Genomic DNA, 442,045 nt, shown 5'->3' with positions numbered 1-442,045 from the left:
CCGGGCCAAGGACTATATCGCCGCCGGCGACATCTTCCAGGTCGTGCTCAGCCACCGTTTCTCGGCGCCCTGGACCGAAGATCCGTTCGCCTTCTACCGCTCCCTGCGTCGCCAGAACCCGTCGCCCTATCTCTTCTATCTGAACTTCGAAGGCTTCCAGCTGGCCGGGTCCAGCCCGGAGATCCTGGTCCGGCTGAAGGACGGCCAGGTCACCATCCGACCACTGGCCGGAACCCGGATGCGCGGCGCCACGCCCGAGGCGGACAAGGCCCTGGAGACCGAGCTGCTGGCCGATCCCAAGGAGCGGGCCGAACATCTGATGCTGCTGGACCTGGGCCGCAACGACGTCGGCCGCGTCGCCGCGCCGGGCACGGTCGAGGTGACCGAAAGCTTCGTCGTCGAACGCTACAGCCAGGTCATGCACATCGTCTCCAATGTGCGCGGCAAGGCCGATCCGAAACTGGACGCCGTCGACACCCTGCTGGCGGCCCTTCCCGCCGGCACCCTGTCAGGCGCGCCCAAGGTCCGGGCGATGGAGATCATCGACGAGCTGGAAGCCGAAAAGCGCGGCGTCGGCTACGGCGGCGGCGTCGGCTATATCTCGGCCGGGGGCGAGGCGGACATCTGCATCACCCTGCGCACCGCCCTGTTCGCTGATGACCGGATCTTCGTCCAGGCCGGCGCCGGCGTGGTCGCCGACAGCGATCCTGCGGCCGAATACGCCGAGACCCGGCACAAGGCCCGCGCCCCCATGCGGGCCGCTGACGACGCCTGGCGGTTCCGCACCGGCAACCGCTAGGGCGCGTAGGTCGCCGGGCGTTCGTCGAATCGGACGCCGGGCCCCAGCACCACCACCCCGGCCATGACCACGGCGGCCGCAGCGGCCAGGGCGGCGGCGCCTAGCGCCGCATAGGGGCTGATCGGCTTGGGTTCGACAACGACCAGCTTCGCCTTTGCGGCGGCGATCTTGTCGGCGATGTCTTGTTCGGCGGCGAGTTTCACCCCTCCACCTGCCCCCATGACCGTTAAGATGCGCTTTAGCGACGCATATGCTTGGCGCGGACGCCTGTCACGCCTAGAAGCCTGATCATGATCCTCGTCGTCGATAACTACGACAGCTTTACCTACAACCTCGTCCACTACCTCGCGGAGTTGGGCGCGCCGACCCATGTGGTGCGCAACGATGACCTGACGGCGGCCGAGGCCTGGGCGCTGAACCCCGCCGCCGTCCTGCTGTCTCCCGGCCCCTGCGCGCCGGATCAGGCAGGCATCTGCCTGCCCCTGATCGACAGCGCACCGGCCTCCATGCCCATCCTGGGCGTCTGCCTGGGCCACCAGGCCATAGGCCAGGCCTTCGGCGGCGACGTGATCCGCGCCAAGACCCTGATGCACGGCAAGACCTCGCCGATCCATCACGACGGCAAGAGCGTCTTCGCCGGCCTGCCCTCGCCCTTCACCGCCACCCGCTATCATTCCCTGGCCGTGAAGCGCGAAACCCTGCCCGACTGTCTCGAGGTGACCGCCTGGACCGCCGACGGCGAAATCATGGGGCTCCAGCACCGCAGCCGCCCGATCCATGGCGTTCAGTTCCACCCGGAATCCATCGCTACAGAACATGGCCACGACATGCTGGCCAACTTCCTTCAGATCGCCGGCGTGAAGCGCCTCGCGGCCGCCTGATCATGGCCGCCTGACCATGGCCGATGGTTTCAAGCCGATCCTCGCCCGACTGGTCGAGGGCCACCCCCTGACGTCCGAACAGGCGCACGACTTCTTCGCCGCCTGCCTGCGCGGCGAACCGACCCCGTCCCAGGTCGCCGCCGCCGTCACCGCCCTTCGGATTCGCGGGGAGACGGTGGACGAGATCGCCGCCTTCGCCCAAGCCATGCGCGAGGCCGCCCTGACCTTGGATCATCCCTATGAGGTGATCGACACCTGCGGCACCGGCGGCGACGGCCAGCACACCTACAACATCTCCACCGCCGCCGCCCTGGTCCTGGCCGGCGCCGGCCTGAAGGTCGCCAAGCACGGCAACCGGGCCATGTCCTCGAAATCCGGCTCGTCCGACGTCCTGTCGATCCTGGGCGTCAACATGGCCGCCAGCCCGGCCCAGCAGCGCAAGGCGCTGGACGAGGCCGGCATCTGCTTCCTGTTCGCCCCCGCCTATCACGGCGCCATGCGCCATGTCGGCCCCGTCCGGGCCGAGATCGGTTTCCGCACAGTCTTCAATCTGCTGGGCCCCCTGTCCAACCCGGCCCAGGCCAGACGCCAGGTCATGGGCGTCTATGACCCCCGACTGCTCGAGCCTCTGGTCGAGGTGCTGGGCCGGCTGGGCGCGACCCGCGCCTGGACCGTCAACGGCCAGGGTCTGGACGAACTGGCGACGTCCGGCCCGACCGAAGTGGCGGAATGGAAGGACGGCGCCGTCCGCCGCTTCCAGGTCACGCCCGAGGACGCCGGCCTGCCCCGCGCCTCCATCGACGCCATTCGCGGCGGCGACGCCGAGGAGAACGCCGCCGCCCTGCGCGCCCTGCTGGCGGGCCAGACGGGCCCCTATCGCGACATCGTCTTGCTGAACGCCGCCGCCGCCCTCGTGGTCGCGGATCGGGCGACGGATCTCGCCGAAGGCGCCGCCCTGGCCGCAGCCGCCGTCGACGACGGCCGGGCCGCCCAGGCCCTGGAGCGGCTGGCCCGCATCACCTCGACCCCGCTGGAGACGGAGGACGCCCCATGACCGACGTTCTGGACCGTATCGCCGCCTACAAGCGCGAGGACGTCGCCGCCCGCAAGGCCGCGACCTCTCAGGACGCGATCGAGACTCTGGCCCAGGCCGCCTCGGCCCCGCGCGGCTTCCGCGCCGCTCTGGACAGGACCGTCGAGGAAACCGGCCGCCCCGCCTTGATCGCCGAGATCAAAAAGGCCAGCCCGTCCAAGGGTCTGATCCGTCCCGACTTCGATCCCCCGGCCCTCGCCCGGGCCTATGAGGCCGGCGGCGCGTCCTGCCTCTCGGTCCTGACCGACGGCCCCAGCTTCCAGGGCGACGACGCCTATCTGGGCCAAGCCCGTGCGGCGACCGGCCTGCCCTGCCTGCGCAAGGACTTCCTGGTCGACCCCTGGCAGGTGGCCGAAAGCCGGGCTCTGGGCGCCGACTGTATCCTGATCATCCTGGCCATGATCGACGATCGGCTGGCCGCCGAACTGCTGGCCGAGGCCGAGCGCTTCGGCATGGACGCCCTGATCGAAACCCACGACGAGGCGGAAATGGCGCGCGCCTGCGCCCTCGGCGGCGATCTGGTAGGGATCAACAACCGGTCGCTGCGGACGTTCGAGGTCGATCTGGAAACGACGGAACGCCTGGCGATCCTCAGCCCCGTGCGCGCCCTTCTGGTCGCCGAGAGCGGCATCTTCACCCCGGACGACGTTGCGCGCGTCTCCGCCGCCCACGCCCAGGCCATTCTGGTCGGCGAGAGCCTGATGCGTCAGGCCGACGTCGAGGCCGCGACGCGGGCGCTGCTGACCCTATGATCCAACGTGATGAGCGTGGTGAAGCGACGCCGTTAAGTTGACATTAGGAAGGAACACTTACAGAACATCGTCAATGTTCACGGCCCGTTCCGATTCGTCGGTCGGGCGCATGAGGGGCCGGCGATGCTCACGCGCAAACAGCACGAACTGCTGATGTTCATCCACGAACGGATTCAGGAGACCGGCGTCTCCCCCTCGTTCGACGAGATGAAGGAGGCGCTGGACCTGGCGTCCAAGTCGGGCATTCACCGTCTGATTACGGCGCTGGAGGAGCGCGGCTTCATCCGCCGCCTCGCCCATCGCGCCCGCGCCCTGGAAGTGACCAAACTGCCTGAACAGGCTACAGCCGGCGCCCCGCGCGGCCGGGCCGGGTTCAAGCCCGACGTCATCGAAGGCGGCGGCGCGCGTCCCGTCGCTGCAGCCTCAGCCGCCAATGACACCCGCGAACTGCCGCTCCTGGGCAAGATCGCCGCCGGCACCCCCATCGCGGCCATCCAGCACGAGCAGGAGCGGCTGCCGGTGCCGGAATCCATGCTGGGCAAGGGCGATCACTACATCCTCGAGATCGAGGGCGACTCCATGATCGAGGCCGGCATTCTGAACGGCGACCTGGTGGTCATCCGGCGCGGCGACACCGCCAACAACGGCGAGATCGTCGTGGCCCTGGTCGAGGGCGAAGAGGCCACGCTGAAACGCCTGCGCCGCAAGGGCGGCTCCATCGCCCTGGAGCCTGCCAACCGCGCCTATGAGACCCGCATCTTCGGTCCCGACCAGGTCGAGGTCCAGGGCAAGCTGGTCGGCCTCATGCGCCGCTATCACTGACAGCTGGATTCGGCCGGCGCGCCCACGGCCGGTCGCCCCGGACATCGGCCGTCCACACGGCCCGCCAGCCGCCCGCGCCGCTACGCCACAGCTCCACCGCCCCGCCGCGCGCAAAGTCCGCCCCGTCCAGAACCAGCCTCCCGTCACATGAGGGCGGCAGGGCGTGAACCACCGCCCGCACGCTGACGACCGAGGCCGCAAGGCACAGGGCGTCCATCTGCTCCATGTCCGGCGTCCGCCTGCCCCACCACAGGGCGACCGGCCCCGCCCCAGTGAGTTCGGGACGGCATGAAGCGCGGTCGCAGGCCCAGCCGGCCTCGGGGCGGTCCGCCAAGATCAGACCGCGCCGCCGGGACCACAGGTCCGTCGCAAACTCACGCACGCCGGGCCGGACGACGATCGCCTCGCCCTCCCGATGAAAGGCCGCATTGGTCCCGCCGTCGCCGATCCAGACGTCCGGCGTCGGCGCGCGCGGCCAGACCAGCACCGCCGCCGCCAGGGGCAGGCCCAGCCACCGCAGCCGCCCCTGCCACAGGCAGATGAACAGCACGCCTAGAAAGGCCACGGGCAGCACATAGTCCGGCGCGCTGGCGACCGTCCGCACCGCGCCGGGCAGGCCCGCGGTCCAGGTTCCGATCGCCAGCATCAGATCGACGCCCCACCCCGCCACCGCAAGGAAGGGTCCGCCCAGCCCCAAGGGCGCCAGCGCCGCCCCCAGGGCCAGGGTCGGCATCAGGACGAAATCGGCCACCGGCGCCGTACCCAGATTGGCCAGTAGGCCGTACACGGCCGTCCGGTTGAAATGCTGCATGGCGAAGGGTCCGGTCGCCAGACCGGCGACCACGCTGGCCGCGACGGCCGCCGCCAGCCAGCCTCCAAACCTCTGAACCGCCACGATCGGCCAGGGAGCCGCGATCTCGCGCACCCGCCGAGGCCAGACCTCCACCAGGGCCACCAGGGCCGCCGTCGCGGCGAAGGACATCTGAAAACCCGGCGTGACGATGGCTTCCGGTTGGATCAGCAAGACCACGAAGGCGGCGACGGCCAGCCCGTGCATGGTCACGGCCTGCCGGTCCAGCAATATGGCGATGAAGGCGATGGCGGCCGTGACGGCGGCCCGCTCCGCCGGCGGCGGCGCGCCCGACACCACCAGATAGGCGCCCACGGCCGCCAGCCCCGCCCATGCGGCGATCTTCTTGCCGGCGACCCGCAGCGCCAGCCACGGCCAGGCGGCCACCCCCAGCCGGACCGCAAAGAAGACGAAGCCGCCGACGATGGCCATATGCAGGCCCGACACCGACAGGATGTGCGCCAAACCCGAATCCCGCATCACCTCCACGTCTTCGGGGCTGATCCACGCCTCGTGGCTGGTGGTCATGGCGGCGGCGATCCCGCCTGTGCGAGGCCCAAGCTGGGCCACGATCCGTTCGGCCAGGGCGTAGCGCGCGCCGTTGACCGCCATCGTCAACCGGACGCGCCAGGGCGGGGGCGGCAGGTCGATGCTCCGCGTCTCCCCAAGCGCAAAGGCCACGCCGCCCAATCCTTGGAAGAAGGCGTTGCGGCCGAAGTCATAGGCGCCCGGCGCCGCTGGCGCAGGCGGCGGATTGAGGATGGCGAACAGTCGGATCGCCTCGCCCGGACGGGGCGGCGGCCCGCGCACGGTCACGCGCAGCCGCACCGGCGTCTCCTCGGGGGCGAGGCCGCGGATCCAGGTCGGCGCCGCCACCACCCGCGCCCCGTTCTGTCCGGGACTGTCGACGTCGATGACCCAGGCCTCGATCACGGTCGCTTCGCCCAGCGCCGGCGCGATCGGGGCGGCGATCGCCTCGGTCCGCACCTTGGCCGTCGCCAGCCCGCCGAGCAGACACGCCAGCATCATCAGGGGCCAGGTCCGGCCCCGCCCCCAGCCGCGCCGCCGTCCCGCCCACCAGGCGGCTGCGGCCATTCCCGCCGCTAGCAGCAGGGGCCATGACGGGGGCTCGAACCGCAGATTGAAATAGACGGCGCCGCCCGCCCCGAACGCCACCGGCGCCCAGAGCCGCCATCTCAGGCTCTGCGCCGCAAGCTCTTGGGCCAGCCAGACCCGCAAACGCGCGCCGGGGGTAGGCTTTGTCGCCTCGGGGCGTATAAGGGCCTCGCTTACGGACCCTTCCCCCATGACCTTGCCTTCTTCGACTGTCGTCACCCGCTTCGCCCCCTCGCCGACAGGCTATCTGCATATCGGCGGGGCGAGAACCGCCTTGTTCAACTGGCTGTACGCCAAGAGACACGCGGGACGCTTCCTGATCCGGGTCGAGGATACCGATCGGGAACGTTCGACCGAGGAGGCCGTCCAGGCCATCTTCGACGGCCTGAGCTGGCTGGAGCTGTTCGCCGACGAAGAGCCGGTGTTCCAGTTCAGCCGCGCCGACCGCCATCGCGAAGTCGTCGATCAACTGCTGGAGACCGGCCACGCCTATCGCGATTTCACCACGGCCGAGGAAACCGGACGTCTGCGCGACGCCGCCAAGGCCGAGCGTCGCACCTTTGAATCGCCCTGGCGCGACCGCACCCCGACCGTCGACGACCTGGCCCAGCCGCACGTCGTCCGCTTTCGACGCCCCCAGTCCGCCACGGTCACCGTCGCGGACGAGGTCCAGGGTTCGGTCAGCTGGTCGACCGACGACCTCGACGATCTGGTCCTGCTGCGCTCGGACGGAGCGCCGACCTATAATCTCGCGGTCGTTGTCGATGACCACGACATGGGGGTGACCCACGTCATCCGCGGCGACGACCATCTGAACAACGCCGCCCGCCAGAGCTTGATCTATGACGCCCTCGGCTGGACCCGACCGACCTTCGCCCATATCCCGCTGATCCACGGGCCGGACGGCGCCAAGCTGTCGAAGCGCCACGGCGCCCAGGCCGTCCACGAATACGCCGAAATGGGCTATCTGCCCGAGGCCATGCGCAACTATCTGGCGCGCCTCGGCTGGGGTCACGGCGACGACGAACTGTTCAGCGACGCCCAGGCGATCGAATGGTTCGATCTGGCCGGCATCGGCAAGGCGCCGGCGCGGCTGGACTTCGACAAGCTGGCCCACGTCAATTCGCATTGGCTGCGGCTCGCCGACGACGAACGCCTGGCCAAGCTGACGCTGGACGTCCACCTCGCCCGGGGTCGCAGCCTGGCCGAGGCCGACGAGGCCCGGCTCCAGCGCGCCATGCCCTTCGTGAAGGACCGCGCCAAGACCGTACTGGAGTTGGCCGACCAGACCAAATTCGTGCTCAAGACACGTCCCCTGGACATCGACGACAAGGGCCGCGCCCTGCTGTCCGGCGAAACCCTGGACCGCCTGGCGCGCCTGCGCGATCGGCTGGCCCTGTTCCAGTCCTGGGACGTCTTCGCCCTGGAAGCCGAGCTGAAAAGCTTCGCCGAATCCGAACAGGTCGGCTTCGGCAAGATCGGTCCGCCCATGCGGGCGGCCCTTACCGCAGGGTCAACTTCACCCGATATCGCACGAACTTTGTCCGCTCTTGGGCGCGACGAAAGTCTCGGACGCTTGGATGATGCGCTGCAACAGACTAAGTGATCAACCACAAACCTAAGAGCGCCCGGCGCCTCCCCGCGATCGGACGTCCAAATGCAAAGGGGCATTGATGACTGACCAAGCCAAAACCGCCACGCTCTCCTTCGAGGGCAAGAGCGTCGATCTGCCCGTTCTGTCGGGTTCGACCGGTCCGGACGTTATCGACATCCGCAAGCTCTACGGCGGAACGGGCGCTTTCACCTTCGATCCGGGCTTCACCTCGACCGCCTCCTGCGAGTCAGGCCTGACCTATATCGACGGCGACGCCGGCGTCCTGCTGCACCGGGGCTATCCGATCGACCAGCTCGCGGCCCAGTCGAACTTCATCGAGGTCTGCCACCTTCTGCTGCACGGCGAATTGCCGACGGCCGCGCAGTACGAGAAGTTCGAAGACAGCATCACCATGCACACGATGCTGCACGCCCAGTTCGACCGCTTCTTCGAGGGCTTCCGCCGCGACGCCCACCCGATGGCGATCATGGTCGGCACGGTCGGCGCCCTGTCGGCCTTCTATCACGACAGCCTGGACATCCATGATCCGGTCCAGCGCGACATCTCGGCCATCCGCCTGATCGCCAAGATGCCGACCATCGCGGCCCGGGCCTACAAGTACCACGTCGGTCAGCCGTTCATCTCGCCGCGCAACGACCTGTCCTACGCCGAAAACTTCCTGCGGATGTGCTTCGCCGTCCCGGCCGAGGACTATCACGTCGATCCGGCCCTGGTGCGCGCCATGGACCGCATCTTCACCCTGCACGCCGACCACGAGCAGAACGCCTCGACCTCGACCGTCCGCCTGGCCGGTTCGTCGGGCGCCAATCCGTTCGCCTGTATCGCCGCCGGCATCGCCTGCCTGTGGGGCCCGTCGCACGGCGGCGCCAATGAAGAGGCGCTGAACATGCTCAAGGAGATCGGCACCCCCGACAAGATCCCCGAGTTCATCCAGGGCGTGAAGGACCGCAAATACAAGCTGATGGGCTTCGGCCACCGGGTCTATAAGAACTACGACCCGCGCGCCAAGGTGATGCAGCAGTCGGCCTATGAGGTTCTGGCCGCCACGGGCCGCGAAAACGACCCCCTGTTCCAGGTCGCCAAGGAGCTGGAAAAGGTCGCGCTGAACGACGAATATTTCACCTCGCGCAAGCTTTTCCCGAACGTCGACTTCTATTCGGGCATCACCCTGTCGGCCATGGGCTTCCCCACCACCATGTTCACCGTCCTGTTCGCCCTGGCCCGCACTGTGGGCTGGATCGCCCAGTGGCAGGAAATGATGGCCGATCCGTCGCAGAAGATCGGCCGCCCGCGTCAGCTGTACACCGGCCCGACGCAGCGCGATTACGTGCCGATCGAACAGCGCGGCTGATCAAGCGCCACAGGCCTGAAATGCAGAACGCCGGGGCGCAGGCCCCGGCGTTTTTCTTTGTCTGAGACAGGGATGGAGCCGCCTATCCAGCCGCCTTGGCCTCGATGACCCGCAACACGGCCTCGGCGGCCAGGGTCGAGGGATCCGGCCCGCCCCGCCCCATCAGGTCCAGCGCCGCCGTCTGACGCCTTGCCTGGTCGGCCGCAGCCTCGGGATCGTTCAACAGCCGCCCGACGGCCGCCGCCAGTTTTTCCGCAGACGCCTCGCCCTGGATGAACTCCGGGGCGATCCGTTCGCCGGCGGCGATGTTGAACAGGGTGATGTGTTCGGCCGTCACCAGCCGCTTCATCAGTTGATAGCTTACCCCCCCGATCTTATAGGCGATCACCATCGGCGCCCCCGCCAGGGCCAGTTCGGTCGAGACGGTGCCGCTGGTCGCCAGGGCCGCCGTCGCCGCCCGCATGGCGTCGTACTTTTCGGCCTCATCGACGACATGGACGCGGAAAGGCCAGGCGGATACCCGCCCGACCACGTCCTTTGACACCGTCCCCGCCGCGACCACCGCGACTTCCAGGCCTGGATCCTGGGTCTTCAACCGCTTGACGGTCGCCTCATAGACCGGAGTCATCCGCGCGATTTCGGCCGGTCGGCTGCCCGGCAGGATCAGCAGCAGCTTGGCGTCTGGCGTGACGCCGCGCCGGGCGCGAAAGGCGGCGCCGTCGGCCCCGCCCATGTCGACGTGCAGGGCGGACGAGCCGACCACCGTCGTCGGCAGACCTTCACGCTCGAACCAGGGCGCGTCGAAGCTGTAGAGGGCCAGCAGATGATCCACGGCCCGCGCCAGGGTCCTGGCCCGACCAGGACGAGACGCCCAGACCTGGGGTCCGACGTATTTGATCAAGGGCACGTCCGGCCGCGCGGCGCGGATCGCCTCTGCGACCCGAATGGTGAAGCCCCAACTGTCGATCAGAACCACCGCGTCCGGCTGTTCACGCGCCGCCAGGGCGGCCGTCTCCGCCACGCGACGGCGCACCGTCCGATAGGCGCGCAGGCCCTCGATCCAGCCCAGAATCGACAGTTCGGCGATGTCGAAGGGACTGACGACGCCCTCGGCCGCCATGCGAGGGCCGCCGATGCCGACGAAGCTCACCCCCTGACCCAGCCGCGCTCTCAAGGCCCGGGCCAGGCCGGCGCCCAAGGCGTCGCCCGACGCCTCGGCCGCCACCAGCATGATCTTCAACGGACGGCTCATCGCGTTTCACCCCAGACGAACAGACCCAACCGATCCGCCGCCGCCACGATCGCGGACCGGTCGATCAGGATCAACCGCCCGGCGACGCCGGCGATCCCCGCCAGCCCTGCCGCCGCCGCCAGCTCCACCGTGCGCGGTCCGATCACCGGCATGTCCACGCGCAGATCCTGGATCGGTTTGGGCGCCTTGCCCAGCACCCCCCTGGGGGCGGCCGGAGCGCCGCGAAGGTCGGCGGGCAGGTCCGCCACGCGGCGCAGCATGGCGTCGGTGCCTTCCTGCGCCTCGACCGCCAGGACCAGGCCGTCACAGACCACCGCGCCCTGGCCGATATCCAATTCACCCGACTTTTCTGCGACGTGCAGCGCTTTTCTTAGATCATCTATCTGTTGCGGCGTCGGAACCACCGATCCCAGGGCGCCGGCCGCCAGGGTCTCCCCGCACAGTATGTCGTCGGCGCCTTCCACCCCGAAACCCTCCACCTCAAAGATGGACAGAATCTTCCTCAGCAGGGCGTCATCTCCCTTGGTCGCCGCCGCGACGATGCCCGGCAGCAGAGACGCACCCTTCAGATCGGGCTTCAACGTCTTGAAATCAGGTCGATTGACGATGCCGGCTAGACAGACGCTGGTGCAGCCTTCAGCCTTCAGAGCCTTCAATATGGCCCCGATCTGGGCCATGCCGAACTCGGCGCCGGGCCAGCGGCCCAGCTGCGGATCGGCGAACCCCGCCAGACGGATGATGAAGACCGGCCGTCCCTCGACCTCGCACCGGGCCGCCACCGCCGCCGGCAGATCGCCGCCCCCGGCGATCAGCCCCAGCCTTCCCGAGCGGCTCATTCCGCGTTCGGCAGACACAGCGGACGCCGCCCGCCATCACGGATGAAGGCGATGATCTCCAGGATCTCCGGCAGGTCGGCGTAGGCCTGGGCCACGCCGTCGATGCGACCGGCGAACTCGCCCTCGCCCTTGAACAGGTCGCGATAAGCGGCCAGCAATCTTCGTATCTGGGATTTGCCGTAACCCTTGCGCTTAAGACCGATCAGGTTCAGCCCGCGCAGTCGCGCGTGATTGCCCCAGGCCGAGCCATAGGGGATGACGTCGCGGGTCACGGCGGCCAGACCGCCGATGATCGCCCCCTGCCCCACGCGCCCGTTCTGGTGCACGGCGCACAGCCCACCCAGGAAGACCTTGTCGCCGACCTGGGCATGACCGCCCAGGGTGGCGTTGTTGGCCATGACCAGATGGCTGCCGACCACGCAGTCGTGACCGATGTGCGCGCCCGTCATGAACAGATTGTTGGAGCCGACGACGGTCACGCCCGTTCCCTGGGGCGTGCCCCGGTTGAAGGTGCAGTGCTCGCGGATCAGGTTGTTTTCGCCGATCTCCAGCCGCACCGGCTCGCCCTTGTAGCCGTTGTGCTGCGGATCGCCGCCGATGACGGCGAAGGGATGGATCACTGTTCCAGCCCCGACCGTCGTGTCCTGCTGGACCACCACATGGCTGACCAGGCGCACGCCCTCGGCCAGGGAGACATTCGGTCCGACCGTGCACCAGGGGCCGACCTCGACCCCTTCGGCCAGGGTCGCCGTGGCGTCGATCAGGGCGGTGGGGTGGATGGCCATCAGGCGGCGGGCTCCGTCGCCGGCGTGGGCACCGTCACGACCATGGCCATGAACTCGGCCTCGGCCGCCAGCTTCCCGTCGATGAAGGTTTCGCCGCGGAACTTGTAGGCGTCGCCGCGCGCCTTGATCACCTTGACCTGCATGCGCAGCTGATCGCCGGGCCGCGCCGGCTTGCGGAAACGCACGCCGTCGATCGACATGAACATGATGACCTTGTCCGCCACGGCGACGTCCAGGGTCTTGGACATCAGCAAGGCGCCGGTCTGCGCCATGGCTTCAACGATCAGCACGCCCGGCATGACCGGATCGATCGGGAAATGGCCGGGGAAGAAGGGCTCGTTGTGGGTGACGTTCTTGATCCCCACGATGGAAGTCGCGGGGACAAATTCCTCGGCCTTGTCCACCAGCAGGAAGGGATAACGGTGCGGCAGCCGCCGCATCACCTCGGCGTAGTCGATCTTGCCGTCTTCACTCATCCCTATGATTCCCTTGGGGCCTTCTTTGAAGACGCCTGTTTGGCGAGCCAGACGGTTTCACGCAAGAACTGTCGGATCGGGCGGGCCGGATAGCCGGACCAGGTCTCGCCCGGCGGAATGTCCGCCAGCACCCCGGCGCCGGCCGCGACGCGCGCGCCTTCGCCGATCGTCAGATGGTCGCCCACGCCCGCCTTGCCGCCGAAGATGACATTGTCGCCGCTGGTCACGGAGCCAGAAATGCCCGTATTGGCCGCCATCAGATTGTTGCGGCCGATGACGCAGTTATGGCCCACCATGACCAGATTATCGATCTTGGTGTTCTCGCCGATGACGGTGTCGTCATAGGCGCCGCGGTCGATGCAGCTGTTGGCGCCGACCGTCACGCCGTCCTGCAAGATCACGCGGCCCAGCTGGGGAATGTCCATGGCGCCGGCCGCCGTGCCGGTGGCGCCGAAGCCCGCCTCGCCGATGCGCGCGCCGGCATAGAGCTTCACACGGTCGCCGATCAGGGCGAAGCCGACGGTGACGTTCGAACCGATCACGCAGTCGCGCCCGATCTGGACGCCCGGACCGATCACCGTATTGGCGCCGATGCGCGTGCCGCGGCCGATGCGGACGCCCTCGCCCAGAACCGCGCCGGGTTCGATCACCACGCTGTCGTCCTCGGACGCCTCAGACGGGGCGATGGCGCGGTCCAGGCTCAACGGGCGGTGCAGCAGGGCCGAGGCCATGGCCCAGGAGGCCTGGGGCGTGCGCGAGACGATCACCGCCGCCTCGGCCGGAACCGAGCCCACCGCCTGTTCCGGCACGATGACGCAGCCTGCCTGTGTCGCCGCCAGGGCCGCCACGAACTTGCGGTCGCCCATAAACGCGATCGCGCCCCCGTCCGCAGAGGACAGGGGCGCGACGGAACCGATCATCCGGTCCCCGCCCCGGACCGCCTCACCCCCGGTCTTGGCCGCCAGTTCGACGACGGACAGGGGCGAAAGGGTTTGGAAGAAGCGGGAATCGGGCATGAGGGCCTTAGTTGGCGGCGGCCGGCTGTTGCGGCTGCTGCGCCGGCACCGGCATGCGGTTGAACGACAGGGTCGGCAGGGCCGTGTTCAGCCGCTGGATCGCCGCGTCGGTCAGGTCCATGGCCGGGTTCATCATGAAGACGCTCTCGCGGTCCAACAGCAGGCCGCAGCCCTTTTCCTGATAGAGGGCGGTCAGGATCGGCGACACAGCCTCGGTGATGGCCTGGCGCTGCATGGCCAGGGTGTAGCGCAGCTCGTTCTCGCGGGTGGCTTCCAGCTGTTGGGCCTCCTGGGCGCGCTGCTGCAGGGCCTGACGGCGCTGTTGCAGTTGGTCCGCGGGCAGGCTAGCCCCCGAGGTTTGCAGTTGCTGGGCTTCCGACTGGATGGCGGTGGCATAGGGCTGAAGCTCGCCCTGAACCTCCTGGGCCAGTTGCTGCATGCGGGCCTCGACCGCCTGACCGGCGGCCGACTGGGCCAGCAGGCGGGCGTTGTAATAGACGCAGACGCCCGGAATGACCGGACCGGGGTTGGCCGGCGCGGCCGTCTGGGCCGAGGCGGCGGTGGCGACCAGCGAGGCGGCGGCCGTGGCGGCGATGATCAGAGCTTTCATGGGTATTCCTCTGCGAACGCTTTTTTGCGTCGCTTCCTTAGAATTGGGTGGAGGTCGAGAAGCGGAAGGATTCCGTCTTGTCGTAGTCTTCCTTGGACAGGACCTTTGAGATGTCGAACCGGATCGGGCCCATCGGCGACTTCCAGTGGATGCTGACGCCGGCGGAAGCCCGCAGCGACAGCTCGTCGGCGATGGTGGTGTCGACCGTACCGGTCGAGGTCAGCTTATAGCGGTCATCCAGAACTCCCAGGGTGCCGACGTCGGCGAACAGGGAGGTCTTGATGCCGTACTGTTCGGGCAGATAGTTGGGCACGGTCAGTTCGACGGTGCCGATGGCGTAGAAGTTGCCGCCCAGGGCGTCGGTCGTATCCAGATCACGCGGCCCCATGCCGGCGGTTTCGAAGCCGCGGAAGCTGTTGCCGCCCTTGAAGAAGCGATCGTTGATGCGGATCGGGTCGCCGTTCCAGCCGCTGACATAGCCGGTGGAGCCTTGAAGGCTGACGATCCAGCGCGGGGTGATGCCGTAGTACCAGGCGGCGTCCGCCTCGGTCTTCACATAGTTGACGTCGCCGCCCAGGCCCGCGAAGTCCTGACGCAAGGAGCCGGACCAGCCGCGCGTCGGCCGGATCGGATCGTTGGTGTAGTTCATCTGAAGCGTATAGCCCGCAGACGAGTTGATGTAGCTGCCCACCTGGTCGCACAGGGCCGACGAGCCGCTGCCGCTGGTGTTGCAATAGCCGGTCGGGACGATGATTTCGTCGGACTTCAGGAAGTAGCGGGTGCTGAGCCACATATTGCCGTTCAGCGGATAGGTCAGCCGCAGGCCGCCGCCGGTCGACCGGTAGTCGTAGGAGGAGTATTCGCTGAGGTCATAGCGCGAGTGGAACAGGTCCCAGCCCGCGCGCAGGTCGCGACCCAGGAATTTAGGCTCGGTGAAGCGGAAATCGACCTGTTGACGCAGCGAACCCCACTCCAGCCGGGCGACGACGTTCTGGCCCCGACCGCGGAAGTTCCGCTCTGAAATGCCCAGGTTCACCGTAAAGGAATCGACCGAGCTGAAGCCGGCCCCGACCGACAGTTCGCCGGTGGGCTGTTCCTGGACGTTGACGTTGACGATGCTCCGGTCCGGGGCGCTGCCGCGGGTCTCTTCGATCGTCACGTCCTTGAAGAAGCCCAGCGCGCGCAGATTGTTGCGCGACCGTTCCATCAGGGCGCGGTTGAAGGCGTCGCCTTCGGTCAGCATCAGCTCGCGCCGGATGACGGGATCGATGGTGCGGGTGTTGCCGACCACATTGATGCGGTCGATGTAGACCCGCTGGCCTTCTGAGACGTTGAAGGTGACGTCGACCGTATCGGTGTCGGGATTGGCGCGGTACGTCGGATTGATCTCGACGAAGGCGTAGCCGGCCGATCCCGCCGCAAAGGTCAAGGCGTCGACCGCCTGTTCGATCTTGTCGCTTTCGTACAGCTGGCCTTCGCGGATCGGCACCAGGGCCTTCAGGAACTGGGCGTTGAGGCGGTCGTTCTGAGTGACCACGTCGATCTTGCCGAAGTTGTACTTGTCGCCTTCGTTCAGCGTCAGGGTGATCTGGAAGGCCTGATTGTCCGGCTGAAGTTCCGCAACCGACGAAATGATGCGGAAGTCGTAATAGCCGCGGTTGGTGTAGAACTTGCGCAGCTGCTCCTGGTCGTACTCCAGCCGGTTGGGATCGTAATTGTCGTTGTTGGAGAAGAACTTCCACCACTGCGACCGCTCCGTCACCATGACGTCCCGGACGTCGTTGTCCGAAAAGGCCTTGTTACCCAGGACGTTGATGGCGCTGATGCCGGTCTGCGGCCCTTCGTTGATCTCAAAGATCACATCGACGCGGTTCTGCTCCAACTGAACCAGCTTGGGCGTCACCGTCGCCGAAATCCGGCCTTGCAGGCGGTAGAGCTCGACGATGGAGCCGACGTCCTCCTGAACCTTGGCGCGGGTGTAGATGCCACGCGGCTGGAGGGTGACCTCCTTGGTCAGCTTGTCCTGAGAGACGGCGCTGTTCCCCTCGAACACCACCTGGTTGATGATCGGGTTTTCGACGATCTGAACGATCAGATCGCCGTTCTGCACGCCCAACTGCACGTCGGCGAACAGGCCGGTCCGCGAAAGGGTGCGCACGGCCACGTCCAGCACGGCGGCGTCAACGGTGTCGCCGGGGCGGATCGGCAGATAGGACAGGACCGTGGTCTGGTCGATCCGCTGGGCGCCCTGGACGATGATCCGATTGACGGTCAGGGCCTGGGGCGCTGCGACCTCGACGCGCGGCGGCTGTTGCGGGGCCGCGCCCTCGGCAGCGGGCGCCGGAGCCGACTGAGCCAGGGCGGGAGCGGAAAAGCCCGCGGCCACGGCCAGCGCCAGGAGGCTGGATCGGGCGCTCAGTCGGACGGCGGCGCGAGATTTCATGTCGTTCATTCTGAAAACCATCGGGGGCTGGCGTCGGCTCACGAGACGAGCCCGCCGAGGAATTGGAAGAGGTTGAGCTTCTGTAGGTCGTTCCACGTCGCGAACAACATAAATCCCGCCAGAAGCGCAAGACCTGCGCGATAGCCCATCTCCTGATACCGCGCCGCCACGGGTCGCCGCGCCACGGCTTCATAGCCGTAGAAAAGCAGGTGGCCGCCGTCCAGAACCGGAATGGGCAAAAGATTTAGAAATCCGATTCCGATCGAAAGTATGGCGGCGAAGCTTGTCAGGGTGAGAAGGAGGTTGAGCGCCATCGCCTGAGGCGCGGGATCGGCCTCCACCGCCGCCGTGGTCAGGGCGCCGGTCGCCTTGGCGATCCCCAGCGGTCCGCTGAACTGATCGCCCGACTCCCGACCCGTGACCAGCCGCCCCAGATAGGTCAGGGTCGAGCCGATGATTTCGCCGGTCTGACGCACCCCCTCGGTCACGGCCTCGAGCGGCCCATAGCGGAGATGGCGGACATCGGCCCGGCTGGCGCCCAGCCCCAGGCCGATCCGACCCACCTTGATGCGGCCGGCGATCGGATCGTTTTCTTCCCGGCGCTCCGGCACCGCCACCAGTTCCACCGTCTGCGCGCCGCGCTCGACGGTGAAGCGAACCGGGTCGCCGGTGGACAGCATGACCGTCTGGGTCACCTCTCCCCCGTCCCGCACTGTTCGGCCGTTGACCCCGGTGATCAGGTCGCCCACCTGGAATCCGGCGGCGGCGGCGGGGGAACCGGCCTGAATCTGGGCCACCCGCGCCGGCCGGATCTGCGTGCCGATGGTCATGAAGACCAGGGCGAAGATCGAAATCGCCAGGATGAAGTTGGCCGCCGGGCCCGCGACGACGATCAGGGCGCGCTGCCAGACGGGTTTGAAATGAAAGTAGTCGCGTTCGGCCCCCGCACCGCCCTGGGCGACCAGGCGTTGGCGCAGTTCGGCCAGCCCGGCCTGATCGGGCACGCTGGATGCATCCAGATCGCCGGAGAATTTGACGTAGCCGCCGAGCGGCATCCAACCCAGCCGCCATTCGATCCCGTGGCGGTCGGTGCGGCTGAAGATCGCCCGGCCGAAGCCGATGGCGAACCGATCCACCTTCACGCCGAAGGCGCGGGCGACCAGGAAATGGCCCAGTTCATGGATGGTGACGATGAAGGTCAGCACCAGCAGGAACGGCACGATGTAGATCAGGATCTGACCCAGGGCGCCCAGCATCGTAAATCGTCTCCCCTGGCCGATCAGGCCGCGTTCGCCAGTCCGGCGATAATGGATCCGGCGATCCGTCGCGCCTCAGCATCGACCGAAAGGGCCGCGCTGCAGGCGTCTCCAGAGCCGAACACCATCCCCGCTTTCATCGCACGCTCAAGGGTTTCGGCGACGACTGCGGCAATATTGAGAAAGGCCAGCTTGCGGTCAAGAAAGGCGAAGGCCGCCATCTCATTGGCGGCGTTGAACACCGCCGGCGCCGCCCCGCCCGCCTTCAGGGCCTGACGGGCCAGGTCCAGGGCCGGAAACCGCGCCAGATCCGGCGCTTCGAACGTCAGCCGCCCCAGCGCCGGCAGGTCCAGCTTGGGCGCGGGCCAGGCGATCCGGTCAGGCCAGGCCAGGGCGCAGGCGATCGGCGTGCGCATGTCCGGCGGGCCCATCTGGGCCAGGGTCGAACCATCCACATATTCCACAAGGCTGTGGATGATCGATTCGGGGTGGACCACGACGTCGATCCGATCGGCGGGCATGGCGAACAGATAGGCCGCCTCGATCATCTCCAACCCCTTGTTGGCCATGGTCGCGCTGTCGACCGAGATCTTGGCGCCCATGCTCCAGTTGGGGTGGGCCACGGCCTGTTCCGGCGTGATCCCGATCATCTGGGCCCGCGGGGTCTGGCGAAAAGGCCCGCCCGAGGCGGTCAGCACCAGCTTGGCCACCCGCTCCGGCGCCTCGGCCGGAAACACCTGGAAGATGGCCGAATGTTCGGAATCGACCGGGATCAGCCGCCCGCCCGCCCGGTTCACGCGCTCGATCAGGGTCGCGCCGCAGCAGACCAGGCTTTCCTTGTTCGCCAGGGCCAGGGTCGCGCCGGTGTCGGCCGCCGCCCAGGCCGACTTCAGCCCCGCCGCTCCGACGATGGAGGCCATGACCCAGTCGACGGGACGGCTCGCCGCCTCGACGACCGCCGCCTCTCCCGCCGCCGCCCCCACGTCCGTGCCGGCCAGGGCGTCGCGAAGCTCGTCCAGACGCGCGGCGTCGGCGGTCACGGCCACACGCGGCTTCCAGCGCCGGGCCTGTTCAGCCAGCCGGGCGATGTTCGATCCGCCCGTCAGGGCCTCGACCTCAAAGGCGGCGGCCCCGCCCGCCTCGGCCTGGTCCATCAGATCCAGGGTGGACGAACCCACCGAGCCCGTGGAGCCCAGGACGGAGACGCGACGGCGGATCAAGACGCGCCCCGCTCGATCATCAGAACGATCAGCCGTCCGACGGCGACGACCACGACGGCGAACATCAGCCCGTCCACCCGATCGAGCAGGCCGCCGTGGCCGGGAATGGTGTTGCCCGCGTCCTTCACCCCGAAGCGCCGCTTCAGGCCCGATTCCCACAGGTCGCCCGCCATGGTCGCCAGGGCGGCCGCAAGACCCAGCACGCCGCCCCAGAATACGGTCAACCGCCCCATGTCGAACCATGCCGTCATGACGGCCCCGGCGACGGCGCCCGCGAGGATTCCCCCGACGAAGCCGGACCAGGTCTTGTTGGGCGAAAAGCGGGGCCACAGCTTGGGCCCGCCGAAGGTGGATCCGGCCAGATAGGCCAGGATGTCAGCGGACCAGGCGACGGCGAAGACCAGCACGGTCCAATGCAGGCCGACCGTGGCGTCCACGTCCCGCAACCAGATCAGCAGGACCGACGGCCAGCCCAGATAGAGGACCCCGTAGGCGGCGTCCAAGGCCTGTTGCCCCCGGCTGCGCGCATAGAGGCCGGCGGCGGCGGCGCCGAACACCAGCATCACGAACGCGACCGACATGACGCCGAAATAGGCGCTGACCACTGCGGCGACCACGCCCAGGCTGACGGCCCCGCCGATCAGGCGTCGCGCATGCGGGGCGCTCATCGCCGCCCATTCGAAGGCCAGAACGACGCTCGCGGCCGTGATCAGGGCCAGGAACCAGACGCCGCCGATCCAGGTCGCGGCCACAGCTGCCGGCGCCAGGACGGCGGCGGAGGCGGCCCGCAAGGCGATGTCGCGTCCCTTGACCGCCATCAGGCCGACACGCGCGCAGGCTCGACCGCACGACCGCCATAGCGGCGCTCGCGCTGCCGGAAGATCAGCACCGCCTCCTCCAGCGCCTTCGGTCCATAGTCGGGCCAGAGCACGTCCTGAAACACCAGTTCGGCATAGGCGGCTTCCCACAGCAGGAAGTTCGACAGCCGCTGCTCGCCCGAGGTGCGGATGATCAGGTCCAGCGGCGGCGAACCCGCCGTGGCCAGGCCGTCGGTGATGTCGGCCTCGCCGATCGGCTCGATCGTCTCGCCGGCCAGCATCCGCTGCATATGGCGACGGGCGGCGTCGATGAGGTCCGCACGGCCGCCGTAGTTGAAGGCGACCTGAAGCAGGAACCGATCATTGTGCGCGGTCTGGGCCTCGGCCCTTTCGATGATGGCGGCGATGTCGGCCGGAAGGCCCTCGCGACGGCCCAGAACCCTCAGGCGCACGCCCGCCTTTTCCAGACGGGCCAGATCGCTGGCCACATAGGTTCGCACCAGCCCCATCAGGTCCGAGACCTCGTCGGGGGGGCGGCTCCAGTTCTCGGTCGAAAAGCCGAAGACGGTCAGACACTGGATGCCCAGATCCGGCGCCGCCTGGATGGTGCGCTTCAGGGCCTGGACGCCCTCGCGATGGCCCACGGCGCGCGGCAGCCCGCGCGCCTTCGCCCAGCGACCGTTGCCGTCCATGATGATGGCGACATGGCGCGGTCCAGCGGGAGGACGCGAGCCTGAAGGCGCGGCGCTGTCTGCCGTCATCTGTCTTACGATCCCATCAGGCCCGGTCTGTCCGTCAGACCTGCATGATCTCTTGTTCCTTGGTCTTCAAGGCTTCGTCGATACGCTTGATGGCCGCATCCGTCTCCTTCTGAACTTCGGTCTCCAGCTTCTTCTGTTCGTCCTGGCTGATCTCGCCGGCCTTTTCGGCCTTTTTGAAGTCGTCATTGGCGTCGCGGCGGACGTTGCGAACGGCGATCTTCTGCTGTTCGGCGTACTTGCCCGCCAGCTTGACCAGATCCTTGCGGCGTTCCTCCGTCAGGGGCGGGATCGGAATACGCAGGGTCTGGCCGTCGACGATGGGGTTCAGGCCCAGATTGGCGTTGCGGATCGCCTTTTCGACCGAGACCACCATCCCCTTGTCCCAGACGTTGACCGTGATCATGCGCGGCTCGGGCACGCTGATGGCCGCGACGGCCGTCAGCGGCGAGGTCGAGCCGTAGGCCTCGACCCGCACGGGTTCCAGGAGGCCGGCGTTGGCGCGTCCGGTCCGCAGGCCGCTGAATTCTTCCTTCAGGGCGGCGACCGCCTTGTCCATGCGGTCGCGGTAGGTCTTCACGTCAGGCTTGGCCATGGTCTTGGTCTCTCTCGTCTCTATTCGTCGTCCGAACGATCAGCCGCGGTCCTGGATGATCGTGCAGGTGCCCTCGCCCGTCAGGGTCCGGCGCAGGGAATCGTCTTCGCGAATGGAGAAGACGACGATCGGAATGCCCGTATCGCGCATCATGGCGATGGCGGAAGCGTCCATCACCCGCAGGTCCTTGGCCAGAACGTCCTGATAGGTCAGGGTGTCATAGCGGGTCGCGGTCGGGTCCTTCTTGGGGTCGGCCGTATAGACGCCGTCCACGCTGGTGCCCTTCAAGAGGGCGTCGCAGCCCATTTCGGCGGCGCGCAGGGCCGCGCCGGAATCGGTGGTGAAGAAGGGCGCGCCCACCCCGGCGGCGAAGATCACCACCCGGCCCTTTTCCAGATGACGCAGGGCGCGGCGGCGAATGTAGGGTTCGGCGATGGCGGCCATCGGAATGGCGCTCTGCACCCGGGTCGAGACGCCGATCTTCTCCAGAGCCGACTGCATGGCCAGGGCGTTCATGATGGTGGCCAGCATGCCCATATAGTCGGCCTGGGCCCGCTCCATGCCGGCGGCCGCCTTGGACAGGCCGCGGAAGATGTTGCCCCCGCCGATCACCAGACAGATTTCCACGCCCTCGGCCGCCACCTGGGCCACGGCCTTGGCGACCGTGTCCACCGTCTTCATGTCCACGCCGAACGCCTGGTCGCCCATCAGCACCTCGCCGGACACCTTGAGCAGGACGCGCTTGTAGCGGAAGTTCGACGGGGCGTCGGGCATGCGGTGTGGTCCGTTGTCTGCGGCGCCGTTGAATCAGGCGACTTCTTATAGACGAAGGGCGCGCCGGCCATCAAAGCCGAACGCGCCCCTCTGATACAAAACCCTCACGAATGAGGGAAAGGATCTTAGTTTCCGCCCATCATGGAGGCGACTTCCGACGCGAAATCGGGTCCTTCGACCTTCTCCACGCCCTCGCCCAGAGCCAGGCGGACAAAGCCCGCCAGGTGCAGGTTGGACGAGCCCAGTTCCTTGGCCGAGTTGGCGACCAGCTGTTCGATGGTCACGTCCGGATCCATGACGAACGGCTGCTTGGTCAGCACCACGTCCTTCTGGAACTTGTTGATCTGGCCTTCCACGATCTTCTCGATCATGTTTTCCGGACGACCTTCTTCCTTGGCCTTTTCGATCAGGACGGCGCGTTCCTTTTCGATGGCGGCCGGATCCAGATCGTCGGTGTTCAGCGACAGCGGCGCCGTGGCGGCGACGTGCATGGCGATCTTGCGGCCCAGGTCGCGCAGGGCGGTCTTGTCGCCCTCGCCTTCCAGAGCCACCAGAACGCCGATACGGCCGACGCCCGGCGAAACGGCGTTGTGGACATAGGTCGCAACCACGCCTTGCGACACCGACAGACGGGCCGCGCGGCGCAGCTGCATGTTTTCGCCGACGGTGGCGATCAGGTTGGTCACCTCGTCCTGGACGGTCTTGCCGGCTTCCAGCTCGGCGCCGTGCAGAGCCTCGACCGTGTGGTGCTCAAGGCCCAGCTGGGCGAAGGCCTTGGCGGCGTTCTGAAACAGTTCGTTGCGGGCGACGAAGTCGGTTTCCGCATTGAACTCGATGGCGGCGGCGACTTCGCCCTTGCCGTCTTCCTTGGACGCCACGGCGACCAGACCTTCGGCGGCGACGCGGTCGGCCTTCTTGGCGGCCTTGGACAGGCCCTTGGCGCGCAGCCAGTCGATGGCGGCTTCGATATTGCCGTCATTTTCCTGCAGGGCCTTCTTGCAGTCCATCATGCCGACGCCCGAACGCTCGCGAAGTTCCTTCACGAGGGCGGCAGTGATCTCGGCCATGTTCTTCTCCTTGGGGGATTCGTATGTGGTAACGGCCGGGCTGACTTAGCCCGGCCGTGTGTCAGTTCAACGCACGGCCCTCGTCTTGAAGGCCGTCGGGCCTCAGCCCGCAGCCTGTTCGGTCTCGACCGCGTCCAGAGCCGCCGTATTGGCCGAGGCGTCGTCCGAGGCCAGCAGCTCTTCGGCAACCGCTTCCGTACCGGCCGGCGCGGGCTCGGCTTCGGCCGGGGCCGAGGCTTCGCGCAGCATCGGCTCGACCGGGGCTTCCGAGGCGCCCAGGTCGATGCCCGAGGCCGAGGCGCCGGCGGCCAGACCGTCCAGGACGGCGTCGGCGATCAGGTCGCAGTAGGTCTGGATGGCGCGGGCGGCGTCGTCATTGCCCGGCACCGGATAGGTGATGCCGTCCGGGTCCGAGTTGGTGTCCAGGATGGCGATGATCGGGATGTTCAGCTTGCGGGCTTCCTGGATCGCGATCGCTTCCTTGTTGGTGTCGATCACGAACATGATGTCCGGAATGGAGCCCATGTCCTTAATGCCGCCCAGCGACAGTTCCAGCTTGTCCTTCTCGCGCTGCAGGTTCAGCAGCTCCTTCTTGACCCGGCCTTCGCCGCCGTTGGCCAGGATGGTTTCCAGCTCGCGCAGACGAGCGATCGAACCCGAGACGGTGCGCCAGTTGGTCAGGGTGCCGCCCAGCCAGCGGTTGTTCATATAGTATTGGGCGCAGCGCTTGGCGGCTTCGGCGACCGGCTCGGCGGCCTGGCGCTTGGTGCCGACGAACAGGACGCGGCCGCCCTTGGCGGCGACGTCGCGCACCGCCACCAGGGCCTGGTGGAACAGCGGCATCGTCTGCGACAGGTCGATGATGTGGATGTTCGAGCGCGAGCCGAAGATGTAGCGGTCCATCTTCGGGTTCCAGCGGTGCGTCTGGTGGCCGAAGTGGGCGCCCGCTTCCAGCAGGGTGCGCATCGAGAATTCAGGCAGAGCCATGATCGTTCAGTCCTTTTTCCGATCTAACGTGGCGCGGGGATTAAAGGTCTGAAAGACCCTCGGAATGGAGCGGAGCGGGATGTCTCCCCGAACCGCGCCTCGCCCGCGTTGCGAAGTGCGGGGGCCATGTAGTCGGGATGGCCCGCAATAGCAAGCGCCGCGTGAACAGGACGAAGGGCGGCCCCGTCAAAAGCCGCCCTTCCACCTGCGATCCTAGGACCGTCTTACATGCCGTTGACCAGGGCCTGAGCCCGGTCGCGGTGGGTGGTGATGGTCGGGATCATCTCCCGCGCCAGGGTGGCCAGGGCCGGGGCGTCGCTGTTGTCGGAGAAGCCGTTCAACAGGGTCAGGGTTTCATTATGGGCCGCGACCTGCTGGTCCAGATAGACCTTGTTGAAGTCGTCCGGGGCGGCGGCGTTCAGATTGTCGATCAGACCCTGGCGGCGCTGGTCCAGCATGGTCGGCACGGTCACGTCCGGCGCGGCGGTCGCAGCGGTCGATTTCAGCTTGTCGCCCGCGGCCATGTGATCCTTCTCGATCATGGCGGCCAAGGCCTTGACGTCGGCGTTGTTCGACTTGGCCTGGGCGATCTTGGCGGCCTCGATCTCATACATGTTGCCGACCGCCAGATTGGTGACGAAGCCGTCCACCGTATTGGCGCCCAGGGTGGCCGCCGAAGTCTGGCCCACCATGCCGGACGTCGCGTCCTGGGTGGCGTTCACGGCTTCGCCGGTGTTCTGGGCCGCAGTGTCGCCGCCTTGGTTACAGGCCGCGAGAAGAGCCAGCGACGCGGCGCCGGCGAGAACGAGATTTTTCATGGAACAGTCTCCCTATGGACTGCCAAAACCCGCCCCGCCGCTGTCAGGTTCCGAAAATTCACAAGCTTCGCCATAGGCTTGGCTGTATATGGCGGCCTCAGGGCAGGCTGTATTCCAGCTCGTAGCGGTGGACGCCGCCCTCGATCTTCAGATGAAAGACGCCCGCAATCCCAGCTAGTTCGCCTTCGCCGGAACCGGGGACGATGGTGATCAGAAGATCCTGAGCGCCCGCCTCCATGACGCCCCGATGGACCAGGGCGAAGGCGCCGCGTCGCCCCTCCAGAATGCCGGACACCCGCTCCATGGCGACATAGGCGCCCGAGCCGTCCTTGAGCAGCCCCAGCATCTCGCCCGCGCCCTCGCCCTGCAGATCCCCGTGAAAGGTCTTGGCCAAACGCATCCGGCCGGGCGCGCCGCCGGGCGCATCGGCGTCTGGAGCGATCGGCGTGATCTGAACCTCGAAGGTTCCGACGGCGTGGGACATGGTCTGGCTCCTTGAGGCGGTGATCGGCTGGAGGGGCGGAGCGCCCGAAGGATCGGCCCCCGCCAGACCCAGGGCGAGGATCAGACCGCAAGCCGACATCAGGCGTCCTCCAGCATCAGGACGCCGGGCGCGGACTTCAGAGCGCCGCGCAGGGCGCCGTCCAGACGATAACGGCCGGGCAGTTTGATCTCGACCTCCTGACGACCGTCCAGCGAAGCGACCAGGGCGATCTCCCCGCCCTTGCCGATGGCGCCGGACCGGGCCCGCTCCAGACGAGTCTTCAGGGCCTCGGCGTCGGCGCTGCGGGCCGAGACGTGGATCCGCAGGCCGATGTTGGCGTCATCCAGCAGATTGTCCATCCGGCTGGCGTCGTCGCCGAAGAACCGCACCTCGCCCTCGGACGCCTTGGCGCGCACGCGCACCATGACGGTGGCGCCGGGCTCCAGCACCTCGCGGCATTTGCGCAGCTGTTCGGGCGGGAACAGGCATTCGAACTCGCCCGTCGGATCGGAGAAGGTGACGAAGGCGAACTTCTCGCCGGTGCGGGCGCTGGCGCGCTCTTGCCGGCGACGCACCACACCGGCCATCTGGAAGGCTTCATGGCCGCCCTCCGCCAGGGGAATGGCCTCGGCGACGAAGGTGACGCGCTTGCGCTTCAGGGCCGAACTCATCTCGTCCAGCGGATGGCCCGACAGATAGAAGCCGACGGCGGAGAGTTCGTGATCCAGCCGCTCCGGCCCGACCCAGGGCTCCACGCTCTTCAGACGGGGCCGGCCGACATGGGCCTGGTCTCCGCCGAACAGGCTGACCTGGGACGAGGCGCGTTCGGCCGCCACGCTCTGGCAATAGGCCATCAGGACGTCGGCCTGTTCGACCAGCTGGCGGCGGTTCGGGTGGATGCTGTCGAAGGCCCCGGCCTTGGCCAGGCCTTCCAGCGCCCGCTTGTTGACGCTGCGCGGATCGACCCGCTCCAGGAAGTCGAAGATGTCGGCGAAGCGGCCGCCGGTCTCGCGCACCTCGATGACGTGGCGCATGGCCTCCAGCCCCACGTTGCGGATGGCGCCGAGCGCATAGAGGACAGACCCCTGCCCCTCCTCCCAGGCCACGTCGAAGTCGGCCGAGGAGCGGTTGATGTCGGGCGGGAGGACCGGCACGTCAAACCGTTTGGCGTCCTGGTAGAAGACCGCCAGCTTGTCGGTGTTCGACAGATCCAGGCTCATCGAGGCGGCGAAGAACTCCACCGGATGATTGGCCTTGAGCCAGCCCGTCTGGAAGGAAATCAGGGCGTAGGCGGCGGCGTGCGACTTGTTGAAGCCGTAGCCGGCGAACTTGGCCACCAGGTCGAAGATGGAGCCGGACTGGCTTTCGGGGACGGATTTTTCCAGAGCGCCCTTGATGAAGCGCGCCCGCTGGAAGTCCATCTCCTCCTTCTTCTTCTTGCCCATGGCGCGACGCAGCAGGTCGGCCTCGCCCAGGCTGTAGCCCGCCAGGATCTGGGCGATCTTCATCACCTGTTCCTGGTAGATGATGACGCCGTAGGTCTCGGTCAGCACCTCCTTCAGACTGGGGTGCAGATAGTCGACCTCGGCCCGGCCGAACTTCCGGTCGATATAGGTGTCGATCATCTCCATCGGCCCCGGCCGATAGAGGGAGATCAGGGCGGTGATCTCCTCGATGGAGCCGCAGCGCATCTTGCGCAGGGTGTCGCGCATGCCCTGGGATTCCAGCTGGAACACGCCGACCGTCTGGCCCGAAGCCATCAGCTCATAGGTCTTGGCGTCGTCCAGCGGCAGCTGGTTCCAGACCGGGGCGGCGCCGCGCCGGGACAGATAGCCGTGCGCCCGATCCAGGGTCGTCAGGGTCTTCAGGCCCAGGAAGTCGAACTTGACCAGGCCGGCCGGCTCGACCCACTTCATGTTGAACTGGCTGGCCGGAATGGTGGAGCGGGGGTCCTGGTACAGGGGCACCAGCTCGACCAGGGGGCGGTCGCCGATGACGATGCCGGCGGCGTGGGTCGAGGCGTTGCGGTACAGCCCCTCCAGCTCCAGCGCCGTCTCCAGCAGGGTGCGAACCGCCGGTTCGGCGTCCCTCGCCTCCTTCAGGCGCGGCTCCAGATCGATGGCCTGGGCCAGGGTGACGGGATTGGCCGGATTGTTCGGCACCATCTTGCAGAGCCGGTCCACCTGCCCCAACGGCATCTGCAGCACCCGACCGACGTCTCGCAGCACGGCGCGGGCCTGAAGCGTGCCGAAGGTGATGATCTGGGCCACCCGGTCCTTGCCGTAATGGGCCTGGACATAGTCGATCACCTCTTCGCGCCGCTCCTGGCAGAAGTCGATGTCGAAGTCGGGCATGGAGACCCGTTCGGGGTTCAGGAACCGTTCGAACAGCAGGCCGAACCGCAAGGGGTCCAAATCGGTGATGGTCAGGGACCAGGCGACCAGCGACCCCGCCCCGGAGCCCCGCCCCGGCCCCACCGGGATGCCGTGCTCCTTGGCCCATTTGATGAAGTCCGACACGATCAGGAAATAGCCGGGGAAGCCCATCTGCTGGATGATGCCGACCTCCCATTCCAGCCGGGTCCAGTAGTCGTCCTCCGGCACGGCGGGCGGGACCTGCTGAAGCCGGAGCTTCAACCCCTCGCGCGCCTGGTGGGCCAGTTCGTCGGCCTCCGACCGCCCCGCCCCGGTGTCGAAGCGCGGCAGGATGGGCGCATGGGTCTTGACCAGGAAGGCGCAGCGCCGGGCTATGTCGATGGTGTTGTCGCAGGCCTCGGGCAGGTCGGCGAACAGAACCCGCATGGCCTCAGCCGATTTGAACCAGTGTTCCCCGGTGATCCGGCGGCGGTCCTCCTGGCCGGTGAAGGCGCCGTCGGCGATGCACAACAGGGCGTCGTGAGACTTCGCCTGGGCCGCCTTGGCGTAATAGACGTCGTTGGTGGCGACCAGGGGCGCGTCATTGTCATAAGCCCACTGGACCAGACCCGGCTCAGCGCGCCGTTCGTCCTCCAGGCCGTGGCGCTGAAGCTCGACATAGAAGCGGTCGCCGAAGACGGACTTCATCGCCGCCAAGGCGGCGGCGCCCTCCCCGGACTTGCCCTGGGCAAACAGGGGATCAATCGGGCCGTCGGGGCCGCCCGACAGCAGGATCAGGCCTTCAGAGCGGGCCGCCACCATGCTCCAGGCCACGCCCGGCTCGGCCATCTCGCCGGCCTCCAGATAGGCCGCCGAGGACAGGGCGCACAGATTGCGCCAGCCCGTCTCGTTCTGGACCAGCAGAACCACCGTCGGCGTCTTGGCCCAGCGCACGGCCTGCTGACCGCCGATCCCCAGGACCGGAAGGGCGCAGCCGACGATGGGCTGAACCCCGGCGTCCTTGGTGGACTGGCTGAACTCCAGGGCGCCGAACAGGTTGGACCGGTCCGTGATCGCCACCGCCGGCATGCCCGCCTCGGCCGCCATCTTGCCCAGCTTGCCGGCCTTGATCGCGCCCTCCAGCAGGGAATAGGCCGAGCGGACCCGCAGATGGACGAAGCCCTGACTGTTCACCGTTTCGCTCACTGCACCTTCCGCCTCTCGCGTCGCCGATCAGGGGCGCATACGCCATCTTGGACCGAGTCTCACATCGTCGCGCGCGGAGACACCGCAAACCGCCCCAGAGACGGCCGATCTCGGCCCCCGGCTGTGGATAGAGGCTAGGGCCAGTCGGGGAAAAAACAGTGTCCGAACTGTCCGATCTGTCCGAAACCTCCGCCTAAGTCTTTGATCTGTTGAAAACCGACAGTCGGACTGTCGGCCGATGTGTCCGATTTCAGGCGGTGACGCTGAAGGCCAGGGTCCAGACCATCCAGACGAAGCCCCCGCACGAGGCCAACGACAACAGGTCTCTCATCAAACGCGGCATTACGGTTCATCCCCAATGAATAATGTTCCCGTCTTGTTCTATGTTCACCTCTTGTTCGCGTCAACCCCACACTTATCCACAGGGGCGTTCCGTACGAAACCACTCACGCGCGTCCGTCGTATGTAGAGCAAGCAGGGAGACGACCATGCTCAAATCAAAGATCCGCCCGACCGGCGTCGGAGCCATCGTCGCGGGACTCGTTCTGCTCGCCCTGCCCCGTGCGGCGGCCGACGCCCAGGCCCGCGACGCGCCTCGATTTCAGACGGCGGTCTTCGCCGGAGGCTGCTTCTGGTCTGAGGAAAAGGCGTTCGACGGCCTGCCCGGCGTCCGGTCGGCGGTGTCGGGCTTCGTCGGGGGCCATATGGCCAATCCCACCTATGAACAGGTGGTGCGCGGCGGGACCGGCCATATGGAGGCGGTCCAGGTGACCTTCGATCCGCGCGTGGTCAGCTATCGCGCCCTGGTCGACCGCTATTGGCGCACAATCGACCCGACCGATCCGGACGGACAATTCTGCGACCGAGGCCCCTCCTATCGAACCGCCGTCTTCGCCACGGCGGATCAGCGCGCAGCGGCGGTGGCTTCGCGCGATGCGGCCATGCGGCTGCTGGGCAAGAGCTTCACCACCCCGGTCGTCGGCGCCCAGAGGTTCTGGCCCGCCGGCCCGGAGCATCAGGACTACGCCCGCCGCCACCGCGCCCATTATGAGGCCTACCGCCAGGGTTGCCGCCGTCCCCAGCAACTGCGGGCCATCTGGGGCGACGCGGCGGTGGGGTGAGGCAGGCGGGCCATCAGTAGGCCTAGGGCCAATCGACATTGGGCCTGCCGCCGTCCTGCCGGGCGGCGCGCAGCCGCCAACCCAAGAGAGGCGCCTCGGGCGTTGAAGACTCTATTCCATTGAGTGTCAGTCTTCCATTGAATGTCGGTCTTCCTTCCCGCGTCAGCGGAAGGGAAACCGTCTGGCGGCGGAACGCCGATTGAGGTGGGTTCATCACAACGGAGCACGACGAGATCACGGCGAACACGGCGCGTACTGATGGCGTCGTGACCGCTGTGAATGCGCCGTGCTCGCCGTGATGAACCCGCTCGCCGCATCAAGGCCCTCTGACGCGGAAAGAGCGGCCTGACCGCAGTAGGCTGAATGTCGATTGAACCTAGACCAGTACGCCTAGCTCAGTAGGTCTGGCTCTGGGCCGCCCGTTCTTCCAGATGGCCGTCCTTCAGGGCGAAGACGCGGTCCATGTGGCCGGCCAGCTCCATATTGTGGGTGGCGATCAGGGCGGCGACCCCGGTGGTCTTGGCCAGGTCGCGCAGGGACTCGAACACGGACTGGCTGGTGGTCGGGTCCAGATTGCCCGTCGGTTCGTCGGCCAGCAGCAGGCGGGGCCGGTTGGCCAGGGCGCGGGCGATGGCGACGCGCTGTTTCTCGCCGCCCGACAGCTGGGCCGGCTGGTGGGTCAGGCGTTCGCCCAGACCCAGGGCGGTCAGGGTCTCCTCGGCCTGTTTGCGCGCCTGGGCCTGGCCCATGCCGGCGATCCGCATCGGCAGGGCGACGTTGTCGCGCGCGTCGAACTCGGCCAGCAGATGGTGGAACTGATAGACGAAGCCAATCCGCGACAGACGCAGGCGGGTGCGGGCGCGCTCGTCCAGATCGCCCACCATTTCGCCGTCGATGGCGACCGTGCCCTCGGTCGGCCTTTCGAGCAGGCCGGCGGCGTGCAGCAGACTGGACTTGCCCGAGCCCGAGGGACCGATCAGGCCGACGATCTCGCCGGGCATGACGTCCAGATCCACGCCCTTCAGCACGGTCAGGCCGCCGCTCGCGGTGTCATAGGTGCGGGTCAGGCCGCGCACCGACAGGATGGGACTACTCATAGCGGAGCGCCTCCACGGGATCGATGCGCGAGGCCGTCCACGACGGCGGCAGGCTGGCCAGGCAGCTCATGCTGAAGGACAGCAGGGCGACCCAGGTCACGTCGACGGGATCGACTAGGGCCGGAATGGCGTCCAGCTGATAGACGTCGGCGTTGAACAGCTGGACCCCCAGGATGGCTTCCAGGGCGTGCTGGATGGCGCCGATGTTCCAGCAGAACAGCAGGCCCAGCACCAGACCCGCTACGGTCCCGGCCACGCCGATCAGGGCGCCCGACATGAAGAAGACCCGCAGGATCGAAGACTGGCTGGCGCCGACGGTGCGCAGGATGGCGATGTCGCGCGTCTTGTTCTTCACCAGCATGACGATGCCGGAGATGATGTTCATCGCTGCGATGGCGACCACCAGACCCAGGATAATGCTCATCGCCACCCGCTCGACCTTCAGGGCGCCGTAGAAGGCGGCCAGACGCTCGCGCCAGTCGCTGACGACCGAGCCCGGCCCGGCCGCGTCGCGGATGGCGGGGGTCAGTTCGCCGACCCGGTCGGGGTCATCGACCTTGATCTCGATCGCGTCCCACACGCCTTCCTTCCCGAAGAAGAGCTGCTGCTGTTCCAGCGGCATGAACAGGAAGGCGCGGTCGAAATCGGCCGTGCCCGAGCGGAACAGACCGCCGACGAAATAGGTCTTTTCCAGCCCGCCCAGATTGCCGAAGGCGCTATCGGCTCCGGTGGGCGAATAGAGGGTGACGGGATCGCCGACCCGCAGGCCCAGGGAATTGGCCAGGGCCGCGCCCATCAGGATGCGGTCGCCGCCATAGGCGCCCTTGCCGAAGTTCGCCCGCTCCTGGGGCGTCAGGCTGTCGAAGACATATTTGGTGGTGGCCAGGTCCTGGGGCCGCACGCCGCGCACCATGGCGCCGGTCGTGAAGTTGCCGACCCGGACCAGGCTCTGGCTCTCGTTCAGAGGGGTGACGCTGGCCACACCGGGGACTGCTGCGATCCGCTTAAGGGCGGCGTCGCGATCTTCCGACGTGAGCACCGGCCCCTGGACGTACATATGGCCGTTGAACGACAGCATCCGGCCCAGCAATTCGGCGCGGAAACCGGACATGATGCTCATGACGCTGATGAGCACGGCGACGGCCAGCATGATGCCGATGAAGCTGATCACCGCAATGGTGGCGACCCCGCCCTCCTTTCGCTTGGCGCGCAGGTAACGGAGGGCGAGACCGATCTCCCAGGCGGAGAAGGGGCCGGAGGAACGGGCTGGAGGGTTCAAGCCGTCAGCCTTTCGATGGCTTCGGCCAGGGGCACGGAGACCTTTTCACCGGTGGCGCGGCGCTTCAGCTCGACCACCCCGTCCGCCAAGCCCTTGGGACCGATGGTCAGCTGCCACGGCACGCCGATCAGGTCGGCGGTGGCGAACTTGCCGCCCGGCCGTTCGTCGGTGTCGTCGTAGAGCACCTCCTTGCCCCGCTTCTCGAGCTGAGCGACCGCGTCCTCGCAGGCGGCGGAGACGGCGTCGTCATTGGCGCGCAGATTGATCACCACCACGTCGAACGGCGCCACGGCGTCGGGCCAGATGATGCCGCCCTCGTCGTGGCTGGCCTCGATGATGGCGCCCAGCAGGCGCGACACGCCGACGCCGTAGCTGCCCATGTGGACATTCGCGTCCTGGCCGTCGGGACCGGCGACGCGGGCCTTCATCGGCGCCGAATATTTCTCGCCGAAATAGAAGATGTGGCCGACCTCGATGCCGCGCGCCGACAGGCGATCGCCCTCGGCGGTCTCGGCCTCGAACCGGGCTTCGTCGTGCATTTCCTCGGTCGCGGCGTAGAGCGCGGTTCGTTGATCAACGATTGACTGAAGATCATCCCAGTCCACGTCCGCGCCCGGCGCCGGCATTTCGACCAGCTTCTTATCGCAGAAGACCGCGCTCTCGCCGGTCTCGGCCAGGACGATGAACTCGTGGCTCAGGTCGCCGCCGATCGGGCCGGTGTCCGCGCGCATCGGCACGGCCTTCAGCCCCATGCGGGCGAAGGTGTTCAGATAGGCCACGAACATGCGGTTGTAGGCCTTGCGGGCCGAGGCCTCGTCCACGTCGAAGGAATAGGCGTCCTTCATCAGGAACTCGCGGCCGCGCATCACGCCGAAGCGGGGGCGGCGCTCGTCGCGGAACTTCCACTGGATGTGAAACAGGTTCAGCGGCAGCGACTTGTAGGACTTCACATAGGCCCGGAAGATGTCGGTGATCATCTCCTCATTGGTGGGGCCGTACAACAGTTCGCGCTCGTGCCGGTCGGTGATGCGCAGCATCTCGGGGCCATAGGCGTCGTAGCGGCCGCTCTCACGCCACAGGTCCGCCAGTTGCAGGGTCGGCATCAGCAGCTCGACAGCCCCCGCTCTCACCTGCTCCTCGCGCACGATCTGCTCGATCTTGCGCAGCACCTTCAGGCCCAGCGGCAGCCAGGCGTAGATGCCGGCGGCCTCCTGCTTGATCATGCCGGCGCGCAGCATCAGCTGGTGCGAGACAATCTGGGCGTCCGAAGGGGCTTCCTTCAGCGTGGGCAGGAAAAAGCGCGACAGGCGCATGATGGGGAATCCTAGGCGTAGAGACAGACCAAGGCTTTAGCCGCTGGACCGGGGCGAAAGCTAGGCCGGGTTGGCGTTTAGAGAGCCGGGGCGCGCGAGAAGTCCGGCAGGGGCAGCCAGCCGGTGAAGATCAGCACCATGACGAAGGCCCAGACGATCGCCGACACCCAGGTGGTGGTGAGGAATTTGCGCTTCAGGTTCGGCGTGGTCGGCGCGCCCCATTGGGCGCCGTCGGTCGGCGGAGTATGGGTCTCGCGCGAGGTTCCCAGCGGCAGAACCGCGAACAGCACCGTCCACCAGACGATGATGTAGATGCCGAACATGGTGGCGGGGCCGATGGGCATGAAACCTCCTGTCGGAACTTTGGCGTCCGGTTGAAACCGGTCTAGAGGATCAGCCTCCCCACGACGAGTCCCCGCCATGCCGCAGATCACCCTGGAATACACCCGCCACCTGGCCGAGGCCGACTGGACTCCGGTCGCGCTGGATATCCACCAGGCCGCCGTCGAGATCGCCGGCGCCGCCCTGTCGGCCTGCAAGACCCGGCTGATCGCCCTGGATCATGTCGTCATCGCCGACGACGCGCCCGAGACAGCCATGCTGGCCTGCCGCATCGGCCTGATGCTGGGCCGCACGCCGGAGCAGAAGAGCGCGCTGAGCGAACGGGTGCTGGAGATCCTGACGGCCGCCCTGGCCGGCGTCACGCGCAAGGTCGAGGTCTCGGCCGAGGTGTTCGAGCTGAACGAGACCTATCGCAAGGCCACGCTCGGCTGAGGCGCGCCCTCAGGGATGCGGGCGGCCCACGCCGTAGCGGGCCGCCAGATAGGGGGCGATGGCGTGGTCCTGGAGGAAGCGGCGGCCGGTGGTTTCGCTGACCTGGGCCTCGGGCCAGTCCAGTTCGCCGTCCAGGATCAGGATCGGGCAGCTCTGATGCGCCTCGCCGACCTCGGCGACGACTGGCGCGCGCGGCCGGGGGTGGTCCAGATAGACCACCTCAAGCGCCTCCCGCAGCTGGGGATAGAAGGCCAGGACGCCCTCGATATAGGCGCCGGGCGGACAGAACCAGGGCCCGCCCTGATCGTCGTGCCAGTCGGGGTTCAGCAGGAAGAGTCGTTCGGCCATGAGCGCGATATAGATCGGCTCATGACCGAAGCGCCAGAGGGAGGCGCCGTCAGACTCGCAGGACGACCGTCTCGACGATGGGACGGCGATCCCAGATCTGCTGGCTGGCCTTCTTCAGCACGCGGGCGACGGCCTGTTCGATGACCAGTTCGTCCTCCAGGGCCTCGCCCTTCAGGCTCTTGACCACCTGCTCGACCCGCTCGGCCAGATTGTCCAGGGCGTCGCCCAGGGGCGTGGCGGTGTCGCCCGGCAGGCCGACGCTGCGGATGTCGATGTCGCTGACGATCCGGCCGCGCTTGTCCAGGGCGAAGCTGACGATCAGCACGCCATTGGTCGAGGCGTGGCGACGCTCCTTCAGGGCCTCGCCCTGTTCGGTCACCAGCATGCCGCCGTCGACATAGAGCCGGCCGTTCGGCACTTCGTCGATGATCTGGGCCGGACCGGGGGCCAGACGGACCATGTCGCCGTTGCGCGGGGTCACCGTCTCCTTGACCCCGACCTCCTTGGCCAGGTTGGCGTGCTCCAGCAGGAAGCGGCGCACCCCATGGGTCGGCACCGCGATCTGCGGCCGCACCCAGTCGTACATCTGCTTCAGTTCATCGCGACACGGGTGGCCGGAGACGTGGATGCCGGGGTGATCCTTCTCGGTGTAGAGGCGCACGCCCCGGTCCGCGAGACGGTCCTGCAGATTGCCGATGGCCAGTTCGTTGCCGGGGATCTGGCGCGACGAGAAGATGCAGTGGTCGCCCAGGCCCAGTTTCACGACCGGGTGCGTGCCGTCGGCGACGCGCGACAGGGCCGCCCTCGCTTCGCCCTGGCTGCCGGTGCACAGGTACAGGATCTGGTCGGCGGGCCAGACGCGCGCCTCCTCGTCCGACAGGAAGGGCTTCACGTCCTGCAGCATGCCGACGTGTTTGGCGGCCGCCGTGATCCGGTGCATCGACCGGCCGGCCAGGGCGACGCGACGGCCGCAGGCCTCGGCGGCGCGGATGACGCTGTCCATCCGCGCGACGTTGGAGGCGAAGCATCCGACGGCGACCCGGCCCTTCAGCGTCGAGATCAGCTTGGCCAGGGCCACGGCCACGTCGCCTTCGGACCCGGCCACGCCCGGCACGAAGACATTGGTCGAGTCGCAGACCATGGCCAGGACGCCCTCGTCGCCCAGGCCGCGGATGGTCGGGGCGTCCGTCTTGGTCCCGATGACCGGTTGGTCGTCGATCTTCCAGTCGCCGGTATGGAACACCGTGCCCAGGGGGGTGTCGATGGCCAGACCGCTGGGCTCGGCGATCGAATGGGTCATGTTGACGAAGGTGACGCCGAACGGGCCGATGTCGACGGTTCCGCCCAGGGGAACCTCGATCAGTTCGACCTCGTCCAGAATGCCGCGCTCGCGCAGCTTGTCGCGGATCAGATAGGCGGTGAAGGGCGTGGCGTAGACCGGCGCCTTCAGCCGCGGCCACAGCCAGCCCAGGGCGCCGATATGGTCTTCGTGCGCATGGGTCAGGACGATGCCCTTGATCGTCTCCCCTTCCAGATAGGTGGGGTCCGGCACGATCACGTCCACGCCGGGCGTCGAGAGGTCGCCGAAGGTGACGCCGACGTCGACGATCAGCCATTCACGATCAGCCTCTGGCCCGAAGCCATAGGCGTTGAGGTTCATACCGACCTCGTCCGAGCCGCCCAGCGGCAGGAAAACGAGTTCGTCTTGGGTTTGCTTTTTCATTCAGTCCGTCAAATGGGCGTTACGACGCCAGATTTCGAGGAGGCCGCGGATAGTCAGGTCGGGATCGAAGTGATCAATGCTGTCGGTCGCGCCTTCGAACAGGCTGGCGACCCCGCCGGTTCCAATGACGGTCATGGGCCGCGCCCATTCCGCCTTGATGCGCGCGACCAGGCCTTCGATCAATGAGATATAGCCCCAGAAGACGCCGGACTGCATGGCCTCGACCGTACCCTTGCCGATGACGTGTTCGGGCTTCTGTATGGCGATGCGCGGCAGTTTGGCGGCGGCCTCGTGCAGGGCCTGGAGCGACAGATTGATGCCCGGCGCGATCAGGCCGCCCTCGAAGGCGCCGTCAGCGGCGACGATGTCGAAGGTGGTGGCCGTGCCGCTGTCGATCACGATCAGGTCGCCCGGATAGACCAGCTTGGCCCCGATGGCGTTGACCAGACGGTCGGCGCCGGCTTCGCTGGGCTTGGCGATGCGGACGTCGATGCCCAGCTCGGCGTTCTCGCCGATCACCAGGGGTTCGATGTTCAGATAGCGGCGCGACAGGTTGCGCAGATTGAAGATCGACTGGGGCACCACGCTGGAGATGATGCAGCCGGTCAGAGCGGCGAACTGAAGCCCTTTCATGACCATCAGCTGGTTCAGCCAGACGGCGTATTCGTCGGCGGTGCGGCTGGCCTCTGTGGCGGCGCGCCATTGGGCGATCCAGTCCGAACCGTCGTGAACGGCGAACAGCGTATTGGTGTTGCCCTGTTCGATGGCGAGCAGCATCAGTTCGCCTTGCCGAAGAAGACGTCGCCCGCCGAGATCAGCCGCACGGAGCCGTCGGTCAGACGCAGACGCAGCGCCCCGTCCGCCTCGACACCCTCGGCCACGCCTTCCAGGGTCTCATTGTCCAGTCGCGCGACGCAGGGGCCGTTCAGGCCGGTCAGCCGGCTGGTCCAGGCGTCCAGCACGGGTTCGAAGCCGAGGGTCTGCCACCGCCCCCACCATACGGCGAAGGTCTCGGCCAGGATCTCGGCGGCGGCTTCGATGGGGGGTGCGAAAGCCAGGTCGGCGCGCAGGCGCTCGGCAATCGCAGTCGCGCCCCGCTCTGTATCGTCCGGCGCATGGGCCAGGTTCACGCCGATGCCGACGGCCAGCCACAGGTCGCCGTTCGCATGGGCGCCGGACTCGACCAGGATGCCGGAGACCTTGACTCCGTCCAGCAGGACGTCGTTGGGCCATTTGATCGAGACCAGGGCCGGCGAAACGAAAACGTCCAGCAGGTCGGCGACGGCCAGGGCGGCGACGAAGGTGGCCTGCGCCGCCTCGGCCGCCGACTTGGGCGTAGTGATCAGCAGGGTGGCGGCCAGGTTGCCCTGTTCGGTCTCCCATTTGCGGCCGCGGCGACCGCGACCGGCGGTCTGGCGCCGAGCCACGATCCAGCGCGGCCCGGCTTCTCCGGCCTCGGCGAGACGCCGGGCCTCGGCGTTGGTCGAGTCGATCTCGTCGAGGATGACCAGGGGGGCGGGCGTCAACGCCCTAACCGTTCCCGAAGCCGGCGCTCGCAACCTTGGTCAGCGGCTCCAGCCAGGTCAGACCGACGATCACCAGGGGGAAGGCGAAGGCGGCGCAGGCCCAGCCGATGACGTTGGTTTCCGGCGAGGCCTTGTCCATCGCGATCTCGTCCACGGGCGCATCGAACCACATCAGCTTGATGATCCGCAGATAGTAGAAGGCGGCGACGACCGAGGCGACAAGACCCACGGCGGCGACCGGCCACAGACCGGCGGCCGCAGCGGCCCCGAAGACATAGTATTTGGCCCAGAAGCCCGACAGCGGCGGCATGCCCAGCACCGACAAGGACAGGACGGTCAGGGCCACAGCGGTGACCGGACGATCCTTCTTCAGACCGGCGAGATCGGCGATGCGTCGGATCGGGCGGCCCGACTTGGACAGGCTGAGCAGGATGGCGAAGAAGCCCAGTTGGTCGATGACATACAGGGTCATGAACATCAGCATGGCCTGAAGGCCCGCACTGGTGCCCGCGGCGATGCCCAACAGGGCGTAGCCGATGTTGGCGATCGACGAATAGGCCAGCAGACGCTGGATATCCTTCTGGGCGATGCCGCCGAAGGTGCCGACCACGAAGCTGAGCAGGGAGATGGCGATCAGGACCTGCGACCACTGGGCGTGGGCCTCGGCGAAGCCGCCTTCCAGAACGCGGGCGATCAGCACCATGGCGGCCATCTTGGGCGCGGTGGCGAACAGGGCCACGACCGGGGTCGGGGCGCCTTCGTAAACATCAGGCGTCCACATGTGGAAGGGGGCCGCCGAAACCTTGAACGCCAGACCACAGATCAGGAAGACCAGGCCAAACACCAGGCCCGGGCCCGGATGGTCCTGGGCGAAAGCGGCGATGTCCTCAAAGCGCATCGAGCCGGCGAAGCCGTAGATCAGACTGGCGCCGTACAGCAGCAGGCCGGACGACAGGGCGCCGAGCACAAAATACTTCAGGCCCGCTTCCGACGCCTTGGCGTCGTCGCGGTGGAAGGCGGCCAGGACGTACAGGGCCAGCGAATGCAGCTCGATGCCGACATACATGGAGATCAGATCGCCCGAGGAGGCCATCATCCCCATGCCGACCGCCGCGAGAACGATCAGGACCGGATATTCGAACTTGGCGATGCGGGTGCGCTTCATCCAGCCGTCGCCGAGCACGACGGCCACGGCGGCGGACAGATAGATGACGCTCTTGCCGTAGATGGCCAGGGGGTCGGCCACATAGGCGCCGTTGAAGGCGACGCCCCACGGTCCCATGACGGCGACGACGGCGGCGGCGATCAGCAGCAGGACCGAAAGGACGGACACCAGCCGGGCGCTCTTGTCGCCGATGAAGGCGCCGACCATCAGCAAGACCAGGGCGCCGACCGCGAGGGTCAGCTCCGAGGCGGCGAGGTGCAGGGCGGAGGACAGATCAGGCATGCTTGGTCTCACCCGCCGATCGCGACGCGATAGGCATTGGTCAGGGCCTCGACGGCGGGCCCGGTGTAATCGAGGACGGCGCCGGGTTGGACGCCCAGCCACAGGGTGCCGACGATCAGCGGCACGAACAGCAGCAGCTCACGCTTGTCGATGTCGGCGATGGTCATCAGCTTCGGATTGGTGATCTCGCCGAACATGACCGAACGATACAGGGTCAGGGCGTAGACCGCCGAGAAGATGACGCCCGACGCCGCCACCAGGGCCGCCCAGGTCGAGGCCTGATAGGCGCCCGTCATGGTCAGGACTTCGCCGATGAAGCCCGAGGTGCCCGGCAGGCCGACATTGGCCATGGTGAACATCAGGAAGATGGCGGCGAACCAGGGCATGCGCGACGTCAGGCCACCGTAGAAGGCGATCTCGCGCGTATGCATCCGGTCATAGACGACGCCGACGCACAGGAAGAGCGCGCCCGAGATCAGGCCGTGGCTGATCATCTGGAAGACGGCGCCCTGCATGCCCTGATCATTGCCCGAGAAGATGCCCAGGGTGACGAAGCCCATGTGGGCGACCGACGAATAGGCGATCAGCTTCTTGATGTCCGTCTGACGCCAGGCGACCAGCGAGGTATAGACGATGGCGATCACCGACAGGGTGAAGACCAGGGGGCGGAACATCTCGGACGCGACCGGGAACATGGGCACGTTGAACAGGATGAAGCCGTAACCGCCCAGCTTCAGCAGGATGCCGGCCAAGATGACCGAGCCCGCCGTCGGCGCCTGAACGTGGGCGTCGGGCAGCCAGGTGTGGACCGGCCACATCGGCATTTTGACCGCGAAGGAGGCGAAGAAGGCCAGCCAAAGGATGGGCTGAACGGCGGGGCTGAAGGCGTACTGCTTCAGCTCCGGAATGCTGGTGGTGCCGGCGGTGTGCGACATCCACAGCATGGCCAGCAGCATCAGCACCGACCCCAGCAGGGTGTAGAGGAAGAATTTGTAGGCCGCGTAGATCCGGTTGGCGCCGCCCCAGATGCCGATGATCAGGAACATCGGCACCAGGGTGCCTTCGAAGAAGATGTAGAAGAGATACAGATCCAGAGCCGTGAAGACGCCGATGACCAGGGTCTCCAGGATCAGGAAGGCGATCATATATTCGACGACGCGCGTCTCGATCGACTTCCAGCTGGCCAGGATGCAGATCGGCATCAGGAAGGCCGTCAGCAGGACGAACAGCACCGACACCCCGTCGACGCCCAGATGATAGCTGGCCCCGGCGAACCAGGGGACCATTTCGACGAACTGATAGGCGGTATTTGACGGATCGAAACCGGCGACCAGCACGACCGAGACGCCCAGGACGACCAGGGTCATCAGCAGGGCGATCCAGCGCGCGGCCGGGGCGGCGGCGTCCTGGGACTTGGAGGCCAGCCGGGCGAGATAGATCGCCAGGGCGCCGACCAGCGGCAGGAAGGTAACGAGGCTCAGGATGTAGGGCACGGGATCAGGCTCCCCACGCGAGGATGGCGAAGGTGAGCAGACCAGCCACCCCGAGCAGCATCACGAAGGCATAGTAGTAGAGGAATCCGGACTGGAACTTGGACAGCCAGCCGGCCGATTTCAGCGAGGCCCAGGCGGCGCCGTTGGGGCCGAAGCCGTCGATGATCTTCACGTCGAAGATCTTCCAGAAGGCGTCGCCCAGGGCCCGGAAGCCGCGCACGAAGACGAAGTCGTACAACTCGTCGAAGTACCACTTGTTGTAGAGGAAGCGGTAGATCGCGCCGTCCCGCTCGGCCATGCGACGGCCCATGCCCTCGCGCGCCACATAGATCCAGTAGGCGAAGGCCGTGCCGATCAGGGTCAGGATCAGGGGCGACCACTTCACCCAGGTCGGAACCTCGTGGCTTTCGTGGAGCACATGGTTGTGCTCGCCGGTGAAGATGGCGCCGCGCCAGAACTCGTGCTCGTGGTGGCCGATGAAGTGCGGCGCGAAGACGAAGCCCGCAGCCACGGCGCCGACCGACAGCAGGATCAGCGGAACCAGCATGACCCAGGGGCTCTCGTGCGGCTGCAGCGGGCCATGGTGGCCATGGTCGTCGTGAGCGTGATCGTCATGCGCGTCATGGGCATGCGCGTCGGCCGCCGGCTCGGAATGGGTTTCCAGCTGGGCGTGCGAGGCATGGTCGTCCGCATGATGGGCGTCGCCCTCCTCCTTCCACACAGGCTTGTTGTGGAAGGTCATGAAGACCAGGCGCCACGAATAGTAGGCCGTCAGACCGGCGGCGATGATGCCGACGAAGAAGGCGAACAGGCCGACCGCGCTATGGCCGCTGGCGGCCGAGGCGTAGGCGCTCTCGATGATCGAGTCCTTCGAATAGAAGCCGGCGAAGCCGCCGACGCCGGGGATGCCCAGGCCGGTGATGGCGATGGTGCCGATGGTCATGACGGCATAGGTGATCGGCAGCAGCTTCCACAGACCGCCCATCTTCCGCATGTCCTGCTCGTGGTGCATGCCGTGGATCACCGAGCCGGCGCCCAGGAACAGCAGGGCCTTGAAGAAGGCGTGGGTGAACAGGTGGAACATGGCCGCCTGATAGGCGCCGACCCCGGCCGCGAAGAACATATAGCCCAGCTGCGAACAGGTCGAATAGGCGATGACCCGTTTGATGTCGTTCTGGGTCAGGCCGACCGTGGCGGCGAACAGGGCGGTGATCGCGCCGATGATGGCGATGATCTGGGCGGCGCCGGGGGCGTGCTCATAGATCGGCGACAGCAGGCAGACCATATAGACGCCGGCGGTCACCATGGTGGCCGCGTGGATCAGGGCGGACACCGGCGTCGGGCCTTCCATCGCGTCCGGCAACCAGGTGTGCAGGAAGAACTGGGCCGACTTGCCCATGGCGCCGATGAACAGCAGGAAGCCGGCCAGATCCAGCGCGGACCACTGGACGCCCAGGAACTCCCAGGTCGTCCCCGCCTTGGAGGCGACCAGCGGGAACAGTTCGGCGAACTCGATCGTGCCGTACATCCAGAAGACAGTCATGATCCCGAGCACGAAGCCGAAGTCGCCGACCCGGTTGACCACGAAGGCCTTGATGGCGGCGGCGCTGGCGGTCGGCTTCTTGTACCAGAAGCCGATCAGCAGATAGGAGGCCAGACCCACGCCTTCCCAGCCGAAGAAGATCTGCATGAAGTCGGCGGCCGTCACCAGCGCCAGCATCATGAAGGTGAACAGGGACAGATAGGCGAAGAAGCGCGGCCGGCTGTCGTCCTCGGCCATATAGCCCCAGGAATAGAGGTGAACCAGCGAAGAGACGCTGGTGACCACGATCAGCATGGTCGCCGACAGGGCGTCGATGCGGATCGACCAGGCCGACTGGAAGTCCCCCACATTGATGAAGGGCGCCAGGCGGATGGTGAAGGGCTCCAGATGGCCCCAGGTCCACTGGCCGAAGACCGTCCAGGCGACGGCGCACGAGAAGAACAGCAGGCCGGTCGTTACGGTCTGCGACGGGATGTTGCCGATCCGACGGCCGAACAGGCCGGCGATGGTCGCGCCCAGCAGCGGGGCGAAGATCCCGAGAATGATCAGGGTGTGGAGGTTCACGCTCAGCCCTTCATCACGGAGGCGTCGTCGACGGCGATGTCGCCGCGGTTGCGGAAGAAGGTCACCAGAATGGCCAGGCCGACGGCGGCCTCGGCCGCAGCCACGGTCAGGACGAACATGGCCATGATCTGCCCCGACACCTCATTGAGATAGGCCGAGAAGGCGACGAAGTTGATGTTCACGGCCAGCAGGATCAGCTCGATCGACATCAGGATGATGATGACGTTCTTGCGGTTCACGAAGATGCCGAAGACCCCGATGGTGAACAGGGCGGCGGCCGTGCCGAGATAGTGGATCAGACCGATTTCCATCAGAGAAGCTCCTCGGGCGAGACGCCCTGCCCGGTCTGCACCGACTTGACCTCCATCGCCTTGGCGACGGAGCGGTTGACCTGGTCCGAAATGTTCTGGCGCTTGATATGCGGCTTGTGGCGCAGGGTCAGGGTGATGGCGCCGATCATGGCGATCAGCAGCACGATCCCGGCCGCCTGGAAGAAGTAGACATAGTCGGTATAGAGCACCCGGCCGATGGCCTCGACATTGGTCATGTCGGCGCTCGGCGCGCCCGGCGCCGTCAGGCCGGCGGTCGCGCCGCCCTGGATGACGGCGATGGACACCAGGATCATCTCGAACAGCAGCACGGCCGCGACGATGGCCCCGATCGGCAGATAGCGGGCGTAGCCGCCCCGAAGCTTCAGGAAGTCGACGTCCAGCATCATGACGACGAACAGGAACAGCACCGCCACTGCCCCGACGTAGACGACGACCAGCAGCATCGCCAGGAACTCGGCGCCGAGGAGGACGAACAGACCCGCAGAGGAGAAGAAGGCCAGGATCAGGAAGAGAACGCTGTGCACGGGATTGCGCGCGGTCACGACCAGAAGGCCGGACACCACGGCGGTCGCCGCCAGCAGATAGAAGGCTATGCCTTGCAGCATGTCGGGACGAGGCCCCTTTCGTCTCGGTCGTGAACCCTTTTGGGAATCGCCGACCCGTTAGCGTGAGCGCCTTAGCGGTAAGGCGCGTCGAGTTCCAGATTCTTAGCGATATGGCGTTCCCAGCGGTCGCCGTTGTCCAGCAGCCGGGCCTTGTCGTACAGCAGCTCCTCGCGCGTTTCGACGGTGAACTCCGAGTTCGGGCCCTCGACGATGGCGTCCACCGGGCAGGCCTCCTGGCACAGGCCGCAGTAGATGCATTTGACCATGTCGATGTCGTAGCGGGTCGTGCGGCGGCTGCCGTCGGCGCGGGGCTCGGCCTCGATGGTGATGGCCTGGGCCGGGCAGATGGCCTCGCACAGTTTGCAGGCGATGCAGCGCTCTTCACCGTTCGGATAGCGGCGCAGAGCGTGCTCGCCGCGGAAGCGGGGCGATTGCGGGTTCCGCTCGAACGGATAGTTCACGGTCGCCTTGGGGCGGGCCATGTATTTGAGGGTCAGGCCGATGGCGCCGATGGCGTCGAGCATCATCGCGCCCTTGGCGGCCTGGGCGATACGGGTGAACATCAGAGGCGATCCTCTGGCGCAGGGGCGCCGTTGGTTGAAGTCTGGGCCGGGGCGACGGCCCGGGTCTTGGTCGGGGTCTGGGCTGGAACCTGGGTTTGGGCGGCGCGCCATTCGCGCTCGATCCGCTCCTGGCGCTGCTGCCACTGATAGCCGGATTCAGGCATCCGGGTGTCGGGGGCGCAGGCCGTCATCACGGGCGCGAGGACCAGCAGCGGGAGGATCAGACGGGTCATGCTCCGACCCTCCGCATCACGTCCTTGCAGTCCATCGTCTTGTAGCGGGGATCGTCGCGGTTCATCATCCGGCACAGATTGACCGTCTCGCCGTCACGGCGCGCCCCGTCCTCGCGCCGCTCCAGCGACGCAGCCGGATCGGTCGGCGCCGGCGCGGGAATGGGCGCGAAGGTGCAGGCGGCGAGCCCCCCCGACGCGGCCAGAACCAGGATGACGGCGCGCGAGACCATCTAGGCCCCCACCGCGAAGACGCGCCAGGCGGCGGTGACCACCACGGCGACCAGAGAGGCGGGCAGGAAGATCTTCCAGCCCAGCCGCATCAGCTGGTCATAGCGATAGCGGGGCACGAAGGCCTTCACCAGGGCGATGGCCAGGAACCAGAAGACCGTCTTGGTGACGAAGGTCAGCAGATAGAGGGTGTAGGCGATCCAGGCCGGCAGGCCGTCCAGCGTCTCCTGCGACAGGAAGCCGGGGTTCCAGCCGCCGAAGAACAGGATGGTCATCATCGCCGACATGAAGACGATGTTGACGTACTCGCCCATCATGAACAGCAGATAGGTGGTCGAGCTGTATTCGACCTGATAGCCGGCCACCAGTTCCGACTCCGCTTCGGGCAGGTCGAACGGCGGGCGGTTGGTTTCCGCCAGGGCCGAGACGAAGAAGACGATCGACATGGGGAACAGGATCACGATCAGGGGCCAGGTCCCCTGCCCTCCGCCGAAGGCGTACCAGTTCCAGAAATAGCCGCTCTGACCTTCGACGATCTGCGACAGGTTCATGGTGCCGGCCAGCAGGATCACATTGATGATGATCAGGCCCAGCGAGACCTCATAGGACACCATCTGGGCCGCAGACCTCAGCGAGCCCAGGAACGGATACTTCGAGTTCGAAGCCCAGCCGCCCATGATGATGCCGTACACGCCCAGCGACGACACGGCGAAGATGTAAAGGATGCCGACGTTCAGGTCCGACACCACCCAGCCCGGCGCGAATGGGATCACCGCCCAGGCCATGAAGGCCAGGACGACGGTGATGATCGGCGCCAGGATGAAGACCGCCTTGTCCGCGCCGGAGGGGATGACCACCTCCTTCAGCACGAATTTGATCATGTCCGCGAAGGACTGGAGCAGGCCGAAGGGACCGACGACGTTCGGCCCTTTGCGCATCTGCACCGAGGCCCAGACCTTGCGGTCGGCCAGCAGCAGGAAGGCGACGGCGACCAGGACGCCGACGGTGATCAGCAGGATCTGACCGAGGGTGATCAGCGTCCAGCCGCCGGGCGTGGCCCAAAAGGAGGTAGCAGCGTCCATGACTTACTCCGCCGCCATCGCGACCGGGGCGATCCGCAGGGCGGACAGTTCGGCCATGGTCGCACTGGCGCGCGCGATCGGGTTGGAAAGATAGGGATCGGCGACGATCGAGGTGAAGGCCCGGTCGCCCAGGTCTCCCTTGACGCCCAGTTTCGAGGGGTCAAAGGCGGCCGGCGTCGGGAGATAGTCGATCCGGCCGAAGGTCGGATGATCGGCCATCATCCTGGCGCGCAGCTGGTCCAGGGTGTCGTACGGCAGGGTCTGGTCGACGCGGGCGGACAGGGCGCGGATGATCGCCCAGTCTTCCTTGGCCTCGCCCTTGGGGAAGACGACGCGTTCAGCCATCTGCACCCGGCCTTCGGTGTTCACATACAGGCCCGACTTCTCGGTATAGGCCGCGCCCGGCAGGATGACGTCGGCGCCGTGCGCGCCCCGATCGCCGTGGCTGCCCAGATAGACGCGGAAGGCGTTCGAACCGGTCGGATCGACTTCGTCGGCGCCCAGCAGGAACAGAACGTCCAGCGCGCCCGGCTTCAGCATGTCCGCTGCCGTCAGGCCGCCCTCGGCCGGCACGAAGCCCATGTCCAGGCCGGCCACGCGCGCGGCGGCGTGGTGCAGGACGTTGAAGCCGTTCCAGCTGTCGGTCACGACCCCGACCTTCTTGGCCAGGGCGCCCAGGGCGTTCAGGACGGCGGCGCCGCCCTCCCCGCCCAGAGCGCCGGAGCCGACGATGATCGCCGGCCGCTCGGCCTTGGTCAGGAAGTCCATCGCCGACTTGGGCAGCTTGGCCAGGGTCTTCGACCCGGCGCCCAGATAGGCATAGTCGAAGGTCAGATCGGCCTGTTCGCCGATGACGCCGATCTCGACCCCGCCCTTGATCCAGCTCTTGCGCAGACGGGCGTTCAGCAGCGGCGCCTCGACGCGCGGGTTGGCGCCCACGATCAGGATGGCGTCCGCCTTTTCAATGCCTTGCAGGCCGGAGTTGAACAGCCAGCCCTCGCGCGGGCCATAGCCCAGGGCGGCGCCGTCCTGGCGGCAGTCGGTGTTCTTGGAGCCCAGGGCGCGGAACAGGTCCAGGGTCGCCTTCATCGACTCGGCGTCCTGCAGGTCGCCGGCGATGACGCCGATGCGGTCGGCCGAGGCGGCCTTCAGCCGGGCGGCGACGGCGTCCAGCGCCTCGTTCCAGGTGGCGGCGCGCAGCTTGCCGTTCTCGCGGATCCAGGGGCGGTCCAGGCGGCGCGCGGTCAGACCGTCGACGACATAGCGGCTCTTGTCCGACAGCCACTCCTCGTTGATCCCCTCGTTCACGCGCGGCAGGACCCGCATGACCTCGGAGCCGCGGTAATCGGCGCGGATGTTCGAGCCCAGGCCGTCCATGACGTCGATGGTCTCGGTCTTCTTCAGTTCCCACGGACGATAGTGGTACTGCCAGGGCCGGTGGGTCAGGGCGCCGACCGGGCACAGGTCGTTGACATTGCCCGACAGCTCCGAGGCGACCGACTTCTCGAGATAGGTGGTGATCTCGGCGTCCTCGCCGCGCGAGATCATGCCGATGTCCGGCACGCCCGCGACCTCGGTGATGAAGCGAACGCAACGGGTGCACTGGATGCACCGCGTCATGAAGGTCTTGATCGTCGGCCCCATGTTCTTTTCTTCGACCGCGCGCTTGTTCTCGGCGTAGCGAGAACCATCGCGGCCATAGGCCATGGACTGGTCCTGCAGGTCGCACTCGCCGCCCTGGTCGCAGATCGGGCAGTCCAGCGGGTGGTTGATGAGCAGGAACTCCATCACGCCTTCGCGGGCCTTCTTCACCATCGGGGTGTCGGTGAAGATCTCCTGGCCGTCGGCGGCCGGAAGCGCGCACGAAGCCTGGGGCTTGGGCGGTCCGGGCTTCACCTCGACCAGGCACATGCGGCAGTTGCCGGCGATGGACAGGCGTTCATGGTAGCAGAAGCGCGGGATTTCCTGCCCCGCGCGCTCGGCGACCTGGAGCACGGTCATGCCGGGCTCGAACTCAACTTCGACGCCGTTGACCTTGGCGACTGGCATCAGCGGGCCTCTTCTTCAGCAGGAACGGCCAATTCGGCCTGTTCCGTCGTCCCATCCGGGAGGGTCTGGGTGATGGTGATCGTCTCGCCGTCCATGACGTAGCGGACCACCGGATCGTCCGACTGGTTCATCCAGCGCACGAAGGTTGGATCGGGCAGATCGAGCGGTTTCCACACGATCAGGTCTTTCTCGACGCGGCAGTCGGCGCGCATCCGGCCGCCGTCGACCGGCGCGCGCCAAGAGGCGTGCACCACCTCGCCCTCCACGCCGTCGATGGCGACGGCGCCGGGTTGCTGCCCGTGAATGGCGGCGAGGCCGGCGCGACAGACCCGGCGCAGATCGGCGGGCGTCAGGACCGCCGGCGCCGTCTTCACGGCGTCGGACGGTTTGGCCGCAGCCGCGACCTTTTCCGCAGGCGTGGGCGCAGCCTCGCGCTCGCCGCAAGCGGCGAGAGCCAAGGCTCCGATCACGAGGGCGGACAAGCGGCGCATTCCTACTCCGCCGCGATCGCATGGCCGGCGAAGTTCGCGCGGCGGCTGCGGTAGTTGGCGATACGCTCTTCGATCTCGTGACGGAAGTGACGGATCAGGCCCTGAACCGGCCAGGCCGCCGCGTCGCCCAGGGCGCAGATGGTGTGGCCCTCGACCTGACCGGCGACGTCCAGCAGCAGGTCGATTTCCGACGGATCGGCCTCGCCCACGGCCATACGCTCCAGCACGCGCCACATCCAGCCGGTGCCCTCGCGGCACGGCGTGCACTGGCCGCAGCTCTCGTGCTTGAAGAAGTAGCTGATGCGGGCGATAGCCTTCACGATGTCGGTGGACTCGTCCATCACGGTCACGCCGGCGGTGCCCAGCGACGAGCGAACCTCGCGCATGGAGTCGAAGTCCATCAGCACGGTTTCCGCCTGTTCGCGCGTGATGACCGGGCATGAGGCGCCGCCGGGGATGATGGCCTTCAGATTGCCCCAGCCGCCGCGAACGCCGCCGCCGTGCTCTTCGATCAGCTGACGCAGCGGGATCGACATGGTCTCTTCGACGACGCAGGGCGTGTTCACATGGCCCGACAGCGACATCAGCTTGGTGCCGGTGTTGTTCGGACGGCCGAAGCCGGCGAACCAGTCTGCGCCGCGACGCAGGATGGTGCCGACGACGGCGATCGACTCGACGTTGTTCACCGTGGTCGGACAGCCGTACAGGCCCGCGCCGGCAGGGAACGGCGGCTTCAGACGGGGCTGGCCCTTCTTGCCTTCGAGGGATTCCAGCAGGGCGGTCTCTTCACCGCAGATGTAAGCGCCGCCGCCGTGGTGGATATAGACGTCGAAGTCCCAGCCATGGACATTGTCCTTGCCGATCAGCCGGGCCTCATAGGCCTGTTTGGCCGCCGCCTCCATCCGCTCGCGCTCGAGCACATATTCGCCGCGCAGATAGATGTAGCAGGCGTGGGCCTGCATGGCGAAGCTGGCGATCAGGCAGCCTTCGATCAGCAGATGCGGATCGTGGCGCATGATCTCGCGGTCCTTGCAGGTCGCGGGCTCGGATTCGTCGGCGTTGACGACCAGGTAGTGAGGGCGATCCTTCACTTCCTTGGGCATGAAGGACCACTTCAGACCGGTCGAGAAGCCGGCGCCGCCACGACCGCGCAGGCCGGACGCCTTGACGTTGTTGATGATCCAGTCGCGGCCAAGGTCCAGCATGTCCTTGGTGGCGTTCCAGGCGCCGCGGTTCTTCGCCCCGTCCAGCGTCCAGTCGTGGAAGCCGTACAGATTGGTGAATATCCGGTCCTTGTCTTCGAGAATGCCGACCATCAGGCTGCTCCTCCGTCTACGCCGACGGGGGGGACCGAGAGCGGACTGGCGTTCGAGGCCGAGATCGCGTTGGCCGGGCGGCGGCTGACGCGGTTCAGGGCTGGGTTTGTTACGCGGTTCGGAAGCATCAGCAGGACCGGGTGAAGGCGTAGAGGGAGCGGTCGCGGGGACGACCGAAGGGGATGTGGGCGGAGTTTGCGTCGATACGGACCCAGCGCTCAGCGACAGACTGGCCGCGCCGGCCAGGTTGACCAGCAATCGCCCTGTCCCGGCGGGGCTCCACCCGCCTCGGCCGCGCTTGGGCGCGCGGCGCCCTGCCCGCTTCTGATCCGTCGACATGGCGCCCCCCGGCACGCTGCATCGAGTTCAAGAAACCACAGTAGATCGACGCGCTCATGACGAAGCGCCTTCCAGCTCGCGCATACGGCGTCGGTGATGCCGGGTGCGGCTGTAGACGGCGCCGATGACGCAGGCCCAGCCCAGGCCCAGCATGACGTAGGAGGCCGTATAGGCCCAGTCGCCCAGGCCGGGCGTGCCCTGCCGGGTGAACAGGATCAGCATGGCGGCGCCGACCACGAGCGCGAGTCCGCCCGCGCGCAGGGGGCGCGCGACCTGGCGCAGCTCCTTGCGGTATGCGGCGCGGCCTTCGTCGCTGTCGAGGTCAGGGGCAGGCATCAGGCCGGAGCCTTCTCGACCGGCGCGGGATCGCTGTTGGGCAGTTTCTTGATCGGCTTGGCGGCCGAGCCGTCATACAGCTTCGGGTCCAGCAGGGTCTTGGCCCCGCCGGCCGGCGCTGCATTGTGGCGACCGATGTAGGAGCCCGGCTTGGGCGCCTTGCCCGCCGCGAAATCGTCGATGATCTGACCAAGGGTCTCGGGCGTCAGATCTTCGAAATAATAGTCGTTGATCTGGGCCATGGGCGCGTTGGAGCAGGCGCCCAGGCATTCGACCTCCTGCCAGGTGAAGCGGCCGTCGGCCGACAGATGGTCCTTGGGACCAATCTTCTCCTTGCAGACCTTCATCAGCTCATTGGCGCCGCGCAGCATGCACGGGGTGGTGCCGCAGACCTGGATCAGGGCGGTCTTGCCGACCGGCTCCAGCATGAACATGGTGTAGAAGGTCGCGACCTCCATCACTCGGATGAAGGGCATGCCCAGCAGTTCGCCGACCGCGCGAATGGCGGGTTCTGAGACCCAGCCTTCCTGCTTCTGCACCAGCCACAGGATCGGGATCACCGCCGACTGGCGACGGTTTTCCGGATATTTCTTGATCCACCACTCGGCCTTGGCCTTGGTGTCCTTCGAGAAGGCGAACGAGGCCGGCTGTTCCTTGGCGAGACGACGAACGCTCATCGGTCTACTTCTCCGAAAACGATGTCGAGCGAGCCCAGGATGGCGGAGACGTCGGCCAGCTGGTGGCCGCGGTTCATCCAGTCCATCGCCTGCAGGTGACGGAAGCCCGGCGCCGAGATCTTGACGCGATAGGGTTTGTTGGTGCCGTCCGACACCAGATAGATGCCGAACTCGCCCTTGGGCGCCTCGACGGCCGCATAGACCTCGCCTTCCGGCGTCTTGAAGCCTTCGGTGTACAGCTTGAAGTGATGGATCAGGGATTCCATCGACCGCTTCATCTCGCCGCGACGCGGCGGAACGATCTTGTTGTCCTCCAGCATCACCGGCTCGCCGGGGCAGTTGCGCAGCTTATGGATGCACTGCTCCATGATGCGCACCGACTGCTTCATCTCCTCGATGCGGCAGAGGTAGCGGTCCCAGCAGTCGCCGTTCTTGCCGACCGGAATGTCGAATTCCATCTCGGCGTAGCACTCGTAGGGCTGCGACTTGCGCAGGTCCCAGGCGATGTCCGATCCGCGCAGCATCACGCCCGAGAAGCCCCAGGCCAGGGCCTGTTCCTTGGACACCACGCCGATGTCGACGTTGCGCTGTTTGAAGATGCGGTTTTCGGTGACCAGGCTCTCGATGTCGGCCAGGGCCTTGGGGAACTCCAGGCACCAGCGACCGATGTCGTCGATCAGGTCCATCGGCAGGTCCTGATGGACGCCGCCGGGGCGGAAATAGTTGGCGTGGAGACGCGCCCCGCTGGCGCGCTCGTAGAAGACCATCAGCTTCTCGCGCTCTTCGTGACCCCAGAGCGGGGGCGTCAGGGCGCCGACGTCCATGGCCTGCATGGTCGCGTTCAGCAGGTGGTTCCCGATCCGGCCGATCTCCGAATAGAGGACGCGGATCAGCTGAGCCCGGTACGGAACCTCGATGCCCAGCAGCTTCTCGATGGCCAGGCAGAAGGCGTGCTCCTGGTTCATCGGCGCCACATAGTCGAGCCGGTCCAGATAGGGCACGTTCTGCAGATAGGTGCGGGCCTCCATCAGCTTTTCGGTGCCGCGATGCAGCAGGCCGATATGCGGATCGACGCGCTCGACGATCTCGCCGTCCAGCTCCAGCACCAGACGCAGCACGCCGTGCGCGGCCGGGTGCTGCGGGCCGAAGTTGATGGTGAACTTGCGGTCGTCCATGTCGCGGGCATGGTCGGTCCGGTGATCCATCGGCATGTCTTCGAAGGGATCTCCGCCGCCGCCGCTGTTCGCGGACGCAGGGATACGGGCGCCGTCAGCCATCAGCCCTTCACTCCAGCCTTTTCGTCGCCGGGCAGGACGGGCGCCGGATAGTCGGCGCCTTCCCACGGCGACAGGAAGTCGAACGTGCGGAATTCCTGCGTCAGCTTGACGGGTTCATAGACGACCCGCTTCTGCTCTTCGTCGTAACGGACCTCGACATAGCCCGTCATGGGGAAGTCCTTGCGCAGCGGATGCCCCTCGAACCCGTAGTCGGTCAGCAGGCGCCGCATGTCGGGATGGCCTGCGAAGATCATCCCGTACATGTCGTAGGCTTCACGCTCGAACCAGCCGGCGGACGGATAGACGTGGCAGACGGTCGGGACCGGCTGGACCTCGTCGGTGGCGACCTTGACCCGGATGCGGGCGTTCCGCGTCAGGGACAGCAGGTGATAGACCACCTCGAACCGCTCTTTGCGATCCGGGTAGTCGGCGCCGCAGACGTCCAGCAGTTGCTGGAACCCGAACCGGTCGCGCAGGGCGGTCATCACCTCGACGATGTGTTCGCGCGGCGCGACCAGGGTCAGTTCGCCAAAGGCGACCTGGGCCTCGACGCCCCAGCCGTCGCCGGCGAGCGCCCCGACCAGCTCGGCGCCCATCGGCGTCAAGGCGGCCTCGAACTGGGCTTGAACGGCCAGCGAGCTCATCGGTCGATGGTCCCCGTGCGGCGAATCTTCTTCTGCAGCTGCAGCAGGCCGTACAGCAGGGCCTCGGCCGTCGGCGGGCAGCCGGGCACATAGACGTCCACCGGCACCACGCGGTCGCAGCCGCGCACGACGCTGTAGCTGTAGTGATAATAGCCGCCGCCGTTGGCGCAGCTGCCCATCGACACGACGTAGCGGGGATCGGGCATCTGGTCATAGACCTTGCGGATGGCCGGGGCCATCTTGTTGGTCAGGGTGCCGGCGACGATCATCAGGTCCGAGTGACGCGGGCTGCCGCGCGGGGCCATGCCGAAGCGTTCGACGTCGAAGCGCGGCATCGACATCTGGATCATCTCGACGGCGCAGCAGGCCAGGCCGAAGGTCATCCACATCAGCGAGCCGGTGCGGGCCCAGGTGATGACGTCGTCCAGCGAGGCGGTCAGGAAGCCGCGCTCGCCCAGTTCGGTGTTCACCGCCTCGAAGAACTTGTCATGGACCTTGGGGTCATAGCCCTCGACCGTCGACCGGGCGGCCGAGTTGGCGGGAACCATTGCGCCGGAAAGCGGCGACGAAGGCGCGATCACTCCCATTCCAGGGCTCCCTTCTTCCATTCATAGATGAAGCCGATGGTCAGGACGCCCAGGAAGACCATCATCGACCAGAAGGCGAAGATCATGCCCGCCTGCGACAGGTCGAACATCGACACGGCCCAGGGGAAGAGGAAGGCCACTTCCAGGTCGAAGATGATGAACAGGATGGACACCAGATAGAAGCGGACGTCGAACTTCATCCGCGCGTCGTCAAAGGCGTTGAACCCGCACTCATAGGCGGACAGCTTCTCGGCGTCCGGATTTTTCGGCGCCAGCAGCAGCGGCAGGGCGATGAAAAGCACGCCGATGAAGGCGGCCACGCCGGCGAAGATCAGCACCGGCAGATATTCGAGCAGAAATGCGTTCATTCAAAGAACCTCGGCCGCCGGGGAGAGGCGGGATTCGGGGCTTCTTAGACCCAACGTCGGCGCGGTTCAAACCCCTGTGACGACGGGTTTTTTGTTGCGAATCGGTCGCAGGTCTTCGGGCTATATGTCGCAGGTGGGGCGCTTGCCGTCTTCGGCAGCGCGCGGCCCTACTGACGGCCTGATTTCGCACCCGAAAGTCCGACGATGAATCCAGCCGCGCGCCTTCTGAACACGGTCGAGAGGATCGGAAATCGTCTGCCCGATCCGGTCTTTCTCTTCCTCTGGCTGGTCGGCGGCCTGATTCTGCTCAGCATGATCGGCGCGGCCCTGGGCTGGTCTGCGGTGAATCCGGTGACGGGCGATCGGCTGGCGGCTCAGAGCCTGCTGTCGCCCGAAAACCTTGAGCGGCTGATCATCGGCATGCCGCGCACCCTGGCGGACTTTCCGCCGTTGGGGATCGTCGTCACCATCATCTACGGGGCTTCGGTGGCGGAAAGGGCGGGCCTGTTCGCCACGGCGATTCGCGGCGCCCTGCTGAATGCGCCGCGCGCGATCCTGACCCCGATCGTGGTTGTGACGGGCATGGTCTCCCACCATGCGTCGGACGCCTCCTATGTCGTGGTCATCCCCCTGGCGGCGGTCATCTTCGCCGCGGCGGGCCGGCACCCCCTGGCCGGTCTGGCCGCCGGCTTCGCGGCCGTGTCGGGCGGCTATGCCGGAAATCTGTTTCCCGGCGCCAGCGACGCCTTGATCCTGGGGATCACTGAGCCGGCGGCCCACCTGATCGACCCCTCCTATTCGGTGAACATCGCCGGCAACTGGTTCTTCATCATCGGGGTCGTCCTGGTCTTCACCCCCATCGTCTGGTTCCTGACGGACCGGGTGATCGAGCCGCGCCTGGGGCCGTGGGCGCCGTCGGCGGACGCCGCCGCTCCCGCCGCCTCCGAGAAACAGCCCCTGACCGCCGATGAGAAGCGCGGCTTGGCCTGGGCCGGACTGGCCCTGATGGGGATGATCGCCCTCTGGGCCCTGATCACCCTCCTGCCCGGCTCGCCCTTCGTCGATCCGGCGGCCGAGCCCGAACAGAGGTTCAATCCCCTGTACCGTTCGCTGGTGGCCTTCTTCGCCGTGACCTTCTTCCTGACCGGCGCCGCCTATGGCGCCGGTTCGCGGTCAATCCAGTCGCATCGGGACCTGGTCCGCATGATGCGCGACGGCATCGCCCAGCTGGCGCCCTATATCGTGCTGGCCTTCTTCGCTGCCCATTTCGTAGCCATGTTCAACTGGTCGGGGCTGGGACCGATCCTGGCGGTCAACGCCGCCGCCGAACTGAAAAGCCTGGCCCTGCCCGCCCCCCTGCTGCTGATCTGCGTGGTCTTCGTCTCCTGCTTCTTCGACCTGTTCATCGGTTCGGCCTCGGCCAAATGGTCCGCCCTGGCTCCGATCGTGGTGCCGATGTTCATGCTGTTGGGGATTTCGCCCGAGATGACGACCGCCGCCTATCGGATGGGCGATTCGGTCACCAACATCGCCACGCCGCTGATGAGCTACTTCCCCCTGATCCTGACCTTCGCCCAGCGCTGGGATCCGCGCTTCGGCCTGGGGTCTCTGATGGCGACCATGCTGCCCTATGCAGGGGCCTTCCTGGTCGCCGGCCTGATCATGGTGGCGGCCTGGGTCACGCTGGACCTGCCGCTTGGGCCGGGCGTCGGCGTCTATTACGAACCGCCCGCCCCCGCCGTCGCCGCCCAGGAGCCTGCTGCAGGCGGTCTGGCGGGTCCGCACACCCCGCCCCAACCGGCGGCGGTCCCTTCGCCCACAGCCCCGTCGCGCTGACGCCCGTCTTATCGAAAAAGGTCGCTTGACGCGCTGTGTAAGCCCGCCTAAACGACGCCCCTCGCCGGGGCGCACAGCCGCTTCGGTTGGGAAACGCGGGTGTAGCTCAGTTGGTTAGAGTGCCGGCCTGTCACGCCGGAGGTCGCGGGTTCGAGCCCCGTCACTCGCGCCACTCTCTCTAGAAATAGATGGAGTGGCGCACACCGCCTTCCCACACAGTTTTCGAAACAACTCTAAAGTTTCGACCCAGGTACGCGGGTGTAGCTCAGTTGGTTAGAGTGCCGGCCTGTCACGCCGGAGGTCGCGGGTTCGAGCCCCGTCACTCGCGCCACTTCTTCTGTAACGAGGAAGCGGCGCGCCGCCCCGCAAGCGCGCAAATCCCCTATTTCTTGGAAAAACATCATCCCCTTCCGGGGTATGATCGGCGCTGACCGCAATACCGTCCCCGGAGACGGGCGGCGCCCGCTTCGGATCAGTGGACGGCGAACGCCGCCTCGGGCTGAACGAAGGCGGCCTCTCCGGTCAGCTCTCCATAGACCATGCACAGGTCTTCAAAGACGCGGTTCCACGCAAACCGGCTGACCGCCTTTTCGCGGGCGGCGCGGCCGATGGCCTCGATGTCGCGGGCAAACAAGGCCTCGATCGCCTGGGCGTAGTCGTCGGCCTCGGCGCTGGCGGCCAACTGGCCCACGGTCGAATCGACCGTCTCGGCCACGCCCCCGGCGTTTACGCCCACCACGGGCCGACCGCAGGCCATGGCCTCCAGCACGATCAGACCGAAGGGCTCCTTGTCATTGGCGTGAACGAAGGCGTCGCAGCTGGCGATGATCTTGGCCACCGCCCGCGGGTCCTTCTCATAAGGCAGGGAGATCACCCGGTCCTCGGCGGGCATGCCCGAACCGGCGCCGACCAGGACCAGATGATAAGGGGCGCCCAGCTTTTGGACCGCCTCGATCAGAACATCGACGTTCTTCTCCTTGGCGGGACGGCCGGCAAAACACAGAAGGCGTGCGTCCGGGCCGAGGCCCAGTTCCTTCAGCAGCCAGGACCGATCGCGGCGGTCGGGCCGGAAGGTGTCGACCTCGACGCCCAGCGGACGAATGACGATATTGTCCACCCCCGCCTCCTCAAGCCGCCGCGCGATGAAGCGGCTGGGCGAAACGACGCGGTCAAACTGGGAGAACAGACGGGCCCAGCGCTTTTCGACGGGCTTCTTGGCCCATTCGCCGAAATGAAGCGCCGCCAGGCCGGCTGGGTCCGAATGGCAGAAGCCGACGACGGGACAGCCGACCCTCTGGCCGGCCTCCAGGGCGCCCTGTCCCGGCGTATAGGGGTCGCCCGCCTCAATGATCGACGGCTTCATGGCCGCGACCCAGGCGCTCCAGCGCTTGACCGAACTGGGCCAACGATAGCCGTCTCCGAACGGCAGTCGCGTGGCGCGCAGCTGAACGATCCCGTCCGCCCGCGCCCTGTGTCGGGCGCCCGGCACGATGAGGGAATGGCTGACCCCCGGCCGATTGGCCTCGATCCACGCCTTCTTCGACAGCAGGTATCGCTTCACGCCGCCGGACCGGGGCGCGTACAGCATGGTGGTGTCCAACAGCCGCGGCCGCTCGTCCTGCGACGCCTGTTTCAACGCCCTCAAGGTGTCCGCCACCTCCACGTCCAGTCCGGGAATCAGACGAAGTTCGCTTTCGTGGACGTCGAGATCAGTCAGGGTCATTCGGGGGTTCTCGTCAGGTCTGCGCTCGCAAACGCCGAAAGGCGCGGAATGGATGCCTCATCCTCAGAGGCGGTTGACCATGATCTTCGCCCCTAGACCCGGCTGCGGCAAAGCTCAATAGGGAGCGAGAAAAACCCTCCGAACCCCGCCCATCACGACTGAAAATCAGGACCTTGGCCCGACCACCCCGCCCTTTCGGCGCCGCAACAGATGGGGCGCGGCCTTGCATTCGCCTCAAATTCGATAAAGTTGGGGAAGGCTGGCCCGGACCCTGCTAAAGGGTCGCCTGCATCGTGATCGCGTGACCACCAGGGGTTTTCTTCCGAATGCGTATTCTGCTCGCGACCGCCGTGGCGATCGCCCCCTTGATGGCCGTAAGCGGCGCTCAGGCCGAGGTCGTCGTCTCGACCGCCCGGACCACCCCGATCCGCACGGCGAACGCCACCGGAACGGCGGCGGACAACGTCCGTCTGGCCAGCGGCGGCTCGGTCGCCGTCAACTCGGGCGCGGCCGTGACGCTTGATTCCAACAACACGGTCGATCTGGACAGCGGCAGCTCCATCACCATGGACAAGGCCGCCGACGGCGCCACCGGCATCCTGGTCAACGGCGGCAACACCGGGTCGGTCACGGTCGGCGGGACGATCTCCATCACCGACAGCCAGGAAACGGCTGACATCAAGGACACAGACGGCGACGGCGATCTGGACGGCCCCTTCGCCACGGGAACCGGCCGCTATGGCGTGCGGGTGACCGGGGCATCGCCCTTCACCGGCAACGTCCTGGTCGAATCCAGCGGCTCCATTACGGTCGAAGGCAATAATTCCTACGGGCTCGGCGTCGAATCGGCGGTGAACGGCAAGGTTCAGAGCCTGGGCACCATCCGGGTCGTCGGCGACAACACGGCGGGCGTCCGCACCACGGCTCCGGTCTCGGGCAATGTGGATCTAGCGGGCTCCATCTCGGCCACCGGCGCGGGCGCGACCGGGGTCTCGGTCGAAGGCGCCGTGGGCGGCGCTCTGAAGATCCATTCCACCATCGCCACCACCGGCTATCGCTACACCACCCCGCCTCCGGCGCGCCCCTCCACCGGAACGTTCGACAACGCCACCACCCTGTTCCTGGATGAGTTGGACGCCGATGACCTGCTTCAGGGCGGACCGGCCGTGCGCGTCGGCGCCAATGTCGCGGGCGGCGTCCTGCTGGACAAGGCCCTGGCCTATTCGGCCGCCGGCATCGACGGCGACGACGACAAGGACGGCGTCAAGAACGGCGACGAGGACGACGACGGCGACGGCGTCAAGAACCGCGATGATCTGGACCGCGACGGCGACGGCGTGCCCGACGCCAGCGAAACCACGGCCGCCCTCACCTCTCTGGGCGCCGCGCCGGCCCTGCTGATCGGCTCCACCGCAAACACTGTGACCTTGGGCGCGGTCGGGACGGGCGACGCCGCCTATGGCCTGATCAACCGGGGCGCCATCACCGGATCGGGCGTCTATTCCGGCGTTCAGGGACGCGGGCTTCAGCTCGGCGTGGACGGCGGACAGGCCGTGACGATTGCGGGCGGCGTGCGCAACGAAGGCTCGATCGCCGCCTCGGCCGTCGACGCCAACGCCACCGCCATCCAGGTCGGCGCCGGCGTCTCCGCCCCCGCCCTGGTCAACACCGGGACTATCCAGGCCGTCGTGGCCGGCAAGGGAACCGAGGCCGCCACGGGTGTTCTGATCGGCGCCGGCGCAAACGTCGGCAGCCTGACCAACACCGGCACGATGATCGCCTCCTACGGCGGCGACGACGGTTCGGCGACCGTGATCCGCGATCAGTCGGGCTCGCTGACCCAGCTGAACAACGCCGGCGTGATCGCCGGCTCCCTGACCGCCAGCTCCAGCAGTCTGGCGGACGTCTCCGGCACGGTCACGGCCATCGACCTGTCGGCCAACACCAGCGGCGTGACCCTGCGCCAGTACGGTGTTCCCGCCGCAGCCGACAGCACTGCGACCGACACTGACAAGGACGGAGTGCCGGATGCCAGCGAGCCCCAGATCGTGGGCGCGATCAAGCTGGGCTCGGGCGCCGACACCTTCAATGTCGAGAACGGCACGGTCGTCGGCGACATCGCCTTCGGCGCCGGCGCCGACCGGCTGGCGATCAGCGGCGGCGCCGTGGTGCAGGGCGCGATAACCGACAGCGACGGCGCCTTGGACATCAACGTTTCCAAGGGCACGCTGAACGCGACCCAGACGACCGCCACCAACATCTCCAGCCTGAACGTGGGGGCCGACGGCGTCCTGATCACGACCCTGGACCCCAAGGCCGATCGCGCCGGCGGCTTCAACGTCAGCGGCGCCGCCACCCTGGCGACGGGCGCGCAGCTGGGCGTGCGCTTCTCCTCCCTGCTGGAGGGGCCGGAACGGTTCGACATCATCAAGGCCGGCACGCTGAACGTCGGCCAGATCGACAAACAGCTGCTCGCCGAAAACTCGCCCTATCTCTATGTCGTCGAAGCGGGCGTCGATCAGGGCGCCAACAGCCTCTATATCGACGCGCGCCGGCGCACCGCCCAGGAGGCCGGGCTGATCCCGGTCGAGGCCTCGGCCTATGACGCCGTCTACGCCGCCCTGGGCGCCAATGAGACGGTTCGTAACCTGTTCCTGTCCCAGACGGGCCGCGACGGCTTCATCGACGCCTATGAGCAGATGCTGCCGGACCATTCGGGCGGTCCGCTGATGTCGCTGTCGGCCGGGGTGGACGCGGTGACCCGCGCCCTGACCGGTCGCAACGCCTCCGCCGCGCCCGGCGAGACCAGCGCCTGGCTGCAGGAGATCAACTTCTACGCAGACAAGGACAAGACCGACTCCTACGGCTTCCGTTCTGAAGGATTCGGCGTGGCCGGCGGCGTCGAGAAGGGCTCTAGCCTGGGCGCTTTCGGCGTGACGGCGGCCTTCACCTCCTCGGACATCAAGGATCCGGAAGCGGAGGCCGAAGAGGTCCTGTCCGCCAATCTTCTGGAGCTGGGCCTCTATTGGCGCGCCCAGGGTCAGTACTGGACCACCTGGGCTCGGGCGGCCGGCGGCTACGCCAGCTTCAGCGCCGACCGCTCGCTGGTCGCCGGCGGCGTCTATCTGAACAATACCTCCGACTGGCACGGCTGGACCGCCGCCGCCGCCGGGGGCGCCTCCTATGAGCGCAACTACGGCCGGCTGAACGTCCGTCCCGAAATCTACGCTGAATACTTCCGCCTGTCGGAAGACGCCCGATCCGAAAAGGGCGGCGGCGACGGCTTCGATCTGGACATCGATTCCCGCGACAGCCACATCTTCTCGGCCGTGGCGGCGATGAACGTCGGCTACGGCTTCGGCCGCGACGGCTGGATCCGCCCCGAACTGCGGATCGGCTATCGCCAGAACCTGTCGGTCGACGCCGGCGAGACCATCGCCCGCTTCGCCAGCGGCGGGCCGGACTTCATCCTGTCGCCGGACGCCGTCGAGGGCGGCGGCCTGCTGCTGGGCTTCCGCATGAACCAAGGCAACGAGCTGGGCATGTTGTCCCTGACGGGCGACGCCGAGCTGCTGGAGGACTATGTCCGCTATTCGCTGCTGCTGCGGGCCAGCTTCCGGTTCTGATCGGAGCCTCAGACCCAATGCGAAAGGCCGCCGGAGCGATCCGGCGGCCTTTTTGATTGGTAGGCGGCGACGGGCTCGAACCGCCGACCCTCTCGGTGTAAACGAGATGCTCTTCCAGCTGAGCTAGCCGCCCTTGAAACCAGAGCGGGGCTTATGCCCTCTGGGCGTCAGGCGTTCAAGGCGCTTTTCAGGCCTTCGCCGGCGCGGAAGCGGGCGGTGCGGGAGGCGGCCCGCGCTATGGCCTGGCCGGTTTGAGGATTGCGCGCCACCCCCGCCTTGCGCTCGATCGTGGTGAAGCTGCCGAAGCCGATCAGCTTGACGTCGTGACCGTGAGACAGGGCCTCGACAACACCGTCGGTGAAGGCCTCCAGCGCCGCCTTGGCCTGGTCCCGACTGATGTTCGCCGCCGTCGCCATGCGACCGATGAGTTCCGCTTTCGTCATCGTCATCCCTCCAAACGGTCAGTAAACGTCCGATAGGCGCTCGCGTCAAAAGCGAAAACGCCGCCGACGGGCTGTCGGCGGCGTTCCGGCGTGCGACTTAAGTCGCGTTCAGTGGCTGACAGCCGCCGTGGCGCCCTCCGCGGGGGGAACGGGCGTCGGCAGGGGTTCAGCCGTCTCGTCCCATTCGACCGGGGTCAGGGCGCCGACCAGGGCCCATTTCAGGGCCTCGTCCGCCGTGGAGATCGGCACGATCTCCAGCGCCGACTTCACATTGTCCGGCACGTCGGCGAGGTCCTTTTCGTTCTCCTGGGGGATCAGCACCGTCTTGACCCCGGAACGCAGGGCCGCGAGCAGCTTCTCCTTCAGGCCGCCGATGGCGGTGACGCGGCCGCGCAGGGTGATCTCGCCGGTCATGGCGATATCCTTGCGGATCGGCACGCCCGTCAGGACCGAGACCATGGCCACGGTCATGGCGACGCCGGCGGACGGACCGTCCTTGGGCGTGGCGCCGTCCGGCACGTGGACGTGGATGTCGGTTTTCTCGAACACCGGCGGCTTGACGCCGAAGTCCAGAGCCCGCGAACGGACATAGGAGGCCGCCGCCGAGATCGACTCCTTCATCACGTCCTTGAGGTTGCCGGTCACGGTCATGCGGCCGCGACCGGGCATCTTGATCGCCTCGATGGTCAGGATGTCGCCGCCGAACTCGGTCCAGGCCAGGCCGGTGACGATGCCGACCTGATCCTCCTCATCCGTCTCGCCGTAGCGGAACTTCTTCACCCCGGCGTATTCGGCCAGTTTTTCCGCATCGACGGTGATCGAGCCGACGCCGGTCTTGGCCATTTCGCGAACGGCCTTGCGGGCCAGACCGCCCAAGGCCCGCTCCAGCGACCGCACCCCGGCCTCACGGGTGTAGTAGCGGATGAGGTCGCGGATCGTCTCGTCCGGAACGACCAGTTCGCCGTCCTTGAGGCCGTGGTCCTTCATCTGTTTGGGCAGGACGTGACGCTTGGCGATCTCGACCTTCTCGTCCTCGGTGTAGCCCGACACCCGGATGATCTCCATCCGGTCCATCAGGGGCTGCGGCATGTTCAGGCTGTTCGCCGTGGTCACGAACATCACCTGGGACAGGTCGTAGTCCACCTCCAGATAGTGGTCGCCGAAGGTCGAGTTCTGGGCCGGGTCCAGCACCTCCAGCAGGGCCGAGGACGGATCGCCGCGCCAGTCGGCGCCCAGTTTGTCGATCTCGTCCAGCAGGACGAAGGCGTTGGTGGTCTTGGCCTTCTTCATCGACTGGATGATCTTGCCGGGCATGGAGCCGATATAGGTCCGGCGGTGGCCGCGGATCTCGCTCTCGTCGCGCACCCCGCCCAGGGACATGCGGACATATTCACGCCCGGTGGCCTTGGCGATCGACTTGGCCAGAGAGGTCTTGCCGACGCCGGGAGGGCCGACGAGGCACAGGATCGGCCCCTTCAGGCTGCCGGTGCGGGCCTGGACGGCCAGATATTCGATGATCCGTTCCTTGACCTTCTCCAGGCCGAAGTGGTCCTCCTCGAGGATCTCTTCCGCCCGCACCAGGTCGATCGGCTTCTGCTTGGCCTTGCCCCACGGCACGGACAGCAGCCAGTCGAGGTAGTTGCGCACCACCGTCGATTCGGCCGACATCGGCGACATGTTGCGCAGCTTCTTGACCTCGGCCTCGGCCTTGGTCCGGGCCTCCTTGGACAGGCGCGTCTTACGGATGCGCTTCTCCAGGTCCATGATTTCGTCGCGCGCGTCGTCGGTCTCGCCCAGCTCGCGCTGGATCGCCTTCATCTGCTCGTTCAGATAATATTCGCGCTGGGTCTTCTCCATCTGACGCTTCACGCGCGAGCGGATCTTCTTCTCGACCTGCAGGACGGAGATTTCCCCCTCCATCAGGCCATAGACCTTCTCCAGCCGCTTGGGCACGTCGATGGTTTCAAGCAGACCCTGTTTGTCGATGATCTTGACCGACAGATGGGCCGCGACCGAGTCCGCCAGTTTGGAGGCGTCGGTGATCTGGGGGATGGAGCTGAGGGCCTCGGGCGGCACCTTCTTGTTCAGCTTCACATAGTTTTCGAACTGCTCGACCACGGCGCGCAGCATGGCCTCGGCCTGAGAGGTCTCGCCCGGCTCGTCCTCGATCTCGACGGCCTCGGCCTCGAAATAGTCGGTGCGGTCGGTGAAGCGGGTCAGGCGGGCGCGGCCCTTGCCCTCGACCAGGACCTTGACCGTGCCGTCCGGCAGCTTCAGCAGCTGCAGGACGCTGGCCAGGACGCCGATGGGGTAGATGGCGTCGGGCGACGGGTCGTCGTCAACGCTGTTCTTCTGGGTCGCCAGAAGGATCTGCTTTTCGCCCTTCATGATCTCGTCGAGGGCCTTCACCGATTTTTCGCGGCCCACGAAGAGCGGCACGACCATGTGCGGAAAGACCACGATGTCTCTCAACGGCAGGACGGGCAGGATCTTGGTGTCAGTCATGATGCGTACTCCTGGGCCATTGGTGATCGCCGGCCCGCCGCCACGGTCGCCCGGGCAAGAGGCCCGACCAGCGCGTGACGGCCCGTCGATTCCGACGGCGTTCGGATGAGTATGTGGTTTGAAAGACCTGCGGTTCAAGCGTGGCCGCCCATCCGCCCACATGCACGTGTCTTTCCGCCCACGCCGCCGGGATCTGCGGCCGGTCGGCGCGCGGCTGTCGGACACAGAAAAACAGTGTCCGATGTGTCCGATGTGTCCGATTTGAAAGTCACCTCCGTTACGCCTCTGCGCCGCCTCGGCTGATCCGCCAGCATAAGCCGCCCCGGCGACGCGACGGGAGATCAGCGCCTGGGATCGACAAAGCTCTGATTTTCAACGGGGCGAGTTGCAGAAATGCGCGGCCGACGCGGGCTCGGAATGGGAAATCTTCCCCCGCTTGCAAGGGAGGGTCTTCAAAGAAAAGGGCCGGAGCGGCGTCGCTCCGGCCCTTGTGACGTTCAGCCGCAGCCCGTTCAGGCGGCGCCGTCGGCCTTCTTCTTGGAGGCTTCGGAATAGATCAGCAGGGGCTGGGCCTTGCCGTCGATGACTTCAGCATTGACCACCACCTCCTCGACGCCTTCGAAGGTCGGCAGTTCGAACATGGTTTCCAGCAGAATGCCTTCCAGGATCGAACGCAGGCCGCGTGCGCCGGTCTTGCGGGTGATGGCCTTCTTGGCGACGGCGATCAGGGCGTCGTCGGTGAAGGTCAGTTCGACATTCTCCATCTCGAACAGACGCTTGTACTGTTTGACCAGGGCGTTCTTGGGCTCGGTCAGGATGGTGACCAGGGCCGTTTCGTCCAGATCCTCCAGCGTCGCCAGGACAGGCAGACGGCCGATGAACTCGGGGATCAGGCCGAAACGCATCAGGTCGTCAGGCTCCACCCCCTTGAGGATGTCGCCGGTGCGGCGCTCGTCGATTTCCTTGACCTTGGCGCCGAAGCCGATCGAGGCCCCCTCGCCGCGCGCCGAAATCACCTTCTCCAGCCCGGCGAAGGCGCCGCCCACGATGAAGAGGATGTTGGCGGTGTCGACCTGCAAGAACTCCTGCTGCGGATGTTTGCGGCCGCCTTGCGGAGGCACGGAGGCGACGGTGCCTTCCATGATCTTCAGCAGGGCCTGCTGCACGCCCTCGCCCGAGACGTCGCGGGTGATCGAGGGATTGTCCGACTTGCGGCTGATCTTGTCGATTTCGTCGATGTAGACGATGCCGCGCTGGGCCCGTTCGACATTGTAATCCGACGCCTGGAGCAGCTTCAGGATGATGTTCTCGACGTCCTCGCCCACATAGCCGGCCTCGGTCAGGGTCGTGGCGTCGGCCATGGTGAAGGGCACGTCGATGATGCGGGCCAGGGTCTGGGCCAACAGCGTCTTGCCCGAACCGGTCGGGCCGATCAGCATGATGTTCGACTTGGCCAGTTCGACGTCGTTGTTCTTCGTCGCGTGGTTCAGACGCTTGTAATGGTTGTGGACGGCGACCGAGAGGACCTTCTTGGCGTGCGACTGGCCGATGACGTAATCGTCCAGGACGTCGCGAATCTCCTTGGGCGTGGGGACGCCGTCGCTCGTCTTCTTGAAGCCGATCTTGTGCTCTTCACGGATGATGTCCATGCACAGTTCGACACATTCATCGCAGATGAAGACGGTCGGTCCCGCAATGAGTTTGCGGACTTCGTGCTGGCTCTTTCCGCAGAACGAGCAGTACAGGGTGCTTTTGGCGTCAGAGCCGGCTGCTTTGGTCATAGACCCTTATCTCACTCCCGCGGAGCGGACCGAAATGGCCCGATACGCGCTTCCTCCGCGTTGATTCCAGCACTCTGGACGCAAAGGTCTTCAAAAAATGACAATCACCCATCCCACGTTCCACGACAACCCCGAAGGCGGAGGGGCGAGGTCACGGAAAGGGGATGGATCAGTGTCGTTGGGGATCACGGCGAATGTCTGACATGGGAAGTCTGCAGGAATTACGCCAGTCCCGGATCAATTCGGAACAGCCGCTCGTCGCCTTCGACTTCGACGGCACCCTGACGATTCGCGACAGTTTCACGCAGTTTCTGCGCTGGAAGGCCGGTCCGGGCGGCTGGGCCCTGGGTCTGGTCAAGCTGGCGCCGGCCCTGGCGGCCTATGGGCGGGATCGTGATCGGGGCCGGATCAAGGCCGCCTCGGTCAAGGAATTCCTGGCCGGCATGGACCGCGAAAGTCTGGAGGCCGAGGCGGAACGGTTCGCCGACCTGGTCTGGGACCGCTTCATGCGGCCGGACGCCCTGAAGGTCTGGAACGACTGGGGCGAGCGCGGCGCCCATCGCGTGATCGTGACCGCCTCGCCCGAGACGACGGTTGAGCCCTTCGCCCGCCGGCTGGGCGCCGAGGCCCTTCTGGGAACGCCCCTGACCTTCGACGCCGAAGGCCGGGTGACCGGCGCCTTCGACGGCGCCAACTGCCGGGGCGAGGAGAAGGTGCGGCGTCTGAAGGCCGCCTATGGCGAGGATCTGGTCCTGACGGCCGCCTATGGCGACACCTCCGGCGACGCGGAAATGCTGGCCATCGCCCAGTCGCCGGGGTTCCGGGTCTTCGCCCAGCGGCCCTGAACGGCGTCAGCGGCCGTCGGCGTCCACGTCGAAAACCATGGCCTTGCCCCGCGAGGTCGGGTCCCAGCCCGCCTCGATGGCGGCGGTGACGGCGTTGCGCACCGCATCGACATTGACCCGCTGCTTCTCCACGTCGGGCCGGCCGTTGGGACGCAAGGGCGGCGGAAACTGGATGATGGCCTCGCGCTTGAAATCCACATGGCGCAGGGAGACGGCCATCCCCTCCCACACCGCCCCGCCGACGGGGCGCGGCTGACGACGGATTTCCCAGGCATAGGTCTTGAGGCGCCCCCCTCTGGTCCCTCGATCATTATGAGAGTCCAGGGGGTTGATAGCCGATCTGCTTCGCCGACGGGAGCGGCCGTGCGGCGGAGCTGATCAAGTTGCGCAGCCGAACGGCCGCGGGGTTCAGGCGCACCGCCTCCGGGGTCAGTCCCCCGTGCGCCGAGTGCGGCCTGACGTGGTTGTAGTCGATGCGCCAGCGCTCGATGACGGCGCGGGCCTCGGCCAGGGTGGCGAAGACCTCCTCGTTCAGACACTCGTCGCGGAGCCTGCCGTTGAAGCTTTCGACGAAGCCATTCTGCTGCGGCTTGCCCGGCGCGATGTAATGCCAGGCCACGCCGGTGCGGTTGGTCCATTCCAGGATGGCCCGGCTGGTCATCTCGGTCCCGTTGTCGCTGACGATCATGGCCGGACGCCCGCGTCGGGCGATCAGCCGGTCCAACTCGCGCGCCATGCGTGAGCCGCCGATCGAGGTGTCGACCACCAGAGCCAGGGCCTCGCGCGTGAAGTCGTCCACGATGCACAGGATGCGGAAGCGTCGGCCCCACGACAGACTGTCGGCCACGAAGTCCAGCGACCAGCGCTGGTTTGGGCCGTCCGGCAGGGCCATGGGCGCACGGGTTCCGGTGGCCCGCTTGCGGCCCCGTCGCCGTCGCACCGCCAAGCCTTCCTCCCGATAGAGCCGGAACAGCCGCTTCTTGTTCATGCTGAGGCCCTCCCGTTGCAACAGAATGCCCAAGCGCCGGTAGCCGAACCGGCGGCGCTCAGCCGCCAGGCTGCGCAGGCGCTCGCGCACCTCCACATCGCCCTGTTCAGGCTCGCGACGCACCGTCTTCGGATCGATCTGAACCAGCCCGCAGGCGCGCTTCTGGGAGAAGCCGCGCTCCGCCATCAGACGAAGCACGGCCGCTCTGCGCGCTGCAGGCCCGATCAGTTTTTTCCCAGAAGATCCTTCAGCGCCGACACGTCCAGCATCGACTCCGCCAGCAGCTTCTTCAGCCGCCGGTTCTCGTCTTCCAGCGCCTTCAGCTTCGTGGCGTCCGACACGCTCATGCCGCTGTACTTCGCCTTCCACCGATAGAAGGTCTGCTCGCTGATCCCGTGCCTTCGGCATACCTCCGCCGTCGGGCTTCCGGCCTCCTGCTCGCGCAGCACGCCTATGATCTGCGCTTCGTTGAACCTGCTCTTCTTCACGTCCGTCTCCTTGATGAAACGGACTCTCACTCAAAACGAGGGATCAGGAAGGGGGCGCCTCAGTCTCGCCCTCCACCTCGATCGTGCCTGAGGGGTCTCTTGTGAACTGCATCTCGGTTCCGATGGACGAAAAGAAAGGGGCGCGCCGCCAGGACGCGCCCCCTCATTCTAGCTGAAAACGGGGCTTAGGCGCCGGGCGTCTTTATGCCGTCGGCGTCCGCCTGTTCGCGCCGGTCATAGACGTGGTCGACGATGCCCCAGGCCTTGGCCTCTTCGGCCGACATGAAGTGGTCGCGGTCAAGGGTGCGCTCCACCTCCTCGTAGGTGCGGCCGGTATGATGGACGTAGATCTCGTTCAGCCGCTTCTTGGTGTAGCGGATGTCCTCGGCGTGGCGCTCGATGTCCGAGGCCTGGCCGCGGAAACCGCCCGAAGGCTGGTGCACCATGACCCGGGCGTTCGGCAGGGCGATCCGCTGGCCCGCCTCGCCGGCCGTCAGGATCAGGGAGCCGGCCGAGGCCGCCATGCCCATGACCACGGTCGAGACCGGGCTCTTGATGTATTGCATGGTGTCGTAGATCGCCAGCGCCGAGGTCACCTGACCGCCGGGGCTGTTGATGTACATGGAGATTTCCTTCTTGGGGTTCTCCGACTCCAGGAACAGCAGCTGGGCGCAGATCAGCGACGCCATGCCGTCCTCGAACGGCCCCGTCAGGAAGATGATCCGCTCGCGTAGCAGGCGCGAGAAGATGTCGAAGGAGCGCTCGCCCCGGCTGGACTGCTCGACCACCATGGGGACGAGGTTCATGTTCATCAGTTCGATCGGATCGCGCATGGAGCCTTCTCAAGAATGCGGGGGAGCGCGCGACTCGCGGTCGCTCGCCTTGTTGTTCTGCATATCGCGTTATGAAGGCCGCCTTACAAGGTGGGGCCCGCATACGAAAAAGGCGGGGATCGCCGACCCCCGCCTCTTCACGATCCGATGAAGGCGGCGATCAGCCCTCTTCGTCTTCCTTCAGCAGCTCTTCCTTGCTGATGGGCTTGTCGGTGACTTCGGCCAGGCCGACGATCAGGTCGACGACCTTTTCCTCATAGATCGGGGCGCGCATTTGGGCGGCGGCGTTGGGGTTCTGACGGTAGAAGTTCAGGACGGCCTGCTCCTGGCCCGGATAGTTGCGGGCTTCCTGCAGCAGGGCGGCGTTCAGCTCCTGGTCGGTGACCTGGACATTGTGGGCGCGGCCGATTTCGGCCAGGACCAGGCCCAGGCGCACGCGACGCTCGGCGATCTTCTTGTATTCGGCCTTCAGGTCCTCTTCGGACTTGGCGGCGTCTTCTTCCGGCAGGCGGCCGGCGGCCTTGTCGGCCTCGACCTGTTGCCAGATGCCGTCGAACTCGGCTTCGACCATCTTGGGCGGCAGGGGGAAGTCATGGGCGGCGTCCAGCTGGTCCAGCAGGGCCCGCTTCAGCTTGAAGCGGGCGGCGCCGGCGTACTGCTGGTTCAGGTTCTGGCTGAGCAGCTCTTTCAGGCGATCCAGCGATTCCAGACCGATACGCTTGGCGAACTCGTCGTCCACCTTGGCTTCGACCTCGGACTTGATGGCCTTCACCTTGATGTCGAAGGTGGCCAGTTTGCCGGCCAGATGGGCGGCCTGGTAGTTTTCCGGGAAGGTGACCTCGATGGTCTTTTCCTCGCCGACCTTGGCGCCCTTCAGCTGCTCTTCGAAGCCGGGGATGAAGCGGCCCGAGCCGATCACCAGGTCCGCGTCCTCGGCGGCGCCGCCGTCGAAGGGCTCGCCGTCCAGCTTGCCCAGGAAGTCGATGGTCAGCTGGTCGCCCTCGGCGGCCTTGACGCTCTTGCCCTTCTTGTCCTCGTAGGACTTGGCCTGGCCGGCCAGTTCGGTCAGGGCCTCGTCCAGATCGGCGTCGGACGCCTCATAGGTGGGGCGTTCCAGCTTCAGGGTCTTGGGATCGACCGGGGTGAAGTCCGGCATGATCTCCAGCGACATCTCATAGGCCAGGTCTTCCTGACCGGCGATGACCTTGTCCATGTCGGAGGTCAGCTTCATCTCGGCGGGAGCGGCCGGACGGATCTTGGCCTCGTCCAGAGCCTTCTGGCTGGTCTCGTTCAGCTGGGCGTTGATGATCTCGCCCATGAAGTCACGACCGAAAGTCTTCTTGACGTGGGCGACCGGCACCTTGCCCGGACGGAAGCCCTTCAGCTTCATCTGAGGGGCGACTTCCTTGACGCGGGCTTCGAGCTTCTCGTTCAGCTCCGCGACGGGAATGGTGACCGCGATCACGCGGCTGAGGCCTTCGTTCGACTTTTCGACGACTTGCATGGTCGGGATTTCTGACGCTCTGGGGCGCGTGAACCGTCGGAACGGCCGGCGCGGAATGGATAAAGCAAGAAGGCCGCCCCGTTTGGAGCGGCGCCTCGAAGCCCGCCCTTATGTCGAGAAGGGCTCCAAAGGTCAACGCGGGCGTGGCCCGCAGCGGTGGTTTCGCGTCACGGGGGCGGCTAAGAAGGCGTCATGACCCAGCCCGCCTCCCCCATCGGCGTCTTTGTGACGCCCGTCACGCCGCTTCAGCAGAACTGCACCACGGTCTGGTGCACCGCGACCAACAAGGCCGCCGTGATCGATCCGGGCGGATCGGTGGATGCGGTCCTGGCCGAGGTGACGCGGCGCGGCCTGACGCTGGACCAGATCTGGATCACCCACGGCCATCTGGACCACGCCGGCGGCGCGGCGGAGATGCAGGAGAAGACCGGGGTCCAGATCACCGGACCGCAGAAGGCCGACCAGTTCTGGATCGACCGGATCGTGGAGACCGGCCGGATGTACGGCCTGCCCGAAGCCCGGCCCTTTACGCCTGACCGCTGGCTGGAGGATGGGGATACCGTCAGCCTGGGCGAGACGAGCTGGGAGGTGCGCCACTGCCCCGGCCATACCCCCGGCCATGTGATCTTCTTCAACCGGGCGGCCCGGTTCGCCCAGGTGGGCGACGTGCTGTTCAAGGGTTCGGTCGGCCGCACCGACTTCCCGATGAGCGATCCGCCCGCCCTGATCCGCGCCGTGGTGGAGAAGCTGTGGCCGCTCGGCGACGACGTGACCTTCGTGCCGGGCCACGGGCCGATCTCGACCTTCGGCGAGGAGCGGCGGACCAATCCCTTCGTGTCGGATGCGGCTTTGCAGAGGGCGCCGATCCAGCGGGAGCCGACGGGGCCGGCTTAGATCTTTTCCTTCTCCCGTGGGGAGAAGGCGGCCCGCAGGGCCGGATGAGGGACCGGCGGCGGGCCAGCTCGCACCACCGTGCCCCTCACCCTTTTGCGCAAGGACGATCGCTGCGCTCTCGTGCGCTCAAGCCCTCTCCCGGCGGGAGAGGGTTTGCTTTTAGCGGCGCATCAGCATGCCGATGATCACCCCTATGCCCAGGGCGTAGAGGGTGGTCTTCATCGGCTCATCGCGGATGCCGTCGCGGGCGGTCTCGACCCGGCCGGCCAGCTTGCTGCGGATCATGGCGGCGTCTTCGCGCAGAGCCTGACGCAGCGACGTGGTGTCCTCGAAGCTGCGGGCTTCGCCCTCGGCCAGGATGGCGTCCGCCTGTCGGTCGAGGCGCTGGGTCGGGCCGTCGTCTTCCGTGACGATGTCATCGGGCGAGGAAGGGGCGATGGGGGTCTGGGTCATGGGAATCTCCGGGGTTCGGACACTGAACCGGCCCGACCGGATCCAGTTCCCCAGGTCCGCCCCCAAAGCCGGGGGTGAACATTGGGGTGCGGGCCGCGTTCTCCATTCAGAGGAGAAGACCATGACCTATGTCGAACCCACGCCCCCCGGAACGCCGCAACCGGAAATCCAGCCCGAGCCGACGCCCCAGCCCGAGATCGATCCGGCCGACGCGCCCGACGAAATGCCGCCGATGGAGCCGGGCGGCGGCGGCGAAGGCGATTCCCGCCCCTATGCAGCCGTTTGAAGTCAAACCACAAAGACGTTCAGATCACCGCGGTAAAACGAAGTTACCTACGGAACCGTCACGGAGTCACAGGGTTCATTTCGGCAAGCGCAACGGCAGCACTGAAAGGAACACCGATGGACGGCCAGACCTCGCGACCCTCCGGCGTTTCCAAGCGAGGCTTCGCCTCCATGGATCCCGAACGTCAGCGCGAAATCGCACGCAAGGGGGGCGCAAGCGTCCCCAGCGAAAAACGAAGCTTCTCCCAAGACCGCAGCCTGGCCGCCCAGGCCGGACGCAAGGGCGGCGAGGCCTCGCACGGGCCGAAGAAGGACGCGGCTTCGAACGAAGCCGAGTGACACGGCTTCAGTGAGAGTCTGCAGGGCGGCGCGTCGAGGATGCGCCGCCCTTTTTCTTTTCCATGCACTCGCCCCCATGGCCGTCATCCTCGGCCTTGTGCCGAGGATCCATAGGCTCGGTCTTGCAGGGGGCACGACGCCCGGCGCCGGGATTATGGATCCTCGGCACAAGGCCGAGGATGACGATCTTATCTGTATAGACAGAAAGGAAGTGGCCCCCTCACCCCCGCAGCAAGGCCAGGGCCACGCGGGGTTCGGGCGAAACCTCGAAACCGGCCATGGACCAGCCGGACTCCTTGGCCAGGGCCTCGACCGAATCCGGCGTGAACTTGCGCGAGCTTTCGGTGTGGAGGGTCTCTCCGGCCATGAAGGTGAAGGCCCTGTCGCCGACGCGGGCGGCGGTTTGACGCAGCGCCTGAAGGTGCATTTCCATGCGCGAGTGATCCGGGTTCCAGACGGCGCGGTGGGCGAAGGCGTCCAGGTCGAAATCGGCGTCCAGTTCGGCGTTGGCGCGGACCAGGAGGTTCAGGTTGAAGGCCGCGGTGACGCCCCGGCTGTCGTCATAGGCGGCGACCAGGGTCGCAGGGTCTTTGACCAGATCGACGCCCAGAATGAACAGGGCCCCCTCCCCCAGCATCCGACGCGCCGAGGCCAGGAACCGCACCGCCTCCTCGGGCTCCAGATTGCCGATGGTCGAGCCGGGGAAGAAACCGATGCGCCGCCCCTGCGGCAAATCGTCCGGCAGGGGCGACAGATGTTCGAAATCGCCGAGAACCGGCTGGACCCGCAGGGCCGGATAGTCGGCGGACAGGCGGGCGACGGCGTCCAGCAGGGCCGTCTCGCTGATGTCCAGCGGCACATAGGCGCCGAGGTCGGGCGCGGCGTCCAGCAGGATGCGGGTCTTTTCGCTGGCGCCCGAACCGAACTCGACCAGGACGGCCTCGGGGCCGAAGTCGGCGGTCAGGGCGGCGGCCCGGTCGCGCAGCAGGGCCGTCTCCTGACGGGTCGGATAATATTCCGGCAGGGCCGTGATCTCTTCGAACAGGCGCGAGCCCTCGGCGTCATAGAACCACTTGGGCGGCACGGCCTTCTGGTCGCGGGACAGGCCCTGGACCAGGTCGCGCCGGAAGGCGGCCGTCTGGGCGTCCTCAATGAAACTCGTGCGCCCGCGCGGGGCGTCTTCGGCCAGTCTCAGACCCATGAAGGCCCACCTCTGTTGGGGATAGAAGAAGTTGCGATAGGTGACGCGGGCGTGGCCGTGCGGCGTGGCGAAGGCGCCGCCGCGCAAGACCATCTGATTGGCCATGAACTTGCCGTTGTACTCAGCCGCCGTGCCAGGCGTCGGCTGGAAGCCGGGGTAAGGGGCGTAGGCGCTGGACGTCCACTGCCAGACCTCGCCCGACAGGTTTGAGAAGGCGTCGGGCGCCGTGGTCGCGGCATGCTCCCACTCCGCCTCGGACGGCAGGCGCTTGCCGGCCCAGCGGGCGTAGGCGTCAGCCTCATAGAAGCTGACATGCCGCACCGGGGCGGTCGGATCGACCGGGGCGCGGCCGATCAGGCTCAGGACCGTCCAGTCGTCGCCGTCGCGGCGCCAGTAGAGGGGCGCGGTCCAGGCCTCGGCCTTGACTGTGGCCCAGCCGTCGGACAGCCACAGCTCGGGCCGGGCGTAGCCGCCGTCGGCGATGAAGCCCAGCCAGTCGCCGTTGGTCACCAGGTCGGCGGCTAGGGCGAAGGGTTCCAGCCAGACCCGGTGCGACGGCCCCTCATTGTCGAAGGCGAAGCCGGCGCCGCCATGACCGATCGAGACCAGGCCGCCCTCGAAGACGACGGCGCCGCCGCGCGCGGCCTCAGGCGGGGCCTGTCGCGGCTCGACCGCATAGGCGGCCGGGTCCAGCGGCGAACAGGCCATCAGGTTCAGCAGGTCCATCAGGAACAGCTCCTGATGCTGCTGGTCGTGGTGCAGGCCCAGTTCGAACAGATAGCGCTGATGGCCGCTGGACGGCCCCGAGGCCAGCCAGGCGGCCATGCGGCGGTCGATCTCGCGCCGATAGGCCAGGACCTCGTTCACCGAGGGCCGGGTCATCAGGCCGCGCTGGGGCCGGGGCACCCGCTCGCCCAGGGCCTCGTAGTAGGAGTTGAACAGCTGCTGGAAGCGCGGATCGACCGGAGCATAGTCCGGGTCGGCCGACAGGATCATCGCCTCGAAGAACCAGCTGGTGTGGGCCAGGTGCCATTTGCTGGGGCTGCAGTCCGGCATGGACTGGGCCGCCAGATCCTCGGGCGACAGGCCTTCCGCCAGGGCGGGCATGGCGCCCCGGATCGCCCTGAAACGGGTCACGTCGGACGCCGCCCGCGTATCGGGCTCCAAGCGCGCATTCATCTCAGCCGTTCCGTCCCCGCTTGCGACGCCCCGGCTGGCCTCGCGTCGTCCTGTCCGGAAAACGTCAGGCGCCGCCAGGGGTTCCCTCGGAAGCGGACGGCGTGACGCCGTTTCTCAGGCCGAGGGTCTGCCGCCGTGTTTGGCGTACTCCAGCCGGGCGATGGCGCGGTTGTGCACCTCGTCCGGGCCGTCGGCGATCCGCAGGGTGCGCACCGTGGCGTAGAGTTCGGCCAGGGGGGTGTCGGCCGAGACGCCGGCGCCGCCGAAGGCCTGGATGGCGTCGTCAATGACCTGAAGCGCCATGCGCGGGGCTGCGACCTTGATCTGGGCGATCTCGGAGCGGGCGTTCTTGGCCCCCGCCTCGTCCATCATCCAGGCGGCCTTCAGCACCAGCAGGCGACACATCTCGATATTGGTGCGGGCCTCGGCGACCCGCTGCTCCCACACCGAATGTTCGGCCAGCTGTTTTCTGAAGGCGGTGCGGTTCAGAAGGCGGGTCACCATCAGCTCCAGCGCCCGCTCGGCCGCGCCGATCACGCGCATACAGTGGTGGATACGGCCCGGGCCGAGGCGCCCCTGAGCGATCTCGAATCCCCGGCCCTCGCCCGCGATCAGGTTCTCGACCGGCACGCGGACGTTCTCCAGCACCACCTCGGCGTGGCCGATGGGCTTTTCGTCATAGCCGAAGACCGACAGCATCCGCTCGACCCGGAAGCCGGGCGTATCGACGGGGACGATGATCTGGGACTGCTGGGCGTGCGCAGCGGCGTCCGGATCGGTCTTGCCCATGACGATGGTCACGGCGACGTTCGGATGGGCCATGTTGGTCGACCACCATTTGCGGCCGTTGATGACATAGTGATCGCCGTCGCGCTCGATCCGGGTCCGGATATTGGTGGCGTCGGACGAGGCGACCTCGGGCTCGGTCATCAGGAAGGCGGAGCGGATCTCGCCCGCCATCAGCGGCTTCAGCCAGCGGTCCTGCTGGGCCGCGTTTCCGTACATATGGAGCACCTCCATATTGCCGGTGTCGGGGGCGTTGCAGTTGAACACCTCGGCCGTCCACAGGTGGCGGCCCATCATCTCGGCGAGGGGGGCGTATTCCAGGTTCGTCAGGCCGGCGCCCCCGTTCTCTCCGTCATGGCCGCCCGGCAGGAACATGTTCCACAGGCCCGCCTCACGCGCGGCGGCCTTCATGGCCTCCATGACCGGAGGCTGGCGGTTCGGGTTTTCGCGCACCTGGGCGAAATAGTCGGCCTCGCGCGGGATGACCTGTTCGTCGAGAAAACGGCGCACGCGGGCGTGCCAGTCCAGGGCGCGGTCGGAATGTCTGAAGTCCATGTCGTTTCCTCGTTTTTCGGTCGCGCCTCTGACGGACGCTGAAGACGAAAACGGCGCGGCCCCCGAGGGGAGCCGCGCCGCAGACAAGTATTGATCAGCGAGCCATCAGCGCTTCAGCAGCGGGGCCAGCTTCTGGGCGATCATCATGTCGCCGGCGATCTTCAGCTTGCCCTGCATGAAGGCCATCATCGGGTCCAGCTTGCCTTCCGACAGGGCCATGAAGTCGTCCCACTTGATCGAGACGGTGGCGTCGGCGGGCTTGTCTTCATTGGTGACGGTGTTCGGCACGGAGGCGCCGTCGATGAAGATCTTGCCCTCGTCGCCGAGGTCGAGCTTCACGGTCTTGCCGAGGCCGGAGTTGTCGCCGACGGCGGCGCGGATGTGTTCGGTGACTTGGGCGAGATCAGGCATTGGGGGCGTCTCCCTTGGACGTTGAGGCTCCTGCCGTAGCCCGCATCGCGCGGGGCGCCAAGATCACGTCGGGTAAAGCTCTCGTCACTTGTCCGGTGAAGAGCCCGAATAGAGACTGGCCAGACCAAGGGCGGCCATGAAGAAGACGAAGGCCGCGACGATGGCGGCGACGAAGGGGACGGCGTCATGGGGCATGGGAAATCTCCTCAGCCCCACCCTCGCGCCGCCTCCGCCGCCTCGCCTTGATCCGGATCAAACCTGCAGAATCGGGCCGTCAGGCTTCGGGATCGCCGTCGCGGAACCGCCATTTCATCACCAAAACCCAGGACGCCATGACCAGGGCGCAGGAATTGGCCAAGGTGACGGGCCAGGCCTGGGTCATCACCCCATAGACCACCCACAAGGCGAAACAGGTCACGGTCAGGGAATAGGTCCTCAGACTGACGGAGGAGGCGTCCCTCTCCTTCCAGATCTTGAGCGCCTGGGGTGCGAAACTGGTGACGGAACAGACCGCTGCGGCCGAGCCGACGATATTGGCGATCAGGTCGCTCATTCGGGGAGGATCGGCTTTGTCATGAAGGCCCAACAGCGGACCGCCGATCAAGGTTCCTGATGGATGGGCGCGAGCAGAGGCGCGACGGCGCGCGTGGCGTTCAACGAGGCGGGAAAGGCCGGCGCGACCCGCTGCGGTCCCAACTGTTCAAAGGCGTAGCCGAGCGCGAGCACCCGCGCGTCCTGCCACTGGCCGCCGATGAAGCTGAGCCCCACCGGAAGCCCGCCCACCTGCCCCATGGGCACGGTCAGATGGGGATAGCCCGCCACAGCCGGCAGCGTCGAGGCCGAGCCCAGATAGTGGTCGCCGTTGACGACGTCGGTCATCCAGGCCGGGCCGGTCGTGGGCGCGATCAGGACGTCGACGTCCTTGTCCTTCAGCAGCCGATCGATCCCTTCCGCCCCGGCCAGACGCAGCGAGGTCTCGCGCGCCGCCACATAGGCGGGGTCGGACAGGCCCCCGGTCGCCTCGGCGGCCTCGAACAGGTCCTGGTCGAACAGGGCCAGCTCGCGCGGGGTCGCGCGGTTAAAGGCGATGACGTCCGCCAGAGTGCGGGTCTTGACCTGGGCCCGATCGGTGGTGGCGAGATAGGCGTTCAGATCCGCCTTCAACTCCGTCAGCAGGACGGTGAATTCCGCGCCGCCGACAGCGTCCATATCCGGTCCGTCCTTGATCTCGATCAGGACGGCGCCCGCCTGGCGCAACCGCTCCAGATTGGCTTCAAAGACGGCGTCCGTGCCGTCGGAATAGCCGGTGAGGAACCGAGCGACGCCGATGCGAACCCCGCGGAGACTGGCCGCCTCCAGAGCCGCCGCATAGTCGGTCTTGCGGGCGTCAGCCTCAGCCGTCGCCGGATCGGCGGGGTCGGAACCGGCGATGACATTGAGCACCAGGGCCGCGTCCCTGACCGTGCGGGTCATCGGCCCGGCCGTATCCTGGCTGTGGCTGATCGGCACGATCCCCGTGCGCGACACCAGGCCCACAGTGGGCTTGAACCCGACCAGACCGTTCATCGCCGCCGGACAGGTGATCGACCCGTCCGTCTCGGTGCCTATGGCCACGATGGCGAAACCCGCCGCCACCGCCGCGCCCGATCCCGAGGACGAGCCGCAGGTGTTGCGGTCGCGGGCGTAGGGGTTTCGGGTCAGGCCGCCCACGGCGCTCCAGCCGCTGATGGAGTGGGACGAGCGGATATTGGCCCACTCCGACAGATTGGACTTGCCGATCAGCACCGCCCCCGCCGCGCGCAGCCGGGCCGTGATCGGCGCGTCGCGGTCCGGCTGGTTCGCGGCCAGGGCCAGGGAGCCCGCCGTGGTCGGCATGCCGCGCGCCTCGACATTGTCCTTGATGACCAGGGGCACGCCGTCCAGCGGCAGGGCCTGTCCGGCGAGGCGGCGGGCGTCGGAGGCGCGGGCGTCCTCGAGCGCATCGGGGTTGATCGCGATCAGGCTGTTGATCGCGGGACCGGGCTCGCCGAACCGGCCTTCGACGTCATAGGTGCGAATCTGGCTGAGGAAGAAGCGCGCCATCTCCTCCCAGGAGCCGTAAGGCGTACGCTCGCGCTGAACCCAGGCGATGTCGGCGTTCGGCGGCGGCGGCGGCGGGGGCGGCGGCGTCTGCGCCGAGGCGAACGGCGGCACGACGCCGACCAGGACCACGGCGAACACGCCGGCCAAAAGCTTGGTCTTCAACATGTTCGCCCCGTTCCTGATTAAGCCGTCAGTCCGTCTTTTCGGCTCGCTTTCCGATCGTGCGATCCAGGAAGTCGAGATAGGTCCGCCATTGCTGAAGCTGCCTCGGCTCGCCGCGGACGCCGTGTCTCTGGCCGGGATAGAGCATCATCTCGAACGGCGTGCTCTTGGCCTGGAGGGCGTCGATCACGCGGGTGGCGTTGCCGAAGATGACATTGTCGTCGGCCATGCCGTGCAGGATCAGAAGACGACCCGTCAGGTCGTCCAGGCGCGGCAGGACGTCGGTGGCCGCGTAGCCGTCCGGATTGTCCTGGGGCGTGGACATGTAGCGTTCGGTGTAATGGGTGTCGTACAGGCTCCACTCGGTCGGGGCGGCGCCGGCAAGCGCCGAGGCCAGTCCGGCGTCCGGATCGGTCAGGGTCAGCAGGCTGAGGAAACCGCCGAAGCTCCAGCCCATGACCGCGATATGGTCGCCATCGACATAAGGCAGGGTTTTCAGCCATTTGGCGGCCAAAGCCTGATCCTCGACCGCAGGGATGCCCAGGCGGCGATAGATGCTGGTCTCAAACGCCTGGGACCGGTCGCCCTCGCCGCGGTTGTCCACGCGGAAGACGATATAGCCGGCCTCGGTCAGCAGCTGGTTGGTCAGGGGCTGCCAGCTCTTCTGCACGCCTGCGCCGGTGCCCGGACCGCCATAGACCTGCATCACCACCGGGTACTTCTTCGACGGATCGAAGTCGGGCGGGGTGGTCATGCGCCAGACCAGGGTTTCCCCATGACTCTGCATCGTGCCGAACTCGGGCGCCCGCAGACGCGAGACGTAGGGCGCGAAGGGGTGATCGGCGTCGAGCCGGTTTTCCTCGATCCAGCGGATCCGCGTGCCGTCGATCCGGTACAGGGCCGACTGGGGCGGGGTGGCGGGATCGGAATAGTTGCCGACATAGGCGGTCGCCGGCCCGTTGACCGAGACGTTCCACCAGCCGCCGGCGGGGGTCACCGCCACCGGATCGACCGTGCGGTTCAGGCTGGCGCGGAACATCTGCTGTTCGATGGGCAGTTCCTTGCCGTCGCGCATCGAGGCGGTGAAATAGACCTCGCCGGTCTGTTCGTTTACCCCGTCCAGATGTTTGACCGGATAGTCGCCGTGCGTGATCGCCCGCAGCTGACGCCCGTTACGGTCGTACAGATACAGGTGGCGCCAGCCGCTGTCCTCGTTCGACCAGATGAAGCGGCCATCCGGCAGGACGTGGAAGTCGTTGTTCAGATCGACCCAGGCCTCGGCCTTCTGGCTGAGGATGACCCGCGATGCGCCGGTGGCCGGATCGACGCTGAGCAGGTCGAGCGTCTTCTGGTCGCGCGACTGACGCTGGACATACAGGGTCTTGCCGTCATGCGACCAGTCGACCCGCGCCAGATAGATGTCGGTATTGGCGCCCAGATCCACCTTGACCCGCGCGCCGCTCTGAAGATCGCGGACATAGAGTTCGACCAAGGCGTTGGGGCGGCCGGCGCGGGGATAGCGCTGCTCGACCATGGTCGCGCCGCCGCCGGTGATCTCGAACCGGGGCACGACGTCCACCGGGCTTTCGTCCACGCGGGTCAGGGCGATGTAGCGTTCGTCGGGGCTCCACCAGTAGCCGGTGTCGCGATCCATCTCCTCCTGGGCGATGAACTCGGCCGTGGCCCAGGTGATCAGACCGGCGCCGTCGTCGGTGATCGGCGTCTCCTTGCCCGTGGCCAGATCATAGATGACCAGGTTCTGGTCGCGGACCCAGGAGACATAGTTGCCCTTTGGCGAGACCTTGGCGTCGATCTCGTCGGCGGGGGTCTCGGTCAGGCGGCGCACCTTGCCGTCGGCGCGGCTGGCCAGGAAGATGTCGCCCTCCAGCGGCGCCAGGATGTAGCGGCCCTGCTGGTCCCAGGCGTATTCGACCACGCCGCGCGCGCTGATCCGCATCCGCTCGCGCCGGGCCTTTTCGGCCTCGGACAGTTCGCCTGCATCGGGAACCAGGGCGCGGGCGTCGATCAGCTTGTAGGGTTCGCCCTCGCCCGTGGGGGCCGCCCACAGGTCCTGGACGTCCACATTGTCCTCACGCGAGCGCAGGAAGGCCACCAGCTGGCCGTCGGGCGACAGGCTGACCCCCTTGGCCACCGGGCCGTTCAGGCTGGGGCTGGAGAAGACGCGCTCGGGCGTCAAAATGTTGGAGGGGGTCTCCTGGGCGACCGCTGAACCGGCCGAGAGGAGGATGGTCGAGGCGAGAAGAAGGGTGCGCATGGTCGGCGACGCTAGCGACGCTTCTGCAAGCCGTCACTAGGAAAAGTGGTCGCCGCCCGGAGCGCTTTTTCTTCCCTGCGACCGGTTCTCAGACTAGAGAGGCCGCACCATGACCGACGCCGCCCTCTCCCCCGCCCCTGTGAAAGCCAGTCCGTTCAACGAGCTTGAGGTCCTGTGGGTTCGCCACTGGACCGACAGCCTGTTCAGCTTCGGCGTGAAACGGCCCGAGGACTTCCGCTTCCGTTCGGGCGAGTTCGTGATGATCGGCCTGCCCGGCGAAGACGGCGGAAAGCCGATCCTGCGCGCCTATTCCATCGCCAGCCCCTGCTGGGCCGAGGAGCTGGAGTTCTTCTCGATCAAGGTCGCCGACGGCCCCCTGACCTCGCGCCTGCAGAAGATCGTGGCCGGGGACACCGTGCTGATGGGCAAGAAGCCGACCGGCACCCTGGTGCTGGACGCCCTGACCGGCGGCGAGCGGCTGTTCCTGATCGGCACCGGCACGGGTCTGGCGCCCTGGCTGAGCGTGGCGCGCGATCCGGAGACCTATTCCCGCTTCGGCCATGTCTATGTGATCCATACGGTGCGCAACGTCGCCGACTTGGCTTACCGCGACTTCTTCACCCGCGAGGTCCACGACGACCCGCTGATCGGCGAGGAGGCCAGGGCGCAGCTGACCTATTATCCCACGGTCACGCGCGAGGAATTCCAGACGCCCGGCCGGATCACCGACCGGATCAAGTCGGGCGACTTCTTCCGCGACCTGGGCCTGCCCGAAGGCTTCGATCCGGCCAAGGACCGGGTCATGCTGTGCGGCTCCATGGCCATGATCAAGGAGGCCGGCGAACTGCTGGAGACCTACGGCCTGAAGGAAGGCTCGAACGCGGAACCGGCCGACTATGTGCTGGAGCGGGCCTTCGTCGGCTGACGACTTGGCTTGGGCGGTCGGACCGGCTAACCCGACCGCCATGCACCACCCTGCCCTTGTCGCCGTCGATCCTCGCGTCGATCCCGCCGAATGCCAGTCCATGGCCGAGGTCCGCCAGGGCGTCGACGCCCTGGACCGCGCCCTGGTCGCCCTGCTGGCCGAACGCCAGCGCTATATGGAGGCGGCCGCCCGCATCAAGCCCGACCGCGACGCCGTCTTCGACCAGGCCCGGATCGACGACGTGGTGGCCAAGGTGCTGACGGCCGCGCAAGCGCACCACCTGTCGCCCGAGATCGCCGAACCGGTCTGGCGGCTGCTGATCGACCGGTGCATCGCGCACGAGTTCGCGGTCTACGACCGGACTCGAAGCTAGGCCTTAAGCCCCCGCAGCATCAGCTCGTGGCGATAGGCCGCGACGTCGGCCAGCGCGGCGTCCAGGGCGTCGCGCACCCGCTCCAGCGCCGGCGCCGCCAGGGCCTGTTCGACCGTTTCCGCCTGGGCGCAGATCGCCGCCAGGTCGCCGGCGCCGATCCCTGCGGCCGCGCCCCGGATGGTGTGGACTCCGTCGCGCCAACCGTCGGCCCTGGGATTCAGAAGCACAGACCAGAGGGCGGCCTGTTCGACGAACAGGCACAGCACCTCTTCCGAAATCGCCGCGTCGCCGCCGGTCATGCCCTCCAGCACGCTGAAGTCGACGGCGCCGGTCAGGTCGCGACGGGCCATCAGGCGGCCTCTTCCTCGCCCTTGGCCAGACGGGAGTTCCGAGACGACCAGGCCAGATAGATGAGGACGCCGACCCCGTTCCAGACGACGAAGCCGATCTGGGTCACCGGCTTCAGGCTAAGGAAGAAGACCACGCAGCCGATCACGGTGACGGCGCCGACCAGGGGCCACAGGGGCGCCTTGAACACCCGCCGGCGGCCCGGCTCGCGAATCCGCAGCACGATCAGGCAGACGCCCACGGCGCAGAAGGCGGCCAGAGTGCCGGCGTTGGCCAAGGAAGCCAGTTCGTCCAGCGGCAACAGCCCGGCCAGGATCGCCACCACCACAGCCGTAAAGACCGTCACCACCGCCGGAACGCCGCGCGCCGAGACCTTGGCCAGCCGACGCGGCAACAGGCCGTCGCGCGCCATGCCCAGGAAGATGCGGCTCTGGCCGAACAGGAAGGCCAGCAGCACGGTCGGAAGCGCGATCACCGCCGCCGCCGCGATCCACTGGGCCGCCGTGCCCTGCCCCATTTGGCGCAGGATCAGGGCCAGGGGCTCGGGGCTGTCGGCGAAGTCGGAGACTGGCCGGGCGCCGATGGCGGCGGCGGCGACCACCAGATACAGGGCCGTGCAGACCAGCATGGAGCCGATGATGCCGATGGCCAGGTCCCGCTCAGGCTTCTTGGTCTCCTCCGCCGCCGTGGAGATGGCGTCGAAGCCGTAGAAGGCGAAGAAGATGATGGCCGCCGCCGCCATGACCCCCGTCTGGACGAAGGGGGCGCCGAAGCCGTTGGGCATGAAGGGGGTGAAGTTCTCGGGCTTGAAGGCCGGCAGGGCGATGGCGACGAAGACGACCAAGGCGGCGATCTTGATGACCACCAGGACCGCGTTCAGGGTTGCGCTCTCCTTGGTGCCCAGCAGCAGCAGGCCGGTCACCACCCCGATGATGGCGACGGCCGGCAGGTTGATGATTCCCCCGGCGTGCGGCCCCGCCGTCAGGACCGCCGGCAGATCGACACCCAGGCCGGTCAAAAACCCAACCGCATAGCCCGACCAGCCCACCGCCACGGCCGAGACCACCAGCGAATATTCCAGGATCAGGCTCCAACCGACGACCCAGGCGATCATCTCGCCCAGAACGGCGTAGGAATAGGTGTAGGCGCTGCCCGCCGTCGGCATCATGGTCGACAGTTCGGCATAGGCCAGGGCGGCGCAGACGCAGACCAGGCCCGCCAGGCCAAAGCTGATCAATACCGCCGGCCCCGCCAGACCCGCCCCGACCCCGATCAGGGTCAGAATGCCGGTGCCGACGATGGCGCCCACGCCCAGGGCCAGCAGATGCGGCCAGCTGAGCGTCGGTTTCAGCCGCGGCCCGTCGTGCGGCGCCGTCATGACATCGATCGAACGACGCCGGTTCCAAAAGGCCATGATGCTCACTCCCCCACCGTCTTTGCGGCTGATTCGGCCGAGACCATGCCCGTCAAAGAAAGTTTGCGAAAGCGCTTGCCAAGCCCGGAACGGGTGGGTAGTAGGAGCGCCCTTCGGCGAGGCGCTCGTCTTCGCCGAAGTCGCGACGATCGGTGTGGGTGATTAGCTCAGTCGGTAGAGCAGCTGACTCTTAATCAGCGGGTCGTAGGTTCGAACCCTACATCACCCACCATCGTTTCTCAATAAAAACAATAACTTACCAGCGGGCAACCAAGCCGGCGCTGGCCGCGCGCGCTGACCGTGTAACGGATTTGTAGCTTGTCCCGACGCCCTTACCGCGTCGGTCTCCGCTGGTCCCGATCAGGCAGCTTGCACTTATCGCAGAGTCGCAGACCGGCCACGTCCTCGGAGAAGAACGGTGCCTGGCAGGACATGCACCTGCGCCAGCCGACATAGCGAACCACACGAGGCGGGTCGCAGTCAGCGTCGAGGATGGGTTCGCGCCTCGCCCCTTCATCCCACGCCCACGGCGCTGGCTCGATGAAGCCTCGCGCTCCCCACCCCTGCCTGCGCGGGGGCATAGCGGGCTTCGGCGTCAGCCAAGGCGGGTCCGCGCTCATACCGGCGGCAGCGCCATCCACCGCCTGAGGCTGGCAAGGAGCACCGGTGTGTCCTGCGGATCGTAGCGCCCCTCGGCAAGCCCGGCTTCCGCGTCCGCCTCAAACGCCGCCAAGCCCTCTTCCCCGCCCATCATGGCGAGGACTGGCGGCACCTTCGACACCTCGAGCTTGGCGACCCGGTTCAGCAGGGCGCGCACTGTGGCCATGTCAGTCGCTCTTGAGACGGCCCAGCGCGGCGCTTAGCTCCGGCCCCACGCGCAGGGCATGGGCGAACTGGGCGTCGGCTATGGCGCGCTCGGTCAGAGTCACCTCAAAGTGCCGCTCCACCAGCTTTTCGCTCTGACTGGCGGGTAGTCCATATTTGACGATGCAGTCGTCCTTGTCGGTCATGCGGATAGCTCCCCCATGCTGATGAGCAGGTCGTAGGCTTCACGCCGCACCGCCCCATCGTCGCAGTTCCGAAGGATTTCCCGGCATGTGGTCACCACAAGCTCGCGGTCCTGCGCGGCACCCTCCTGTGACAGGCTGGCGGCCAGTTCGGCGGCGTCCATGTTCATGAAGCCCATCAACTCACCGATGGTCAGGGGCAGCACCTTGACCGGGCGCTTCGCCTCCGACGCGAACGCTTGCGCGTGGGCAAGAACGCGCTCGTATTGAGCGGCGGGGTGAATGCTGACGCGGCGCCCCTCCACGAAGATGGCGACCACATGGTCGCGCGGCAGCGGCTCGGCGCTGACAACCCTGTGCGGATTGAGCCAAGTGTTCATGAGCGTTCCTCTTTGGCTTCAAGCGCGGCAAGGCGCGCCTCCAACTCTTCGGTCGCCCGGATCGCTGACAGCGCGCCAACGGCGTCGATGATCTGCTTGCCAATGTCAGCGGGGACCGCACCCGAGGCGATGCCGTCCAGCACCATCTCAACCTGACGGGCAATGGGCGCGGTGGCGTCAAACTCGAACGCGACTGGCTGCGCCTGACTACGGAGCGAGGGCAGCACACGGCCAAGGATCAGCGAGGCAGCGGCAGAGTCACCCTCCAGCGCCTTCGCCGTCATCACCTCAACAATGCCCTGCACGTCGTCCAGCATCTGCTGCGCCACGCGCACGCGCTTATCGACGATGCCCCGCGGACGACCTGACTTATTGGGAGAGGGCATCCCCGGATACCAGTTGGGATTGCCGACCTTCTTCGGCGCGGCGTCTGGCTTCCAGCCATCCATCCAGTCGGGCTTCTCAGCATGGGCGGGTGTGGTCGTCATGTGCCGCTTCCCATTGATCGGATCACTGCCGGATCAAGCTTCGCGCAGAACGAAAGCCTTCTCAGCCTTCGACTTGGCGGCACGGAGGGCGGCGACCTTGTGCGGACTCGCCCCGATAGCCTTGGTCAGCTCAGAGTGGACCAGACCGCCCCGATTGAGGATTAGGTCGCGCGCACCGCTCATGGCCTTGAGCCTCTGCGCCAGCGCCGGGCTGTTCCGCTCATGCCACGCGCGAAGGAAGATGGACGCCATATTGGCGTCGAGGCCCGACAGATAGCTCGGAGCGCCAAGCAGGCTCGACACCGTGGTCTCATCACCCTCGGCAATCGCCTTCTGGATGAAGGAGATGCGTTCACCGTTCGGCATCGCCTTCACGAACGACCGGATTTCAGCAGCCACGCTGACAGCAGCTTTGGCGGTCACCGGCGCAGCCAACTCGCCCTCGATGAAAGCGATGCCCTTATCCAGCGCCGCCTTAGCCCCATCCATCGACCGCGCAATCCGCGCGAACACCTTGTCCGCAAACTCCTGAGTGAGGCGCCCCCTTCCTGATCCCTCGTTTTGAGTGAGAGTCCGTTTCATCAAGGAGACGGACGTGAAGAAGAGCAGGTTCAACGAAGCGCAGATCATAGGCGTGCTGCGCGAGCAGGAGGCCGGAAGCCCGACGGCGGAGGTATGCCGAAGGCACGGGATCAGCGAGCAGACCTTCTATCGGTGGAAGGCGAAGTACAGCGGCATGAGCGTGTCGGACGCCACGAAGCTGAAGGCGCTGGAAGACGAGAACCGGCGGCTGAAGAAGCTGCTGGCGGAGTCGATGCTGGACGTGTCGGCGCTGAAGGATCTTCTGGGAAAAAACTGATCGGGCCTGCAGCGCGCAGAGCGGCCGTGCTTCGTCTGATGGCGGAGCGCGGCTTCTCCCAGAAGCGCGCCTGCGGGCTGGTTCAGATCGATCCGAAGACGGTGCGTCGCGAGCCTGAACAGGGCGATGTGGAGGTGCGCGAGCGCCTGCGCAGCCTGGCGGCTGAGCGCCGCCGGTTCGGCTACCGGCGCTTGGGCATTCTGTTGCAACGGGAGGGCCTCAGCATGAACAAGAAGCGGCTGTTCCGGCTCTATCGGGAGGAAGGCTTGGCGGTGCGACGGCGACGGGGCCGCAAGCGGGCCACCGGAACCCGTGCGCCCATGGCCCTGCCGGACGGCCCAAACCAGCGCTGGTCGCTGGACTTCGTGGCCGACAGTCTGTCGTGGGGCCGACGCTTCCGCATCCTGTGCATCGTGGACGACTTCACGCGCGAGGCCCTGGCTCTGGTGGTCGACACCTCGATCGGCGGCTCACGCATGGCGCGCGAGTTGGACCGGCTGATCGCCCGACGCGGGCGTCCGGCCATGATCGTCAGCGACAACGGGACCGAGATGACCAGCCGGGCCATCCTGGAATGGACCAACCGCACCGGCGTGGCCTGGCATTACATCGCGCCGGGCAAGCCGCAGCAGAATGGCTTCGTCGAAAGCTTCAACGGCAGGCTCCGCGACGAGTGTCTGAACGAGGAGGTCTTCGCCACCCTGGCCGAGGCCCGCGCCGTCATCGAGCGCTGGCGCATCGACTACAACCACGTCAGGCCGCACTCGGCGCACGGGGGACTGACCCCGGAGGCGGTGCGCCTGAACCCCGCGGCCGTTCGGCTGCGCAACTTGATCAGCTCCGCCGCACGGCCGCTCCCGTCGGCGAAGCAGATCGGCTATCAACCCCCTGGACTCTCATAATGATCGAGGGACCAGAGGGGGGCGCCTCAGGATCATCGCCAGTTCACGAACTCGCTCGGCAACGCGGGCCGTCTTGGCGGCCGATCGTTCTCGCTGGGGAGAACGAGCGCGATGCAGAGTATCTCGCGCATCAAATCGAGCGGCGAGAGATAGGGCTGAAGGGTCCGTGTCAGATCCAGCAACCGCAGAGCCGTCTCGCGTTCCTCGTTCGTCGCCGCCAAATCCTCGAAGATCGCCTCCAGCTCCTCCCATGTGACGGGCGGCAGATGACATCCCGAGTGCGGCATCCAAGCCTCCTTTCCGACCGTCATCAGAGACGGCGTCGGGAGCGGTGGGCAGGGGGAATGACGCCCCTACGGAATCGTCCCGTAGAGGTTCGAAATAGAGGCGCGCCGCTTGCCGGCGGCTGCTGACGCCCAGTTTGCGACAGGCGTTCTCGATATGCTTGTCTATGGTCTTGGCGGAGCGGCCCAATTCGAGCGCGATTTCCTTCGACTGAAGACCGTCGCGCACACGGCGCAGACAGGCCGCCTCCATAGGCGTCAGGCGCTGGGCGACGTTCACCGATGTCGTCGTCTCGGACACCTTAGCCGACAACCGCCTGAACCATCGTCACTAAATCGTCTCGCCCCAACTGCGGAGAGGCGTGGTCGATGTTTGTTGTTTGGTCGGCCATGGTTCACTCGTCTGCCGCCCGACAATGCCGTCAACCCTCCTTCAGCGCAACGCCTCAGCTTACCCAGGTCAGTCTTCAGCGCGACCCGGCGCCGGCTGCGGCGTCAGCTGGTGGGAGGCGGCCCCTTTGCCGCCGCGCCCGGCGTGATCTCGGCGAACGACTCCGCCTGGGAGACCGGCGGCAGGGCGTCAGCCTTCTGCAATCCGTCATCGACGACCTGGCGAATGGCGATGATCCGCTCGCCCGCCTTCATCAGAGGCGCGGCCGCGTCGGCCGCCTGGACATCGGTCTTGGACGGAACGCGCACGGTTCGCGTCACCCCGCCTTGCTCCAGGTCTATCTGGTAAAACTTCATCGTCATCGTGCGGCTCCTTGTTCCTAAGGAAAGGCCAGCCGCTGCGGCGGGTTCCGCGGCCGGATCACGGGGACGTCCATGCCCCGCTCGGTTCAGACACGGCGGCCGGATGATCCAATGAAAGAAACGCGCGCCCCTCGACCCCCGTATCCGAGGCTGGGCGGCGTTCGCCCTACCTCCTTGCCGGGCGGTCCGGTCCGAACGGGAAAAAGAAGCGCACAAGGCGCGGTGATCGCCGCCCTTGCTTAACCCATGTGAATGCCTTGGCCTTACGCGCCGTGCAGGGTGGGTGCATGTATGACGCCGCTTCAGCCCTCGCGGTCTCCTCGCGGGATCCGATTTCGGAAGACCATCGTCCGCAAGGTGTGAGAGATCACCCGGTGCTGCGGCTGATGCCGGACGAGGTCCAGGATCTGGTCCGACAGAAGGGTCAGATGCGGAGCGGCCGCGCCGGGGAAAGCCTGGAAGGGCGTGCGGCGGTGGGCTTTGTGCTGGACGGCGCCTTGGCGGCCTTCGACCGCAAGAACATGGCCTGCGTCGGCCTTCATGGCCGAGGCGCGATGTTCGGTTGGGAAGCCTCGTTGGCCTCCGCCTTCTATCCCGTGCGTTTTCTGCCTCTGATCGACACCCACTGGATCGAGGCGCCGGCCGCCGATCTGTCGGATCTGATGGGGCAGGCCTGGGTCGAACACGTTTTCGCCCGCCATGCCTTGGACCGTCTGTCGCGGGTGCAGGCCGAGGCGGCTTGCAACGCCGTCCACCAGGTGCCCCACCGCACGGCCAATTGGATTCGCCGTCTGTACGAGACTTCCGGCCCTGAACTGCGCACCACCCAGTCCATCCTGGCCCAGGCCATGGGCGTTCAACGCACCAGCGTCAATGCGGCCGTCAAGGCCCTGGAGCGGGACGGCGCGCTGAAGCTGTCGCGGGGTCGGATGATCGTCACCGACCCCGCGCGCCTTCATCGCTTCGCCTGCGGCTGCTGAAGCCTCAGTGCGGCTTCAGGACCACCTTGGTCCATTCGTTCTGGTTTTCCTTGAAGTTCTTGTAGCCCTCGGGGGCCTGTTCCAGCGGCAGACGGTGGCTGATCAGGTCGGTGGTGTCGATCTTGCCGTCCAGCACCAGTTGCAGCAGTTGCGGCAGATAGCGCTGAACATGGGTCTGGCCGGTCTTCAGCGTCAGCCCCTTCTCCATGAAGGCGCCCACAGGCCATTTGTCCGCCACCCCGCCGTAAACGCCTGGGACCGACACCGTTCCGCCCTTGCGCACCGCCATGATGGTTTCTCGCAGTACGTGGGGTCGGTCTGTCCCCAGCCTGGTCTCCTGTTTGATCGCATCGACGATATTGTCTGGCGAGAAGCCGTGGCTTTCCATGCCGACGGCGTCGATGCAGCTGTCGGGGCCCAGGCCGGCCGTCATCTCCATCAGGGCCTCGCGCACCTTGACCTCGTGATAGTTCAGCACCTCCGCGCCATTGGCCTTGGCGAGGGCCAATCGGTTCGGGTGACGGTCGATGGCGATCACCCGGCCGGCGCCCTGAAGGATCGCGCTCTTGATGGCGAACAGACCGACCGGTCCACAGCCCCAGACCGCGACGGTGTCGCCGGGCTGGATCTGGGCGTTCTCCGCCGCCATCCAGCCGGTGGGATAGATGTCTGACAGAAACAAAACACTCTCGTCTTCGATCCCGTCGGGAATCTTGATCGGGCCGTAGTCGGAATAGGGCACGCGCGCATATTCGGCCTGTCCCCCGGCGAAGCCGCCGGTCAGGTGCGAATAGCCGAACAGGCCCGCGACGGAATGGCCGTAGGCGATCTCGGTGGCGTCGGCCTTGTCGGCGGGATTGGAATTGTCGCAGGCGGCCGGCATCGACCGTTCGCAGAAGAAGCACTGGCCGCAGGCGATGACGAAGGGAACAACGACGCGATCGCCCTTCTTCAGGCTGGTGTTGCCTCGGCCGACCTCCACCACCTCCCCCATGAACTCATGTCCCAGGATGTCTCCGTTGGACATGCCGGGGATCATGCTGTCGTAGAGGTGCAGGTCCGAGCCGCAGATGGCGGTCGCCGTGATCTTGATGATGGCGTCCCTGGGATTGACGATCTGGGGGTCAGGGACCGTATCCACCTGGACATTGTGTTTTCCGTGCCATGTGAGGGCGCGCATTGGGGCTCCTTGGTTCGAGGGAAAAGGATCAGAGGTGGCGCGAGGCGCGGGGCGCCGCCTCGGGCGCCTTGGAGGTCGAAACCTCCCCCGTCTCCATCAGCTGTTTGAAGCGGCGAAGCTCGCGCCGGGCCTGAACCCGCGGCTCGCGCTGCATCACCTTGGCGACCACCTTGCCCACCACCCCCGCAGGCGGATCATAGCTGATGAAGACCCGGACCTCCGTGCCGCGGCCGAAGGGGTTGTCCTTGAAATCGACCCAGCCCTCGTGATCGACGTCGGAGCCCTCGGAAGAGGTCCAGGCGATCCGCTCGCCAGGGCGATCCTCGGTGATTTCGCAGACCAGGTCGAAGTCGGCGCCGGCGGGGCCGGCTATGGTCCATTGCGAGCGACGCCCGTCCAGAATTTCGACGGCCTTCACATTCTCCATGAAGCTGGGCAGGTTTCGAAACTCCCGCCAGTAGTCATAGAGTTCCTGCCTCGGCCGGTTGATCAGGGCCGCACGCAGACTTGAAGAGTCATGGTCGCCCTCTTGCCGATCCTCTTCAAGGAAGGCGGTCGATCCGACGTCGGCGTCGGTTGAAACGTCACTATAAGACATGGACTTAGCTCCGATCGGCTGAACGTGGTGAACCGAGCGGCGCCGGCTTCGTTCCGTCGAGTCTTGGACGGAACACAGGGCCCAGGCGTGAGTTGGTCAGGCTGAAAAGCCGGAGTTCATCAATGACCGACGCCCTGGATCAAACCGCTGCAGAAACCGTTCGGCCGCTGGCCGTGGTCACCGGGGCCTCATCGGGCATCGGCTACGCCTTGGCCAAGCTGTTCGCCCAGGACGGCTACGACCTGGTCATCGCCGCCGACACCCCATTGGCTGAGGCGATGCAGGCGCTTGAGGGATTGGGCGCCCATGTCGAGGCCCTTCAGGTCGACCTGGCCTCTGAAGAGGGGGTGCAGTCCTTGAGAGAGCTGATCGGCGAGCGCCCGATCGACGCCCTGGCCGCCAACGCCGGTCACGGGTTGGGCCGGGCCTTTCTGGACCAGCCGTTCGATGAGATCCTTCATGTAATCAACACCAACATCACCGGGACGGTGCGTCTGGTCCATCTGATCGGCAGAACCATGCGGGCGCGCGGCCAAGGCCGCATCCTGTTCACCGGCTCGATCGCCGGCCTGATGCCGGGCAGTTTCCAGGCCGTTTACAATGGTTCGAAGGCCTTCGTGGACAGCTTCTCGCTGGCCCTTCGCAATGAGCTGAAGGACTCAGGGGTGTCGGTCACCGTCCTGATGCCCGGCCCGACCGACACCCGATTCTTCGAGCGCGCCGACATGATGGACACCAAGGTCGCCCAGGGCGACAAGGCGAACCCGGAGGATGTCGCAAAAGCGGGCTATGCGGCGATGAAGCGGGGCGATGGCGACGTGGTGGCGGGTCTCGGCAACAAGGTCCAGGCGGCGATGGCGGCGATCACCCCCCAGACCGTCCTGGCCGAAAGGCACCGCAAGATGGCGGAGCCGGGCTCGGGCGCCTGAGGCTCAAACCGCCTCTTTCCAGAGACGCAGATACTGGGGGTCGAACTCTGCGACGCGGCTCAGACCGTCCCAATCCTTGATAACGGCGCGGCCGTCGCGCACGTCGAGGAGATCGGCCGCCCTCAGCGCCATCAGGGTTCGGTTCACATGAACGGACGACAGGCCCAGAACATCGGCCAGATCATTCTGGTTAAGGGGAAAGTCGAAGCTCCCTTCGGCGGTTCGCCCCACCGGCTCCAGCCGGGTGAATATCTCGCAGAAGAAGTGGGCCATGCGCGCCTGGGCGTCCTGACGTCCCATGCCGACCAGCCAGACCCGGTGGATGGCCGCATCCACCACCGTTTCCAGCCAGAACATTCGCGCCAGATGGGGATCGCGCGAGGCCAGTCGGCGAAGAGCGGAATGGGGGATGGTCGCTAATTCGCAGTCGGAAATGGCCATGACGCCGTTTTCCATCCGCTTCATAACCAGGCTGTGCAGGTCCAGAAAGTCGCCGGGCAGCCCGATCTGGGTGAACTGCCGCCCGCCGTCTCCAACAAAGGCGACCCGTCCGGCGTAACCGGACAGCAGCAGCAGGCTCGAGGTTTGACGCCGCTCCTCGCGCACGATCGTTTCCCCAGCGCTCGCCTGGAGACGCTCGACGGGCAGTCGAAGAATGGCCCGCCTCTGAGCCGGCGACAGATCGTCACGACGTTCGAACTTCTGGACGAGAACGTCCAGCATTGAACAAATTGAGCTAAGCGACATCCAAGCCCCGCCTCTCACGTATAGGCTCCATGAGGAAATACCGCCTGAAAATCGGCGTCGCCGGCATGGAGGAGCGTCTTCAGCTTATGGCTGGGGATGACAACGCGGCCCGATGCGAAGCGTTGCTGGCTGTGGGCGACCTGATCCGCGACCATGCGCTGAAAGGGGTACACCAGACGGCGTTCACGCTCGTCCTGTTCCACGACGCGGGACCGCCGATCTATGAAGTCCGGGTGGCGGCCGGCCCGCCGGACGATCCTCTGCCGCCGCTCGATTAGCGCAGGATCGCCAGGGCGGACAGGGTCGCCAGAACGGCCGCTCCGCCGAGAACGCCCACGAGGCGGAGCCGGCGAAACAGGCTCTCTATGTTCTGAACGAGGGGTGTGGGGTCGAAGGGCGGCAAGCGCGAGAATCCCGGACCGCCAATGTCGGCGTCCCCGCCTCAATGGGCGCCGCGCGGCCGCGTTGCCCCGTGTCGGCAAATGGACAATGACGACCGCAAGGGTTGCGGTCTGTCCGGTTTCCGCCAGAGGCGACGCGGACAAGGCGACGATGGAACGGCCTGACCGGTCGAAGCTTCTTTCCTTACAATCACGGAGAAAGCTCATGAAAATCCTCAACCTCGTCACCCTCCTCCTCGTCATCGTCGGCGGCCTCAACTGGGGTCTGGTCGGCGCCTTCGACTTCGATCTGGTCGCCGCCCTCTTCGGCGACGGCTCGGCCCTGTCCCGCATCGTCTATGTGCTGGTCGGCCTGTCCGCCCTTTGGCAGATCATGCCCTTCCTCGCCGCCTTGAAGACCGATGAGGCCCGAGCGGAAGCCGGCGTGCGCGCGCCCGTCCGCAGCTGATCCACCTTTCAAGGATCTCTGTTCGGGATCATCGAAGGGCCGTCCGTCGGACGGCCCTTCTTCCGTATCGAACCAACCCATGTTGTTTACGACGCATCAGGGTTGTGCGAAGGCATCCTGGATAGAGGAGCCGCGCGTTCGATGGGTTTTTCGCTCACAGAGTTGAAGCAGGGCGCGGGGTACCGGGTCGAACCGACTGAAGAGGGCTTCGCCATCTTGAAGTCTGAACGGGATGACGCCGCCGCCTTCGACCAACTGGTGCGGGAGGTCCTGTCCAGCGCCGGGCGGGAATTCGTGGCCCTGCCCCGCCAGGACGCCGGCGCCGGATACGACGGCGTCTTCATCCTGCCGTTCGACTGAGGTCGAACCTTCCCGGCATTGGCCTTTTGCGAGTCGGTCGGCTAGGCTGCGCCGTATCGATTATGCGGGCCGTGTCGTCACGGTCGGCGCCGCCCTCGGGGCCGCCGCCGCATAGCACCTTTTTTCGACCATTGGGGATATGGGCGACACGACCAACAAGCTGGGGCACAAGATCGGCGCGCGGGGCGGCCGGACCCGTCAGGCCCTGTTGGACGCCACGCGGACGCTGCTCAACGCGCGTCACTACGGCGAGATTCGCGTGGCGGACGTGGCTTCGGCCGCCGGCGTCTCGCCTTCGAATTTCTACACCTATTTCAAGTCGGTCGAGGAACCGGTTCTGGCCCTGTGTGAAGCGGCGGCGGCCGATTTCCAGGGTTTGGCCGCGCATTTCCAGACGGACTGGCCCGGCGACAGGGCCTTCGCCATCGGCCGCGCCTTCATTCTGGACGTGATGGCGGTCTGGCGCGATCATGGGCAGGTTTTGAGGGTCGAGCATATGTTGGCCGACAACGGCGAGGCGGCCTTTGTCGAAAGCCGCGTGCGCCGCCTGCGCCGCCTGCATCTGGCGATCGAACGGCGGGTGGCCCAGGCCCATGCGGCGGGCCTCCATCCCAAGGATTACAATCCCCGACTGGCCTCCTACCAGATCGCCTCCATCGCCGAATCCACCGCCGCCAGCTTCGACCTGCTGCGCCGCGCCGACACGCCCGAGGCCATTCTGGACACGGCGGCGATCATCATCGTCAAACTGACCACCGGGCGCTAAAGCCCCAGCGGCCCGTAAAGCCAGGTCAGCCAGATTCCGACGGCCAGAAAGACGCCGAAGGGCAGTTTGTCCGTCGCGCTGACCGAGCGGCGCACCACCAGCAGGCCGAACACCAGGCTGAGGCCCGCCGCCGAGGCCCAGAGAAGAACGCTGGGCAGGCCGATCCATCCGACCCAGGCCCCGGCGCCCGCAAAGAGGAAGGGATCGCCGCCCCCCAGCCCGTCTCGTCCCCGGACCCGCTTGTACAGCCAGGCGACCAGCCACAGCCCCCCGAACCCGACGATCGCGCCGATCAGATGGGCGATCGCCTGGTCCCATCCCGACAGCGCCGCCGCGATCAGTCCCGTCGCCGCCAGCGGCCAGGTCAGGATGTCGGGAAGCCAGAAGTTCTCGCCGTCGACGATCGCGATCAGCAGCAGCTGCCATCCCAGGATCGCGGTCGCCGCCGTCATCAGGATCGATCCGCCGTTGAGGCCGGCCCAGAGACCCGTCCAGACGCCGATTGCGGCCGCCGCCAGCTCGATCAAAGGATACCGTGGAGAAATGGGCGCGGCGCACCGGGCGCAGCGGGCGCGCAACACGACCCAACTGAACAGGGGGACGAGTTCCCACGGCCTCAGAATCTGGTCGCACCCCATGCACCGCGACCGGGCGAGTACGATGTCCTCGTCACGCGGCAGGCGGACACTCACGGCCGCCAGGAAACTGCCGATGATCAGACCTAGAAGGCCCAGGACGACGGCGGCGAGGACAGGGCTCATCTCTGGGTCCGGACGGTGAAGAACCACCCCCGCTTAGCCGCCTCCGAGGGCCACCGCCACATGATAGGTCACGAAGGACGCCAGATAGGCCAGTCCGAACATGTAGCCGATCATGATCCAGGTCCATTTGGTCGAGTTGGTTTCACGCTTGACCACACCCAGGGTGGCGACGCACTGGGGCGCGAAGATGTACCAGGCCAGGAAGGACAGGGCCGTCGCCAGGGACCACTGGGCCGACAGGGTCGAGGCCAGAAGGCCGGTCGCATTCTCCGCATCGGCGATGGCGTAGGTGGTGCCGAGCGCCGCGACCGCCACTTCACGCGCCGCCATGCCGGGGATCAGGGCGATGACCATCTGCCAGTTGAAGCCGATGGGGGCGAAGATCGGCTCCAGCGCCCGGCCGATCATGCCGGCGAACGAATAGTCGATATCCGGCAGGGTCGCGTTCTCGGGCGGATAGGGGAAGGTCGCCAGAACCCACAGCAGAATGACCAGCGGCAGGATGATCCGGCCGGCGCGATTGATGAAGATCTTGGCGCGAAGCCAAAGGTTGAAGGCGACGCTCTTGGGGTCCGGCAGCCGATAGGTGGGCAGCTCCATCATGAAGGGCTCCACCGCGCCGCGCCAGAACACCTTGCGGATCAGAAGCGACACGAACAGGGCGCTGAGAATCCCGGCGGCGTAGAGGCCGAACATCACCAGTCCCTGCAGATTGACGACGCCCCAGACGGTCCGGCTGGGAATGAAGGCCGCGATGATCAGCGTATAGACGGGGATCCGGGCCGAGCAGGTCATCAGGGGCGCGACCAGGATGGTGGTCAGCCGGTCGCGGCGCGAGTCGATCACCCGCGCGGCCATGATGCCGGGTATGGCGCAGGCGAAACTGCTCAAGAGGGGGATAAAGGCCCGCCCGTGCAGGCCGGCGCCGCCCATGATCTTGTCCATCAAAAAGGCCGCGCGGGCCATATAGCCGAAGTCTTCCAGGGCGATGATGAACAGGAACAGGATCAGGATCTGCGGCAGGAAGACCAGCACGCTGCCGACGCCGGATATGATCCCATCGACGATCAGGCTCTGGATCAGTCCGCCCGCGCCCTGGTCAGGGATGAGGGCCGCCACCAGGCCGCCGATCCAGCCGATTCCGCCCTCGATGCCGTCCATCAGGGGCGCCGCCCAGCTGAAGACGGCCTGGAACATCACAAAGAGGAGGACAAACAGGATCGCCATCCCCGCGACCGGGTGCAGCAGAACCGAGTCGATCTTCCCGGTCAGGGTGTCGGGCCGCTCGGGCGGGCGCACGCAAGCCTTCATGATCCGCTCGGCTTCCCGGGCCGCATGGCGCAGGGCGGCGGAATCCGGGCTGCTCCACCGGTTTTCATCCTCGACCGCCGCCGCCTCGACCTTCGCCTCGACAGCCGCGATCAGGTCTTCGATCCCGCGCTTGCGGGTGGCCACCGTGGTGATGATCGGCACGCCCAGCTCGGCGGACAGGGCCTCCAGGTCGATGCGCAGCCCCTGGCGCTGGGCGATGTCGTACATGTTCAGCGCCAGGACCATGGGCCGGCCGACGGCCCTCAACTCCAGGATCAGGCGCAGAACCAGACGCAGATTGGTGGCGTCGGCGACGCAGACCACCACATCCGGCGGGGTCTCTCCGGCAAGACGGCCAAGGACGGCGTCGCGGGTCACTTCCTCATCGGGGCTGCGGGCCCGCAGCGAGTAGGTGCCCGGCAGGTCCAGCACCGACATCGTCCGGCCGGAGGCGGCTCGGATCAGCCCCTCCTTCCGCTCAACCGTGACGCCGGCGTAGTTGGCGACCTTCTGGTGCGCGCCGGTGAGGGCGTTGAACAAGGCGGTCTTGCCGCTGTTCGGATTGCCGACCAAGGCGACGCGGGCGGTCTTAAGGGCCATGTCCATCAGGCGGCGACCCGGCGGATGATCAGGCTGGCGGCCTCACGCCGACGTAGGGCCACGCGCATGTCGTCCACCTTCAGCGCGATCGGGTCGCGCCCGAACAGGCCTTCGTGCAGCAGCTCGACCTCGGCGCCCTCGACGAAGCCCAGTTCGAGCAGGCGGCGCTCCAACTCGACCTCATGCTCCTTATGGTGACAATGGCCGCCCACCTGGACAATGACGCCGCGGTCGCCGCGTCGGGCTTGGCTCAGCTTTATCGTATCGGTCAAATCTAGGCTCACACGGGCGGGCGACCGCACCAGGGGTCGCGCATCTTCTTTGACAGTGATTATCAGGCGCGCCCCCGGTCCGTCCAGCGGGACACCTTGGCCAATTGCCGCGCCGGACATTTGCAGTAGAGCCCGATCGGCCGAAGAGGAACCGCTGCACGGTTCCGTCCAAACCGATCATGCTCTATGCGCCCTGAACTGCTGCAAAAATCGGAGCCTGCGATGCGTCGCCTCACCCTCGCCGTCCCCCTTGTCCTTACGCTCGCCGCCTGCGGTCCGAATGGGGATAAGAAGGACGCGCCCCCGTCCAAGGCTCCGCCCGCCCTGACGGAGACGGAGAAGGCCGATCTGCTCGCCGCCCTTCCCGCCCCTTACAATACGGGAGACCTGGACAATGGACGTCGCGTCTTCGCGCGTTGCCGCGCCTGCCACACCATCGGCCGGGACGGGCCGGACATGGCGGGGCCGAATCTGTACGGCGTGTTCGGGCGCAAGGCGGGCGAGCGGCCGCGCTACAACTATTCCAACACCCTGCGGACGGCCGATTTCGTCTGGGACGCCCAGGCGCTGGACCGCTGGCTGCAGAATCCGCGCGGCTTCCTGCCCGGCAACAAGATGACCTTCGCCGGCCTGCCCGACGCCAAGGACCGGCGCGACGTCATCGCCTTCCTGAAGGTGGAGACGGGCTACCGCCCTGCGGCCTCGACGCCGCCCGCCTCCTGAGGCGTCAGCCTTCGGCGATCGGCTTGGGTCCGCCCTCACGCAGTTCCTGAGCCTCCCACTCCTCGATCTTGCGAGCGGTCCATTCGGGCGACTTGGTGAAGCGAGCCAGTAGGCCGTAGATCACCGGCACGACGAACAGGGTCAGGACGGTGGCGAAGATGGCGCCGGTGAAGATGACGACGCCGATCGTCTGACGGCTGCCGGCTCCCGCCCCCTGCCACAGCACCAAGGGCAGGGCGCCGAAGGCGGTGGCGATGGAGGTCATGATGATGGGGCGCAGGCGCAGGGAGGAGGATTCGATGATCGCCTCCCGGATCGACCGGCCCTGATCGCGCAGCTGATTGGCGAATTCCACGATCAGAATGCCGTTCTTGGCCGCCACCCCGATCAGGATGATCAGGCCGATCTGGCTGTAGATGTTCAGACTGGACCCGGCCATCAACAGGCCGAACAGACCGCCCGCCGCCGCCAGGGGCACGGTCAGCATGATCACCGCCGGGGTGATCCAGCTTTCGAACTGGGCCGCCAGAACCAGGAAGACCAGCAGAAGCGCCAGGCCGAAGGCGGCCAGGACGGCGCCGCCCGCCTCTTGCTGATCGCGCGCGGCCCCGCCCCACTGGACCACCACCCCGCCCTGGGGCTGTTTGGCGGCTTCGGCGCGCAGGAACTGAACCGCATCGTCGATCGTCGTGCCGGGGTTCAGATCGGCCTGGAGGGTGATGGCCCGCTGGCGATCCAGCCGGCGGCGATCGGGCGTGTCGCCCGAGGTCTGGGTGGTCACCACCGCCGCCAGCGGCACCAGCTGCCCAGAACCGGTCGGCACATAAAGCGCTTCCAGGTCAGAGACTTCACGCCGGTTCTGACGTTCCGTTTGCAGGATGACGTCATACTCCTGACCGCCCTTGATATAGGTGGTGGCCCGGCGTGAGCCGAACATGGTCTCCAGGGTGCGGCCGATCGATTGCGAGGACACGCCCAGGGCCGCCGCCTTCTGCGGATCGACGTCCACCAGCAGGCGCGGCGAGTTGGGCTCATAGTTCAGGCGCGGCCGCGAGAAGCCCGGATTGTTCTGAGCCGCAGCCAACAGGGGCTGAAGCCAGTTGTAGATCTGCTGATAGTCGGTGCCGGTGGCGATCAATTCGATGGAGTTGGAATTGCCCCCGCCGCGCTGGAAGGCGCCCGGCGTCGAGGCGTTGACCTGGGCGTCCGTCTGGCCGCGCAGCTTGCGGTTCAACTCCTGGGCGATCTCGGCCGCCGACCGCTCGCGCTTGGACCAGTCCGACAGGACCAGCACCCCATTGCCGGAGTTGAAACTGCCGCCGCCGAACCCCGGCGCCGAGATCAGATAGGAATCGGCCTCGCCGCTGGCCTTATAGTCGGCCAGCAGGGGCTCCAGACCCATCATGATCTTTCGCGTGTAGTCGAAGCCCGCCCCTTCCGGCCCGGCGACGCGGACCGAGACGCGGCCCCGGTCTTCATCCGGCACCAGCTCGTTGGGCAGGGCCAGAAAGATGCCGGCCGCCCCGGCCGCGACCAGGGCGATCAGGACGCCGACGCCGATCACCGCCGCGCGCCGCCCCAGCAGCATCTCCAGCGAACGGCCGTATGAGGTCTTCAGCCGGTCCATGCCCCAGTCGACCCGGCGCGCCAGCCAGCCGCCGCCTTCGGCCGGCTTGAGGATCTTGGAGGCCAGCATCGGCGACAGGCTCAAGGCCAGGAAGGCCGAGAAGGCCACGGCGGCCGCAATCGCCGCCGCCAGTTCGACGAACAGCCGCCCGACATAGCCGGGCAGGAACAGCAGGGGGGCGAAGACGGACAGCAGCACCACCGTCGTGGCCACAACGGCGAAGAAGACCTGGCGCGCGCCGCGTTCGGCCGCGACCAGAGGCGGCTCCCCATGATCCAGCCGCCGCTGGATGTTCTCGACCACCACAATGGCGTCGTCCACGACCAGGCCGATCGCCAGCACCAGGGCCAGCAGGGTCAGAAGGTTCAGCGAGAAGCCCAGGGGCGCCAGGACGATGAAGGTCGCCAGCAGACAGATGGGGGCCACGATGGACGGGATCAGGGCCGCACGCAGACTGCCCAGGAAGATGAAGTTGACCAGGGCCACCAGGGCCATGGAGATGCCGATGGTGATCCAGACCTCGTCGATGGCGTGAGAGGTGAAGACCGAATTGTCCGAACCGATCTCCAGCGTTACGCCGGGCGGCAGGCTGGGTCGGATCTCGTCGATCATCTTGCGCACGCCGTCGGAAATGGCCAGGTCGTTCGACTGGGCCTGACGGGTCACGGCCAGGCCGATCTGATCCATGCTGTTGCCGCGGAAAAGGCGCCGGTCCTCTTCCGGCGCCTCTTCCACACGCGCGACGTCGCCCAGACGGGTGACATAGGTCGGCTGGCCCTGAATGATGGCCGACGAGCCGCTGCCGGTTCCCGTGGCGACCGAGGCGGAGGTGGAGGCCGAGCCGCGCGTTCCGATCGGCAGCTGGCGGAAGTCTTCCGGCAGGGCGTAGTTGCGGGCCACGCGCACGGTGTAGTTCTTGGCGGTCGACTCCAGCGACCCGGCGGGCAGTTCGACGTTCTGGCTGGTCAGGGCGGTCTCGACGTCGGTGACGGTGAGACCGCGCGCGGCCAGGGCGGCGGGGTCCAGCCATATCCGCATCGAATAGCGCTGCTCGCCATAGATGTTGACCTGGGCCACGCCGGGCACGGTCGCCATCCGGTCCACCAGATAGCGGTCGGCGTAGTCGGTCAGCTGCAGCCGATTCATCGTGGTCGAGCGCAGGAAGACGATGATGATCGGCTGGCTGTCGGAATCGGCCTTGGCCACCTCCGGCGGATCCGCCTGATCCGGCAGGGCGCCGACCACCCGGCTGACCCGGTCGCGCACGTCATTGGCCGCATCGTCGATATTGCGGTCCAGGGAGAACTCGATGTTGACGTTCGACCGGCCGTCCCGACTGGTCGAGTTGATCCGTTCGACACCCTGGATCCCGGCGATCTGCTGTTCGATCGGCTCGGTGATCCGGCTCTCGATCACCTCGGCCGAGGCCCCGGCGTAGCTGGTGTTGATCGAGACGATCGGGGGATCCACGTCCGGCAGTTCGCGAACCGGCAGGAAGAAGAAGGCCGCAAGGCCGATCACGCACAGGACGATGGCTGCGACGGCCGCGAATACGGGCCGCCGCACCGAGACATCAGAGAGCATCATTTGGCGGCGGCCTGACGACGCGCGCCGGCGACGCTGACGGCGGCGCCCGGCTGAATGCGGTTCAGACCCGAACCGATGATCCGATCGCCGACCTCCAGGCCGGACAGGATTTCGACAAAACCGTTCTCGACGGCCCCAGTCTCGACCTCGACCCTCTGGGCGGTCGAACCTTCGGCGCCGGGGGCGATCCGATAGACGAAGGCGCCCGAGCCCTCATATTGAACGGCGGCCTCGGGAACTGCGGCGGACTGCCGCTGTCCCTGTTGGACCGAGACCCTCAGCAGCATGCCTGGGCGAATGCGGCCGCCGGGATTGGGGAATTCGGCCCGGGCAGTGGCCGCGCGGGTCGTCTCATTGACGCGGGTGTCGATCAGGGCGATCCGGCCCTGGAACGGCGCGTCGCCATAGGCGTCAGCGGTCGCGGTGATCGGCGTCCCCGGCCGCAGCAGGTTCAGGTACCGTTCGGGCAGAGGAAAATCGACGCGAATGGTCGAGACATCGTCCAGGGTCGCAATCACGGCGCCCGGATTGACCAGGGTGCCGGGCGTCACCGTGGTCAGGCCCAGGGTCCCGGCGAAGGGGGCGCGGATCACCCGGTCGCCGCGTCGGGCCTGAGCCGCCTGCAGGGACGCCTGCGCCGTCTCCAGGGCGGTTTCGGCCTGTTCCAGCAAGACCTGAGGGGCGACCCCGCGGTCCGCCAGGGCCTTGTAGCGATCGTATTCGCGTTGCGCCTGGGCGACATTGGCGCGCGCCTCGATGATGGCTGCATCCTCTTCGCGGGCCTGAAGTTCGACCAGGGGCGCCCCGGCCGAGACTCTCTGGCCGTCCGTGAACAGGACCCGCGTGATCAGTTCGGTCGTGGAGGAGGTGATGTTCACCGACCTCTGGCCGCGCGCCACGCCCAGGACGCGGATCTGGTCGGAGAAGGGCTTCTGCGCGACGACCGCCTCGGACACCTGCTGGCCGCCGCGACGACCGCCGCCGCCGGGGCCGCCCGCCCCCTCGTCTTCAGCGAAGGCCAGCTTCAGCACGGCGGCGAGAACCATCAGCCCCAGCAGGATCGCTGCGGCGACGAGGAAGAAGTGGCGTTTGATCACGCAACAGACTTTCAATTCAGAGGACGTGCACGCTTAGCGTCTTCTCTCGGGCGCGCAACCTTACCTATCCGTAACGTGACTTACGGCGAATTCCGTCGCGCGGTTTTCGTCAAAACCTGCGCCAGATCGCCACAACCGGTCCATGAACCACGGCCGCCTCGCGCCCCGTGACAGTCTGGCGCCAGCCCGCCTGAAGGCTCCAGTCGCCAATATCCCTGACGAGGGACCCTTCGAGCGACAGCCAGCGCGCGCCGCCGTCCGCCGCGCCTGCGAAGGCTTGGCCCAGGATCAGCCATCGTGCGTCGAACCGCGCCCCGATGGTGGCGTCGATCCGGGTCTCATTGGGCAGATCGTCGCGGAGGCGACGCGCGACCTGAAGTTCGACGAAGGACTGGTCCATCCCCCATCGCCCGCCCATTTCGCCCAGGGACCGCGCCGCCGACACCCGCGCCTCCCAATCATGTTCGCCGACTCCCGGCGCCGCATAGCCCGCATTGCGCCCCTCCCCCGCCCAGGCGTAGCCGCCGTAGACGGAGACGGCGCCGCCGTCGTCTCGCCAAACCTGCCAAGAAGCGCCGATTTCCACCGGGCCGCGCCCCTGATAATCGACGAAGGCGTCTTCTCCGTCCTGCCAATCCGCCTTCAACCGAATCGCCAGGGCGTCGCCTACTCCATATTCGGCGAACAGGCCGAGGGCCGCATCACGGCGCTGGGCCGGCAGGGGAACCTGCTCACCCGAAGGATCGAAGCCCGTATCGCCCCGCTGGTTTTCATATTTGATGATCGCCTGCCCCTGGCCCTTCGGCGGGTTCCAGGCTCCCGCCTGCGCCAAGGCAGGCCAGGCGAGCGCCAGACCCGCCGCCGCTGCGGTCAGGCGTCGTAGCCGGGCGACTTGCGATCCAGCTGCCGCAGCGCCCCGGGCCAGGCCAGGGCGGCGACGAAGCCGATCCCCCGGCCCTGCGTCTTGGTCTCCGCCTGGGCCTGATCGGGCGCGATCAAGACTTGATCCGGCCCCGCCGAAAGGGCGGCGACCTGCTGGGCGCAGGCTCTTTCCAGGAAGAAGATGCCGATCCATGCCTGAGCCGCCGTTTCCCCGACCGCGAGCGTGCCGTGATTTCTCAACAGCATCAGCGGCTTGTCTCCCAGATCGGCGACCAGACGTTCGCGCTCGTCATGGTTCAGGGCCAACCCCTCGTAGCCATGATACGCAACCTGATGCTGTAGTAAACAGGCGTTCTGGCTGATCGGCAACAAACCGCCTTGCTGGGCCGCCACCCCGACCCCGTTCACCGTATGGAGATGGATCACGAACTTTGCGTCTTCCCGCGCCGCATGGACTGCGGAATGGATGGTGAAGCCCGCCGGATTGATGAAGTCGGCGGTCTCCTGAACGATGTTGCCGTCCAGATCGACCTTCACCAGGGATGAGGCGGTGATCTCGTCGAAATAGTAGCCGTAGGGATTGATCAGGAAATGATGCTCCGGCCCCGGAACGCGAGCCGAAATGTGGGTGAAGATCATGTCGTCCCAACCGTGGAGGGCGACCAGCCGATAGAGGGCGGCCAACTCCACCCGGGTGCGCCATTCCGCCTCGGAGACGCGAGATTTCAGACTGAGGACGGCGTCGTCGGCCATGGGGGTCTCCTATCCTAGGGCGGGCCTCTGACGGGCCTTGCCCAACCGTCCCTCCGCAGCCTGCGTCCGTCAAGTCGAGCCCGAACGACACGCGCATTAACCGCCGCACTTCAGATTTCATTAACCGCGTCTTCATGACCAGGCGTCACAGTTGCAAGCGGTACCTTCCCGCGTCGGAGCCGCCGCCTTGTCCGCTGTCGCCCAGCTCAGATCGCCGTCGCCCGCGCGCGACCCCGCTTTGGATTTGATCGACCTGGCGCGCAGCAAGGCGCCGGACGACCGTCGGCGACTATTGCTGGGCGTGGTCGCCCTGTGCGAAGCCGCGCCGCCGAACACCGCCCTGGCGCCCGCCCTGGCGGAAATCTTCCTGACCCTGGCCGCCCAGGCCGAGCGGGATATTCGCCGCCTGCTGTCCGAACGCCTCGCCGCAGCGGATTGGGCCCCGCCGGCTCTGATCAACATGCTGGCGCTGGACGAGATCGAGATCGCGGCGCCGGTCATCGCCGCCAGCCCCCTGTTGCAGGACGCGGACCTGATCCAGATCCTGCTGGAGACCACGCTGGAGCATCAGATCGCCGTGGCGCGGCGGCCGCACCTGTCTCATGGGGTCGTAGAGGCGATCGTGGATCAGGCCGATCCCGTGACCATGACGGCCCTGGCGTCGAACCGGACCGCCGACATCAGCGATGCGGCCATGCGTCGTCTGATCGAACATTCCCGGCGTATCGCCGGTCTTCGCGCGCCCCTGACCCGTCACCCCCGCCTGAACGCAGATCTCGCCCATGATCTGTACCAATGGGTCGGACAGGCCCTGCGGCAGTCCATCGGCGAGCGGTTCAAGATCGACGACGCCCGCCTGAACGCGGCGGTGCGGGAGGCGGCGGCCAAGGCGGTGCATTCCCCCACTTGGCGGCCGTTGCAACCCACCGGCCGCAACACCGATCGCGAGCGGCAAGAGATGGAAAAACGTCTGGTCGACAAGCTTCAGGCGGCCGGCCAACTTCGGCCCGGCATATTAATCCGGGCCTTGCGCGAACAGCGTCTGAGCCTGTTCGAACAGGCCCTGGTGCAACTGGGGGGATTCACGCCGGCTCAGGTGCGCTCCGCCATCCACTCGTCTACTGCGGAGCCGCTTTATCTGGCCTGCACTGCGGTCGGACTGGATCGAGCGGTCTTCGCCAATGTGCTGTCGGAAGTCCGCAAACTGACTGACGGCCGCCCCGGCGGCGGCTCGTGGAGCGCGACGCCGATGAACAGCCGTTCGGCCGCCCGCGCCTTTCGCCAGATCATGGAGCGCACCGCGATCGTTTGACTTCGCGGTCAAGCTGGGGCTCTCGTTCGGCCGTGACCCAGATCCCGCCCGTTCCCGCCCTGGCCTTCGTCGCCAGCGACCGTCCAGAGGCCCAGGCCGCGCGTCAGGCTCTGATCGCCCGCTACGGCGCCGTGCCGCAAGAACAGGCGGACGTCATCGTCGCCCTGGGCGGCGACGGCCAGATGCTGGAGACCCTGCACGGCAATCTGCGCCGCCGAACGCCCGTCTACGGCATGAACCGCGGCTCGGTCGGCTTTCTGATGAACGACTATGACGAGGACGATCTGATCGCCCGAATCGTCGCCGCCGAACGCACGGTCATCCATCCGCTGCAGATGGACGCCTGGACCGAGGCGGGCGAGGTGCATACGGGCCTGGCCATCAATGAGGTGTCCCTGCTGCGTCAGACGCGACAGAGCGCCAAGCTGAAGATCACGGTGGACGGCAAGGTTCGGTTGGAGGAGCTGTCCTGCGACGGCTGTCTGGTGGCGACGCCGGCCGGATCGACCGCCTACAATCTATCCGCCCACGGGCCGATCATTCCGCTGGACGCGCGCATCCTGGCGCTGACGCCGATCAGCGCCTTCCGGCCCCGGCGCTGGCGCGGCGCCCTTTTGTCCCACGAGGCTCGGGTGCGCTTCGACGTGCTGGAACCGGACAAGAGGCCCGTCTCAGCCACGGCCGACAATTTCGAGGTTCGGCGCGTCGCCAGCGTCGAGGTGCGCGAGCGGCGCGACGTCGCCCTGACCATGTTGTTCGACGCCGGTCGATCCTTCGACGAACGGGTGATGACGGAACAGTTCACCAACTGACCCCCCCTACACGGCTTCTTAAGAGCGGCCCGTTAGGGTTCGCGTAAATTTCTGGGAGCCCGTCATGAGCGATCCTTCGCACGTCATTCGTCCGCCCAACGCCCTCCGCATGAAGGTCGGCGGCGGTTTCGGCATCAACGCCGACGCCGTTGCGCGAGCCGAAGAAGCCCTGAAGGCCATGGCGGCTCAGTTCGATCAGTGGCTGAAGGACGAGATCGTCAAGCTGGACGCCGCCCAGGGCCGAATTCGCGAAGAGGGCTATACGCCCGAGACGGCCGAAAACCTCTATTTCCGCGCCCATGACCTGAAGGGTTTGGGCACCACCTATGAATATCCGCTGGTCACGCGCATCGCCGGATCGCTGTGCAAGATGCTGGACGACGCCGGCAAGCGGATGCAGGCGCCGACCACGCTTCTTGACGCCCATATCGACGCCATCCGCGCCGTGGTGCGCGACCAGATCAAGACAGACGAACATCCTGTCGGCCGCACCCTGGCCGAGACCCTGGAAGCCAAGGTCGCCGAATACCGCGCGGCCTGAACCGAGTGGGGCCTGAGCCGGGCGCCGTCGGTCAGGCGGCGCTGGCGGCCGCCGCCGACCCGCGGCTCTGGGGCTGGTCCAACCTTTCCATGAGATAGGCCAGATCCTCACGCAGCACGTTCGGTCGCTGCGTCAGGAAACGCTCCAGCATGCGCTGGCGGAACAGGTCGCTGGAGGTGTCCGCCCCCTCGGAGGACAGGGCCCGCCAGGTGTCCACCCCGGCGCGGAACGCCTGAAACAGGCGCGGCGGCAGACCGGCCCGGTCATAGATCGCCTTCAAGCCCAGGGGACCTGCGTCATGGATCATCAGCCAGGCGCGCTGATGCGGCGTATTGGCCAGTTCCGCCAGACCATGTTCGAACATCGTCATCTGGCCGCGCGCCAGGGCGCGCAGCAGCAGGGAGGCGTTGAGCGACTTGCGAAGGTTCAACTGGGCCATGAAGGCGCCGATGTCCGCACTGGAAGCCGCCTGATCGACCAGATCGACGGTCGCCCGTTCGCGCGCATACTGGGCCAGACGGATCGCCGTCTCGGGCGCCACCGCATGCCGGGCGACCAGATGCTCTCGCACCGTCTCGCTGGCCAGGGCGATCAGCCGCTCGGTCACATGCAGCGGCAGAACCTGGCGATAGGCGACAGCGGTAACCACCTCGGGCGAGGCGGCGAACCGGTCCACGATCACGCCCAAGGCCTGTTCCGACAGATCGGCGTTGTCATTGGCCGCCAGCATTCTCACGGCCTGTTCGCAACCGACATCCGCCAGCACGCCCGCGACGTCGCGCGACACGCGCGGCCGGCCGGCGACCGCGACCTGGCGCACAGGCGAACCGGCGCGGACGATTTCAATAAGATCCTCGTCGCTGAAGACCGGAGAAGCGCTGATCACCGGCAGGGCGATGCTGTCGATATCGGCCGCGAGCCGACGCGCCACGTCGATCGGAAGCAGATCCGACGCCTTCAAGGTCACAGCCATGGCCCGCCGGACCAGTTCGGCTGCATCGTTGGCCAGGAGGCGCAGAATCTTCTGGGCGGCTTCGCGGTCCCGTTCGTCCAGATCGGCGCGATCCATGCTGCGGCACAGCTTATAGGCCGCCTCCGCCCGGTCGTCGTCCTCCGTCGCCTTGATCAGGCGCTGGATATCCGTCTCGGTCAGTCGGGCGCGATAGGCGGTCATGGATGGCTCGTTCGGGAATCGGGCGTCCCCGATACGATCATCCTGCCATGCTTAACGCCCAGTTTACCATCGGGGCGTTTCGGCAGAATTTCCGCCCGCGCAAAACCTGTTTAGGCGCCCTGGGCGTCGTCCGGCGAGAAGGCGCCGCCGAAGCCGCCGCCGGCCGATCCGTCCTGCCCCAGCAACAGGGCCAAGAGCCCCTGATCCTGCTTCAAGCGATCCAGGCGGGCCGCCAGCATCTGGTCCCGGTCGCTGAGTTCCGGCGCCACGGGCCGCTCATCGCCGACGCCCGCCGCCGGCGCCCCGGTCCCGGCCGTGCGTTGCAGATTGGCGTAGACTTCGGCCACGGTGGCCGGCCGCCCATCCTTGTAGAAGATGCTGCGGTTGGCGCGGGCCGCTTCGGGAAACAGGGCCGCCGCGCTGCCGCCCGGGTTGCGGTCCATGGCCGTCATCAGACTGGCCGCACCCGCCGGTCCCAGAAAATGGGCCGCATAGAGGTCGCCCGCGCCCGGCTCCTTGCCGGTGCGGCCCCGCAGATAGGCGGCGTTCGACGCCGTCAGCTCCGCCGCCATGGTCGAGGCCGCATGCGGATCGAACCGCAGGTCCAGAACCACATTGCGGGCCGAACCCTCGACCCGCCAGCGCCCGTCGGCGCCGCGGTGGATCAGATCCGCGTACTGGCCGTACCCATGCTGGGCGCCGTGCTGTTTGACGGTGGCCAACCAGGTCTGTTCGATGAATTGGAAGAGACCCGCCGCCGATGAGGTCGGCGCCTTGGCCGAAGGATTGAGCGCGCTCTCGCGTCGGGCGGTCTTGACCAGGAAGTCGTAATCGACGCCCACCGCCTGGGACGCGCGCTGAATCGCCGCCTCAACGCCGCCCGAAGATGGAATCGCTCGGATGCCCATAACAGGCGGAGCCTCGTCGAACATGGTTAACCAACCCTTAATCGTTAAGACCGGCTTTAACCGTAAGGTCAAGCTTTCGACCTTCGTCGACCGCTGAAACACCGCCGCAATCCCGCCACAACCTGGGCGCTCACTTTCGGTTACGGGCGCTGCGGGGGCGGTGAACGAGGGAGTGTCGATATGATGATCCGCGCCGCCGGAGGCCCCGGCGCCGTCAACCCCATCGACTATGGGGAACGCAAGAAACCGATGCCGCGCTGGATGCCGGCCGCCATCGGGGTTTCGATCCTGGTCCATGTCGGCATAGGCGTGGCGCTCTACACCCAGCGGTTCGAATTGAAGCCGGAGCCGGTGATCGACGAACTGCCGCATGTGACCGTCAGCCTGGCTCCGCCGGAGCGCAAGCCTGAGCCAGAACCGGTCCAGAAGGTCGCAGCGCCGCCGACGCCCCTCCACCCGCCCCGCAACCCTGCGCCGGCCGATGTCGAGACCGTGGCCTTGACCCCGCCCGAGCCGTCGGCGGTCACGGCTTCACCGGGCCTGCCTGTCATCAGCACGGCGCCCAGCGGGGTCGAGGGCGGAACCGCGACGGTCGAAACCCCCGTCCGCGCCGTCTCCGTCATCAACAACCCCAGCTGGGCCAGCCGCCCCTCGTCCGCCCAGATGGCGCGGGCCTATCCCAGCCGGGCCGCCGAAGACGGCGTTTCGGGCGCGGCCACCCTGTCCTGCCTGGTTCGCATCGACGGCGGCCTGACCGCCTGCCGCGTCGCCGGCGAGACTCCGAACGGCCAAGGCTTCGGTCGGGCGGCTCTCAGCCTGACGCGCGCCTTCCGGATGAACCCTCGCACGGTCGACGGCCGTCCGGTGGATGGGGCGACGGTGAACTTCACCGTCCGCTTCGCAATGGAGGACTAGGTTTCGGCCTGAAATCGCCGAGGATCGAGGGCGTGGGCGTAGGCTTGCGGCGTTCGCCCCTCGATCGCATCGGCGACGACGGCCCCGACCATCGGCCCCAGCAGCCAGCCGTTTCGGCGGGGGGCCAGAGCCAAAAACAGGGCCCTGCCGTCCGGCGCAGGGCCCGCCATCGGCAGGCCGTCTGCCGAAGCGCCTCGCACCCCGACACGCCAGTCGATGTCCAGCGGCGCAGGCGTCCGACCCAGAACGCGCCAGGCGGCCTGGCTCAGCCTTTCGCCCATGGTCCAGTCCGGCGCGGCGTCGCGACGCCCCGGCTCCATCGTCGCGCCGATCACCGTTCCGCCGGCCATCGGCGCCACATAGGCGCCGGGACCGCGCACCACATGATCCGCCAGAGTCTCGCCGGTCACGCCGATCTGGCCGCGAATGGGCTGAACGCCGTCGACCAGCCGCCGCGTCGCCTCCGGGGCCCCCTCTATCGCCGCCTCGACCCCCGTCGCCAGCACGACCGCGGCGGCGGACAGGCTGCGTCGGCCCAGTTCGATCGACCAGCCGTCGGCCGTCTGAACCAGGGCCGAGACGCGGTCCTGCACCACAGCGCCGCCTTCAGCCTGCGCCACCGCCTGGGCCAGGGCGCCCAAGGCCTGGCCGGGGTCGATCTGATAATCCTCCTCCGTGATCAGCCGGTCGCCGGTCCGACGCGCCTCAAAACCCAGGGCTTCGAATCGCGCCGCCAGGCCGGCGACGTCCCCGCCGCGCCATTCAGCCGGTCGGCGCGCCAGGGCGACGCCAGCCGCCTTGGCGAAGTCGGGCCACAGGTCGCGTCCGGCGCGGAACAGGGCCGCCGTCTCGGGCGTAACGTCGTCCAGGACAGATTCCATCGCCGGCGCCACCATGCCGGCCGCCACGCTCGACGCATTCGCACCACCCGGGTCGATGACCGTCACCGCATGCCCCCGCCGGGTCAGGCTGAAGGCGGTGCTCAGGCCCAGCACGCCGGCGCCCACGATCACTATGGCAGGGGATGACATCACGCGCCCCAGATCGGCCCAGGCCGCTCAGAATGCAAGCCGCCGCCCTTGGACCTTTGGTCCTAGCCGCGCGCCCGCGCCCGCCGAACCATTGCCTAATCTTAATGGACGACAGCCGCACGACGCCTTGTGGGAACGCCGTTCTCGCGCCAAGCTCATCCTATGCAAACCGTCATCGAGATCCGCGGCCTGACCAAGACCTATGGGACGGTGAAGGCCTTGGACGGCCTGACCCTGTCGATCCCGCGGGGCGGCGTCTACGGCATCCTCGGCCCCAACGGCGCCGGCAAATCCACGCTGTTTCGCACCCTGCTCGGCCTGATCCGCCCGACTGCGGGCGAGGCGACGGTCATGGGCGGCCAGATCGGCGATCCGGCGGCGACGCGGCGGATGGGCTCGATGATCGAGACGCCGCGCTTCCCTCCCTTCATGACCGCGCGTCAGGTCCTGGTCTGGCTGGGCTACGCCCACGGCGGCGTCGCGTCTTCGGACATTGAGGCCTGGCTGAAGCGAGTGGGCTTGGCCGAGGCGGCGGATCGGCGGGTGCGCGGCTTCTCGGTCGGCATGCTGCAACGCCTGGGCGTCGCCGCCGCCCTGATGACCAAGCCGGACCTCGTCATTCTGGACGAACCGACCAGCGGCATGGACCCGCCCGGCATCCAGGAGATGCGCGCCCTGATCCGCAGCCTGGCCGACGACGACGGCGTCACCGTCATCCTGGCTAGCCACCAGCTTCAGGAGGTCCAGCGCGTCTGCGATCGCGTCGCCATCTTCAACAAGGGCAAGGTGATCACCGAAGGCCGGGTTTCGGACCTGACGGCCTCAGGCGAACGTCTGCGCCTTTCGGCCACCCCGCTCGCCAAGGCCATGGGGGTGCTGGGCGACAAGGCGACGCTGGACGGCGACGCCCTGATCGCCGCCCTGACCCGCGCCGAGACGCCGGCGGCCATTCGCGCCCTGGTCGAGGCCGGGGTCGATATCGAAGAGGCCCGCTGGATCGGCGCCGACCTGGAAGACGTCTTCATGAGCGAAACCGGCTGGACCGGCGTACAGGGCGCGCCCGACAAGGGGACCGATCATGCTGGTTGATGCGCTGAAATCCGAGGCCTATCGCGTCTCGCGGAACCGGACGACGCTCTTCTTCAGCATCCTGCTGACGCCGCTGCTGTTCGTCTTCGGCGGGCTGGCCTACCAGATCATGACCAAGGCCAAGGGCGACGCACTGGCTGCCAAGGCCAATCTGCCCGCGACCTTGGGCAATCAGCCCGTCAATCTGGCCGAGGCCTTCGGCTTTGCGGCCGGCAACGGCGCCAACGGCGTGTTGTTGGTCTTCATGTTGCTGGCGGCGGCGGCGGTCTACGCCGGCGACTACCGCTGGGAGACCTGGCGACTGATCAGCGCTCGCAACGGCCGACCCTGGCTGATCCTGGGCAAGATCGGGGTGATGAAAGTCTTGGCCATGATCGCCATGCTGGCCATGCTGATCGCCGCCTTCATCTTCTTCGTCACACAGGCCCTGGTGGCCGGACGGCCGATGAGCTTCGACCTGTCCGACTTCGACCTGGTTCAGTTCCTTCTGACCTGGCTTCTGTCCTACATCCGGATCGTTCAATACGGCCTCATCGCCCTACTGGCGGCGGTCGTCAGCCGGTCCCTGCTGGCGACCCTGTTCGCCCCCTGGGCCCTGGGTTTCGCCCAGACCATCCTCGGGGGACCGCTGCTGCCCATTCTCGGCTGGGAGCCGAGTGACTGGGCCGCGCAATTGCTGCTGCCCGGCTTGGCCTATGACACTTTGAAAGCCGCCCTCGCTCCCGGCCCCATGCCCTTGCCCGAGGGCGTGGTCATGAAGGCGGTGGTCAGCCTGGTCCTGTGGTGCGTCGCGCCGGTCGCAGCCTCTATCGCCTGGTTCCAGCGTCAGGATCTGTCGAAGGAATAGGCGGAGGCGGGCTGAAGCCCCCCTGACAGCCGTTAGAGCCGCTTCTCCATGAAGACGTCGGCGCGGGCGTAGGGGGTCGGGCGGGGCGGCAGGTGGACGAAGCCGAAGCTCTCGTACAGGGCGATGGCCGGCTCCAGGGCGCTGTTGGTCTCCAGATACAGCAGGGTCGCGCCCGCCGCGCGGGCCGCCGCCTCGCAGGCCTCCAGCAGACGCCGCGCCAAGCCTAAGCCGCGCGCGGCGGGCGTCACCGTCATCTTCGACACCTCGAACCCGTCCGGAATGCGGATCAGGGCGCAGCAGCCGACCGCGTCCCCGTCCCGCTCGGCGATGAAGATCCGGCCGCCGCCGGCGATGAAGACCCCGTGCGGATCGTCGATGGAGCGCCGGTCCTTGGCCTCGACGGCGAAGCCGCCCTCGGCCAGCCAAGCCTCATTCAGACGGGCCCAGGCGGCGGCGTGGTCAGGGCGGAAATCGACGATCGCGACAGACATGGCCGCCTCTTGCCCGATCGCCACGCAAAGCAAAAGGGCGACCGGATCGCTCCGGCCGCCCTTTCGCGGTTCAGTCTCGTCAGAGACGAAAGGCTTAAGCCTCGTCGTCGCCTTCATAGGCCAGGACCGGACCGGAGTCCTTGCCCTTGGCTTCGACGTCGCGATCGACGAACTCGATCACGGCCATCGGGGCGTTGTCGCCGTGGCGGAAGCCGGCCTTCATGATCCGGATGTAGCCGCCGTTGCGTTCGGCGTAGCGCGGGCCGATCGTTTCGAACAGCTTGCCGACCTGCGGCACGTCGCGGACCTGGCTGATGGCCTGACGACGCGCGTGCAGGTCGCCCTTCTTGGCCAGGGTGACCAGCTTCTCGACGAAGGGACGCAGTTCCTTCGCCTTGGGCAGGGTCGTGGTGATTTGCTCGTGCTTGATCAGCGAGGCGGCCATGTTGGCGAACATGGCGGTGCGGTGGCTGGTCGTGCGACCGAGTTTACGATGGGCGGCGCCGTGGCGCATCAGGGTCTCTCCTACTCCGAACCCGGTATCTCCTGGGGAGACCTAGGCTCGTAATCTTCTAACCGCCCCGACATTCTCCCCGAGAGGAGACGGGCGGAGGGTTGAACTTAGATCTGGTCGTCGAACTTCTTGGCCAGATCTTCGATGTTTTCGGGCGGCCAGTTCGGCACGTCCATGCCGAGGCTGAGCCCCATGGTCGCGAGAACTTCCTTGATCTCGTTCAGCGACTTGCGGCCGAAGTTCGGGGTGCGAAGCATTTCGCCCTCGGTCTTCTGGATCAGGTCGCCGATGTAGACGATGTTGTCGTTCTTCAGGCAGTTGGCCGAACGGACCGACAGCTCCAGCTCGTCCACCTTCTTCAGCAGGGCCGGGTTGAAGGGCAGGTCGGGCTTGCCGTCCGACTGCTCGACAGCCTTCTTGGGCTCTTCGAAGGTGATGAAGATCTGGAGCTGGTCTTGCAGGATGCGCGCGGCGTAAGCCACAGCGTCAACCGGCGTGACCGCGCCGTTGGTTTCGACTTCCAGCAGCAGCTTGTCGTAGTCCAGCGACTGGCCCTGACGGGTCGGCTCGACGCGATAGGCCACCTTCTTGACCGGCGAGTACAGGGCGTCGACGGCGATCAGGCCGATCGGCGCGTCTTCCGGACGGTTGAACTCGGCCGCCACATAGCCCTTGCCGTTCTGGACGGTCAGCTCCATGCGGATCGAGGCGCCGTCGTCCAGGGTGCAGATGACGTGATCGGGGTTCAGAACCTCGATGTCCGCCGGCACGTCGATCTGGCCGGCCGTCACCACGCCGGGGCCCGTCGCGCGCAGGGTCATGCGCTTGGGGCCTTCGGCGTGCATGCGCAGCGCCAGTTGCTTGATGTTCAGAACGATGTCGACCACGTCTTCGCGCACGCCTTCCAGCGACGAGAATTCGTGAACCACGCCGTCGATCTGGATCGCCGTCACCGCCGCGCCTTGCAGCGAGGACAGCAGAACGCGACGAAGGGCGTTGCCGAGCGTCACACCGAAGCCGCGCTCCAGAGGCTCGGCCACCAGACGCGCCTTACGCTGGGCGTCGGAACCGATCTCGATCTGCGGCTTCTCGGGACGGATCAGCTCTTGCCAGTTTCTTTCGATCATTTTGTCCCTCGAACGGGTTTCGTCGGCTCCGGCCTTGTCGACGAGGCCATGGTGGAGCCGACGGAGATGGGGGTGCTTTAGGCGGTGTCGCTTAGACGCGACGACGCTTGGGCGGACGGCAGCCGTTGTGCGGCATCGGGGTGACGTCGCGGATGGTGGTGATCGTCAGACCGACGGCCTGCAGGGCGCGCAGGGCCGACTCACGGCCGGAGCCCGGACCCGAGACGTTGACTTCCAGCGTCTTCAGGCCGTGTTCCTGGGCCTTCTTGCCGGCGTCCTCGGCCGCCATCTGGGCGGCGTACGGGGTGGACTTACGCGAGCCCTTGAAACCCATGTGGCCGGCCGACGACCAGGAAATCGCATTCCCTTGCGCGTCGGTGATGGTCACCATGGTGTTGTTGAAGCTGGCGTTCACGTGGGCGACGCCCGAGGTGATGTTCTTGCGTTCGCGGCGCTTTACGCGACCCGGTTCCTTGGCCATCGGTCAGCTCTCTCTTACTTCTTCTTGCCGGCGATCGGCTTGGCCGGACCCTTGCGGGTGCGAGCATTGGTGTGGGTGCGCTGACCGCGGACCGGCAGGCCCTTGCGGTGACGCAGGCCGCGATAGCAGGCCAGGTCCATCAGACGCTTGATGTTCATCGAGGTTTCGCGGCGCAGGTCGCCCTCGACCGTATAGTCGCGGTCGATGGTCTCGCGGATCGACAGGACTTCGGCGTCCGTCAGCTGGTTCACCCGGCGGGCGGCTTCGATGCCGACCTTTTCGGTGATGTCCTTGGCGGCGGCCGGGCCGATGCCGTGGATGTACTGAAGCGCGATTTCAACGCGCTTGTTGGTCGGGATATTGACGCCAGCGATACGGGCCACGAAATTCTCCAGATACGCGTTATTCAGACGCAACAAACGCTCCGGTTAACAAACCAGGAGCGTGGCGCCCTTCGCGGGAAGGCGCCCTTATACAGATGATTCACCGGGCGTCAACGGCTGCGCGCAACCCTGCCGGCCAGACTTTTTCGGTCCACCGCCTAAACCGTCACTCAGACCCGCCTCGAACGGCGGCGATCAGCCTCTGTGCATCAATGTTGAACGCCGCAACCGGGTTCCGGTCAAGGGGCTTAGGCCGCCACCCTGCGAAGCGGTGGATCAGCGACGCGGGGGAATGCCGAAGTCGACGCCCACCGTCACCTGCTGCCCCTCGAGGGGACGCCCGTTCTCGGTCGGCGGCTGGAAACGGAAATAGTCGGCCACAGCCAGTCCCGCCGCCCCGAAGCCCAGGCCGACAGGGGTCTCCTCCACCACGCGACAGGCTTCCAGCCGGCTGTCTAACCGGATGCGGCAAGACAGTTCGACTCGGCCGTAGCGGCTGCGGGCCTGGCGCGGGTGGTTGGCGCGGACCTGGGCCATGGACGGCCCCGTGATCAGGCGCGGCCCCGTCGAGCCGCTGCCCGGCCCGGACCCCGCGCCGACGCCGGAACCCGCGCCGGTCCCCTGGCCGCCCTGACCCAACCCGGGTTCCGGCGAGGGGGAAGGCGCGACGCCCACGACCGGGGCGGGCTGGGGCGCCGGCTTCGACGGCGACGGCAGTTCGCGCGGGCGATCTGGCTGCGGCTTGGGCGGCGTGTGAATGCGCGAGGGCGCGGCCGGCGCCCCTCCCCCCGCCTTGGGCGCAGAGGGGCGCTCCAGGATCGGCGGCGGCGTATCATAGAGCACCACCTCGAACGGCGGGGGGCCGTCCGCCATGGGGGTCCGGGGGGGCCGGCCCTTCACCTGTCCCAGCATCAGGATCAGGGCGATTTCGGCGGCGGCGACCCCGCCGAAGACGGCGAAGGCGCGCCAGCGTCTGCGGGCGCGCCTTCTGTCAGACTGGATCTCGGTTTCAGGCATCCGTTCCCAAACGCCCGAAAACGACTTGGGTCACGCCAGGGCTTCGTCGATCGCCTTGGCGACGGACTCGATCGAGCCCATGCCGTCCGCCTCGGTCAACTTGCCCTGGGCTTCATAATAGGGAAGCAGCGGGGCGGTGTTGCGGTTGTAGGCGTCCAGACGGACCGCGAAGGTCTCGGGATTGTCGTCGGGACGGCCCTGTTCGGCGTAGCGTTTGGCGACCCGCTCCAGCAGGGCGGCGTCATCGACCTTCAGCCGGACCACGGCGTCGATCTGGGCGCCGCGCTTGGCCAGCATGGCGTCCAGGGCCTCGGCCTGGGCGACCGTGCGGGGGAAGCCGTCGAAGATGGCGCCCCCGGCGGCCTCGGCCTCCGGCAGACGATCCTCGATCAGGGCGATGACGATTTCGTCCGTCACCAGATCGCCGCGCGCCAGCACGTCCTTGACCTTGAGGCCCAGCTCCGAGCCCGAGGCGATGGCGGCCCGAAGCATGTCGCCGGTGGAGAGCTGGATCATGCCCTTCTCTTCCACCAGCCGCTTGGCCTGGGTCCCCTTGCCCGCCGCCGGCGGTCCAAACAGGATCAAGTTCACGCGCAAGTCCTCCCCAGGCGTCTTCTAGTCAACTCAGCGACGGACGGGCGTGGGCGCGCCACGACCGCCGCGACCGCGCAGCTTGGCCTTCTTGATCAGCCCCTCATACTGGTGCGCCAGCAGTTGGGACTGGATCTGGGCCACAGTGTCCATCGTCACCGACACCACGATCAAGATAGACGTTCCGCCGAAGTAGAGGCTGTTGCCCATCTGGGCGACCATGAACTCCGGCAGCAGGCAGACCGCAGTGATATAGGCCGCGCCGATCACCGTCAGACGGGTCAGGACATAGTCCAGATACTCGGCCGTGCGCTTGCCCGGACGGATGCCCGGCAGGAAGCCGCCGTATTTCCGCAGGTTCTCCGCCGTGTCCTCCGGGTTGAAGGTGATCGAGGTGTAGAAGAAGCAGAAGAAGATGATCAGGGCGGCGTACAGGGCCATGAACAGAGGCTGGCCGTGGGTCAGTTGCGAGGTGACCAGCGGCAGCCAGCCCAGATAGGACGGCAGGTCCGCATTGGCGGTCAGGCTGGCCACTGTGGTCGGCAGCATCAGCAGGGACGAGGCGAAGATCGGCGGGATGACGCCGGCGGTGTTGACCTTCAGCGGCAGGAACGAGCGCTCGCCTCCCGCCATCCGGTTGCCTTCCTGGCGCTTCGGATACTGGATCAGCAGACGGCGCTGAGCCCGTTCCATGAAGACGATGAAGACCACGGTCGCCACGGCCAGGACGGCGATGAAGAACAGGGCGAAGGCCGACATCTGACCCTGCTGGGCCAGGCCCAGCATCCGGGCGATGGTCGAGGGCAGAACCGCCACGATGCCCGCGAAGATGATCAACGAAATGCCGTTGCCGACGCCGCGCGCCGTCACCTGCTCGCCCAGCCACATCAGGAACATGGTGCCGCCCGTCAGGGTCACGACGGTCGAGACCAGGAAGAAAATCCCCGGATTGTCGACCAGACCCGGCTGGGCGTTCAGACCCGCCGCGATACCCAGCGACTGGGCCAGGGCCAGAAAGACCGTCAGATAGCGGGTGTACTGGTTCAGCTGCTTGCGGCCGCTCTCCCCGCCTTCCTTCTTCAGCTTCTCCCAGGGCGGATACACCGTGCCCATCAGCTGCACGATGATCGACGCCGAGATATAGGGCGCGACGTTCAGCGCGAAGATGGCCATCCGCTCCACCGCGCCGCCCGAGAACATGTTGAACATGTCCAGGATGCCGCGCTGACCCGAGGGGTCCTGGAAGAACTGCAGGAAGGCCTGCGAGTTGATGCCCGGGATCGGCACATAGGTGCCGATGCGATAAACCAGCAAGGCGCCCAGCGTGAACAGCAGGCGCTTGTGCAGCTCGGTCGCTTTGGCGAACGAGCCCATGTTCATATTGGCGGCGAGTTGTTCTGCGGCCGAAGCCATTATGCGTCCCCACGACTGACTGAGTCGTCAGATAGGCGGAAAGCGGCCCTCATGCGAGGGCCGCTTCCGTTGTTTCGTCGTCGCAGGTGTATTCAGGCCACGGCCTATACGCGCCGCGACGACGCGTTGTTCAGGCCTTGGAAGCGGCGCGCTTGGCGCGGGCCGAGACCTTGTTGGCGTCGCCCTTGGGCGCCTTGGGGGCCGGAGCCTTGCCTTTGGCGGCGTTGCGCTTCTCGACGCGGGCCGCAGCCTTGGCTTCGGCTTCGATACGCTGTTCGACGACCGACCCGCCCGCGGCTTCGATGGCCTTCTTGGCGCCGGCCGTGGCCGACCAGACGACCAGGTTCAGCTTGGCCTTGATTTCACCGGTGCCCAGCAGACGGACGCCGTCCTTGACGCGGCGGATCACGCCGGCGGCGACCAGGGCTTCACCCTTGATCTCGGCCGAGGCGTCCAGCTTGCCGGCGTCGATGGCGTCTTGCAGACGCCACAGGTTCACTTCGGCCAGCTTCAGGGCGTTCGGGTTGTTGAAGCCGCGCTTGGGCATGCGCATGTACAGCGGCATCTGGCCGCCTTCGAAGCCCAGCAGGCTGACGCCGGTCCGCGACTTCTGACCCTTGACGCCGCGGCCCGAGGTCTTGCCCTTGCCGGAGCCGGGGCCGCGGCCCACGCGCATGCGCTTCTTGTGCGCGCCTTCGTTGTCGCGGATTTCGTTCAGTTTCATGTGCCTGATCCTTTCGGGTGCTAGCGCCCGGACATTCGTCCGGACTCGGCTTGGAAAAAGAAAGTGGCGAGTGGCGAGTGATGAGTGGCGAGTCAAGAGAAATCGGTTGAACCGACACCCGGACTACTCGTCACTCGCCACTCATCACTCGCCACTTAGCGTAGCGAACAGTCTTACTTCTCGACCACTTCCACCAGGTGGTGGACCTTGGCGATCATGCCGCGAACCGAAGGGGTGTCCTCCAGGGTCACTTCACGACCCATGCGGTTCAGGCCCAGGCCCACCAGGGTGGCGCGCTGGTCGTTCTTGCGGCGGATCGGCGAGCCGATCTGCTTGATGGTGACGGTCTTCTTCTCGGCCATGACTTAGGACTCCACGGCTTCGGGCGCCGAGGCGCCGTCGTTGCGACGACCCATCAGATCCGCGACCTTCTTGCCACGCTTGGAAGCGACCTGACGCGGCGACGACTGGACCTTGAGGGCTTCGAACGTCGCACGGATCATGTTGTAGGGGTTCGACGAACCGGTCGACTTGCCCACGACGTCCTGGACGCCGAGGGTTTCGAGGACCGCACGCATCGGACCGCCCGCGATGACGCCGGTGCCGGGAGGGGCCGCTCGCATCATGATCTTGCCGGCGCCCCAACGGCCGTTGCCGTCGTGGTGCAGGGTGCGGTTCTCGCGCAGAGGCACGCGGATCATCGTCTTCTTGGCTTCTTCGGTCGCCTTGCGGATGGCTTCCGGCACTTCGCGCGCCTTGCCGTGACCGAAGCCGACGCGACCCTTGCCGTCGCCGACGACCATCAGGGCGGCGAAGCTGAAGCGACGGCCGCCCTTAACGGTGGCGGCGACGCGGTTGATGTGCACCAGCTTCTCGATGATGTCGCTTTCCGGGGCCTCGGCGGCGGCGGGAGCGTTGCGGTCGCGGCGATTACGATCGCCGCCGCCGCGTTGGGGTTGTTGCGCCATCTGTCGCGTCCCTTAGAAGTTCAGGCCGGCTTCACGCGCGGCTTCCGCCAGCGCCTTCACCCGTCCGTGATAGATGTACTCGCCCCGGTCGAAGACGACGTCCTTGACGCCCTTCTCGATGGCGCGCTCGGCGATCAGCTTGCCGATGGCCGTAGCCGCGGCGATGTCCGACCCCTTGGACCCCCTGCCGCCTTCCAGCGACGAGGCGGCCACGACCGTCACGCCCTGGGCGTCGTCGATGATCTGGGCCGAGATGTTCTTGTCCGAACGATAGACCGACAGACGCAGGCGACCGTTGGCGACAGCCTTCAGGCGACGGCGCGTGCGCTCGGCGCGGCGCTTGGCTTGTTGTCGAAGAGAAAGAGCCATGACTTACTTCTTCTTGCCTTCCTTGCGACGCACGGTCTCGCCGGCGTAACGGACGCCCTTGCCCTTGTAGGGCTCCGGCGGACGCAGCTTGCGGATGACCGCGGCGATCTGACCGACGGCCTGCTTGTCCGCGCCCAGGATCTTGATCTCGGTCTGCTTCGGAACAGCAAAGCTGACGCCGGCCGGCGGGTCGATGTCGACTTCATGCGAGAAGCCGAGCTGCAGCGACAGGGCGTTGCCCTTCATCGCGGCGCGGTAACCCACGCCGACCAGTTCCAGCGACTTCTCGAAGCCGGTGGTGACGCCGGTGACCATGTTGTCGACCAGGGTGCGCGACAGACCCCACATGGCGCGACCGCGCTGGGTGTCGGTCCGCAGGCCCAGCGACAGCTCGTCGCCTTCGTGCTTGACTTCGATTTCTTCGGCGACGGTCCAGGAGCGTTCGCCCTTCGGACCCTTCACCGAGACGGTCTGGCCGTCGAGCGTGACCGTCACGCCCTTCGGCACTGCGATGGTTTTCTTGCCAATACGGGACATGTCAGTAGACCCTGCAGAGGACTTCGCCGCCGACATTGGCGTCGCGAGCGGCGGCGTCGGACATGACGCCCTTCGAAGTCGAGAGGATCGAGATGCCGAGGCCGTTCTTGACGGGCTTCAGATCGCCGATCGCGGAGTAGACGCGGCGGCCCGGCTTGGACACGCGCGCGATCTCGGCGATGACGGGCTGACCGTCGAAATACTTCAGCTCGATCTCGAACTGCGGAAACTCACCCGGGTTCTGAACCAGGTTGTAGCCGCGGATGTAGCCCTCGTCCTGCAGCACGTCGAGGACGCGCTGGCGCAGACGGGACGCCGGGGTCAGCACCTTGGAACGCTTGCGGGTCGCCGCGTTCTTGATGCGAGCGATCATGTCGCTCAGGGGATCGTTGATCATCATGTCTCTTCGCTCCCCTTACCAGCTGGACTTGGTCAGGCCCGGGATCTGACCCAGGTTGCCAAGCTCACGCAGCGCGATCCGGCTCATCTTGAGCTTGCGATAGAACGCACGCGGACGACCGGTCACTTCGCAACGGTTGCGAATGCGGCTCGGCGCGGAGTTGCGCGGCAGTTCAGCCAACTTCAGGCGCGCGGCGAAGCGCTCCTCAAGCGGCAGGTTTTCGTCGTTGGCGGTCGCCTTCAGGGCGGCCCGCTTCGCGGCATACTTCGCAACCAGGGCCTTGACGGCTTCGTTGCGGTTTACGGCGCTCTTTTTAGCCATTGTGCTCTTCCCTTCCCGCTCAGTTCTTCAAGAACGGGAACTTGAACTCGGTGAGGAGAGCCTTGGCTTCCTCATCGGTCTTGGCCGTGGTGCAGACGACAATGTCCATGCCCCACATCTGGTCGATCTGGTCGTAATTGATTTCCGGGAACACGATGTGCTCCTTCAGACCGGTGGCGTAGTTGCCGCGACCGTCGAAGGACGTGCCCTTCAGACCGCGGAAGTCCTTCACGCGCGGCAGCGCGATCGTGATGAACCGGTCCAGGAACTCGTACATCTGGTCGCCGCGCAGGGTGACCTTGCCGCCGATGACCATGCCTTCGCGCAGCTTGAAGCCCGCGATGGAGTTACGGGCCTTGGTGGCGACGGCCTTCTGACCGGCGATGGCCGTCAGATCCTTGAGGGCCGCATTGGCCTTCTTGGAATCGGCGACGGCTTCGCCGATGCCCATGTTCAGGACGATCTTGTCCAGCTTGGGCACCTGCATTTCGTTCGTATAGCCGAACTTGGCCTTCATCTCCGCACGGATGCGGTTCTGATACTCGGCCTTCAGCCGGGGGGTGTACTTCTCGGTAGCCATCAGATGACGTCTCCCGTCGTCTTGGCGAAGCGGACCTTCTTGTCCCCTTCGATCCGGAAGCCGACGCGGGTCGCCTTGCCGTTGGCGTCGGCGATCGCGACGTTCGACAGGTGAAGCGAGGCTTCCTTGTTCTTGATGCCGCCCTGAGGGTCAGCCTGGCTCGGGCGCGTGTGGCGCTGAACCATGTTGACGCCTTCCACGACGACGCGGTTTTCGGAGGGCAGGACCTTCAGCACGGCGCCCGTGCGGCCCTTGTCCTTGCCGGTGAGGACGACGACGCGGTCGCCCTTCTTGATCTTGGCGGCCATGGTTACAGGACCTCCGGAGCCAGCGAGATGATCTTCATGTGGTTCTTGGCGCGCAGTTCGCGGGGAACCGGGCCGAAGATCCGCGTGCCGACGGGCTCGTTCTGCTTGTTGACGATGACGGCGGCCGACTTGTCAAAACGGATGACCGAGCCGTCCTTGCGTTGGATGTCCTTGGCGGTGCGCACGACGATGGCGCGCACGACGTCGCCCTTCTTCACGCGGCCGCGCGGAATGGCTTCCTTCACGGAGGCGACGATAGTGTCGCCGATCGAGGCGTAGCGGCGCTTGGAGCCGCCCAACACCTTGATGCACATGACCCGGCGGGCGCCCGAATTATCGGCCACTTCCAGGTTAGTTTGCATCTGGATCATAAGATCAGATCCTTCTGATTACGAGGCGGAGGCGTTGGAAAGGACTTCCCAGCGCTTCAACTTGGACTTGGGGGCGCACTCGACGATGCGAGCGACGTCGCCGACTTTGAGCGCGTTGGCTTCGTCGTGGGCGTGGTACTTCTTGGACGACCGGACGGTCTTCTTCAGAAGCGGGTGCAGCAGGGTGCGCTCCACCTTCACGACGACGGTCTTGTCGCCCTTGTCGGACACGACCACGCCTTCAAGAATTCGCTTGGGCATATTCGTTTCCTTACGAGGCCGCACGCTTCTCGCGCAGAAGCGTCGAGATGCGGGCGATGTCTTTGCGCACTTCACCCACGCGGTGGGTTTTCTCCATCTGGCCGGTGGCCGCCTGGAAACGCAGGTTGAACTGTTCCTTCTTGAGCTTCAGCAGCTCGTCGGCCAGTTGGTCGGTCGTTTGCGACCGCAGATCGGCGATCTTGGTCATTAGGCGGCTTCCTCAACTTGGGCGATGCCGGCGTCGATGCGGGTCACCACCTTGGTGCGGACCGGCAGCTTGGCGGCGCCGAGACGGAGCGCCTCGCGGGCGACCTCGTCCGACACGCCGTCGATTTCGAACAGGATACGGCCCGGGTGGCAGCGCGCGGCCCAGTAGTCCACCGCGCCCTTGCCCTTACCCATCCGGACTTCGGCCGGCTTGCCCGTGACGGGCAGGTCGGGGAAGACGCGAATCCAGACGCGGCCCTGACGCTTCATCTGGCGGGTGATCGCGCGGCGGGCCGCTTCGATCTGACGCGCCGTGATGCGTTCCGGTTCCAGCGTCTTCAGGCCGTACGACCCGAAGTTCAGCGAGAAGCCGCCCTTGGCCGAGCCGTGGATACGGCCCTTGAAGGCCTTGCGGTACTTGGTCTTCTTCGGTTGCAACATGACTTAGTTCTCACGTCCCCGATCGCGACGCGGACCGCGGTCGCCACGGGGGCCGCCGCGTTCGCGGCCTTCGTTCGAGGACGGACCCGAGGCTTCCTGGGCCCAACGCTTGTCCTGGGCCATCGGGTCGTGCTCAAGCACTTCTCCCTTAAACACCCAGACCTTCACGCCGATGATGCCGTAGGTCGTCTTGGCTTCGTAGAAGCCGTAGTCGATGTCGGCCCGCAGGGTGTGAAGCGGCACGCGGCCTTCGCGATACCATTCCATCCGCGCGATTTCGGCGCCGCCCAGACGACCCGAGACATTCATCCGAATGCCCTTGGCGCCCAGACGCATGGCCGATTGCATGGCGCGCTTCATGGCGCGACGGAAGGCGACGCGGCGTTCCAGCTGCTGCGCGATGTTCTCGGCGATCAGCTGGGCGTCGGTTTCCGGCTTGCGGACTTCGATGATGTTCAGGTGAACTTCACCTTCGGTGCGCGCCGAGATGTCCTTGCGGAGCTTCTCGATGTCAGCGCCCTTCTTGCCGATCACGACGCCTGGACGGGCGGCATAGATGGTGATGCGGCACTTCTTGTGCGGGCGCTCGATGATGATGCGCGACACGCCGGCGGCCGACAGGCGTTCCCGCAGCCACTCGCGCAGCTTCAGGTCCTGGTGCAGCAGGCGGGAATAGTCGGCGCCGGCGGCGAACCAACGGCTGTCCCACGTGCGGTTCACGCCGAGGCGCAGACCGACCGGATTGATTTTCTGTCCCATCAGGCGGCCTCGCCGGCTTCGCGGACCACGATGGTGATCTCGCTGAACGGTTTCAGGATGCGCGACGAGCGACCACGAGCGCGGCTCGCGAAACGCTTCATCACCAGGTTCTTGCCCACAAAGGCCTCGGCGACGACCAGGTTGTCGATGTCGAGGTTGTGGTTGTTCTCGGCGTTCGAGATCGCCGAATACAGGACCTTGCGGACGTCGCCGGCGATGCGCTTACGGCTGAATTCCAGCTCGTTCAGCGCCTTCTGAACCGGCATGCCGCGGATCGAGGCGGCGACCAGGTTCAGCTTCTGAGGGCTGATGCGCATGTTGACCTGCTTGGCGCGGGCCTCGGTCGGGCCGACCCGACGAATGTTCTTGGTCTGGGCCATCGGTTACTTCCTTTTGGCCTTCTTGTCCGCCGCGTGACCCGGGAAGTTCCGGGTCGGGGCGAACTCGCCGAACTTCATGCCGACCATCTCTTCCGAGACCGACACGGGAACGTGCTTCTGACCGTTATGGACGCCGAACGTCAGACCGACGAACTGCGGCAGGATGGTGGAGCGGCGCGACCAGGTCTTGATCACGTCCTTGCGGCCCGACGATTGAACGGCGTCGGCCTTCTTGAGCAGATACCCGTCGACAAACGGGCCTTTCCAGGAGGAGCGGGCCATTCTTAGCGAGCCTTCTTCACGTGACGGGTACGGATGATGAACTTGTCCGTAGCCTTGTTCTTACGGGTGCGGGTGCCCTTGGTGTCCTTACCCCACGGCGTTACGGGGGTACGACCACCGGAGGTCCGGCCTTCACCACCACCGTGCGGGTGGTCGATCGGGTTCATGGCGACGCCGCGGACGTGCGGACGCCAGCCCATGTGGCGCTTGCGGCCGGCCTTGCCCAGGTTCTGGTTCATGTGGTCGGGGTTCGAAACCGCGCCCACCGTGGCCATGCAGCTGTCCAGGACCATGCGCAGCTCGCCCGAGCCGAGACGGATCTGGGCGTAGCCCTGATCGCGACCCACCAGCTGGGCGTAGGCGCCGGCCGAACGGGCCAGCTGAGCGCCCTTGCCGGGCTTCATCTCGATGTTGTGGATGATCGTACCCACCGGCATCGAACGAAGCGGCATGGCGTTGCCCGGCTTCACGTCGGTCTTTTCGCCCGCGACCACCGTGTCGCCCGCCTTCAGGCGTTGCGGCGCGATGATGTAGGTCTTCTCGCCGTCCTCATAGGTCACGAGGGCGATGAAGGCCGTGCGGTTCGGATCGTATTCCAGACGCTCGACCGTGCCGACCATGTCCCACTTGCGACGCTTGAAGTCGATCTTGCGGTACAGGGTCTTGGCGCCGCCGCCGCGGAAGCGGACCGCGACGCGACCGCCCTGCCCGCGACCGCCCGACTTGGTCAGACCTTCGGTCAGCGACTTTTCCGGACGGCCCTTGTGGAGTTCCGAACGGTCGACCAGCACGAGGGCGCGACGGCCCGGCGAAGTCGGATTGTAGTGTTTCAAGGCCATCTGATCAGAGCCCCGTGGTGACGTCGATCGACTGGCCGTCGGCCAGGGTCACGATCGCTTTTTTGATATCGACGCGACGGCCGAGGATGCCCCGGAAGCGCTTGGTCTTGCCCTTTTGGACCAGGGTGTTGACCTTGACGACGTTGACTTTGAACAGGCTTTCGACCGCGGCGGCGATCTCGTCCTTGGTCGCCGTATCGGCGACGCGGAAGACGACCTTGTTCTGCTCGGACAGGATCGTGGCCTTTTCGGTGATCACCGGGGCCAGGATGGTGTCGTAGTGCTTGGCGGTAGGTTGAGCGGCCATTACGCGGCTTCCTTATCGCTGAAGCGGGCTTCGATCGCCTCGACGGCGGCCTTGGTCAGCACCAGCTTGTCGGCCCGCAGGATGTCATAGACGTTCAGGCCGGCGTTCGGCAGGACGTCGATGTGCGGGATGTTGCGGGCGGCCAGACCGAAGTTGGCGTCGACTTCCGGACCCGCGATGATCAGAGCCTTGGTCCAACCCAGCTTGCCCAGCGTCTCGCGCAGGGCGGCCGTCTTGGCTTCCGTGACCGAGACGCTGTCGACGACGACCAAGTCGCCCGACTTCACCTTGGACGACAGGGCGTGACGCAGGGCCAAGGCGCGAATCTTCTTCGGCAGGGAGAAGCCGTGATCGCGAACGACCGGACCGAAGGCGCGCGAGCCGCCGACGAACTGCGGCGCACGGCGCGAACCGTGACGGGCGCCGCCGGTGCCCTTCTGCTTGTACATCTTCTTACCCGTACGAGAGTTCTCGTTGCGGGTCTGAACCTTGTGCGTGCCGGCGCGGCGCTTGGCCAGCTGCCAGCTGACGGTGCGGGCCAGGATGTCGCCGCGGATTTCGGAGATGCCGAAGACGGCGTCCGAGAGCTCCACGTCGCCGGCAGCCTTGCCGTCGAGTTTGATGACCGAGAGTTTCATTACGCTTCACCGCCTTCGGTCGCTTCGACGGCCGGCGCTTCTTCAGCGGGCGTCTCAGCGGGTTGAGCGGCCTTGTTCGACTTCACGGCGCCGGGGAACGGAGCCTCGGCCGGACGGGCCTTCTTGATGGCGTCGCGAACCTTGACGTAGGCGCCGTCATGACCGGGGACAGCGCCCTTGATCAGGATCAGGCCACGCTCGGCGTCCACGCGGACGACGGTCAGGTTCTGGGTGGTGACGGTTTCGGCGCCGTAGTGGCCGGCCATCTTCTTGCCGGGGAAGGTACGGCCCGGGTCCTGACGGTTACCCGTCGAACCATGCGAACGGTGCGACAGCGACACGCCGTGCGTGGCGCGCAGACCGCCGAAATTCCAGCGCTTCATGGCGCCGGCGAAACCCTTACCGATGGTCTCGCCCTGGATATCGACCTTCTGGCCCGCCACAAAGTGGTCGGCCGACAGTTCGGCGCCCACGTCCAGCAGACCGTCCGCATCGACGCGGAACTCGGTCACATAGGCCTTGGGCTCGACTTCCGCCTTGGCGAAGGTCTCGCGTTGAGCCTTGTTGGTGTTCTTAGCCTTCTTCGCGCCAGCGCCCAGCTGGAGAGCGACGTAGCCGTCACGCTCCTGGGTACGTTGGCCGACGACTTGGCAGCCGTCGAGCTGCAGCACAGTGACCGGAACGTGCGCGCCGTCATCGGCGAACACGCGGGTCATGCCCAGCTTCTTGGCGATCACGCCCGTGCGCATCGGATCCCGCCTCTTTCTACTTAAATCTTGATCTCGACGTCCACGCCGGCGGACAGGTCGAGCTTCATGAGCGCGTCCACGGTCTGCGGGGTGGGGTCGACGATGTCGAGCACGCGCTTGTGCGTGCGGATTTCAAACTGCTCACGCGACTTCTTATCGACGTGCGGAGAGCGGTTCACGGTGAACTTTTCGATCAGGGTCGGCAGCGGAATCGGACCACGGACAGTGGCGCCGGTGCGCTTGGCGGTGTTGACGATCTCGCGCGTCGAAAAATCGAGGACGCGGTGATCAAAGGCCTTGAGCCTGATGCGGATGCTTTGATCCATATCGGTGCTTACTTCCAATGCGGTCGGAGGACCGCGTCCCTGTGAACCATTTCAAAGACCGAAGGCCTTCGGGCGCTAGGCCCTCAGGGTACGCAAATCCGCAAAAACGATCGGCCCACGCAGTCGCCTGCGAAGGCCGTTAAAGTCCTGGGTCACTGCAAAGAACAGGGTCTCAGGTCGTTCCTGCGAACCGCGTCTGCATCCGGGGATGCACAGCCGGTCCAACAAGAGTGGCGGCTTATGCCTAGCGATTCCGATTTCGTCAAGCGCGGAACCAAGAGCGGCGACAGGATTTTCCGCGCCGGTCGGAGGACGGTTGAACACCGCCTCCGCCGGCCGCAAATGATCAGGCCGCCGCCCCCTCCCCCGCCCTCATGAGCCGCGCCGCCGTCACCATATTGGCGAGCGCCGCCTCAGTCTCGGGCCAAGCCCGCGTCTTCAGCCCGCAGTCCGGATTCACCCAAAGCCGGTCCTGCGGCAGCCTGCGCGCCGCCGCCTTCAGCAGGGCGGTCATCGCCTCGACTGTGGGGACGCGCGGCGAGTGGATGTCATAGACGCCCGGCCCGATCTCGGCCGGATAGCGGTAGTCGGAGAAGGCGTCGAGCAGCTCCATCCTGGACCGCGAGGTCTCGATGGAGATGACGTCGGCGTCCATGGCCCCGATGGCCTGAATGATGTCGTTGAACTCCGAATAGCACATATGGGTGTGGATCTGGGTTTCGTCTCGCACCCCCGAGGCCGTGATGCGGAAGCTTTCGACCGCCCATTCCAGATAGTCGTCCCAGTCGGCGCGCCGCAGGGGCAGGCCTTCGCGCAGGGCGGCCTCGTCGATCTGGATGACGGCGGCGCCGGCGGCCTCCAGGTCGATCACCTCATCGCGGATGGCGAAGGCGATCTGGCGGCAGGTCGTGCTGCGCGGCTGGTCGTCGCGCACGAAGGACCAGTTCAGAATCGTGACGGGGCCCGTCAGCATGCCTTTCACCGGTCTGTCGGTGAGACCCTGCGCATAGCGCCACCATCCGACCGTCATCGGCCTGGGCCGCGCGACGTCGCCGTAGAGGATCGGCGGGCGCACGCAGCGCGAACCGTAGGACTGCACCCAGGCGGCCTTTGTGAAGACGAAGCCGGACAAGTGCTCGCCGAAATACTGGACCATGTCGTTGCGCTCGAACTCGCCGTGGACCAGGACATCCAGGCCGAGCGCCTCCTGCCACTTGACCGTTCGCGCGGTCTCGTCGCGCAGCAAGCGGGCGTAGGCCGCATCGTCGATGACGCCTCGCCCGTGATCAGCGCGCGCCTTTCGGATCTCGGCCGTCTGAGGAAACGAGCCTATGGTGGTGGTCGGATAGGCGGGCAGATTCAGACGCCCTCGCTGAACCTGGCGACGAATTTCAAAGCAGGAGTTTCTGAGCGCCAGGGCGGGGTCGGCATCGGCGGCTCGCGCCTGGACCTTGGGGTCGTTGATGCGCGGTGAAGTGCGACGTGAGGCGACCGAGGCGGTCGAGGCGTCGAGCGCCGCTTTCACCGCGCCGCGGCCTTCATTCAACGCCCGCGCCAGGGTGGCCAACTCGGCCACCTTCTGCACGGCGAAGGCCAGCCAGTCCTTGATCTCGGGATCGAGCCCGGTCTCCCGTTCCAGATCGATCGGGGCGTGCAGCAAGGAGGAGGACGGGGCGATCATCACCCTGCGCCCGGCCGCGACCAGGGGCTCCACCTTGTCCAGCACGGCGTTGAGGTCGGCCTTCCAGACGTTGCGGCCGTCAATGACGCCGAGCGACAGCACCTGATCGACGCGCGCCGCAGACGCGACCTGGGCCAACTGCTCCGGCGCTCGGATCAGGTCGATGTGCAGTCCGTGAACCGGCAGGCGCAGCACGGCCTCCAGATTATCCCCGAGCCCACCGAAATAGGTGGTCAGCATCAGCTTGATCGGCGGCGTCACGTCGGCCAGCACCCGATAGGCGTGATCATACGCCGCCTTCGCCTCATCGCTCAGATCGGTGACCAGGCAGGGCTCGTCCATCTGCACCCAGGTGGCGCCGGCGCGGGCCAGGGACCGCAGCACCTCGGCATAGATCGGCAGCAGGCGCGGCAGCAGGGTGAGAACGTCAAACGGCTCGCCCCGCGTCTTACCCAGAAGAAGATAAGAGACAGGCCCCAGCAGCACCGGCCGGGTCTCGATCCCCAGCGCCTTGGCCTCCAGATATTCGTCCAGCGCCTTGGTCGAGCCGAGACGGAACACCTGGTCGGCGGTAAATTCAGGCGCGAGATAATGGTAGTTGGTGTCGAACCATTTGGTCATCTCCATGGCCGGCGTCCCCTCGCCGCTCGCATGGGCGTGACCGTGTGCGCACGCCTGGCCGTCGCCCCGTGAACCGCGGGCCATGGCGAAGTAGGTCGCCAGATCGACACGATCCCCGCGCCAGCCGTAGGCGGGCGGCACGGCGCCGACCATGGCGGTCAGGTCGAGCACATGGTCATAGAGAGAGAAGTCGTTGGACGGCACGACGTCGGCCCCCAGGTCACGCTGGCGCGCCCAGGTCAGGCCACGCAGCTGGGCGGCGGCGGACAGAAGGGCCTCGGCGTCGGTCTTGCCGGCCCAATAGGCCTCGAGCGCGGTCTTCAGCTCTCTCTTGGGGCCGATGCGGGGAAAGCCGAGGGTGGCGACCTGGACGGTGTGGCGGGTCATGACGTTCGAAACCTGTGTTGTGGCCAGGCTTCGGACAGGGTCGCGCGGACGCCGACGCGGACGTGCAGGGTCCGGCGGCGCGCATGCGGCCTGACCGGACACCCCGCCGGAGGACGTTATCTGTCGGGGCAGGTCTCCTGGCTCACGGGTCGACGCCTAGGGTCCGGCCTTCCCGGCGTGAACGCCAGTGACACGAGATGGACCTTCGACTCGCCGCTTACAGTTGCGGGGGCAGCGCCGGTTTCCCACCGGCTTCCCTCTTAGCTGCACGTGTTCCGAAGACCACGTGCAGACCACGACGGCTGAGGATGGCCTCACAATCAGCAGGCCGTCAATACATATAAGGATATGCTTATATGATTATGCGATTGCCACAGCTTAACCCTTTGCCTCCAGATGCGCCCACCCCTGACACATTGCGACCACAAGGCGTGGCGGATGGGCAACACGACAGTTTCAAGACACTTACGTAACGACGATTTAATGCTCAGCTTCGTCCGCGCCTGATAGCAGCCGCCCTCCCCGGACCCCCATCCGGGTCGAGACTGCTAAGGACAAAAGAAAATGAAGACGATCCTCCTCGCCACGGCCGCCGCCGCCCTGTTCGCCGCCCCGGCCTTCGCCCAAGACGCCGTCGGCTCGGTCGGCGTGACCTATTCCAACCCCTCGATCGAAGTCGCCGGCAACGATGTCGACGCCGACGTCTGGACCGTGGACGGCACGGTCGCCCTGCCGGCCGCTGACTGGACCGTGACCCTGAACGGCGCCGTCGACTACACCAAGGCCTTCGGTGAAGAAGACTTCACCGGCGTCGCCGCCGCCCACCTGACCAAGATGTGGAGCTCGGACGTCCGCGCCGGCGCCTTCGTCGCCGCCAACGGCATCGGCTCGGGCGATGAGCCGGTCTGGACCGTCGGCGCCGAGGCCCAGAAGTACCTGTCCAACGCGACCCTGACCGGCCTGGTCGCCTACACCACGGCCGACGACGCAGACGCCGACATCTGGACCGTCGGCGGCGACGCCGCCTTCTACGTCATGCCGAACCTGCGCCTGAACGCCGGCGTCAGCTACAACAACGTCGATGTCGCCGGCGGCGACGTGGACGCCTGGACCTACGGCGTTGGCGCCGAGTACGAAATCGAGAACAGCCCGTTCTCGGTCGGCGCTTCCTACACCCGCGCCGACATCGAGTCGGTCGACGTCGACACCTGGTCGGTCGGCCTGCGCTACAGCTTCGGCGGCGGTCTGCAAGCCCGCGACCGGGCCGGCGCCAACCTGGGCGTTTCGGCCATCACCAGCGTCCTGGGCGCCTTCTAAGCCTGACGGCCTGCTGACTAAAAAAAGCCCCGGCGGAGCGATCCGCCGGGGCTTTTTCATCGCCGCCGTCCCATTGCGGAAGATCCGGGGTTCCACGACCGGAGCCTTCCAGCGGCGAGAAGCGGATGTCAGCGTCCGATTTGAACGGAGCCTGAGCCGACGATTGACCGGGAGACCGAGCCGGTCGCCGCCGCAACATAGACGTCGCCGGACCCCGCTATCGCCACGTTGAGGTCGCGGGTCGTCCCTCCGTAGTGAACCTCGCCTGACCCGCCGATCGACACCGACAGCTTGTCCAGACGGCCCTGGCGCACGGTCACGCCGCCCGACCCGCCTATCGAAATATCCCCCTGGCCCGAGACAGCCGCCACATCGACCCGGCCCGCGCCCCCGACGCTGGTCTTCAGATTTCCGGTCGCGCCCGCCGCGACGGAGCCTGAACCGCCCACATTGGCTTCCAAGCTGCGTGAAGCGCCGGCTCGGATCGAGCCTGAGCCGCCGACGCTCAGTTCCAAGCCGCCGTCGACATTGGCCACCGTCCAAGAGCCGCACCCGCCGCTGTCCAGTTCGACCGAACGTGCGCCGCGTCCCACGGCGCCGAAAACAGCGCCCTCCGCGCTGACGTCCACATCACGCGGGGTGCGCAACACGATCAGCGGCGCGTCTTCCAGACGGACGCGGCCCAGGTTGCGCACCTCAACACTGGCGCCTTCGCCAGGTTGGGCGGCGCCCGCACGCCCGGCGTTGCAGTTGCGGACGTCGCCGCCCCACATCCCGGTGCGACGCAGACCGCCGTCGATACGGACGTCCCGTCCCTGACGACGCACCTGGAGCGCCGGCAGCCGGGAGCGTCCCTGCGTCACCTCCACGGCGACGTCCTGGCGGTCTTCGACGATGACGACGACGCGCGCGACAGCGTTGCGGATTTCGACCTCGGCGGCAGACGCCGGCGCGGCTGCGGCGCAGGCCGTCAATGCGGCGGCGGCGATCAGCACGGTCTTCATGAGAGCTCCCTTTCCCTGACTATGGGAGAAGGGTGATCGCCCGGGCGACCGAAGTCATTTTAACTTCAGGTCATGAACCCGAATTAACCTGGCCCCGCCTCAGGCCCGGATCTCTCCCGCTCCGTCGGCGGCGCCGATCTGCGGTTCGAAGTCGCGTTCGAAATGGGCGATCCGGCTCTTCAACAATCCGGCGCGCTTAAGGGCCAGAGAGGCCGCCCAGCGGGCCGCCAGCTCGGGCGTCCCCATGGCGTCGGTGCATCGCGGGCGTCCGCCGCAGCTGCGAAGGACGGCGTTGGTGAACAGGGCTCCGTTTCGGAAACGCGACGGCCAGGTCTGGAAGTCCATCGACAGGCTGACGCAGAACCGATCCAGATTCTCAACCCTGTGCGGCGCATACAGAGGCCAGGTCAGCGCCCGGCCCGGCTCCAGATCGATGATCTGCGCCTCTCGCTCGAAGGCCAGGTCATAGGGCAGTTCCTCGGTCGTCTGGCGGGCGACCACCTGTTCCATGTTCCGTTCCGGCAACCGCCGTTCGTCGCCGGGATAGACGTAGATCCGCTTGCGCCCCCGCATGTGGAACAGGACCACCCCTGCCGCGTCGAAATGATAGGGCACCCGCGCCTTGGGCGACGACAGAATCAGCTGACCGGCGTTCCGAACGGCTCTAAGACCGGGGTAGGTCGCCTGGATCTTGCGAAATTCGTCCATGGCGGCGGCCCAAAGCTCTGGCCAGCCGGTCTCCACGCTCCGCAAATTGACCCACAGCCGGCCCTGTTTGATGGCCTCCAGCAGGGCCTCGCCGGACAGCCGCCCTCGCGCGCCGGTCCGCAGACTGACCTGCCCCGCCTCGTCATAGTCATACAGGTTGATGTCGAACAGTTCGGCGGGATAGCGATCCAGCACCGTCGCCAGGACCGCATCCTCGGCGAACCCCTGATCGACCAGTGTGTGCGGGTGGTCCGCCGCCTCTGAGATCGGACCGGGGTAGCGGGTGCGTCGTTCGTTCATCGGCCTTCCTCGGCTTCGCTTAGACGTGGGCCACGCGGGCCGGGCCTTTGCGCTTGGCCGCCGCCTTGCTCACGGCGGACCGAAGGGCGAAGGCGGCGCCGCGCAACTGGCCAAGGGAGGAGGCTTCGCAGGCCTCGATGGTGGACCAGCGGCGACGCAGAGAGTTGCGCAGGGCCTGCCCCCGTCCTCCGGCTCCGCCCAGGGCGGCCACGGCCGCCTCGCCTAGGCTCCGGCCCAGGCCGGGCCGGATCACCACCGCCTCCCGCACCGTCTGGCGCGCATTGACGAAATACTTCTTGTACCCCTCGCCTTCGAAACCGAAGTCGAAGACGCGGAAGCCGTCCGCCGCCGCCAACCGCATTGTGTCCATGCTCAACAGAATGCCGGGCGAACACCGCGCCAGCCGCGGCTCATAGGCCGGGAACCAGAAGTGGTAATGACGGCCGGCGTGGAGCGAAAACTCCAGCGCCACCAGGCTGTCGCCGGCGTGCATGACGGCCATCGAGGCGCCGAAGTCTTCGTGCCGCGCCAGCATCAGGGCGTGCAGCAGGTCGCGTGTCCATCCGCAGGCGAAGATGTCGTGCAGACCGGATCGACGGTACTGAGCCGCCTTCAGGGCGATCAGACGGTCCAGGAGAAACGGGTCGCGCAGGCCCGCCTCGACGCGGATCGGCCCAAGCTCGGCCTCGAGACTGCGACGGGCGCGCTCCTTGTCCTTGAAATACTTGCCGTAGGTCGATCGCCGCTCGGCGTACCAGGCCTCGTAACCGGGCTCCGACATGGCGACCTGGACCGTCCCGCGCCCCTGCCCCGCTTGGGCGGGGCCCACCCAGCTCGGCACATTAAGCCTTCGCGGGTTCAGCACGCCGGCGACCGCCTCCAGACTGAGCATCTCGTCCTCGGCGGCGATGACGCCGTGGTAGTCGTTCATCGGGGCGCCCAGCGGCTGCACCGCGCCGCCGCGCCTCTGGTGGGGAAAGAAACCCACAATCCGCTCGCCCCGCCGAAACACGGCGACGGCGGCGCCCGGGCAGACGCGGGCGGCGATCTCGGTGAATTCCCACCAGAAATAGGGGCTTGCCAGGGCGGGGTTGGTTAAGGTCCACCGCCGCCACAGGTCGACGGCGGCGGGATCCATCGCCTTCGCCTTCATGATCTCGACCTGCAGCGCTTCCGCCATGACGCCCTCGCGCGACCTCGACAGGCGAGGTCCGTTCCATCACGCCTCCTAACCAATCTGCTGTTTCGTTAGGGTTCACCGGCATGGTGAACGTCTGTTGACGCATGAGGAGGGAGCCGTGGCGCTCCGGATGCGTTGGCTCCGTCTCGGACGCCCCGCGTCTCCTTGGAAATGAAGCCGATGACCGACACCCGCCCCGATGACCGCAAAGTCGAAAATGAAAACCTGCGCCCGGACTCCGACGGCGAGCCGCCGCGCCCGGCGACGGAGCCAAAGGGCGCCGAAGGCTCCAGCAATTCAGGAAAGACGGCGACGGACCCGGCGACAGGGGAAGCGAACTGACCCCGCAGCGATCGTCCCCCGACCTTCCAGGATTATTCATGCCCCCTCGTTTCATCGTCCTGGCGCCAACCGTCGCCGCCCTGACCGTCGCGGGCCTGGCCGTCGCCGCCTGTGATCCCAACGACGACCGGCCGCCCGCCGCCCCCGCAGAGCAGACCGCCCAGGTCGGGGCGCAGGGCCGTTTGTCGCGCGACGCCATCGAGAACACCGCCTATTCCCCGCCGTCGACCGAGGGTGAAGGTGCGAGCCCTGCGGCTCGACCGCAACCGGACCCCGCCCTGATCCGCGCCCAAGTGCTGTTGCAACGCGCCCGCTTCTCGCCAGGCGCCATCGACGGTTTGGAAGGGTCCAACATGCGGCAGGCCGTCTCCGCCTTTCAGAAGGTCCAGGGTCTGCCCGTCAACGGCCGCCTCGACGCCGAGGTCATGGGGCGGTTGCGCGCCGCCAGCCAGGGCGCCGTGACCTCTACTTATGAGATAACCCAACAGGACGTTTCGGCTTCCTATCTCGGCATAGTCCCGACCGAGCTGGAGGCCCAGGGCCGGGCGCCGTCGATGGGCTACGCCAATATCGTCGAAGCGCTGGCCGAGCGCTTTCATGTGACCGAGGACCTGCTGAGGGCCCTGAACCCTACGGCAGACTTCAACCGCCCAGGCCAGAAGCTGCTGGTTCCCGCGATCAATACGACGCCCTTGGCTGCGGACGTCGAAAGGATCGAGGTGGACAAGGCCCAAGGCGCGGTGCGGGCCTATGGCGCGGACGGGACGCTGCTCGCCTATTTCCCGGCGACGATCGGCAGTCGGGACAATCCCACCCCGACGGGGACGGTCAAGGTCAACGGCGTCGCCCGCAATCCCGACTATGTCTATGACCCGTCAAAGCTCAGCTATGGCGATCTGGATCGCAAGGTGGTCGTGGCCCCCGGACCCAACAATCCGGTGGGCGTGGTCTGGATCGATCTGAACAAGCCCAGCTACGGCATCCACGGCACGCCGGATCCACATCTGGTCGGCAAGACCGCGTCGCACGGCTGCGTTCGCCTGACCAATTGGGACGCCTGGACCCTGGCCGACAAGGTCAAGCCGGGCGTGACCGTCCGCTTCGTCTAGGTGCTGGACCTAGTGGACGGCGCCGAAGGGCGTCCCGTCCCAGAAGTCGCAGTTGTGACGAGCGAAGAAGGCGTCATCCAGTCGATCGCCCTGGGCCGTAAACACCCGAACCGGCCCCGCGCCCGCCACACGGGGCCATTCAGCGCCGAAATCCTGCTGTCCGAATCCGGCCCACAGGCCCTGCATGCGGAGCGACAACGCCTTCTGCTCTGGCGTGAACCGGTCGACGTCGGCGAAGATCCAACTGGTCCCGAAGACATAGGCCAGTTCGCTGGCGTGATAAGCGCCCAGGTCCAGGCCCACGATCCCGTCGGGCAGGACGAATGGGGCGTCGCGATCGGCGAACTCATATCCCCAGACTGGCGTATAGCGCGACAGCTGACGCCGCAGGGCCTGGGACGGACAGGCGAACCTCTGGTCGGTGAAGTTGGCGGCGATGGCATAGGCCGGGCCATCCGGGCCGACCGGATAGCGGTCCAGCACGCGGGGACCGACATCGCCGTACATCCACAGCGTCTCCTTCTGGTAGCGGTCCATGTCCTTGACTTCATTGGCGAACAGACGCCCCTCGTCCAGATTGGTCCCGACGATGACGGGCACGCGGGTGAACCGCCCTTGGTCGATAGCCAGGGCGGGGTTTTCAGGCACGGTCGCATCGGTGTGCACCGGTCCCCACGACCCTGGGCCGTTGATGCCCGCCCGAACTGACGGCGCCCGCGACAGACGCCAGGCGGGCAAGGCCTTCAGGCAGGCGATCTGATCGGCGCCGGTGCAGCCCAAACGCCGGGCGAAGAGCGGGCCGGAGGCGGCGGCCTCTTCAGCGCTGACCAGAGACGAGGGCTCCAGACAGCCGCCGCTTTGCAGGATCATCCTCTGATAGAGACCCTCGGCCTGGGGCGAGGTCATCAGATAACAGGCGGCCCAGGCGCCGGCGCTTTCCGTGAACAGGGTGACATTGGCCGGGTCTCCGCCGAAGGCGGCGACGTTGCGGTTCACCCATTTCAGCGCCGCCAACTGATCCATCAGGCCGAAGTTGCCGCCGAACCCCTCACCCTCAGCCTGGAACTGAGGATGCGCCAGCCAGCCGAGGGCCCCCAGCCGGTAGTTCAAAGTGACGACCACCCGGTCCTGATCCACCGCCAGCCGCGACGGATCGTAGTTGGCGCCCGAGCCCACGGTGAAGGCGCCGCCCGGTATATAGACCATGACAGGCCGGCGCCGCTGCGGTTCGCCGGCCGGGGCGTAGATGTTGAGGTAGAGGCAATCCTCTGACCCGACCACCAGACCGCCCCCGCCGCCCAATATCGCCTTGCGCCCTATAGCCTGGGTGCAGTCGGACCCTATGCGGGTGGCGTCGCGCACCCCGCTCCAGCCTTCAACGGGCTGAGGCGCCCGCCAGCGCAGTTCGCCGACGGGCGGGCGCGCGAAGGGCACGCCCAGAAACGCCCGCGCGCCCGCGCCCTCTACGCCCCGAACCGTCCCGGCCTCGGTGGCGGCGAGAACCGGGCGAGCGTCCGGCGCAAACTTAATGGAGAGGACCTTGCCCGGATGGACGGCGCAGGCCGCCAGAACGAGGGACGCGAACAGCAGCGACAGCAGACGCATAGAGAACCTTGGCCGTGACGAAGCGACTTTAACGCGCGCGCCCGTGCAAATATCCCTGTGCGAACCGATTCAGTCCCGCAGAACGACCTAGGGCCAAAGGCGCTGTCGCAGCCAGGCGTCGCCGTCGCGGGTGAAGCGCAGCCGGTCATGCAGGCGGAACGGCCGGTCGCGCCAGAATTCGACGACATGGGGCGTCACCCGCCAGCCGCTCCACCGCTCAGGACGCGGCACCTCCAGGTCCTGGAACCGGGCAGTCTCGCGCGCGACGGCCGCCTCCAGGGTCTGGCGATCGTCCAGCGGTCGCGACTGGTCCGAGGCCCAGGCGCCGATGCGGCTCTCGCGGGCCCGGCTGGCGAAATAGTCGTCGGCCTCCTGAGGCGTCACCGGTTCGACTGAGCCTCGCACCCGCACCTGACGGCGCAGCGACTTCCAGTGAAAGGTCAAGGCGGCGACCGGCCGCGCCGCCAGTTCGACGCCCTTGGCGCTTTCGCGGTTCGAATAGAAGGTGAAGCCGCGCGCATCGACGTCCTTCAACAACACGATCCGCGCGTCCGGCATGCCGTCGGCGTCCACGGTGGACAGGGTCATGGCGTTGGAATCATTGACCTCATGCGCGCGCGCCTCAGCGAGCCATTCGATGAAGGGACCGATCGGTTCGGTGCGGTCGAACAGGCTTTCGTCGCCGTTGGCGGCCAGGGCGGCGGCGTAGTCGCGAGCGTATTCCTCTCGCGACGGACTGGGCGGGATCACTGGTGCGGTCATGCGCAGGATTTAGACTGTGAAGGAGCCGATGAAAATGATCGGGATCAAATCCCCCCTCCCCGCCGTCCAGATCAAGCTGGTTAACCCGGCGTTGACCCTAAGGCGCGAACGGTAGCGAAATGAGCCCTTCTCATTCCCGATCAGACGCCGATGCGGTTCGTGACGCCCTTTCCACCTTGGGGCTTCAGGACGCCGCCGACGCTGAATCGCTGAAGGCGGCCTTCCGCGCGGCGGTGAAGGCGGCGCGGCCCGACCAGCCTGGCGGAGACGCCGATCGGTTTCGCAGAGTCATCGCCGCCTATCGCCTGGTCCAGGCCTACAGGCCGGGCGACGCCGCGCCGGGGACGCCGGACCGGCCCGCCGCCCCGCCTGTGCTCAGCCTCAGCCCCTTGCAGGCGGTCGCGGGCGCCAAGATTGATCTGCGGCTGGGTGCGCGCACGATCCGGGTCGCGGCGCCGCCGGGCCTTCGAACCGGAGAGACGCTGCGGCTGCGCGGCGGGGCGGCCGACAGGGCGGACCTTCTCCTGGCGGTGCTGATCCGCCCCCAAGACGGCCTGTCGGTCCTGGGCGACGATCTGTTCATGAGTTGGCCGACGCCTCAGCGCCTGTTGCAGGAAGGCGGTCGGGTCGAGATCGACACCCACGCCGGGACACGTTCCGCCTGGATCACGCCGGACCGTGCGGCGCCGGTCCGCATTCGGCTGAAAAACCTGGGCCTGCCGGCGCGCGGGTCACGCTCCGCAGGCCATCTGTTCGTCACCTTGACGCCGTCGTCCGACACGCGGTCCCCGGCCGAAGACCTGCTGGCGCAGTTCACCCGGGCCTGGACGCCGGAACGGCTGGCGGCCTGAGGCCGCAAAGCGCTTCGCGAACCCGGCGTGACGGTTTCGCCGGGCGCCGTCATGCTCTAAGCGTCGCCCTATGTCGCACAACACCTTCGGCCATCTGTTTCGCGTGACCACCTGGGGCGAAAGCCACGGCCCAGCCATCGGCTGCGTCGTGGACGGCTGCCCGCCGCTGATCCCTCTGACCGAGGCCGATCTTCAGCCTTGGCTTGACCAGAGAAAGCCCGGCGGTTCGCGCTTCGTGACCCAGAGGCGCGAAAGCGACACCGCGCAGATTCTGTCGGGCGTGTTCGACGACGGCGAGGGCCCGGTCACGACCGGCACGCCCATCTCGATCCTGATCCAAAACGAGGACCAGAGATCCAAGGACTATGGCGAGATCGCGCGGGCCTATCGTCCCGGCCATGCCGACTTCACCTATCAGACCAAATACGGCGTTCGCGATCCGCGGGGCGGCGGGCGCTCGTCGGCGCGCGAGACGGCCAGCCGCGTGGCGGCGGGAGCTGTGGCGCGCAAGGTGCTGGGCGACGGCGTCAAGATCCGCGCCGGCGTGGTGCAGATCGGCCCTCACCGGATCGCACCGGAAGCCATTGATTTCGACGCCGTGCACGGCAACCCGCTGTTCGCCGCCTCCAGCGCGGTCGTAGCGGAATGGGAGGCCTATCTGGACGAGGTCCGCAAGGCCGGCTCGTCGATCGGCGCCGTCGTCGCCCTGGAGGTGACGGGCGTGCCTCCCGGCTGGGGCGCGCCGCTCTACGGCAAGCTGGATTCCGAACTGGCCGCCGCCCTGATGTCCATCAACGCCGCCAAGGGCGTGGAGATCGGCGCCGGCTTCGGAGCGGCGGAGTTGTCGGGCGAGGACAACGCCGACCAGATGAGGCTGGACCTGAACAAGCAGCCGGTCTTCCTGTCGAACCATGCGGGCGGAGTGCTGGGCGGCATCTCCACAGGACAGCCGGTCACGGCGCGGGTGGCGTTCAAACCCACCTCATCGATCCTGACGCCGCGCCAGACCATCACGCGCGACGGCGAAGAGACGGATCTGCGCACCAAGGGCCGCCACGATCCTTGCGTCGCCCTGCGCGCCGTTCCGGTGGTGGAGGCTATGGCCGCCTGCGTGCTGGCCGACGCCCTCCTGCGACACCGTGCCCAGGTCGGATGACGGACATCCGATCCATCCGCGAAGGGGAAGACGAGGCGGTCATCGCACTTTGGACAGCCTGCGGCCTGACGCGCCCATGGAACGACCCGGTTGCGGACCTGACTCTGGCGAAGGGCGGCGCGACCTCCGCCGTTCTGGTCGCGGCGGACGACGCGGGAATAGGCGGGACCATCATGGTGGGCTTCGACGGCCATCGCGGCTGGGTCTATTATCTGGCGGTTGACCCCGGGCGTCGTCGCCGCGGCTTGGGGCGCAGCCTGACGGCGGCGGCGGAAGACTGGCTGATGGTCAGAGGCGCCCCCAAACTTCAGCTCATGGTCCGCAGCGATAACGAGGCGGCTGTGGGCTTTTATCAGCGACTGGGTCTGGAGCGGCAGGAGGTGATCGTACTCGGCCGCAGGCTGGACGGCTGACCGGCGTCGCCGTTCGCTCTGTCCTTCGGCTTCTCGTCCTGCCGCATAAGCGCCATCAGGCCGGTTAGACCCGTCGTCATCACGATCATCGCCGACTCCTGCAACTGCGAACCGTTTGCAGGTTCGCGCGCATCTGAGCGGTGTGCAAGACGGGTTCGTCGGTGGCGCCGCACTACAGGAGATCAACCGTGCGTGAAGACGGAAAGCTGGACTACCTCGAACTGCCCGCTGCAGACCTGCCCAGGACCAAGGGATTCTACAGTCAGGCCTTCGGCTGGACCTTTGTCGATTACGGCCCGACCTACGCTGCCTTCGACCAGGGGCTGGACGGCGGTTTCGACGCCGACGAGGCGGAACGAACCAGGACGCCTCTACCCGTTCTTTACGCGGACGACCTGGAGGCCATGCAGGCCAAGGTCGAGACGGCCGGCGGCGTGATCCTGAAGCCAATCTACGCCTTTCCGGGCGGTCGTCGCTTCCACTTCGCCGATCCTGCCGGGACGGAGATGGCGGTCTGGTCGGAAAACTGACCCCAGGACGTCAGCGGGCGTCCACCGACTGCGCAATCCTCTCGGCCAAGTCGCGGGCGGCGTCGTCCACACTCGCCACCCAGATATGGATTTCCTGGGGCGCGGACGGCCGCTGGAACAGGTGCTCCAGCGCCTGACGTCGCCCGCCTTCGCTGACCACGACCGAGGCGCGCCCTCCGGCCCGCACCACCTCGCCGTCGTAAATGGGGAATTGCGACGCCGGACCCACATAGATCATGACGAGGGGAAGCCCCCCGGCGGCCCGAACCGAATAGACGGCGGCGTCGGCGCCCGCCGGGGCGCGGGTCAGGATCAGGCTCTGCGGCAGCTCAAGGGTGAAGGGCAAGGCGGCGATAGCGGCGGCGTCCAGGCCTGACAAGCCGACAGGGTTCGCCGACGGCGCAGCGCTGGTCGCCGAAGAGGTCGGCGCGGCCGGCGACGTGACGGCGGGCGTCGTCGCGGGCGTCGGCCGTGGTGGCGGCGTGATCGCCGGTCGCACCGCCGGAGAGGTCGGCGCCGCAGCCGAGGGCTCGGCCCCGATCGCAGCGGACGTTGCGGAGGGCGTCGCGGGCGCGGGCGCGGCGGCCGGCGCACGCCCCGCCGACAGGCTGTTGAGGTCGCGCGTCACAGACGACGCCCCCGACTGAATCGGCGCCGCCCCGGTTTGAGAAGAGGTCGCCGGCGGCTGGGGTTGAGATGCGGTCGTCGGTTTGAAGGGCGGACCGCTGTTCAAATCCCGCGTCAGATCCGACGGCGAGCGCGGTGCGGACGACGCTTCTTGACCGGACAGAAGCGTGGCGGCGAGAGCGAGAGCGAACATGGCGCGACCTTTACGCGCCGCAGGCTGAACCGCAAGGCCCCGTCAGGCGCGCGGCAGCTCGATCCAGAAGGTCGCGCCCTCACCCGGCGCCGACACCACGCCTATGGCGCCGCCTTGAAGCTCAACCAGCCGCTTGGCCAGGGCCAGGCCGACGCCGTGGCCTTCCACGCTGGATCGTTCCAGCCCCAGACGGTTGAAGGGCTCAAACAGCTGCGCCTGCTTCTCCTCGGACAGGCCGGGGCCGAAGTCGGACACCTCGATGCGAACGCAATCCTCCTGCTGGATCGCTCGCAGGATCACGCCGCCGCCCGCACCGCCGTATTTGAGCGCATTGACCGCCAGGTTGGTCACGACCTGAACCAGTCGTTGGGAGTCCGCCACAGCCACCGCGTGGCCGTCCTCGCAGACGACGGTGATCTCCACGCCCTGAGCCTCGGGCAACAGCACCGCACTGCGCCGGACGTCATCGAGCACGCCCACCACGTCGGTCGGGCGCAGTTCGACCTTGACCGAGCCGGATTCGGCGCGCGCCACGTCCAGCAGATCGTGCGCCAGGGCCTCGACCTGTCGGGCCGTCTTGACCAGCATGTCCGCCATCTCCGCCTGTTTCGGCGTCACCGGCCCCAGTTGCCCGCTTGACCAGAGTTGGCCGATGCCGATGACGCCCGCGACCGGGCTTTTGATCTCGTGCGCGACATTGGCCAGCAGGCGAGACTTGGCTTCGGAAGTCATTTCGGCCCGAACCTGTCCCAGACGCGCTCGCTCGGCCAGCCGATCTCGTTCCTCCAGAAGGGCGGCCACCAAAAGGGTCGGCATATAGCCGATGAGAACCAACAGCTGCGCTATCAGCACCTGTTCGGCGCGCTCCATTCCGGTGACATAGGGGCCGGCGCCGGCCATGGCGCTGCCCACCGCCAGGATCGAGACGAGCAGAAGGCTGAAGGCCGAGCCCGCCACGCCCAGACGCACCGCCACCGCCAGCAGCAGCGGCGTCATTATGAAGCCCATGGACATCTGTCCGGTGAAGCCGATGTAGTAGAAGGCCAGAATGGCGGCCATCAGGCCCGCCGCCTCAAATCGCGTCTGCGAGCGGTTCAGGCGGGTCAGGGTGGAACGGGTCAATGAAAGCCCCAGAGCCCCGATCACCGCAATGCCGAGGGTATGGCCGAACCACCAGGTCTTGAAACTCTCCAGCGACGCCTCCTGACCCAGATGCGGCAGGGCAAAGGCCACCGCCAGGCCTGCGGGGACAGGGGCGATCAGGGCGCAGAGCAGAAAGCGGACGGTGCTGCCCAGACTGAGAATGTGCAGGCTCGGCAAAACTCGACGCACCAGAAACACAGCCGCCCCGATCTCGATCAGATTGCCGGCAGTGAACAGCAACGACAGCGCCGGACTGTTTCCCGAGATCAACTCGCCGATCATGAGGCTGACGGTCAGAACCAGGGCGTAGACCATGTCGTGACGGCGTCCGCTGCCGGTCCTCAGCCAGACCGCAACCGCCACGCCGCTGGCGGCCCACAGGCCGACCATCAGGCCGGAGCTGCGCGCAAAATTGACCGCCACGGCGACCAGCAAGGCCACCGCCACGCCGGTCAAGACAGGCACGACGGGGTGGGCGAACAGATCACTGGCCGCCTTGCTGCGGCCTAGGCCGGCTGCCGACGCAGGGGCTGCGGTTGCGATGTCGAGCGCGCGGCTCATCGTCATGTAAAGGGTCTCGGCGAATGGATCCGCCGAAGATTAGACGCCGATCATGCTAAAATACCCTGAAGCAGGGCGCGGTTCAGAACTTCAACCTTTCGTTGAAAGCCTTGACCGCCGCCGCCGGCCCCTGGGCATAGGACCAGACGCCGCTGCTGACGGCGATGAAATCGGCCCCCGCGCGGGCGAGGTCCCGGGCCGTGTCCACCGTGATCCCGCCGATGGCGACGCAGGGCGCCTCGACCGTTTCCTGCCAGACGGTCAGAAGCTCCAACTCCGGCCGGTGCGTCGTGGTCTTGGTGTCGGTCGGATAGAAGGCGCCGAAGGCGACATAGTCGGCTCCGCCCTCTGCGGCGTCCCAGGCCAGTTCACGGTCGTCGTGACAAGTGACGCCGATCATGGCGTCTGGCCCCATGATGCGCCGAGCCTCGGCCAGAGTGGCGTCCTGCTGGCCGATGTGCACGCCATCGCATCCGGTCTCCTTGGCCAAATCCGGGCGGTCGTTCAGCAGAACGGCCACGCCGTGGCGACGCGCGACGGGCGCCAGCGCCGCGACCGCCGCCCGGACCGCGGCGTCGTCGGCCGGCTTGAGCCGGATTTGCAGCGCCGCCACGTCGCCGGCGTCCAACGCCTGACCCAGCAGGTTCGCAAAGGCGTCCAGATCCGGAATCACCGGAGGGGTGATCAGATAGAGGCGGCAGGGCGGACGGGCGGGAACGGTGGGGGACTTGGCCATGGCGCTGCTTCCCTCTCCTGCGACCATTCGTCAACGGTATCAGACGGCGCAATGCGTGCGAACGACTTGCAATCGCCTTAACGGATGCTATAGCGAACCATTATCAGCCTCGACCGCATGGATCCTCGTGTACGTCTGCAACTGCAACGGTCTGCGTCAAAGAGACGTCGCTCAAGCCATCGAGGCTGGCGCCAGCCGTCCGCGCGACATTTTCGAGCGCCACCAGTGTCAGGCCCAGTGCGCCAAATGCGTCTGTGAGATGCGGCAGATGATCCAGGACAGCCGCGAAGCCTTCGCCCTCGCCGCCGAATAGTCGCTGAAGCCTTCGCGGGCGAAAATCACTCGCACTATCAATGTAGTGATAAAAACTCGCAAATAAACAAACTGGCTTTTACTGTGGTACGGCACGGCCTGACAGGCGGCGCAGGGGTCGTCTCCAGAGCAAGGACAGGACCATGAAGGGCGATCCCGCAATCCTCCGCACACTGAACGCTGTGCTGACTAACGAACTGACGGCGGTCAATCAGTATTTCCTTCACGCGCGCATGTTCGAGAGCTGGGGCTTGGCCCACCTCGGCCACGTGATCTACGAGGAATCGATCGGCGAGATGAAGCACGCCGACATGCTGATCAAACGCATCCTCTTCCTGGACGGCCTGCCGAATCTGCAGGATCTGCACAAGCTCAAGGTCGGCGAGGATCCGATCGAATGTCTGGGCGCCGACCTGCAGCTGGAGCTGGACAGTCGTGTCGCCACCGCCGCCGCCGTGACCCAGTGCGAAGAGGCCCGCGACTACGTCAGCCGTGACCTGCTGATGAAGATTTTGTCCGACACCGAGGAGCACATCGACTTCCTCGAAAACCAGCACAAGCTGATCGAACTGATGGGCGCACAGAACTATCTGCAGTCGGCCATGAAGGAGATCGTCACCGACAGCGCCGCGACGGGCGGCTGAGGCTCCTTAGCGTCCCTCGCGGCGGGCCAGGTGCAGCACCGCCGCCGCGAGCACGACAAGGCCCAGACCACCGCCCAGCGTCAATGCGGTCTGCACCCGCCAGGCCTCGGTCGCCAGGATGTTGACGGGCATCTGCCACGGCATGAACACCCCTTGCCTGGCGGATGTGGCCACGACGGCGAAGAAGGTTCCCCCTATGCCCAAGGCCAAGCCCGGCACAAAGCTGGCGAAACGGATGGCGGTCCAAAACTGTATGGCGATCATCAGCAGGGCGGCCGCCGCCATCCGCGCCATCGACCAGGCGTAGCCCGTCAAATCGAGCGCGCCCATAGCCGCGGCCTCCGGCTTGATCAGGCCGCCCAGCGCCACCGCCCCTATGGTCGCGCCCAGCACCGCCGCGCTCATGATCAGCACGAGAGCGATCACGCAGACCGCCTTTGCCGCGTAGAGGGTCCAGCGGGGAACAGGCAGGGCGCGCAAATGATCCCAGCTTCGCGGGCCGTGCTCCATGTGCGCGACCAGAGCGGTCAGGGCCGCGACGCAAAGCGGCATCATGAAATAGGCCCAGATCGCCATGCCGCTGCCGATCCACATGTCCCACTCCGACGGCGTCTTGGACCGAAGCAGCATCGAGAAGGAGAAGACGGCGATCAGGGCGGGCGCTGTCGCCGCCAGCACCAGAGCCAGGGAGCGGTTCAGCTTTCGGACTTCGACGGACAGGACAGTCAGCATCAGACAGGCTCCGAAACGGGTGTTGGGGAGACGGCGGAGGCGGCGCGATAGACGCTCTCCAACGAACGGGCGCGGGCGCCGATAGAGAAGACGGCTACGCCAGCCGCAACCAGATCGCGGTTCAAAGCAGCGCAGACCTGGTCATGATCGTCGCCGGGACGCAGCTGCGCCACCAGCCCATCGGCGTCGTCGCTCAGAGTAAGGTCGCGCGAACGCAAGACGGCGCGGGCGCGTGCCGGGTCATCGACACGCAGCCCGATCTCTGGCGCCAGTTCGGCCTTAAGCCGGGCCAGTTCGCCCTCGACCACCAGCCGACCCTGATGGATTACGCCGACATGGGTGGCGGTCTGTTCGATCTCGCCGAGCAGGTGGCTGGACAGCAGGACCGTCGCCCCCGCGCGGATCGGCAGTTCCCGCAGGAAATGACGCATGTCGGCGATGCCGTCGGGGTCCAACCCGTTCGTCGGTTCGTCCAGCATGAGCACCGGCGGGGAACCCAGCAGGGCGCGGGCGATGCCGAGCCTCTGGCGCATGCCCAGGGAATAGTCGCCGACGCGCCGTCCGCCGTCGCGCGTCATATCGACGACGTCCAGCACGCGATCGACCTCAGTCGTCGCCAGGCCCAGAAGTCGCCGGGTCAGGTCCAGATTCTCTCGTCCCGACAGATGGCCATAGAAGCCGTGCGCCTCCAGCAGGGCCCCGATCTTGCGGGCCGCGCCTCTGCGGTCCTTGACGACATCGACGCCGCAAACCCGAGCCACGCCCGATGAGGGCCGCAGCAGGCCGGTCAGCATCTTCATCGTCGTGGTCTTGCCAGCGCCGTTGCGGCCCAGGACGCCATAGACCGAATGATCCGGCACGGTCATGGACACGCCGTCCACCGCCCGACGATCCCCGAAAAGACGGGTCAGTCCCTCAGTCTCTATAGCCGCCATGCCCAACCCAATCTTTAACTCTTAGATAAAGTTGCGGCCCTCGGATTTTTAAGTCAAGATTAAAAACAAGACAGGTTTCAACTCGGAACAAGGCCCATGACCGCTGACAACCTCGCCCGCTTTCGGCTGATGTGCCGGCAGTTCCGCGCGCTTGCGATCTTCATGGTCGTCAGCGTCGGCGGCTTGCTGGCCCTGGCGCCGGTCGCCTTCTTCCTGGCGCAGGGAGATCGCCCGGTCCGGCTGCTGGTTGAACAAGTCCTTTGGGCCCTGCCCGCCCTATTCTACCTTTTCGCCGTCTGGTCGATCGGGTCGGCGATGGGGCAGTTGGCGAAGGGGCGTTTGATCCAGCCGACCTTATCGTCCGCCCTGCGTCGCGTGGGGTTGGCGCTTGGCCTTGGCGGAGTGCTCAGCGTCTTTGGCGTCACCAACCTGATGCGGCTGTTGGGTCTTACCCAGGGCGGCTTCGCCTATTTCGACATCGCCGGCATGACTCTGGGCATGATCGGCGGCGCCCTGTTCCTGTTGGGGCGCGTCATCGACCACGCCGGCCGAATACAGGCCGAGATGGACGAGATGATCTGAATGCCGGTTCGCGTCACCCTGAATGATCTGATGGTTCGCAAGGGCCTGAAGGCGCGCGACGTCGCCGCCCAGGTGGGCCTCAGCGAGACCCAGTTCTCGCTGTTTCGATCCGGCAAGGTGAAGGGCATAAGGTTCAGCACCCTGGCGCGGCTGTGCGCGGTGCTGGAGTGCCGCCCCGGCGATCTGCTGGACTATGATTTCGATCCGCGCGAGACAGAACCGGTCGAACCGGACGAGGTCTGACGGAACCGGCGCCCCGTCCGCCCATTAGATTTTCCTGACAAGCAGGAGCGGACCATGACGGATATCGACGACGCCATCGACGACGTGCGCGACGCGGCCGTTGATCTGTTGAACAGCGAGGGGCGGAGCGCGGCGCATGTCGCGGTTGGGGTGGCGCTGACGGTGGGGTTTGCTCTGCTGGCGACGGGCATAGCATCAGGCGCATTCACCCCCAAACGAAAGCTGAAACATGTGCGCGACGGCGATCTGCCCATTACGGAGAAGCCGCGCGGTGCCTTCAGCCTGATCCTGCCGGCGGTGTTTTCGGCCACGACCCTGTCGGCGGTGCGGGTCTGGAACGCGCCGCATCGGCCCGAAAGGACGCGCGCCATGGGGCTTTGGGTCGCGGCCCAGACGGTCAACGCCGTCTGGCTGGGGTTGCGCCCCTCGTCGATGTGGAAACAGGTGGCGGCCGCCATGTCGTCAGCCGGTCTCGCGGCGGCCTTCGCCCATGAGGCCCGCAAACTGGACGAGGGCGCCGGCAAGATGGCCGCCCCGACAGGCGGCGGCGTTCGGATGGGCAACTTCCTTCATCGGAAAGCGGATCAGATGAACGAGCGAACCCTCCACTAGGTCCGCCTTGCCCTTTTCGGGGGCTTCCTCTAGGGATCGCGCCCTATTCGCCACGCTCCAACCTGGGCGCGCGGGCGCAACCCCATTCCCGATGTGACCCCATGAAGATCAACGGCAACGCCATCAAGCCCGGCATGGTCCTGCAACACAACGGCGGCCTGTGGGTCGTCACCAAGGCCAGCCACGTCAAGCCCGGCAAGGGCGGCGCCTTCGCCAACGTCGAAGCCAAGAACCTCGAGACCGGCAACAAGCTGAACGAACGCTTCCGCTCGGAAGACAAGGTCGAGCGCGTGACCCTGGAGCAGAAGGACTTCTCCTATCTGTTCGACAACGGCGACAGCCTGGTCTTCATGGATGACGCCACCTATGAGCAGATCGAGCTGCAGAAGGACTGGGTCGGCGACGAGCGCATCCCCTATCTGCAAGAGGGCATGAAGGTCGTCATCGAGATGCACGAAGAGCGTCCGATCGGCCTGGAACTGCCCGATCAGGTCGTGCTGGAAGTCGCCGAGACCGAGCCGACCGTGAAGGGTCAGACGGCCTCGTCCTCCTACAAGCCCGCCATCGCCTCGAACGGCGTGCGGATCATGATCCCGCCCTATATGTCGGCCGGCGAGAAGATCGTCGTCGACACGACCAGCGGCGAATACGTCCGCCGCGCGGACTGAACTCCGACAGGTGCTGGTGAAGAGTGCTAGTGAGCAGAGGGGCCGGCGGGGCAAGGCGCTCCGCACGACTTCCGCTCACCTTCTGCTCACCAGCACTATTCACCAGCACTTCCCGACGCCTTCCGCGTCCCCCTTGAACTTCTCCGCATCTCCGGCCTAAGCGGCTTTAGAGGACATGCGGACCAGGAGATTCCACAATGGCCCTCGCCTCCGCCCTGCTTCAGGTCATGACCGACGCGGTCCGCAAGACCGCCCGTCCTATGCTTCGCGACTTCGGCGAGGTGTCCCAGTTGCAAGTGTCGCGCAAGGGGCCGGGCGACTTCGTCACCGCCGCCGACCTGAAGGCGGAAGAGACCCTGTTCGAACTGCTGACCAAGGCCCGCCCCGGCTATGGCTTCCTGGGCGAGGAACGCGGTCTGGTCGAGGGGACCGACAAGTCCCACACCTGGATCGTCGACCCGATCGACGGCACCACCAACTTCATGCACGCCCTGCCCCACTTCGCCATCACGGTGGGGCTGGAGCGGCGCGCCCCGGACGGGTCCAGCGAGATCGTCGCCGGCGTCACCTACAACCCCGTCATGAACGAGCTGTTCTGGGCCGAAAAAGGCAAGGGCTGCTATCTGAACGACCAGCGAATCCGAGTCTCCGGGCGTCGTGACCTGTCGGAAAGCCTGATCGCCACCGGCCTGCCCTTCATCGGCAAGTCGGGTCACGCCCAGGCGATCAAGGACATCCACGCCGTGGGCCAGCGCGTCGCCGGCATCCGACGTCTGGGTTCGGCGGCCCTGGACTTCGCCTGGGTCGCCGCCGGCCGATATGACGCCTACTATGAGCGCAATCTGAAGCCCTGGGACGTGGCGGCCGGCATACTGTTCGTCACCGAGGCCGGGGGCCGGGTCACGACCATCGAGAACGACGGCGATCCCAAGACGGGCGTGTCGATCCTGGCGTCGAACACCGAACTGCATCCGCAACTGCGCAAGGTGTTGCAGGCGTCCTGAGGCTCGCTTCTGTCTCTTCCCCGCTTGCGGGGAAGTGGCGCGGCGCTTCTTCAGCGCCGTAACGAAGGGGCTCTTGCCGCATCACCAGCGGCCGGTAGGCGTCAAGAACCCCTCCACCGGAGTAGCTTGTCCTCGGGCTCGCCTTCGGCGAGACCCGGAGGCGGTCTCCCTCCCCACTGCGTGGGGAGTAGACATTCATATCCTTGTCGCGCGGCAACCCTATCCAGGGGGCATGATCCGCGCCATCGTCACCGCCCTCGCCCTCCTTGTCGGAACGCCGGCCATGGCCCAGCCGCTGATCATCGCCCACCGCGGCGCCTCCGGCGAACGCCCCGAGCATACGCGGGCGGCCTATGAACTGGCGATCCAGCAGGGCGCGGACGTGATCGAGCCGGATCTGGTGCTATCCAAGGACGGGGTCTTCATCGACCGGCACGAGAACGAGATCAGCGGAACGACCGATGTCGCCGAACGGCCGGAGTTTGCGGATCGCAAGACCACCAAGACCATCGACGGGACCGAGGTCACGGGCTGGTTCACCGAGGACTTCACCCTGGCCGAGCTGAAGACGCTGCGGGCCAAGGAACGGCTGCCCGCCTTTCGGCCCGGCAGCGCCGCCTATGATGGGCGCGAGCCGATCCTGACCTTCGACGAGGTGGTCGCCATTGCGCGCGAGGCCTCGGCCCGGACGGGCCGGACCATAGCGGTGGCGCCCGAGTTGAAACACCCGACCTATTTCGCCGGCATTGGCCTGCCGATGGAGGACGCTTTTGTGGCCGAGCTGAGACGACTGGACCTGACCGGCGCCGACGTCCCAATCATCGTCCAGTGTTTCGAGGTCGGGCCGCTGGAGCGACTGTCGAGGCGGATCGGCGCGCCCCTGGCCCAGTTGATCGCGTCCGAGGGCGGGCCCGTGGATCGGCCGGACCTGACCTATGCCCAGATGATCACGCCGGAAGGGCTGAAGGTCATGGCCGCCTATGCCGACTGGGCGGCGCCGGACATGACCCTGGTCCTGCCGAGGGATGCGGACGGGCGGACGATCGGGCCGAACGCCCTGGTCGCCGACGCCCACGCCGCAGGGCTGAAGGTGGTGATCTGGACTCTGAGAGCCGAGAACGCCTTCCTGCCGGCCGAGCGGCGCCGGGGCGAAGGCTTTGCCGAGCACGGCGACATGGCCGGCTACGCCGCCGCCTTCGCCGAGGCCGGAGTGGACGCCGTCTTCACCGACTTTCCGGCCCTAGCGCGATCAGGACGCTCTGCGAATCCTTGATTCAATGAAGGCCCTTCGGCTCAATCCGCCCGAAACTGAAGCTGGGCCAAGCGGGCGTAGAGGCCACCCTGGGCGACCAGCTGGGCGTGGGTCCCCTCCTCCACCACACGGCCGTCGTCCATGACCACGATGCGGTCGGCGCGCAGGACGGTGGCGAGGCGGTGGGCGATGACCAGGGTGGTGCGCTCGGTCATGGCCTGATCCAGGGCCGCCTGGACCAGCCGTTCGCTTTCGGCGTCGAGCGCGCTCGTCGCCTCGTCCAGCAGCAGGATGGGGGCGTCGCGGACCAGGGCCCGGGCGATGGCCAGACGCTGGCGCTGACCGCCCGACAGGCTCTTGCCGCGTTCGCCCAGTGGGGTGTCGAAGCCTTCCGGCAGGGCGTCGATGAAGCCCAGGGCCTGGGCCTTTTCGGCGACGGCGCGGGCCTCTTCCAGGGTGGCGGTCTCGCGGCCGAAGCGAATGTTCTCCAAGGCCGAGCCTGAAAACAGCGGCGTCTCCTGCGACACCCAGGCGAAGCGATTGCGAACCTCGACCGGATCGGCCTGGCGCACGTCCACCCCGTCGACCGAGACCAGACCGGTCTGCGGATCATAGAAGCGCAGCAGCAGGCGGAAGACGGTGGACTTGCCCGCGCCGGAGGGACCGACCAGGGCCACGGTCTCGCCGGGACGGACGGTCAGGCTGAACCCCTTCAGGGCCGGAAGATCGGGCCGGCCGGGATAGGCGAAATCGACGGCCGACATGGAGACCTCGCCGCGCGGCGGGGTGGGCAGGGCGACGGGCCGGGCCGGGGCGGCGATGTCGGGCGTGGCCCGCATCAGTTCCTCGATCCGCTCCATGGCGCCGGCGGCCTTCTGCACATCGCCCCAGCTTTCGCCGAGCGCGCCCACGGCCCCGGCGGCGAAGACCGACAGGAGGACGAATTGAAGAAGGGCGCCGGGCGTCATCTGACCAGCCACCACATCGCGCGCGCCCAGCCACAGGACCAGGGTCACTCCGCCGAACATGACGACGATGATCAGGGCCGTCATCCAGGCCCGCGCCCGCATCCGCTTCAGAGAGGCGTCGAAGGCGTCCTCCACCGCCGCGCCGAAGCGGGCGATGGCGCTGTGTTCGCGCCCGAAGGCCTGGACCGTCTCGACGGCGTCCACGCTTTCACCGGCAAAGCCGACGGCGCCGGCGAACCGGTCCTGGGAGGCGACGGTCAACTTGCGGACCCGGCGGCCGCAAATGAAGATCGGCCCCAGCAGGAACGGCACGATCAACAGGACCAGGCCGGTCAGTTTCGGACTGACGAAGAACAGCAGCACGACCCCGCCGATCAGGGTCAGGAAGTTCCGCAGCGCATAGGAGACCGAGGTCGTCATCAGGGTCTCGACCAGGGCGATGTCGGTCGTCAGGCGCGACAGCACCTCGCCGGTCCGCATATGGGCGTAGAAGGAAGGGTCCAGCGTCAGGATGCGGCCGAACAGCCCCTTTCGGAGGTCGGCGATGACCCGCTCGCCCGTCCGTGTGACGTAGAAATAGCGGGCGGCGGTCGCGAGCCCCAGGAACAGGGCGTTGGCCCCCAGCAGCAGGAACCAAAGGTTCAGGCGCGCGCCGCCGTCTTCAAATCCGTGATCGATGGCCCCTCGGGCCAGGGCCGTCAGCCCCAGTGAGGCGGTGGTGGACAGCAGCAGCCAGAAGACCGCCATGAGTGCGTGGCCCTTGTGCCGAAGCGCATAGGGAATCAGCCGCGCCAGGGGACGGATGTCCCGGCGCTTCGCCCGCTTCTCGCCCGCTTCAGACATCTGTTCGGCCAGGACGGCGCCGGCGCTGGGCCGCCCGTCCAGGCTGGCCGCGCCGGCGGCGCGCCCCGCAGGAAGACTGGCGGAACGGGCGGAGGCGGCGGATTGATCAGTCATTGCGACCGCCTCTTGCCCCGGAACGCCCCCCGGTGTAAACGCCGCCCCTCATTCCCGCCGGATTTTCTGGCGGGTTTCTCATTTCATGCGCAGCGACGGTCGGCATCGTCATCGCGCCCAGAGACCGGACGACGACCCATGAAGGCGGACACCCACCCCGACTACCACTTCATCACCGTGGTGATGACCGACGGCACGACCTATCAGACCCGTTCGACCTACGGGAAGGAAGGCGACAAGCTGGCCCTCGACATCGACCCGACGACGCACCCGGCCTGGACCGGCGGCAACGCCCAGCTGATGGACCGCGGTGGCCGCGTGTCGCGCTTCAACAACAAGTTCGCCGGCTTCATCAAGAAGTAAGCGCGTCCTTGCTGCGACACATCGCGGCAATCACGTCACGAAGAGCGCCGGTCCGATGGCCGGCGCTTTTTGTTTGCCTGGAACGTCGGTAACATGGACGGCGTTCAAATCAGCAAGAACAAGGGCGTCGGTTCACGGGGATCGGGCCATCGAGAAGCGGACGGGTTATGAATAGACGGGAACTGGGTTTGGGCGTCGCAACGGCGACGATCGCCCTCGCCTCCGCTGCGCGGGCGCAACAGGTTTCCATCCAGCGCCCTGCGGCGGCCACCGCCTTCTACAACAGTTTCAACGATCAGATTTCGCGCCTGCCGGAAACCCAGCAACCGGACGTTCGCGCCTTTTATGAGATGAACGGCTGGCGGCCGGTATGGACCGGCGAGCGGATGCGCGCCCTGAACACCGTCGCCGCCCGGGCCGAGCGCCACGGCCTGTCGGCCGGCGACTATTTCGACTTCGTGGGCCTGGCCGCCGATCCCGCCTCGGCCGATCTGCGCACGACGGCGGCGGCCCTGGCCTATGGCCGCGTCCTGGCCGAGGGCAAGGTGCGGCCCGAGACGGTCGAGGATCTGTGGGAAATGCAGAAAAACCGCGTGGACCTGCCTCGCGGCCTCAGCGACGCCTTGGCCCGCAACATCCTGCTGGACTGGTTCGAGGGTCTGGCGCCGACCGACATCGGCTATCAGAACCTGTCGGCCGGCTATGTGCGCTATCGCCGACTGGCCGCCGGCGGCGGCTGGCCCGCCTTCCCGGCCGGTCCGACGATCGAACCCAACATGAGCGACCGCCGCATCCCCGCCCTGATCGACCGGCTGACGGCCGAGGGCGATCTGACGGCGGCGCAGGGCGCGCGGCTGAAGGCCCAGGGCCTGACTTACGGCGCCGAGCTGCAACAGGCGGTCCAGGGCTTCCAGACGCGGCACGGCCTGGGCGCAGACGGCCGCATCGGAACGGGCACCCAGCGCTCCCTCTCAGCCTCGGCCGAGGACCGGGCGCGTCAGATCGCCCTGAACCTGGAACGCCGCCGCTGGCTGAAGCGCGACGTTGCGCCGGAGCGGATCGAGGTCAACACCGCCGCCGCCATCATGGTCTATTGGAAAGACGGCAAGCCGGTGCACTCCAACCGGGTGGTGGTCGGCTCGGCCGAGAACCAAACGCCCAGCCTGGAGAAGCCCTTCGCCTCGGTGGTCGCCAATCCGCCCTGGTACGTGCCCGCCGGCATCGCGCGGCGCGAGATCCTGCCCAAGGGCCCAGGCTATCTGGCGGCCAACGACATGTATGTGGCCAACGGAACAGTGATCCAGCGCGCCGGGCCGAAGTCGGCCCTGGGTTATGTGAAGTTCGAGCTGCGCGACAGCTACGCCATCTTCCTGCACGACACCCCGTCCAAGGCCGCCTTCAACCTTTCCATGCGTCAGCGCAGCCATGGCTGCGTGCGGGTGCAGAACGCCGTGGAATTCGCCCGGCTGCTGCTGTCGCCCGATCCCGCCAAGCTGGCCGAGTTCGACACGGCCCAGCAGACGCGTGAGACCACTCGCGTGACCACCGGGCGCGAAATCACGGTGCGGCTGCTGTACTGGACCGCCTTCGTGGACGGTCAGGGGCGGGTCGCCTTCCGCGAGGACGTCTATGGCCGCGACGGCAAGCTGGCCCAGGCGCTGGGGATCGCCGTCAGCCTGCCTCGGCCGATCGACGACGGGCGTCGCGACGCTGACGACGTCGGGCCGTAAGGTCGGGCTTTAGAGGCGTCAGCCCTTGAAGGCGGCTTCCAGCAGGCCCAACTGGCTGAGGACCGGATTCTGCGGCTGTTCCTCAGGCGCCTCCAGATACATGCGGCGGTCGAGATAGAGGGCGCGGTCGAACAGTTTTTCCGACCGGACCAGATATTCGACCAGGGCGATCGGCAGTTCCGCGTGGCTGGGCTGGCTCTCGATCTTGCGGTCGTTCAGACGATAGCGCGGCTCGCAGGCGGTCTCGGCCGTCATGTCGTTCTCGCGTACGGCCCGCTGCACCAGCAGCCAGGAGGCGATCTGCATCAGGCGCGTGGTCAGCTTCATGCTTTCGGCCGCATAGGCCAGGGCGGCCGAGCGGGACAGCATCTTGGAATCGCGACGTCCCTCTCCGTCCAGATAGGCCGCCGTCTCCTCCACCAGTTCCATGCCTTCGCGGAAGGTGCGGTCGAACAGTTCGGAACGGGTGAAATCCTGCACCTTGCGAGCGCGTTCGGCCCGGGCGGCCATGTCTTGATCGTCGCTCAGGGTCATGGGGGACATCATCATGAAGGTTAGGCCTGTTCCGACTTGGGGCCACAAACGGCCTGGGCCGAAGGGTTTGCAACCGTCATGCCACGGATTTGAGACGCGGGCGATCAGGGTCTAAAACTGAACAGGGCGTCGGCGGCGCTTTTCTTGGCCTGTTTCTTCTCGATCGCTGTCTGGGCGCGACTGATTTCGGCCGTCAGTGCGCCGATCCGCTCCTGCAGGTCTTCAATGGAATAGGGGTCCAGATCCTCGCGCTCAAGAGTGGTCAGGGCCTCTCCACGCCGCGGGCGAGGCTCGAAATCGTCGAACATGGTCGTCGCCTTTCTGCGCCTGTCATGGCCGAAGTCGGCCGGAACCCCTATCTGAACGCGCGGACAGCGACGAATGCAAGCGAGGCGACATGCGGCTTATCCAGATCGAGGGCGGTTCGGGTCCGGCTGAGGCGCTGAAGATCGCCGAACAGGCTGATCCGACGCCTGGCCCCGGCGAGGTGTTGATCCAGATGCGCGCGGCCGGAATCAACCGGCCCGACCTGCTGCAGCGGCGGGGCGGCTATCCGCCCCCGCCCGGCGCCTCCCCTGTCCTGGGACTGGAGGTCGCGGGAGAAATCGCGGCCCTGGGCGAAGGCGTGAGCCAGTGGCGCCGGGGCGACCGGGTCTGCGCCCTGCTGGGCGGCGGAGGCTATGCCGAACAGGCGGTGGTGGACGCCCGCCACGTTCTGCCGATCCCGGAGGACCTGTCCTTCGTTCAGGCGGCCGCCCTGCCCGAGACCGTCTTCACCGTCTTCGCCAATGTGTTCGAGGCGGGCGGGCTGAAGGCGGGCCAGACGCTGCTGATCCACGGGGCGACGAGCGGGATCGGGGTGACGGCGATCCAAATGGCCAAGGCGGCGGGCGCTGCGGTGATCGCCACCTCGCGCGGGGCGGACAAGGCGAAGGCGGCCCAGGCTTTGGGCGCCGATGTCAGCCTGGACGCCCGATCCGACGACCTGGCGGCCGCGATCGCCGAAGCGGGCGGCGTCGATGTGCTGCTGGACATGGTGGGCCGCGACTACGCCGAACTGAACCTGAAGGCGTTGAAGCCCGGCGGTCGCTGGGTGGTCATCGCATCCCTGTCCGGATCGGTGGTCGAAATCGACCTGATGCGGATCATGCTGAAGCGGCTGGTCCTGACGGGATCGACCCTTCGGAGCCGATCGGCCGATGAGAAGGCCCGGCTGACCGCCGCCGTTAAGGCGACGGTCTGGCCCTGGGTCGCCTCCGGTGCGGTGCGACCGCCGGTGCAGGCTGTCTATCCGTTGGACAAGGCCGCCGAGGCGCATGGCGCGCTGGAGGCCGGCGATCACATCGGCAAGTTCGTGCTGACGCCTTGACCGCCCTCAGCGATCCCAACGCCCCCCGCCCCGCACCGGCCGCATCGAGGAGATGCGGTCGTTGAAGCCGTCGCTCAGGAAGCGGACGTCGCCTTCGACGATGCGGCAGCGCCCCCGGAACTCGGCGTCGGTGCAGACCTCCCATCGGCCGCGAACGCGCATGGAGCTGATCCGGTCGTTGAAGGGGGTGCGGCCCAGGTTGCGGTCCTCATCGACGAACTCGCGCGAGGCGCCGCGGAAGTTGGCGTTTTCATAGACGGTGATGGAGGTCCGGCCCCATCCTCCGTTCCAGCCGCCGCCCGAGCCGCCGCCCCAACCCCCGCCATTGTCTTCGCCGTTCCATCCGCCGTTCCCACCGGGATAGTCGGGACGACGATCTTCATAGTCCCCCCGCTCGCGGCCGCAGACCAGAAGGCCGTCCATATTGGCGATCTCTGCGTCTCCGCACCGGGCCAGTTCGATCGAGGTGCCGCGAATGCGGCCCCGCATGTCGCGGCAGTCGGCGTAGAGCCGTCCGCGGTGGGTGTAGGCCTCGGTGCAGGACCGGCTGTAGCTGCCGCGCGGGGCGACCCGCTGGGCGGTGATGTCCTGGCCGGAAGCCAGGGCGGCGGCCATGGCGGCGCCGAGCAGAATGGACATGGTGGTTCTCCTCTCCCAAAGGCGAAAGCCTCGATTACCGCGCAGGTTGCCGCCCCCCGGATGAACCGTGGCTGTACGAGAATGTCGGGCGACGTTTTCTTTTCAGGCGAATAGGCCTATATCGAAACCATAAGCGCCCGGTCGAAAGGCCGGGCGCCGTCGTATCCAACGCTGGCCGAACCCCCATTCGGCGGCCCCCACCCTACCGGGACGAACGCCCCATGAGCGACATTCTGATGCCCAAGGCCACTGCGGTCTGGCTGGTCGACAACACCTCCCTCAGCTTCGAGCAGATCGCCGACTTCTGCGGTCTGCATCCGCTCGAAGTCCGCGGCATCGCCGACGGCGACGTCGCCCGCGACATCCGCGGCGTCGATCCCGTCACCGGCGGCCAACTGACCCGCGAAGAGCTGGACAAGGCCCAGGCCGACGAAAACTATCGCATGAAGGCGATCGTCAGCCGCCACGCCGAACTGCTGAAGTCGGCCAAGCCTGCGCCGAAATACACCCCTGTGTCGCGTCGTCAGGATCGGCCGGACGCCATCGCCTGGTTCGTGCGCAACCACCCGGAAGTGACCGACGCCCAGATCGCCAAACTGCTTGGCACGACCAAGTCCACGATCGAGAGCGTGCGCAACCGCACCCACTGGAACAGCGCCAACATCAAGCCGGTCGATCCGGTGACCTTGGGCCTGGTCGGTCAGCTGGCCCTGGACGAGATCGTCAAGAAGGCCGCCGACAAGAAGGCCAAGGACGATCTGAAGAACGGCGGCGGCACCATCCTGCCCGTGGCCGAAGAGGTCGAGGAAGAGCCGGAATTCGTCCCCGAAGCCCGCCAGCGTCCCGGCGCCGAGCCGACGGCGGAATCGGTGTTCGGCACGAAGGATTGATCCGTTCGTCGCCCTCGGGCTTGACCCGAGGGCCTGGCGCTGTGCGCTGACTGTCTTCGCACCAGCGGCGGATCATCCGATCCTCGGGGCAAGCCCGAGGGCGACGGGAATAGAAACGGCCCCGGAGAGCGCTCTCCGGGGCCGTCGTCGTCTGGGCGTGCGCAATCCTCAGTGGGCGCGCTGCTCCAGGATGGTGATCTCTTCCTTCAAGCGAAGCTTCTTCTGCTTCAATTCCTTGACCTGCAGCGTGTCCACGGACGGATGGTTGAGTTCTCGCTGGATCGTCTGATCCAGCATGCGGTGCCGATTACCCAGTTCGCGAATACGAGCCTCGATGGTCATGGCTTGCGCCTCCGTTGGTTAGGGACCAGTAGAGTGAGCGCCCGGTTCGGCAGGCTGTGGAATCACATTCCAGTGACTGCTTTTCGTCCGGACACGACGGAGGCTGGCCCCAAAAATGGTCGATGATGTGAACGGAGCCATACGGACTGCTCCTTATCGGATGGTGGTCGGAATTTCAGGGGCGTCAGGCGCGATCTACGGCGCGCGGACGCTGGACGCGCTGAAGGATTTAGGCGTCGAGACCCATCTGGTGGTGACCAAGGCCGCCCTGCTCACATTGTCGCAGGAGACCGATCTGTCGCCCGAAGACCTGACTGCAAAGGCCTCGGTCGTTCACAAACTGGCTGACGTCGGGGCGACCATCGCCTCGGGCTCCTTCAAGACCTTGGGCATGATCGTGGCCCCCTGCTCGATAAAGACGATGAGCGAGATCGCCACGGGCGTGACCTCGTCGCTTCTGACCCGCGCCGCCGACGTGACGTTGAAGGAGCGCCGGCCGCTGGTGCTGATGGTGCGTGAGACGCCCTTCCATCTGGGCCATCTGCGGACGATGACGGCCCTGGCCGAAATGGGCGCGACCATCGCCCCGCCCCTGCCCGCCCTCTATGCGCGGCCGGAATCGATCCTGGAGATGGTGGACCAGTCGGTGGGGCGGACCCTGGATCTGTTCGGGCTGGACTGGAGCGCCGTGCGGCGCTGGGACGGGCTGAAGTGACCGCCGTCGAAACGCGCAGCCTGTGGGACTGGGCCGTCGCCGCCTATGGGCGACCCGGCGTCGGCGAGGCCTGCCTGGCCTTGCAGGACAGCCACGACCAGAACGTTCCCCTGCTGCTGTGGTCGGCCTGGGCCGCTGCGGCCGGCCATGAACCCGACGCCGAGACGATCGAGGCGGCCTGCGACATCGCCCGCGCCTGGGACGGGGTCGTGGTGGCGCCGCTGCGCGCCGTTCGCCGCACCCTGAAGGCTCCGGTCCCCGACATCGAGGACGCGCCCCGCCTGGCGGTCCGCGACAAGATCAAGGGGCTGGAGCTGGAGGCGGAACGCCATCTGCTCGCCGCCCTGGAAGCCCTGATCCACGACGCGGACGACCACGCGCCCCGCCCGTCCCCGCGCCCCGCCCTGGCGGCCCTGGTCGCGACGGCGCGGCTCTGGGCGCCGGTGACGCCTCGCCCGGCCTTGCAGCGGCTGGCCGAAACCCTTTCCGCCTGAAGGTCGTCCGATTATGTTGGCTCTACCGACTGCAAGATGGACTGCACGATGAACGACGATGTGCCGGACATCACCGAGGAAGAAGCGGCGCTTCACGCCCGCGTCAAATTGCTGCGCCAGGAGCACGCCGACCTCTCGGCCTCGATCGACGCCCTGTCCGAGGCGGCCGTGCCTGATCAACTGCTGATCGCCAGACTGAAGCGCAAGAAGCTGGCGCTGAAGGACGAGATCGTCAAAATCGAGGATCAGATCCTGCCGGACATCATAGCCTAAGGCCCAGTGGCTTGGGTTGCGCCGAATGGTCGCAAATGATACCCATTCGCAGGAATGGAGACCGATCATGGCGACCTTGAGTGACGGCTGGGACGCGCGCTATGCGGCGACTGCCGACTATGTTTTCGGCACGGCGCCCAGCCAGTTCGTGGTGACGCACGCCGACCGGCTGAAGCCCCGCAGTCGGATTCTGACGCCCGCCGACGGCGAGGGCAGGAACGCCGTCTATCTGGCCCGACTGGGCCACCAGGTGACCGCCACCGACATCTCGCCGGCCGCGCAGGACAAGGCGAAACGCCTGGCCGCGCGCGAGGGGGTCGAGGTGGATTTTCAGATCCAGGACCTCGAGGGGTGGACCTGGCCGGACGCGGCCTATGACGCCGTGGCGGCGGTCTTTATCCAGTTCGCGCCACCCGACTTCCGTGCGGCGATCTTTGAGGGCATGAAGCGGTCGGTGAGGCCGGGCGGCCTGATCCTGTTGCACGGCTATACGCCGCGCCAGCTGGACTACGGCACCGGGGGGCCCTCCCAGGTCGAACAGCTCTACACCCCTGAACTGCTGGAGGCGGCGTTCGACGATTTCGGGATCGAGCATTTGCACGCCTATGAGGCCGATCTGGACGAAGGGGCCGGCCACAGGGGCCGTTCGGCCCTGATCGACCTGGTCGCTCGACGGCCGCTGGATTAGGCTCAGCCCCATCCCGGCCCGATCAGGGTCCAAAAGTCGCCCCAGCCTAGGAGCATAAGCGCCGCTTCCAGGAGCATGACGGTTTTCGAACGCGCCCGCGCGTGTCGCTCCATGCTCCGGCTCAATCCAGAGCCTGTCCAAGCTGGAGACGCCGCCGAATGCGACGCCTGCTGACCGACGCGCCCCTGGCGCGTTGCAAAAGCCTATTGATCCACGGCGGCCAGACCGCCGCCTTTGCGACCGTGGCCCTGCTGGCCGCCGCCGCCGCCCCCGGCGTGACGCGCGAAGCGGCGCCGACAGCTGCGGCCGAGCCCGTGGCTCCGCCGGTGAAGGCTCAGGTCGAAAAGGCCGGGCCGGTGATGCGGCAGATCGCGTTTTCCGCCCCCGTGCGCGGCTATGCGATCAACTCCCCCTTCGGCCTGCGCAAGCTGGCGATCGAGGCCCGCGCCCGCGCGCACAAGGGCGTGGACATCGCCGCGCCCAAGGGAACGTCGGTCTTCACCGCCGCCGAAGGCCGGATCGTCCGCACCGGCTATGACGCCGGGGGCTACGGCGCCTTCATCGAGGTGCGCCATCCGAACGGCCTCAGCACCCTTTACGGCCACCTCAGCCGCATTGATGTGGCCAGCGGCGATCTGGTGACGAGCGGACAGCGAATCGGCCTGGTTGGCTCGACCGGCTATTCGACAGGCCCCCATCTGCATTTCGAAGTGCGCCGCAGCGGCGCCCAGGTGAACCCGGCCAAGATCCTGGGCCGCCATTTCAAGGTGGCGGTCAAGGCGAAGGACTGATCCCGGCGAAAGATTGCCGCGCCCTTCTTTGCAGCCTAACCTTCTGGAAGCTTTTTGGAGGGGCATCATCGTGAACAGAATCGTCGCCGCCGTCGTCGCGGCCGTACTGGCGGCCACGCCCACCGCGGCCGCCGCCCAGGACTATGGCCGGTACAGCGATGCGGCCGCCCAGACCGAACTGTCCCGCATCGCCGATGTGCAGATGGCGGTCATGGTGCCGATGCGCGACGGAGTCGGACTGGCCACCAACATCTATCGGCCCAAGAACGCCCAGGGGCCCCTGCCGACCGTCTTCATCCGCACCCCCTATAATGAGTTGGCCTATAACCCCCGCACCACCCGCAGCGCCCTGACCTGGGTCAGCCGCGGCTATGCCTTGGTCATCCAGAACGAGCGGGGGCGCTATTTCTCGGGCGGGGACTATCAGATCCTGGGCTATCCCCAGACCGACGGCTATGACGCCCTGAGCTGGATCGCGGCCCAGCCCTGGTCGAACGGCAAGGTCGGCACCCTGGGCTGCTCGTCCTCGGCCGAATGGCAGCTGGCGCTGGCGGCCCAGAACCATCCCGCCCATGCGGCCATGGTCCCCCAGGCGTCCGGCGCGGGAATCGGCAAGGTCGGGCGGTTCCAGGAACAGGGCAACTGGTACACCGGCGGCGTGCCGCGCAATCTTTTCTTCGTCTGGCTGTACGGTGTCGACAATCCGCTTCGCGCCCAGATCCCGGCGGAGACGGACCAGGAGACCCGCGCCCGCATCGTCCGTTACAACGACCTTGACGCCAAGAAGCCCGAGGTGAACTGGCCCAGCCAGATCCGCCATCTGCCGGTCAACGAGATGCTGAAGGACCTGGGCGAGCCCCCCGCGACCTTCGAGGAACTGATCGCCCGCACGCCCGCCGATCCGGCCTGGCGCGAGGGCGGCCTCTATCACGACGACATGGGCTGGGGCGTGCCGGCCCTGTGGTTCAACAGCTGGTACGACGTCTCCATCGGGCCGAACATGGAGCTGTTCAATCACGCTCGCTCGACCACCCAGGACCGCGAGGCGGCCGAGAACCAGTATGTGGTGGTGGGGCCGAACAATCACTGCGCCTTCGCCGGGCTGAAGGCCGGGTTCCGCTCTGGCGATCGCGACCTGGGCGACGCCAGTTTCGACGCGGACGGCCTGGTCCTGGCCTGGTTCGACCGCTGGCTGAAGGGCGAGCGCCGCGCCTTCCCCGACAGCACCCCGCATGTCCAATATTTCAACATGGGCCAGAACGAATGGCGCACCGCCGCCCAGTGGCCGCCGGCCGGCGTCCAGACCGTGCGGATGTATCTGCGATCCGGCGGGGCGGCCAACAGTCTGAACGGCGACGGCCGGCTGAGCCCCGAGGCGCCGCCGGCGGGCGAACAGGCCGACCGCTATCGCTATGATCCGATGAACCCGGTCCAGACCATCGGCGGCGGCGACTGCTGCAACGGCGGGCTGGTCACGGCCGGCGCCTTTGACCAGCGTCAGATCGAGGCGCGCAACGACGTGCTGGTCTATACCTCGGAGCCGCTGACCGAGCCGATGCAGGTGACGGGCTTCGTCGATGCGGTGCTGAAGGTGTCGTCGTCGGCGCCCGACACCGACTTCGCGGTCAAGCTGGTGGATGTGGCGCCGGATGGGACGGCCTATATCCTGGGCGACACCATCATGCGGGCCCGCTATCGCACCGGCTACGACCGGCCCACCCCCCTGACGCCCGGCCAGATCGCGACGGTGCAGCCCACGCCGATCACCATCAGCAACACCTTCCAGCCGGGCCACCGCATCCGGGTCGAGGTGACCAGCTCCAACTTCCCGAAATTCGTCCGCAATCTGAACACCGGCGGGCCGAACGAAAGCGAGACCCAGGGCCGGGTCGCCGACAACGCCCTGCATCACGCCGGAGACGACGCCTCCTACATCGACCTGCCCGTCCTGAAATAGGGCGACGGGGCGGAAGCGGCTGGCCTGAACCGCTTCCGCCTTGCTAGGCTGGCCGCAACCATAAGGGGAGACGGAATGACGGCTGCGTTGACGCTGGAGAGCGTGAGCAAGCGGTACGGTGGTTTCGACGCCGTGCGCGAGTTGAGCTTCGAAGTGCCCAAGGGCTCGATCTGCGGCTTTCTGGGGCCGAACGGCGCGGGCAAGACCTCGACCCTGCGGATGATCCTGGGGCTGCAACCGGCGACCTCGGGCCGGATCGCCATCCTGGGCGCGCCGGACGGACGGCTGGTCCGCGACCGGATCGGCTTCCTGCCGGAGGAGCGTGGTCTCTATAAGAAGATGACCCCGGTGGAGGCCATCGCCTTCTTCGGCGCCCTGAAGGGCCTCCCCTCTCACGAAGGCAAGAGGCGCGCGAGGCAGTTGCTGGAGCAGCAGGGCCTGGGCGCGGCGCAGAAGAAGAAGATGAAGGAGTTGTCCAAGGGGATGGCTCAGAAGGTCCAGTTGATCGCCGCCGTGGTGCACCGGCCCGAGTTCGTCATCCTGGACGAGCCCTTCTCGGGCCTCGATCCGATGAACCAGCAGGGGCTGGAGGAGATGATCCGCGGCCTGGCGGCGGACGGGGCGACGGTCCTGTTCTCGACCCATGTGATGCAGCATGCCGAACGGCTGTGCGACAAGGTGGTGCTGCTGGCCAAGGGGCGTAAGGCGTTCGAAGGCACGGTCGAGGAGGCCAAGGCCACCTCCCCCCGCGTCCTGGACCTGGAAGGCGCCATCTCGCCCGGGGCGGCCGGCGCCCTGCCCGGCGTGGCGGGGGTCGAGACCCTGTCCGATCAGGACGGGGTGCGCCGACTGAAGATCGTGCTGGCGGCCGGCGCGGGGGGCCAAGACACGCTGAAGGCCGCCTTCCTGAGCGGGCTGGACGTCCGGGGCTTCGCCCTGAAGGAACCGACCCTGCATGACGCCTTCATCGGCCTGACCGGCGACAATCCCGATCAACCCGCCGTCCGCGCGGAGGCGGTCCAATGAAACGCACCCTGCTGATCGCCCGCCGCGAATATGTCGCCTACGCCAAGACCGTGGGCTTTTGGCTGTCGCTTCTGGCCTTTCCGATGTTCGCCGTCCTGGGCGGGGGCATCCCCCTGCTGATCCGCTCGGCGGAACCGATCAAGGTAGTGACGGTGATCGAGGACGGTCCGGCGGCGACCGGCCTGGCCGCCGAGGTGCGCGCCGCCCTTCAGGAAGAGAAGGACCGTCTGGCGGAGCGGGTGCAGGAAGCAGCCCAGAAGGGCCAGGCCGCGGCCGGCCGCGCTGCCGCCTCCATCAGCGGTCCGAAGATGCGGCTGATCGACGCCCCGCCCGCCCTCACCGTCGCGGCGCCCGGCGCCGCACGTGAGGCGGCCTTGCGCGAGGTGCTGGACAAGGATGCGTCCAAGGACCGGCGCGTGGACGCCGTGGTCTTCTTGAGCCGCGTCGACGGCAAGCCCCAGGCCCAGGTCTGGACCGCGCGGGCCATGGACAATGACGTCGCCGACTTCGTCCGCAACGCCCTGCGGACCGGCTATCGCGACCAGGCCCTGACCGCTGCAGGCGTCGCCCCGTCCCTGGTCGAGCAGATCGAATCCTTCAAGCCCGAGGTGAAGGCCTTTTCGCCCAACGCCGCCAGCGGGGGCGAGGTGTCGATGCGTGATCGAATTCCGGCCTTCATCGGCCTGGGCGCCGGCTTCCTGCTCTGGTCGCTGGTGATCACCGGCGCCTCCATCCTGCTGAACAGCGTGATGGAGGAGAAGTCGAACAAGATTCTAGAGGTGCTGCTGTCCTCGGCCTCCGCCTCGGAAATCCTGACCGGGAAGGTGCTGGGGGTGGCGATGCTGACCTTGACGGTGCTGGCGGTCTGGGCGGGAATCGGAACCTCGGTGCTGACGTCGGCCTCGCCCGATACGGCGGCGACGATCGGCCAGGTGCTGCTGGACGGCGGCCTGGTCTTCTATTTCATCGCCTATATGGTCGGCGGCTATCTGATGTACGCCGTGCTGTTCGCGGCCATCGGCGCCTTCTGCGAGACGCCGCGCGACGCCCAGACCCTGATGGGGCCGATCATGATGATCCTGGTCGTGCCGATCCTGGTCATGCAGATGGCCCTGACCAGCCCCGATGCGCCGGTGGTGAAGGTCCTGTCATGGATTCCCTTCTTCACCCCCTTCCTGATGAGCGCGCGTGCGCCCAGCGATCCGCCCCTGATCGAGATCGTTCTGACCTTGATCGGCATGTTCGCCACCGCCGCCCTGATGGTCTGGATCGCCGGTCGCGCCTTCCGCGCCGGCGCCCTGTCGGACGTGAAGCTGAGTTGGAAGACGTTCGGACGGGCGGTGACGGGACGGGGATGAGGCGCCGCCTCCTCTCCGCCTCGCACCACGGAGGCGACAAGAAAAAGGCCGCTTCCCGAAGGAAGCGGCCTTTGATCTTTCGGCCTACGCCTGAGCCCCTTAGGGCTGAGCCTTAGCGGCCGCCGGGGACGCGCGGCTTGGGCGCGGGCAGCAGGCCCTCGCGTTGGGCGCGCTTGCGGGCCAGCTTGCGGGCGCGACGGACGGCCTCGGCCTTTTGGCGGGCGCGCTTTTCCGACGGCTTTTCATAGTGCACGTGGCGCTTCATTTCACGGAAGCTGCCTTCGCGCTGCATCTTCTTCTTGAGGGCTTTCAGCGCTTGATCGACGTTGTTGTCGCGGACGAAAATCTGAACCAGGGGTATCTCTCCTTTGGCCGCCCGCCGCGTCCTTTCGAAGGGAGACGGGCAGACAAATAAAATCCTCTCCCGGGAGCGAGGCTCTCGGATGAAGGCGGGCTGATACACGAGCCCGCCGCGTCTGTCCAGTTCGTCGCAACCATTCTTCCAGGCTCGAAACCCCGAAAAGACGGGCGTATGATCCGCCCATGACACAGACCGACGATTGGGCCGATCAGACCGAACAGACCGTGCTGGACGCCGCCGTCGCCCGCGCCCCCGCCCTGGGCTGGAACGCCCGGCTGGTCCGGGAGGCGTGCGAAGCCTGCGGCCTGTCGCTGGGGGATGAGGAACTGCTGCTGCCCAACGGCGCGCGGGATCTGGCGGCCCTGCTGTCGCGGTGTCACGATGCGCGCGCCCTGGAGGCCCTGCGCGCCGTCGATCCCAAGTCGCTGAAGATTCGCGAGCGAATCGCCCGCGCCGTGTCTGCACGGATGGAGGCGGGCGCGACCGACCTGGAGGCGACGCGCCGCTGCGCCGCCTTCCTGGCCCTGCCCGTCAATGCCGATCTGGGGCTGAAGCTGGCGTGGGAGACGGCGGACCATCTGTGGCGCTGGGCGGGGGATGAATCGACCGACTGGAACCACTATTCGAAGCGGACCATCCTGTCGGGCATACTGATTCCCGCCCTGACGATGCGCTGGTTCGACGGCCGCGAGGCGGCGGAGGCCTTCGTCGCGCGGCGGATCGAGAACGTCATGGCCTTCGAGAAGTGGAAGGCGGGCAAGGATTTCGAGGCGCCGTTCCGCAAGGTGACGGACATGCTGAGCCGCGTCCGGTATGGGGCGCGGGGTTAGGCGCTTCTTCTTTCGTCATCCTCCGGCAAGCCGCCTCTTCGCGGCGCAGACCGGGGGACCCAGCGGCGCCGAAGGCGATGTGTCAGCCGCAGGCTGCTTTTTGGCGCTCGTGACCGCGACAGGTTCGCGCTCTCGCGCGCCGCTGGGTCCCCCGGTCTCGCTGCGCTCGCCGGAGGATGACGAAAGTGAGGAGGTCAGACCGTCCCCAGCACCCTGTTCACATGCGCCATCTTGCGGCCTGGTCGGGCCTCGGCCTTGCCGTAGAGGTGCAGCCGTTCGTCGGCCTTGGCCGACAGGGCGCGCCACTGATCGACCTCGTCGCCCAGCAGATTCTTCATCTCGATCCGGGCATGGGCCGCCGTGGGGCCGAGCGGCCAGCCGGCGACGGCGCGGATATGCTGTTCGAACTGGTCGCAGACGCAGCCGTCCTGAGTCCAGTGGCCGGTATTGTGGACGCGCGGGGCGATCTCATTGACCAGCAGAACGTCGTCTCCGAGGTCGAACAGCTCGACCCCGATCACGCCGACATAGTCCAGGCCGTCCAGGATCGCCTCGGCGATGGCGCGGGCGCGCACCTGGGTCTTTTCGTCGACGGCGGCGGGGGCCAGGGTCGTGCGCAGCACCCCGCCCTCGTGCCGGTTCTCGCCCAAGGGATAGACCGCCATATGACCGTCCCAGTCGCGCGCGGCGATGACCGACAGTTCGCGCACGAAGGTCGCCCTGGCCTCCAGGATCGCCGGACGGCCGCCCAGGCTTTCCAGGGCGGCGGGCGCGTCCTCGATGGCGTGGATCCAGACCTGGCCCTTGCCGTCATAGCCTTCGCGCCGGGTCTTCAGAAGAGCGGGCAAGCCCAGCTCCGTCAGGCCGACGATCAGATCGTCCAGCGTATCGACCACGGCGAAATCCACCGTCGGGGCGCCGACGGCGTTCAGGAAGGTCTTTTCGTCCACTCGATCCTGCGACACGCGAAGCGCCGTCGGCCCCGGCGCGACCAGGGCGCCGGCCTCGGCCAGCCGCTCGATGGAGGCGGCCGGCACATTCTCGAACTCGAAGGTCACGACGTCGGCGGCGCGGCCGAGCGCCGTCAGGGCCTCGGGATCGTCATAGGCGGCGACGATCTGGCTATGGGACACGCGGCCCGCAGGGCTGTTCGGTTCCGGATCCAGGATCACGACGTCGAAGCCCAGGCGCGAGGCGGCCTGGCTCAGCATCCGACCCAGCTGTCCTCCGCCGAGGATGCCGAGGGTGGAGCCTGGGGGAAGCGGAAGCTGGGGCACTCAGTCCTCGACGGTTTCGGCGACGGAATCGGTCAGGGCGGCCCGGAAGGCGGCGAGGCGCTGGGCCAGGGCTTCATCCGACAGGGCCAGGATCTGGGCAGCGAGGATGCCGGCGTTGGCGGCGCCCGCCTCGCCGATGGCCAATGTGGCGACCGGGACGCCGGCCGGCATCTGCACGATCGACAGCAGACTATCCATGCCCTTCAGCGCCTTGGACTGAACCGGGACGCCCAGCACCGGCAGGTCCGTCATCGAGGCGGCCATGCCCGGCAGATGGGCGGCGCCCCCGGCTCCGGCGATAATGACCTTGAAGCCTGCCGCCTTGGCGCCGGTGGAGAACTCGACCAGTCGCTGCGGGGTGCGGTGGGCGCTGACGACCTTGGCCGTCCAGGCGACGCCCAGCTGATCCAGCTTGTCGGCGGCCAGCTTCATCGTCGGCCAGTCCGAACGGCTGCCCATGATGATCGCCACCGGCGTTGCGGAAGTCGCCATAGTTCAAGGCCCCTCGCGGAAAGGCGCCCGTTACAGCACACGGGGCGCCGCCGCAACTGAACAGCGCCGGTTCATCGCGGGAATCCGCGCCGCGCCGCCTTCAATCTCTGCCGTCCAGCCTCTAACATCGACCTATCGCGCGTCCGTCTGAGTCGCGCCGCCGGAGCCTGCCTGCGCCGTGACCGACGTGGCCGAACACGACCTGACCGCCGAGATCGCGCGCCTGCGCGCCGAGCTGGACGCCTGGAAACAGCGCGCGGCGGCGGCCGAGGCGGCGGCCGATCACGACGTCCTGACCCCGGCCCTGAACCGTCGAGGCTTCGTCGCCGCCCTACAAAGGGCCATGGCCTATTGCCAGCGGCATGAGGTGCCGGCAGTCCTGCTTTATCTGGATATGGATGGGTTCAAGGGGGTCAACGACCGCCTGGGCCACGCCGCCGGGGATGCGGCCCTGGTGGCCGTTGCGCGGCTGATGATCGGCCATCTGCGGGAATCCGACGCCGTGGGCCGCCTGGGCGGTGACGAATTCGCCCTCTTGATGCTGAACGCCGGCCAGGAAGACGGGCGGGCCAAGGCGCGACAGCTGGCCGAGGCTCTGGAGACCGAAGGCTTCGTCTGGAACGGCGAACGCACCCCCCTGGGGGGCTCGTTCGGGGTCCGCGCCTGGGACGGCCATACCGACGCCGAGGTCTGGCTGACCGAGGCCGACGCCGCCATGTGGGTGCGCAAGAAGGGGCGCTGAGGCCCCTTCCCCGCCTTCCGTCCTACAGGGGCAGGCGCAGCTGGACGCCGCCCATATGGCTGTCGGCGTGTTCGCCGTAGCGACCACGATAGGCTACCGACACCTTCACAGGGCCGACCGAGCCCTCGACCCCCGCCGAGGCCAGGAACTGGCCGCCGAAGGGTTCCTCCACCTCACGCTCCAGCACCTGGGCCGGATTATTGTACAGGCCGACGCGGAGCGGATCCGAACTGTCGTCCAGGGCGTCGCGATAGCCGCCCTCGGCGAACAGGGCGAAACGGCCCATCTCCGCCTCGGCCCGCAAAGCGACCTCGCCGCTGATCGCCTTCATCTCGCGATCTTCGTACTGGTACTGGGCGGCGACGCCCTGCTCCCAATAGCCGTCGACGTCGCTGGTCGCCCAGGTGACGGCGGCGCGAGGCGACAGGGCCAGGCCCCCCATCTCGAACCACATCCCGCCCTGCAAACGCGCGCCGGTGCTGAGGGCGCGTGTCTCGGCCGTATGGACGATCGGCGCCAGGCTGGTGGTGCGTTCGATGTCGTCGATATTGTCGCGCGCCACCCCGACCGCCGCATTGACGAACAGGTCGCCCGAGCGCCAGCCGCCGTACAGGTCCAGGCCGAAACTTTCGACGCTGAAGGTCAAGGCCTGGCTTTCGACCTCGCTGGTGCGGGCCGTCCCGGCCATGCCGAAACGCCAATGTTCCGACGGACCGGCTTCCAGGGCGATGCGAGCGCCCCAGCCGTCGCTGGACGAATCGGTGACCGAGCCGCGCGCATCCGTCTCGACGCTGTCGACCATGGCCGAGGCGGTGATCGCCACGCCCGCCTCCCAAGCCTCGCGGCCGGACAGGGCCTCGCTGGCCGCGTCCAGCGCGTCCTCCCGATGCCGGAAGGCGGTCTCGCCCTGCAAGGCCGCTTGGGAACCGAGGTCGCCGTAATAGAGATAGTCGGTCGCCAGCCGGGCCATGACCTGATGCCCCGCCGCCGTGGGATGAACCCCGTCGAAGTAGAAATAGCTGTTCGGGTTCGAACAGACGGTCACTCCGTTGAAACAGGGCTGGGTGACGTTGGTGATGCCGAACTGGCCGGGATTGGCGGCGATGGTGTCGCCGATCTTGAACAGGTCCATCAGGATGATGTTGCTGCCCGGTCGGCCGGCGGCGGTAGTCGTCAGGCCGGTTTGCAAGGCGGTGTTGAAGGTCGTCACCGCATAGTCCGCCAGGGGCACCGCCGTCGTGCCGCGGAACTGCGGCGTCAGGCTCAGCTTGGGCAGGTTGGTGACAAGTATGGTCCCTGCCCCCGCCCCGGCGACGCTGTTGACCAGGCTGTTGACGTTGGCGGCCGCCGTCGTCGCGACCGGGGTGATGGCGGCCACCGGGCTGGACGAGGCGCCGGCGGCGGGCAGGCCCTGGAAGATGTCGTTGGCGCCGCCCAGGACGCTGACCAGGTCATTGGCGCCGAAGGTTCCGCCCCGGCTGGTGTAGGCGGCCAACTGGGTCAGCATGCCTGGCGGCGGGCCGGCCGACGAATCGGTACGGGCGCCGCCGAAGGCGTAGTTGATGCTGCCGCTGACCGACCCGTTGAAGTTGACGGCGTTGAAGCCCAGCAACTCCGTAAAGACCGGGCCGGTGGAGAACCGGCCTTGATAATAGGGCGGCGACGGCGGCTGCGTGCCGGCCGAGGCCAGATACAGATTGCCGTTGTCGCTCAGACTGTCGCCGAAGACGACCAGGCGATTATAGGTCTGGGCCGAGGCGGACCCCGCGAAGGCGCAGGCGGCGAGCGCCAGGGCCGCGGCGGCGGCGCCGTTGAGATAGCGTGACATATGTTCCTCCCACAGCCGTCTGTGTCGCGGCCGTTAGGTCGGGAGGATGCGCCACTCTGCGAAGAGCGCAAGATGCCGTTACGTCAGTCTTCGGAAAGAATATGTCGCAGACGCTTAATGCAGGGTGCGGAACTTCAGGGTGCCGATCACCGTCTTCAGCGTGCGCAGCGCCTCCGGATCGTAGTCCTTGTCCACATCGGTGATGACATAGCCGGTGCGTTCGTCGGTCTTCAGATGCTGACCCAGGATGTTCAGACCCGCCGCCGCGAGCGCCCGGTTAAGGTCGGCCAAGACCCCCGGCTGGTTCTTGTGGATGTGCAGGATGCGGTGCGCGCCGGAGACCTCGGCCAGTTGCACATTCGGCAGATTGACGCTGAAGGTGGTGTCGCCCCGGTTCAGATAGCCCAGCAGGCGCTCGGCCGCAAACTCGGCGATGGCTTCCTGGGCCTCCTCGGTCGATCCGCCGATGTGCGGCGTCAGGATCATGTTCTTCAGCCCCTGAAGCGGGCTTTCGAACGGGTCGGAATTGGTGCGCGGTTCTTCCGGGAAGACGTCGACCGCCGCGCCGGCGATCCGGCCGGACCCCATGGCCTGGGCCAGGGCGCCGACATCGACCACATGGCCGCGCGACAGGTTCAGGAACAGCGCCCCCTCCTTCATCCGGGCGAACTGGGCCGCGCCGAAGATGTTGGAATTCTCACGCCGCCCGTCGACGTGCAGGGTCACCACGTCGCTCTCGGCCAATAGGGCGTCCAGCGACCGCATGCGCCGGGCGTTGCCCAAGGCGAGCCGTTCCGACAGGTCGTAGAACAGCACTCGCATGCCCAGGTTCTCGGCCAGCACCGAAAGCTGGCTGCCGATGGCGCCGTAACCGACGATGCCCAGGGTCTTGCCGCGCAGCTCCTTGGACCCGGTCGCCGACTTGTTCCATTTTCCGACGTGCATGGCGGCCGACTTGTCGGGCACGTCGCGCATCAGGACGATCATCAGTCCGATGGCCAGTTCCACGACCGAGCGGGTGTTCGAATAGGGGGCGTTGAACACCGCCACCCCGTGATCGGCGGCGGCCTCTAAGTCGATCTGGTTGGTGCCGATGCAGAAGGCGGCCACCGCCATCAACCGATCGGCCTCCTCCAGCACACGGCGGCTGACGGTGGTCTTCGAGCGGATGCCCAACACATGCACGCCCTTGATGGCGGCGATCAGATCGTCCTCGTCCAAGGCGCCCTTCATGGTCTCGACGGAATAGCCGGCCTCCTCCAGCCGCTCGACGGCTACGGGGTGGATGTTCTCCAGCAGCAACATCTTCATCCGGCTGCGCGGAAAGGACCAGCGGCCCGACAGGCCCTCGGCGTGCAGCACCTCATCCAGAGAAGCGGCTTCGGCGTCGGCGACCTCGATCACCGACGGACGGCGCGCGACCTCGGTGAAGGCGTAGAAGGCGTCGGCCCCTCCTGCCAGCTTGACCTCGGCGTCGTTCCAGCCGTCGCCGACCATGACGACGCGACCCGACAGGTTCAGCGCGTGGATCACCGCCGGCTTGCCGTCGGCGTGGGACAGGGGATTGGCGTCGTCGACGCCCGTCACCCGCCCGTCCGCGTCATAGATCAGGTCGTTGCACAGCACCCGGTCGGGCGAAACGCCCAGCAGTTCGGCCACCGGCGCGATCACCTCGCGGAAGCCGCCGGACAGAATGACCACCCTGCCCTTGTGCTGCTGGAAGAAGTTCAGATTGCGCCGCACAGAGGCGGTCAGCCGGTCGGACGCGCGCTCCGCCAGGGACTGCACATGGTCGCGGGTCAGGGGCAGCAGGGCCAGACGCCGACGCAGCGCCTCCCCAAAAGCGAGGTCGCCCGCCATGGCCTGATCGGTCAGGGCGGCGATCTCGGCCCGCGTCGCCTCAGCCTGGGGCGAGTCCGCCAAGGCGAGGTCGGCCAAGGCTTCCAGTGTCTCGAAATCGACCAGGGTCGAATCAAAGTCGAAGATCAGGGTGGGGCGCGCAGTCATGGAGCGCGTCTTAGCCGCCTTCGCGCCTGCGGCAAAGCCGAGGCGTGCTGAAGAAGGCTATCAGTTGCGCTTAATCCTTGCCGCCCGCCGCGATATTCCGAGCTGCGGGCGGCAAGAAATCTCAGAACCGGGCGATACGGCGCACGCGGCTGTCCGGCCGGCGGCTTTCCAGAACGACGGCGCCGATCGCAGCCGCAAGGGTCGCGACGGCGAGCAAGGCCCCGCCCTCCCGCGCATGATCCCGGGCGTAGGCGCCGGCTTCATCGGCGTAGTGACGCGCCTTCTTGCCCTGTTTCTTCAGCGCCTTCTTGGAGCCCTTGCGAGTTGCGTGGAACCAGCCGTCGGCGCGGGCGCGGGCGTAACGGGCGCCGTCGGCGGCCCGGTGACGCGCTTCGCGCGACCATTCGCCGGCGCGCTCGCCGGCCCATTCCCCGGCGTCTTCGGCCCGGTGGCGGAAAGCGTCCGCGGCGTCATGCAACCGGTCGCGGAGATCGGCCGTATCGACCCAGCCGCGGGGATTCATCCGCATCTTGATCCGCTCATAGCGGGTCGGGCCGCTGCGCTGCGACAGATAGATGGCCAGACCGGCGCCGACCAGAAGGGCGGCCAGGGTCCCGGCGCTGACGCCCGGATGTTTGCGGACTTCGTCCAAGGCGTTGAAGTTACGAACCATAGGATAGTGAACCTCTTCATCCAGACCGTTCGCGGTCGGGTCACGGCGCCCGCCGTCGTTCGGCCGATAGGCGGAACGGCGGTTCCGCATCAGCGAAGGAGCGAACCGCGCCAAAAACGGTTCCGCCCCACCCGACCGGGTCAGATAGAAAGATGCCTGGCTTGGGCGCAGGCGCAAGCCCTTGAGGCGCGGCCGGCGGGATGTTGGGGGCGCCTCTTACCAAGCCGGTCTCGGGCGCCTAAATAGCCCCGATCCCGAAATGACGCCTTCCAAGGACCTTGCCGTGACCGATCACGCGCCCCAATCCGCTGTTTCCGACGACCTGGCCGCCGCCTTCCAGATCGAGGGCTGGCCCGTGCGCGGTCGCCTGGTTCGGCTGGGCGCGGCGATCGACACCATACTGGCCGCCCACGCCTATCCTGAGCCGGTCGCCGCCCTGCTGGGCGAAGCCTGCGCCCTGGCGGCCCTGATCGGCTCCAGCCTGAAGTTCGAAGGCCGGCTCCTGGTCCAGGCCCAGGGCGACGGGCCGGTGCGCTATGTCGTCGCCGACTATGGCACGGACGGCTCTCTGCGGGGCTATTGCCGCTATGACGAGGACGAGGTGGCGGCGGCCTCTCAGGGCTTCGCGCGGCCGGGCGCCCGGCCCCTGCTGGGTCAGGGCGTTTTCATCATGACCCTGGACCGCGGTCCTGATTTCGAACGAACGCAAGGCATCACCCCGATCGAGGGCGAGAGCCTGTCCCTGTGCGCCGAACACTATTTCCAGCAGTCAGAACAGGTGCCGACCAAGGTGCGCCTGGCCGTCGGCTCGGTCCAGACCGGCGCCGGGGTCCAGTGGCGCGCCGGCGGGGCGATGATCCAGATCATCGCCGGCGACGAGACGCGCGGCTCGACCGAGGAAGTCTGGGACCGCACCCGCGCCCTGTTCGGCACCCTGGCCGACGACGAACTGATCGACCCCACCATCACGCCCGAAACCCTGCTGTTCCGCCTGTTCCACGAGGACGGGGTCCGGCTGGAGGGTGCGCGACCGCTGACGGCCGTCTGTCGGTGTTCCAAGGACCGCATCGCCTCGGTCCTGGCCTCCTTCGACCCGGCCGAACGGGCCGAAATGATCGAGGACGACGGGCGTATCCACGTCACCTGCGAATATTGCGCCACGGTCTACGCCTTGGAACCGGACGAGGTGGTGGCGGCCCAGATCTGATCGGGCATTCAGGCATGGTGTTTGCGACCTGGGGGACGGAGGACCGTCCCTCTGACCGAATTCGAGACATCGCCATGAAAACCGCCATCGCCGCCGCCGCCGCACTGGCCGCTCTGAGCGTCGCGCCTGTCGCCTTCGCCCAGACCGCCACCACGACCACCACCAGCAACACCTGCCGCCCCACCGACCCCTGCTATGACGCAGTCTGGAGCAAGTCGATCGCCAACACCCAGCGCATCGACGGCACGAACTCGATCTTGAACGCCACGGTCAACACCACAATCGGTCACGCCGCCGACACCGTGACCGCCGCCGCCACCTCCATCGGCAACAACTTCAAGGCCGAGGGCCGGTCGGTCGAATCCCTGTCTTCGAACCAAGTCTTCCAAGGCGAGGCCTACGCTACGCTGAACGCCAAGATCGGCGACGCGGCCTCGGACGTCACCCTGAACTCCAGCGCCATCGCCAACAACACGTCGGTGGACGTGGCGCAGGCGGGCCGCATCGATCTGAACCAGCAAATCCTGAACCGCGATCCGTCGGCCGTGGTCAACGCCGAGCTGGGTTCGGTCGGCGGCGATCTGACCGTCAGCGCCATCGCCGGCGGCAACATCGCCAATGTGACCGCCGACGTGGCCAACCTGTCCTCCAACCAGTTCGCCCACGCCGCGCCTCTGAACGCCGTGACGAACCTGTCGGTCGGCGCCGTCTCCGGCAAGATCGACGCCGCCGCCACGTCGATCGGCAACAGCCTGACCGTCAAGGGCTTCTGATCCTACGGCGGGACGCGGCCGCGGTCGCGTCCCGCCACAGATCAGGCGAGGAGACTTAAATGAGACACCGGCTGCTTGCGCTCTCCGTTCTGAGCCTTCTCGCCGCTGCAAGCGCGGTTCAGGCCCAGTCCAGCGTCGCCCAGATGGAGGCCGGATACGGTGGGGCCCGCCGCACCCTGTCCACCGCCTTCAATCCGTCCACCCGTGATGCGAACAACAACCGCGTCATCATGAACGGGGTGATCCAGGACGGTCAGGGCGGAAGCCAGATCAACGTCAACGCCAACGGCCAGACCTCCGGGGCGGACTTCTTCCGCTCCGGCGCAGACAGCTTCACGGCGGGGGCCCTGACCGCCAGTTCGACGGCGATCGGCAATCAGATCAACGTCAACGTCAACGGTTCCTGGAACACGGTGGTGCTGGATTCGACACAGATCAACAACGCCCCGATCAATGCGACCACCACAGTGACCGGACGCAACACGACCGGACAATAGGTCTTCGATCAGGGAAGGCTGGACGCCCGTCGGTTCGCCGACGGGCGTTTTCGTTTTCCGGGCGAATTTCTCGCTGGCCCGAACGGTGCGTTTCAACCGTCGAGAGACCTAAGACTGTTCAGGAACGACACATGTCGCCGATCGCCCTTCGCGCCGCCGCGCTCGTTATCGCCGCTGGTCTGGGACTGACGCCCGGCCTGGCGTCGGCTGAGACGCGCCAGAACTATGTCCCGCCGATCGGCGACGCCCCTGTCACCTCCAATCCGACTCCTTATACACCTGCCTTGACCTGCCTGGCGGAACGTGCGGCGGGGCGCCCGGCCCCGCGCATCTCGGTCGGCCGGATTTCCGACCTGACGGGGCGCGTGGATTTCGACACTGGCGCCAAAATCCCGCAGGGCGCGGCCCTGTTCGCCATCACCGCCCTGGGTAAGGCGGGCGTTCCCGTTGTCGAACGGCTGGACAATTCCGTCGCGGAGATCGAGCTGAACTACGCCCGCCAACATCTGTTGTCGGACACCCCCGAACGGGCGGGCTCCGACCCTCAGAACTTCCGCCCCATCTATGCGGGCCAGATCGCGGGGTCGCAGTACTACATCGTCGGCGGCGTCACCGAGCTGAACTACAATATCGCCTCCTCCGGTCTGAAGGCCACGGTCGGAGAGGCGGCCGCAGCCGGGGTGCGGGGCACGGCGTCCACGACCGGCTATGTGATGAACGTCGCCGTCGATTTGCGCCTGGTGGACACCCGCACACAGCAGGTGATCGACATGGCCTCTTTCCAGAAACAGGTGACTGGGCGCGACGCCAGCCTGGGGCTGGTCGGGACGGTCGGAGACTACGGCGCCAATCTGAACGGCGGACGCGGCGCCATGGAGCCTTTGCAAGCGGCGGTGCGCACGCTCGTCGAGCGGGGCGTATTTCAGCTGATCGCCAATCTTCAGGGCGGGAACGCGACCGCCGACTGTCTGAACCCGGCCGCCAATCCGTCCGGTCCGACGCTGCCGACCTACGCCGCCCTGCCCGGCTCCTGACGCTTTCCTGAATCTTCACGGATTTGGGGTATTCGAGGCGCCATGCAGCGCCTGTCGATACAAATGACCGCCGCCCTGTGCGTCGCGGCCGTTGGAATGTCCGGCTGTGTCGGCGCCCATTACGATCCGGCGACCGGGCTTTACGCCCGCACCCTGGGGGGCGCGCCGGCGACACCGAACCCGACGCCCTACACTCAATCGCTGGAGTGCCTTGCACGGGCGGCGCGCGCCCAGAGCCTGCGCGGGCCGACCTTGGCCGTGGGGGCCATTTCGGACCTGACCGGCAAGAACGACTGGGACACTGGACGAAAAGTCAGCCAGGGCGCCGCGCTTTTCGCCATGACCGCCTTGGGCAGGGCCGGACTGCCGGTGGTCGAACGCTATGACCGCTCCGTGTCCGACATCGAGCTGGCCTACGCCCAGACGGGGGCTCTGTCCGGGGCCCTGATCGGCGAAACGCCGCCTGCCGCGACGATCGCGCCCCGGACGCCGTCGGAACCGGACCCCGAGGTGGTCTCGACCGTCGTTCCGGCCGATGCGACGGCTCTTGCCCCCCGACCGGTCCTGACCGGTCAGATCGCGGGTTCGCGCTACTACATCGTCGGCGGCGTCACCGAGCTGAACTACAACATCCGATCTTCGGGCGTCGACGCCGCCGGGGGCGAGGTGGACAGCCAGGGCGCCAAGGGCAGTTTCCGCAACAGCGCCTATGTGATGAATATCGCCATCGACCTGCGCCTGGTGGATTCCGTCAGCCAACAGGTCGCGGCCGTCGCCTCCTATCAGAAGCAGTTGATCGGCCGAGAGATCAAGGCCGGCGTCTTCGACTTTCTGGACGGCAACGTCTTCGACATATCGGGAGGCGCCAGCCAGTTGGAGCCGATGCAACTGGGGATCCGCACCCTGGTGGAACGCGGCGTATTCGACCTGGCCAGCCACCTCTATGGATTTGACCGGTCCGTCTGCCTGCCCGACGGACTGGAGAGCGAAGACGGGGTCACGCCTCTGCTTCCCCTTGGTCCGCATCACATCCTCATGGCCGAAGACGCGGCGCCCCGGATCGCCCGTGCGGTAGAGCCTGAAATCGAGCGACGCCTTGAGGCGGCGACGCCCATTCCCCTCCCCGTCCAGACGGCGTCAAATCGATCGGTTCAAGCCCATCCGGGGCCGGTGATCGAGCCCGGCACCTGGCGCGTCCGGCGCTGAGGGCTGATCAGCCTTCCAGATCCAGCGAATAGCCGGCTGAGCGGACCGTGCGGATCGGATTGGCGCTGTCGTCGCCGATGGCCAGGGCCTTGCGCAGACGGCCCACGTGGACGTCCACTGTGCGCGCCTCGACATAGACGTCCGACCCCCACACGGCGTCCAGCAGTTGCTCGCGGCTGAACACCCGGCCCGGATGCTGCATGAAGTGATCCAGCAGGCGGAACTCGGTCGGCCCCAGATGGACTTCCTGCCCAGACCGCTTCACCCGATGGGAGACGCGGTCGATGATGATGTCGCCGTGGTTCAGGCGGTCGTCGGCAAGACCCGGACGGATGCGGCGCAAGACGGCGCGGATGCGGGCGATCAGCTCGACCATCGAGAAGGGCTTGGTCAGATAGTCGTCGGCGCCGGTATCCAGCCCCCGCACCCTATCGCTTTCCTCGCCGCGAGCCGTCAGCATGATGATGGGCAGGTTGCGCGTCTCGGCCTTGCCCCGGATGCGACGGCAGACCTCGATGCCCGACAGCTTGGGCAGCATCCAGTCCAGCAGAACGAGATCGGGCTGGCGCTCGTCGATCTGGAGCATCCCCTCCTCGCCGTCGGCGGCGACGGTGACGTCGTAGCCTTCCTTTTCAAGGTTGTACTGAAGCAGGGTCGCCAGCGCGTCCTCGTCTTCCATCACAAGGATATAGGGCTGCACGTCGGGCCTCCGGTCTCGGGTCAGTGCGTCGAAAGGTTCGGCGTCGGATCGGAATCTTCGGCCGTGGGTTGGGCGCGCGGGCGTTCGCCCACGATGTCTTCGCCGGTGATTTCGTAGTGCACGGTCTCGGCGATATTGGTCGCGTGGTCGCCGATCCGCTCCAGGTTTTTGGCCATGAAGAGCAGATGGGTGCAGGCCCCGATCGTGCGCGGGTCGCCCATCATATAGGTGAGCAGTTCGCGGAACAGGGCGTTGTAATGCTCATCGACCTCGTCGTCGGTCTGCCAGACGGCGACGGCGCGATCCAGCTCCGAGGCCGTATAGGCGTCCAGCACGTCCCGCAGCCGGGTCGAGACCAGCCGCCCCATCCGCTCGATCGACCGGGTCAGGGGTTGCATGGGCTCCCCCTCGGCCAGGATCAGGGCGCGCTTGGCGATGTTCTTGGCTAGGTCGCCGGTGCGTTCCAGGTCGGTGGCGATCTTCATGGCGCCCAGGGTGCGGCGCAGGTCGCTGGCGACCGGTTGGCGCAGGGCGATCAGGCGAATGGCTTTCTTTTCGATATCACGGTGCAGGGCGTCGAGCTTGAGGTCCCGCTCGACCACGGCGCGGGCCAGGGCGATGTCGCGCCGGGCGACGGAGTCGATCGCGTCTGCGACCTGGGCCTCGGCGAGACCGCCCATGCGGGCGATCTCGGCCGTGATCTGATTCAGCTCGTCGCCATAAGCCTTGACCGTGTGCTGGTTCATTAGCCGAAGCGTCCCGTGATGTAGTCCAGGGTGCGCCGCTCGCGCGGATTCTGGAAGATGTCTTCGGTGTCGCCGGTCTCGACCAAACGCCCCATGTGGAAGAAGGCCGTGCGTTGCGACACCCGGGCAGCCTGGGCCATGGAGTGGGTGACGATGACGATGCAGAACCGCTCGCGCAGTTCGTCGATCAGCTCTTCGATCCGGGCGGTGGCGATGGGATCAAGCGCCGAGCAGGGCTCGTCCATCAGGATCACTTCGGGGTTCACGGCGATGGCGCGGGCGATCACCAGACGCTGCTGCTGGCCGCCCGACAGGCCCATGGCCGAGGACTGAAGGCGATCGGCGACTTCATCCCAAAGGCCCGCGCGTTTCAGGGCGCTTTCGACCACGCCGTCCATCTCGGACTTCGCCGAGACCAGGCCGTGGATCTTGGGGCCGTAGGCGACGTTTTCGTAGATCGATTTGGGGAAGGGGTTCGGACGCTGGAACACCATGCCGACCCGCGCGCGCAGCAGGACCGGGTCGATGGAGCGGTCGTTGATGTCTTCGCCGTCCATGGCGATCCGCCCCGTGACCTTGGCCCCGGAGATGGTGTCGTTCATGCGGTTCATGGTGCGCAGGAAGGTCGACTTGCCGCAGCCCGAAGGACCGATCAGGGCCGTGACCGTCTTGTCTGGTATGTCCAGCGACACCTCAAAGAGGGCCTGTTTGCCCTCGTAGAAGACCGAAACGTCGCGCGCGGCGATCTTGATCGGGCCGGTGGGCGGCGTAGCCACGACCGTCTGGTCCGCCTGGCGCGAAGATTCGGCGGCGGCCTCGATCCGGTCTGCGTCGCCAGCCGTTTCGGACGCTTCGCTCACGGCCGCAGGCAGAACCTGACCGCCCATGCGCACGGCGTCGGTCGGATCGGCCGTCCCGGCGCCGGTCTGGTCTTCAGCAGAACGGAAGATGCGAGTTTTCATGCTCTTACCACCGGCGCTCGAAGCGCCGCCTCAAGATGATAGCCGCCGCGTTCATGATGATCATGAAGACGAGCAGAACGATGATCGCCGCAGCCGTGCGTTCGTGGAAGGCGCGTTCAGAGGCGTTTTCCCAAATGTAGATCAGCGACGGCAGGGCGCCGACCGGCTGGTCGATGGCGTGCGGCACGCCCGGCACGAAGCTGACCATGCCGATCAGCAGCAGGGGCGCGGTTTCGCCCAGGGCGTGGGCCATGGAAATGATGGCGCCGGTCATCACGCCCGGCATGGCCAGGGGCAGAACGTGGCTGAACACCGTCTGGGTGCGCGAGGCGCCCATGGCCAGGGCCGCCTCCCGGATCGAGGGCGGCACCGCCTTCAGCGAGGACCGGGTGGCGATGACCAGGGTCGGCAGGGCCATCAGAGCCAGGACCAGGCCGCCGACCAGGGGACTGGCGCGCGGCAGGTGCATCCAGTTGATGAACAGCGCCAGGCCCAACAGGCCGTAGACGATCGAGGGCACGGCTGCGAGGTTGTTGATATTGACCTCGATGATGTCGGTCAGCCTGTTCTTGGGCGCGAACTCCTCCAACCAGACCGCTGCGCCGACGCCCAGCGGAATGGCGATCAGGGCGGTGACCATCAGCATCAGGGCCGAACCCACCACCGCGCCCAGCACGCCCGCCAGTTCCGGCTGGGTCGAGTCGCCGTTGGTGAACAGGGCGGTGTTGAAGTGCGCCCCCACCACCCCCTCGGCCTGCATCCGCTCCAACCAGGCGATCTGCCGATCCGTCAGACGGCGCTGGTCTTCAGGGGTCGATTTCGAAATCTCGCCTTTCAGATACAGGTCCGCATCGTCCGATAGGGGCGCGGCCAGGGGCACGGTCTCGCCGATGATGTCCGGGCGTTTGGCGACTAGGTCGGCGGCGACGAACTTCAGCTCGGACGAGAACAGGCCGCGCATTTCGGCCGAGGCGCGACCGGCAGCGTCGTCCTGAACGCCCCAGCGCGCCAGCTGCTGCTCGGCGGCCAATTGCTCGAAGTTGGACCCTTGAGGATAGGCCCGATCCACGCGGGCCGGGTCCATATAGACCGGGACGGTCACCGTATGGGTGTAGAAGGCGGTGTGCCCCTGCTCCACGATCCGCACCAGAAGGATCGCCAGGAACAGGACGGCGGCGGCGATGGCCAGACGGCCATACCATTTGAACCGCGCCTCCTTGGCGTGGCGTCGTTTCAGCCCGGCGCGCAGTCGGTCCAGCCGCGTCCTGTCGGTCGCGCCGGCGAGGCGATCGGAGGTCGCGTCAGTCATATTGTTCCCGATAGGTCTGCACGATGCGGTGGGCGACGATGTTGAGCACCAGGGTCGCCATGAACAGGGTCAACCCCAGGCCGAAGGCCGACAGGGTCTTGGCGCTGTTGAACTCCTGGTCGCCGGTCAGCAGCGTGACGATCTGGACCGTGACGGTGGTCACCGTGTCCAGCGGATTGAAGGTCAGGTTGGCCGCAAGGCCCGCCGCCATGGTCACGATCATGGTCTCGCCGATCGCGCGCGACATGGCCAGCAGCAGGGCGCCGGCGATGCCCGGCAGGGCGGCCGGCAGAAGAACCCGCTTCACCGTCTCCGACTTGGTGGCGCCCATGGCGAAGGAGCCGTCGCGCAGGGTCTGGGGCACGGCGTTCAGAATGTCGTCCGACAGGGAGGAGACGAAGGGGATCAGCATGATCCCCATCACAGCGCCGGCCGTCAGGGCCATCTGGTTCTGCACCAGGGCCAGATAATGACCGAGGCCGTCCAGCGGTCCGCCGATCAGAAACAGCCCGATTTCATTAAAGAAGACCCGCAGGAGCGGCCCCACGGTCAGGGCGGCGAAGAAGCCGTAGACCACCGTCGGCACCCCGGCCAGAATCTCCAGCAGCGGCTTGACCACCGCCCGCGTGCCGCGCCCGGCGTATTCCGACAGATAGATGGCCGACAGAAGTCCGATCGGCGCGGCCACGCACATGGCGATCGCCATGATCAGCAGGGTGCCCGCGAACAGGGGCACGGCGCCGAAGGCCCCGGTCGATCCCACCTGGTCGGCGCGGATGGCGATCTGGGGGCTCCACTGGGTTCCGAACAGGAAGTCGAAGATCGGGACCCGCTGGAAAAAGCGGAAGGAGTCGAAGGCCAGGGAGGCGATGATGCCGATCGTCGTCAGAACGGCGATGGCGGAACAGACGAACAGGGCGCCGTACACCCAGCCTTCCACCCGGTTGCGGGCGCGTGTCTGGGGACGGATTTGAGTCATGGCGAACAGACCGCCCAGGACGGCGGCCAGGACGGCGGCCAGTCCCCCGCCCCACTTCAAGGTGCGCTCGATACTGACCATGCGGCGCGCTTCGACCGGGAGCTGCTCGGCCAGGGGCCGTTCCCAGATCTGAAGGGCGGGCTCGCCGCGACCGAGGCGATGGGCGTCGGCGAAGAATGCGTCGCGACGGAACGGATCCAGGGCGGCCACCTCCGGCGGCGTGTCCACTGCGGTCAGCTGCCGCTCCAGGGGCGCCGAGAACAGACTCATCAGCACCAGAACCAGCAGGGCCGGCGCGGCGACCCAGATCAGGGCGTAGGCGCCATGCTGTCCGGGTCGCGAATGCGGCTTGGCCCCGACGGCGCGGCGGACGGCCAGGGCGCGACCGCCCAGATAGGCGGCGACGCTGAGCGCGACGAGGATCAGTAGGTAAATCCAGATCATTCCGGGTCCGAGGCGGTCAGGCGCGAATCGAAAGAAGGCCGGCGATCCGGCGGCTACGCGGCGCGACTACTGCCCGCGAATGGTCAGCGGAATAAGACGACTTGATGACAGTTCCATAACAGCGCAGGCGGCGCGGCGCGGCGATCAGGAGGCGGCGCGAACATCCCGCCGTTCGACCACCATGGGGAACCAGGCGGTAAAGGCGGCGCCCAGACCCGGTGCGCTCTCCACCACCAGACCGCCCTCGTGGCGATTGACGATGTGTTTGACGATGGCCAGACCCAGTCCGGTGCCCTGGCGCTCGCCGCTCTTTTGACCTTCGACCCGATAGAATCGCTCGGTCAGTCGCGGCAGGTGCTCGCGCGCCATGCCCGGCCCATGATCGCGCACGGTGACGGCTGCATAGAGGACGCCCGCAGCCCGGTCCGGCGTGACCAGCGGCAACCGCGTCGCGCCCGGCATGCGGGACGACCAGGCCTCGTCGAACGACAGGTCCGAGCGCACCGAAATCTCCACTGTGCCCCCGGCGGGTGAATATTTGACGGCGTTGTCCAGCAGATTCTGGACGACCTGGAGGATTTCGTCGCGGTCGCCGTTTATGGAGGCGCGTGTCTCCCCGCGGTCCAGGGCCACGACGATCTGTTTGGCCTGGGTCAGAATGCTGACGGCGTCGACCACGTCGGCCGCTGCGCGATCCAGATCGACCCGGCCTGACGGCGGGATGTGTTCATTCAGCTCGATCCGGCTGAGCGACAGAAGGTCGGCGACCAGACGTCCCATGCGATCCGCCTGGGCCGACATGATGTCCAGGAATCGGTCGCGCGCTGCGGCGTCGTCGCGCGCGTGACCTTTCAGGGTTTCAATGAAGCCGCTGAGCGAGGCGAGCGGCGTGCGCAGTTCGTGGCTGGCGTTGGCCAGGAAGTCGACGCGCATCATCTCGGTGCGGCGCGCGGCGGTCTCATCGCGCAGGACGACCAGGGCCAGGGGATCGCGCCCCTCCCCCGCCTCGGTGGACAAGGGCCGCGTCCAGGCGCGCCAGCGCCGGTCCCGCTGCCCGCCGGTGGTGTAGTCTGTCGTGCGCGAGACGTCGCCGAAGAGGGCTTCGTCCACGGCTTCCAGCACCCCCGGCTCACGGATCACCTGGACCAGCAGCGCGCCCTGACGATGAATCCGCAACAGGTCGCGCGCGGCCTTGTTCGCCATCACGATGCGCCGACCGGCGATGTCGTCCGGTTCGCCGCCGCTGACGATCAGAACAGGATCGTCCAGGCTTTCGAACACCCGGTCCAGCAGGTCGGCGGTGACGGGATCGGTCGGCCCGTCCGCCGGCGCGCCCTCCGGCGTCGGCGTCGGCGCCGGCGCCGGCGACTGGGCGTTCAGCAGCCAGGCCGATCCGGCCACCACCACCGCCCCGCCGACCAGCCATCCTGCGATTTGAGGATGGACGAAGGCGAGACCCAGTAGAACGCCCACCGCGATCGCGATGCTGATGCCGACCGTCCAGAGTCGAGACGTCGAGGTCGGCGCCACCGGCGAAGGCGAGGAATCATAGGACATGGGCGGCGCGAGACTCGCTCGAACGGTTGGGGAAATCCCATCCTTGCACGGATTTTGTGACGCCGCGCCGACAGGACCGGCGATTTTTCCAAGCCTGACCGCACGGTTTGTTTAGGAGTTTTAGGCAGGCTGTCGCCAAAGGGGGAACTTCCTTGGTTCGGACGATGGACGCGGTCCTGTACGGTCACGACTGGCGGCTCAGTCTGCTCGCCGTCGCCTTCTGCTTTGCGGGAATGGCGTCGACCCTGCAGTTGATCGAGCTGACACGCCGGCGGGACGTCAAGACGCGCTGGCGGCTCGCCGTCGCCGCCGGCATCGTCGCCTCGCTCACGACCTGGCTGGCCCATGTCCTGGCCATGAAGGCGCTGGCCGCCCGCCTGGGCGGGACCTATGACGTCGGCCTGGCCCTGGGGTCCAGCATACTGGCTATGGCGATGATCGGCTTGGCCGTCGTCGTGGCCCTGGCGCGAGGACGGCTGTGGCGGACGTTTGCGGGGCTGATCGCCTTGTCCGGCGTGGCGGCCATGCACTATCTGGGCATGGTGGGTTTCCAGGCGTCCGGTCGGATGGAGTGGCGGTCCGATCTGGTGGTTCTGTCTATCGTCGGCGGCATGGCCATCGCGGGCGCAACCGCCTTCCTGCATCGTCGGGGCAGCCTTCCTCGCCTGTTGTTGAGCGCCGGCGGGGCGGTCGCCGCCATCATGTTCCTCCATGTCATGGGTACGGCGGCGCTGAGCGTGACGCCCGATCCGGCGGCGGGACGGCAGGCCGCCTTGTCTCCAGAGGCGATGCGCCCCCTGATCATCCTCGTCTTTCTGGCCGTCGGCGGAACGGGCGGGGTGATCGGGGTCATGGCCTATATGACGCGGGCGGGAGCCCTGGCGCGCATCCGCGAGGCGGTCGAAGCCATGCCGGACGGCCTGGCCTTCTTCGACGCCGACGATCGACTGGTGCTGTGGAACGCCCGCTATGCCCAGGTGAACCCGGAACTGGGGCCGCTTCTAAAGGTCGGGACCCCCTTCCTGGACCTGATTCGGATCGGCATGGACGAAGGGCGGTATGACGACGCCATCGGGCGCGAGGACGAGTGGATCGCCGAGCGGCTGAGGGCGCGCCGCGCCGCATCCTCCTTCATTGAGCAGCAGGTGGCTGGCGACCGCTGGCTGCGGATCCAGGACCGCCGGACGGCGGAGGGTGGGACCGTCACCGTCTGCAACGACATCACCGACCTGAAGCACGACGCCCGCGCCCTGGGCGAGGCGCGCGACGCGGCCGAGGCGGCCAATGTGGCCAAGAGCCTGTTCCTGGCCAATATGAGCCACGAGATTCGCACCCCGCTGAACGGCGTCATCGGCCTGTCCCAGGCTCTAGCCAAGACGGAACTGACGGCCGAGCAGCGCGAAATCCTGGATCTGATGCAAGCCTCCGGCCAGACGCTTCGGACCCTGCTGAGCGACATTCTGGATCTGGCGCGGGTCGAATCGGGCAGGCTGGAATTGACTGAGGACGCCTTCGAACTGGCTGGCGCGGTGCGCGAGGCGGCCCAGCTCTATGCCGAGAACGCCCGCGAGAAGCACCTCGGCTTCCATGTGGACATCGATGTCGAAGACGGGCTTTGGGTCAGGGGCGACGTCGTGCGCCTGAAGCAGATCCTGACCAATCTGATCTCCAACGCCGTCAAATTCACCAGCCAGGGCTTTGTCGGCCTGACCGTCCAGCGTGGAGCGGACCATGCGCGTGGGCCGACCCTGCGCTTCACCGTCGAAGACACCGGCATCGGTTTCGACTCAGCGACGAGAGAGCGTCTGTTCCGACGCTTCGAACAGGCCGACGGCGGCATTACGCGCAAGTTCGGCGGCTCCGGCCTGGGGCTGTCGATCTGCCGCCAGTTGGCGGAGATGATGGGCGGCGACCTGGATTGCGAAAGCGAGCCCGGGGGCGGCTCGGCCTTCATACTGACCCTGCCCCTGTCGGTCTGCGACGCTCCGGCCCAGAGCGAACCCCAGGCCGACCCTGAAACGCCGGCTCGCCTGCGCCGTCCCGTGCGGGTGCTGGTCGCCGACGACCATCCCACCAACCGTCGGGTGATCGAGCTGATTCTAGCCCAGACCTCGGTCGAGCTGTGCATGGTCGAAAACGGCGCAGAGGCCGTTGACGCCTTCCGTCTTCGCAGCTTTGACTTGGTGCTGATGGACATGCAGATGCCGGTGATGGACGGCCTGACCGCCACCCGGGAGATTCGACTGCATGAAAGCGCGACCGGGTCGGCGCGAACCCCGATCGTCATGTTGACGGCCAACGCCATGCCTGAACATGTGGCGGCGGGTCGCTCGGCCGGAGCGGACCACCATCTGGCCAAGCCGTTCAACGCCGCCGAACTGCTGGCGATCGTCATCGACCCCGCCGCCCTGCCGAAGATCGACGCTCAGGCGGCGTGATTCCGCTGAGCGGTCGCCGATCCGGTCTCAGGCGGTTGCACATCCGTCATGATGCGTGTAATAGCCCGCGCTCTTGAATTCGAGGGTTCATGACCCCCGCCGCGCGGGCCCAGGGTTGGCGCGGTGTTTCCGTTGTTGTTGAGGCGAGCCAGATGGCCGAGATCATTCTGAACGTGGACGTCCGCGAAGGCGTCGGCACCGGTGGCGCCCGCGCCGCCCGTCGCGCCGGTTTTGTGCCGGGCGTCCTGTACGGCGGCGACAAGGCCCCCGTCGCCCTTTCGGTGAACGAGAAGGACTTCCGCAAGTCGCTCTACACCGGCAAGCTGTTGGGCCACCTGGTGACGCTGAAGTACGGCGAGGAAACCCAGCCGGTCATCGCCAAGGACGTGCAGTTCGACCCGGTGTCGGACCGTCCCCTGCACTTCGACCTCATGCGCGTCGACGAGCACGCCCCGGTCAAGATCGAAGTGCCGGTGCACTTCAAGAACGCTGACGAAGCGCCGTTCGCCCGTCAGGGCGGTTCGCTGGAAGTCGTCCGTCACGCCGTTGAAATCCTGGTCAAGGCCGACAGCATTCCGGAAGAACTGGTGGTCGATCTGGCCAAGGCGCAGATGGGCGACACCATCCGCATCTCGGACATCGCCCTGCCCAAGGGCGCCCAGCCCACCATCACCGACCGCGACTTCGTGATCGCGACCATCAAGGTCTCGTCCGCCGCCCTGTCGGCCGCCGCCGACGAAGCCGCCGAGGCCGAGACGACCGAAGGCTGAGCCTTCGTCGCATCGCCGGAACCAAGCCCCGCCCGGCTCGCCGCGGCGGGGCTTTTCTTTGGGCGACGCACACGGCATGAGGACGTCATGATCATCATCGCCGGTCTGGGCAACCCAGGCGCCAAATACGAGAAGAACCGCCACAACATCGGCTTCATGGCCGCCGACGAGATCGCGCGGCGCTGGCGGTTCGGCCCCGAGCGGGCCAAGTTTCAGTCGATCGTCAGCGAGGGTCAGGTCGAGACGGCGAACGGGCCGGTCAAGGTCCTGCTGATGAAGCCCCAGACCTATATGAACGAGAGCGGCCGGGCCGTCAGCGAGGCCGCGCGCTTCTACAAGATCAAGCCCAGCGAGATCATCGTCTTCCATGACGAGATCGACCTGGCGCCCGGTCGGTTCCGCATGAAGACCGGCGGCGGAGCAGCCGGCCAGAACGGAATCCGCTCGCTGATCAGTCATCTGGGACCGGACTTCCGTCGCGCCCGGATGGGGATCGGCCATCCCGGCGAGAAGGAGATGGTCATGCCCCACGTCCTGGGAGACTTCCACAAGGCGGAGCAGCCCTGGCTGGACGCCCTACTCGAGGCCTGCGCTGACGCTTTGCCCTTCGCCGTCGCCGGCGACGACGAACGCTATCAGGGCGAGGTCATGCGCCTGGCCCCGGCGCCCAAGTTCAGTCCCCGCCAAGCGGCGCGCGGCGAACTGTAGCCTGTACGCCCTTGGCGAAACGCCGTAGAGGCGAGGCGTGAACCGTTCCGGCGCCGATCATTGGTCGACATCGAAGTCGCTCGCCTTCCTGGCGGCGGTCTTCGCCATCGTGCTCGGAAGTCTGCTGCCGTTCGGCGCCTTGGCGGCGGCCCAGCCGGGCCAGCCTCTGGTCATCTGTTCCGCAGAAGGGCCGCAGACCATCCAGTCCGGCGGCATGGACGGCCCGGTCAACAAACATCTTGGGGCCAAGTGCGCAGCCTGCGTCGTGCCCCTGGCCGCCGCCCTGCCCGTCCCGCCCGCGCCCGAACCCGCGCCGGTCCTCCGCACGGTCGAGACCGTCGTCTATACGCCCGCCCGCGTCAGCCCCCCGCCGCCGGCCCGCGCGCCGCCGCGTCCGCCGTCCACCGCCCCGCCCCACGCCTGAACCAGACCCGAAGCCCGCGCCGGCCCCACGCCCGCGCGCCCTTTCCCGTTCTGACTTCAGGATCATCATGTCTCTCAAGACCACTGCGGCGCCCTGCGCCCTGCTGCTCGCCGCCCTGTCCACGACTGTGGGGGCGAGCCACGCCCTGGCGCAGCAGACGCCCGAGCCCGCCATGCTCGACACCGTCATCGTCACCGCCCGTCGCAACGCCGACGACCCCGTTGTCGTCGCCGAGGCGCGGGAACGTCTGGCCCGTACGCCGGGCGCGGTCGCCGTCGTCTCGGCCGAATCCTACGCCGACCGCTATGCGCCCAACCTCGCCGACGTGCTGCGCGACGCGCCGGGCGTCTATGCCCAGAAGAAGTGGGGGGGCGACATCCGGCTTTCGATCCGGGGCTCGGGCATCGGCAACTCCATCCATAACCGTGGAACCCTGCTGGCCCAGGACGGGGTTCCGTTCAACGAGGCCGACGGTTTCGGCGACTTCCAGCTGATCGACCCGCTGATCGCCCGCTATACCGAGGTCTACAAGGGCGGCAACGCCCTGCGCTTCGGCGGCGCCCTGCTGGGCGGTGCGATCAATCTGGTCACGCCGACCGGCCACACGGCGACTTCGAACCTGAGCCTGCGGCTGGACGGCGGCTCCTATGGCACGGTGCGCGCCCATGCCGAGGTGGCGGGCGTTCGCGGCGACTGGGACGGCTTCGCCGCCGTCACGGGCCAGAGCGTGGACGGCTGGCGTCAACAGAGCGAGGGCAAGTCCCTGCACCTGTCCGCCAATATCGGCCGCAGCTTCGGTCAGGACCGCGAGGTGCGCCTGCTGGTCTCGGGCGGCGACATCCATCAGGAAATCCCCGGCAGTGTCAGCCTATCGGACGCTCTGACCAAACCCCAGGCGGCGACACCGAGCAACATCACCCTGAACTACCAGCGCAATATGCAATCAGTCCGCACGACGGTGCAGACGCGCTGGCGGCTGGACGAGTCCACCGTGTTCGAGGGCGCGATCTATGGAACCTGGAAGGATCTGGACCACCCCATCTTCCAGGTGATCGATCAGGAAAGCCGCAACTACGGCGCCTTCGGACGGTTCGACTGGCAGGGACAGGTCTTCGGCCTGCGCGCCGACGCCTTCTACGGCGCCTGGTATCGTCAGGGCGATCTGGACGCCAAACAATGGGGCAATCTGGCCGGACAGCAGAACGGCCTGCGCGCCCGCAGCTTCCAGAACGGCAAGGGGCTGGACGTCTTCGGCGAGGGGCGGCTGTTCGTCACCGACCGCCTGGCCCTGGTGGCCGGGGGAACCTGGGGCCGCGCCGAGCGGGACTATCAGAGCTATGTGGTCCCCGGCGTCTCCGGCACGATCGACCTGGCCGTCGACAAGAGCTTCGACTGGTTCGCCCCCCGCGCCGGCCTGTTGTGGGAAAGCGAGCAGGGCGATCAGGTCTTCGCCAATGTCACCCGCTCGGTCGAGCCGCCCAACTTCTCGGCCCTGTCGCCGACCGCCGCCGGGTATCTCCCCCTGGTCCCGCAGGAGGCCGTGACCTGGGAGATCGGCACGCGCGGTCGCCGCGGTCCGGTGACCTGGGACGTCACCGTGTATCGCGCCGACCTGAACCACGAACTGCTGAACTTCGTCAACGCCTCGCTGGGCATTCCCGCCTCCACCTTCAACGCCGGGCCCACCGTTCACCAGGGGATCGAGGCGGGGCTGGACTGGCGGATCGCGCCGCAATGGCGGCTGCGTCAGACCTACGCCTTCTCGGACTTCTTCTTTGACGGGGACAAGGTCTACGGCGACGCCCACCTGCCGGTCGTGCCGCCGCACCTCTATCGGGCCGAGCTGCGGTATGACCACCCGGCGGGCTGGTTCTTGGCCCCGGGCGTGGAATGGTCGATGGCGGACGCCTGGGTCGACTACGCCAACACCCTGAAGTCGCCCGCCTATACGGTGGCGAACCTGAACATGGGCTGGACCGTGCGGGACGGCCTGACCGTCTTCGCCGACGTGCGTAATCTGTTCGACGAGGCCTATGTCTCAAACTTCAGCGCCGTCACGGATGCCCGGACCGCCTCCACCGCCGTTTTCTTTCCTGGCGAGGGCCGCTCGGCCTATGTCGGCGTGAGGATGAGCTACTGATGGCCGGCAAGGCCGCAACCAAGGCGCCGGACGATCTGTCCGGCGCCTACCGCGCCGTCTGGCGTTGGCATTTCTACGCCGGCGTCTTCGTCATGCCCGTGCTGATGCTGCTGGCCCTGACGGGTGGGCTTTATCTGTTCAAGGACGAGATCGACGGAGCCCTTTATCGGGACATGATCCGCGTGCCGGCGGCCCAAACCCAGACCGCGCCGGAAACCTGGCTGACGTCGGCGGCCCAGGCGGCCGACGGCGGTCGGGTCGCCAATCTGGTCCTGCCCGCCCAGGCGGACCAGGCCGTTCGCCTGCGCGTGGATCGACCCGACGGGGTGCAGAAGACGGTCTTCGTCGATCCCCACACCGGCCGCGTCACCGGCGTCATTCCCGCCGGCGGCTTTATGGAGTTGGTCAAGAAGACCCACAGCCTGACCCTGCTGGGGCGGCCGTTCAACATCCTGGTCGAGATCGTGGCGGGCTGGACCATCATCCTGTTCGCCACGGGCCTCTATCTGTGGTGGCCGCGTGGACGGGCTGTCGCGACCGTCTCGCTCCGAACGACCGACGCCCGACGCCGCCCCTTCTGGCGCGACCTGCACGCCCTGACGGGCTTTTACGTCGGCGGTGTCGTGCTGTTCCTGGCGGTCACCGGCATGCCCTGGTCGGCCTTCTGGGGAGACACGGTGATGGACGCCGTCAAGTCCAGCGGTCTGGGCCGCCCCCCGGCGCCTGTCGCCGGGGCCTGGCAAAGGGCCGAACATCATGACCAACCCATCGGCGCCGGTTGGGCCATGGACGGAATGGTCATGACCCACGACCACGCGGGCCATGGCTCCCTGGATCGGGTGCTGAAAGCCGCCGACAACGCCGGTCTGGACCGGCCATACGCCGTCAACATCCCCGCCGCCGGCGGCACGGCCTATACGATCACGACCCAGGCCCGCCGGGTTCAGGACAGCCGGTCCCTGTACATCGACGCCGCCTCGGGGCGTCTGCTGGCCGACCTCGGCTACGACCGGTTCGGCGTCGGCGCCAAAACCGTCGAATGGGGCGTCTATACCCACCAGGGCACACAGTACGGCCAGCTGAACCGGATCATCATGCTGCTGGGCTGTATCGGCGTCTGGCTGCTGGCGATCAGCGGTCTGGTCATGTGGTGGAAGCGCCGCCCGCCCAACCTGTCGCGCCTGCGCCTGGGCGGCCCGCCCGCACCGCCCGGACCGCGCGTCCGCGCGGCTGTCCTGGGCATCGTCCTGCCCCTCGCCCTCCTCTACCCCCTGACGGGCCTGAGCCTGGTCCTCGCCGTATTGCTCGATCGAGCCGTGCGGCCGATGATCCGGCGTCGTCCCGCCGTTTCCTGAAAGAACCGACGCCATGAAGACCTCTTTGTCCCTCGCCGCCGTCGCCCTCGCACTGGCGGCCTGCAACTCACCGGCGGACAAGCCGGCCCCTGCCGCTGAGGCGACGGCCGCCGCCGTGACCGCCGCCGACGCCTGGTGCCGCCCTTCGCCCAACGGAGCCAAGGCCGGGGGCTGCTACGTCACCCTGACCGCCGCGACCGACGACCGGCTGACCGGCGGCTCCACCCCGCGCGCGGCCGAGCTTCAGGTCCATGAGATGAAGACCGAGAACGGCATGATGAAGATGGCCCAACTGACCGAGGGCCTGCCGTTGGCGGCCGGTCAGGCGGTCGAGCTGGCGCCCGGCGCCAATCATCTGATGCTGATCGGCCTGACCGCCCCCCTGGTCGCAGGCGAGACCGTGCCCATCACCCTGACGTTCGCCTCGGCGCCCGAGGTGACGGTTCAGGCGGCGGTGCGCCAACCGACCATGGCGGGGATGGATCACGCCGCCCACTGAGGCCTTTTGAAGCGCGAGCCTGACAAACCGGTTCGAACCGGCTAAAGGCTCGCGCCTCACGAGGAATCCCATGGCCCTGAAAGTCGCGATCGTCGGCCTGCCCAATGTCGGCAAGTCCACCCTGTTCAACGCCCTGACCAAGACGGCGGCGGCCCAGGCGGCCAACTATCCGTTCTGCACCATCGAGCCGAACACCGGCGACGTGGCCGTGCCAGAGCCGCGCCTGAACGCCCTGGCCGAGATCGCAGGCTCCAAGGAGATCATTCCCGCCCGCATCACCTTCGTGGACGTCGCGGGCCTGGTGCGCGGCGCCTCCAAGGGCGAAGGCCTGGGCAACCAGTTCCTGGCCAATATCCGCGACTGCGACGCCGTGGCCTTCGTCGCCCGCTGCTTCGTCGACGACGACATCACCCACGTCGAAAACCGCATCGATCCGATCGCCGATCTGGACATCATCGAGACGGAGCTGATGCTGGCCGATATGGAAAGCCTGGAGCGCCGCCGGCCCCAGCTGGAGAAGCGGGCCAAGACCGGCGACAAGGATTCGGCGCTGACGCTGAAACTGGTCGATTTGGCCCTGGCCCAGCTGAACGCCGGCAAGCCCGCCCGCACCGCCGAGGTGTCCAAGGAGGACATGAAGGCCTGGCACATGCTGCAGCTGCTGACCGCCCTGCCCGCCCTCTATGTCGCCAATGTCGAAGAGGGTTCGGCCGACCAGGGCAATGAGCTGTCGGCCAAGGTCGCCGCCCGCGCCGCCCAGGACAACGCCAACTCGGTCGTCATCTCGGCCCAGATCGAATCCGAGATCGCCGTGCTGGACGACGCCGAGCAGAAAGAGTTCCTGGAGACCCTGGGTCTGGAGGAACCCGGCCTGAACCGGCTGATCCGCGAGGCCTACAAGCTGCTGGGCCTGCAGACCTATTTCACGGTCGGTCCCAAAGAGGCCCGCGCCTGGACCATCAATGTCGGCGACACCGCGCCCCAGGCGGCGGGCGTCATCCACACCGACTTCGAAAAAGGCTTCATCCGCGCCGAGACCATCGCCTTCGAAGACTTCGTCGCCCTGCGCGGCGAGGCCAAGGCGCGCGAAGCCGGCAAGCTGCGCGCGGAAGGCAAGTCTTACGTCGTCAAGGACGGCGACGTGATGAACTTCCTGTTCAACTGAGGCGTCAGATCAGGGGGACTGCCGCGCTGCGGCCTGGTCCTGGTCCTTGTCGGGCTTCAGCATCTTCTCCAGCGGATTGGCGGGGTCGGGCGCCCGTGGCGAGCCGGGGCAGCGCAGCAGCTTCACCGTGGTCATATCCCGGTCAATATAGGTCAGGTTCATGACGTCGCCGGCCGCCGCCATGTGGACGCGCTCGGTCGCGACCTGCCCCTCCGCCGTGCAGTTCAACGTCGCCACATAGCCGTGGGGCGTCTCGTCGATATGGGCGATGTCGCAACGGTTCTCATACCCCTCGAACCGCTGAGGGGTGATGGTCAGGGGCCATCGGTCGCCCTGCGGGCGGGCGCACCAGGCGAGGTCGCCGGCCCAGACCCCGACGAAGCTGCGCGGCCCCCGCGACGCCAGGGACGAGGGGCCGGGCGGTTCAACCGCCTGCATGGCTTCGGCGGTCCTGAGCGGCGCGGCGGGCTGGTCGGGAGGATTGACGTCATTCTCGCCGCAAGCGCCCAGCAGGGAACCCAGGGCGAGCAGCGGAAACAAGGCGAGTCTCATGACACCGCAACGTCGAGACCCAACTCCGGTTCAAACCCGCGCGACAAGTGCGGTTGATTCTGATAATCGTTCGCATTAATGAAGCCGCCTTCATCAGCCGGGGCTATTATGCGCAATCACCTTCTCCTCTGCACCGTCGCCGTCACTGCGGCCGCCACCGCCCATTCCACCGCGTCCGCGCGGGCCGAAACGCCGCAGGTCGCAGCGACCCAGATTGATCCGATCGTCGTGATCGGCACGCGATCGGAGCGGCAGGCGTCCCGGACGCCCGGCACGATCAGCGTCATCACTGACGCCGAGATCGAGACCATGCTGGCGACAGACATCAAGGATCTGATCCGGTATGAGCCGGGGGTCAGCGTGCCCACCTCCCCCGCCCGCTTCAGCCTGGCCCTGTCCGGCGCGGGCCGCGACGGCGATTCGGGCTTCACTATCCGGGGCATGGGCGGCGACCGGGTGCTGATCATCAACGACGGCGTTCGTCTGCCGGCGGGCTTCAGCTTCGGGGCCCAGGCGGTAGGGCGCGGCGGCTATAACGACCTGGACCTGACCAAGTCGGTGGAGGTCCTGCGCGGCCCGGCGTCGGCCCTTTACGGCTCGGACGGCGTGGCGGGCGCGGTGGCGTTCAAGACCAAGGACCCGGTCGATTTCCTGAACGCGGGTCAGGCCTTCGGCGCGCGGGCGCGAGTCGGCTACGGCTCGGCCGACGAGGGCTGGACCGAGGGACTGGCCTTCGCCGGCCGATCGGGCGCCTTGTCAGGGCTGATCGCCTACACCCGCCGCGACCATCAGGAGACGGAGAACAAGGGCCGGATTGGCGGGGTCGGCGCCGCCCGCACCGAGCCCAACCCCCAGGACTTCGCCTCCAACGCCTATCTGGGCAAGCTGGTGTGGCAGGCCGCGCCGAACCATGTGCTGCGTTTGACCTACGACCATCTGGATTCCGACATGACCGGCGACGCCCTGAGCAGCCGGTCCGCGACCGTCCTGTCCGTCACCGCCCATGACGAGACCCGGCGCGACCGCATAAGCGGTGATTGGCGCTTCAATGATTTCGCCGGTCTGAGCGACGGCTCGATCAGCCTGTACTGGCAGGACGCCGAGACGCGGCAGTACACCTTTGAGGATCGCACGCCGGCCGTGGACCGGGCGCGGGACGTCACCTTCGACAACAGGGTCTATGGCCTGGCCGCCCAAGGGGCGCGGGTCTTCGGCAAGACGAGCGCGGTCCGGCACCGCGTCACCTTCGGCGGCGACTGGTCCAAGACGACCCAGGAGGGTCTGCGCGACGGGATCACGCCGCCGGTCGGCGAGACCTTCCCTGTCCGCGCCTTCCCGACAACCGATTTCCAGCTGGCAGGCCTGTTCGTCCAGGACGAGATCGAGGCGCTTGGGGGCGCCCTCAGCATCATCCCCGCCGTGCGCTACGACTGGTACGACCTGTCGCCCAAGGTGGACGCCGAGTTCCCCGCCGCAGCCTCGGGACAGAGCGACGACCATATCTCGCCCAAGCTGGGCGTCGTCTATTGGACCGGCGCGCATCTGGGCGTCTTCGCCAGCTACGGCCTGGGCTTCCGTGCGCCGTCGCCGATGCAGGTGAACAACTATTTCGAGAACCCGGTCTTCGGCTATCGCTCGATCCCCAATCCGAACCTGTCGCCGGAAACCAGCGAAAGCTTCGAGGCCGGCTTTCGACTGCGCGGCATCGACGTGGCCGGGGGCGTGATGCGTCTGAACACCACGGCCTTCGCCACACATTATGACGACTTCATCGACCAGGTGGCGGTCAGCGGCACGGGCGTACCGGGCGTTGATCCTCTTGTCTATCAATACGTCAACCTGACCGAGGTGGACATTCGCGGCTTGGAAGCCCGTGCGGACCTCTATTGGGACAACGGCTTCAGCCTGATCGGGTCGGCCGCCTATGCCGAAGGAGAGCAGACGACCGACGGCCGCCGCACCGAACTCAGCAGCATCGATCCGGTCAAGGTGGTGGCCGGCGTTCACTACGCGGCGCCTTCTGGCGTTTGGGGCGGATCGGCCACCGTTACCTGGTCCGGCAATAAGGATAGGGCCACATACAATCTGTCTTGCGGCGCGGCCTGTGACGTGCCTCTGAATTTTCATCCAGCGGCGACCAGAGTCCTTGGGTTAGTTACGCCTCGCAGCGTGGGATGAGCAACAGGCCGGACCGCGCAGCTTTCATCCTGCGCAGCGGGTCGGCCTGTTGCGGTCAGACTGGCGGCAAAAGCCTCCGGGGTGAGGTAGCCGATAGACGAGTGCGGCCGGCGGGTATTGTAGTCCAGCGCCCAGGCAGCGACCTTCTGGCGGGCGTGATCCAGACTGAAAAACAGGCTCTCGTTGAGCAGTTCGTCGCGCATCCGGCCGTTGAAGGATTCCACAAACCCGTTCTGGGTCGGCTTGCCCGGCGCGATGTAGTGCCAGTCGACGCCATGATCCTGCGCCCAGGCCAGGATGGCCGTGGACGTGAACTCCGTGCCGTTGTCGCTGACGATCATGGCAGGACAGCCCCGCCGAGCGATCAGCGCTGTCAGCTCACGCGCGACCCGGCGTCCCGAGATCGAGGTGTCGGGGATCGCCGCCAGGCACTCGCGGGTGACGTCGTCGACCACGTTGAGAATGCGGAAGCGGCGGCCCGTGGCGAACTGGTCGTGCACAAAGTCCAGCGACCAGCGGGCGTTCGGCCTGGCCTCGACCAGGATCGGCGCCCGCGTGCCGATGGCCCGACGGCGTGAGCGGCGCTTGCGCACCGTCAGGCCTTCCTCGCGATAGAGCCGGTAAATCCGGTTCTTGCCCGAAGGCTCGCCTTCACGTCGCAGCAGCACGAACAGCCGGCGATAACCGAACCGTCGCCGCTCGACAGCCAGGGCGCGCAGCCGCTCCCGCAGCGCCGTGTCTGGCGGGCGGCAAGAGCGATAGCGCACCGATTTGCGGTCGGCCTTGATGATGGAGCAGGCCCGCCGCTCGCTGACGCCGAACGTCGCCTTCACATGGGCGACGGCCTGGCGCATCGCCGCGGGCCCTACCACTTTTTTGAGAGCAGATCGTTCAGCGCCGCCTTGTCGAGCATGGCGTCGGCCAGCAGGCGCTTCAGCTTTCCGTTCTCATCTTCCAGGGCGCGCAGGCGCTGGGCGTCCGACACGCTCATCCCGCCGAACTTGGCTTTCCAGGCGTAGATCGTGCCTTCCGACACGCCGTGCTTGCGCGCCAGCTCGCCCGCTTTGGCGCCGGCCTCGTTCTCCCGCAGGATCCCGATGATCTGCTCTTCCGTGAATCTCGCTCGTTTCATTCCGTCCGTCCTTTCAAGGGCCGGACTCTAGCTCCACGTGGAGGAAATTCTCAGGGGCACGTCACCTGCTATCTGGGCGACAGCTTCACCCTGCTAGACCTGACCGCCTATTGGAACGTGACCGAACGCGCCACCCTGCGCGCGGGCGCCTTCAACGTCTTTGACGAGACCTACGGCTGGTGGAGCGACGTGCGGGGCCTGTCCGCCGCATCGACCATCAAGGACGCCTACACCCAGCCTGGCCGCAACTTCGGCCTTTCCCTGACCTTGCGCCTGTAACCGCCATGACCGCACGTACTTCAAGGACACGCCCCATGCGCGCCATTCTGATCGCCGCCGCCCTGTTAGCCGTCGCCCCCGCCTCCCAGGCGCTGGCGACCGCCGCTCAGCCGCCCGTCGCCGCGGCGACCGACGCCTTCGAGCGGGACCGCCAGGCCATTCTGGCCCAGGCGGGCCAATACCGCGTCCATTTCGACATGCGCGAGAACGTCAGCTTCCGCGCCGACTATGATCCGCTGGAGGAGAAGCTGTCCGGCGGCAGCGAGATCGTGCGTGTCGTCTACGACAAGGGCGACCGGATCAGCCTGCAGCACATATTGGTGATGGAGCACGACGGTCAGACCATGGTGATCAAACACTGGCGCCAGGACTGGACCTATCAGCCGCAGACGGTCCTGACCTACGCCGGGCCGAACCGGTGGGTGCTGACCCCCGTCCCGGAAGCCCAGCGCCAGGGCGCTTGGTCTCAGACCGTGTGGCAGACGGACGATTCACCTCGTTACGGCGGAGTCGGCCGCTGGACCTATGACAATGGGCTGACGGCCTGGACGTCCGACCCGACCTGGCGGCCGCTGGCGCGGCGGGACGCGGTGCGGCATCCGATCTACGACCGCTATCTGGGGACCAATCGGCACATCCTGACACCCGCCGGCTGGGTGCATATTCAAGACAACATGAAGATGGCCGGCCAGCCGGACGGTGCGCCGATCGCCGTGGTCCAGGAAGATGTGATCAACACCTACGACCGGAACGACAGCTATTCCCCCAAGCCGGGGGACGACTATTGGGCCAAGACCCAAGGCTTCTGGGCCGCCGTGCGCGACGCCTGGGATGCAGCCATCGTCGCCGGAAACGGAGTCCATCTGCAGCAGGAGGCCGAGACCGGCGCGGTCACTGGAGCGCCGCTGATGGATCTGGCCCAGTCGCTGGCCGACGGCGAAGTCGCTGAGGCCGAGGCCGTCGCCCGGGCTCGCGAGTTGATTGCCCAGGCCACATCAAGCCAGCCCGCCGCCGCCCGTTGAGGTCCGGATCGCCCGCCGCCGACGGCCTCAGCGCCGTTCGGCGGCCGAGGCGTCGCGGATGGCGTTGAACTCGGCTGTCGGCTTCCAGGCCGGCCAGGTGGTGCTGTCGGCCACCGTCAGACCCAGCCGGTACAATAGATCCAGGTTCTGAAGTGCGGCGGTGAAGTCGTAGTCCGCCCGCCATTCGTCCGTCAGCTTGTGATAGTAGCGAGCCATCTGGGCCTCGTAATAGGGTTTGCCCGCTTCGATTCCGCCCTCCACGAAATCACGGCCGCTCCACGGCATCAGAGCCGGCACCCCGCCTGCGGCGAAGTTGAAGTGGTCGGAACGGTAGTAGAAGCCCTCTTCCGGATAACCGTCGCCAGTGACGGTGCGCCCCTGGACGGCGGCGAACCGTCCCAGAACATCTTCCAGTTCGGACTTGCCGACGCCGAAGACCGCCACGTCGCGCGTCGCCGGGGTGAAGGGCAGCATGTCGATGTTGATGTCGGCCGCCGTCTTCGCCAGCGGATAGACCGGGTCGGCCGCATAGGCTTCCGAGCCCAACAGCCCCTGTTCCTCGGCCGTGACGTGCAGGAAGACCACGGTGCGTTCCGGCGCCGGGCCGTTCTTGAAGGCGCGGGCCATTTCGATCAGGCCGGCCGTGCCTGAGGCGTTGTCCCAGGCGCCGTTGAAGATGTCGTCGCCCTCCGCGTCCGGCTGACGCGCCTTGCCGACGTGGTCCCAGTGGGCGGAGTAGAAGACATATTCATCGGGCCGGGTCGTGCCGGTGATCTTGGCCAGCAGATTGTTGGAGTGGATGACCTCGGTCTTTTCGGCGATGTCCACGCTGAGCCGGGCGCCCAGATCGACGCCGCCGCCCAGGCTCGCCGTCTTGCCGCGCGCCAGGGCCTGGGCCAGGACGTCGCCGCCGATGGCCGCCCCGGTCGCCATATTGATCGAACCGGTGAAACGGGCGTCGTGCGCGCCCTTGACCGTCATCACCGGCCGGGTCGCGCCGCCGACGGCGCGGCGCCAGCGGCCCTCGACGTCCTGAAGGCTGATGACGCCGACGGCGCCGCGCTTCAGCGCCTCCTGGGTCTTGTGTTCGCCCGAGCCGTAGAAGTTGGGATCGGCGCCCATGGACTCAGGCTGGCCGCGCAGGATGACCACGACCTTGCCGGTCAGGTCGGTCGAACCATAGTCGTCCCAGCCCCGCTCGGGCGCCACAATGCCGTAGCCGGCGAAGACCAGCGGGGCGTCGGCGACCTTGACCACCGGGTCGGCCGGGCCGGCGCGCAGGGTGATGTCTGTGCCCGACGTCAGGTCATGGCTGACGCCGTCGGCGCCGGTCCAGGTCGCCACGGGAGGCCGTTCGGGCGTGAACCGCACCAGATCGACCGGCTGGAGCCAGGAGCCGTCGCGCCCGCCCGGCTCCAGACCCATGGCCTCATACTGGGCCTGCAGATACTCCAGCGTCAGCCGCTCGCCGACCAGGCCGGGGAAACGCCCCTCCAGCCGATCGTCGGCCAGATATTTGATGTGGTCGGACAGGCGCTGGGCGCTGAATTGTGGGGTGGCGGCCGAGGCCACGGCGAAGGCGTCGGTCGCGGCCGAAGGCGGGACGACAGGCGCGTCCGGCGCCGTGGCGCAGGCGGCCAGGAGCAGGGCCGCAGCGGCGATGATGGAAGAACGACGCAGGATCATGAAGGTTCTCGAATGAGGAAAGACGGGAGGAGCAGCGGACTTAGCGGCGTTCGGCAGCGGAGACGGCGCGGACGGGACCGAATTCGGAGCCCGACTTCCACTCGGGCCAGTCGCGACCGTTCGCCAGGGCGCGGCCAACGTCATAGAAGACCGTCAGATCTTCGATCATTCCGCTGTAGTCCCAGTCCGGCGACCATTCGTCGGCGGCCTGGTGATAGCGTTTGGCGCCGTAGTCGCTGCGCGCCGCTTGGCGCTCGGCGATCGGTTCGTCGCGGAAGTCGCCCCGACTGCCCGCATAGGCCATGGGCACGCCGCGCTTGGCCAGGGGGAAGTGGTCGGACCGGTAGTAGGTGCCGGCGGCGTTCTCGTAATCCGGCATCAGGGTGCGGCCCTGGGGCTGGATCGCGGCGGCCAAGCGCTCGTCGAAGTCGGACTGGCCGTAGCCGGTCACGCCCAGGCCGGTGACACGGCCATAGACGTTCATCGAATCCATGTTGAAGCCGCCCACCGTCCTGGCCAGGGGATAGACGGGATTGGAAGCGTAGTATTCAGCGCCCAGAAGGCCGCTCTCCTCGGCGGTGAAGCTGATCATGACGATTGAGCGTTCGGTCCGAGGAGCCCGACCGTACATCCGCGCCAGCTCCAACAGGCCCGCCGTGCCCGAGGCGTTGTCCACGGCGCCGTTGAAGATGCGGTCGCCCGTCTCGTCCGGCTCGCCCATGCCGATGTGGTCCCAGTGGGCGGTGTAGAGGACCGTCTCGTCCGGATGGGTGGTTCCCGGCAGGCGGGCGATGACGTTATGGGTGGTGACCTGACTGGTCGCCACATCGAACTCGGTCGAGAAGCCGGCGCCGGTCAGGGGCACGGGCTGGAAGTCGCGGCGGCGAGCCTGGGCCTTCAGCGTCTCGAAATCCAGACCGGCGCGGCGGAACAGATCGACGGCGACGTCGCGCTGGATCCAGCCCTCGACCGGAACCCGCTCAGCCGCCGCATTCTGGCGCAGGATGTCGAACTGGGGCACGCCCCAGGAGTTGGCGACCGTCTGCCAGCCATAGGAGGCGGGCGCCGTCTCATGGACGATCAGCACCCCGGCCGCGCCATGGCGGGCCGCCTCTTCATATTTGTAGGTCCAGCGGCCGTAGTAGGTCATGGCCTTGCCGCCGAAGGTGTTCAGGGCCGGTTCTTCGAAATCGGCGTCATTGACCAGGACGACCAGCACCTTGCCGCGCAGATCCTGCCCCTTGAAGTCGTCCCAATTCCGCTCGGGCGCGGTGATCCCATAGCCGACGAAGACCAGGGGCGCGTCCTTCAGGCTGACGTGCTCGGCCGGGTGGCGGGTCGAGAGGGCGACCTCGCGTCCCTGGGTCATCGGCAGGGTCCAGTCGCCCAGCTTCAGCGCCGCCTGGACGTTGGACTGGGTGAAGCGGTTCAGGATCACGTCCTGGGTCCATTGGCCGTTCGGACCGCCCGGCTGGAAGCCGGCGGCGGCGTATTGGCGGCTCAGATAGTCGATCACCTTCTGCTCGGCCGGGGTGGCGATGCCGCGCCCCTCGAAACTGTCGTCCGACAGGGTTCGAATGTCCTCGGCGATACGAGCTGCGTCGAAGGCCGCGACCGAGCCTGAACCTTCAAGAGCCGCCGGCGCGGCGCAGGCGGAGAGTGCGGCGCCGGCCATCAGCACGGCGACCAAGGAAGAACGGATACGCATGAACACAGGGCCCCACAGCCGCAGAAGAAGGCCGAACCCTAGGCGGGTAAAGCCATCATGTCGATTCCGTGTCAGCGGCCAGGATGTCGCAAAACAAAGCCCGCCGAAGCGGGCTTCGGCGGGCTGAGTTTCGGTTTTCGTTCGGGCGCGCCTAGTGGGCCACGCCCTTCCAGATGCGGCGATAGCTGGCGTAGGTCAGGCCCGCAAAGATCAGCAGGAAGATGATCACGCCGAAACCGGCCTGTTTGCGCTCGACCATCTTCGGCTCGGACGTCCAGGCGATGAAGGCCGCGACGTCCTTGGCGTACTGATCCACCGTCTGGGGCGAGCCGTCGTCATAGGTGACCTGGCCGTTCTGGAGCGGCGGCGGCATGGCGATGAAGCCGCCCTCGGGCACATGGTCCGGGTCGCCGGTCCAGAAGGGGGTCAGGTCGCCCTGCATATAGGGGTTGTAGTGCTGACCCGGACGGATCTGCAGGCCCGCGGGCGGGGTGCGATAGCCCGACAGCAGGGAGTAGATGTAGTCGGCGCCGCCGTGACGCGCCTTGGCCATGACCGACAGGTCCGGCGGCGCCGCCCCGCCGTTGCCGGCGGCAGCAGCGGTGGCGTTGGGATAGGGGGCGCGGAACTTGTCGGCTGGGGTGGCGTCGCGCTGGATCGGCTCGCCCGTCTCGCTGTCGATGTCAGGAACCTGGATCTCCTTGGCCAGGGCCTTCACCACCGGATTGTCGTTCGGATTCGGATATTTCGGATTCCAGAACGGCCCGTGGCGATCGCCCAGGTTCCGGTAGTGCATCAGGTTCATGCTGTGACAGGCGGCGCAGACCTCGTGATAGACCTTGTAGCCGCGCTGCAGCTGGCCCTGGTCATAGACGCCGAAGGGGCCGTCGAAGCTGAAGCCGCCGGAACGGGGGTGGGCCGCCCCGCCCTCCGCCAGGGCGGGCGCCGCCGTCATCAGGCCGAGGGCGGCGACCGCCGAAGCGACCAGTCTGGACATCGACACGCTCATTTTTCCAAAGCTCATGACGCTCAGCCCTTCTTCTCGGGCGAGGCGGGCGCGGCGGCCGGGACGGCGTCGCCCCCCGTCAGGACCGGTTCCGAGATCGTCGCCGGGATCGGCAGCGGCGTCTCCTTCAGCCCCACGAAGGGCAGGATCACCAGGAAGAAGACGAAATAGTAGAGGGTGAACAGCCGCGTCAGCCATAGGTAGGAGTTCACCTCTCCGTCGAACAGGACGAAGCTGGCCATGCCCGGAATGACCGGGGCGTCCGGCAGCTGACCGCCGCACCAGCCCAGGCCGACGCCGACCACCAGGAAGATGAAGAAGAAGGTCCGCATGGTCGGGCGATAGCGCATCGACCGCACCTTGGACGTGTCCAGCCAGGGCAGGACGAACAGGACGCCGATGGCGCTGAACATGGCGACCACCCCGCCGAACTTGTCCGGCACCGCGCGCAGGATGGCGTAGAAGGGCAGCATGTACCATTCGGGCACGATGTGGGCGGGCGTCTGCAGCGGGTTGGCCGGGATGTAGTTGTCGGCGTGGCCCAAGGCGTTCGGCTGATAGAAGACGAAGACGGCGAACAGGATCAGGAACAGGATGATCGCAAAGCCGTCCTTGACCGTGAAATAGGGGTGGAAGGGCAGAGTGTCCTTCTTGGCACGATCCTTCGGAATGAGGATGCCCACCGGATTGTTCTGACCGGCCGAATGCAGGGCCCAAAGGTGCAGGACCACGCAGCCCAGGATGGCGAAGGGCAGCAGATAGTGCAGGGAGAAGAAGCGGTTCAGCGTCGCATTGTCGATCGCCGGGCCGCCGCGCAGCCAGATCAGGATCGGTTCCCCGACCAGGGGCACGGCGCCGATCAGATTGGTGATGACCTCTGCGCCCCAGAAGGACATCTGACCCCAGGGCAGGACATAGCCCAGGAAGGCGGTGGCGATCATCAGGAAGAAGATCACGCAGCCGATGATCCAGATCATCTCGCGCGGCGCCTTGTAGGAGCCGTAGTACAGCCCCCGCAGCATGTGCAGATAGACGGCGATGAAGAACATCGAGGCGCCGTTGGCGTGGACATAGCGGATCAGCCAGCCGCCGTTGACGTCACGCATGATCCGCTCGACCGAGGCGAAGGCCAGGTCGACGTTCGGCGTATAGTGCATGGCCAGAACGATGCCGGTGACGATCTGCGTCATCAGGCACAGGGCCAGGATGCCGCCGAAGGTCCACCAGTAGTTCAGGTTCCTGGGCGTCGGCAGCGACATATAGTCGGCGCCGAAGCGGATGATGGGCAGCCGGGTGTCCAGCCATTTTTCGACGCCCGTCTTCGGGACGTAGGTGGATTCGTGTTCGCTCATTTCCTCCCCCTTCGCCCTCAACCGATCTTAACGCGGGTGTCGGACGTGTATTCGTAGTCGGGCACGACCAGGTTCAGGGGCGCCGGCCCCTTTCTGATCCGACCGGACGCATCGTAGTGCGAGCCGTGGCACGGGCAGAACCAGCCGCCGTAATCGCCGGCGCCGAAGGTCGGGACGCAGCCCAGGTGGGTGCAGGAGCCGACCACGACCAGATATTTCTCATGCCCGGACTTGGTGCGTTCCGCATCCGTCTGGGGCGGGCTGCCGACGGCGCCCTCGGTAATGACCTTCTGCAGCTCGGCCGGGGTGCGATAGCGCACGAAGACCGGCTTGCCCTGCCATTTGATCACGACCTGCTGGCCCTCCTGAACCTTGGTCAGGTCGAACTCGATCGAGGCCAGGGCCAGGGTGTCGGCCGCAGGGTTCATCTGATTGATCAGAGGCCAGGCGATCATCGCCCCGGCGCCCACCGCAGCGGCGCCCGCCGCGATATGGATGAAGTCGCGGCGATTCGGATCGCCCTCGCCTTCCGGAATCACACCCGTTTCGGCCACGTTTCACCTCTCGAAGACCGCCGGGACCGCCTGTGTTGGCGCTCCTCTGCTACGGCACGAACCCTAAAAGCGCTGCCCTGTGGTCCCCTCGGCCTGTATTTGCGGCGTTCGCCGCAAGCTGCTGACGTTTCTTGCGAAACGCTCGCAAACAGACCGCGACAAACCCCCAGGTCGCGTATACCTAGGGCTTAGAATGCGTCTCGCCCTTTTTCAACCGGACATTCCTCAGAACGTCGGCGCCTGTATCCGGCTGTCGGCCTGTTTCGGCGTCGCCCTGCACGTCATTGAGCCCACAGGCTTCCGTTTTGACGACCGCGCCATGAAGCGGGCGGCCCTGGATTACGGCCCCCTATCGCACATGACCCGCCATGCGGATTGGGACGCGTTCCAGCGCGAGCGACCCGCCGGACGGCTGGTGCTCTTCACCACCAAGGGGGCGACGCCCCTGCCCGACTTCGTCTTCGAACCCACCGACACGCTTCTGTTCGGCAAGGAGACCGCCGGCGCCCCGGACTATGTGCACGCCGCCGCAGACGCGCGCGTGGTGATTCCGCTCAGACCCGAGGCCCGGTCGCTGAATCTGTCGGTCACGGCGGGCATCGCCCTTTGGGAGGGCCTCAGGCAGACGGGCGGGCTAGGCTGACCGTCCGATCTATCCCGACCGCCGCCAGGAAGTCCGCATCGTGGCTGACGACAACGAGGGCGCCGTCATAGGCGCTCAACGCCGCCTCCACCGCCGCCACCGAATCGAGGTCCAGGTGGTTGGTCGGCTCATCCAGCACCAGAAGCTGCGGCGGGCGCGTTCCCGTCATGACGCAGGCCAGGGCGGCCCGCAGCCGTTCGCCGCCGGACAGGTCGCCGACCCGCCGATGCGCGGCCGTATTTCGAAACAGGAAGCGAGCCAGGGCCGCCTGGGCTTCTTGGACCGAACCGTCCGGATTCAGCCGCATCCAGGCCTCGACCAAGGTTTCCTGGGGGCGCAGCAGGGCCGCCTCCTGATCCAGCAAGGCTGCGGGAACAGGTCGCTGCACCTGGCCCGAAGTCGGTGCAAGATCGCCGGTGATGAGCCGCAGCAGGGTCGTCTTGCCCGCGCCGTTCGGGCCGGTGACGGCGACCCGCTCCGGGCCGGTCAAGGTCAGATCCACGGGGCCGACGATCCGCCGCCCGCCCTGTGTCGTCCAGACCGCCCCGCTCAAGGTCGCCACCGTCCGTCCCGCCGCAAGGCCTGTGGCGGGCATGGGGATGGCCAGGGTCCGCACCCGCTCCACCCCTTGGTGCGCGGCGGCCAGGGCGGTTTCCGCCTCCGCCGCCTGGCGCACAGCGAGGAGCCGGTCGGCGCCGCCGCTGTTTTCGGCCCGCTCGGCCCGGGCGTCGATCAGAATCCTGGGCATGTCGCCCTTGGCCGCCTTGCGGCGTCCGGCCGCGTCTCGCCGCGCCTTCATCTCCGTGCGACGCTGGGCGACCGCCGCCACGCGGGCCAGCGTCCGTTCAGCCTCGACCAGGTCGCGTTCGGCTGTTTCGCGCTCAATCGCCTTGCGTGCGGCGTAGAGGTCGTAGTTCCCGCCGTGGACGGCGACCCCCAGGCCGGACACCTCGACGATGCGATCCATGCGACGCAGCAGATCCCGGTCATGGCTGACCACCACCGCCCCGCCCTTCCAGCGACCCAGCACCTCGGCCACCCAGCGCCGCGCCTCGACGTCCAGGTGATTGGTCGGTTCGTCCAGCAGGATCAGGTCGGGCGCCGCCAGGATCAATCCCGCAAGCCGTAGCCGGGTCTGTTCCCCGCCGCTGAGGCTGCGTGTCGGCCGGTCCATCGGCAGGCCCGCCAACCCGACTTCGGCGAGGGCTGAATCGATCCGGGGTTCCAGGGTCCAATCGGCGTCGGCCAAGTCCTGGGCGTCGCCCGCGCCAGCCAGCAGCCGGTCGATCGCCGCCAGGGCCGGCGCGACGCCCAGGGTTTGCGCCGCTGTCTCGACGGGAGACGGATCGGACCGTTGATCCAGAACGCCGACAGAGCCGAGGCACGTGACCGTTCCCTCATTGGGGGACAGGTCGCCGGCGATCAGACGCAGCAGCGTGCTCTTGCCCGCGCCGTTGCGACCGACGACGCCGGTGCGCTCAGGCCCGAACGTCAGGCTCAGATTGTCGAAAAGCGTAACGCCGTCAGGCGTTCTAGCGGCGACCTTGTCGAGGGTCGCGAGCGCGCACGGGAACGCGCTTGGGCTTGGGCTGGTTGGCATGGAGGATCACGAGCAGCATGGCGGACAGGGCGGAACCGGTTGCCAGTGCGATGATCATGATCTTCGAGCCTCCTGCTCAAAACTCCTCAGAGACAGGAGGATGGGTCGTATTTATGCAATCCGCAAGTCCGGGGAGCCCCTGATATGAACACGCCCGCGTGAAGAGGGGGTGGCTCCGGGGTGGACCGATGGTCCGATGGCGCCCCGCCCACCAAGCCGCTAGGACGTCGGAATGGAGAGCCGCTTCCGCATAGAAGACCCTGCCGGAGCCGCCGCGCGCCGCGACGCGGCTGTTCAGCGGCTGCGCGACGAAACCGGCATCGACGAGGCGATGATCGACGCCCTGGTCGAGGGCTTCTACGCCCGCGTCCGCGACGACCGGCTGATCGGGCCGATCTTCGCGGATCGGATCGCCGACTGGGGCCCGCATCTGGCGCAGATGAAGCTGTTCTGGTCGTCGGTCGCCCTTTCGTCTGGCGTCTACCAGGGTCGGCCTATGCCGAAACATCTGCCCCTGCCGATCGACGCGCGCCACTTCGACCGCTGGCTTGAGTTGTTCGCCGAGACCGCCCGCGACCTGTGCCCGCCCGTCGCCGCGGCCCATTTCATCGAACGCGCCCGCCGCATCGCCGAGAGCCTGGAGCTCGGCGTCGCGACCGCAAACGGAGTGATGCTGGCCAAGGGCGAGCGTTTCTTGCGCCCGACACAGGCCTGGACGCCGGAGTAGGTCAACCGGGCTGGACGCGCCCAGCGCCGCAATGTTCACACATTGTTCTTGCTTAAATCGGGCAAATCATCCCCATATAGCAATGTCGCGCCGGAGCCCTCCGGCTCCTCTCCGCGTTTCCCGGACCGCATGACCGAAAAGCACAACTTCATCCGCGTTCGCGGCGCCCGCGAGCATAATCTCAAGGGCGTGGACCTGGATATTCCGCGCGAACAGCTGGTGGTGATGACCGGCCTGTCGGGCTCGGGCAAGTCGTCCCTTGCGTTCGACACCATCTACGCCGAGGGCCAGCGGCGCTATGTCGAGAGCCTGTCGGCCTATGCGCGCCAGTTTCTGGAACTGATGGGCAAGCCGGACGTGGACCTGATCGAGGGTCTGTCGCCGGCCATTTCGATCGAACAGAAGACGACGTCCAAAAACCCTCGCTCGACCGTCGGCACGGTGACGGAGATCCACGACTATATGCGCCTGCTGTGGGCGCGGGTCGGCGTGCCCTATTCGCCGGCCACCGGCCTGCCGATCGAGAGCCAGACCATCAGCCAGATGGTCGATAAGCTGACGGCCCTGCCCGACGGCGAACGCATCCTGCTGCTGGCTCCGGTCGTTCGCGGCCGCAAGGGCGAGTACCGCAAGGAAATCGCCGAATGGCAGCGTCAGGGCTTCCAGAGGCTGAAGATCGACGGGCAATTCTATCCGATCGACGAAGCCCCGACCCTGGACAAGAAGTTCAAGCACGACATCGACATCGTCGTGGACCGGATCGTGACCAAGCCGGATCAGGAAGGTCGCTACGCCGACAGCCTGCAGACGGCGCTGAGCCTCGCCGACGGTATCGCCACGGCGGAATGGGCCAGCGTCGCCGAGGGCGAGACAGCGCCGCGCACCCTCGTCTTCTCCGAACGATTCGCCTGCCCGGTGTCCGGCTTCACCATCTCGGAGATCGAGCCGCGGCTGTTCTCGTTCAACAATCCCTTCGGCGCCTGTCCGGTGTGCGACGGCCTAGGGGTCAAGCTCGCCTTCGACGCCGACCTGGTGATCCCCGATCGCGACAAGAGCCTGCACAAGGGGGCGGTAGCGCCGTGGGCGCGCGGCCCCTCACCTCTCTATACCCAGACGCTTCAGTCGCTCAGCCGCCACTACGGCTTCTCGATGGATGTGGCTTGGCGCGATCTGCCGGCCCAGGCGCATAAGGCGATCCTGCACGGCACGGGCGCTGAGAAGATCAAATTCACCTATGACGACAACGCCCGCAAATACGAGGTCTCTAAGCCGTTCGAGGGCGTCCTGCCGAACCTGGAGCGGCGCTGGCGCGAGACCGACAGCGCCTGGGTTCGCGAGGAGCTGGCACGCTATCAGTCCGAGACCCCCTGTGAGGCCTGCGGCGGCAAGCGGCTGAAGCCCGAGGCCCTGGCCGTCAAGGTCGGCGGCGAGGACATCGCCGATATCTCCATGCTGTCGATCTCCAAGGCCTACCTCTGGTTCTCGACCCTGGAAGAGAGCCTGACAGAGAAGCAGATGGAGATCGCCCGGCGCATCCTGAAGGAGATCTGCGACCGGCTGCGGTTCCTGAACAACGTCGGTCTGGACTATCTGAACCTGTCCCGCTCGTCCGGCACCTTGTCGGGCGGAGAGAGCCAGCGCATTCGTCTGGCCTCGCAGATCGGTTCGGGCCTGACCGGCGTCCTCTATGTGCTGGACGAGCCCTCCATCGGCCTGCACCAGCGCGACAACACCCGCCTGCTGGAAAGCCTGAAAGGGCTGCGCGACCTCGGCAATTCGGTCCTTGTGGTCGAGCACGACGAGGAAGCCATCCTGACCGCCGACTATGTCATCGACATGGGCCCCGCTGCGGGGGTGCATGGCGGCACGGTCTGCGCCGAGGGCACGCCGCAACAGGTTATGGCCAATCCCAACAGCCTGACCGGCAAATATCTGACCGGCGAACGGGAGATCGAAATTCCTGCCGATGGCCGCCGTCCGGTGGACCGCAAGCGGATGCTGAAGATCTCTGGCGCCAGCGGCAACAATCTGAAGAGCGTCACCGGCGAAATCCCGGTGGGCCTGTTCACCTGCATCACCGGCGTATCCGGAGGCGGCAAATCGACCTTCACCATCGAGACCCTGTACAAGGCCGCCGCGCGTCGCCTGAACAATGCGTCGGACGCCCCCGCCCCCTTCGACCGCATCGAGGGGCTGGAGCATTTCGACAAGGTCATCGACATCGACCAGTCGCCGATCGGCCGCACCCCGCGCTCCAACCCCGCCACCTACACCGGCGCCTTCGGCCCCATCCGCGACTGGTACGCCGGCCTGCCGGAATCCAAGGCGCGCGGCTACGGCCCCGGCCGTTTCAGCTTCAACGTCAAGGGCGGCCGCTGCGAGGCCTGCCAGGGCGACGGCGTCATCAAGATCGAGATGCACTTCCTGCCCGACGTCTACGTCACCTGCGACGTCTGCAAGGGCAAGCGCTACAACCGCGAAACGCTGGAGATCGTGTTCAAGGGCAAGTCGATCTCGGACGTCCTGGACATGACGGTCGAGGAGGCCGCCCAGTTCTTCAAGGCGGTGCCGCCGATCCGCGACAAGATGCTGACGCTGGAGCGGGTGGGCCTCGGCTACGTCAAGGTCGGCCAGCCCGCGACCACCCTGTCCGGCGGCGAGGCCCAGCGGGTCAAGCTGTCCAAGGAACTGTCGAAACGCGCGACCGGCCGGACCCTCTACATCCTCGACGAGCCGACCACCGGCCTGCATTTCGAAGATACGCGCAAACTTCTGGAAGTGCTTCAGGAACTGGTCGAGGCTGGCAACACCATCGTGGTGATCGAGCACAATCTCGACGTCATCAAGGTGGCGGACTATCTGCTCGACTTCGGGCCGGAAGGCGGCGACGGCGGCGGCGAGATCGTCGCGGTCGGCACACCGGAACAGGTGGCGGAGAACAAGACCAGCTGGACCGGAAAATACCTCAAGGAGGTGCTGGATCGTCACGAGACCCGGCGCAAGGCGCGGGTCGCGGCCCTGGGTCAGGCGGCGACGCCCCCGCCGGCGAAGCGGAAGCGGGTCAAGGCCTCGGCCTGAGGTTTTACTCCAGACGCTGAAACGTCTCCGTCAGCCCTCCAGCTGCTTCAAGATCGCCGCGAACGGGCTCCAAAGCAGGACGGTGATCAGTGCGAAACCGAGCGCCATCAGCGTCATCAGCAGCAGGGCCGCCAAACCCGCGCCTGCGCCGGAGCCGGACATGGCCGCCGTCATAGGCCAGGCGACGAGGGCCAGCAGCAGACCCACCAACAAGGCCATGGCGACGGCGAGAACATTCACGCCGATCAGAGGCCAGACGATGGGGCCGCTGCGCTTCCATCCTTCCACGAGAGGAAGGCCGCTCCGCAGCACCGTGAGAGGCGCGACCAAGCTGAGTCGAGCGGCCACCCAGAGACCCAGTGCGAAGGCGATCAGATTCACGATGACGCCTCCCGCCAGACCGATCGCCGCGCCGGCGCCCCGAGTGGCGAGGTCCGCTCCGACGTTCAATACGACCTGAACGACGACCAGAATAATCAGAACCCCCAACATCCGAGCCTCGGTCTTGCCCAGTCGCAGGAAGCCGAACCGTCGTTTCTCAGGCTCAAGCACTGCGCGGTAGACGGCCGGCGCGACGAGGGCCTGGGCCAACAGCAACGGCGGCATGAATCCAGCCATGGCCAAGCCGAAGGCTTGTAGCGCTTCTGGCGACAAGGCGTTGATATCGCCGTTGGCGGCCTGCAACTCGGCCATATGGGGCATGATTGCGGGCGCCGCGAGCAGACTGCTCAATATGAGCCCGATCAGCCAGACCATCGACCAGAGGAGAACCGCCGCCGGGTTCTGGCGCGTCACGCGAAACCCCTCGAATGCGGCGTCGGTGGCGGAAAAACTCATGATCGAACTCCAGATCAGATTCGGCGGGACTTTAGACCATCCCTGCGTCGGCGTCGCGCCGGCGCAGGACATGCGGGGCCTCCAAAGATTTGGACACCCCATCGGCTGGGAGACGGTGGGTGAGGAAGGCGGCCTGCCCCGCACCCACGCCGCGGGCCTCCTGTCCGTGAGCCTCCATGATCCATGTCCGCCACCGCTCCAGCCCCATATCGCGGCTACATCCACACCCTGACGTCAACCGCCGACGCAGGGCAAAGGCGGCGGGGCGCGGCCTCCCAAGTCGCAAGTACAAAACCTCTGGTCTATGGACGCCCGCCTCATCCGTGTTAGGCAGCAGGAGCAGGGGGACTGTAGAATGATGCGTATTCTGATCGCGGCGGCGGCCGCCTGGTTTGTTGCGGCTTCTTCGAGCTGGTCGCAGGACGTGGAGCGGGCGCCGACGCCCGCCTGGGTCGTCGCCTCGCCGATCAGCGCACGTCCCGCCGTCATCGACGACGCGCCCGTTCGACTGCTGTCGGTCGATGATCAGGTCCGCTTCGACGCCGACGGCGCACACATCTACTACGGTCGCCGCACCCTGGTTCAGACCTCTCAGGGCCTGCCCAACGTCAGTACGGTGAGCGCGGTGTGGAATCCGGCCCATGAGACGGTTCAGGTTCATGCCGTCCGTATTTTGCGCGGCGACCAAATCATCGACGTGCTTCAGGACCAGAGCTTCCAGGTCCTGCGTCGCGAGAACAATCTGGAATCCTCCATGTTGGACGGCCGCCTGACCGCGACCCTCCAGCCGCGCGATCTTCGGGTTGGCGACATATTGGAGACCGCCTTCACGATCCACGATAGGGGTGGCGTCCTGGCGCCTCATCGCGAACATCTGGTCAACGCCAACGCCGGTCTGACCATCGACCACTATCGTCTTCGCGCCAACTGGCCCGCCAGTCAGCCCCTCAAGGTGACGGCGTCGGCGCCCTGGGCCGACGTCAGAGCCAAACGGGTCGGAGCGGATCAGGTCTTTGAGATCGAGACCCGAGGCCTGGCCCCGGTTCGGCTGCCGAACAATCTGCCGGGTCGTTTCATGCTCCCGCGGATCGTTCAGTTCACGGACTTCACTGACTGGAGCGCCGCCTCCGCCCTGATGGCGCCCCTGTATGATCAGGCCTCGGTTCTGGAGGCCGACTCCCCGCTCAAGGCCCGCATCGAAGAAATCCGCGCGGCGCAGCCCACCGCCGCCGGCCGGGCCGCCGCAGCTCTGCGTCTGGTGCAGGACGAGGTCCGATATCTGGCTCTCTCCATGGGCGAAGGCGGCTATGTGCCCACTGCCGCCGACGAAGTCTGGCGCAGTCGATACGGCGACTGCAAAGGCAAGACGGTGCTGCTGCTCGCCCTGCTCCACGGGCTGGGCATCGAGGCTGAGGCGGTTCTAGTCAGCACCGAGAACGGCGACGGCCTGCCTGATCGACTGCCGGCCATGGTCTGGTTCGACCATGTGCTGGTGCGCGCCGTAATCGACGGAAAAACCTACTGGATGGACGGAGCGTCTGTTGGCGATCGGACCCTGGAAGACCTGACGCCGCCCGCCTACCACTGGGGTCTCCCGGTTCGTCCGCAGAACGCCGCGTTCGAGCCGATCGTTCAGCCGCCCCTTACGTCGCCAAGCTTCGAGACATCGACCACTCTGGACGCTTCGGCCGGTCTGGATGCGGATGCGCCCTTCGTCATGGACCTCGCCTATTTCGGCGCTTCGGCTCTTCAGATGCGGCGCCAGATGAGCGCCGTCACCCGCGAACAGCTTCAAACCGCCATGACCGCCTCGATGAAAGAAAAGAAAGAAGGGGTGAAGGTTGAGACCGTCGATACGCGCTATGACGACGACGCCAACGTCTTCCACATTCTGCTGAACGGCAAGATCCGCATGAGCTGGGTCAACGGCGCGGGCGGCGGCCGTATCATGGGCCTGCCGGAAGTCTCGGTCTTCATCCCCTATCAGGAGGAGCGGACCGGCCTGTTCGCCGAATACAAGGATCTGCCTTACGCCATCGCTCACCCCTATATGAATCGGACCACCATTCGCGTGAAGTTGCCCGATGGCGGCGAAGGTTTCCGGTTGGAAGGGGGAGATCAGACGGTGGAAGGCGGCGGCTACCGCGTCTCGCGCCAGACCAGCCTGAAGGACGGCTTGGCCGAGGCGATTCTGAGCACCACCAGCCTGACGCCCGAACTTTCAGCCGAGGAAATGGCGCAGGCCCGCACCCGGTCCAAGGCCATGGTGGATACGGTGCTGCGTCTGCGCGCGCCCGCTGGCTATCAAGCCACGGCGGCGGATCGCGCTCGATTGGAGCCTGGCGACGACAGCGTGACCGAGTTGATCGAACGCGCGGAGGGGCTGGGAGAGAGCGGCGATGTCGAAGGCGCCTTGGCCCTGCTGGACGCTGCTGTGACGGTCGAGCCGGACAATGCCGAGGCCCGTCGCAAGCGAGCCTACGCCCGCCTGCGCCAGAGGGATTACGCCGGCGCCCGCGCCGACTATGACCACGCTGCTGATCTTGACCCCGCCGACGTCGACGCCGCTGTGGGCCAGGGCCTCGTCGCCATGAGCGAAGGCCGCTATCCCGACGCCGTGATCAGCTTCTCTGTGGCGCTGCGGCTGGACCCGACCCAGACCACGGCCCTGGGTGATCGTGCGGAAGCCTATTATCAACTAGGCCGCTTTGATCGATCCCTCGCCGACTTCCGCGCCCTGAAAACCGCCGAACCGGAACAGGACCGCGGCCTGTGGGGTGAGTTGCGCGCCCTGCGTCGATTGGGTCGAGGCGAGGAGGCCCGCACCCTTATTTCAGCCACGCTGAAGGACACGCCTACAAACTATGCCGCCCTCCAGCAGCTTGTCGCACTGTCCAAGGCCGAAGGTCGTTTGAGAGAGGCCCTGCCCGCGCTGGACGCCGGCCTGGCGGCCTCACCCGACTCCTTCGGCTTGCTGGCACAGCGTGGCGCGGCCAAGGCGGAGCTGGGCGACGCTGCGGGCGCCCAGGCGGACTTCGAAACCATGCGGCGGCTGGCGGCCGGAGACCCGGCTCTACTGAACGACGTCTGCTGGAGCCAGGCCGTCAGCGGCTTCGACATGGACCAGGCCCTGGCCGACTGCGACGTCGCCGCCGAATCCGGGGTCGCCGCCTTCGTTGACAGCCGCGCTATGGTCTTGCTGCATCTGGGCCGCCTTGATGAGGCCAAGGCCGCCTATGATCAGGCGCTGGAGACCCTGCCCAATCTGCCCGCCTCACTCTACGGACGCGGCCTAGCCCGTCTCGCTCTGGGCGACGTCGGCGGTCAGCAGGACGTGGATAGGGCGAAGGCTCTGGACATCGATGCGAGCGAGAACTTTGCGGTGTTCGAGGCGCGCCATCCTCGACCGTAAGCCTAGGCCGCAAAAGGTCGAGAACGGGAGGGCCCGCGCCTTAGCCCTCCGCGTTCAGTCCGAACGGCCGTTGTCGCGCAGGTGGCGCAGGATGACGGCCACGGCTTCGAAATCGATCTTGCCACGAACCGGACGCAGCCGCCGCCGAAGCTGGCGCCCTTAAGCGTCGCGCGATGGGCTTCGAGAGCGGCCCGGTCCGGATAGAGTGAAATATAGTTCTTCTGGCTGTTGAAACTGACTACGGCGTCACCCCCGGCGGGCCATAGCCGGGCATGCCCCATTGCATCCGCTCTTCCCAGTCGTGATACGTCGATCGGCACAGATCGCGCAGCCGTCGAGACCCTCCGGCTCGACCTCCGTCGTGAACTCATCGACGGTCGCTGCCTTCGACTGAACCATCCGCCCTACCCTTCGGGTCGGCGCAGCCTGCCACGACCGCCGGACGCGCCAAGCTGGCGCAGTTCACGCCGGGCAGCGCGTTTCGGTCTGACTGGCGTCCAGCTTGATCTCCGACACCGACACCGTCAGCGTGCCGCTGGTGGCCATGTGGAACGGAACCTCGACCCGCGACAGGTCCCCGCCGTCGGTGCGGAAACAGGTCAGGGGAATGCGGGCCTCGCGCCACTGACCGACCGGGGCTGATCGCAGCAGCTCGGTCAGGTCCACCGCCCCGCCGCCCAGTTTGAAGACCACCGGCGCGCTCGGCGCGGCGTCCACGCGGTAGCGGAAGCCCAGCGCAACGGCGCCGTTGGCTTGGCGCGTCAGGTCGACGGGCGTGCCCCAGATCTCGACGCTGGCCGGCCCGGTTCCCGCAAAGGCGAACTGCTGCCCGCTTTCCTGGGCCAGGTCGTCGACCGGGCGCGAGGCGACGCCGGCGCGCGGGCTGGTCGCCGTCTTGGCCGTGCCGGGTCGGGTCTGGCCTCCTGCGTCGTTCAGCAGCAGGCTCCACGGCGAGACGAACCGGCCGTCGACGAAATAGCGGTCCAGATTGGTGGCCTGGGCCGAGACCCCGCTCTCCTCCGACAGCATCCCCACCCGCGCCGGGGCGGCGTAGGTCAGACCGTAGCCATAGGCGAACTGCGGGTCATAGCCCGGCTGGCCGTGATTCAGCGGCGTCCCCGTCGCGTCCTTGGGCCAGCTGAAGGACAGTTTGCCGGTGAAGTCGTGGCGCGGCTTGCCGTCGGCCGGGCCCACCAGGACGTCGGCGATCCCGCCGCCCTCGGTCCCCGGCAGCCAGGCGGCCACAAAGGCGTCGGACGCGTTGATCTCCGGATTGGTCCACATCGGCCGCCCGGACAGGAAGACCGAAACGGTCGGAATCCCGGCCGCCTTCAGCCGTTTCAGCATCTCCAGCGGAGCCGTCGGGACGAAGTCCAGATTGTCCACGTCGCCTTGGAACTCGGCATAGGGGGTCTCGCCGAAGACGACGATCGCCACATCCGGTTTTTGGGTGAAGGACCCGTCCGCGCTCAAGGTTGCGGTCCCGCCGCCGGCCTTCACCGCCTCTTCGATCCCGCTCCAGATCGACTGGCCCTGGGGGAAGTCGGCATTCGTATTGCCCGTCCCCTGCCAGCTCAGGGTCCAGCCGCCCGAGGCCTGGCCGATGTCGTCAGCCGCCGTCCCCGCCACAAGCACCCGCGCATTGGCCCGAACCGGCAGGACGCCGTCATTCTTCAACAGCACCAGCGACTTGCGCACCGCCTCGCGCGCCAGGGCGCGGTGCGCGGGTGAAGCCAGCTCCTCGAACCGGCCTTCCATCGGCCGCGCCGGTTCGAACAGGCCGGTCTTGACCTTGGCCACCAGAATGCGACGCACCGCCTCGTCCACCCGCGCCATAGGGATCTCGCCCGACCGGGCCTGGGCCAGGGTCGAGGCGTACAGCGGCTTCCAGCTGTCGGGCGCCATCAGCATGTCGATGCCCGCGTTGACCGCCAGGGCGCAGCTCTCATTGGTGCAGCCCGGCAGTTGGCCGTGCGCGTTCCAGTCGGAGACGACGAATCCCTTGAACCCCAGCGGCCCGCGCAGGACATCGGTCAGCAGGGTCGGATTGCCTGAGTGCTTGTAACCGTTCCAGCCCGAGAAACTGGCCATGATCGACAGCACGCCCGCGTCGATGGCCTGGACGTATCCGCCCAGGTGGACGTCGATCAGCTCCTGCTCCGTGCCCCGGAAATCGCCCTGATCCTCGCCCTCGAAGGTGCCCCCGTCGGCCAGGAAATGTTTGGCCGATCCGGCGATATGGCCGGGCGCCAGCGGCCGCCCCGGCTGCAGCTCGCCCTGAAGGCCCAGGGTCATCGGCCCGGCGTAGGACCGCTGCACCTCCGGGTCTTCGGCATAGCCCTCATAGGACCGACCCCAGCGGTCGTCGCGCGGCACGGCCAGGGTGGGGCCGAAGGTCCATTCGGCCCCCGTCACCGCCACCTCCAGCGCCGTGGCCTCGCCGATGCGTCGGATCAGGTCCGGATCGCGCGCGGCGCCCAGGCCGATGTTGTGCGGGAAGATGGTGGCGCCGGGGACATTGTTGTGCCCGTGAACCGCGTCGATGCCGTAGATCAGCGGGATCACCGTCCCGCCCCGGCTCTCGTTGGCGGCGCGGAAGGCGCGGGCCAGGTCCAGCCATTTCTGCGGCGGCGCCTTGTCGTCGCCCCAGGGGCCGGAGCTGCCGCCCGCCAGGATCGAACCCAGCGGATAGGTCTTCAGATCGTCGGGGGTGATTGAAGAGATGTCGGCCTGGATCAGCTGACCGACCTTCTCCTCCAGCGTCATCTTGGCCATCAATTCGGAGACGAAGGCCTCGGTGCGGGCGTCGGATATGGCGGCCGGGGTCGCGGCCTGCGGCCACAGGGCCGGGTGAGCGCGCGACGCTTCGGGAACCGTCGCCGTCTGCGCCAGGGCTGGCGCGCCCCCGCTCACGGCCAGGGCCAGCACCATCAGGGACACAGTCGCGCGCATCGGATTTCCTCTCGGGATGAACCAGGAGGACGTGCGTCTGACGGATCGGAAAACAGGCGGACGGGCGCGACGGAACGGCGACGTCCCGACCCTTGCCCCTCAGCGCGTCTGCTCCCGAGCGATCGATCCGCCGCCCTTCGGCGCGATTAGGGCCGGGCCGGCGCAACCCGTCAAGCCATTTTTGAGAACGTTCTCACAACCGCCCTGCGCGCGATGTCGCAGGGCGGTCGGCGCGCGCGACTTAGGCCGGCAGGTCTTCGGCCAGGATGGCCATTTCGAACATGAAGGAGCCTTCCTCGTCCTCGTCCTCAAAGACGACGCCGATGAACTCGTCTCCGACATAGACTTCGGCCGAGTCATTCTGCTTGGGACGGGCCTTCACGATGATGCCGCCGGTGTTGAAGGTGCGCTTGAGGTGGGCCTCGATGCGCTTCAGGTCAGTGTCTTTCACGGGGGCCTCATGGTCTTGGGTTGGCCGCGGACCCTAGAGACATCGGGGCGTGAGGGGAACCGCTAGATGCGCTTTTTCAACCCTCTCCCGCTTGCGGGAGAGGTGTCGCGTCGATCGGCGAAGCCGATCCGGCGACGGATAGGGAAGTCTCGCCCAAAGGAAGACTTCCCCCATCGTCAGGCGTGTCGCTGCGCGCCACGACCTGACACTTCCCCCGCAAGCGGGGGAAGGTCGATCCCTCAGATCACGAAGTCGTACACGACCTCGGCCAGCGTATGGTCCATCGTCCGGGCCGGCTCGGCGCCGGTGGGGCAGTTGACCAGGCGGGCGGGCACGCCCGCCACGGTGCAGCCGGACGGCACGTCCTTCAGCACCACCGAGCCCGAGGCCACCTTGGCGTAGTCGCCGATATGGATATTGCCCAGCACCTTGGCCCCGGCGCCCAGCAGGACGCCCTTGCCGATCTTGGGGTGGCGATCGCCTCGCTCGGCGCCCGTGCCGCCCAGGGTCACGCTGTGCAGCATGGAGACGTCGTCGCCCACGACCGCAGTCTCGCCGATGACGATGCCGGTGCCGTGGTCCAGGAACAGCCCCTGGCCCAGCCGCGCGGCCGGATGGATGTCCAGCTGGAACAGTTCGGAGATCCGGCTCTGGAAGTGGAAGGCTAGGGTCTCACGGCCCTGGCCCCACAGCCAATGGGCCACGCGCCAGCCCTGCAAGGCCTGAAAACCTTTGAAATAGAGGAAGGGCTGCAACAGATTGCGGATGGCCGGATCGCGTTCGGCCACGGCGCGCAGATCGGCTTCCGCCGCCGCGACCATGGCCGGATCAGCGGCGAAGGCCGACAAGCAGACCTCGCGCACCGACATGGCGCTCATTTCCGGATCGGCAAGTTTGCGCGCGATCTGGAAGCTGAGGGCGCCGGCCAGATCATCGTGCGACAGGATGACGGCGTTCATCTGCGAACCCAGCTGGGGCTCCTCGCGCGAGGCGGCCTCGGCGGAGGCGCGCAGCTGGCGCCACACGCTGTCAGTTTCCGCGACGACTTCAAGCTTGGGCATGCCGGACTCCTTCGGCGACATCATACCCGCCCCAGCATGGCCTTAGCCAGCGCCGGAGGCAGGGCTCCATTCAAGCCCATATGATAGGCCTTATACGCCGTCGCCACCGTCAGGCTGTCCCGCACCGTCCCGCGCCCGACTTCGTCGAGCAGATCCAGGAACGGCACGCGCACGACGGCGATCACCTCGGTCGGGTCCGGCGCCACCGGCACAGGCCTCAGGCCCCAGGCGATCCAGGTGTGCGCCATCTCGGTCGTGACAGAGTTCGACAGCTCCATCGTCAGGGCCGGCGTCCAGTGGGCGGCCTCCAGCCCCGCCTCCTCGGCCAGCTCCCGCCGGACGCCGTCGAACGGATCCTCGTCGAGGGACGCCCCGCCCTCGGGCATCTCCCAGGAATAGTTGGCGAAGGCGAACCTCTGCTGCCCGACCAGAACCACCGTGCCGTCGTCATGCACCGGCAGCACCCCGGTCGCGACATTCTTGGGCCGCATCACCGCATAGTCCGCCAGCCGGCCCGTCGGGGCGATCACCCGGTGCCGCGTCAACCGCATCCACGGATTTTCGAACACCGTCTCCTCGGTCTTGCTGCGCCAGGCCGGCGGCTTGGCCAGGCCGGCGGCCCATTTCGGTTCGTCGAAATCGCTCATACCTCAGCTATGGCGGACGGCGGGGGGAAAGCCTAGCTAGACCGCATGACCCCGCCGCCCCTCTTTTCGTTGAACGCCGCCCTGCCCGCACCGGTCCCGTCGCAGGAGCTGCGCGATCGGCTGGCCACACGCCGCTCCGCCCCGGCCCAGGCCCTGACCAGCCCCGGCCCGACGCAGGCCGAACTGGATCAGATCCTGACCCTGGGCGCCCGCACGCCCGATCACGGCAAGCTGTTTCCCTGGCGGTTCGTGGTCCTGGGGCCGCAGAGCCGCGGGCAAATCGCCGAAAAACTGTCCGGCCTTGCGCAGACCCAGGGCCGTCCCGCCAAGGAGCAGGCGGTCCTGGCCAAGCTGACCGCCGCCCCCGTCACCGTCCTGGTCATCTCGGCGCCCGTGCCCGACGCCAAGCCGCTCTGGGAGCAGCAGATGTCGGCCGGCGCGGTCTGTATGAATCTGGAGCATGCGGCCGGCGCCTTCGGCTATGCTTCCAGCTGGATCACGGACTGGTACAGCTATGACGCCCAGGCCACAGCCCTGTTCGGCCTGACCGACGGCGAGGCGGTCGCCGGCTTCATCCATATCGGAACCCTGAACGAACCGGCCCTGGAACGCCCCCGCCCCGACATGGCGGCCAAGGTCACCCGCCTGCCCTAGATCTGGACAGGCCTTGTCGTTAATCTTTTCCCTCTAAGCGTCAGACCCTTAGCTGTAGCGAGTGGTCCGATGTCCTGTGTGGGTTGCAAAGATGGGGCGGGGTTCGACCTGCCCATCACCATGGCTTTCCAGCCCATCGTCAACGTCTCAACACAGACAGTCTTCGCCTACGAGGCGCTTGTGCGGGGCAAGGACGGCGCCGGCGCCGGTCAGGTGCTGGCTCAGATAGCTGACCACAACCGCTACGCCTTCGATCAGGTCTGTCGCACCACCGCGATCGAACTGGCGGCCGGGCTCGACATGGCGGCGACGGGCGCCAACCTGTCGATCAATTTTCTGCCCAATGCGGTCTATGAGCCGCGCGCCTGCATCCGCGCCACCCTGGCGGCGGCGATGCGAACAGGCTTCCCCGTGAACAAGATCATCTTTGAGTTCACCGAGAGCGAGGCGATGGACGCCGACCACATCCTGAACATCCTGCGCTCCTATCGCGCCATGGGGTTCAAGACGGCCATCGACGACTTCGGCGCCGGTTACGCGGGCCTGGGTCTGCTGACCCTTTTCCAGCCGGACATCGTCAAGCTGGACATGGCCCTGATCCGCGACATCGACACCGATCCGGTTAAGCGCACCATCGTGCGCAACACCCTGAACATGCTGCGCGATCTGGGCGTTGAACCGGTCTGCGAAGGTATAGAGACCCCGGCCGAACACGACGTCCTGCGCGACTTGGGCGTCGATCTGATGCAGGGCTATCTGTTGGCAAGACCGGCGCTTGAGGCCCTGGGGCTGGTCGCCTGGCCCCGCGCCGCGTCACTGGCCCGCACCGCCTGACGGTTCTTTCTCCGGCCGGTGCACCAGAGACACCAGCACCACCGAGATGATCATCAGCAGGAACCAGGCCCCCAGCTTGTGCAGGGACACCGGCTCCCAGCCCCCGTCCTGCCCCGGATAGGTCCAGGCCCGCGCGAAGGTGCCCAGGTTCTCGGCGACCCAGATGAACAGGGCCACCAGCCCATAGCCCAGCAGCAGCGGCATCGACCGCCGACGCCGGTCCGCCGTGAAATAAAACCGCCCCCGCCCGAACAGCAGGACTGTCGCCAGAAACAGAACGATCCGCACGTCCGGCAGCCAGTGATGGGCGAAGAAATTCACATAGACGGCTGCCGCCAACAGCCAGGTCGTCCACAGCGGCGGATAGCCGCGCACCCGGATATGGAATATCCGCTGCACCCGCGCGATATAGCTGCCCACCGCCGCATACATGAAGCCCGAGAACAGGGGCACGGCGCCGATGCGCAGCAGACTGTCCTCCGGATAGATCCACGACCCGTGCGCGGTCTTGAACAGCTCCATGATCGTCCCCGCCACATGGAAGAGGAAGATCACCCGCGCCTCCTCCCAGCTCTCCAGCCGGAAGGCCAGCATGGCGATCTGGATCACCACCGCCCCGATCGCCAGAAAATCATAGCGCGAGATCGGCGTCGTGTCCGGCCACCACAGGAAGGTGCCGACGATCAGCCCCAGCATCAGCCCCCCGAACAGACACGCCCACCCCTGTTTCAACCCGAACCAAAGGAACTCGTAGGCGTAACGACGCGGACGAGACCGGTCGGCCCAGGTCTGGGCGCGCGTGAGGAGACGGCGCCCCCAGGCTTCCAGAGGCAAGGAGGAACTTCGCGACATGCCCAAGGCTTAGCCCAAGCCAGCGGACTTGCCATCCGCTGTCGATCAACTTAAGCCTCGGCCCGCGATGCGACGCCCTGGGCCCTCCCTGTCAGCCGGTCTGAAGCTGGTTTTGCAGCTGGTGCTGGCGCTTGTCGCCTTTGCGCCGGCGGCGTCGGCCCACGCCTGCGCCGAAGCGAACTGCGCGGCAGTCGCTGTCGTCGGCGAAGCCGTTTCGGATCAGGACCAGGGCTGCATCGATTGCGGGCCTGCCTGCGCCAACGGCTGCTGCCACGCGCCTCACCCCGCATATAGATCAGCCCCGATCCTGATCCAGACGCCGGCTCACACAGCCGCGCGTCACGCCTGGCGTCAGTCGCCGGAACCTACGCCGGTCGATACCGCCGGCCCCGACCGCCCCCCGCGCGTCTGATCCCGCCAGGGCCGCACAGGCCCACTTCGCCTCGTCCGCGTCGTTCCGCTGCTGGGTGGAGCGCGCCTATCGTCGTCAGGGCCGGCCCGTGCGCCGGCCGAGGATCAGATCATGACCATCGCCTATCATCTCCTGGCCGGAGTCGCCTTCGCGACTCTGCTGCCCGCCGCCGCCGCCCTCGCCCAAGACCAGAGCCAGACCTCGCCATACCCGCCCCAAACACCGCCCGCCGAAGAAGTCGCGGAGCTGGAGGAGATCTTCGTCGTCTCGACCCGCTCCCGCCGCCGCGTTCAGGACGAGCCCGTCCGGATCGAGGTGCTGAACGAAGAGGAGATCGCCGAAAAGCTCATCATGCGTCCAGGCAACATCTCGATGATCCTGGCCGAAACCGGCGGGGTGCGCGTCCAGGTCACCTCCCCCGGACTGGGATCCGCCAACGTCCGCGTTCAAGGCATGAGGGGTCGCTACACTCAGTTGCTGGCCGATGGCCTGCCCCTTTACGGCGGCCAATCCTCGTCCCTGGGCCTGCTGCAGATCCCGCCCAGCGATCTGGGGCAGGTCGAGGTGATCAAGGGCGCCGCCTCGGCTCTATACGGCGGACAGGCTTTGGGCGGCGTGGTCAATCTGATCTCCCGCCGACCGGGCGAAACCCGCGAAGGCGAGTTGATCCTGAACGCCACTTCGCGCGACGGTCAGGACGTCTCGGCCTACGCCGCTGCTCCCCTGTCTTCAGACTGGAGCGGCTCCGTCCTGGCGACCTACAATCATCAGGCGATCCAGGACCTGGACGACGACGGCTGGATCGACATGGCCGGCTACACGCGCTGGTCGGCCCGGCCGCGGCTGTTTTGGAACGGCGACGACGGCGCGACCCTGTTCCTGACGGCAGGCGGCATGACCGAGCGGCGGCGGGGCGGCACGCGCGACGGCGCCCTGGCCCCCGACGGTCAGCCCTTCCGACTGGATCAGGAGACTGACCGCCTGGACGCCGGCGCCGTCTATGAACGGCCTCTGGGCGACAGCGCCTGGCTCCAGGCCCGCGCGTCCGCCGTCGAACAGAGCCACCGCCACCGGTACGGCGATCTGATCGAAGAAGACCGCCACCAGACCTTCCTGGTGGAGTCCTCCGTCTCGGCCGAGGCTATGGGCGCCGACTGGATGGGCGGCCTGGTATGGCAGGCGGATGACTACGCCTCGGACGCCTTCCCGGCCTTCGACTATCGCTACACGGCCCCGGCCGTTTTCGCCCAGGTCGAACGCGACTGGACCGAGGATCTGACGGTTTCGGCCAGCGCCCGCTATGACGACCACAGCCGCTACGGCGGTCAGTTCAGCCCGCGATTGTCCCTGCTTTGGCGACCGGGTCCGTGGACCGTGCGGGGTTCGTGGGGACGCGGCTTTTTCGCCCCTACGCCCTTCGTGGAGGAGACCGAGGCTGCGGGCCTGTCGCGGCTGGAGCCCATCGCCAATCTGGAGGTGGAAACGGCCTCGACCGCCTCGCTGGACCTGGGCTGGGCCAGAGGATCTTGGGAGACCAGCCTGACGCTGTTCGGGTCGGACATAGACGACGCAGTGCGGCTTCAGCCTGTCTCCGCCGACCGAGCGCGGCTGATCAACGTGGACGGCGTCACCCGCACCCGTGGGGTCGAGCTGCTGGGCCGCTGGCGCCGGGCGCCTTTCGTGCTCACCGCCAACTACATGTATCTGGACGCCGACGAGCCGGAGGAAGCAGGATCTGCGCGGCGCGACACGCCGATGACGCCGCGTCATTCGGCCGGCTTCGTGGCCATGTGGGAGGAACACGATCGCGGCCGCCTCGGCTTCGAGGCCTATTACACAGGCGCCCAGCCGCTGGACGACGATCCCTACCGCGATCGCGGCGAGGCCTACTGGGAGCTGGGGCTGTTGGGCGAGGTGGTTCTGGGTCGCTACCGCCTGTTCCTGAACCTGGAAAACCTTCTGGACGAACGCCAGACCCGGAGCGATTCCTTGCTCAGGCCGACCCGCACGGCGGACGGCCGCTGGACAACCGACGCCTGGGCCCCGTTGGAGGGGTTCGTCGCCAACGCCGGGGTCCGTATCCGTTTCGGCGGTTGATCCAGACGTCGCGGGCGGGGTGCGATCTCACCCCCGCCCGCGATAGGTCGGCACGCCCTGGTCCGGCAGCCACAGGCCCTCGGGCGCCGGGCCCGTCTGCCAGAAGACGTCGATCGGTATCCCCCCGCGCGGATACCAATACCCCCCGATCCTCAGCCATTTCGGCTCCAGCAGATCCGCCAGCCGCCGGCCGATGGCGACGGTGCAGTCCTCGTGGAAGGCGCCGTGGTTGCGGAAACTGGTCAGGTACAGTTTCAGGCTCTTGGACTCGACCAGCCAGTCGCCCGGCGCATAGTCGATGACGATATGGGCGAAGTCCGGCTGGCCCGTCACCGGGCACAGGCTGGTGAACTCGGGCGCTGTGAACCGGGCCAGATACAGCGTATCCGCATGCGGGTTCGGCACCCGTTCCAGCACGGCCGTCTCGGGACTGGTCGGGGCGGCGGTCTGGGCGCCCAGCTGGCTGAGGTTGTCGGTGTAGTGGGTCATGGCGCGCCTCAGATCAGGCCGGCCAGGGGCGACGACGGGTCGGCGTACATCCGCTTGGGCATCCGCCCCGCCAGATAGGCGTCGCGACCGGCGATCACGGCGTGCTTCATCGCGCGCGCCATGCGGATCGGATCCTTGGCCCCGGCAATGGCGGTGTTCATCAAGACGGCGTCGCAGCCCAGCTCCATCGCCCGGGTGGCGTCCGAGGCCGTGCCCACTCCGGCGTCCACCAGAACCGGCACCTTGGCCTGTTCGACGATCAGCCGGACATTGACCTCGTTCTGGATGCCGAGCCCAGAGCCGATCGGGGCGGCGGCCGGCATGATGGCGGCGGCGCCGGCGTCTTCCAGCCGCTTGGCCATGACCACGTCGTCGGTGCAATAGACCATGACGTCGAACCCGTCCTTGATCAGCATGTCCAGGGCCCGCAGGGTCTCGACCATGTCGGGATACAGGTGGGCGGTGTTGGACAGGACCTCCAGCTTGACCAGACTCCACCCCCCCGCCTCGCGCGCCAGGCGCAGGGTGCGCACCGCGTCCTCGCCGGTGAAACAGCCGGCGGTGTTGGGCAGGAAGGTGAAACGGTCGGGCTTCACATAGTCGACCAGCATCGGCTGGTTCGGATCGGTCAGATTCACCCGGCGCACGGCCACGGTCACGATCTCGGCCCCCGCCGCCTCGGCGGCGGCGGCGTTCTGGGCGTAATCGGCGTATTTGCCGGTGCCCACGATCAGGCGTGAGGTAAAGGTGCGGCCGGCGACGGACCAGGTTTCGGGGGCTGTATCGGTCATGGGTGGTGACCTAGTCCTGTCGCGCCCGATGCGAAAGGGCGGATCGATCACGCCGCGTTGCGAGACCGGGCCAGATGAACTAGACTAAGTGGACTAAGTTCACCGGGAGCGACGCATGGAAACGGTCAACGTCCACGAGGCCAAGACCCACCTGTCGCGCCTGCTGGACCGGGCCGCCAAGGGTGAAACCATCACCATCGCCAAGGCAGGCAAGCCGATCGCCAAACTGGTTCCCATCGAGGAGACGCCGATCGACACCTCGCGTCGGTTCGGCTTCATGCGGGGTCAGATTAAAGTTCCTGACGACTTCGACACCATGGGTCAGGCCGAAATCGAGGCGATGGTCTATGGCGAAGGCGTTCACGAGGGCGACGAGGGCCAATGAGGCTGTTGATCGACACTCACCTGCTGCTCTGGGCGTCGGAGGATCGCGCACGGCTTCCCGCCAAGGCGCAAGCCTTGATGGCCGATCCCGACAATCAACTGGTGTTCAGCGCGGTCAATATCTGGGAGGTCGTCGTCAAGCACGGCCTGAAGCGACCTGACTTCGACGTGGACGCCCTGGTGTTCCGCCGCCAGTTGCTGGACGCGGGTTATGAGGAAATTCCGGTGACCAGCCTGCACGCGCTGGAACTGGCAGGATTACCGCTGATCCACCGCGACCCGTTCGACCGGCTGCTTATCGCCCAGGCCATGGCCGAGGGAATGCGACTGCTGACGGCCGACCGGCAGGTCGCCTTCTACCCCGGCCCCATCCTCAAGGTCTGATCAACCGCCGCCGACGAACTGGACCAGTTCGATCCGGTCCCCCTCGGCCAGGGCGGTGACGGCGTGCAGCGACCGGGGCACGATCTCCAGATTACGCTCGACCGCCACCTTGCGGGGGTCCAGCGCCAGTTCCTCGACCAGCTCCGTCACCGTCGTCGCATAGACCTCGCGTGGATCGCCGTTGACTTGAATACGCAAACCGTCTGCCTCGATGCCCGTGTGTCGGCGTGTCATAGCGCGTTTCGGCGCGGAGGGCATGAGGCGCCGCCGCATTCACATGGCCTACCCCTATTCGTCGCCTACCCCTATTCGTCGTCCTCGGGCTTGACCCGAGGACGACGGCGGTGGGTGATGGGGAGACGGAAGGCTAGCGCCCACCAAACCCATCCGTTCTCCCCCTTTTCCCCGCCTTCTCGCCCCTCCGACGGGAAATCCGTTGACGCCCGCGCGGATGACGTTAGGTCAAGCCGTTTCCACGCTGCGCTTTGACCCGCGCCGCGCCTGAGCTACAAGGCCGGCCCTGAACCGTCAGAGGTCGCCCGATTCCGGAGCCTCGTTTCGAGAACCGATGTCCGACACGTCCGTCATCCATGTGCTGAACGGCCCTAACCTGAACCTTCTCGGGGTGCGGGAGCCGGAGATCTATGGCCGCGACACCCTGGCGGACATCGAACAGCGCTGCGTGACGGCGGCGGGCGAGGCGCAGATCGTGTTCCGCCAGACCAACCATGAAGGCGTGCTGGTGGACTGGATCCAGGAGGCGCGTGAGAAGGCGCAGGCCCTGATCCTCAACCCAGCGGCCTATGGCCACACCTCGGTCGCCCTGCACGACGCGCTGAAGACCCTGACCATACCGGTCATTGAGCTTCATCTGTCCAATCCGGCGGCGCGCGAGGCGTTCCGCCATCACTCCTATGTGTCGTCCGCGGCGACCGGCGTCATCGCCGGCTTCGGCGCGGCAGGCTATGAACTGGCCGTGCAGGCGGCCCTGACCCAGATCCGGGAACGCGCCTGAGGGCCGACCCGTTCGCAATCCAAGACGAAAGACAAAGGCGCAATCCAATGGCCGATGACAAGAAACACGCCGAGATCGACGCGTCCCTGGTTCGCCAGCTGGCCGAGATCCTGAACGAGACCGACCTGACCGAGGTCGAGGTCGAGCGCGGCGAGCTGCGCATCCGCGTGGCGCGCGAAGTCACCGTCAACGCCGCTCCGGTGCAGTACGCCGCAGCCCCGGCTCCGGCCGCTGCGCCTGCGGCCGCCGTCGCCGCGCCGGCCGCTATGCCGTCCGACCCCGCCACCATCGTCGCCCGCGCCGGCGAAGAGGTGAAGTCGCCGATGGTCGGCACCGCCTACCTGCAACCCTCGCCGGAGGCCGCGCCATTCGTCCAGCCGGGCGACAAGGTGAAGAAGGGTCAGACCCTGCTGATCGTCGAAGCCATGAAGACCATGAACCCGATCCAGGCGCCGCGCGACGGCGTGGTGGCTGAGATTCTGGTCGGCGACGCCCAGCCGGTCGAGTACGGCGAAGCCCTCGTCCTGCTGGAAGCCTAAGGCGCCCTGATGTTCACCAAAGTCCTGATCGCCAACCGCGGCGAGATCGCGCTTCGCATTCATCGGGCGTGCAAGGAGATGGGCATCTCCACCGTCGCCGTGCACTCCGAAGCCGACCGCGGCGCCATGTGGGTGCGGCTGGCCGATGAGAGCGTCTGCATCGGTCCCGCCTCGGCGGCCAAATCCTATCTGAACATCCCGTCGATCATCGCGGCGGCCGAGATCACCGGGGCCCAGGCGATCCACCCCGGCTACGGCTTTCTGTCGGAGAACGCGCGGTTCGCCGAGATCGTCGGCGCCCACGGCCTGACCTTCATCGGCCCCAAGCCCGAGCATATCCGGGTGATGGGCGACAAGATCACCGCCAAGCAGACCGTCAAGGATGCGGGCATTCCCGTCGTCCCCGGTTCGGACGGCGAGGTGGAAACGGTCGAAGCCGCCATCGAGGCGTCCAAATCGATCGGCTTCCCCCTGATCGTCAAGGCGGCGGCGGGCGGCGGCGGACGCGGCATGAAGGTGGCCCTGACGCCTGACGATCTGGTCGAGGCGGTTCAGACCGCCCAATCCGAGGCCAAGGCGGCCTTCGGCAACGGCGCCGTCTATATGGAGCGCTACCTCCAGAAGCCACGCCACATCGAGATTCAGGTCATCGCCGACAGCCACGGCAATGTCGTCCACCTGGGCGAACGCGACTGCTCGCTGCAGCGCCGTCACCAGAAGGTGCTGGAAGAGGCCCCCTCGCCCGCACTCTCTGCTGAAGGCAGAAAGAAGATCGGCGAGACGGTCAACAAGGCCATCGCCGCTATCGGCTATCTGGGCGTCGGCACGATCGAATTCCTGTGGGAGGACGGCGAGTTCTTCTTCATCGAGATGAACACCCGCCTGCAAGTCGAGCATCCGGTCACGGAAATGATCACCGGCGTCGATCTGGTCCGCGAACAGGTGCGTATCGCGGCCGGTCTGCCGCTGTCCTTCACCCAGGAGGACATCAAGTTCCAGGGCCACGCCATCGAGGTGCGGATCAACGCTGAAAACCCGGAGACCTTCACGCCCTCGCCGGGCAAGGTCACCGACTTCCACGCGCCGGGCGGCCTGGGCGTGCGGCTGGATAGCGCCATCTACGCCGGCTATTCGATCCCGCCCTATTACGACAGCCTGATCGGCAAGCTGATCGTCCACGGCCGCGACCGCGAGGAGGCCATCGCCCGCCTGAAGCGGTCGCTGAATGAGGTCGTGGTCGGCGGCGTGGACACCACCATCCCCCTGTTCCAGCGCCTGTTGGCCGAGCCCGACATCCTGTCCGGCGACTATGACATCCACTGGCTGGAGAAGTGGGCCGCCCGTCAGAAGGGCGACGCCTGACCGACCCCGACTACAGCGCCAGCGGGCCGTTCGGCGGCTTCGGCCCCGAGGACCTGCTGGCCTGTTACGCCCGGGGCGTCTTCCCGATGGCCGAGTCGCGCGACGATCCGCGTGTCTTCATCATCGAGCCCGAGCAGCGCGGCGTCATCCCGCTGGATGGCTTCCATATCCCCACCCGCCTGCGCCGAACCGTCCGGGGCGAGCCTTTCGAGGTACGGGTGGATACGGCCTTCGAAGCTGTGCTGGACGGCTGTGCTGCGGCGCAAGGGCCCGAGCGTCAGGACACCTGGATCAACGCGCCGATCCGCCGCCTGTACGCCGCCCTGTTCGCCCAGGGCCATGTCCATTCGATCGAATGCTGGAAGGACGAACGGCTGATGGGGGGCCTGTACGGCGTCTCCCTGGGCGGCGCCTTCTTCGGCGAAAGCATGTTCAGCCGCGAGCGGGACGCCTCAAAAGTCGCCCTGGTCCATCTGGTCGCACGGTTGAGAAAGGGTGGCTGGAGCCTGCTGGACGCACAGTTCCTGACCGAACACCTCAGCCAGTTCGGGGCGGTCGAGACGCCCCAGGCGGCCTATCTGCGTCGCCTGAAGCCGGCGCTCAGGACTGTCGTCGACGAGACCGCCCTGTGGGGGCCGATGAGCGGCGCCGAGGCCGTCGCGCTGGCGACGGCGGGCGGCTGATTTCCGGCTGTCCGGACACGCTATTCCGGCGTCCGGACAGGTTCGCGCTGGCGACGGCGTAAGGGATGCGGCCTCTTCAGGCGCATGACCCAAGCCGCTTCAAACACCCCGCCCCTCCCCGCACGCGCCCTCTGGCGCGACGCGTTTGAGATTGCTGTGACAGTGATCGTCGCCCTCGTGTTGGCCACGGCCTTTCGCACCATCGCCTACCAGCCCTTCACCATTCCCAGCTCCTCGATGGAGCCGGGACTGGTGGTCGGCGACTACATCGTCGTCTCCAAATTCGCCTATGGCTGGAGCAGGGCCTCCCTGCCCGCAGGCCGTCCAGAGGGCGAGGGTCGGCTGGGTCAGCGTCAGCCCCGGCGGGGCGACGTCGTCGTCTTCCGCCTGCCGCGCGATCCGAAACAGGTCTGGATCAAACGGGTGATCGGCCTGCCGGGCGACGCGGTTCAGGTGCGGGGCGGAACCGTCTTCGTCAATGACCGGCCTATCCCCCAGACCCGGCTGGGCATCACCCAAGACCATGACGATCCGGCCCGCACGGTGCGGTTGGTGGCCGAGACCCTGCCCAACGGCAAACACTATGTCACCTATGACGGCGGTCCCGACCTGCCCGGCGACGACACCGAAATCTATCGGGTGCCGGCCGGCCGTTATCTGATGATGGGCGACAATCGCGACAACTCGCTGGACGGGCGCTGGCCCGCCTCGGTCGGGGTCGGTCTGTTGCCCGCCCAGAACATCATAGGGAGAGCGGAGTTCATCGCCTGGTCCTGGAAGCCGGGCGCGGCCCTGGTCAAGCCCTGGACCTGGACCCAGTTGCGCGGAGGCCGGTTCTTCGTCCCGATCCGTTAGAGCCTGATCGGTTGAGGTGGAATCGCTTCGCGGTTCCGTCCGAAATGATCATGCTCTAGGTTCAATCGACATTCAGCTTACTGCGGTCAGGCCGCTCTTCCCGCGTCAGAGGGCCTTAATGCGGCGACCGGGTTCGTCACAGCGATCACGGCGGATTCACAGCGGTCACGACGCCGTCGGAACGCGCCGTGTTCGCCGTGACCTCGTCGTGCCCCGTTGTGATGAATCCACCCTCAATCGGCGCTCCGCCGCCAGACGTTTTCCCTTCCGCTGACGCGGGAAGGAAGACTGACACTCAATCGAATAGAGTCTTCAACGCCCGAGGCGCCTCTCCTGGGTCGGCGGCTGCGCGCCGCCCGGCAGGACGGCGGCAGGCCAATGTCGATTGGCCCTAGCGGGCGCGGAACTCTTCGAAGCTAAGACGGCCGTCATGGTCGCGGTCCAGGCGATCAAAGGCGGTTCGGGTCGGCGTCACGCTCTCAGCCAGGGACGGCGCGGCGACGCCCCCCAGGGCCAGGGCGGCCAGAACCGCCGCCAGGAGCAGGCGGCCGTCGAACCGGCGTGGACGCGCGGCCAGTTCGGCGTCGATGAAACGGCGAAGCACGTCGCTGGCGGTGCGGCCCTCGGCGCGACAACGCGCCATGAAGGCCGTCTTGGTGTCGTGCGGCAGACGGATTTCGATGGTCTCCGTCTTCTTCAGCGGCCGAGGCGCCATGTCGCCGCCCGCCCCGCTCAGTTCTTACAGCCTACGACCCAGGCGTCGTAGTTCGGGTGCTGAAGCCCGCTGACGGCCGGAGACGAGGCGAACATCCAACCGCGGAAGACTTGGCGCGGCTCGGCCGAGGCGGCGCCTCGGCTCTGAACCGCGACCTGAAGATAGGCGATGGCGTCTTCGGTCAGTTCGTCGGGCGTGGAGACTTCGCAGGCGCGGGCGGTGAAGATCAGATTCTTGTTGAACCGGACCGGCCGACCGCCGACCTCGACCTCGAACTTCATCGTCTCGGCCGTGGTCTTGTCCAGGGCCTGGATGACGGCGAACTTGCGCCGCTGACGGCGGGCTGGAGTCTCGGGCTGTTCGATCGGCTTTTCGGCCACCGGCGCTTCCGCCTCGACCTCTTCCTCGGCTTTTTCGGCCACGGCCGCGTCCTCGGCGATTTGAACCGACGGTGGAGGAGAGACGGCGATCGGCGCGCGAGGCGCAGGCGTGCCAGAGGGGGCCGTCTCGGTCGGGACGGCCGGCGTCGCCGGCGTGTTTCTCAGGATTTCGCCGATCGGATCCTGTTGAACCGGACGCGCGTCGCGGGGCGCATCCTGAAGGACGCTGGCGGTGACCGCCCCGGCGCTGAGCGCCAGCACGAGGCTCGCCCCAGCCGTCAGCAGCCGATTCCGTCTCACTCGGGCGTCCAGGCCTGATAATCGCCCGTGGCCGCCGGGCGCTTGGCCTCTGCGGCCAGCGAGCCCTGCGGACGCCAAGCCATGGGCGTGCCCGTCAGATTGGGCAGATGGTCCTTTTCCCACGGGCGGCGCAACAGGGGCGCCTCGGTCGGCGGCAGGTCAAAGGTGTAACGCAGCCAGCCGTGCCAGTCCGGCGACACCTTCGTGGCGTCTGCATAGCCTTCATAGACGACCCAGCGACGCTTGCGGCCGTCATAGCTGGAGTGGTCCTTGGCCTCGTAATATTTGTTGCCGAACTCATCGGTCCCGACGAAGCGGCCGCGCTTGGCGATCGTAAACAGGGTGCCGATCGTGGCCCCATTCCACCAGGCGAAAATTTTGTTCAGCACGTCGTCAAACCCACGCGAAAAGACGCCGCGGGCGAAACCCCGACGGTCGGGCGCGATCATAGAAACCCCAGCCCCGTTCGTCCAGCATTGAGGCGCGCCCACGGCGGCCGGCCGCTTTCGATCCTTTCCGCGCGACGCGAGGGGAAAGGATCGAACCTAAACCTGTGAATCTGTTTAGAACCGAACTGCCCTCGGGGGTGTTCTAAGCGTCGCCCTTCGGCGGATCACTTGAGGATGCGAGATTTGGACAAGGACAGGCGGAACGCCAACGACGGTCAGGTGGAGGCCCTGGACGCCGAGCGAATCGCCGATGAGGTCGCTGGAATCGACCGCGGGACCGATCCCTTCGTCGCCGCCGTGCGGGCGACCCGCATGCCGATGATTGTGACAAACCCTCGTCTGCCGGATAATCCGGTCGTCTTCGCCAATGACGCCTTCTGCCGGTTGACCGGCTATGAGCGGTCCGAAATTCTCGGTCGAAACTGCCGGTTCCTGCAAGGGCCGGAGACCGAGCCGGAGACGGTCAAGCGCATCCACAGGGCTGTGAAAGACGCCGCGCCGATCGAGATCGACATCCGCAACTATCGCAAGGACGGGTCCGCCTTCTGGAACCGCCTGTTGCTGGCGCCGGTCTATGACGGCTACGGCGACCTGGCCTATTTCTTCGCCAGTCAGTTGGACGTCACACGCGACCGGGAAAAGGTCGAGGGGCTGAAATCCCGCAACGCCGCCCTGTCGGCGGAGCTGACGAACCGCCTGACCCTTGCGCAGGAACGCGAGCGCGAACTTGAGCTGGCGATGGCCGCCGGGGGGCTGGGCGCCTGGAGCGTGGATGTGGCCAGCCGATCCTTGGCGGCCTCGGAGGCCTACAAGGCCCTGCTGGGATGGCCGAGCGATCGGCCGATGACCTATGAGGATCGTCAGTCGCTGATCCACCCTGAGGATCGCGACGCCGTTCGCGCCCAGAGCGACGCCACGATTAACGACGGCGCGGACTACGACATCACCCACCGCATCGTGACGCCCCAGGGCGAAACCCGCTGGATGAAGGCGCGCGGCGTGCTGATCAGCGATGCGGACGGCGCGCCGCTTCGTATCGCGGGCGTGACCCAGGACATCACCCGCGAAGTGCGGTCCCAGAAGATGCGGACCGCCCTGGTGGAGCTGTCGGACGCCCTGCGCGATCTGGACGACCCCGCCGACATCTCCTACGCAGCGGCCCAGGTTCTGGGCCGCACCCTGGAGGTCAGCCGCGCCGGTTACGGCCTGGTCGATCGACAGGCCGAGACGATCACCATCGACCGCGACTGGAACGCGCCTGGAATAAAGACGCTGGCCGGCGTGCTGCACTTCCGCGACTACGGCTCCTACATCGAGGAGCTGAAGCGCGGCGAGACCGCCGTAATCGCCGACGCGCGGCTGGACCCCCGCACGTCCCAGACGGCCCAGGCGCTGGAGGCTATCAGCGCGCGCGCCTTCGTCAACATGCCCTTGACCGAACAGGGCGGTCTGGTGGCCCTGCTCTATCTGAACCACGCCACGACCCGTGCATGGCCTGAAGACGAAATGGCCTTCATCCGCGACGTGGCCGAGCGGACTCGCGCCGCGACGGAACGCCGACGGGTCGAGCGCAACCTCGCGGACCTGGCGGCTTCTCTGGAACGTCAAGTCGAAGAGCGGACCGCCGCCTTGATGAAGAGCGAGGAGGCTCTGCGCCAATCCCAGAAGATGGAGGCGGTCGGACAGCTCACCGGCGGCATCGCCCATGACTTCAACAATCTGCTGACGGGCATAACCGGAAGCCTGGATCTGTTGGCCAAGCGGCTGGCCGAAGGGCGGATCAATGAGGCGGATCGCTTCATCACCGCCGCCCAGGGCGCCGCGCGCCGCGCCTCGTCCCTGACTCACCGCCTGCTGGCCTTCTCGCGTCGCCAGACCCTGGCCCCTCGCCCCACCGATCTGGCCCGGCTGGCGAGGGGGATGGAGGAGCTGATCCAGCGTACCATGGGGCCGGGCATCACCGTCGAAGCCGTGCACGGGGGCGGTCTGTGGCCCGTGCTGGTGGATCCGGGTCAGTTGGAAAACGCCTTGCTGAACCTGTGTATCAACGCCCGAGACGCCATGCCCGAGGGCGGGAAACTGACCATCGAAAGCGGCAATCGCTGGCTGGACGAGCGGGTGGCGGCGGAATGCGAACTGCCGCCGGGCCAATATGTGTCGCTGTGCGTGTCCGACACGGGCGAAGGCATGACGCCGGACGTCGTGGCTAGGGCCTTCGAACCCTTCTTCACCACCAAGCCGATCGGCCAGGGCACGGGTCTGGGCCTGTCGATGATCTATGGATTCGCCCGCCAGTCAGGCGGACAGGTCCGAATCTATTCGGAACCGGGCCAAGGGACGATGGTCTGCCTGTACCTGCCCCGCCACCTGGGCGCGGCCGAAGCGCCCGAGCCGACGCCGAGCGCGGCCGACACGCCCCAGGCGATGGCGGGCCAGACGATCCTGATCGTGGACGACGAACCGACGGTGCGGATGCTGGCCTCGGAAGTCCTGGGTCAGTTGGGTTACGCGACCATGGAGGCCGAGGACGGAAAGGCCGGCCTCGCGACGCTGAACACCGACCGCCCCATCGATCTCCTGATCACCGACGTCGGCTTGCCTGGCGGGATGAACGGCCGCCAAGTGGCCGACGCTGCGCGCGCGGTCCGGCCCGATCTGAAGGTGTTGTTCGTCACCGGCTATGCCGAGAACGCCGTCCTCAGCCACGGCCACCTCGACCCGGGAATGCACATACTGACCAAGCCCTTCGCCATGGACGAACTGGCCCGGCGGGTTAAGGCCATCCTCACCGCCGACTGAGAGCCGATCCGCCGAAACATCGGAACGGCTCAGATTATTTTGAGAATGCGATTGACTCGCATTACTGGCCCTTTTACGGCGCTCCGCACGAACTCAGCGAGCGGGGGATGCCATGTCGCGACTTCACCTTCTGGCCTCTACGGCCATCGCCGTTCTGGCTCTGAGCCCGCTTGGGGCCAGGGCGCAAACGGTCGATCAGACGACGACGCTGGATGAGATCGTCGTCACCGGCGAAAAGACGGATCGCTCGTTGCAGGACACCCCGACCAGCGTCGGCGTCGTCACCGCGCGCCGGATCAACCAAGAAGCCATCCAGTCGCTGGCCGAAATCTTCCAGCGCACCGCCAACATGTCCGAGACCTACGGCCACAACGGCTTCACGATTCGGGGCATCAACAACAACGGCGTGTCGGGCGGCGGCGACTCTTCCCTGGCGACCATCTATGTCGATGGCGCGCCCCTGCCCGCCGCCATCACGTTCAACGGTCCGACCGACGTCTGGGACATGCGTCAGGTGGAGGTCTTCCGCGGACCGCAATCGACGCTGCAAGGTCTGAACGCCCTGGCCGGCGCCGTGGTGATGCGGACCGTGGACCCGACCTTCGACTGGGACCTTCGCACCCGCGCCACCATCGCCTCGCCTGACGAAACCACATTGGCGGTCGCCGGAGGCGGGCCTCTTATCGCGGACGAGCTGGCGTTCCGCCTGTCGGCTGAAAAGCGGGACGGCGACGGCTTCACGCACAATGTGACCCTGGACCAGCCTGAAGACCCGGTCGACAGTCTGACGGTACGGGGACGGCTGCTGTGGACGCCCAAGGCTCTGCCGGGATTCGAGGCGCGCCTGGGCTACACCCGGTTCGAAAGCGACGGCGGCTACCTGTTCGTCTACACCAACACCAATGCGCCGGACTTCTACGAGAACCGGCGGGCTTTCTCGGACACGGCCAACCTGAGCCATGTCGAGGCCGATCTGGCGACCCTTGAGCTAACCCAAAGGCTGTCCGACCGGCTGTCGATCTCGGCCGTGACCTCCTGGAGCGATGTGGCCCAGCGTGTTCAGTACGACGGCGACGGGACGGCCCAGGCCGTCAGCTACGGCAAGAACGGCGACGACTTCGAGACCCTGACCCAGGAGTTGCGCCTCAACTATCAAGGCGACCGTCTGCACGGCCTGATCGGCGCCTTCTATTATGATCGCGATCAGAGGCGCATTTCGGCCAGCCGCACCGACGTGCCGACGCCGGTCAACACCATTGCGGGCCTCCTGAGCGCCGGCGGCTTCCCGACCTCCGCCGCAGCCGCTATCGCCGCCCAATACGCCGCCGTCCTGCCCGTCATTCCCGTGGACTATACGGGCGATTTTCCCGCCCAGGTCACGACCTACGCCCTGTTCGGCGACGGCGAGTGGAACCTGACCGACCGCCTGTCGATCGTGGGCGGCTTCCGCTGGGATCATGAGGAAAACACCACCCAGGTCACGCAATCGGCCCGGTTCGCCGGCGTCTATCCCGATCCGGCGGCCTTCGGCGCGGCGGGTTCGCCCCTGTATCTGGCTGTGACCGGAATCAATGCCGGGGTGGCCGCCATGGTGGCCCAGGCGGGATCGGCCACGCCCCCCGCCACGCGAGAATTCGAGGCCTTTCTGCCGAAGCTGGGCGTACTCTACGACCTGACGCCGGACGTGACCGCAGGTTTCGTCGTCCAGCGCGGCTATCGTTCCGGCGGATCCAGCAGCAATACGGCCCGATCCCAGCTGTTCGCCTATGATCCCGAATACACCTGGAACTATGAGGCTTCCCTGCGCTCCGCCTGGCTGGACGGCGCCCTGACCGTCAACGCCAACGCCTACTATGTCGATTGGACTGACCAGCAGGTCAATGTGAACTTCGGCATCAACCTGTACGACAGCCACACGGTCAACGCCGGTCGGTCGCATCTGTACGGCTTCGAGATCGAGACGGCGCACCGGCTTTCGTCCACCTTCGACTGGTACGCCTCTGCCGGTTACACCCGCACCCAGTTCGACGAGTTCACGACCACGGTGAACGGCCAGACCAGCGATCTGACCGGCTCGGAGTTTTCGTTCGCCCCCCGTTGGACCCTGGCCCTGGGCGGCAACTACCGCTGGGGCGACGGCTTCGTCGCCAATCTGAACGCCAACTATCGATCCGAGGTGTTCACCAGCACCGGATTCAGCCAGGGCGACAGCCGCGTCAGCGGCCGCACCCTGGTCAATGGAAAGATCGGCTATGAGACCGGCCCCTGGGGCGCCTATGTCTACGCCAAAAACCTCTTCGACGAACACTATATGAGCTACGACCGCGCCCAGACGAACCAGGCCGTTCTGGGCGATCCGCGGGTCGTCGGCCTGATGCTTCAGGCGCGCTGGTGAGCCCCGAGGCGACCACCCTCCTCGCGTCGATCCCCCTGATCGCCGGCGGGGTCGGCGGGGCGCGGCTGCTGCGCCGCGCCTGGGGGGATCGCTCGGCGCGCCGCCCGTTGTGGATCGTCGGCGGCTGGGCGCTGCTGGCGACACTTACCTTCGCATACGCCTTCTGGCTGGGGCCGGCGCGCGGTCCCTTCATCGCCGTGACGCTGATCTCGGTCTGCGTCCTTCTGGTGGTGGCCTGGGGCATGGAGCGGCGCACCGCGCGCGGACGGGCCGAACGCAGCCTGGCGCCCGAACCGTCCAACCGAGGCGCCAAGGCCTGGCGCGGCTGGCTTCGGGCTCTTCTGGCCGGACCGATCGGCATGATCGCCGCCATGGGCACCGCCATCGCCTTCGTCGCCTTCTGTCCGGGCGCGGCCGAGACCCGGCTGGTGCTGGGCGGGCTGCTGGCGCCCCTGCTGTGGGGCGCCGCCATGGCCTGGACCCTGGCCGACGACAAGATCCTGCGCGCCACCGCCGTCCTGGTCGGCGTCAGCCTGGCGACCTTCGCCGCCGCCATGCTCAAGGGGTTCTGACGATGAAGGACAACCGCCTCGATCCCGCGCCCAAGAAGGCCGGCAAGCCCATCTGGCCCAAGGTCCCGGCTGGATTCGTCCGGTCCGTCCTGGCAGGCCACTCCGCCCTCGGCCTGGCCTTCGCAGCCTTGATCTATCTGGTCTGTTTCTCAGGATCGGTCGCCGTCTTCGCGCGGGAGTTCCAGCGTTGGGAACAGCCGAATGCGACGCCCATCGCCGCAGTGACGCCGGCCGCCCTGCAGACCGCCATGGAACAGGCCATCGCTCGTTCCTCGACGACGGTGGAGCATGTCCGCATCCTGCCCCCCACCCCGGACCTGCCTCGCTTGACGGTGAGCACGGACGCCGACGGCGTGGAGCATACCTACGCCGCGGATGCGGCCGGGCGACTGGGGGATGAAGGCGAGGCCGTCTGGACTGAGTTCATGGTCCTGCTGCACACCGCCCTGCATCTGCCCCGCGCCTGGGGCGGCTTCGTCGTGGGTCTGGCGGGGGTCGCCCTTCTGTCCTCGCTGATCTCTGGCGTCCTGGCCCATCCGCGCGTGTTCAAGGACGCCTTTCATCTACGCTGGGGCGGCGCCAAGCGGCTGCAGGAAGCCGATCTGCACAATCGGGCGGGTGTGTGGGCCCTGCCCTTTCACGTCATCGTCTCGCTGACGGGCGCCCTGTTGGGCCTCAGCACCCTCATCGTCGGAATTCTGGCCCTGGCCATGTTCCAGGGCGACACCTCCAAGGCCTACGCCCTGTTCGTTCCGGTCATTCCCGACGATCCGCGCCCGGCCGTCGCCCCGCCCGATCTGGCCGCCGCCGTCGAGGCGGCCCAGCGGCTGGCGCCCGATGCGCGACCGACCTTCATCAGCATCGAACACCCCGCCGAACAGGGGCAGACGGTGATGGTCAACCTCGCCAGACCCAATCGCGTGGCGGCGGGCTCCAGCCTCTATTTCGACGGCCAGGGGCGTCTGCTCGACATATCCAGAACGACGGAGCCTAACCTGGGCCAGAAGATCCTGGCCTCTCTGGGGCCGCTGCATTTCGGCTGGTTCGGGGGCATCGTGGTCAAACTCGCCTATGGGCTTCTGGGTCTGGCCCTGACGGCGGTCACGGCCAGCGGCGTCGCCATCTGGTTGGCGCGGCGACGCGACAAGGGACGCCCCGCCCCGCGATGGGAACGGATCTGGATCGGCGCGGTCTGGAGCCAACCCCTGGCCTTCGCCGCCTCGGCCCTGATCGTGCTGGCCTTATCCTCCACCGCCGCCTCGACGCCCCTGCTGGTCTGGGGTCTGGTCACGGGGACGACCCTGGGGCTGTCAGTCTGGGTCGAACCGGCGCGGTTGTCGCGCATCCTGCGGCTCGTCTCCGCCGTCGCCCTGGGGCTGGTCGTGCTGACACACCTGCTTCGCCAAGGCGCCCATTACGAAGACTCCGCCGCCTGGGCCATGAACGGCGCCCTGATCGCCATCGCCGCCCTCCTGGCCTGGACGGTTCTAAGGCCTGCAATCCGCCGGACGAGTCAGGCGGCGACCGCGGAACAGACCCGGGCCACATAGTCGGCATGGGACGGCATGACCGCCACGCATTTGCCGATCACCGTCTCCACATCGTTCAGGAACCGCTCGATCTCCGCTTCGGGCGTGACGTCGACCAGCGGATCATAGCCGGCGGGGATCACACCCTGGCCCAGGAAGACCTGAATCCAGCTTTCCTCGGTGAACAGCTCATCGTCCTCGCGGAAGACCCGGCCGTTGGCGCGGAACAGGTCCATCTTGCGCTGGAGGGTGTCCGGAACGGCCATGTCGCGGCAATCCCTCCAGAAGAGCGTGTCGTCCCGCTGGGTCGCCTTGTAATGCAGGATGACGAAGTCGCGGATCCGCTCATATTCAAAGTCCATCTGACGATTGAACTCGGCGATGGTGGTCGGGTCGAAACCGCCGTCCGGCATCAGTCGCACCAGACGGGTCAGGACCGACTGGATCAGATGCAGGCTGGTGGATTCCAAAGGCTCCAGAAAGCCGGAGGCCAGACCGGCCGCGACGCAGTTCTTGTTCCAGACCTGGCGTCGCTTGCCCGCGACGAAACGGATGCGATTGGGTTCGGCCAGCTGTTCCCCATCCAGATTGGACAGCAGAATCCGTTCGGCCTCCGCCTCGTCCATATAGCGGCTGGAATAGACGTGGCCGTTGCCGGTGCGGTGCTGCAACGGAATGCGCCACTGCCATCCGGCCGGCCGGGCGGTGGCGCGCGTGTAGGGGGTAAAGGGCTCGGTGCGGGCGCAGGGCACGGCCAAGGCCCTGTCGCAGGGCAGCCAATGGGTCCAGTCCTCATAGCCGGTCTTCATCGCCTCTTCGATGATCAGGCCGCGAAAGCCCGAGCAGTCGATGAAGAGATCGGCCGCCTCCACCGCCCCGTCCTCCATCGTCACTGACTGGACGAAGCCGTCGTCGGGCCGCAACTGAACCGAGGCGATCTTGCCCTCGCGCCGTCGCACCCCCGCCGCCTCCGACAGACCGCGCAGATATTTGGCGTAAAGACCGGCGTCAAAATGGAAGGCATGGGCGATATGGCCCAGCGGCGAACCATTTCTCTGGGGATCGGCCCGCATGAAACGGTTCTGCAAGGCCGCCGCCGTATTGATCGAATAGGCGGCGAAGTCCGACGCGCGACCCGCAGCGCGCATCTTCAGCCAGTATTGGTGGCAGCGCAGCCATTCCAGATCGCGCCCGATGACGCCGAAGCCGTGGATGTAGCTGGAGCCGATCCGGTCCCAGTCGATGAACTGGATGCCCAGTTTGAAACTGGCCTGGGTCCGCCGCATGAAGTCGGCCTCGTCCAAACCGATCAGCGCGTTGAAGGTCTTGATCGCCGGAATGGTCGCTTCGCCCACGCCGACCGTGCCGATCGCTTCCGATTCGATCAGGGTGATGTCGTAAAGCCCCCGAAACAGGCGGGAGAACAAGGCCGCCGCCATCCAGCCGGCCGAACCGCCCCCGACGATCAGGATCTTCTTCAACTGGCGCACGCTCACATTTCCTCGTTTTTCGGGAAACTTGGCAGCAAGCGACGCGACTCGGCAAGAGCGGCGATCTCGGCAATTGGGGCGATGCGTCAGAAGACGTCATCCGTCGTCGTCGGCCCTCCCCGTCAATGAGCGCCTGACCGTCTTGGTCGGCGAAGGCCGTCGCCGCGATTATTCGCCGGACTGTTTTCGGAACGTCATCGTTGAGCCGTAAAAGCGCGGCCCAACGGGTGGGCCCGCGGAGGTGGGATGTCGGTTCAGGATCTGGGTGCGGGACGACTGCTGGCCAAAAACGCCGTGCGTCTGCGCGCCTTCGTCCGCAGCCGCGTCCACAATGATGAGGACGCCGACGACATCAGTCAGGAGGCCTACGCCCGCGTCCTGGCGCGATCTCAGACTGCGCCGCTGAAGGATCCGGTGGCCTACGCCTTCCGGGTGGCCCTGAACCTGCTGAGTGATCGCAGGCGCCTCGCCTCTCCGTCGGCCGGCGAGGCGATCGACGAGGCGGCGGCGTCGGACGCCCCCTCTCCATTCGAGGTTCTCGACATGAAGCAGAGAGCGGACCTTTTCACCCGTGCGCTTCAGCGCATGCCGCGGCTGAGGCGCGAAGTCTTTGTGCTGAGACAGTCCGCCGATCTCAGCTACGCTGAGATCGCCACACGGCTGAACATTTCAGTCGAGGCGGCCCAGAAACACTTCAGCCGCGCGGCCGTCGAGGTCCGCCGCGCGGTGGACATGGAGCGCACCCGATGAGGCCGTCTGCGCCCACCCCGGAAGAACAAGCCGCCCTGTGGGCGGACCGGCGCCGCTGCGGCGAGATGGACGCAGCGGCTGACCAGGCGCTGCGCGCCTGGCTTGCGGAGGCCCCGGACCGCGCGCGCCTGTTGGACGCCCAGGAGCGCCTGCTGACCGATCCCGCCCTTGCCGCGGTCAGTGCGAGATTGGCGGCCGAAGCCGGACGTTCTGGGCGCGTCGGCCTCCCTCCTGCGCCTCGGTCGTTCCACCGCTGGTCTTCACGGCTTTGGGTTGGCGGCTTAGCGGCGGCGGCCTGCGCGGCGCTGGCCGTGCTGATGTGGCCGTCCGCGCCCGTCGTCGTCGAACAAAGGCTGGAGGGCGTAGCGGGGCAAAGTCTTCAGGCGGCGCTGGAGGACGGCTCTCTGATCCAGCTCAACGGCGACAGCCGCGTCCGCACGGCCTTCGGACCGGAACGGCGCGACGTCTGGCTCAGCGGCGAAGGCTTCTTCTCAGTGGCCAAGGACGCCAGACGTCCGTTTTCCGTCCTTACGGCGACCCACCGCATCACGGCCTTGGGCACGCGCTTCAACGTCGATGAACGCAGCGGCGGCGCGGTGGAGGTCACGGTTCTGGAAGGTCGGGTCGAGGTGGTTCCACTGAACCATCCCGAGCGCCGTCAGGTTCTGACCGCCGGCCGCCGATTGCTGAGCGACGGCGCCGCCGGGCCGATCCAGCGGCTGGACGCCGATGTGACGACGCCGGACTGGACCGAGGGATGGATCGACGCGGACAATATGAGCCTGGCCGACCTGCTGATCGAGTTGAAGCGCCGATCGCCGGGGCTGAAGGCCGAGTTGGCCGATCCCGCCTTGAGCCGCCGCCGGATCAGCGGGCGGTTCGCCGCCTCTGAGCCTCAGGACGTCCTGACCACCATCGCGGACATGCAGGGCCTGACCCTTCGCAGGGATGCCTCCGGCCGTCTGCTGATCGAGCGGTGAGCCAGGCATGGGGGCGGGCCGTGCAAGGCTGTGGAGCGCCGTAGCGGCGACGAGCCTGTGGCTTGCGGCGGGACTTCTGCCGGCACAGGCTGAAGCTCGGGACCTTCAGTCCACACCTGACCGAACAGCCCATAGATTTCAGATATCCAGCGGCCCCATGGCCGAGGCTCTTCGGGCGCTGTCGCGCCAATCGGGTCTGGCGGTGCTGGCGGACGCCGATCTGGTGGGGGGCCGCCGCACGCCGGGGGTACAGGCCCGAACCACCGCCTGGACCGCCCTGAACCGGCTGCTGGCCGCCCACCCCGATCTGCGGGGCCGGATCGTGGGCCGGACCCTGATCGTCGAGCGCGCCCAGCCGCAACCTCAGCCCCAGCCCCAGCCTGCGGCCGAGCTCGAAGAGGTGGTGGTCCTGGGACGCAAGGGCGCGATCGACGACGCCCTGGCGATCAAACGCGCCTATGACGGCGTCAGCGATGTGGTCAGCGCCGATGATGAAGGCCTGCTGCCGACCAACAATCTGGCGGAAAGTCTTGCGCGCCTGCCTGGCGTCAACGCCGTCCGCAACCATCAGACCGGCGAGGGCGACCGGTTGACGGTTCGGGGCATGTCCACCGAATGGAACGCCTATCGGATCAACGGCGTACGTTTGGGCGGCGCCGGGTCGCGGGCGGACAAATTCTATCGCGGCGTCCGTCTCAGCTATCTGCCGCCCGAGGGAATCCAGAACCTGATCGTGCGCAAGACCTTGACGCCCGATCTGGACGGCGACGCCCTAGGCGGGCTGATCGACATCCAGACCCCCACAGCCTTCGACACCGACCACGACCATGTGCGGCTGTCGGTCGAGCAAGGCTGGCTGACCCGGTTCGACCGACCGAAATCGGGCAAGGCGGCCCTGGCGATTTCGCATCGGTTCGGCGATCGGCTGGGTCTGTTCGTCGCCGCCAACTGGAGCGACGCCCGCTCGCAGTTTGAGATGGTCGGCGGCGACAGCGACGACCTGCCGCCGGTCTGGTTCGACACCGTCTATTCGACCGGCTGGGATTTCGACCAGTTCGTCATGAGGGGCATGGAGTTGGCGGTCGGCGAGACCCAGGTGCGTCGCCTGGGTCTGAACGGAAGCCTGGACTGGCGCGGCGCACAGCAGGATCTTCACCTGCGGCTTCAGTACAACCGCTATGAGGGCGAGGAGTATCGAAACCGTTTGAACTTCCGCAACGACGGCCTGGCGGGGACCGAGCGGCTGGTCCAGGTGGACAGCCGAAGAACCGGTCTGGCTCAGCCGGACGCCATGGTGGTTGGGTCTGATCCCAGCCTGGGGCGCATCTACGGCTATTCGACCGCAGACGTGAAGGATGTGGACGGAGACGGACGGATCACCGACGCCGACCGCAAGGTCCGCTCCGTTTACAGCCTGGCCGGCGCTTCGGGCGTGTGGGATCCTATGGGGTTCCGATTGAGACGGTTCTGGGAATCGACCCGCGAATCCGGCCTCCTGTCCTCCCTGACCCTGGGCGGACGGCGATGGGGCGGTCCCTGGCGGATCGCCTACGACCTGTCGCTGTCGCGGTCCAGGGACGATTTGGACGACGGCGCGCTTCTGGAGTTCCGGACGGACGCGGTCGAATGGCTGGGCAATCGCGGGATGCAGGTGATCGAGACGGGCGACCCGCGCTTTCGCCTGTGGGGGCTCAACCCCGCAGGCATGGCTGCGGTTCAGGACCCCGCCGCCTTTGATTTCAGACATCTGGGCGAGGAGTGGGAGCGCACGTCCGAAACCCTGGGCCAGGCGCAGTTCGATCTGACCTATACGCCGAGCAGCGGCTGGCTGGAGTCGATGCAAGTCGGGGGGCGATACATGCGCTCCAGCCGCCGCAACTCGGGCGCCGCCCGGCCCGACCTGATCGGACCGGAAACCCTGGCCGACCTGGACGGCTTGTTCGGTACGCCGGTCACCGACCTGTTCGACGGCCGCTATGTCGGCGACCACCGCCTGGGCGTCGTCCTGGACAATCGGCGGATGGCGGCCGAGATCGACCGGGCCTATCGCGGGGACAGCGCCTATTTCACCATTGATCCCAAGTTCAAGGCTCAGACCAGCACAGAACGCTTTCGGCTGAAGGAACAGGACGCCGCCGCCTATGTCATGGCCGCCGCCCGATGGGACGAGACCCAGATCACGGGCGGCGTCCGGATCGAACACACCCGATCCGACGTCAGCTATCCCATCTTGGACGCGCTTCGCGGCGACGGCCGCGACCATCGCCGCAACAGTTTCACCAATGTGCTGCCGTCGCTGCATCTGCGGCGCGCCCTTGACGGCGACAGGGTGTTGCGGGCTGCGGTCTGGACCAGTTTCGCCCGGCCCGACATCGCCCGAATGACGACGGCGCGGCAGTATGTCTATGACCAGGACCCCGACCACGACGGCAAGACCAATCCCAAGACCGACTGGACCCTTCAGGAAATCCGCCAGGGCAATCCGGATCTGAAACCCATGGAGGCGGTCGGCTATGATCTGTCGCTGGAACGCTATGGTCGATCGACGGCCTGGTCAGCCGCCCTGTTTCACAAGGATATCCGCAACTTCCTCTATCGGGCCTCCACCAGCTCGATCCGCGACGGCGGGCTGATAGAGCGGGGGGAGGAGAACGGCGCGCCTGTGCGGGCCTACGCCAACGGGCGCAAGGCGCGGATCAGCGGAATGGAACTGGCGATCCGTCACAACCTGGACTGGGCGCCCGCGCCGCTGGACGGCCTGGGCGTCTCGGCCAATCTGACCTGGCAGGTCAGCCGCGCCGACGCCAACATCAGCTGGCGCCGCGGCGATCGCCTCCCCTTCACCGAGACGCCCGAGACTCTGGCGAGCGTCGAACTGTTCTGGCAAGGCGGCGGATGGGAGGCGGCGGCCGGCTGGAACCGCCAGTCGGGCTTCCTGGAAGGCATGGATAGTTTCGCCAACGACCCGTACGAACAGCCCTACAGCTTTGTGGACGTCAGTCTTCGGCGGCGGTGGGGCGCAGACGGCTTCGCTTCGATCCAGGTCCGCAATCTGCTGAACAGTCATACCTATTGGTACACCTTCGGTTCGGGACCGGAGGATCTGCGCGAATACATCCGTACTGGGCCGACAGTGACCTTGGCGATCAGCCGCAGCTTCTGACCCGCTCTTTCGACGTCAGCCGCCCCGAAAATCGCTCCCTGAAGTCACCGCCCAGGCGGGAGACGGTCAGGTCGTAGCCGCCGTCCGCCCGAACCGGAAGGCGAAGGCGCAAGGGCGCGCCGGCGCTGACCCTGTGGCGGCGGGTGGGATACAGGCCCGTCTCGTCGCTGATGCAGAACCAGGCGTCCTCGCCCAACACGATCTCGAGTATCAGTCCCCACCCCCGGCGGGGCGTCCTCACTTGCACCGACGCCTGCGCCGCCCTGAACCGTCGACCGGCCGGATCGGGGGTGGGGCCTGTGCTGGACCGGCCAAAGCCGCCCGACCGCACGCGGGACGAATCCGGGGCGTCGCGCCTCCAGTCCCCCCATGACGGCAGGACCTCCATCACGGACGCGCCGAAAGCCCGCAGTCGGCCACGACGCGCCGCAATGCGCGCGGTCGGTCGGTCTGGATGACGTTGGCGTCCAGCCCCAGCAGCCCCGCCAGACGAGCGCAGACATCCGGCGCGCCACTCGCCACGGCGTGATCCACCTCGCCCAGGCTGTTGACCCAGATCCTCGCCGGCAGGCCGCGCACGCCGCGCCGAAGGTCCGGGGTCAGGGAGTCGGGATCGCCATGCACGATCGCCACATCCGCAAGTCCCGCGAGCGCGGCCCCTAAACCGTCAGGACGGTCGACGCGCGGCATGACGTGCGCGCGGGGTAGGAGCCGTCGCACCGCCCGCAGCACCTCTCCGTCCGAGTCGAAGAAGACGACCTGGTCGGTCATCCCCAATCCTTCCACCACCGCCACCACGGCCGCGACGCGATCCGTCTTCATATCCAGATCGACCAGCACCCGACCGCACGTCCTGCGGAGAGCCTCAACCAGGGTCGGCGGCGGTTCGGCGCTGTTCGCCAATCGCAGATCCCGCAGTTGGCCATGGGTGAGGCTTTCCGCCTCGCCGACGCCGCCGGTGGTCCGCGTCACCGTCCGATCATGCATGAGAAAGGGCACGCCGTCGGCCGAGACCTTGACGTCCAGTTCGACGATGTCGGCGCCCTCGCGCACCGCTTCATCGACGGCGGCCAAAGAGTTCTCCGGCGCATCCAGATGCCCCGCCCGGTGAGCCGCGATCAGCAAGACGCCGCGCGGCTGGGCCAGGTCGGTCTGAAGACGCGACATGGCCGCAGTCTCTCCACAGACCGGATCGGCCAGGGCCGGCGCCGCCGCCAGCCCCGCGATCGCGATCAGCCCGACCAGACCGACGCGCCGGCGCATCACCGGTCCTCCCGTCGCAGGATCAGCTCCGGGGTCGCAGGCTTAAGGTCGGTCAGGCGCGCCGCGCCCTGGCCGGTCTTGTCGAGCTGGAAGGCGTCGTACAGCAGACCGTCCATAGTGAAGGCCCGCACCGTCAGCCGATCCGGCGTCGCCTCGATCTGCTGGAACACCTGAATCCCGCTGCCCTTGCGGACTGGCCAGTCGATGTCGCCCAGCGGATACTGTTTGGGCCCGATGTTGGAGACCATATAGACCGGGCCCTGATCGTGCGGCCGCCCGCGTCCATAGGTGTGGTCGTGACCGGCCAGGACCAGATCGACGTGATGGCGATCCAGCACGGGTTGAAGCACCGCCCGCAACTCGGCGCCGTCTCGGCCCCTAGCCGTCGAATAGAGCGGATAGTGCATCAGGATGACGGTCCAGCGCGCCGGATTGTCCGTCAACTGACCCTCGAGCCAGGCCAGTTGATCACGTGCCGACTGAGGGTCTTCATCCATCATGTCGGCGTCCAGCGAGATGACGCGCACCCCCTGATAATCGACGCGATAGACGGTTTCGCTGAGCCATTCGGAGGGGCCGTTGTCCGGCAGGTTGAACTGAAGCCGCCACTGGGGCGCCAGCTGCTGCGCCTCCGCGCCTTCGGGCTTCATATATTCATGATTGCCAGGCGTCATCAGCGACGGGGTCTCCGCCAGCCGATGCGGGTCCATGTCGAACCACTGGCCCCATTCCCCGTCATTGTCAGCCCGATTGATCAGGTCGCCGGCGAACAGCATGAAGGCCGCGTCCGGCGTCTGACGCAGGGCGCGACGCACGGCCAGGCCGCCCATCGAGCGGATGTCGTTCTGGACGTCGCCCACATAGAGGAAGGTGAAGGGGCGGGCCTCGGCGGCGGCGGTTCTGACCTGACGCCACGCCGACCAAGCGCCCTCGCGGCCGACGCGATAGACATATTGGGTGTCCGGCGTCAGGCCGGTCAGCTGGACGCTGTAGTAGTCGGCGGAAACCTGCTCCTGATCGCGGGTCGTGAAGGCGGCGGCGGTGCGTTTCGCCGCGATCCGCACCGCAGTCTGAGGATAGGCCGGTCCGGGCGTCAGGGGCGCATATTCGATAAACCCCTCCCCGCCCCCGGCTTCGGCGCGCCAGTTGAAGGCCAGGCTGGTGGCCGGCGTTTCGGTCAGGTTGACAATGACCCGTTCGGGCAGGCTCTCAGCCTGGGCGACCGGGACGACGGCGAAGGCCAGGACGCTGCAAGACAGGGCTGCGGCGAGACGCAAGGACAGGCGCATGGGAATACCTCGGTCGGAGAAGAAGAGGCCGCTCGCGGTGTCTTCCGCGAGCGGCCGGGCGCCGTCAGAGACGCCAGTTCAGGTTCAGGCTCAGATAGCGGCCGTTCTCGATATAGTCGCGAACGCCGCCCTTTCCGGACCCGAAGGTGTAGTAGTAGGTGTAACTGTCCAGCAGGTTCTGCACCTTGAAGGTCGCCGTCAGGTTCGGCGTGATCTGACGCCGCATCATCAGGTCCACAAAGTGGTAGTCCTGCTCATAGGGGTCATTGCCGAAGTCCTCGATGTCTTCGAGCGACTTGTCTTGATAGTTATAGGCGACATAGGCCTCCCAGCCGTTGCGTTCCCAGAACAGTTCCAGGTTCACGATGTGGTCGGGCGTCTCCATGAACGGCAAGGTGTAGCCTTGGGGGTGCCAGGACAGGCCGGTCTCGGCCGACGAACGCTGAATGGTGGCGTTCAGGGCCACGCCCAGGCCGTCGAACGGCGCCGGCAGCCAATGCAGCTGCTGGCGCGCATTGATCTCGACGCCGTGGATTTCGGCCTTGCGGCCGTTCATCGGCATGGAGACGGAGATGCCCGACGGATCGTCGAACTCGCCCAGGGTGCCGTCGCGGATGACCGATGAGGACGACCGGTACAGGAACTTGTCCAGATCCTTGTAGAACAGGGCCACCGAATAGGCGCCGGTCCGGCCGTTGTAATACTCCGCCGACAGATCATAGTTGATCGAGGTCATCGGCTTCAGTCCGGGATTGCCCTGCACGATGCCGGTCAGGACCCACTCCGTGGTCGGATTGGTCTTGCCGTCGCCGTCGGGATCTTGGTCGTAGCTGTATTCCTTGACCGAGGTCATCCGGTTGATGTCCGGGCGCGACACGCTGGTCCAGATCGCCGCCCGCAGCTTGGCGCTGGGCGTCAGATCATAGTTCAGATGCACCGACGGCAGCCAGTTGGTGAAGCCGGTGTTGTCCAGGGCGTAGTCTTCGCCCCGCACCGGATCTTCCGTCCAGGCGCGGATTTCGTTGTCGGTGTCCTCCATTCGAACCCCGGCGATGATCTCGGCGGCGCCGAAGCGAGCCGTGCCCATCACATAGGCCGACACCACCTGTTCGTCGTAGAACCAGGTGGAGGCGTAATCGAGCGACTCCGTCTCTTTCAGGGCCAGCAGGGTGGAGTTCCCTGCCTTGGCGCGATCGATCTCGGCCATCATCTTGTCCGTGTCGATCACGGCGCCGAGTTGGTAGAGGCCGGTGTAGCGGCCGTCGAACATGTCCGTGACCGGTTCGCCGAACAGGGCCGAATAGTCAGCCATGGTTCCCGTGGGCGCCAGATCGATCAGCGTGCCCTGACGGCGTTCACGCTCGGACTTGTAGTATTTGGCGCCGACCCGCACCTCTTGCAGCCAGGACCCGGCGGGTTCGTAGCGCAGGTTGAACTGGGCCTGATTCAAGGTCTCCTTGGCGCCGCCGTATTCGCCGCTCAGGCCGGAGGCGGTGTATTCCTTCAGATCCTGAACGGCGGCCATGCCGGCGGGGTTCAGCACCCATTTCAGATACTGCGGATCATCCTGGCTGACGATCTCGACGCCCTCGTTGCCTTTCCACAGATAGGCGTTGCGGCCGAAATACATGTCGTAGCTGTCGATGATGTTGTCTTCCGACTCCGAATGGGAGGCGTCATAGTCCAGGGTGAAGGCGCCGAACCGGCTTTCGCCACCCAGGTTGATCAGTTGCAGCACGCCCTCCGTCGTGCCGCCTTCCCAATAGCGGCGCAGACGGAAGCCCTTGGGGTCCCAGGCGCCCGAGGCGCCGTTCAGGCTGTAGAAGCCGGCGGCGCCCTTGTCGGCGTCGGTGATCTTTCCGTCCTTGTCGCGGTCCACGATCTGGGCGGGGGTGTAGTTGTAGATCGCCCCCAGCTTGGGGTCGTAGCCGACGACGGCGTCAGCGGGCTGAACCAGGTCGCCTCGCGTCCTGTCCATCTGCTCCAGACGGGCCGAGACCTTGGTGCCGCCTTCGTTGCGGAAGTTCAGACGGTTCCTGAACTGCGTTTCCTCATATTCATTGTACTGACCACGCAGGTGGAAGCTGTGGTTGTCGCCGCGGTAGTCCAGCGAGCCGTTGAACCCCCAGCGGGTCACATCCGTGTCGCCGGTCGACATCTCCAGACCCCGCGACACGAAGGTCTTGGGATCGAAATCCAGGCTCGCGGTCGTGCTGTACCAGGTGCGGGGCATGTTGTCCCCCGAGTTGCCGATCTGCTCGAACTGCGAACCGCGCTCGGAGTAGTTGCCGGTCACATAGAGGCCAAGCCGATCCGAAAACTGCTTGCCGAAGGCGACGTCAGCCGCCCATGAGGTTCGGTCTTCGCGCTGTTGCAGCAGGGTTCCCTCGATCGAACCGGCCGCATAGGTCGGAGCGTAGTCGAAGGCCGTCGGCGTCTTGATGTCGATCGTCCCGCCGATGGCGTCGCCGTCCATGTAGGGGAGCAGGCTCTTATAGACGGTGATGGCGTCCACGCCCGAAGTCGGCAGGAAGCTGAGCCGAACGCCACGGAAGAAGTTGTCGTTCGGCGACCCCGTGCCGCCCATGCGGACGCCGTTGACGGCATAGGCGTTGTACTCGGTCGCCATGCCCCGGATCACGACCCGGTCGCCCTCGCCGGTGAAGTGGTTGCGAACGGCCGAGACGCCGGGAATGCGCGATGCGGCTTCGGTCAGGTTCGACGACGGCAGCTTGCCCATGTCGTCGGCGCTGACGCTGTCCGAGATCATGTCATTCTTGCGTTTCTCGTCGATCGAGCGACGCAGGCCTTGCAGATAGCCGGTGACGACGACGTCATCCAGGACGGCCGGATTGGGCTGCGCGACCTCCTCCGCCTCGGTCGAGGCGGACCGTGACTGCGACTGCGACTGCGATTGCGACTGCGATTGGGCGACCGCCCATTGCGGGAAGGCCGCGACCAGGGCCAGGCTTCCCGCCGCCGCCAGATAGCGCGATTTGATGTTCATTGGTGTGATCCCCCGAGGTCTGCCGAAGGCGCAGACGACAGAGAGACGGAGCGATCAGACCAAGCTGACAGGCGTCATCAACATTTCATCTCTACGTCGCCGATCCTTACCGAACGGGCAATCCTGGATGGCGCCGCCCACGCCTTATCGACTTGGCGACCGCCTGAGCGGAGCCGGACCACCGCTGCGTCGCATCACGCTCGTCCTCGGGAATCTCTTCCAAGGGAGCGTAGAACATCAGGCCAGAGGCCGCGTGCAGGACGCGGGCGGCCGACATCTGCGAGCGGGTCATCGCCGCCTCCCCCCAAGGACAGCGGCTCCAGCACGTCCAGCCGCATCTATTAAAATCGTTGCGGCGTTCAGGGGCCTAACCTAGGCTCCGGTTCGAGCTCGAATGAATGGGCCGAACGGGGGGATACACTATGTCGCTCGCAAGCGTCGATCTGGCGATCCTGGCGATCTACGCGGTCTTCATCTTCGGCCTGGCCCAGTGGGTTTCTCGCAGCAAGGGCGGCGAGCAGAAGACCTCCACCGACTATTTCATGGCCTCCAAGAGCCTGCCGTGGTGGGCTATCGGCGCCTCGCTGATTGCGGCCAACATCTCGGCCGAACAGATCATCGGCATGAGCGGGTCCGGCTATGTGATCGGCCTGGGCATCGCCTCCTATGAATGGATGGCGGCGCTCACCCTGCTGATCGTCGGCAAATTCTTCCTGCCGATCTTCCTGCGCAACGAGATCGTCACCATGCCGCAGTTCCTGCAGCAGCGGTACGGGCCGACGATCCGAAACGTGATGGCCGTCTTCTGGCTGCTGCTCTACGTCTTCGTGAACGTGACCTCGATCCTGTGGCTGGGCGCCATCGCCGTCCACACCGTCACCGGCTTCAACCAGGACTACGCCATCGTCGCCATCGGCGTCTTCGCCCTGGCCTATCAGCTGTGGGGCGGTCTGAAGGCCGTGGCCCTGACCGACATCGTCCAGGTGGCCCTGCTGGTCTGCGGCGGCCTGATCATCGGCTTCATCGCCCTGTCGACCATCGGCGGCGCGGGCGGCGCGCTGGCCGGCTTCAACACCCTGCTGACCGAGTTCCCCGACAAGTTCGACATGATCCTGTCGCCGGATAATCCTCACTATCAGGAGTTGCCGGGGATCGCCGTCCTGCTGGGCGGGCTGTGGATCATGAACATCAGCTACTGGGGCTTCAACCAGTACATCATCCAGCGCGCCCTGGCCGCCAAGTCCCTGCCCGAAGCCCAGAAGGGCATCGCCTTCGCCGCCTATCTGAAGCTGCTTATGCCGGTGATCGTGGTCCTGCCCGGCATGGCCGCCCTGGTGCTGGCCCCGAACCTGTCGGCGCCGGACCAGGCCTATCCGTCAATGATGAACCTGCTGCCGGTCGGTCTGAAGGGTCTGGTCTTCGCCGCCCTGATCGCCGCCATCATCGCCTCGCTGGCGTCCAAGGTGAATTCGATCTCGACCATCTTCACCCTGGACCTCTACGCCAAGATCAAGAAGGACGTGCCCGAGCATCAACTGGTCACGGTCGGCCGCATCGCCGCCGTCGCCGCCGTGATCATCGGCATCCTGACCGCCCGTCCCCTGCTGGGCGGCTTCGACCAGGCCTTCCAGTTCATCCAGGAGTTCACGGGCTTCTTCACGCCGGGCATCGTCGTCATCTTCATGCTGGGCCTGTTCTGGAAGCGCGCGTCCGAAGCCGGCGCCCTGACCGCCGCCATCGGCTCGGTGGTTCTGTCGGCCGTCTTCTGGTGGCTGCAGGAGACGGGTCAGTTCATCTTCCCCTTCATGAACCGCGTCGGCGTCGTCTTCATCGTCTCGCTGATCGCGGCGGTGGTCGTATCGCTGCTGGCGCCGGCCAAGCCCGACGCCATGAAGATCAAGCTGGACAAGATCAGCTACAAGACCTCGCTCGGCTTCAACCTCGCCGGGCTCGGCGTCATCGCCTTCCTGATCCTCGTCTATTCGATCTGGTGGTGAGGTGAGCGACGGGCGTCTGATCCGTAAACGGCCGAGGAACCCGCCTGGGTGATATCCGCGCGCTCCGCGGCGCTCAGCGGAATACCGCTCAGGTTTGCGAAACCGTCTTTGATCCCGGCCGCGCCGGCGATGCCTCGTCCATTGACCAGGACTAAGGTATTGCCTGCCCAAACCGCCCAGATTGGCTGCGGCGACGCCCAGCGCCCCAGTTGCGAGACCGTCACAAGCGGCTGCTAAGGTGAAAGCCTCTAGGACGCGTCAGAAAAGCTTCCGGGAGACGGGGGGCGTTTCGGTGCTGGGCAGGCGTGACCGGTGGTCCACAACCGCCGTCTATGGTGCAGCTCACTACGGAAAGAGTCTGTTCTGGTACGGCGGAGAGGTTCTGTTCGCCTTCTTTCTGACCGAGGTTGCAGGTCTGACGCCCGCCCATATGGCCGGCGTCTTGGCGATCGGTTTTCTTATCAGCGCGATCTTCGACCTTCAGGCTGGGCGGATTCTGTTTCGCCGGTCGGCGGGCATGAGGCGCGCAGCTGGCCTGCAATCCCTCGGCGCGATCTTTAGCGGCGTCGCCTTGGTGGGGGTGGTCGCAACCGCCCTGCTTCCCTTTCCGATGCGCGTCGGCTGGGCCCTGACGACGGGCGTCCTGTTTCGCCTCGCCTTCGCCGTCTATGACGTCTCTCAAAACTCCCTGATGGCCAATGCGACCGCAGAGGTTGAGGCGCGGTCGCGTGTCGCGGTCACGCGCATCTTCGCCAGCGGCCTGGGCAATCTGAGCGTGGCCGTGGTGGTCGGTCCCTTGATCGCTGCTGAGCGGCGCGGCGGCGGCGGCGTCATGCTCATCGCCCTGGCGCTGATCGCGGCCCTGATCGCCATCACGACGGCGATCTTGTTGAACCGGCGCCTCAGGGGCCCAACGGATACAGCCGACCTTCACGTGCAGTCTCCGTTGAAGAGATCGGGCCTCGGCTTGGCGGCCCTATGGCCCCTGTTCGCCATGATGGTCCTGATGATGTTGGGCCCTTCTCTGTTTCAGAAGTTGGAGCCTTACTTCGCGACCCGCGCCTTCGCGTCATCGACGACGGGCGGCGCCCTCATCATCGCCGCCGCCGCAGGCGTCTGCTGCGGCCAACCGCTCTGGCTCATGATCTTTCCTCCGTCCCGCCGCATCGCCCTTTTCACGGTTTCGGCTCTGCTCCAGGCCGCCGGGGCCGTGGTCTTCCTCCTGGCGCCGTTCGACGCGCCGATCGCCTTCATCGCCGGCGCTTGGCTGTTCGGCCTGGGCAACGGCGGGCTGGGCATGGCGAAATGGGCCAGCTTCAGCGACTGGGCGTCCCGCCTTCCGGCCCACCGTCAGGGCCTCGCCTTCGCCATCTTCAGCGCCCTGGCGAAAATCACCCTGGCGCTGGGCGTGCTGATCGTCGCCGCCGCAATTCATCCGGGCGTGACCCCGGAGGGTTTGCGCGGGTTCATGGCCGCCGGCCCCGTCCTGACGTCGATAGGAATGATCATTCTGGCGCGACGGGCTGCGCCTCGCGAAACGGGCGACACGCTGGCTTCCGAAACCATGGGCGCATCACCACCTCGCACATCCTGAACAGCGTCGACATCCCATCTGATGTCGCGATCTGGCCGATCATATGAGAAAGCGAGGGCGCGGATCCGACAGCCGGCCTGACACAGATCAAAGGCTCAGTCGGGCGCCGTCGGCTTGACGGCCGGCCGGCGCCCAAGTCCCTCCACATAGGCGATCATGGCGGCCGGCTCGTGGTCGGGCGTAGCGACCAAGGAGGTTCCATCGACCTCGCGCAGGACCGGAATAGGGCGACGTTATTCTGGTGGGCCACTCTTATGGCGGCGTCGTGAACACCACCGATGGCGTCGATCACCCAAGCGAGCTAGCGTCTGCGGGTTCCAACCAAAGGAGTGCGATTGCCGACCGTGGATCTAGAAAACCCGACGGCCCTGCCAGGAGACAAGCTCCGCGACATGGTCCCGTTTGTGCGATGCGTTTCCTAGAGCGCCTGCGTTGCCATGTTGGAGGAAACCCGGGTCGCCGTGCGTCCAAATCAATGGACGGGAACGGAGATAGAAGATGTTAAACCGAATTTTGGCGGCGATTGTAATCGCGAGCGCGCTGCTTGGGGGACCAGCAGCCGCTCACACGGACCATATCACCTCCCCGAATGCGGCGTTTGGACATGACGTCGGCGACGATTATCAGTTGATCAACTATCGGCAGTTCGAAGCCTATCTCCACACGCTCGCCGCCCAGTCCGACCGCATGAAGCTGATGGAGGTCGGCAAGACGACCGAGGGGCGGACGCAGTATGTGGCCGCCGTCTCGTCTCCGGCGAACATCGCCCGCCTGGATCATTATCGCGACATCGCCCGCCGTCTGGCCAAGGCCGAAGGCGTGGACGAAGCCGAGGCGCGCGCCCTGGCGGCCGAGGGCAAGGCCGTGGTCTGGATCGACGGCGGCCTGCATGCGACCGAGACCGTGCCGCCCCAGGCCCTGATCGCCGCCGTCCATGAATGGGTGACGGCTCAGGATCCCGAGGCCCTGCGGGTGCTGGACGACGTCATCATCCTGTTCGCGCCACTGAATCCGGACGGCTGGGATCTGGTGGCGGACTGGTACATGCGGGAGGAGGACCCGGAGAAGCGGGAGTTTGCCAGCCTGCCGCGCCTCTATCAGGCCTACGTCGGCCACGACAACAATCGCGACTATTATCTGTCGGCGATGACGGAGACGACCAACGTCAACCGGATGCTGTTCCGGGAGTGGTTCCCTCAGATCGTCTACAACCACCATCAGCCGGCGCCGGCCGGGACGGTCGTGTTCATGCCGCCGTTCCGGGATCCCTTCAACTACAACTACGACCCCTTGGCGATGACCACCCTGTCGGAAGTCGCCGCCGCCATGCACAACCGGCTGGTCGCCGAGGGAAAGCCCGGCGCGACCATGCGCAGCGGCGCCCCCTATTCGACCTGGAACAACGGGATGGAGCGGTCGATCACCTATTTTCATAACGCCATCGGCCTGTTGACGGAGATCACCGGGCACCCGACGCCGAGCCGCATCGCCCTGGTTCCGGACAACCAGTTGCCGCGGAACGATCTGCCGGCCCCGATCGCGCCGCAGACCTGGCGGTTCCGGCAGTCGATCGACTATTCGCTGTCGATCAATCGGGCGGTGCTGGACTATGCCTCGCGCAATCGCGACCGGCTGTTGTTCAACATCTGGCGTATGGGGGCGAACGCCATCGCGCGGGGCGAGACCGACACCTGGCGCGTCACGCCGTCGCGGATCGACGCCCTGAAGGCGGCTGCGGGCCAGACCGGCCGCACCGCCGATCCCGCCCTTTACGACAAGGTGCTGCGTGATCCGGCGCTGCGCGATCCGCGCGCCTATGTCATCCCGGCAGACCAGGCCGATCTGCCGACGGCGATCGCCTTCCTCAACAGCCTGATCAAGACCGGCGTGGACGTGGATTGCGCGACCCGCGCCTTCTCCATCGCCGGAACCTCCTATCCGGCGGGATCCTTCATCGTGCGGACGAACCAGGCCTATCGGCCGCATGTGCTGGACATGTTCGAACCGCAGGATCATCCGCACGACCTGCGATATCCCGACGGTCCCCCCGTCCTGCCCTATGACGCGACCGGCTATACGCTGGCGCTGCAGATGGGGGTGAGGTTCGACCGGATTCTCGATCCGTTCGAGGCGCCGCTGGAGCGCGTGCCGGACCTGATCGCCGTGCCCGCCGGTAAGATTCGCGGACGGGGCGACGCGGGCTTCGTCGTCGATCATGCAGCGATCAACAGCTTCATCCTGAGCAACCGTCTGCTGAAGGCGGGGCAGCCGGTGTTCTGGCAGAAGACCGAGGTTCGTCTCGGCGCGCGCACCCTGGCGCCCGGCGCCCTGTGGATTCCGGAAAGCGAGACGTCGCGCGTCCTGGTCGAACAGGCGGTCGCCGAGCTGGGCCTGAACGCCGAAGCGGTGTCGCGCGCGCCGGCGGGCGACGCCATGGCGCTGAAGCCGGTGCGGATCGGTCTGGTGGATCGCTACGGCGGCTCCATGTCCGCAGGCTGGACCCGTTGGCTGCTGGAGCAGTTCGAGTTCCCCTTCGAGGTCGTTTACCCCCAGCGTCTCGACGCAGGTGACCTGAACAAGGATTTCGACGTCCTGGTGTTCGCGCCTGATCTGCTGCCCGGCGACTTCCCCAACGGGAGCGGGCGCGGACAGCCGGATCCCGAGACGATTCCCGAAGCCTATCGGTCCTGGCTGGGCGCCGTGACGCGAGAGAAGACCCTGCCGCAACTGACCCGCTTCGCTGAGGCCGGGGGCACGATCGTGACCGCAGGATCGGCCCATAAACTGGCCCTGGCCCTGGGGGCGCCGATCGAGGACGTGCTCTCGAACGCGGACAGGCCCCTGCCCTCCACCGACTTCTTCATCCCCGGCGCCTTGCTGGCGATGGACGTCGATCCGGCCGAGCCCCTGGCCTACGGCCTGCCGGCGCGACTGGATGTCTTCTTCGACGAGAACGCGGCCTTCACCGTGCGCGACGGCGCCCGGATCGCCGCCCGCTATCCCGCGACCCCTGTGGTGTCGAGCGGCTGGGCCATAGGGCCCGAGAAACTGGCCGGCGCCGCCGCCGTGGTCGATGCGCCTATGGGGCAGGGCCGGCTGATCATCCTGGGGCCGGACGTGATCAATCGCGCGCAGGCCCGGGCCTCGGTGCGGCTGTTGTTCAACGCCCTGTTCTACGGCCCGGCGACAGCGGCTGGGATCGTCGAATCCGTGGGCCGCATCCGGATAGAGGGTCAGGTTCACTGAAGCGCCCGCCGCTTGAGCGCGATCAACCAGGGTCCGGCAGCTTTCGGGCGACACCTCCTGGTCGGCCGTTCCCATGAAGACCTCGACCGGCGCATAGGTCTTGTACTCCCGCCGGAACCGTCCCTGGAGGCCGCAGCCCGGATAGAGGGCGAGACCCGCCCGGAAGCCGATCCGCCGCATGTCGCCGGGCTTGTCGTCAGCCAAGGCCGAAAGGACAGTGCTGGCGCCGTTGGAGAAGCCCATCAGGCCGATCCGGTCATCCGCCACCCCCTCCAGGCTGCGCAGGAACCGCAGCGCGCCATAGGCGTCCAGGGGGCGGATCGTCACTTCGTTGATCTCTGGCGGTCGCGAACTGTAGGTCCCGGCCGCGAAACCGGTCGGATAGCCTCGCGGCCCGAAACTGTCGACGACAAGGGCGTAGTACCCCCGGTCGGTCCAGTACTCGGCCCAGAATTTGAGTCGCAGCGTCAGGGTTCTCGCCTCATAGACCCCGCCGGCCAGGGACGAATAGACCCCGCCCCTGCCGTGCAGCAGGACGACCGCCGGCGCGCCGGATTCGGGCGTTGGTCCCTCCGGCCGGAACAGATAGTGAGGCGCCCCCCTCTGGTCCCTCGATCATTATGAGAGTCCAGGGGGTTGATAGCCGATCTGCTTCGCCGACGGGAGCGGCCGTGCGGCGGAGCTGATCAAGTTGCGCAGCCGAACGGCCGCGGGGTTCAGGCGCACCGCCTCCGGGGTCAGTCCCCCGTGCGCCGAGTGCGGCCTGACGTGGTTGTAGTCGATGCGCCAGCGCTCGATGACGGCGCGGGCCTCGGCCAGGGTGGCGAAGACCTCCTCGTTCAGACACTCGTCGCGGAGCCTGCCGTTGAAGCTTTCGACGAAGCCATTCTGCTGCGGCTTGCCCGGCGCGATGTAATGCCAGGCCACGCCGGTGCGGTTGGTCCATTCCAGGATGGCCCGGCTGGTCATCTCGGTCCCGTTGTCGCTGACGATCATGGCCGGACGCCCGCGTCGGGCGATCAGCCGGTCCAACTCGCGCGCCATGCGTGAGCCGCCGATCGAGGTGTCGACCACCAGAGCCAGGGCCTCGCGCGTGAAGTCGTCCACGATGCACAGGATGCGGAAGCGTCGGCCCCACGACAGACTGTCGGCCACGAAGTCCAGCGACCAGCGCTGGTTTGGGCCGTCCGGCAGGGCCATGGGCGCACGGGTTCCGGTGGCCCGCTTGCGGCCCCGTCGCCGTCGCACCGCCAAGCCTTCCTCCCGATAGAGCCGGAACAGCCGCTTCTTGTTCATGCTGAGGCCCTCCCGTTGCAACAGAATGCCCAAGCGCCGGTAGCCGAACCGGCGGCGCTCAGCCGCCAGGCTGCGCAGGCGCTCGCGCACCTCCACATCGCCCTGTTCAGGCTCGCGACGCACCGTCTTCGGATCGATCTGAACCAGCCCGCAGGCGCGCTTCTGGGAGAAGCCGCGCTCCGCCATCAGACGAAGCACGGCCGCTCTGCGCGCTGCAGGCCCGATCAGTTTTTTCCCAGAAGATCCTTCAGCGCCGACACGTCCAGCATCGACTCCGCCAGCAGCTTCTTCAGCCGCCGGTTCTCGTCTTCCAGCGCCTTCAGCTTCGTGGCGTCCGACACGCTCATGCCGCTGTACTTCGCCTTCCACCGATAGAAGGTCTGCTCGCTGATCCCGTGCCTTCGGCATACCTCCGCCGTCGGGCTTCCGGCCTCCTGCTCGCGCAGCACGCCTATGATCTGCGCTTCGTTGAACCTGCTCTTCTTCACGTCCGTCTCCTTGATGAAACGGACTCTCACTCAAAACGAGGGATCAGGAAGGGGGCGCCTCACTGGTCTGCGGGAACCAGAGACGACCGAGAGCCCCGACGAGCAGGAGGATGGCTTCGTCCGTGCCAAGGAGGCGTTCGATCAACTGCAACGCTTCGAAGTCGCGCTCCGTCGCTTCATCGAGCGTGTGATGCAGGCCGCTTTTGGCGACGATTGGATGAAGCGGCAACTCCCCGCCAACATGCTCGACGCTTGGATCGACAAGCGAGATAAAGCAGTGAAAGCCGGATATCCCGAGCAACCGCTAATCGACTATGCGGATTTCACCGACTATCGAGCGATCATCGAACGTAAGGACAACTGGCGGGCGGTGTTCAAGCCGGTGTTCGGCCGCGCAGAGGATGTGCGGGAATCCTTCCAGCGCCTGTTCCCTGTCCGCATTACGACGATGCACGCCCGTCTCATCACCAGGGACGACGAACTGCTTCTGCTGGTCGAGACGAAGCGTGTCCTGAAGGCGATCCGAGGCCAGTAACTAACGGTAAGGCACATTCGGCTCGCCGAGGACGGTAGCCGCCGGGACAAGCGGAAGATCCTGAGCGCGTCCCCCCGAAGGGGACCTGGCAAATGACCGCTAAGAGTCGAGGCTGTGTAAAAACGTCTTGGTATGGAGCGAATTAGCTTAGCCTTCTGAGGTCAGCAGGAGGTGGGTATGAGCCGCTTCGTTCAGGGTGCAGATCGCCGGCAGCAGACGCTGCTTCCCGAGTGTCTTGATGACTATGTGGCCGAGGATAATCCGGTCCGGGTGGTCGATGTCTTCGTCGACGAGCTGGATCTGAAGGGGCTGGGGTTTGAGGGGATGACGCCCGCAGCGACGGGACGGCCCGCTTACCACCCGGCCATGCTGCTGAAGCTCTACGTCTACGGCTACCTGAACAAGGTGCAGTCGAGCCGGCGACTGGAGCGTGAGGCGCAGCGCAACGTCGAACTGATGTGGCTAACGGGGCGGCTGGCGCCGGACCACAAGACCATCGCCGACTTCCGCCGCGAGAATGGCCCTGCGATCCAGGCGGCCTGTGCGCAGTTCGTGGTGCTGTGCCGACAGTTGGGCCTGTTCGGATCGGCCCTCGTCGCCATCGACGGTTCGAAGTTCAAGGCGGTGAACACCCGCGACAAGAACTTCACCGCCTACAAGGTGAAGCGGCGGATCGAGCAGGTTGCCGAGCACATCGCCAGCTACCTCGAGGACCTCGATACGGCCGATCGGCACGAGGGGGATGGCGTGGAGGCACGGTCGGTGAGGCTGGTCGAGAAGATCGATCGCCTTCGCGCCCAGATGGCGATGCTGAAGGTCATGGAGGCTGAGGTCGAGGCGTCGCCGGACGGCCAGGTGTCCCTGACCGATCCCGACGCCCGCGCCATGGCGACGTCAGGCCGGGGGAGTGGCATCGTCGGCTACAACGTCCAATCCGCCGTCGAGGGCGAGCATCACCTGATCGTCGCCCACGAGGTGGTGATGACCGGCTCGGACAAGCAACAGCTGGCGAACATGGCGGGTCAGGCCAAGGAGGCCATGGGCGTGGAGAGGCTCGATGTGCTGGCGGACCGGGGCTACTTCTCCGGCGAAGAAATCCTGGCCTGTGAGGCCCTGGGCGCGACGCCCTTCGTGCCAAAGACGCTGACGTCAGGCGCAAAGGCGAATGGGCGCTTCGGCAAGCAGGACTTCGTCTATCTGCCAGATCAAGACGTCTACCGTTGCCCGGCCGGCTCCCTGCTTCCGTACCACATGACCGTCGTCGAAAGAGGCATGACGCTGCATCGGTACTGGGATCGGGCCAGTTGCACAGGCTGTAGCATCAAGGCTCAGTGCACGCCTGCGGTCGAACGAAAGGTCACGCGGTGGGAGCATGAAGCGGTGATCGATGCCCTTCAAACCCGAATGGACCTGAGGCCCAGAGCCATGCGTGAACGGCGAAGCCTGGTCGAACACCCGTTCGGCACCATTAAGGCCTGGATGGGCCACTCCCACTTCCTGATGAAGCGGTTGCCCAACGTGAAGACCGAGATCAGCCTCCACATCCTGGCCTACAATATGAAGCGGGTGATGGCGGTGATGGGAACCAGGCCGTTGATGGAGGCGATCCGGGCCTGAGCACGAGGCGTCCTGCGCTTCGTCTCAACCTCCGCCCCGCCGTCGCTCAGCACGTTTTTACACGGCCTCAGTCACGTGCCGACATTCGAACTCACGAAAAAGCCGCGCGCCCCCAAAGGGCGCGCGGCGAGTTTTTCCTCAATCCGGCGCGGCGGCTATTCGGCCGCGAACGCGTAGGCGTCGGCGTCGGGCGGCGTCACGGCTTCGGCCGCCTCGCCCTCGTCGTCTTCCTCCGGCGCCCCGGCCACGGCCGTCCGCAGGACAACTGGCAGCCATCCCTTGCCCTCGACCAGCCTCTCCGCCGCCTCGGCCATGTCGGCCTTCTTGAACCCGGCGATCCGGCCCGCCTCCTCGGCGTTGACGGCCTCGGTCACGGCGTCCAGCACCCGCGCCTTGGACACGCGGGCGAAGTAGCTGGCCGCCGTCGCCGACCACGTCCCCGTCATGTCGAGGCCGACCGCCGCCGCCAGCGTCTCGGCCTGCGCCAAGGCGCCGGGCCGCCGGTCGTTCGGGTCACGCACGGCGTAGAGGCCGACCCCGGCGCAGCAGGCCATCAGGTCAAGCTGCTCCGAGGGCGCCAGACCTGTCACCACGCTCCAGAGGTCTTCCGCCCGCTCGGGCAGGCGCGCGCCCCACGCCTCGCACCGGTCGCGAACCCGGCGACCGGCGGGACCGTCCTCCACCCCCGGCGCCAGCCGCTCCAGTCCGCTGACCGTCATCCGAAGCTGCAGCGGCGTCCAGACGCCGTAGGTCGGATAGAAGACCTGCAGGGCCAAGGCGTGGACCACGGTCGCCAGCGCCGCCCCCGCATCGGCCTGCACCGCGTCTCGCAGGCCCATGGTTCTGTGGGCCGTCAGGTCGATGACCAGCCGGTCCGAGAGGGCCGCGCCCGCCTCCTCCGGCTCGGCTCGGATCCGGTCCGCCTCCGACCCGGCCCCGGTCCCGACGTCCTCAGCTGCTCCGTCCTCGAAGGGCGGCGGCGGTTCGGCGACCGCCACCGCGTCCTCGGCCCTGACCAGCCCGCGCTCGAAGCGGGCCAGACCGTCGTGGCCCAGCAGGACCACGATCCCGGCCCGCGCCCTGGCCTCGGGCGTGTAGGCGAAGTCCGGGCCGAAGGCCTGCAAGGCCTTGTCGATCTCTTCCAGCCGGGCGTCCACCTCGGGCGGCAGCATCTCCGCCGCGTCGGTTTCCGAAACCAGACGGTCGTATTCCTCCGACAGGGCCGCGATGACGGCGGCGTCCGCCGCCGACCGCTTGACCGCCACCGGATAGACCCGTCCGAACGCGGAGAGGTCCGGATACTCAAGACCCGCCTCGGCCCATTTCCAGCCCTCGCGCTCGCGCGCCTCCTCGGCCAGCCCCGCCAGCTTGTCGCCGACCAGCCGGTCCAGCAGCCCCACGTCCTCCAGCCAGCCGCCGCCGTCCTCGGTGAAGAGGTCGCGCAGCACCGCCCCGCCTTCGGCCTCATAGGCCTCGACGCCGACGAAGCGCACCCGCCGGTCATCGACGCGGACCTTGGCCTCGGTCATGGCGCGGCGGATGGCGTAGGCCGGGGTGTGCGGCCCGACCTGCTCCAGCACTTGCCGTTGCCGCTCCCGGTCCTCGCTGACGCAGAAGGCCGTCAACTGGTCGAGCGCCAGCGTCCCGTCCCGATAGGCCGCCATCAACTCCGGCGCCGCCGACCCGAGCCGCAGCCGCTGGCGCACGACGTGGGCCGACACCCCGAACCGGGCGCCGATTTCCTCGGGGCCGTAGCCCTTCTCCACGGCCAGCCGCTGGAAGGCCTCAAACTGGTCGGCGGGATGCATGGCCTCGCGGGTCATGTTCTCGTCCAGACTGATTTCGTGGGCGTCGTTGTCGGCGTCCACGATCACCCGCACCGGATGGGTGCGCTTGATCGCCTTGCGCTTGGCCAGCAGCCGCAGCCCCTGACGGCGCCCCTCCCCGATGGTGACGAGATAGTTCCCGGTCGGGACGCCCTCCCCGTCCCGCTCGACCTCGACCACGGGCGGCTGCAACACCCCCTTGGCCCTGATGGAGGCCGCGAAGGCCTCGATGGTCGCCGCGTTGTGCGGGGTCTTCCTCGCATTTTTCGGCGAAGCCTTGAGCCGGTTCAGCGGCACGATCAGTTCCGCGCCGTGCTGCGGCGCGGTCGCCTCCGTCGCGACGGTTTCGATGGATTGAGCAGTCATGTCTGCCTCCTTTGGGCATGGGTTGCAGGCACGCGAACTGCGCGCCTGAAACCCTGCCCGTCGGCGAGACCGGGGTAGCAAGGGCCAGGGCGGACCGGCCGGAGGGGGATCGCCCGGGCTGCACAAGCCGATGATGATGATCATGAACAGCATGACCGCGCGGAAGGCCGGGGAGACCGGCCGGTCCGGCGGCGGAGCCGCTTCACCCTGGCCCGCGCGAGGGCGGAGCCCTTAGCGCTTCCGAGCGGCGTGGCGGCGTGCGCCTGTGGACGAGACGTCCAGCCAGGCGGAGTCCACCTTGACCCTGCCTCCTGTTCCGCTTTTGTTCTTGCCATGCCCTACCGCAAGACCGTCATTGTCGAATGGCAGACCGCCGGCGACCGCCGCTCCTATTTCGTGCGGCCCGGCAGCCGGTCCCGCCCGTGGATCTGGTTCCGGGACGGCGACGTGCCGCCCTTCGACGAGGCTTGCGCCCGCTTCGTGGTCGAGAAGCGCGCCGGCCGCTGGGTGGCGGTGGAGCGGGCCTGAGAGCGTCGCCGTCCGGCGAACGGGCTGACGGCGACGCCCGCACGCCGCCATGCCGTCGGATCGATACGCCCCTCGACCGCTAGTCGGCGGCCTCCGCCTGTGCCTTGCGGGCGTCCTCCAGAATCTCCAGGCCGCCCCTGGCGGCGATCCCGGCGACGATGACGCCGACCACCAGGTCCGGCCAGGACTGGTCCAGCCACAGCACCAGTCCGCCCGCGACGATGATGCCGCCGTTGGAGGCGAAGTCGTTGAGACTGAAGGTCTCGGCGGCGCGCAGATTGACGTCGTCGCCGTCCAGCCGCCGCAGCAGTTGCAGACAGATCAGGTTCACCACCGCCGCGACGACAGCCAAGACAATCATGGTCCCGCCGATCGGCTCGGCCCCCAGCCACCACCGCCGGCCGGCGTCGACCAGGACGCCGACGGCGAAGATGAGCAGCAGGACGCCCGACGTCGTCGCCGCGCGCCGCTTCCAGGTCAGGGCCCGGCCGACCGCGAGGAAGCTGATCAGATAGACGACGCTGTCGGAGGCGTTGTCCAGCGCGTTGGCCAGCAAGGCGCTGGAGTCCGCCAGCAGGCCGCCGAGACCGAGCCCGGCGAACAGCAGGCCGTTGAGGATCAGGACGACCAGCAGGGTCCTCCGCTGGCGCTCATGCCGGCCATTGACGGTCACAGGGGTTCCTCCCTCTTCTCCAGAATGCGCGCGGCCAGGGTCGGCAGCACCAGAAGCGTCAGCAGCGTGGCGGTCAGCAGGCCGCCGATGACCACGGTGGCCAGCGGTTTCTGGACCTCGGCGCCGGCCCCGAAGGCGAAGGCCATCGGGATGAAGCCCAGCATCGCGACCAGGGCCGTGGTCAGAACGGCCCTGAGGCGACTGACGGCCCCCTCGACGGCCGCCGTCAGGGGCGCGGCCCCTTCCTCGTAACGCTGGCGAATGGCCTGCATCAGCACAAGCCCGTTCAGCGTCGCGACCCCCGAGACGGCGATGAAGCCGACCGCGGCCGAGATCGAGAACGGCATGCCGCGCAGCAGGAGCGCCACCGCCCCGCCGACCAGGGCCAGGGGCACGCCGGCGAAGACCAGGGCCGCGTCCTTGAGCGAGCGCAACGCCAGGAACAACAACAGGCCGATGGTCAGGAAGACCAGAGGCACGATCATCGCCAGGCGGGCGCTGGCGCGTTCGAGGTTCTCGAACTGCCCGCCCCAGTCGAACCAGCCGGACACAGGCGGGCGCACCTCGCGACCGACGGCTGCGCGCGCCTCGTTGACGAAGCCGCCGAGATCGCGGCCCCGGACGTTGGCCTGGACGACGATGCGCCGCTTGCCGTTCTCGCGGCTGATCTGGTTGGGGCCCTCGGTGACCTCGAACCGGGCGACCGCCGAAAGGGGCACTGTCAACGCGCCCGGTTCGGCCGCTTCCGGCATCACCGGCAACTGGGCCATCACCGCCGGATCGTTGCGCAGATCGTCGGCCAGGCGGACGACGACATCGAAGCGGCGGTCGCCTTCCAGGATGTGGCCGGCCGACCGCCCGCCCAGGGCGATGGCCAACGCATCGGCCGCGTCGCTGGCGTGCACGCCTTGCGCCGCCGCGATGGTCCGGTCGACGGCGGCGGTGATCGACGGCTGGCCCGAGACCTGTTCGACGCGGACATCGGCCGCGCCGGGGATGCGTCGGAGGACGGCGGCGACCTGATCCGCGCTGGCCTGCATGGCGGCGAAGTCGTCGCCATAGACGGAGACGGCCACGTCGGAGCGAACCCCGGCGATCAGCTCGTTGAAGCGCATCTGGATCGGCTGGGTGAATTCGTAGTTGTTGCCGAGCAGGTGACCCAGGTTCTCCTCCATGCGCTCGACCAGCTCGGCCTTGGCCAGGGAGGGGTTCGGCCACTCGTCGCGCGGCTTGAGCATGACGAAGGTGTCGGAGATCGAGGGCGGCATGGGATCGGAGGCCACTTCGGCGGTGCCGGTCCGGGTGAAGACCTGCTCCACCTCCGGCATCGCCTGCAGGGTTCGTTCGACCTGGAACTGCATGGCCTGGCTCTGTTCGAGCGAGGTGGACGGCACCCGCAGCGCCTGGACCAGAACGTCGCCCTCGTCGAGCGTCGGCACGAACTCGCGACCGAGACTGAGGAAGGCGAGCAATCCGACGAGAAGCGCGAGTCCCGCCCCGACGACGACGGCACGCGGGCGGTCGACCACCCGCCGCAGGAGCGGCTCGTAGCGGGCCTTGGCCGCCCGGCTCAGCCGGGTCTCGTCGTCGTGCCCCTTGGGCTCCCGCACCCAGATGGCGGCCATGGCCGGCACGAAGGTGAAGGACAGGATGAAGGCGCCGAGCAGGGCGAACATCACGGTGCCGGCCATGGGGCCGAACATCTTGCCCTCGACGCCTTCGAACATCAGCAGCGGCGCATAGACCAGAAGGATGATGGCCTGGCCGAAGGCGGCCGGCCGCGCCATTTCTTTAGCCGCGTCGACCGCCACGGCCAGCCGTTCGGGCAGGCTCAGGGCGCGGCCGACGCTCTCGCGCCGCATGGCGAGCCGCCGCAGGGTGTTTTCGATGACGACCACGGCGCCGTCGACGATCAGGCCGAAGTCGAGCGCGCCCAGGCTGAGCAGATTGGCGCTGATCCCGAAGCGGTTCATGGCCGTAGCGGCGAACAGGAAGCTGAGCGGGATGACCAGAGCGGTGATGATCGCAGCCCGCACATTGCCGAGCGCGAAGAACAGCACGGCGATAACCAGCAGGGCGCCGAGGGCGAGGTTGTGCTCGACGGTGCGGATCGTGGCCTCGACCAGTTGGGTGCGATCCAGCGCCGGCTTGACCACGACGCCAGGGGGCAGGCTCGCGCCGATCTCCTTCAGCCGCTCGCCGACGCGATGCGCCACGGCGCGCGAGTTCTCGCCCTGGAGCATCAGGGCCGTGCCCACCACGGTCTCGCGGCCGTTGCTGCTGGCCGAGCCGAGGCGCGGCGCGCGGCCGATCTCGACCATGGCCACGTCGGAGACCCGGATCACCTGGCCGCCGCGATTGAGGATCGGGGTCTGGGCCAGCTCCTCGAGGCTGCGGATCCGCGCGTCGGCCCGGACGATGTAGGCTTCGCCGGCCCGGTTGACATAGCCGGCCCCGGCGATGCGGTTGGCGTGTTCGAGCGCCTCGACCAGTTGCACAAGGCCCACGCCATAGGCGGCGAGACGCGCGGGATCGGGATGGACCGCGTACTCCTTCACATAGCCGCCCTGGACGTCGATGCCGGCGACGCCTTCGACGGTCTTGAGCTGGGGCGCGATGATCCAGTCCTGGACCGTGCGCAGATAGGTGGCCTTCTCCTCGTCGGTGGTCAGACGCTCGCCCTCGGGCGTGAGGTAGACGGCGCCTGTGCGGGCGGCCGGACCGGTCAGCTCGACGGTGAAGATGAAGACTTCGCCGAGGCCGGTGACCACCGGCCCCATGGAGGGTTGGACGCCTTCCGGAAGGTCGTCCCGAGCCGCCTGCATGCGCTCGTTCACCAAGCTGCGCGCGAAATAGATGTCGGTCCGATCGGTGAAGACGGCGGTGATCTGCGAGAAGCCGTGCCGCGACAGCGACCGGGTCTCGACCAGGCCCGGTAGGCCGGCCAGCGCCGTCTCCATCGGGAAGGTCACCTGACGCTCGACCTCCTCCGGCCCGAGCGCGGGCGCGACGGTGGTCACCTGGACCTGGCGGTTGGTGATGTCCGGGACGGCGTCGATGGGCAGCCGCACCAGTTCGCGCACGCCGAAGCCGGCGAGGACGATCGCGGCCAACACGACGAGCCAGCGATAGCGCACGGCGCCCGAGATGATCCGGTCGAGCATCAGTCGTGGTCCTCCACGGCGCCCTTGCCGAGCTCGGCCTTCAGCAGGAAGGCGTTCGCGCCGGCGATGCGCTCGGAGCCGGTCAGGCCGCGAACGATCTCGATGCGGTCGACGGCCCGCCGGCCCGGAACCACCGGCTGGGCCCGGAAGCCCGTCGGGGTGACGACGAACACGACACTGGCGCCGTCGACGGTCTGCACCGCCTCGGCCGGGACGGCGATGCCGCTTTCGCCGCCGGTGATGATCGAGCCGCTCACCGCCGAACCCGGCGGCGGCGCGACGCCGTCGGCCCGGGCGCGGATCAGGGTCGATCCGGATTGCGCGTCGGCGCCCGGGGCCACGGCGGTGACCACGGCCGCATACTCGGCTCCGTCCGCGCCCTGGACCGTGATGCGCGCACCGGGCCTGACCGTCGCCGCCAGGGCGGCGGGGGCGTTGAAGACCAGTTCGACGCGGTTGGGATTGGCGATGGTCGCGACCGGATCGCCCTGCTGGACGACGCCGCCTAGTCCGACTCTCAGGGCCGTGACGACCCCGGCGATCGGGGCGACGATCGTCGCCCGCCCGCTGGCGTTGGGGCCTCCAGCGGCGGCGACCCGGGCCCGGCTGGCGCGGGCCTGGGCCTCGGCGGCGGCGGCGCGCGCCTGCGACGCTTCGACGTCCTGGCGCGCGACCACGCCCTGGTCGAACAGATTGGCGTCGCGCGTCCGCGCGGCGGAGGCGGCGCGGGCTTCGGCGGTCGCGGCGTCGGCCTCCGCCCGAAGGGTCGCGCCATCCCCGCTGATCACGACCGCGATCGGCTGGCCGGCGCGGACGACCGAACCCGGCGCGACCAGCAGCCGTTCAATGCGGCCGCCGAGGGCGGCGCCGACGGACGCCTGGGCGTCCGGCGCGGCCTCGACCCGTCCGGCGAGGTGGGTTTCGCCGCCGCCGCCGGACTGCACCGAGACGATGCGGATGCCGGCGGCCTGGGCCTCGGCCGGCGACAGGGTGACGACGCCGGGTTCGCCGCCTTCGCCCTCTTCGGCATGGCCTTCCTCTCCCTCGGCCGCCGTTCCGGCCGCGGGCGCGGCGGTCAGCCGGGCGGCGCCGTAACCGGCGCCGACGGCCACGATCAGGGCGGCGACCGCCGCGGCGGTCCTGGTGCGGGTGTTCATAGTTGAGCTCCAAAGGGGGCGCGGCCTTCGAGGCGCGCGAGTTCGGCTTCGGCCCGGGCCCGCATCAGGCGAGCCGCGATGGCGACGTCCCGGGCCTGCACGAGACCGCTGCGGGTGCTGCGCAGTTCCAGTTGGGAGAGACGGCCGGCCTCGAAGCCGATCCGCGTCAGGCGGTAGGCCTCGGTCGCCGCCGTCACGGCGGCGTCGGCGGCGACGACGCGGCTGGCGGCCGCGTCCCGCCGGGCGGCGGCGGCGCGCCAGACGGCGTCGGCGTCGAGGCGCGCGCCCCTAAGCCTCGCCTCGGCGGCGCGCACCTCGGCCTCCGCGGCCAAGACCCCGCCCCGGTTCCGGTCGAACAGCGGCAGTTGCAGGCTGACGCCGGCGGTCAGCGCGGTGGCGTCCTCGGCCTCGAACCGCCGGACCCCGACGCTGGCGCGAACGTCCGGTCGGCCGCGCGCCGTTTCGACGCGCACCCGGCCCTGGGCCGCGCCGCGCTCGGCGACGAGGGCCAGAACGGCCGGCGCATCGGCCGCCTGACCTACTGAGGCCGTGGGCGATCGATCGAGCAGGGAGCTCTCCACGGAGGTGAGCGGCGTCTGTCCGCCGGCCAGGGCGGTCAGCTCGGCGAAGGCCGCGTCGCGCTCGGCCCGCGCCTCGTCGAGCGCGGCGCGCGCCGCCGCCGCTTCGCTCTCGCCCTGGATGCCGCGCAGCAGCGGCTCCCGGCCCTCCTCGACGAGGATCAAGGCCGCGCGCGCGTCGGCGACCGCGAGTTCGAGCGCCTCTTCAGCCAGGGCGTATCGCCGCTGCGCGGCCTCCGCCTCGGCGTAGGCGACCGCGAGCGCGGCGGCGACTTGCAGCCGGCTGGCGTCGCGGCGCCAGCGAGCGGCTTCACGTTCCGATTGAGCCACACCGACACGGGCGCCGCGACGTCCCCAAAGCTCCAGATCCTGCGAGACCGTCAGGGTGGTCTCGGCTCCATCCACCCCCTGGAAGGGACCCCGACCGAGGATGTTCTCGACCTCGAGCCCCAGTTCGGGATTGGGCCGCACGCCAGCCTGCGCCAGGCGGCCTTCGGCGGCGGCCAGATCGGCGTCGGCTTCGGCCGCGGCGGGCGCGGTCAATGCCTGGGTCAGCAGTTGTTCAAAGGCCGGCGCGGGGTCGGCCCAAGCCGGAAAGCCGGCCGCCAGAGCCAGGACGGCGAAGGCGCAGCCGACCGCGCGCGGCGGCCGACAGGGAGGTGACAGAGACATCATCGGGGTTCCAGAGTTTCGACGAAGGCGAACGCGCCGGGGCGCGGGCGAACGTCAGGCTCTGGGCGGTCGTTCTGGTCCCGCGGGCGTGCGGGAGGGCCGGTGATCCACGAAAAGAACGGGGTGAGTCGCGTCCGCGCTGACGGCGCGGCTGACCTCGGGCGCGGGCGGCGGCGCCGTGAGGCCGCCATGGTGGCACTGGCAGTGCGTGCAGCCGCGCGGATCGGCGGCGCCCCGGTCGGCGTTGTCCCTGTCTCCGGCGGGGGCGGCGACCTGGGTCGCCGTCACTTCGACAAAGGACGCGCCCGCCTCCTCGGCGATGCAGGCGGCGGCGTCGACCGCTGTCGCCAGGACGAGGAACGACAGGAACGACGCCAGAAGCGTCGCCATCAGTCCTCGTCTCGCCAGGCCCTTGCGCATGGGGCCCTGTAGCACGCGCCGCCGTGTTCGTAACCGCGTCATGGCCGCGCCGCGCGATAGAAGGTGATCGAGCCCGTCAGGGTCGGCAGCACATGAGGTTCGCGAACGCCGACGAAGCCGGCCCCGGCGATCAGGGCGGGCAGGACGCCGTCGGCGTTCGGCTGGGTGTTCTCGTAGCCGTCGAGCGACTGGACGATGCGGAACAGGGTGCGCATCGCGCCCGTCTGTCGCCCGTAGTCGGCGATGTGCAGCGTCCCGCCGGACTTCAGCGCCCGCCAACTCGCCGCCAGGCCGAGACGCTTCTCCTCCATGGGCAGTTGATGGAAGACGAGGCTGGACGCCACCTTGTCGGCGACGCCCTCGCCAACGAGCGAGGCCACGTCGCGCGCGAAGCCCTGGACGAAACGGATCGGCCGGCGGGCGGCTTCCGCCTTCACCGCCGCCCGGCTGAGGATGTCGCCGTCGGGATCGAGGCCGATGATGCGCGCGTCCGGCGCGCGGCGCGCCAGGGACACGGCGAACGATCCGGTCCCGCAGCCGAGGTCGATGATCGTCTCGCCGGCCTCCGGGTCCACCTGGTCGAGCAGTCGGGCGCGCCAGGCCCGCTCCCGGGTCAACAGGGCGATGGCGGGATCGTAGAGGCCGCTCAGGGCGGCGTGGCCGAGCGCGGGGGTGAAGCTCGCGGTCACGCCGCGGCCTTCAGCTCGGCGCGCGATTGTTTCAGGATCGACCAGGCCGACTGCAGGAAGACCACCGCCAGGATCGCCCCCGCGATCAGGTCCGGCCAGCGGGAGGCGGTCAGCCACACCGCCAGACCGGTGCCGGCGACCACCACGCTCTGGATCAGGTCGTTGCGCGTGCACAGCCAGACCGAGCGGACATTGGCGTCGCCCTCGCGGTGGCGGACCAGCAGGAGCGCGGCCAGGGCGTTGGCGAAGAAGCCCAGGGCGCCCAGGCCGGTGATGACGAACCCTTCCGGCGGCGCCCCGGAGGTGGCGCGCCAGATCGCGTAGCCGAGGATGAACAGCGCCAGCGCCGCGAGACTGGCGCCCTTGACCAGGGCCGCTCCGGACCGCACGGCGACCGTGCGCCCGATCACGGCCAGGCTGATGCCGTAGGTGGCGGCGTCGGCCAGGAAGTCGAGGGCGTTGGCCCCCAAGGCGGCCGAGCCCTGCAGGGCCGCGCCGCCGGCGATGGCCAGGAAGGCGGCCCCGTTGATGGCGATCACCGCCATGAGGATGCGCCGATAGGCCGGCGTGGCGCCGTCGAACTTCACGGTCGCGCCGCAGCCGCAGCCGGAGGCCGCCGGTTCAGAGGATAAGGGACGTTCGGTCATGGCTCTCCACCTGTCATCATGAGGATGCATCCTCCAGTCGCCGGAGGATCAAGCGGAAATTCGCGCCCGCGGCCGAACCTCCGGACTCGCCGACGGGTCTTGATCCTCCAGCGACTGGAGGAGTTAGGATGCGGACCGAGCCGGAGCGAACCCACCATGAGGCCGATGAACGCCGAACAGAGAGAGATCGCCGCCCGCTCGGCGGCGGCGATCGCGCTGAGCGCCGCGGCGGTCGCCGCCGCCTGGCTATGGCTGCCGCCCGCGCTGCTCGGCGCCACGCCGGATATGGCGACGGCCGATCGGCTGGCCTACGCGCTGAAGGCGGACCTGCCGGTCTTTCTGTGGCTCGGCGGCTGTCTGAGGGCTGTGGCCAGCATCCGGTTCCGATCGGACGCCGACCGGCCGGGCGCAGCCTACGGGTCGCCCAGCGCCCGGCTGGCCGTGCCGGCCGCCGTACTTCAGAACTCCCTCGAACAGACGGTCCTGGCGGTGGGCGCCCATCTGGTCCTCGCCACCGTGCTGCGGGGCGAGGAGATGATCCTGCTGCCGGTGCTGGTCGCCCTCTATCTGGCCGGCCGGGTATTCTTCGCCCTGGGTTACGCCAGGGGCGCGGCCGCCCGAGCGTTCGGCATGGCCCTCACCGGCACCTCCACCATCGCCGCCTTCGGCGTCGCCCTCGTCCTCATGGGGCTCGGCCGATGATCCCGCGCCGGGTCGCCCTCCGGCCATCCGTCAAACCCGAGACGACACAATGACCCAGCCCTCCCCCGCTTCATCGGGCCTGCGCCCGATCGGCAAGCTCGCCGCCGCCACCGGCGTCAAGGTTCCGACAATCCGCTTCTATGAAGAGATCGGCCTGCTTCCCGCGCCGCCGCGCACCGCCAGCGACCGGCGCATGTATGACGACGCGGCGGAGCGCCGCCTGTCCTTCATCCGGCATGCACGCCAGCTGGGCTTCGACCTGGACTCGATCCGCTCCCTGCTGGACCTGTCCGATCACCCGGACCGGCCCTGCGCCGAGGCGAACGTCATCGCCGAACGCCACCTGGCCGAGGTGAAGCAGAAGATCGCCCAGCTCAGGGCGCTGCAAGGCGAGCTCTCGCGGATGACGGCGGAATGCGCCGGTGGCCGGGTCTCGGCCTGCAAGGTGATCGAAGCCCTGCACGATCACCCGGCGTCGCTTTGAGCGCGACAGTCTCGCGGCGCGAATGCTAATGCGAGCCGCTCACAACTAGGTTTCCCATGCGTCCTCTGTTCCACCTGCTCGCCCTGCTGTTCGCCATGGCGCTGGCTGGCCCCGCCCTCGCCCAGGCCCCGTCCGCCTCGGAGGCCCAGGTGGCCTGGCGGCTGCTCGACTATGTGGCGGTCGACTACGCCGGCGCTGTGGCCGATGGCGAGATCGTCAACCCGGCCGAATACGGCGAGATGATCGAGTTCAGCACCCAGATCCGGACGCGTTTGGACGCCCTGCCGGCCAACCCGGCTAAGGCCGCTCTGGCGCGCGACGCCGCGGGCCTGCAGGCGGCCATCCGGGACAAGGCCGATCCGGCCGTCGTCGGCGCCCGGGCGAAGGCCCTGGCCGGCGCGGTGCTGACGGCCTATCCGAGCCCGCTGGCGCCTTCGTTCCCGCCCGACCTGGCTCGCGGCGCCGCCCTCTATGCCGAGCAGTGCGCTGTCTGCCACGGCGCGACCGGTCGCGCCGACGGCCCGGGCGCCGAGGGGCTCGACCCGCCGGCGATCGCCTTCGCCGACCTGGAGCGCGCCCGCCAGCGCAGCGTCTTCGGCCTCTACCAGGTGATCGACCAGGGGCTGGAGGGCACGGCGATGGCCAGCTTCTCGCACCTTCCGGCCGAGGACCGCTGGGCGCTGGCCTTCTATGTCGGCCGCTTCGCCTTCACCGACGCCGAAGCCGCCGAGGGCAAGCGCCTGTGGGACGGCGATCCCGCGGTCCGTGCGGCCTTCCCCGACCTGGCCGCCCTCACCCAGACCACGCCGGCCGACCTGGCCACCCGCCTCGGCGAACCCCGGGCGCGAGCCCTGACCGCCTATCTGCGGCGTCATCCCGAGGCGGCGGCGCGCCCGGCCGGATCGACGCTGACCCTGGCGCGGACGCGCCTGGCGGAGAGCGAGGCGGCCTATCGCCGGGGCAACCGCAAGGCGGCGACGGACCTGGCGCTGTCCGCCTACCTCGACGGCGTCGAGCCGATCGAGCCGGCCCTCGGCGCCCGGGACAGCGCCCTGATGCGCCGGGTCGAGACCGCTATGACCGAGCTGCGCGTCTCGATCAGCCGGGGCGCGCCCGCCCGGGAGGTCGCGGACCGGGTCGCGCGTGCGAACGCCCTGCTGGACACGGCCGAGCGGGCCCTCGCGCCCCAGGAGGCGGACAATCTCGCCAGCTTCCTCGGCGCCTTCACCATCCTGCTGCGCGAAGGCCTGGAGGCCCTGCTCATCGTGGTGGCGATGATCGCCTTCCTCAGGAAGGCCGAACGCCCCGAGGTGCTGCGCTACGTCCACGGCGGCTGGGTGGCCGCGCTGGTCGCCGGCGGCGCCACCTGGGCGGCCGCGACCTTCTTCATCTCCATCAGCGGCGCCAGCCGGGAGCTCACCGAGGGCTTCGGCTCGCTTCTGGCCGCCGTCGTGCTCGTCTCGGTCGGCATCTGGATGCACGGCAAGTCGCACGCCGACGCCTGGCAGACCTATATCCGCGACAAGCTCTCCCACGCCCTGTCCAAACGGTCGGCCTGGTTCCTGTTCCTGCTGGCCTTCGTGGTGGTCTACCGGGAAGTGTTCGAGACCATCCGGTTTTATGCGGCGATATGGAGCCAGGGCGGCCATGTCGGCATGCTGGCCGGCGCCCTGACGGCGGTGGCGATCCTGGCCGTGGTGGCCTGGGCCCTGCTGGCCTACAGCAAGCGCCTGCCGATCGGCCGGTTCTTCTCCCTGAGCTCGATCCTCATGGCTGTCCTCTCGGTCGTCCTGGTCGGCAAGGGGGTGGCGGCGCTGCAGGAGGCGGGCTGGCTCGATGTCCACCCCCTGGCCTGGATCCCCCGCATCGAGATCCTCGGCCTCTATCCGACCGTCGAAGGCGTCGCCGTTCAGCTGTTGACGATCGCCATCCTCGTGGTCGGCTTCTCTCGGCATGGGACGCCGAAGGGCGCGCGGCCGGCCTCTTGAGCGGCCGTCTCCGTCTGCGGCCCTCAGACTGCGGCCCGTCGGCAAGGATATCGGCGCCGCTTGGGCACGAGGGCGCCGATACCCGAACGATCCGCGGATACCAAAGATGCGGGGCTGCAGCCGATGGCTGTGAGAGCCCAGCCTTGGTGTGCGGAGATTAAGCTCCCTATTCTCCGCACCATGCGCGGAGAATAGCCTTGCTCTTACGGCGAATAACGCCCATATTCTCCGCAAGGAGTGCGGTGAATGGCGGAGTACATCCACGAGATCGAAGGCTGGCCGCGTCTGGACTGGCGCGCTGACGCGCTCGCCGATCGCCTCGCGGCGGTCCGTCACCGCCAGGGCCTTCTACTTGGCCGGATGCATACGCTCGGCTTCGACCTGCGCGCTGAAGCGGTTCTCGAGACCCTCACCGAAGACGTCCTCAAGTCCAGCGAAATCGAAGGCGAACTGCTCGACAAGGATCAGGTGCGATCCTCGATCGCCCGCCGCCTCGGCATGGATATCGGAGCCCTCGCCCCTGCGGACCGCAACGTCGACGGCGTGGTCGAGATGATGCTCGACGCGACCCAGAACTTTGCGTCTCCGCTCACCGAGGACCGCCTGTTCGCCTGGCACGCCGCCCTGTTTCCGACCGGGCGCAGCGGCATGACGAAGATCGTCGTCGGCGCCTGGCGCAACGAGAACTCCGGCCCGATGCAGGTCGTCTCGGGCCCCTTCGGACGAGAGCGCGTGCACTATGAAGCGCCGCCCGCCGCCCGTCTACAGGACGAGATGCGCGCGTTCCTCGACTGGTTCACTGACGAGCCGCGGACGGATCCGGTCCTCAAGGCCGCGATCGCCCACCTGTGGTTCGTGACCATCCACCCGTTCGACGACGGGAACGGCCGGATCGCCCGGGCGATCGCCGACATGGCGCTCGCCCGTTCCGAGAAAAGCGCCCAGCGGTTCTACAGCATGTCCGCCCAGATCCGGCTGGAGCGCAAGGACTACTACGCGACCCTGGAGACGACCCAGAAAGGCGCGCTGGACGTGACCCTCTGGCTGGACTGGTTCCTCGGCTGCCTCGATCGCGCATTCGACGGCGCGGAAGCCACCCTGACCCATGTGATGCGCAAGGCGCGCTTCTGGGAGGCGCTCGCCGGTCAGACGTTGAGCGGGCGCCAGAGCACGGTCATCAACCGGCTGCTCGACGGCTTCGAAGGCAAGCTCACCTCGACCAAATGGGCGGCGCTGACGAAGTCCTCGCCCGACACGGCCTTGCGCGACATCAACGATCTGGTGGATCGGGGCATCCTCGTGAAGGATGAAGGCGGCGGGCGCAGCACGAGCTACTCCCTGGTCGATCGAGGATAGGCGGCCTCCTACGGCGCCGGCGGGACTCTGGGCGGGGCGGCTCCGCTCAAGAAGCGGGTCTCAACAGGGTGAATCGCAATTCGCCACTTCTGGCGAGTTACGCCAAGACGCCAGCTTATTTCCCCAGAAGTGGCGACTTACGACCTTTGCCAAGCGCGCGACGCCCCAAGCCGCCGCCGACGCGGCCTCAAGCCTGACGCGCGATGGCGATAGCCGGGAGATCGGCGGCGGCGTCGACCGGAATTCCGGCCGCCTTGCGCTCGGAATAGCGGTCCACGAGCTGGGACGCGTGGGGCCGGACAAGGATGGTGAAGCGCACCAGTTCCTCCATCACATCGACGATGCGCGCATAGTAGGCCGAAGGCTTCATCCGCCCCGCCTCGTCGAACTCCTGGAAGGCCTTGGCCACGCTGGACTGGTTGGGGATGGTGATCATCCGCATCCAGCGGCCCAGCAGGCGCAGGGTGTTGACGGCGTTGAAGCTCTGGGAGCCGCCCGACACCTGCATGACCGCGAGCGTCCGGCCTTGGGTCGGGCGCATGCCGCCCAGGCTCAACGGCAGATGGTCGACCTGCAGCTTCATCAGGCCGGACACCTGGCCGTGCCGCTCCGGGCTGCACCAGACCATGCCTTCCGACCACAGGGCGTGCTCGCGCAACTCGCGCACCGCCGGATGGTCGTCGTCGCCGGGCGCGCCCGGCAGGGGCAGGTCGGACGGGTCGAAGATGCGGGTCTCGCATCCCATGCGCTGCAGCAGGCGGGCCGCTTCCTCGACGCAGAGCCGCGAGTAGGAGCGTTCGCGCAGCGACCCGTACAGGAGAAGAATGCGTGGCGGGTGGTCGTGCGGACCCAGGCCGCCCGCCGGATCGCTCGACAGAAAAGCCGCGTCCAGGGCCGGCAGATGATCCGGATCCGGCAGCGGCCGCAGACGCGCGAAGGTCATCCGAGATCCTTGGTGAGATAGGCGGCCGAGGCCGGGCAGATGTCCGTGAACTCGCCGGTTCGCCGGATCGCTTCGGGCGCGGTCTCCCGATCGGCGGCGACGAAGCCGCGCCGGATGAAGAAGGGCTCGGCCGTCGTGGTGAGCAGGTGAAGACGTTCCCCGCCCATGTCGCTCGCCACGGCTTCGGCGGCGGTCAGGATGCGGCTTCCGAGGCCTTGCGCCTTCCTGTGGGCGGATACGACCAGGGAGCGCAGCAGCAGGTCCCGCCCCTGCCCTTCCAAGCCGACGTATCCGGCCAGGGCGCTGTCGTCGTCGGCGCGGAAGTAGCGGCCGGCGCCGGGGTCCGGCAGGCCCTCGGTTCTGAGCGCGGCGATCAGACCGGAATCGTTTGCATCGACGCGGTGAAGCCCGATCATCAGACGACGTCCGCCGGCGGGGCGGTGTCCGGGAACCAGCGCCGGCCCATCCACAGCGCGACCGACACCAGCAGGATCAGCACCGGCACCTCGACCAGCGGCCCGATGACCGCCGCGAAGGCCACCGGCGAGGTCAGCCCGAACGCGGCGATGGCCACCGCGATGGCCAGTTCGAAATTGTTCGAGGCCGCTGTGAAGGCCAGGGCTGTGGTGCGCGGATAGTCGGCCTCGATCAGCCTGCCCAGGAGGAAGCTGACCACGAACATGACGAGGAAGTAGATGGTCAGCGGAATGGCGATGCGCAGGGCGTCGAGCGGAAGAGCCACCACCTCGCCGCCCTTGAGGCTGAACATGACCACGATGGTGAACAGCAGGGCGACCAGGGTGATCGGCCCGATGCGCGGCAGGAAGCGGCGCTCGTACCAGTCGGCGCCCCGGCGGGCGATCAGACTGCGGCGGGTCAGGAAGCCGGCCAGGAACGGCAGGCCGAGGTAGATCAGAACGGCGCCGGCGATGGTCCAGACGCTGACGTCGACCACGCTGCCCTGCAGGCCGAACAGCGGCGGCAGGACCGTCAGGAAGATCCAGGCGTAGAGGCTGAAGAACAGGATCTGGAAGATCGAGTTGAAGGCGACGAGCCCGGCCACATACTGGTTGTCGCCCCGCGCCAGCTGGTTCCAGACCAGCACCATGGCGATGCACCGCGCCAGGCCGATCAGGATGACGCCGGTCATGTATTCGGGCTGATCGCGCAGGAAGATGACCGCAAGGACGAACATCAGCACCGGACCCAGCACCCAGTTCTGGAACAGGGACAGGGCCAGCACGCGCCTGTCGGCGAACACGCGCGGCAGCGCCTCATAGCGGACCCTGGCCAGCGGCGGGTACATCATCAGGATCAGACCGATGGCGATCGGGATGTTGGTCGCGCCGACCGAAAGGCTGTCGACCCAGGCGGGAAGGCCGGGAACCAGGGTTCCCAAGGCGACGCCCAGACCCATGGCGGCGAAGATCCACGCCGTCAGCCAGCGGTCGAGGAAGGACAGGCGGCGCGGCGGCGCGGCCTCCGACACGGGCGTATCGATCATCGTCCCACCCGCCGGCCGTCGACGTCGATGACCACCTCGCCGTCCTCCTTGGTGAAGGGTTTGAGGCCCTCAGCGGGCAGAAGGTCAAGCACGGCTTCGGACGGCCGGCAGAGCCTGACGCCCAAGGGACTGACGACGATCGGCCGGTTGAGCAGGATCGGATGGGCCTCGATCGCGTCCAGAAGCTGATCGTCCGTCAGGTCGGGATTCCCGAGCGCCAGTTCGGCGAAGGGCGTGTCCTTCTCGCGCAACAGGTCTCGCAGCGGCGCGCCGGTGCGTTCGGCCAGCCAGGCGACCATGGCGCGCGACGGCGGGGTCTTCAGATACTCGACGACGTGCGGCTCGATGCCGAGGTGGCGAACGAGTTCAAGCGCGTTGCGCGACGTCCCGCAGGCCGGGTTGTGATAGATGACGATGTCCACGGGATCCTCAGGGGCAGCAGGGCGCGAGTTCAGCCAGCAGAGGCTCACACAGGTCCGCCCGGCCCCCGCAGCAGTCCTTGAGCAGGAAGAGGACCAGGTCGCGAAGCCGGTCCAGATCGACCCGGTAGATGATCGACCGGCTGCGACGCTCGGAGCGGATCAGCCCCGCGCGGGTCAGGACGCCCAGATGGGACGACAGGGTGTTGGCCGGGATCGCCAGATGGTTTGCGATTTCACCGGCCGGCAAGCCGCCGGGTTCGTGACGCACGAGCAGGCGGAACGCCTCCAGCCGCGTCGATTGCGCCAGGGCGGCGAGCGCCAGGATCGCGGGTTCGGTTTCCATAGTTCCGAATTAGTCGAAATATGGATATGTGCAAGCCCTCTCCGCGCACAACGCAGTAAGCCTACGGTCGAGAGGTTGGCGGCTAGGCCTGACGCGGTCTTTCGACTTCGATTCCCACGACACTGTGGAGATATTCGATGGCCCAGGCCGAGCCCCCGCTGAAGCGTACGATCAAGAAGCCCCAGTTGCGCCAGATGGTGCCCCTGGCCGACAGCACCATCTGGGAGATGGAGCAGCGCGGCCAGTTTCCGAGACGGTTCCTGCTGACGCCGCGCTGCGTGGTCTGGGATCTCGCCGAGGTCGAGGCCTGGCTCGCGCTTCGCCGGGCCAAGCCGATCCGCAGGGCTCCGCCGCCCGACGTGCGCAAGCGGGTCAGCCGACCGGTCAGAGCCGCGGATCGAAGCGAGGACCGGCCGTTTCCGGGATGACGAGCACGGGCGTGAACGCCCGCCCGGCCTCCCAGGCGTCCACGGCGTTCGACCACTCCTGGGCCATGTGACGGCGCTGGGCCTCGAACTCGGCCTTGTTGTAGACGCCGCGGGACGACCGCTCCTCGTGGGCCAGACATTTCTCGATCCAGTCCGAGTTGAAGCCCATCTCGTGCAACAGCGTCGAGGCGGTGCGCCGCAGGTCGTGGACCGTGAAGGGCTCCAGCGGCAGGTCTCGCTCGCGCGCCCGCTCGGCGATCGCCGAGGTCACCCGGTTGAAGGTCGCCCGCGACATCGGCGCGTCGGCGTCATAGCGCGAGGGCAGGATGTAACGGGAGTTTCCGGCGCAGGTCTTCAGCGCGATCAGGATGTCGAGCATCTGGGTCGAGAGATAGACGTTGTGCGGCCGCGACCGCTTCATCCGCTCCTTCGGAATCGACCAGACCGCATTGGCGAAGTCGACCTCGTCCCAGACGCCATCCTGCAGCTCACTCTTGCGAACCATGCTCAGCAGGATGAACTTCATGCCGAGGCGGATCGTCGGCAGGGTCGCCACCTCCCCCAGCAGGCTCAGCGCGATCCGGATCTCCGTTGGCGACAGCGACCGGTCACGTGGCCGGAAGGTGGCGATCGAGGCCGGCCCCACCCCGTCGGCGGGATTGTCGATCTTCTCCCCGTGCAGGATGGCGTAGGCGTATATCTGTTTGACGATGTCGCGCACGTGCACGGCCGTCGCCGGCGCGCCCCGCTCGACGATCGTCTTGCAGTGGGCGCGAAGATCGTTGGGGGTGATCTCGTTCAGCAGGCGGGTGCGCCATTGAGGCAGGATTTCCCGGTTGAAGATGGACCGCCGCATGTTGCGGGTGCTGTCCGCCATCGGAGCATGATCCATCCATCGGATCGCCACCTGCTCGAACCTCTGGGCCTCCTTCAGCCGGCGCTTGACCCGCTGCTTGTCCAGCGCCGGCGAAACGCCTTCGGCGATCTGGCGCTTCGCCTCGACCAGCTTCTCCCGCGCCCTGGCGAGCGAGAGCCCGGTCGGGCCGTAGGCGCCGAACGTGACCGTCTCGCGCCGCCCGTTGAAGCGGTAGTCGTACTTGAAAGCGATGCCGCCTGTCGGTGTTACGAGGACGTACAAACCGTCCCTGTCGGTCTTTTTGTAAGGCTTCGTTTTTCCACGTGTATTTCGCAATTCAGCGTCGGTGAGCATGCCGTTTTCACTCCAAAAGACCGTCAGGCGTTTTCGGGACCTTTCGGGATCTTTTTCCTCAGCCAAATCCGCAGCTTGGCTCAGAAAAAAGACCGTCAGGACGCCCTCGGCCCTATGACGGTATGGAGCGGAGTCTCCGCGAGCAATGGCGGCGGGACCGTCGGAGCGACCGACAAAAACGAAAGCAGCCCCTCGAAAGGTATCGAGAGGCTGCGAAAGCATTTATCTTGCAAGTCAGTGATTTAGCGCTATATTTCAAAGCGCCGCCGAAAGACTTCGAAAGCCCTGAATCATTCCCACTCGATCGTGCCCGGCGGCTTGGACGTCACGTCATAGACGACACGGTTCACGCCGCGGACCTCGTTGATGATCCGCGTCGCGGTCTTGGCCAGGACGTCCCAGGGGAACTGGTAGAAGTCGGCGGTCATGCCGTCGGTGGAGGAGACGGCTCGGAGGGCCAGCACCTTTTCATAGGTTCGCGCGTCGCCCATGACGCCGACGGTCTTGACCGGCAGCAGAACCGCGAAGGCCTGCCAGATCTGGTCGTACAGACCCGCCTTGCGGATCTCCTCCAGATAGATGGCGTCGGCCTGTTGCAGGGTCTCGACGGCCTCGGGCGTGATCTCGCCGGGGATGCGGATGGCCAGGCCCGGTCCGGGGAAGGGATGGCGGCCCACGAAAGCGTCGCTCAGGCCCAGTTCGCGGCCGAGCGCCCGGACCTCGTCCTTGAACAGTTCGCGCAGGGGTTCGACCAGTTTCAGCTTCATATAGTCGGGCAGGCCGCCGACATTGTGGTGGCTCTTGATGACGTGGGCCTTGCCGCTGGACGAGGAGACGCTCTCGATCACGTCGGGATAGAGGGTGCCCTGGGCCAGGAATTCGGCGCCCTCGATCTTGGCGGACTCGCGGTCGAACACTTCGATGAACAGGCGGCCGATGGTCTTGCGCTTGGTTTCCGGGTCGGAAATCCCGGCCAGCTCGCCCAGGAATTCTTTCGACGCGTCAACGTGGATCAGCGGGATGTTGTAGTGTTCGCGGAACAGGGTGGTGACCTGTTTCGCCTCGTCCTTGCGCAGCAGGCCGGTGTCGACGAAGACGCAGGTCAGCTGGTCGCCGATGGCCTCGTGGATCAGCACGGCGGCGACGGAACTGTCGACGCCGCCGGACAGGCCGCAGATCACCTTGGCGTCGCCGACCTGTTCGCGGATCTGGGCGATCTTCTCGTCGCGATAGGCGGCCATGGTCCAGTCGCCCTTCAGCCCCGCAATGCCGTGGGTGAAGTTCTTCAGCATCTGGTGGCCGCGCGGGGTGTGCATCACTTCCGGGTGGAACTGCACGCCGTAGAAGCGCCGCGTCTCGTCGGCGATCACCGCATAGGGGGAGCCCTCGGACGAGGCCACCACGTCGAAGCCCTCGGGGATGGCGACGATCTTGTCGCCGTGGCTCATCCAGACTTCCTCATCCTCGCCCACCGGAGCCAGGCCGGCCAGCAGGGGAGAATCCTTCTGAACCGTGATGGCGGCGCGGCCGAACTCGCGCGTATGGCCGCCCTCGACCTTGCCGCCCAGCTGTTCGCACAGGGTCATCTCGCCGTAGCAGATGCCCAGGACCGGCACCCCGGCCTCGAACACGGCCTGGGGCGCGCGGGGGCTGCCCTCTTCGTGGACGCTCTCGGGCCCGCCCGAAAGGATGACGGCGGCAGGCTTCATCGCCGCCAAGGCCTGTTCCGCCTTCTGGAACGGGTGAATCTCGCAATAGACGCTGGCCTCGCGCAGGCGGCGGGCGATCAACTGGGTCACCTGGCTGCCGAAATCGACGATGAGGACTGATCGGTGGTCGTGCGGCGTGGTCATGGCGTGATCGAATCCGGGGCGGGAGGTTGCGCGGGGTCTTGGCCGTGTAAGGCCGGAATTTCAAGCGCGGCGAGGCCGTCGGCCTCCAGCACGGCGATCAGACGGTCCAGGGCGGCGGCCAGGTTCTCGTCGACATGGCAAAGGGTGGAGGTCCAGTCCTCGAGCGCCTTCAGTTCGGTCCGACCGTCCGACACGCCGCGCAGGGCGATCAGGGGCAGGCCGAAGGTCTGGGCCGCACGGACCAGGGCCCAGGTCTCCATATCCACCATCTCGGCGTCGATGGCGTCATAGGCGGCGCCGGAGACGACGTTCGCACCGGTCGACAGGGTGGCGGTCGGCAGGCCCGGGACGGGGCACGGCAGGGGCAGGACCGCAGGCTGGTTCAGCAGCGGGGTCACCCCCTTGGGAAAGCCGAGAGGGCTGGCGTCCATGTCGCGATAGGCGACCGAAGAAGCCTGATAGACGCAGGCGTGCTCCAACACCCGCGAGCCGCACGACCCCAGGGACACGATCAGGTCGGGCGGATTGCCCGCCGCCTCCAGCCGGGCCAAGGCGGCGGTCAGGGTCACGGCAGCCTCCACCGGGCCGACGCCGGTCATCAGGGGCTGGATGCGGGCGCGCAGACAGTCGCCGTATTCGGCGGGCGCAGCCATGACATAGAGGACCGAAACCTCGCCGTGCCGAACCGGCCCCATCCCCATCAAGCGGCCCGCTGATAGACGGCGGCGAAGAAGCCGTCGGTGTCGGCCGAGGCCGGCGACAGCCGCAGCCGCGCGCCGGACGCCAGTTCAGCGAACCTGGTCCGGGCGGCGTCGGTCAGTTGCGGCGCGCCCAGCAGGTCGGCGACCGGGACCGGTTTGAACTCGGGATGGGCGGCCTCGAAAGCGTCGGCGCTGGCCTCGTTCTCGCGCGCCAGCATCGAACAGGTGACATAGACCAGACGCCCGCCCGGTTTCACCAGCTTGGTCGCCTGGCTCAGGATACGGACCTGAACGGCGTGCAGTTTCTCGACCTCGTCCGCCGTCAGACGCCAGGCGTCCTCGGGCCGACGCCGCCAGGTGCCCGAGCCCGAACAGGGGGCGTCGACGAAGACCAGATCGGCCTGGCCGTTCAGCGCCTCCAGCCCCCCGCCGTTCTGACCGATCAGCACCAGTTCAGCCTCGACGCCCGCGCGTTGCAGGCGGGGGCGGATATTCTCCAGCCGCTTGTTGACCACGTCGGACGCCGTCAATCTCCCCTGCCCCTTCATGGCCTGGGCCAGACCCAGGGTCTTGCCGCCGCCGCCTGCGCAATAGTCCACAACCGTCGCGCCGGGTTGCGCCCCGGCCAGCCAGCAGACGACCTGACTGCCCTCGTCCTGGATCTCGAACTTGCCGGACTTGAACCCCTCCAGCGCCTGGATGTTGGGCGGCGGCTCGGACGGCAGACGCAGACCCAGGGCCGACCAGGGGGTGCGCGAGACCGCCAGACCGGCGTCACGCAGCTCGGCCTCGACCGCGTCCACCGTGGCCGCCGCGTCATTGACCCGCAGGTCGATCGGCGCGCGCGGCGCCATTAGGGCATGGGCTTCTTCGGCCCAACGCTCGCCGAAGATCGCTTTGAAATCCTCAACCACGAACTCGGGAAGGCCGGCGGCGACCCAGCCGGGAAGTTCGCCCTCCCCCGCCGTGATCCGGGAGCGCTCCTGTTTCGACAGGGGGCGCGGCCCGTAGCCGTCGCCCGCATGCAGGGCCTCGATCTCTTCCAGCGGCAGGCCGTCGATGGCGTGCAGAGACCCGATCACCAGGGCCCGGCCGTCCTCACGCCCGCCCATGATCCAGGACAGGCGGCCGCGCGCCCGCAGCACCTTGTAGACGCGGTCGGCGATGGCGCGCCGGTCCTTGGACCCGGCGTATCGGTTGGCGGCCCCCCAGGCTTTCAGGACGGTTTCCGCCGGCTGGCGGCCCTGGGCGATGGCGTCCAGGACGGAGGCGGCGGCGGCGAGACGGGCGGCTGGGGTCAATCTAGGCTTTCAGAAGAAACAGCGACGCCAGCACCATGACCAGTCCCACGATCGAGACCAGCCAGACCAGCGACCGGATATAGGGAACGCCAAGGGCGTAGAGCGGCAAATAGACGACGCGACCCCAGAAATAGAGGGTCGTCCCCCACAGCGTCAGGGGTCCGGAGGCCTCGACCACATGGGCGATCAGCTCCGCGCCGATGAACAGGGGCAGGGTCTCGAACAGGTTCGACTGCGCCCGCTCCAGACGCCCCACCACTGGGCGGGACGGCCCGACCGGCGTATCGCGTGCGCCGGCGTTCCAGGCCAGACCGAACTGCGCCGTCCGCCCCAGGGCCGGCGCCAGGATGTGGACCAGGGCCAGGATCAGCGTCAGGGCCAGATAGGTCAGTTCGGTCGTCATGGCCTTATCCCTGTCTGTAGTTCGGCGCCTCGCGCGTGATCATCACGTCGTGGACGTGGCTTTCCCGCAGGCCGGCGCCGGTGATGCGCATGAAGCGGGCGCGGTCCTGGAAGTCCGGGATCGTGCCGGCGCCGACATAGCCCATGGAGGCGCGCAGCCCCCCGACGAGCTGATGCAGGACCGGACCGATAGGCCCCTTGTACGGCGTCTGGCCCTCGATGCCCTCGGGCACCAGCTTCTCGGACGAGACTTCCTTCTGGAAATAGCGGTCGGCCGAGCCGCGCGCCATGGCGCCCACCGAACCCATGCCGCGGTACGACTTGTAGGACCGGCCCTGGTACAGGAAGACCTCGCCGGGGCTCTCGTCGGTGCCGGCGAACATCGAGCCCATCATGGCGACGTTCGCGCCGGCTGCGATGGCTTTGGCCAGGTCGCCCGAGTACTTGATGCCGCCGTCGGCGATCACCGAGGCGCCCGATCCCTTGGCCGCCCGCGCGGCGTCCATCACGGCCGTCAGCTGGGGCACGCCCACGCCCGCGACGATGCGGGTGGTGCAGATGGAGCCGGGACCGATCCCGACCTTCACCGCATCGGCGCCCGCGTCGATCAGGGCCCGCGTCGCGTCATAGGTCGCGACGTTTCCGGCGATGATCTGCAGCCGGTTGTTCTCGCGCTTGATCCGTTCGACCACCGCCGCGACTGAGGCCGAGTGGCCGTGGGCGGTGTCGATCACGACGACGTCGCATCCGGCTTCAGCAAGGGCCATGGCCCGCTCGAAGCCGGCGTCGCCGACCGTCGAGGCGGCGCCGACCAGCAGGCGTCCCTGCTCGTCCTTGGCGGCGTTGGGGAAGGCCTGGGCCTTCTCGATGTCCTTCATCGTGATCAGACCGACGGCCCGATAATCCTCGTCCACCACGATGACCCGCTCGATCTTGCGGGTGCGCAGCAGTTCGCGCGCCTCCTCGCGGCTGGCGCCCTCGCGCACCGTGATCAGGTCGCCGGTGGTCATCAGAGAGGCGGCCGTGACGTTCGGATCGCTTTCGAAGCGCATGTCCCGGTGAGTCAGCATGCCGACCAGCTTGCCCGACTTGGGATCGACCACCGGAAAGCCGGTGATCTTCTTGCGTTCGACGATCTCGCGCACCTCGCCCAGGGTCGTCGCGGGGCTCACCGTCACCGGATTGACCACCATGCCGCTCTCATAGCGTTTCACGGCGCGGACCTGATCAGCCTGCTCCTCGATCGTCATGTTGCGGTGAAGCACGCCCAGGCCGCCGGACTGGGCCATGGCGATGGCCAGGCGGCTTTCCGTCACCGTGTCCATGGCGGACGACAGCAGCGGTATGTTCAGTTTGATGTCGCGCGTCAGCTGGGTCGAGACGTCGACCATCGCCGGCATGAACTCGGACGGACCGGGTTCCAGCAAAACATCGTCGAAGGTCAGTCCTTCGCGTATCTCCATGGGGAGTCTCCGTTTTGCGGGCCGCGTATAACGGGGTGCGGGGGGCTACGGCAAGGGTCTTGCGGCTTATGGACCCGATAGATTTTATTGGTTTGCAACCCAGCGCCCCAATGACCATTCTCGCATCATGGTCGGCGTCATCCTCAGCACCGCGCGAAAACTGGCCCTGAAGATCGCCAGCTACGGGGTCATGCACCTCGTGGTGGCCATTCTGGTGGCCTTCGCCATCACCCGCGACTGGCGCATCGCCCTGGCCGTGGGGATGGTCGAGCCTTTCTTCCAGACCATCGCCTATTCGATCCACGACCGCGTCTGGCACCGGATCGAACGCCGCCGCATGGCCTCGAACATCGAAGAGGCGGCCGAGGCCTTCACCGCTCGGCTCGACATCATGTCGCCCGAGGAACAGGCCCGCGTCCACGACAACCACGGCCATGGCCACAGCCACGCCCTGCCCCGGTCGCTGAAACAGGTGGCGGTCAAGACCGTCACCTATGGCGTCATGCACTTCACCGTCGCCGTCGCCGTGGCCTTCGCCCTGACGCAGGACATCCGCACCGCCCTGGCGATCGGCGTCATCGAACCCCTGGTGCAGACGGTTTTCTTCACCGTCCACGACCGTATTTGGTCGCGCATCGAAGAGCGTCGCGCCCGCCAAAGACCCGCGACGGCCTGACGCGATGGCCTGACGCGACGGCTCGTCGCGCCCCCTATTTCTTGTTCAGCGCCACCAGGAACACCTCGGCGCTGTCCTTGCGGCTGGACTCCGGCTTGACGTATTTCACCGTCTCGAACGCCTCGCGCAGCCGCGCCAGAACGCCCCCGGCGTCGCCGCCCTGGAAGTTCTTCGAGACGAAACTGCCCCCCGGCCTCAGGGTGCGGATGGCGAAGTCGGCGGCGATTTCGATCAGGGCGATGATCTTCAGGTGGTCGGTCTGGCGGTGGCCGACGGTGTTGTGCGCCATGTCCGACAGAACCAGATCCGGCGCACCGCCTATGGCCTCGATCAGCTGCTGATCCACGCCGGGCTGGGTGAAGTCCGCCTGCAGCAGGGTGGCGCCCGGGATCGGTTCGATCATCAGCAAGTCCACGCCGGCCACGGCGCCGGCGCCCCGGTTCAGCGCCACCTGGACCCAGCCGCCCGGCGCCGCGCCCAGGTCGATGACCTTGGACCCCCGTTTGATCAGCCGGAACTTGTCGTCGATCTCGATCAGTTTGAAGGCGGCGCGCGAACGCCAGCCTTCCGCCCGCGCCCGTTCCGACCATTTGTCCGACAGCTGGCGCTTGATCCACTGCTGGCTCGACATGGACTTGGTGTCGGCCGTCTTCATCTTCGTGCCCATGCCGCGTCCGGCCGCGGTTCCGCCGCTGGGCGGCCGCACCATTCGACGACGTTCTTGAGGCTTTTCGTCTTCACTCATCGTTCCCACATAGCCCCGACCGGCGTTGCGGGCTATGTCCCGCCGCAAATCAACCCCGAGAGGACGACCGAAATGGCCGACACCCTGACCTTCACCCTGGACACCGGCGACGGCGAAGCCCGCGACGTGGTCATCAAGCTGCGCCCTGACCTGGCCCCGAACCACGTCGCCCGCATCACCGAACTGGCTTCGGAAGGCTTCTACGACGGCGTCGTCTTCCACCGCGTCATCCCCGGCTTCATGGCCCAGGGCGGCGATCCGACCGGCACCGGCACCTCGGGCTCCAACAAGCCGAACCTGAAGCAGGAATTCTCGGCCGAGCCGCACGTGCGCGGCGTCTGCTCCATGGCCCGCACCGCCGATCCGAACAGCGCGAACTCGCAGTTCTTCATCTGCTTCGACGACGCCACCTTCCTGGACCGCCAGTACACCGTCTGGGGCGTGGTCGAGTCCGGCATGGAGCATGTCGACGCCCTACCGAAGGGCGAGCCGCCGCGCAGCCCCGGCAAGATCGTCAAGGCGACGGTCAACTAAGCCGGCTCCACACCGAAAGATCGCGCCGGCCTTGGCCGTCGGCGCGATCTCAGGCCTCCGGCGCCGCCTTGTCCCGGCCGCCGTCGAACCGCAGCGTCTGCGCCTCGCGCCACAGCTGCCGCAGCCCCTCGACCGGCTGGTCCGCCCCCAGCAGGGCCAGTTGTTCGACCCAGACCGTCGCCAGTCGATCAATCGTTGACTGAGTCCAGCCCGGCGGCTGCTGGCGCGCCCAGTTCTGCACCGATCCGGCATTGAAGATCATCAGGAAGACGCAGGCGACCAGCACGGTCTGGCTGGTCCACCGCCGCGCGCGCGCCGCCTCCCCTTCTTCATCCAATGGGGGGGCGGGCGGAAAGGCAAAACGACCGAGGGCGACCAGGGCGTTCTCCCGCGTCGGCAGGTCATGGGCGTTCGCGCCGTCGATCCAGTCGCTGGGCGGATCGGCCGAAACCGGCTCCTCCAGCGGCGGAAACGGCGACACCGGCGGCTGGGCGCGGGTGGGAAAGGGGTCGATCGGGTCCGTCGGCTCGCTCATCGTCGGATCAAGGCCTCAGAACTGGAAATAGATGAAGGGCGCCACGCCCTCGGGCCGCATCGCCTCGACCAGAAGGATCGCCAGTCCGATGAGGATGCCCAGGGTCGGCGACGGCGCCGTCTTCAGCCGTTCGGCCAGCCCCTCCACCGCGCGCGGCGGCAGTCCGTGCATCGCCAGTCCGCCGACGATCAACGCCAGCACAAAGGGGGTCAACAGGCTGAAGCCCTCGAACCGACCCAGGCCGACCAACATCTGCATCGCCAGATCGAAGGTTTCGGCGCGGAACAGAATCCAGCCCAGACAGACGACATGGAAGGTGATGAGAACCCCCAGCCAGGTCGGGACGACCTTGCGGTCCTTGACCAACGCGCGCCCTAGACGCTCCACCACCTGCGCCCCGCCGTGCAGGGCGCCCCAGGCCACGAAGGTCCAGGCCGCGCCGTGCCACAACCCGCCCAGCAGCATGGTGATCATTACATTCATGCACGATGACCACAGCCCTTTGCGCCCGCCCCCCAGCGGCACATACAGATAGTCGCGCAGCCAGCTGGAAAGGCTGATGTGCCACCGCCGCCAGAAGGCCTGCATCGAGGCCGCCCGGTACGGCTGGTCGAAATTGCGCGGGAAGGAATAGCCCAGCAAGGCCGCGATCCCGATGGCCATGTCCGAATAGGCCGAGAAGTCGCAGTAGATCTGAACTGCATAGGCATAGACCGCCGCCGCTATGTCGATCGCCCCATAGGCCGCAGGATCGAAGAAGACCGGATCCACCAGCCGCGTCGCCAGCTCGGACGCGATCACGGTCTTCTTGAACAGGCCCCAGACGATCAGCAGCAGCCCATGGGTCGCCATCTCGCGCGTCAGCCTGGGCACCCGGGCGAACTGGGGCAACAGGTCCGAGGCCCGCACGATGGGTCCAGCCACCAGGTGCGGGAAGAAGCTCATCAGCAGCATGACGTCCAGCAGGCTCTCGGCCGGCGCCGTCTTGCCGCGATAGACGTCGACCACATAGCTGATGCCCTGGAAGGTGAAGAAGCTGATCCCCACCGGCAGCACCACCTGCAACAGGGGCAGGTCCCGCTCCCAACCGAATTGGGCAAGCAGATCAACAGCCTGTTCGACGAAGAAGCCGTAATACTTGAAGAAGCCCAGTATGAGCAGATTGGCCGCCACGCCCAGACTGACCCACAGTTTGCGCCGCGCGGACCGGTCGCTGCGCACGACCAGGGCCGCCACGCCCCAGTTCAGCACGGCCGAGACGATCAGCAGCCCCACGAACCGCCAGTCCCACTGGGCGTAGAAGAACCAGCTGGCGAGCAGCAGGAACAGTTTGCGCCGCCCGTTCTCTCGATCCAGGCTCCAGCTGACCAGATAGACGAACAGGAAGAAGACCGCGAAGGCCAGGGTCGGAAACAGCATCAGTCCGCCTCCCCCTTCGCCGCCTTCCAGCGGTCATAGGCGGCCAGCAGATCGTCGCTCAGCACCCCGCCGATCCACTCCGCCCCCTGGGAAGTGAAATGCACCCGGTCGGGCCGCATATAGGGTTCCGGCGCAGTCGCCAGCCGCTCCGCCGAACAGTCGCCTCCCATGCGTCCGTACCAGTCCCAGAATGCGACGCCCGTCTCGCTCGCGACGCGACGCTGCACGTCCCGGACCACCGCCAGAGATGCGGGCGCGGCCCGTCCGCCGCACGGTCCGGCGGTTCCGGCCTTCAGTCCCTCCGGCGCGCCGAGGATCAGTACAGGCAGGCCCGAAGGCAGGCCCGCCAAGGCTCCGCGCAGCCAGGACTCATAGTCGTCGGCGTCGAAGTTCGGCGCGAACCCATCATTGACGCCGAAGGCGATGATGACCAGGTCCGGTCGCCAGGCGTCCAGCTCCAATCGCGTCCAGTCGCCGTTCCTCAGCACCAAATCCTGAATGGTCCCTCCGACGACGCCGAGATTGGACAGCTCCACGCCCGGCCCCTGTCGCGTCAGCCGCACGTCATGGAGCTTCACCCTGCCCGTCGGGCGAATCTCGAGCCGCGTCTGCAGCGTGTCGAAGATCGCGGTCTGACAAACGGGTTGCCAGATTTCGTCGCGGGGACCGGGAAACACCATCGTCCGCAAGCCCGCGCTACCCGTCAGAGTCAGTTCGGCGTCCTTCGGCCAACCCTCTCCACAAATCTGGACCTTGTCGAAGGCCGCGCTGTTTTCGGCCGCGATGGTTATCACCGCGCCGTCCGCGACGTCCGCCTCGCTGCCTGTGAACCCGACGCCGACCGGCAGACGACCGCCAGACAACACATCCGTCCGCAGCGGCCAATCGGTCGTCGTCACCTCAACCTGCATCGGGGCATAGCCGGCGTAGGGGACGCCCGGCGGCAGAACGCCTCGTCCTCCAACGCCGAACCGGGCCTGCCAGCGCGCGCGCACGGCGCCGGTGATCCGGTCGCCGGCCGTATGGCTGTCGCCGATCTGCAGGATATGGACGGGGCGGTCGCGCGCGCCGGCCTCCGTCGCCTCCAGGGCTTGGAACAGCCCCTCCAGGGCCGCCTCGCCGCACAGGCCGTCCGGACAGATCGAAGACACGCCCGGCGTCGGCGCCGCGGCCGGCCTATAGGCGACCGCGCCCGTTCCGGCCTGCACGTCCGCCTGCCCCGCCAGGATCAGTATCGCCGCCCCCACGGCCCCCAGACTCATGATCAGCCGGTCGGCGGGGTGTCGAGCCGCGGATCGGCCGTCTTCACCTCGATCAGGCCGGCGTCGCGCTTCAACCGCTCGGCCACCGGGGCGGCGATCCGAAGATAGCCGGCCATGCTCATGTGGATGCCGTCATTGGCGCGCATCAGCTGGGGCCGCCCGCTGGGGCCGGGCAGATAGGCGGCGTAGTCGCCCGCCGCATCCGCCGTCAGGGCGGACGTCTCGATCAGGGGCACGTTCAGGGCCTTCATCCGCTCGCGCACCACCGCATTGATCACGGCCATCTTGGCGTCGAACCCGGTGCGCTTCATCTTGGGCAGGCCGACCCAATAGACGGCGACGTCATTGGCGCGCAGCAGGCCGACCAGGTCGTCGATCCGCTTGGCGTAGGCGGCCTTCCAGCCCGGCGTGCCGAAGTCGTGGATCACCCCGTCCAGGCTGATGCCCTGGGCGTCGTTCGTGCCGAACAGCACCACCGCCGCATCGACCGGGGTCTCGCGCAACTGGCGCTCGGTCTTGGCGTGAATGTCCACATAGTCGTAGCGCGACAGACCGGTGGAGACCTCGCTGAACTTGGTCACCGTCACGCCGGGTTGGTGGTTCAGATCTCGATAGAGGGCGGCCCACAGGCCGTCGGCCATGGAGTCGCCGAACACCCCCACGCTCAGACGCCCCTCAGCGAGTCGCGCCTTCAAGGGCGTGACCAGGGGCTGAACGGCCGGCGTCGGCGCCACGGGCGGTGCGGCGGTTTCGGGCGAAGGCGCGCGGTTCTCAGGCGGACTGGCCGAGGCGACGGCCGACCCGCCCAGCATCAAGGTGGGATGACGCAGCCAGCCGCGCCCGTCCGGCGTCAGGGCCAGGCCGATCACCACCCCGACGACCAGCGCCCAGGTCAGTCCGTTTATGCCGACACGCAAAGCGGGGCGCCCCTCCGACGAAAGCGGTTACCTATAGCTTAACATGCGCCGGGCGCCATGACTGACTCTTGTCAGGCGAACGGAAGTTTCAGCCGAACCGCCCTTCGGCCCAACGCGCGGCGAAATAGCCGCCGGTCGCCGAGATCGTCGTCAGGACCGTGCCCCACATCAGATCGACGACGGTCAGCTTGGTCTGCCACGCGGCCAGGGTGGCCTGGTTGGTCAGGTCATAGGTGGCGTAGGCGACGAAGCCCAGCACGGCCCCGTTGATCGCCGCCTTGGTCCAGCTTCCCTCTTTCAAGGCGGGGGCGATGGCCAGGAAGACGGTCCCGGCGATCGAGATCAGATAGAAGAGCACGGCCGCCCTCATGTCCGGCTTCTCGGCCAGGATGGGTCCCAGCACCGGCTTGTAGAAGCGGTTGGTCATGGTGGTCAGCCAGACAGCGTCGATCACCGCGAAGGTGATCCCGGCGCCCAGATAGGCGAAGACATATTTGATCACGACAAACTCCTCAGACGGGTTTTCAGGCCGGTTTCAGGCGATAGTGGCTGACCGCCCAGGTGCGGCCGCCGTCATTGCCGAACAGACCGGCGGTCGCCAGGTAGAAGCGCCGCCACCGCCGGGTCCAAAGCTTGGCGTCCGCCCCATAGGTCTCGCGCATCAGCACGGCGACCCGCCCGGCGTTGCGGTCCATATTGGCCAGCCAGTGATTGGCGGTGCGGGCGTAATGGCCGCCATTCCAGGTCCACTCCTGCTCGACCGCGAACAGGTCGGGAAACTGCCGGATCAGTCCGCGGCTGGGCATGATCCCCCCGGTGAAGAAATGCTGGGCGATGAAGTCGCCGCTGTCGGTGTGGTCGAACCGATAAGGGGCGTCGCGGTGGGTGAAGACGTGGATGAACATCCGCCCATCCGGTTTCAGCCAGGACTTGGCCTTGGTCAGCAGGGCGCGCCAGTTGGCCATATGCTCGAACATCTCGACCGAGACGATCCGGTCGAACCTCTGGTCGGTGTCGAACCGGTTCATGTCCTGGGTCACGACCGTCAGATTGGTCAGCCCCCGCGCCCTCGCCTCGCCTTCGATATGTTTGCGCTGGCCGTGGCTGTTCGACACCGCCGTGATCCGCGCCCGAGGATAGGTCTCGGCCATCCACAGCGACAGCGAACCCCAGCCGCAGCCCATCTCAAGGATGGTTTGCCCGTCCGACAGATCGGCGTGAGCGCAGGTCTCCAGCAGGGCCGCGACCTCGGCCTGGTCCAGCGTCTCCGCTCCCGTCGGATACAGGCAGCACGAATATTTCAGCCGCTCGCCCAGGCACAGGCGGAAAAACTCGGGCGGCAGTTCATAATGCTGCCGGTTCGCCGCATCCGCATATTCCGCGATCGCCCGCTCGGCCATCTCGCGCGCAAAGCCCGCCGGATCGTGAGGGCCGTCGCGATCCAGCCGCCGACGCGCCTCCGTCACCAGACTGTCGATCGCCGGCCGGGTCACGAAGTCCGGAAACGGCGCGTCCTGCAACTGGCGAATGGCGACATTGGTCAGGTTCATCGACGGCTCTGATGAGGCGGTTGCGGCGGTCTCCACAGGCATACGCCCGGTCGGTCCGCACGGATGCCGCCTCGGCCCTTGCCGCCTCGCATCCGCTCCCCATCTGTCCCCCGGTCGCCTTTGGGGGGAGGCCAATCGGACAGTCCGGACACTTCGGACACTGTTTTTTGCGGGCCGCCGCGCAGCCGCGACATCCCCGGCTTGCCCTGTCGTCCGCGCCGGGTTAGGCGTGGCCCAACACGCCGATATTCATCAGGCGATGAAAAGAGGGAGAGCGATGGGTAAGATCTACGCTGACGTCACATCCGCGCTGGAGGGCCTGACCTTCGACGGCATGACCGTCATGTCCGGCGGCTTCGGCCTGTGCGGCATCCCCGAGAACCTGATCGCCGCCCTGCGCGACAGCGGCGTCAAGGGGCTGACGGTCATCTCCAACAACGCCGGGGTCGACGGCTTCGGCCTGGGCCAGCTGCTCGCCACCCGCCAGATCGCCAAGATGATCAGTTCTTACGTCGGCGAGAACAAGGAGTTCGAGCGCCAGTATCTGGCCGGCGAGCTGGAGCTGGAGTTCAACCCCCAGGGCACCCTGGCCGAGCGCATCCGCGCCGGCGGCGCCGGCATCCCCGCCTTCTTCACCGCCACCGGCGTCGGCACCCTGGTCGCCGAAGGCAAGGAGGTCCGCAACTTCAACGGCCGCGACTACGTGATGGAGACCGGCCTGATCGCCGACCTGTCCATCGTCAAGGCCTGGAAGGCCGACGAGCGCGGCAACCTGGTCTTCCGCAAGACCGCCCGCAACTTCAACCCGATGATGGCCACCGCCGGCAAGGTCACGGTCGTCGAGGTCGAGGAAATCGTCCCCGTCGGTTCGCTCGATCCCGACCACATCCACACGCCGGGCGTCTACGTCGACCGCCTGGTCCAGACCGTGTCCGAGAAGCGCATCGAACAGCGCACCGTCCGGCAGAGGGAGGCCGTCTGATGCCCCGCACCCGCGAACAACTGGCCGAGCGCGCCGCCCAGGAGCTTCAGGACGGCTTCTACGTGAACCTGGGCATCGGCATCCCCACCCTGGTCGCCAACTACATCCCCGCTGGCATGACCGTGACCCTCCAGTCCGAGAACGGCATGCTGGGCATGGGACCCTTCCCCTATGAGGGCGACGAGGACCCCGACCTGATCAACGCCGGGAAACAGACGATCACCGAGATCCCGGAGTCGTCCTACTTCAGCAGCGCCGACAGCTTCGCCATGATCCGCGGCGGCCATATCAACCTGTCCATCCTGGGCGCCATGGAGGTGGCCCAGAACGGCGACATCGCCAACTGGATGATCCCCGGCAAGCTGGTGAAGGGCATGGGCGGCGCCATGGACCTGGTCGCGGGGGTCAAGCGCGTGGTCGTGGTCATGGAGCACGCCAACAAGCACGGTCAGTCCAAGGTGTTGAAATCCTGCACCCTTCCCCTGACGGGAACGGGCGTGGTCAGCCGTATCATCACCGACCTGGCGACCTTCGACGTCAAGCCGGACGGCTCGGGGCTGGAGTTGATCGAGCTGGCCGACGGCGTCACCCTGGACGAGGTCGCCGCCAAGACCGAGGCGGCCTATACTGTCTCCGAGGCGCTGAAGGCGGGCTGACCCGGCCCCCGCGACTGCCCGGAGGCCAGCGCCGTGGATGAACTGGAACCCCAGGTCCCCCGCCTGTCCCTGGCGGCCCTCTTCCTGAAGTTCCTCGGCTTCGGCCTCCTGGCCTTCGGCGGGCCCGTGGCCCAGATCGCCATGATCCGTCGCGACCTGGTCGAGCGCGAGCGCTGGATGTCCAGCGCCCGTTTCAACCGTTTGCTGGCCGTCATGCAGGCCCTGCCGGGGCCGGAGGCGCACGAACTGTGCGTCCACATGGGGATGACGGCGCGGGGCCGTCTCGGCGGCCTGCTGGCGGGCCTGGGATTCATGGCGCCCGGCTTCCTCCTGATGCTGGCGGCGGCCTGGGCCTATCAGCGGCTGGTCGCCGACAGCGCCGCCTGGGCCGGCCCGCTCCTGGGCATGCAGATCGTGGTCCTGGCCCTGATCGTCTGGGCCGTGCGGCGGATCGGGCGTCATGTGCTGGAGGATCGGCAGCTGTGGCTGGTCGCGGCCTTCGCCTGCGCCGCCAGCCTGATCGGCGCCCCCTTCTGGATCCCCCTGGTCGCCGGGGGGCTGATCTACGCCTTCGGCGGCCGCCCCTGGATCGCCGCAGGCCTGGTCGTCGCCGCCGTCGTTCTGGCCGTTGTCCTGCGCGGCGACGGGGCCTTCTCTACACCCCTGATCCAGCCGACCGGCGCGCCGGCGGAAAGCCTGGACCTCTTCCTGGCGGGGCTGAAGGGCGGCCTGCTGACATTCGGCGGCGCCTATACCGCCATTCCCTATCTGCGCGCCGACACCGTGGGGCGGGGCTGGGTCTCGGACGGCGCTTTCCTGGACGGGGTCGCCATCGCCGGCGTCCTGCCCGCTCCCCTGGTGATCTTCGGAACCTTCGTCGGCTATCTCGCGGGCGGCTGGGCCGGCGCCCTGGCGGTGACGGCGGGAATGTTCCTGCCCGCCTTCGCCTTTTCGATGATCCTGTTCGAACGGCTGGAGGCGGTCGTCGACCACCCGCCTCTGCACCGCGCCCTCGCCGGGGTGGCGGCGGCGGTGACGGGCGTCATCGCCGCCACGGCCGTCCAGCTGATGTGGTCCACCGCCCAGCGCGCCCCGTCCCTGTGGGGCGCGGGCCTGCTGTTCCTGGTCGCCCTGATCGCGGCGCTCTTCGCCAAGGGGCGCTGGGCGGCGCCGGTCCTCGTCGTCTCGGGCGCTCTGGGCGGCCGGCTGCTCTTCGGCTGAGGCGAAGAACCGACCTCAGCGCGCCGAGCGGATGGTCCAGTCGGCGATCTGGGTGTTGATGTCGCGCGTCGCCGTATCGAAGGCGGCGACGATGGCCGAGACCCGGTTCTCGCTCGCCGGCTGGGTCACGGTGAAGACCCGTTCGACCGAACGTCCCTCTTCCGGCCGGATGGCGCCCTCGTCCCGGCGCTCGGGCGTCGAGCGAAGCTGGGCCCTGGCCGTGATGACCACGTCCGGGGTCGCCCCCGGCGCGGCGTAGCGCGCCTCGAAGGTCGTCACCGTGACCTGCAACACGAGCGGCGGCGTGCCCGGCTCGCGTCGGCCCAGCACCCGGATCTGGTCGGCCCGATTGGCGAAGGCCGCCTTCAGACTGTCGTCGAACAGGGTCGCAGCCGGCGACACCCAGCGCGCCCCGCCGACATAGGCGGTCTCGGTGCCCGTCACGCCGAGGATGCGGTCGTCGCTGCTGGCCTCCGGGAACTCAATGCGCCGGATCGACACCGACAGCGGCGCCGGCGTGTCGCCCTCCGCGGATGGAGCATCCATGGGCAGACCGAACCGATACAGTTGCACCGGGTCCGGCGTGGACAGCAGCGAACAGCCGCTCAGCGAGACCACGACGCCGGCGACGGCGCCCAGTTGGACCAGGGAACGGATCACGGCTGCACCTCCAGCTCTTTCGATTGCGGTTTGCCGATGAAGTCGCGCGGGCTGGCGCGGACGTCGTCGATCAGGGCCTGAAGCGACCGGGTCGCCTCCTGCAGTTCCTCGATGGTTCCGCTCAGCTGCGGCAGGCTGGAGGTGGCGAAGTCGCCCAGAGGCCGCTCCAGTCCGGTTATCGAGCGATTGGCCGAGGCGATGGCGACCCGCGCCTCCGCCGTGGCCTGGTTGATGTTGGCGATGGCTTCGCGGCCGTCGGTATTGACGACGGCGCGCATGTCGGCGCCCAGCCCCTGGTATTCCAGTATGGTGGCGTTGGCGTTCTTCACAGCCTCCTCCAGCTCGGCGAAGATGGCCTTGCGCGCCTCCAGCTCGGTCGTCAGGGCCTCGACGTTTTTCACACTGGTCGAGAAGCTGCGGATATTGTCGTCGGACATGACCCGGTTGATCCGGTTCAGCGCGTCCACCGTCTGGGCCAGGACCGTGCCGGACCCGCTCAGCAGTTCCGCGATCGGCGACGGCTGGCTTTGCAGAACCGGCACCACATTGTCCGGATACTGATCCTTCAGCAGGGCGCTGTTGGGCGAACCCGCAGTGATCTGGATATAGTTCAGACCCGTGATCCCCTGCGGCTCCAGCTGGGCGCGCGAGGTCACGCGCACCGGCGTCGAGGCGTCCACCCGAACCCGGGCGATGACCTGGTCGCCGCGCTTGGTGTCGATATTCAGGTCCGTCACCTCGCCCACGCGGATGCCGTTGAAATGCACCTCGCCCCCTTCCGACAGGCCGTTGACCGGCCCGTAGAAGACGATGTCGTACAGGTCATAGTCGCTGTTGAACTGCAGCCGGGCCAGCCAGATGGTGAACACCGCCAGGGCCGCCAGAAGGGCGACGGTGGCGATGCCGACGGCCGCGTAGTGTGCGTCTCTTTCCATACCTGGCTCTCCTCAAGCCGCCTTTGTGGCCGCGCGACCGCGCGGCCCCAGGAAGTATTCCTTGATCCACGGATGGTCGGAGCCTTCCAGCTCTTTCACCGTGGCCTTTTCGACGACCCGCTTGTCCGCCAGCACCGCCACCTTGTCGCAGATGGCGTACAGGCTATCGAGGTCGTGTGTGATCATGAAGACGGACAGCCCCAGGTCGTCCGACAGCTGACGGATCAGTTCGTCGAAGGCTGCGGCCCCGATCGGGTCCAGGCCCGCCGTCGGCTCGTCCAGAAAGACCAGTTCGGGGTCAAGAGCCAGGGCTCGCGCCAGACCGGCCCGCTTCTTCATCCCGCCCGACAGTTCGGCGGGCTTCAGGTGATGGTGCTCGGGCTTCAGCCCCACCATGGCGATCTTCAGCTCGGCCAGCTCATAGATGACGGCCTTGGGCAGTTTGGTGTGTTCGACCAGGGGGGAGGCGACGTTCTCCAGCACGCTCAGCGACGAAAACAGCGCCCCCTGCTGGAACAGAATGCCGGTCCTGCGCTCGATGTCGGCCGCCTCATCGCTGGTCAGGGTGGCGCGGTCATAGCCCAGCACCTTGACCGACCCGCCCTCGGGCTCCTTCAGGCCGATGATGGTGTTCAGCAGCACTGTCTTGCCCGCCCCGGACCCGCCGACCACGCCCAGCACCTCGCCGCGTTCCAGATCGAGGTCCAGATTCTCATGGATGGTGCGTTCGCCGAATTGGCTCAGCAGACCGCGCACCTCGATCAGGGTCTCGGTCTTGGCTTGGGGAGCGTCGGTCATATGTCCAGCTCCAGGAAGATCAGGGCGAAGACCGCGTCCAGCAGGATGATGGCGAAAATCGCCTGCACCACCGCCGCCGTCACCCGCCGCCCCAGGCTTTCGACATCGCCCGCCACCGACATGCCCTGGCGGCAGCCGATGGCCGCGATCACCAGGGCGAAGACCGGCGCCTTCACCAGACCGACCATCATGTGCTGGGCCATGCTGCCGTCCTCGACCAGACGCTGGAAGAAGAAGGCCGGCCCAAGGTTCAGCGAACTCCAGCAGACGATCAGCCCGCCGATCAGGCCGCCGATCATGCCCGTAAAGGTCAGCAGCGGCAGCATCAGCACCAGGGCCGCCAAGCGCGGCACCACCAGGGCCTGGAACGGATTGACGCCCATCACCTGCATGGCGTCGACCTCCTGGTTCATCCGCATCGAGCCGATCTCGGCCGCAAAGGCGGACGCCGACCGCCCGGCCAGCAGGACCGAGGCGATCACCACGGCGAACTCGCGGAACATGGCCACGCCGATCAGCTGCACCGCGAACACCTGCGCCCCGAAGTCGGTCAGCAGATCGACGCCGATGAAAGCCACCACCGCGCCGATGAAGAAGTTCGTCACCATCACGATCGGAATGGCGTCCAGCCCGGCCCGCTCGCCCTGGCTGACCCAGGCGGGCCAGCGGATGCCGCCCGGATGTTTGGCGGCCTCGACCACCGCCGCCATCAACCGACCGAGGAAGGCCAAGGACAACATGGCCTCCTGACCGAAGTCGTCAACGCCCCGCCCGATCTTGGCGAAGCTGCGGGTGAAGGCGTTGGGTCTCTGAGGCGGCGGCTGACTCTTGCGCTCCAGCGCCTCGATCATCGTGTAGATGCGCCCGGCCTCGGGTCGGTCCGCCCAGGCCGATTTCGGCACGCCGTGCTGCGAAGCCTTCACCAGGGCCAGGGCGCCGGCCGTATCGAACCGGCCCAGGTCGCGGGTGTCCAGGCTCTCGATCTTCCGCCCGTTCAGATCCTTGTCCAGTCGCTGCGGCAGCCGCCCTAGGGCCGTCGTCGTCCAGTCGCCGACGAGACGAAGCTTCGCCGCGCCGCCGCCCGCATCCGTGATTTCGTAATCGGTCTGGCTCATCGCGCCCCGGCAGTCAGAAAGGCCTTCGAACGCTCCCAAGCCTCGCAAGGAACAGCCGAAATCCCGCCTCGGCTAATGGTGAAGCCTTGGACCTTAGTCAACGTGCGATGACATTGGCGCCGTGCTTTCCCCGTGCACTGTGTCGAACCTGCGCGCCTCATCACCCCTCCAGCCGCCACGCTGGCGGCGTGTTAAAACGCCGCCGACCCGGTTTGGTTCTAGGACCGGCTTATAAGCCGACTCGCGGCGATCAGATCATCGACGAATCCGCGACGCGCCTCCGCCCGCGAATCCGCATCCGGCAGGCGAAGCAGATAAGAGGGGTGAACGGTGACCATCCCGACCGAACCGTCCTCCAGAGTCAGGGCCTGCCCCCGCTCCTTCGTCACGGCCGGCTTGCGACCCAGAACCGCCAGTCCCGCCGTCGCCCCAAGGACCAGCACCAGCTTGGGACGGATCAGGCGACGCTCGGCGTCCAGCCACCAGCGGCAGGCCTGGACCTCGCCCGCGTTCGGGGTCTTGTGCAGCCTTCGCTTGCCGCGCGGCTCATGCTTGAAGTGTTTGACCGCATTGGTGACATAGACATCGGCGCGTTCGATCCCCGCCTCTTCCAGGGCGGCGTCCAGCACCCCGCCGGCGGGGCCGACGAAGGGCTGGCCGGCCAGATCCTCCTGATCCCCCGGCTGTTCGCCCACGATCATCAGCCGCGCGCCCCTGGGGCCCTCGCCGCAGACCCCCTGGGTGGCGTCGCGATACAGGGGACAGCGGCGACAGGCCTGCACCCCGCGCTCGACCTCGCTCAGATCATCGGGAACCGCATCCGCTGTGGGCCGCCCGGCGTGCAGATCCGGCGCGATGGCCCGGGAGAAACGGGCGTTGGGTTCGGGAGCGGGCTTGGCGACCATGACATCGGTGCGAACCGACGACGCCGCCACCAGTTCCGGGATCAGCGCCGCCTCGGGCAGGTTCTTCCAGTATCCCTTGGCCATTTCTCCCTTCATCGCCTTCACCTTCAGCCGGGCGGGATTGAAGGTCGAGGCGTAGTAGGTCTTCCAGAATTCCTCGATCTCGTCCTCGGCCGGGGCCATGTCGCGGGTGGCCGGCGGGCCGAAGGCCAGTTGCTCCCCGTCCCAAAACGCCGAGCCGTCCGGGGTCAGGATCGACCAGCGCATGGTCGGGAACCGGCGCTGGAAGAAGGGGGCGGTCTTCTCAAGCACCCGATGCGGCGGCTCGAACCAGGCTACCCAGGCCTCGCCCCGCCCATCCTCGACCTGCCGGAACCGGACGAAGGCCTTCATCTTGTGCGAGGCCCGACTGACGGTCTTGGCCCGCTCCATCGCCTCGGCCACGTCCCGGTCGGAGATCACCTTCATCAGATCGGGCTCGTCCCTCAGCCGCCACAGCAGCCGGTACAACAGATCGAACCGGTCGGCGGAGCGGTGCAGGATCACCTCGCGCGCCAGGTCCACGAAGGCGGCGGGCGCCGAGAAGCCCTTCTCCTTCCGCTCGCCCCCCCCTTGAGGATGACGAGGCGTGGCAGGCGGGTGAGCGACCATAGGCGGCTCGTCGAACAACCCGCCCTGCCCGGACGCCTCAGCTCCCTCGACCACGAACCGCGCCGCCGCAGGCTCCACTCCGGCCAACCGCATCTCGCGCGCCGCCGTCCTCCAGGCGTCGAAATCCGTTTCCGACGCCAGCATCGCCGTCCGCATCAGAATAGGCTCAACTGTTGCGGCGCCCCCGTCGCCACCCGCGCCCTAAGGTCCGCCGCGTCGGTCAGGCCGCCGGGCGTCCAGTCCAGGGCCGTGATCCAAGGCCGGACCTTGTCCACCGATCGGGTCAGTCGCCCCACGTCCTCCAGCCTCAGCGTCCGATACCGGCGCACCGACACGATCCGGTCCACCGCCTTCACCCCCAAGCCCGGCACGCGCAGCAGCATCTCGCGCGGCGCCCGGTTCACATCGACGGGAAACTGCTCACGCCGATTCAAAGCCCAGGCCAGTTTCGGATCGACCGCCAGGTCCAGCATCCCGCCGGCGGTCCCCTCCCCGATCTCGGGGGCGGAAAAGCCGTAGAAGCGCATCAGCCAGTCCGCCTGGTACAGCCGATGCTCACGCATCAGCGGCGGCTTAGACAGGGGCAGGACCGAGCTGGCGTCGGGGATCGGGCTGAAGGCCGAATAATAGACCCGCCTCAAGCCATAGCCGCCGTACAGCGAGGCGCTCCGGTCCAGGATCTCGGTATCCGGCGCCCCGTCCGCGCCCACGATCAGCTGGGTGCTCTGCCCGCCCGGTGCGAACCTGGGCGGCTTGATCTTGTCGCGCTTGCCCGGCTTGGCCGCCTCGACGCCCAGCCGCACCTGCCCCATCGCCTTCTTGATGACCGCGACGTCCTTCTGGGGCGCCAGCCGCGCCAGGGCCTCGTCGCGCGGCAGTTCGATATTGGCCGACAGCCGGTCCGCGTAAAGCCCCGCCATCTCCACCAGCTTCGGGTCGGCCTCGGGGATCAGCTTCAGATGGATATAGCCGCGGAAGTCGTGGACCTCTCTCAAGGTCTTAGCCGCCAGGACCAGCTGTTCCATCGTATAGTCGCTGTTGCGAATGACCCCCGACGACAGGAACAGCCCTTCGATATAGTTCCGGCGATAGAAGTTCAGCGTCAGGTCCACCACCTCGTCCACGCTGAACCGCGCCCGCTCCACATTCGACGAGGCCCGGTTGATGCAATAGGCGCAGTCGTAGATGCAGAAATTGGTCAGCAGTATCTTCAGCAGGCTGACGCAGCGCCCGTCCGGCGTATAGGCGTGGCAGATTCCCATGCCCTCGGTTGACCCTATCCCCCTGCCGCCGACCGAATCCCGCTTCGACGTCCCCGACGACGAGCAGGAGGCGTCGTACTTGGCCGCATCTGCAAGGATCGACAGCTTCTTTCGGAGATCGAGACGCGCCATATGTTCATGATACGTTCCAATCGGCGGCGCCGTCCAGCGTGGCTTTAAATCTATTTTGGGGAAGGCTTAACGGAGCAGGTCAAGCAGGGAGGTGCTGCGCAGCGTGTTGATCACCTGGGCCGACGCCTGTATCGCGACCTGCGCCATCTGCAGATCAGTGACCGCCTGGGCCGGATCATAGCCCGTCTTGTCGTTCATCAGCTTTTCCAAGGCAATCTTCTGCGACTCATGGGCGTCCAGCGCGGACTTGACCTGGTTCTGAACCAGTCCGTTCTTCGCGGTCTGGTTGGTGACTTCCGTATTGGCGGCGTCCAGAGCCTTCAGCGTCGCCTTCAAAAAGGCCTCTACCTCAGCGGTCGGCTTGCCGGTGATCGAACCGGGCGCGGCGGGGGTATAGGTCACGCCGTCTATGACGACAGCATTGCCGTTCTGGTAGGATTGGATGGTGCGAAACACGTCCGTCAGACCGCCGCCCAGCTCGCTGGCCACAAAGCCCGTCTCGACCAAGGTGTTCTCGTCGATGCGCGACTTCTGTTTCAGGGTGTCATTGGCGAAGGTCGAGGCCGTGGAGGGAGCGGCGGCCAGATCAGCCATGGTGGAGGCGGTCGCTGGAGCGTCGTCGCTGTTGCCGCCGCCGAACAGATAGCTGCCCTGATGCTGAGCGTTCAGCCCGCCTTGGATGGTCTGATAGTGCAGTTGCAGCTCGGTCATCAGATTGGTCACGCCGCCGGCCGCCAGGGAGTTGGCGATGGCTTCGCGCGCGCCGGCGCCGCCTTCGTAGATCCGCCCCATGGCCAGGTCCTGCGCGTCCAGCCGCGCCGCCGCGCTCTGGCCTGCGCCGATGAAGCCCTCCAGCCGTTCCTGGGTCGCGGTCAGGGTCGTCAACTGCTCGGCGCTGCGGCCGTAGCCCGCCATGTCGGTGGCGATCTTTTCGCTGGCGATCCGCTCCTGGGCCTGCTGGGCCCGGCTCTGGGCGCTCATCAGGTTCAACAGGGCCGACTGATAGCCCGCATGAGTGGCGACACGTGTCATCTCAGGATCCCGATCAAGGTGTCGTACATGTCCTTGCTCGCCTGGATCAGGCGGGCGGAGGCGTTATAGGCCTGCTGGAAGGTGGTCATATTGACCAGTTCCTCGTCCATGTTCACGGCCTCGGCGGAGGATCTGCGGCTTTCGGCCTCCTTCGCCAGGGCCTCGGCCGTCTCGCTGCGGGTCTTGGCCGCAGACGCCTTGGCGCCGATGTCGCCGGCGAAATCGGCGGCATAGGCCGAAACCGTCTTGGTCGCGGCGCCCATACCGCCGGCGGCGGCGAAGTTGACGTTCTTCTTGCCGGCGTCGGCCAGCGCCAGGCCGCCGCGCCCGTCGTTCTTGCTCAGCGCAGCCGTGCCCGCCGCCGCTGACAGATTGAACTGGGACAGGGCCAGTTTGCCCGGATCCTGCTGAATGTCGCTGCGCACTGAATATGCGCCGGCGCGGGTCGCCCCGGTCCCGCCCAGGCCGAACAGCTGCGACATCGACAGGCCCGACGGCGCCTGGGTGGTGGCGTCCTTGACGATGCTCATCGTCGTGCCGCCGTCATAGGCCCTGAAGCTGAGCGCGCCGGCGGCGTCCAGGCTGAAAGCGCCGTAGCGTCCCATGCCGGTGACCGGATCGTTCAGGGCGGTCAGCAGCTCACCCATCGTGCCCGTCCCGGCGGGCACAGCCACGGTGACGTCGCGCAGACGCGATCCCGTCTCGCTGCCGATGCGGAAGGTCAGGCTCTCGCCGGGGTCGAAGCCGTGTTGCGAGGCCAGGGTCAGACCCGTCTCATAGAAGGTGGGCGTGGTCGTGCTGACCAGATCGTTCAGTCCGAACCAGTGGGAGAAGCCCCGCCCGCCCTTTGCGCTCGGCGTCGCGGCGTCGTCGGCGACGGCCACACCGTTCCCGCCCTGCCCTTCCAGCCTCAGACGGCCGTCCGAGAAGGTGGCGGTGGCCGTTCCGCCCAGCTGAGCGTTCAAGGTCGCCAGGAAGGTGGTCGGATCAGCCGCGACGCCGTTGATGGTCATGGTGGCGCCGGAGAAGACGATCGTCGCCGACCCCTGCACCACCCCGGCGCTGTTCACGGCGGAGATGGTGGTGCTGCCGGTGAAGCCCGTCAGCGCGTTTTCGAGCGACTGGCCGGTGTTGCGCCCGTTCAAACTGGCCGGCGCCGGCACGCTGCTGTGGGCGTTGTGCGCGCGGTTCATCTCATCGGCCAGCTTCGCCGTCAGCTCGCCCAGCCGCGCCGCGGCCTTGGGCGCATCGGTGTCGCGCAGATCGATCAGTCCGCGAATCTCACCCGACGACACCCCGTCCAGCAGCGGCCAGCGCGTGCCGTTGGGCTCGGTGATCATGATGTCGGCGAAGGCGGTCGTGGCGTCGACCGTGCCGGCCGCCTGATAGGACAGGGTGGCGTGCCCGTCGCCGACCAGGGTCATGCCGGTGCCCGTCCGCACCGTGACGCCGCCGTTCGGCCGCTGCTCGATCTTGACGTCCATATATTTGGACAGCTCGTTGATCAGCGTCTGTTGCGCGTTCTGAGCGCCGGTGACGTCCTGATTGATGATCGACCCGGCCGAGATCGTCTTGTTCAGCGTATCGATCTGTTCCAGTAGCGGATTCACCGTCTCGATCGCGCTTTGCAGCCGCCCGTCCGCCTCCTGCCGCGCCGACTGGATCTGGGCGGCGATGCCGGCGGCCTCATTGAACAGAGCTTGGGTCTTATAGACGGTGTCCTGACGCGCCGCCGACGACGTCGGACTTTCCGCCAGGGTGGCGTAGCTTGCGAACAGCTTGTCGATGTCGGCGAAGAAGCCGCCGTTGCCGCTGGGGTCGCCGAACTGGGTCTGGATCTGATCGTAAAGCTCGTAGCGAACAGTCTCGCGCGCCGCATCCGACTTGGCGGCCATGCCTGCGGCCTGAAGGAAGCGATCCGTCGCCAGCCGAACGCGCGCGGCGTCGACGCCGGCGCCGCGCCCCTGGGTTACCGCCGAAGTCTGATCGACGACTTTCCGCACATAGCCGGCGGTGTTGACGTTGGCGATATTGTCCGACGTGACCCGCAGCTGGGCCTGGGCCGTCTGCAGGCCCGACGTCGCAATATTCATGATTGACGTCAGCGACATGGACGCACCCCCTTCGCCTCGGGCGACCCGGCGCCCGGCAGCCCCTGCCCCGTCACGCGCAAATCTTGCCTGGCGACGCATTGTCGACGCCCAGGGAGAGCGTTGTTTTTAAACGACATAGCTGACAGCACAGACTTCATGGTGAAGATGCGGCGCAAGGGTCAGGCCAGACTGCGGCTGTGTCGGCGGCGTCGGCTGGGTGCGCCGTGGGCTTGCAGCGCCCTCCCGGCGATCGGCGCCGGGCAAAAAGGGGCGAAAGCACGGCAAGAAAGGCCCAGGCTGATGAGCGACACGAGCAGGGCGAGCGCGATTTTTCCTTACAAAACAAGGAATGAAGAACTGGCCTGAGGCTTGCGACGGGCTGATGGAATCACCAGGCGCAGCAGGCGCCGCCCCATCTGAAAGCCGCCTGCGCCCTCATGCCGTCTGCATCCGCCCTGTTCGCCGCCCCGCTTCCGGTTTCGACCGGAGCGCCAGAGGCTGCGTCCGGCGCTGTGACCGAAGAAACCGCTGGGCTGTTCTCTTCGAAATTGGGGGACGTGCTTCAGGCCGTGGGCAAGACCGAGGCGACGCCCGTCGAACCGGCCCACCGTGCGGCGACGCTTCTGTCCTTGGTGGTCGTCATGGCGGAAGAACAGGACGCGGCGCAGACCGCTGACCCTGTCGTCGAGGCGGCGACCGCTCAGCCCGGCCCCTTGGTCGCCGAGGCATCAGACGATACGCCCGCGCCCGTCTTGCCTGAAGCCTCCGTCGAGCCCGCGTCCGACATGGAAGCGGCGCTCGCCGCTCCGCCGATTGCGCCCGTTGCGCCTGCGCCGATAGCCCCGCCGCCTGTGGTCCTTCAGCCCGGCGACACGGCCGAGATCAGCGTCGATCAAGCGACCGTCTCAGCCGAACCGGCGGCGTCCTTGATCTCTTTCTCTTCGATCTCAAACAGACAAGAGACGGCTGCAACTGACGACGGAAGCGGCGAGATGGTCAGCGTGGCATTCCGGCCAGAGGACGCGCCCACCTCAATGAGGACCGCCCCGCAGTCGGCGACCCAGGCCGCGCCCGCTGCGCCGGTCCAATCGACGACCGCTCACGTCGCATTGAAGGCCGAGCCTGAAACGGCGCCGACCGCCGCGATGGAAACCGTCTCCGTCACGAAGACGCCTTGGTCCGATAAGGCCGAGACGTCGTCAGACGTCGCCGCGCCCCTGAAGGCGGCCGTCTCTGTCGAACATGGCGCGACGATGAAGCCGACGCCGGACCTCGCCTCCAGCTCTTCCTCGCCCCCGCCGCTCGAGGCCAAGGTCGCAGAACAGCCTGCGGTTACGGAGGCCAAGGTCGCTCAAGAGGCCAAGCCTCAATCGCCCGCGACGCCCCCCGTCCAGAGCCTCGCTCCAGACCTTGGGGCGAAACCCGACATCGACCCGACCCGACTGGACGTCAAGGTCACGGTTCGTCCGGCGATCACGCCTGCGCCTGCAGTAGCGCCGGCGTCGCCCGCGGCTCCGATCGTCGCGTCCGTCCTGACGGCGGCCGATGCCCTGAAAGCGATCGCAGCGATCGAAACGGTGGCCGTCCCCGCCGAAGAGCAGACGGCGCAGACATCCGTGAACGCCGCGACGCCTGCGACCGCCGAGGCGGCGTCCCAAGACAGCCTCGCCAAGGCCGGCTCCACGTCACCGCAGCCGACACCGCAACCGGCGCCTCAGCGTCGTCCGGCGGCAGAGTCGTCTCCCACGCCGGCCTCGGCCGAGGCGCTCCCGGCCGGCTCGTTGTCTAACGCCGACACGGCTGCGGCCTCAGCCCTGGCCGCGCCGGCGGCGCCATCCTCGCCTTCGTCCTCGGCTCAGACCGCGGCTCCCGCCGCTGCGGCGTCGGCCGAGGCCGCCGTTCCGTCGGCTCCTCCCGCCCCCTCCGATGCGGCGACGCCGATCGAAGGACACAAGACGGCCCACGCTGCGGAGACCCTCGCAGGATCGGGTCCGGCGCCGTCCGCCTCCGCCCTCTCGCACGCCACCATCGAAACCACGGCCCATCTGGCCGCCCAGATGGCGCGCAAGCTGGAAGGCCGCTCGACGCGGTTCGACATGGTTCTGACGCCCGAGGATCTGGGGCGGGTCGACGTCAGCCTCGAGATCGGCTCCGACGGCCAACTTGCGGCTCGACTGGCGTTCGACAATCCCGCCGCCGCCGCCGAACTGCGCGGCCGGGCCGATGAACTGCGTCGCCAGCTTCAGGACGCCGGTTTCCAACTGTCGAACGACTCCCTCGACTTTACTCAGCGCGATTCCTCGTCCGGCGGCGGCTTTGAGCGTCAGCACCAGCAACGCCAGGCCCTATTCACCGGCGCCGCCCGGCTGACCGCCGAGACCGATCTCCCCGTCTCGCCGCCTCCGGGCGCCTGGACCAACCATTCCCAGACGCGCGACCGCGTCGATGTGAGGGTCTGACACATGGCCACCGCGATTTCTTCCGTCGACGCCCAAGGCCGCCTGAACAGCGGCAAGGCGATGATGGCCTCGAACTTCGAGACCTTTCTGACCCTGCTGACCACCCAGATGAAGAACCAGGACCCGCTGTCGCCGCTGGATTCCAATGAGTTCACGGCCCAGCTGACCCAGATGGCGGGCGTCGAGCAGCAACTGCTGACCAACGACCTGCTGAAAAGCCTGGTCGCCGCCCAGACGGGGGGCGGCCTGGACAACGCCGCCAACTATATTGGCAAACAGGTGACCGCCGCCTGGACCGCCACCACCCTGGACGAAGGCAAGGCGACTTGGAGCTACGAACTGGCCTCCAACGCCGAGAGCGCGAAGCTGCAGGTCGTCGACAGCGCCGGCAAGGTCGTCTGGGAAGGCGACGCCCCGAACAAGACGACGGGCCTGCACGACTTCGTCTGGGACGGCAAGACGACCCAGGGCGATCAGCTGGACGACGGCGGCGTCTACACCCTGAAGGTCAGCGCCACCAACGAGGCGGGCGCCGCCGTCGAAAGCCAGGCCCTGATCCGCGGTCGCGTCACCGGCGTCGAGATGTACGACGGCGCCCCCTATCTGGTGATCGGCGATTCCATCCTTCCGCTTTCGACCGTGATTTCGCTGAACGAGATCACGGATCGCGCAGACAATGACGATACGGAGAAGCCGGACGTCCCGACCGAGGAGGCGGCCGCATGATGCGCTCCGCCGCCTTCCCGATGACTTCCATTCAAGGAGCGTATTCATGAGCTTGAACAGCGCAATGCTGGCCGGCGTGTCCGGCCTGGCCGCCAACTCCGCCGCCCTGGCGGCGATTTCCCAGAACATCGCCAACGTCAACACCGTCGGCTACAAGCGCTCGCAGGGCGAGTTCCAGACCCTGGTCAACAGCCAGACCCGGACCGGCGGCTCCTATTCCGCCGGCGGCGTGATGTCGGCGACCCGCTCCTTCGTGAGCCAGGAAGGCCAGCTTCAGCGCACGACCGAGAACACCGACCTGGCCGTCAGCGGTCAGGGCTTCTTCGTCACCACCACCCAGGCCGAGAACGTCGGCGCCACCGACACCCGCCTGTTCACCCGCGCCGGCGCCTTCCGGGTCGACGATCTGGGCTATCTGAAGAACAGCGCCGGCCTCTATCTTCAGGGTTGGCCGGTGGATTCGAACGGCGACATCTCGACCGATCCGTCCGACCTGTCGCGCCTGCGCTCGATCAACATCGGCCAGGTCGGCGGCACCGCCGAACCGACGACCCGGGTTCAGATCAACGCCAATCTGCGTTCGACCCAGACGGTTTCCTCCGCCGCCGCCGCCAATCGCTATAACGGCGTCGATGACGCCGCCACCCCGCCGGTCGAACATGATGTGGACGTCTCCTACGTCCGCACCGGCGCCAACACCTATCAGGTGACGATCAAGACGGGCATCACCAAGATCACCGGCACCGCGACCTACGCCGCCGGCGCCCTGACGGGCTTCACCCCCACTGCGGGAAGCAACGGTTCAGCCACCGCAACCGCGACGGCCCTCACCATCACCCCGACCAGCGGCACGCCGCCTGTCGCGGGCACGCCCTTCGCGATCAACTTCGCCGATATCGGCATGTCGACGGACGGCGTGGCCAAGACCAAGTACGACCCCTCGGCCAACTCCATGGCCATGTACAACGCCGAGGACGACAATCCGGTGGGCGTCAAGCCGGACTTCAAGATGAACATCCCGGTGTCGGACTCGAAAGGCGGCCAGCGCAACCTGGAAATCCGCTTCCTGAAGAGCGCCGAACCGAACCAATGGTATGCGGAAGTGGTGGCCGTGCCGGCCAGCGACGTCGTCACCGGCGCGCCCTACTCCCACGGTCAGATCAAGACCGGCCTTATCGCCTTCACCCCCTCAGGCCGCCTGGATATCGAGACCATGCAGGCTTGGCCCGCAGGCAAGGGGCTGTTCGACGATCCGGAACAGGCGAGCCTGAACTTCCTGGAATCCGATCCGAACAATACGATCGACCCCGCTGATCCGAGCGACAACGGCAAGGTCAAATGGGCCGACGGCCTGGGCATCGCGGCCCAGACCGTGACCCTGGACCTGAACACCTCCGCGGGCGGCCTAAGCCAGCTGAACACCGCCTCGGTGGTCCAATCGACGGTCACCAACGGCACGGCCTTCGGCAATCTGAGCAAGATCACCATCGACGAGGGCGGCTTCGTCACCGCCATCTTCGACAACGGCGTGATGCGTCGGATCGCCCAGGTCGCCATCGCCACCTTCCCCAGCCCCGACAGCCTTAAGGAGGTGTCCGGCAACGCCTATGCGGTCAGCCTTGAGAGCGGCACCTACAATCTGAAGGCCGCAGGCACCGGCGGCGCGGGCAAGGTCGCCGCCCAGCAGCTGGAGTCTTCCACGGTCGATCTGTCGGCGGAATTCACCGGCCTGATCACGACCCAGCGCGCCTATTCCGCCTCGTCCAAGATCATCACCACGGCCGACGAAATGCTCGCTGAACTGATCAACATCAAACGCTGATCGGCCAGTAAGTAACCGTTAGTTCTAATGAATCGTCGCTCAAGCAAGGTTTACAGAGTCCCTCTGGCGAGGTCGGATTTTATCCGTTCCTTCACCACGACGCTTAAACCGACCTTAGAGGGGCAGGCCTACAGTCATCTCACTACGGTGATGGTGAAAGAGGCATAAGCCCATGTTGCAAGAGCGACGCCTGAATAGCAAAGGCGAACAATACGTGGTCGGACCGACTGGCACGCCCCTGACCCTGAACGATCTGCCCCCGGCCAACACGGACCGGTGGGTGATCCGCCGCAAGGCCGAGGTCGTCGCCGCCGTGCGCGGCGGCCTGCTCAGCCTTGACGACGCCCTGGCGAAGTACCGCCTGACGGCGGAAGAATTCCTCGCCTGGCAGAAGGCCATCGACAAATGGGGCATGCAGGGCCTGCGCACGACGCGGATCCAGAGCTACCGCTCCTAAGGATTTCCCCGAAGACGAAGAGGGCCGCATCCGGCGACGGGTGCGGCCCTTTTCCATTCCCAGCCTCGAAATCGCGCCGGTTCCGCACTAAATGGCGGCGATGACCCTGGTTGAAGACCTCTGCCCCGTTCCCGACATCCGCCGCACCGACATGGATGCGGCGGTCGAGAGCGCTCGGGCGGCGGTCGGCCTGCCGGTCGGAGCGCGCGTCGTCGCCGCCATGTCCGGCGGGGTCGATTCCACCGTCGTCGCCGCCCTGCTGCACAAGGCGGGCTATGACGTCGTCGGGGTGACCCTTCAACTCTACGACCACGGCGCGGCCCTGAAGAAGAAGGGCGCCTGCTGCGCGGGCCAGGACATCCACGACGCGCGCCTGGCCGCCGACACCATCGGCATCCCCCACTATGTCCTGGACTATGAAAGCCGGTTCAAGGACGCGGTGATCGACCAGTTCGCCGACTCCTATCTGAAGGGCCAGACCCCGGTCCCCTGCATCCGCTGCAACCAGACGGTCAAGTTCCGCGACCTGCTGGACGTCGCCCGCGACCTGGGCGCCGAGGCCATGGCCACGGGCCATTATGTGCGCCGCGCGATTGTCGGAAATCGCGCGCAGATGAGGAAGGCGATCGACCATTCGCGCGACCAGTCCTACTTCCTGTTCGCCACCACCCAGGACCAGCTCGACTATCTGCGCTTTCCGCTGGCCGATCTGGAAAAGCCCCAGGTGCGCGGCGTCGCCGCCGAACTGGGGCTGAAGATTGCGGCCAAGCCGGACAGCCAGGACATCTGTTTCGTGCCCTCCGGCGACTACCGCACCCTGATCGACCGCCTGCGCCCGCAAGGGCGCGAGGCCGGCGAGATCGTGCACATGGACGGTCGGGTGCTGGGACGCCATGCCGGCATCACCGACTACACCATCGGCCAGCGCCGGGGCCTGAACGTCGCGGTGGGCGAGCCCCTGTTCGTCGTCAGGCTGGAGCCCGAAACCCGCCGCGTCGTCGTCGGCCCGCGCGAAGCCCTGCTGACCGCGTCTCTGACGCTGGAAGAGACCAACTGGCTGGGCGACGAGGCCACCCTCGTCGAGGCCGCTGCGTCCGCCCTCCCCGTCCTGGCCCGCGTCCGCTCGACCCGCCAGCCCTCCCCCGCCCGTCTGGCCCTGATCGACGGCGACGTCTGCGTGGTTTTCGACGAAGGCGAGGAAGGCGTCGCCCCCGGCCAGGCCTGCGCCCTTTACGATCCGACCGACCCCGACCGCGCCCTGGGCGGCGGCTTCATCCGCGACACGACCGCCGTAGCGACAGCCTAGACAATTGTGGAGATCGGGTGGATTTTGAGTTGATTTTCGTCGAATATTGATTGAGACCCCATTCAACAATAATGCACAGCTGCGTTATATTTCTTTAAACTGATCATTGCAGTAATGCCCTAATCCCCGGCCTGACCAAGCAGGGGAAATAAATGCAACGTCAAAACAAACTTCGCCTCCAGCTTTTGCTGGGGACCGCGCTTCTCGCCGCGCCCGTTTCCGCCTTCGCCGGCAGCGATCCCGTCGCCGTCGATCCGACGCCGACCGGCCTGGCCGACATCGTCGTCACCGCCACCAAGCGTGAAACCAATCTGCAAGACACGCCGATCTCCATCTCGGTCATGGGTTCGGAATCGCTGGAAAACCGCCACGTTCAGAGCCTGATGGATCTGGCCGACGGCGCTGTGCCCAGCCTTCGCGTCGCCACCTTTGAAGCGCGCCAATCGGCCCTAACCATCGGCATTCGCGGCATTGTGCCGAACGACGCCAACCAACCCGCCCGTGAACAGGGCGTCGGCGTCTATGTCGACGGCGTCTATCTGGCGCGTCAGCACGGCCTCGCTTCCGCCCTGCTCGACATCGAACGGGTGGAAGTCCTGAAGGGGCCGCAAGGCACCCTGTTCGGCCGCAACACCGAAGGCGGCGCCCTGTCGCTGGTGACCAAGAAGCCCACGGGCGAGTTCGGCATGCGCGCCGTCGCCGGCGTCGGCAACCTGGACTCCTACAACTCCGAACTGCACGTCGATTTTCCGGCCCTGGGCGACTTCGCCTTCAAGGTGGACGGCGTGATCGCGGTTCAGGGACCGGCCACCAAGAACATCCTGCCGGGCGAGACGGGCTTTGGCCAATACGACCGCCGCGGTCTGCGCTTCCAGACCCGCTGGACCCCGGCCGAAAACTTCACCGCCGATCTGGCGGCCGACATCGGCAAGGACAAGAACACCCCGTTCTACAGCCAGCTGCTGAACTTCAACCCGAACGGCCTGACGGTCGTGCCGTGGACCTCGGCCACCGTGCCGAGCGGCTCAATCCGCGCCCTGTCGCCCCTGGTGCAGGTCGAAGGTTCGGAGCGCATGACGCAGGCCGACATCGGCGTGCCTCAGCAGTGGAGCGTCGATGACACGCGCGGGACGGATCTGCATCTGTCCTATCGCCCCAGCGACGCGCTGGAACTGCGTTCGATCACCGCCTATCGCGACCTGGACGTCGAGCAGTACGACAATATCGCCGGCGCCCACCGTCCGCCGGTGACCGGCCCGAATGGCAAGTTCTCGCGCTACTCCCTGGCCGGCTTCTGGCAGCACCAGTTCAGCCAGGAAGTCCAGGCGGTCGGTTCGCTGGGCGACAGCATCGACTATGTCGGCGGCGTCTTCTACTTCAAGGAAACCGTGTCGGACGATGCGGCCACGCCTTCGACGAACCAATGGAACGCCGACGGCACGGGCTACACCATCCTGGACCCCACCCCGACCATCCGCGGCTCCCGCTCGCTCGACCGCAAGTCGACGGCTCACGCCGAATCCAAGGCGGTCTATGGTCAGGCGACCTGGACCCCGGCCCAGCTGGACGCCCTGCACCTGACGGTCGGCGGCCGCTACACCTGGGATGACAAGGACGGCAAGCTGGAGATGGTGAACAACGCCCCGACCAATCTCAGCTTCAACACCTCGGTCGATCGGTTCGATCCGCTGGTCACCCTGGCCTATGACCTGACCGACAGCGTCAACGTCTACGGCAAATATTCGACCGGCTATCGGGCCGGCGGCGCCTCGTCGCGCTCGCTGACCTATCGCTCCTTCGATCCGGAAGAGGTGAAGGCCTATGAGCTGGGCCTGAAGAGCGACCTGTTCGACCGTCGGGTGCGGCTGAACGCGGCCGTCTATGCGATGGACCGCACCGACAGCCAGATCGACTTCAGCCTTGTCACCGTGATCGGCGCCTCGACCCGCAACACGCTGGAAACGATCAACGCCCCCGGCACCACCAAGATCCGGGGCCTGGAGTTGGAAGGCCAGTTCCGCGCCAACGACTATCTGACGCTGTCGGCCTCCTACGCCTATACGGACGCCAAGATCCCGGACACGGTGAACCCGTTCAACAATCAGGTGCAGAAGGTGTTCATCGCCTATACGCCTGAGAACGCCGCCAGCGTGGCCGCGGACTGGAACTCGCCCTTCATGGGCGCGAAGCTGAAGGCTCACATCGACGCCAACTACGCCGACGCCAGCCACAGCTTCGACCAGTTCGAAATCAAGAACGACTCCTCGTTCCTGGTGAACGCCCGCATCGCGGTGGCCGACATCGCCACCCGTGAAGGCGGCCCCGATCTGGAAGTGGCCCTGTGGTCGCGCAACCTGCTGGACGAGACCTATGTCTACCGCCGCGACCCCTCGAACCGGGGCACGCTGGGCGACTACGGCAACTTCAACAACCCGCGCACCTTCGGCATCGAGCTGCGCGCCTCCTACTGACCGTCCTCCTCTCGGTCAGTTCGCCCCCTCCCGCCCAGCGCGGGAGGGGGTTTTCTTTGTCGAATTATTCAGATTTTGTGGAGAGCGGATGAAGTTTGTCCGAAGCCGCATGGTTCCGCTGGACGTGCCGGGCGCGCGGCGCGATGGCGGAGGACGGAGGTTTCATGAGCAGTCTTGTCTTGATCGCCGACGACGAAGGCGAAATCGTCGAAATTCTGGACGCCTATATGCGTCGCGAGGGCTTTCGAACCGCGACGGCCTCGGACGGGCAGCAGGCGCTTGATCTCCATGCCGCGCTCAAGCCGGACATGGTGTTGCTGGACGTGCGCATGCCCAATCGCGACGGCTGGGACGTCCTGGGCGAACTGCGCCGGCGCGGAGAGACGCCGGTCATCATGGTCACGGCCCTGGACCAGGATCTGGACAAGCTCCAGGCGCTCCGCATCGGCGCTGACGACTATATCGTCAAGCCTTTCAAACCCGTGGAGGTCGTCGCGCGCGTCCACGCCATTCTCCGCCGCACCGTCGGCGCGCCCGACGCCAAGGTGCTGCGGGTCGGACCGGTCGAGGTCCAGTTGGAGAACTATCTCGCCGCCGTGATCACGGCCGACGGACGTCGACGCCTGGACCTCACCCTGACCGAATTCAAAATGCTGGCCCATATGGCGCGGATTCCGTTGCGGGTCTTCACCCGCGCCGAAATCCTGGACGCCTGCTTCCCGAACCAGGACGTTCAGGAACGCACGATCGACAGCCATTTCAGCCATCTTCGACGCAAGCTGGAGGCCGCCGGCGCCGTCGGTCTGGTCGCCAATGTCCGGGGCGTCGGCTACCGGCTGGAGCCTGACGCTTGCCCCTGACCGACGGCATAGGGCGCAATGTGGCGGCTCGGATCGGCCTGGTCACCCTGACCGGCTTCATCCTCAGCGCGTTCTGCGCCTTCTTCGTCTATGCTTGGGTGTTTGAAAACCATCCCGGCGTGGTCGCCGCGCCGCATCACTGGAAGCCCCAGGCCGTCGACTATGCGGTCATCGTTGCAGCGGTCCTGACGGCGATCGGCCTGGCCGTCATGGCCGGCGCCCTGCTGGCTCGGCAGATCGTCCTTCCACTCGCGTCCCTGGCTATTACGGCCCAACGGATTTCAGAGGGCGACCTGACCGCTCGCGCCACCGTCGGCAAACGCGCCCTTCGCGAAACCGCCCAACTGGTCGAAGACTTCAACCGAATGGCGCAACGGCTTCAGGCGCACGCCGAGGAACGCATCGCCTGGAACGCCAAGATCGCCCACGAATTGCGCACCCCGGTCACCATTCTGAAGGGACGTCTGGAGGGCGTCGCCGACGGGGTGTTCCAGATCGACGATCACACCCTGACCAGTTTGAGGCGTCAGATCGAGGGCCTGGCGCGCATCGTCGAGGATCTGCGGGTGGTCAGCCTGGCCGAAAGCAACCACCTGGATCTCCAGCTTGAGGCGGTCGATCTGTCCCAAGAGATCGGCGCCCTGCGCGAAATCGTACAGCCCAGCCTGAGCGCCGCCGGTTTCGAAGCCCAGTGGCGCCTGGAGCCCGCCCTGGCCGTCTGCGATCCGACACGCCTCAGACAGGCCGCCCTGGCCCTGCTCGAAAACGCGCGGCGACACGCCGTTCCGGGTCCGCTGGTGATCCGCACGGCCACCTTCGGCGCCTTCGCCCGGATTTCGATCGAGGACAGCGGCCCCGGCATAGACGCCGATCGCGCCGCCCACATCTTTCACCCCTTCAAGCGCGACCCATCGGCCACGGGCTCGGGCCTGGGATTGGCGGTCGTCCGGGCGATCGCGGAGGCTCACGGCGGGCTCGCCCTTCACCGTAACACCGTCGCAGGCGGCTCCCTCTTCACCCTGGAGATTCCACGTCAGCCCGCGCGCCGACCCGCGGTCTAGCCGGCGGCGAAGACCCGGATGCGGTTGCCGTCGGGATCGCTCGCGACGAAGGCCCGCCCCTGACGGGTGTCCATCGGCGGCAAGACGATCCGCGCGCCGCGATCCCACCAGTCCATATGCAGTTCATCCACCACGGACGGCGCCTTCATGCGCAGTTCCAGGGCGTCTCCCGGTCGAGACGCCGGCTGTGCCGAACGCCACAGGCTCAGCGTCCGCCGGCTCGACAGAATGAAGACGGCGCGATCCGGTCCCGCTTCCAGCGGCGTTCGCCGCAGCAGCCGGGCGTAAAAGCGCGCCGCGGCCTCCGGATCGGCGACGCTCAGTGGAATGTCCTCGATCTCGGTCATGCGCCCCTCCGGTTTTTGCGAGAACAAACCTAGACCGCCCTGCTGCCAGTTCCTGTCAGCATGATCCTGCTTCCGCCCGTTTCTCCTGCGCCTCATGCCAGGTCTTCAACAGGGCCTGACGCCGGGCGGGATAACGGGCCTCCGTCACCTCCGCCTCGACGATCCGGTCAGTACGGAAACTGCGGAAATCCTGTCGCAGCTCGCACCAGGCCAGCAGCAGCCGCACCCGGTCGAAGAAGACCAGGGCGAAGGGCCAGACCACCCGTTCCGACGCTTTGCCCGCCTCATCGCGGTAACACAGCCTCAGCCGCCGCTCGGAGCGGATCGCCTTCCTCAGCAAGGCGGGATCGACCAGATCGGTCGGAAACGGCGCCCCCGGCACGACCAGCAGGGCCGAGGTCTCCATCTCGTCGCGCAGATCCGAGGGCAAGACCGCCGCGATCCGCGCCAGCGCCCCCAGGGCGGCGTCCCGCATCCGCGCATCGGCCCGGTCCGCCACCCAGCGCGAGCCCAGCACCAGGGCCTCCACCTCCTCCGGCGTGAACATCAGGGGCGGCAGCAGGAAACCCGGCTTCAGCACATAGCCGACCCCCGGCTCCCCCTCGATCGTCGCCCCCTGGGCCTGCAGGCTGGCGATGTCGCGATACAGGGTCCGCAGACTGACCCCCATCTCCTCGGCCAGCACGCGCCCGCTGACCGGCCGGCGTCGTCGCCGCAGGGCGTTCAGAAGATCAAGCAGGCGTTCGGACCGGGACACGACGCGAGCCTAGCAGACCTGCTGACAGAAAGCGGCAGTATCAGGTTTTTCGGGATCAGGGGTTGCAACTACGTCTCGAAGGAGAAGCATTTCGGCAAGGACGTCTTCCTGACCCGCAAGGGGGCCGTGTCGGCCAAGGACGGCGAACTGGGCATCATCCCCGGCTCGATGGGGGCGAAGTCCTTCATCGTCCGCGGCAAGGGCAATGCGGATTCGTTCTGCACCTCCTCGCACGGCGCCGGCCGGGCCATGAGCCGGACCGAAGCCAAGCGCCGCTTCACGATCGAGGACCACGTCCGCGCCACCGAAGGCGTGGAATGCCGCAAGGACGCCGAGGTGATCGACGAAACCCCGATGGCCTATAAGGACATCGACGCGGTCATCGCGGCCCAGACCGACCTGATCGAGGTCGTGCACACCCTGCGTCAGGTGGTGTGCGTCAAGGGATGACGGGAGCCGGTTTCACCGCAGGGTGAGGCCGGCTTTCGTCGTTCTGAACTTAGTGAACCGTGGTCAACGGCTCCGCTTTGGTCTCCCAACGCCGTCCTCCTGGGTGCATCAAAGCCGTATGTGTCGAAAGGGGCGCGCCCGTCAGATCCAGAAGCGAAGCTATGCGCGTGGTCTCGGCCTTCAGCATGGTCTCCAGACTGTCCCATTCGGCCGCAATGTCGTGGGCGTCCGCGTGGTGTGTCAATCGAACCCGTCCCTGGTCGTCGATGATAAAAACTCCGCGTGAGGACCAGCCGACCGCTCCGCCGATAACCATCTGACCCTCATCCATTCCGGCAGGTCTTTCGATGAGATTTCCGTAGTCGATGCTTATCGGCTGTCCTGCGCCAGGCCCTACCGACCGATCTATACTGTGGATCACGCCGTAGAGATTGAGGCTCACAAATCTAAGACCGTTGGCGGCGGTCTCCAGGAAGCGTGTGTAGTCATTGCGAGAACAGTTCGCTCCGGACAACCAGCCATTCAGATCGCCGGCGGCCAATGGGTCGTAAAGTCGCGCCATATAGGCGAACGGTCCGACATGAGGCTGCGGCCTCAAGAGATCACCCCCCGCGACCCGCCGAGGCGGTTCGCCGAGAAGATCAGCAAACCAGTTCAGAAGCGCAGGCCGGTGCAAGCGAGCCCCCTAAGCCGCCTCATCCTTCGGCATCACATCCCCCACCGTCGGCCGGTTCTCCGCGCGCGTCAGCCGGATGTCCCTCGGCTTGACGATCTCGCCGCAGCAGCCGCAGGCGATGCGCGGGGTCAGGGTGGCGCCGCAGGTCGAGTGGACCATGTCGATGCCGCAGTCGGTCTCGCCATAGACGTGTTTGGCGCCCCAGCCGTGCAGGGTCACCAGAACCCCGTACAGATCCTTGCCCTTGGGCGTCAGCACATATTCGTTGCGCGGCGGCCGTTCCGAATAGGGGCGCGGCTCCAGCACCCCGTGCTGGACCAGGCTTTTCAGACGCGCGGCCAGGACGTTGCGCGCCACGCCCAGATTGTCCTGCCATTGCTCGAACCGGCTGACCCCGTTGAAGGCGTCGCGGATGACCAGCAGGGTCCACGGATCGCCGATCACCTCCAGGGTGGCGGCGATGGAGCAGCTTTGGCGGCTGTAGTCTGCGGTGCGTCCCATGCGACAAAAGTGACCCCGCGTCAGGCGGTTGGCAAGAGGGTTGCCAATCCGAACCGGCTCAGTCAGTCTTGTTTGACAACGGACCTGCAACCCCTCCAGAACGCAGCGCCTTCCGTCCCTTCTTCGCCTGACGCAGGATGGCGCCCATGGCCGATACGACCCACCCCATCTCCCTCGACACCGCCCTGAGCTTCCACACCCTGGACGACGGCGGCCTGTCGGCGCCCGTGCCCGGTCATTTCTCCAACGGTCCCTCGGGCCTGCCGCCGGAGAAGGGCTTTCCCTTCGGCGGCCTGCTGGCGGCCCTGTGCGCCCAGGCGATGCGCCAGGGCCTGTCCCTGACCGCGCCCTTACGCACCTTGTCGGTCCAGTATCTGTCGGCGGCCCGCTTCGGCGAACAGGTCGCCTTTCGTCCGCGCCTGCTGCGCGGCGGCCGCAATGTGATCTATGCGGCGGTCGAGGCCGAGCAGGACGGCCGCATGACCCATCACGCCACCGGTACCTACGGCTTGGACGGCGACACCCCGACGCTCGCCCCGCTTCATCGGCCTCCGCCCCCGCTGGACGGCCTGAACCCCGCCGCCACCATCCGGGGGCCGATGTCGCCCCACTTCGCCCAGCATGTCGAATACCGGTTCGACGGCGGGCCCAACACCCTGGGCGGCAATGCGGGCAAGCCGGTGATCGAACGCACCTGGATGCGGATGGCCGACCGCCGCCCGCTGGACGAGGTCGGGCTGTGCTATCTGCTGGACGCCCTCTATCCCCCGGCCTGGACCGCCTCCTCCACCCCCGCCCCCATGACCACCGTCGATCTGCGTATCGACATTCTGACCGACCCGACGCCGCAGACGGCGCCCGAGGGCTGGGCCTTCTTCGAGTTCCAAATGCTGGATCTGGGCCTGGGCTGGACGGTGGACGAAGCCACCGCCTGGGGCGCCGACGGAAGCCCGCTGGCCATCTCGCGCCAACGTCGCAAACTGTTGCCGCAACGGGCCGGCTGATCCCGACCACGGTCAGCCTGCGTTCATCATTATCAGGGACTATTCGAAATCTCTGGAGTAGGCTCCGGACGTCGCTGTCGTCGCCCTATCCTCTCTTCCAAATCTCTGGTGTCTCACCCATGCGTCGCAGCCGTCTTATCGCCGCTTGTCAGACCGTCGTCGTCATGGGCGGAGCCTTGATGCTCCAGGGCTGCGTCGCCGGCGCCGTGGTCGGCGGAACCGCCGCCGTCGTGGGCGGCGCGGCCAAGGCCGGGGGCGCGGTCGTCGGCGCCGGCTTCGACGCCGTCACCACCTCGGACGAAGAAACCCGCGCCCGCCGCGAACGCGAACAGCGCGAGTACGAACGCGAACAACGCCGCTGCGAACAGCGGCAGAGGCAGGGCAAAAGCTGCTGACTACAGCGACAGCACGCACCGCTCGTTGATCGTCGGCCGCGCCACCTGCACCCGGCAAAGCCCCGGCCAGTCCGGCTTCAGGGTCTTGGCGAACCACAGGCACAGGTTTTCCAGGCTGGGCAGCTCCAGCCCCTCGTGCTCGTTCAGCATGCCGTGGTCCAGCTGCTCCGCCGCCGACTTCAGCGCCCGGTCCAGCGCCCCCAGGTCCGCGACCCAGTTGTGCTCGGCGTCCAGGGTCTCCGACCGGATCGTCGCCTCGACCGTAAAGGAGTGGCCGTGGACGCGACGATAGATGCTGCCCTCGGGTTCGTTGGGGAAGTGGTGGGCGGCGTCGAAGGTCGCCTGTTTGGTGATTTCGAAGACGGGCATTAGCGGACGCCGATGTATTTGTGGGTCTGGACGCTCAGGCGCCACTGGGGATGGGTCAGGCAATATTCGATGGCGGCGGCGGTGTTCTCCGCCTGGTCGGGGCCGTCCAGGGGCTGGAGCCAGAACCGTTCGAACGCCAGGTGTTCGAACCGCTCGGGCGGGGCCTTGGGCTGCGGATAGACCAGCTTCAGCTCCTGCCCCTTGATCTGGATCACGTCTGCGTCCGCCTTTGGGCTGACGCAGATCCAGTCGATCCCGTCGGGCGCCGCCAGGGTGCCGTTGCTCTCTATGGCGATCTCGAAACCGCGCGCGTGCAGGGCCGCGACCAGCGGCGCGTCCAGCTGCAGCAGGGGCTCTCCGCCGGTGCAGACCACCAGTTTCGGATCGCCTTGCCGGCCCCGCCACATCGCCGCGACATGATCGGCCAGCCCGTCCGCGGTGGCGAACTTGCCCCCGCCGTCCCCGTCCACGCCGACGAAGTCCGTATCACAGAAGCTGCAGACGGCGCTCGCCCGATCCTGCTCGCGCCCGCTCCACAGATTGCAGCCGGCGAAGCGCAGAAAGACCGCCGGCCGCCCCGCCTGTCCGCCCTCGCCCTGGACCGTCAGAAACACTTCCTTGGCCGAATAGGTCACGTCTGAGCGCCTCGGCCGGCGCCCCATTCCGCATGCCCCGCCGCCCGCAACTCGCACGCGGGGCATTGGCCGCAGCCGTAGCCCCAGGCGTGGCGATGCGTCCGATCGCCCTGATAGCAGGTGTGGCTGTCCTCAATGATCAGCTCGACCAGGGTTTCGCCCCCAATCCGATCGGCCAGTTCCCAGGTCTGGGCCTTGGTCAGCCACATCAGCGGGGTCTCGATCACCACCGGCTTGTCCAGCCCTAGCGACAGGGCCTGCGCCATGGCCTCCATGGTCTCGTGGCGACAGTCGGGATAGCCGGAATAGTCCGTCTCGCACATGCCGCCGACCAGCACCTCCAGCCCGCGCCGATCCGCCAGGGCCGCCGCCGCCACGAGGAAGATCAAGTTGCGCCCGGGAACAAAGGTGGTCGGCAGGCCGCGCGCATCCATCTCGATCTTGCGGTCGGCCGTCAGGGCGCTTTCGGCGATCCGGCCGTATCCGGTCAGGTCCACCACATGATCGTCGCCCAGCCGGTCGGCCCATTGCGGCAGGGCCGTCTTCATCCCCGCACGCACGGCCTGGCGCGCCTCCATCTCCACGACGTGCCGCTGGCCATAGTCGAAGCCGACCGTCTCCACCCGCCCGAACCGCTCCAGCGCCCAGGCCAGACAGGTGGCGCTGTCCTGCCCGCCGGAGAAGAGAACCAGGGCCGATGTCGTAGACTTTTCCAGGATGACGCTCATGACGAATCTGCGGTCGGCCGGTCGGCCGCGCGCATGCACAAAGGGATGAGGACCTCAGATGGGTCGGGCGGGCCTTCTACACCAGACCCGCCCCCGGCGCAAAATCCTGAAACAGCCGGCGCCCGCCCCTGAGATGACACCGAGGGTACAGGCCGAAACTTTCTGATCCGGCTTAACTAATCGGCAAGCGCTACTGGTGCATATGGGAGGCGAGTAAGGAGTTCCAGGCAGTATGCCGACGATTGAGACCCTTTCAGAACAACCCGAGCCGGTAGGTCCGTCCACGCTCGGCTGCGAGGTTTTCGCCCGGTTCGAGCGCGAACCGGACACTTTGGTCATACCTGTCGTAGAGAACGACCGCCCCCTGGGCCTGGTAGAACGCACCACCTTCATACAGAAGATCGCCGGCCGCTTCGGCCACGCCCTCTACGATCTGCGCCCGATCACCTTCGCCATGGACCCCGAGCCGGCGGTGGTGGAAGGCGACGCTGAAATCGACGCCTTCAGTGAAATCCTGCTGAGGGGCGGTCCCGCCGCCCTGCTGCGCGGTTTCATCGTGACGAAAAACGGCCGCTATCACGGCGTGGGCACGGCTGCGACCCTGCTCCGCAGCGCGACAGACCGCCAGCGGCGCCACGAGGCGGAGTTGGCCAACCAAGCTGCAGCCCTCAACGACACGCGCGCCCAGGCCCTCATCGCCGCCCGCGCCAAGAGCCAGTTCCTGGCCATCATGAGCCATGAGCTTCGCACCCCGATGAACGGCGTCTTGGCCGTCGCCGAACTGCTGCGCCGCCAGCCCTTGAGCACGACGGCCCAGGCCCATGTGCAGACCATCGTCGAATCGTCCGAAAACCTGCTGCGCATCCTTCAGGACGCCGTCGACCTGGCCAAGGCCGAGGCGGGAGAGCTGGAGTTGACCCCCGTCGCCACCCCGCTGCGGGCCGTGATGGACGACGTCCAATCCCTATGGGAGCCGCGCGCCTCCCAGGACGGCGTGACCCTGCTGGTCGGCTACGAAGGCGACACGGAGCTGGCCGCCGTCATCGACGGAGTCCGCCTGAAGCAGGTGTTCAACAATCTGATCGGCAATGCGCTGAAATTCGCGCGCAATGGGGTGGTCGAGGCCGGGCTGAAGGCCTGGGTCGACGGCGACCAGGTGCGGATGGAGGCCCGGGTTCGCGACGACGGCCCCGGCGTCGACGCCGACCGTGTGGATTCCATCTTCGAACCCTTCGTCCACGGCTCGGGCCCGGACGGCGCCGGACTGGGCCTGTCCATCTGCCGCCAGGTCATCGAGCGTATGGGCGGTCGGATCTGGGCCGAGAACAACAAGGGTCGGGGCGCAACCTTCGCCTTCGACATCACCGCGCGCCGCGCCGCAGCGGTCGTCGAGCCCGCCTCCAATGTCTCGAGCCTGCCAGAACTCGATCTGAAGTCCGCGCCCCACGTGCTGATCGTCGATGACAACGCCACCAACCGCGTCGTGGCCCAGGCCTTGTGCGAAATGTTCGGCTGCAGTTCCGAACTGGCGGAGGACGGGCTGGAGGCGGTCCAGGCGGTTCAGGAAGGTCGCTATGATCTGATCCTGATGGACATCAAAATGCCGCGCATGGACGGGGTCCAGGCGACCCAGGCCATCCGCGCCCTGGGCGGCGAGGTGGGACGCACCCCCATCGTCGCCCTGACGGCCAACGCCGATCCCGAAGACGCCAAACACTATCTGTCCGTCGGCATGGCCGCCGTGGTGGAAAAGCCGATCAAGCCCGAGCGCCTGCGCATGGCGATGAACGCGGCCCTCGTCGAGAACAAGGGCGAGGACGAGACGCAGACGTCGGCGCCGGCCCCTCGCCGGGCGCGGCGCTGATCGCTCAGTCCGGCCGGACCTCCAGCGTCTCTTCATCCTCCTCGTCATAGCCGACCAGGCGCAGCGCGCGCGCCTTCTGGCCGTTCAGTTCGGCCCAGCGCAGAAGCCCCTCCTCCCGGCCATGGGTGATCCAGACCTCGTCGGGTTTCAGCTCCTCGAAGGTCGTGACCAGTTCCTCCCAGTCGGCATGGTCGGAGATGACCAAGGGCAGCTCCACCCCCTTCTGGCGGGCCCGCGCCCTTACCCCCATCCAGCCCGAGGCGAAGGCCACGACCGGATCGGCGAACCGCCGGGACCAGCGATCCTGCACGGCCGACGGCGGCGCGACCACCACCTCGCCTCCCAGCGCCCCCTTTGGGAGATCGCGCGTCGGCAGGATCGGCCCCAGATCGACGCCCTCGCGCTCATAGAGCGCGTTCAGCCGCTCCATGGCGCCGTGCACATAGATGGGTCGGTCCCAGCCCGCCTCACGCAGCGTGCGTATGATCCTCTGGGCCTTTCCCAAGGCGTAGGCGCCGACCAGATGGGCTCGGTCAGGAAACTGCGCCAGCGACCGAACCAGCCGACCGATCTCATCCTGCGCCGGCGGATGGCGGAATACAGGCAGGCCGAAAGTCGCCTCAGAGATGAAGACGTGACAAGGCACGGGTTCGAACGCCGGACAGGTCGGATCGCGCCGCCGCTTGTAATCGCCCGACACGACCATGGTCAGACCCTTCCAGCGCACCTCGACCTGGGCGGATCCCAGGACATGGCCTGCCGGAAACAGCCGCAGCTCGACCCCGTTGATCGCGGCCCTCTCTGCGTATTCGACCGCCTGCTCCCGCGCCGTAAAGGCGTCGCCGTAGCGCTCGGCCATGATGGCCAGGGTCTGGCGCGTGGCCAGCACGGCGCCGTGCCCCGCCCGCGCATGATCGGAATGGCCATGGGTGATCACGGCCCGATCCACGGGGCGCACCGGATCGACGTAGAAGTCGCCGGGCGGGCAATAGAGGCCGGCCGGCGTCGGATGCAGCAGATCTTCGGGTCGGATCATGGGGGCGTAACGCTCTCGACGCCGTCGGGTCGCCCCGTCATACAGAAGACTGTCACCGACTCCACGGACGCCCTTTCGCATGCACGACAGTTTCGTCGACGCCATCCTGCCACAACTCGCGGCGGGCGCCGCCCACACGGGCGCTCTGGGCTTCATCTTCGACGGGCTTCATGACGGCGCGCCGCGCATTCGGGTTCCCTGGCGGCCCGACCTGGTCGGCGATCCTGACACGGGGGTGCTGGCCGGGGGGCTGGTGACGACCCTCTTGGACCATATCGGCGGCCTGGCCGTCTGGACCGCCATGGACGCCTTCCACCCGATCGCCACCCTGGACCTGCGGGTGGACTATATGCGCGCGGCCCGGCCGGGCGTGGACCTTTTGGCCCAAGCCAGCTGCTATCGTTTAACCCCCACGATCGCCTTCGTGCGCGGCTGGGCGTTCGAGGACGATCCCGCCGATCCGGTTGCGGCGGCTCAGTCGGCCTATGTGCTGAACCGCTCGCGCAGCGCCAAGCCGGCGCCCGCAGGAGACGTCGGCGCATGAGCGAGCTTCTGGATCGGCTTCCCTACGCCCGCTTTCTGAACCTCCAGACCCAGATGAACGGCGACGAGGTCACGGTGGTCATGCCCTTTGCAGATCAGTTGATCGGCAATCCGATGCTGCCGGCCCTGCACGGCGGCTCAACCGCCGCCCTGTTGGAAATGACGGCCATGGCACAGATCGCCCTGGCGTTTCCGACTTCGCGCCTGCCGCGGCCGATCAACGTCACCGTCGCCTATCTCAGGACCGGCCGTCCGGTCGACGTCTTCGCCAGGGCCGAGATCAGCCGCGCCGGCCGGCGGATCGCTCACGTCCAGGCTGAGGCGTGGCAGGAAAGCCGGAGCCGCCCCATCGCCTCCCTGACCGCGCACTTCCTTCTGGAGGAATCCTAGCCTTTTCAAAGACTTTTGCTTGAGCTGAGGAAGGCTGCACTACGCATGCGCACCAGAACGCCTCCCCGCTCAACAATGATCGATTAGGTTAACAATATACTACCAGAAGCGGTTAAGCTGTGTTACGATTCATCCATTGTAAACCTTGTTTGAGGGGCTTCCCAATGGACCGTACTGAAGTCATCGTCGGCGTGGCTGCTGATCTGCACGCCACGGAACACGCTATCGACGCCGCCATCGCTCAAGCGACGACGCTGGTTCAATCCTTCATCAGCGCGCGCGCCGACCTCTCGCTGTCGCCGGTCGCCGCCACGGCCTCGCAAGCCAAGGCCATGGAAACCATCGCCGCCCTCGCCGCCGCGCGAGAGTCCATCGTGGCGTGCCACGGCGAGTTGCAGAAGGACCATCGCCGCCTCGGCTTCGGAACCTACGCCGCCGGCCCGATTGGCAAGCCCGACGACTGGCTTGACCCCAAGGACACGCGCAATCATCTCCGCTCGGTTGCATGAAATTAAGTTAAGGTTAGGCCTCATTATCACTTAACCTAACATCGCCTAAAGTCGCCCCCTTCGCGTAAAACGCTTGGGGGCGACAATTATGGTAAACATGATGTACGCCGTCATAGGCGCCGTTTTCATGGTTACGATGGCGCTTTTTGCGCTGCTTAAGGGCGGAAATACTGAAAAGGCGGGCGCCAGCGCATACCTGATGGCGTGGTTTGCTTCGCTTGTCGTCCAACAGGAATCGCCCCGCGCCGATCAGGCTCCCCAGGGCGTCTTCTTCATCGACCTGATCCTGCTGGCCGTGTTTGCCGTTCTCGCTTTGAGATCAAACCGCGCTTGGCCCGTATGGGCCGGAGCCATCCAACTTCTCACAGTCCTGTGCCACCTCATCCTGCTGATGAACGGCCGGACGCCGGTCAGCGCGCTGTTCACCATCATGAACCTGAACGGCTACCTCATCATCATCTCCATCACCGTCGGCACCTTCTGGGCCTGGCAGGAACGGAAGGCGGCGACCGAGCATCAGCTAGGTAGAAATTCCTAAGCTCTCACTCTAGGCTGGGCCGACTCATTGTCGGGAACGCCATGCCCCTGTCCCACGCCAAACTATGGAAGGCCGTCGACGCCCTGGCGCGGCGCGAGGGCTTGTCGCCGTCGGGGTTGGCGCGGCGGGCCGGGCTGGACGCCACCAGTTTCAATCCGTCCAAGCGGTTCAGCGCCGGGGATCCGCCGCGCCCCCGCTGGCCCTCGACCGAGAGCCTGACCCTGGTTCTTCAGGCGGCCGGCGTATCCCTGGCCGACTTCGCCGCCCTGGCCGACGACGCGCCCTCCGCCCCGTCGACCGTGCCCCTGCTGGGCCTGGCCCGCGCGGGCCTGGACGGCTTTTTCGACGAGGCGGGCCTGCCGACCGGCGACGGCTGGGACCAGACCGAACTGCCGCAGGTCAATCCCACCACCTTCAGCCTGCGGATCAGCGGGGATTCGATGGCGCCCCTGTACCGCGAGGGCGACCGGGTCATCGTCGACCGGGGCGACCCGGCCGTGCGGCGCGGCGACCGGGTCGTGGCGCGTCTGACCTCGGGCGAGGTGGTGGCCAAGGAGCTGACGGCGCTCAACGCCCGCACCGCCACCCTGTCCTCGATCAATCCCGACTATCCGCCCCGGGTAGTGCCCCGGCGCGAGATCGAATGGATGGCCCGCATCCTCTGGGTCAGCCAGTAGAAGACCCCGGCCGGCGAACCGGACGGGGTCTGAGGCTCAAACGGCGAACCGCGAGCCTGGCGACCGTTCCGGCGGGATCGACGGGGGCAAGAACGACCCCGCCGGCGCGGTCTTTCCGGGCGCGACCTCAGCGGGTCACATAGTTGGCGTTCACCCAGCCGCCGCCGGCGATCTGGATCCAGTCGCCCTGACGGGCCACGGCGGTGAAGGGCTGGCCGGCCGCCAGGCTGCCCGACTGGCGGAAGCCCGTGCCGGGGCCGCTGCGGATCCGCAGAGTGGTTCCGGCGCGATAGGTGTTGGCGTTGGCCTCGGCTGCGACGCGGGCGCGCTGCTGGTTGCAGCCGATATAGGAGCCGGCCGCCGCGCCGGCGCCGGCGCCGACGATGGTCCCGGCCGTGCGCTCGTTGCGCGCCAGGTTCGAGCCGACCACGCCGCCGACAACGGCGCCGATCAGGGCGCCTGCGCGCTGGCGACCGCCGGGGGCGTCGCAGTTGGTCACGCCGTTGGCCTGAGCCTGGGCGGCCATGGGGGCGGCGGTGACCAGGGCGGCCAGGGCCGCAGCCGTGGCCAGACCCGTCTTCAGAAACTTGCTCGACATCACTGTATCTCCTGTCATCGGGTTTGCCGATGAGGAGACAATGCCCGGCCGAACCTGAAGGCTCCCGGAGCTTCGCCGTTATTCTGCGTTCATCTTGGGGGCCGCAGGGCGCGTTGGCGTTCGATCAGTTTGCGGGCGCTCTCCAAGTCCCGCGTGATCAAGTGTTTGCGGCGCGTGAACTGGAAGTCCAGCACCCGGGCCCAAAGGTGCAGCAGCTTGTCCTGAGTCACGAAGACCGTAATCGCCTCGACCTCGGGCGGGGGGCCCCAGGCCTCGGACAGGGCGTGCAGATGGTCCGCCGTGGCGTCGTCCGGCAGGGGATGACATTCGACGATCCAGTCCCAGCCGCACAACTCAGGCCGCGCCGCGATCAGGGCCAGCGTCGCCTCCAGCACCCTGTTTGCCGATCCTGCGGACACCAGGTCCATCCACAGGATCTGCGCCTGTTCGTCTATCGCGTGTCGCACGTCGCCTCCCCGGCCACGTCCTGATACAATCGCGCTAGAGTTAAGAAATATTACCTTACGTCAATCCTGCGTCAGTTCGCCACGCGCGCCCTTTTCGATCAGTTCGATCGTCTGCGGCAGGCCGTAGATGGCCGCGAACGAGCCGAAGCGCGGTCCCTGGCTGGCGCCCAGCAGCACCTCGTACAGGGCCGCGAACCAGGCCCGCAGCGGCTCGAACTCATGCGCCTTGCCTGCTGCATAGACCTCGTTCTGGATCAGCTCGCCGTCGGTCGTGTCCGCCGGCAGGGCCTTCAGCCGCTCCGCCAGGTCCTCCAGCGCCGCCTTCTCCTTGTCGTCCGGCAGGCGGTACGACTTCGAGGGCTTCACGAAGTCCTCGTAATAGTTCAGCGCGTGGTCCATCAGCCGGTCCAGAAGCGGCTCGTTCTCCGGCGTGGCCTCGGGCAGATATTTGGCGAAATAGGCCCACAGCTGCGCCTTGGTCGAGGCGTTCGCCACCCCCACCAGGTTCAGCAGCAGGGCGAAGGACACCGGCGAGGTATGGGTCGGCGGATCGCCCGCATGGATCGACCAGACCGCATTGTCGATCCGCTTGGCCGGCTCCTGGGTCTTGTAGCTTTCGATGAAGGCCAGATAGTCGTCGATGGCGCGCGGAATGACGTTGAAGTGCAGGCTCTTGGCCGACTTCGGCGACTGGAACATGTACCAGCTCAGGCTCTCCGGCGTGCCGTAGCGCAGCCATTCCTCCATCGTCAGGCCGTTGCCCTTGGACTTCGAAATCTTCTTGCCCTCGATGTCCAGGAAGAGCTCGTAGTTGAAGCCTTCCGGCGGCGTCCCGCCCAGGGCGCGACAGATCTTGCCGCTCTCGCGCACGCTCTCGATCAGATCCTTGCCCGACATCTCGTAATCGACGTCCAGGGCGGTCCAGCGCATGGCCCAGTCCGGCTTCCACTGCAGCTTCACATGGCCGCCCGTGACCGGCAGCTCGGTGCGCCCGCCCGCGGGATCGTCGAAGACGATGGTCCCCTTTTCGACGTTCCGCTCAAGCGTCGGGACCTGCAGCACATGGCCCGTAATCGGGCTGACCGGCAGGAAGGGCGAATAGGTCGCCCGCCGCTCTTCGCCCAGGGTCGGCAGCATGATGGCCATGACCGCGTCGAACCGCTCCAGCAGGGTCAGAAGCGTCGCGTCGAAGGCGCCGGACCTGTAGGTCTCGGTCGAGCTCATGAACTCATAGTCGAAGCCGAACGAGTCCAGGAACGCCCGCAGCCGCGCGTTGTTGTGCGCCCCGAAACTGTCGTGCGTGCCGAACGGATCGCGCACCCGCGTCAGCGACAGGTTCAGATCCTCGCGCAGCATCTCCGGGTTCGGCACCCCTTCCGGCACCTTCCTCAAACCGTCCATGTCGTCGCTGAAGGCGATCAGTCGCGTGCGCCAGTGGTCGCCGGTCAACGCCCGGAAGGCGTTGCGCACCATGGTGGTCCGCGCCACCTCGCCGAAGGTGCCCATGTGCGGCAGGCCCGAGGGGCCATATCCGGTCTCCAGCACCACCGGCCGGCGCAGGGCCTCGAACTTGGCCAAGGCCTCGTCGGCCTTGCCTGCGTCGATCAACGCCCGCGCCTCGGCCCGCTCGCTCTCGCCCAGCCGCTTTTTCAGAACATGGGCCAGCAGATTGCGGGCTTGTTCGAACGGCCAGGACTTGGCCTCGCGGGCGAGGATTTCGAGGTTCTGAAGCATGGCGGCGGTTTGCAGTCTGCAACCCGCCGGGTCAACCGCCTTATCCCCCGCTCCGTCAGCCCCTGGCGGCGATGACGATCACCTCGACCTTGTAGTCCGGCGAGGCCAGCCGGCTCTCCCCCGTGGCGCGGGCCGGCGGATTGGCCCTATCGACCCAGGCGTCCCAGACGCTGTTCATCGCGTCGAAATCGGCGATGTCGGCCAGCCAGATCTGGGCCATCAGGATCTTCGACTTGTCGCTGCCCGCCTGGGCCAGCAGGGCGTCCACCTCGGCCAGCGCCGTCTTCGTCTGGGCGATCACATCATCGCCCGGCTCTCCGACCTGCCCGGCCAGATAGACGGTGTCGCCGTGAACCACGGCTTCGCTCATACGGGCGCCGGGCTGGATGCGGGTGATCATGGGGAGGGCTCCTGAGTGTTTCGTCCCCCTACCATATTCCGCCACCCTCGGGCGCGTGTTCAGCTGGACCGACAATGGCGCACGGTCGTAAGCTGAAGGTCCGCATTTAAGGCCTGCGCTTCTGGCTGCACACGACCGAGGCTGTGTAAAAACGTCTTGGTATGGAGCGAATTAGCTTAGCCTTCTGAGGTCAGCAGGAGGTGGGTATGAGCCGCTTCGTTCAGGGTGCAGATCGCCGGCAGCAGACGCTGCTTCCCGAGTGTCTTGATGACTATGTGGCCGAGGATAATCCGGTCCGGGTGGTCGATGTCTTCGTCGACGAGCTGGATCTGAAGGGGCTGGGGTTTGAGGGGATGACGCCCGCAGCGACGGGACGGCCCGCTTACCACCCGGCCATGCTGCTGAAGCTCTACGTCTACGGCTACCTGAACAAGGTGCAGTCGAGCCGGCGACTGGAGCGTGAGGCGCAGCGCAACGTCGAACTGATGTGGCTAACGGGGCGGCTGGCGCCGGACCACAAGACCATCGCCGACTTCCGCCGCGAGAATGGCCCTGCGATCCAGGCGGCCTGTGCGCAGTTCGTGGTGCTGTGCCGACAGTTGGGCCTGTTCGGATCGGCCCTCGTCGCCATCGACGGTTCGAAGTTCAAGGCGGTGAACACCCGCGACAAGAACTTCACCGCCTACAAGGTGAAGCGGCGGATCGAGCAGGTTGCCGAGCACATCGCCAGCTACCTCGAGGACCTCGATACGGCCGATCGGCACGAGGGGGATGGCGTGGAGGCACGGTCGGTGAGGCTGGTCGAGAAGATCGATCGCCTTCGCGCCCAGATGGCGATGCTGAAGGTCATGGAGGCTGAGGTCGAGGCGTCGCCGGACGGCCAGGTGTCCCTGACCGATCCCGACGCCCGCGCCATGGCGACGTCAGGCCGGGGGAGTGGCATCGTCGGCTACAACGTCCAATCCGCCGTCGAGGGCGAGCATCACCTGATCGTCGCCCACGAGGTGGTGATGACCGGCTCGGACAAGCAACAGCTGGCGAACATGGCGGGTCAGGCCAAGGAGGCCATGGGCGTGGAGAGGCTCGATGTGCTGGCGGACCGGGGCTACTTCTCCGGCGAAGAAATCCTGGCCTGTGAGGCCCTGGGCGCGACGCCCTTCGTGCCAAAGACGCTGACGTCAGGCGCAAAGGCGAATGGGCGCTTCGGCAAGCAGGACTTCGTCTATCTGCCAGATCAAGACGTCTACCGTTGCCCGGCCGGCTCCCTGCTTCCGTACCACATGACCGTCGTCGAAAGAGGCATGACGCTGCATCGGTACTGGGATCGGGCCAGTTGCACAGGCTGTAGCATCAAGGCTCAGTGCACGCCTGCGGTCGAACGAAAGGTCACGCGGTGGGAGCATGAAGCGGTGATCGATGCCCTTCAAACCCGAATGGACCTGAGGCCCAGAGCCATGCGTGAACGGCGAAGCCTGGTCGAACACCCGTTCGGCACCATTAAGGCCTGGATGGGCCACTCCCACTTCCTGATGAAGCGGTTGCCCAACGTGAAGACCGAGATCAGCCTCCACATCCTGGCCTACAATATGAAGCGGGTGATGGCGGTGATGGGAACCAGGCCGTTGATGGAGGCGATCCGGGCCTGAGCACGAGGCGTCCTGCGCTTCGTCTCAACCTCCGCCCCGCCGTCGCTCAGCACGTTTTTACACGGCCTCGACCCATAGCAGACACTTATCCAGCCGGAGTCTGCGCTGCTGCGTAGGCTTCCAGCATCTCGGCCTTCCGGTTCGTCGGGCCGATGTCGATGATGGCGACGTGTTCCAAAGCGACCGTTGGATGGCGTGCAGTGAAACCCGCATACCAAAACGTCTCTGCGAGTGGTTCATCGTCATGCCATGTGGTCATTACGAACTGGTCGTCCGGGACGTCGTTGAGGCCCGCGACAGTAAGATTTGCCCAGTCAACGCTATCGTCCCACGAACTACACTCGACGCCCCAAGCCATCATGTAGAGGCAGCCTGAACGGACTAGCCACTCGCTGATCTGATTCTGCCAATCGTCGGCTACGGCCTGTTCAAGCACGAGAACCGCTTTGAAAGGTCCAGCTTCTCCAATGGCGGGAGGGTGTGAGCGCGGGGGCAAATGGACGTAGCTAACGGTCATCACATTCTGAACCTACCGCTCGCAGCGAAGCTCGCCAATGTCCGCTCACCATCCATAACAGCCGTTTGGAAGGTCCGCTGTAGGGCGCCGGCGACTGGGTTTGCCAGTATCGCTCTACACCCCCATCTCAAGGCTTGTCCCGAGGGTGACGGGTTCTAAGCCCGCAACCGTTCAGCGCGATCGGTCGAACGCGCCGACCGCCCAGCTCACTACCGCCGCCCCGGCCGCCACGATGATCGCGTCCTCGATCAGGCCGCTCTTCGTCTGCCCGATCCGCGCCATCGCCTTCTTGCGTCCCGCCAGCCCCAGATAGGCCAGCGGAACCGCCGTCCCGACCGCAAGCGCCGCGCCCAACTTCTCACGCCCGCGCGGCGCCAAAGCCGACCCGGCGATCCCCGCGCTCATCACCCGCGCCAGTAGGCCCAGGAACACCGTCCGGTCCGGCGCCGACTTCATCTTGTCGCCGAACAGCTCGCCGACCCCCATGGCCAGACCGCCGAACTTGAACAGCGGGTGATCCAGCAGCAGCAACCGCCCCGGCGTCTTCCGATGCGCCAGCCGCGCGCCGACGATGGCCGCCATGGGTGTCATGGACCGGGCGCTGGCGACGGCGCCGATGAGGACGGAGGGGAGCAGACCAAGTGTTTTCATGCGCCATCAACACGCCAGGCCCGCACAGGTTCACCCTGCGCCGCACTTGACCCCTCGTCCCGCCCATGGCCTTTGCCCCGCCGATGAAGACCGCCGATTTCGACTTCGACCTGCCCGAGGACCGCATCGCCCTGCGTCCCGCCGATCCGCGCGATTCCGCCCGCTTGTTGGTGGTCAAGGACGGGACGTTGGACGACCGGATCATCCGCGACCTGCCCGACTTCCTGAGGCCCGGCGACGCCCTGGTGTTCAACGACACCCGCGTCATCCCCGCCCGCCTGTCGGGAGTCCGCACCCGTCCCAACCCTGTTCCCGGCGCCGAGACGGAAGTCCTGACCGTCGAGGTCGAGGCCACGCTTCACCACCGCGACGCCCCCGACGTCTGGTCCGCCTTCATGAAGCCCGGCAAGCGGATCAAGCCGGGCGACCGCATCCGCTTCGGACAGGAAGCCGACGCCGCCTGCGACCTGGGCCGTCTCGACGCCACGGTCACGGCCAAGGGCGACGACGGCCTGATCACCCTGAAGTTCGACCTGTCCGGCCCGGCCCTTGACGACGCGATCCGCGACGTCGGGGTCATGCCCCTGCCCCCCTATATCGCCGCCAAACGGCCCGAGGACGACCGCGACCGCTGGGACTATCAGACCGTCTTCGCCGAGCACGACGGCTCGGTCGCCGCCCCCACGGCGGGCCTGCACTTCACCCCCGCGCTGCTCGACGCCATCCGCGCCCGGGGCGTCTCGACCCACGCCGTCACCCTGCACGTCGGCGCCGGCACCTTCCTGCCGGTCAAGGTCGAGGACGTCGCCGAACACCGGATGCACAGCGAATGGGGCGAGGTCTCGCCCGAGACCGCCGCCGCCCTGAACGCCGTCCACGCCGCCGGCGGCCGCATCGTCTGCGTCGGCACCACCTCGCTGCGCCTGTTGGAGAGCGCGACCACCGAGGCCGGCGAGATCCGCCCCTTCCACGGCGACACCGCCATCTTCATCACCCCCGGCTACCGCTTCCGCGCCGTGGACGTGCTGATGACCAACTTCCACCTGCCCAAATCCACCCTCTTCATGCTGGTCAGCGCCTTCGCCGGTCCGGAGACGATGAAGGCCGCCTACGCCCACGCCGTCGACAACGGCTACCGCTTCTACTCCTACGGCGACGGCTCCTTGCTGTTCCGGGCCTGAAAATCCCACGCCGCCGGCGCGAACCTTCTGCTGAGGCGGATCGAACCGCTTGTCCTGTGGCCTTCCGGCGCGCGAACCCTTAAATGCCGTCCTCTGACGAAAGAGACTTCCGTGACGCCTGACGACGCCGAGCTTGATCTGCCGCAAGAGCTCCGCGACGGCCTGATCGCCGTCGGAGAGGCCGCGCGCGACCTGGACCAGCCCTGGTGGATTTTCGGCGGGGCGGCGATGGCGCTTTACGGCCTGACCGACATCCATGTGCCGGACATCGACGTCCTGTGCGCCCCGCGCGACGCCCGCGCCCTGCTTGCCGCCTTGGGCGGCCAGATCGTGCCCGACCCCGGCGAGGGTCTGTTCCGCTCCGCCGTCTTCGGCCGCGCGCATGATCAGTCGATCCTGATCGAGGTCATGGCCGGGCTGGAGGTGCGCGACGGCGGCGACTGGGCGGACGTCCAGTTCGGGTCGCGCCGGCCGGTGTTTATCGACGACACCCCCCTGTTTGTCCCCGATATCCGGGACCACATCGCCCTGTACCGCCTTTTCGGCCGTCCCAAGGATCTGGCGCGCGTCGAACAGCTTGAACGACTGATCGCCTGAATGCCCTTTCCTTTTGACATTGCGGCCGTCGAAGGCCGCGCGCGCACCGGCGTGCTGAAAACCGCCCGCGGCGAGATCCGCACCCCCGCCTTCATGCCCGTCGGCACCGCCGCCACGGTCAAGGCCCTGACGGTGGACCAGGTCAAGGCGACCGGCGCCGACATCATCCTGGGCAACACCTATCACCTGATGCTGCGCCCCGGCCCCGAGCGGATGGAGCGCCTGGGCGGGCTCCACAAATTCATGGGTTGGGACAAGCCGATCCTGACCGACTCGGGCGGCTTCCAGGTCATGTCCCTGGCCGGCATATCGAAGGTCAAGGAGGAGGCCGTGACCTTCTCCTCCCACATCGACGGCTCCAAACACGTCCTGACCCCCGAACGCTCGATCGAGATCCAGGCCGACCGGATCGGCGCCGACATCTCGATGCAGTTGGACCAGTGCGTCGCCTATCCGGCCGAGAAGGACGCGGCGCGAAAGGCCATGGAGCTGTCGATCCGCTGGGGCGCCCGCTCCAAGGCCCGCTTCGGCGAGCGGGAGAACCAGGCCCTGTTCGGCATTCAGCAGGGCTCGACCTATGAGGATCTGCGCCGCCAGTCGTCCGAACAGCTTCAGGAGATCGGCTTCGACGGCTACGCCATCGGCGGTCTCGCCGTCGGCGAAGGCCACCAGGCCATGTGCGAGGTGCTGGACTATGCGCCCGAAATGCTGCCCGCGGACCGGCCGCGCTATCTGATGGGGGTCGGCAAGCCGGTCGATCTGGTCGAGGCCGTGTATCGCGGCGTTGACATGTTCGACTGCGTCCTGCCCACCCGCGCCGGCCGCCACGGCCAGGCCTGGACCTGGGACGGCCCGTTGAACCTGAAGAACGCCCGCTTCGCCGAGGATCAGGATCCGCTGGACCCCACCATCCCCTGTCCTGCCTCCTCGGCCTGTTCGAAGGCCTATCTGCACCACCTGATCCGCGCCGACGAAATCCTCGGCAAGGTCCTGCTCAGCTGGCACAATATCGCCTTCTACCAGGCCCTGACCGCCGCCATGCGCGCCGCCATCGCCGAAGGCCGCTTCGAAGCCTTCCGCCGCGACTTCCACGCGCGGCACGTGTCGAACGGATAAGCTCCTACCGTCTCGGGCGGAACCAGCTCGGCGCCGCCGGCGGGGCGCAGTTCCTCTGCATGCCGATCCCCTTCAGAAAGGCGCGCCGCATCCGCCCCGCCTGTATGGCCGACTGCACATGGCGGCTGTGCTGTTCCGCCCCGCTCAGTCGACGAATCCAGCTGCGGCCCGGAATAAAGTCGGTCGTCGTGCCGCGAATGGCGTCCAGCGTCGCCTTGGCCGCCGCATCGGCCGCCTGTTCGCTGCGATAGGAGCCGTCCTGGCGCGGCGGCTCGTCCGTGTCGGGCCCCAGGGCCTCGTCCAGCCGCGCCACCTCGGCGCCGATGGTGGTGCACTGGTTCAGATTGCGCAGATCATAGGGATTGGCCTCGGCCTGCAGGAGGACCGTCGGAATCAGCTGGCGACGCAGATTGAAGTCCTCCAGCGGCGCGGTGACCGCGTCTCCCAGCCCCGCGCCCACCTGCTCGGCCCCGCTCATGGCGGAACGACCGGCGTTGCAGCCGGCCAGCACGAGAAGGGCGGCGAGGACAGGCCACTGGATCAGCTTCATGCGGCCCTTAGACCACGGATGCCGCTCCGATCAAAACCCCTGGATGGATTCCCGCGCCATCAGCATGGCCCCATCCAGCCCGGCGTGTCCGCGCTCGGCCGCAACCAGATAGCCGCCCTCGCCCATCACGAGCGCCGCGCCATAGCCGTTGACCCAGCGCCGCGCCGCCGCCTCGACCTCGGCGATCAGGCCGGACGTCGACATCACGCCGCCGCCCATGACGATCCGGTCGGGCGCCCAGGCGAAAACCAAGCCGGCGATCATCTGGCCCAGATAGTCCGTGACCACGGCCCGAACCGCATCCACTTCTTCCAGCCGACGCCCCGCCAGCCGCACCTGCACCGCCGGTCCCGCCGCCAGCCCCTCCACACAGTCAGCATGAAAAGGGCAGGCGCTGACCTGGGCGTCGCCCGAGAGGCGCTGGACGAACAGATGGCCGATCTCGGGATGAAGTGCGCCTTTCAGGGTCTGGCCGTCCACACACAGCCCGCCGCCGATCCCGGTGCCGACGGTGACATAGGCCACAGCCCGCGCCCCGCGCCCCGCGCCCCGCGCCCAGTCGCGCCTCCGCGACGGCGGCGGCGTTGACGTCGGTGTCCACGACGAAAGGGGTGTTCAGCCGCTCCGCCAGGGTCTTCGCCAGATTGAACCCGGTCCAGCCCGGCTTGGGCGTCGCCAGCATCAGGCCGCGATCCTGCGAGGCCGGATCGACCACCAGGGGGCCAAAACTGGCCACGCCCAGTCCCGAGACCGCCCTGTCGCCCGTCGCGGCGATCAGGGCCTCGACCGCCGCCTCGGGCGCGCCAGTCGCAAACCGTCCCTGATCCAGCACCGCGCCGGCCGCATCCTCGACCCGCCACACGATCTTGGTCCCGCCGGTTTCGACGGCGAAGAAGACGGGCTTGGACATGGGGAGGCTCCTCCGAAGGGAGAAATGGTACGTCCTCTCGGGCTCGAACCGAGGACCCTCTGATTAAAAGTCAGATGCTCTAACCAACTGAGCTAAGGACGCACCGCGCGACGTTCGGGCCTAGCCCAAACCGTCGAAGGGCGCCTTCTGTTGCAATCCGTCCTTCCGGTCAAGACCGGGTCTGCTACTCAATGCATATGAAACCGCTGAACGGACTTCGCATCCTCGAATTCGACGGACTGGGGCCCGTCACCTTCGCGGGCATGATGCTGGCCGACATGGGGGCCGAGGTGTTGCGCCTCACCCGCTCGGATGCGGCGGGTCCGGCCGTCTTTTCCGAGGTGGGCGGCGCCGTCCTTCATCGCAATCGGGCCGCCGTGCCGGTGGATCTGAAGTCGGCGTCGGACCGGCGCGGGGTTCTGAGCCTGGCCGGGTCCGCCGACGCCGTGATCGAGGGTTTCCGTCCCGGCGTCATGGAACGTCTGGGCTATGGTCCGGCCGATCTGCTGGGCCGAAACCCCGCCCTCGTGTTCGGGCGGATCACGGGCTGGGGACAGAGCGGCCCCTTGGCCCAGACCGTCGGACACGATCTGAACTACATCGGACTGACCGGTCTGCTTCACGCCATGGGATCGCCGGACCGACCGCCGACGCCGCCCTTGAATCTGGTCGGCGATTACGGCGGCGGGGCGATGATGCTGGTCGTCGGCGTTCTGGCGGCCCTGCTGGAGGTCCGAACCACCGGGCGCGGACGGGTCGTGGACGCCGCCATGACGGACGGGACCGCCCTGCTGGGCGGCCTGTTCCACGCCCTGCGCGCCCAGGGCTTATGGAACGACCGCCGCGGCTCCAACCTTCTGGACGGCGGCGCACCCTTCTATCGGTGTTACATCTGCCGGGACGGCGGCTATGTGGCGGTCGCGGCGCTGGAGCCCCGCTTCTATCTCGCCCTGCTCTCGGGTCTGGGGATCGACCCCGCCGAAGCGCCTCAGTACGACACCTCCGCCTGGCCCGATCTTCATCTTCGCTTCGCCGCCCTGTTCGCCGCCCGGAACCGTGACGACTGGGCGGAGCATTTCGCCGGGACGGAGGCCTGCGTCACCCCCGTGCTCAGCCTGGGCGAAGCGCCGGCTCATCCGCACAATCAGGCGCGTGGGACGTTCGAAGACGGCGCCCCATCCCCCTCGCCCCGCTTCGACGACCAGCCCTCCGTGGTCGCAAGTCCGCCGCCCCTTCCCCTCGACGCGGCCCTACTGCGCTGGGGCTCGGAACCCGGATGACCGAAGGCGTTTTCGGCGCTATGGAACGGAGCCGCGCGACAGACGTTGCAGGACCGACCCAGGGGAACCGCTTTTCATGAGACGCTCGATCTTCATTCTGGCCGCGACAGCGCTGGCCGCGTCCGCATTGGCGGGCTGTGAGGATCGCCAGTCTCGGCCCGAAGACGGCTACCAGCCCCCCGTTGAACAACCCGCCGAGACCGACGAGGCCGCCGGCGAGCCGGTCGTCGCCCCTGAAGTGACCGATCCCGCGCCCACGCCGCCTGAGGAGACCCCGCCGCCGCCGCAAGAGCGGACTTCGGAACAGTCGGTTCAGCCCGAAAGCGAAACCCTGTTCTACTGACGGGCCTTGTCCCTCCCTCCTGCGGTCGGATAGGGGCTTACCTAAGCGCTTGAAAGGGCGTGCCGAGGCGCCGATCCGGAGGCCGTGATCTTGACGAAAGCTGTAGTTTGACGATCCGGCCCGCCCTGTTTCTCACCGCATTGACGACCTGCAGCCTTCTCGCCCAGGCCGCCGTCGCAGATCCCCGCGCACAAATCCGCGGCGAGGTCGACACCGAGCTGCGCCGCATGTTGGAGCGGGCCATCGGCGAGGTGGACGGCCCGCCGGAAAGCCGGTTCGACGCCCGCCGCCGCGCGCGCGGCGCCGTGTCGGCGGCCGAGGCCCTGCTGAGGTCGGAAGCCTATTATCAGCCGGTGCTCGAAGACATCGTCGAAGGCGAAGAGCGGCCGACCGCCATCGTCTCGGTCGAGCCGGGTCGCCGCTTCGTGCTGACCCCGCCGACCATCAGCTGGATCGACCCCGCCCCCGACGCCGAGGCGGCCGAGGACGCCAGGGCCGCGATCGGGTTGAAGGCCGGCGATCCGGGCCGCGCCGTCGATGTGATCGCAGCGGAAGGGCGGATCGTCGCGCGCCTGGTGCGGGACGGCTATGCGGACGCCAAGGCCGATCCCCGCCGCGTCGTGGTGGATCATGCCGCCTTCACCGTCGCGCCCGAATACCGCATCGTATCGGGCCGGCCGGTCCTGTTGGACGGCGTCCTGATGCCGCGACCCGGTCGAACCAACCAGGCCTGGGTCGCCGCCCTGGCGCCGTGGCGGGAAGGCGACCGGTACGACCCGGACAAGGTCGGCGAACTTGAGCGCCGACTATTGGACACCGGCGTCTATGACGGCGTCGGCGTCGCCCTGGCGCCGCCGGAACAGACCACCGCCGAAGGGCTGCGTCCCGTGATCGTGACGCTCCAGGACCGGCCCCGCCGCGTGCTGGAAGCCGGCGCCACCTGGGCCACCAAGGAAGGCGCCGGCGTCGACTTCATCTGGACCCGCTACAATCGTTTCGGCCGCGCCGACACCCTGGCGCTTGAGACCCGGTTCGCTCGGCTGGACAGCCGCATCGGCGCCGATCTGTCCCTGCCCCATTGGCGCAAGCCCGGCCGCACCTTGAAGCTCAGCGCAGGCGTGGTGAAGGAGGACACCGACGCCTATGAACGCACCGCCCTGGTGCTGGCGGCCGAGCTGCAGCAGCGGATCGGCCGGACCTCCTACTTCAACTACGGCGTCGGTCTGGACGCAGGCCAGTACCGCGAGAACCGATACGACTATACGTCCGTCCCGCCCAGCGCGGTCAGTTTCGACCGCGATCTGGCGATCGTGACCGGCCGCACCAGCGCCTATATCGACAATTCCAACGACCCCCTGAACCCGACGCGGGGATGGCGCGTGACCGCCTCGGTTCAGCCGACCGCCGTGGCCGGTGAGGATACGGTCCTGTTCCTGCGCAATGAGGCCCAGGCGACCGCCTATCTGCCGCTGCAAGACCAGGCGCGCACCGTCCTGGCCGGGCGCCTTCGCCTCGGCGCCATCATCGGCGGCGGCGAGCTGAGCGTGCCGTCTGACCGTCTGTTCTACTCTGGCGGCGGCGGATCGGTGCGGGGCTATTCCTACCAGGGCGTCAATCCGCAACTGCCGGATCAGACCCCGCGCGGCGGTCTGTCGCTGTTCGAAACCTCTCTGGAGGTTCGTCACGACATCGGCCAGAGCTTCCAGGCCGTGGCCTTCGTCGACGCCGGCGCCGTGGGCTTTCAAGAGACGCCCAACTTCAGCAACATGCGCTACGGCGCCGGGGTCGGGGTCCGGTACAAGCTGCCGTTCGGCCCCATCCGCGCCGACGTCGCCATCCCCTTGGACAAGCGTGAAGGCGACTCGGCCTTCCAAGTCTACATCAGCATCGGGCAGGCGTTTTGACCCAGGAGCCGCCCGAACAAGCGCCTGAAGCCGCGCCCGAAGAAACCGCCGCCCAGGTGCGCCGCAAGCGCAGCCTGCCGCAGCTGATCGCCCTGATCGCCGGTGGAATAGTCGGCGGCGTGCTGGTGCTGGCGCTGATCGCCCTGATCGGCGGCCGGATGTACATCGTCTCGGATGCGGGGCGAGAACTGGTGTCCGGCTTCGTCCAGGGCCAGAAGATCAGCCGTTACGGCCGGATCAACGTCTATGGGCTGAAGGGCGATCTGTTCGACGACTTCACCCTGGAGCGGGTCACGGTCACGGACCGCGAGGGGGTCTGGCTGGACGCCCGAAACGTCAGGGTCGACTGGTCCTACTGGCCCCTGGTCACGCGGCGGTTTCACGCCACGGAGATCAGCGCCGATGTGATCCGACTGATCCGCCGCCCCATTCTGGACGCGCCGAGCGGCGAGCCCGGCGGCCCCCAGCCGATCGACGTCGATATCGACAAGTTCTCGGCGCGGGTCGAACTGCTGGAAGGTTTTTCCAAGGAATACGGGCGCTGGGATCTGTCGGGAATGGTCGACCTGCCGCGTCGCGGGGCCAAACACGCCGAGCTGAAGGCCGACAGTCTGAATCGCCCCGGCGATCTTTTGCGCCTGGCGGCGACCTTCGGCGGCAAGCTGGAGGACACGCGCGTCGATCTGCGCGCCAAGGAGGCCCAGGGCGGCCCCCTGGCCGGCGCCCTGGGCTATTCGCCGGACGAACCCTTTTCGGCCGTTGCGGTCGTGAACGCCGACCTGGTGCGGGCCAAGGTTCAGACCGGCCGCTTCGTCCCGCTGACGGTGGACGGACGGTTCGGCGAGGCCGGGTCTCGGGTCTCGGGCTATTTCGATTTCAGCGGCTCGGACCTGTTCGCCCCCTTCGTCGAACGGGTCGGGCGCACGGCGCGGTTCGGCTTCGCCATGGTCCCGGCCAAGGACAAGGCCTTTCAGGGCGTGGGTTGGAAACTGATCTCCGACAACGTCGCCTCCGAAGCGCGGGGCGTCATCCGCATGTCCGACCGCAGTTCGCCCGACGGAATTCGACTGGACGTTCAGACCGCGTCCTTGAGCCGATTGACGGGTGCGGACGTCGCCGGTCCCGCCGCCTATTCCGGTCTGTTCAAGGGCGACGCCCAGACCTGGAGCCTGGAAGGCCAGGCCACCCTGTTGAACGCCAACCTGGCCAGCTACAGGGCGACGCGGATCGCAGGGCCGCTGAACGTGCAGGTCCGCGACGGACGGATGGATCTGGACGGCGACGTTCGGGCCTTCGGCGGTTCGACCCAGGGCCTGATCGGCGGTCTGCTGGGCGCGGCTCCGCGCGTTCAGCTTGAAGCCGCACGCATGAAGGACGGCGCCCTATTGCTGGAGAAGATCGATCTGGACGGCCAGGGGCTGTCGGTCGAAGGATCCGGCTCTCGCAATCTTCTGGGCGGCATGGGGTTCCGCGGCGATGTGCGGCTGACCGACGTTTCGCGCATCCGCCCCGGCGGCAAGGGGTCCTTCGGCGGGTCCATTCGCGCCGCCTCGGCCAAGACGGGCGCGCCCTGGACCCTCAGTTTCGACGGCCGGGGCCGCGAGCTGAGCGTGGGCATGGACGAGTTGGACCGTCTTCTGGGCCGCACGCCGCGTCTCCAGCTGGACGGCAAGCTGAACGGCGGGCGGATCGAGGTGGATCGCGGCGAACTGACCGGCGCCGCCGGACGGGCCGGCGCCAAGGGGCTGATCGAAACGGACGGCCGCCTGCGGCTGGCCCTGAACTGGAACGCGCGCGGCCCCTTCGCCGCCGGTCCGGTCGAAATCGCCGGCGACATGAACGGACAAGGCGCCCTGACCGGAACCCTGTCTCAGCCGCGCGTCGATCTGACCGCAGGGTTCGACCGGGTCACGGCCGGCGGACTGATCCTGACCAACGCCGACCTGATCCTGAGCTTCCGCAAGGGCGCAGACGCCTCGGACGGCCGGATCACGATCACCAGCGGCTCCAACTACGGCCCGGCCCGCGCGTCGGGGAATTTCGCCCTGGGCGGCGACCGGATCAGGCTGAGCGATCTGGACGTCAACGCCGGCGGCGTCACGGCCCAGGGCGCCGTGGCCTTGTCGGACAACCTGCCTTCCAGCGCGGACCTGACCTTCACGGCGCGCGCCGGCGCCTTCCTGGCTTCCGGCGAAGCCAACGGGCGGGTCCGCCTGACCGAGGGCGGCGGCTCCGACAGCGCCATCCTGGACGTCAGCGGGCGAAACGTCCGTCTGTCCGGCCAAAGCTGGGTCATTCGCACCGTCGATCTGGACGGCCGCGGAACCCTGAACAATCTGCCCTTCACCCTGGCCCTGGACGTCGGCGGCGGCACGCCCGCCCAGTTCAATGGAACCGGGGTCTATTCGCGACGCGGCGACGCCCAGACCCTGAGCCTGCGCGGCGGCGGCCGGGTCCGCGAAGTGGCCTTCACCACCCGAACCCCCGCCACCTTGACTCTGAACGGCGCGGAACGGGCCGCCCACCTCGACCTGGGCGTCGGAGGCGGAATCCTGATGGCGGACCTGCGTCAGGATTCGCGGATCGCCGTCATCCAGGCCGACCTGACCAGCGTCGATCTCCAGACCATTTCCCCGGATCTGCGCGGCCGCGCGACGGGCCGGGTCTCTCTGCGCGGCGCCGGGGACGATCTGTCCGGTTCGGCCAACGTCACCTTGCAGGACGTCCGCAGCATCGACGCCCCGCGCGGCCTGGCGGTCGACGGCCGCCTGGACGCCACCCTGATCAACAACAGCCTGACGGTGAAGGCCGTCGCCTCGGACGAGGACGCCGTTCAGGCGGCCGCCGACATCACCTTGCCGGTCGAAGCCTCAGCGGCGCCGCTGAGGCTGGCGATCGCCCGCCAGCGTCCAATGTCCGGCAATGTCTCGATCAATGGACAGATTCAGCCGATCTGGGATCTGTTCCTGGGCGGTGATCGCACCCTGGCGGGTCAGGTGGACGGCCGGGCGACGATCGCCGGCACCCTGGCCTCCCCGCGCCTGAACGGCCGGTTCGACCTGTCGCAAGGCTCCTATCGCGAGAAGTCGGTGGGGCTGGTTCTGGGCGACCTCAATCTGAGGACGCGGTTCGACGACACCACGGCCCTGATCGAGGCCTTCAGCGCCAATGACACGGCGGGCGGCACGGTGAACGGCCAGGGTCGGATCGGCCTGCGCGAAGGCTCGGGCTCGACCGCCCAGCTGAACCTGACCCGCTTCCGCGTGATCGACAACGACATCGGCGAGGCCCGCGCCACCGGCCCCGTGACCATCGTCCGCGGCCAGGACGGCAACATCCAGCTGTCGGGTCAGATCAATGTCGATGAAGCGCGGATCGAGCCGGAGGTGCCCGGTTCCAGCGGCATCGTCTCCATGGACGTGGTCGAGATCAACCGGCCCGGAGGAGACGACCAGGAAGCCGAGGTGCGCCAGCGCGGCCCTCAGATCGGCCTGGACATCGCCCTGCGCTCCAGCGGGGGCAAGGTGCGGGTCAGCGGCCGCGGCCTGAACGTGGTGCTGGACGTCAACGCCCGGGTGCGCGGCACTGTGGCCCAACCCCAGCTGACCGGCACGGCCAATGTGGTGCGCGGCGACTATGAGTTCGCCGGCAAGCGCTTCGTCTTCGACGAATCCGGCCGCGTCACCCTGTCCACCGATCCGGAGGACATCCGCCTGAACCTGTCGGCGACGCGAGAGGACGCGGCCCTGACCGCCACCATCAATGTCACCGGCACGGCCGCCCAGCCGAAGATCGCCCTGACCTCCACCCCCGCCCTGCCCCAGGACGAAATCCTGTCCCAGGTGCTGTTCGGCCGGTCGGCCGCCCAGTTGTCGCCGTTCGAGGCGGCGCAGTTGGCGGCGGGGGTCGCGGCCCTGGCGGGCGGCGGCGGATTCGACGTCATCGGCAATCTGCGCGAACTGGCGGGGCTGGACCGGCTGTCCTTCGGCGGACAGGCCAGCGCCCTGACGGTGGCGGGCGGCCGCTACATCACCGACGACGTCTATCTGGAGGTCATCGGCGGCGGTGAAGGCGGGGCGGCGGTCAAGGTGGAGTGGCAACCGCGCCGGAATCTGGCCATCAGTTCGCAGTTCGGCGGCCAGGGCGAAACCAGCCTGTCGATCCGCTGGCGTCGGGAAAGCCGCGACCCCGGCCAGCGCGCCGACCGTCGTCCGAACCGGTAATCTGTCGGCCCGACCTTCACCTTTGGACGCGCGGCGTCTAGGGTCCGGCCATGCGGATTCTGAACGCCGACCAGGCCGTCCTGGACCATGTCGCCGGGCGACGTGACGCCATCATCGGCCGCACCATCGACTGGGCGAACATCAACTCCGGCAGCCGCAACGCCGCCGGGTTGAACGCCGTGCTGGACGCGCTGGAGACTGAGGCCCGGCTCCTGCCTGCCACGGTCGAACGCATCCCGACCCAGGGCTCCACCACCGTCGCCGACGACGGATCGGTGCGGACCGAGGCCCACGCCGACGCCCTGAAGATCACCGCCCGGCCGGAGGCGCCGATCCAGGTGGTCCTGACCGGCCACTACGACACCGTCTTCCCCGCCGACAGCCGCTTCCAGACCGTGACGACGCGCCCGGACGGCGCTTTGAACGGTCCCGGCGTCGCCGACATGAAGGGCGGCGTCAGCGTGCTTCTGGCCGCGCTCGAAGCCTTCGAGACCCACCCCGACCGTCACGGCGTGGGCTGGACCGTTCTGCTGAGCCCGGACGAAGAGATCGGCTCGCCCGCCTCCGCCCCCCTGCTGGCCGAACTGGGCGCGCGGGGCCATGTCGGCTTGACCTATGAGCCGGCCCTGGCGGACGGCACCCTGGCGGGGGCGCGCAAGGGCAGCGGCAACTATCACCTGATCGTCACGGGCAAGGCCGCCCACGCCGGCCGGGCCTTCGACGAAGGCCGCAATGCGGTGGCGGGCGCGGCCATGATCGCCGCCGCCCTGCACGGGCTGAACGGCAGGCACGAGGGCGTCACCGTGAACGTCGCCAAGATCTCCGGCGGCGGCGCCCTGAACGTCGTCGCCGACAACGCCGTGGTCCGCTTCAACGTGCGGGCGCCCGACAAGGCCGCCGCCGACTGGATCGACGCCTCCGTCCGCGCCATCGTGTCCGCGCCGCCGTTCGAGGGCCTGACTCTGGATTTGCACGGCGGCTTCACCCGCGCCCCCAAGCCGATGGACGCCGCCCAGACTGCGCTGTTCGAAGCGGTGAAGGAAGCCGGCGCCCTCTTGGGCCAGTCCATCGCCTGGAAACCCTCTGGCGGCGTCTGCGAGGGCAACAATCTCCACGCCGCCGGCCTGCCCAATATCGACACCCTGGGCGTCCGCGGCGGCGACATCCATTCGGACCAGGAGTTCGCCTGGCCCGACAGCTTCGTCGAACGCGCCCAGCTCAGCGCCCTTATCCTGTGCAAGATCGCCTCGGGCGAGATCGACGCGGCCAAATTGAAATCCCTGCGGATGGAAACCCTGTAGAATGCTTGTCGTCCGCCCCGCCGGCCCCGCCGACCTCGACCATCTGCTCGAACTGGCCATCCTGTCCGGCCCCGGCTTCACCAGCCTGCCCGAGGATCCCGACGCCTTGGCCGAGCGGCTGGACCTCAGCCAGGCCAGTTTCGAGGGCAAGGTTCCCTGGCAGGAAGCCTGGTACACATTGATGCTGGAAGACGGCGACACGGGCGACATCGACGGCGTCGGCTCGGTCAAGGCGACCGTCGGGCTGAAACGCCCCTTCTTCTCGTTCCGCGTGGTCAACAACACCGTCCAGTCGCCGTCCCTGGGTGTGAAGCTGGACCATCAGACCCTGGTGCTGGTCAATGAATGCACCGGCTGGACCGAGGTCGGGTCGCTGTTCCTGAAGGCGGATCGGCGAAAGGGCGGCGCCGGCCGTCTGCTCAGCCAGTCGCGATACATGCTGATCGGCGCCCAGCCCGACCTGTTCGCCGACATGGTCCTGGCCGAGTTGCGCGGCGTCTTCACCCCCGACGGCGCCTGCCCCTTCTGGGACCATGTGGCCCACAAATTCTTCCCGATGGAGTTCGACGACGCCGACCGGATGACCGGCTCGACCGACAAGCAATTCATCCTCGACCTGGCGCCGCGCCACCCGATCTATGTCGAACTGCTGCCCGAACCGGCCCGCGCGGTGATCGGCAAGGTCCATCCCCAGGGCGTGCCCGCCATGGCCCTGCTGGAAAGCGAAGGGTTCCGGCCCAACGGTCTGGTCGATATCTTCGACGCCGGTCCGACCGTCGCCTGCGGCCGCGACAATATCCGCACCGTGCGCGACGCCCGCCGACTGAAGGTCGAATTGGTCGATACGGTTCAGGCCGAACTGCCGGCCCTGATCTCGACCGACAGCGTCGCCGCCTTCCGCGCCGTCCGCGCCAAGGCCGACATCGACGGCGACGCCGTTCGCCTGACCGCCGAAACCGCCGCCGCGCTCAAGGTGGGTGCAGGCGCCAGCGTGCGAGTAAAATCGTGATCCACTCTCATCCGCTCATCCCGGCGAAAGCCGGGACCCAGTACTTTGGGCGAAGGATGTGTGAGATCAGAGGCCGGTGGTCATCCGATGCACTGGCGATGCGAAAGAACTGGGTCCCGGCTTTCGCCGGGATGAGCGGAGTCTCTGTGCCATGACCGTGTTCAAATCCACCGATCCCGCCACCGAAGCCGTCAACTGGGAGGGCGAGGCCGCCTCCCCCGCCCAGGTCCAGACCGCCGTCGACGCCGCCCGCGCCGCCTTCCCTGACTGGGCCGACCGCCCGCGCCAGGACCGGATCGACGCCGTCAAACGCTATCAGGCCGTGCTGAAGGACCGCGCGCCCCAGATCGCCGAGGCCATCGCCCGCGAGACCGGCAAGCCGCTGTGGGAGACCAAGACCGAGGCCGCCGCCATGATCGGCAAGGTGGACATCTCGATCCGCGCCTATGACGAGCGCACCGGCGAACGGACCAGCGACACCGCCTTCGGCCGCGCAACCCTGCGGCATCGACCGCACGGCGTGGCGGCGGTCCTGGGCCCGTTCAACTTCCCCGGTCACCTGCCCAACGGCCATATCGTCCCCGCCTTGTTGGCCGGCGACACCGTCGTCTTCAAGCCGTCGGAAGAAACGCCCCTGGTCGGTCAGGTGATGGCCGAAGCCTTCGCCGCCGCCGACCTGCCGACCGGCGTGGTCAATGTGGTCCAGGGCGGACGCGAGACCGGCGCGGCCCTGCTCGACGCCGGGATCGCCGCCCTGATGTTCACCGGTTCCGGCGCGGCGGGCGCCCACTTCCGGCGCAAGTTCGCCGACGATCCCCACGTCATCCTGGCGCTGGAGCTGGGCGGCAACAATCCCCTGGTCGTCTGGGACGCCGCCGACGCCGAAGCCGTGGCGGGCATAGCGGTGCAGTCCGCCTTCATCACCACCGGCCAGCGCTGCTCCTGCGCCCGCCGCCTGATCGTGCCGGAAGGGGCTCAAGGCGATGCGATCGTCGAAGCCATCGCCGCCCTGTCCGACCGCCTGGTCTTCGGTCCCTGGGACAGCGATCCCGAACCCTACGCCGGACCGCTGATCTCGGCCCGCGCCGCCGAGGCCGCCTTGAAGGCGCTGCAACAGCGGATTGACGCGGGCGCCAAGGTGATCCGCGCCTCCGGCCCTGTCGCCAACCTGCCCGGCGCCTTCGTCAAGCCGGCCGTCATCGACGTGACCGGGATCGACGTTCCCGACGAGGAGATGTTCGCCCCCTTCCTGTCGGTGATCCGCGTCCCGACGTTCGAGACCGCCATCCAGGCCGCCAACGCCACCCGCTACGGCCTGTCCGCCGGCCTGATCAGCGACGACCCAGCCAACTGGGACCATTTCATCCGCCGCATCCGCGCGGGCGTCGTCAACTTCAACCGCCCCACCACCGGCGCCGCCGGCGACATGCCCTTCGGCGGCCTGGGCGCCAGCGGCAACCACCGCCCCAGCGCCTATTACGCCGCCGACTACTGCGCCTATCCGGTCGCCAGCTTCGAGGCCGACGCGGTCGCCAACATCGAAGGCGAGATCAAGGGGCTGCTATGACCACCGCCGTCGAAGCCAACGCCGACGGCCTGATCGGGCCGACCCACTCCTACGCCGGTTTGTCGCCGGGCAATCTGGCCTCAAGCCTGAACAAGGGCGAGGCGTCAAATCCCCGCGCGGCGGTGCTGCAGGGGTTGGACAAGATGAAGACCCTGGCGGACCTGGGCCTGCCCCAGTTCGTCCTGCCGCCGCATGAGCGGCCCAATATTCCCTTCCTGCGCACCCTGGGCTTCACCGGCTCGGACGCCCAGGTGCTGGAACAGGCCTGGAAGGATGCGCCGTCCTTCGCCGCCGCCGCCTGTTCCGCCTCGCCCATGTGGGCCGCCAATGCTGCGACCGTGACGCCGAGCGCCGACGCCGCCGACGGGCGGGTGCACTTCACCCCCGCCAACCTGATCACCAATCTGCACCGGTCGCTGGAACACCAGCAGACCAAACGTGCGCTGGACGCCCTCTTCCCCGACCCGGAGCGGTTCGCCGTCCATGACGCCCTGCCCTCCGTCGCCCATCTGGCCGACGAGGGCGCCGCCAACCATGTCCGTCTGTGCACAGAGCATGGCGCGCCGGGCGTCAATCTGCTGGTCTGGGGCCGAGAAGCCTTCGAGCCCTGGGACGGCCCCTACCCCGCGCGCCAAACGCGCGAGGCCTCTCAGGCGATCGCCCGTCGGCATGCGGCCGGGCGCCCGGTTCTGGCTCAGCAGTCGAAGGCCGCCATCGCCGGCGGAACCTTCCACAATGACGTGGTCTGCGTCGGCGCGCTGGAGACCCTCTTCTTCCACGACCTCGCCTTCGAGGATACGGCCGCGACCCAGGACGCCATCCGCCGCGCCGCCGACGGCCTGTTCGACCCGATCTTCGTCGAGGTCTCCTCCGCCGACCTTCCCCTGGCCGACGCCATCAGCTCCTATCTGTTCAACTCCATGCTGATCCAGGTTCCGGGCGACGACCGCCTGACCCTGATCTGCCCGACCGAGACCCGCGACAACCCCCGCAGCCATGCGGTGGCGCAATCCCTGGCCGCCTCCAACGGCCCGATCGGCCAGGTCCGCTATGTCGACGTGCGCCAATCGATGCGCAACGGCGGCGGCCCCGCCTGTCTGCGCCTGCGGGTCGTCCTGAACGCGGCGGAGCTGGCCGCGACCAACCCGGCCATGCGCCTGACCGACGCCCTGTACGCCCGACTGTCAGACTGGGCGCGCCGCTGGTACCGCGACGAACTGCGTCCCGCCGACCTGGCCGATCCCGCCCTGCTGGACGAGAGCCGGGGGGCGCTGGACGAACTGACGGCGATCTTGCAGTTGGGCGGAGACTTCTATCCGTTCCAGCAGGTTTGAAATGAAGGCCCTCTCCCGCTTGCGGGAGAGGTGGCCCGTCGTTCGCGCAGCGAACCAGGGTCGGAGAGGGAAGTCCACTCAGACGGAAGACTTCCCCCATCGTCAGGCGCGTCGCTGCGCGCCACGGCCTGACACTTCCCCCGCAGGCGGGGGAAGAACTCTAGGCCGCGAACCGTCCGCCCTTGGCCGCATAGGCCTGGGTGCCGCGGGTGAAGACCTGATCGGTCGGCAGGACGGTCTCGATCGGCAGATCGGCCTGCCCCTTCAAGGCGTCATAGACCGGGCCGAAGTCCTTCAGCGTCTCGTCCTTCAGCGCCTCCAGGCTGTCGATGACGAAATAGACCTGCTGGAAGTCGTCGATCCGATAGAGCGTCCGCATCACCCGCTCCAGGTCGAAGCCCAGCCGGTTCGGCGACGGATCATCCAGCGCAAAGACGCTCTCGGTCGCCGAGGAGACGATGCCGGCGCCGTAGATGCGCAAGGCCCCCGCCTCCTTCATCAGGCCGAACTCGACCGTGTACCAATAGAGCCGGGCCAGGTTCGGCAGCATGCCCAGGCCCGCCGCCCTCTGTCCGCCCTTGCCATAGGCCTCCATATAAGCGGCGAAGTCCGGGTCGGTCAGCATGGGCACATGACCGAAGACGTCGTGGAAGATGTCGGGCTCCTGCAGGTAATCCAGCTGGTCCGGCTTCCTGATGAACTGACCCGAGACGAAGCGGCGGTTGGCCAGGTGGTCGAAAAAGACCTCGTCCGGCACCAGCCCCGGCACACAGACCACGGTCCAGCCCGTCAGGGCTTGAAGCTTAGGATTGATGACGTCGAAGTCGGGAATGCCGCCGGCGTTCAGGTCCAGGGCGTCCAGTCCCCGCAGGAAGGCGTCGCACGCCCGGCCCGGCAGGATCTTCATCTGACGGGCGTACAGGGTGTCCCAGGTGCGGTGTTCGACCTCGGTATAGGCGGCCCAGTTCTGGGGAATGGTCCAGTCGGCGGCCGCCCCTTCCGGGGGCCTTTCAAAGACATGTTCGAAGTCGGACATGGAGCGCTCCTCTTTGCCCCATCCTAACCCTCCGCCCGCGCCCGTTCCATCGCTTCGTCAGTGGATGCCCGCATGGAGCGGCGCATGATGGCCCTGTTCATCGACGGTGAACCAGCGTCGGACGTCGTCCGTCAGCAGCGCCGACCGACCGTCTTCCAGAACGGATTCCGCCGCATAGGCGACGAAACCGCCGTCCTCGCCCAGGGCGAAGATGCGATAGAAGGGTTGATCCGGCGAGACCGCGCCGGTGTCGGAGGCCGGTCCCTGATAGGCCGGATCGACATCCATCACCACGCCGCGAAAGACGTCGTCGCGGTGGCGCACCATATGGCCGATGGCGAACCGGGCTGTGTGAATCTGGGTCATGCCCTCTGTTACGCGGGGCCGGATGACCTTAACGCCACAGACCTGTTCATCTTGCTGACAGAATGGCTTGGCGCGGACGATCTTGCCGGGCTAGGTTGACGGGGACGGGCGCCGCTTTGGACCGCCCACATCGGAATGACGGCCCATGCCGGAGACCCACGGCGCGCCCCGACGGCGCGACGAGCGGTCCCAGCCTTCCCGCGAGCGGGATGCGTCGGGTCGGGATGCGCCCCTGTACGGCGCGCTCGATCTGGGGACCAACAATTGCCGGCTGCTGATCGCCAGACCGTCCCGCGACGGTTTTCGGGTGGTCGACAGCTTCAGCCGTATCGTGCGGCTGGGCGAGGGCCTGTCGCGGACAGGGCGGCTGGACACGCGCGCCATGGACCGCGCCTATGACGCCTTGGCCCTTTGCGCCGAGCGGATTGTCAGGAAGGGCGTGGATCCGGTCAGGCTGAGCGCGGTGGCCACCCAGGCCTGCCGGGCGGCCGAGAACGGGGCCGAGTTCATCGACAGGGTCCGCAAGGGCACCGGGCTGCGGCTGCGGATCATCGATCCGGCCGAAGAGGCGCGGCTGGCGGTCGAGGGCTGTCTGAACCTGATCGACCCGAAGGCCGAGGGGGTGGTGATCATCGACGTGGGCGGCGGGTCGACCGAACTGTCCTGGCTGAGGCGCGACGGGCCGAACTGGAAGACCACCGGCTGGATGTCGGCGGCCCTGGGGGTCGTCACCCTGGCGGAGCGGCATCCCGAACCCGAAGGGGCCAGTCCTGCGGACCACGCCCAATGGTATGAGACCATGGTCGCCGACATGGGCGCGGCCCTGGCCGGAGGCGGCGTCGAGGATCCCGAGATGCTGGACCTGCTGCGGCGAAACCGCGCCCATCTGATAGGGACATCGGGCGCCATCACCAGTCTGGCGGGCATCCATCTGAAGCTGCCCCGCTACAACCGCGATCGGGTCGACGGCCTGTGGATGACCCGGGCCGAATGCGAGGCGGCGGCGGAGCGGCTGAAGCGGCTGGGGCCGGACGGGCGCGCCAAGGAGGCCTGTATCGGGCCGGATCGGGCCGATCTCGTCCTGGCGGGGGCGGCGATCCTGGAGGCGATCCAGCGCGCCTGGCCGTCAGAGCGTGTCAGGGTGGCGGATCGCGGCCTGCGCGAAGGCCTGCTGCTGCAACAGATGCGGGCGGACAAGGCCCCGCCCAAACGCCGCAGGCGGCGCCGGGGCCGGGGGCGAGGACCTGCCGGCGCCTGACGCACCGTCTCCTCCCCACGACGTGGGAAGGTGGCGCGACGCCTCTTCGCGTCGTGACGGAGGGGTTCTTCCCGCATCGCAGACGCCTGTGCGGCGTTCAGAACCCTCCACCACGCTTCGCGCGGCCCCCTCCCCATTGCATGGGGAGGAGACAGTGCGGGCTCAGCCCGGCGTGGCCACCCGCACCGGCAGGTCGATGTCGCAGACCGAGAAGTCCGCGCCCTTGGCCTGGCGCGCCTCATCGAGCAGGGCGCGGAAGGCGGGCGAGGCGGGATTCAGCATCTGAACCGCCGGGCGTTCGGCGGCGGGCAGGTCGGAGGCCAGGCGGACGCGGGTCATCCGGTCGGGATCGGTGACGATGCCGCTCGGCTCAGGACTGGCCTTCAGGGCGCGGACCACCTCAAGCCCCACGACCACCCGCCCCCAGACGGTGTAGCGCTTGTCCAGCGCGGGATAGGGCTGGCGCATCAGGAAGAACTGGCTGTTGGCGGTGTCATTGCCCTCGTCGCGGGCCATGCCGGCCACGCCGGGACAGTAGAGGCCCCAGCCGTGGACCTTGCGATCCGAGGTGCCGGCCATCAGGGCGTCGGGCTGGGTCTGGACCGGAATGGAATGATAGAAGCCGACCAAGGCCCCGGCCGGCGCCGCCACGGGGGTGAAGGCCATGTCCGGCCCACGCCGGAAGGTGAACTCGGCCTTCAGATCCGGATACCAGCTCTGGCCGTCGCCGGTGCCCAGGGGATCGCCGGTCTGGGCCATGAACCAGTCGATGACCCGGTGCCAGGCCAGATTGTCGTAGAAGCCGCGCGAGGCCAGCAGCTTGATCCGCTCGACATGGGCCGGGGCGATCTCGGGCGCCAGCTCGACCAGAATCCGCCCCTTGGTCGTGTCGATGACCAGCAGATTGTCGGGGGCGACGGCGCGCCATTCGGTCGGGCCGGGCGGGGGCGGCGGCGCGGCCGCCTCCTGCGCCTGGGCGGCCCCGGTCAGCAGGGCGGCCAGCCCCGCGGCGATCAACGTCTTGCGAAAGATCATCACCCCTCCCCTGTCGCGTCTCAGCTCCCGACGACCTGGGCCACCGGCTGGACGTCGCAGATGGTGAAGCCGCCGCCGCGCGCGGTGCGGGCCGCGGCGATCCGTTCGGCGAAGGCGGCGCTGGCGGGGTTCAGCACCCGCACGGTCGGGCGTTCGCCCTCCGGCAGGGCCGAGGCCATGCGGACCTTGGTCATCACATCAGGATTGGCCACCTTGCCGTCTTCCGCGTCGGAGCCCTTGTTCAGCTTGTTGACGACGTCCAGGCCCGAGACCACGCGGCCGAAGGCGGTGTAGGCGCCGTTCAGCTGGTCCCGTTCGCCCATCATCAGGAAGAACTGGCTGTTGGCGCTGTCGGGCGAACCCGCCCGCGCCATGCCCAGAACGCCGGGGCAGAACAGGCCGTGGGCGTCGACCTTGAAGTCGGCGGTGACCATCATCTGGGCGTCCGGCTGGGTCTCGACCGGCAGGACGCCGACCAGGCCGCGCACGCCCTGACCGGCGTTCGGCACGGCGACGAAGCCGGCGTCGCGGCCGCGTCGGAAGCTGAACTCGGCCTTCAGATCGGGCAGGTCGCTGCCGCCCTCGCCCGTGCCCTGGGGGTCGCCGGTCTGGGCCATGAAGTCAGGGATGACGCGGTGGAACTTCAGCCCGTCATAGAAGCCCTGGTCAGCCAGGGTGCGGATGCGTTCAGCGTGACTGGGCGCCGCCACCGGCGTCAGTTCGACCAGGATCCGCCCCTTCGACGTGTCGATGACCAGCAGATTCTCGGGCGCGACCGTGCGCCAGTCAGAGGCGGGCGCCTGATCCTGAGCCTGGGCTTGGGCCAAGGCCGGAGCCTGGGCCGAAGCCGTCGCCAGAAGAGCGGCGGCCGCCGCCGCGATCGCACCAAGACGCATTGCCGAACTCATCCCTTGTTCTTGACCTTGTCCCGCACGCGCGCGGCGATGGCGGGGCTGACGAAACTGTCGATCGCGCCGTCCAGACGGGCGATCTCCTTGACCAGGCGTGAGGCGATGGCCTGATGCCGAGGATCGGCCATCAGAAAGACCGTCTCGATGTCCTGATTGAGGCGCTGGTTCATAGCCGTCATCTGGAACTCGTATTCGAAGTCGGCGACCGCGCGCAAACCTCGGATGATGACATTGGCGTTCAGCTCTTCCGCGAAATGCATCAGCAGGGTGGAAAAGGGCTGGACCACGATGTCCCCGCCCAGGCTCGCGACCTCGGCCCGAAGCATCTCGACCCGCTCGGCCGTGGAGAACAACGGTCCCTTCTCGTCATTCTGGGCCACCCCGATGACGACCCGATCGACCAGCTTCAGGGCCCGTTTGATGATGTCGGTATGGCCGTTCGTGACCGGATCGAAGGTGCCCGGATAAAGTCCGATGCGCATGGCGTTTCTCCCCGGCCTGTCGCCTGCCGTCGGGGTGACTTAGCAGGTGCGAAATCAACGGCCTAGACGGCTGACGCGATCGTCATGCTCAATCGGCGATCGACTGAGGCCGCTGCGACAGCCAGGCCTGGTTGAGCCGGTCCAGAACGGCGGTGTCATTGCCGAACGTCGCCTGGTCGATATGGGTGATCGGACAGACGGGCGTTGCGCTGTTGCACAGAAAGGCGCCGTCGAAACCCGCCAGTTCGGACATATGCACCGGGCGGGTCTGAGACGACAGCCCCTGCCCAGCCAGCCCCCGGTCGATCAGGACCTGGGTCACGCCCGCCAGCATCGGCGCCTGGGGCCAGACGATGCGGCCTCCCTGGATGAAGCCGGTGTTCCAGGTGACGCCTTCGGACACATGACCCTGATCGTCGACGAACAAGGCGTCGTCAAAGCCCCCCGACCGCGCGGCCCGGCGCACGCGCGTCTGACCAAAGGTGGCGACATGCTTCAAATGCGGCGCCTCGCGGACATAGGGGACGATGGTGACCCGCATCGAGGTCGCCAAGGGCGGCGGCGGCGGCGAGACGACGGTCATCACCTTGGGCGGGCCGACGAAGGACGGATTGCGGTGGCCGATCTCCGGCGAGAACAGGCTGACGCGCAGCCAGCAGGCGTCGCGTCCTTCGACAGCCAGCGCCGACAGACGCCGGAACTCGGCCTCGCCGGGGCTTTCGCCGAACAGTTCGACGGCGGCCTGGTCCAGACGGGCGAGGTGCAGGTCCAGCCCCCGCACCGCGCCGTGCTCGACGCGGAAGGAGGTGTAGGCGCCGTAGTTGACCAAGGCCTGGTGCGCCAGGTCGTCAGGGGCGGCGGGAAGGCCGTCGATCAGGATCGACATTATCGGTATGTACCTATATATAAAGTTATATAACTTTGGAGTCGCCGACATGTCGGTTTACGCCCCGCTGGAATACCGCCTCGCCCAAACGAAGCAAAACGCCCTCACCCTGTCGTTCGAAGAGATCGAAGCCCTGCTGGGCCGAAAGCTTCCCCAATCCGCCTATGACGAGCGGATAAGGCGTCAATGGTGGGCCAATACCGACACCCATGTTCAGGCCAAGGCCTGGCTGAAAGCGGGCCGCAAGGCCAAGCTCAATCCCGCTCGGAACGAGGTCACCTTCGTAAAGGAACAGACCGAAACGGGGGTAGAGGGCGCCCTTCTATCCTTGGCCGCCCTGACGCCCGCTGCGCGCAGTTTAGTGGAGCGCACCTGTCAGGAGCGCGGCGTCGATCTTGGAACGGCCGTCGCCCTCCTGTTGAACGAAACCGCACGAAGCCGGAACGAGGCGTTTCTGGATCGGATGGACCGCTCCCGCAGCCGCTCGACCTATTCCAGCGTTTCCAGCGTCGATCTGATCCGGGAAGATCGTGATGGCCGATGAGGTGGTGATCGACGCCTCGGTCTTTGCGGCAGCGCTGTTCGACGAGGAACATTCCGCCGCCGCCAGACGGTTTCTGGGCGACTGCGTAAGCTCGGAGCGGATCATGATCGCGTCCGACCTGATGCCGCTCGAAATCGCCAGCATAGCGGCGAAGAAGGTCTGGCGAGGCGAATGCTCCGAGCATCTCGGGGCGGAAGCCGTCGATACGGCGCGTGGCATGATGGCCATGCCGGTATCACTGCCGGACCTGTTGGCGCGCGCCTATGACCTGGCCGCGCGTCACCGGTTTTCCGTCTATGACGCGACCTATATCGCCTTGGCGGAAGTGCGAGACAGCCAGGTCGCGACGCTGGACGCCCGACTGGCTCGACGCGCCGAGGCGGAAGGCTTCGCCGACCGCCTCGTCCTCGTCGCCTGATCAGGCCTCGCCGCCCTCTTCACCGGCGACGTCCGCCTCATCCGCCCCGCCGCTTTCCGGCAGGCGTTCGACCGAGACGACCCTTTCGTCCTTGCCGGTGCGGAAGATGGTGACGCCCTGGCTGGAGCGGCCGACGATGCGAACCTGATCCACGCGGGTGCGGATCATCTGGCCGCCCGAGGTGACCAGCAGCAGGTCGTCGGTCTCCTCGACCGGGAAGGCCGCGGCCAGGCGCGCGCCCGCGCGGCCACCCAAGCCGTGGGCCGTCAGCCCCTGGCCGCCGCGACCTGTGCGGCGATACTCATAGGCCGAGGACCGCTTGCCGAAGCCGGTTTCCGTGACCGTCAGGATGAACTGTTCGGCCGCGCCCAGTTCGGCGATGCGCTCGGGCGAGATCGGGGCCTCGGCGACGTCGTCCTCGGCCTCGGTGGTCGTCGGCTCGTCTTCGCCCTCGGCGCCGGCCAGGGCCTTGCGCATGGCGTTGGCGTGTTTGACGTAGGCGGCGCGTTCTTCCGGCGTGGCGTCGACCCGGCCCAGGATGGCCATGGAGATGACCTCGTCCCCGTCCTGCAGGCGCACGCCCCGGACGCCGGTCGAATCCCGGCCCTTGAAGACGCGCACGTCGTCGGCCTTGAAGCGGATGGCGCGGCCCAGGGCCGTGGTCAGCAGCACGTCGTCGTCCGCCGTGCACAGGCCGACGCCGACCATGCGGTCGTCGCCTTCCAGCTTCATGGCGATCTTGCCGGCGCGGTTGACCGTGGCGAAGTCCGACAGCTTGTTGCGGCGCACGTCCCCCGAGCGGGTGGCGAACATGATGTCGTAATCGCCCCAGGTCGCCTCGTCCTCGGGCAGGGGCAGGACGTTCATGATGCTGTCGCCCGGCTCGATGGGCAGCAGATTGACGAAGGCCTTGCCGCGCGACTGCGGATTGCCCAGCGGCAGGCGCCAGGTCTTCAGCTTATAGGCCTTGCCGTTGGTGGCGAAGAACAGGACCGGGGTGTGGGTCGAGGCGCTGAACACGCCGGTGATGGCGTCCTCTTCCTTCATCGACATGCCCGAACGGCCCTTGCCGCCGCGATGCTGGGTTCGATAGGCGTTCAGGGCCACGCGCTTGACGTAGCCGCCGTGGGTGACGGTGACGACCATGTCCTCGCGCGGGATCAGGTCTTCGTCCTCCATCTCGCCGTCGCCTTCCCCGATCAGGGTGCGACGCGGCACGGCGAACTTGGCCTTCACGTCGATCAGGTCGTCGCGAATGATGGCCAGGACGTTCTTGCGGTCCGACAGGATGGTCAGGTGGCCCTGGATGGTGTCGGCCAGGCCGTGCGCCTCGCCGAAGATGTCGTCGCGGCCCAGGCCGGTCAGACGCGACAGGGTCAGGGCCAGGATGGCGCGAGCCTGTTCGTCGGTCAGGCGGATCTTGTCGCCCTCGACGATCACGCTGCGCGGGTCGGCGATCAGCTCGACCAGGGCCATCATGTCGCCGACGGGCCAGGCCTTGGCTTGCAGCCGCTCGCGCGCCTCGGTCGGATCGGCCGAGGAGCGGATGATGTGGATGACCTCGTCGATATTGGCGACGGCGACGGCGAGACCGACCAGGACGTGGCCGCGGTCGCGGGCCTTGTTCAGCTCGAACTTGACGCGGCGGACCACCACCTCCTCGCGGAAGTCGAGGAAGGCTTCCAGAAGAGCGCGCAGGCCCATCTGCTCCGGTCGGCCGTGGTTCAGCGCCAGCATGTTGACGCCGAACGAGCTCTGCATGGCGGTGTAGCGCCACAGCTGGTTCAGGATGACGTCGCCCGAGGCGTCCCGTTTCAGCTCGATGACGATCCGCATGCCCTGACGGTCGGATTCGTCGCGAACGTCGGAGACGCCCTCCAGACGCTTCTCGCGAACCATTTCGGCGATGCGCTCGATCAGCGTCTGTTTGTTGACCTGGTAGGGCAGTTCGGTGACGACGATGGCCTCGCGATCCTTGCGGATCTCCTCGATCGAGGCGCGGCCGCGCACGACGACCGAGCCGCGACCGTCGCGCAGCGCATTGCGCGGCGCGGTGCGGCCCATGATCTCGCCGCCGGTGGGGAAGTCCGGGCCGGGCACGATGTCCAAAAGGGCGTCGTCCGAAACGTTGGGATCATCCAGCAGGGCCAGGGCCGCATCGACGACCTCGCCCAGATTATGGGGCGGGATGTTGGTCGCCATGCCGACGGCGATGCCGCCCGCGCCGTTGACCAGCAGATTCGGGATTCGGCTGGGCAGGACGACCGGCTCCAGCTCCTTCTCGTCATAGTTCGGCTGGAAATCGACCGTGTCCTTGTCGATGTCGGCCATCAGGGCCGTGGCGGCCGGCGCCATCCGGCACTCGGTGTAACGCATCGAGGCCGGCATATCGCCGTCAACCGAGCCGAAGTTCCCCTGCCCGTCGACCAGCATCAGCCCCATGGAGAAGGGCTGGGCCATCCGCACCAGGGCCATATAGACCGAGGCGTCGCCGTGGGGGTGGAACCGCCCCAGCACGTCGCCGACCACGCGCGCGCATTTCGAATAGCTGCGCTCGGGCGTCATGTTCAGGTCGTGCATCGAATAGAGGATGCGACGGTGAACCGGCTTCAGCCCGTCACGGGCGTCAGGCAGGGCGCGGCTGACGATCACGCTCATGGCGTAGTCGAGGTACGAACGCTTCAGTTCGTCCTCGATGGTGATCGTGGAAATGTCTGAGCCGCCGCCTCCCGGAACAATCGGAGTTGCGGCGTTTTCGTAGCTGTCGTCGGTCAAGGAAGCGTGGCTTTATGCGGCCGGAATCGGAACGTGATCCGCTGTCGCGTTTTCTAGCATTCTAGGACTGCGGTGGCAAAGCGACGCCGCCGTGAAAGCCCGTCTCTGAAAGGACTTTCCACATGCACGCCAAGACCCTCGCCTTCGCCGTCGCCCTGGCGTCTCCCCTGGCCTTCACCGCAGCCTGCGCCGCGACCGGCAACGCCCCCCAGACCCAGGCCGAGCGCTCCCCGGTCGGTGCGGCGGGACAGGCAGTCTTGGTCAACGCCTCGGGCGCCAACATCGGTCGCGTCGATTTGCGTCAGGGGCCGACCGGCCTGGTGATCAGGGTCGAGGCTTCCGGCCTGACGCCGGGCTGGCACGGCATCCACATCCATGCGACGGGCGCCTGCGCCGCCCCCTTCACCTCGTCCGGCGGCCATATCAACCACAGCGAGCCCAAGGCCCCGCACGGCCTGCTGAACGCCCAAGGGCCGGACGACGGCGATCTGCCGAACGTCTATGCGGGGGCGGACGGCAAGGTGAACGCCGAACTCTTCACCACCCGCGCGCGCATTTCCTCGGAAGGCCCCGGCCAGTGGCTGTGGGACGAAGACGGCTCGGCCATCATCATCCACGCCAATCCCGACGACCATTCGACCCAGCCGATCGGCGGCGCCGGCGATCGGGTGGCCTGTGCGGCCCTGAGCGCGAGCTGAGTTCTCTCGCCCTCCTGCGTCATCCCCGGGCCTCACCCCGAGGATGACGGGGGTGTGGCGTCATCGCCCCTTCTGGATCAGCAACCGCTCGATCATGCGGGTCTGTTCCTCCTGGCGCGTCGCCAGCTGCTCAACCTTGTCCAGCAAGGCCATGATCTCGATCTCGGCCTTCAGATTGACCTGATAGTCGTTGCTGGCGTCCAGCCGGTCCTTCGCCGCCTGGCGGTTCTGGCTCATCATGATCACGGGCGCCTGCACCGCCGCCAGCATGGACAGGACCAGGTTCAGGAAGATGAAGGGATAGGGATCAAAGGCGGCCTTGCGCAACAGCAGGTTCCCGGCGGTCCAGACCGCCAGAAACACGCCGAAGGCGATGATGAAGGGCCAGGATCCGCCGAAGGCGGCGACCCGATCCGCCAGTCGGTCGCCGAAGGTCTGACGCCCCTGAAAGGCGGTGTTGACGTCCTCGGAAATGGGACGTCGGTCGGCGGTGCTCTGCATCACGCTGGCGGCGTTTGCGGGCAGATCGTGTTTGGCCTTGCCCAGCCAGCGGCGGGACAGATGGTCGGCGTCAATCGGGGCGTGGGACAAGGGCGGGCTCCTGAGGCTTGCGCCCCAGATCAAGCCTTGGCGGCCCCCGCGCGCAAGCCCCGTTCGGCCAGGGCCACCAGGGCCACCCCGCCCATGGCGATGGCCGAACCGGTCAGGATCTGGGGCGTCAGCACGTCCCCCATGAAGCCCCAGCCGATCAGCATGGACACGACCGGCGTCACCAGCAGATAGGGCGTGACCCGGCCGGCCTCGCGCCTCTGCACCAGCCAGAACAGCAGGGTGGTCGCCAGCACGGACGAGGTGATCCCGGCCCACAGCAGCGAGGCCCAGACCAGGGGGGTGGCGGCCTTCACCGCCTCCCACTGGCCGTGTTCGAACACCGCCGAGCCGAAGGCCATGACCGGAAAGGCGCCCAGCGCCAGAAGACCCTGCATCTTCAGCGGCGGGATCGAGGTGGTGCGCCGCGCGACCACCGTCGTCACGCCCCAGGCGGCGCCCGCCGCAATGGCGACCAGAATGGCCTTCCAGTCCTGAAGCGCATGGGCGTCCAGGGTCATCCAGGCCACGCCGACAAAGGCCACCCCCATGCCGACCAGGGCCGCCTTGTTCAGCCGCTCGCCCAGGATCAGGAAGGCGAACAGGGCCGTAAAGGGAATCCACAACTGGTTGGCCACGGTGACCGGACTGACGTCGGTGGCCAACCAGTAGGCGGTATAGGCCAGACCATATTGGATCGGCCCGCCCAGCAGGACGATCAGGGTCAGGCTGCGCCAGTCCGGAAAGGGCGGGCGAACGAAGACGATCAGGCAGGCGGTGGCGATGCCGAACCGGATCGCCCCGACCAGAAGCGGCGGCAGGGTCTCGGTCGCCAGCTTGGCGCCCGCATTGTTCACGCCCCAGACGATGATGATCGCCACGATGGCGGCGATCTCCAGCCCGGTCAGGGCATGGGGCTTTGCAGGCGGCGGGGCGGCGGCGGCGTCGGACATGCCCCGCCTATGGCACGGCCCGCGCCTGAACGCCCTTCACATGCCGTGTCCGGGCGTTGCATTGACATGTACAGGCCTGACGCCCAACATGTACATATGACCGAAGTCACCCTGACCGCCCTGCGCAAAGACCTGTTCCGGCTGGTCGACAGCGTGCTGGAAACCGGCGAGCCGCTGGTGATCCGGCGCGGCGGACGGCGGCTGACCCTGGTCGCCGAGGCGGTCGAACGCAAGTTGACGCCCGAGGAACGCTGGGACGCCTATATGGCCCAGGGCGTGCGGGAGGGCGCCGACGACTGCCCCGACGATATCGACACCAACAAGAGCCATTGGACCTGGGACCCTGACGCCAAGTTCGACTTCGGCGACAAGTGATCCATCTCGACACCCAGGTCGCCCTCTGGCTCTATTACCGACTGGATCGGCAGATCAGCCGTGGGGCGAAGGCGCAGTTGGCGCGGGCTCGCGACTTGCGTCTGTCCCCCTTGGTCGTGGTGGAGATCGAAATCCTGATCGAGATCGGTCGGGTCAAGCTGAAGACGGCCGACCTTCTGCTGCATGACCTTCAGGAGCGTCTGGATCTGGAGTTGTCGGACGCCTCGGCCGCCGCCGTCGCCGAGGCCGCCTGCCGCTTCGCCTGGACGCGCGATCCGTTCGACCGGCTGATCGTCGCCAACGCCATGGCCGACGGGGCGACGCTGATCACCGCCGACCGGGTGATCCTGCGCCATTTCGATCAAGCGGTCTGGTAGAACTTAGAACGTCGGCTTGGCGACCATCAGCCAATAGATGGCCAGGACGCCGGCGAAGGCGGGCCAGCCCAGGGCGAACCACCAGCGGAACAGGCGATGATAGGCCGGCGGCAGGGCCGCCCCCTGCCCCGCCGCCTGCTGGGCCAATTCCATCATCCGGTACTGGATCCAGACGACCGGCAGCCAGCAGAGGCCGACAAAAACATAGAGCCCGTAAGCCGCCAGCAGCCAGGGACTGGTCAGGGACCAGCCCTGCAGATGGATCAGGCCCAGGCCGCTGATCGGCTGGACCACGACGGCGGTGGCGGTGAAGACGAAATCGGCCAGGACCACGATACGGCCGACCTCGGCCACCGTCCTGGCGTCGCGCGTGGCGTGGGCGCGCAGCATGAAGAAGGCGATGCCTGCGCCTGTGCCGAACAGGACGGCGCCGGACAGGATGTGGATGATCTTCAGCGCGAAATAGAGGCTCATCGACGGGAGTCCGTGGCGGCGACGAACAGGCAGAGGGCCATCATCGGCAGGACTTTCAGCCACGGCCCCAAGGGGTCGATCCAGTAGTGCGGCAGGCTGAGGCTGCCGGCGATCAGATAGCCCACGGTGGCCACGCACATGAGGATCGCCGCCCGCGCCGTCCAGGGCCGCACGAACAGGGCCAGGCCCAGAACCACGTCCAGCAGGGCGCCCCACCCGGCGATCGGCCCCGCCCAGCGGCCGTAGCCGCCTTCGTGCAGTATGGCGACGGCGCCGCTCCAGCCCGGGCCGAAACTGATCAGGCCGGTGATCAGCCAGAACAGGCCCAGGGTCAGGATCGAAATCGGGCGGACGAACCACAGGCGGGCGTGCCAGACGTCCTGGACCGAGGCCGGGGTCTCGGCCAGAAAGCGGGAGAAGCCGCGCGACGATACGCCCAGCCGCTCGGCCCAGCCGCTGTCGCGACCGGCGACGTCGTGATCCATCTGGCGCATGGCCGTGGTGCGGATCGGCGAGGACCAGCCCAGCCGTCCCAGCAGATCGCCGATCGCCAGGGCGGGCGCGGCCAGGGCGCGGGGAATGCGAAGGACCGGCGCCGGCTTCAAGCCCAGCCAGCCGCGATAGAGGCGCACCGTCTCGGCCATGGTGACCGCCTCCGCCCCCGGCATGTCCAGGGTCAGGCGCGACGGGGCGCCGGGGCGCAAGACTGCGACGACGGCGGCGGTGAGATCGCCCAGGGGGATCGGACGGAAGATCTGGTCGCCGCCGACGACGGGCGAAAACAGCGGAAAGGCCGCCAGCGCCCGGATCAGGCCGGCGCCGCCGAAGGCCGCGCGGTCCACCACCAGCGACGGCCGCAGGATCAGCCAGTCCAGCGCACTGTCCGCGACTAGGCGTTCGGTCTCGGCCTTGGTGCGGGCGTAGGCCGTGCCGGCCGCTTCATCGGCGCCGACGGCGGAGATATGGATCAGCCGGGCGACGCCGGCCGCCTCGCACGCCGCGATCAGGGCGCGCGGGCCGTCGACATGGGCGGCGCGGGTGCTGTCGCCGCCGCCGTCCTGCAGGACGCCGACGCAGTTCACCACGGCCGACACCCCCTCCAGAAGCGGCGCCCAGGCCTGGACCGTCGTCAGTTTCGAAAAGTCGGCCGCGACCCAGTCGAACCTCGGGGCGCGACGGGACGGTTCGGCGATACGCCGCGCGCCCGCTCTTAAGCTCCAGCCTTCTGCGGACAGGGCCGCCGCCACGTGCGAGCCGATGAAGCCGTTGGCGCCCAGCACCAGCACGCGACCGCTCATCCCAGCACTCTGTCCTTCAGATCGACGCTTGCCGGAGGGAGGGCGCACCAGGTCGCACCCGGAAACCGGCGACGGCGACGCGCCACGAAATCATACAGCCGGTCGCGAATGAACCGGGGCGCGATCCGACCGATGGTCGCCCACCGATAGGGTGCAGGCAGTTGGGCGACGATGGCCAGAACGGCGTCGGAGCGTTCGCGCGCCACCCCGTCCTGGATCAGCAGCATGGTGGCGGGGTCGTCGGGGCTGACGCCGTAATGCGTCAACAAAGCCTGCCCCAGAGCCGACTGGGTCGGCGCCAAACGGAACAGCCCGGCCCGGTCGGCCGTCAGGATTTTGCGCGCCGAGCTGGAGCAGAGCGCGCAATCCCCATCGAAAAGAACCACGGGCCGGGGTCGTCCGGGAACACCGGCACGGCGGGATCCTCACGATAGCTGTAAGGCCCCCGCCCCACCTCGAGCGCTTAGAAGGGAATGTCGTCGTTCAGGTCGTAGCTTTCCTTGGGGCCGCTGGGGCGGTTGGCGCCGCCGGTGGAGAAGCCCGAGGAATAGTCGTCGTCGCCGCGACCGCCGCCGTAACCGCCGCCCTGAGAGGCGCCGCCCTCGGACCGGCCGCCCAGCATGGTCAGTTCGCCCTTGAAGCGGCTGACCACGATCTCGGTCGAATATTTCTCCACGCCCTGCTGGTCGGTCCACTTCCGGGTCTGGAGCGCGCCCTCGACATAGACGGTCGAGCCCTTCTTCACATAGTTTTCGACCACCTTGACGATGTTGTCGTTGAAGATGACGACCCGGTGCCACTCGGTCTTTTCCTTGCGCTCGCCGGTCGACTTGTCGCGCCAGGTTTCCGAGGTGGCGATGGACAGGTTGGCGATGCGGTCGCCGTTCGGCATCGACCGGATTTCAGGATCGCGGCCCAGATTGCCGACCAGAATGACCTTGTTGACGCTGCCCGCCATGGAAACTTCCTTCTCACCAGACCGGCGATCACCTCGCCCGCCCTTCAAATTCAGTCGGATGTCTTAGAGCCGCTGCGGATCACCGTCAGCCGCATTCGACGCCCAACCCGCCAAAACGGTGGATTAAGGCTTTGTTCCACTTTTGTTCGAGCGCCGCAAGTCCCTCGGCAGGGACTTGCTGAGCGGTTAGGGCGTCTCGGGCGGCGGGGCGGCGACGGCGACGGGCCGGCCCGTCTCGTCCCTCTGGATCGCACCCGGTATCGCCAACCGCCCGTCGCCGGTGCGGGCCATGGCGAAGAAGCGGCTGCCGGTCAGGCTCTTGCCGAACTTCACCCCTTCCCGGTCGATGAAGATGAAGCGGCCCTGATAGGCGCCGGCCACCTCCTGGTTCGATCCGCCCATGCGCAGAAAGCGCAGGCGCATCTCCTCCAGCTGGGCGGCGCACAGTTCGATCTGGGCGACGTTTTCGCTCATCTTCTGAAGCCGCGGCGGCTGTCCGTCCGGCGTGGCGACGAAATAGCAGACGCCGGGCTGGAACTCGAACTTCGGCGCGTTGGAGCAGGCGCCCAGAGCGGCCGCGGCGATCATCGAAAGGGCGAGCACGCGCATCAGTTCAGACCCGGGAATTGGCAGTTGCGGTCCTGCTCCGCCAAGGTGCGGAAACGGGTGTTGTCGCTGGACTGTTCCACGCGACGCGGCACCAGACGCAGGGTGGTCTCGCCCCAGCGGCCGTACTGGGCGTCGCCGGGACGGACGCAGGTTCCGGCGTAAAGGGCCTGGACGCAGGCGTTCAGGCTCATGCCGCTGGACAGGACGCGCCAGTCTGAGCCGGTGTGGCGCAGACACTGCGCGCCCGCCGTCGCCGGCGCTGAAGACGCAGGCGCGCTGGGCGTCGTGGGCTTGGGTTCCATGTGCGGCGCGGGTTCCGCCTGGGCCAGTTCGACGGACGGCAGCTCCGGCGGCGGGGCGAAGGCGGCGGTCGGCGCGGCGGCCAGGGCGCCCGTTTCGTCAATGCCGACGTCCAGGGCGTCGGTCGCCAGGCCGTTGCGCTGGGCGCAGTCCGCCAGGGTCGCCATGCCCACGAACCGGCCGTCCACGAAGCAGCGCAGCTCGCGCGTGGGCTCCAGGGTGGGCGCGTCGGCCAGATCGACCGTCAGACCGCCCTTGGCCGCAGGCGGCGTCTGGGGGGTCTTGTCGCCGCCGCTGGTGAAGATCAGAGCCAGCACGACGGCGGCGATGATCACCAGTCCGGCGCCGACGGCGATGATGACGCGATTGTCTTGAGGAAGGGCCATGGCGAACTTTCGCGACTGAGGCGTCCAATAACCCGGAACCGGCGCCGGCCGTCAACCGGGAACCACGCGCCTTCGCAATCAGCCGACAAGACGGCTGAGCGCCGCCTGATAGTTGGCCAGTTGGGTCTGCTGATAGACGGTGGACGACCCCTTGTTCGTCTGGGTGTTGGTGATCGTCCCAGTGGAGGGAGCCAGGGCGCGATAGCCGGAGCGGACCGCCGTCAGGGCGGCGGCCAGGGCGTCGTTCGCGGCCTTGATCGAGGCGGCGTCGTTCAGATTCAGAGTGTTGGGCAGATTCAGCCCGATCGTCTTCTTGTCGCTCGTCGCCGTTTTGCTGATGAGGCCGGGCGTCAGACCCAGGGCGGCCAGAGCATCCTTGCCGGCGGGTCCGGCCGTGATGACCGCGCCCTCGCGATTGGCCGCGGGGGTGATCTGCAGCCTCTGGGTCGGCGGATTCGATTTCAGGTCGGAGACGATCTTGGCCTCCAGCTGACGCCCCGAGGCGACGGAAATCTTCTTGGCCAGGGTGTCCAGCGTATCCTTGGCTTCGATGGTGACGGTCAGGGCTCGCCCCCCGCCGGCCGGGGTAATCGAGAACTGATCCCCGACACGGGCGGAGGTCGCCACGGTCAGAAGTTTGGAGTCCGCCTGCATGACTTCGCCCTGCGGCAAGCCCAGCCGATCCAGAACGCTGGCGCCGCCGGAGACGATGCTGAGGCTGGCGGGTTTGGCCTGGTCGCCGTCGGCGCGCCAGGTCTGGTTGGACTCCACCGCGCCCGTCGCCAGATCCAGCCGCGCCAGATAGGCGCGCGTCGGATCGGTCTTTGTCGCCCCCTCGTCCCGGTTGGAGCCGGTGATCCAAACCTTGCCGTTGCGCACCTCGACATCGGCGGCGGTGTCGTCCCCCGCCCCGCCGAAATAGGTCAGGCGATCGGCGCCGGTGTCCTGAAGATCGGTCGAGAAGGCGGCGACGAAGACGTCCGTGCCCCCCGCATGCGCCTGGATCGGGGTTCCCAGGTCCAGGGCCGGATTGCTGGTTTCCCCCGTCAGCACCACCTTGCCGTTTTCGACGGAGATTCCCGCGATCTTGCCGCTGGCCGATCCCAGGTCGCGCGTCGCGGCCAGGGTGGGAACGCCCGAGGCGTCCAGCGTGAACCGGCGAACCACCGCGCGGCCGTTCTCCACGCCGGCGGTGAACAGATCCGCGCCGGACACGGTCATGGCCTGGATCGAGTCATCTCCGCCCGTACCGAACTGCTGGGTGGACATGTTGATCGCCGTCACGACGCCTTTTCGATTCGGCGCGGTCTGGGAAAAGGTCTGGACATAGCTGTCCCAGCCGCCGAGAGCCATCGTGCCCGGCATGGCCGACTTCGACCGACCCGCGACATAGACCAGGCCGTCGGCGCCGAAGCCCACCTGGGTCGCTTCGTCCGCCGCCTTCGCGCCGCGGCGTTGGGTCCAAAGCTCCTGGCCCGAACTGTCGAAGACGGTGACGAAACTGTCGGCCACAGCCGCATCGGCCCCGCTCTTGCCCGGCTCAAGGGCCCCGGTGACAGAGCCCGCGACAGCGATGCGGCCGTCTGCCGCCGCCGCCAGAGAAAAGCCGTTGGCCTTGCTGGCGGCGCCCAGGAGCTTGGTCTGCACCAGATTTCCGGCGCTGTCGTACTTCATCAGGGCGACGTCGCGCGTCCCCTTGATGGGCTGATTGGCCTCCCCCGCCTTCAGGTCAGCCAACACCCAAACCGAGCCGTCGGCGGTCGTCACGCTGTCGCGGACGGATTCGACGCCCGGCGGAAGTTCGGATCGGCCCACCCGGCCTTCGACCCAGAAGGGGTCAGCCACGCCCTGCTGCGGCGTCGGGGCGGCGCCCCCGTCCGTCTGAAACTTCAAAAGCTGGCTCGAACCCGTCGTCCCGCCGACATTCTGCGTCACATAGACGGCGTCAGACGTATCGACGGCCTGATAGGAGACGGTCTCCCCGGAAGAACCCCAGACCTTCAACGCCCACTGGTCCGGCCCCGCCGGCAGGGTGATGGTCTTGTCGCCGCTCTTGATCGTCTTGGGCTCGACCTTGATCATTTCGCGGCCCATGCGGCTGGCTACCCCGGCCGCTTCCAGCTTGCCGTTCATATAGGCCACGACATTGTCCAGGGTGCGCGTCGTATCGCCCATCTCCGACAGGTCCATGGACACCGAGACGGTTCCCGTGGCGCTCTTGACCGACATGGCGAACTTGACGTCGCCGGCGAAGGCGGCGACCGGCGCATCCAGGGCGCCCTCATGGATCGGCTTGGCGACGAAGCTGGCGGGCGCCTTTTCCTGGGCGTAGCCGGTCTTCACACTGGTTTTAGAGACGCCCTGAACGACCTTCAAATCCTCGAACTTGGCAGTCTGGAGATATTTGGACACCTCTTCGAGACCGGCGGAGAAGCGCCGGTTCAGCTGATCCGCCTCGAGCTTGGTCAACCCCTTGTCGTCGGCGCGATCCGCCAGGGCGCTCAGCGTGTTCAGTCCCTGGTAGATGGCGAAAAGCTTGCGATAGTCGGGGGACGCGCCCGCCATATCCAGATCGACGGCGCTCTCGTCGATCACCTTGCGCCCGGCCAGGGCCGCCCGCACCAGGTCGCTGGCCTTGGGCGCCGTCGCAGCAGAGGAATTGGCCCAGGGCGCGGTGGGCTGGGTCTTCTTGGCCTTGGCCGGAGTCGCAGAGGCGCCGATCAGCGAGGACGAGTCCGCCGAAATCCCATACAGACCTAGCAAATAGCTGTTGCTTATCATAGCGCGGCTCCGCTCAGGGGCAGCCTACGACGCAAGCGATAACGAGCTGTTAAGTCGCCCTATCAGCCCTTGAACAGCGACAGGATCATCTGCGGCGCCTGGTTGGCGATCGCCAGGGCCTGAACCCCCAGCTGCTGCTGGACCTGCAGGGCTTGAAGCCGCGCGCTTTCCTTGGCCAGGTCGGCGTCCACCAGATTGCCGATGCCCGCCTCCAGCGAATCCGACAGCTTGCCGACATAGGTGGTGTGGCGTTCGATCTGTTTGGCCTGGGCGCCCAGTTCCGACAGGCGCGAGCCGGCGACGGTGATGGCCGCATCGATCCGCTGAAGGGCGAACTTGGCCTTTTCCTGGGTCAGCAGGTCGGGCGCGGCATTCAGCAGGGTTTCGTCTTCCGGCGTGGCGGCGTTGTTGGTCCAGGCCTGAACGCCGGCGGTGGCGGGATCGGAATCGAAGGAGTTGGCCGCCAGACCCAAGCCCACCAGGCCGAGGTTCTGACGCTTCAAGGCGATCGTCTCATTGCCGTCGGCGCTGGCGAGAAAGTTCAGATCCGCCGTCGCCGAGCCGTCCAGAATATTGGCGCCGTCGAAGATGGCGTTGTCGGCGAACGACTGGATCGACTTCAGCAGCGACTGGAATTCCTGATCGTAGGAGGCGCGCGTCGCCGCCGTGGCGCTGGGGTCGGCAGCCGCAGTGGCCTTCTGCTTCAGCTCCAGGAGGATGTCCGAAATCTGCTCCCCGGCGGCCAGGGAGACGTCGGCGATCGAGGTGGCGCGGTTCAGGCTGGTGGTGACCGCCTCCAGCGACCCTCGGTCCGCCCGCTGGCCCTGGGCCACAGCCCACACCGCAGCATTGTCCTTGGCGCCCTGCACCTTCAGTCCCGTATTCACCCGGCTCTGCGTCGACGCCAGGTTCTCGCTGGTGCGATTCAGGTTCTGCAGGGCGATCATCGCCGAGGTGTTGGTGTGGATACTGCTGGTCATGGCTTCAAGCCCCGGACTTTCTGTTCCTGCCAGTATTAATCATGAGTCGTGAGCGGATGGTTAACGCCCCGGAAACCATGATTGCGCCGTCCGGCGGGCCGGCGGCGTTAAAAAATTCAGGCTCTCCCGCCGGCTCAGACGGCGGTGTCGACCACCCGGCCTCCGCGATAGGTCGGATCGCTGATCAGCTTCTCGACGTCTTCGCGAGGCAGTTGGCGGATCACCTCGCCCGTCACCCGATCCAGAACCTTGTAGACAAAGCGGTGACGACCGACCGCCTCGATCGTCAGACGATAGCGTCCGGCGTCTGCAAGACTGTTGGGCGTCTGGGGCGCTTCATCCGCGGTCGGCGCGGCGGCCGAGGCGTTCACGGGCTTCACCTCCAAGGAGGCTTCGGCCGCCTTGGCGGGTGCGACGGGTGCAAGAGCGCTGCTTATTCTGGCGACATTCTCCGTCATGGCTCCTTGCGCGGATCACTCCGCGTCTCCTTGATGAAACGAGGACGATGGCCGGGGCGGTCGCGAAACCGCCCCGGCCGCTCGCCTTAGCGGAACAGGCCGAGCAGGGTTTGGCTCGACGAGTTGGCGATCGACAGCGCCTGCACGCCCAGCTGTTGCTTGGTCTGCAGGGCGGTCAACTTGGCGCTTTCCTTGGCCAGGTCGGCGTCCACCAGATTGCCCACGCCGGCTTCAAGGGAGTCCTGAAGCTTGTTGACGAAGCTGATGGTGCGCCCCAGCGACTTGGACTGGGTGCCCAGGGTCGACAGGGCCGTCGTCACGGCCGTCATCACCAGATCGACGTTGGCCGAGGTGAAGTCAGCCACCGTCGGAGACGCGGCCGTGAACTTGGCCAGGTCCGTATTGGCGCTGAGATCGGTCGTGATGCCGATGGTCTTGGTGTCGGTGGCGCCCGTGCCGATACGGACGTTGACCGCAGTGCCGCCGGTTGAGGCCGTCTTCAACAGGTTGACCCCGTCGAAGCTGGCGCCGTCCAGCGCGCTCTTGATTTCCTGACCCAGGGCCGCGAACTCGTTCTCATAGGAGGTCTTGGCCGAGCCGGTGGAACCGGCGATGCTGACGGCCAGGCCCTTCATCTCTTCCAGAGCGGCCGTGATCGTATCGCCGGCGGCCAGGGCCACGTCGACGATGGATTGGCCGCGCTGGATCGAGCTGCGGACTGAGTCCTGAGCGCTGGCGGCGGCGCGTTGGGACGTGGCGATGGCGAATATCGCCCCGCTGTCCTTGGCCGACGAGACCTTCATGCCGGTGTTGATGCGGTTTTGGGTCCGCTCCAACTCCGAGTTGGTCTTGTTCAGGTTCTGCAGCGCGATGGACGCGCCGTAGTTGGTGTTCACACTCGCCATTTTGGCGTTCCTTCTTCACTTTGTGAGGGCCGACGCCGTTTTGGCGTCGGGAGCATTTTGCTCGGGGTTTCAAAGCCTTGACTCGGCCGCCGAGGCGACCGGGCCTCCGGGCCTTAGCGGAAGAGGCTCAGCAGGGTCTGGCTGGAGGAGTTGGCGATCGACAGCGCCTGCACGCCCAGCTGTTGCTTGGTCTGCAGGGCGGTCAGCTTGGCGCTTTCCTTGGCCAGGTCGGCGTCCACCAGATTGCCCACGCCGGCTTCAAGAGCGTCCTGAAGCTTGTTGACGAAGCTGATCTGACGCCCCAGCGACTTGGACTTGGTGCCGAAGTCGGACAGGATGGCGGTGAAGGCCGTAATGGCCCCGTCCACCGTCGCGCCCAGGGTCGCCGCATCGCCAGACGTCGCCGTCGTCGTCGTGGCGACCGAGGTGGCGGCGCCGGCGATGGCCTTCAGCGTATAGGTGGTCGACGGCCCGGTCTGCACCGTGATCGCGGCGGCGTTGGCGGAGAACAGATTGACCCCGTCAAACGTCGCGCCGGACAGGGCGCTGGCGATTTCCGTACCCAGGGCGTTGTATTCCGCCAGATAGGAGGTCTGGGCGGCGCCGGTGGATCCGGCGATGCTGACCGCCAGGGCCTTCTGCTCTTCCAGAGCGGCCGTGATCGTATCGCCGGCGGCCAGGGCCACGTCGACGATGGATTGGCCGCGCTGGATCGAGCTGCGTACCGCGTCTTGCGAAGCGGCGGCGGCCCGTTGGGACGTGGCGATGGCGAAGATCGCCCCGCTGTCCTTGGCCGACGAGACCTTCATGCCGGTGTTGATGCGGTTTTGGGTCCGCTCCAACTCTGAGTTGGTCTTGTTCAGGTTCTGCAGCGCGATGGACGCGCCGTAGTTCGTATTGATGCTCGCCATTTTGGCGTTCCTTTCACTTCGTGAATTCCTTCGCCCTTTTGGCGAAGGGAGCTTTTTGCTCAGTGGGTAAGAAGCAATTGCCGGGCCAGAGGCGACGGCGAGAAGTCACGGTAAGCCACTGTTTTCATTAGTTTACTATTGATTCACCCTCCTTCTTGCCCGGCAGAATTTGCCGACCCCCGCCGTTCACTGGGCACATCTTGCCGACCCGAGCCCCAAAAGGACCCGACGAACGACCCTCGAACGGGGCGGCGTCGGCCCTCAGACGCGGCCTTCAGGGCCAGCCTTCAGGGCCGACCTAGTTGCGGAAGAGGCTCAGCAGGGTCTGGCTGGAGGAGTTGGCGATCGACAGCGCCTGCACGCCCAGCTGTTGCTTGGTCTGCAGGGCGGTCAGGCGCGCGCTTTCCTTGGCCAGATCCGCATCCACCAGATTGCCGATGCCCGCCTCGGTCGCGTCCTGCAGCTTGTTCAGGAAGGTCACTTGCCGACCGACCGACTTGGACTGGGTGCCCAGGGTCGACAGGGCTTCCGTCACCTTGGCGATGGCGGCGTCGACCGCGCCCGTCGTCGCGGCGCCGGCGGCGATGGATTGGTTGGTGATGGTGGTGATGGCCGTGTCGGCGGCCATGCCGCCTGCGACCGTGAAGCCGATGGCGGTCGTGCCGCCGCTGACGTCCTTGATCAGATTGGTCGCCGTCGCGCCTGTCCACAGGTTGACCCCGTCGAAGCCGGCGCCGGCCAGGGCCGAGGTGATTTCGGCGCCCAGGGCGCGGAAGTCCGTCAGATAGGAGGTCTGGGTCGCCCCGGTGGAACCGGCGATGCTGACCGCCAGCCCCTTCATCTCCTCCAGGGCGGCCGTCACCGTATCGCCGGCGGCCAGGGCCACATCGACGATCGACTGGCCGCGCTGCAGGGAGGCGCGCACGGACTCCATCGCGCCCATGTTGGCGCGCTGTCCGGTGGCGATGGCGTAGATGGCGCCGCTGTCTTTGGCGCTGGAGACCTTCATGCCCGTGTTGACGCGGTTTTGCGTCATTTCCAACTGGGCGTTGGTCTTGTTCAGGTTCTGCAGCGCGATGGACGCGCCGTAATTGGTGTTGATGCTCGCCATTTTGGCTGCCCTCTTTCACTTCTGTGCATGTGCGACGCCGTTTTAGCGTCGGGAGCATTTTGCTCCGCCCTCCCTAGAGCAAGGGCGGGGCCAAGCCGGTGAGCCGAGGCCGTTTCATCAAGTCGTTGATTTATATGCCTTGTTGTTGATGGAAAGGCGGAAAACTCGGCAACTTCTGTCGAGCGGCGGCAGAAGTTGCCGAGTCGTTTTTGCCCCATGCCTTCTTAAGGCGGCGGGACGGACGCCCGTCCCGCAGCCTGCATCGCCCGCTCGGCCAGAAGCGTCTCCACCGCCAGCCGGCGAGCGCCGTCACAGGCCAGCACCTGGGCGCCGCGCAACATATAGGCGGCCTCAAGGTCAGCCAGGGTCGGCGCCGCCGGCAGGGTCGCCAGGGCGCAGGGGCGGCTCGCCGTCTCCGGCAAGGCCAGACGCGGCGGCGCAACCGGCGAGATCCGGGGCGAGCCGGCACAGCTCGCGGTCGTGAGCGCGCAGACGATCGGCGCGGCGGCTTTCCAGAAGAGTGTTTGCATCATCGGCCCTTTTCGCCTCGGAGACGGCGACGGCGGTCGCCCGCGTCGCCTGGGTCTCCTGCTGTTTGAAATGCTCCAATCGACGGAGTTGCGCGACGGTCCCCGCCTGCTCGTGACGCCGCGCCTCGCCCTCCGCCCTCGCCGAGGCTGCGGCCTCGGACGCCCAGGCTTCGGCCCGAACCCGTCGGCGCTGCTCCAGGTTCAGCGGATCCCAGCGAAAGCCCAGCCCGCCCAACAGGGCGACCGTCAACGCCACGGCCGCAACGACGGCCGCCGTCCAGCCCCCGGCCCGCAGACCTTTCCTCAGAGCGTCCGGGGTCATGGAAAGACCCTGCGATCCAGTTCGAAATGGGGGCCGTCCCGCAGGGTCCGCCAGTCGCCGCCCCAGATGATCGGGGTCTCAAGCTCCTGGGCCGCCGCCTTGAAGGCCGCCGCGATCCGACCGTAGAGCGGCCAGTCCCAGCGGATCCGGCCGTCCACCAGGGCCGCCACATCGACCGCGTGGCCGGTCAGATGGCGCGAGCGTCGGGTGCGGCTGGCGCCGGCGGCGACCAGGGCCGCCTGTCGTTCGGGCGTCCGAACGCCCTCGGTGACCAGGAAATCGACCGGGCTCCGCGCGATGGCGGCCTCGACCACGGCGACCAGGGCGGGATGCACGCCCAGGAGCCGTCGGCGCGAGCTTTGGGACAGTTCGAAACTCATGGCCGACCTCCCGGCAGGCGAGGACGGGCGGTTGCGATCATGGCGGCCAACTGCTGCGCCGTCGGCGCGACCAGATAGAGCACCAGGATCAGGGCCAGCAGCCCCATCAGCCCGTCCGTCATCTTGGGCAGCATTTCGGGGGGCGTTCGCCCCACCGTCCGCATCAGCAGGACCCACAGGCCGGCGCTGACCATGAAGGCGTAGAGCCTGCGCCACAGCCAGCGCGCCTCCGCCAGGGGCGGACTGAAAGACCGGTCCGAAACCGGCCGTCTGCGTCTGATCATTCTTCGTCCTCTTCATCAAAAGGCGCGCTGAAGTGTCGGCCGTCCCAGCCGGTTTGCGCGCGGCGATCCCAGTCGTTCAGCGCCTCCGGCGCATCCCAGGCGTCCCTGTCCAAGACCTCGATCGGTTCAGGCGCATCGGGCGAACGGCTCATCCGATCGCCGTGATGCGGATCACGCCTCCCGCGCCTGCGCCCCCGGCGCCGGACAGGTTCAGGCCCCCGCCGCCCCCGCCGCCCCCGCCGCCGAAACCGCCGCCTGGGCCGCCCGCCCCGCCCGGACCTGCGGCCTGGGCGGCGCCGCCGCCCCCGCCCCCCCCGACCCAGGCCAGTTTGGGCGTCGAGGGCGTTTGACCTGGCTGGCCCGCCGCTCCGCCGGGGCTTTGTCGGCCGGTCCAGCCGCCGATCCCGCCCGGCCCGCCCGCGCGGGGCGCATCGGCGGTCGACAGGCCCCCGCCCCCGCCGCCCCCGCCGGGGCCGTCGGGACACAGGGTTTCGCCCCCGCCTTGGGCCGTCGCTGTGATCGAACTGTCGCCGCCGGGATCGCCTCTGCGCAGCCCCAGGCCGCCGATGCCGCCCTGACCGGCGGCCGCGCCCCCGCCCCGACCCCCGGCGCCGCCGGCGGCGCTCAGCAGCATTCCTCCGCCCTCGCCCAGAGCGGTCCAGCCTCCGTTGGAGCCGTCCGCCCCGGCCCCAGAAGCGGCGGCCCCGCCGGCTCCGCCGGTCCCGACCGTCAGCACCAGCGTCCCCGCCAGATCCTCGACCGCCCAGCGTCCTTCGCTCAAGCCGCCCGCCCCGCCGCCGCCGCCGCCGAACCGCGCCGTTCCCGAAGGCCCCGCCATGCCCGATCCGCCCCCGCCGCCGCCGCCGACGCAGACGACCTCGATCCACCGCGCCCAGGTCGGCGGGGCATAGACGCCGTCCGCAGTGAAGACGCTGGTTTCGCGCCGGGTGGCGCCTTGATCGAAGGCGACCCTGCCCGTCGCTCGATCCACGGCGAAGGCGCGGCGCCAACCGCCGCCGTCGGCGCTGACCTTCAGGCTCAGATCCTCGTCGCCGACCAGACCCAGTTCCGCCCGGCCGCCGTATCCGCTCTGGAACAGCAGCGACAGCACGTCGCCCGCCGCCTCCTTGTTCAGGGTCAGGCGCAGATCGCCGTCGCCGCCCTCGCCCGAGCCGCGCGCCGTAAACAGGGCGGCGTTGCTCTTGATCGCCAGGGGGTTTGCGGCGTCCGCCGTCGTTCCCACCCCCAGGCGCGACAGGCCCTGGGCCTCGCCCAGACAGTCGCCCAGCGGTCGCCAGCCGGCGGCGCTGCGGACCACGATCACGCCCGCGTCCAGAACCAGGGCGATCAGTCCCACGGGCGCGGCGACCTCGGCCCAGCCGCCCGCCTCGAACCGCATCAGGGCGCCGGCCGGACGCCCGCTCCAGGCCGGGCCGACCGGCGCCTGCGGCAGGATGTAGAGGTCGCCGTCCGCGGGCGTGGCCGGTTGGTTCGAAACCGACCGGCTGATCACCGCCGTCTGCACCAGAGCGTCCAGTCGGCTCAGGGCGGCGTTCAGGGTCACATGCTTCTGCATCTGCCCCGCCGCCAGATAGGGCAGGCCCAGACGCGCCGTGAAATCTTCGCTCATCGCGCTCTCCGTTTGTCGTCGGAGACCAATCTGCCGCCGCCGCGAACCCAGGCGCGTCAGACGGAGAAGGTGCGGATTACGAGATTGTTTTCACTTGAACATTTTTCCCGCCCCCAGCGGGATCAAGCCCCCATGCCCATAGGGCTCAGTCGTGCAGATAGACCACACGACGCAGAGACTTGTGGTTTCTGACCGTCTCCAGATGGCGTTCATGCTCGCCGCTGGCCCGGGCGTTGGCTTCGGAGTCCTCGACCCAGTGGCTGGTTTCGATGTCCTTTTGCAGGGCCTTGGCCGCCAGCAGCTGGCCGGGGAAGAAGGTGTCGATCAGGTCGCCGGCGATGGGGACCGTGCCCGTCGCCGTATCCAGCGCCATATAGGCCGCCATTCTGGCCAGCGTCCCAGGCGCCGCCTTGGCCCGAATCCCCTGCAACAGCAGCCAGGCGCCCGTGCCCGCCGTATAGGCCGTGCCGACCACTGGCGCCCAGGTCAGCAGGGCGTCCATGCCGAAGCCGACCGGACCTATGCCGATGACCCGGTCCGACAGTTTCTTGACGCCCTCGACATTGGACCAGATCTTCTCGATATCCTTGATCGACCGTCTGGCCATGTCGCCCCCCACCGCAGCGCCTCAACGCGACACAGCCAACAGCGTTCATCGAGAAAGGCAATAAGGGATGTCGTTGCTGAAGACCGCAGCCAACGCCGCCGCCGGTCTGGTCTTGCTCGGCCTGGCGACCGTCGGCGCGGCGGCGCTCAGCGGCGTCGGACACCGCTGGGTGGACATCCTGGCCCAGTTCACGGCGCCGGCCCTGCTGGCGGCGTCCGGCGTGACCCTGGCCTGCCTGGTCCTTCGCCTCTGGCCCGCCGCCGGCGCAGGCGTCGCTTCGGTTCTTGTCCTGGCGATCGCCGTCTGGCCGCAGTGGGCGCCGTCCCGGGCCCACGCTGCGCCCGGCCAGCCTGTGGTTCGACTGTATTCCGCCAACCTCTGGGTGGAAAACACCGACGTCGCCGCCATGAAGCGGTCGATCGCAGCGGCGGACGCCGACATTCTGGTGCTGATCGAGGTCGGCGATGCGGCGTCGGATCGTCTGGACGACCTCCTGGCGGGCTATCCGCACCGCGCGGTCATGGGGGCGGCGGAGGCGCCGGGCGGCCGGGCCCTCTCGGTCGTCGCGTCCCGCTATCCGATCCCGCGCCGCCTGCCCGCCTCTCGCGACGGCCTGTCGGCCGTGGGCGCCGTGGTCGAGACGCCCCTGGGTCCGATCAACGTCTTCGGCGTCCACCTGACCCGGCCGTGGCCCTATCAGTATCAGTGGGGCCAGATCACCCAGGCCATGGCCCTGGACGCGCGCCGACGCGCCGCGCCGCCCCATCCGGTCATCGCCGCTGGCGACTTCAACAGCGTATCGAGCGCCCGGATCGGCCGCCAGATCAAGACGGACATGGGGCTCCTGCCCGCCCCCGGCTTCCCCGGCACCTGGCCCTCGGCCCTGCCCGCCTTTGCGGGTATCGCCATCGACCAGGTCTATCGCTCGCCGGACCTGGCCCTGCTCAGCCGCCGCATCGGCGAACCGACCGGCTCGGACCACTATCCGGTCGTGACCGAGTTCACCCGCGCCACGCCCTGACTTCCGGGTTCAGCCGCCGATCAGGGCCTTCAGCCGGGCCTCATGGCCGTCCGTCGGAAAATCGTCGGCGATCCAGCCGTCCTCGAACGCCTTGAGGATGCGTCCCGTATCCGGTCCCGGCTGAAGCCCCAGCCGCGCCAGGTCGCGGCCGCCGACCGGCAGCCGGGGGGGCGTCCAGTCCTCGGCCAGCCGCCGCAGCGGACCGCCGTCGCTCCCTTCCGCCGCTTCCGCCCGCGCCAGCCGATCTTCAAAGGCGCGGCGCCCCAGCCGATAGATCGCAGCCCGCGCCTCGGCCGCGCCCATGCCGGGCCTCACCACAGCCCCCTCGGCGACCGCCGCCGCCAGCCGGTCGCGCACGGCGTTGGACAGTCGCAAGCCTTCCGCAATCCTCCGCACCGCCGCCTCATCGACGGGCAGAAGCGCCGACAGCCGCAGGACAGGATCGCCGCTGCGTCGGCTCAGGGCCTCGAACATCGCCAGGGGTCGAACCTCCGGCAAGACCTGGCTCAGCACGCCCGTCCTCTCCATGGCGCGCACGCTGGCGACCGGGTCCGGCGCCGCCAGCAGCTTCAACAGCTCCTTGGACACCCGCTCGGCCGAGAGTTGCGCCATGCCGTCTTTCAGAGCGGCGCAGGCGGCCAGTCCCGTCGCGTCCGGCGCGCTGCGCCCATACCAGGCTTGAAACCGGAAGAAGCGCAGGATGCGCAGATAGTCTTCGCGGATGCGCGTTTCGGCCTCGCCGACGAAGACGATCCGCCCCTCGGCGGCGTCCGCCAGCCCCCCGCCCGTCGGATCGAACACCACGCCGGTCGCATCGGCGTAGAGGGCGTTGAGGCGGAAGTCCCGCCGCGCGGCATCCTCCGCCCAATCCTGGGTGAAGGCCACCACGGCGCGCCGGCCGTCGGTCTCCACGTCGCGGCGCAGGGTGGTGATCTCATAGGGCGCCCGCTCTGAAACCGCCGTGACCGTGCCGTGCTCAACACCCGTCGGCACAGCCTTCAGCCCCGCCGCCTTCAGCGCCGCCATCGTCTGTTCGGGCGTCAGACGCGTGGCGATGTCGATGTCGTCCACCGGCCGCCCCATCAGACTGTTGCGGACGCAGCCCCCGACGAACCGGGCGCAGTCGGCGCCGCCCGCCGCTTCCAGAGCCGCCATGACGGCGCGGGTGGCCGTCGCCTCCAGCCACGGCTGGCCTCGCACCGAGGCCGTCATGCCTCAACCTCGGCGGCGTCCCGCTCGGCCGCGCGTTCGGGATCGACCTCGTCGCCGTAAAGACGCGCGTGAAGTCCCTTCAGAATGCCGGCCGTGACGCCCCAGATATAGCGCTCCTGCCAGGGCATGGCCCAAAACCACCGCCGCAGACCGTCTTCCAAATCATAAAAGTCCTGCCGGTGATTGGCCGCGTCCATCAGAAAGTCCCAGGGCGTCTCGAACACCTCCGCCACCTCGTCCGGCGACGGTCGGGTCAGGGGCGGACGGTCCAGCCATCCGATCACCGGCGTCACCAGGAAGCCGGTGCCGGTCTCATAGGCGTCCGACAAACCCAGAACCTCGACCGCGGCGGGGTTCAGCGCCACCTCCTCGTCGGCCTCGCGCAGGGCGGCCTGGACGGCGGTTTCGCCGGGGTCCAGCCGACCGCCCGGAAAGGCGATCTGTCCGGTGTGCCGGGCCAGGGTGTCGGCCCGACGGGTCAAAAGGACCGTCGCCCCCTCGGGTCGCGCCACGACCGGGATCAGGACGGCGGCCGGCCTCAACTCCCGCACAGGCCGCGCCGCCTGGGGATTGAGATCGAAATCGGAACGCGCCGGCGCCGCCTCCGCCCGCCAGGCCCCGATCGGCGTAAGCCGCTCCGAAAGTCTGCGCCTCAGGGTCTCCAGACTCACGCCACGGCTCCCAGAGGAAACACCTGCCCGCCGGACCGGACCACCAGCCGCCCGTCCGCCTCCTCGGCCGCCTCGACCAATTCATAGAAGACCGCCCGCGTGATCCGCGCCCACAGGTCACGGCGCACATGCACGCGCGGCGCCGGCTCGCCGGTCTCGGGATCTTCGTCCACCACCAGGGGATCATCAGCCCCGGCCCGCACCTCGTCGCCGACGTCGGTGGTGAAGATCAGGTCCTCCCCCTCGCGCCGCACCGCCACGGCGCGAAACGGCAGGTCCTCGACCTCGATCTTCATCTTCTCGACCGGCGTGACCAGATGATAGCCGTCCGGGTCCAGACGCAGAACGGTGGAGAACAGCCGCACCAGGGCCTCGCGCCCGATCGGCGATCCTTCGTGCATCCAGACGCCGTCGCGGCGGATCACGATGTCGATCTCGCCGCAATGGGCCGGGTTCCACAGATGAACCGGGGGCAGTCCCCGGCCGGGCGCCTGTTTCGCCGCCTCTGCGACCGCGTTCAGACCTTTGGGCGTTTCATCCGGTTCTGTCATGACGCCCCTGACTTAGTGGCTGATCGTCCTGGACGGAACCGCGAAGCGATTCTTCTTCAGCCGATCCGGCTGGCCCTCCCGTCCGATCCGGGCGAGGCGTCGCCCGCCTTCATCCCCCGCCCTCTCCCTCCCCCGGCGTCCCAGGGCCTGACCTCGAACGCCCGCGCGATGTGGCCAGAACACGCCCTCTGTTTCAACGGCTTGCGGCCTCAGCCGCCGAACGATCCGGCGCCCCGCCCGACGCCCCTATAATGACGCCCGGTCTTTGACATCGCAGAGAGAGAGAGAGCAAGGCGGGGCCGCCGCCGGACAGTCCGATCAGTGTCCAGCTGTTTTAGCAATAAGATCAAAGGCCGTCGGACAGATCGGACACATCGGACACCTTTTTTCTGGTCCGATCCCTCGGCCTTGTCAGACCCTCGCCGACGCGACGGTCAGCCCACAGCCGTCGCGGACCCCATCATCGGACAGCCCGATCAGGGCCGGTGAGATTCCGCTTGAAAAACAAGGAGCGTCGGACAGATCGGACACATCGGACACCTTTTTTGTCGGACACATCGGACACATCGGACACTGTTTTCGCGTTCAATGAGCCCGCCGGGGGAAGGTCAGCCGATGCGGACGCCGCCGGCCGCCGTTTCACTCCCGACCGCCAGCCACAGCACGCGCCGCTGATCGACCGGCCCCGGCAACTGGGCCTCGGGCGCCCCGACGAAGCCGAACCGCTCGAAATAGGCGCGGTCGCCGACCAGCAGAACCCCGCCGGTCGCCGTCATCCGGGCATGATCGACGCAGGCCTGAACCAGACGCGCCCCCAGCCCTTCGCTGCGAACCGCCGCCTCGACCGCGATGGGGCCTAAGAACAGGCCGGGCGTCGCGCCGATCACCACGGGCCACAGCCGGACAGACCCGACGATCCGGCCCTGCCGATGGGCGACGAAGCCCACGGCGGGACGCGTCCCCTCGCGCAGCCGCTCGGCCGTCTTGGCGAAACGGCCTGGGCCAAACGCGGCCAGAACCAGGGCGTCCACGCCCGCCGCGTCGGCGGGCGTTTCAAGGGCGATGGGCTCGGCGACCAGGTCAGGGGCCGAAATCTGGATAGAGGCGTGCGACATGGGCGCTCCGACGGGGGCGCGCGCACCTAGAACCAAAGCTGCGCTGAATCAAGGCGCGGTCTTGCGACGCCTTCAGCCCGCCTTCGAAAAGTCGGGCGCCCGCTTCTGGGTGAAGGCCATGAAGGCCTCCATGGCCTCGGGGCTCCGCATCTGGGATCCAAACGCCTCGCCCTCGCGCTGCATCAGGGCCCACAGACCTTCCGCATCGCGCATCAGCCGCTTGGTCTTGCGGATCGAATTGGGCGCACGGGCCGCCACCTTGGCCGCCAGATCCGCCGCCGTCGCCTCGACCGCCTCCGCCGGAACGACGCGATTGGCCAGGCCCCAGGCCGCCGCCGTCCGTCCGTCGACGGGCTCGCCCAGGGCGAACAGTTCGAACGCCCGCTGATGGCCGATCGCGGCGGGCAGCAGCAGGCTGGACGCCGCCTCCGGCGCCAGGGCCAGATTGACGAACGGAACCGACAGCAGGGCGTCCTCGGCCACCACCACCAGGTCGCAGTGCAACAGCATGGTCAGGCCGATGCCGACCGCCCGACCTTTGACCGCCGCCACCAGCGGCTTGTCGAGATCGGCCAGCGCCTTCAGGAAGCGGAACACCGACATGTCGAACGGCCTTTCCGTCTGCGAGCCGATGGCGATGAAGTCCCCGATGTCGTTGCCGGCCGAGAAGCTGTCGCCCTCGGCGCGCAGCAGCAGCACCCGCACCGTATCGTCGGTGCGCGCCTGTTCGACGGCCTCGGACAGGGCCGAATACATGGCCTGTGTGATGGCGTTCTTCTTGTCGGCCCGGTCGAGCGTCAGGGTCAGGACGCCGTCGGCCAGTTGGGTGCGGATATGTTCGCTCACGTCGTTTCCTCGTCCCGTTTGACGGCCGTCCACCAGTCGACGCCGTTCTCATCGCGCGTCCGTTTGGCGCGGCCGCGCTTTTCCAGATAGTTCAGGTGCGCCTGGGCCTCGCCCGTGGCCATGCCCAGCACCCCGTCTCCGACCGCCCGACCGAACACGGCCGGGAAGCCGTCGATCACCCTAGACGGTTGACGCAAGGTCCGTTCAAGCCGTTTCAGCGCCGTCTCATGACCGCGTTTCAGAGCGTCGAGCCGGGCGTGAACGCCCAGGAAGGGCTCCCCGTGCGACGGCAGAATGAAGGCTCCGTCCGGCAGCAGGCGCCGCAGCTTCTCCAGCGAATCCATCCAGTCGCCCAGCGGATCGGCTTCGGGCTCGGTGGGCCAGACCGAGACGTTCGACGAAATCCGGGGCAGGATCTGATCGCCGGAGATGAAAACGTCGTCAGACCTACGCCACAGGCAAACGTGCTCCGGGCTGTGTCCTGACCCGACCACCACGGTCCAGTCGTCGCCGTCGATCTGGATCACATCCTCATCCGACAGCCGCAGATAGCTGCGCGGCATCGCCGACACCCCCTTGGCGAAGCCGCCGTAATCCTTGCGCCAGCGGTCGATCTGGGCCTCGCTCCATCCGGCGGCCCGATAGTAGCGTTCGCCGTCTTCGGGGGCGTCCCCGGCCTCCTCGGCCATCAGCATCCGGGCGGTGACATATTCCAGCCGCGACATCAGCAGCGGCGCGCCGCTCCGCTCGCACAGCCAGCCGGCCAGGCCGATGTGATCGGGGTGCATGTGGGTGCAGACCAGGCGGCGGATCGGGCGCCCTTCCAGCGCGCCGGCCAGCGCTGCTTCCCAGGCCGCAATACTGTCAGGCGTGCGCAGGCCGGTATCGACCACCGTCCATCCGTCGCCGTCCTGAAGGGCGTAGACGTTCACGTGGTTCAGCTGGAACGGCAGGGTCAGCCGCATCCACAGGACGCCGGGGGCGACTTCGATCGCCTCCCCTCCCGCGGGCGTCTGGGGCATGGGGTAGGTCAGCCCTCTTGCGTCCATCCCCGTCTTCACCGCCGTCGCATCGTCCGCCAAGTGGGTCTCCAATCAAAACGCGCAGACCTTAATCCCGTCAGCCCTCCATCGTCCACAGCCGCCTTGACCCTGCCCGATTAGAAGGCCACGAAGCGTTCAGTCCTTTCAGATCTCCAAGGTGTTCCATGAAAGCCCGCTTCGCCGCCGTCCTCGCGGCGCTGATGTTCAGCGCCGTTACGGTCGCTCCCGCCGCGGCCCAGACCCGCGCCAATGACGATCGCCAGGCTGTTGCAGAAGGCTCTTCACGAGCCGCCGCAGCGCGCCAACGGCGCGAACGCCGCCCTGCGCCGCCGACGCCTGAGCAGATCATGGCGGCGGCTCAGGAACAGGCCACCCTGGCCAACACCAACTGCCAGGTCACCGAAGCCAAGCTGCTGGGCGAAACCGCCGCCAAGACCTCGGTCTATGAGGTCGCCTGCGCCACTGGCCCGGGCTTCATGATCGAATCCAAGACCCCGCCGTCGGCCACGGATTGTGTGCTTCTGGCCCATTCGGCCTCGGTGGTGCGCGAGCGCGATCCCGCCGCCGACGTCGGCCCGCAATGCACCATCCCCGCCAACACCGACACCCAGAAGGTTCTGCGCGAATACGCCCAGAAGGCGGGCGTCCCCTGCACCGTGGACCAGGCCAAGGTCCTGGGTCAGTCCAACGACGGAGGCGTCATGTATGAGGTCGGCTGCGCCGACGCGGCGGGCTTCTGGGTCAAGCAGTTGAACGACAACTGGACCAAGACCCCCTGTATCCAGGTGCTGGCTGAAGGCGGCGCCTGCGCCTTCACCACCGCCGCCGAGAATGCGGCTCAGGTGAAGCAACTGCTGGCGGGATCGGAAGCGGCGGGCTGCGACGTCACCGAGGCGCGCCTGATGGGCCAGAACGCCAACGGCATGTTCTATGAAGCCAAATGCGCCGGCGCCGACGGCGTCATCGCCCGCGTGAACGCCGAGAACGTCGTGCAGCAGATCTACCCTTGCGCCACCGCTCAGCGGATCGGCGGCGGCTGCACCTTGACGCCGGCCCCTGCTGCGGCCCCCGCCCCGGCCGGCGGCCGCCCCTAAGACAGACCGATTGACGGCAAGGGGCCGCCGGAGCGATCCGGCGGCCCTTTTGTTTGCGGCGCCTCTTTCCCGAAACCGAGACGCAGCCTAGCGTCCCCGTCATGCGCATCGCCACCTGGAACGTGAACTCGGTCAACGCTCGCCTGCCCACCGTGCTGGCCTGGCTGGAACAGGCCGCCCCCGACGTCGCCTGCTTCCAGGAGATCAAATGCGTGGACGAGAAGTTTCCGCGCGAGGCATTCGAGAGCCTGGGCTACAACGTCGAGACCCACGGCCAGAAGAGCTACAACGGCGTGGCCCTGCTGTCGAAACACCCGCTGTCGGACATCCGGCGCGGCCTGCCGGGCGACGAGACCGACGAACAGGCCCGCTATCTGGAGGCGGTGGTCGAGGCGCCCCGGCCGATCCGGGTGGCCTCCATCTATCTGCCGAACGGCAATCCGATCGGCACCGAGAAGTTCGACTACAAGCTGGCCTGGTTCGATCGGCTGAACCGCCACGCCCGCGACCTGCTGGCCTTCGAGGAGCCGCTGGCCCTGTGCGGCGACTACAACGTCATTCCCGAGCCGGAAGACGCCAAGAACCCCGCCGCCTGGACCGATGACGCCCTGTTCCAGCCCCAGAGCCGCCGGGCGTTTCGCGCCCTGAAGAATCTGGGCCTGGCCGATGCGCACGAAGTCGCCAACGAACCCGCCGGGACCTACAGCTTCTGGGACTATCAGGCCGGCGCCTGGCAGAGGAACCACGGCATCCGCATCGACTTCGCCCTGCTGTCGCCCCAGGCCGCCGATCGGCTGAAGGGGATCGAGACCCACCGCGACGCGCGCGAGATGGACAAGCCGAGCGACCATGTGCCGGTGGTGGTCGATCTGGACCTCTCGGCCGGATCGGAGGGCTGACCCATGGCCGAGGTCGTTCGGGTGGTCCTGCTGATCGCCTTGGCGGCGGCCCTGCTGACGACCCTGGCCCTGGCCCTGTCCTGGTGGATGGAGCCGCCGCGCCGGATACGCCGGGCCCTTCTGAAGGCCCTCGGCGCCCCGCCTGAGGTCGAGGCCGTTTCCCCCCGCGAGGGCCGGGCCTGCGCCCTGAACTTCGACGTCGAACAGGTGGTGGTCCTGTGGGCCAACGGCGCCCACGGCCTGGCCTACGCCTTCGAGGAGGTCGAGGGCGGCGAGATCATCGTCGACGGCCATGTGGTGGCCCGCATCCGGCGCGGCGAGACACGCAAGTCGCTGGACGTCATGGCGCCGGACGCCGAACAGGTGGTGCTGCGGCTGATGTTCGCAGACGCCCGTCATCCCGAGTTCGAACTGGCCCTGTGGGACGCCGCCCTGGCCGGCGGAACCGGCTCGCCCGGCGAGGCGCTGCGGCTGGGTCGGCGGTGGCTGTCGCACCTGGAAGCCCTGTTGAAGAGCTGATCGCCCCCTTCCGATTGGGCGGCGAGCGGTCTAGAACCCCCGCTCATTCCTAACGACACGCCTTTTTACGGGAGGCCGCCTTGGCCCGCCTATTCGACGCCTATGTCGTCGCCGACTGGACCGCCGCCGAGACCAAGAAGCTGGGCGACAGCTCGCTGTGGATCGGGGTGGCAAAGCGCGACGTCCGCTTCCGCCTCTATACCGAGACGCACAATGTCGCGACCCGGGCCGAGGGCGAGGCCCTGCTGACCTCGATCCTGGCGGACCACCGAAAGCGCGGCGACCGGGTTCTGGTGGGGCTGGACTTCAACTTCGGCTATCCGGTCGGCACGGCCGCGCGGCTGAAGCTGGAGGGAACCCCCTGGCAGGCCATGTGGAAATTCATCGCCGCCAATGTCGTGGACAAGGCCGACAACACCAACAACCGCTATCAGGTGGCGGCCAAGATGAACCGTCTGATGACGGACGAGGCCTGGCCCCTGTGGGGCGCGCCTGCGAAACAAGCGCAGCGCTGGCTGACGACCACCAAGCCGCCCGCCGGCGCCGGCGCCGACATCCCCGAATTCCGGGCGACCGAGAATGCGGCGCGCAAAGGCAAGCTGCAGCCCAAGAGCGTGTGGCAGATGCACGGCGCCGGCGCCGTGGGCGGCCAGACCCTGGTGGGCATTCCGGCGGTGCGCAGGCTGTTGGAAAGCCTGGGCTCTTCGGGCGCCGTCTGGCCGTTCGGCACCGGCTGGCGCGCGCTTAGCCCTGAGGATGTCGAGCCCCTGTCGGCCCTTGTGGTCGAGGTCTGGCCCTCGATGTTCGACGGCAAACCTCATGAGGGCGAGTTCAAGGATCAGGCCCAGGTCCGCGCCACCGCCGAAGCCCTGGCCCATATGGACGAGGCCGGCGAACTAGCCAAGGCCTTCGGCCCGCCCAAGGACGCCACGCCCGAACTGATCGCCCAGGTCGAGCAGGAAGAAGGCTGGATCCTGGGAGTCTGACCCCCAGGTCCGTCAGGACAGGCGGTCGCGGAACTCTGACCAGTCGAATTCGCGAACCAGCTTCAGCGCGTCAGTGTCGCTGTTCCACAGGGCGATGGCCGGCAGCGGCACCCCGTTGAAGGTGTTGGTCTTCACCATCGAATAGTGGGCCTGGTCCAGGAAGGCGATGCGGGTTCCGGCGGTCGGCGCAGTGGCGAAGCCATAGTCGCCGATGATGTCGCCGGCCAGGCAGGAGGGCCCGCCCAGGCGATAGGTCACGCCGCCTTCCGCCTCGTTCAGCATGGCCGGACGGTAGGGGGCCTCGATCACGTCCGGCATGTGGCAGGTGGCCGAGATGTCGGTGATGGCGATGGGCAGGCCGTTGTGGAAGGTGTCCAGCACCTCACCCACCAGTATGCCGGCGTCCAGCGCAATGGCCTCGCCCGGCTCGATATAGACCTGAAGTCCGTAACGCTCGCCCAGGTCCTTCATGAAGGCGACCAGGGCGTCGATCCGATAGTCGGCGCGGGTCACATGGTGGCCGCCGCCCAGGTTGATCCATTTCAGGTCGGGCAGCAGGGGCGCCAGCTTCGGTTCCACGGCGGCCCAAATCCGCTCCAGCGGCTCGAACCCCTGTTCGCACAGGGCGTGGATGTGCAGGCCGTCGACGCCGTTCAAGTGTTCCGGCTTCAGCTGCGACACCGGGAAGCCCAGGCGCGAGCCCAGCTGGCAGGGGTCGTATTTGGCGACCTCGCCCTCCGAATGCTCCGGGTTCAGACGCAGGCCGATGTCGAACGTCTCGCCCTCCGCACGGGCGGCCGAGATCAGGTCGGCGAAGCGGGCGATCTGGTCCGGGGCGTTGAAGATGACCGTATCCGACAGCCGCAGGATCTCGGGCAGGTCGGCGGGCTTGTAGGCGGGGGAATAGGTGGTCAGGTGGCCCTTGTAGAACTCCCGCGCCAGGCGCGCTTCCCACAGGCCCGAGGCGCAGACGCCGTCGAGATATTCCCCGACGACATCGGCCAGCGACCACATGGAGAAGGCCTTCAGGGCCAGCAGCACCCGGGCGTCCGCCCGCGCCCCGACGTCCTGAAGGACGGCCAAGTTGCGACGCACCGCGACCTCGTCGACCACGAAGGCGGGCGACGGGACGCGGTTCAGATCGAACCGGGCGAAGGCGCCCGGTCCGCCGGCCTGGGTCTGCATGACCATGGGGCTTATCCTCAGAAGTCCAGCGGGGCGTCGAGTTCCTCGACCGTCCAGGGCAGGCCGTGCTTGTTCAGCATGTCCATGAAGGGATCGGGATCCAGTTGCTCCATGTTGAACACCCCCTCGCCCTTCCACTGGCCGGTCAGCATCAGGGCCGCGCCGATCATGGCGGGGACGCCGGTGGTGTAGCTGACGGCCTGGTTGCCGGTCTCGGCATAGGCCTCCTGGTGGTCGCAGATGTTCTTGACGTAGATCGTCTTCTGCGCCCCGTCCTTCAGGCCGGTGGCGATGGTGCCGATATTGGTCTTGCCCTTGGTGATCGGGCCGAGCGACGCGGGCTCGGGCAGCAGGGCCTTCAGGAACTCGATCGGGATGATTTCGCGGCCCTGGAACATCATCGGCTCGATCGAGGTCATGCCCACGTTCTCCAGCACCTCCAGGTGCTTCAGATAGGAGTCGCCGAAGGTCATCCAGAAGCGGATGCGCTTGATTTCAGGATAGAATTTGGCCAGCGACTCCAGTTCCTCATGGTACATGAGGTACATGTTCTTCGGCCCCACCCCCTCGAAGTCGAAGGTCTGTTTGTGGCTCAGCGCCGGGCCCTCGACCCACTGGCCGTTCTCCCAGTGACGCGAGTTGGCGGTCACTTCGCGCAGATTGATCTCGGGGTTGAAGTTGGTCGCGAACGGCAGGCCGGTGTCGCCGCCGTTGCAGTCGAGGATATCGAGGGTCTCGATCGAATCCAGCAGGTGCTTCTTGGTGTAGGTGGTGAAGACCGAGGTCACGCCGGGGTCGAAGCCCGAGCCCAAGAGGGCCATCAGACCGGCGTCCTTGAAGCGGTCCTGATAGGCCCACTGCCACTTGTATTCGAACTTGGCCTCGTCGCGCGGCTCATAGTTGGCGGTGTCGAGATAGTTGACGCCGGCGGCCAGGCAGGCGTCCATGATCGACAGGTCCTGGTACGGCAGGGCCAGGTTGACCACCAGGGCCGGCTTGACCGACTGGATCAGGGCGGTGGTCGCGGCCACGTCGTCGGCGTCGATCGCCGCCGTGTCGATGGTCACGCCGAAGCGCGACTTCACCGATTCGGCGATGGCGTCGCACTTGGCCTTGGTGCGGCTGGCCAGGGTGATGTGCGAGAAGATGTCCGAATTCATCGCCATCTTATGGACGGCGACCGAACTGACGCCGCCGGCGCCAATGACCAGCACCCTGCTCATCTGTGCTTCTCCTGAAGTCTTGAAAGGCCTCGGCGACATCGCCGCCCGTATAAAGGGCGGGGCTCATAGCACGATGATGACAGGATCGCTAATGGGCGGGGGTTTGTGCCGGATTCGGCGGATTTTTCGCGTCTGGCGAGGGGCGTGGGGTGTGGGGCGAGGGGCGCGGCACTCGGAAAAACGATGTCCGATGTGTCCGATCTGTCCGATTGCGACGACCGACGACGGAAAAAAGGGTGTCCGATGTGTCCGAACTGTCCGATTGGGACGGCTGGAGACCAGAAAAACAGTGTCCGATGTGTCCGATTTGTCCGATTGTGACAGGGGGCGTCGAGGCTGCCGAAGGCCGAGCGGACGCCAGACGCCGCAGGGCGTCCTTGCGGAGGGGCTTTACCTTCTGAAAGACCGGCGGGGATTATACACCGGGTTTGAGGGGGGATGGTCGAATTAGCCAATTGAGTTTGATGAGCGTTGAATGCGGTCGGCTCTGGGATGCAGTCGCGAGGAACTGACGTGACCCCCGTTTCTCATCCAGCCATAACGAGAGTCCTTTGGTGATCTGAACTGGGGTTGGTGGGGTTGGCAAGAGGCCGGTCAGCGCAGCTTTCAACCAGCGCAGCGGACCGGCCGATCTGTCCGGTGAGCGCATCTGCATAAGCCTGCGGCGTCAGCCACCCGAGCTTCGAGTGCGGACGCCGCTCGTTGTAATCGCGCCGCCAGGCCTCCAGCACGGCGCGGGCGTGCGGCAGGGATCGGAACAGCGTCTCGTTCAGCAGCTCGTCACGCAGGCGGCCGTTGAAGCTCTCGTTGAAGCCGTTCTGCTGAGGCTTGCCCGGCGCGATGTAGTGCCAGCCCACACCGGCGTCGTCGGCCCAGGCCAGGATGGCGTTGGACGTATATTCCGTGCCGTTGTCGCTGATGATCGTCTCGGGTCGCCCGCGTCGCAGGATGATGGCGTCCAACTCGCGCGCCACCCGTCGCCCTGACAGCGAGGTATCGGCGACGAGCCCGAGGCACTCGCGGGTGCAGTTGTCGATCACCGTCAGTATGCGGAAGCGCCGCCCGTCGGTCATCTGATCGGACACGAAGTCCAGCGACCAGCGCTGGTTCGCGACCAGAGGGATCTCCAGCGGCCGCCTTGTGCCCATGGCGCGTTTTCGCCCGCCACGCCGGCGCACCGTCAGCTTCTCCTCGCGGTAGATCCGCTGGACCCGCTTCTTGTTGACCGCATGGCCCTCGCGCCGGAGCATCACGTGCAGACGTCGATAGCCGAACCGCCGACGCTCCTGGGCCAGGGCCTTCAGCCGATCCCGCAGGGCGCCATCGTCCGGTCGCGTCGCCTGATAGCGCACGCTCGTCCGATCCACACCCAGCACCCGACAAGCCCGCCGCTCGCTCATCGCGTAGGCCGACTGCAGGTGCGCCGCCGCCGCTCGATGAGCTGCGGGCGTCACCACTTTTTTCCCAGCAAATCCTTCAGCGCGACGTTGTCCAGCATCGAGTCCGCCAGCATCCGCTTCAGCTTGGCGTTCTCGTCTTCCAGAGCCTTCAGACGCCGGGCCTCCGACACGTCCATACCGCCATACTTGGCCTTCCACTTGTAGAAGGTCGGCGAGCTCAGCCCGTGCTTCCTGCACAGATCCGCCACCGGGACGCCGGCCTCCTGCTCACGCAGGATCCCGATGATCTGCTCTTCCGTGAACCTTGATCGCTTCATTCTGTCCGTCCTTTCGAGGGGCGGACTCTAGCTATTCCTGGAGGAGTTTCAGGGGGTCACGTCACTTGGGCAGCCGCATCGGTCGAAAAGACCCTCGTGAGGTACTGGAGAAACAACTCCTTCTTGGCCAACTCGGTATTGGCGCGTTTGCAGCTGCGAAGAAAGTTTTCCGCATGAGCCGACTGGAAAATCACAGGCATAGAAGCAGGGGGTTTCATCGTGGAAATTCAATCACCGGCAGAGCCTACCGCAATTGCGGTGGCGTCAACGCATACTGCGGCGTGTCACGGTGAAAGGCGATAGCCCCAAGCGACTTAAACCTTGACCCGACGACCTATGGCAGATTGCGAAAGGCAAAGTTCGTCCGAGAACGGTCGATAACGGTCCGCCTAAACAAGTCCCCTACCCGATCAACGCCCGCGCCGCCGCCCGCGCCTCATCGGTGATCTCCGCCCCCGACAGCATGCGCGCGATCTCTTCCTGACGCCTCGCGTCGTCCAGGGCGTGGACGGTGGTGGTGGTCAGGCCGTCGCGGTCGGCCTTCATCACCTTCCAGTGGACGTGGCCGCGGGCGGCGACCTGGGGGCTGTGGGTGACGACCAGGACCTGGGCGCCGTTTGACAGGCGTTTCAGGCGCGAGCCGACGGCCTCGGCCACGGCGCCGCCGACGCCCTGGTCCACCTCGTCGAAGATCATGACCGGCTGGCGCATGTCCTCGCGGCTGGCGAGCGCCGCCTTCATGGCCAGGGCGAACCGGGCCAGTTCGCCGCCCGACGCAATGGCGTCCAGGGGGCCGAAGTCGGTTCCGGCGTTGGTGGCGATCTGGAAGCGGACGGTCTCGACCCCGTCGGGGCCGCGCCGGCCCTCGATCGGCTCCAGCGCCACGCGGAACCGGGCGCGCTCCAGCTTCAGCGGGCCCAGCTCGTCCATGACGGCGGCGGTCAGGCGGTCGGCCGCGGCCTCGCGCGCCGAGGTCAGGAATTCGGCGGCCAGGTCATAGGCTTCGGCGGCCTGGGCGGCCTCGCGCCCGGCGGCGGCCAGGGCCTCCTCCCCGTCCTCGATCAGACGCAGTTGCTCGCGCAGGCGGACGCGTAAGGAAGGCAAGGCGTCGACGGTGGTGTGCAGTTTCCGGGCGGCGGCGCGCAGGGCGAACAGCCGTTCCTCGGCCTTGTCCAGGCGGCCGGGCTCATAGTCGAAGGCGTCGGCGGCGGCGTCCACGGCGGCGATGGCCTCGGCCGCCTCGACCAGGGTGCGGTCGATGGCGTCTACGGCGGCCGACAGTTTGACGATGACGGGATGGTCGCCCTCGGCTCCCGCCTGGCCCGCGCGCTGACGGGCGTGCTCGACGGCGCGCAGGGCCGCGCCCAGCTTCTGGCTCAGCTTGTCGCCGCCCAGCTGGGTGCGGGCGTCGGCGAGATCGGCGATGGCCTTTTCGGCGGCGCCCAAGAGGGCGCGTTCGCCGGCCAGTTCGGTTTCCTCGTCGGGGCGGGGATCGAGCGCGTCCAGTTCGGCCAGGTTCAGGCTGATCTCCTCGGCGCGGGCGGCGGCGTCGGCGGCCTGGGCCTTCAGCTCGGCCAGTTTGGCCTCGGCGGCCTTCAGCTTTGTCGAGGCGGCGGCGACGGCCTGCAACTGCGGCTGAAGCCCGCCATAGGCGTCCAGCAGGCCCCGGTGGGTGCGCCAGTCCAGCAAGCCCACGGTCTCATGCTGGCCGTGCACCTCGACCAGGGCGGCGCCGATCTCGCGCAGGGCCGTGACCCCGGCGGGCTGGTCGTTGACATAGGCCCGGCTGCGGCCGTCGGCGTTCAGGACGCGGCGCAGGATCAGTTCCTCGCCCGGCTGGACCTCGAACCCCTTGTCGGCGATCAGGGCCAGCAGGTCCGGATCGTCCGGAGCGCTGAAGACGGCGGTGGCCACGGCCTGTTTGGCGCCGTTGCGCACCAGGCCCGCATCGCCGCGCCCGCCGAGGGCCAGGCCCAGGGCGTCCAGAATGATCGACTTGCCCGCCCCCGTCTCGCCCGTCAGCACGGTCAGGCCGGTCTCGACGTCGAGATCCAGGGCGTCGACCAGGACGACGTCGCGGATGGAAAGGGCGGTCAGCATGGGCGCACGCGATTCGGCATGGGGCGCAGTTTAGCGCGCGGCGAAGGCAAGGGAATCAGAGACCGGAGGCCCGGCGCAAGGCGGCGTTGATGCCCGACTGCCAGCCCGGCCCCTGGGCGCGCCAGTGTTCCAGAAGGTCGGCGTCCAGCCGCAGGGTGACCTGCTGCTTGGGCCGGTCGGCCTTGGGGCGGCCGGGGGAGCGTTTGAACTGGTTGAGGATGTAGTCGGGCAGGACGTCACGTGCGGGGCGGAGTTTGGCCGCGCGCTCTGCGGTCAACTCCGGCGTATCGTCGTCGTCGAGAAAGGGCTCAGTCGCCGCTTCCGACACCCCTTTGTTCTCGGACATGTCTCCGCTCCCGGTCATTGGCCTTGCGCAGGCTGATGGCCCGCACCCTTGCGTCTCGAACCGTAAGGCCAAAACGTGCAGTCGCCCGTCCAGTTCGCCATAGGCGATCCATCTGGGTTCACCGTAATCGAAGCGATCATCCACCTCGATCAAGGCTTCTTCCATTTGGATTTCGTCGGCTCGCGACAGCGAGACGCCGTGTTTGGCGATATTGGCCTCATCCTTCGCCGGATCGAAGACGATCATTTATGTAACTACATAAATCTGACCGTCAAGGGGACGATCAGCCCGGGATGATCCGTTGCAGCCAGCTCTCGCGCTTGGCTTCGGGCGCCTTGTCCGGGGTCTGGCCGTTTTCGGTCAGCAGGGCGTAGGCCTCGGCGTACCAGGGGCTGCCGGGGAAGTTGTAGCCCAGGACGGCGCCGTTGCGGGTCGCCTCTTCCTTCAGCCCCAGCTGCAGATTGACCTCGACCAGACGGTACAGGGCCTCGGGCGTGTGGGAGGTGCGCTGGAACTCGGGATTGGCGATGACGGCCTTGTAGCGGTTCAGGGCCGCCAGGGGCTGGTTGGCGCGCTGATAGTAGCGGCCGATGTTCATTTCCTTGCCGGCCAGCTGGTCGTTGACCATGTCGATCTTGACGGCGGCGTCGGTGGCGTAGGGGGTGCCCGGATAGCGGCGGGCCACGTCCTTCAGCCCGGCCAGGGCGGCGGTGGCGTAGCCCTGGTCGCGGCCCACGTCGGTGATCTGTTCGAAGTTGCAGACGGCCTTCATATAGAAGGCATAGGCGGCCGACGGATTGCCGGGGAACAGCTGGATATAGCGGTCAGCCGCAGCGATGGCGTCCGTATAGTTGTTGTTCTGATAATAGGCGTAGATCTGCATCAGGATCGAGCGGCGCGCCCAGTCCGAATAGGGGTGCTGGCGTTCCACCTCCTGGAAATAGTCGACGGCGTCGGCCCAACGGCGCTGTTCCAGCCGCTGATAGCCGGTGTTGTACAGCGCCTCGACCGGGCGTTCTTCATAGGCGAGCCTGGGCCGCTTGTTCCCGGCGCAGCCGGAAATCGTCAGAGCGGCGGCCGCTGCGGCCATCAGCACCAGGCCGGAACGGAACTTGGAAACGGACAAGGACGACCCCATGACGAGCGAAAGCGGGGCCCCAAGCCCAGCTTCCAAAAACCAACGCGGCGATCTCTAGCACCCGCGACCGGGGCGCGCCATGCCGAGGAAATCTCCGTGCACGACTTGCCCTGACCGGCTCCGCTGGTAAAGAGCGCGCCAACCGACACCCGTTCATGGGGGGCGGATGACGGCGAAAGGATGACCAGCCGATGAAGCTGCTCTCAGGCAACTCCAACCGAGGCCTGTCTCAGGCCATCGCCGACCATCTGGACGCGCCCCTGACGAAGGCCCAGGTCAAGCGGTTTGCGGACAATGAGGTCTTCGCCGTCATCGAAGAGAACGTCCGGGGCGAGGACGTCTTCATCCTTCAGTCGACCAGCTATCCGGCCAACGACAATCTGATGGAGCTGCTGATCATCACGGACGCCCTGGTGCGGGCCTCCGCCAAGCGGATCACGGCCGTCATGCCCTATTTCGGCTATGCGCGTCAGGACCGGAAGACCGGCGGCCGCACGCCCATCTCGGCCAAGCTGGTGGCCAATCTGATCACCCGCGCCGGCGCCGACCGGGTGCTGACCATGGATCTGCACGCCGGCCAGATTCAGGGCTTCTTCGACATTCCGACCGACAATCTGGTCGCCATTCCGGTCCTGGCCCAGGACGTGAAGGAAAACTACGCCCGGGGCGACGACCTGATGATCGTTTCGCCCGACGTGGGCGGGGTGGTGCGGGCCCGCGCCCTGGCCAGCCGACTGAACGCCGACCTGGCCATCGTCGACAAACGCCGGCCCAAGGCGGGCGAGAGCGAGGTGATGAACATCATCGGCGACGTCGAAGGCCGCCGCTGCATCCTGTTCGACGACATCGTCGATTCGGGCGGCACCCTGGTCAACGCCGCCAAGGCCCTGATCGACCAGGGGGCGACCGAGGTCTCGGCCTATATCAGCCACGGGGTCCTGTCCGGTCCGGCCGTGCAGCGGATCACCGACGGGCCGCTGAAGGAACTGGTGATCACCGACTCCATCGAACAGCCCCACGAAGTTTTGAACTGCGCGAAAATTCGCAGGGTTTCCGTGGCTCCGCTGATCGGTGAAGCTATCCGTCGGATCGCCAACGAGGAATCCGTGTCGAAGCTGTTCGATTAATCTTCGGCAAACCACTTTCGACACGTTATAAGCGCCTTCCAGTACGCGCCCCCGCCGGGGCCTCCTTTCAGTTCTGTGGACGCGCCCTATGCCCAAGGCCTTCATGACCCGCGGCCTTTCGATCGCCGCCATCGCCGCCGCCGCCATCCTGGCCAGCTGCTCGACGAAAGAGGCCGAACCGGCCGCGCCGCCCCCGCCTCCGCCGCCCCCGCCCGTCTCGCTGAACGAGGGCGTGGCCCAGGCCGCCTCCATCTATGTGGCCTTCCTGCGCGAGGCCGAAACCATCCAGCCGGGCGGCTTCACCGACGCCGAGGCGGTTCAGGCCGCCATCCGCAAGGGCGTCGCCTTTGAGCCCGCCCAGCTGTCGCGCGGCCTGATCGCCTATGGTTCGATCATCGCGCTTCAGTCGCCCGAGTTCGTCGCCGGGGTGCGTCAGTTCGCCGTCGATCCGGTCCAGCGCCAGGAGATGGTCGCCCGCATCGTCGCCGATCCGGCCTATGCCGCCACCCTGCCCGGCGCCGATGCGGCCGCCGGCCTGATCTCGGCGACCATCGCCAAGGACGCGGTCGTCATTCGCGGCATCGCCGAGGCCGTCGAGGCCGACGCCTATACGATCCAGGAGCGCAACGACCCGCGCCGCCGCTGGGCCGTCACCCATATCCCCAACCGCGAGGTTCGGCTGGAGACCGCCAAGACCCTGTCGGCGGCGGCCATGCTGCCCTCGGCGGATGAATCGGCCAAACTGTTCGCCGCCGCCAATTCCGGCGCGGGGCTGGAAGGGGTCGAGGCGTCGCGGAAGGCGCCGCCCTATACGCCGCCGGTCGTGCGGTCCCTGGCCATCGCCGCCCTGGCCGCCCTGGGCGCCGCCGGCGAAGAGGCGCGGGCCAACACCGACGCCCTTGTGGTGGAGCCGAACAACGAATTCTGCCTGAACATGTCCAAGCTGATGCTGTTCCAATGCCTGGCGGCCTCGCGCCCCAGCTATGAGGACATGTTCTGCCTGGGCCGCCACATCACCCGCGACCTGGCCACCTGCACCACCCAGGCGGTGCTGAACACCACCATCACCGTCGGCGCCCCGGAAGAGACCGGCACGCCCCCGCCCCCGGCCCAGACGCCGGTGTCCGTCACCCTGACCCCGACGCCGGCCGCCGCCTCGGCCCAGGCGTCCGCGCCCCCGCCGTCGGGCGCCCGCTGAGCCCCCGCAGCCCCAGCCGGTTCGACGCGATAAAAAAGGCCCGCCCCGAGCGATCGGGGCGGACCTCTTCTCTTTTGCAGGCAGCGCGCGGCCTATTCGTAGCCGTGGGCGGCCTCGTTGATCACCTGGGACGGCATAGACGAGAAGTCCACGGCGATCGGCCTGGCGACCTTGGCCTGATAGGTCCGCAGGACGTGAGTCAGGCGGCGGCGCACCTCGCGTTCGGCCTCGGTCCCGACGTCGAGCGCCAGGGGCGCCAGGCAAAAGTCGATGATGGCTTCGGTTTGGGTCAGAGGTTCCATGGCGGTTCCCTTTCTTAAGCCGCGTGGGTGAACTGGGCGGTCTCGGTCGAGTCCTTCAGCGCCGTGGTCGAGGACGTGCCATTGGAAATGACCGTGGCGACCTGGTCGAAATAGCCGGTGCCGACTTCGCGCTGGTGGCGGGTGGCGGTGTAGCCGCGCGCCTCATTGGCGAACTCGCGCTGTTGCAGCTCGGAATAGGCCGCCATGCCGTTGTCGCGATAGCCGTCCGCCAGCTCGAACATCGAGTTGTTCAGGGCGTGGAAGCCGGCCAGGGTCACGAACTGGAACTTGTAGCCCATGGCGCCCAGCTCGCGCTGGAACTTGGCGATGGTGGCGTCGTCCAACTTGGCCTTCCAGTTGAAGGAGGGCGAGCAGTTGTAGGCCATCAGCTTGCCCGGATATTTCTTCTGGACGGCTTCCGCGAACTTCTTGGCGTCGTCCAGATCCGGATGCGAGGTCTCCCACCACAGAAGGTCGGCGATGTTGGCGTAGGACAGGCCGCGCGCGATGCAGTGGTCCAGACCCGTGCCTTCCTTCAGGCGGAAGAAGCCCTCCGGCGTGCGGTTGTCGCGGTCGATGAAGGGCTGGTCGCGCTCGTCGATGTCCGAGGTGATCAGCTGGGCGCTTTCGGCGTCGGTGCGGGCGACCGTGATGGTCGGCGTGCCCATGACGTCGGCGGCCAGACGCGCGGCGACCAGGTTGCGTTCATGCGCCTGGGTCGGGATCAGCACCTTGCCGCCCAGGTGGCCGCACTTCTTCTCCGAGGCCAGCTGGTCCTCGAAGTGGACGCCGGCGGCGCCCGCCTCGATGAAGGCCTTCATGATCTCGAAGCTGTTCAGCGGCCCGCCGAAGCCGGCCTCGGCGTCGGCGACGATGGGGACGAACCAGTCGCGTTTGGCGCCGCCCTCGGCATGCTCGATCTGGTCGGCGCGCTGAAGGGTGCGGTTGATGCGGCGGCACAGTTCCGGCGCGGCGTTGGCCGGGTACAGGGACTGGTCGGGATACATGGCGCCGGCCGTATTGGCGTCGGCCGCGACCTGCCAGCCCGACAGATAGATGGCCTTCAGCCCGGCGCGGACCATCTGCATGGCCTGGTTGCCGGTGACGGCGCCCAGGGCGTTGATGAAGGGCTCGTCGTGCAGCAGCTGCCACAGGCGATTGGCGCCCCGCTCGGCCAGGGTGTGGGTGATCGGCACCGAGCCGCGCAGGCGCAGGACGTCTTCGGGCGTATAGGGGCGCTCGATGCCGTCGAAACGGCCGGCGGGCGAAGGAACCAGGTCGGCGAAGGTGGTCATGGTCGAACTCGTCTTCTGAAAGGGCGCGGCCGCAGCCGCCGTCTCAGGGACAAGAACACGTAGAAGTCACGAATGACACAGGATCGCGCCGATCAATGAAGTCAGTTTGTCACATCGTGACTTTGCATCGGCAGTCATAATATGACATTCTTCAGCCATGGACACCGCCGCCGATCGCAAGCTGTTTCTGGGGGCCCGGCTGAAGCGGCTGAGGCGCGACCTTTCCCTGACCCAGACGGCCATGGCGGCCGACCTGGGCGTTTCTCCGAGCTATCTCAATCACATAGAGCGCAATCAGCGACCGGTGTCGGCCCAGTTGCTGCTGCGTCTGGCCGAAACCTATGACGTCGATCTGCGCAGTCTGAACCAGGGCGGGGCCGTCGATGAGGCGCGGCTGGGCGAGGTTCTGGCCGATCCTCTGTTCAAGGGCTTGGCCCTGCCCCGTCACGAACTGGTGCAGGTGCTGGAAGAGGCGCCGGGCGTGGCCGACGCCCTGCTGCGCCTGTATCGGGCCTTTGACGATGGCCGCGCCAAGGCCCGCGCCGCCGCCGAGACCGGCGAAGGCCTGGTCGAGGCCAGTCCCGCCGAATGGGTGCGCGAATATATCCAGTCGCGCGGCAACCACTTTCCCGAACTGGACCAGATGGGCGAGGCCCTGGCCGAGGTCCTGGCGGCCGAGGCGCCGGCCCATGCCGACGGTTTCGAACCCGCCGCCCGCCAGCGGCTGGCGGCCAAACACGACCTGGGGGTCCGCACCCTGCCGGCCGAGGTCATGGTGGAATGGACCCGGCGCTATGATCTGCACCGCCGCCGTCTGCTGCTGTCCGAGACCCTGGGCCCGTCGTCTCGCGCCTTCGCCATCGCCTATCAGCTGGCCCTGGCCGAGCACGGACAGGCGCTTCACGACATGGTCCAGGCGGCGAACGCCCCGGACGGACCGACGCGCTCCCTGCTGAAGGTGGCCCTGACCAACACCCTGGCCGCCGCGATCCTGATGCCCTACGCCGCCTTTCAGCGCACGGCCGAAGAGACCGGCTATGACCTGGCGCGGCTTCAGGCGCGGTTCGGGGTCAGCTATGAACAGGCGGCGCACCGGCTGACGACCCTGTCGCGGCCGACGGCGCGGGGCGTGCCCTTCTTCCTGATGCGGGTGGATCAGGCGGGCAATATCTCGAAACGCTATGCGGCGGGCGCCTTTCCCTTCTCGCGCTTCGGCGGCGCCTGTCCGCGTTGGCGCCTGCACAGCGCCTTTCGCACGCCGGGCCGGATCATCACCCAGATCATCGAGACGCCAGACGGCGGTCGCTGGTTCACCTTCGCCCGCACCGTCGAACGCCAGGGCCAGGACGGATACGGCGAGACCCACGACCTGGCCGTCGGCCTGGGCTGCGAACTGCGCCATGCGCACCGGCTCGCCTATGCCCACGGCCTGGATCTGGACCGGCCCGAGGTGACGCCAATCGGCCCCGCCTGCCGCCTTTGCCACCGCCATCCCTGCGCCGAACGCGCCGCCGCGCCCATCGACCGGCCCCTGGCCGTGGACGACTGGGCCAAGTCGGTCAGCCCCTATCCGTTCGCAGCGATTTGAGTTCACAACCACTCATAGTTGTGAGATGATGCGGTTATGGCCGATCACGTCCTGACCCTTCCCCTGACCGAAGAGGCGCTTGAGCGGCTCAAGGCCGCTGCGCGCGCAGCGGGCCTGACGCCGGAAGCCTATGCCGGCGCGGTTCTGGACAGGGCGTTCACTGAACAGTCGTTTGGCGTCCGAGAAGACCAGGCGGCTTTCGAAACAGGGCAGACCGAACTTTACGCCTCGCCTCCAGACGGTCCCACAGCGGCCGAGGCGCTCGCCGAGTATGATCGCACGGGCGTCTACGAGACATTCGAGGAATGGTCCACGGCGTTCGAGACGGACCTGAAAGCACGCCTCGACGCCCGGCGGTGAAGCTCCGCTTCTCGCAACAGGCGGTTCGCGACAGGCGACGGCTCGCCGCCTTTTTGGCCGAGCGTAATCCACGCGCCGCCTTGCGCGCGTTGCGGGTCATCACCCGGTTCGTGTCTCTGTTGGCCCGCACGCCGTTCATGGGACGGGAAAGGGGAGATCGCCGCGAGCTCTACATCCCCTTCGGCGACAGCGGCTATGTGGTCCAGTACCGCGTCGATGCGGACGCCGTCGTCGTCGCCCGCATCTTCCACGCCCGCGAGGACCGCTGAGGCCTCAGTGGCTGAACAGCAGCCAGGACTGGCTGCGGTTCAACAGGGCCTGGGTGACGCCGCCCAGGACCCATTCGCGCATCCGCGAATGACCCCAGGCGCCGGCGACGATCAGATTGGCGCCCATCTGTTCGACCAGGGCCAGGATACGGTCGCCGGCGGGACGTTCGTCGCGGACCCGCGCCTCGCTTTCGGCGACCACCCCGTGTCGACGCAGCCAGGCGGCGACGTCGGCGACGCGGGCGGCGGCAGCCGCGGCGTCGGCCGAGGCGCAGATTTCGACCACCTGGACCTCGCGCGCCTGTTTCAGCAGCGGCAGGGCGGCGGCGACGGCGCGCTGGGCCTCGCGCCCCTCCTTCCAGGCCACCAGGGCGACGCCGTCGACCGGAGCGGCCTGGGCGCGCGGCGGAGCGACCAGAACGGGGCGGCCGACATTCATGATCAGGTCGCCCGCGTCCGGCGCGCGATAGGGCAGACGGCCGGCGTCGCGTCCCACCAGGATCAGGTCCGCCGCACGCGCCTGGTGCGAAACGCAGGCGGCGGGATAGCCGGTCTCGGCCCGCCATTCATGGGCGATGCCGGTGTCCTTCATCGCGTCCAAGAAGCGGGCCTTGGCGGCAGCCAACTCCCCATCCGCCTGATCGCGCCGCAGGGTCAGGATCTCGCCCGCCATGCCGCCGGCGACATAGGCGTCCACCAGGGGCGGCTCCGGCTCGCTGACGGATATGCCGATCAGGGTCGCGTCATAGATGGCGGCCAGGTCGCGGCCGAAGCCGATCCGCGCGACATTGTCGGCCTCGTCGTCCACATAGACCATCAGGCTCGAATAGGTCATGGCGATGCTCCTCGTTTCTGGAGCCTGGATGCGCCCGCCGGGCCCGTCCCGCCTTGATCCGCGTCAAACCCTCAGATCAGGGTCACCCGGCCGTTCTCCAGGCGGAAGGCGACGCCGGTGCGCTGGAACAGGCGGGCGATAACGGCGGACGGATCGGCGACGCCCTGGTCCAGCAGGGTCGAGATGTCATTGGCCAGGGTGGGGTCGCGCGACAGGCGCGTCAGGGCGCCCAGCCATTCGTCACGGCTGAGGATTCCGTCGTCATTGTCCCGCCGCTGGAAGTCCGCGACCACGTCGAAGAAGTCCCCCCCGCCCGCGCGCCGCTCGGCCCCTTCGATGACCAGGCCGAAGACCGCGCCACAGGCGTAATAGGCGCGGTTGTCGCCCCGATCGCCGGCCGAGGACAGAGGCCTGCTCGCCGCCAGCCGAACGCAGTCGTCCACCTCGCGCTGAAGCTCGGCCCGATCGTCATAGACGGGGTCGATGGCCTTCAGGGCGCGCACGGCCATCAGGTCGGCGCCGCCCTCGGTGATCCAGGCTTCGCGGGCGTACTGATACCTGAGCCCCTGCGAGCCCAGCCAGAAATGCGCCGCCTCATGGCCGATGAACCAGCGGGCGCGGGCCAGGGCCTGGGCGTCGGGGTCCAGCACCCCCTCGCCTTCAAAATTCATCGAGATCAGACCCGGCAGGACGCTGCCGCCCATGCTGGACAGGGATTTGGTCGGGCCGGTCCAGCTGACCATCAGGGTCGGGGGCTCGCCCTGGGCTGGGCCCAGACGGCGGGCGTAATAGGCCATGACCTGGGGCGTGAAACCGGCCAGTTGGTCGCCCAGCCAGCGCGGCAGACCAGGGTCGATGACGGTGGTGATCCCGTCGCCCCGGCGCGTCGTGGCGTCGCCGAACAGGACATAGGTCTGGGCGTCCACCGCCGTGGCCTCGGCCTGGCGCTCGCCCTTGAACAGGATCGGCCCCGACCGGTCGCGCCAGGTCACGGCCGCCGGGCCGCCCGGCACCTCGACGCCGTTCAGATCGCGCGGCAGGGCGCGGGCGGCGGCGACGGACTCCAGCGGAATGACGTCGAACTGGCCGGAAAACAGCGCCACCGTGCCGTCCGAAAAGACGAGAGCCGGATCATATTCGGCCTCAAGATCGCCGGGTCGCGGGGTCATGACGATGCGGACGTCGCGCGGCACAGGACCGCCGTCGGTCGAGCGCAGCACGTCATAGTCCCCCACCCGCTCCAGCACGACGCCCGGCGTCTCCACCCGCCACCAGTCCGGCCGCCAGGGCCGGCGGCTCTCGCGCAGCAGGGCCGAGCGGAAGAAGGCCCAGACCGGGGCGTCGCGGTCCAGCACATAGTCGGCGGTCCAGCGGTCGCCGTCACGCTGGACGGTGACGGCCACCGGCCCCTGTACGGCGACGGCTGGACGTGGAGCGACCGGCGCCGTGGCGCAGCCAGCCATGAATGAAGAGCCAATCAGGCCGGCAACAACCCAGCCCCCGAGGGAATTGCTATTCATCCAGGATAACCCGCCCTTCCATTCGATGATGGCCCACCCCAGAAAGCGTGAAGAGGTCCGCAACGGTCGCCGCCGGGTCTTCCGAACCATGGTCCAATAGCTGTTGGACGGCCTGTCTGAGCCGCGCGTCTCCACTGGTCCGATCAAGCTGGCTCAACCACTCGTCGCGAGTCAGCACGGCGTCCGAGTTGTCCACGATCAGAGGTCTCAAGAAGTCGAAAGCGTCACCGCCGTTCAAACGGCGTTGCGAAGCCTCCGCCGCCAGACTGATCACCGCTCCGCAGGCATAATACGCACGATGTTCGTTTCGTTCTGAAGCCGTGACGACGCCCCTATCCTTTGTCAATTCCACGCAGTCATCGACTTCCTGTTGAAGCGCCGCTAGGCCATCATAATCAGAGTTTGCTGCACTCAACGCCCGGATCGCCATCAAGTCGGCGCCGCCCTCGGTGATCCACATATCGCGCGCATACTCGTACCTGACGGTATGGCCTAGCCAGAAATGCGCGGCCTCATGGCCGATAAACCACCGGATCATAGTCCTGAGATCATCTGTTGGATCGACCACGTCCGCACCTTCGAACGACGCGACGATGAGTCCGGGGAGGACACTGCCGCCCATACTGGACATGCCGGGCGTCGGGCCCTTCCAAGCCGCCATAACGGTCGGCCGCACCGACGGCGTCGCACCGAATTCGGCTGCGTAATACGCGGTCACGGTTGGGGCGTAGCTTCCAATCTCATACTGTATCCACTGCGGCGTCTCGGGATCTATGACCGTGGCCATGGCTTCATGCTCAACAGCCGACGAGCGACCGAAAAGCACATAGGTCTGCGCGTCTTGCTCGGTGACCGCTTCACGCCGTTCGCCCTTGAACAAGATCGGTCCTTCGGTGTCGCGCCAGGTCACGCGGGTGGGCTCAGCGCCGAGTTCGGTCCCATTCAGATCCTCTGGCATGTCCTTCACCTCATCGATGACCGACACCGGAAAGACGTCGAACTGGCCGCTGAAAAGCGCGATTGACCCGTCCGAAAACACCAGCGCCGGATCATAGGAAGCCGCCACCCGGGCATGACCCGGCGTGACAGTGAGGCGGACCGTGCGCGGCACAGGCCCTCCATCTCGTGAACGCAGAACGTCGCGGAAGCCGAGGCGATCAAGATAGACCCCCGGCGTGTCAACTCGCCACTGCTGCTGGCGCCACTGTGGTTGACCGTCACGCATCTGAGCGGAATGGACAAACCCCCAGGCGGGCGCGTCGGCATCGAATGTGAACTCCAGAGTCCAACGGTCGCCGTCCTTTGTCAGGGACGCCGCGGGGCGACTGTCGGCGCTACGAGCGCTTGCCGGCCCTCCACCCAGGGAGGCCAAGACCAACAGGACGACGAGCAGGACGGCAAAACGGTTCATACGATCCTCCGAACCCAAGCCAACAGGGTTTCGGTCCCGTATTCACGTTAAGCTTCGTTCATCCGCGGGCCGCGTCCAGAGCGCGTCCGGCCGCCGCCAGTTCCCCAGCCATGACCGCCTTCAGCCGTTCGGGCGCCAGAATCACCGCCTGTTCGCCCCAGGTGAACAGGTGCCAGGCCAGTTCGCGCATGCCGGACGCCCGGAACCGCACGATCACGCCGCCGTCCGCCTGGTCCTCGAAGGTCTGGGTCGGGTGCCAGCGCCAGCTCTTGGCCTCGGCCGCGCCTTGCGGGGCGATGCGCAGGACCACGTCCTCGATCTCGTCCTGATAGATGCCGAAGGACTGGCTGGCGAAGACGTTCAGGTCGAAGTCGGGCGGCGGGATCGCCACCCCGTCCTGAGCGGCGACATGGCTCATCCGGTCCAGACGGAAGGTCTGGATGCGGCCGGTCTCGCGGTCGGCGGCGACCAGATAGTTGGCGCGGCCGAACATGACGCCGCAGGGGGCGACGCTGCGGCGGCGCGGCTCGGCGCCCGGCCGGGAATAGGTAAAGCCCAGCGGCTGTTGGGCCAATATGGCCCCGCGAATGGCGGTCAGCATGGCCTCGTCAGCCGAGGGACGCGGCCCGGCCTGGACGGCGATGGTCTCGGCCCGGACCAGGGCCTCCAGGTCCGGCGCCATCCGGTTCAAGGTGGTGGAGCGCATCGCCGCTTTGAGTTTCCGTTCGAGCGCCTCCAGCGCCGCCGCCCGCGCCGGTTCGCCTGCCGCGCGCAAGGCCGTCGCCGCCTTGGTCAGCTCCAGCATCTCGGTCGCGGTCGGCGCCTGTTCGAAGGCCGACAGGCCGCCGCGAATGCGCCAGCGTTTCGACGGCGGGTCCGACACCTCCTCCACCGTCGGGAACAGCATGAAGACGGCGTCGCGCATCCGCTCGGCCGTGCGGCGGCTGACGCCCATGTCGCGCGCCATCTCGTCCAGGCTCAGGCCCTCGGCGCTGGCGGCCAGGCGCCGCGCCAGGTCGATCACCATGGCCGCCTTGTCGTGTCTCACCGTCGCTCCTGAAAGATACGTCCGTTTCTGACGCATCAGTGCGCCATAACACAATCATCGACAAGAGGCCGACCGCTTCAGGAGATCATCAGATGGCTCAGTTCCAACCGACCGCCCCCCTGGCCCACAAGGCCGTCAACGCCAACCGCTACATCATCGTGCCGTGCGAGGCCGACGGATCGTCGGACCTGGCCGTCATCTGGGATCGGCTGGAGGAGCAGGTGGTGGACGTCATCTCCGCCGCCGCCAGCAGCCGCTATTCGGACGAGGACATGCTGTGGGACGAGGCCCGGTCGGAATGGGACGCCCCGGAATGGCGGATGGCGGCCTGATCTCAGGCCGGCTTCATCAGGCGGCTTTCGGCTTGGTCCAGCGATCAATCAGCCGCTGGGCCGGGCGTTCGACGTGATTGTGCGCCACCACCGCGACCCCGACGATGAGGCCGAACAGGCCGAGCGCGAACAGGTCGTTCAGCCAGACCGAGCCGAAATCGACACGCCGCCCGCCGGGCATCCAGTCCAGCTTGCGCGCGATGATCAGCATCACGGTCAGGATGAACATATGGACCATGTAGATGGAGAAGGACCATCGACCCAGCGTGACCAGGGCGGGATGATCCAGCAGGCGCGACACCCGCCCCTCCTCGCCCGCAAAGACCCAGACCAGGACGACGAAGACCAGGGTGACGGCGACCGTCACCGGTCCTTCGGCCCAGGCGACGAACAGACAGACGACGGCGACGGCGGCGATCTCCAGCCCCGTGGCGGCCAGCCCCTTCAAGCGGGGGATGTTCGTCCATAGGCCCTGCAGCAGACAGCCCAGGAAGAAGCCGTAAACCGCGCGAGGCACGGCGAAGTCATAGGTGGTGTTCATCCAGCGCCGGGCGTAGCTGACCACCAGAACCCCGCCGATAATCGCCAGAACCAGCCCGATCCAGCGGAACCGCCGGGGCGCGACCAGCACCAGGCCGGCGAAGATCAGATAGCAGGCCCATTCGGCGCTGAGCGTCCACGACGGCCCGTTCCAGGTCAGATAGGGATGGACATGCCAGGCCTGAACCAGGGCCAGATTGGTGAAGATCGCCCCCACCGACCGATCGCGTGTGAAGGGCTCGGCCCCATCGAAGTGGAAGACCAGCCGCGCCACCTCCAGCCCGATGAAGGCGGCCAGCATCAGCACATGCATCGGCCAGATCCGCCCGAACCGCCGCACCATGAACCGGCCCGCGTCCTGCGCCGTCTTCAGCCGCTCGGCATAGGCGTGGGCGATGACGAAGCCCGACAGGACGAAGAAATAATCGACGAACAGATAGGCGTGCTGGATGAAGTCCCAGGTCCGCCAATGGCTGGCCACGGGCATGTGGAACATCACCACCAGGACGGCGCACACCCCGCGCAGGGAATCGAGGGCTTCGAACCGGCGATGGGCGGCGGGGGCGGGTTTGGACAGGACGTTCACGGCCGCGTGATAGCGCCGGTCAAGGTTGCGCGATAGAGGTTTCAGCGATCCGCACAAGCGCGAGGCCGGCTAGGCCGTCATCATGCCCATCATCTCGATCTTCTTCGGCATCGTGATCCGCATCAACTTCTTCGACCACGCGCCGCCACATCTCCATGCCGCCTATGGAGATGACGAAGCCTTGTTCGATATTCGAGCCGGCAAGACCATCGCGGGTCGCCTGCCGCGACGCGAACCCGTTATGTGGTAGAGTGGTTGGTGAAGAACCGCGTCGATCTGATGCGAAATTGGGATTTAGCGGTGTCGGGACAACCGACGTTCAGGATCGAGGGTCTGTCGGATGACTGAGATCAAGATGGTCCGGGCCCGCCGCGTTCGGGCGTTGGCCGACCACCGACTGGAGATCGTGTTCGATGACGACACCCAGGGCGTCACCGATCTAAGCGAGTTCACGGCGCTGGGCCCGATGACCGAGCCCTTGAAAGACGCCGCCTTCTTCGCCCGCGTCTTTGTCGAGATGGGCGTCCCGACCTGGCCCAACGGCTGCGACATCGATCCGATCAATGCGCACAGGCTGATGCGGGAGGCGGGGACGCTGCGGCCGGTGAGCGAGGCGGCCTGACACTTCAAGTCGGCGCGCACTTTTCCCACCCCGTCATCCTGGGCCTTGTGCCCAGGATCCAGACTCCCGGTATCGAAAGCCGTCGCACCCCGTAACACCGGGAGTCTGGATCCTAGGGACAAGCCCTAGGATGACGAACGTGGGGCTTCACAGCCCCTTCACGATCCCCTCGACCATCTTCTTCGCATCCGCGAACAGCATCATGGTGTTGTCGCGGAAGAAGAGCTCGTTCTCGACGCCCGCATAGCCCGAGCCCATGCCGCGCTTGATGAACAGCACCGTACCGGCCTTCTCCACGTCCAGGATCGGCATGCCGAAGATCGGCGACTGGGGGTCGGTCTTGGCGGCGGGGTTGGTGACGTCATTGGCGCCGATGACGAAGGCGACGTCGGCGGTGGCGAACTCGGCGTTGATGTCCTCCAGCTCGAACACCTCGTCATAGGGGACGTTGGCCTCGGCCAGCAGGACGTTCATATGGCCTGGCATGCGACCGGCGACGGGGTGGATGGCGTATTTCACCTCGACCCCTTCTTCCTTCAGCTTGTCGGCCATTTCGCGCAGGGCATGCTGGGCCTGGGCCACGGCCATGCCGTAGCCGGGGACGATGATGACCTTCGAGGCGTTCTTCATGATGAAGGCGGCGTCCTCGGCCGAGCCCTGTTTGACCGGCCGCGTCTCCCTGGCCCCGCCCGCGCCGGCCGCCGCCGCATCCCCGCCGAAGCCGCCCAGGATGACGCTGACGAAGCTGCGGTTCATGCCCTTGCACATGATGTAGCTCAGGATGGCGCCGGAACTGCCGACCAGGGCGCCGGTGATGATCAGGGCGATGTTCTCAAGCGTGAAGCCCAGGGCCGCCGCCGCCCAGCCGGAATAGGAGTTCAGCATCGACACCACCACCGGCATGTCGGCGCCGCCGATGGGGATGATCAGGGTCGCGCCCAGCACCAGGCTGAGGATGAAGACGCCCCAGAAGGCCCAGACGGCCGAGCCGCCCGTGCCGATCAGAATCCCGATCAGAAAGACCAGGGCCAGGCCCAGGCCGACATTGATCAGGTGCCGCGCCGGCAGGAGGATGGGCGCGCCCGACATATTGCCGTTCAGCTTGGCGAAGGCGATGACCGAGCCGGTGAAGGTGATGGCCCCAATGGCGACGCCCAGGCTGAGCTCGACGATCGACAGGGTTTTGATGCCCGTCCCGTCCTCGGCCAGAATGCCGAAGGCCTCGGGCGCATAGATGGCGCCGATGGCGACCAGACAGGCGGCCATGCCGACCAGGCTGTGGAAGGCCGCGACCAGCTGGGGCATGTCGGTCATGGCCACGCGCCGGGCGATCAGGGCGCCGATCCCGCCGCCGACCACGACCCCGCCCGCGATCAGCCCCAGGGTCAGGGGGTCCAGGGCCCGCGTGGCGGCGAGCGTCAGCAGGGTCACGCCGATGGCCAGCGCCATGCCGATCATGCCGAAGGTATTGCCCTGGCGGCTGGTCTCGGGGCTGGACAGGCCGCGCAGAGACAGGATGAACAGGACGCCGGAAACCAGATAGGCCAGCGCGGCCAAGGATGCGTTCATCACGCCCCTCCCCTCAAGACGTGCGCGCCAGCCGCCACAGGGCGGCGGCGATGAACAGGGGGCCGATGAAGAACAGGGCCCATTCGAAAACGCCCAGCTGCCGGTCCTGGGTCACGACCCGGACCAGAATGGCCGAAAACACCAGGGCGATGCCGCAGTCGTGCAGCCGCTGGCGCTTGATCGGAACCTTGGTCCCGAACCAGCCGTACAGCCACAGGCCGAAACCGACGCCGGTGGCGATCCAGGAGCCGGTTATGGCGATCTGGGCGGGGTCGATCATGCCGCGCCCTTGGGAGCCGGCCGCTCCTTCTTCTTGTACATGGCCAGCATCCGTCGGGTGACCATGAAGCCGCCGAAGATGTTGACGCTGGCCAGGGTCACGGCCGCCACGCCCGCGCCCTTGGCGATCCAGGCGCTGGGTCCGGCAGCGTCGCCCGACACGGCCGCTGCGGCGATCAGGCCGCCGACGATGATGACGCTGGACACCGCATTGGTCACGGCCATCAGAGGCGTGTGCAGGGCCGGGGTGACGCTCCAGACCACGTAATAGCCGACGAAGATGGCCAGGACGAAGATGGCCAGGCGGAAGACGGTGGGATCGACGTGTTCCATCAAGCGCCTCTATTTTCAATGCGTTCGTCAATGCTGAGCGCAACGAGAAGAACGCCTGCTATCGCCATATTGACGAGGATCGCGGGAACTTCGTTCAGCACGCCCAGGATCAAGGTCCCCTGCGAAAATCCACGCGATACGCCGAGGCTCAGGACCAAGCCCGAGTGAAACACCGGTCCTGCCAGCAGTACGAGGAGGGCGAACTTCCTCAAAACGTTTCTGGCTTTGACGGTAATCATCCCCTCACCCCCTCATGCACTACGGCCCCGCCGTGCGTCACAACGGCCGCCTTCAGAATCTCGTCCTCAAGATCGACCGCCAGCCCCCCGTCCTTGACCATCAGCCCCACAAAGGCCGTCAGATTGCGGGCGTACAGGGCGCTGGCGTCGGCGGCGATGCGGCCGGGCAGGTTGGACCAGCCGACGATGGTCACGCCGTTCGCGGTGGTCACGACCTCGTTCAGCTTCGAGCCCTCGACGTTGCCGCCCGCCTCGACCGCCAGATCGACGATGACCGAGCCTGGCTTCATCGAGGCGACGTGGGCCGCCGTCAGCAGGCGCGGCGCCGGGCGGCCGGGGATCAGGGCGGTGGTGATCACCACATCCTGTTTGACGATGTGAGATGCGGTCAGTTCGGCCTGTTTGGCCTGGTACTCCGCCGACATCTCCTTGGCGTAGCCGCCGGCGGTCTGGGCGTTCCTGAACTCCTCGTCCTCGACGGCCAGGAATTTGGCGCCCAGGCTTTCGACCTGTTCCTTGGTGGCGGGGCGGACGTCGGTGGCGGTGACGACGGCGCCCAGACGCCGCGCCGTGGCGATGGCCTGAAGCCCGGCGACGCCCACGCCCATGACGAAACATTTGGCGGCGGCGACCGTGCCGGCCGCCGTCATCATCATCGGGAAGCCCTTGCCATAGGCGTAGGCCGCCTCGATCACCGCCCGGTAGCCGGCCAGATTGGCCTGGGACGACAGGACGTCCATCACCTGGGCGCGGGTGATGCGGGGCACGAACTCCATGGCGAAGGCGGTGGCGTTCGCCCCCTTCAGGGCCTCGACCGTGGCCTTGTCGCGCCAGGCGTCCAGCATGGCGATCACGATCGCACCGGGCTTGAGCGCGCTGATTTCCTGGGCCGTGGGGCCGCGCACCTTCAGCACGACGTCGGCGCCGTCCAGCACGGCGCGGGTGTCAGGCTTCACCGTGGCGCCGGCGGCGGCGTAGTCGGCGTCGGGAATGGACGAGCCCAGGCCGGTCCCGGCCTCGACCGAGACGGCGGCGCCGAGCGCGATCAGCTTCTTGACCGTTTCAGGCGTGACGGCGCAGCGCGTCTCGCCTTCGCGACGTTCACGGGTGGCGGCGATAACGACGGCCAAGCGAATCCCCTCTCATTGAAGCTGGGAGACGAGCCTAGGCCGGTTCCACCGACGCCGTCAAAGACCCGTGTCGGGCGAACGGATCAGTGGCCTGCGCCGCCCTTGGGCTTGAGAGCCCAAAAGCCGACGACGGCCAGGGCCGCAGCCCCTATGAAGCCCGCGACGAAGGTTCCGCCCGGATGGAACCACAGGGTCAGGAACACGAGCACGCAGGCCACGGCCAGGGCGCCCCATTTGGTCAGGCCCATGAACAGGTGGAAGGTCGAGACCTGTTCATTGATCTGCATCCCGCCTCGGACATAGGCGCTCGCATCGGCGTCGGCCTGGGCGGTGGCGGGGTTTTTGGCCTTGGCCATGAGAGCTCCCTCGGTCTTGTCGTTGGCGCGACTATAGCGCGGGTTCGACGCCGCTCAAGCACACACCCTCACCCCAGCGCCTCGAACTGATCCACCAGCCGCTCCAGACGCTTGCAGCCCACGCTCCAGAAGGCCGGATCGCGCGGATTGAGGCCGAAGGGCTTCAGGGCCTCGACATAGGTCTTGGCCCCGCCCCCGGCCAGCAGGTCGCGGTACAGGGGCGTGAACCCCTTGGGATCGGCCCGTCGCGCCTCCATCAGGGCCGCCACCAGCAGGTCGCCGAAGGCGTAGGCGTAGACGTAGAAGGGCGAGTGGACGAAGTGGCTGACGTAGGCCCACCAGTGCTCATAGCCGGGGTTCAAGGTGACGGCCGGCCCCAGGGACGCGCCCATCTCGGTCAGCCACAGTTCATTGATCCGCTGCTGCGAGACCTCGCCCTTCTGCCGCTCGTCGTGGAAACGGGTCTCGAACCGGTGGAAGGCGATCTGTCGCACCACGGTGTTCAGCCCGTCCTCGATCCTCCCGGCCAGCAGACCACGCTGCTCGCGCTTGGGCGCCGTCGCCAGCAGACGGTCGAAGGTCAGGCCCTCGGCGAAGATGGAGGCGGTCTCGGCCAGGGTCAGCGGAGTGTCGGCCAGAAGCGTGCCCTGATCCGCCGCCAGGGTCTGGTGCACGCCGTGGCCCAGTTCGTGGGCCAGGGTCAGGACGTCGCGGCGCTCGCCCATCCAATTCAGAAAGACATAGGGGTGGCGGTCGGCGGTGACCGGATGGGCATAGGCGCCCGATTGTTTGCCCGGCCGGGCGCGGCCGTCGATCCAGGGCCGGTCGAAGAAGCCGGCGGCCCGTTCGGCGAACTCGGCCCCCAGGTCCGAGAAGCTGTCCAGCACGATCTCGCGGCCCTGACCCCAGGTGAAGGCGCGCGGGGCGGTGGTCTCGATCGGGGCGTTGCGGTCCCAGTGATCCAGCCGGGTCTTGCCCATGGCCTTGGCCTTCAGCGCATAATAGCGGTGCGACAGGCGCGGATAGGCTTCGGCGACGGCCTCGGCCATGGCGTCCACCGCCTCGCCATCGACCTCATTGGCCAGGTGTCGGCTGTCGGCGGGGCGTTTGAAGCCGCGCCAGCGATCCTCCATCGCCTTGTCGGCGGCGACGGTGTTCAGCACCAGGGCCAGGGTCGGGGCGCGGGCGGCTAAAGCCTCCGACAGGCCCTCGGCGGCGGCCTTGCGCCGCGCGGGCTTGGGATCGGACAGGCGGTTCAGCGCCTCGGCCAGGGTCAGGCTCTCATTCCCTGCCTTGGCGCGCAGCGCCGCCAGCTGTTCGTCGAACAGGCGCGGCCACTGGGCCGTGATCGGGCCGCGTTCGGCGATGAAGGTCTCCAGCTCGCTGGACAGTTCATGCGGCTTCATGGCCCGCACCCGCCGCAGCCACGGCCGCCAGCGCGCGGCCCCCGCGTGGGCCTGAAGCGCGGCCTCCAGGGCGGCGTCGTCGATCTGGTTGATCTCCAGCGTCAGCCAGACGGTCGGGGTGGCGATGGCGGTGATCTTTTCGCGCACATCCGCCTCGAACCCTTGCGCCCCCGCATCGTCCCGCGCCGTCGAGGCCGACAGGAAGGCGTAGGCGCCGAGCGCGCCCAGGATGTCGGAGGCCTGCTCATAGAGGCTGATGGCCTGATCCAGCACCGCCCCCAGGGCGGCCGGATCGCCCGACGCCCCCGCCAGCCGCCCGCGCAGGCCGTTCATCTCGTCCACCAGGGCGCGCGCCCGCGTCAGGTCGTCGGCGAGCCGGGCGTCGTCCCGCGAGGCGTAGAGGTCGGACAGGTCCCACAGGGGGGCGTCGATGTCGGGGGTCTTGAAGGGGGCGTTCATACCCCTGTTTTGGGGAAGGTTCGGCCGTGCCGCAACCGCGCGCCGCTATCTTGCCGTATCCAGCTGCCTCATACTGGGCCGCAACACGGGGGCGAGCGTCATGAACGAGTGGATGCAGGACGGCGGGCGCAAGGGGCTGGACGGGCAAGGTCGGCTGTTCGCCGCGCGCCTGGCGACCGGTCTGATCCAGGGCGGCGCCCTGTATCTGCTGTACCGGGCGGCCGAGGTCGGGATGTGGCCCGACACCCGGCCCGAGGTGTTCGGCGGGCTGGCCCTGGCCTTCGGCTATGCGCCCGCCGTGCTTCTGGCGGCGGTTGGACGGCTGAAGCCCCTGCCGCTGGCTCTGTGGGCGGCCGCAGCGGCGACGGCCCTGTTCCTGATGGGCTGGCACGACGTGGCGCGGCGGGTGATCCCCGAAAACGACCAGGCCCCCTATCTTGAGGTTCCCGTCCTGGCCTTCAGCGCCGCCGCCCTCTTCGTGGCCCACCACCTGATCCTGCCGGCGATCCGCGAACGGCGCTGGCGGGCCGATTATCACGCCTATTTCGACGTGGCCTGGAAGGCGGGCGTGCAGCTGGCGCTGTCCCTGGGCTTCACCCTGGCCTTCTGGCTCCTGCTGCAACTGGGCGCTGCCCTGTTCCACGTCATCGGCGTCAAGGCCCTCAGCTCCCTGATCGGCGAGGCCTGGTTCGCCATACCCGTCACCTGCCTGGCCTTCGCCCTGGCGGTCCAGCTGACCGATGTGCGCGACGGCCTGATCCGGGGCGTGCGGACCGTGGCCCTGATGCTGCTGTCCTGGCTGCTGCCCGTCATCGCCCTGCTGACGGCGGGCTTTCTGGCCGCCCTGCCCTTCACCGGCCTGGAGCGCCTGTGGGACACGGGCAGCGCCACGGCCCTGGTGCTGGCCGCGGCCGCCGCCCTCATCATCCTGATCAACACCGCCTATCAGGACGGACGGCCCGACAATCTGCCGCCGGCGGCCCTGCGGATCGCCACCCGGATCGCCGGGGTTCTGGTCGCGCCCCTGATTGGCTTGGCCTTCTGGGGTCTGGCGCTGCGGATCGGCCAGCACGGCCTGACGCCGGATCGGATCATCGCCCTGGCCTGCGCGGTCGTCGGCGCCGTCTATGCGGTCGGTTATCTGATCGCGGCCGTGCGGCCCGGCGGCTGGATGCGCCCGCTGGAGACGACCAATGTCGCCGCAGGCGTTCTGGCCGTCGCCGCCGTCCTGGCCCTGTTCAGCCCCCTGCTGGACCCCGCGCGCCTGTCGGTCGCGGACCAGGTGGCGCGGCTGGAGCGCGGGGCGGTGAAACCTCAGGATTTCGACTTCGACTTCCTGCGCTTTGACAGCGGCAAGGCCGGTCTGGCGGCTCTGGACCGGCTTATGCGGTCGTCGGATGCGAAGACCGCCGAATTGGCGCGCGAGGCCAGGGTGCGCGTAAATCGCGAGGCCTATTCCATCCAGGACCGGAATGAACGGGCGGCGGCCGTCCGCATCCAACCTGTCGCCGGCCAGACGACGCCGTCCAGCTTCACCGCACAACTGAGCCGGCAAGACAGTCTCATGTACGCCTGCAACAATGAGGCTCCCTGCCGTCTGCGCACCCTGGACCTGGACGGCGACGGCCGGGTCGAGGTTCTGCTGGCGGCGCCGGGGAGCATCATGGCCTTCGCCCAGGACGCCGGGGGACAATGGTCGCAAACCGGGTCCTACAGCGCCGTATGCGGGACGGCGGCGCCGAAGGATCTGCTGAACGCCTTCGCCGAGGCTGTGACGGTCGCCCCCGCCAGCCTGCCCAACCTGGTCGTGGGCGGTCGGACGCTGAAAGCCCAGCCGCAGATCCGATGCGAAGAGCCAAACACCCGTTAACCCCCCGGTCACCACGCCCCCTCACCCGTTTTTCACCTCGTCGCCCTTAGAAGTCGTCCCGAAACGGGCCAGTCCGATCCACGGGCGGCCCATCGGTGATGACAAGGGACGCCCATGGCCAAGACCGTTCTGGTGGTCGACGACGATCCGACCCAGCGCCGCCTGTTGCAGGCTGTGCTCGAACGCGACGGTCACGCCGTGGTCCATGCCGCAAGCGGCGGCGAGGCCATCGACCGGATGACGCGCGGCGGCGGCGCCGACGTCATCCTGCTGGACATGATCATGCCCGAGATGTCGGGTCTGGAGTGTCTGGCCGAGCTGCGCAGCGGGGGCTTGACCACGCCGGTCATCGTGCTCACGGCCAACGGCGGCATCGACACCGTGGTCAAGGCCATGCAGGCCGGCGCCCAAGACTTCTTCGTCAAGCCGGTCGGGCCCGAACGCCTGCTGGTCGGGGTGCGCAACGCCCTCAAGCTGGAGCAGCTGACCACCGAGGTCGGTCGTCTCACCAAGCGGGTCCAGGGCCGCGCCAGCTTCGACGACATCATCGGCGACAGCGCCCCCATGCGGATGGTCAAGGCCCTCGGCGCCCGGGCGGCCAAGTCCTCCATCCCCGTCCTGATCACCGGCGAGAGCGGCGTCGGCAAGGAGGTGATCGCCCGCGCCCTGCACGGCGCTGGCGACCGGGCCGGCAAGCCCTTTGTAGCCGTCAACTGCGGCGCCCTGCCCGCCAATCTGGCGGAATCCATCCTGTTCGGCCACGAGAAGGGCGCCTTCACCGGCGCCGTCGACAAGACTCTGGGCAAGTTCCGCGAGGCGGACGGCGGCACCCTGTTTCTGGACGAGATCGGCGAACTGCCGCTGGATCTTCAGGTCAAGCTGCTGCGCGCCCTGCAGGAAGGCGAGATCGACCCCGTCGGCGGCAAGCGCCCGGTCAAGATCGACGTCCGCATCGTCTCGGCCACCAATCGCGACCCCGCTCAGCAGGTTAAGGACGGCGCCTTCCGCGAGGATCTGTTCTATCGGCTGAACGTCTTCCCGATCGAGGCGCCTTCCCTGCGCGACCGGCGCGAGGACATCCCCGCCCTGATCGATCATTTCATCGCCCGCTTCAACGCCGAGGAGGGCCGCCGCATCGCCGGCTGCGCCCCCGAGACCCTGGCCATGCTCCAGGCCTATGACTGGCCCGGCAATGTGCGCCAGCTGGAGAATGCGGTGTTCCGCGCCATCGTCCTGGCCGACTCGCCCTTCCTCCAGCCCTATGACTTCCCGTCCATCTCGGGCGTGGCCGCGCCCCTGCCCGATGCGACGCCCACGCCGCCCGCCGCCGCGCCGTCCTACGCCGACCTGCCGCCCCTGCCGGAACAACCGATCCGCATCCTGGACGACCGCGGCCATCTGCGGACCCTGGAAGACATTGAGCGCGACCTGATCCAGCACGCCATCGAGGTCTACGCCGGCCATATGAGCGAAATCGCCCGCCGCCTCGGCATCGGGCGCTCGACCCTGTACCGCAAGGTCCGCGAACAGGGGCTTGAGGGGCAGCTGAAAGAGGTGGGCTAAGATCCAGCCGGCGGCGGACCGTAGCGGTTCACCGTCTTCTTGCCGTCCAGCACAAGCAGGATGACAAGACCGATCAGGCTGGCCATGTAGAGAACGTTGTTGAGAAACAGCAGCATGAACAGGCCTATGTCCGGCGCATTCTCCCGCATGAAGCTGGTCATTACAGTGGGAAACGCCGTCAGGCCGATCGTCAGAAACACCACAGGCGGCAGACCCCAATAGCCCGCCCGGCCGGTGTCATGCAGACGGCGCGTCACGGCGGCGGCCAAAAGGATCACAACCGCTGCCACGCCGATCCTCAGAACCAGGAAAAACGGGCCCATATCCGGCATGAACGTCGGATCGTGGATTTCGACCGAGTAGTGCCCCGGGCCGCTGACAACGGTCGCCGCCTCGGGGTTTGTCGCTGCGGCCGCAGACGCCTGTTCAAACACGGCGGTCATCGTCGGGATCATACCCAACCAAAGCCCGACGAAAGACAGTCCGACAACGGTCAGGGCATACGGCCAGAACTGCGGTCGCCTGTCCCGCCCTTTGAAATCCGCCAAGCGGCGAAAGCCGGCCAGGATAGCGTACATCAGTCTTCCCCCGTTGTGTTGCCGTAATCCTGAGGTCGATTCGAGCCAGACGTCTTGCTGCGTCCCCAACGTTTCGGCTCTTCGCCCTTCGCCTTGGCGGCGATCTCCTTCAGCTTGCGGCCCTGCATGGCCGACAAAGCCTGGCCCGGCGCGCCCTTTTCGGGGTCGGCGAAGGCGCGGCCGTGGGTTTTCACCCGCTCGCTGACCGAATCAAGGAACTCCCCCTCCCATTCGGACAAGGAAACGCCCGCCTTCTCGGCTGAGCGGCGGGCGCGTTTGAGAGCATTGAGCGCAGACCGCTGGGCGGCCTTGCGCTGCTGATCCCAAGGGCTCAGCAGCTCCTTTTTTGAGGCGCTACCGCCCTTCGGGCTGCTTGAGCGCGACAGCCGGCCTTTCGACGAATCGGTGGGCGTGCGCTTCAGCCCCTAATCTCCTCAGACCTCGCCGAGGGCCGACAGATAGAGGTCCAGAATGGCCTCTTCCTCCTGGCGCTTGGCCTTGTCCTGCTTCCTGATGCGGATGACCTTGCGCAGGACCTTGACGTCATAACCCTCGCCCTTGGCCTCGGCGAAGACCTCCTTCATGTCGGTCATGACGGCCTGTTTGTCCTCTTCGAGGCGCTCCAGCCGCTCGATGATGGTGCGCAGACGGCCCTGGGCCGTTGCGGTCAGGACGTCGGGATTGCCGTCGAACGAGGCGTCATCGGCCATGGGGAATACTCCAGAAATCAGGCGCGGACGCTAACCACGCCGTCCGGCGCGACTCAACCGCGAACACGAAAAAGGCCGCGGACAGAATCCGCAGCCTGTGGATCGTCAGGGCTTTTCCTGCCCTACCGCCCCTTGGGCGGCTTGGGCAGACCTGCGTGCGCGCGCCGCCGAGCAGTGCGCCTCGAACGCAGCTTAGCCTTGCTTGGCCTTGAAGCGCGGGTCGGTCTTGTTGATGACATAGACCCGGCCCTTGCGACGCACGACCTTGCAGTCGCGGTGACGGGTCTTCAGGGACTTGAGCGAGCTACGGACCTTCATGGTCGGACGTCCTGAGAGAAACCAATAGAAAAGCCGCTGACCCGGGCGGATCGCGGCGGAGGCGGTCGTATAGAGAGCGGCCCTTAGAAGGTCAAGCCGCTACGGCCCAAAACCCTACAAAAGCCGATGTCCGCCTGCCCGGCGGTCACTTTCCTACCCGTGCTCAAACACCCCGAAGGGCGGTAGCACACAAAAAAGAAAGATGGAGGCCTGACCTCCGAGTCGAACGGAGGGTGTTCGGGTTTGCACGCCCGTTGCGTCGCCACTCCGCCATCAGGCCGTTGGAGAAGTCTGCGCCCTTACGCCGCAGCGGACGTCTTCGTCGATGAAAATGAGGGTTAACGACGCTGATGAGGGATTCCGCAGGCGGACTTTTCGCCTGACAGGCGGATGAGAACGCGAGAAACCGCTTCGCGCGTATGTCATTTCCCCTATCCGTTCGGGAACTGTAGTCTGAATCTCATGCGCTTTTCCTATCGTCTTCTCCTCATCGGCTCCGTCGCGGCCTGCGCCCCCATGTTGCCGGAGCCGCCGGTGTCCCTGCCGACGCCGCAGCCCGATCCGGTTCCCGCCGCCGTGGTTCCGCCGCCGACGCCGCAGGCGCCGCCGCTCGCCGCCTATGACCAGGAAGGATTCGAGGGCTGGAAACAGGGTTTTCTGGCGCGCAAGGGCGGCGCCCGTCGCGCCGACTATGAGCGGGAACTGGCCGGTCTGACGCCGGACCCCAGCGTGGTGCGGCTGGACCGGAATCAGCCGGAATTCTCCAAACCCGCCGGCGCCTATATCCAGAACGCCGTGACTGCGGTGCGGATCGCCCAGGCCAAGCAGCGGATCGACCGGGTGCCCTGGGCGGTGGTCCAGCGTTTCGGCGTCCCCTCTGAAATCCTGGTCGGCGTCTGGGCCCAGGAAAGCGCCTTCGGCCAGGTCCAGGGCGATTATGACGTCATCCGCTCCCTGGCGACCCTGGCCTATGACGGGCGCCGCCGCGACTGGGCCGAGGCCCAGTTGAAGGACGCCCTGGACATCGTCGTCGACGGCCGCCGCGAACGGGCGGGCCTGAAGGGCAGCTGGGCCGGCGCCATGGGCCAGACCCAGTTCATGCCGGACAACTATCTGCGCCTGGGCGTGGATCAGGACGGCGACGGCAAGGTGGACATCTGGGGCGACGACGCCGACGCCCTGGCCTCGGCCGCCAATCTGCTGGCCCAGGCGGGCTGGAAGCGCGGCCAGACCTGGGGCTATGAGGTCGTCCTGCCCGCCGGCTTCGACTACGCCCTGGCGGAAGGGCCCAAACACGACTGGGCCTATTGGGCGGCCAAGGGCGTGCGCCTGGCCCAGGGCGGCACGCCGAACGGAGCCGAGGCGGTGGAGGACGCGACCATCCTCCTGCCGCAGGGGGCCAACGGCCCGGCCTTCCTGGCCCTGCCGAACCACTATGTGATCCGCAGCTACAACAACTCGGTCTCCTACGCCCTGGCCATCGGCCTGACGGCGGACGGGATCATGGGCAAGCCCGGCCTGACCAAGGCCTGGCCCAACGACGCCTCCCTGTCCCGCGACCAGAGGATCGGCGCCCAGGCGGCCCTGACGCGACTGGGTTACGACACCCGCGGCGTGGACGGGGTGATCGGCGCGAACACCCGCGCCGCCCTGCGCCGCTGGCAGCTGGCCAACGGCCGCATCGCCGACGGCTATCTGACCGCCGCCCTGGCGGACGAGCTGATCCGCAAGGCGAACTGAGGGGCGACACACCGTCTCCTCCCCGTCGCGCAGCGATGGGGAGGTGGCTCGAAGCGTAGCGGAGAGACGGAGGGGCTCTTCACCGCGCAAGCGTCAGTGGGGCGTCAGAACCCCTCCACCGCTTCGCGGTCCCCCTCCCCACTTCGCGGGGAGGAGACGACTTCGCCTTAGGCCGCCTTGTCCCAGTTCAGCACCACCTTGCCCGACTGGCCCGACTTCATCGCCTCGAAGCCCTGGCGATAGTCGGCGTAGTCCAGCCGGTGGGTGATCAACGGGCTCAGGTCCAGGCCGGCCTTCAGCAGACCCAGCATCTTGCGCCAGGTGGTGAACATTTCGCGGCCATAGACGCCCTTGATCGTCAGGGCCTTCAGGATGATCGCGCCCCAGTCGGTCTCCATCGGCTTGCCCGGAATGCCCAGCATCGCCATGCCGCCGCCCATGATCAGGGTGTCGACGCACTGTTCGAAGGCGACGGGCGAGCCCGACATTTCCAGCGCCACGTCGAAGCCGACCTTCAGGCCCAGTTCCTTCATGACGTCGTGGATGTCTTCCTTGGTCGTGTTCACGGTGCGCACGCCCGGCGCCACCTTCTGCGCCAGCTCCAGCCGGAAGTCGTTGATGTCGGTCAGGACCACGGTGCGCGCCCCGGCGTGACGGGCCACGGCGGCGGCCATCATGCCGATGGGGCCGGCGCCGGTGACCAGGACGTCCTCGCCCAGCAGGTCGAACTGCTGGGCCGTGTGCACCGCATTGCCGAACGGATCCAGGATCGAGCCGATCTCATAGGGGACGTCGTCGGGCAGTTCGATGACGTTGAAGGCCGGCGCCACCACGAACTCGGCGAAGGCGCCCTGGCGGTTCACGCCGATGCCGCGCGTATGCGGGTCCAGGTGGAAATGACCGGCGCGGGCCGCTTCTGAGTTCAGGTCGATGACATGGCCCTCGGCCGAGACGCGCTGGCCGATCTTCAGCGGGCGATCCACCTCCTTGCCGATGGCGACGATTTCGCCGGCGAACTCATGGCCGGTGATCATCGGAGTCGGAACGTTCTTCTGGGACCACTCGTCCCAGTTCCAGATGTGGATGTCGGTGCCGCAGACGGCGGTGCGATGCACCTTGATCAGCACATCCTCCGGCCCCGCCTCGGGGATCGGCGCGTCGATCAGTTCCAGACCCTCGACCGGTCCGGTCTTGGCGAGGGCTTTCATGGTTTCGGCCATTACGGCGTCTCCTAAAACTCTAAGATCGTCATCCTAGGCCTTGTGCCTAGGATCCATAGCCTCCGTCGAGGACGGTGCGCACCGGCGAAAACCGGGAGTATGGATCCTCGGGACAAGCCCGAGGATGACGGGAATAATGTGGCGCAGCGGGCTGCGGAGGAAGACCTCAGATAACCCCCAGCTCCCGGCCCGCCTGCGTAAACGCCGCAACCGTCCGGTCGATCTGTTCGAACGTATGCGCCGCCGACATCTGGGTGCGGATCCGCGCCTGACCGCGCGGCACCACCGGGAAGGAAAACCCGATCACATAGACGCCCAGCTCCAGCGCCCGCGCCGCGAAATCCTGGGCCAGTTTGGCGTCGCCCAGCATGACCGGGATGATCGGGTGTTCCCCGTCCAGCAGGGTGAAGCCCGCGTCCGCCATGGCGTTGCGATAGCGATGGGCGTTGGCGGACAGGCGGGTGCGAAGCACGTCGCCCTCAGCCCCTTGGGCGATACGGATGGCCTCCAGCGAAGACCCGCACACCGCCGGCGACAGGGCGTTAGAGAACAGATAGGGCCGCGCCCGTTGCTTCAGCAGTTCGACCACCGCCTTCTTGGCGCAGATGAAGCCGCCCATGGCGCCGCCCAGGGCCTTGCCGAAGGTGCCGGTGACGAAGTCCACCTCGACCCCGTGATAGGCGAAGGAGCCCTTGCCCTGCGGGCCCAGGAAGCCCGTCGCGTGACAGTCGTCGACCATGATCAGGGCGTCGTATTTGTCGGCTAAGGCGCGGATGTCCTTCAGGCGGGCGATATAGCCGTCCATCGAGAAGGCGCCGTCGGTGGCGATGATGATGTCGCGCGCGCCGGCCTCGCGGGCCTCCTTCAGCCGCGTCTCCAACTCGTCCATGTCGGAATTGGCGAAGCGATAGCGTTTGGCCTTGCACAGCCGCACCCCGTCGATGATCGAGGCGTGGTTCAGGCTGTCGGAGACGATGGCGTCGTTTTCGCCGAACAGGGGCTCGAATATCCCGCCGTTGGCGTCGAAGGCGGCGGCGAACAGAATGGCGTCCTCAAAGCCGAGATAGCCGGCGACAGCCGCCTCCAGCTCTTTATGAATTTCCAGGGTGCCGCAGATGAAGCGGACCGAGGCCGTGCCCGCCCCCCACTTCTGTTGCGCCGCGATCCCGGCCTGGGTCACCCGCTCGTCGCCCGCCAAGCCCAGATAGTTGTTGGCGCAGAAGTTCAGCACCTCGCGCCCGCCGACCTGAATCACCGGCCCCTGGCGAGAGGCGATCACACGTTCGGGCTTGGTCAGGCCCTGGGCGTCGATCTCGGTCAGTTCGCCGGCGATACGGTCGTAGAAGCTCTGGGTCATGGCCGCGACCTACGCCCATTTCGGCCGGGTTTCCAGACGTCTCGACGCGATGTCAGGTCGCGGCCTGGGGGTTTTCCTCGGCCCGGATCGGACTGACGCGGATCTTGCCGCCGCAAGGCTGGAAGGCGAAGGCTAAGGGAATTACCGCCGTGTCGCCCGGCGCGGTGGCCCGCAGGGTCGCCGCCGAGGGGCAGGTCTTCTCGCCCATGGCCTCGTTGGGGATCACGCTCCAGGCCAGTTCGAACCAGGCCTTGGCCTGGGGCGCCAGGGTCACCGGGGTCGGGGCCTGGCCCTGGCGGAAATAGCTGCCGGGGCTCTGGTCGGCGCGGATTGCGGTCAGAGGCCGCCCCTGTCCGTCCAGCAGAGTCATGCCCGGATAGCCGGTCAGGCTGCAGGCCTGGCTTCCAATGTTCTGAAGGCTGAAGTTGCGCACCCGATTGCCCGCCCCGGCGTCGCCGTCCTCGGCCGCCAGCTTCAGCTGCGGTCCCTTGCAGGGGGCGGCGGCCGGCAGGACCCCGCCCGGCGCAGGCGTGACGGCCTGATCCGGCTGGGCTGCGCTCAAGGGTGACGGCGTCGCCGCCGGTCGCGCGCAGCGTTCCAAAACGGCCACGCCGACCTGGTCGTTCGGGCTGAGCCGGCTGAGGGTGGCCGTCTCCTGGCCGTCGCGGGTGACGGTCCACCATTCGACGCCGGAGCCGACATAGCGGGCCCCACTGGCGGCCTGGGCGGACCGCAGATCATAGGTCTGGCCCTTATAGGTCAGCTGAGCCGTGGCGCTGTCGGCATAGCGGGCCTCGACCGTCGCGCCGCTTTCGCAGGCGTAGCCGACGCCCGGAACCGGCGGGGCGGGCACGGGCTGGGCCTCGACCGGGGCGACCGGCTGCTCCGGCTCGGCCTGCTGACAGGCGGACACGCCCGTCAGGGCGGCGATGGCGAGCAGGGCGGTCAGGCGGCGCGTCATGATCAGGTCTCCTGTTCACGCCCTTAACGGTCAAGCTGGCGAAAAGCTCCAGCGACCCGTGATCGGTCTTCAGTGATCGCCTTTCGGCGTCTCCATCAGCTCGATCAGCACCCCGCCCATCTCTTTCGGATGCAGGAAGACGACCGGCGTTCCGTGCGCCCCGATGCGCGGCTCGCCCGTGCCCAGGAGGGTCACCCCCTTGGCCCGCATCTCGGCGACGGCGTCGTGGATGTCCTCGACCTCGAAACAGACGTGATGCTGGCCGCCCTTGGGGTTCTTGGCCAGGAAGCCGACGATGGGGCTGGTCTCGTCATAGGGCTCGATCAGCTCGATCTGGGCCGTCGGGGTGTCGATGAAACAGACCTTCACCCCCTGCGCGGGCAGGTCGAAGGGCTCCCCGATCTTGGTCGCTCCCAGCACGTCGCGATACAGTTTGATCGAATCCGCGATGGACGGGGTCGCGACCCCGACATGGTTCAGGGCGCCGATCATGCGGTCTCCTTAGGCGCGGGCTGGGCGTAACCCAGGCGCTGGTTCAGCTTTTCGATCAGGTCCACCGCCGTATCGGCGATGGCCGAACCGGGCGGATAAACGGCGGCCGCCCCCATATCGAGCAGGGGCTGCACGTCCGAGGGCGGAATGACGCCGCCGACCACGATCATGATGTCGGGCCGCCCCAGCTTCTCCAGCTCGGCCTTCAGTTCGGGAACCAGGGTCAGGTGGCCCGCGGCCAGCGATGACGCGCCGACCGCATGGACCCCCTTCTCCACGGCGTCCTTCGCCGCCTCGGCCGGGGTCTGGAACAGGGCGCCGGCGGTGACGTCGAAGCCCAGGTCGCCGTAGCCGGTGGCGACCACTTTCTGGCCCCGATCGTGCCCGTCCTGACCAAGCTTGGCGATCAGGATGCGCGGCGGCCCGCCGTCGTTCTCGACGAAGGTCGCCACCATCTCGCGGGCGCGGGCGAAGCGGGCGTCCGTCCCCGCCTCCTTGGCATAGACGCCCGACACGGTCTGCACCGTCGCCACATGGCGGCCGAAGGCGGCCTCCAGCGCGTCGGAAATTTCACCCACCGTCGCCTTGGCCCGCGCGGCCTGGACCGCCAGCTCCAGCAGATTGGCGGTCCCTCGCGCCCCGTTGGTCAGAGCCTCCAGCGCCGCATCGGTCGCCGCCTGGTCCCGCTCGGCCCGCAGCCGTTTCAGCTTGTCGATCTGGGCCGCCAGAACCGCCGCATTGTCGACCTTCAGCATCGGAATATCGTCGACGACGGGGTTCAGATATTTGTTCACCCCCACCACCGTCTGCTGGCCGGTGTCGATCCGGGCCTGGGTGCGGGCGGCGGACTCCTCGATCCTCAGCTTGGGGATGCCGGCCTCGATGGCCTTGGCCATGCCGCCCAGGGCCTCGACCTCGGCCATGTGGGCGCGGGCGCGCTCGGCCAGTTCGTGGGTCAGCCGCTCGACATAATAGCTGCCGCCCCAGGGGTCGATGACGCGGGTCAGGCCGGTCTCCTGCTGCAGCAGGATCTGGGTATTGCGCGCGATCCGGGCCGAGAAGTCGGTCGGAAGCGCCAGGGCCTCGTCCAGGGCGTTGGTGTGCAGGCTCTGCGTCTGCCCGCCCGCCGCCGCCATGGCCTCGACCATGGTGCGGCTGACGTTGTTGAACACGTCCTGCGCCGCCAGGCTCCAGCCCGAGGTCTGGCAGTGGGCGCGCAGGGACAGGGACTTGGGATCGACCCCGCCCTCCTTGCGCACCGCCTCGGCCCACAGCAGGCGGCCGGCCCGCATCTTGGCCACCTCCATGAAATAGTTCATGCCGATGGCCCAGAAGAAGCTCAGGCGCGGCGCGAACCGGTCGATCGGCATGCCCGCCGCGACGCCCGCCCGCAGATATTCGATCCCGTCCGCCAGGGTGTAGGCCAGCTCGATGTCGGCCGAGGCGCCCGCCTCCTGCATGTGATAGCCGGAGATCGAGATGGAGTTGAACTTCGGCGTCTCCTGCGCCGTCCAGGCGAAGATGTCGGCGATGATCCGCATCGAGGGTTCGGGCGGATAGATGTAGGTGTTCCTGACCATGAACTCCTTCAGAATATCGTTCTGAATGGTCCCGGTCAGGGCCGCGTGCGGCACGCCCTGTTCTTCCGCCGCGACGACATAGAGGGCCAGGATCGGCAGCACCGCCCCGTTCATCGTCATCGACACCGACATCTGGTCCAGCGGGATCCCGTCGAACAGGGTCCGCATGTCATAGATGCTGTCGATGGCCACGCCGGCCATGCCGACGTCGCCCTTTACCCTGGGATGGTCGCTGTCATAGCCCCGGTGCGTCGCCAGATCGAAAGCGATGCTCAGACCCTTCTGCCCCGCCGCCAGATTGCGGCGATAGAAGGCGTTGGACTCCTCCGCGGTCGAGAAGCCGGCGTACTGGCGGATGGTCCAGGGATTGCCCGCATACATGGTCGGATAGGGCCCACGCACAAAGGGGGCGAAGCCCGGCAGACCGTCCTGGTGATCCAGCCCCTCCAGGGCCTCAGGGCCGTAGGCGGTCTCGACCGTCAGCCCCTCGGGCGTCGCCCACGGCTCGCGCGCCGGCCCCTGCCCGGTCGGCGCCAGGTCCAGGCTGATCTTGCTGAAATCGGGGAAGCTCATCCGATGACCTCCTCGAAGGCCGCCGCGAAGCGGATCGGGCTCAGGGCTTCGCTCACCCGCTCCACCGCCGCCCCCGCCTCATCGACCGCCTCGACCGGCGCCGGCCGCACCTCGGGGTCCACATATTTCGTCACGCCGATGATCTGGGCCGCGCCGTTCTTCAGCGCCGCCTCACGCTGGGCGCGGGCGCGGGCGATGCGGGGCTGGATCACCGAGCCCTTCAGGGCCTCGACCAGGCCGCCCTCGGCCTCGATTATCTGAAACTCGGCCCAGCCGGCCTCGGCCAGATCCCGCGTCCGGGCGTCCAGATACCAGCTCCCCGCCGCCGGATCATCGACCCGGCCCAGGTTCGCCTCCTCCATCAGCACCAGCTGTGTGTTCCGCGCCTGCCGCCGAGCAAAGGCGTCAGGCCGCCCCGCCGCGCGGGTAAAGCCGTCCAGCACCACCACATCCGCCCCGCCGACCGCGCCGGCAAACCCCGCTGCAGTCAACCGCAGCAGATTGGGCCAGGGATCACGGCTGCTGAGCATCCGCCGCGACGACCGCGCCTCGATCACCGCCGGCGCCTCGACCTCAAAGGCTCGCGTCAAGGCCGCCCAGATCAGCCGCATGGCCCGGACCTTGGCCAGGCTGTCGAAATATTCCGCATCGACCGACAGGCCGACCACCGTCCCCTTCAGGGCCGCCTCGACCGACATCCCCGCGTCCACCGCCGCCTTCGCATGGGCCACCACGCTTGAGGCCGCAAAGGCCAGCTCCTGCGCCGCCGATCCGCCCGCCTCGTGCGCCACGCGCCCGCCGGCCAAGAAGAAGCTCGCCTCGGGATAGGCCCCCGCATGCCGCGCCGCCGTATTGGCCGCCAGGCTCAGATGCTCCTCCACCGAACGCGGCGCCCCGCCCGCCTCGGCGAAGGCCGAGACCGGGTCCATGTGGAACCTCAGCTTGGCGCGCGGCGAACCCTTGGCGACGACCGCCAGGGCGTTGGCCGCATCCGGCCCGTCGATCCCGGCGTCCAGCGCCACCGGCGCCAGCTCCAGCGCCACGCCTTCCAGCGCCCGCCCCAACGGCGCGGAATCCGCCAGCACCCGCCCCTTCAGCACCACCGACGCCGCGCCGTTCTCCAGATCGGTCAGCACGGCCGCATTGACCGCCTCGGGCTCATCCCCCTCGACCAGGGTCCGCAGATCCCAGGCCCGGCCTTCGGAATCGGACGGACGCGGGGCGAAGATCGGCTGCACGCCGGTGGCCCCGGCGTATAGAGGCCGCGTCGCCAACTGGTCCGCGTCGAGGTGCATCAGCGACTCGATCGGTCGATCCTTCAACGCCTTCTGGGCCGTCTCGCGCCATTCGAGGGGTGTGGGAATGGGGAAGGTCATGCGACGCCCCCCGCCCCCACTCCCGTCATCCTCGGGCTTGACCCGAGGATCGGATGTTCCGTCGCACATGCAAGGACGTCGAGCGCAGGTCGCGCCCCACACCCGATCCTCGGGTCAAGCCCGAGGATGACGAAGGTAGAAAACATCACCCGAACTCCACCAACACGTCATCGGCCGCCACCGGATCGCCGTCCTTGGCCCCGACCGCCTTCACCACCCCGTCGCGCTCGGCCTTCAGGATGTTCTGCATCTTCATGGCCTCGATGATGGCCACCGTCTCGCCGGTCTTGACCGCCTGGCCCACCACGACCGGGATCGACACCACCAGACCCGGCATCGGCGACAGCACCAGTTTGGACGTATCCGCGACCGCCTTCTCCGGCAGGCGCGCATACAGTTCGGCGACCTGCGGCCGCAGCACCCGCACCCGCGCCTTGGCCGCGCGGTGGCGGATGTCGAAGCCGTCGGCGGCGCGTTTGACCTCGGCGGTGAAGGGCTCGCCATCCAGCTCGGCCTTGAACTGGGCCAGGCCGGGCCGCCAGTCGATCTCCGACAGGCGGATGTCGCCCCCGCCCGTAAGGGTCAGGATCATCGCCTCGTCCGTATCATAGGACAGGCCCACCCCGTGCGGCGTCTTGTCGATCATCACGATCCAGTCGGTGCGGTCGGACGGATCGCCCTCCTGCTCAGCGAGGATCTCGTGCATGGCCATGGCGGCGGCGATCAGGATTCGCTCCTGGTGCTGCGTCGGCTTGAGGCCATGGAAACCGTCCGGGAACTCGTCCTTGATATAGCTGGTCGACAGCCGGCCCGACTTGAACCGCTCCTGGTCCATCACCGCCGCCAGGAAGGGCACGTTATGGCCCAGGCCCGACAGATGGGTGTCCTCCAGCGCCCGGGCCATGCCCGCGACTGCGGCCTCGCGCGTCTCGCCCCAGGCGCACAGTTTGGCGATCATCGGGTCGTAGAACATGCTGATCTCGTCGCCCTCGCGGACGCCGGAATCGTTGCGGACCACATAGCCGTCCTGCTCGCCCTCTTCCGGCTGCTCGTATCGGACCAGCCGCCCGATGGACGGCAGGAAGCCGCGATAGGGATCCTCGGCGTAGATCCGGCTCTCGATGGCCCAGCCGTCGATCTTCAGGTCCTTCTGTTCGAAGGCCAGTTTCTCACCCCAGGCCGAACGGATCATCTGTTCGACCAGATCGACCCCGGCGATCAGCTCCGTCACCGGATGTTCGACCTGAAGACGCGTGTTCATCTCCAGGAAATAAAACGACTTATCCTGACCCGCCACGAACTCGACCGTACCCGCCGAGTCATAGTTCACCGCCTGGGCCAGGGCGACGGCCTGCGCCCCCATGGCGGCGCGGGTGGCCTCGTCAAGCAAGGGGCTGGGCGCCTCCTCGATGACCTTCTGGTTGCGGCGCTGGATCGAGCATTCGCGCTCGAACAGGTGGACCACATGGCCGTGTTTGTCGCCCAGCACCTGGATCTCGATGTGGCGCGGGTCGATGATGAACTTCTCCAGGAAGACCCGGTCGTCGCCGAAGGCGTTCAGCGCCTCGGCCTTCACCGCCGCAAACCCCTCGGCCATGTCGGCGTCCGAATGGGCCACGCGGATGCCCTTGCCGCCGCCGCCGGCCGAGGCCTTGATCATGATCGGATAGCCGATCTGGTTGGCGATCTTGACCGCCTCTTCCGGCGTCTCGATCAGCCCCATATGCCCCGGCACGGTCGAGACCCCCGCCTCGGCCGCCAGCTTCTTGGAGCTGATCTTGTCGCCCATGGCCTCGATGGCCTCGGGGTTCGGGCCGATGAAGGCGATCCCCTCGTCCCTCAGCCGCCGCGCGAACCCGGCGTTCTCAGACAGGAAGCCAAAGCCCGGATGCACGGCCTGCGCCCCCGTCTGGCGCACCGCCTCGACGATCTTGTCCGCCAGCAGATAGGACTGCGCCGCCGGCGCCGGCCCGATCAGCACCGCCTCGTCGGCCATCTCGACCGCCAACGACCCGGCGTCGGCCTCCGAATAGACCTGCACGGTTTTGATGCCCATGCGGCGGCAGGTCTTGATGATCCGAACCGCGATCTCGCCCCGGTTGGCGATGAGGATTTTGGAGAACATTTTAACGATTAGCCCCAAGGCGCTGCGCTTGCAGCGTCATAATAACCGACGAAGAGTTCAGTGCCCGTTCGCAGGGACTTCAGGCGCTCGGCGCGACGTATGATTTCTATATTGGCATCGGAATCTTGCGACCCATGCAGGCTGACGTACAGCTGACCGAGATCGGATCGACCAATCCGTTCGAATATGTGATCATCATTGACATCTAATGAGTGACCAAGAACAAATAGTGCAGAATTTTCTCCACCATTAATTACGCCAATGTAGCTCTTATATGAGTGATGGAGATAAGCACTGTGCTGAATCTTGGCGAGCTTTTGGTTGGAGTTAGCCTCGGACACAAACAAAGGAAATTCATTCCTTGAAAGAGCCTCCCCAGCCTGATCAATTAGAGGCTTTCCAGTATTTATCCACGTATACTTTTGAAGTTGCCGACCTGCGTCAAATAGATGAAGCGCGCCATGCAGATAGTGGACTCTTTGTCCGTGAGCCTTAGACTCACCATGCCACATTACATATTCAGCGTCGTAATCGTCTGGATCTTTTCCAAAACCATCGTTGTGATGAATTTTTACTTCATCAACATCGTCCTGCATAGCAGCCCAATAAAGTAAAAGATCATAGTTTGTTGTGTATACGTTTCCCTTTTTGTCAGATAAAAAATGCGCTAAAAATTTGCGACATGAAGCGTACTTGTCCGGCGATATATCTCCAGGACGGCTCGGATGGCGTGACGCGACAGCCTTAACCAATGCCTCCTTTAATATTTCGGAGTGCTCGATCATCTTCTTAGCGTCACCACCGTATATAGGTGCGACTGCTGCAGACGATTGGAGTGCGCGAATTACCGCCTCGAAGTCCGTCGTCTTCAACGTATTGAAAGCGGCCACAAGCTCGGCAGGCAAGTGAGGTTTTGCCTCCTCATAGAGAGAGGTGTACGGAAAAATTTTGGGGAAGCAGGCGATGCTGAACCCATTTCCGAGCAGCAAATGTTTGTTCTTACAGCCGCTGGCCGCCTCTAACGCCTGCGCGAATGTTGTGACGTCCACCATGCTCCCCCCTTACAGCGGAATATTGTCGTGCTTCTTCCAGGGGTTCTCCTGGACCTTGTTCTTCAGCGTCCGCAACGCCTTCACCAGCCGCCGCCGCGTGCCGTGGGGCATGATCACGTCGTCGATATAGCCCAGGCCCGCCGCCACGAACGGATTGGCGAACCGGTCCTTGTACTCGGCCTCGCGCGCGGCCAGGGCTTCGGGATCGCCGGCCTCCTTGCGGAAGATGATCTCGACCGCCCCCTTGGCGCCCATGACCGCGATCTCGGCGGTGGGCCAGGCGTAGTTGACGTCGCCGCGCAGGTGTTTCGAACTCATCACGTCATAGGCGCCGCCATAGGCCTTGCGCGTGATCAGGGTCAGTT

The 442,045-nt window shown here is 67.2% G+C and carries 450 protein-coding genes, 6 tRNA genes, 4 pseudogenes and 1 riboswitch (2 of these 461 cut by a window edge); of the genes and pseudogenes, 168 read left to right on the top strand and 292 right to left on the bottom strand.

Annotated elements, in window-relative coordinates; all coding sequences use genetic code 11:
• Positions 1–799, top strand: the 3' portion of a protein-coding gene (trpE, locus tag ACW178_RS09305) for an anthranilate synthase component I (RefSeq protein WP_287105854.1). 716 nt of this gene lie to the left of the window's left edge; 799 of the gene's 1,515 nt are visible here — the last part of the coding sequence; its start codon lies beyond the left edge, outside the window; the stop codon is at positions 797–799.
• Here trpE and ACW178_RS09300 read toward each other — a convergent pair.
• Positions 796–1,002 (bottom strand): peptidoglycan-binding protein, encoded by a 207-nt coding sequence (locus tag ACW178_RS09300; RefSeq protein WP_183215699.1) that lies wholly within the window; start codon positions 1,000–1,002, stop codon positions 796–798. The genes trpE and ACW178_RS09300 overlap by 4 nt on opposite strands.
• Before the next feature lie 87 nt (positions 1,003–1,089).
• Between ACW178_RS09300 and ACW178_RS09295 the strand changes: the two genes are divergently transcribed.
• From ACW178_RS09295 to lexA, 4 genes are all read left to right on the top strand, one after another.
• Positions 1,090–1,680 carry an anthranilate synthase component II gene (locus tag ACW178_RS09295; RefSeq protein ID WP_191555559.1) on the top strand — a complete coding sequence of 197 codons (591 nt, stop codon included), beginning with the start codon at positions 1,090–1,092 and terminating at the stop codon, positions 1,678–1,680.
• Between the two features lie 16 nt (positions 1,681–1,696).
• Positions 1,697–2,734 (top strand): anthranilate phosphoribosyltransferase, encoded by a 1,038-nt coding sequence (gene trpD / locus ACW178_RS09290; protein WP_492024487.1) that lies wholly within the window; start codon positions 1,697–1,699, stop codon positions 2,732–2,734.
• A complete protein-coding gene (trpC, locus tag ACW178_RS09285) occupies positions 2,731–3,525 on the top strand; it encodes an indole-3-glycerol phosphate synthase TrpC (protein WP_191558404.1) in 795 nt (264 codons plus the stop codon). The genes trpD and trpC overlap by 4 nt, the downstream gene beginning before the upstream one ends.
• A gap of 123 nt (positions 3,526–3,648) precedes the next feature.
• Positions 3,649–4,347, top strand: coding sequence for a transcriptional repressor LexA (gene lexA, locus ACW178_RS09280; protein WP_191555556.1), 699 nt, complete (start codon positions 3,649–3,651; stop codon positions 4,345–4,347).
• Here the strand turns inward: lexA and ACW178_RS09275 are convergent.
• On the bottom strand, positions 4,328–6,505 hold the full coding sequence (locus tag ACW178_RS09275; RefSeq protein WP_191558407.1) for a ComEC/Rec2 family competence protein: 2,178 nt from the start codon (positions 6,503–6,505) through the stop codon (positions 4,328–4,330). The genes lexA and ACW178_RS09275 overlap by 20 nt on opposite strands.
• On the opposite strand from ACW178_RS09275, the gene gltX reads away from it, so the two are divergent.
• Together gltX and gltA are read left to right on the top strand one after the other, a co-directional pair.
• On the top strand, positions 6,504–7,919 hold the full coding sequence (gene gltX, locus ACW178_RS09270; RefSeq protein WP_191558403.1) for a glutamate--tRNA ligase: 1,416 nt from the start codon (positions 6,504–6,506) through the stop codon (positions 7,917–7,919). The two genes, ACW178_RS09275 and gltX, sit on opposite strands and share 2 nt — an antisense overlap.
• Before the next feature lie 67 nt (positions 7,920–7,986).
• Positions 7,987–9,279: a citrate synthase gene (gene gltA, locus ACW178_RS09265; RefSeq protein WP_054765568.1), complete on the top strand. Its 1,293-nt coding sequence runs from the start codon at positions 7,987–7,989 to the stop codon at positions 9,277–9,279.
• Between the two features lie 82 nt (positions 9,280–9,361).
• Here the strand turns inward: gltA and lpxB are convergent, their stop codons facing one another.
• The 18 genes from lpxB to dnaE all read right to left on the bottom strand — a co-directional run bounded on the left by lpxB (position 9,362) and on the right by dnaE (position 29,034).
• The gene (gene lpxB / locus ACW178_RS09260; protein WP_287105864.1) at positions 9,362–10,531 is read right to left on the bottom strand and encodes a lipid-A-disaccharide synthase; all 1,170 of its coding nucleotides are present in this window, start codon (positions 10,529–10,531) and stop codon (positions 9,362–9,364) included.
• Complete coding sequence (gene lpxI / locus ACW178_RS09255; protein WP_287105866.1) at positions 10,528–11,367, bottom strand: UDP-2,3-diacylglucosamine diphosphatase; 840 nt, start codon at positions 11,365–11,367, stop codon at positions 10,528–10,530. Before lpxI ends, lpxB begins: the two co-directional genes overlap by 4 nt.
• The gene (gene lpxA, locus ACW178_RS09250; protein WP_287105868.1) at positions 11,364–12,152 is read right to left on the bottom strand and encodes an acyl-ACP--UDP-N-acetylglucosamine O-acyltransferase; all 789 of its coding nucleotides are present in this window, start codon (positions 12,150–12,152) and stop codon (positions 11,364–11,366) included. The genes lpxI and lpxA overlap by 4 nt, the downstream gene beginning before the upstream one ends.
• Positions 12,152–12,628 carry a 3-hydroxyacyl-ACP dehydratase FabZ gene (fabZ, locus tag ACW178_RS09245; protein ID WP_054765564.1) on the bottom strand — a complete coding sequence of 159 codons (477 nt, stop codon included), beginning with the start codon at positions 12,626–12,628 and terminating at the stop codon, positions 12,152–12,154. The genes lpxA and fabZ overlap by 1 nt, the downstream gene beginning before the upstream one ends.
• 2 nt (positions 12,629–12,630) lie before the next feature.
• Positions 12,631–13,644 (bottom strand): UDP-3-O-(3-hydroxymyristoyl)glucosamine N-acyltransferase, encoded by a 1,014-nt coding sequence (gene lpxD, locus ACW178_RS09240; RefSeq protein WP_191558401.1) that lies wholly within the window; start codon positions 13,642–13,644, stop codon positions 12,631–12,633.
• Positions 13,645–13,651: 7 nt separating this feature from the next.
• Positions 13,652–14,254, bottom strand: coding sequence for an OmpH/Skp family outer membrane protein (locus ACW178_RS09235; RefSeq protein WP_054765562.1), 603 nt, complete (start codon positions 14,252–14,254; stop codon positions 13,652–13,654).
• Positions 14,255–14,291: 37 nt separating this feature from the next.
• Positions 14,292–16,706: an outer membrane protein assembly factor BamA gene (gene bamA, locus ACW178_RS09230; RefSeq protein WP_054765561.1), complete on the bottom strand. Its 2,415-nt coding sequence runs from the start codon at positions 16,704–16,706 to the stop codon at positions 14,292–14,294.
• A gap of 29 nt (positions 16,707–16,735) precedes the next feature.
• Complete coding sequence (locus ACW178_RS09225) at positions 16,736–17,953, bottom strand: M50 family metallopeptidase (RefSeq protein WP_183215710.1); 1,218 nt, start codon at positions 17,951–17,953, stop codon at positions 16,736–16,738.
• Positions 17,954–17,976: 23 nt separating this feature from the next.
• Positions 17,977–19,173: a 1-deoxy-D-xylulose-5-phosphate reductoisomerase gene (dxr, locus tag ACW178_RS09220; RefSeq protein WP_054765559.1), complete on the bottom strand. Its 1,197-nt coding sequence runs from the start codon at positions 19,171–19,173 to the stop codon at positions 17,977–17,979.
• Positions 19,170–19,991 carry a phosphatidate cytidylyltransferase gene (locus ACW178_RS09215; RefSeq protein ID WP_191558399.1) on the bottom strand — a complete coding sequence of 274 codons (822 nt, stop codon included), beginning with the start codon at positions 19,989–19,991 and terminating at the stop codon, positions 19,170–19,172. Before ACW178_RS09215 ends, dxr begins: the two co-directional genes overlap by 4 nt.
• The gene (gene uppS / locus ACW178_RS09210; RefSeq protein ID WP_054765557.1) at positions 19,991–20,752 is read right to left on the bottom strand and encodes a polyprenyl diphosphate synthase; all 762 of its coding nucleotides are present in this window, start codon (positions 20,750–20,752) and stop codon (positions 19,991–19,993) included. Before uppS ends, ACW178_RS09215 begins: the two co-directional genes overlap by 1 nt.
• Before the next feature lie 34 nt (positions 20,753–20,786).
• On the bottom strand, positions 20,787–21,344 hold the full coding sequence (gene frr, locus ACW178_RS09205; RefSeq protein WP_054765556.1) for a ribosome recycling factor: 558 nt from the start codon (positions 21,342–21,344) through the stop codon (positions 20,787–20,789).
• Between the two features lie 39 nt (positions 21,345–21,383).
• Complete coding sequence (pyrH, locus tag ACW178_RS09200) at positions 21,384–22,118, bottom strand: UMP kinase (RefSeq protein WP_054765555.1); 735 nt, start codon at positions 22,116–22,118, stop codon at positions 21,384–21,386.
• Between the two features lie 125 nt (positions 22,119–22,243).
• Positions 22,244–23,185 carry a translation elongation factor Ts gene (gene tsf, locus ACW178_RS09195; protein WP_287104485.1) on the bottom strand — a complete coding sequence of 314 codons (942 nt, stop codon included), beginning with the start codon at positions 23,183–23,185 and terminating at the stop codon, positions 22,244–22,246.
• Between the two features lie 102 nt (positions 23,186–23,287).
• A complete protein-coding gene (rpsB, locus tag ACW178_RS09190) occupies positions 23,288–24,172 on the bottom strand; it encodes a 30S ribosomal protein S2 (RefSeq protein WP_182714651.1) in 885 nt (294 codons plus the stop codon).
• Positions 24,173–24,396: 224 nt separating this feature from the next.
• On the bottom strand, positions 24,397–24,990 hold the full coding sequence (locus ACW178_RS09185; RefSeq protein ID WP_054765552.1) for a DUF4142 domain-containing protein: 594 nt from the start codon (positions 24,988–24,990) through the stop codon (positions 24,397–24,399).
• Between the two features lie 97 nt (positions 24,991–25,087).
• On the bottom strand, positions 25,088–25,573 hold the full coding sequence (locus ACW178_RS09180) for a DUF3224 domain-containing protein (protein ID WP_287104487.1): 486 nt from the start codon (positions 25,571–25,573) through the stop codon (positions 25,088–25,090).
• Positions 25,573–29,034, bottom strand: coding sequence for a DNA polymerase III subunit alpha (gene dnaE, locus ACW178_RS09175; RefSeq protein WP_464158388.1), 3,462 nt, complete (start codon positions 29,032–29,034; stop codon positions 25,573–25,575). The genes ACW178_RS09180 and dnaE overlap by 1 nt, the downstream gene beginning before the upstream one ends.
• Positions 29,035–29,522: 488 nt before the next feature.
• On the opposite strand from dnaE, the gene msrA reads away from it, so the two are divergent.
• Positions 29,523–30,155 carry a peptide-methionine (S)-S-oxide reductase MsrA gene (gene msrA, locus ACW178_RS09170; RefSeq protein ID WP_492024486.1) on the top strand — a complete coding sequence of 211 codons (633 nt, stop codon included), beginning with the start codon at positions 29,523–29,525 and terminating at the stop codon, positions 30,153–30,155.
• Positions 30,156–30,550: 395 nt separating this feature from the next.
• Here msrA and ACW178_RS09165 read toward each other — a convergent pair whose 3' ends face one another.
• The 4 genes from ACW178_RS09165 to ACW178_RS09150 all read right to left on the bottom strand — a co-directional run bounded on the left by ACW178_RS09165 (position 30,551) and on the right by ACW178_RS09150 (position 34,188).
• Positions 30,551–31,252: an ABC transporter ATP-binding protein gene (locus tag ACW178_RS09165; RefSeq protein WP_287103329.1), complete on the bottom strand. Its 702-nt coding sequence runs from the start codon at positions 31,250–31,252 to the stop codon at positions 30,551–30,553.
• A complete protein-coding gene (locus ACW178_RS09160) occupies positions 31,245–32,531 on the bottom strand; it encodes a lipoprotein-releasing ABC transporter permease subunit (RefSeq protein ID WP_182713788.1) in 1,287 nt (428 codons plus the stop codon). Before ACW178_RS09160 ends, ACW178_RS09165 begins: the two co-directional genes overlap by 8 nt.
• Positions 32,528–33,844, bottom strand: coding sequence for a proline--tRNA ligase (gene proS, locus ACW178_RS09155; RefSeq protein WP_182713789.1), 1,317 nt, complete (start codon positions 33,842–33,844; stop codon positions 32,528–32,530). Before proS ends, ACW178_RS09160 begins: the two co-directional genes overlap by 4 nt.
• Before the next feature lie 77 nt (positions 33,845–33,921).
• Positions 33,922–34,188, bottom strand: a complete 267-nt coding sequence (locus ACW178_RS09150) for a DUF1467 family protein (protein WP_191558396.1) — start codon at positions 34,186–34,188, stop codon at positions 33,922–33,924.
• Between the two features lie 76 nt (positions 34,189–34,264).
• Here ACW178_RS09150 and ACW178_RS09145 point away from each other — a divergent pair, with 76 nt between their 5' ends.
• Positions 34,265–34,618: a 5-carboxymethyl-2-hydroxymuconate Delta-isomerase gene (locus tag ACW178_RS09145; RefSeq protein ID WP_492024485.1), complete on the top strand. Its 354-nt coding sequence runs from the start codon at positions 34,265–34,267 to the stop codon at positions 34,616–34,618.
• 9 nt (positions 34,619–34,627) lie between these two features.
• Here the strand turns inward: ACW178_RS09145 and ACW178_RS09140 are convergent, their stop codons facing one another.
• From ACW178_RS09140 to ACW178_RS09035, 22 genes are all read right to left on the bottom strand, one after another.
• The gene (locus ACW178_RS09140) at positions 34,628–34,966 is read right to left on the bottom strand and encodes a DUF3088 family protein (RefSeq protein WP_183215755.1); all 339 of its coding nucleotides are present in this window, start codon (positions 34,964–34,966) and stop codon (positions 34,628–34,630) included.
• A gap of 49 nt (positions 34,967–35,015) precedes the next feature.
• A complete protein-coding gene (locus tag ACW178_RS09135; RefSeq protein ID WP_492024484.1) occupies positions 35,016–36,689 on the bottom strand; it encodes a ribonuclease J in 1,674 nt (557 codons plus the stop codon).
• Positions 36,690–37,469, bottom strand: a complete 780-nt coding sequence (locus ACW178_RS09130; RefSeq protein WP_348684700.1) for a type III pantothenate kinase — start codon at positions 37,467–37,469, stop codon at positions 36,690–36,692.
• The gene (locus ACW178_RS09125) at positions 37,466–38,215 is read right to left on the bottom strand and encodes a biotin--[acetyl-CoA-carboxylase] ligase (RefSeq protein WP_152950073.1); all 750 of its coding nucleotides are present in this window, start codon (positions 38,213–38,215) and stop codon (positions 37,466–37,468) included. The genes ACW178_RS09130 and ACW178_RS09125 overlap by 4 nt, the downstream gene beginning before the upstream one ends.
• A 4-nt stretch (positions 38,216–38,219) precedes the next feature.
• The gene (gene nuoN, locus ACW178_RS09120) at positions 38,220–39,662 is read right to left on the bottom strand and encodes an NADH-quinone oxidoreductase subunit NuoN (protein ID WP_492024483.1); all 1,443 of its coding nucleotides are present in this window, start codon (positions 39,660–39,662) and stop codon (positions 38,220–38,222) included.
• An 8-nt stretch (positions 39,663–39,670) separates the two neighbouring features.
• Complete coding sequence (locus ACW178_RS09115; RefSeq protein WP_054765542.1) at positions 39,671–41,155, bottom strand: NADH-quinone oxidoreductase subunit M; 1,485 nt, start codon at positions 41,153–41,155, stop codon at positions 39,671–39,673.
• 4 nt (positions 41,156–41,159) lie between these two features.
• Entirely contained in the window at positions 41,160–43,262 is a 2,103-nt protein-coding gene (gene nuoL / locus ACW178_RS09110) for an NADH-quinone oxidoreductase subunit L (RefSeq protein ID WP_492024482.1), read from the bottom strand.
• A 2-nt stretch (positions 43,263–43,264) separates the two neighbouring features.
• Positions 43,265–43,573, bottom strand: a complete 309-nt coding sequence (gene nuoK, locus ACW178_RS09105; RefSeq protein ID WP_182713796.1) for an NADH-quinone oxidoreductase subunit NuoK — start codon at positions 43,571–43,573, stop codon at positions 43,265–43,267.
• Positions 43,573–44,199, bottom strand: a complete 627-nt coding sequence (locus ACW178_RS09100) for an NADH-quinone oxidoreductase subunit J (protein ID WP_182713797.1) — start codon at positions 44,197–44,199, stop codon at positions 43,573–43,575. The genes nuoK and ACW178_RS09100 overlap by 1 nt, the downstream gene beginning before the upstream one ends.
• Before the next feature lie 71 nt (positions 44,200–44,270).
• On the bottom strand, positions 44,271–44,762 hold the full coding sequence (gene nuoI / locus ACW178_RS09095; RefSeq protein ID WP_054765538.1) for an NADH-quinone oxidoreductase subunit NuoI: 492 nt from the start codon (positions 44,760–44,762) through the stop codon (positions 44,271–44,273).
• Positions 44,762–44,995, bottom strand: coding sequence for a hypothetical protein (locus ACW178_RS09090; protein ID WP_287105565.1), 234 nt, complete (start codon positions 44,993–44,995; stop codon positions 44,762–44,764). The genes nuoI and ACW178_RS09090 overlap by 1 nt, the downstream gene beginning before the upstream one ends.
• The gene (locus tag ACW178_RS09085; RefSeq protein ID WP_287105564.1) at positions 44,992–45,225 is read right to left on the bottom strand and encodes a hypothetical protein; all 234 of its coding nucleotides are present in this window, start codon (positions 45,223–45,225) and stop codon (positions 44,992–44,994) included. Before ACW178_RS09085 ends, ACW178_RS09090 begins: the two co-directional genes overlap by 4 nt.
• Positions 45,226–46,305, bottom strand: a complete 1,080-nt coding sequence (gene nuoH / locus ACW178_RS09080; RefSeq protein WP_191555534.1) for an NADH-quinone oxidoreductase subunit NuoH — start codon at positions 46,303–46,305, stop codon at positions 45,226–45,228.
• A 3-nt stretch (positions 46,306–46,308) separates the two neighbouring features.
• On the bottom strand, positions 46,309–48,354 hold the full coding sequence (nuoG, locus tag ACW178_RS09075) for an NADH-quinone oxidoreductase subunit NuoG (protein WP_182713800.1): 2,046 nt from the start codon (positions 48,352–48,354) through the stop codon (positions 46,309–46,311).
• On the bottom strand, positions 48,354–48,845 hold the full coding sequence (locus tag ACW178_RS09070; protein ID WP_054765533.1) for a hypothetical protein: 492 nt from the start codon (positions 48,843–48,845) through the stop codon (positions 48,354–48,356). The genes nuoG and ACW178_RS09070 overlap by 1 nt, the downstream gene beginning before the upstream one ends.
• 2 nt (positions 48,846–48,847) lie before the next feature.
• Positions 48,848–50,161, bottom strand: a complete 1,314-nt coding sequence (gene nuoF / locus ACW178_RS09065; protein WP_492024481.1) for an NADH-quinone oxidoreductase subunit NuoF — start codon at positions 50,159–50,161, stop codon at positions 48,848–48,850.
• Between the two features lie 393 nt (positions 50,162–50,554).
• The gene (locus ACW178_RS09060) at positions 50,555–50,836 is read right to left on the bottom strand and encodes a hypothetical protein (RefSeq protein ID WP_183215779.1); all 282 of its coding nucleotides are present in this window, start codon (positions 50,834–50,836) and stop codon (positions 50,555–50,557) included.
• A complete protein-coding gene (gene nuoE, locus ACW178_RS09055; RefSeq protein ID WP_287105088.1) occupies positions 50,836–51,513 on the bottom strand; it encodes an NADH-quinone oxidoreductase subunit NuoE in 678 nt (225 codons plus the stop codon). Before nuoE ends, ACW178_RS09060 begins: the two co-directional genes overlap by 1 nt.
• Positions 51,510–52,724, bottom strand: a complete 1,215-nt coding sequence (locus ACW178_RS09050) for an NADH-quinone oxidoreductase subunit D (protein WP_228185737.1) — start codon at positions 52,722–52,724, stop codon at positions 51,510–51,512. The genes nuoE and ACW178_RS09050 overlap by 4 nt, the downstream gene beginning before the upstream one ends.
• Positions 52,725–52,789: 65 nt before the next feature.
• Positions 52,790–53,434, bottom strand: a complete 645-nt coding sequence (locus ACW178_RS09045; RefSeq protein WP_492024480.1) for an NADH-quinone oxidoreductase subunit C — start codon at positions 53,432–53,434, stop codon at positions 52,790–52,792.
• Entirely contained in the window at positions 53,431–54,042 is a 612-nt protein-coding gene (locus ACW178_RS09040) for a NuoB/complex I 20 kDa subunit family protein (RefSeq protein WP_287105087.1), read from the bottom strand. The genes ACW178_RS09045 and ACW178_RS09040 overlap by 4 nt, the downstream gene beginning before the upstream one ends.
• Positions 54,012–54,389: an NADH-quinone oxidoreductase subunit A gene (locus ACW178_RS09035; protein ID WP_054765527.1), complete on the bottom strand. Its 378-nt coding sequence runs from the start codon at positions 54,387–54,389 to the stop codon at positions 54,012–54,014. The genes ACW178_RS09040 and ACW178_RS09035 overlap by 31 nt, the downstream gene beginning before the upstream one ends.
• Positions 54,390–54,593: 204 nt before the next feature.
• Here ACW178_RS09035 and ACW178_RS09030 point away from each other — a divergent pair, with 204 nt between their 5' ends.
• From ACW178_RS09030 to ACW178_RS09020, 3 genes are all read left to right on the top strand, one after another.
• Positions 54,594–56,225, top strand: a complete 1,632-nt coding sequence (locus ACW178_RS09030; protein WP_182713805.1) for an AbgT family transporter — start codon at positions 54,594–54,596, stop codon at positions 56,223–56,225.
• 95 nt (positions 56,226–56,320) lie between these two features.
• Positions 56,321–56,397, top strand: a tRNA-Asp gene (locus ACW178_RS09025).
• Between the two features lie 82 nt (positions 56,398–56,479).
• Positions 56,480–56,556 (top strand) — tRNA-Asp (locus ACW178_RS09020).
• 141 nt (positions 56,557–56,697) lie between these two features.
• Here the strand turns inward: ACW178_RS09020 and ACW178_RS09015 are convergent.
• Complete coding sequence (locus tag ACW178_RS09015; RefSeq protein ID WP_183215786.1) at positions 56,698–57,948, bottom strand: glycosyltransferase; 1,251 nt, start codon at positions 57,946–57,948, stop codon at positions 56,698–56,700.
• Between the two features lie 326 nt (positions 57,949–58,274).
• Between ACW178_RS09015 and ACW178_RS09010 the strand changes: the two genes are divergently transcribed.
• Entirely contained in the window at positions 58,275–61,574 is a 3,300-nt protein-coding gene (locus ACW178_RS09010) for an autotransporter outer membrane beta-barrel domain-containing protein (protein WP_492024479.1), read from the top strand.
• 57 nt (positions 61,575–61,631) lie between these two features.
• Here the strand turns inward: ACW178_RS09010 and ACW178_RS09005 are convergent.
• The 4 genes from ACW178_RS09005 to clpX form a co-directional block, all read right to left on the bottom strand.
• Positions 61,632–61,707, bottom strand: a tRNA-Val gene (locus tag ACW178_RS09005).
• Between the two features lie 34 nt (positions 61,708–61,741).
• On the bottom strand, positions 61,742–62,017 hold the full coding sequence (locus tag ACW178_RS09000) for an HU family DNA-binding protein (protein WP_054766918.1): 276 nt from the start codon (positions 62,015–62,017) through the stop codon (positions 61,742–61,744).
• A gap of 108 nt (positions 62,018–62,125) precedes the next feature.
• Positions 62,126–64,522 (bottom strand): endopeptidase La, encoded by a 2,397-nt coding sequence (lon, locus tag ACW178_RS08995; RefSeq protein ID WP_287105224.1) that lies wholly within the window; start codon positions 64,520–64,522, stop codon positions 62,126–62,128.
• Positions 64,523–65,034: 512 nt separating this feature from the next.
• A complete protein-coding gene (clpX, locus tag ACW178_RS08990; RefSeq protein WP_054765523.1) occupies positions 65,035–66,303 on the bottom strand; it encodes an ATP-dependent Clp protease ATP-binding subunit ClpX in 1,269 nt (422 codons plus the stop codon).
• Between the two features lie 194 nt (positions 66,304–66,497).
• On the opposite strand from clpX, the gene ACW178_RS08985 reads away from it, so the two are divergent.
• Positions 66,498–67,148: an HAD-IB family hydrolase gene (locus ACW178_RS08985; protein ID WP_287105222.1), complete on the top strand. Its 651-nt coding sequence runs from the start codon at positions 66,498–66,500 to the stop codon at positions 67,146–67,148.
• A gap of 6 nt (positions 67,149–67,154) precedes the next feature.
• On the opposite strand, the gene ACW178_RS08980 is transcribed toward ACW178_RS08985, so the two are convergent.
• The 4 genes from ACW178_RS08980 to tig form a co-directional block, all read right to left on the bottom strand.
• Positions 67,155–67,367, bottom strand: a complete 213-nt coding sequence (locus ACW178_RS08980) for a hypothetical protein (protein WP_492024478.1) — start codon at positions 67,365–67,367, stop codon at positions 67,155–67,157.
• A gap of 91 nt (positions 67,368–67,458) precedes the next feature.
• Positions 67,459–68,624 (bottom strand): IS3 family transposase gene (locus ACW178_RS08975; RefSeq protein WP_191559183.1). Its coding sequence is split into 2 segments (ribosomal slippage): positions 67,459–68,366 and positions 68,366–68,624, totalling 1,167 coding nucleotides; the frame shifts between segments, so codons are not numbered across the junction.
• A gap of 185 nt (positions 68,625–68,809) precedes the next feature.
• Positions 68,810–69,457, bottom strand: coding sequence for an ATP-dependent Clp protease proteolytic subunit (locus tag ACW178_RS08970; protein ID WP_054765520.1), 648 nt, complete (start codon positions 69,455–69,457; stop codon positions 68,810–68,812).
• A gap of 160 nt (positions 69,458–69,617) precedes the next feature.
• Positions 69,618–70,961 carry a trigger factor gene (tig, locus tag ACW178_RS08965; RefSeq protein ID WP_287105220.1) on the bottom strand — a complete coding sequence of 448 codons (1,344 nt, stop codon included), beginning with the start codon at positions 70,959–70,961 and terminating at the stop codon, positions 69,618–69,620.
• Between the two features lie 192 nt (positions 70,962–71,153).
• Here tig and ACW178_RS08960 point away from each other — a divergent pair, with 192 nt between their 5' ends.
• The gene (locus ACW178_RS08960; protein ID WP_287105219.1) at positions 71,154–71,855 is read left to right on the top strand and encodes an MBL fold metallo-hydrolase; all 702 of its coding nucleotides are present in this window, start codon (positions 71,154–71,156) and stop codon (positions 71,853–71,855) included.
• A gap of 159 nt (positions 71,856–72,014) precedes the next feature.
• Here the strand turns inward: ACW178_RS08960 and ACW178_RS08955 are convergent, their stop codons facing one another.
• Complete coding sequence (locus tag ACW178_RS08955; protein ID WP_224761412.1) at positions 72,015–72,308, bottom strand: DUF883 C-terminal domain-containing protein; 294 nt, start codon at positions 72,306–72,308, stop codon at positions 72,015–72,017.
• 121 nt (positions 72,309–72,429) lie between these two features.
• Here ACW178_RS08955 and ACW178_RS08950 point away from each other — a divergent pair, with 121 nt between their 5' ends.
• Positions 72,430–72,594: a hypothetical protein gene (locus ACW178_RS08950; RefSeq protein ID WP_182713809.1), complete on the top strand. Its 165-nt coding sequence runs from the start codon at positions 72,430–72,432 to the stop codon at positions 72,592–72,594.
• A gap of 116 nt (positions 72,595–72,710) precedes the next feature.
• Positions 72,711–72,932: a con-10 family general stress protein gene (locus ACW178_RS08945; protein WP_152950050.1), complete on the top strand. Its 222-nt coding sequence runs from the start codon at positions 72,711–72,713 to the stop codon at positions 72,930–72,932.
• A gap of 220 nt (positions 72,933–73,152) precedes the next feature.
• Here ACW178_RS08945 and egtB read toward each other — a convergent pair whose 3' ends face one another.
• The 6 genes from egtB to ACW178_RS08915 all read right to left on the bottom strand — a co-directional run bounded on the left by egtB (position 73,153) and on the right by ACW178_RS08915 (position 81,583).
• Positions 73,153–75,312, bottom strand: coding sequence for an ergothioneine biosynthesis protein EgtB (egtB, locus tag ACW178_RS08940; protein ID WP_464158348.1), 2,160 nt, complete (start codon positions 75,310–75,312; stop codon positions 73,153–73,155).
• 114 nt (positions 75,313–75,426) lie between these two features.
• Positions 75,427–76,653 (bottom strand): acyl-CoA dehydrogenase family protein, encoded by a 1,227-nt coding sequence (locus ACW178_RS08935; RefSeq protein ID WP_182713811.1) that lies wholly within the window; start codon positions 76,651–76,653, stop codon positions 75,427–75,429.
• A gap of 105 nt (positions 76,654–76,758) precedes the next feature.
• The gene (locus tag ACW178_RS08930) at positions 76,759–77,064 is read right to left on the bottom strand and encodes an SCP2 sterol-binding domain-containing protein (protein ID WP_182713812.1); all 306 of its coding nucleotides are present in this window, start codon (positions 77,062–77,064) and stop codon (positions 76,759–76,761) included.
• 274 nt (positions 77,065–77,338) lie between these two features.
• Positions 77,339–77,617 (bottom strand): SemiSWEET family sugar transporter, encoded by a 279-nt coding sequence (locus ACW178_RS08925; RefSeq protein ID WP_287105213.1) that lies wholly within the window; start codon positions 77,615–77,617, stop codon positions 77,339–77,341.
• A 47-nt stretch (positions 77,618–77,664) separates the two neighbouring features.
• Positions 77,665–79,311 (bottom strand): amidase, encoded by a 1,647-nt coding sequence (locus ACW178_RS08920; RefSeq protein WP_492024477.1) that lies wholly within the window; start codon positions 79,309–79,311, stop codon positions 77,665–77,667.
• A gap of 25 nt (positions 79,312–79,336) precedes the next feature.
• Entirely contained in the window at positions 79,337–81,583 is a 2,247-nt protein-coding gene (locus ACW178_RS08915) for a S9 family peptidase (protein ID WP_492024476.1), read from the bottom strand.
• A 109-nt stretch (positions 81,584–81,692) separates the two neighbouring features.
• On the opposite strand from ACW178_RS08915, the gene ACW178_RS08910 reads away from it, so the two are divergent.
• Together ACW178_RS08910 and ACW178_RS08905 are read left to right on the top strand one after the other, a co-directional pair.
• Positions 81,693–82,508 (top strand): ferredoxin--NADP reductase, encoded by an 816-nt coding sequence (locus tag ACW178_RS08910; protein WP_182713816.1) that lies wholly within the window; start codon positions 81,693–81,695, stop codon positions 82,506–82,508.
• Positions 82,509–82,548: 40 nt separating this feature from the next.
• Positions 82,549–82,881 carry a chorismate mutase gene (locus ACW178_RS08905; protein ID WP_152950036.1) on the top strand — a complete coding sequence of 111 codons (333 nt, stop codon included), beginning with the start codon at positions 82,549–82,551 and terminating at the stop codon, positions 82,879–82,881.
• Here ACW178_RS08905 and ACW178_RS08900 read toward each other — a convergent pair.
• Positions 82,878–83,231 (bottom strand): Hpt domain-containing protein, encoded by a 354-nt coding sequence (locus ACW178_RS08900; RefSeq protein WP_287106007.1) that lies wholly within the window; start codon positions 83,229–83,231, stop codon positions 82,878–82,880. The two genes, ACW178_RS08905 and ACW178_RS08900, sit on opposite strands and share 4 nt — an antisense overlap.
• Positions 83,231–84,643: an amino acid permease gene (locus tag ACW178_RS08895; protein ID WP_287395962.1), complete on the bottom strand. Its 1,413-nt coding sequence runs from the start codon at positions 84,641–84,643 to the stop codon at positions 83,231–83,233. Before ACW178_RS08895 ends, ACW178_RS08900 begins: the two co-directional genes overlap by 1 nt.
• 156 nt (positions 84,644–84,799) lie before the next feature.
• Between ACW178_RS08895 and ACW178_RS08890 the strand changes: the two genes are divergently transcribed.
• Positions 84,800–84,875, top strand: a tRNA-Lys gene (locus tag ACW178_RS08890).
• A 384-nt stretch (positions 84,876–85,259) separates the two neighbouring features.
• Here ACW178_RS08890 and ACW178_RS08885 read toward each other — a convergent pair.
• Genes ACW178_RS08885 through ACW178_RS08865 form a run of 5 tightly spaced genes read right to left on the bottom strand, consistent with a single transcriptional unit; the run spans position 85,260 to position 87,133 of the window.
• Entirely contained in the window at positions 85,260–85,469 is a 210-nt protein-coding gene (locus tag ACW178_RS08885; RefSeq protein ID WP_492024475.1) for a hypothetical protein, read from the bottom strand.
• A gap of 1 nt (position 85,470) precedes the next feature.
• Entirely contained in the window at positions 85,471–85,653 is a 183-nt protein-coding gene (locus tag ACW178_RS08880; RefSeq protein ID WP_492024474.1) for a hypothetical protein, read from the bottom strand.
• Positions 85,650–86,030: a hypothetical protein gene (locus tag ACW178_RS08875; protein WP_492024473.1), complete on the bottom strand. Its 381-nt coding sequence runs from the start codon at positions 86,028–86,030 to the stop codon at positions 85,650–85,652. Before ACW178_RS08875 ends, ACW178_RS08880 begins: the two co-directional genes overlap by 4 nt.
• Positions 86,027–86,518 carry a hypothetical protein gene (locus tag ACW178_RS08870; RefSeq protein WP_492024472.1) on the bottom strand — a complete coding sequence of 164 codons (492 nt, stop codon included), beginning with the start codon at positions 86,516–86,518 and terminating at the stop codon, positions 86,027–86,029. The genes ACW178_RS08875 and ACW178_RS08870 overlap by 4 nt, the downstream gene beginning before the upstream one ends.
• 33 nt (positions 86,519–86,551) lie before the next feature.
• Positions 86,552–87,133: a hypothetical protein gene (locus ACW178_RS08865; RefSeq protein WP_492024471.1), complete on the bottom strand. Its 582-nt coding sequence runs from the start codon at positions 87,131–87,133 to the stop codon at positions 86,552–86,554.
• Between ACW178_RS08865 and ACW178_RS08860 the strand changes: the two genes are divergently transcribed.
• Positions 87,114–88,279, top strand: a protein-coding gene (locus ACW178_RS08860; RefSeq protein ID WP_191559183.1) for an IS3 family transposase whose coding sequence is annotated in 2 segments (ribosomal slippage) — positions 87,114–87,372 and positions 87,372–88,279 — 1,167 coding nt in all. Because the reading frame shifts where the segments join, the coding sequence is not laid out codon by codon here. The genes ACW178_RS08865 and ACW178_RS08860 overlap by 20 nt on opposite strands.
• A gap of 32 nt (positions 88,280–88,311) precedes the next feature.
• On the opposite strand, the gene ACW178_RS08855 is transcribed toward ACW178_RS08860, so the two are convergent.
• The 3 genes and pseudogenes from ACW178_RS08855 to ACW178_RS08845 all read right to left on the bottom strand — a co-directional run bounded on the left by ACW178_RS08855 (position 88,312) and on the right by ACW178_RS08845 (position 89,316).
• Positions 88,312–88,566 carry a hypothetical protein gene (locus ACW178_RS08855; protein WP_054765501.1) on the bottom strand — a complete coding sequence of 85 codons (255 nt, stop codon included), beginning with the start codon at positions 88,564–88,566 and terminating at the stop codon, positions 88,312–88,314.
• Positions 88,567–88,723: 157 nt separating this feature from the next.
• A pseudogene (locus ACW178_RS08850) lies at positions 88,724–88,816 on the bottom strand (hypothetical protein); the annotation flags it as partial.
• 242 nt (positions 88,817–89,058) lie between these two features.
• Positions 89,059–89,316: a hypothetical protein gene (locus ACW178_RS08845; RefSeq protein ID WP_224762172.1), complete on the bottom strand. Its 258-nt coding sequence runs from the start codon at positions 89,314–89,316 to the stop codon at positions 89,059–89,061.
• A 374-nt stretch (positions 89,317–89,690) separates the two neighbouring features.
• Between ACW178_RS08845 and ACW178_RS08840 the strand changes: the two genes are divergently transcribed.
• Positions 89,691–90,296: a Crp/Fnr family transcriptional regulator gene (locus ACW178_RS08840; protein ID WP_492024470.1), complete on the top strand. Its 606-nt coding sequence runs from the start codon at positions 89,691–89,693 to the stop codon at positions 90,294–90,296.
• A gap of 4 nt (positions 90,297–90,300) precedes the next feature.
• Here ACW178_RS08840 and ACW178_RS08835 read toward each other — a convergent pair whose 3' ends face one another.
• Positions 90,301–91,476 (bottom strand): zinc-dependent alcohol dehydrogenase, encoded by a 1,176-nt coding sequence (locus ACW178_RS08835; RefSeq protein WP_054765499.1) that lies wholly within the window; start codon positions 91,474–91,476, stop codon positions 90,301–90,303.
• A 28-nt stretch (positions 91,477–91,504) separates the two neighbouring features.
• The gene (locus tag ACW178_RS08830) at positions 91,505–92,074 is read right to left on the bottom strand and encodes an SRPBCC family protein (protein ID WP_054765498.1); all 570 of its coding nucleotides are present in this window, start codon (positions 92,072–92,074) and stop codon (positions 91,505–91,507) included.
• Positions 92,075–92,196: 122 nt separating this feature from the next.
• On the opposite strand from ACW178_RS08830, the gene ACW178_RS08825 reads away from it, so the two are divergent.
• Complete coding sequence (locus tag ACW178_RS08825; protein ID WP_054765497.1) at positions 92,197–93,003, top strand: SDR family NAD(P)-dependent oxidoreductase; 807 nt, start codon at positions 92,197–92,199, stop codon at positions 93,001–93,003.
• Positions 93,004–93,006: 3 nt separating this feature from the next.
• On the opposite strand, the gene ACW178_RS08820 is transcribed toward ACW178_RS08825, so the two are convergent.
• On the bottom strand, positions 93,007–93,726 hold the full coding sequence (locus tag ACW178_RS08820; RefSeq protein ID WP_054765496.1) for a Crp/Fnr family transcriptional regulator: 720 nt from the start codon (positions 93,724–93,726) through the stop codon (positions 93,007–93,009).
• A 53-nt stretch (positions 93,727–93,779) separates the two neighbouring features.
• Between ACW178_RS08820 and ACW178_RS08815 the strand changes: the two genes are divergently transcribed.
• Positions 93,780–94,028 carry a DUF6894 family protein gene (locus tag ACW178_RS08815; protein ID WP_054765495.1) on the top strand — a complete coding sequence of 83 codons (249 nt, stop codon included), beginning with the start codon at positions 93,780–93,782 and terminating at the stop codon, positions 94,026–94,028.
• Here ACW178_RS08815 and ACW178_RS08810 read toward each other — a convergent pair.
• Positions 94,025–94,153: a hypothetical protein gene (locus ACW178_RS08810; RefSeq protein WP_257720131.1), complete on the bottom strand. Its 129-nt coding sequence runs from the start codon at positions 94,151–94,153 to the stop codon at positions 94,025–94,027. The two genes, ACW178_RS08815 and ACW178_RS08810, sit on opposite strands and share 4 nt — an antisense overlap.
• A gap of 203 nt (positions 94,154–94,356) precedes the next feature.
• On the opposite strand from ACW178_RS08810, the gene ACW178_RS08805 reads away from it, so the two are divergent.
• From ACW178_RS08805 to ACW178_RS08795, 3 genes are all read left to right on the top strand, one after another.
• The gene (locus ACW178_RS08805) at positions 94,357–94,599 is read left to right on the top strand and encodes a DUF378 domain-containing protein (RefSeq protein ID WP_054765494.1); all 243 of its coding nucleotides are present in this window, start codon (positions 94,357–94,359) and stop codon (positions 94,597–94,599) included.
• A 141-nt stretch (positions 94,600–94,740) separates the two neighbouring features.
• Entirely contained in the window at positions 94,741–94,959 is a 219-nt protein-coding gene (locus tag ACW178_RS08800) for a hypothetical protein (RefSeq protein WP_191555517.1), read from the top strand.
• Positions 94,960–95,098: 139 nt separating this feature from the next.
• Positions 95,099–95,725: a TetR/AcrR family transcriptional regulator gene (locus tag ACW178_RS08795; protein ID WP_054765492.1), complete on the top strand. Its 627-nt coding sequence runs from the start codon at positions 95,099–95,101 to the stop codon at positions 95,723–95,725.
• Here ACW178_RS08795 and ACW178_RS08790 read toward each other — a convergent pair.
• From ACW178_RS08790 to ACW178_RS08780, 3 genes are read right to left on the bottom strand one after another with little or no spacing between them, the layout of a single operon-like run.
• A complete protein-coding gene (locus ACW178_RS08790) occupies positions 95,722–96,486 on the bottom strand; it encodes a prepilin peptidase (RefSeq protein ID WP_182713831.1) in 765 nt (254 codons plus the stop codon). The two genes, ACW178_RS08795 and ACW178_RS08790, sit on opposite strands and share 4 nt — an antisense overlap.
• Before the next feature lie 33 nt (positions 96,487–96,519).
• On the bottom strand, positions 96,520–98,403 hold the full coding sequence (feoB, locus tag ACW178_RS08785) for a ferrous iron transporter B (protein WP_054765490.1): 1,884 nt from the start codon (positions 98,401–98,403) through the stop codon (positions 96,520–96,522).
• A complete protein-coding gene (locus tag ACW178_RS08780) occupies positions 98,403–98,669 on the bottom strand; it encodes a FeoA family protein (RefSeq protein WP_054766914.1) in 267 nt (88 codons plus the stop codon). Before ACW178_RS08780 ends, feoB begins: the two co-directional genes overlap by 1 nt.
• Before the next feature lie 222 nt (positions 98,670–98,891).
• Between ACW178_RS08780 and ACW178_RS08775 the strand changes: the two genes are divergently transcribed.
• The gene (locus ACW178_RS08775; protein WP_201462494.1) at positions 98,892–99,392 is read left to right on the top strand and encodes a c-type cytochrome; all 501 of its coding nucleotides are present in this window, start codon (positions 98,892–98,894) and stop codon (positions 99,390–99,392) included.
• 4 nt (positions 99,393–99,396) lie between these two features.
• Here the strand turns inward: ACW178_RS08775 and ACW178_RS08770 are convergent, their stop codons facing one another.
• The 4 genes from ACW178_RS08770 to ACW178_RS08755 all read right to left on the bottom strand — a co-directional run bounded on the left by ACW178_RS08770 (position 99,397) and on the right by ACW178_RS08755 (position 105,338).
• On the bottom strand, positions 99,397–102,603 hold the full coding sequence (locus ACW178_RS08770; RefSeq protein ID WP_221233607.1) for an efflux RND transporter permease subunit: 3,207 nt from the start codon (positions 102,601–102,603) through the stop codon (positions 99,397–99,399).
• Complete coding sequence (locus ACW178_RS08765; protein ID WP_054766912.1) at positions 102,603–103,703, bottom strand: efflux RND transporter periplasmic adaptor subunit; 1,101 nt, start codon at positions 103,701–103,703, stop codon at positions 102,603–102,605. The genes ACW178_RS08770 and ACW178_RS08765 overlap by 1 nt, the downstream gene beginning before the upstream one ends.
• Before the next feature lie 109 nt (positions 103,704–103,812).
• Positions 103,813–104,535 carry a hypothetical protein gene (locus ACW178_RS08760; protein ID WP_492024469.1) on the bottom strand — a complete coding sequence of 241 codons (723 nt, stop codon included), beginning with the start codon at positions 104,533–104,535 and terminating at the stop codon, positions 103,813–103,815.
• Positions 104,536–104,573: 38 nt separating this feature from the next.
• Complete coding sequence (locus tag ACW178_RS08755) at positions 104,574–105,338, bottom strand: class II aldolase/adducin family protein (protein WP_183215830.1); 765 nt, start codon at positions 105,336–105,338, stop codon at positions 104,574–104,576.
• Positions 105,339–105,525: 187 nt separating this feature from the next.
• On the opposite strand from ACW178_RS08755, the gene ACW178_RS08750 reads away from it, so the two are divergent.
• From ACW178_RS08750 to ACW178_RS08740, 3 genes are all read left to right on the top strand, one after another.
• On the top strand, positions 105,526–106,650 hold the full coding sequence (locus tag ACW178_RS08750) for a DUF2336 domain-containing protein (RefSeq protein ID WP_492024468.1): 1,125 nt from the start codon (positions 105,526–105,528) through the stop codon (positions 106,648–106,650).
• A gap of 32 nt (positions 106,651–106,682) precedes the next feature.
• A complete protein-coding gene (locus ACW178_RS08745) occupies positions 106,683–107,462 on the top strand; it encodes an NAD kinase (protein ID WP_348685329.1) in 780 nt (259 codons plus the stop codon).
• 64 nt (positions 107,463–107,526) lie between these two features.
• On the top strand, positions 107,527–108,003 hold the full coding sequence (locus ACW178_RS08740; RefSeq protein WP_152949972.1) for an Hpt domain-containing protein: 477 nt from the start codon (positions 107,527–107,529) through the stop codon (positions 108,001–108,003).
• A 31-nt stretch (positions 108,004–108,034) separates the two neighbouring features.
• Here ACW178_RS08740 and spbR read toward each other — a convergent pair whose 3' ends face one another.
• Positions 108,035–109,177, bottom strand: a complete 1,143-nt coding sequence (gene spbR / locus ACW178_RS08735; RefSeq protein WP_152949970.1) for a SpbR family protein — start codon at positions 109,175–109,177, stop codon at positions 108,035–108,037.
• A 110-nt stretch (positions 109,178–109,287) separates the two neighbouring features.
• Entirely contained in the window at positions 109,288–110,085 is a 798-nt protein-coding gene (locus ACW178_RS08730) for a transglycosylase SLT domain-containing protein (RefSeq protein ID WP_054766910.1), read from the bottom strand.
• 180 nt (positions 110,086–110,265) lie between these two features.
• On the opposite strand from ACW178_RS08730, the gene ACW178_RS08725 reads away from it, so the two are divergent.
• Positions 110,266–111,000, top strand: coding sequence for a TonB family protein (locus ACW178_RS08725; RefSeq protein WP_054765483.1), 735 nt, complete (start codon positions 110,266–110,268; stop codon positions 110,998–111,000).
• On the opposite strand, the gene ACW178_RS08720 is transcribed toward ACW178_RS08725, so the two are convergent.
• A complete protein-coding gene (locus ACW178_RS08720; RefSeq protein ID WP_287104339.1) occupies positions 110,997–112,031 on the bottom strand; it encodes an NAD(P)/FAD-dependent oxidoreductase in 1,035 nt (344 codons plus the stop codon). The two genes, ACW178_RS08725 and ACW178_RS08720, sit on opposite strands and share 4 nt — an antisense overlap.
• Positions 112,032–112,193: 162 nt before the next feature.
• Here ACW178_RS08720 and ACW178_RS08715 point away from each other — a divergent pair, with 162 nt between their 5' ends.
• Both ACW178_RS08715 and ACW178_RS08710 read left to right on the top strand, forming a co-directional pair.
• Positions 112,194–113,120, top strand: a complete 927-nt coding sequence (locus ACW178_RS08715; RefSeq protein ID WP_191558355.1) for an ABC transporter ATP-binding protein — start codon at positions 112,194–112,196, stop codon at positions 113,118–113,120.
• Positions 113,110–113,967, top strand: coding sequence for a DUF2705 family protein (locus tag ACW178_RS08710; protein ID WP_191555508.1), 858 nt, complete (start codon positions 113,110–113,112; stop codon positions 113,965–113,967). The genes ACW178_RS08715 and ACW178_RS08710 overlap by 11 nt, the downstream gene beginning before the upstream one ends.
• Before the next feature lie 32 nt (positions 113,968–113,999).
• On the opposite strand, the gene ACW178_RS08705 is transcribed toward ACW178_RS08710, so the two are convergent.
• From ACW178_RS08705 to metE, 30 genes are all read right to left on the bottom strand, one after another.
• On the bottom strand, positions 114,000–114,458 hold the full coding sequence (locus ACW178_RS08705) for a GNAT family N-acetyltransferase (protein WP_191558354.1): 459 nt from the start codon (positions 114,456–114,458) through the stop codon (positions 114,000–114,002).
• A gap of 94 nt (positions 114,459–114,552) precedes the next feature.
• A complete protein-coding gene (gene rplQ, locus ACW178_RS08700; RefSeq protein WP_054765478.1) occupies positions 114,553–114,972 on the bottom strand; it encodes a 50S ribosomal protein L17 in 420 nt (139 codons plus the stop codon).
• Between the two features lie 107 nt (positions 114,973–115,079).
• Complete coding sequence (locus ACW178_RS08695; protein ID WP_054765477.1) at positions 115,080–116,099, bottom strand: DNA-directed RNA polymerase subunit alpha; 1,020 nt, start codon at positions 116,097–116,099, stop codon at positions 115,080–115,082.
• Positions 116,100–116,190: 91 nt separating this feature from the next.
• Entirely contained in the window at positions 116,191–116,580 is a 390-nt protein-coding gene (gene rpsK / locus ACW178_RS08690; protein WP_054765476.1) for a 30S ribosomal protein S11, read from the bottom strand.
• A 14-nt stretch (positions 116,581–116,594) separates the two neighbouring features.
• Complete coding sequence (gene rpsM, locus ACW178_RS08685) at positions 116,595–116,963, bottom strand: 30S ribosomal protein S13 (protein WP_054766909.1); 369 nt, start codon at positions 116,961–116,963, stop codon at positions 116,595–116,597.
• A gap of 276 nt (positions 116,964–117,239) precedes the next feature.
• A complete protein-coding gene (locus ACW178_RS08680) occupies positions 117,240–117,980 on the bottom strand; it encodes an energy transducer TonB (protein WP_492024467.1) in 741 nt (246 codons plus the stop codon).
• Positions 117,981–118,010: 30 nt separating this feature from the next.
• Complete coding sequence (locus ACW178_RS08675) at positions 118,011–118,571, bottom strand: adenylate kinase (protein ID WP_287104757.1); 561 nt, start codon at positions 118,569–118,571, stop codon at positions 118,011–118,013.
• A gap of 33 nt (positions 118,572–118,604) precedes the next feature.
• Complete coding sequence (gene secY, locus ACW178_RS08670) at positions 118,605–119,984, bottom strand: preprotein translocase subunit SecY (protein WP_182713952.1); 1,380 nt, start codon at positions 119,982–119,984, stop codon at positions 118,605–118,607.
• A 130-nt stretch (positions 119,985–120,114) separates the two neighbouring features.
• Complete coding sequence (gene rplO / locus ACW178_RS08665) at positions 120,115–120,708, bottom strand: 50S ribosomal protein L15 (RefSeq protein ID WP_054765473.1); 594 nt, start codon at positions 120,706–120,708, stop codon at positions 120,115–120,117.
• Between the two features lie 173 nt (positions 120,709–120,881).
• Positions 120,882–121,070: a 50S ribosomal protein L30 gene (gene rpmD / locus ACW178_RS08660; protein WP_287103582.1), complete on the bottom strand. Its 189-nt coding sequence runs from the start codon at positions 121,068–121,070 to the stop codon at positions 120,882–120,884.
• A 3-nt stretch (positions 121,071–121,073) separates the two neighbouring features.
• Complete coding sequence (rpsE, locus tag ACW178_RS08655) at positions 121,074–121,676, bottom strand: 30S ribosomal protein S5 (RefSeq protein ID WP_183215849.1); 603 nt, start codon at positions 121,674–121,676, stop codon at positions 121,074–121,076.
• A 12-nt stretch (positions 121,677–121,688) separates the two neighbouring features.
• A complete protein-coding gene (gene rplR / locus ACW178_RS08650) occupies positions 121,689–122,045 on the bottom strand; it encodes a 50S ribosomal protein L18 (protein ID WP_183215851.1) in 357 nt (118 codons plus the stop codon).
• Between the two features lie 3 nt (positions 122,046–122,048).
• Positions 122,049–122,582: a 50S ribosomal protein L6 gene (rplF, locus tag ACW178_RS08645; RefSeq protein ID WP_054765469.1), complete on the bottom strand. Its 534-nt coding sequence runs from the start codon at positions 122,580–122,582 to the stop codon at positions 122,049–122,051.
• 1 nt (position 122,583) lies between these two features.
• A complete protein-coding gene (gene rpsH / locus ACW178_RS08640) occupies positions 122,584–122,982 on the bottom strand; it encodes a 30S ribosomal protein S8 (RefSeq protein WP_054765468.1) in 399 nt (132 codons plus the stop codon).
• Between the two features lie 15 nt (positions 122,983–122,997).
• Positions 122,998–123,303 carry a 30S ribosomal protein S14 gene (rpsN, locus tag ACW178_RS08635; RefSeq protein WP_054765467.1) on the bottom strand — a complete coding sequence of 102 codons (306 nt, stop codon included), beginning with the start codon at positions 123,301–123,303 and terminating at the stop codon, positions 122,998–123,000.
• Positions 123,304–123,322: 19 nt separating this feature from the next.
• Positions 123,323–123,883 carry a 50S ribosomal protein L5 gene (rplE, locus tag ACW178_RS08630; RefSeq protein WP_054765466.1) on the bottom strand — a complete coding sequence of 187 codons (561 nt, stop codon included), beginning with the start codon at positions 123,881–123,883 and terminating at the stop codon, positions 123,323–123,325.
• Entirely contained in the window at positions 123,883–124,191 is a 309-nt protein-coding gene (rplX, locus tag ACW178_RS08625) for a 50S ribosomal protein L24 (RefSeq protein ID WP_287103577.1), read from the bottom strand. The genes rplE and rplX overlap by 1 nt, the downstream gene beginning before the upstream one ends.
• A gap of 2 nt (positions 124,192–124,193) precedes the next feature.
• Positions 124,194–124,562, bottom strand: a complete 369-nt coding sequence (gene rplN, locus ACW178_RS08620; RefSeq protein WP_003164378.1) for a 50S ribosomal protein L14 — start codon at positions 124,560–124,562, stop codon at positions 124,194–124,196.
• An 18-nt stretch (positions 124,563–124,580) separates the two neighbouring features.
• Positions 124,581–124,823, bottom strand: coding sequence for a 30S ribosomal protein S17 (gene rpsQ / locus ACW178_RS08615; protein WP_054765464.1), 243 nt, complete (start codon positions 124,821–124,823; stop codon positions 124,581–124,583).
• A 10-nt stretch (positions 124,824–124,833) separates the two neighbouring features.
• Positions 124,834–125,031 (bottom strand): 50S ribosomal protein L29, encoded by a 198-nt coding sequence (rpmC, locus tag ACW178_RS08610; protein ID WP_054765463.1) that lies wholly within the window; start codon positions 125,029–125,031, stop codon positions 124,834–124,836.
• On the bottom strand, positions 125,031–125,471 hold the full coding sequence (rplP, locus tag ACW178_RS08605) for a 50S ribosomal protein L16 (RefSeq protein WP_054765462.1): 441 nt from the start codon (positions 125,469–125,471) through the stop codon (positions 125,031–125,033). The genes rpmC and rplP overlap by 1 nt, the downstream gene beginning before the upstream one ends.
• A gap of 3 nt (positions 125,472–125,474) precedes the next feature.
• Positions 125,475–126,230: a 30S ribosomal protein S3 gene (gene rpsC / locus ACW178_RS08600; protein WP_054765461.1), complete on the bottom strand. Its 756-nt coding sequence runs from the start codon at positions 126,228–126,230 to the stop codon at positions 125,475–125,477.
• Positions 126,230–126,610, bottom strand: coding sequence for a 50S ribosomal protein L22 (gene rplV / locus ACW178_RS08595; RefSeq protein WP_054765460.1), 381 nt, complete (start codon positions 126,608–126,610; stop codon positions 126,230–126,232). Before rplV ends, rpsC begins: the two co-directional genes overlap by 1 nt.
• 3 nt (positions 126,611–126,613) lie before the next feature.
• The gene (gene rpsS, locus ACW178_RS08590) at positions 126,614–126,892 is read right to left on the bottom strand and encodes a 30S ribosomal protein S19 (protein WP_007442184.1); all 279 of its coding nucleotides are present in this window, start codon (positions 126,890–126,892) and stop codon (positions 126,614–126,616) included.
• A gap of 2 nt (positions 126,893–126,894) precedes the next feature.
• Complete coding sequence (rplB, locus tag ACW178_RS08585) at positions 126,895–127,731, bottom strand: 50S ribosomal protein L2 (RefSeq protein WP_054765459.1); 837 nt, start codon at positions 127,729–127,731, stop codon at positions 126,895–126,897.
• A gap of 4 nt (positions 127,732–127,735) precedes the next feature.
• On the bottom strand, positions 127,736–128,038 hold the full coding sequence (locus tag ACW178_RS08580; protein WP_054765458.1) for a 50S ribosomal protein L23: 303 nt from the start codon (positions 128,036–128,038) through the stop codon (positions 127,736–127,738).
• Positions 128,038–128,676 carry a 50S ribosomal protein L4 gene (gene rplD / locus ACW178_RS08575; RefSeq protein WP_152949958.1) on the bottom strand — a complete coding sequence of 213 codons (639 nt, stop codon included), beginning with the start codon at positions 128,674–128,676 and terminating at the stop codon, positions 128,038–128,040. The genes ACW178_RS08580 and rplD overlap by 1 nt, the downstream gene beginning before the upstream one ends.
• Positions 128,676–129,425 (bottom strand): 50S ribosomal protein L3, encoded by a 750-nt coding sequence (gene rplC, locus ACW178_RS08570; RefSeq protein ID WP_152949956.1) that lies wholly within the window; start codon positions 129,423–129,425, stop codon positions 128,676–128,678. Before rplC ends, rplD begins: the two co-directional genes overlap by 1 nt.
• 20 nt (positions 129,426–129,445) lie before the next feature.
• Positions 129,446–129,751 (bottom strand): 30S ribosomal protein S10, encoded by a 306-nt coding sequence (gene rpsJ / locus ACW178_RS08565; protein ID WP_003164367.1) that lies wholly within the window; start codon positions 129,749–129,751, stop codon positions 129,446–129,448.
• A 346-nt stretch (positions 129,752–130,097) separates the two neighbouring features.
• Positions 130,098–132,440, bottom strand: a complete 2,343-nt coding sequence (gene metE, locus ACW178_RS08560; RefSeq protein WP_492024466.1) for a 5-methyltetrahydropteroyltriglutamate--homocysteine S-methyltransferase — start codon at positions 132,438–132,440, stop codon at positions 130,098–130,100.
• A gap of 110 nt (positions 132,441–132,550) precedes the next feature.
• Positions 132,551–132,752, bottom strand: a riboswitch (cobalamin riboswitch).
• 252 nt (positions 132,753–133,004) lie between these two features.
• Between metE and ACW178_RS08555 the strand changes: the two genes are divergently transcribed.
• On the top strand, positions 133,005–133,757 hold the full coding sequence (locus tag ACW178_RS08555; protein ID WP_152949953.1) for a porin: 753 nt from the start codon (positions 133,005–133,007) through the stop codon (positions 133,755–133,757).
• Positions 133,758–133,885: 128 nt separating this feature from the next.
• Here the strand turns inward: ACW178_RS08555 and ACW178_RS08550 are convergent, their stop codons facing one another.
• The 3 genes from ACW178_RS08550 to ACW178_RS08540 all read right to left on the bottom strand — a co-directional run bounded on the left by ACW178_RS08550 (position 133,886) and on the right by ACW178_RS08540 (position 136,949).
• A complete protein-coding gene (locus tag ACW178_RS08550) occupies positions 133,886–134,761 on the bottom strand; it encodes a GIN domain-containing protein (protein WP_336966717.1) in 876 nt (291 codons plus the stop codon).
• Between the two features lie 99 nt (positions 134,762–134,860).
• Positions 134,861–135,769, bottom strand: a complete 909-nt coding sequence (locus tag ACW178_RS08545; RefSeq protein ID WP_287105570.1) for a cupin domain-containing protein — start codon at positions 135,767–135,769, stop codon at positions 134,861–134,863.
• Positions 135,770–135,788: 19 nt separating this feature from the next.
• On the bottom strand, positions 135,789–136,949 hold the full coding sequence (locus ACW178_RS08540; protein WP_492024465.1) for a GNAT family N-acetyltransferase: 1,161 nt from the start codon (positions 136,947–136,949) through the stop codon (positions 135,789–135,791).
• A gap of 180 nt (positions 136,950–137,129) precedes the next feature.
• Here ACW178_RS08540 and ACW178_RS08535 point away from each other — a divergent pair, with 180 nt between their 5' ends.
• On the top strand, positions 137,130–137,291 hold the full coding sequence (locus ACW178_RS08535) for a hypothetical protein (protein WP_191555498.1): 162 nt from the start codon (positions 137,130–137,132) through the stop codon (positions 137,289–137,291).
• 38 nt (positions 137,292–137,329) lie between these two features.
• Positions 137,330–138,400 carry a L,D-transpeptidase family protein gene (locus ACW178_RS08530; protein WP_054765450.1) on the top strand — a complete coding sequence of 357 codons (1,071 nt, stop codon included), beginning with the start codon at positions 137,330–137,332 and terminating at the stop codon, positions 138,398–138,400.
• A gap of 9 nt (positions 138,401–138,409) precedes the next feature.
• Here ACW178_RS08530 and ACW178_RS08525 read toward each other — a convergent pair whose 3' ends face one another.
• Together ACW178_RS08525 and pdxH are read right to left on the bottom strand one after the other, a co-directional pair.
• Positions 138,410–140,005, bottom strand: coding sequence for a carboxylesterase/lipase family protein (locus ACW178_RS08525; RefSeq protein ID WP_152949947.1), 1,596 nt, complete (start codon positions 140,003–140,005; stop codon positions 138,410–138,412).
• Between the two features lie 87 nt (positions 140,006–140,092).
• Complete coding sequence (pdxH, locus tag ACW178_RS08520) at positions 140,093–140,767, bottom strand: pyridoxamine 5'-phosphate oxidase (protein ID WP_287105573.1); 675 nt, start codon at positions 140,765–140,767, stop codon at positions 140,093–140,095.
• 119 nt (positions 140,768–140,886) lie between these two features.
• Here pdxH and ACW178_RS08515 point away from each other — a divergent pair, with 119 nt between their 5' ends.
• The 4 genes from ACW178_RS08515 (at position 140,887) to ACW178_RS08500 (ending at position 143,717) form a co-directional block, all read left to right on the top strand.
• Positions 140,887–141,618 (top strand): DnaJ C-terminal domain-containing protein, encoded by a 732-nt coding sequence (locus ACW178_RS08515; RefSeq protein ID WP_287105574.1) that lies wholly within the window; start codon positions 140,887–140,889, stop codon positions 141,616–141,618.
• A 70-nt stretch (positions 141,619–141,688) separates the two neighbouring features.
• Complete coding sequence (gene aroC, locus ACW178_RS08510) at positions 141,689–142,774, top strand: chorismate synthase (protein ID WP_287105575.1); 1,086 nt, start codon at positions 141,689–141,691, stop codon at positions 142,772–142,774.
• Positions 142,771–143,187: a GNAT family acetyltransferase gene (locus tag ACW178_RS08505; protein ID WP_287105576.1), complete on the top strand. Its 417-nt coding sequence runs from the start codon at positions 142,771–142,773 to the stop codon at positions 143,185–143,187. The genes aroC and ACW178_RS08505 overlap by 4 nt, the downstream gene beginning before the upstream one ends.
• A 188-nt stretch (positions 143,188–143,375) precedes the next feature.
• Positions 143,376–143,717, top strand: a complete 342-nt coding sequence (locus ACW178_RS08500; protein WP_054765444.1) for a VOC family protein — start codon at positions 143,376–143,378, stop codon at positions 143,715–143,717.
• Between the two features lie 10 nt (positions 143,718–143,727).
• On the opposite strand, the gene ACW178_RS08495 is transcribed toward ACW178_RS08500, so the two are convergent.
• Entirely contained in the window at positions 143,728–144,063 is a 336-nt protein-coding gene (locus tag ACW178_RS08495; protein ID WP_152949937.1) for a hypothetical protein, read from the bottom strand.
• Between ACW178_RS08495 and ACW178_RS08490 the strand changes: the two genes are divergently transcribed.
• Positions 144,053–144,364 carry a hypothetical protein gene (locus tag ACW178_RS08490; protein ID WP_152949935.1) on the top strand — a complete coding sequence of 104 codons (312 nt, stop codon included), beginning with the start codon at positions 144,053–144,055 and terminating at the stop codon, positions 144,362–144,364. The genes ACW178_RS08495 and ACW178_RS08490 overlap by 11 nt on opposite strands.
• Positions 144,365–144,579: 215 nt before the next feature.
• Here the strand turns inward: ACW178_RS08490 and ACW178_RS08485 are convergent, their stop codons facing one another.
• Positions 144,580–146,247: a sensor histidine kinase gene (locus ACW178_RS08485; RefSeq protein ID WP_152949933.1), complete on the bottom strand. Its 1,668-nt coding sequence runs from the start codon at positions 146,245–146,247 to the stop codon at positions 144,580–144,582.
• A gap of 76 nt (positions 146,248–146,323) precedes the next feature.
• The gene (gene thiE, locus ACW178_RS08480; RefSeq protein WP_191558348.1) at positions 146,324–146,977 is read right to left on the bottom strand and encodes a thiamine phosphate synthase; all 654 of its coding nucleotides are present in this window, start codon (positions 146,975–146,977) and stop codon (positions 146,324–146,326) included.
• A gap of 127 nt (positions 146,978–147,104) precedes the next feature.
• Here thiE and ACW178_RS08475 point away from each other — a divergent pair, with 127 nt between their 5' ends.
• Both ACW178_RS08475 and bfr read left to right on the top strand, forming a co-directional pair.
• Positions 147,105–147,290 carry a (2Fe-2S)-binding protein gene (locus ACW178_RS08475; protein WP_054765439.1) on the top strand — a complete coding sequence of 62 codons (186 nt, stop codon included), beginning with the start codon at positions 147,105–147,107 and terminating at the stop codon, positions 147,288–147,290.
• A gap of 142 nt (positions 147,291–147,432) precedes the next feature.
• The gene (gene bfr / locus ACW178_RS08470; protein WP_054765438.1) at positions 147,433–147,933 is read left to right on the top strand and encodes a bacterioferritin; all 501 of its coding nucleotides are present in this window, start codon (positions 147,433–147,435) and stop codon (positions 147,931–147,933) included.
• 6 nt (positions 147,934–147,939) lie between these two features.
• Here the strand turns inward: bfr and ACW178_RS08465 are convergent, their stop codons facing one another.
• Together ACW178_RS08465 and ACW178_RS08460 are read right to left on the bottom strand one after the other, a co-directional pair.
• A complete protein-coding gene (locus ACW178_RS08465) occupies positions 147,940–148,665 on the bottom strand; it encodes an ABC transporter permease (protein WP_492024464.1) in 726 nt (241 codons plus the stop codon).
• The gene (locus ACW178_RS08460; protein ID WP_191555485.1) at positions 148,665–149,600 is read right to left on the bottom strand and encodes an ABC transporter ATP-binding protein; all 936 of its coding nucleotides are present in this window, start codon (positions 149,598–149,600) and stop codon (positions 148,665–148,667) included. Before ACW178_RS08460 ends, ACW178_RS08465 begins: the two co-directional genes overlap by 1 nt.
• A 96-nt stretch (positions 149,601–149,696) precedes the next feature.
• Between ACW178_RS08460 and ACW178_RS08455 the strand changes: the two genes are divergently transcribed.
• The 6 genes from ACW178_RS08455 to ACW178_RS08430 all read left to right on the top strand — a co-directional run bounded on the left by ACW178_RS08455 (position 149,697) and on the right by ACW178_RS08430 (position 153,982).
• Positions 149,697–150,182 (top strand): hypothetical protein, encoded by a 486-nt coding sequence (locus ACW178_RS08455; protein ID WP_054765435.1) that lies wholly within the window; start codon positions 149,697–149,699, stop codon positions 150,180–150,182.
• A complete protein-coding gene (locus ACW178_RS08450; RefSeq protein WP_054765434.1) occupies positions 150,183–150,425 on the top strand; it encodes a helix-turn-helix domain-containing protein in 243 nt (80 codons plus the stop codon).
• A 54-nt stretch (positions 150,426–150,479) separates the two neighbouring features.
• A complete protein-coding gene (locus tag ACW178_RS08445) occupies positions 150,480–151,037 on the top strand; it encodes a tryptophan-rich sensory protein (protein ID WP_152949927.1) in 558 nt (185 codons plus the stop codon).
• Between the two features lie 101 nt (positions 151,038–151,138).
• Positions 151,139–151,705 (top strand): elongation factor P, encoded by a 567-nt coding sequence (gene efp / locus ACW178_RS08440; RefSeq protein WP_054765432.1) that lies wholly within the window; start codon positions 151,139–151,141, stop codon positions 151,703–151,705.
• A 197-nt stretch (positions 151,706–151,902) separates the two neighbouring features.
• On the top strand, positions 151,903–152,709 hold the full coding sequence (locus tag ACW178_RS08435; RefSeq protein ID WP_152949925.1) for an inositol monophosphatase family protein: 807 nt from the start codon (positions 151,903–151,905) through the stop codon (positions 152,707–152,709).
• Positions 152,710–152,941: 232 nt separating this feature from the next.
• On the top strand, positions 152,942–153,982 hold the full coding sequence (locus ACW178_RS08430) for a glycerophosphodiester phosphodiesterase (protein WP_183215893.1): 1,041 nt from the start codon (positions 152,942–152,944) through the stop codon (positions 153,980–153,982).
• A gap of 20 nt (positions 153,983–154,002) precedes the next feature.
• Here ACW178_RS08430 and ACW178_RS08425 read toward each other — a convergent pair whose 3' ends face one another.
• Positions 154,003–155,886, bottom strand: a complete 1,884-nt coding sequence (locus ACW178_RS08425; RefSeq protein ID WP_492024463.1) for an ABC transporter transmembrane domain-containing protein — start codon at positions 155,884–155,886, stop codon at positions 154,003–154,005.
• A gap of 138 nt (positions 155,887–156,024) precedes the next feature.
• On the opposite strand from ACW178_RS08425, the gene rpmE reads away from it, so the two are divergent.
• Positions 156,025–156,249, top strand: a complete 225-nt coding sequence (rpmE, locus tag ACW178_RS08420) for a 50S ribosomal protein L31 (protein ID WP_054765428.1) — start codon at positions 156,025–156,027, stop codon at positions 156,247–156,249.
• A 167-nt stretch (positions 156,250–156,416) separates the two neighbouring features.
• On the top strand, positions 156,417–157,979 hold the full coding sequence (locus ACW178_RS08415; protein WP_287105586.1) for a L,D-transpeptidase family protein: 1,563 nt from the start codon (positions 156,417–156,419) through the stop codon (positions 157,977–157,979).
• An 18-nt stretch (positions 157,980–157,997) separates the two neighbouring features.
• Here ACW178_RS08415 and rcdA read toward each other — a convergent pair whose 3' ends face one another.
• Together rcdA and ACW178_RS08405 are read right to left on the bottom strand one after the other, a co-directional pair.
• Positions 157,998–158,513 carry a protease adaptor protein RcdA gene (gene rcdA, locus ACW178_RS08410; protein WP_224761396.1) on the bottom strand — a complete coding sequence of 172 codons (516 nt, stop codon included), beginning with the start codon at positions 158,511–158,513 and terminating at the stop codon, positions 157,998–158,000.
• A gap of 104 nt (positions 158,514–158,617) precedes the next feature.
• The gene (locus ACW178_RS08405) at positions 158,618–158,821 is read right to left on the bottom strand and encodes a DUF1192 domain-containing protein (protein WP_182713930.1); all 204 of its coding nucleotides are present in this window, start codon (positions 158,819–158,821) and stop codon (positions 158,618–158,620) included.
• 89 nt (positions 158,822–158,910) lie between these two features.
• Here ACW178_RS08405 and ACW178_RS08400 point away from each other — a divergent pair, with 89 nt between their 5' ends.
• On the top strand, positions 158,911–159,882 hold the full coding sequence (locus ACW178_RS08400) for an NAD(P)H-quinone oxidoreductase (RefSeq protein ID WP_287105587.1): 972 nt from the start codon (positions 158,911–158,913) through the stop codon (positions 159,880–159,882).
• 6 nt (positions 159,883–159,888) lie between these two features.
• Here ACW178_RS08400 and ACW178_RS08395 read toward each other — a convergent pair whose 3' ends face one another.
• Positions 159,889–160,521, bottom strand: a complete 633-nt coding sequence (locus ACW178_RS08395; protein WP_201462471.1) for a beta/gamma crystallin-related protein — start codon at positions 160,519–160,521, stop codon at positions 159,889–159,891.
• A gap of 221 nt (positions 160,522–160,742) precedes the next feature.
• Here ACW178_RS08395 and ACW178_RS08390 point away from each other — a divergent pair, with 221 nt between their 5' ends.
• Entirely contained in the window at positions 160,743–161,411 is a 669-nt protein-coding gene (locus ACW178_RS08390; RefSeq protein WP_191555478.1) for a DUF1013 domain-containing protein, read from the top strand.
• 168 nt (positions 161,412–161,579) lie between these two features.
• Here the strand turns inward: ACW178_RS08390 and ACW178_RS08385 are convergent, their stop codons facing one another.
• Positions 161,580–161,753, bottom strand: a complete 174-nt coding sequence (locus tag ACW178_RS08385) for a YdcH family protein (protein ID WP_054765422.1) — start codon at positions 161,751–161,753, stop codon at positions 161,580–161,582.
• Between the two features lie 115 nt (positions 161,754–161,868).
• Here ACW178_RS08385 and ACW178_RS08380 point away from each other — a divergent pair, with 115 nt between their 5' ends.
• From ACW178_RS08380 to ACW178_RS08345, 8 genes are all read left to right on the top strand, one after another.
• Entirely contained in the window at positions 161,869–162,468 is a 600-nt protein-coding gene (locus tag ACW178_RS08380; RefSeq protein WP_191555477.1) for a UbiX family flavin prenyltransferase, read from the top strand.
• Complete coding sequence (locus ACW178_RS08375) at positions 162,465–162,962, top strand: TIGR02444 family protein (RefSeq protein WP_287106359.1); 498 nt, start codon at positions 162,465–162,467, stop codon at positions 162,960–162,962. Before ACW178_RS08380 ends, ACW178_RS08375 begins: the two co-directional genes overlap by 4 nt.
• A 48-nt stretch (positions 162,963–163,010) precedes the next feature.
• Complete coding sequence (locus ACW178_RS08370) at positions 163,011–163,235, top strand: YdcH family protein (protein ID WP_054765420.1); 225 nt, start codon at positions 163,011–163,013, stop codon at positions 163,233–163,235.
• A 67-nt stretch (positions 163,236–163,302) separates the two neighbouring features.
• Positions 163,303–163,923, top strand: a complete 621-nt coding sequence (locus tag ACW178_RS08365; protein WP_492024462.1) for an SAM-dependent methyltransferase — start codon at positions 163,303–163,305, stop codon at positions 163,921–163,923.
• A 158-nt stretch (positions 163,924–164,081) separates the two neighbouring features.
• Positions 164,082–164,714, top strand: coding sequence for a M23 family metallopeptidase (locus ACW178_RS08360; protein WP_287105144.1), 633 nt, complete (start codon positions 164,082–164,084; stop codon positions 164,712–164,714).
• 70 nt (positions 164,715–164,784) lie between these two features.
• Positions 164,785–166,671, top strand: a complete 1,887-nt coding sequence (locus ACW178_RS08355; protein WP_287105143.1) for a CocE/NonD family hydrolase — start codon at positions 164,785–164,787, stop codon at positions 166,669–166,671.
• A 75-nt stretch (positions 166,672–166,746) separates the two neighbouring features.
• On the top strand, positions 166,747–167,697 hold the full coding sequence (locus ACW178_RS08350; RefSeq protein WP_287105141.1) for an ABC transporter ATP-binding protein: 951 nt from the start codon (positions 166,747–166,749) through the stop codon (positions 167,695–167,697).
• The gene (locus ACW178_RS08345) at positions 167,694–169,055 is read left to right on the top strand and encodes an ABC transporter permease (RefSeq protein ID WP_191558806.1); all 1,362 of its coding nucleotides are present in this window, start codon (positions 167,694–167,696) and stop codon (positions 169,053–169,055) included. Before ACW178_RS08350 ends, ACW178_RS08345 begins: the two co-directional genes overlap by 4 nt.
• 112 nt (positions 169,056–169,167) lie before the next feature.
• Here ACW178_RS08345 and rpsU read toward each other — a convergent pair whose 3' ends face one another.
• Positions 169,168–169,410: a 30S ribosomal protein S21 gene (gene rpsU / locus ACW178_RS08340; RefSeq protein ID WP_087120183.1), complete on the bottom strand. Its 243-nt coding sequence runs from the start codon at positions 169,408–169,410 to the stop codon at positions 169,168–169,170.
• Between the two features lie 188 nt (positions 169,411–169,598).
• On the opposite strand from rpsU, the gene ACW178_RS08335 reads away from it, so the two are divergent.
• Positions 169,599–170,246 (top strand): COQ9 family protein, encoded by a 648-nt coding sequence (locus ACW178_RS08335; RefSeq protein WP_287106322.1) that lies wholly within the window; start codon positions 169,599–169,601, stop codon positions 170,244–170,246.
• A 194-nt stretch (positions 170,247–170,440) separates the two neighbouring features.
• Here the strand turns inward: ACW178_RS08335 and ACW178_RS08330 are convergent, their stop codons facing one another.
• Positions 170,441–171,523, bottom strand: coding sequence for a 5-(carboxyamino)imidazole ribonucleotide synthase (locus ACW178_RS08330; RefSeq protein WP_492024461.1), 1,083 nt, complete (start codon positions 171,521–171,523; stop codon positions 170,441–170,443).
• Complete coding sequence (purE, locus tag ACW178_RS08325) at positions 171,524–172,015, bottom strand: 5-(carboxyamino)imidazole ribonucleotide mutase (RefSeq protein ID WP_152949906.1); 492 nt, start codon at positions 172,013–172,015, stop codon at positions 171,524–171,526.
• A gap of 178 nt (positions 172,016–172,193) precedes the next feature.
• On the opposite strand from purE, the gene ACW178_RS08320 reads away from it, so the two are divergent.
• Positions 172,194–172,757, top strand: coding sequence for a GGDEF domain-containing protein (locus tag ACW178_RS08320; protein ID WP_287105792.1), 564 nt, complete (start codon positions 172,194–172,196; stop codon positions 172,755–172,757).
• A 22-nt stretch (positions 172,758–172,779) separates the two neighbouring features.
• On the opposite strand, the gene ACW178_RS08315 is transcribed toward ACW178_RS08320, so the two are convergent.
• From ACW178_RS08315 to ACW178_RS08305, 3 genes are all read right to left on the bottom strand, one after another.
• A complete protein-coding gene (locus tag ACW178_RS08315) occupies positions 172,780–174,585 on the bottom strand; it encodes an autotransporter domain-containing protein (protein WP_287105790.1) in 1,806 nt (601 codons plus the stop codon).
• Positions 174,586–174,699: 114 nt separating this feature from the next.
• On the bottom strand, positions 174,700–176,592 hold the full coding sequence (gene serA / locus ACW178_RS08310) for a phosphoglycerate dehydrogenase (protein ID WP_492024460.1): 1,893 nt from the start codon (positions 176,590–176,592) through the stop codon (positions 174,700–174,702).
• Between the two features lie 121 nt (positions 176,593–176,713).
• Positions 176,714–177,265, bottom strand: coding sequence for a YtxH domain-containing protein (locus ACW178_RS08305; RefSeq protein ID WP_287106633.1), 552 nt, complete (start codon positions 177,263–177,265; stop codon positions 176,714–176,716).
• A gap of 283 nt (positions 177,266–177,548) precedes the next feature.
• On the opposite strand from ACW178_RS08305, the gene ACW178_RS08300 reads away from it, so the two are divergent.
• The 5 genes from ACW178_RS08300 to ACW178_RS08280 all read left to right on the top strand — a co-directional run bounded on the left by ACW178_RS08300 (position 177,549) and on the right by ACW178_RS08280 (position 181,982).
• The gene (locus ACW178_RS08300) at positions 177,549–178,472 is read left to right on the top strand and encodes an Hsp33 family molecular chaperone (RefSeq protein ID WP_224762250.1); all 924 of its coding nucleotides are present in this window, start codon (positions 177,549–177,551) and stop codon (positions 178,470–178,472) included.
• 74 nt (positions 178,473–178,546) lie between these two features.
• Positions 178,547–179,245: a hypothetical protein gene (locus tag ACW178_RS08295; protein ID WP_054765407.1), complete on the top strand. Its 699-nt coding sequence runs from the start codon at positions 178,547–178,549 to the stop codon at positions 179,243–179,245.
• 59 nt (positions 179,246–179,304) lie between these two features.
• Positions 179,305–179,742 carry a holdfast anchoring protein HfaA gene (hfaA, locus tag ACW178_RS08290; RefSeq protein WP_182713917.1) on the top strand — a complete coding sequence of 146 codons (438 nt, stop codon included), beginning with the start codon at positions 179,305–179,307 and terminating at the stop codon, positions 179,740–179,742.
• Positions 179,743–179,873: 131 nt separating this feature from the next.
• Complete coding sequence (gene hfaB / locus ACW178_RS08285) at positions 179,874–180,776, top strand: holdfast anchoring protein HfaB (RefSeq protein ID WP_182713916.1); 903 nt, start codon at positions 179,874–179,876, stop codon at positions 180,774–180,776.
• Between the two features lie 42 nt (positions 180,777–180,818).
• Positions 180,819–181,982 carry a CsgG/HfaB family protein gene (locus ACW178_RS08280; RefSeq protein WP_191558811.1) on the top strand — a complete coding sequence of 388 codons (1,164 nt, stop codon included), beginning with the start codon at positions 180,819–180,821 and terminating at the stop codon, positions 181,980–181,982.
• Between the two features lie 7 nt (positions 181,983–181,989).
• On the opposite strand, the gene phoB is transcribed toward ACW178_RS08280, so the two are convergent.
• The 6 genes from phoB to ACW178_RS08250 form a co-directional block, all read right to left on the bottom strand.
• Positions 181,990–182,682 (bottom strand): phosphate regulon transcriptional regulator PhoB, encoded by a 693-nt coding sequence (gene phoB, locus ACW178_RS08275; RefSeq protein WP_152949895.1) that lies wholly within the window; start codon positions 182,680–182,682, stop codon positions 181,990–181,992.
• Positions 182,683–182,702: 20 nt separating this feature from the next.
• Positions 182,703–183,428, bottom strand: a complete 726-nt coding sequence (phoU, locus tag ACW178_RS08270) for a phosphate signaling complex protein PhoU (RefSeq protein ID WP_054765402.1) — start codon at positions 183,426–183,428, stop codon at positions 182,703–182,705.
• The gene (pstB, locus tag ACW178_RS08265) at positions 183,428–184,390 is read right to left on the bottom strand and encodes a phosphate ABC transporter ATP-binding protein PstB (RefSeq protein WP_054765401.1); all 963 of its coding nucleotides are present in this window, start codon (positions 184,388–184,390) and stop codon (positions 183,428–183,430) included. Before pstB ends, phoU begins: the two co-directional genes overlap by 1 nt.
• Positions 184,391–184,394: 4 nt before the next feature.
• Positions 184,395–185,699 (bottom strand): phosphate ABC transporter permease PstA, encoded by a 1,305-nt coding sequence (gene pstA / locus ACW178_RS08260; RefSeq protein ID WP_191558813.1) that lies wholly within the window; start codon positions 185,697–185,699, stop codon positions 184,395–184,397.
• On the bottom strand, positions 185,692–187,122 hold the full coding sequence (gene pstC / locus ACW178_RS08255; protein WP_054765399.1) for a phosphate ABC transporter permease subunit PstC: 1,431 nt from the start codon (positions 187,120–187,122) through the stop codon (positions 185,692–185,694). The genes pstA and pstC overlap by 8 nt, the downstream gene beginning before the upstream one ends.
• Positions 187,123–187,266: 144 nt before the next feature.
• The gene (locus ACW178_RS08250) at positions 187,267–188,679 is read right to left on the bottom strand and encodes a sensor histidine kinase (protein WP_054765398.1); all 1,413 of its coding nucleotides are present in this window, start codon (positions 188,677–188,679) and stop codon (positions 187,267–187,269) included.
• 152 nt (positions 188,680–188,831) lie between these two features.
• Here ACW178_RS08250 and ACW178_RS08245 point away from each other — a divergent pair, with 152 nt between their 5' ends.
• From ACW178_RS08245 to ychF, 8 genes are all read left to right on the top strand, one after another.
• Positions 188,832–191,117: a hybrid sensor histidine kinase/response regulator gene (locus tag ACW178_RS08245; RefSeq protein ID WP_224764309.1), complete on the top strand. Its 2,286-nt coding sequence runs from the start codon at positions 188,832–188,834 to the stop codon at positions 191,115–191,117.
• 152 nt (positions 191,118–191,269) lie between these two features.
• Positions 191,270–191,887 carry a 50S ribosomal protein L25/general stress protein Ctc gene (locus ACW178_RS08240; protein ID WP_054765396.1) on the top strand — a complete coding sequence of 206 codons (618 nt, stop codon included), beginning with the start codon at positions 191,270–191,272 and terminating at the stop codon, positions 191,885–191,887.
• 87 nt (positions 191,888–191,974) lie between these two features.
• Positions 191,975–192,595 carry an aminoacyl-tRNA hydrolase gene (gene pth, locus ACW178_RS08235; RefSeq protein WP_191558814.1) on the top strand — a complete coding sequence of 207 codons (621 nt, stop codon included), beginning with the start codon at positions 191,975–191,977 and terminating at the stop codon, positions 192,593–192,595.
• A gap of 37 nt (positions 192,596–192,632) precedes the next feature.
• Positions 192,633–193,019: a DUF2946 family protein gene (locus ACW178_RS08230; RefSeq protein WP_183215928.1), complete on the top strand. Its 387-nt coding sequence runs from the start codon at positions 192,633–192,635 to the stop codon at positions 193,017–193,019.
• Positions 193,020–193,086: 67 nt separating this feature from the next.
• Positions 193,087–195,159: a TonB-dependent receptor family protein gene (locus ACW178_RS08225; protein WP_191558052.1), complete on the top strand. Its 2,073-nt coding sequence runs from the start codon at positions 193,087–193,089 to the stop codon at positions 195,157–195,159.
• Positions 195,159–196,514, top strand: a complete 1,356-nt coding sequence (locus tag ACW178_RS08220; RefSeq protein WP_191558051.1) for a PepSY-associated TM helix domain-containing protein — start codon at positions 195,159–195,161, stop codon at positions 196,512–196,514. Before ACW178_RS08225 ends, ACW178_RS08220 begins: the two co-directional genes overlap by 1 nt.
• Before the next feature lie 13 nt (positions 196,515–196,527).
• Entirely contained in the window at positions 196,528–197,013 is a 486-nt protein-coding gene (locus ACW178_RS08215; RefSeq protein WP_191558050.1) for a copper chaperone PCu(A)C, read from the top strand.
• 70 nt (positions 197,014–197,083) lie between these two features.
• Entirely contained in the window at positions 197,084–198,178 is a 1,095-nt protein-coding gene (gene ychF, locus ACW178_RS08210) for a redox-regulated ATPase YchF (RefSeq protein ID WP_152949891.1), read from the top strand.
• Between the two features lie 9 nt (positions 198,179–198,187).
• Here ychF and ACW178_RS08205 read toward each other — a convergent pair whose 3' ends face one another.
• Complete coding sequence (locus ACW178_RS08205; RefSeq protein WP_191558049.1) at positions 198,188–198,730, bottom strand: hypothetical protein; 543 nt, start codon at positions 198,728–198,730, stop codon at positions 198,188–198,190.
• 108 nt (positions 198,731–198,838) lie between these two features.
• On the opposite strand from ACW178_RS08205, the gene ACW178_RS08200 reads away from it, so the two are divergent.
• On the top strand, positions 198,839–200,908 hold the full coding sequence (locus ACW178_RS08200) for a TonB-dependent hemoglobin/transferrin/lactoferrin family receptor (protein WP_492024459.1): 2,070 nt from the start codon (positions 198,839–198,841) through the stop codon (positions 200,906–200,908).
• Here ACW178_RS08200 and ACW178_RS08195 read toward each other — a convergent pair.
• A protein-coding gene (locus ACW178_RS08195; RefSeq protein ID WP_433935296.1) for an IS3 family transposase occupies positions 200,854–202,040 on the bottom strand; the annotation gives its coding sequence in 2 pieces (ribosomal slippage) (positions 200,854–201,779 and positions 201,779–202,040; 1,188 coding nt in all). The two genes, ACW178_RS08200 and ACW178_RS08195, sit on opposite strands and share 55 nt — an antisense overlap.
• 117 nt (positions 202,041–202,157) lie before the next feature.
• On the opposite strand from ACW178_RS08195, the gene ACW178_RS08190 reads away from it, so the two are divergent.
• Entirely contained in the window at positions 202,158–202,319 is a 162-nt protein-coding gene (locus ACW178_RS08190) for a hypothetical protein (RefSeq protein WP_492024458.1), read from the top strand.
• A 35-nt stretch (positions 202,320–202,354) separates the two neighbouring features.
• Positions 202,355–203,341, top strand: a complete 987-nt coding sequence (locus tag ACW178_RS08185; protein ID WP_054765387.1) for a DUF6607 family protein — start codon at positions 202,355–202,357, stop codon at positions 203,339–203,341.
• Between the two features lie 27 nt (positions 203,342–203,368).
• On the opposite strand, the gene ACW178_RS08180 is transcribed toward ACW178_RS08185, so the two are convergent.
• The 5 genes from ACW178_RS08180 to petA all read right to left on the bottom strand — a co-directional run bounded on the left by ACW178_RS08180 (position 203,369) and on the right by petA (position 209,647).
• Positions 203,369–205,027, bottom strand: a complete 1,659-nt coding sequence (locus ACW178_RS08180; RefSeq protein WP_492024457.1) for a M28 family peptidase — start codon at positions 205,025–205,027, stop codon at positions 203,369–203,371.
• A gap of 40 nt (positions 205,028–205,067) precedes the next feature.
• Positions 205,068–206,735, bottom strand: a complete 1,668-nt coding sequence (locus tag ACW178_RS08175) for a M28 family metallopeptidase (protein ID WP_191555462.1) — start codon at positions 206,733–206,735, stop codon at positions 205,068–205,070.
• A 151-nt stretch (positions 206,736–206,886) separates the two neighbouring features.
• On the bottom strand, positions 206,887–207,732 hold the full coding sequence (locus ACW178_RS08170) for a cytochrome c1 (RefSeq protein WP_054766902.1): 846 nt from the start codon (positions 207,730–207,732) through the stop codon (positions 206,887–206,889).
• A gap of 32 nt (positions 207,733–207,764) precedes the next feature.
• On the bottom strand, positions 207,765–209,093 hold the full coding sequence (locus tag ACW178_RS08165; protein ID WP_054765384.1) for a cytochrome b: 1,329 nt from the start codon (positions 209,091–209,093) through the stop codon (positions 207,765–207,767).
• A gap of 17 nt (positions 209,094–209,110) precedes the next feature.
• On the bottom strand, positions 209,111–209,647 hold the full coding sequence (petA, locus tag ACW178_RS08160) for a ubiquinol-cytochrome c reductase iron-sulfur subunit (protein ID WP_054765383.1): 537 nt from the start codon (positions 209,645–209,647) through the stop codon (positions 209,111–209,113).
• 193 nt (positions 209,648–209,840) lie between these two features.
• Here petA and ACW178_RS08155 point away from each other — a divergent pair, with 193 nt between their 5' ends.
• Positions 209,841–210,290, top strand: a complete 450-nt coding sequence (locus tag ACW178_RS08155; RefSeq protein WP_054765382.1) for a tRNA (cytidine(34)-2'-O)-methyltransferase — start codon at positions 209,841–209,843, stop codon at positions 210,288–210,290.
• Here ACW178_RS08155 and ACW178_RS08150 read toward each other — a convergent pair.
• Positions 210,265–211,890: an ABC-F family ATP-binding cassette domain-containing protein gene (locus ACW178_RS08150; protein WP_492024456.1), complete on the bottom strand. Its 1,626-nt coding sequence runs from the start codon at positions 211,888–211,890 to the stop codon at positions 210,265–210,267. The two genes, ACW178_RS08155 and ACW178_RS08150, sit on opposite strands and share 26 nt — an antisense overlap.
• A gap of 232 nt (positions 211,891–212,122) precedes the next feature.
• Between ACW178_RS08150 and ACW178_RS08145 the strand changes: the two genes are divergently transcribed.
• Both ACW178_RS08145 and uvrA read left to right on the top strand, forming a co-directional pair.
• Complete coding sequence (locus ACW178_RS08145; protein ID WP_054765380.1) at positions 212,123–212,617, top strand: group III truncated hemoglobin; 495 nt, start codon at positions 212,123–212,125, stop codon at positions 212,615–212,617.
• A 129-nt stretch (positions 212,618–212,746) separates the two neighbouring features.
• Entirely contained in the window at positions 212,747–215,695 is a 2,949-nt protein-coding gene (gene uvrA, locus ACW178_RS08140; protein ID WP_492024455.1) for an excinuclease ABC subunit UvrA, read from the top strand.
• A 30-nt stretch (positions 215,696–215,725) separates the two neighbouring features.
• Here uvrA and ACW178_RS08135 read toward each other — a convergent pair whose 3' ends face one another.
• Entirely contained in the window at positions 215,726–216,532 is an 807-nt protein-coding gene (locus ACW178_RS08135) for a hypothetical protein (protein WP_492024454.1), read from the bottom strand.
• A gap of 355 nt (positions 216,533–216,887) precedes the next feature.
• On the opposite strand from ACW178_RS08135, the gene ACW178_RS08130 reads away from it, so the two are divergent.
• Positions 216,888–219,944 (top strand): DUF3857 domain-containing protein, encoded by a 3,057-nt coding sequence (locus ACW178_RS08130; RefSeq protein WP_287106000.1) that lies wholly within the window; start codon positions 216,888–216,890, stop codon positions 219,942–219,944.
• A 462-nt stretch (positions 219,945–220,406) separates the two neighbouring features.
• Here the strand turns inward: ACW178_RS08130 and ACW178_RS08125 are convergent, their stop codons facing one another.
• The 4 genes from ACW178_RS08125 to ACW178_RS08110 all read right to left on the bottom strand — a co-directional run bounded on the left by ACW178_RS08125 (position 220,407) and on the right by ACW178_RS08110 (position 225,055).
• A complete protein-coding gene (locus ACW178_RS08125; RefSeq protein WP_492024453.1) occupies positions 220,407–222,896 on the bottom strand; it encodes a glycoside hydrolase family 3 protein in 2,490 nt (829 codons plus the stop codon).
• Positions 222,897–223,137: 241 nt separating this feature from the next.
• Complete coding sequence (locus tag ACW178_RS08120) at positions 223,138–223,347, bottom strand: DUF3126 family protein (RefSeq protein WP_182713675.1); 210 nt, start codon at positions 223,345–223,347, stop codon at positions 223,138–223,140.
• Between the two features lie 239 nt (positions 223,348–223,586).
• The gene (gene cysE / locus ACW178_RS08115) at positions 223,587–224,408 is read right to left on the bottom strand and encodes a serine O-acetyltransferase (protein WP_201462448.1); all 822 of its coding nucleotides are present in this window, start codon (positions 224,406–224,408) and stop codon (positions 223,587–223,589) included.
• Positions 224,409–224,428: 20 nt separating this feature from the next.
• Positions 224,429–225,055 (bottom strand): NUDIX domain-containing protein, encoded by a 627-nt coding sequence (locus ACW178_RS08110; RefSeq protein ID WP_191558041.1) that lies wholly within the window; start codon positions 225,053–225,055, stop codon positions 224,429–224,431.
• Between the two features lie 45 nt (positions 225,056–225,100).
• Here ACW178_RS08110 and ACW178_RS08105 point away from each other — a divergent pair, with 45 nt between their 5' ends.
• Positions 225,101–225,709, top strand: a complete 609-nt coding sequence (locus tag ACW178_RS08105; RefSeq protein WP_191558040.1) for a nitroreductase family protein — start codon at positions 225,101–225,103, stop codon at positions 225,707–225,709.
• A 69-nt stretch (positions 225,710–225,778) separates the two neighbouring features.
• A complete protein-coding gene (locus tag ACW178_RS08100) occupies positions 225,779–226,543 on the top strand; it encodes an EAL domain-containing protein (protein WP_054765373.1) in 765 nt (254 codons plus the stop codon).
• On the opposite strand, the gene ACW178_RS08095 is transcribed toward ACW178_RS08100, so the two are convergent.
• Positions 226,523–227,395 carry a DUF817 domain-containing protein gene (locus ACW178_RS08095; protein ID WP_082382662.1) on the bottom strand — a complete coding sequence of 291 codons (873 nt, stop codon included), beginning with the start codon at positions 227,393–227,395 and terminating at the stop codon, positions 226,523–226,525. The two genes, ACW178_RS08100 and ACW178_RS08095, sit on opposite strands and share 21 nt — an antisense overlap.
• A 91-nt stretch (positions 227,396–227,486) precedes the next feature.
• Positions 227,487–227,669: a hypothetical protein gene (locus ACW178_RS08090; protein ID WP_152949872.1), complete on the bottom strand. Its 183-nt coding sequence runs from the start codon at positions 227,667–227,669 to the stop codon at positions 227,487–227,489.
• A gap of 249 nt (positions 227,670–227,918) precedes the next feature.
• On the opposite strand from ACW178_RS08090, the gene ACW178_RS08085 reads away from it, so the two are divergent.
• A complete protein-coding gene (locus ACW178_RS08085; RefSeq protein WP_054765371.1) occupies positions 227,919–229,904 on the top strand; it encodes a TonB-dependent receptor plug domain-containing protein in 1,986 nt (661 codons plus the stop codon).
• 27 nt (positions 229,905–229,931) lie between these two features.
• On the opposite strand, the gene queF is transcribed toward ACW178_RS08085, so the two are convergent.
• Positions 229,932–230,393 (bottom strand): preQ(1) synthase, encoded by a 462-nt coding sequence (gene queF, locus ACW178_RS08080; RefSeq protein WP_054765370.1) that lies wholly within the window; start codon positions 230,391–230,393, stop codon positions 229,932–229,934.
• Positions 230,394–230,401: 8 nt separating this feature from the next.
• Complete coding sequence (locus tag ACW178_RS08075; RefSeq protein WP_054765369.1) at positions 230,402–231,184, bottom strand: HisA/HisF-related TIM barrel protein; 783 nt, start codon at positions 231,182–231,184, stop codon at positions 230,402–230,404.
• A gap of 115 nt (positions 231,185–231,299) precedes the next feature.
• On the opposite strand from ACW178_RS08075, the gene ACW178_RS08070 reads away from it, so the two are divergent.
• Both ACW178_RS08070 and ACW178_RS08065 read left to right on the top strand, forming a co-directional pair.
• Complete coding sequence (locus tag ACW178_RS08070; RefSeq protein WP_152949869.1) at positions 231,300–231,569, top strand: type II toxin-antitoxin system Phd/YefM family antitoxin; 270 nt, start codon at positions 231,300–231,302, stop codon at positions 231,567–231,569.
• Positions 231,566–231,952, top strand: coding sequence for a type II toxin-antitoxin system VapC family toxin (locus ACW178_RS08065; RefSeq protein WP_054765367.1), 387 nt, complete (start codon positions 231,566–231,568; stop codon positions 231,950–231,952). The genes ACW178_RS08070 and ACW178_RS08065 overlap by 4 nt, the downstream gene beginning before the upstream one ends.
• Here ACW178_RS08065 and thiS read toward each other — a convergent pair whose 3' ends face one another.
• Positions 231,953–232,150: a sulfur carrier protein ThiS gene (gene thiS / locus ACW178_RS08060; protein ID WP_054766899.1), complete on the bottom strand. Its 198-nt coding sequence runs from the start codon at positions 232,148–232,150 to the stop codon at positions 231,953–231,955.
• Between the two features lie 370 nt (positions 232,151–232,520).
• Between thiS and aroQ the strand changes: the two genes are divergently transcribed.
• From aroQ to lepB, 5 genes are all read left to right on the top strand, one after another.
• A complete protein-coding gene (aroQ, locus tag ACW178_RS08055; RefSeq protein WP_054765366.1) occupies positions 232,521–232,967 on the top strand; it encodes a type II 3-dehydroquinate dehydratase in 447 nt (148 codons plus the stop codon).
• 47 nt (positions 232,968–233,014) lie between these two features.
• A complete protein-coding gene (accB, locus tag ACW178_RS08050) occupies positions 233,015–233,506 on the top strand; it encodes an acetyl-CoA carboxylase biotin carboxyl carrier protein (protein ID WP_054765365.1) in 492 nt (163 codons plus the stop codon).
• A gap of 9 nt (positions 233,507–233,515) precedes the next feature.
• Positions 233,516–234,868, top strand: a complete 1,353-nt coding sequence (accC, locus tag ACW178_RS08045) for an acetyl-CoA carboxylase biotin carboxylase subunit (RefSeq protein ID WP_054765364.1) — start codon at positions 233,516–233,518, stop codon at positions 234,866–234,868.
• Positions 234,865–235,551: a leucyl/phenylalanyl-tRNA--protein transferase gene (aat, locus tag ACW178_RS08040; RefSeq protein WP_191555679.1), complete on the top strand. Its 687-nt coding sequence runs from the start codon at positions 234,865–234,867 to the stop codon at positions 235,549–235,551. Before accC ends, aat begins: the two co-directional genes overlap by 4 nt.
• Before the next feature lie 84 nt (positions 235,552–235,635).
• Positions 235,636–236,406: a signal peptidase I gene (gene lepB / locus ACW178_RS08035; protein WP_182713681.1), complete on the top strand. Its 771-nt coding sequence runs from the start codon at positions 235,636–235,638 to the stop codon at positions 236,404–236,406.
• A 391-nt stretch (positions 236,407–236,797) separates the two neighbouring features.
• On the opposite strand, the gene ACW178_RS08030 is transcribed toward lepB, so the two are convergent.
• From ACW178_RS08030 to ACW178_RS08020, 3 genes are read right to left on the bottom strand one after another with little or no spacing between them, the layout of a single operon-like run.
• Positions 236,798–237,121, bottom strand: a complete 324-nt coding sequence (locus tag ACW178_RS08030; protein WP_054765362.1) for an EF-hand domain-containing protein — start codon at positions 237,119–237,121, stop codon at positions 236,798–236,800.
• 17 nt (positions 237,122–237,138) lie between these two features.
• Positions 237,139–237,801: a DUF2155 domain-containing protein gene (locus ACW178_RS08025; RefSeq protein WP_054765361.1), complete on the bottom strand. Its 663-nt coding sequence runs from the start codon at positions 237,799–237,801 to the stop codon at positions 237,139–237,141.
• Positions 237,798–238,190 (bottom strand): NADH:ubiquinone oxidoreductase subunit NDUFA12, encoded by a 393-nt coding sequence (locus ACW178_RS08020; protein WP_054766897.1) that lies wholly within the window; start codon positions 238,188–238,190, stop codon positions 237,798–237,800. Before ACW178_RS08020 ends, ACW178_RS08025 begins: the two co-directional genes overlap by 4 nt.
• A gap of 243 nt (positions 238,191–238,433) precedes the next feature.
• Between ACW178_RS08020 and ACW178_RS08015 the strand changes: the two genes are divergently transcribed.
• The 4 genes from ACW178_RS08015 to ACW178_RS08000 all read left to right on the top strand — a co-directional run bounded on the left by ACW178_RS08015 (position 238,434) and on the right by ACW178_RS08000 (position 245,566).
• Positions 238,434–241,049 carry a PAS domain-containing protein gene (locus tag ACW178_RS08015; protein WP_224761386.1) on the top strand — a complete coding sequence of 872 codons (2,616 nt, stop codon included), beginning with the start codon at positions 238,434–238,436 and terminating at the stop codon, positions 241,047–241,049.
• A 112-nt stretch (positions 241,050–241,161) separates the two neighbouring features.
• Entirely contained in the window at positions 241,162–243,444 is a 2,283-nt protein-coding gene (locus ACW178_RS08010) for a TonB-dependent receptor (protein ID WP_287105477.1), read from the top strand.
• On the top strand, positions 243,441–244,016 hold the full coding sequence (locus ACW178_RS08005) for a hypothetical protein (RefSeq protein ID WP_182713685.1): 576 nt from the start codon (positions 243,441–243,443) through the stop codon (positions 244,014–244,016). Before ACW178_RS08010 ends, ACW178_RS08005 begins: the two co-directional genes overlap by 4 nt.
• A gap of 2 nt (positions 244,017–244,018) precedes the next feature.
• Positions 244,019–245,566 carry a PepSY-associated TM helix domain-containing protein gene (locus ACW178_RS08000; protein ID WP_287105478.1) on the top strand — a complete coding sequence of 516 codons (1,548 nt, stop codon included), beginning with the start codon at positions 244,019–244,021 and terminating at the stop codon, positions 245,564–245,566.
• Here ACW178_RS08000 and ACW178_RS07995 read toward each other — a convergent pair.
• Positions 245,530–247,035 (bottom strand): tryptophan halogenase family protein, encoded by a 1,506-nt coding sequence (locus tag ACW178_RS07995; RefSeq protein ID WP_287105479.1) that lies wholly within the window; start codon positions 247,033–247,035, stop codon positions 245,530–245,532. The two genes, ACW178_RS08000 and ACW178_RS07995, sit on opposite strands and share 37 nt — an antisense overlap.
• A 246-nt stretch (positions 247,036–247,281) precedes the next feature.
• Here ACW178_RS07995 and ACW178_RS07990 point away from each other — a divergent pair, with 246 nt between their 5' ends.
• The 3 genes from ACW178_RS07990 (at position 247,282) to ACW178_RS07980 (ending at position 251,928) form a co-directional block, all read left to right on the top strand.
• Entirely contained in the window at positions 247,282–247,785 is a 504-nt protein-coding gene (locus ACW178_RS07990; protein ID WP_287105481.1) for a sigma-70 family RNA polymerase sigma factor, read from the top strand.
• Entirely contained in the window at positions 247,782–248,765 is a 984-nt protein-coding gene (locus ACW178_RS07985; RefSeq protein WP_287105483.1) for a FecR family protein, read from the top strand. The genes ACW178_RS07990 and ACW178_RS07985 overlap by 4 nt, the downstream gene beginning before the upstream one ends.
• A 157-nt stretch (positions 248,766–248,922) precedes the next feature.
• Positions 248,923–251,928 carry a TonB-dependent receptor gene (locus ACW178_RS07980; protein ID WP_492024452.1) on the top strand — a complete coding sequence of 1,002 codons (3,006 nt, stop codon included), beginning with the start codon at positions 248,923–248,925 and terminating at the stop codon, positions 251,926–251,928.
• On the opposite strand, the gene ACW178_RS07975 is transcribed toward ACW178_RS07980, so the two are convergent.
• The 4 genes from ACW178_RS07975 to ACW178_RS07960 all read right to left on the bottom strand — a co-directional run bounded on the left by ACW178_RS07975 (position 251,912) and on the right by ACW178_RS07960 (position 257,487).
• Positions 251,912–252,124: a phospholipase domain-containing protein gene (locus tag ACW178_RS07975; protein WP_287105487.1), complete on the bottom strand. Its 213-nt coding sequence runs from the start codon at positions 252,122–252,124 to the stop codon at positions 251,912–251,914. The genes ACW178_RS07980 and ACW178_RS07975 overlap by 17 nt on opposite strands.
• A gap of 191 nt (positions 252,125–252,315) precedes the next feature.
• Positions 252,316–253,191, bottom strand: coding sequence for a glycerophosphodiester phosphodiesterase family protein (locus ACW178_RS07970; RefSeq protein WP_287105489.1), 876 nt, complete (start codon positions 253,189–253,191; stop codon positions 252,316–252,318).
• A complete protein-coding gene (locus ACW178_RS07965; RefSeq protein WP_152949857.1) occupies positions 253,191–254,480 on the bottom strand; it encodes a purple acid phosphatase family protein in 1,290 nt (429 codons plus the stop codon). Before ACW178_RS07965 ends, ACW178_RS07970 begins: the two co-directional genes overlap by 1 nt.
• Before the next feature lie 64 nt (positions 254,481–254,544).
• Positions 254,545–257,487: a TonB-dependent receptor gene (locus tag ACW178_RS07960; protein WP_492024451.1), complete on the bottom strand. Its 2,943-nt coding sequence runs from the start codon at positions 257,485–257,487 to the stop codon at positions 254,545–254,547.
• A 422-nt stretch (positions 257,488–257,909) separates the two neighbouring features.
• On the opposite strand from ACW178_RS07960, the gene ACW178_RS07955 reads away from it, so the two are divergent.
• Complete coding sequence (locus tag ACW178_RS07955; RefSeq protein WP_191558029.1) at positions 257,910–259,484, top strand: sodium/sugar symporter; 1,575 nt, start codon at positions 257,910–257,912, stop codon at positions 259,482–259,484.
• Here the strand turns inward: ACW178_RS07955 and ACW178_RS07950 are convergent.
• Positions 259,466–259,708: a TonB-dependent receptor plug domain-containing protein gene (locus ACW178_RS07950; RefSeq protein WP_152949854.1), complete on the bottom strand. Its 243-nt coding sequence runs from the start codon at positions 259,706–259,708 to the stop codon at positions 259,466–259,468. The genes ACW178_RS07955 and ACW178_RS07950 overlap by 19 nt on opposite strands.
• A gap of 68 nt (positions 259,709–259,776) precedes the next feature.
• On the opposite strand from ACW178_RS07950, the gene ACW178_RS07945 reads away from it, so the two are divergent.
• Both ACW178_RS07945 and ACW178_RS07940 read left to right on the top strand, forming a co-directional pair.
• Positions 259,777–261,078: an MFS transporter gene (locus ACW178_RS07945; protein ID WP_191558028.1), complete on the top strand. Its 1,302-nt coding sequence runs from the start codon at positions 259,777–259,779 to the stop codon at positions 261,076–261,078.
• 627 nt (positions 261,079–261,705) lie between these two features.
• A complete protein-coding gene (locus ACW178_RS07940) occupies positions 261,706–264,324 on the top strand; it encodes a M14 family metallopeptidase (RefSeq protein ID WP_492024450.1) in 2,619 nt (872 codons plus the stop codon).
• Here the strand turns inward: ACW178_RS07940 and ACW178_RS07935 are convergent.
• Together ACW178_RS07935 and ACW178_RS07930 are read right to left on the bottom strand one after the other, a co-directional pair.
• Positions 264,310–264,789 (bottom strand): annotated as a pseudogene (locus ACW178_RS07935) (dienelactone hydrolase family protein); the annotation flags it as partial. The gene ACW178_RS07940 and the pseudogene ACW178_RS07935 sit on opposite strands and share 15 nt — an antisense overlap.
• 153 nt (positions 264,790–264,942) lie before the next feature.
• Positions 264,943–266,108, bottom strand: a protein-coding gene (locus ACW178_RS07930; RefSeq protein ID WP_191559183.1) for an IS3 family transposase whose coding sequence is annotated in 2 segments (ribosomal slippage) — positions 264,943–265,850 and positions 265,850–266,108 — 1,167 coding nt in all. Because the reading frame shifts where the segments join, the coding sequence is not laid out codon by codon here.
• Here ACW178_RS07930 and ACW178_RS07925 point away from each other — a divergent pair.
• Both ACW178_RS07925 and ACW178_RS07920 read left to right on the top strand, forming a co-directional pair.
• Positions 266,089–266,643 carry a Swt1 family HEPN domain-containing protein gene (locus ACW178_RS07925; RefSeq protein WP_492024449.1) on the top strand — a complete coding sequence of 185 codons (555 nt, stop codon included), beginning with the start codon at positions 266,089–266,091 and terminating at the stop codon, positions 266,641–266,643. The genes ACW178_RS07930 and ACW178_RS07925 overlap by 20 nt on opposite strands.
• 177 nt (positions 266,644–266,820) lie before the next feature.
• Positions 266,821–268,260, top strand: coding sequence for an IS1182 family transposase (locus ACW178_RS07920; protein WP_287105140.1), 1,440 nt, complete (start codon positions 266,821–266,823; stop codon positions 268,258–268,260).
• Positions 268,261–268,415: 155 nt separating this feature from the next.
• Here the strand turns inward: ACW178_RS07920 and ACW178_RS07915 are convergent, their stop codons facing one another.
• Positions 268,416–270,452, bottom strand: a complete 2,037-nt coding sequence (locus ACW178_RS07915; RefSeq protein WP_287104355.1) for a ParB/RepB/Spo0J family partition protein — start codon at positions 270,450–270,452, stop codon at positions 268,416–268,418.
• Positions 270,453–270,785: 333 nt separating this feature from the next.
• Between ACW178_RS07915 and ACW178_RS07910 the strand changes: the two genes are divergently transcribed.
• Positions 270,786–270,980 carry a hypothetical protein gene (locus ACW178_RS07910; RefSeq protein ID WP_184272789.1) on the top strand — a complete coding sequence of 65 codons (195 nt, stop codon included), beginning with the start codon at positions 270,786–270,788 and terminating at the stop codon, positions 270,978–270,980.
• Between the two features lie 79 nt (positions 270,981–271,059).
• Here ACW178_RS07910 and ACW178_RS07905 read toward each other — a convergent pair whose 3' ends face one another.
• The 7 genes from ACW178_RS07905 to ACW178_RS07875 form a co-directional block, all read right to left on the bottom strand.
• Entirely contained in the window at positions 271,060–271,653 is a 594-nt protein-coding gene (locus ACW178_RS07905) for a cation efflux transmembrane domain-containing protein (protein WP_224762133.1), read from the bottom strand.
• Positions 271,650–274,817, bottom strand: a complete 3,168-nt coding sequence (locus ACW178_RS07900) for an efflux RND transporter permease subunit (RefSeq protein WP_184272786.1) — start codon at positions 274,815–274,817, stop codon at positions 271,650–271,652. Before ACW178_RS07900 ends, ACW178_RS07905 begins: the two co-directional genes overlap by 4 nt.
• Positions 274,817–275,974 carry an efflux RND transporter periplasmic adaptor subunit gene (locus ACW178_RS07895; RefSeq protein ID WP_191558086.1) on the bottom strand — a complete coding sequence of 386 codons (1,158 nt, stop codon included), beginning with the start codon at positions 275,972–275,974 and terminating at the stop codon, positions 274,817–274,819. The genes ACW178_RS07900 and ACW178_RS07895 overlap by 1 nt, the downstream gene beginning before the upstream one ends.
• Positions 275,971–277,227, bottom strand: a complete 1,257-nt coding sequence (locus tag ACW178_RS07890) for a TolC family protein (RefSeq protein ID WP_224762132.1) — start codon at positions 277,225–277,227, stop codon at positions 275,971–275,973. The genes ACW178_RS07895 and ACW178_RS07890 overlap by 4 nt, the downstream gene beginning before the upstream one ends.
• Before the next feature lie 51 nt (positions 277,228–277,278).
• Entirely contained in the window at positions 277,279–277,614 is a 336-nt protein-coding gene (locus tag ACW178_RS07885) for a hypothetical protein (protein WP_184272777.1), read from the bottom strand.
• Positions 277,615–277,682: 68 nt separating this feature from the next.
• Entirely contained in the window at positions 277,683–278,333 is a 651-nt protein-coding gene (locus ACW178_RS07880) for a class I SAM-dependent methyltransferase (RefSeq protein ID WP_191558084.1), read from the bottom strand.
• Entirely contained in the window at positions 278,330–278,980 is a 651-nt protein-coding gene (locus tag ACW178_RS07875) for a cation efflux transmembrane domain-containing protein (RefSeq protein WP_184272770.1), read from the bottom strand. Before ACW178_RS07875 ends, ACW178_RS07880 begins: the two co-directional genes overlap by 4 nt.
• A 156-nt stretch (positions 278,981–279,136) precedes the next feature.
• On the opposite strand from ACW178_RS07875, the gene ACW178_RS07870 reads away from it, so the two are divergent.
• From ACW178_RS07870 to ACW178_RS07855, 4 genes are all read left to right on the top strand, one after another.
• Entirely contained in the window at positions 279,137–279,682 is a 546-nt protein-coding gene (locus ACW178_RS07870; RefSeq protein ID WP_184272767.1) for an MAPEG family protein, read from the top strand.
• A 49-nt stretch (positions 279,683–279,731) separates the two neighbouring features.
• Positions 279,732–280,166, top strand: coding sequence for a MerR family transcriptional regulator (locus ACW178_RS07865; RefSeq protein WP_184272764.1), 435 nt, complete (start codon positions 279,732–279,734; stop codon positions 280,164–280,166).
• Positions 280,167–280,222: 56 nt separating this feature from the next.
• Positions 280,223–282,154, top strand: coding sequence for an FTR1 family protein (locus tag ACW178_RS07860; RefSeq protein ID WP_492024448.1), 1,932 nt, complete (start codon positions 280,223–280,225; stop codon positions 282,152–282,154).
• A 246-nt stretch (positions 282,155–282,400) separates the two neighbouring features.
• Positions 282,401–283,510 carry a Fic family protein gene (locus ACW178_RS07855; RefSeq protein WP_492024447.1) on the top strand — a complete coding sequence of 370 codons (1,110 nt, stop codon included), beginning with the start codon at positions 282,401–282,403 and terminating at the stop codon, positions 283,508–283,510.
• Between the two features lie 187 nt (positions 283,511–283,697).
• Here the strand turns inward: ACW178_RS07855 and arsH are convergent, their stop codons facing one another.
• From arsH to ACW178_RS07830, 5 genes are read right to left on the bottom strand one after another with little or no spacing between them, the layout of a single operon-like run.
• Complete coding sequence (arsH, locus tag ACW178_RS07850; protein ID WP_184272753.1) at positions 283,698–284,453, bottom strand: arsenical resistance protein ArsH; 756 nt, start codon at positions 284,451–284,453, stop codon at positions 283,698–283,700.
• A complete protein-coding gene (locus ACW178_RS07845; RefSeq protein ID WP_184272733.1) occupies positions 284,450–284,869 on the bottom strand; it encodes a GNAT family N-acetyltransferase in 420 nt (139 codons plus the stop codon). The genes arsH and ACW178_RS07845 overlap by 4 nt, the downstream gene beginning before the upstream one ends.
• Entirely contained in the window at positions 284,869–285,957 is a 1,089-nt protein-coding gene (gene arsB / locus ACW178_RS07840; RefSeq protein ID WP_184272728.1) for an ACR3 family arsenite efflux transporter, read from the bottom strand. Before arsB ends, ACW178_RS07845 begins: the two co-directional genes overlap by 1 nt.
• Positions 285,954–286,379, bottom strand: coding sequence for an arsenate reductase (glutaredoxin) (arsC, locus tag ACW178_RS07835; RefSeq protein ID WP_184272725.1), 426 nt, complete (start codon positions 286,377–286,379; stop codon positions 285,954–285,956). The genes arsB and arsC overlap by 4 nt, the downstream gene beginning before the upstream one ends.
• 7 nt (positions 286,380–286,386) lie before the next feature.
• Positions 286,387–286,722, bottom strand: coding sequence for an ArsR/SmtB family transcription factor (locus ACW178_RS07830; RefSeq protein WP_184272722.1), 336 nt, complete (start codon positions 286,720–286,722; stop codon positions 286,387–286,389).
• A 137-nt stretch (positions 286,723–286,859) separates the two neighbouring features.
• Here ACW178_RS07830 and ACW178_RS07825 point away from each other — a divergent pair, with 137 nt between their 5' ends.
• Complete coding sequence (locus ACW178_RS07825; protein WP_492024446.1) at positions 286,860–287,150, top strand: helix-turn-helix transcriptional regulator; 291 nt, start codon at positions 286,860–286,862, stop codon at positions 287,148–287,150.
• Here ACW178_RS07825 and ACW178_RS07820 read toward each other — a convergent pair.
• The 6 genes from ACW178_RS07820 to guaB all read right to left on the bottom strand — a co-directional run bounded on the left by ACW178_RS07820 (position 287,107) and on the right by guaB (position 294,080).
• Positions 287,107–288,360, bottom strand: coding sequence for a tyrosine-type recombinase/integrase (locus ACW178_RS07820; protein ID WP_191558081.1), 1,254 nt, complete (start codon positions 288,358–288,360; stop codon positions 287,107–287,109). The two genes, ACW178_RS07825 and ACW178_RS07820, sit on opposite strands and share 44 nt — an antisense overlap.
• 290 nt (positions 288,361–288,650) lie before the next feature.
• Positions 288,651–290,213: a glutamine-hydrolyzing GMP synthase gene (gene guaA / locus ACW178_RS07815; RefSeq protein WP_054765246.1), complete on the bottom strand. Its 1,563-nt coding sequence runs from the start codon at positions 290,211–290,213 to the stop codon at positions 288,651–288,653.
• Positions 290,210–290,914: a 5'-methylthioadenosine/S-adenosylhomocysteine nucleosidase gene (locus ACW178_RS07810; RefSeq protein ID WP_224762129.1), complete on the bottom strand. Its 705-nt coding sequence runs from the start codon at positions 290,912–290,914 to the stop codon at positions 290,210–290,212. The genes guaA and ACW178_RS07810 overlap by 4 nt, the downstream gene beginning before the upstream one ends.
• Positions 290,914–292,215 (bottom strand): RsmB/NOP family class I SAM-dependent RNA methyltransferase, encoded by a 1,302-nt coding sequence (locus tag ACW178_RS07805; protein ID WP_492024445.1) that lies wholly within the window; start codon positions 292,213–292,215, stop codon positions 290,914–290,916. The genes ACW178_RS07810 and ACW178_RS07805 overlap by 1 nt, the downstream gene beginning before the upstream one ends.
• 1 nt (position 292,216) lies before the next feature.
• Positions 292,217–292,618, bottom strand: coding sequence for an MAPEG family protein (locus tag ACW178_RS07800; RefSeq protein WP_287106560.1), 402 nt, complete (start codon positions 292,616–292,618; stop codon positions 292,217–292,219).
• Positions 292,619–292,622: 4 nt separating this feature from the next.
• Positions 292,623–294,080: an IMP dehydrogenase gene (gene guaB, locus ACW178_RS07795; RefSeq protein WP_191558078.1), complete on the bottom strand. Its 1,458-nt coding sequence runs from the start codon at positions 294,078–294,080 to the stop codon at positions 292,623–292,625.
• A 127-nt stretch (positions 294,081–294,207) separates the two neighbouring features.
• Between guaB and ACW178_RS07790 the strand changes: the two genes are divergently transcribed.
• The gene (locus ACW178_RS07790) at positions 294,208–294,756 is read left to right on the top strand and encodes a DUF2061 domain-containing protein (RefSeq protein ID WP_191558077.1); all 549 of its coding nucleotides are present in this window, start codon (positions 294,208–294,210) and stop codon (positions 294,754–294,756) included.
• A gap of 34 nt (positions 294,757–294,790) precedes the next feature.
• Here ACW178_RS07790 and ACW178_RS07785 read toward each other — a convergent pair whose 3' ends face one another.
• Positions 294,791–295,501, bottom strand: coding sequence for an RlmE family RNA methyltransferase (locus ACW178_RS07785; RefSeq protein ID WP_191558076.1), 711 nt, complete (start codon positions 295,499–295,501; stop codon positions 294,791–294,793).
• A gap of 72 nt (positions 295,502–295,573) precedes the next feature.
• Between ACW178_RS07785 and ACW178_RS07780 the strand changes: the two genes are divergently transcribed.
• Positions 295,574–296,035, top strand: a complete 462-nt coding sequence (locus ACW178_RS07780) for a peptidylprolyl isomerase (protein ID WP_182713702.1) — start codon at positions 295,574–295,576, stop codon at positions 296,033–296,035.
• A gap of 49 nt (positions 296,036–296,084) precedes the next feature.
• On the opposite strand, the gene ACW178_RS07775 is transcribed toward ACW178_RS07780, so the two are convergent.
• The 6 genes from ACW178_RS07775 to ACW178_RS07750 form a co-directional block, all read right to left on the bottom strand.
• On the bottom strand, positions 296,085–296,570 hold the full coding sequence (locus tag ACW178_RS07775) for a hypothetical protein (protein ID WP_492024444.1): 486 nt from the start codon (positions 296,568–296,570) through the stop codon (positions 296,085–296,087).
• Positions 296,571–296,585: 15 nt separating this feature from the next.
• Positions 296,586–297,989: an MBOAT family O-acyltransferase gene (locus ACW178_RS07770; RefSeq protein ID WP_191558075.1), complete on the bottom strand. Its 1,404-nt coding sequence runs from the start codon at positions 297,987–297,989 to the stop codon at positions 296,586–296,588.
• A complete protein-coding gene (locus ACW178_RS07765; protein WP_191558074.1) occupies positions 297,989–299,251 on the bottom strand; it encodes a GDSL-type esterase/lipase family protein in 1,263 nt (420 codons plus the stop codon). The genes ACW178_RS07770 and ACW178_RS07765 overlap by 1 nt, the downstream gene beginning before the upstream one ends.
• A 2-nt stretch (positions 299,252–299,253) precedes the next feature.
• Complete coding sequence (locus tag ACW178_RS07760; protein ID WP_191558073.1) at positions 299,254–300,168, bottom strand: SGNH/GDSL hydrolase family protein; 915 nt, start codon at positions 300,166–300,168, stop codon at positions 299,254–299,256.
• A gap of 88 nt (positions 300,169–300,256) precedes the next feature.
• Positions 300,257–300,670 carry a DUF2177 family protein gene (locus ACW178_RS07755; protein WP_152949838.1) on the bottom strand — a complete coding sequence of 138 codons (414 nt, stop codon included), beginning with the start codon at positions 300,668–300,670 and terminating at the stop codon, positions 300,257–300,259.
• 22 nt (positions 300,671–300,692) lie between these two features.
• Positions 300,693–301,718: an SAM-dependent methyltransferase gene (locus tag ACW178_RS07750; RefSeq protein WP_492024443.1), complete on the bottom strand. Its 1,026-nt coding sequence runs from the start codon at positions 301,716–301,718 to the stop codon at positions 300,693–300,695.
• 277 nt (positions 301,719–301,995) lie between these two features.
• On the opposite strand from ACW178_RS07750, the gene ACW178_RS07745 reads away from it, so the two are divergent.
• The 3 genes from ACW178_RS07745 to chrA are packed head-to-tail and all read left to right on the top strand — an operon-like array spanning position 301,996 to position 304,577.
• Positions 301,996–302,700: a CoA transferase subunit A gene (locus ACW178_RS07745; RefSeq protein WP_191555411.1), complete on the top strand. Its 705-nt coding sequence runs from the start codon at positions 301,996–301,998 to the stop codon at positions 302,698–302,700.
• Entirely contained in the window at positions 302,700–303,356 is a 657-nt protein-coding gene (locus ACW178_RS07740; protein WP_191555410.1) for a 3-oxoacid CoA-transferase subunit B, read from the top strand. The genes ACW178_RS07745 and ACW178_RS07740 overlap by 1 nt, the downstream gene beginning before the upstream one ends.
• 33 nt (positions 303,357–303,389) lie before the next feature.
• Complete coding sequence (gene chrA / locus ACW178_RS07735; RefSeq protein ID WP_287106169.1) at positions 303,390–304,577, top strand: chromate efflux transporter; 1,188 nt, start codon at positions 303,390–303,392, stop codon at positions 304,575–304,577.
• Between the two features lie 15 nt (positions 304,578–304,592).
• On the opposite strand, the gene ACW178_RS07730 is transcribed toward chrA, so the two are convergent.
• The 8 genes from ACW178_RS07730 to flgK all read right to left on the bottom strand — a co-directional run bounded on the left by ACW178_RS07730 (position 304,593) and on the right by flgK (position 314,178).
• Positions 304,593–305,237 carry an ABC-type transport auxiliary lipoprotein family protein gene (locus ACW178_RS07730; protein ID WP_201463901.1) on the bottom strand — a complete coding sequence of 215 codons (645 nt, stop codon included), beginning with the start codon at positions 305,235–305,237 and terminating at the stop codon, positions 304,593–304,595.
• Complete coding sequence (locus tag ACW178_RS07725; RefSeq protein ID WP_054765229.1) at positions 305,234–306,172, bottom strand: MlaD family protein; 939 nt, start codon at positions 306,170–306,172, stop codon at positions 305,234–305,236. The genes ACW178_RS07730 and ACW178_RS07725 overlap by 4 nt, the downstream gene beginning before the upstream one ends.
• 12 nt (positions 306,173–306,184) lie before the next feature.
• A complete protein-coding gene (locus tag ACW178_RS07720) occupies positions 306,185–306,970 on the bottom strand; it encodes an ABC transporter ATP-binding protein (protein ID WP_152949836.1) in 786 nt (261 codons plus the stop codon).
• Positions 306,967–308,085, bottom strand: a complete 1,119-nt coding sequence (locus ACW178_RS07715; RefSeq protein ID WP_152949835.1) for an MlaE family ABC transporter permease — start codon at positions 308,083–308,085, stop codon at positions 306,967–306,969. Before ACW178_RS07715 ends, ACW178_RS07720 begins: the two co-directional genes overlap by 4 nt.
• A 218-nt stretch (positions 308,086–308,303) precedes the next feature.
• Positions 308,304–309,797, bottom strand: a complete 1,494-nt coding sequence (locus ACW178_RS07710; protein WP_287106167.1) for a UdgX family uracil-DNA binding protein — start codon at positions 309,795–309,797, stop codon at positions 308,304–308,306.
• On the bottom strand, positions 309,797–311,035 hold the full coding sequence (locus ACW178_RS07705) for a putative DNA modification/repair radical SAM protein (protein WP_191558067.1): 1,239 nt from the start codon (positions 311,033–311,035) through the stop codon (positions 309,797–309,799). The genes ACW178_RS07710 and ACW178_RS07705 overlap by 1 nt, the downstream gene beginning before the upstream one ends.
• Positions 311,036–311,101: 66 nt before the next feature.
• Complete coding sequence (locus tag ACW178_RS07700; RefSeq protein ID WP_152949832.1) at positions 311,102–312,067, bottom strand: flagellin; 966 nt, start codon at positions 312,065–312,067, stop codon at positions 311,102–311,104.
• Positions 312,064–314,178, bottom strand: coding sequence for a flagellar hook-associated protein FlgK (flgK, locus tag ACW178_RS07695; protein WP_182713715.1), 2,115 nt, complete (start codon positions 314,176–314,178; stop codon positions 312,064–312,066). The genes ACW178_RS07700 and flgK overlap by 4 nt, the downstream gene beginning before the upstream one ends.
• Before the next feature lie 419 nt (positions 314,179–314,597).
• Between flgK and ACW178_RS07690 the strand changes: the two genes are divergently transcribed.
• The 8 genes from ACW178_RS07690 to ACW178_RS07655 all read left to right on the top strand — a co-directional run bounded on the left by ACW178_RS07690 (position 314,598) and on the right by ACW178_RS07655 (position 325,322).
• On the top strand, positions 314,598–316,619 hold the full coding sequence (locus ACW178_RS07690) for a flagellar hook-length control protein FliK (RefSeq protein WP_492025033.1): 2,022 nt from the start codon (positions 314,598–314,600) through the stop codon (positions 316,617–316,619).
• Positions 316,620–316,622: 3 nt separating this feature from the next.
• Entirely contained in the window at positions 316,623–317,345 is a 723-nt protein-coding gene (locus ACW178_RS07685; protein WP_054765222.1) for a flagellar hook assembly protein FlgD, read from the top strand.
• A 46-nt stretch (positions 317,346–317,391) separates the two neighbouring features.
• Positions 317,392–319,167 carry a flagellar hook protein FlgE gene (gene flgE, locus ACW178_RS07680; protein WP_492025032.1) on the top strand — a complete coding sequence of 592 codons (1,776 nt, stop codon included), beginning with the start codon at positions 317,392–317,394 and terminating at the stop codon, positions 319,165–319,167.
• 172 nt (positions 319,168–319,339) lie between these two features.
• The gene (gene sciP / locus ACW178_RS07675; RefSeq protein ID WP_054765220.1) at positions 319,340–319,624 is read left to right on the top strand and encodes a CtrA inhibitor SciP; all 285 of its coding nucleotides are present in this window, start codon (positions 319,340–319,342) and stop codon (positions 319,622–319,624) included.
• 91 nt (positions 319,625–319,715) lie between these two features.
• Positions 319,716–320,930: a tRNA 2-thiouridine(34) synthase MnmA gene (gene mnmA / locus ACW178_RS07670; protein ID WP_492025031.1), complete on the top strand. Its 1,215-nt coding sequence runs from the start codon at positions 319,716–319,718 to the stop codon at positions 320,928–320,930.
• Positions 320,931–321,082: 152 nt separating this feature from the next.
• Positions 321,083–323,401 carry a TonB-dependent receptor gene (locus tag ACW178_RS07665; RefSeq protein ID WP_492025030.1) on the top strand — a complete coding sequence of 773 codons (2,319 nt, stop codon included), beginning with the start codon at positions 321,083–321,085 and terminating at the stop codon, positions 323,399–323,401.
• 164 nt (positions 323,402–323,565) lie between these two features.
• Complete coding sequence (locus ACW178_RS07660) at positions 323,566–324,261, top strand: response regulator (protein WP_201463895.1); 696 nt, start codon at positions 323,566–323,568, stop codon at positions 324,259–324,261.
• On the top strand, positions 324,252–325,322 hold the full coding sequence (locus ACW178_RS07655; protein ID WP_054765215.1) for an ATP-binding protein: 1,071 nt from the start codon (positions 324,252–324,254) through the stop codon (positions 325,320–325,322). The genes ACW178_RS07660 and ACW178_RS07655 overlap by 10 nt, the downstream gene beginning before the upstream one ends.
• Here the strand turns inward: ACW178_RS07655 and ACW178_RS07650 are convergent.
• Positions 325,319–325,669, bottom strand: a complete 351-nt coding sequence (locus ACW178_RS07650; RefSeq protein WP_492025029.1) for a VOC family protein — start codon at positions 325,667–325,669, stop codon at positions 325,319–325,321. The two genes, ACW178_RS07655 and ACW178_RS07650, sit on opposite strands and share 4 nt — an antisense overlap.
• A gap of 55 nt (positions 325,670–325,724) precedes the next feature.
• A complete protein-coding gene (locus ACW178_RS07645; RefSeq protein WP_492025028.1) occupies positions 325,725–326,426 on the bottom strand; it encodes a helix-turn-helix transcriptional regulator in 702 nt (233 codons plus the stop codon).
• 126 nt (positions 326,427–326,552) lie between these two features.
• Here ACW178_RS07645 and ACW178_RS07640 point away from each other — a divergent pair, with 126 nt between their 5' ends.
• Positions 326,553–326,876, top strand: a complete 324-nt coding sequence (locus ACW178_RS07640) for an RtcB family protein (RefSeq protein ID WP_492025027.1) — start codon at positions 326,553–326,555, stop codon at positions 326,874–326,876.
• Positions 326,877–326,925: 49 nt separating this feature from the next.
• Here the strand turns inward: ACW178_RS07640 and ACW178_RS07635 are convergent, their stop codons facing one another.
• Together ACW178_RS07635 and ACW178_RS07630 are read right to left on the bottom strand one after the other, a co-directional pair.
• Positions 326,926–327,552, bottom strand: coding sequence for a hypothetical protein (locus ACW178_RS07635; protein WP_492025026.1), 627 nt, complete (start codon positions 327,550–327,552; stop codon positions 326,926–326,928).
• A 9-nt stretch (positions 327,553–327,561) separates the two neighbouring features.
• Positions 327,562–328,053, bottom strand: coding sequence for a winged helix-turn-helix transcriptional regulator (locus ACW178_RS07630; RefSeq protein WP_287105797.1), 492 nt, complete (start codon positions 328,051–328,053; stop codon positions 327,562–327,564).
• A 146-nt stretch (positions 328,054–328,199) separates the two neighbouring features.
• On the opposite strand from ACW178_RS07630, the gene ACW178_RS07625 reads away from it, so the two are divergent.
• Together ACW178_RS07625 and ACW178_RS07620 are read left to right on the top strand one after the other, a co-directional pair.
• A complete protein-coding gene (locus ACW178_RS07625) occupies positions 328,200–329,057 on the top strand; it encodes an acyl-CoA thioesterase (protein WP_492025025.1) in 858 nt (285 codons plus the stop codon).
• A gap of 119 nt (positions 329,058–329,176) precedes the next feature.
• Complete coding sequence (locus ACW178_RS07620) at positions 329,177–329,452, top strand: hypothetical protein (RefSeq protein ID WP_492025024.1); 276 nt, start codon at positions 329,177–329,179, stop codon at positions 329,450–329,452.
• Here ACW178_RS07620 and ACW178_RS07615 read toward each other — a convergent pair whose 3' ends face one another.
• The 3 genes from ACW178_RS07615 to queC are packed head-to-tail and all read right to left on the bottom strand — an operon-like array spanning position 329,453 to position 331,184.
• On the bottom strand, positions 329,453–329,821 hold the full coding sequence (locus ACW178_RS07615) for a 6-pyruvoyl trahydropterin synthase family protein (protein WP_054765207.1): 369 nt from the start codon (positions 329,819–329,821) through the stop codon (positions 329,453–329,455).
• A complete protein-coding gene (gene queE, locus ACW178_RS07610; RefSeq protein WP_054765206.1) occupies positions 329,821–330,456 on the bottom strand; it encodes a 7-carboxy-7-deazaguanine synthase in 636 nt (211 codons plus the stop codon). Before queE ends, ACW178_RS07615 begins: the two co-directional genes overlap by 1 nt.
• Complete coding sequence (gene queC, locus ACW178_RS07605; protein WP_492025023.1) at positions 330,453–331,184, bottom strand: 7-cyano-7-deazaguanine synthase QueC; 732 nt, start codon at positions 331,182–331,184, stop codon at positions 330,453–330,455. The genes queE and queC overlap by 4 nt, the downstream gene beginning before the upstream one ends.
• Positions 331,185–331,416: 232 nt before the next feature.
• Between queC and ACW178_RS07600 the strand changes: the two genes are divergently transcribed.
• Complete coding sequence (locus ACW178_RS07600; RefSeq protein WP_054765204.1) at positions 331,417–333,048, top strand: response regulator; 1,632 nt, start codon at positions 331,417–331,419, stop codon at positions 333,046–333,048.
• Between the two features lie 4 nt (positions 333,049–333,052).
• Here the strand turns inward: ACW178_RS07600 and ACW178_RS07595 are convergent, their stop codons facing one another.
• Positions 333,053–334,084, bottom strand: coding sequence for a ligase-associated DNA damage response exonuclease (locus ACW178_RS07595; RefSeq protein WP_191558063.1), 1,032 nt, complete (start codon positions 334,082–334,084; stop codon positions 333,053–333,055).
• Between the two features lie 79 nt (positions 334,085–334,163).
• Here ACW178_RS07595 and ACW178_RS07590 point away from each other — a divergent pair, with 79 nt between their 5' ends.
• The 5 genes from ACW178_RS07590 (at position 334,164) to ACW178_RS07570 (ending at position 336,741) form a co-directional block, all read left to right on the top strand.
• The gene (locus ACW178_RS07590; RefSeq protein ID WP_054765202.1) at positions 334,164–334,628 is read left to right on the top strand and encodes a PaaI family thioesterase; all 465 of its coding nucleotides are present in this window, start codon (positions 334,164–334,166) and stop codon (positions 334,626–334,628) included.
• Positions 334,625–335,017, top strand: coding sequence for a PaaI family thioesterase (locus tag ACW178_RS07585; RefSeq protein WP_191558062.1), 393 nt, complete (start codon positions 334,625–334,627; stop codon positions 335,015–335,017). Before ACW178_RS07590 ends, ACW178_RS07585 begins: the two co-directional genes overlap by 4 nt.
• 164 nt (positions 335,018–335,181) lie before the next feature.
• Positions 335,182–335,526 carry a hypothetical protein gene (locus ACW178_RS07580; RefSeq protein WP_191558061.1) on the top strand — a complete coding sequence of 115 codons (345 nt, stop codon included), beginning with the start codon at positions 335,182–335,184 and terminating at the stop codon, positions 335,524–335,526.
• 97 nt (positions 335,527–335,623) lie between these two features.
• The gene (locus ACW178_RS07575; protein ID WP_224761329.1) at positions 335,624–336,064 is read left to right on the top strand and encodes a hypothetical protein; all 441 of its coding nucleotides are present in this window, start codon (positions 335,624–335,626) and stop codon (positions 336,062–336,064) included.
• Between the two features lie 41 nt (positions 336,065–336,105).
• Positions 336,106–336,741 (top strand): S24 family peptidase, encoded by a 636-nt coding sequence (locus ACW178_RS07570; protein WP_191558060.1) that lies wholly within the window; start codon positions 336,106–336,108, stop codon positions 336,739–336,741.
• A 127-nt stretch (positions 336,742–336,868) separates the two neighbouring features.
• Here the strand turns inward: ACW178_RS07570 and ACW178_RS07565 are convergent, their stop codons facing one another.
• From ACW178_RS07565 to ACW178_RS07550, 4 genes are all read right to left on the bottom strand, one after another.
• The gene (locus ACW178_RS07565) at positions 336,869–337,339 is read right to left on the bottom strand and encodes an SH3 domain-containing protein (protein ID WP_054765197.1); all 471 of its coding nucleotides are present in this window, start codon (positions 337,337–337,339) and stop codon (positions 336,869–336,871) included.
• An 89-nt stretch (positions 337,340–337,428) separates the two neighbouring features.
• Positions 337,429–337,806, bottom strand: a complete 378-nt coding sequence (locus ACW178_RS07560) for a hypothetical protein (protein WP_191558059.1) — start codon at positions 337,804–337,806, stop codon at positions 337,429–337,431.
• Positions 337,807–337,866: 60 nt separating this feature from the next.
• A complete protein-coding gene (locus ACW178_RS07555; protein WP_287104374.1) occupies positions 337,867–339,540 on the bottom strand; it encodes a lysine--tRNA ligase in 1,674 nt (557 codons plus the stop codon).
• Between the two features lie 55 nt (positions 339,541–339,595).
• Positions 339,596–339,940 carry a RidA family protein gene (locus ACW178_RS07550; protein WP_287104375.1) on the bottom strand — a complete coding sequence of 115 codons (345 nt, stop codon included), beginning with the start codon at positions 339,938–339,940 and terminating at the stop codon, positions 339,596–339,598.
• Between the two features lie 206 nt (positions 339,941–340,146).
• Between ACW178_RS07550 and ACW178_RS07545 the strand changes: the two genes are divergently transcribed.
• Positions 340,147–341,586, top strand: coding sequence for an IS1182 family transposase (locus tag ACW178_RS07545; RefSeq protein WP_287105140.1), 1,440 nt, complete (start codon positions 340,147–340,149; stop codon positions 341,584–341,586).
• 85 nt (positions 341,587–341,671) lie between these two features.
• Here ACW178_RS07545 and ACW178_RS07540 read toward each other — a convergent pair whose 3' ends face one another.
• Positions 341,672–342,103, bottom strand: coding sequence for a DUF7684 family protein (locus ACW178_RS07540; RefSeq protein WP_464165382.1), 432 nt, complete (start codon positions 342,101–342,103; stop codon positions 341,672–341,674).
• Positions 342,104–342,274: 171 nt separating this feature from the next.
• Positions 342,275–342,754 carry a hypothetical protein gene (locus ACW178_RS07535; protein WP_287105137.1) on the bottom strand — a complete coding sequence of 160 codons (480 nt, stop codon included), beginning with the start codon at positions 342,752–342,754 and terminating at the stop codon, positions 342,275–342,277.
• 83 nt (positions 342,755–342,837) lie between these two features.
• On the opposite strand from ACW178_RS07535, the gene queA reads away from it, so the two are divergent.
• The 3 genes from queA (at position 342,838) to tgt (ending at position 345,648) form a co-directional block, all read left to right on the top strand.
• Entirely contained in the window at positions 342,838–343,935 is a 1,098-nt protein-coding gene (gene queA, locus ACW178_RS07530; RefSeq protein ID WP_492025022.1) for a tRNA preQ1(34) S-adenosylmethionine ribosyltransferase-isomerase QueA, read from the top strand.
• Positions 343,936–344,046: 111 nt separating this feature from the next.
• Complete coding sequence (locus ACW178_RS07525) at positions 344,047–344,532, top strand: hypothetical protein (protein WP_152949813.1); 486 nt, start codon at positions 344,047–344,049, stop codon at positions 344,530–344,532.
• Positions 344,533–345,648 (top strand): tRNA guanosine(34) transglycosylase Tgt, encoded by a 1,116-nt coding sequence (gene tgt, locus ACW178_RS07520; RefSeq protein WP_287103827.1) that lies wholly within the window; start codon positions 344,533–344,535, stop codon positions 345,646–345,648. It abuts the gene before it with no gap.
• A gap of 4 nt (positions 345,649–345,652) precedes the next feature.
• Here tgt and ACW178_RS07515 read toward each other — a convergent pair whose 3' ends face one another.
• From ACW178_RS07515 to ACW178_RS07500, 4 genes and pseudogenes are all read right to left on the bottom strand, one after another.
• Positions 345,653–346,198, bottom strand: a complete 546-nt coding sequence (locus ACW178_RS07515) for a hypothetical protein (protein WP_054765190.1) — start codon at positions 346,196–346,198, stop codon at positions 345,653–345,655.
• A gap of 30 nt (positions 346,199–346,228) precedes the next feature.
• On the bottom strand, positions 346,229–346,723 hold the full coding sequence (locus ACW178_RS07510; protein ID WP_492025021.1) for an ROK family protein: 495 nt from the start codon (positions 346,721–346,723) through the stop codon (positions 346,229–346,231).
• Positions 346,724–346,814: 91 nt separating this feature from the next.
• Positions 346,815–347,108 (bottom strand): annotated as a pseudogene (locus ACW178_RS07505) (ROK family protein); the annotation flags it as partial.
• 25 nt (positions 347,109–347,133) lie between these two features.
• Positions 347,134–347,210, bottom strand: a tRNA-Lys gene (locus tag ACW178_RS07500).
• Positions 347,211–347,299: 89 nt separating this feature from the next.
• Here ACW178_RS07500 and ACW178_RS07495 point away from each other — a divergent pair.
• The 8 genes from ACW178_RS07495 to astB all read left to right on the top strand — a co-directional run bounded on the left by ACW178_RS07495 (position 347,300) and on the right by astB (position 360,069).
• Positions 347,300–348,388, top strand: a complete 1,089-nt coding sequence (locus ACW178_RS07495; protein ID WP_492025020.1) for a CaiB/BaiF CoA transferase family protein — start codon at positions 347,300–347,302, stop codon at positions 348,386–348,388.
• 76 nt (positions 348,389–348,464) lie between these two features.
• Positions 348,465–348,731: a hypothetical protein gene (locus ACW178_RS07490; RefSeq protein ID WP_054765130.1), complete on the top strand. Its 267-nt coding sequence runs from the start codon at positions 348,465–348,467 to the stop codon at positions 348,729–348,731.
• 107 nt (positions 348,732–348,838) lie between these two features.
• Positions 348,839–350,635, top strand: a complete 1,797-nt coding sequence (locus tag ACW178_RS07485; protein WP_287105830.1) for an autotransporter assembly complex protein TamA — start codon at positions 348,839–348,841, stop codon at positions 350,633–350,635.
• A complete protein-coding gene (locus ACW178_RS07480; protein ID WP_287105828.1) occupies positions 350,632–354,858 on the top strand; it encodes a translocation/assembly module TamB domain-containing protein in 4,227 nt (1,408 codons plus the stop codon). The genes ACW178_RS07485 and ACW178_RS07480 overlap by 4 nt, the downstream gene beginning before the upstream one ends.
• 50 nt (positions 354,859–354,908) lie before the next feature.
• A complete protein-coding gene (locus ACW178_RS07475) occupies positions 354,909–356,159 on the top strand; it encodes a hydrolase (RefSeq protein ID WP_492025019.1) in 1,251 nt (416 codons plus the stop codon).
• A 1-nt stretch (position 356,160) separates the two neighbouring features.
• Positions 356,161–357,168 carry an arginine N-succinyltransferase gene (locus ACW178_RS07470; protein ID WP_191558710.1) on the top strand — a complete coding sequence of 336 codons (1,008 nt, stop codon included), beginning with the start codon at positions 356,161–356,163 and terminating at the stop codon, positions 357,166–357,168.
• Between the two features lie 151 nt (positions 357,169–357,319).
• Positions 357,320–358,735 carry a succinylglutamate-semialdehyde dehydrogenase gene (gene astD / locus ACW178_RS07465; RefSeq protein ID WP_287104909.1) on the top strand — a complete coding sequence of 472 codons (1,416 nt, stop codon included), beginning with the start codon at positions 357,320–357,322 and terminating at the stop codon, positions 358,733–358,735.
• Entirely contained in the window at positions 358,732–360,069 is a 1,338-nt protein-coding gene (gene astB / locus ACW178_RS07460; protein ID WP_191558712.1) for an N-succinylarginine dihydrolase, read from the top strand. Before astD ends, astB begins: the two co-directional genes overlap by 4 nt.
• 160 nt (positions 360,070–360,229) lie before the next feature.
• Here astB and phhA read toward each other — a convergent pair whose 3' ends face one another.
• On the bottom strand, positions 360,230–361,105 hold the full coding sequence (gene phhA / locus ACW178_RS07455) for a phenylalanine 4-monooxygenase (RefSeq protein ID WP_191558713.1): 876 nt from the start codon (positions 361,103–361,105) through the stop codon (positions 360,230–360,232).
• A 57-nt stretch (positions 361,106–361,162) separates the two neighbouring features.
• Positions 361,163–361,471 (bottom strand): heat shock protein HspQ, encoded by a 309-nt coding sequence (hspQ, locus tag ACW178_RS07450; RefSeq protein WP_287104906.1) that lies wholly within the window; start codon positions 361,469–361,471, stop codon positions 361,163–361,165.
• A gap of 145 nt (positions 361,472–361,616) precedes the next feature.
• On the opposite strand from hspQ, the gene ACW178_RS07445 reads away from it, so the two are divergent.
• Positions 361,617–362,729, top strand: a complete 1,113-nt coding sequence (locus tag ACW178_RS07445) for a Ppx/GppA phosphatase family protein (RefSeq protein WP_287104905.1) — start codon at positions 361,617–361,619, stop codon at positions 362,727–362,729.
• A gap of 162 nt (positions 362,730–362,891) precedes the next feature.
• Here ACW178_RS07445 and ACW178_RS07440 read toward each other — a convergent pair whose 3' ends face one another.
• The 4 genes from ACW178_RS07440 to ACW178_RS07425 all read right to left on the bottom strand — a co-directional run bounded on the left by ACW178_RS07440 (position 362,892) and on the right by ACW178_RS07425 (position 366,043).
• Positions 362,892–363,764, bottom strand: a complete 873-nt coding sequence (locus tag ACW178_RS07440; RefSeq protein WP_054765120.1) for a peptidylprolyl isomerase — start codon at positions 363,762–363,764, stop codon at positions 362,892–362,894.
• Between the two features lie 20 nt (positions 363,765–363,784).
• Positions 363,785–364,672 (bottom strand): peptidylprolyl isomerase, encoded by an 888-nt coding sequence (locus tag ACW178_RS07435; protein ID WP_287104902.1) that lies wholly within the window; start codon positions 364,670–364,672, stop codon positions 363,785–363,787.
• Positions 364,669–365,157, bottom strand: coding sequence for a pantetheine-phosphate adenylyltransferase (coaD, locus tag ACW178_RS07430; RefSeq protein ID WP_054765118.1), 489 nt, complete (start codon positions 365,155–365,157; stop codon positions 364,669–364,671). Before coaD ends, ACW178_RS07435 begins: the two co-directional genes overlap by 4 nt.
• Before the next feature lie 88 nt (positions 365,158–365,245).
• Positions 365,246–366,043 carry an aminotransferase class IV gene (locus ACW178_RS07425; protein ID WP_191558717.1) on the bottom strand — a complete coding sequence of 266 codons (798 nt, stop codon included), beginning with the start codon at positions 366,041–366,043 and terminating at the stop codon, positions 365,246–365,248.
• 49 nt (positions 366,044–366,092) lie between these two features.
• Between ACW178_RS07425 and ACW178_RS07420 the strand changes: the two genes are divergently transcribed.
• Together ACW178_RS07420 and ACW178_RS07415 are read left to right on the top strand one after the other, a co-directional pair.
• The gene (locus tag ACW178_RS07420) at positions 366,093–366,587 is read left to right on the top strand and encodes a DUF7662 domain-containing protein (protein WP_054765116.1); all 495 of its coding nucleotides are present in this window, start codon (positions 366,093–366,095) and stop codon (positions 366,585–366,587) included.
• A complete protein-coding gene (locus tag ACW178_RS07415; RefSeq protein WP_152949792.1) occupies positions 366,577–367,005 on the top strand; it encodes a type II toxin-antitoxin system VapC family toxin in 429 nt (142 codons plus the stop codon). The genes ACW178_RS07420 and ACW178_RS07415 overlap by 11 nt, the downstream gene beginning before the upstream one ends.
• Here the strand turns inward: ACW178_RS07415 and gyrA are convergent, their stop codons facing one another.
• Positions 367,006–369,780: a DNA gyrase subunit A gene (gene gyrA / locus ACW178_RS07410; protein ID WP_191558718.1), complete on the bottom strand. Its 2,775-nt coding sequence runs from the start codon at positions 369,778–369,780 to the stop codon at positions 367,006–367,008.
• A 122-nt stretch (positions 369,781–369,902) separates the two neighbouring features.
• On the opposite strand from gyrA, the gene ACW178_RS07405 reads away from it, so the two are divergent.
• Positions 369,903–370,478, top strand: a complete 576-nt coding sequence (locus tag ACW178_RS07405) for a superoxide dismutase family protein (RefSeq protein ID WP_183218194.1) — start codon at positions 369,903–369,905, stop codon at positions 370,476–370,478.
• Positions 370,479–370,538: 60 nt separating this feature from the next.
• Here the strand turns inward: ACW178_RS07405 and ACW178_RS07400 are convergent, their stop codons facing one another.
• Together ACW178_RS07400 and ACW178_RS07395 are read right to left on the bottom strand one after the other, a co-directional pair.
• A complete protein-coding gene (locus ACW178_RS07400) occupies positions 370,539–371,069 on the bottom strand; it encodes a DUF1003 domain-containing protein (RefSeq protein ID WP_054765113.1) in 531 nt (176 codons plus the stop codon).
• 29 nt (positions 371,070–371,098) lie between these two features.
• The gene (locus ACW178_RS07395; protein WP_287106479.1) at positions 371,099–372,019 is read right to left on the bottom strand and encodes a DMT family transporter; all 921 of its coding nucleotides are present in this window, start codon (positions 372,017–372,019) and stop codon (positions 371,099–371,101) included.
• A 96-nt stretch (positions 372,020–372,115) separates the two neighbouring features.
• On the opposite strand from ACW178_RS07395, the gene ACW178_RS07390 reads away from it, so the two are divergent.
• Positions 372,116–372,394: a type II toxin-antitoxin system Phd/YefM family antitoxin gene (locus tag ACW178_RS07390; RefSeq protein WP_287106480.1), complete on the top strand. Its 279-nt coding sequence runs from the start codon at positions 372,116–372,118 to the stop codon at positions 372,392–372,394.
• Entirely contained in the window at positions 372,391–372,771 is a 381-nt protein-coding gene (locus tag ACW178_RS07385) for a type II toxin-antitoxin system VapC family toxin (RefSeq protein ID WP_287106482.1), read from the top strand. Before ACW178_RS07390 ends, ACW178_RS07385 begins: the two co-directional genes overlap by 4 nt.
• 3 nt (positions 372,772–372,774) lie before the next feature.
• On the opposite strand, the gene ACW178_RS07380 is transcribed toward ACW178_RS07385, so the two are convergent.
• From ACW178_RS07380 to ACW178_RS07295, 18 genes are all read right to left on the bottom strand, one after another.
• A complete protein-coding gene (locus ACW178_RS07380; protein ID WP_054765109.1) occupies positions 372,775–373,245 on the bottom strand; it encodes a DUF2269 family protein in 471 nt (156 codons plus the stop codon).
• Positions 373,242–374,543: an SDR family oxidoreductase gene (locus ACW178_RS07375; RefSeq protein WP_287106484.1), complete on the bottom strand. Its 1,302-nt coding sequence runs from the start codon at positions 374,541–374,543 to the stop codon at positions 373,242–373,244. Before ACW178_RS07375 ends, ACW178_RS07380 begins: the two co-directional genes overlap by 4 nt.
• A complete protein-coding gene (locus tag ACW178_RS07370; RefSeq protein ID WP_492025018.1) occupies positions 374,540–374,929 on the bottom strand; it encodes a thiol-disulfide oxidoreductase DCC family protein in 390 nt (129 codons plus the stop codon). Before ACW178_RS07370 ends, ACW178_RS07375 begins: the two co-directional genes overlap by 4 nt.
• 77 nt (positions 374,930–375,006) lie before the next feature.
• Positions 375,007–375,501 carry a single-stranded DNA-binding protein gene (ssb, locus tag ACW178_RS07365; protein ID WP_054766868.1) on the bottom strand — a complete coding sequence of 165 codons (495 nt, stop codon included), beginning with the start codon at positions 375,499–375,501 and terminating at the stop codon, positions 375,007–375,009.
• 186 nt (positions 375,502–375,687) lie between these two features.
• Positions 375,688–376,110, bottom strand: a complete 423-nt coding sequence (locus ACW178_RS07360; protein ID WP_152949785.1) for a PDC sensor domain-containing protein — start codon at positions 376,108–376,110, stop codon at positions 375,688–375,690.
• Positions 376,110–376,796, bottom strand: a complete 687-nt coding sequence (locus ACW178_RS07355) for a hypothetical protein (RefSeq protein ID WP_054765105.1) — start codon at positions 376,794–376,796, stop codon at positions 376,110–376,112. Before ACW178_RS07355 ends, ACW178_RS07360 begins: the two co-directional genes overlap by 1 nt.
• Before the next feature lie 78 nt (positions 376,797–376,874).
• On the bottom strand, positions 376,875–379,577 hold the full coding sequence (locus tag ACW178_RS07350; protein WP_191555378.1) for a transcriptional regulator: 2,703 nt from the start codon (positions 379,575–379,577) through the stop codon (positions 376,875–376,877).
• Between the two features lie 62 nt (positions 379,578–379,639).
• Positions 379,640–380,557 (bottom strand): flagellin N-terminal helical domain-containing protein, encoded by a 918-nt coding sequence (locus ACW178_RS07345; protein ID WP_054765103.1) that lies wholly within the window; start codon positions 380,555–380,557, stop codon positions 379,640–379,642.
• Positions 380,558–380,691: 134 nt separating this feature from the next.
• Positions 380,692–381,015: a flagellar protein FlaG gene (locus ACW178_RS07340; protein ID WP_224762229.1), complete on the bottom strand. Its 324-nt coding sequence runs from the start codon at positions 381,013–381,015 to the stop codon at positions 380,692–380,694.
• Between the two features lie 86 nt (positions 381,016–381,101).
• Entirely contained in the window at positions 381,102–381,920 is an 819-nt protein-coding gene (locus tag ACW178_RS07335) for a flagellin (protein ID WP_492025017.1), read from the bottom strand.
• Positions 381,921–382,033: 113 nt separating this feature from the next.
• On the bottom strand, positions 382,034–382,831 hold the full coding sequence (locus ACW178_RS07330; RefSeq protein WP_492025016.1) for a flagellin: 798 nt from the start codon (positions 382,829–382,831) through the stop codon (positions 382,034–382,036).
• Between the two features lie 298 nt (positions 382,832–383,129).
• Positions 383,130–383,942, bottom strand: coding sequence for a flagellin (locus ACW178_RS07325; protein WP_183218177.1), 813 nt, complete (start codon positions 383,940–383,942; stop codon positions 383,130–383,132).
• A gap of 357 nt (positions 383,943–384,299) precedes the next feature.
• Positions 384,300–384,794 (bottom strand): hypothetical protein, encoded by a 495-nt coding sequence (locus ACW178_RS07320; protein WP_191558725.1) that lies wholly within the window; start codon positions 384,792–384,794, stop codon positions 384,300–384,302.
• Positions 384,791–385,174: a M15 family metallopeptidase gene (locus tag ACW178_RS07315; RefSeq protein WP_191555376.1), complete on the bottom strand. Its 384-nt coding sequence runs from the start codon at positions 385,172–385,174 to the stop codon at positions 384,791–384,793. The genes ACW178_RS07320 and ACW178_RS07315 overlap by 4 nt, the downstream gene beginning before the upstream one ends.
• A complete protein-coding gene (locus ACW178_RS07310; protein ID WP_152949779.1) occupies positions 385,171–385,458 on the bottom strand; it encodes a hypothetical protein in 288 nt (95 codons plus the stop codon). The genes ACW178_RS07315 and ACW178_RS07310 overlap by 4 nt, the downstream gene beginning before the upstream one ends.
• Positions 385,455–385,610, bottom strand: coding sequence for a hypothetical protein (locus ACW178_RS07305; RefSeq protein WP_152949778.1), 156 nt, complete (start codon positions 385,608–385,610; stop codon positions 385,455–385,457). The genes ACW178_RS07310 and ACW178_RS07305 overlap by 4 nt, the downstream gene beginning before the upstream one ends.
• Positions 385,607–387,088: a DUF2793 domain-containing protein gene (locus tag ACW178_RS07300; protein WP_492025015.1), complete on the bottom strand. Its 1,482-nt coding sequence runs from the start codon at positions 387,086–387,088 to the stop codon at positions 385,607–385,609. Before ACW178_RS07300 ends, ACW178_RS07305 begins: the two co-directional genes overlap by 4 nt.
• Before the next feature lie 145 nt (positions 387,089–387,233).
• The gene (locus tag ACW178_RS07295; RefSeq protein ID WP_054765094.1) at positions 387,234–387,695 is read right to left on the bottom strand and encodes a DUF4112 domain-containing protein; all 462 of its coding nucleotides are present in this window, start codon (positions 387,693–387,695) and stop codon (positions 387,234–387,236) included.
• Between the two features lie 67 nt (positions 387,696–387,762).
• On the opposite strand from ACW178_RS07295, the gene ACW178_RS07290 reads away from it, so the two are divergent.
• Positions 387,763–388,716 carry an endonuclease/exonuclease/phosphatase family protein gene (locus tag ACW178_RS07290; protein ID WP_287104916.1) on the top strand — a complete coding sequence of 318 codons (954 nt, stop codon included), beginning with the start codon at positions 387,763–387,765 and terminating at the stop codon, positions 388,714–388,716.
• Positions 388,717–388,725: 9 nt separating this feature from the next.
• Here ACW178_RS07290 and ACW178_RS07285 read toward each other — a convergent pair whose 3' ends face one another.
• The 6 genes from ACW178_RS07285 to ACW178_RS07260 all read right to left on the bottom strand — a co-directional run bounded on the left by ACW178_RS07285 (position 388,726) and on the right by ACW178_RS07260 (position 394,133).
• Positions 388,726–389,928, bottom strand: a complete 1,203-nt coding sequence (locus ACW178_RS07285; RefSeq protein WP_287104918.1) for a CCA tRNA nucleotidyltransferase — start codon at positions 389,926–389,928, stop codon at positions 388,726–388,728.
• Positions 389,925–390,599 carry a CoA pyrophosphatase gene (locus ACW178_RS07280; RefSeq protein ID WP_191555374.1) on the bottom strand — a complete coding sequence of 225 codons (675 nt, stop codon included), beginning with the start codon at positions 390,597–390,599 and terminating at the stop codon, positions 389,925–389,927. The genes ACW178_RS07285 and ACW178_RS07280 overlap by 4 nt, the downstream gene beginning before the upstream one ends.
• On the bottom strand, positions 390,596–391,150 hold the full coding sequence (locus tag ACW178_RS07275; protein ID WP_054765090.1) for a DUF1285 domain-containing protein: 555 nt from the start codon (positions 391,148–391,150) through the stop codon (positions 390,596–390,598). The genes ACW178_RS07280 and ACW178_RS07275 overlap by 4 nt, the downstream gene beginning before the upstream one ends.
• Positions 391,151–391,758: 608 nt before the next feature.
• Complete coding sequence (locus tag ACW178_RS07270) at positions 391,759–392,265, bottom strand: GNAT family N-acetyltransferase (protein WP_054765089.1); 507 nt, start codon at positions 392,263–392,265, stop codon at positions 391,759–391,761.
• A gap of 72 nt (positions 392,266–392,337) precedes the next feature.
• Positions 392,338–393,111, bottom strand: coding sequence for an enoyl-CoA hydratase (locus ACW178_RS07265; protein ID WP_054765088.1), 774 nt, complete (start codon positions 393,109–393,111; stop codon positions 392,338–392,340).
• Entirely contained in the window at positions 393,108–394,133 is a 1,026-nt protein-coding gene (locus tag ACW178_RS07260; RefSeq protein ID WP_492025014.1) for an MBL fold metallo-hydrolase, read from the bottom strand. Before ACW178_RS07260 ends, ACW178_RS07265 begins: the two co-directional genes overlap by 4 nt.
• Positions 394,134–394,318: 185 nt before the next feature.
• On the opposite strand from ACW178_RS07260, the gene ACW178_RS07255 reads away from it, so the two are divergent.
• The 4 genes from ACW178_RS07255 (at position 394,319) to ACW178_RS07240 (ending at position 397,652) form a co-directional block, all read left to right on the top strand.
• Positions 394,319–395,248, top strand: a complete 930-nt coding sequence (locus ACW178_RS07255; RefSeq protein WP_054765087.1) for a hypothetical protein — start codon at positions 394,319–394,321, stop codon at positions 395,246–395,248.
• Between the two features lie 101 nt (positions 395,249–395,349).
• On the top strand, positions 395,350–396,147 hold the full coding sequence (gene xth, locus ACW178_RS07250; protein ID WP_054765086.1) for an exodeoxyribonuclease III: 798 nt from the start codon (positions 395,350–395,352) through the stop codon (positions 396,145–396,147).
• 3 nt (positions 396,148–396,150) lie between these two features.
• The gene (locus ACW178_RS07245) at positions 396,151–396,666 is read left to right on the top strand and encodes a hypothetical protein (protein WP_054765085.1); all 516 of its coding nucleotides are present in this window, start codon (positions 396,151–396,153) and stop codon (positions 396,664–396,666) included.
• 80 nt (positions 396,667–396,746) lie between these two features.
• Positions 396,747–397,652, top strand: a complete 906-nt coding sequence (locus tag ACW178_RS07240) for a cobalamin biosynthesis protein CbiG (RefSeq protein ID WP_191555373.1) — start codon at positions 396,747–396,749, stop codon at positions 397,650–397,652.
• A 12-nt stretch (positions 397,653–397,664) separates the two neighbouring features.
• Here ACW178_RS07240 and ACW178_RS07235 read toward each other — a convergent pair whose 3' ends face one another.
• The 7 genes and pseudogenes from ACW178_RS07235 to ACW178_RS07205 form a co-directional block, all read right to left on the bottom strand.
• Entirely contained in the window at positions 397,665–398,843 is a 1,179-nt protein-coding gene (locus tag ACW178_RS07235; RefSeq protein WP_287104928.1) for a carboxynorspermidine decarboxylase, read from the bottom strand.
• An 11-nt stretch (positions 398,844–398,854) separates the two neighbouring features.
• Positions 398,855–400,060: a saccharopine dehydrogenase family protein gene (locus ACW178_RS07230; protein WP_482850841.1), complete on the bottom strand. Its 1,206-nt coding sequence runs from the start codon at positions 400,058–400,060 to the stop codon at positions 398,855–398,857.
• 527 nt (positions 400,061–400,587) lie between these two features.
• Positions 400,588–401,777 (bottom strand): IS3 family transposase gene (locus tag ACW178_RS07225; protein WP_183754377.1). Its coding sequence is split into 2 segments (ribosomal slippage): positions 400,588–401,525 and positions 401,525–401,777, totalling 1,191 coding nucleotides; the frame shifts between segments, so codons are not numbered across the junction.
• 402 nt (positions 401,778–402,179) lie between these two features.
• Positions 402,180–403,877 carry a DNA repair protein RecN gene (recN, locus tag ACW178_RS07220; RefSeq protein ID WP_492025013.1) on the bottom strand — a complete coding sequence of 566 codons (1,698 nt, stop codon included), beginning with the start codon at positions 403,875–403,877 and terminating at the stop codon, positions 402,180–402,182.
• Between the two features lie 55 nt (positions 403,878–403,932).
• The gene (locus ACW178_RS07215) at positions 403,933–404,223 is read right to left on the bottom strand and encodes a BrnA antitoxin family protein (protein ID WP_287106028.1); all 291 of its coding nucleotides are present in this window, start codon (positions 404,221–404,223) and stop codon (positions 403,933–403,935) included.
• 126 nt (positions 404,224–404,349) lie between these two features.
• Positions 404,350–404,469 (bottom strand): annotated as a pseudogene (locus ACW178_RS07210) (BrnT family toxin); the annotation flags it as partial.
• A 37-nt stretch (positions 404,470–404,506) separates the two neighbouring features.
• Positions 404,507–405,361 (bottom strand): outer membrane protein assembly factor BamD, encoded by an 855-nt coding sequence (locus tag ACW178_RS07205; protein ID WP_287106032.1) that lies wholly within the window; start codon positions 405,359–405,361, stop codon positions 404,507–404,509.
• A 191-nt stretch (positions 405,362–405,552) separates the two neighbouring features.
• On the opposite strand from ACW178_RS07205, the gene ACW178_RS07200 reads away from it, so the two are divergent.
• Together ACW178_RS07200 and ACW178_RS07195 are read left to right on the top strand one after the other, a co-directional pair.
• Positions 405,553–406,488, top strand: a complete 936-nt coding sequence (locus tag ACW178_RS07200; protein WP_054765079.1) for a ribose-phosphate pyrophosphokinase — start codon at positions 405,553–405,555, stop codon at positions 406,486–406,488.
• Between the two features lie 88 nt (positions 406,489–406,576).
• Entirely contained in the window at positions 406,577–407,686 is a 1,110-nt protein-coding gene (locus ACW178_RS07195) for a hypothetical protein (RefSeq protein WP_191558596.1), read from the top strand.
• Between the two features lie 92 nt (positions 407,687–407,778).
• On the opposite strand, the gene ACW178_RS07190 is transcribed toward ACW178_RS07195, so the two are convergent.
• Positions 407,779–407,988, bottom strand: a complete 210-nt coding sequence (locus ACW178_RS07190) for a hypothetical protein (protein ID WP_191558597.1) — start codon at positions 407,986–407,988, stop codon at positions 407,779–407,781.
• A 14-nt stretch (positions 407,989–408,002) separates the two neighbouring features.
• The gene (aceA, locus tag ACW178_RS07185) at positions 408,003–409,283 is read right to left on the bottom strand and encodes an isocitrate lyase (protein ID WP_054765076.1); all 1,281 of its coding nucleotides are present in this window, start codon (positions 409,281–409,283) and stop codon (positions 408,003–408,005) included.
• 157 nt (positions 409,284–409,440) lie between these two features.
• On the opposite strand from aceA, the gene ACW178_RS07180 reads away from it, so the two are divergent.
• The 3 genes from ACW178_RS07180 to ACW178_RS07170 are packed head-to-tail and all read left to right on the top strand — an operon-like array spanning position 409,441 to position 411,500.
• The gene (locus ACW178_RS07180; RefSeq protein ID WP_054765075.1) at positions 409,441–410,871 is read left to right on the top strand and encodes a helix-turn-helix domain-containing protein; all 1,431 of its coding nucleotides are present in this window, start codon (positions 409,441–409,443) and stop codon (positions 410,869–410,871) included.
• A 36-nt stretch (positions 410,872–410,907) separates the two neighbouring features.
• The gene (locus ACW178_RS07175; RefSeq protein ID WP_054765074.1) at positions 410,908–411,231 is read left to right on the top strand and encodes a hypothetical protein; all 324 of its coding nucleotides are present in this window, start codon (positions 410,908–410,910) and stop codon (positions 411,229–411,231) included.
• Positions 411,228–411,500, top strand: a complete 273-nt coding sequence (locus tag ACW178_RS07170) for a type II toxin-antitoxin system RelE/ParE family toxin (RefSeq protein ID WP_224761317.1) — start codon at positions 411,228–411,230, stop codon at positions 411,498–411,500. Before ACW178_RS07175 ends, ACW178_RS07170 begins: the two co-directional genes overlap by 4 nt.
• A 4-nt stretch (positions 411,501–411,504) precedes the next feature.
• Here ACW178_RS07170 and ACW178_RS07165 read toward each other — a convergent pair whose 3' ends face one another.
• From ACW178_RS07165 to ACW178_RS07150, 4 genes are all read right to left on the bottom strand, one after another.
• Positions 411,505–412,335, bottom strand: a complete 831-nt coding sequence (locus ACW178_RS07165; RefSeq protein WP_287106039.1) for a universal stress protein — start codon at positions 412,333–412,335, stop codon at positions 411,505–411,507.
• 71 nt (positions 412,336–412,406) lie between these two features.
• Positions 412,407–413,798 (bottom strand): hypothetical protein, encoded by a 1,392-nt coding sequence (locus ACW178_RS07160; RefSeq protein WP_287106041.1) that lies wholly within the window; start codon positions 413,796–413,798, stop codon positions 412,407–412,409.
• Positions 413,799–413,847: 49 nt separating this feature from the next.
• Positions 413,848–415,266, bottom strand: a complete 1,419-nt coding sequence (locus ACW178_RS07155; RefSeq protein ID WP_287106043.1) for a hypothetical protein — start codon at positions 415,264–415,266, stop codon at positions 413,848–413,850.
• Between the two features lie 58 nt (positions 415,267–415,324).
• Positions 415,325–416,314: a helix-turn-helix transcriptional regulator gene (locus ACW178_RS07150; RefSeq protein ID WP_227976075.1), complete on the bottom strand. Its 990-nt coding sequence runs from the start codon at positions 416,312–416,314 to the stop codon at positions 415,325–415,327.
• Positions 416,315–416,406: 92 nt separating this feature from the next.
• Here ACW178_RS07150 and ACW178_RS07145 point away from each other — a divergent pair, with 92 nt between their 5' ends.
• Positions 416,407–416,646 carry a hypothetical protein gene (locus tag ACW178_RS07145; protein WP_054765069.1) on the top strand — a complete coding sequence of 80 codons (240 nt, stop codon included), beginning with the start codon at positions 416,407–416,409 and terminating at the stop codon, positions 416,644–416,646.
• A 16-nt stretch (positions 416,647–416,662) separates the two neighbouring features.
• Here ACW178_RS07145 and ACW178_RS07140 read toward each other — a convergent pair whose 3' ends face one another.
• Positions 416,663–417,772, bottom strand: coding sequence for an acyltransferase family protein (locus tag ACW178_RS07140; protein WP_054765068.1), 1,110 nt, complete (start codon positions 417,770–417,772; stop codon positions 416,663–416,665).
• 82 nt (positions 417,773–417,854) lie between these two features.
• On the opposite strand from ACW178_RS07140, the gene ACW178_RS07135 reads away from it, so the two are divergent.
• On the top strand, positions 417,855–418,022 hold the full coding sequence (locus ACW178_RS07135) for a DUF4160 domain-containing protein (RefSeq protein WP_348683486.1): 168 nt from the start codon (positions 417,855–417,857) through the stop codon (positions 418,020–418,022).
• A 90-nt stretch (positions 418,023–418,112) separates the two neighbouring features.
• Positions 418,113–418,394, top strand: a complete 282-nt coding sequence (locus tag ACW178_RS07130; RefSeq protein ID WP_228186297.1) for a DUF2442 domain-containing protein — start codon at positions 418,113–418,115, stop codon at positions 418,392–418,394.
• Between the two features lie 147 nt (positions 418,395–418,541).
• Here the strand turns inward: ACW178_RS07130 and ACW178_RS07125 are convergent, their stop codons facing one another.
• The 7 genes from ACW178_RS07125 to ACW178_RS07095 form a co-directional block, all read right to left on the bottom strand.
• Positions 418,542–419,963, bottom strand: a complete 1,422-nt coding sequence (locus ACW178_RS07125) for an NAD(P)(+) transhydrogenase (Re/Si-specific) subunit beta (protein WP_228186299.1) — start codon at positions 419,961–419,963, stop codon at positions 418,542–418,544.
• A 13-nt stretch (positions 419,964–419,976) separates the two neighbouring features.
• Positions 419,977–420,243, bottom strand: a complete 267-nt coding sequence (locus ACW178_RS07120; RefSeq protein WP_054765066.1) for a hypothetical protein — start codon at positions 420,241–420,243, stop codon at positions 419,977–419,979.
• The gene (locus ACW178_RS07115) at positions 420,240–420,575 is read right to left on the bottom strand and encodes an NAD(P) transhydrogenase subunit alpha part 2 (RefSeq protein WP_444573200.1); all 336 of its coding nucleotides are present in this window, start codon (positions 420,573–420,575) and stop codon (positions 420,240–420,242) included. Before ACW178_RS07115 ends, ACW178_RS07120 begins: the two co-directional genes overlap by 4 nt.
• Positions 420,575–420,814 (bottom strand): hypothetical protein, encoded by a 240-nt coding sequence (locus ACW178_RS07110; protein ID WP_191555357.1) that lies wholly within the window; start codon positions 420,812–420,814, stop codon positions 420,575–420,577. The genes ACW178_RS07115 and ACW178_RS07110 overlap by 1 nt, the downstream gene beginning before the upstream one ends.
• On the bottom strand, positions 420,811–421,944 hold the full coding sequence (locus ACW178_RS07105; RefSeq protein WP_191558603.1) for a Re/Si-specific NAD(P)(+) transhydrogenase subunit alpha: 1,134 nt from the start codon (positions 421,942–421,944) through the stop codon (positions 420,811–420,813). Before ACW178_RS07105 ends, ACW178_RS07110 begins: the two co-directional genes overlap by 4 nt.
• An 83-nt stretch (positions 421,945–422,027) precedes the next feature.
• A complete protein-coding gene (locus ACW178_RS07100; protein ID WP_182714700.1) occupies positions 422,028–422,300 on the bottom strand; it encodes an aa3-type cytochrome c oxidase subunit IV in 273 nt (90 codons plus the stop codon).
• A gap of 68 nt (positions 422,301–422,368) precedes the next feature.
• Entirely contained in the window at positions 422,369–424,165 is a 1,797-nt protein-coding gene (locus tag ACW178_RS07095; protein WP_287105193.1) for a M3 family oligoendopeptidase, read from the bottom strand.
• A 100-nt stretch (positions 424,166–424,265) separates the two neighbouring features.
• Here ACW178_RS07095 and ACW178_RS07090 point away from each other — a divergent pair, with 100 nt between their 5' ends.
• The gene (locus tag ACW178_RS07090; protein WP_054765061.1) at positions 424,266–426,035 is read left to right on the top strand and encodes an FG-GAP repeat domain-containing protein; all 1,770 of its coding nucleotides are present in this window, start codon (positions 424,266–424,268) and stop codon (positions 426,033–426,035) included.
• A gap of 114 nt (positions 426,036–426,149) precedes the next feature.
• Positions 426,150–427,598, top strand: a complete 1,449-nt coding sequence (locus tag ACW178_RS07085) for a sigma-54-dependent transcriptional regulator (protein ID WP_191558605.1) — start codon at positions 426,150–426,152, stop codon at positions 427,596–427,598.
• Here the strand turns inward: ACW178_RS07085 and ACW178_RS07080 are convergent.
• From ACW178_RS07080 to ACW178_RS07060, 5 genes are all read right to left on the bottom strand, one after another.
• On the bottom strand, positions 427,595–428,176 hold the full coding sequence (locus ACW178_RS07080) for a DUF805 domain-containing protein (RefSeq protein ID WP_191558606.1): 582 nt from the start codon (positions 428,174–428,176) through the stop codon (positions 427,595–427,597). The two genes, ACW178_RS07085 and ACW178_RS07080, sit on opposite strands and share 4 nt — an antisense overlap.
• Positions 428,176–428,514, bottom strand: a complete 339-nt coding sequence (locus ACW178_RS07075) for a hypothetical protein (protein WP_191558619.1) — start codon at positions 428,512–428,514, stop codon at positions 428,176–428,178. The genes ACW178_RS07080 and ACW178_RS07075 overlap by 1 nt, the downstream gene beginning before the upstream one ends.
• Before the next feature lie 96 nt (positions 428,515–428,610).
• Positions 428,611–428,886 (bottom strand): nucleoid-associated protein GapR, encoded by a 276-nt coding sequence (gene gapR / locus ACW178_RS07070; protein ID WP_054765057.1) that lies wholly within the window; start codon positions 428,884–428,886, stop codon positions 428,611–428,613.
• Positions 428,887–429,078: 192 nt separating this feature from the next.
• Positions 429,079–429,204, bottom strand: coding sequence for a type B 50S ribosomal protein L36 (gene ykgO / locus ACW178_RS07065; protein ID WP_031448545.1), 126 nt, complete (start codon positions 429,202–429,204; stop codon positions 429,079–429,081).
• Between the two features lie 203 nt (positions 429,205–429,407).
• A tRNA-OTHER gene (locus ACW178_RS07060) sits at positions 429,408–429,484 on the bottom strand.
• Positions 429,485–429,666: 182 nt separating this feature from the next.
• Between ACW178_RS07060 and ACW178_RS07055 the strand changes: the two genes are divergently transcribed.
• The gene (locus ACW178_RS07055; RefSeq protein ID WP_182714705.1) at positions 429,667–430,944 is read left to right on the top strand and encodes a lytic murein transglycosylase; all 1,278 of its coding nucleotides are present in this window, start codon (positions 429,667–429,669) and stop codon (positions 430,942–430,944) included.
• A 167-nt stretch (positions 430,945–431,111) separates the two neighbouring features.
• On the opposite strand, the gene tdh is transcribed toward ACW178_RS07055, so the two are convergent.
• The 9 genes from tdh to ACW178_RS07010 all read right to left on the bottom strand — a co-directional run.
• A complete protein-coding gene (gene tdh / locus ACW178_RS07050) occupies positions 431,112–432,164 on the bottom strand; it encodes an L-threonine 3-dehydrogenase (RefSeq protein ID WP_191558607.1) in 1,053 nt (350 codons plus the stop codon).
• A 166-nt stretch (positions 432,165–432,330) separates the two neighbouring features.
• Entirely contained in the window at positions 432,331–433,521 is a 1,191-nt protein-coding gene (locus ACW178_RS07045; protein WP_492025012.1) for a glycine C-acetyltransferase, read from the bottom strand.
• Between the two features lie 52 nt (positions 433,522–433,573).
• Complete coding sequence (locus ACW178_RS07040) at positions 433,574–434,482, bottom strand: DUF4232 domain-containing protein (RefSeq protein WP_191558609.1); 909 nt, start codon at positions 434,480–434,482, stop codon at positions 433,574–433,576.
• Positions 434,483–434,551: 69 nt separating this feature from the next.
• Complete coding sequence (gene mce / locus ACW178_RS07035; RefSeq protein ID WP_054765052.1) at positions 434,552–434,974, bottom strand: methylmalonyl-CoA epimerase; 423 nt, start codon at positions 434,972–434,974, stop codon at positions 434,552–434,554.
• A complete protein-coding gene (scpA, locus tag ACW178_RS07030) occupies positions 434,971–437,127 on the bottom strand; it encodes a methylmalonyl-CoA mutase (protein ID WP_191558610.1) in 2,157 nt (718 codons plus the stop codon). Before scpA ends, mce begins: the two co-directional genes overlap by 4 nt.
• Positions 437,124–438,503 (bottom strand): methylmalonyl-CoA mutase family protein, encoded by a 1,380-nt coding sequence (locus tag ACW178_RS07025; RefSeq protein WP_492025011.1) that lies wholly within the window; start codon positions 438,501–438,503, stop codon positions 437,124–437,126. The genes scpA and ACW178_RS07025 overlap by 4 nt, the downstream gene beginning before the upstream one ends.
• Positions 438,504–438,648: 145 nt before the next feature.
• The gene (locus tag ACW178_RS07020) at positions 438,649–440,628 is read right to left on the bottom strand and encodes an acetyl-CoA carboxylase biotin carboxylase subunit (RefSeq protein WP_492025010.1); all 1,980 of its coding nucleotides are present in this window, start codon (positions 440,626–440,628) and stop codon (positions 438,649–438,651) included.
• A gap of 8 nt (positions 440,629–440,636) precedes the next feature.
• The gene (locus tag ACW178_RS07015) at positions 440,637–441,680 is read right to left on the bottom strand and encodes a DUF4917 family protein (RefSeq protein ID WP_191555347.1); all 1,044 of its coding nucleotides are present in this window, start codon (positions 441,678–441,680) and stop codon (positions 440,637–440,639) included.
• Between the two features lie 9 nt (positions 441,681–441,689).
• Positions 441,690–442,045: the end of an acyl-CoA carboxylase subunit beta gene (locus tag ACW178_RS07010; RefSeq protein WP_191555346.1), read on the bottom strand. The gene runs 1,180 nt beyond the window's last position; the window shows 356 of its 1,536 coding nt (coding positions 1,181–1,536); its start codon lies beyond the right edge, outside the window — the gene reads right to left on this strand; the stop codon is at positions 441,690–441,692.

It is taken from the genome of Brevundimonas sp. AVps4, assembly GCF_058681525.1.
The sequence above is the reverse complement of the archived record's forward strand: the minus strand, read 5'-3'. Positions and strand labels throughout refer to the sequence as shown.

Excerpts from the sequence above, each read along its gene's own strand:
- ACW178_RS09295 (WP_191555559.1), top strand. The coding sequence starts at position 1,090 with ATGATCCTCGTCGTCGATAACTACGACAGCTTTACCTACAACCTCGTC.
- trpD (WP_492024487.1), top strand. The coding sequence starts at position 1,697 with ATGGCCGATGGTTTCAAGCCGATCCTCGCCCGACTGGTCGAGGGCCAC.
- trpC (WP_191558404.1), top strand. The coding sequence starts at position 2,731 with ATGACCGACGTTCTGGACCGTATCGCCGCCTACAAGCGCGAGGACGTC.
- lexA (WP_191555556.1), top strand. The coding sequence starts at position 3,649 with ATGCTCACGCGCAAACAGCACGAACTGCTGATGTTCATCCACGAACGG.
- gltX (WP_191558403.1), top strand. The coding sequence starts at position 6,504 with ATGACCTTGCCTTCTTCGACTGTCGTCACCCGCTTCGCCCCCTCGCCG.
- ACW178_RS09275 (WP_191558407.1), bottom strand. The coding sequence starts at position 6,505 with ATGGGGGAAGGGTCCGTAAGCGAGGCCCTTATACGCCCCGAGGCGACA.
- gltA (WP_054765568.1), top strand. The coding sequence starts at position 7,987 with ATGACTGACCAAGCCAAAACCGCCACGCTCTCCTTCGAGGGCAAGAGC.
- lpxB (WP_287105864.1), bottom strand. The coding sequence starts at position 10,531 with ATGAGCCGTCCGTTGAAGATCATGCTGGTGGCGGCCGAGGCGTCGGGC.
- lpxI (WP_287105866.1), bottom strand. The coding sequence starts at position 11,367 with ATGAGCCGCTCGGGAAGGCTGGGGCTGATCGCCGGGGGCGGCGATCTG.
- lpxA (WP_287105868.1), bottom strand. The coding sequence starts at position 12,152 with ATGGCCATCCACCCCACCGCCCTGATCGACGCCACGGCGACCCTGGCC.
- fabZ (WP_054765564.1), bottom strand. The coding sequence starts at position 12,628 with ATGAGTGAAGACGGCAAGATCGACTACGCCGAGGTGATGCGGCGGCTG.
- lpxD (WP_191558401.1), bottom strand. The coding sequence starts at position 13,644 with ATGCCCGATTCCCGCTTCTTCCAAACCCTTTCGCCCCTGTCCGTCGTC.
- ACW178_RS09235 (WP_054765562.1), bottom strand. The coding sequence starts at position 14,254 with ATGAAAGCTCTGATCATCGCCGCCACGGCCGCCGCCTCGCTGGTCGCC.
- bamA (WP_054765561.1), bottom strand. The coding sequence starts at position 16,706 with ATGAACGACATGAAATCTCGCGCCGCCGTCCGACTGAGCGCCCGATCC.
- ACW178_RS09225 (WP_183215710.1), bottom strand. The coding sequence starts at position 17,953 with ATGCTGGGCGCCCTGGGTCAGATCCTGATCTACATCGTGCCGTTCCTG.
- ACW178_RS09215 (WP_191558399.1), bottom strand. The coding sequence starts at position 19,991 with ATGGCGGTCAAGGGACGCGACATCGCCTTGCGGGCCGCCTCCGCCGCC.
- uppS (WP_054765557.1), bottom strand. The coding sequence starts at position 20,752 with ATGACGGCAGACAGCGCCGCGCCTTCAGGCTCGCGTCCTCCCGCTGGA.
- frr (WP_054765556.1), bottom strand. The coding sequence starts at position 21,344 with ATGGCCAAGCCTGACGTGAAGACCTACCGCGACCGCATGGACAAGGCG.
- pyrH (WP_054765555.1), bottom strand. The coding sequence starts at position 22,118 with ATGCCCGACGCCCCGTCGAACTTCCGCTACAAGCGCGTCCTGCTCAAG.
- tsf (WP_287104485.1), bottom strand. The coding sequence starts at position 23,185 with ATGGCCGAGATCACTGCCGCCCTCGTGAAGGAACTTCGCGAGCGTTCG.
- rpsB (WP_182714651.1), bottom strand. The coding sequence starts at position 24,172 with ATGGCTCTGCCTGAATTCTCGATGCGCACCCTGCTGGAAGCGGGCGCC.
- ACW178_RS09185 (WP_054765552.1), bottom strand. The coding sequence starts at position 24,990 with ATGAAAAATCTCGTTCTCGCCGGCGCCGCGTCGCTGGCTCTTCTCGCG.
- ACW178_RS09180 (WP_287104487.1), bottom strand. The coding sequence starts at position 25,573 with ATGTCGGCTTGCGGTCTGATCCTCGCCCTGGGTCTGGCGGGGGCCGAT.
- msrA (WP_492024486.1), top strand. The coding sequence starts at position 29,523 with ATGCTCAAATCAAAGATCCGCCCGACCGGCGTCGGAGCCATCGTCGCG.
- ACW178_RS09165 (WP_287103329.1), bottom strand. The coding sequence starts at position 31,252 with ATGAGTAGTCCCATCCTGTCGGTGCGCGGCCTGACCCGCACCTATGAC.
- proS (WP_182713789.1), bottom strand. The coding sequence starts at position 33,844 with ATGCGCCTGTCGCGCTTTTTCCTGCCCACGCTGAAGGAAGCCCCTTCG.
- ACW178_RS09150 (WP_191558396.1), bottom strand. The coding sequence starts at position 34,188 with ATGCCCATCGGCCCCGCCACCATGTTCGGCATCTACATCATCGTCTGG.
- ACW178_RS09145 (WP_492024485.1), top strand. The coding sequence starts at position 34,265 with ATGCCGCAGATCACCCTGGAATACACCCGCCACCTGGCCGAGGCCGAC.
- ACW178_RS09140 (WP_183215755.1), bottom strand. The coding sequence starts at position 34,966 with ATGGCCGAACGACTCTTCCTGCTGAACCCCGACTGGCACGACGATCAG.
- ACW178_RS09135 (WP_492024484.1), bottom strand. The coding sequence starts at position 36,689 with ATGAAAAAGCAAACCCAAGACGAACTCGTTTTCCTGCCGCTGGGCGGC.
- nuoN (WP_492024483.1), bottom strand. The coding sequence starts at position 39,662 with ATGCCTGATCTGTCCTCCGCCCTGCACCTCGCCGCCTCGGAGCTGACC.
- nuoK (WP_182713796.1), bottom strand. The coding sequence starts at position 43,573 with ATGGAAATCGGTCTGATCCACTATCTCGGCACGGCCGCCGCCCTGTTC.
- ACW178_RS09100 (WP_182713797.1), bottom strand. The coding sequence starts at position 44,199 with ATGCTGCAAGGCATAGCCTTCTATCTGCTGGCGGCGACCGCCGTGGTG.
- nuoI (WP_054765538.1), bottom strand. The coding sequence starts at position 44,762 with ATGTTCACCCGTATCGCCCAGGCCGCCAAGGGCGCGATGATGCTCGAC.
- ACW178_RS09090 (WP_287105565.1), bottom strand. The coding sequence starts at position 44,995 with ATGACCCGTCTGATCCTCCCGCTGCTGGTCCTCGCGCCCGTGATGACG.
- ACW178_RS09085 (WP_287105564.1), bottom strand. The coding sequence starts at position 45,225 with ATGGTCTCGCGCGCCGTCATCCTGGTTCTGGCCGCGTCGGGGGGGCTC.
- nuoH (WP_191555534.1), bottom strand. The coding sequence starts at position 46,305 with ATGGACGCTGCTACCTCCTTTTGGGCCACGCCCGGCGGCTGGACGCTG.
- nuoG (WP_182713800.1), bottom strand. The coding sequence starts at position 48,354 with ATGCCAGTCGCCAAGGTCAACGGCGTCGAAGTTGAGTTCGAGCCCGGC.
- ACW178_RS09070 (WP_054765533.1), bottom strand. The coding sequence starts at position 48,845 with ATGCGCCGCTTGTCCGCCCTCGTGATCGGAGCCTTGGCTCTCGCCGCT.
- nuoF (WP_492024481.1), bottom strand. The coding sequence starts at position 50,161 with ATGGTCGGCATTCTCGAAGACAAGGACCGGATATTCACCAATCTGTAC.
- ACW178_RS09060 (WP_183215779.1), bottom strand. The coding sequence starts at position 50,836 with ATGCCTGCCCCTGACCTCGACAGCGACGAAGGCCGCGCCGCATACCGC.
- nuoE (WP_287105088.1), bottom strand. The coding sequence starts at position 51,513 with ATGAGCGTTCGTCGTCTCGCCAAGGAACAGCCGGCCTCGTTCGCCTTC.
- ACW178_RS09050 (WP_228185737.1), bottom strand. The coding sequence starts at position 52,724 with ATGCCGATGGATCACCGGACCGACCATGCCCGCGACATGGACGACCGC.
- ACW178_RS09045 (WP_492024480.1), bottom strand. The coding sequence starts at position 53,434 with ATGAGCTCGCTGGCCGTTCAAGCCCAGTTCGAGGCCGCCTTGACGCCG.
- ACW178_RS09040 (WP_287105087.1), bottom strand. The coding sequence starts at position 54,042 with ATGGAAGAAGGGAGCCCTGGAATGGGAGTGATCGCGCCTTCGTCGCCG.
- ACW178_RS09035 (WP_054765527.1), bottom strand. The coding sequence starts at position 54,389 with ATGAACGCATTTCTGCTCGAATATCTGCCGGTGCTGATCTTCGCCGGC.
- ACW178_RS09030 (WP_182713805.1), top strand. The coding sequence starts at position 54,594 with ATGAATCCAGCCGCGCGCCTTCTGAACACGGTCGAGAGGATCGGAAAT.
- ACW178_RS09015 (WP_183215786.1), bottom strand. The coding sequence starts at position 57,948 with ATGACCCTGACTGATCTCGACGTCCACGAAAGCGAACTTCGTCTGATT.
- ACW178_RS09010 (WP_492024479.1), top strand. The coding sequence starts at position 58,275 with ATGCGTATTCTGCTCGCGACCGCCGTGGCGATCGCCCCCTTGATGGCC.
- ACW178_RS09000 (WP_054766918.1), bottom strand. The coding sequence starts at position 62,017 with ATGACGAAAGCGGAACTCATCGGTCGCATGGCGACGGCGGCGAACATC.
- lon (WP_287105224.1), bottom strand. The coding sequence starts at position 64,522 with ATGACTGACACCAAGATCCTGCCCGTCCTGCCGTTGAGAGACATCGTG.
- clpX (WP_054765523.1), bottom strand. The coding sequence starts at position 66,303 with ATGACCAAAGCAGCCGGCTCTGACGCCAAAAGCACCCTGTACTGCTCG.
- ACW178_RS08985 (WP_287105222.1), top strand. The coding sequence starts at position 66,498 with ATGTCTGACATGGGAAGTCTGCAGGAATTACGCCAGTCCCGGATCAAT.
- ACW178_RS08980 (WP_492024478.1), bottom strand. The coding sequence starts at position 67,367 with ATGGCCGTCTCCCTGCGCCATGTGGATTTCAAGCGCGAGGCCATCATC.
- ACW178_RS08970 (WP_054765520.1), bottom strand. The coding sequence starts at position 69,457 with ATGCGCGATCCGATCGAACTGATGAACATGAACCTCGTCCCCATGGTG.
- tig (WP_287105220.1), bottom strand. The coding sequence starts at position 70,961 with ATGCAAGTCGTCGAAAAGTCGAACGAAGGCCTCAGCCGCGTGATCGCG.
- ACW178_RS08960 (WP_287105219.1), top strand. The coding sequence starts at position 71,154 with ATGACCCAGCCCGCCTCCCCCATCGGCGTCTTTGTGACGCCCGTCACG.
- ACW178_RS08955 (WP_224761412.1), bottom strand. The coding sequence starts at position 72,308 with ATGACCCAGACCCCCATCGCCCCTTCCTCGCCCGATGACATCGTCACG.
- ACW178_RS08950 (WP_182713809.1), top strand. The coding sequence starts at position 72,430 with ATGACCTATGTCGAACCCACGCCCCCCGGAACGCCGCAACCGGAAATC.
- ACW178_RS08945 (WP_152950050.1), top strand. The coding sequence starts at position 72,711 with ATGGACGGCCAGACCTCGCGACCCTCCGGCGTTTCCAAGCGAGGCTTC.
- egtB (WP_464158348.1), bottom strand. The coding sequence starts at position 75,312 with ATGAATGCGCGCTTGGAGCCCGATACGCGGGCGGCGTCCGACGTGACC.
- ACW178_RS08935 (WP_182713811.1), bottom strand. The coding sequence starts at position 76,653 with ATGGACTTCAGACATTCCGACCGCGCCCTGGACTGGCACGCCCGCGTG.
- ACW178_RS08930 (WP_182713812.1), bottom strand. The coding sequence starts at position 77,064 with ATGCCTGATCTCGCCCAAGTCACCGAACACATCCGCGCCGCCGTCGGC.
- ACW178_RS08925 (WP_287105213.1), bottom strand. The coding sequence starts at position 77,617 with ATGAGCGACCTGATCGCCAATATCGTCGGCTCGGCCGCAGCGGTCTGT.
- ACW178_RS08920 (WP_492024477.1), bottom strand. The coding sequence starts at position 79,311 with ATGTTGAAGACCAAGCTTTTGGCCGGCGTGTTCGCCGTGGTCCTGGTC.
- ACW178_RS08915 (WP_492024476.1), bottom strand. The coding sequence starts at position 81,583 with ATGCGCACCCTTCTTCTCGCCTCGACCATCCTCCTCTCGGCCGGTTCA.
- ACW178_RS08910 (WP_182713816.1), top strand. The coding sequence starts at position 81,693 with ATGACCGACGCCGCCCTCTCCCCCGCCCCTGTGAAAGCCAGTCCGTTC.
- ACW178_RS08905 (WP_152950036.1), top strand. The coding sequence starts at position 82,549 with ATGCACCACCCTGCCCTTGTCGCCGTCGATCCTCGCGTCGATCCCGCC.
- ACW178_RS08900 (WP_287106007.1), bottom strand. The coding sequence starts at position 83,231 with ATGGCCCGTCGCGACCTGACCGGCGCCGTCGACTTCAGCGTGCTGGAG.
- ACW178_RS08895 (WP_287395962.1), bottom strand. The coding sequence starts at position 84,643 with ATGGCCTTTTGGAACCGGCGTCGTTCGATCGATGTCATGACGGCGCCG.
- ACW178_RS08885 (WP_492024475.1), bottom strand. The coding sequence starts at position 85,469 with ATGGCCACAGTGCGCGCCCTGCTGAACCGGGTCGCCAAGCTCGAGGTG.
- ACW178_RS08880 (WP_492024474.1), bottom strand. The coding sequence starts at position 85,653 with ATGACCGACAAGGACGACTGCATCGTCAAATATGGACTACCCGCCAGT.
- ACW178_RS08875 (WP_492024473.1), bottom strand. The coding sequence starts at position 86,030 with ATGAACACTTGGCTCAATCCGCACAGGGTTGTCAGCGCCGAGCCGCTG.
- ACW178_RS08870 (WP_492024472.1), bottom strand. The coding sequence starts at position 86,518 with ATGACGACCACACCCGCCCATGCTGAGAAGCCCGACTGGATGGATGGC.
- ACW178_RS08855 (WP_054765501.1), bottom strand. The coding sequence starts at position 88,566 with ATGCCGCACTCGGGATGTCATCTGCCGCCCGTCACATGGGAGGAGCTG.
- ACW178_RS08845 (WP_224762172.1), bottom strand. The coding sequence starts at position 89,316 with ATGACGATGAAGTTTTACCAGATAGACCTGGAGCAAGGCGGGGTGACG.
- ACW178_RS08835 (WP_054765499.1), bottom strand. The coding sequence starts at position 91,476 with ATGCGCGCCCTCACATGGCACGGAAAACACAATGTCCAGGTGGATACG.
- ACW178_RS08830 (WP_054765498.1), bottom strand. The coding sequence starts at position 92,074 with ATGTCTTATAGTGACGTTTCAACCGACGCCGACGTCGGATCGACCGCC.
- ACW178_RS08825 (WP_054765497.1), top strand. The coding sequence starts at position 92,197 with ATGACCGACGCCCTGGATCAAACCGCTGCAGAAACCGTTCGGCCGCTG.
- ACW178_RS08820 (WP_054765496.1), bottom strand. The coding sequence starts at position 93,726 with ATGCTGGACGTTCTCGTCCAGAAGTTCGAACGTCGTGACGATCTGTCG.
- ACW178_RS08815 (WP_054765495.1), top strand. The coding sequence starts at position 93,780 with ATGAGGAAATACCGCCTGAAAATCGGCGTCGCCGGCATGGAGGAGCGT.
- ACW178_RS08805 (WP_054765494.1), top strand. The coding sequence starts at position 94,357 with ATGAAAATCCTCAACCTCGTCACCCTCCTCCTCGTCATCGTCGGCGGC.
- ACW178_RS08800 (WP_191555517.1), top strand. The coding sequence starts at position 94,741 with ATGGGTTTTTCGCTCACAGAGTTGAAGCAGGGCGCGGGGTACCGGGTC.
- ACW178_RS08795 (WP_054765492.1), top strand. The coding sequence starts at position 95,099 with ATGGGCGACACGACCAACAAGCTGGGGCACAAGATCGGCGCGCGGGGC.
- ACW178_RS08790 (WP_182713831.1), bottom strand. The coding sequence starts at position 96,486 with ATGAGCCCTGTCCTCGCCGCCGTCGTCCTGGGCCTTCTAGGTCTGATC.
- feoB (WP_054765490.1), bottom strand. The coding sequence starts at position 98,403 with ATGGACATGGCCCTTAAGACCGCCCGCGTCGCCTTGGTCGGCAATCCG.
- ACW178_RS08775 (WP_201462494.1), top strand. The coding sequence starts at position 98,892 with ATGCGTCGCCTCACCCTCGCCGTCCCCCTTGTCCTTACGCTCGCCGCC.
- ACW178_RS08770 (WP_221233607.1), bottom strand. The coding sequence starts at position 102,603 with ATGCTCTCTGATGTCTCGGTGCGGCGGCCCGTATTCGCGGCCGTCGCA.
- ACW178_RS08755 (WP_183215830.1), bottom strand. The coding sequence starts at position 105,338 with ATGGCCGACGACGCCGTCCTCAGTCTGAAATCTCGCGTCTCCGAGGCG.
- ACW178_RS08740 (WP_152949972.1), top strand. The coding sequence starts at position 107,527 with ATGAGCGATCCTTCGCACGTCATTCGTCCGCCCAACGCCCTCCGCATG.
- spbR (WP_152949970.1), bottom strand. The coding sequence starts at position 109,177 with ATGACCGCCTATCGCGCCCGACTGACCGAGACGGATATCCAGCGCCTG.
- ACW178_RS08730 (WP_054766910.1), bottom strand. The coding sequence starts at position 110,085 with ATGGGCATCCGAGCGATTCCATCTTCGGGCGGCGTTGAGGCGGCGATT.
- ACW178_RS08725 (WP_054765483.1), top strand. The coding sequence starts at position 110,266 with ATGATGATCCGCGCCGCCGGAGGCCCCGGCGCCGTCAACCCCATCGAC.
- ACW178_RS08720 (WP_287104339.1), bottom strand. The coding sequence starts at position 112,031 with ATGTCATCCCCTGCCATAGTGATCGTGGGCGCCGGCGTGCTGGGCCTG.
- ACW178_RS08715 (WP_191558355.1), top strand. The coding sequence starts at position 112,194 with ATGCAAACCGTCATCGAGATCCGCGGCCTGACCAAGACCTATGGGACG.
- ACW178_RS08710 (WP_191555508.1), top strand. The coding sequence starts at position 113,110 with ATGCTGGTTGATGCGCTGAAATCCGAGGCCTATCGCGTCTCGCGGAAC.
- ACW178_RS08705 (WP_191558354.1), bottom strand. The coding sequence starts at position 114,458 with ATGTCTGTCGCGATCGTCGATTTCCGCCCTGACCACGCCGCCGCCTGG.
- rplQ (WP_054765478.1), bottom strand. The coding sequence starts at position 114,972 with ATGCGCCACGGCGCCGCCCATCGTAAACTCGGTCGCACGACCAGCCAC.
- ACW178_RS08695 (WP_054765477.1), bottom strand. The coding sequence starts at position 116,099 with ATGATCGAAAGAAACTGGCAAGAGCTGATCCGTCCCGAGAAGCCGCAG.
- rpsK (WP_054765476.1), bottom strand. The coding sequence starts at position 116,580 with ATGGCCAAGGAACCGGGTCGCGTAAAGCGCCGCGAACGCAAGAACATC.
- ACW178_RS08680 (WP_492024467.1), bottom strand. The coding sequence starts at position 117,980 with ATGCCTGAAACCGAGATCCAGTCTGACAGAAGGCGCGCCCGCAGACGC.
- secY (WP_182713952.1), bottom strand. The coding sequence starts at position 119,984 with ATGGCTTCGGCCGCAGAACAACTCGCCGCCAATATGAACATGGGCTCG.
- rplO (WP_054765473.1), bottom strand. The coding sequence starts at position 120,708 with ATGAAACTGAACGAAATCCGCGACAACGAAGGCGCGCACAAGAAGCGC.
- rpmD (WP_287103582.1), bottom strand. The coding sequence starts at position 121,070 with ATGGCCGAGAAGAAGACCGTCACCATCAAGCAGATCGGCTCGCCGATC.
- rpsE (WP_183215849.1), bottom strand. The coding sequence starts at position 121,676 with ATGGCGCAACAACCCCAACGCGGCGGCGGCGATCGTAATCGCCGCGAC.
- rplR (WP_183215851.1), bottom strand. The coding sequence starts at position 122,045 with ATGGCTCTTTCTCTTCGACAACAAGCCAAGCGCCGCGCCGAGCGCACG.
- rplF (WP_054765469.1), bottom strand. The coding sequence starts at position 122,582 with ATGTCCCGTATTGGCAAGAAAACCATCGCAGTGCCGAAGGGCGTGACG.
- rpsH (WP_054765468.1), bottom strand. The coding sequence starts at position 122,982 with ATGATGATCAACGATCCCCTGAGCGACATGATCGCTCGCATCAAGAAC.
- rpsN (WP_054765467.1), bottom strand. The coding sequence starts at position 123,303 with ATGGCTAAAAAGAGCGCCGTAAACCGCAACGAAGCCGTCAAGGCCCTG.
- rplE (WP_054765466.1), bottom strand. The coding sequence starts at position 123,883 with ATGGCTACCGAGAAGTACACCCCCCGGCTGAAGGCCGAGTATCAGAAC.
- rplX (WP_287103577.1), bottom strand. The coding sequence starts at position 124,191 with ATGGCCGCCAAGATCAAGAAGGGCGACCGCGTCGTCGTCCTCACCGGC.
- rplN (WP_003164378.1), bottom strand. The coding sequence starts at position 124,562 with ATGATCCAGATGCAAACTAACCTGGAAGTGGCCGATAATTCGGGCGCC.
- rpsQ (WP_054765464.1), bottom strand. The coding sequence starts at position 124,823 with ATGCCCAAGCGAATTCTTGAAGGCGTGGTCGTGTCCGACAAGGGCGAC.
- rpmC (WP_054765463.1), bottom strand. The coding sequence starts at position 125,031 with ATGACCAAGATCGCCGATCTGCGGTCGCAAACGACCGACCAACTGGCC.
- rplP (WP_054765462.1), bottom strand. The coding sequence starts at position 125,471 with ATGTTGCAACCGAAGAAGACCAAGTACCGCAAGGCCTTCAAGGGCCGT.
- rpsC (WP_054765461.1), bottom strand. The coding sequence starts at position 126,230 with ATGGGACAGAAAATCAATCCGGTCGGTCTGCGCCTCGGCGTGAACCGC.
- rplV (WP_054765460.1), bottom strand. The coding sequence starts at position 126,610 with ATGGCCCAGACCAAGAACATTCGTCGGGTCGGCCCGACCGAGGCCCGC.
- rpsS (WP_007442184.1), bottom strand. The coding sequence starts at position 126,892 with ATGGCCCGCTCCTCCTGGAAAGGCCCGTTTGTCGACGGGTATCTGCTC.
- rplB (WP_054765459.1), bottom strand. The coding sequence starts at position 127,731 with ATGGCCTTGAAACACTACAATCCGACTTCGCCGGGCCGTCGCGCCCTC.
- ACW178_RS08580 (WP_054765458.1), bottom strand. The coding sequence starts at position 128,038 with ATGGCCGCTCAACCTACCGCCAAGCACTACGACACCATCCTGGCCCCG.
- rplD (WP_152949958.1), bottom strand. The coding sequence starts at position 128,676 with ATGAAACTCTCGGTCATCAAACTCGACGGCAAGGCTGCCGGCGACGTG.
- rplC (WP_152949956.1), bottom strand. The coding sequence starts at position 129,425 with ATGCGCACGGGCGTGATCGCCAAGAAGCTGGGCATGACCCGCGTGTTC.
- rpsJ (WP_003164367.1), bottom strand. The coding sequence starts at position 129,751 with ATGGATCAAAGCATCCGCATCAGGCTCAAGGCCTTTGATCACCGCGTC.
- metE (WP_492024466.1), bottom strand. The coding sequence starts at position 132,440 with ATGACCCGCCACACCGTCCAGGTCGCCACCCTCGGCTTTCCCCGCATC.
- ACW178_RS08555 (WP_152949953.1), top strand. The coding sequence starts at position 133,005 with ATGAAGACGATCCTCCTCGCCACGGCCGCCGCCGCCCTGTTCGCCGCC.
- ACW178_RS08550 (WP_336966717.1), bottom strand. The coding sequence starts at position 134,761 with ATGAAGACCGTGCTGATCGCCGCCGCCGCATTGACGGCCTGCGCCGCA.
- ACW178_RS08545 (WP_287105570.1), bottom strand. The coding sequence starts at position 135,769 with ATGAACGAACGACGCACCCGCTACCCCGGTCCGATCTCAGAGGCGGCG.
- ACW178_RS08540 (WP_492024465.1), bottom strand. The coding sequence starts at position 136,949 with ATGGCGGAAGCGCTGCAGGTCGAGATCATGAAGGCGAAGGCGATGGAT.
- ACW178_RS08535 (WP_191555498.1), top strand. The coding sequence starts at position 137,130 with ATGACCGACACCCGCCCCGATGACCGCAAAGTCGAAAATGAAAACCTG.
- ACW178_RS08530 (WP_054765450.1), top strand. The coding sequence starts at position 137,330 with ATGCCCCCTCGTTTCATCGTCCTGGCGCCAACCGTCGCCGCCCTGACC.
- ACW178_RS08525 (WP_152949947.1), bottom strand. The coding sequence starts at position 140,005 with ATGCGTCTGCTGTCGCTGCTGTTCGCGTCCCTCGTTCTGGCGGCCTGC.
- pdxH (WP_287105573.1), bottom strand. The coding sequence starts at position 140,767 with ATGACCGCACCAGTGATCCCGCCCAGTCCGTCGCGAGAGGAATACGCT.
- ACW178_RS08515 (WP_287105574.1), top strand. The coding sequence starts at position 140,887 with ATGAGCCCTTCTCATTCCCGATCAGACGCCGATGCGGTTCGTGACGCC.
- aroC (WP_287105575.1), top strand. The coding sequence starts at position 141,689 with ATGTCGCACAACACCTTCGGCCATCTGTTTCGCGTGACCACCTGGGGC.
- ACW178_RS08505 (WP_287105576.1), top strand. The coding sequence starts at position 142,771 with ATGACGGACATCCGATCCATCCGCGAAGGGGAAGACGAGGCGGTCATC.
- ACW178_RS08485 (WP_152949933.1), bottom strand. The coding sequence starts at position 146,247 with ATGACGATGAGCCGCGCGCTCGACATCGCAACCGCAGCCCCTGCGTCG.
- thiE (WP_191558348.1), bottom strand. The coding sequence starts at position 146,977 with ATGGCCAAGTCCCCCACCGTTCCCGCCCGTCCGCCCTGCCGCCTCTAT.
- bfr (WP_054765438.1), top strand. The coding sequence starts at position 147,433 with ATGAAGGGCGATCCCGCAATCCTCCGCACACTGAACGCTGTGCTGACT.
- ACW178_RS08465 (WP_492024464.1), bottom strand. The coding sequence starts at position 148,665 with ATGCTGACTGTCCTGTCCGTCGAAGTCCGAAAGCTGAACCGCTCCCTG.
- ACW178_RS08460 (WP_191555485.1), bottom strand. The coding sequence starts at position 149,600 with ATGGCGGCTATAGAGACTGAGGGACTGACCCGTCTTTTCGGGGATCGT.
- ACW178_RS08455 (WP_054765435.1), top strand. The coding sequence starts at position 149,697 with ATGACCGCTGACAACCTCGCCCGCTTTCGGCTGATGTGCCGGCAGTTC.
- ACW178_RS08450 (WP_054765434.1), top strand. The coding sequence starts at position 150,183 with ATGCCGGTTCGCGTCACCCTGAATGATCTGATGGTTCGCAAGGGCCTG.
- ACW178_RS08445 (WP_152949927.1), top strand. The coding sequence starts at position 150,480 with ATGACGGATATCGACGACGCCATCGACGACGTGCGCGACGCGGCCGTT.
- efp (WP_054765432.1), top strand. The coding sequence starts at position 151,139 with ATGAAGATCAACGGCAACGCCATCAAGCCCGGCATGGTCCTGCAACAC.
- ACW178_RS08435 (WP_152949925.1), top strand. The coding sequence starts at position 151,903 with ATGGCCCTCGCCTCCGCCCTGCTTCAGGTCATGACCGACGCGGTCCGC.
- ACW178_RS08430 (WP_183215893.1), top strand. The coding sequence starts at position 152,942 with ATGATCCGCGCCATCGTCACCGCCCTCGCCCTCCTTGTCGGAACGCCG.
- ACW178_RS08425 (WP_492024463.1), bottom strand. The coding sequence starts at position 155,886 with ATGACTGATCAATCCGCCGCCTCCGCCCGTTCCGCCAGTCTTCCTGCG.
- rpmE (WP_054765428.1), top strand. The coding sequence starts at position 156,025 with ATGAAGGCGGACACCCACCCCGACTACCACTTCATCACCGTGGTGATG.
- ACW178_RS08415 (WP_287105586.1), top strand. The coding sequence starts at position 156,417 with ATGAATAGACGGGAACTGGGTTTGGGCGTCGCAACGGCGACGATCGCC.
- rcdA (WP_224761396.1), bottom strand. The coding sequence starts at position 158,513 with ATGACCCTGAGCGACGATCAAGACATGGCCGCCCGGGCCGAACGCGCT.
- ACW178_RS08405 (WP_182713930.1), bottom strand. The coding sequence starts at position 158,821 with ATGTTCGACGATTTCGAGCCTCGCCCGCGGCGTGGAGAGGCCCTGACC.
- ACW178_RS08400 (WP_287105587.1), top strand. The coding sequence starts at position 158,911 with ATGCGGCTTATCCAGATCGAGGGCGGTTCGGGTCCGGCTGAGGCGCTG.
- ACW178_RS08395 (WP_201462471.1), bottom strand. The coding sequence starts at position 160,521 with ATGTCCATTCTGCTCGGCGCCGCCATGGCCGCCGCCCTGGCTTCCGGC.
- ACW178_RS08390 (WP_191555478.1), top strand. The coding sequence starts at position 160,743 with ATGAGCGACATTCTGATGCCCAAGGCCACTGCGGTCTGGCTGGTCGAC.
- ACW178_RS08385 (WP_054765422.1), bottom strand. The coding sequence starts at position 161,753 with ATGACCATCGAGGCTCGTATTCGCGAACTGGGTAATCGGCACCGCATG.
- ACW178_RS08380 (WP_191555477.1), top strand. The coding sequence starts at position 161,869 with ATGGTCGATGATGTGAACGGAGCCATACGGACTGCTCCTTATCGGATG.
- ACW178_RS08370 (WP_054765420.1), top strand. The coding sequence starts at position 163,011 with ATGAACGACGATGTGCCGGACATCACCGAGGAAGAAGCGGCGCTTCAC.
- ACW178_RS08365 (WP_492024462.1), top strand. The coding sequence starts at position 163,303 with ATGGCGACCTTGAGTGACGGCTGGGACGCGCGCTATGCGGCGACTGCC.
- ACW178_RS08360 (WP_287105144.1), top strand. The coding sequence starts at position 164,082 with ATGCGACGCCTGCTGACCGACGCGCCCCTGGCGCGTTGCAAAAGCCTA.
- ACW178_RS08350 (WP_287105141.1), top strand. The coding sequence starts at position 166,747 with ATGACGGCTGCGTTGACGCTGGAGAGCGTGAGCAAGCGGTACGGTGGT.
- ACW178_RS08345 (WP_191558806.1), top strand. The coding sequence starts at position 167,694 with ATGAAACGCACCCTGCTGATCGCCCGCCGCGAATATGTCGCCTACGCC.
- ACW178_RS08335 (WP_287106322.1), top strand. The coding sequence starts at position 169,599 with ATGACACAGACCGACGATTGGGCCGATCAGACCGAACAGACCGTGCTG.
- purE (WP_152949906.1), bottom strand. The coding sequence starts at position 172,015 with ATGGCGACTTCCGCAACGCCGGTGGCGATCATCATGGGCAGCCGTTCG.
- ACW178_RS08315 (WP_287105790.1), bottom strand. The coding sequence starts at position 174,585 with ATGTCACGCTATCTCAACGGCGCCGCCGCCGCGGCCCTGGCGCTCGCC.
- serA (WP_492024460.1), bottom strand. The coding sequence starts at position 176,592 with ATGACTGCGCGCCCCACCCTGATCTTCGACTTTGATTCGACCCTGGTC.
- ACW178_RS08305 (WP_287106633.1), bottom strand. The coding sequence starts at position 177,265 with ATGGTTCGTAACTTCAACGCCTTGGACGAAGTCCGCAAACATCCGGGC.
- ACW178_RS08295 (WP_054765407.1), top strand. The coding sequence starts at position 178,547 with ATGAAAACCGCCATCGCCGCCGCCGCCGCACTGGCCGCTCTGAGCGTC.
- hfaA (WP_182713917.1), top strand. The coding sequence starts at position 179,305 with ATGAGACACCGGCTGCTTGCGCTCTCCGTTCTGAGCCTTCTCGCCGCT.
- hfaB (WP_182713916.1), top strand. The coding sequence starts at position 179,874 with ATGTCGCCGATCGCCCTTCGCGCCGCCGCGCTCGTTATCGCCGCTGGT.
- ACW178_RS08280 (WP_191558811.1), top strand. The coding sequence starts at position 180,819 with ATGCAGCGCCTGTCGATACAAATGACCGCCGCCCTGTGCGTCGCGGCC.
- phoU (WP_054765402.1), bottom strand. The coding sequence starts at position 183,428 with ATGAACCAGCACACGGTCAAGGCTTATGGCGACGAGCTGAATCAGATC.
- pstB (WP_054765401.1), bottom strand. The coding sequence starts at position 184,390 with ATGAAAACTCGCATCTTCCGTTCTGCTGAAGACCAGACCGGCGCCGGG.
- pstA (WP_191558813.1), bottom strand. The coding sequence starts at position 185,699 with ATGACTGACGCGACCTCCGATCGCCTCGCCGGCGCGACCGACAGGACG.
- pstC (WP_054765399.1), bottom strand. The coding sequence starts at position 187,122 with ATGATCTGGATTTACCTACTGATCCTCGTCGCGCTCAGCGTCGCCGCC.
- ACW178_RS08250 (WP_054765398.1), bottom strand. The coding sequence starts at position 188,679 with ATGTCCTATGATTCCTCGCCTTCGCCGGTGGCGCCGACCTCGACGTCT.
- ACW178_RS08240 (WP_054765396.1), top strand. The coding sequence starts at position 191,270 with ATGGCCGAGATCATTCTGAACGTGGACGTCCGCGAAGGCGTCGGCACC.
- pth (WP_191558814.1), top strand. The coding sequence starts at position 191,975 with ATGATCATCATCGCCGGTCTGGGCAACCCAGGCGCCAAATACGAGAAG.
- ACW178_RS08225 (WP_191558052.1), top strand. The coding sequence starts at position 193,087 with ATGTCTCTCAAGACCACTGCGGCGCCCTGCGCCCTGCTGCTCGCCGCC.
- ACW178_RS08220 (WP_191558051.1), top strand. The coding sequence starts at position 195,159 with ATGGCCGGCAAGGCCGCAACCAAGGCGCCGGACGATCTGTCCGGCGCC.
- ACW178_RS08215 (WP_191558050.1), top strand. The coding sequence starts at position 196,528 with ATGAAGACCTCTTTGTCCCTCGCCGCCGTCGCCCTCGCACTGGCGGCC.
- ychF (WP_152949891.1), top strand. The coding sequence starts at position 197,084 with ATGGCCCTGAAAGTCGCGATCGTCGGCCTGCCCAATGTCGGCAAGTCC.
- ACW178_RS08205 (WP_191558049.1), bottom strand. The coding sequence starts at position 198,730 with ATGAGACTCGCCTTGTTTCCGCTGCTCGCCCTGGGTTCCCTGCTGGGC.
- ACW178_RS08200 (WP_492024459.1), top strand. The coding sequence starts at position 198,839 with ATGCGCAATCACCTTCTCCTCTGCACCGTCGCCGTCACTGCGGCCGCC.
- ACW178_RS08185 (WP_054765387.1), top strand. The coding sequence starts at position 202,355 with ATGCGCGCCATTCTGATCGCCGCCGCCCTGTTAGCCGTCGCCCCCGCC.
- ACW178_RS08180 (WP_492024457.1), bottom strand. The coding sequence starts at position 205,027 with ATGATCCTGCGTCGTTCTTCCATCATCGCCGCTGCGGCCCTGCTCCTG.
- ACW178_RS08175 (WP_191555462.1), bottom strand. The coding sequence starts at position 206,735 with ATGCGTATCCGTTCTTCCTTGGTCGCCGTGCTGATGGCCGGCGCCGCA.
- ACW178_RS08170 (WP_054766902.1), bottom strand. The coding sequence starts at position 207,732 with ATGTCCAGACTGGTCGCTTCGGCGGTCGCCGCCCTCGGCCTGATGACG.
- ACW178_RS08165 (WP_054765384.1), bottom strand. The coding sequence starts at position 209,093 with ATGAGCGAACACGAATCCACCTACGTCCCGAAGACGGGCGTCGAAAAA.
- ACW178_RS08155 (WP_054765382.1), top strand. The coding sequence starts at position 209,841 with ATGCGTCTCGCCCTTTTTCAACCGGACATTCCTCAGAACGTCGGCGCC.
- ACW178_RS08150 (WP_492024456.1), bottom strand. The coding sequence starts at position 211,890 with ATGCCAACCAGCCCAAGCCCAAGCGCGTTCCCGTGCGCGCTCGCGACC.
- ACW178_RS08145 (WP_054765380.1), top strand. The coding sequence starts at position 212,123 with ATGGAGAGCCGCTTCCGCATAGAAGACCCTGCCGGAGCCGCCGCGCGC.
- uvrA (WP_492024455.1), top strand. The coding sequence starts at position 212,747 with ATGACCGAAAAGCACAACTTCATCCGCGTTCGCGGCGCCCGCGAGCAT.
- ACW178_RS08135 (WP_492024454.1), bottom strand. The coding sequence starts at position 216,532 with ATGAGTTTTTCCGCCACCGACGCCGCATTCGAGGGGTTTCGCGTGACG.
- ACW178_RS08130 (WP_287106000.1), top strand. The coding sequence starts at position 216,888 with ATGATGCGTATTCTGATCGCGGCGGCGGCCGCCTGGTTTGTTGCGGCT.
- ACW178_RS08125 (WP_492024453.1), bottom strand. The coding sequence starts at position 222,896 with ATGCGCGCGACTGTGTCCCTGATGGTGCTGGCCCTGGCCGTGAGCGGG.
- cysE (WP_201462448.1), bottom strand. The coding sequence starts at position 224,408 with ATGCCCAAGCTTGAAGTCGTCGCGGAAACTGACAGCGTGTGGCGCCAG.
- ACW178_RS08110 (WP_191558041.1), bottom strand. The coding sequence starts at position 225,055 with ATGAGCGATTTCGACGAACCGAAATGGGCCGCCGGCCTGGCCAAGCCG.
- ACW178_RS08105 (WP_191558040.1), top strand. The coding sequence starts at position 225,101 with ATGACCCCGCCGCCCCTCTTTTCGTTGAACGCCGCCCTGCCCGCACCG.
- ACW178_RS08100 (WP_054765373.1), top strand. The coding sequence starts at position 225,779 with ATGTCCTGTGTGGGTTGCAAAGATGGGGCGGGGTTCGACCTGCCCATC.
- ACW178_RS08095 (WP_082382662.1), bottom strand. The coding sequence starts at position 227,395 with ATGTCGCGAAGTTCCTCCTTGCCTCTGGAAGCCTGGGGGCGCCGTCTC.
- ACW178_RS08085 (WP_054765371.1), top strand. The coding sequence starts at position 227,919 with ATGACCATCGCCTATCATCTCCTGGCCGGAGTCGCCTTCGCGACTCTG.
- queF (WP_054765370.1), bottom strand. The coding sequence starts at position 230,393 with ATGACCCACTACACCGACAACCTCAGCCAGCTGGGCGCCCAGACCGCC.
- ACW178_RS08075 (WP_054765369.1), bottom strand. The coding sequence starts at position 231,184 with ATGACCGATACAGCCCCCGAAACCTGGTCCGTCGCCGGCCGCACCTTT.
- ACW178_RS08070 (WP_152949869.1), top strand. The coding sequence starts at position 231,300 with ATGGAAACGGTCAACGTCCACGAGGCCAAGACCCACCTGTCGCGCCTG.
- ACW178_RS08065 (WP_054765367.1), top strand. The coding sequence starts at position 231,566 with ATGAGGCTGTTGATCGACACTCACCTGCTGCTCTGGGCGTCGGAGGAT.
- aroQ (WP_054765366.1), top strand. The coding sequence starts at position 232,521 with ATGTCCGACACGTCCGTCATCCATGTGCTGAACGGCCCTAACCTGAAC.
- accB (WP_054765365.1), top strand. The coding sequence starts at position 233,015 with ATGGCCGATGACAAGAAACACGCCGAGATCGACGCGTCCCTGGTTCGC.
- accC (WP_054765364.1), top strand. The coding sequence starts at position 233,516 with ATGTTCACCAAAGTCCTGATCGCCAACCGCGGCGAGATCGCGCTTCGC.
- lepB (WP_182713681.1), top strand. The coding sequence starts at position 235,636 with ATGACCCAAGCCGCTTCAAACACCCCGCCCCTCCCCGCACGCGCCCTC.
- ACW178_RS08030 (WP_054765362.1), bottom strand. The coding sequence starts at position 237,121 with ATGGCGCCTCGGCCGCTGAAGAAGACGGAGACCATCGAAATCCGTCTG.
- ACW178_RS08010 (WP_287105477.1), top strand. The coding sequence starts at position 241,162 with ATGTCGCGACTTCACCTTCTGGCCTCTACGGCCATCGCCGTTCTGGCT.
- ACW178_RS08000 (WP_287105478.1), top strand. The coding sequence starts at position 244,019 with ATGAAGGACAACCGCCTCGATCCCGCGCCCAAGAAGGCCGGCAAGCCC.
- ACW178_RS07990 (WP_287105481.1), top strand. The coding sequence starts at position 247,282 with ATGTCGGTTCAGGATCTGGGTGCGGGACGACTGCTGGCCAAAAACGCC.
- ACW178_RS07985 (WP_287105483.1), top strand. The coding sequence starts at position 247,782 with ATGAGGCCGTCTGCGCCCACCCCGGAAGAACAAGCCGCCCTGTGGGCG.
- ACW178_RS07980 (WP_492024452.1), top strand. The coding sequence starts at position 248,923 with ATGGCCGAGGCTCTTCGGGCGCTGTCGCGCCAATCGGGTCTGGCGGTG.
- ACW178_RS07970 (WP_287105489.1), bottom strand. The coding sequence starts at position 253,191 with ATGCGCCGGCGCGTCGGTCTGGTCGGGCTGATCGCGATCGCGGGGCTG.
- ACW178_RS07965 (WP_152949857.1), bottom strand. The coding sequence starts at position 254,480 with ATGCGCCTGTCCTTGCGTCTCGCCGCAGCCCTGTCTTGCAGCGTCCTG.
- ACW178_RS07960 (WP_492024451.1), bottom strand. The coding sequence starts at position 257,487 with ATGAACATCAAATCGCGCTATCTGGCGGCGGCGGGAAGCCTGGCCCTG.
- ACW178_RS07955 (WP_191558029.1), top strand. The coding sequence starts at position 257,910 with ATGTCGCTCGCAAGCGTCGATCTGGCGATCCTGGCGATCTACGCGGTC.
- ACW178_RS07920 (WP_287105140.1), top strand. The coding sequence starts at position 266,821 with ATGAGCCGCTTCGTTCAGGGTGCAGATCGCCGGCAGCAGACGCTGCTT.
- ACW178_RS07915 (WP_287104355.1), bottom strand. The coding sequence starts at position 270,452 with ATGACTGCTCAATCCATCGAAACCGTCGCGACGGAGGCGACCGCGCCG.
- ACW178_RS07910 (WP_184272789.1), top strand. The coding sequence starts at position 270,786 with ATGCCCTACCGCAAGACCGTCATTGTCGAATGGCAGACCGCCGGCGAC.
- ACW178_RS07900 (WP_184272786.1), bottom strand. The coding sequence starts at position 274,817 with ATGCTCGACCGGATCATCTCGGGCGCCGTGCGCTATCGCTGGCTCGTC.
- ACW178_RS07895 (WP_191558086.1), bottom strand. The coding sequence starts at position 275,974 with ATGAACACCCGCACCAGGACCGCCGCGGCGGTCGCCGCCCTGATCGTG.
- ACW178_RS07890 (WP_224762132.1), bottom strand. The coding sequence starts at position 277,227 with ATGATGTCTCTGTCACCTCCCTGTCGGCCGCCGCGCGCGGTCGGCTGC.
- ACW178_RS07885 (WP_184272777.1), bottom strand. The coding sequence starts at position 277,614 with ATGGCGACGCTTCTGGCGTCGTTCCTGTCGTTCCTCGTCCTGGCGACA.
- ACW178_RS07875 (WP_184272770.1), bottom strand. The coding sequence starts at position 278,980 with ATGACCGAACGTCCCTTATCCTCTGAACCGGCGGCCTCCGGCTGCGGC.
- ACW178_RS07870 (WP_184272767.1), top strand. The coding sequence starts at position 279,137 with ATGAGGCCGATGAACGCCGAACAGAGAGAGATCGCCGCCCGCTCGGCG.
- ACW178_RS07865 (WP_184272764.1), top strand. The coding sequence starts at position 279,732 with ATGACCCAGCCCTCCCCCGCTTCATCGGGCCTGCGCCCGATCGGCAAG.
- ACW178_RS07860 (WP_492024448.1), top strand. The coding sequence starts at position 280,223 with ATGCGTCCTCTGTTCCACCTGCTCGCCCTGCTGTTCGCCATGGCGCTG.
- ACW178_RS07855 (WP_492024447.1), top strand. The coding sequence starts at position 282,401 with ATGGCGGAGTACATCCACGAGATCGAAGGCTGGCCGCGTCTGGACTGG.
- arsH (WP_184272753.1), bottom strand. The coding sequence starts at position 284,453 with ATGACCTTCGCGCGTCTGCGGCCGCTGCCGGATCCGGATCATCTGCCG.
- ACW178_RS07845 (WP_184272733.1), bottom strand. The coding sequence starts at position 284,869 with ATGATCGGGCTTCACCGCGTCGATGCAAACGATTCCGGTCTGATCGCC.
- arsB (WP_184272728.1), bottom strand. The coding sequence starts at position 285,957 with ATGATCGATACGCCCGTGTCGGAGGCCGCGCCGCCGCGCCGCCTGTCC.
- ACW178_RS07830 (WP_184272722.1), bottom strand. The coding sequence starts at position 286,722 with ATGGAAACCGAACCCGCGATCCTGGCGCTCGCCGCCCTGGCGCAATCG.
- ACW178_RS07825 (WP_492024446.1), top strand. The coding sequence starts at position 286,860 with ATGGCCCAGGCCGAGCCCCCGCTGAAGCGTACGATCAAGAAGCCCCAG.
- ACW178_RS07820 (WP_191558081.1), bottom strand. The coding sequence starts at position 288,360 with ATGCTCACCGACGCTGAATTGCGAAATACACGTGGAAAAACGAAGCCT.
- guaA (WP_054765246.1), bottom strand. The coding sequence starts at position 290,213 with ATGACCACGCCGCACGACCACCGATCAGTCCTCATCGTCGATTTCGGC.
- ACW178_RS07810 (WP_224762129.1), bottom strand. The coding sequence starts at position 290,914 with ATGGGGATGGGGCCGGTTCGGCACGGCGAGGTTTCGGTCCTCTATGTC.
- ACW178_RS07800 (WP_287106560.1), bottom strand. The coding sequence starts at position 292,618 with ATGACGACCGAACTGACCTATCTGGCCCTGACGCTGATCCTGGCCCTG.
- guaB (WP_191558078.1), bottom strand. The coding sequence starts at position 294,080 with ATGGAGATACGCGAAGGACTGACCTTCGACGATGTTTTGCTGGAACCC.
- ACW178_RS07790 (WP_191558077.1), top strand. The coding sequence starts at position 294,208 with ATGGTCGGCGTCATCCTCAGCACCGCGCGAAAACTGGCCCTGAAGATC.
- ACW178_RS07785 (WP_191558076.1), bottom strand. The coding sequence starts at position 295,501 with ATGAGTGAAGACGAAAAGCCTCAAGAACGTCGTCGAATGGTGCGGCCG.
- ACW178_RS07780 (WP_182713702.1), top strand. The coding sequence starts at position 295,574 with ATGGCCGACACCCTGACCTTCACCCTGGACACCGGCGACGGCGAAGCC.
- ACW178_RS07775 (WP_492024444.1), bottom strand. The coding sequence starts at position 296,570 with ATGAGCGAGCCGACGGACCCGATCGACCCCTTTCCCACCCGCGCCCAG.
- ACW178_RS07770 (WP_191558075.1), bottom strand. The coding sequence starts at position 297,989 with ATGCTGTTTCCGACCCTGGCCTTCGCGGTCTTCTTCCTGTTCGTCTAT.
- ACW178_RS07765 (WP_191558074.1), bottom strand. The coding sequence starts at position 299,251 with ATGAGTCTGGGGGCCGTGGGGGCGGCGATACTGATCCTGGCGGGGCAG.
- ACW178_RS07750 (WP_492024443.1), bottom strand. The coding sequence starts at position 301,718 with ATGAACCTGACCAATGTCGCCATTCGCCAGTTGCAGGACGCGCCGTTT.
- ACW178_RS07745 (WP_191555411.1), top strand. The coding sequence starts at position 301,996 with ATGGGTAAGATCTACGCTGACGTCACATCCGCGCTGGAGGGCCTGACC.
- ACW178_RS07740 (WP_191555410.1), top strand. The coding sequence starts at position 302,700 with ATGCCCCGCACCCGCGAACAACTGGCCGAGCGCGCCGCCCAGGAGCTT.
- ACW178_RS07725 (WP_054765229.1), bottom strand. The coding sequence starts at position 306,172 with ATGGAAAGAGACGCACACTACGCGGCCGTCGGCATCGCCACCGTCGCC.
- ACW178_RS07720 (WP_152949836.1), bottom strand. The coding sequence starts at position 306,970 with ATGACCGACGCTCCCCAAGCCAAGACCGAGACCCTGATCGAGGTGCGC.
- ACW178_RS07715 (WP_152949835.1), bottom strand. The coding sequence starts at position 308,085 with ATGAGCCAGACCGATTACGAAATCACGGATGCGGGCGGCGGCGCGGCG.
- ACW178_RS07710 (WP_287106167.1), bottom strand. The coding sequence starts at position 309,797 with ATGCGGACGGCGATGCTGGCGTCGGAAACGGATTTCGACGCCTGGAGG.
- ACW178_RS07705 (WP_191558067.1), bottom strand. The coding sequence starts at position 311,035 with ATGGCGCGTCTCGATCTCCGAAAGAAGCTGTCGATCCTTGCAGATGCG.
- ACW178_RS07700 (WP_152949832.1), bottom strand. The coding sequence starts at position 312,067 with ATGACACGTGTCGCCACTCATGCGGGCTATCAGTCGGCCCTGTTGAAC.
- flgK (WP_182713715.1), bottom strand. The coding sequence starts at position 314,178 with ATGTCGCTGACGTCAATCATGAATATTGCGACGTCGGGCCTGCAGACG.
- ACW178_RS07690 (WP_492025033.1), top strand. The coding sequence starts at position 314,598 with ATGCCGTCTGCATCCGCCCTGTTCGCCGCCCCGCTTCCGGTTTCGACC.
- ACW178_RS07685 (WP_054765222.1), top strand. The coding sequence starts at position 316,623 with ATGGCCACCGCGATTTCTTCCGTCGACGCCCAAGGCCGCCTGAACAGC.
- flgE (WP_492025032.1), top strand. The coding sequence starts at position 317,392 with ATGAGCTTGAACAGCGCAATGCTGGCCGGCGTGTCCGGCCTGGCCGCC.
- sciP (WP_054765220.1), top strand. The coding sequence starts at position 319,340 with ATGTTGCAAGAGCGACGCCTGAATAGCAAAGGCGAACAATACGTGGTC.
- mnmA (WP_492025031.1), top strand. The coding sequence starts at position 319,716 with ATGGCGGCGATGACCCTGGTTGAAGACCTCTGCCCCGTTCCCGACATC.
- ACW178_RS07665 (WP_492025030.1), top strand. The coding sequence starts at position 321,083 with ATGCAACGTCAAAACAAACTTCGCCTCCAGCTTTTGCTGGGGACCGCG.
- ACW178_RS07660 (WP_201463895.1), top strand. The coding sequence starts at position 323,566 with ATGAGCAGTCTTGTCTTGATCGCCGACGACGAAGGCGAAATCGTCGAA.
- ACW178_RS07650 (WP_492025029.1), bottom strand. The coding sequence starts at position 325,669 with ATGACCGAGATCGAGGACATTCCACTGAGCGTCGCCGATCCGGAGGCC.
- ACW178_RS07630 (WP_287105797.1), bottom strand. The coding sequence starts at position 328,053 with ATGGGACGCACCGCAGACTACAGCCGCCAAAGCTGCTCCATCGCCGCC.
- ACW178_RS07625 (WP_492025025.1), top strand. The coding sequence starts at position 328,200 with ATGGCCGATACGACCCACCCCATCTCCCTCGACACCGCCCTGAGCTTC.
- ACW178_RS07620 (WP_492025024.1), top strand. The coding sequence starts at position 329,177 with ATGCGTCGCAGCCGTCTTATCGCCGCTTGTCAGACCGTCGTCGTCATG.
- ACW178_RS07615 (WP_054765207.1), bottom strand. The coding sequence starts at position 329,821 with ATGCCCGTCTTCGAAATCACCAAACAGGCGACCTTCGACGCCGCCCAC.
- queC (WP_492025023.1), bottom strand. The coding sequence starts at position 331,184 with ATGAGCGTCATCCTGGAAAAGTCTACGACATCGGCCCTGGTTCTCTTC.
- ACW178_RS07600 (WP_054765204.1), top strand. The coding sequence starts at position 331,417 with ATGCCGACGATTGAGACCCTTTCAGAACAACCCGAGCCGGTAGGTCCG.
- ACW178_RS07595 (WP_191558063.1), bottom strand. The coding sequence starts at position 334,084 with ATGATCCGACCCGAAGATCTGCTGCATCCGACGCCGGCCGGCCTCTAT.
- ACW178_RS07590 (WP_054765202.1), top strand. The coding sequence starts at position 334,164 with ATGCACGACAGTTTCGTCGACGCCATCCTGCCACAACTCGCGGCGGGC.
- ACW178_RS07585 (WP_191558062.1), top strand. The coding sequence starts at position 334,625 with ATGAGCGAGCTTCTGGATCGGCTTCCCTACGCCCGCTTTCTGAACCTC.
- ACW178_RS07580 (WP_191558061.1), top strand. The coding sequence starts at position 335,182 with ATGGACCGTACTGAAGTCATCGTCGGCGTGGCTGCTGATCTGCACGCC.
- ACW178_RS07575 (WP_224761329.1), top strand. The coding sequence starts at position 335,624 with ATGATGTACGCCGTCATAGGCGCCGTTTTCATGGTTACGATGGCGCTT.
- ACW178_RS07570 (WP_191558060.1), top strand. The coding sequence starts at position 336,106 with ATGCCCCTGTCCCACGCCAAACTATGGAAGGCCGTCGACGCCCTGGCG.
- ACW178_RS07565 (WP_054765197.1), bottom strand. The coding sequence starts at position 337,339 with ATGTCGAGCAAGTTTCTGAAGACGGGTCTGGCCACGGCTGCGGCCCTG.
- ACW178_RS07555 (WP_287104374.1), bottom strand. The coding sequence starts at position 339,540 with ATGCTTCAGAACCTCGAAATCCTCGCCCGCGAGGCCAAGTCCTGGCCG.
- ACW178_RS07550 (WP_287104375.1), bottom strand. The coding sequence starts at position 339,940 with ATGATCACCCGCATCCAGCCCGGCGCCCGTATGAGCGAAGCCGTGGTT.
- ACW178_RS07545 (WP_287105140.1), top strand. The coding sequence starts at position 340,147 with ATGAGCCGCTTCGTTCAGGGTGCAGATCGCCGGCAGCAGACGCTGCTT.
- ACW178_RS07540 (WP_464165382.1), bottom strand. The coding sequence starts at position 342,103 with ATGACCGTTAGCTACGTCCATTTGCCCCCGCGCTCACACCCTCCCGCC.
- ACW178_RS07535 (WP_287105137.1), bottom strand. The coding sequence starts at position 342,754 with ATGAAAACACTTGGTCTGCTCCCCTCCGTCCTCATCGGCGCCGTCGCC.
- queA (WP_492025022.1), top strand. The coding sequence starts at position 342,838 with ATGAAGACCGCCGATTTCGACTTCGACCTGCCCGAGGACCGCATCGCC.
- tgt (WP_287103827.1), top strand. The coding sequence starts at position 344,533 with ATGCCCTTTCCTTTTGACATTGCGGCCGTCGAAGGCCGCGCGCGCACC.
- ACW178_RS07515 (WP_054765190.1), bottom strand. The coding sequence starts at position 346,198 with ATGAAGCTGATCCAGTGGCCTGTCCTCGCCGCCCTTCTCGTGCTGGCC.
- ACW178_RS07495 (WP_492025020.1), top strand. The coding sequence starts at position 347,300 with ATGCATATGAAACCGCTGAACGGACTTCGCATCCTCGAATTCGACGGA.
- ACW178_RS07490 (WP_054765130.1), top strand. The coding sequence starts at position 348,465 with ATGAGACGCTCGATCTTCATTCTGGCCGCGACAGCGCTGGCCGCGTCC.
- ACW178_RS07475 (WP_492025019.1), top strand. The coding sequence starts at position 354,909 with ATGCGGATTCTGAACGCCGACCAGGCCGTCCTGGACCATGTCGCCGGG.
- ACW178_RS07470 (WP_191558710.1), top strand. The coding sequence starts at position 356,161 with ATGCTTGTCGTCCGCCCCGCCGGCCCCGCCGACCTCGACCATCTGCTC.
- astD (WP_287104909.1), top strand. The coding sequence starts at position 357,320 with ATGACCGTGTTCAAATCCACCGATCCCGCCACCGAAGCCGTCAACTGG.
- astB (WP_191558712.1), top strand. The coding sequence starts at position 358,732 with ATGACCACCGCCGTCGAAGCCAACGCCGACGGCCTGATCGGGCCGACC.
- phhA (WP_191558713.1), bottom strand. The coding sequence starts at position 361,105 with ATGTCCGACTTCGAACATGTCTTTGAAAGGCCCCCGGAAGGGGCGGCC.
- hspQ (WP_287104906.1), bottom strand. The coding sequence starts at position 361,471 with ATGACCCAGATTCACACAGCCCGGTTCGCCATCGGCCATATGGTGCGC.
- ACW178_RS07445 (WP_287104905.1), top strand. The coding sequence starts at position 361,617 with ATGCCGGAGACCCACGGCGCGCCCCGACGGCGCGACGAGCGGTCCCAG.
- ACW178_RS07440 (WP_054765120.1), bottom strand. The coding sequence starts at position 363,764 with ATGATCTTTCGCAAGACGTTGATCGCCGCGGGGCTGGCCGCCCTGCTG.
- ACW178_RS07435 (WP_287104902.1), bottom strand. The coding sequence starts at position 364,672 with ATGAGTTCGGCAATGCGTCTTGGTGCGATCGCGGCGGCGGCCGCCGCT.
- coaD (WP_054765118.1), bottom strand. The coding sequence starts at position 365,157 with ATGCGCATCGGACTTTATCCGGGCACCTTCGATCCGGTCACGAACGGC.
- ACW178_RS07425 (WP_191558717.1), bottom strand. The coding sequence starts at position 366,043 with ATGTCGATCCTGATCGACGGCCTTCCCGCCGCCCCTGACGACCTGGCG.
- ACW178_RS07420 (WP_054765116.1), top strand. The coding sequence starts at position 366,093 with ATGTCGGTTTACGCCCCGCTGGAATACCGCCTCGCCCAAACGAAGCAA.
- ACW178_RS07415 (WP_152949792.1), top strand. The coding sequence starts at position 366,577 with ATGGCCGATGAGGTGGTGATCGACGCCTCGGTCTTTGCGGCAGCGCTG.
- ACW178_RS07405 (WP_183218194.1), top strand. The coding sequence starts at position 369,903 with ATGCACGCCAAGACCCTCGCCTTCGCCGTCGCCCTGGCGTCTCCCCTG.
- ACW178_RS07395 (WP_287106479.1), bottom strand. The coding sequence starts at position 372,019 with ATGTCCGACGCCGCCGCCGCCCCGCCGCCTGCAAAGCCCCATGCCCTG.
- ACW178_RS07390 (WP_287106480.1), top strand. The coding sequence starts at position 372,116 with ATGACCGAAGTCACCCTGACCGCCCTGCGCAAAGACCTGTTCCGGCTG.
- ACW178_RS07380 (WP_054765109.1), bottom strand. The coding sequence starts at position 373,245 with ATGAGCCTCTATTTCGCGCTGAAGATCATCCACATCCTGTCCGGCGCC.
- ACW178_RS07375 (WP_287106484.1), bottom strand. The coding sequence starts at position 374,543 with ATGAGCGGTCGCGTGCTGGTGCTGGGCGCCAACGGCTTCATCGGCTCG.
- ssb (WP_054766868.1), bottom strand. The coding sequence starts at position 375,501 with ATGGCGGGCAGCGTCAACAAGGTCATTCTGGTCGGCAATCTGGGCCGC.
- ACW178_RS07360 (WP_152949785.1), bottom strand. The coding sequence starts at position 376,110 with ATGCGCGTGCTCGCCCTTTCGATGATCGCCGCGGCCGCTCTGGGCGCC.
- ACW178_RS07355 (WP_054765105.1), bottom strand. The coding sequence starts at position 376,796 with ATGGCCCTTCCTCAAGACAATCGCGTCATCATCGCCGTCGGCGCCGGA.
- ACW178_RS07350 (WP_191555378.1), bottom strand. The coding sequence starts at position 379,577 with ATGATAAGCAACAGCTATTTGCTAGGTCTGTATGGGATTTCGGCGGAC.
- ACW178_RS07345 (WP_054765103.1), bottom strand. The coding sequence starts at position 380,557 with ATGACCAGCAGTATCCACACCAACACCTCGGCGATGATCGCCCTGCAG.
- ACW178_RS07340 (WP_224762229.1), bottom strand. The coding sequence starts at position 381,015 with ATGACGGAGAATGTCGCCAGAATAAGCAGCGCTCTTGCACCCGTCGCA.
- ACW178_RS07335 (WP_492025017.1), bottom strand. The coding sequence starts at position 381,920 with ATGGCGAGTGTGAACACCAACTACGGCGCGTCCATCGCGCTGCAGAAC.
- ACW178_RS07330 (WP_492025016.1), bottom strand. The coding sequence starts at position 382,831 with ATGGCGAGCATCAATACGAACTACGGCGCGTCCATCGCGCTGCAGAAC.
- ACW178_RS07325 (WP_183218177.1), bottom strand. The coding sequence starts at position 383,942 with ATGGCGAGCATCAACACCAATTACGGCGCGTCCATCGCGCTGCAGAAC.
- ACW178_RS07320 (WP_191558725.1), bottom strand. The coding sequence starts at position 384,794 with ATGACCCCGGACGCTCTGAGGAAAGGTCTGCGGGCCGGGGGCTGGACG.
- ACW178_RS07315 (WP_191555376.1), bottom strand. The coding sequence starts at position 385,174 with ATGAGTTTCGAACTGTCCCAAAGCTCGCGCCGACGGCTCCTGGGCGTG.
- ACW178_RS07310 (WP_152949779.1), bottom strand. The coding sequence starts at position 385,458 with ATGATCAGACGCAGACGGCCGGTTTCGGACCGGTCTTTCAGTCCGCCC.
- ACW178_RS07305 (WP_152949778.1), bottom strand. The coding sequence starts at position 385,610 with ATGAGCCGTTCGCCCGATGCGCCTGAACCGATCGAGGTCTTGGACAGG.
- ACW178_RS07300 (WP_492025015.1), bottom strand. The coding sequence starts at position 387,088 with ATGAGCGAAGATTTCACGGCGCGTCTGGGCCTGCCCTATCTGGCGGCG.
- ACW178_RS07295 (WP_054765094.1), bottom strand. The coding sequence starts at position 387,695 with ATGGCCAGACGGTCGATCAAGGATATCGAGAAGATCTGGTCCAATGTC.
- ACW178_RS07290 (WP_287104916.1), top strand. The coding sequence starts at position 387,763 with ATGTCGTTGCTGAAGACCGCAGCCAACGCCGCCGCCGGTCTGGTCTTG.
- ACW178_RS07285 (WP_287104918.1), bottom strand. The coding sequence starts at position 389,928 with ATGACGGCCTCGGTGCGAGGCCAGCCGTGGCTGGAGGCGACGGCCACC.
- ACW178_RS07275 (WP_054765090.1), bottom strand. The coding sequence starts at position 391,150 with ATGACAGAACCGGATGAAACGCCCAAAGGTCTGAACGCGGTCGCAGAG.
- ACW178_RS07270 (WP_054765089.1), bottom strand. The coding sequence starts at position 392,265 with ATGTCGCACGCCTCTATCCAGATTTCGGCCCCTGACCTGGTCGCCGAG.
- ACW178_RS07260 (WP_492025014.1), bottom strand. The coding sequence starts at position 394,133 with ATGCCCCAGACGCCCGCGGGAGGGGAGGCGATCGAAGTCGCCCCCGGC.
- ACW178_RS07255 (WP_054765087.1), top strand. The coding sequence starts at position 394,319 with ATGAAAGCCCGCTTCGCCGCCGTCCTCGCGGCGCTGATGTTCAGCGCC.
- xth (WP_054765086.1), top strand. The coding sequence starts at position 395,350 with ATGCGCATCGCCACCTGGAACGTGAACTCGGTCAACGCTCGCCTGCCC.
- ACW178_RS07245 (WP_054765085.1), top strand. The coding sequence starts at position 396,151 with ATGGCCGAGGTCGTTCGGGTGGTCCTGCTGATCGCCTTGGCGGCGGCC.
- ACW178_RS07235 (WP_287104928.1), bottom strand. The coding sequence starts at position 398,843 with ATGGTCATGCAGACCCAGGCCGGCGGACCGGGCGCCTTCGCCCGGTTC.
- ACW178_RS07230 (WP_482850841.1), bottom strand. The coding sequence starts at position 400,060 with ATGAGCAGGGTGCTGGTCATTGGCGCCGGCGGCGTCAGTTCGGTCGCC.
- recN (WP_492025013.1), bottom strand. The coding sequence starts at position 403,877 with ATGCTGACCGCCCTTTCCATCCGCGACGTCGTCCTGGTCGACGCCCTG.
- ACW178_RS07215 (WP_287106028.1), bottom strand. The coding sequence starts at position 404,223 with ATGTCCGAGAACAAAGGGGTGTCGGAAGCGGCGACTGAGCCCTTTCTC.
- ACW178_RS07205 (WP_287106032.1), bottom strand. The coding sequence starts at position 405,361 with ATGGGGTCGTCCTTGTCCGTTTCCAAGTTCCGTTCCGGCCTGGTGCTG.
- ACW178_RS07200 (WP_054765079.1), top strand. The coding sequence starts at position 405,553 with ATGAAGCTGCTCTCAGGCAACTCCAACCGAGGCCTGTCTCAGGCCATC.
- ACW178_RS07195 (WP_191558596.1), top strand. The coding sequence starts at position 406,577 with ATGCCCAAGGCCTTCATGACCCGCGGCCTTTCGATCGCCGCCATCGCC.
- ACW178_RS07190 (WP_191558597.1), bottom strand. The coding sequence starts at position 407,988 with ATGGAACCTCTGACCCAAACCGAAGCCATCATCGACTTTTGCCTGGCG.
- aceA (WP_054765076.1), bottom strand. The coding sequence starts at position 409,283 with ATGACCACCTTCGCCGACCTGGTTCCTTCGCCCGCCGGCCGTTTCGAC.
- ACW178_RS07180 (WP_054765075.1), top strand. The coding sequence starts at position 409,441 with ATGGACACCGCCGCCGATCGCAAGCTGTTTCTGGGGGCCCGGCTGAAG.
- ACW178_RS07175 (WP_054765074.1), top strand. The coding sequence starts at position 410,908 with ATGGCCGATCACGTCCTGACCCTTCCCCTGACCGAAGAGGCGCTTGAG.
- ACW178_RS07165 (WP_287106039.1), bottom strand. The coding sequence starts at position 412,335 with ATGACCTATTCGAGCCTGATGGTCTATGTGGACGACGAGGCCGACAAT.
- ACW178_RS07160 (WP_287106041.1), bottom strand. The coding sequence starts at position 413,798 with ATGGCTGGCTGCGCCACGGCGCCGGTCGCTCCACGTCCAGCCGTCGCC.
- ACW178_RS07155 (WP_287106043.1), bottom strand. The coding sequence starts at position 415,266 with ATGAACCGTTTTGCCGTCCTGCTCGTCGTCCTGTTGGTCTTGGCCTCC.
- ACW178_RS07145 (WP_054765069.1), top strand. The coding sequence starts at position 416,407 with ATGGCTCAGTTCCAACCGACCGCCCCCCTGGCCCACAAGGCCGTCAAC.
- ACW178_RS07135 (WP_348683486.1), top strand. The coding sequence starts at position 417,855 with ATGCCCATCATCTCGATCTTCTTCGGCATCGTGATCCGCATCAACTTC.
- ACW178_RS07130 (WP_228186297.1), top strand. The coding sequence starts at position 418,113 with ATGACTGAGATCAAGATGGTCCGGGCCCGCCGCGTTCGGGCGTTGGCC.
- ACW178_RS07125 (WP_228186299.1), bottom strand. The coding sequence starts at position 419,963 with ATGAACGCATCCTTGGCCGCGCTGGCCTATCTGGTTTCCGGCGTCCTG.
- ACW178_RS07120 (WP_054765066.1), bottom strand. The coding sequence starts at position 420,243 with ATGATCGACCCCGCCCAGATCGCCATAACCGGCTCCTGGATCGCCACC.
- ACW178_RS07115 (WP_444573200.1), bottom strand. The coding sequence starts at position 420,575 with ATGGAACACGTCGATCCCACCGTCTTCCGCCTGGCCATCTTCGTCCTG.
- ACW178_RS07110 (WP_191555357.1), bottom strand. The coding sequence starts at position 420,814 with ATGATTACCGTCAAAGCCAGAAACGTTTTGAGGAAGTTCGCCCTCCTC.
- ACW178_RS07100 (WP_182714700.1), bottom strand. The coding sequence starts at position 422,300 with ATGGCCAAGGCCAAAAACCCCGCCACCGCCCAGGCCGACGCCGATGCG.
- ACW178_RS07095 (WP_287105193.1), bottom strand. The coding sequence starts at position 424,165 with ATGAACGCCCCCTTCAAGACCCCCGACATCGACGCCCCCCTGTGGGAC.
- ACW178_RS07090 (WP_054765061.1), top strand. The coding sequence starts at position 424,266 with ATGAACGAGTGGATGCAGGACGGCGGGCGCAAGGGGCTGGACGGGCAA.
- ACW178_RS07085 (WP_191558605.1), top strand. The coding sequence starts at position 426,150 with ATGGCCAAGACCGTTCTGGTGGTCGACGACGATCCGACCCAGCGCCGC.
- ACW178_RS07080 (WP_191558606.1), bottom strand. The coding sequence starts at position 428,176 with ATGTACGCTATCCTGGCCGGCTTTCGCCGCTTGGCGGATTTCAAAGGG.
- gapR (WP_054765057.1), bottom strand. The coding sequence starts at position 428,886 with ATGGCCGATGACGCCTCGTTCGACGGCAATCCCGACGTCCTGACCGCA.
- ykgO (WP_031448545.1), bottom strand. The coding sequence starts at position 429,204 with ATGAAGGTCCGTAGCTCGCTCAAGTCCCTGAAGACCCGTCACCGCGAC.
- ACW178_RS07055 (WP_182714705.1), top strand. The coding sequence starts at position 429,667 with ATGCGCTTTTCCTATCGTCTTCTCCTCATCGGCTCCGTCGCGGCCTGC.
- tdh (WP_191558607.1), bottom strand. The coding sequence starts at position 432,164 with ATGGCCGAAACCATGAAAGCCCTCGCCAAGACCGGACCGGTCGAGGGT.
- ACW178_RS07045 (WP_492025012.1), bottom strand. The coding sequence starts at position 433,521 with ATGACCCAGAGCTTCTACGACCGTATCGCCGGCGAACTGACCGAGATC.
- ACW178_RS07040 (WP_191558609.1), bottom strand. The coding sequence starts at position 434,482 with ATGACGCGCCGCCTGACCGCCCTGCTCGCCATCGCCGCCCTGACGGGC.
- mce (WP_054765052.1), bottom strand. The coding sequence starts at position 434,974 with ATGATCGGCGCCCTGAACCATGTCGGGGTCGCGACCCCGTCCATCGCG.
- scpA (WP_191558610.1), bottom strand. The coding sequence starts at position 437,127 with ATGAGCTTCCCCGATTTCAGCAAGATCAGCCTGGACCTGGCGCCGACC.
- ACW178_RS07025 (WP_492025011.1), bottom strand. The coding sequence starts at position 438,503 with ATGACCTTCCCCATTCCCACACCCCTCGAATGGCGCGAGACGGCCCAG.
- ACW178_RS07020 (WP_492025010.1), bottom strand. The coding sequence starts at position 440,628 with ATGTTCTCCAAAATCCTCATCGCCAACCGGGGCGAGATCGCGGTTCGG.
- ACW178_RS07015 (WP_191555347.1), bottom strand. The coding sequence starts at position 441,680 with ATGGTGGACGTCACAACATTCGCGCAGGCGTTAGAGGCGGCCAGCGGC.